Source organism: Actinoplanes sp. CA-015351 (assembly GCF_050955685.1).
Classification (GTDB): Bacteria; Actinomycetota; Actinomycetes; order Mycobacteriales; family Micromonosporaceae; genus Actinoplanes.
Map to the genome: position 1 here is coordinate 3,930,877 of NZ_CP192102.1, position 446,262 is coordinate 4,377,138.

Consider the following 446,262-nt stretch of genomic DNA (forward strand, 5'->3'; position numbering starts at 1 on the left):
CCGCCTCGACCGGCGTCGCGCCCGCACCCGCGCCGCGTTGCTGGGGGCGGCCCGCGAGCTGCTGGTCCTCCGGACGCCGGCCGAGGTGTCCATCCAGGAGATCACCGACGCGGCGGACGTCGGGTTCGGAAGCTTCTATAACCACTTCGAGTCGAAACAGACTCTTTTCGATCAGGCGATCGCCGAGGTCGCCGCCGAGCACCAGGCGTTGATGCACGCGGCGGTGAAAGGGCTGACCGATCCCGCCGAGGTGCTGGCGGTGGCTGTCCGGCTCACCATCGCCCTCCCGTCGACCCGGCCGTCACTCGCCAAGGTCATCGACCGGGCCGGTCTTGGCTACCTGGCCTATGTCGCTCCGGAGGCGCTCCGATTCCTGAGGCACGCGCATGACGTCGGGCGGCTCTGCTTCGACGACCCCGAGGTGGCGCTCTCGTGCGTCGGCGGGGCCGTCCTCGGGGTGATCCGTTTCGGCCTGACGTCCGAGGACGATCAGACGGCCGGCGATCAGGTCGCGGAGAGCACGGCGGTCAGCCTCCTGCGCATGTTCGGTCTGGTCGAGGGCGATGCGCGCCGGGTCGCCCGCCGGCCTCTGCCGCACACGTGAGCCACTTCGTGCGTACCCGGGAAAGCGCTCCCAAGCGCAACTGACCCGCGACCGTGAGTCCGGCTCCCATCGAAGCTGTGCATGGTCACCCTCTACATTGGTGACCGTCAGTGCGGCGGAGAACCGGGGGTGGCCGTGACGGGCAGCACCGAACCGATGGCGGTGGCGCGCATCCGCGACGCCGCCGGACGGCTGGCCGGCAGCGGATTCCTGGTCGCGCCGGACCTGGTGCTGACCTGCGCACACGTGGTGCTCGCGGCACTGCGGACCCCGTTCACCGACGAGCCGCCCGACGACCTGATCAACCTGGATTTCCCGGTTCCCGGCGGCGACGAACGCCTGCGTGCCCGCGTGCTCGCCTGGACCGCGCCGGGCACGCCCGGTCGCGGCGACACCGCGTTACTGCAGCTCGCCGCCGCGCCGCCAGCTTCGCTGACGGCTGCGCGCCTGCGACCCGCGGCCGCGGTCTGGGACGAGCCCATGCGCATTTTCGGGTACGCGGTACGGCGCCCCGAAGCCCTCGGCGACAGCGTGGCCGGCGTGGTGGTCAACACCCGCGGCTCGGGCTGGCTGCAGTTGCGGGTGGAGGACGGCGACCCACCGGTCGAGGCCGGGTTCAGTGGTTCGCCGGTCTGGAGCCGGGCCTCCGGCGCCGTTGTCGGCATGGTGGTCTCGGTCGTCACCGGCACCCGGACCGTGAACGCCGTGCCGGTGGGTGACCTGTTCCGGGACTTTCCGCGGCTGGGCGTACCGGACCCGGCCGAGGTGTCGCCGTACCGCGGGCTGGAGCCGTTCGGCGAGGACCACGCCGCCCACTTCCGCGGTCGCGAGGCGCTGACCGGGCGGCTGACCACCCAGATCCGCGACCGTGGCCTGCTCGTGCTGATGGGCCCGTCCGGGAGCGGCAAGTCGTCGGTGCTGCGTGCCGGTGTGGTGCCGGCGCTGCGCGCCGAGGGGACCCGCGCCGCGACGGCCCGGCTGGAGCCCGGCGAGTCCGTCGACGACCTGCTGGACCGCCTGGTCGCCCCGTTCCTGCCCGGTGTCCCGGGCCGTGCCGGGCTCGACGCGGCGGCCGGTGACGGCCGGATTCTGCTCATCGTGGATCAGCTGGAGGAGGCCGGCCCGGCCGCCGTCCGGGAAACCGTCGTGAAACTCGGCGGCCTGGTGCGGGCCGCCCGCCGTCGTGCCGACGGCACCGCCCGGGTGATGGCCGCCGTCACGCTGCGCGCCGCAACCCTCGAGCAGGTGATGAACGCCGAGGTCGCCGACGTGGTACGCGACGCCGCCATCGAACTGGTGCCGCCGATGAGCGACGACGAGCTGCGCGCCGCCGTCACCGCGGGCGACGTCGCCTTCGAGCCGGGACTGCCGGAGCGGATCGTCGCCGACGCGGCGGACGAGCCCGGCCGACTCCCGCTGGTGGAGTTCGCCCTGGAACAGCTCTGGCTGCGCCGCGACCGCAACACGCTCACCCTGGCGGCGTACCAGGAGCTGGGCCGGGTCTCCGGTGCCCTCGGCAGGCACGCCGGACAGGTTCTCGAACGGATGGATCCGGCCGGCCGCGAGCGCGCTCGGCAGGTGCTGACCAGCATGGCCAGCCCGTCGGAGGACGGCAGCGGGTTCCGCCGGCGCAGGCTGGACCTGACCGGGCTGGACGCGGCCCGGCGGGCGGTCGTCGAATACCTCGCGGCCCGCCGCCTCGTCGTCATCACCAGCGCCGAGGGCCGGCCGGAGTACGCCGAACCCGCTCACCAGGCTCTGCTGGAGAGCTGGCCCGAGCTGGCCGGCTGGCTCGCCGAGGACCGCGAGTTCCTGGCCTGGCGTCTCCAGCTGGACGCCGACCGGCGACGCTGGGCCGGCGAGGGCAAGGACCAGGGCGTCCTGCTGCGCGGCAACGCCCTGAACACCGCCCGGCACTGGGCGGGCAGCCGGGCGGACCGGCTCACCGAGGCCGAGAGCGAGTTCATCACGGCCAGCGGGCAGGGCGAGCGCCGGCGGCTGCGTCTGCTGCGCGGTTTCACCGCTGTCGTCTCGGTGCTCGCCATAATCGCCGGCGTCCTCGCCGTCGTCGCCTATCAGCGCGGCTCCCAGGTCTCCGACCAGCTGCGGGACACCGCCTCGCGGCAGCTGGCCGCACACTCACAACGGTTCCGGGACACCGATCCGGCGGCGTCGCTGCAGTTCGCCCAGGCCGCCTGGCGCACCGCGGACACCTCCGAGGCGTACGGGGCCCTGCTCAGCCAGTACGGACTGCTCGACCCGGTCGACCGGGTCTACGAACGGCTGTGGTCCGGTGAGGCGACCCAGATCCACGCCAGCAGCGACGGCAGCACCGCGATCGTCACCTCGGCCGACGGCCCGGTCGTGCTCACCGGCCTGACCGGCGACGACGTTCATCGGATCAGCCTGACCGGCGCGGATCCCGAGGACGAGTTCAGGATCGATCCGACCGGGCGGATGATCTCCGCAGCCGCCACGAACGGCCGGGTGATCCTCTGGGATCTGGCCCGGCCGGATGCGCCCCGCACCCTCGCCCCGGCCGGCGCGGGGGACGTGTTCGGCCCGGGGTTCACGGCGTTCTCCGCGGGTGGTGAACGTCTACTGGTGCACCGTTTCGCCCTGGACAGCAGGAATACCGATCTGCGGGTGTGGGACACCGGAAGCGGCGCGGCCGTGCCCACCACGGTCCTGCCCGGCTACGACACCACGTCACGCGTCTATTTCGGTGCGGACCCGGACACCGTGCTCGATTACGGCATCAGCACCGCCGAGCTGCGCGAACTGGGCACCGGGCGAGTTCTGCGGCGATTCGCCGGGACGTCGTACACGATCGCCGAGAACGGTGCGGCGCTGGTCTCCTGCGAGAGGGACGACCCGATCATGCGGATCCAAGAGACCGCGACCGGTGCGCTGCGGCACACGGTCGATGCCGGCTGGTGCGGCTCGCTGAGCGCCGATGCGGCAATGCGCACGGTCTACGGCACTGGCGGATCCAAGACCCATCGGGCGGTCACGATGGTGCACACCGGGACCGGCACGGTCTATCGGGGGCAACTGCCGTTCGACCCGGAGGCACCGCTTGGCGCCCCGTCGGCGAAAGTGGCGGTGGCCGACGGGGACGGCGGACTCGTGCTGCTCGGGGTGCGGCAGAACACCCTTTACCGGATCCGCCTCGATCAGGCTGTGGCACCCGAGCCGCAGGACGGCAGCTGGGTGATCACGCCGGACGGCCGGCACGCGGTGACGGCCAGGGACGACGGGACGATCCTGATCTCCGACGCCACCGACGGCCGGGTCGTCACCCAGGTGACGGGCCGGACCGCCCAGACGGCGGCGCGGGTGCTGATCAGCGCAGACAGCCGGTACCTCGTGGCTACCGAGCCGGGAGCGCTCGCGACGTATGCCTTGCCCGGTCTGACCCTCATGCACCGCATGACGCTGCCCCCGGGCGACACGAGGGTCCCGGACAGCGACTTCACCGCGATTGCCACCCTGCAACCCAGTGGGCCGGACAGGGTGATCGCCCTGTACCACGGCAGTCTCAGCCAATGGGAGATCGCCACCGGGACGGCCATCGGCGCGCCGCTGCCGATCAGCCCGGGCGAGACCTATACGCAGGCGCTGTACGGGCAGGCGGTGATCTCCGGCAACCGGCCCGGGCATCCCGACCAGGTCGTGGTGACCCGGCAGACCGGTGCCCTCGAGATCTGGAGCCTGAGCGAGCGGCGAGCCGTCGACCTGCCGCTCGACATCCGGGCGTCGATGAACGACCGCGGCACGGCGTTCGACGCGAGCGGCAATCAGCTGGCCGTGCACACTTCCGACGGGATCGTGGTCGCGAACCTCGCCACCGGCGAGCGACGGCCGGTGTCGACCGGCGAGCTGAGCATCCCGCTCGGTTTCATCGGCGATGGGCTGCTCGTGGTGCAGCTCATCGGCTCGGTCAACACCGCGCAGATCTGGGACGTCGGTCTCGGGCAGAGCGTCGGCGTGGTGGTCTCACCCGACACGAAGAGTCCGTGGACGCTGACCGGCGACGTACTGGCCAGCCCGGCCCGGGACGCAGGCCGTGTCGTGCGGCTCGATCCGCAGGCCTGGTTCGCGCGGTTGTGCGCGCTCAGCTCCCGGCCGTTCACCGATGACGAGGCCGCGCTCATCCGCCGCGACAACGCACCGGTCGACCCGCCGTGCGGATGACAGCGGTCGATACAGTGATCACATGACTGACGTCGTAGCGATGCCCCTGGACGGCGGCGGAACCGTGTTTGTCGAGGTCAGCGCGGCACCGGGCGGCCTGGAGAACGTGGGCCGGCCCGCCGAGATCATCGGCAAGGCCTCGGAGACGCTGGAGCAGGCGCTGGCCCAGATCCGCCCGGCCGCCGTGGCGATCCGCGACAGTGTGCGCTCGCTGGCCGAGCCGCCGGACCGGGTGAGTGTCGAGTTCGGTGTGAAGGTAACCGCCGAGGCGGGCGTGGTCGTGGCCAAGGCGACGAGCGAGGCGAACTTCACGGTCAAGATGGAATGGGGTCCGGCAGCCTGAGCGAGGGCCCCGGAACTGGCGCTGACGGGTCGAGGGGTGCCGGGCCGAGGGGTGCCGGGCCGAGGGGTGCCGGGCCGAGGGGTGCCGGGGTCCGCGGGCAGTGCCGGCGGGCGAGGCGGCCGAGGGCTTCGGCAGGTTCCCGGCGGGAGCCGCAGGTGACGCTCCCGCCGGTTGTTGCCGTCCAGGACGTGAAGGTCCCGGTCACCGGGGTGGTGCAGGCGACCGTGAACGCGGCGGTGACCGTCTCCGCGGCCTCGTAGAGCAGCAGCTCCGGGATGGCCGGGTCGTCCTGGACCTCCGCGAGCAGGATGGCGCGGGTGGCGCCGGTTGCCGCCGGGCCGGTCCTGACGGTGCGGCCGATCTCCGTGCTGAGCGAGGCTGCCAGGGCGGGCGTCCAGGTCTCCGGGGCGGCTACCTGGGTGATCGCCGTGGTGACGGGTTCGTCGAGGACCACCGTGCTGTCGGCGATCCGTCCGTCGAGCACGGTCACCTTGATCAGCTCTGCGCCGGTGGACGGTGGGGACCAGTGGATTCCGGCGGTGGGGTCGCAGCCGGACGCGACCGGGGCCGGCGTCGCCGTCGTTGGCGCCGGGTTTGGTGGTGGCGCGGCCGCGGGGGTCGCGCAGGCGGCGAGGATCGCTACCGGGAGGGCGAGCGCCGCCGCACGCATGATCATCGGGCCATCATGCTGGAGGGCGCCCGGTGGCGCTGTCCCGGATCCCTTTGATCTTGTGTTATGCCGGTGTCATGTCGGTCGGCCTAGGGTGGTTTTTGAAGGCCGGTTTCCAGCCGAGGGCCGGCGCCACGGTCTCGGCCAGGTCGGTGAGGAGCCTGACGTTGTGGGGGAGGTCGAATGCAGGCGGCAGGAACAGCACGATCTCGTCGGCCGCGGTCAGACCCGGGTCGGCCAGGACCGACTCGATCACCTCCTCGGGGGTGCCGTGATAGACCGGGCTCATCAGCATTCCGGGCGGGAGGGCCGCGGTCAGGGTGGGCGCCAGCGCGCCTTGCGGGCGGGACGCGTGCGGGCCGCTGGTGCGCCGCTCCCGGTCGTATGCGGCGTAACGGTCACGCAGTTCGGAGCTGGTGCCGGGCAGGATCGAGGCGGCCACCGCCACCGGCGGGGCTTCGGTGCCGTGGGTCGCCGTCCACTCCGATCGGTACGCGGCGATCAGCTCGGCCTGGTGCTGTGGAAAGGAGACTCCGGCGGGGACGTCGTGCAGGATCGTTCCGGTGATCAGCCGCAGGCCCTGCCGGGCGGCGGTGACAGCCGAGGCGGTGCTGCCGGAGCCGTACCAGATGCGGTCGCGCAGGCCTGGGCTGTGCGGGGTCACCTTCAGTGCGGTGCCGATCGGGGGCCCGCCCACGCCCTTCTTCTCGGTGACGGTGTGGATGGTCTCGCCGGCGACGGCGGACAGGAACCGGGCCAGGCGGCGCTGACCCTCCTCGCGAGGGGAGTGCGGCACGGATCCGAAGATCGCGTCCCACTGATCGGTGCCGCTGGAGAACGCGATCTGCAGGCGGCCGTCGATGAGCAGATCCGCGGTTCCGGCGGCCTCGGCCAGCAGGATCGGCTCCTGGAAACGGGCCGGGATCACCGCGCTGCCCAGCAGGATCCGGCTGGTGTGCTGACCGGCCGCGGCGAAAAATGGCATCGGCGATGACAGGTAATTGTCGAAATGCCGCTGGTAAGCCCAGCCGGACTGATATCCGAGGGCTTCAGCCGCCTGGAAAAGGGAGATGCCGTCGCGCAGGCCGCGGGCCGCCTCCCCGGTGGGGAACGACACCCGGGTGTTGAAACCGAGTCTGGTCACTGGGCTCTCCAAGCGTCGATGAGGGCGGCATACCGGCCCGGCCGGGCGGCGAGGGCCGAGTGGTGGCCGGACTGCACGATGCGGCCACCGTCGAAGACGAGCACCCGGTCGGCCGTCTCGGCGGTGATCATGCGGTGGGCGATGGCGATCGTGGTGCGGCCGCGGGTGAGCACGGCCAGGGCTTTCTGGACGGCTACGTCGGTGGCCGGGTCCACCCCGGACGTGGCCTCGTCGAAGATGACCAGGTCCGGGTCGGCGAGGGCGGTGCGGGCGAGGGCGACGAGCTGGCGTTCGCCGACGGAGAGGCGTTCGCCGCGGAGCCCGACCTGCGTGTCCAGGCCGTCGGGCAGACCGGCGAGCCAGTCGCTGAGGCCGAGCTCGTCCACGATCCGCTCGACTCCGGCACGCGACGAGCTGCCGCGGGAGGAGCCGTCGGCCGTCTCCGGCCCGGCACCGGCACCGGCACCGGCACCGGCCGTGGGCGTGTGGCCGGGAGCGGCTTGGGATTCGCCGCCGGGTCCGGTTCGGGGTTCGCCGCCGGGGGCGGCTCGGGATTTGCCGCCGTGTCCGGCAGCGGGCGGTGTGCCGAGGTTGATGTTGTCGGCGATGGTGCCGTCGAAGAGGAAGGGGTCCTGGGGGACGATCACCACTCGGCCGGCCAGGGACGCGATCCGGTCGAGGGCTACGCCGCCGACGCAGATCGTTCCGGCGGAGGGGAGGACGCGGCGGGTCAGCAGCTTGGCGAACGTGGACTTGCCGGAGCCGGTGCGGCCGACTACTGCCACGTGTTCACCCGGCTCGATCGAGACCGACAGAGCGTGCAGGACCAGGGGGCCCGAGCCGTAACGGGCGGACACCTGGGTCACGCGTACTCCGAGCGGACCTGGCGGGAGCGCGGAGCCGCCGGTAACCGCTTCGCTGGGTGTGGCGACCAGTTCGAGGGATCGGCGCCAGCCGGTCAGGGCGTTCTGCGCCTCGCCGAGGCTCTGCACGAGGAATTGGAGGGGTCTGACGAAGAACGTGACCAGGAAGATCATGGCGACGACCTCGCCCGAGCTGAGCCGGGGCTGCTCGGGGTTGCCGGCCAGGGAGAACCAGACGCCGCCGAGCAGGACGGTCACCGTCATCACGCCGATGGTGACCTCGCCGAGCGCGGTGTTGCCGTGCAGGGGGACGAGCGTGCGCAGCAGGCTGTCGCGGGTCTGGTCGACGGCGCTGTCGAGCTTGCCGGCGGTGCGCGCGGCAGTGCCGGTGGAGCGGATCACCGCAGCGCCCGCCACCGATTCGGCGACGACGCCCTGCAGCCGGGACAGGTCGCGGCGGGCCCGGGCGTACCGGCGGGCGATCACCCGCTGCATCAGCATCATCGTGGTGATCAGCAGGGCGGAGAGCAGCAGCACGGGCACCGCGAGCTGCCAGCTGAACACCGACATGATCACGCCGGCGATCACCAGCTGGGCGGCGTTGGTGACGAACTGGATGCCGCCGCCCTGCAGGAACGTGGTCACCTGATCGACGTCGCTGGTCAGCCGGGAGACCAGATCGGCGCTCGGCGCCCGGTCGGCGGTCGACGCGGCCATGTCGTGAACCCGGCGCAGGCCGTCGCGACGCAGGCCGGCCAGGGCGCTCTCCACCTTTTCCTGGAGACGCCGGTTGAGCAGCAACGACGACACGCCGGCGACCAGCACCGCGATCGCGCCGACGGTGACGGCCGGGGCGACCGTGTGCGGCGCGAGACCGGAATCGATCGCCCGCTGGATGGTCAGCGGCGCCACGATCCGGCCACCGCCGGCCAGCAGGGCGAGCAGCCCGGTGACGAGCAGACCCTGCCGCAGCTGCGGCGAGAAACGGAGAGCGGTCTGGAGAAACGCGCGACCAGAGATGGAGGTCAGGCCAGGAGCGGCCGCTTCCGGCCGTTCGCGAAAGTGGTCACGAGACAGGGGTACGCGCATCGCCGGCGGCCTCCTCATCAAGATCGGAGACACTGCCAGAGGCGTGGTCAGAGTGCTGATAGGCAGTCACGATCCGTCGATATTCGTCGACGGCGAGCAGCGACGAGGGCGTGCCGGTCGCGACGATCCGGCCGGCGCGCACCAGGACGACCCGGTCGGCGATCGCTACCGCGCCCGGACGGTTCGTGCTGATCAGGACCGTCGGGCCGCCGTCAGCCACCAGGTCTGCCAGCGAGGCCAGGACCTGCTGTTCGACACGGGAGTCCAGGGCCGACGTGGCGTCGTCGAGGACCAGCAGCCGGGGCTTGCGGACCAGCGCCCGGGCCAGGCAGATCCGTTGCCGCTGGCCGCCGGAGAGGGTTGCTCCGCGTTCGCCGACCACGGTGTCGAGGCCGTCGGGAAGTTCCCGGACGATGTCGTCGGCCGCTGCGGCCCGCAGCGCCTCCCACAGGTCCGCGTCGTCCAGGGACCGGTCGAGGGTGAGGTTGTCGCGCAGGGATTCGGCGAACAGGAACGGGCTCTGCGACACCACGGCCACCGCGTCCGGGACCACGCCGGCGGCCAGCTCGCGGACGTCGACTCCGTCGAAGGTGACGGTGCCGGTGGTCGGGTGGATCTGTCCGCCGGCCACGTCGAGCAGGGTGGTCTTGCCGGAGCCGACCGCGCCGACAACCACGGTGACAGTGCCGGGTTCCAGGGTGAGGCCGGCGTCGCGCAGGATCTGCCGTTGCCGGCGGGTGACGCCAGCGGCCAGCTGTTCGACGCGTAGCGGGCTGAGCTGTTCGAGCGAGCGGGAGCCGTGCCGGAGGACCTCGTCGGAGTCGAGGACCGCCTGGACACGTTCGCGGCCGGCACCGGACATCGGGAGCATCGACAGGAAACGGCTGATCACGTTGAGCGGGATCGCCACGGTGATCAGCAGGTACACCACGCCGACCAGGTCGCCGACGCTGAGGCTGCCCTGCTGCACCCGGGGCGCGGCGACGGCGAGCACGACGAGGACGGCGGCGGTGGGCAGCAGTTCGAGCAGCGGGTCGAAGATCGAACTGATCGAGGCCATCCGCAGGTCGGCGGCGCGCAACCGCTGCACGCCGGGGGCGAACCGGGCGTCCTCGGCGTCGGTGAGGCCGAGGCTGCGGACCACCGGTCCGCCCTCGATCGACTCCAGGGCGACACCGCCGACGACGCCACGGGCGGCCTGGGTGTCCCGGGCACGCGGGGCGAGCAGCCGCTGGTATGTGACGTTGAGCGCCAGGACCAGCGAAACCAGGACGAGGCCGACGAGTCCGAGCACCGGCGCGCGGAAGAACAGTTCGGTGAGCGCGAGCAGCAGCATGAACACCATGCCGAACGCGAAGTACGCGAACTGCATCGGCGACCAGAGCGCGTCCACGTCGGAGATGGCGTGGGCGAGCAGCCGGCCGGGGGAGTGCCGCCGATGCCAGGCCGGGTCCAGGGCCAGATATCGGTGGATCACGGCCCGGCGGGTCTCGGCCTGCGCGCGATACTGCACGCGGCCGGTGGCCAGGCCCCGGACGAAGATCGTGCTCCATCGGGCCGCCGAGATTCCCAGCACCAGGCCGGCGCTGGTCCACCAGGTGCTCGCCGGCACGGCGTCACCGGCGAGCGCGGGGATGACCAGGTGGTCGATGGACCAGCCGATCGCGGACGCGCCGGCCACCATGGTCGCCCCGTTGATCAGCCCGGTGACCGTCGCGACCGCCGCCGGCCCTGGATTGGCCCGCGCCCCGGCAAGCTGCCCGAGAAGCGCCGACCCCCGCCGGGTGTCAGCCAGCGTCGACCGGCCCCGAGATTCAGGAAGCGTCGACACGGCGCCCCGGGATCGCGTCGATCAGTTCCTGGGTGTATTCGCTCTGCGGGTTGGTGAAGACCTCGGCGACCGGGCCCTCCTCGACGACCTTGCCCTCGCTCATCACCGACACGGTGTGCGAGATCTCGGCGACCACGGCCAGGTCGTGCGAGACGAAGAGGTAGGAGAGACCGAGGTTCTTCTGCAGGTCAGCGAGCAGCTGCAGGATCTGTTCCTGGACCAGCACGTCCAGAGCGGACACCGGCTCGTCGAGCATCAGCAGCTCAGGCTCCAGCGCGAGCGCCCTCGCGATGGCGACCCGCTGCCGCTGGCCGCCGGAGAGTTCAGCGGGCAGCCGGTCCAGGTACGACGCCGGCAGCGCCACCTGATCGAGCAGTTCCAGGGCCCGGGCCTGCCGGGTCCGGCGGTTGCCGATTTTGAAGGAGACGAGGGGTTCGGTGATCGACTGGCCGATGGTGAACTTCGGGTCCAGGGTGGCGAACGGGTCCTGGTGCACGAGCTGGGCCTTGCGGCGCAGCGGGCGGACCTGGTTCCACGACAGGTTGCTGATCTCGGTGCCGTCCAGGACCACCGAGCCACTGGTGGCCGACTCGAGGCCGAGCGCGATCCGCAGGGTGGTGGTCTTGCCGCAGCCGGACTCGCCGACCAGGGCGTGCGTGCGGCCCCGGGGTACCTGGACGCTGACCTTGTCGAGGGCGTTGAAACCCCGCCGGCCGCGCCGCTGGTCGTTGATCGAGAACGTCTTGCTGACGTCGGTCAGGGTCAGGACGGAATCGGGGACGTGCTCCCCGCGTACATCAAAGCGCGGAACCACCCGCCCGGCGTGAGCGAGCCGGGGTGCGGCAGCGATCAGCTGCCGGGTGTATTGATCCTGCGGGTTGCGCAGGATCGTTGCCGGATCACCCTCTTCGATCTTGCGGCCGCCCTGCATCACGATGACCCGGTCGGCGCGGTCGGCGGCGACGGCCAGGTCGTGCGTGATGATCAGCAGGGAGATGCCCTGCTCGCGGACGAGGCCGCTGAGGTGGTCGAGGATCCGTTTCTGCACGGTGACGTCGAGGGCGCTGGTCGGCTCGTCCGCAATGATCAGTTTCGGACGGCCGGCCAGGGCAATGGCGATCAGGGCGCGCTGGCGCAGGCCGCCGGAGAGTTCGTGCGGATATTGGTGTGCCCGCAGTTCGGGGTCGGGTACGCCGGCCTGGGACAGGAAATCGAGGGCCGAGTCGGTGCCGCCGCGCAGCGTGATCGCCTCGGTGACCTGGGCGCCGATCCGCTTGGTCGGGTTGAGGCCGACCATCGGGTCCTGGGGGATCAGGCCGACGACCGAGCCGCGCAGTTTGCGCAGGGTGCGTTCGCGGGCGCCGGCCGTCTCGATGCCGTCGACGACGGCGGAGCCCGCGGTGATCCGGCCGTTCGCCGGGAGCAGGCCGATGATCGCATTGGCGGTGCTGGTCTTGCCGGAGCCGGACTCGCCGACGATGGCGACCACCTCGGACTCGCCGACGCTCAGATCGAGCCCGATGACAGCGGGGGTGACGGTCCGATGCCTGACATATCCGACATCGAGGCCTTTGATGGCTACCAGGCTCATCGGGTCAGCTCCTGCAGTGTCTTGGAGATGTGGTTGAGGCTCAGCACCAGGACCGCCACGAACAGGCCGGGCAGCAGGCTCAGCCACCACGAGGTGACCAGGTAGTTGCGGCCGTCGGAGATCAGCGTCCCCCACTCGGCGGCCGGCGGGGCCGCGCCGAAACCGAGGAAGCTCAGCGACGCGATCGCCAGGATCGCCACGCCCGCGTCGAGCACGGTCAGCACCGCGACCGGGCCCCACGAGTTCGGCAGGATGTGCCGCAACAGGACCCGGGTCCAGGAGGCGCCGCCGGCGCGGGCGGCTTCCACGTACGGCAAGGTCTTGACCCGTAGGACTTCGGCGCGGGTGGTTCGGGCGAATCCGGGGACGATGCCGATGCCGACGGCGATCGCCACCGGCAGGGTGCCGTACCCGAGGGCTGTCACGATCGACAGGGCGAGCAGCAGGCCGGGGATGGCGAGCAGCACGTCGACGATGCGCATCAGGATCGCGTCGAGACGGCCGCCGAAGAACCCGGAGACGATGCCGATCGACAGGCCGGCGACCGCCGCGATGGTCAGCGCCAGCAGCGTCGCCTTGATCGTCAGCGGGGAGCCGTAGAGGACACGGGTCCACAGGTCGCGGCCGTAGACGTCGGTGCCGAACAGATGCTCGGCGCCGGGCGCCTGCATGGCCTGCTCGGGGTACGTGTCGTACGGCCCCCAGGAGGTGAACAGCTTCGGGGCGAACGCCGAGATGATCACGAAGAGCACGTAGACGACGGCGATCAGGAAGGCCGGCTTACGAACCAGCTGAACCAGAGCCGACCGCAGCTCGGCCCGGCGCCCGGAAGCCGGGGCGAGAACCAGGTCAGGAACAGTCACGGTGGTCATAGCGCCACCACCTCCGGAGGGGTCACCTTGGCGCGGGTGTGCGAGATGCGCGGGTCGAGCAGCGGGTAGAGGAGATCCACGATCAGGTTCACCACGACGAACAACGCCGCCGCGATGGTCACCACGGCGAGGACGACCGGCACGTCCTGGGAGAGCACCGCTTCCTGCGCCAGCTTGCCGACGCCCTCGCGGGTGAAGACGGTCTCGACGACGATCGCGCTGGTCACGGTCAGCCCGACGATCACGCCGAGGATCGTCATGGCGGGCAGGATGGCGTTGCGGAACGCGTGCCGCAAATGCACTGCCGAGCGGGACAGCCCCTTCGCGCGGGCCGTGGTGATGTACGCCTGCGACAACGTCTCGTCAAAGCTCTTGATCAGCACCTGGGCGAGAATCGACGAGTTCAGGATCGAGATCGTCAGCACCGGCATGACCAGCGACGACGCGCCCTCGGTGCCGGTGGCCGGGAACCAGCCGAGCTGGAACGAGAAGAACTGGATCAGGAACAGCGCGATGAAGAACTGCGGGAACGACGCGCCCAGGGCCGGCAGCCGGGTGAGGAACGTGCGCAGCGGGTTCCAGCGCGCGAACGTCGCGACGTACGCGAGCGTCGAACCGGCGACCAGCGCCACCGCGGCGGCGGTGGCGCTGAGCAGCAGGGTCTGCCCGATCCGCTGCCCGATCAGCTCGGTGACCGGCACCTGCTGGGTCAGCGAGATGCCGAAGTCACCCTGCACGGCGGCCCAGAGGTGGTGCCAGTACTGCGCCCAGATCGACTGGTCGAGCCCGAACTGGGCCTTGCCGGCCTCGATCTGCTCGGGGGTGAGCGAGTCCAGCTGGAGCCCGGCGGCGGCGAGCTGCAGCTCCATCGGGTCGCTGGGCAGCAGGTAGAGGATCGCGAAGGTCAGGGTGTAAGCGGCCCAGAGGACGACGACGGCCTGGAGGACTCGACCCACGACATACCGGGTCATCGATGTTCCTTTCCGAGGAGAAAGGGGCCCCACAAGGGGGCCCCTGCAAAACCCGTCAGTCCTTCCAGACGTCGTTGAGCTTGATGAAGCTCTCCGACGTGAACGCGAATCCGTGCACCTTCTCGCTGAGGCCGGCCTTCTGCACCCGCTCGTTGAGCGGAAGCGTGATGCCCTCGTCGATCAGGTAGTCCTGCAGCTCCTCATAGGCGGCAGTGGTCTGCTTCTCGTCGGTGGTCTGCAGCGCCTTGGCGAACAGGTCCTGGACCTTGGTGACCGCGTCCGGCGTGGACGCCTGCCGGGCCAGCGCCTTCGAGTTCGCCACGTCCGGGTTCAGGATGAACTGCAGCGCGCCGGGGTCGGCCCGGGTGAAGTACGTCGAGGTCAGGTCGTACGAGCCCTCGGCCAGGTAGGTGGCCTGCTGTGCCGGGGTGAGCTGGCGCAGCGTGATGTTGATGCCGACCTTCTTGGCCTGCGCCTGCAGCAGCTCAGCGCTGGAGACGAACGAGGTCAGCGGGTAGTCGATGGTCAGTTGCTTGCCGTCCTTGACCCGGATGCCGTCCGCGCCGAGCGTCCAGCCGGCCGCGTCGAGCAGCTTGCCGGCCCCGTCCGGGTCGTAGGCGAGCTTGCTCTCCTCGGACTTGAAGTACGGCGTCGTCGAGTTGAACGCGCCCTTCACGACCGGATATCCGGCGCCGTAGATCGTGGTGGCGTAGGTCTGGCGGTCGATCGCCTTGGACAGGGCCAGCCGGACCTGCTTGTCGGCGAGCGGCCGACCGGCCGTCGTGTTGGAGAACAGAGTGTAGGAGACACCCGGCAGCGACCGCTCCTCGATCTTCTTGCCGGTCTTCTCGATCAGCGTCTGGTCCTGCGGCGAGAACGGGTTCCGCGGCCAGGCGATGTCGATGGCGCCGCTGGTCAGGTTGCCGGTGCGGACGCTGTCCTCGGCGACGTAGTTGAAGATCACCTTGTCCAGGCGCGCTTCACCGGTGTTCTCGCTCAACGAGGAGCCCCACGTGTACCCGGCCCGCTTGGTCAGCACCGTCTCGGTCTTCGGCGTGTAGTGGTCCAGCACGAACAGACCGGAACCGATCACTCCCTTGCCGGTGCACCGATCGGCCGGGCTGAGCGCGAACTCGGACGGGTCGGTGATCGCCAGGTTTGTCGTGGACGTGGCCTGCAGGAACGACGAGTTCGGCTTGCTCAGCGTCAGCTTCACGGTCAGCGGGTCGACCACTGTCGCGCCGGTCAGGCCCTGGATGTAGGAGGCGCCGTACGCGGCTCCGTTCGTGGTCTTGACCGTCTCGATCCAGCCGGTGACGTTGTCGGCGACCGCCTGCGCGTCCACCTTCTTGCCGTTGCTGAACGTCACGCCGTCACGCAGCGTAAACGTGTAGGCCAGGCCGTCGGTGCTGATGTCCCACTTCTCGGCGAGCCAGGGGACGATCTTGCCGGTCTCCGGGTCCTGGTCGGTCAGCGAGTCGGCGAAGTTCCGGATGATCGACCGGTGCTCGATCCAGTACACCTGGAACGGGTCGATGCAGGAGAAGTTCGGGTTGTCCGGCCAGAAACTGACCTTCAGCGTCCCGCCCGATTTGGGCGTACCCGAGGCGGTGTTGGCGTCTTCTCCGCCGCCGCCGCAGGCGGCAAGGGCGAGCGAAGCAGTAAGGGCGACCGCGAGGGTCCTTATATATCGCATATTTCGGGTCCTTCAAGGGAGTGTTCGACGAGGGGAAGATCAAGATCCAGAGCCGGCTTGGGTACGCCTAAACGCCCAGCACCCGCCGGCCCGAGGCAAGAAGGACGGCGTCCTCCTGCGGCGGATGCACCCGGATGCACAGGGCGTCGCGCAGGTGACGTTCGAGCGAGTGGTGCCGGGACAGGCCGGGATTGCCGAGCGCGGCCACAGCGGTCTGGGTCGCCACGATCACCGAGCGTCCGATCGTTACCTTGATCGCGGAGAGTTCCGGCAGGATCGTGGTGTCGCCCGCTTCGAGGCGCAGCAGCGCCCCGTGCAGCAGCGTCTCGGCCTGCACGATCTGCAGATCGATCTCACCGGCGACCGACTGGATCCGCTCGGTCTGCGCGATCGGCTTGCCGAGAGCGGCGGGAATCCGCTCCCGGGCGTAGGCGGCGAACGCTGACCTGGCCGCCCGCGCCACGCCGATGTAGAGCGCGGGATGACCGAAACTGCCCGGTCCGGCAGCTGCCGCCGGGTCACGGTAGGACCCGTCGGGCTGTCGCGGGATCTCCCGGAACGCGTCGGCCGGCAGCCGCACGTCCTGGTAGACCACGTCGTGGGTGTTCGACGCCCGCAGACCCAGGTGGTCCCAGGTGTTGATCCAGGTGATGCCGGGCAGGTCACCCGGGACGATCAGGTGCCCGACGCGCTGCGTCTCGGGTTCGACGGCCCAGACCACGTGGTACGCCAGGCCGGTGCCGCCGGTCGCGTAGGCCTTGCGGCCGTTGAGCACCCACTGGTCTTTTTCCAGAACAGCGGTCGTCTTGGGGATGCCGCCGCGAGCGGGAGCACCCAGCTCCGGCTCGGCGCGGATCGCGTTGACCAGCGCCGGGCCCTCCTGCGAGCGCCGCAGCAGGTCCTCGTAGTAGTGCGCCGGCCAGGTGCCGAACGCGGCCTGCGCGGCGTGCGTGTTCAGCGAGTTCGCGGCCAGCAGGCCGACCGACGCGTCACCCTCGCCGATCGCGGTGAGGATCCGGGCGGTGTCGCGCGGGCCGGCGCCGGGGCCGCCGTACTGGGTGCCGACCGTGGCGGTGAGCAGCCCGGCCCGGTGCGCCACCTCGATGCCGGCCCAGGGCAGCTCGCCGGTGCGGTCGTACTCGCCGGCCGTCGCCGCGATCTCCGCGGTGACCTTGGCGAGGGCGTCGGGTGAGAGGTCGAGGCCGCTCACTGGCCTGCCGCCGCGAACTGACCGTACTCGGGTGCGTGGTTGCCCAGGTGGTCGGCCTGCAAGGTGCCGCGCCGGCCGGTCGCCGTGCGGTGCGCGATCTCCTGGCGGACCAGCGGCAGGATGTACCGGCCGTAGTCGACAGCGTCGGCGAGGGTGTCGTACCCGCGGATCGAGACGAGCGAGGCGCCCTGGTCGACGTAGTCCAGGATCGCGGCGGCGACCGTCTCCGGGGAACCGACCAGCGCGGTGGAGGCGCCGGCCGCGTTCGTCACGGCGGCGGTCCGGGTCCACAGGGCGCGGTCGTAGAGCTCGGACTGCGCGGCGTGCGCCAGAGCGCGCTGGGAGCCGACGTTCTGCGGGTCGCCCTGCCGGCGCGGCTGATATTTCTGGAAGGACTCGCTGATCTTGCTGACATATGAATGGGCCTTCTTCCAGGCCAGTTCATCGGTCTGCGCGATGATCGGCCGGAAGGTCACCCAGATCCGCGGATTCGGCCGGCCGGCGGTCGCGGCGATCCCGTTGACCCGATCGATCTCGCCGCGCAGGTCGGAGAGCGGCTCGCCCCAGAAGCTGAAGATGTCCGCCTTGGCGCCGCCGACCGCGAAGGCTTCGTCGGACTGGCCGCCGATCGAGATCGGGATCGGGCCGTTGTAGGGCGCGAATCCGGGGCCGAACTCGTCGAACTTGTAGAACTCGCCGTCGTGGCTGAAGGGTTCAGCCGAGGTCCAGGACTGGCGCAGCAGATCGATGTATTCCGAGGTACGGGCGTAGCGGCGATTTTTCGGCAGATAGTCGCCCTGCCGGGCCTGCTCGGCGTCGCTGCCACCGGAGATCAGGTGGACGACGGCCCGGCCCTCGGTCAGCTGGTCCAGCGTGGCGAGCTTCTGGGCGGCCACCGTCGGCGGTGTCGTGTTCGGACGCAGCGCCACGATCGGCTTGATCCGCTCGGTCAACTGACCCACCGCGCTCGCCGTCACGAACGAGTCGGCGCTACCGGATCCGTACGGGAGCAGCGTGTAGTCGTAACCGCCCTCTTCGAGTGAGCGCACGTACTTGCGGAAATACGTGAGGTCGATGCCGCGCGACGGGACCGGGTTGAGCTCGGTCGACGGGTTCAGGTGCGAGAGGCTGATGAACTCGACCTCGGGCGAAGCGGTCGTCGGAATGGCGGGGTCGAAGGTGCTCATGCGGCGGTCCTCTCTGCGAGTGCTCCCGGGTTGTCGGCCTGCAGGGTGCCGTGCTGCCCGGTGGCTTCCCGGTGGGCCAGTTCCTGGCGGACCAGCGGGAGGATGAAACGTCCGTAATCGATGAGGTCGTTGAGGTTGTCGTAACCGCGGATCGAGATCAGCTCGGCGCCGAGGTCGACGTAGTCGAGGATCGCGGCGGCAACCGTCTCCGGCGTGCCGACCAGGGCGGTCGAGGCGCCGGCCGCGCCGGTCGCGCTCGCGGTCGGCGTCCACAGGGCCCGGTCGTGCACGTCCTGCCGGCCGGCGATCTCCAGCAGGCGCTGGGAGCCGACGTTCTGCGGATCCGTGCCGCCGAGGAATCGCTTCTCGAAGGGCTTCAGAGCCGCAAGGGTCCGGTGCGCCTTCTCCCAGGCCAACTCCTCGGTGGCCGCGATGATCGGCCGGAACGTCACCCAGATCCGCGGCTTGTCGGTCCGCCCGGCCTTCTCCGCCTGTGCGTTCACCGCGTCGATCTGGTCGCGGGTGTCCTTCAGCGGCTCTCCCCAGAGCCCGAAGATGTCACCCCGCGAACCCCCGACCTGGTACGCCTGCGCCGACGACCCGCCCACCGACACCGGAATGGTGCCGTTCGTGGGCCGGACCACGCTGACGAAGTCGTCGAACTTGTAGAACTCGCCCTCGTGGCTGAACGGCTCGGTGCTCGTCCACACCTTGCGGACGATGTCGATGTATTCGGCCGTTCGTGCGTACCGTTGCTCCTTGGTCAGGAAGTCGCCCTCGCGGGCCTGCTCGGCGTCGTTGCCGCCGGAGATGAAGTGGACCACCGCGCGCCCGCCGCCGAACTGGTCGAGCGTGGCGAGCGCCTTGGCCGCGACGGTCGGATAGATCGTGTTCGGCCGCAGCGCCACGATCGGCGCGACCCGCTCGCTGCGCGCCACGATCTGGTTGGCGATCGCGAACTGGTCCTGAAAGGCCGATGTGTACGCGCAGAGCGTGTAATCGAAGCCCGCGTCCTCGAGGGTGTTGACGTACCGGGTGAAGAACGGCAGGTCGACGTCGGGTCTGCCGAGCCGGTTGAGCTCGTTGCTCGGATTGACGTTGACGGCACTGATGAATTCGACGGCCACGCGGAACCACCCCTCAAGCAGCGGTTCGGTAACCGCAGGATCCCTATAACTCCTACCAACGTAATAGGTCTTTGGGAAGGGTGTCCAACGACGATCCGCGATCAACGTGATCACGATCGCTTATCGGTCGCGCTCCTTGCTTTTACGCACCCCAGGTGCCTGCTTCAGCTCGGAGCAGGGCCCAGGACGGTACGCAGACCCGCGGTGACCGCCTCGGCAACCCGGGGATCGGCCCCTGACCTGGCTCGCAGGCTCATCGTGGCCGGCGGCACGCTCGGCAGGTCGTCGCGTTCGGTCAGGCCGTCCGGAGTGGTCACCGCGCTGGCGAGCAGGGCAACGCCGAGTCCGGTGCGGACCGCGTCGAGAACCCCGGCCACGTAACCGCTGTCGCACACCACATAGGGATCGAACCCCCGCGAGGCCAGGGCGGTCAGGGCCCGGCGGCGCAGCACGCACGGTTCCTCGATCGCCACGACCGGCCAGTCCCGGCCGGTCGGCGCCTGCCAGGTCTTCGCGGAGTACCAGCTCAGCGGCAGTGAGCCGACAGGTGTGCCCTCCGCCGACGAGGCTTCGGTCAGGTGCACGGCCAAATCGATCGTGCCCCGATCGACGGCCGCGTCCAATCGCCGGGTGCGATCGATGCGGAACCGCACCTGATGGTCCGGCAGCGCCGCGGTGACCGCCGGCAGGATCAGATCGGCGGCGTGCTCGGTGGTGCCGATCGTGACGGTCGGGCGCTCCGGGCCGACCAGGCGGCGCAGCGCGTCGTCGTGTGCCGTCAGGATCCGCCGGGCCTCGCCGAGAAGCGCCTGGCCGTCCGGGGTGAACGTGGTCCCGCGGCCCTGCCGTTCGACGATCGGGCGACCGATCACCTTTTCCAATCGCCGCACGTGCTGGCTCACCGCCGACTGGCTGACCCGCAGGGTGGCGGCGGCCCGGTGGAAGCCGCCGCAGTCGGCCACCGCGACGAGGCTGCGGAGCGCGAGGATGTCCAGTACCTGTGCCATGTCCCGGACGCTAACAATCAATTGATAAGAACTCGTGTTCGTTTCTGATCGAGGATCGGTGTTGGACACGCGACCGGCGATCAGGTGATGCTGACCGGCAACCACCACTGATGCTCACGGCAGGAAAGAATCATGACGAACGCCTTTGACGAGCCTGCCGGGATCGCTCCCCGGGGGACCGTGCTGGTCGCCGCGGGGCGCGGCGAGACCATCGACGCCTATCAGCGCTTCGGCAAGCGCGTCGCTGCCGACGGCTACAAGGTACGGCTGCTGCCGGACATCACCACCGATGTCGCCGCCAGTCTCGCCGAAGCCGAGAAACTCCTGGTGGACGACGGTCTGCCGGGTCCCAAGGTGGTCGTCGGATCGGACACCGGCGCGCTGTTCGCGCTGTCGCTGGCCCGCCGCTCGGCCCCCGGTCTCGACGCTGTCGTGCTCGCCGGAATCCCGGTCGCCGCATCGCCTGGCGTCAATTTGATCGGGTGGGACGACGAGCTTGAGGCGCGTACCGGCTGCCCTGCCCATCGCGGTGTGCTCTCGGCCGGAGCGGCGGCTCAGGGTGCTCTTTTTTCGGCCCAAATTCCTACTGAACTCATCGGCGATGCGGGTGATGTGACGATTCCCACCCTCGGGCTGCACGGCGACGCCGACACGGTCAGCCCCCTGGATGCGGCCCGGGATTCGTACCCCGGCCGGCTCGTCAGCATCACCGGCGGCCGCCACGACGTCCTCAATGACGTCACCCACCGGACCGCCGCCGCTACGATCATCCTGTTCCTGGAGCGGCTCAAGCTCGGCGCCGACCTCCCTGTGATCGCCTCGGAGGTGGCCGCATGAGCCGCTACATCGTCATCGGAGCGGGCGCGGTCGGCGCTTCCGTCGCCGCCGAACTGCACCGCGCCGGCATCGACACCCTTCTGGTCGCGCGCGGCGCGCAACTCACCGCCCTGCGTTCCCAGGGCCTCACTTATGTACGCCCGGACGGCGCCCACCAGCTGTCCATTCCCGTCGTGGCGGGCGCCGACGAGATCGACCTGACCGAGGACGACGTCCTGATCCTCGCGACAAAGAGCACCGACAGCGCCGCCGCGGTCCAGGACTGGGCGTGGCGTCCGGTGAAGCGGGCCGACGGCGCCGCCGGGGTCGCGGCCACATCACTGCCGCTCGTCACGTTGCAGAACGGCCTGGAGACCGAGCGGATCGCACTGCGCTCGTTCGCCAGTGTGCACGGCATCGTGGTGTGGATTCCGGCCACGTTCGTCGTACCCGGGGAGGTGGTGAATCACGCTCATCCGGTTCCGGCGGTTCTCTGGCTGGGGCGTTATCCGTCCGGTGTCGACGCGGTGTCCGCGGCCATCGCGGCTGACCTGCGGCGGGGCGGTTTCGTGGTCAACGAGGTCGAGGACATCACCGCGCACAAGGCCGCCAAGCTGATCGGGAACCTGTTCAACAGTCTGGACGCGCTGTACGAGCCGAGCCCGCTGCGCGACGCCGCCGTTGACGCGCTGCGTGCCGAGGCCCGCGCTGTCTACGCGGCCGCCGGGATCGTGCCGGCCAAGCCGGAGACCGCCGGGTTCGGGGTCGCGGAGGTTCCGGGCCGGGAGCGGGTCGGCAACTCGACGCGGCAGAGCCTGGCGCGGTCGGCGGTGCCGGAGACCGACTACCTGGACGGTGAGATCGTCCTGCTGGCCCGGTTGCACGGGGTGACAGCGCCGCTCAACGAGGCCATCCAGGAGCGGGTGCACCGGGCGGTCATCGAGGGGACGGCCGCGGGGTCGCTCGGCGCTGAGGACCTGGCGGCGACACTGCCGGCGGTGGCTTTTTCTGCGGCTTCGTCTTCGGTGGACAATTCCCCGGTGAACTCTTCTTCCGTGGAATCACTCGCTGCTGCCCGTGCGTCGGTGCTGGTCGGTGCGGACGAGGTACGGCGGATTGCCGCCGAGCCCAACTCGCCGGTCCTGCTCGACGTGCGGTGGGCACTCGGCGACCCGAACGGCGCCGAGCACTACCAGGCCGGTCACTTGCCCGGTGCGGTCTACGTCGACCTGGACACCGAGCTGGCCGGGCCGCACGAGCCCGGCGCCGGCCGCCACCCGCTGCCGTCGATCGCCGCGCTGCAGACCGCCGCCCGCCGCTGGGGCATCAACTCCGACAGCAGCGTCGTGGTCTACGACAACAGCGGTGGCCTAGCCGCCGGTCGTGCCTGGTGGCTGCTGCGCTGGGCCGGCGTCGCCGACGTGCGCATCCTGGACGGCGGGCTCGGCGCGTGGCGTGCCGCCGGCTACACCGAGGCCACCGGATCGGCGACTCCCCGCCGCCCCGGCGACGTGGTGCTGACCCCTGGACACCTGCCTACGCTCACGGCCGACGAGGCTGCGGCGCTGCCCGCGACCGGCACGCTGCTCGACGCCCGGGCCGGCGAACGGTACCGGGGTGAGGTCGAGCCGATCGACCCGCGCGCCGGTCACATCCCCGGGGCGATCAGCAAGCCGACCGGCGAGAACCTGCAGGACGGTGTGCCGTACTTCAAGCCCGCTGACCAGTTGCGTGACCGGTTCGCGGACGTGACCGGGCCGGTCGGTGTCTACTGCGGATCCGGCGTTACCGCGGCACACCAGATCGCCGCGCTGGCGAGTGTCGGGATCGAGGCGGCGCTCTACCCGGGTTCCTGGTCGGCCTGGTCGTCCGATCCGGAGCGCCCGGCCGCCACCGGCGAGCAGCCGTGACGGTCTCACCCGTGCCTGTTTCACCCGTGCCTGTTTCGCCGGTGCCTGTTTCACCCGGGGACGCTTCTTCGCTCGGCTGGCTTTCCGAGACCGGCGTCGAGTGGACGTCTGATCCGCGGATTGTGGGGGAGCGGCGGCTTGACCGTTCCGGGTGGGAACCTGACGGCCGGCCCCTCGCCGTCGTGTTCCCCCGGACGGTCGAGCAGGTTCAAGGGGTGTTGCGGGGCGCGTCGGTCACGCGTACCCCGGTGGTCGCTCGCGGAGCCGGCACCGCGCTCACGGGTGGGAGCGCCGCCGGAGCCGGCGCCGTCGTGTTGGATCTCTCCCGGATGGACCGGATCGTGGAGATCCGGGCGGCCGACGGCGTGGCCGTCGCCGAACCGGGCGTGATCACCGCTGATCTGGATCGGGCAGCGGCCGAACACGGGCTGCGGTACGCACCCGACCCGGCCAGCCTGGAGATCTCCACGATCGGCGGCAACATCGCCACGAACGCGGGTGGGCTGCGGTGCGCGAAATACGGCGTGACCCGCGATTCGGTCCTCGGCCTGGACGTGGTGCTGGCCGACGGAACCCTGATCAATACCGGCCGGGCGACGCTGAAGGGTGTCGCTGGTTACGACCTGACGGGCCTGTTCGTCGGCTCGGAGGGAACCCTCGGCGTTGTTGTCGGGGCGACGCTGCGCCTGCGCACTTTGCCGGCGCCGACCGCGACGATCGCGGCTGCCTATCCGGACGTCGCGGCTGCCGCGGCGGCGTCGGTGGCGCTGGCCGAAGCACGCATCCAGCCGGTGCTGGCCGAGCTGCTCGACGCCGCGACGCTGGCCGCGCTGGCCTCTTATGGCCTGCGGCAAACCGGGGGAGCGCTGCTGATCGTGCAGCTCGACGGCGGACCGGAGGAGGCATCGCGGGCACTCGAGGTGCTCCGGCGCGGTGCCACGTCGGTGCGCAGTGACGGCGACCCGGCGTCGCTGCTGGCCGCCCGCCGGCAGGCGTTGCCCGCTATCGAACGGCTGGGGCGTCCGCTGATCGAGGACATCGCTGTCCCGCGGTCGGCGCTGGCCGAAGCGGTGCGATCGATCGCGGACATCGCGCGGCGGCATGACGTGCCGATCTGCACCCTCGCACATGCCGGCGACGGCAACCTGCACCCGATCATCGTGGCTGGTTCTCATGGTTCGCCGATCCCGGTGGCGGCGCATCGTGCGGCTGACGAGATCTTCGGGTTGGCGCTGGCGCTGGGCGGCACGGTGACCGGGGAGCACGGTGTGGGTGTGCTGAAACGGGCGTGGCTGTCGCAGGAGCTGGGGGAGGCCCAGCATGATCTGCAGCGCCAGATAAAGGCGGTCTTCGATCCGCTGGGCATCCTGAACCCGGGCAAAGCAATTTAGTCTGTGGTGTCTTTGTGGCAGACCGCTTCCAGGTTGATGCCGTGCGGGTCCAGGACGAAGCCGCCGTAGTAGTCGTCGTGGTACTCGGGGTGGACGGCCGGCGCGAGCAGCTCGGTGGCACCGGCCTTCAGCGCGGCATCGTGGAAGGCGGCCACGTCCTCGCGGGTGTCAACAGTGAAGGCGACGTGCATGTTCGTGCCGACGGTGCCGCCGTCGATGAGCCAGAAATACGGCTTGACCTCGGCCAGCCCGAACCCGGTCATGGCAGTCGGCTGGTTCGGCGTGGCGTTCGGCGGGATCTGGAGCATCTTCGTGATGCCGATGCTGGCGAGCACGGGCTCGTAGAAGGCAACGGCGGCAGCGAGGTCGGGCACGGCGACGTTGAGGTGGTCGATCCGGGAACCCGAACGGTCAAGAGTCATGGTTCTCAGCGTGCCCGGGATTGAGGTCAGTTTGTGGCCTTAGTCCTGACGGGAATACGGCGATGCCCCAGCCGCAGGGGGATCGGCTGGGGCATCACTGGCATTACCGGGGGTCAGTAACCGAAGTCCTGGGTGTAGTACGGGGTGCCGTTGGCGGAGTAGACGGCGCCGACGCCGACGGTCTTGGACTTGCAGTTGACGATGTTGGTGCGGTGGCCGGGGCTCTTCATCCAGCCGTTGACGACCTGGGCGGCGGTGCGGTATCCGTAGGCGACGTTCTCGGCTGACGGGCTGGTGTAGCCGGCGGCCTTGGCGCGGGCCACGAAGTTCGAGTTGCCGCGGCCGGTGTGCGAGAAGGTGCCGGTCTGGGCCATGAAGGCGCTGTGGCCGCGGGCGGCGACGGTGAGCTTGGCGTCGACCTTGAGCGCGGCACAGCCGTTCGAAACCCGCTGAATGTTGATCAGGCGGTTGATCTCGTTCTGCAGGACGGTCTCGCTGGTCTTCGCCGGCGCCGCCTGGGCGGGGCTGACAGACATCGTGGCGAGGCCGAGAGCGGCCGGGGCGATGAGAGCAGCGGCCAGGGCGAAGCGGCGAAGAGCGTTGCGCAAGAGGTCCCTTTCGGCAGGTCAATGTTGCTTGCGCTGTTCTCTTCGGCCCTGCCGCCGCTGACTGGATCACCGAGCTGGTGCGTGTCGGTCACCGTCGGGTTGCCAGAAATCCGGCTGAACGCCACGGTCGCCGTGGGTGACAGCTGGGGGCCGTGACGTTGCGCCGCCCGAGTCGCCGGGCCCGGGCGGCCCCGTTCTCTCCGCTGTCGATTATGGGGCTGGGGCCAGGACCCAGATCACCTGGCACTCTTCGTCGGGGAGGGCGTTGGACCAGGTGTGGGGTTCGCGGCCGGGGAATGTGAAGGCGTCGCCGGCGTCCAGCAGGACCGAGTCCTCGGAGATCGAGACCTTCAGGCGGCCGCGAACCACGTACACGAACTCGACCTCGCAATCGAGCGTGTACAGCTGATCGCCGCCACCCCCACCTGGCTCGACCGTTGAGTGGATCACCTGGAGGTGGGTCTGGGTGCCGGGGGTGAGCAGCAGCTCGTGCACGTTGACGCCGCCGAAGTTGATCGGGCGGCCCTCGCCCGCGCGGACCAGAGACGTCGGCGGGGGTTCGAACAGCTCACCGACCCGGATGCCGAGCACGTCGCAGATCGAGACGAGTGACGCCACCGAGGGGGAGACCTCGTCGCGCTCGAGGCGGCTGATGAAGCCCTTGTTCAGTCCGGTCGCGTCGGACACCTGTTGCAGGGTGAGGCTGCGGGCCTGGCGAGCCGATCGCAGCCGCCCGCCGATCGCGGGGCCGGTCGCGGTGGTGGCTGGGGCGACACGCCTGACCTGCCCCGCCATTAAAAAGCGCCCGCCATCACGACTCAGACCTCCAGTTGCATGGCGACCGCGCGTACCGGGGCCCCGTCTGCATTCTCCAAGGCGAGCGGCAGGCACGACACCAGGGGGTCGGGGAAGTCGACGAGTTCCAGGTTGCGGAAGTTCTCCCCGATCACCCCGCCGGCCGACGCGATCAGGTGGTGCACCGGATAGCCCACTCCGGGATGCGCGTCGGAGGGTGTCTCGTCGATGTTGATGGCGTCGATGCAGAACGTGCGCACACCGAGGTCGAGCATCCGCCGGCAGGCGTCAGCTTCCAGATAGGGGTGGTCGAAATATGCCGGAGTGCCGTAAAAGGCCGACCATCCGGTGCACATCAGAGCGATGGCACCCGGAGGGAAAACAACGTCGGAAAAGAGATCCCACGAGATCCTGCCCCGTGGGCCCAGCCCTCGCACGTCGATCAGCACACCGGGCCCGGTGAACAACCCCAGATCCAGTTGATCCACACGCAACCCGGAATCCTGGAAATGGAACGGCGCGTCGACATGCGTACCGGTCTGCGACCCGATGTCCACGTTCAGCAGATTGAACCCGTCGCGCTCGACCGTGGAATGCACCGATAGCCGCGGCACCGGATCGCCAGGATAGATCTGCGTCTCGGACCCGATCGGAACCGACAGGTCGACGATGCGGCGTACCCGCATGTTTCCTCCACGAAATATACTGGAAAACAACACCCGTTGCCTCACATGCAACTTAGCCCTACTCTCCCTCCAACAGGTCGACCCAGACCGAAGGAGATCGCATGACCACCGCCATCGAGCGGCCCAAGGCCACCGACATAGAGCAGCACGGCATCGACACCATCCCGGCGGAGCACCGGCACTCCCGGCCGCTGGATCTGTTCCGCATCCAGTTCGGCGGGGCGAACACGTTCGCCACCGTCATTCTCGGCACCTTCCCGATTCTGCTCGGCCTCTCGCTGTGGCAGGCTGTCGCCGCGACGGTCGTCGGCGTCCTGGTCGGCTCGCTGTTCCTGGCGCCGATGGGTCTGTTCGGCCCACTGACCGGCACGAACAACGCGGTCGCGTCCGGCGCCCACTTCGGCGTACGCGGGCGGATCGTCGGCTCGTTCCTGTCGCTGCTCACCGCCATCGCGTTCTACTCGATCTCGATCTGGGTCAGCGGTGACGCCGTGGTCGGCGCGCTGGTACGCCTGGCCGGCGTACAGGACTCCGACCTGCTGCGCGGTGTCGTCTACGCGGTCCTCGGCGCGATCGTCATCGTCGTGGTCATCTACGGGTACGCGTTCATGCTGCTTGTCAACAAGATCGTCGTCTTCGGCAACACGCTGCTGATCCTGCTCGGCGCGGTGGCGTACAGCGGCCAGCTCGACCTGGGCTACAACCCGGGCGCTGACGCGTACGCTCTCGGGTCCTTCTGGCCGACGTTCGTGCTCTCCGCTCTGATCGTGATGGGCAACCCGATCTCCTTCGGCGCGTTCCTCGGCGACTGGTCGCGGTACATCCCGGCGGACACGAAGCCGGCAAAGCTGCTCGCCGCCACCTTCGGCGCCCAGCTGGCGACGCTCGTGCCGTTCCTGTTCGGCGTCTTCACGGCGACCCTGGTCGCCGGCGAGGCCGACTACATCGTCGCGCTGATCAACACCTCGCCCGCCTGGTACGCCCTGCTGCTGATCGTCGTGGCGTTCCTCGGCGGCCTCTCCACCGGCATCACCTCGCTGTACGGCACCGGCCTGGACTTCTCCTCGGTGTTCCCCCGGCTGTCCCGGGTGCAGGCGTCGCTGTTCATCGGCGCGCTCGCGTTCGTGTTCATCCTCGTCGGCCGGCTCGCGTTCGACCTGCTGGCCAGCGTGAACGCGTTCGTCGGCGCGATCGTCATCTGCACCACCCCGTGGATGGTCATCATGACCATCGGCTACGTCGTGCGGCGCGGCCACTACCGGCCCGCCGATCTGCAGGTGTTCAACCAGGGCCGGACCGGTGGGGCGTACTGGTTCAGCAACGGCGTCAACTGGCGGGGCATGGCGGCGTGGATCCCGTCGGCGATCCTCGGCCTGCTGTTCGCCAATTACCCGCCGCTGATCGAGGGCCCGTTCCGCAATGCCGCCGGTGGCGTGGACATCAGTCTGCTGGTGTCGATCGGCACGGCCGCGGCCGCGTACCTGGCTCTGATCCTGATCTTCCCGGAGCCGCGTTACGTCTTCGGTCCGGAAGGGCCGCGCGGGGTTCCGGCCGCGGACGGCGAGATGCCGGAGGTCGTCGACGACCACGGCGCGTCCGTCCACCGCACCAAGGCACGCATCGCGACGAAGTAACACGAAATAAGAGGAAAATCCGAAATGTCCCTTCCCCGCATCCTGAACGACGGGCGCGTCGGTCAGATCGACGCCACCCAGGTTCCCCGCTTCGCCGGTCCCGCCACGTTCGCGCGGCTGCCGCGCATCGACGAGGTGTCCGACGTCGACGTCGCCGTGATGGGCGTGCCGTTCGACGCCGGTGTCTCCTACCGGCCCGGCGCCCGGTTTGGCCCCGCGCATGTCCGAGAATCATCACGGCTGTTGCGGCCCTACAACCCGGCTGCCGACGTGTCGCCGTTCGCCAGCCAGCAGGTGGTGGACGCCGGTGACCTTGCGGTGAACCCGTTCGACATCGAAGCGGCGATCGGACAGATCGAGGCCGGCGCACGGGCCATGCTCGAGCGCGCCGGCCGCCTCGTCAGCATCGGCGGCGACCACACCATCGCGTTGCCGCTGCTGCGAGCCATGGCCGCCAAGCACGGTCCGGTTGCGGTGGTGCATTTCGATGCACACCTGGACACCTGGGACACCTACTTCGGTGCGGCGCATACCCACGGAACCCCGTTCCGGCGCGCCTCCGAAGAGGGCCTGATCGATACCTCAGGCTGCATGCACGTCGGCACCCGCGGTCCGCTCTATTCGACCCAGGACCTCGCCGACGACCGTGAGCTGGGCTTCCACGTGGTGCCGAGCGTCGAGATCGACGACCTGGGCGCGCGCGGCATCGCCGAGCGCATCCGCGAGCGGGTCGCCGACCGCCCGGTCTACCTGTCGATTGACATCGATGTACTTGATCCGGCGTTCGCGCCCGGCACCGGCACCCCGGAGGCCGGCGGGATGACCAGCCGCGAGCTTCTCGCCGTGCTGCGCACATTCAGCGAACTCAATCTTGTCGGCGCCGACGTGGTCGAGGTCTCGCCGGCCTACGACCATGCCGAGATCACCGGCATCGCCGCAGCTCACACCGTCTACGAGATCCTCTCCGCACTCGCACCCCGCAAGGAACAGCCATGACGTCGCCGCTTGAGGCCGCGAACGCGCTCATCGATGCGTTCGGCCGCCACGACACCGAGGCGTACTTCGCCAGCTTCGCTGCCGACGCGACCTTCGTCTTTCACACCCACGTGCGGCCGTTGCGCTCGCGGTCCGATTACGAACAGCTTTGGTACGCGTGGGAGCAGGACGGCTTCCGGGTGCTCGGCTGCGAGTCCACCGACCAGCACGTGCAGATGCTGACGTCGGACATCGCGATCTTCACCCATAGGGTACGGACACTGGCGCGCACCGGAGACGTCGAGGAAACCGCCGAGGAACGCGAAACCATCGTGTTCCAGAAACGCGACGGTGGACGATGGCTCGCAGTGCACGAACACCTGTCACCAGCCCTGGAGGCCTGATGTACTCCGTCGTTGACCCGGCTACCGGCAAGCAGATCGCGGCATACCCGACGATCAGCGACGCCGACGCGACCGCCGCCGTCGTGAAGGCCCACGCCGCCTATCGAAGCTGGTCACGTACGACGACCGTCACCGAGCGGGCCGCGCTGATCAAAAAGGTCGCCGAGCTGCACACCGAGCGCCGCGACCAGCTGGCCGCCATCATCGTGCGGGAGATGGGCAAGCCCCTCGACGACGCGCTCGGCGAGGTCGACTTCAGCGCGGCGATCTACGAGTACTACGCGGACAACGCCGAGACGTTCCTGGCCGACGAGCCGATCAGCCTGCTCGACGGGGAAGGTTCCGCGGTCATCCAGCGGCGGCCCCTCGGCGTGCTGCTCGGCATCATGCCGTGGAACTTCCCGGCCTACCAGGTCGCCCGGTTCGCCGGCCCGAACCTGGCCGCCGGCAACACCATCGTGCTCAAGCACGCGCCGCAGTGCCCCGAGTCGGCCGCCGCCCTGGAGCAGCTCTTCCGCGACGCCGGGTTCCCGGAGGGCGCGTACGTGAACGTGTACGCCACCAATGAGCAGATCGAAACGCTGATCGCCGACCCCCGTGTACAGGGTGTGTCGCTGACCGGTTCCGAGCGCGCCGGTTCCGCGGTCGCCGAGATCGCCGGCCGGCACCTGAAGAAGGTCGTCCTCGAACTCGGCGGCTCCGACCCGTTCATCGTGCTGAGCAGCGACGACCTGGACGCCACCGTCGACGCCGCGGTGGCGGCCCGGCTGGACAACACCGGCCAGGCCTGCAACGCCGGCAAGCGGATGATCGTGCACGAGGATCTGTACGAAGAGTTCCTCACCCGCTTCACCGACCGGATCCTCGGCACCCCGCCGGCGCCGCTGTCCTCGCTCGCGGCGGCCGAGCGCCTCGACGAGCAGGTCGCGTCGGCGGTGTCCGAGGGCGCGAGCCTCGCCACGACCGGCGAGCGCGACGGCGCCTGGTACCCGCCGGGCGTGCTCACCGGCATCGAGGCCGGAACCAGCGCTTACCAGCAGGAGCTGTTCGGCCCGGTCGCGATGGTGTTCAAGGTCCGCGACGAGGAGGAGGCGATCGAGGTCGCCAACGACACCCCGTACGGTCTCGGCTCCTATGTCTTCACCACCGACCCGGAGCAGGCGCGCCGGGTGGCCGACCGGATCGAGGCCGGCATGGTCTTCATCAACGGGGTCGGCGCCGAAGGCCCGGAGCTGCCGTTCGGCGGCGTGAAGCGGTCCGGTTTCGGCCGTGAGCTGGGCCGGTACGGCATTGAGGAGTTCATCAACCGCAAGCTGGTCCGCACTGTCGGCTGACCCACCGAGTACGGTAGCCGGGCACTTCGAACGACCCTGAGGAGCCCGGTTGAACCTGACGGACGCCCGGGAGCTCGCGATCGGCCTGATGGACCGGCACGGGCTCACCGGCTGGGAGCTGATTTTCGACAACGCCAAGATGCGGGCCGGGGTCTGCCATCACACCCACAAACGCATCGGCCTGTCCCGGTCCCTGACCAGCCTCTACAGCGTCGAACAGGTCACCGACACCGTCCTGCACGAGATCGCGCACGCGCTCGTCGGCGCCCGGCACGGCCACAACCGGGTGTGGCGGGCCACCGCGCTGCGGATCGGCAGCACCGGCAACCGATGCGTCTCCGAGGCCGCGCCGAAGATCGAGGGCAACTGGGAAGGCGTCTGCCCGGCGGGTCACCGCACCACCGGACACCGCCGCCCGATCCGGGTCCGGTCCTGCCCGGACTGCTCGCCGGCGTTCGACCTCGCGGCGGTCTTCACCTGGTCGTACCGGGGTCAGCCGGCGCCGATGCTCCCGGCGTACCGGGCCGAGCTCGCGCGGCTGCAGAAACGCGCACCGGCGCGGTGACGGTGACCGAAGGAGCGTCGATCAGGCGGGCCGGGCAGCGGATGGCCGTCGCCACCCTCGCCTCCCGGGTCGCCGGGTTCCTGCGGATCCTGGTGCTCGCCGCCGCGCTCGGGCTCGGCACCCGGCTGCTCGACACCTACAACGTGGCGAACACCCTGCCGAACGCCGTCTACGAACTCGTGGTCGGCGGCACGATGGCCAGCATCGTGGTCCCGCTTCTCACCCGCGCCGCGCTCTCCGAGCCCGACAACGGCATCGGGTACGCCCAACGACTGCTGTCGCTGATCGTCTACATCCTCGGCATCGTGACGATCGTGGCCATCGTCGCCGCCCCACTGCTGATCGACCTCTACGCGCCCGGGTTCACCGCCGGCCAGCGTGACCTGGCGATCGTGTTCAGCAGGTTCTTCTTCCCGCAGATCCTCTTCTACGGCATCAGCGCCACCGCCGGCGCGATCCTCAACATCCGTGGTGTCTTCGGCACGCCGGCGTGGGCGCCGCTGGTGAACAGCGTCATCGTGATCGCGGTCGGCCTGACCTACCTGATCGTCGGCGGCAGCACCGGCACGAGCCTGACCAGCGCCGACCTGCTGCTGCTCGCCGTGGGCACCAGTGCCGGCGTGTTCGCCCAGATGACCCTGGTGGTGCAGGCGCTGCGCCGCAGCGGCTTCCCGATCCGCCTGCACCTCGACCCGCGCGGCATCGGGATCCGGCGGATCGGCAGACTCGGCATCTGGGTGCTGCTGTCGGTCATCACCGCGCAGATCCTCACCGCCGCGGCGACCCGGGCGGCATCGTGGGGCGGTCCGGGCGGCATCACCGCGTACCAGAACGCCAGCGCCATCTACCTGGTCCCGTTCGCCGTCATCGCGGTCTCGGTGATGACCGCGATGCTGCCCCGGCTGAGCCAGTACGCGGCCCGCGGCGAACACCAGCGCGTCACCGTCGGACTGTCCCGCGCGGTGCGCACCGCCCTGGTCGTGATGGCCCCGATCGCTGCCGCGTTCATCCTGCTCGGGCCGGACATCGCCGTCGTGCTGTTCGACCACGGCAACAGCGACGCCGGCACGGTCGGCGTCCTCGGCCGGGTACTGTCCGCGTACGGCCTGGCCCTGGTGCCGTTCACCAGCTACATGATCCTGCAGCGTGGCCTCTACGCCCTGCAGGACACCCGGACGTCGGCGCTGATCACGGCCCTGGTCGCCGCCGTCGGGGTGGCCGGCTGCGCGGCGGCCGGCTGGCTGCTGCCGGCCCGCGACATCGTGGTGGGCATCCCGGTCGCCTACGCCGTCGCCTACTTCACCGGGCTCAACGTCACCGCGCTGGTGCTGCGCCGGCGGCTCGGTTACATCGACGGGAAGCGCTTGGTGCGTACCCACGCCCGGGTCTTTGTCGCGACCGCGACCGGCGCAGCGAGCGCGGCTGCCGCGGGGTGGGCCGTGGGCGCGCCGAGCTGGACCGGGTCGCTGGTCACCCTGGTCGTGGCGGGGCTGGCAGGCGGCGGCGGTTATCTCGCGGCGGGCCGGCTGCTGCGCATCATCGAGCTGAAACACCTGCTGGCGACGGCCCTGCCGAGGGTGCGCACCTGGTGACCCGCCAGGCTCGCCGGAGCAGTCGACCTGGTGAGTTCGCACCGCCGCACCTTCTACTCGGGTTTCTCTGCCACCACAGTGGGTGGACAGTACTGAATCTTGGAGACTCGTGGGTGTTGTATGCCCCACCGGTTTCTATGGTTCGGCCGACGCGGTGCTTCGCGGTTTCGGCGTGGTGAGCGCGGTGCTCCGCCGATCTTGTGGATTTCGACGAACCGTTTGCGCGTAACTCCGCAAGATCGGCCGGCCCTGTTCGATCTTGTGGAGTTCGGGGAACCGTTTGTGTGGAACTCCGCAAGATCGGCTGGGCCTGTTCGATCTTGTGGAGTTGTGTGGACACGTCTACGGGGAAGTCCACAAGATCCAGGCGGCCCGGTGCGCTCGGCGCGTCTGCCGTCCGGCCGCGCCAGCGCTCATCACTCGAAAACTGACGAGAGCAGTGACCGGATGCGGATCTTGGGGTGGGGGCCGGCCCACGGGGTCGTTGCCACGGTGAGTGAGCGGTCGCCGCTCGTCCAGGACTCGGAATAGTACGCGTCCACGAAGTCGCCGCCGTGGCCCCAGACCCGCACTCCGCTGGGCAGCAGTTTGGTCATCAGCCCCAGGCCGTAGTCGTAGTCCGGTGTGCCGGCCCGGAACGTCAGCATTTCCCGCTGCTCCGCCGGACGCAGCAACCGCCCGCCGACAAGTGCCCGGAAGAACGTGTTGAGATCCGCCGTCGTCGAGATGATCTCCCCGGCCGCGCCGGCCAGCGACGGGTTGAAGACTGTGATGTCGACCGGTCCCGGCGCCGGGACATAACCGTGCGGGTGCGGCCCACGCAGATGCGGGTCGGTGCCGGGCATCTCGGTGCCGTGCAGCCTGAGCGGCCGCAGGATCCGGCGGCGGATCTCGGCGGCGTACGCCGACCCGGTCACCCGCTCGATCAGCAGGCCCAGCAGGATGTAGTTGGTGTTCGCGTACCACCAGTCGGTGCCGGGCTCGAACCGCAGCGGCATGCCGTCGACGAATCCGAGCAGCTCACGGGGTGTCCAGGTGCGGTACCGCAGCCGCACCAGATCCGCCGGCCCGCCGAAGACGGCGCCGAACGCGGGAGTGTTCGTGTAGTTCGGCAGGCCGCTCGTGTGCTGGAGCAGGTGCCGCACTGTGATGCCGTCCGGCAGCAGTCCCGGCAGCCAGCGCCGCACGATGTCGTCGAGTTTGAGCCGGCCCTCACCGGCGAGCTGCAGGACGACCGTGGCGATGAACGGCTTGGTGATGCTGCCCGCCCGGAACCGGCTGCCCGGGTGCACCGCCTGATCGGAGCCGAGCATGGTCACGCCACTGGTCGCAGCGGTTTCGCGTACCCGGGCAAGGGCGCCGATCGCGGAGCCGGCGGTGATGTCGTCGAGCGCTGCCTGCAGCGCGCCGGGTTGGATCTTGGAGAGCGGATTCCCGGTCGCGGTGATGAAGCCGGCCGCCCCGGCGAGGCGCAACACGTTCCTGCGAGTCGTCATCATCGAAATCTATGAGTGGCCGTGCCGGCGGGGCGTCGGCCTGCGGATGCAACTCGGTGCGCTCGTCATCCGCGCGATGTATGCCTGTCAAGCTGCGTGACGGCCGGGATCGGCCTCTGACAGCGGCAAGTGAATTACCAGCTGGTGGGCGGTTGCACCCGATCGTGTGTGACCGCCGACACCAATCGGGCGGCGGCGGAAGAACCCCGCAACGGGGCAACTTGTCGAAGGCGTGGCTCAGATTCAAACCGTGACACCGACCGGCTCGCCCGGCGACCTGCTCCCGGCGGGGCGCCGTTTCCGGATCGTTCTCGTACTCGGCCTGCTCACCGCGCTCGGGCCGCTCACCATCGACATGTACCTCCCGTCGCTGCCCACCATCACCGACGACCTGCAGACCACCGCGGCGGCCGTGCAGCTCACGCTGACCGGAACGCTCGTCGGCCTGGCGTTCGGCCAGCTGCTCGTCGGCCCGCTCTCCGACGCGGTCGGCCGCCGCCTGCCGCTGCTCGCCGGCATCGCCGTGCACGTGCTCGCGTCGATCCTGTGCGTGATCGCGCCCAACCTGGCGCTGCTCGGCGCGCTGCGGGTCCTGCAGGGCCTGGGCGCCGCCGCGGCCGCCGTGGTGGCGATGGCGATCGTGCGTGACCTGTTCGACGGGATGGCCGCGGCCCGGCTGTTCTCCCGGCTGATGCTTGTCGTCGGCGTGGCCCCGATCCTGGCCCCGACCATCGGCGGCCTGGTCCTGGGCTGGACGTCCTGGCGCGGCGTGTTCGTGGTCCTGACCGCGGTCGGCGTCGCGATCATGGTGGCGTCCGCGGTGGTGCTGCCCGAGACGCTGCCGGTCACCCGCCGCCGCAACGGCGGGTTTGCCGGAACGCTGCGTGACTACGGCAGGCTCTTCACCGACCGGGTCTACGTCGGCCTGATCCTGGTGGCGGGGCTGGCGATGGCCGCGCTTTTCGCGTACGTCAGCGGCTCTTCCTATGTTTTCCAGGACGGGTACGGCATGAGCGAGCAGCAGTTCGCGTTCGTCTTCGCCGGTGGAGCGGTCGGCCTGATCGGTGCCACCCAGTTCAACGTGCGGCTGCTCCGCTGGTTCACACCGCAGCAGATCATGGCGGGTTCGCTGGTGGCGGGCCTGTTCTTCGGCCTGGTGCTGCTGGTCCTGGCCGCGACGGACACGGGCGGCCTGGTCGGGATCCTGATCCCGCTGTGGCTGGTGCTGACAACGGTGGGACTGGCGATGCCGAACGCTCCGGCGCTGGCCCTGTCCCGCCACGGCGAGGCGGCGGGCACGGCGGCGGCACTGCTCGGCGCCGTGCAGTTCGGCGTGGGAGCGCTGGCCGCACCGCTGGTCGGCGTGCTGGGCGTCGGCGCGGTAGCGATGGCGATCGTGGTGTTCGGCGGCATGCTGGCCGCCACGGTGGTGTGTTTCCTGGTGGTCCGCCCCCATCAGCTCGAGTTCGACGACTCGTTGCCGGCGGTGGCCGTAGCCCACTGACCCGCGAGAAGTTCACCGTTCACCCGGCCGGCTCGTGCTCAGGGTCGCGCGGCGGCCGAGACAGCGACCGTGAGCGCAAGCCGGCCGAGACAGCGACCGTGAGCGCAAGCCGGCCGGATCGGCGCTGTATTGACAGCGCTTGATTTCATCGGTGCGGGGAAGGGAGCGCGGGGCATGCTGGCACACGGGGAACAGGCCGGTCTGTCTCGCGCCCCCTTTCCGTGCCGGGTGCTGACCGGGGCGGGGGAGATCGGCGCGGCCAAACGGCTGCAGGGTGCGGCCTATGTGCGGCACGGGCACCTGGCGCCCGAAGCGCTGACCTCGGAGGGCTGGCTGCCCTGGCACGACCAGGTGGAACCCGGGCGGGTGCGGTGGTTCGGTGTGCATGACGCTGATGGCCTTCTCGCCGTCGCCCGGAAGATCGCCGGCACCGTCTCGTTGCCACCGGCCGCGCCGGCAGGGATCTCGCGGGATCGCCTCGTTGAGGTCTCCGGCGTCGCCAAGGCCGATCACGCGGATCGTGCCGCCACGCTGCATGTCTATCGGGGGATTTATCAGGACAGCGTCCGGCGCGGCGAGCAGATGTGGGTCATGAGTGTGATCCCGGCGCTGCGGGCCACCCTGGAGCGGGTCGCGCCCGGCGGGATCAGTTTCGGACAGCGTGCGGTTCGGGTGGCAGACGTTCATCCGCAGGTGGGTCCGGACGTCGTCGTTTATCCGGCGTGGGGGCTGGTCGACGGGTTCACCGCGAGGATCCGTGCGGCCGCGGACCGGGAATCCGATGCCGGCAGGCGCCGCTTCCTGCTCGGTGTCGCGGATTTCATGGATGACGGGATCGGCGGATGACGACCCTTGTCTGGGACCTTTACGCGCGGTGTTACGACGTCATCGCGGGGCTCAGCCCGTACCGGAAAATGGTCTTTGATCTTATGGATCTGGTTCCGGAGAGGCCTCGCAGGGTGCTGGACGCGGGGTGCGGTACCGGGAATCTGACCCTCGCTCTCAGCAGCAAAAGTCCTGGTGAGGCCGTTGCTGTCGACCTGTCGCCGGTGATGCTGGAGGTGTCGCGGCGGAAGAATCCCGATGTCGCTCACCTGCGCGCCGACCTTGACGGCGATCTTGCGGAATTGCCCGGCGAATTCGACGTCATCCTGTGCGGGAACGTTATTTACGCCCTTGCCGATCCCGCCCGGACCGTGGAACTGCTGAAAAAGCGGCTCGTACCCGGTGGATTGCTTCTCGTGACCACGCCGAGGGCCGGTGCCGGGGTGTTTCCGATCCTGGCGGAACACATCCGGGAGCGCGGGATCGTGTCGCTGTGGCGGGTCATCCTGCCGCTGCTCGTGGTCGGCGTGATCAATGCCCGGCTGCTGACCGCGTCAGCACACCACTTCCTGACCCGCGATCAGCTGCGCGAGGTGCTGGGGACTGATCGGATTCGGACTACCTATAGCGGGCAGGCGTGGCTCGCGGTGTATCAGGATTCTTAGTAGGGCCGGCTCAGGCGATGATCAGCTGGCCCAGCTCCTGCGTGCATCGGGTCAGCGCCACGTAGAGGCCGTTCCACCCGCGCGGCTCCGCGGCGATCCCCTCCGGGTCGATGAGCAGGGTGGCGTCCCACTCCAGGCCCTTCACCTGGGTCGCGGTGAGCACCGGGACGTCACCCAGGACCGCCTGAAGTTCGCCGATCCGGGCGGCAGGGGCGATGACGCCGACACTCCACCGGCTCCGCAGCTCCTGGGTGATGCCCGCTACCTCGTCGATCGTCACGGTCCGTTGCCACGGTTCGATCCCGGACGAGCGGACCGCCCGGGGCGGGGTGTTCCGGCTGCCGGCCTTCTCCAGAACCGGGCCGGTCAGCTCCATCACCTCGCGCGGCGTGCGATAGCAGATGGTCAGCTCGGCGGCGGTCCAGCGCTCGCCGAACGCCGCCCGCACGGCCTGCGCCCATGTGGTGTGCCGGTGCGCCGCCTCAGCCTGGTCGATGTCACCGACAGCGGTGATCGACCGGCTCGGGCAGCGCCGGAGCACCATCTGCCACTGCATCTCGGACAGCTCCTGCGCCTCGTCGACAACAACGTGGCCGTAGACCCAGTCGCGCCGGCCGCGCGCCTGGTCAGCGATGAACCCACCCAGCTTCTCGCCGGCAGCGACAGCGCCGGGCACGCCGGTGACAGCGCCGGGCACGCCGGTGACAGCGCCGGGCACGGCGGCGGCGCCGAGCAGGTCGGCGACCGCATCCAGCAGCGGGATGTCACTCGACGACCACGCGCCGCCCGCGTCACCCGCGACGGCGGAGATCTCGCCGGGCGACAGCGTGGGGGCGCAACCAGCAAGCAGCGCGGGATCGCTCAGCAGGTCACGCAGCGTCTGCCCGGCATCCCGGGTCGGCCACCAGGACTCGATGAACCGGGCGATCGGCTCGTTCTCCGCGATCCGCTCGCGCAGCTCGTCGATCTCCTCCTCGGACAGCAGCCCGTCGACGTCACTGCTGCTCGTGTGCGCCGCACCGGGCTTCGTGCCTCGGTCGAAGCGGGCCAGGATGTCCTCGTACCCATGCTCCATCTCCTCCAGCAGCGCGGCGCGCTGCTCGGCGACCGCTTCCGCCAGGAGTGAGTGGATCTGCTCGGTGAAAACCGAGCGAGCCCGATGGTACGCACGACCCGGCACCGCCGACGCCAGAGCCTGCGCGACAGTGGCGGCGGGGATGACGTAGAACTCGCCTTCCCATCGCAGCCTCAGATCCCGGGGCTGGGGGAGCAGCGCTTTTACGTAGCTCTCGATGGCTGGTTGCCACAACGCCCGGCCCTTGATCTCGGCGATCTCCCGGCTCTCGTCGCGGCTGGCCTGCACGCCGGGCAGCAGCGTGTCGCAGGTAGCCGCCACCACGGCCGTCTCGCCGAGCGCCGGCAGCACCTGGGCGATGTATTCGAGGAACCGTGGCGACGGGCCGAGCACCAGAACTGCCTGGTCAGCCATCTGCCGGTGGGTGAACAGCAGATAGGCGACCCGGTGCAGCGCCACCACCGTCTTGCCAGTGCCAGGGCCACCCTGGACGATCAGCGGCCCGCTCGCCCCGGCGCGGATGATGTCGTCCTGCTCGCGCTGAAGTGTGGAGATCGCCGTCGACATGCGACCGGTGCGCCTCTGGCCGAGCGCGGCGAGCAGCGCGCCCTCACCGACGAGCTCCGACGGGGCCGTGCCGTCCAGGGGCTCGTCGTCGACGCCGGCGACGACCGAACCGGTCGTGCGGATGTGCCGGCGGCGGGCCAGGCCCTGCGGGTCGATCGCCGTCGCGGTGTAGAACGGCCGGGCCGCCGGCGCGCGCCAGTCCAGCAGAAGGGGCTCGTCGCCCTGGTCCTCGTCCTGGATCCCGATCCGGCCCACGTGCCGCACGGTGCCGTCGAGCGCGTCCAAGCGGCCGAACACCAGGCCGTCCTGGGCTCGCAGCAACTCCTCGTGCTGGCGGCGCAGCATCCGGTGCCGGGCCCGTTCCAGAGCGTCGGAGACGTCGGTGTCCAATTCGGCGCGCAGGTGCTCGGCAAGCTGGTCGCGCCGCTGGATCGCCTGGTCGAGGAACTGCTGTTCCTCGGCGATCGCGTTCCCGATTCGGTCGTGATCAGAATTCCCGCGCATTGGCAAATCCTCGCCTCGGGTCGTGTCATATCCGCGGCAAGGCTAATGGCTGGTCGCTTTTTCGCCCCGATCATTCTCGTGGAAGAGATGGTTTTCTCACCGGCTTGCGATTTCGCCGCCCTTGCCATCTCTCCATGTGAAATCCATTCTTGACGGTACGGTCGTGATGTGGCCTGTCACCATCCAAAAGCGCATTCCCTGCCCAGCTGTCGCCTGTCCTCGCGACCAGGATTTTCTTCGGGTTCATATCCGCTCCACGCCGACGCGCCGGGTCCGGCTGTCGAGGCGTGTCGCATGAAGCCAGTCAAGCAGAGCCGCGCGTGGGATTTTGCACTCACCGTGCATCTTGTCTGGGCGGGATCGGCTGTCTAGCGTCGCAACATGCCTGAATTCTGGACGTTCGCCGTCGCTCGGGACGACCTCGGCCGGACCACCGTCGCCGAGACGAAGACACCGGTACTCGCGGAGGGCGAGGCGTTGCTGCGCGTCGACCGGGTCGGCCTCACCGCCAACAACGTGACGTACGCGGTCCTCGGCGAGGCGATGCGGTACTGGGAGTTCTTCCCCGGTTCGGCGTACGAAATCGGTCTTGAATGGGGTCTTCCGCCCGTGTGGGGCTTCGCCGAAGTGGCCGAGTCCACCGTCGAGGGGGTCGCGGCAGGGCAGCGGGTCTACGGCTATTTCCCGCCGGCCAGCCACCTCGTGGTGCGCCCGGAACGGGTCGACGAAACGGGGTTCCGCGACGGCGCGCCGCACCGGGCCGATCTGCCGTCGCCGTACAACGTGTACCGCTCGACGGTCGGTGACCCCGCCTACCGGGCCGGCCAGGAGGATCTGCTGGTGCTGTTCCGGCCGCTGTTCTTCACCTCGTTCATGCTCGCCGACCAGGTGGCCGACAACGGCTTCTACGACGCCGACCAGCTGATCCTGTCCTCCGCGTCGAGCAAGACGGCGTATGCGGCGGCGTTCGAACTGCATGGCCGCGGCCACCGCCTGATCGGCCTCACCTCACCCGGCAACGTGGCCTTCACGTCGGCGCTCGGGTGTTACGACCAGGTGCTGACCTACGACGAGGTCCCGGCCCTCGACCAGGTGCCGACCGTCTATCTCGACCTGTCCGGCTCACCGTCCACCCGCGAGGCGCTGCGTGCTCACTTCAACGACCATTTGGTACGGGACATCGCGGTCGGCCTGACCAACCAGATCCCGAACGCGGCGGCGGCCGGCGAGGTGTTCTTCGCCCCGGTACAGATGCGCAAACGCCGCCAGGACTGGGGCCGCGACGGCCTGGACCAGCGTTTCGCCGACGCGTGGCAGCGGTTCGCGGGCGCTGCGGAGCAGTGGGTCGACGTCCAGGCCGGCGCAGGCCCGTCGGATTTGCGCAACGCCTGGCTGGAGGTCTTCCACGGCCGCACATCCCCTCGGACCGGCCACGTCGTCCAGTTCGCCCGCGATCGCCTCAGGACCGCCGGACGGTGAACGTGCTGTCCGCGGTGAACTCGCCGGTGTCGCTGGGCTCGTCGATGTAGAACTCGGTGCCGCGCCGGTGCACCAGGTGGTCCGGATAGTTCTTCGAGCCCAGCCGGATGCTGCCGGCGACCTGTTCGTCCCGTGCGCAGAACGTGGCGTCGGCCGTGAACAGGTCCGATCCGTCGGTGTTGTCGAACCGCAGGCGGTAGTCGAAGTGGCGCAGGTACTTGCCGTTACTGGCGCGGAACGAGAAGCAGGTGTCGTCGGCCAGGCCCGGGACCACGGTGAACACCGCCTCGTCGCCGACGACCGCGGCGAGGTCACCGTCGACACCGAGATAGCCGCCGTCGATGCCGAGCGACCAGAAGCCGGCGCCGAATCTTTCCGGGGTGGGGCTCGGCGCCGCTTCGGTCACCGGTGATGCCGGAGCTATCGCGGCCGGAACGGCCGGTGACGGCTCGTCGGCGGGCGAACGCCCGAGCCAGAAGCCGACCGCCGCCACGACGACCACCAGGGCGATCACCACCAAGGCGAGCACGCCCGGATGAAGACCGCGGGATTTACCGACGTCGACACCACCTCGCCCGTAGACGGTGCTGGCGGGGCGTCGGTGGTCGCGGCCGGGGTCAGTCATTGATCTATTGTCCCTGGGTGCTGGTCCGCCCCGGGCGGGAGCCCGGCAGAGCGGGCAGCTGCGCCGGATCAGTGCAGCGCTGACCCGGCACACAGGCCGCCGGCGGCCGCCATGATCAACAGTGCGATGTATCCGGCCGTGGCCCAGGCACGGTGCCTGCGCATCCGCAGGCGGCTGGTCGTGATGACGGCGTCGATCCGGTACGGCGGCCACGGGTCGAGGGCCGGCTCGATGTGTTGCATCTGCCGGCGTAGTTCCAGGATCACCCAGGCGTCGTCCACACGATGTAGACGCCGGTCGCGGCATCCGAGGTTGCATCACACGAGCCGGAAAGCGAACAAAGATCCACTACACCGAGAAGTTCGACGGGTCGAGACAGATCGTCGAGGTGGGGCAGTGCGCGTGCGCACCCCGCGCGGCGAGGCTCTCGACGACGTCGATCAACTCGCGGCCCGGGCACGGTTTCACCAGCACCGCGCAGGCCCCGTGCTCGGCAGCGCCGCTGTGCACGCTCCACGCGCCCATGCCCGGCATCCCGATGTCGGTGAGCAGCACCGCCGGGGGAGATGCCACGATCATCTCCAGTGCCGCAATGCCGGAAAGGGTGGAACCGACCTAGCATGCGCCCTCCTGGACGGCGACAACCTCAGTTCTCGCCGAGCCGCACGGGAATTGGCAACTGTCATGCACCTGATCAGCGCTTCCCCGGGAGGGTTGTCGATCGTTACCGTCGTTACAGGCACGTGATGACCGGATGGGGGACAACGGCAGTGATCATTCTGCGGGCGAGCTTCGGGCGCGACGATCCGGTGTCGCCGCTGCGCCGCAGGGTGAAAACGATCCTCACCGAGCGGATCGACGCCGCGGCCGACGACGCGTGGATCGACGACGCGCTGGTCACGGTCAGCGAGCTGGTGCAGAACGTCGGCCAGCACACCGGCAGCGGCGGCGAGCTGGTCGTGTCCGCGACCCCGGACGGCGTCCTGATCGAGGTCACCGACGCCGCACCGGCCCCGCCACGCCTGCGCCAGCCGGACAGCCGCCACGCCGGCGGCCGAGGCCTGCTCCTGATCGACGCCATGTCACTCGCCTGGGGCACCCGCCACCGCGACGACAGCAAAACAGTCTGGGCCCTGATGCCCGCCCCGATCCTGCTGCTCACCGCTCCGGCTGCAGCTTCGGCTTCGGCTTCGGCTTCGGCCGGGTAAGCCGCGCATTCCCGCTTCTCGCCGTGAGAAGACCGATGTCGCTTGCGCTTCGCGCAGCGATTCAGATCGACCCCATGACTTTGGTACGCGGAAACGTAGCTGGACCACTTCGCACTCGGTTTCGAGAACGTGCCGGCGGACACCGGCCTGGCATACGGGTACGTCCGCCGCCGGTTCGGATATCCGGGCACCGAGAACGAGCGCCTGGGAGCCGTGGTGTCAGCTGCGATCCGCGCGGTCTGACGGGATGACGCCCACATTCGCGGGCGTCATCCCGTACCCCATCAGTTGCGGTGCCGGAAGAGAATGCGACCCCGGGTCAGGTCATAGGGACTGAGTTCGACCAGGACGCGGTCGAACGGCAGCACTTTGATGTAGTTCTTGCGCATCTTCCCGCTGATGTGCGCCAGAACGACGTGCCCGTTCTGGAGTTCCACCCGGAAATTGGCGTTGCGCAGGCACTCGATCACGGTGCCTTCGAGCTGGATGGAGCCGTCGGTGTTCGTCATCGCAGCACCAGTTCCAGGTTGCTTCCGGCGCGGCGGCCGCCAAGGCCTTCGACAAGGGCGAGCGCCGCCTTGTTGGACTGGTTCACCTCGGCGGATGCCGTGGTGACGCCGCGCTGGTGTGCCGCACCGAGCACGTCGGTGAGCAGCGCCCGGGCGATTCCCCGGCGGCGATGAGAGGCGCGGACCGCGACGAGGCCGATGCGTGGCTGCCGGGGCAGCGGAATGACCCGGATCAGGCCGACGTAAACGCCGGCGTGAACGGCCACCGCGTATCGCGACGGATCCAGCACCGACATCACCTCGGCCGGCATGTCGTGCCACCCGATCGTTGCTTCGACCTCGTCACGAATGATGCGATCCAGTTCCCGCAACGGCCCGGCCTCGGGCTCGCCGACGGCCAGAATGGTCACGCCGGGTGGTGCCCCGCCGCTCTGATCGGTGGGCACCACGTACTCCCACTCGCGGCGACGGGGACCGAAACCGAATCCCTCCCACCGGGTCAGCAGGTCGAGGTCCTGCTCGTCGACGACGGTGTAGAGCGGCTTCGGCAGATTCGCCAGCATGGCGCCGGCGATCTGGTCGAAAACGGTGTCGTGCCAGGCGTCGATGCTGACGAAGCTGCGCCCGTCGGGCCGCCGCGAAACCTCACCGCGACCGACCACCTGGTCGTCGCCGAGCGCGTGCCAATGCCGTTCCGAGACTTGTGTGATGACTGATGTCATGAGGTGTCGCCTTTCCGGAATGTGCTCCCGGGCGACACCTGTGTCAGTCGCCGAACCGTGACGACGGGGGGAGCACCCACATCGGTACAACGTTCACGGTGCTCACCTCCTCGACGACTGCCACGGCTACCGGGACGCTATCTTCGCCCGCGTTGCCCTGTCCACCGATTAATGCGACTCCAGGAGGCCACCAGCTCACTGGTCAGGCGAAGGCGCGGGCTCCGATGCCGAGGCCCACCACGACGACCAGGGCCGCGGTGGCGGTCGGTGTGAAGGCGGCTACCCGCCTGCCGAGCCGGGAGAGCCTGCTGCCCGCCCAGCCGCCGCTGGTGATCGCGCGGGCCAGGCGGTTCTGGACCACGACGAGCAGGAGTCCGATCGCGGTGAGCGTCGCGGCCATCCCGGCGCCGTAAGCGATCACCAGTGCCACCCCGAGCCCCGCGCGGCCGAGACCGATCGCACCGAGCAGCACGACCAGCGCCGACGGACTGGGCACCAGCCCACCGGCCAGACCGATCCCGGCCAGGTCAAGCCGCCGCCACACCCTTGTCCGCCGGGAATCCGCACCCGCCCGGCCGCGGAGACCATGCCCATGCTGATGCACATGGCCCGGCCCGTGTGAGTGGCCCGGCCCGTGCGAGTGGCTCGGCCCGTGTGAGTGGCCCGGCCCGTGTGCGTGGTTGCGAGCCGCGAGGTTGCGGCGGGCTGAGACGAGCATTCCTGCGCCTACCAGCACCACCAGCAGGCCACTCACGACGCCGAGCACGCTCAGCACCCGCTCACCGGCCAGCGCCGTCGACGTGCTCAGCACCAACCCCAGCGCCAGCACTCCCGCGGTATGCGCGAGCGTCACCGTGGCGCCCACCGTCACCGCGTCCCGGACACGCCCACGCCGGCCGGCGAAATAGGCGGCCATCACGGTCTTCCCGTGGCCGGGCAGGACCGCGTGCCCCGCGCCGAGCAGCAACGCCAGCAGGAACGCCAGCCCGACCACGGCCGGCGCCATCCGTTCGCCGACCACTTCCTCCACCCGGCTCTGCGCCGCACCCAGCCACTCCGGCCTGCCTCCGCCACTCACGCCGACAGCGCCGGCCGAGCCACTTGTCGAAGAACCCGCGGTGGTCCCGCTCGTCGTGATGGTCGCGCTACGCACGTCCAGGGCCGAGGAGAGCAGATCCCGTGGGTACGCCCGGAGCACCCCACTGACACTCTCGGACGGCAGTGGTGAACCGGTGAGACCTACCCCGTCCCCGACCGCTGTCATCTCCCGCCACCCGATCCGGTCGGTGCGATAGCTGTTGCCGATCCGCACGGTGGCCGGCGCTGCCAGCCCGGCCGGCGCGCTGAGCCGGCAGGTCAGCCGGCTGGTGTTCAGGCCGCCGGCGCCGGGCGTCAGCGCGTACCCCTGCCTGGAGACCGTCCAGGTCAGGCTCTGCCCGTCCACCGCGACCGTGAATCCGGCGGCCAGTCGTGCGCACTCGGCCCGCGGATCCGACGAGCCCTGCAGGGTGGGTATCTCGGCGGCATCGACCACCACCGACACGTCGATGCGGTCCGGGCGCAGGGTCAGGCCGGCATGTTGGTTGACCGAAAAGTTGCCGAGCGGGTGGGCCTGCGCCGGTGACGCCGGCCAGGCCAGGACACCCGCGGCCGTCGCGCATGCCAGGACAACGCCAAGCTTGATCATCGGATGCCTCCGGAGGTGTTCAGGCCGGCCAGCGCGCGGCGGGCGGTGGGTCCGTCGACCGGGGAGAAATACGGGTTGGTGGTCAGCGCACGCCCGATTTCGGTACGCGCGGCGGCCCGCTGCCCCAGGCTGAGCTGGATCATGCCGAGGTGATAGGCGTAGACGGCTGATGATGCGCCGCCGGCGACGGCGTGCCGGGCGTACCGCAGGGCTTCGGTGTCACGGCCCGCCGCGTGCAGTGACCAGGCGAGGGTGTCCGCGACGTCGGGGTGCCGGCGGCGCGACCACTCGGCGCGGGCGGCGGTGACCGCGTCGGCCGGGCGGTTCCGGGCGAGGGCGAGCGCCGCGGTGACGAGTCCGTCGGTGCCGCCGTTCGCGGTGAACAGCCGTTCCGTCGCGGCGGCCAGCTCCAGCTGGGTGCCGGCCTCGGTGTCCCGGCCGGCGAGGCGCAGCAGGTCGGCGTATTCGAGCAGCGTCGACGTCACCGGCAACCGGGCGGTGAGAGCGGCGTAGTCCACCAGCGCGCCGGCCACGTCACCCCGTGCGGCCTTGACCCGGGCCATTGCGTGCTGTGCGCCGTTCGCCGCGGGCTCAGCCGCTGTCGCCGCGGTGTATTCGGCGGTGGCGGTGTCCAGGTCGCCTTTGCTGAAGGCCAGGTCACCCAGCTGGGTACGGCAGAAGGCTATGTCGTGGGGGTCGACCGCGCCGTCCAAAGCCAGCCGCATCAGGTCGGTCGCCTCGGTCAGCAGGCCGCGCAGCTCCAGGTCGTAGGAGGCGCGGGTGAAGGCGGCCAGCCCCGGGCGCAGGTCGAGCATGCGTTGCACGGCGGCCGTCGCGCCGGGGGCGTCGCCGAGCTGGGTGAGGGCGTCGGCTCTCACCGCGTACCCAAGGGGGTCGAAGGTGTTGATCTTGAGGGCCTGTGCGGCGAGGTCGCGGGCCGCGGCGAAGTCGTGGCGGGCGTTGGCGAGGGCGCCCAGGACGACGAGGGCGTCGCTGTTGCCGTCGCGGCGCAGGGCGAGGGAGTTGCGGGCGGCCTGCTCGGCCTTGGAATAGAGGCCCGGGTCGGCGGTGATGCGGGCCTGTTCCAGGTATGCCGAGCCGAGCGCTACCCACGCGGGCCAATCGCCGGGTACGTCGGCCAGCCGCTGCTGGATGCGGGCGATCCGATCGAGGGGTGGCGACACGAGTTGCTCGGCGGGGAGTGTGGGGCGCGGCCGGTTCAGCACGGCCGCGACCGTGAGCAGGGTGGCCGCGAGCGCGGCGGCCAGTCCCAGGCGGACAAGGACTCGTCGCATGGATGACTCCTGGAGGAGAGGCGGGCGGCTGCGTCAGCCGGCGCAGCCGCCCGGGGATGCGGTCAGAAACGGAGCGTCGGGTCGTTGTCGCGTGACGGGCGAGGCGCCTGTGCGCGCCGCCACCGCAGGAGCAGGAACACACCTGCCGCGACGATGAGGATCGCGATGCCGGAAGCGCCTGTCGCGTAGGCGACGGGCACGGTGACCTGGGTGCCTTCCGGAGCGGCCGCGGTGTCGACGGATGTGTTGCCGGTGACGCCTTCTCCCTCACCGGCCGAACCGGGAGCGCCGGCAGCACCGGCGTCGCTGGACGACGGGCTCGGTAGCGCCGCGGCGGGCTGCTGACCACGGGTTTCGTTCACCGCGACGCCGTTGGGCAGCGCCACGTAGGGGAATGTCGTGGCGAAGTCCTGGTCGTTGGCGTCCACGCCGTCACCGGCGGCCAGGGCGTCGACCAGTTTGCCGGTCTGTGCCGCGCCGACCAGCGCCTGCAGTTCGATGTCGAGGACGTCGTCGGTGAGCCGCCGTCCGTTCGGGAAGCCCTGCAGGTCACCGGCGAGCACGCCGAGACGGTTGGGCTGCCCGGCCACCGGCACCGACAGGTTCAGCCGCAGCTCCTCGGCCGGGACGAACCGGGACGCCTTCACGTCCTTGTTGCTGAGCTGGGAGTTCAGGTCGGCTTTGATCGGCCCGTCGCCCTTGGTGGTGATGCCGGTCAGGAAGATCTCGGCCAGGTCGTTACGCGGGGTCTTCGGCGCCGGGATCTTGTAGATCGACTCGATGAGTTTCGGGACCTCGGGTTCGAGGACCCGCTTGACCAGCGCCGGCGTCCTGGCGTCCTGGCGGGGCGGGCTGGCGTTGAAGGCGTCCTTCAGCCCCGCCGGGACGATCACCTCGTTGATCAGCGGGTTGCCGAGCCGGGAGACCTGGACCTTGCCGCCGGATCCGGAGGTGGAGCCGCTGATGCGTACCCGGTCGCGCTCGGTCGTGGTCCAGACGCCGATCACCGGGTTACGGCCGGCGTCGCCCTGGAGCGCGACGTCCTTGAACGGCACCTGCAGGGCGATCGTGTTCACGTTGTAGCCGGCGACGGTGTCGTTCCCGGAGTCCGAGAGGTCGCCGCCGTAGAGCAGGTTGAAGACCTGAAGATCGAGGAAGAACGGGTCGTCGGCCTGGCCGGCGAAGACGTTCCAGCCGCCCGGCAGCGTCCTGGTGGCCTGGTCGCGCAGGGTCTGGTAATCCGGCATGGAGGCGGTGCCGACCCGCGACGGCGCGACCGGGGCATCCTGCACCCGGGTCTTGAAGGGCGCGCCGCCGAACGAGGACTCCAGGCTGTAGGTCTGTTTGAACAGCAGGTTCTCGTCGTCGAGCGAGGTGACCGGGCCGTTGTTGTAGAGGAACGTGCCGGTGCCGCGCTTGTCGATGTTCCGGAACTTCCACCGGAACTCGGCGTCGGGTCGCGCGTCACCGTCGCTGTCCACCTTGATGTGGTACGTCGCGTCGGTGGCGAACGGGTAGAAGTTCGGGCCGCCGTTCGGTTCGGAGAACGGCTGCCAGTTGGCGACGAAGGTGACGTATCCAGGGCGGTCCGGGCTGACGAACGCGTACAGGTCGGTGTTGTCGACCGCCGGGTCGGCGGCGATCAGTGGCGCTTCGCGGTGGCTGGACGCGGTCGCGGTCACCGGCCCGAGGGTGTACACCGAGCCGGCGAGCAGAGCGCCGATGCCGAGCGCCGCCAAGGCGCGCTGGCGGCGGGTTCTGGGACGCATGGTGGATCCTTCCGTGCCGAGGAATGACTCTCGGCACGGAATTCGCAAGGATCATTGTCCTGGATGGGTGTCTGTCACATCCACGACGCGGGGCAATCCGCGGGCACCGCGGCGCCGAACCGGATGGATGGGGTCATGTCGTCGTCCGGCCTCACACCCACTGCGGGTGTAGCCACACCCGCAGTGGGTGTGGCGTCGAAAAAGGATTACCGCCAGCCGGCCGCTGTCGAGTCGGGCGCGGTCAGGTCGGCGGCCATCCGCGCGATCAGTTGGCTGACCCGGGTGTCCCGGTCGTGCGCAGCAGCGTGGTGATGGTCCGGTTGTGCGCGGCGTTGCGGACGGCGTCGTGGAAGTGGTTGAACAGCCGCCGCACCTCGGCCGGGTCGTCGGTGGCCTGCGAACGCTCGTGCAGATCCTGCAGCCGGGCAAGGTCGATCGGGGTGGCCCGGGTGGCGGCGCCGTACGCGGCCGAGGACTCCAGGATGGCCCGGGTCTCGAAGATCTCCAGGATCTCCTCGTCGCTGCGCCAGGCCGGCGGTGACCGGGCCCGGCTCGTGCAGGGTCAGCGTTCCGGTCACGGCCGGGAACGACGGATGCCCACTTTCGATCGGGAAACCGGCTGCGGTCCACGCGGCCAGCCCACCGTCGAGCACGCTCACCGTCCGATGTCCGTGAATGGTCAGCAGCCACCACACCCGGGCCGCCCACGCGCCGCCGTTGCGGTCGTAGACGACCACGTGGGCTTTGTCGCGTACCCCTGCGGTCCGGGCTGTCTCGCGCAGGAGCGCGAGCGGAGGCAGCGAGAAGGGGAACGCGGCGTGCGGGATAGGATATGCGGCCCTCGGATCAGTGGCGTTGCCACTGGAGCATCGCGGCGGTGGCGTCGTCGCGTAACTCGCCGTTCTCGTAAGAGACGATCGTCTGGATCAGGCGGCGCATCGTCTCCGGGGCCGGGCTGCCGTGGCTCAGTGCGTCCAGCATGAACGCGGCCAGCCGGTCGGCGCCGAACAGCTCGCCGGACGCGTCGCGGGCCTCGGTGATGCCGTCGGTGTACAGCACCAGCGAGTCGCCCGGCTCGAGTTGCTGCGCCACCACCTGCGGCCGCCGGGCGACCATGTGACCGAGGCCGAGCGGCAGCGCGTTCGGGGTCGGCAGCGACGGCAGGACCCGGCCGTCGCGCAGGAACAGCTCGGCCGGGTGACCGGCGCTGATCCGCCGGTAGACGCCGGTGGCGATGTCCAGCTCGGCGACCAGAGCGGTGACGAACGCGCCCGGATATTGCGCGCGGATCCACTTGTCGATCGACCGGCAGGTGTCGGTCAGCGACAGCCCGGACCGGCGGGCGTTGCGGTACGTGTTAAGCGTCAGCGTGGTCAGCGCGCTGGCACTGATCCCGTGGCCGACCGTGTCGAAGAGCGCGACGTGCAGGGTGTCGCCGTTCGCCGCGTAGTCGAAGGCGTCGCCGCCGACGTCGTAACAGGGTTCGAGAACGGCGGTGACCATGGTCCCGTCGACCGCGAACGTGAGCGGCGGCAGCTGGTTCCAGATGATCTCCGCGGCGAGCTGCATCGGCATCCGCCGCCGGGTGTGCTCGACCGCGTCACCGTAGAAGCGCCGGCTCGCGATCAGCTCGGCGACCAGGGCGGCGATGACTTCGAGGTCGTGCCGCGACTCCTCGGTCGGGTGCGTCTTGAGCTGGAACTCCAGGACGCCGAGCCGTTCCGCCCCGTGCAGCAGCGGCAGCCACAGGAACCCGTCGTCCCACTGGTGCGCCGCGGTGGTGAAGGCGAGCCCGGCGAGGCTGCCCTCCACCGGCAGCGAGGTGGACGCTCCCCGGAACGGGTGCAGCGCGAGCTGTCCGTAATCGATCAGCAGCACCGTGATGGCCTGCGCGTCCAGCAGGGGCGCGGCATTGGCGAGCACCTGCGGCAGGTCCTCAGCCCGGCCACGATGCCGCAGGTCCATGAGCCGCCGGACGGCCTCCATCGATGCGAGCACCAGAGCTACCTACCCACTTGGCGAAGACGGACAACAGCAGAACCAGTCCGACGAGACTCAACGGGCGCGGCCCCCAATACATGTAAGGGTCCCACGGGATGCTGGGTATGACGACGGCGCCTTCGAACGCCTGGAATCCGACCACGAGGGTGGAGAGGATTCCCGCGGGCGCCGACAACCCGATTCCCCATCGGCCGATCGTGGTGTCACCGGCACGCCTGCCGAGGAGGACTGGTCCATCCCGGGGAACTCGGCGTGTGCCTCGATGATCAGCTGCCCGGCGTAGTAGTCGTCGCCGCCGAAGAAGGCGAACCCGAACATCTCCTCCTGCACCGCTCGTTCCTCGTACTCGGCGATCTGCGGCATCAGGGTCATCTCCACGTTCCGGGCGTCCGGAAGCAACGCCTGGGTGAACGCCGCACCCCACGCCTTGTCCGGCAGCTCCGGCGCGGAATGGTGCCAGGCGATCAGCGCGGCCACCGACCCGAGCCAGGCGCCGGCGATGATCGCCATGAGGCATCCGCAGAGGAGGTCGCGCAGTTGTCTCGGCACCGTCGGAATCTCCCGCCCCCGTCGAAGTGCAAGATCATATGGGCGGGCCGCGTACGCTCGCGGCGGGGGAGGGAGACACCGAAGGTGCGACTCGAGCAGCTGGAGTACCTGATGGCGGTCATCCAGCACGGATCCCTGCGCCGGGCAGGGGAGAAACTGCACGTGTCGCAGTCGGCGCTCAGCGAGGCGATCAGCACCCTCGAACGGGAGCTCGGCGTACCGCTGCTGGAACGGCACCGATCCGGGGCGCGGGTGAGCGGATCCGGCCGTGACCTGCTGCCGATCGTCTCGGAGATCCTCGCCGGGGTGGCGAGGCTGAAGGCTGCCGCCAGTGATCGCAGCCGGACGATCCGGGTCGGCACCGTCAACGCCGGCACGTCCGCGCTGATGGTGCCGGCGGTCCGCGAGTTCGGCGCCGGGCATCCGAGCACCACCGTCGACGTCGCCACCATGTTCCAGGTCGAGATCCAGGACAGCCTCCTGGAGGGCCGGCTCGACGTCGGGCTGATCAACGTGTTCCCCGGTGACGACATCCCGGCGGCCCTGCACCGCACGGCGCTGCTGCACGGCGTGCCCGTGGTGTGCTGCCGTACCGATGACCCCCTCGCCGGGCGGGAGAGCGTCAGCGTGGCCGACCTGCGGCAGCGGCCGTTCGTGGCGATGCGGCCCGGATATCTGATGCACCGGCTCACCGAGCGGCTCTTCGGCGACGCGCCGCCGCCGGACACGTTCTCCGCCGACGGCGCCGAGATGGGCAAGAGCCTGGTCGCCAGCGGCAGTGGCCCGACGATCCTGCCGGACTACAGCATCGTGGGCGATCCGCTGCACGCCGCCGGGCTGATCACCGTGCGGCCGTTGTCCGAGGAGGTGCCGCCGGTGCTGATGCTGATGCTGCGCCGCCGTTACGACCGGGTGCCACCGGCCATCGCGGACTTCGAGCAGACGCTCCAGCGGCTGGCGGCAGCCGAACGACACGAGCGATCGGCCTGACCGGGAGGGCGTTCGGCACACCCGTACCGAGAAGGTCTTGTTTTTCTTTTTAAAGCCTAGAGACTCTATAGGCATTAAGGAGAAAGGGGCCACATGAGATTCCACTGGTTCCTGCCGACCAACGGCGGTGACGGCCGGCACGTGGTCGGCGGCGGTCACGGCCTGGCTCCCGGCAGTTCCGGGCGGCCCGCCGACGTGGCCTACCTGACCCAGGTCGCCCGCGCCGCGGAGGACAACGGCTTCACCGCCGCGCTCACCCCCACCGGCGCCTGGTGCGAGGACGCGTGGCTCAGCACCGCGATGCTCAGCCAGACCACCGACCGGCTGAAGTTCCTCGTCGCGTTCCGTCCCGGCGTGGTCTCGCCGTTTCTCGCGGCGCAGATGGCCGGCACCTTCCAGAACATGTCCGGCGGCCGGCTGCTGCTCAACGTCGTCACCGGCGGGGAGAGCCACGAGCAGCGGATGTACGGCGACTACCTGGACAAGGACGCCCGGTACCGTCGCTGCGACGAGTTCCTGGAGATCGTCCGGCGGCTGTGGACCGGGGAGACCGTCGACTTCAAGGGCGAGTTCCTGTCGGTGGACGCGGCGTCGCTCGGGCAGATACCGGACCCGATACCGGACATCTACTTCGGCGGATCGTCGCCGGCCGCCGGGATCGTCGCGGCCAAGCACGCCGACGTCTACCTGACCTGGGGTGAGCCGCCGGACGCGGTGGCCAGGAAGATCGCCTGGATCCGGGAACTGGCCGCTTCGGAGAAACGTGAACGGCCGATCCGGTTCGGCATCCGGATGCACACGATCACCCGGGACACCGCCGCAGAGGCATGGGCGGAAGCGGACAGGCTGCTCGCCGGGATCCCGCCGGAGACCATCGCCACCGTGCAGAAGGGTCTGCGGCTCAGTGAGTCCGAGGGGCAGAAGCGGATGATCGCGCTGCACAACGGCTCGACCAGCGACCTGGAGATCTATCCGAACGTCTGGGCCGGCGTCGGCCTGGTCCGCGGCGGCGCCGGCACCGCCCTGGTCGGCAGCCACGAACAGGTCGCCGACCGGATCGCCGAGTACGCGGCGCTCGGCATCGAGGAGTTCGTGCTCTCGGCGTACCCGCACCTGGAGGGCGCGTACTGGTTCGGCGAAGGGGTGCTGCCGATCCTCGCTTCACGCGGCTTGTGGAGGGATGAACGACCACGCCGGCGCGCCAATGCCCGGGTGCCGTTCGCGGCCGCGGGCACCCGATGAGGACCAACCAGGACCTCGACCCGATCCGGCTGCGGCAGGCGTTCGGGGTTTTCCCCAGCGGCGTGGTCGCCGTCGCCGCGGATGTCGACGGCGTCCTGGTCGGACTGGCCGCCAGCTCGTTCACCTCGGTCAGCCTCGACCCGCCGCTGGTCTCGGTCTCCATCGCGAACACCTCCAAGACCTGGCCCGACCTGCGCCGGGCCAACCACCTCGGCGTGACGATCATGGCAGCGCACCACGACGTGATCTGCCGTCAGCTGGCCGGGCCGGTCGAACACCGCTTCGACGGCGTGAGCGCGTCGGTCACCGAGACCGGCGCGGTCACCGTCGACGACGGCCTCGCCAGCTTCGACTGCACGATCTACCGCGAGGTCGAGGCCGGCGACCACACCATCGTGCTGCTGCGGCTGCACGCGGTGGAGCACAGCACCGACCAGACCGGCGGTCCGCTGGTCTTCCACCGATCCGGATTCGGGCGTCTGTTTCCGTACCGTTGAAAAGTCTCGACCTGCTGTCAGCCTGCGCATCGATCAGGGTGTGTCGTGGTGTACTGGTCCGCAACATCGACGGCGGACGGTATGTGAATGGGCAGATTGCCGAAGAGCATCCTGCAGGCGTCGGTCGTCGCCCTGGTCGGACTGGTGCTCATCCCCACGGCCGTCAACATCGGCACCGGGGGTGAAGCGCCGGGGTTCCTGATGCCGTACGTCGGTCTGCTGTGGCCGGCGGTGCTCGTTCTCTGCGCCGTCGCCATCGGCGTCGAGGTGTGGAGCCGTACGACGAAGACTGCTCAACCGGAGTCCGCCCGGCCGGACGCCGACGTGCGGAACGAGCGGAATGCGTTCGACCAGGTCGGCCGGTACATCGCGGAACGCCGGTCCGAGTCGCTGGTGACACGCGTCCGCATCCGGCTTGTCCTGGACGAGAGACGTGACGCGGTGCTGCCGCTGCCGCACGTCGTGGAACGCGTGGGTTCGATGCCACCCACCTCGGACATCCTGGCCGCCTTCGAAAGCCTCCAACAGGACTTGCTCCTGCTCGGTGTGCCGGGGATCGGCAAGAGCACCATGATGCTGAAGCTGGCCGGCGACCTCATCTCCCGGGGCGGCTCGGTCCCGGTGCTGCTGGACCTCGCGGACTGGTCGGTGTCCGGGCGCCGCCGCACTCTGCTCGGGGGATATCGCGACCTGCCACCCCGGCCGCTGGCCGAGTGGGTCGCCGCGGCCGCGTACCGTCGCTATCGCCTCCCGGTGGCGGTCACCCGGGCCTGGCTGCGGCAGGGCCGCATCATCCTGTTGCTCGACGGCCTCGACGAGGTGCGGGCTGACCGGCGGGACCGCTGCGCGCAGGAGATCAACGCGCTTCGTGCCGAGTTTCCCCTGGTGCACGTGGTGGTGAGCTGCCGCGAGCAGGAGTACGCCGGCCTCGGCACGCGCCTGCGGATGATGGGCGCGGTGGCGATCAAGCCGCTCACGCGACAGCAGGTCCTGGACTTCGTCGCGGTAGCGGGACCGCGCATGGACGGCGTCGCGGCCGCGCTGCGGGCTGATCCGCAGCTGTGGGAGCTGGCCGACACCCCGCTGATCCTGAACGTCATGGCAGTGGCCGAAACCGAGGACTGGGCGGCCGGCGGGGACGGCCTCGCCGAACGACGCGCACGTCTGTTCGGCAGCTATGTGTCCGAGCTGCTGCGCCGCCGCATCCCCGTCGGCAGGTCGTGGTCACCGCGGCGCGCCCGCGAGGTTCTCCGATTCCTGGCGCGGTCCTCGGCGATCCTCGAGAGCGAGACCCGGGTCAGCTGGCCCAGCCACAGGACCTGGCTGGCGGTGTTGCCACCCGAGGCAGCCTGGTTGCTGGCCAACCGATTCGTGCCCTTCCTGACCGCTGGGCTGCTGGGTGGATTCACCTTCGCGCTCACGCTTGACCACGGCGTCTGGGCGGCGCTGTGTATCGCCGTGAGCGGGCTCGGCTGGACGTCGTTCATTCTGGACAGGTGCGCGGTGCGGCCGCAGCGGCGGATGCCGTTGCGGGGGACCACCGCTGCCGCCGCGGGACTCGTTCCTGGCATCGTCGCCGGCTTTGCCGCGCTGTACGCCGGCCTCGGGTTCGCGGAGGTGCTGGTGCACCCCCTGGGTAACTGGGTCACGTTCCCGCTGATGGCCCTTCTTCCGCTGGTTCTTCCGCTGGCCGCGGTGGGGCAGTACGCCAAACCCGGGCGGCGATTCCGTCTCGGCATGGCGATGTGGTTCTTCGGCATCGTGATCCTGGCCGTCCTGTACACCCTGCTGCTCGACGGGCCCCATCTGCTGGTGGACATGTGGTGTGCCGGTTTGCTGCTCGGCGTGCTTCTCAACATGCCGTTCACCGCGATGATGCTGGACAGCTCCAACCCGGCCGCGTCGCGAACGCCGCAGACCGGCCTGCGCCGCGCCGTCATGGCAGCCTCCCCGGTCGCCGCGATCCTCGCCCTCGCCACCGGCGCTCCCGTCGAGGGCCCTGTCATCACCACGGTGGTGGGCCTGCTGTGGGGACAGGTGTCCGGTCTGACCCCGGCCATCCTGGTGGCCGACAGCCTGACCACCCCGGTCAGTCGCGCGGCCATGCTGCTCGCGGGCCGGCCGTTGCCCACGGCTCGCCGGTTCCTGCCCTTCGCCGCGGCGTGCGGGCTGCTGGCGCGCACCGACGACGGCTATTTCTTCGGGCATTTGCTCATCCGCGACCACTTGGCGGACGAGGAAACTTTATCCTAGCGCTAGAATCATGGGATGGAGCTGACCGCCGCTGAGCTGACCGTGCTGGGGCTGATCATCGAGCGCCCGCAGCACGGTTACGACCTGGAGCAGGTCATCGCGCAGCGGGGAATCCGGGAGTGGACCGACATCGGGTTCTCGTCGATCTACTACCTGCTCACCAAGCTTGAACAACGCGGCCTGCTGCACGTCCCGCACGCTCCGGCCTCCGCGAAATCACGCCGGGTCTTCCACGCCACCGGCGAGGGCCGGGCGGTCGCCACGGAGGAGTCCCTCGCCTTCATCACCGACGCGCGGCTGCCGCTGCTGGTCGGTGTCGCCAACCTGCTCCTGCTGTCGGCGCAGCAATACCAAGCGGCGCTGCACGCCAGGCTGAAACAGATCGAGGCGAAGATCGCGCAAGTCCGGGCCGCCCGGCAGCCGGGAATGCCGTTCGCGGCCGACGAAGTGTTCGACTACTCCCTGAGCCTCCTGGAGGCAGAGAGGCAGTGGCTCGCGAGCAGCAGCAACCGAGCCCCAGGTGCCCGATGAACGAGAAGGTCGACTTCAAGAAGACCCTTGACGGCTACAAAGCCCGCCAAGGCCAGTTCCGGCTCATCGACGTGCCCGACACGCAGTACCTGATGGTCGACGGCCACGGCGACCCGAACACCTCGCCCGACTTCGGCGCTGCGGTCGAGGCGCTGTACCCGCTGGCGTACAAAGTGAAGTTTCTCAGCAAGCGCGAGCTCGGCCGTGACTATGTGGTCCCGCCCCTGGAAGGCCTGTGGTGGGCCGGTGACATGGATGCCTTCACCACGGCGCGGGACAAGTCGCAGTGGGACTGGACCCTGATGCTCATGCTGCCGGACTGGATCGACCCGGGCCTGGTCCCGGCCGGCGAGAAGGTCCGGGTGGAGAAACTGTCCGAGGGAAAGTGCGTGCAGACCCTGCACGTCGGCTCGTTCGACGACGAGGCCGGGGTGCTCGCCCAGTTGCACGACGAGGTCATCCCGGGGCAGGGGCTGCGGATGACCGGGACCCACCACGAGATCTACCTGAGCGACGCCCGCAAGGTCGCGCCGGAGAAACGGCGCACCATCCTCAGGCAACCGGTGGCTGATGGAACTGGCGCTCCGAGCCGTCGACCGGCCCGTGCCGCAGACCCGCGATAAGGGTCTCGACGAGGAAGTCGAAACTGCGGTCGACGACGCGCGGTAACCCGAAACCGCCGGCTGCCTCGATGCTGGCGAAACCGTGCAGGGTGGATCGCAGCACCCGGGCCGCGTCGACGGCGTGGGTGCCGCGCAGCTCGAAGCCGGCGAGCACGTCGTACATGATCTGCATGACCACGTTGTTCACCCGGCGGTGCTCCTCGTCCTCGTCGCCGGTTCCGGGTGCGCGGATCGCGGCGGCGTACCGGCCCGGGTGGGCGAGGGCCCAGCGGCGGTACGTGGTGGCGAACGCGCGTACCGCGTCGGGGCCGGACCGGCCGACGGCGGCCCGGGACACCGCTTCGCCGAACTCGCGGGTGGCCTGGGTGGCGACGCCGCGGCGCAGGGCGTCCAGGGACTCGACGTGTTTGTAGAGCGACGGTGTGCGTACGCCGACCCGCTCCGCGAGCAGCGCCATTGTCACGTTGGCGAACCCCACCTCGTCGGCGAGTGCCGCAGCGGCGGTGATGACCGCGTCCGGTGCCAGGCCGGCCCTAGGCACGTGCGTGAGCCGTCAGGAACGTGAGCATCAGGGCCACCGTCTCGTCGGGGAACTGGACGTGCGGGTAGTGCCCCGCACCGTCGATCATCTCAAGCCGGGCCAGGCCGTCCGGGATGGCGGCCACGATCGCCTCGCCCTCGGCCCGCGGGTCGGCCCAGTCCGGGTCGAGCGAGCCCTCGATGATCAGAACCGGGCAGCGTACGTTGCCCAGCTGGGCTCCGGCGTCGGCCGGCGACGTCTGTGTCATCTTCTGCAGGGCCTTCATCCGGCCGGGCTCACGCAGCATGGCGTCGATGCCGGCCAGGTTCGTGGACCAGTCGGCCGGCTTCTGCCCCGGGTACGCGACGTCGAGGTATTTCTTCCAGGACGACAGGCTGCCGAGCATGGTGCCGGCCAGCCGGAGAGTGCCCGTGCGGTACGCGCTGTGCCGCAGATCGCCGAGCTTGAAGGACTGCGCCTTGGTGAAGGGCGCCAGCTCGACGACGCCGGTGATCAGGGCCGGCTCCTGGGCAGCCGCGATGGTGGCCGCGCCACCGGAGATCGAGTGGCCGACCAGCACAGCCGGCCCACCGAGGTGGCGGATCACCGCGATCAGATCACCGGCGATGTCGGTGCGGCTGTAGGACGGCCACTGCGCGCTCGATTCGCCGGCGCCGCGCAGGTCGGCCACGGCGACCCGGTACCCGGCGCCGACCAGGCGCGGCACGACGAACCGGTACGCGTCGCGGCCGTTGCCGATCCCGGGGGCCAGGACGACCAGGGGACCGTCACCGGTCACCTCGTACGCGATCGTTCCGCCGTCGACGGTCAGGTATTCAGTCATGGCAGGACTCCAGATCTCCGGTGACGACGTTGGCTAAGTGCGTTAGCTAATAAGCTAATGGCATTAGCCAATCGCGTCAAGCCCGGTTGCTCGGAGAGCCGGCATCGCTCGTCCGGGATCGAGGTCCGAGGTGATCGGGGGTTCGGGTGATCGGGGCCTAGTTCGGGCGCAGCGCCGCCGTCAGCTGCGCGCGGAACTCCTCAAGGGTGAGCTTCGCCGCGATCCGGTCCTCGACCGGGAAGATCGCGATGAGAGCGTCGTCCTCCTCCAGCTGCGGCAGCCACTCCTTCAGGAACGTGCCGACCGGGATCCGTACGGCGTGCTCGCCGTCGACCTCACCCTCGTTCTCCAGCCGTGCCACCGCCGCGTAGGGCCACACCGGCAGCAGCGTGCGCCGCTCGCCGTCCTCGGTGAACAGGATCTCGTCCTCGTCACCCCACACCCACAGTGATCCCTCACCGGCGAGGATCTCGAACGTCTTGGCCACGCGGGCCGCCCCGTCCAGCCCGCGAAGCCGCTCCGCCTGGCCGCGCGAGATGTCATCCCGTGCCACTTGACCACCTATTTCCGTCTTCACCCAGATAACGGCGCTGATCCTAGCCCGGTGAGACCTTCCCGGCGCCGGCCGTCCGGACCAGGGTGATCCGGTCGATCTCGGTGAACGGCTGTTTGCTGCCGGGCAGCGCGTCCGCGAGGCACCGCACCGTCATCGACGTCCGTGCCCCGCGCGCCGCCGGCACCACGTCGATCGCGGCGAACGCGTAGTTGTCGTACCGTACCTGCGACCAGTCGACCGTCTCCGGAATGCGGATCCCGGACGGGTGCCCGGCCGCTTTCACCACCTGTTTCTCCGCCGACCACCGGTAACTGTTGACGATGTTCGCGGTGTTGTTCTCCGTGGTGTTCGCCCCGCCAGGCGGCCGATATCCGCGATAGCGCTGTCCGGCCGGCAATGATTGCGGCCCCGACGCCGTCACCCCGGGTGGTGGTGGCGCCGCCGGACCCGGCGCCCGCCGGAACGGATAACGCGGCCGGCCACCGGAACCCACACAGAGGTACGTGACACCGTCGACCGCCGGGGAAATGGTGGAGCCGTCCGGCGCCGACCGGGTCCGTTTCCCGTTCCGGATCGGGTCGGTGCGTTCGAGCAGATGGTTGTGCCCCTGCACGACCAGGTCCACCTGGAATTGGCTGAACAGCGGGTCGAGCGCCTCGCGTACCCCGCCGTCGGAGGCATGATTGTCGGACGTCGCATACGCGCAGTGGTGCAGGAACGCGACGACGAAATCGACATCTGGGCGCTCACCGCGCCATTGTTTGAGGGTACGCCTCAGCCAGCTCACCTGGGCGCCGCCGGAGTACCCGGTGTTCGTCTGCAGTTCCCCGGAGAGTTCGTTGGCGTCGAGCGAGATGACGCCGACGTTGCCGTAGACGAACTTGTACACCGACGGGCACGTGTGCGGCCCGTTCGACGGGAAATCGAGGCGTTCCACCAGTCCGGCGTACCCGTGGGCCGGGCTGTCACCGAGGAACCGGGTGTTGCCGTACAGCGGTTCCATGTCGTGGTTGCCGGTCGCGAACATGAACGGTGAGAACGCCGCCAGGGGCTCGATCTGATTGAGGAAGACATCCCAGACGTACGGGTTGAAGAGGTTCTTGCCTTTCGGAGCGATCCGGGTCAGCGCCGTCGTGTCGTCGGCGGGCAGCCCGGACCCGGACGGATTGGCGTAACAGATGTCCCCGGCGAGCAGGGTGAACACCGGTTGCTGGGTGGCGAGCAGCAATGTCTGGGTGAGTGCCGGCCGTTTGTCGGTGCCGTTCACGCCCGCCACCGGATCGTCGGGCAGGTACGAGTTGTCGTCGAACACCCCGGGCGGCCAGGTCCCCTTGGCGGCCGTCACCGGCGCCGGATTCTTGCCCCAGGCGAATGCCGGATCGGTCGGCGCCGTGTTGGTGCCGACGTCGGCGAAAGCGGTGAACGTGAACGGCGCTGCGACCGCCGCATCCCGGGCCGGCGCGGTCGAGAAATGGGCCTCGCCGCTGACCGTTCCGTCGGAAAGCCGGATCCGATAGTGATGGACGGCTCCGGGTGCCAGCCCGTCGATTTTCGCCTTCAGATAGAACTGGCTGCCGATCGGGCCGCCGGGGATCGCATATTGTCCGGCCAGGTGGCGGATGTCGGCTTCGATACGCGTACCGAATTGTCCTGGTGTTGATCCGACCTCGACATACGCTCGCAGATTTTTCGGCAGGGAGCCGGTTTTGCTGACCAATTGCGCGGTGACCGCCATGGCCGGGCGCAGGGCGCCGTCGGCGCCCGGCAGAAATGACAGATGACGGCCGGAAACGACGACACCTGCCGGGCCCGCCGTGCCGCCCCCAGCGGCGAATGCCGCGCCGGCCAGCTGAAACTGGGCGTACGCGTAACCGCCGGCACCGGCCATCACGGCCCGCAGCAGCGAACGGCGGCTGACCCGTTCGCGAGCGAGCAGGCGGGCGTTCCATTCGCTGTATTCGTCCATGGTCAGGGACTTCACGCATGTCATCGTGGCTCGGCGGGCCAGGCTGGCTTCATGAAATGACCGAAATGTCAGTAATCTGTTTGCTTTCCGGACACCCGGGGTAACCGGCTGAGGATCATGAAAGGAGACACTCATGCCCGATCCTGATAAGTACCCGCCGCTCGATCCCGGTGTGCCGATCCCGGACGACCCAGGCGAGCTGTCCCCGGACAACCCTGATCCGCTCCCGCCGCCACCGCCCGAGGCGGTCCCGGAGCCGATCTCGCCGGACCCGGATCCGGACGCTGTGCCCGAACCGGCTTGAGGTCATCGCTGAGGCCGGGCCGACGACGGCCCGGCCTCAGCGGTGTCTCTACGCTGGCGCGGTGCCTGAGCTGACCGCCTTCCTCGCCGGCCTGCTCATTTCGATCGTGACGTCGCCGGTCGGTGTCTCCGGCGCCGTGTTCCTGCTTCCGGTCCAGCTCAGCGTGCTGCACGTACCCAATCCGGCGGTGACGCCGACGAACCTGCTCTACAACGTCGTCGCGGGCCCCGGCGCACTGCTGCGGTACCGCCGCAACGGCCAGCTCACCGGCCCGCTGGCCCGCCTGCTGATCGCCGGAACCGTGCCCGGCGTCATCGCCGGCGCCGTCCTGCGCGTCTTCGCCATCCCCGGCCCGAACGTGTTCCGCCTGGTCGCGGCGGCGGTGCTGCTCCCGCTGGGGCTGTGGCTGTGCGCACGGGCGGTCAGCGCCGGCATCCCGGACCGGCCACCGTTGTCCCGCCGCAGCGTCCTCGGCCTCAGCGTCGCGACCGGCGCGGTGGGCGGGATCTACGGCATCGGCGGCGGCTCGATCCTCGGCCCGCTGCTGGCCGGCCGCGGCACCCCGATGAGCCAGATCGCCCCGGCCGCCCTGGCCTGCACGTTCGTGACGTCGATCACCGGGGCCGCGACGTACGGTGTGCTGTCGCTGGGCACCGCGGGCGACATCGCGCCGCATTGGACGGTCGGCCTGTCCAGCGGGCTGGGCGGCCTGGCCGGTGGATATCTGGGCGCGCGGTTACAGCCCTATCTGCCGGAGCGGGCGTTACGGCTGCTGCTCGGCGCGATCGCCACCGCACTCGCCGTCGTCTATCTCATCCAAGGACTTCGATAAGTCTGGACGTGATCGCGCGGGCCTCAGTTCGAGCCCATCCTGATCAGCGCGTTCCCGCCCAGCATCAGCACGTCCGCGCCGGCCACCAGCGCCATGCTCAGATACAACCGCCGCGCCGCCAGCTCCTGGTCAGCACCGGTCATCCCGCGCACGGCCAGCACGACCGCCGCCAGAACCAGCGGGATCCCGCCGATCAGCGTGTAACCCACCGCCGACGGCGTGTTTCCGCCCGCGACCAGCAGCGACACCATCACGGCCGGGACCAGGCCGAAGAAGACCACGGCCAGCCCCGCATACAGCCTCAGCGGCCCCAACGCATTCGTCACCGGCGAATCTTAGCCGCGACCGCCTCATGCGGCTGCGTGCCGGGCACCTGTCCGGTTCTGATCCGGTCCGGCCCAGCCCCGCGTCGCCGTCCTCGCCGCACCCGCGGAGGCCGCGATCCGGGTCTTCCGGCCGAGTAATCTGGTCGCGGTCTGCCGAATCGCGTGACCGGAGGAACGATGACGGCAACCCAGGACGACGTGCTCGAATACTTCACGACGCTGTCGAACTGGGGCCGCTGGGGCGACAACGACGAGCGCGGCACCCTGAACCTGATCACCGACGAGGTCCGGCTCGCCGCGGCCCGGGCCGTGCGCCACGGCCGCAGCGTGTCCTGCGCGTGGGAGGTCACCGTACCGGCCGGGATGGAACGATCCACCACGACCTGCCCGTGCGCCGCCGACATGCCGGGTGCCGAGAACATGCCGGCACGCTTCCACGCCGACCGGCGCTGGGGTTTCTCGTCGGAACGGCTCGGCATCACGTTCCACGGCAACACCGTCACCCACCTCGACTCGCCGTGCCACATGTACTGGGACGGCACGATGTACAACGGCCGGCCGCACGACCTTGTCGACGCCACGACCGGATCGGGGTGGGCGGCCGTCACCGCGGCCGCGGACGGGATCATCACCCGGGGCGTCCTGCTGGACGTCGCGCGGGCCCGCGCGGAGCCGGTGCAGAGCGTCCTCCCCGAGGATCTCGAGGAGGCCGAGCGCAGCCAGGGCGTCCGGGTGCGCTCCGGCGACGCGGTCCTGCTGCGCACCGGGCGGCCCGGCACCGACGGTTTCAGCCAGGCCGGCTGGCACGCGTCCTGCCTGCCGTGGCTGCACGACCGCGGCGTCGCGCTGATCGGTGCCGACACCCCGCAGGACGTGCAGCCGTCAGGTTACGACGAGGCCCGGCCAACCCGATCGCCACCTTCTGAGAACGCTCTAGTACAACCAGCGATCCAGCACCGCCGGCCAGAAGTGCTTCTCGTGATCGCCGTCGCCGACCGCCGGCGGATCCAGCGCCCGGATCTGCTCCAGCAGCGCGGCGATCTCCGCGAACGTCTGCTCCTCCGCCTCCGGGCTCTCGTCCCACCGGGCCAGCGCCGCCGACCCAGTCACCCACCTGCCGACCAGATGCAGTGACCACAGCCATTGGACGATCGACGAGTTCACGAACCGCATCCCGGCTTCCGGCGAATGCTCGATCACCGCGCCGGTCGCCGTCGCGGCACCGTAGACACGAATGCGCCCGGTGGAGTGCCCCAGCTGGTACATCGTCGGCAGCGCCTGGAAGTCCACGATGTCGACAAGTCCGTCGATCAGCGGCACGCCACTGGTAACGAGCGCGGATTTCTGCTGGTCAGGGAGCTGCCAGGCGGCCACATCCGGCTCGCCGGCGCGTATCACCCGTGCTGCGCCCGCCCAGGTCGCGACCGATTCGAACTCCGGAGGTGTGGGAAGAGCATCGGTAGGCACGGCAGCGAGAATAGTAGGACCGTTCGGTCGATGCTCGCCGATATCATCACGCAGGATGGCATTGTTACCGACATGTGGTTCTTGACGGCAAAACCCCTGCGGCGAGACCTCACCGGCCCCCGCACGCTCCTTCCCGGGTACGCGTAACCGATCTCAAATATCGAGAAGCAGCGCTCGATGGTCGGATACCTCCGGGGCGGCCACGACAGTGAAGTGCTTGACCGCGTCCACGTCGGAGACGAGCAGGTAACTCGCGTGCCGTACCGGCTTGGGGTACCTCGACGTCCGGGTGTCCGCCGTACCGACCAGATCGGTGAGCCCGGCGCCGGCGAGGATCCCGAACGTCTCGCTGTCCGGCAGCAGGTTGAGGTCGCCGCAGAGCACCACCAGGTCATCGGGCTGCCGGATCCGGGTGACCAGGCCGGCGAGGGCGTCCGCCTGCTGCCGCCGGGCCGGCGTGTCGCCCTTGCCGGCCGGATCCCGCAGCCCGTGCACCTGCACCACCCAGACGGTACGCCCGGAGTCCTGGCCGGCCGTCCGGACAGCGAGCGCCACCCGGGGCCGATCGGCGATCGTCCACTCCACATGATCGGTGAGCGCGCCGTGCACGAACACCGAGTCCAGCCCGACGAGGGACAGCCGCTCGGAGGCGAACGTGGCCAGCCCGAAGTCCTGCCGATGCGGTATCCCGCCGTCGTCGAGCACCGGCCCGGAGTCGCTTGCCACGAAGATTCCCTGATGGCGGGGGAGTACCCCGCGCACGTCGTCGAAGAGGTCGGCCCGCTGTGGCAGCGCCCGCTCCCCGTCGTCGAACCGGGTCCACCCGCCGAGCCCCGGCGTCCGGGTCACCTCCTGCAGACAGACCACATCAGCGCCGATGCCGGGCAGCCAGCCGAGCAACTCGTCGGCGAGGGCGCCACCCCAGGCGTTCACACTCACGATCCGCACCTCAGGACCGCCGCACATCTATCGGAAAACGGGGAACAAATCGGATGGTCACCCGGCCACGGTACTGCTGCCGGCAACCGGGTTTCGCCTCGTCGTGTCACCGGTCCCTCCGGCGCGACCCGCATCGCCGGTCCCTCCGGCGCGACTCGCGGCCACCGCGCCGAACACCACGACCAGGGCCGCGTTGACCAGGACGGCCAGCCAGCCGATGTTGGCGATGTGGGCGGCCGGCCAGGCGACAGCGCTCACCGCGAGCAGCGCTACCACCCAGACGGGTGCCAGCTTGCGCAGGACGGCGGCGGCGAGCAGCAGCGTGAGCGGGAAGAACAGACCCAACGGCTTGATCAGTACGGCGGCACCGGTGGCGTCGACCAGGTCGGTGTCGCCGAGGGAGACGTGAATGGTGTTGAAGCCGTACGCGACGTTGCCGGCCGCGCCGAACGCGCCGATCACCAGCAGGACGGCGGCCAGTATGCCGTTGCCGAGCGTCACCAGGCGCACCAGCACGAGGGTGTAGCCGACAGCTCCGAGAACGTGCACCACGGCGGCTGTGGGGTCGTCCCAGCCTCTGGTCGCGTACAGAAGATCGGCAATGAGATAGACGGCGGGCGCGACGGTGAGTGACGCGGTGAGCGTGCGGTCGAGCGGTGTTGAAGTCATGCCTTTCAGCGTGGAAGCGGCGGTGCCGGCGGGCATCGGGGCCGGCCCTCGACAATTGACAGGGTTAACCCTGGTCACAACGAGTTCGCGCGCTGGCACGATGACAGGCGTGGGCCGGGGGATGCTGGGTGTGGCGATCGCCGGGCTGATCGTGGGCGGTTTCGTGCTCGGGCCGCACGTCGCGAACCTGCACAACGGGTTGATCGCCGCGTCGTTCGCCGGCGTCGGGTTGCTGGTGCTGCACCGGCGCCCCGGTAACCGCGAGGGCCTGCTGTTCGTCGCGGTGGGCGCGGCTCATGCGGTGATGTTTTTCGGTCGGGAGTACGGCCTGCATCCGGGACCGCTGCCCGGCGCGTCCTGGATCGGGTGGCTCGGGGTGTGGCCGCTGCCGCTGGTGCTGGTGCTGGTCGGCGCGGCGGTGATGTGTTTCCCGACGGGCCGTCTGCCGTCGCGGGCGTGGGCGCCGGTCCTGGGTGTCCTGTGTGTTCTGGGTTTCGTGTTGTCGCTGGTCTCGGCGTTGTGGCCGGTCGAGCACGCTCGCACCGGCCTGGGTCATCCGTTCTCGCTGCCCGGTCTGTCGGTGGCGCGGGCGCTGTACGACGTGGCGCGGCCGGTGGCCTATCTGCTGTTCCAGCTGACCTGGGTGGTCTGCGTGGTGGTCCGGGTGCGGCGGTCCTCCGGGGACGAGGGGCGGCAGCTGCGCTGGTTCCTGTACGCGGCGACGGTCTCGGCCGCAGTGATGATTTCCGGTCTGGCGGCGTGGGGTTCGCCGGTGCCGGGCACGCTGACCGTGCCGCTGCTGGCGGTGGCGGCGGGCGCGGCGATCCTGCGGTACCGCCTCTACGACATCGACCCGCTGATCAACAAGTCCCTGGTTTTCGGCGCGATGGCGGGGGTCGTGACGGTGGGGTACGCCGTTGTCGTGGTCGGCGCGGGCCGGCTTGCCGACGGGTACGGCACGTGGCTGTCGTTGCTCGCCATCGCCCTGGTGGCGGTGGTCTTCGAGCCGCTGCGAGGCCGCGCGCAGCGGCTGGCCGACCGGGTCGTCTACGGGCGGCGGGCCACCCCTTATGAGGCTCTGTCCCGGTTGTCGGCGCACCTCAGTGCTCCGGCGGGCGGGTTGCTGGACGGCATCTGCGCCACGGTGGCCGATGCGGCGGGCGCGCGGGAGGTGGTTCTGTGGACCGGCTCCGCCGAGGAGTTGAGGGCGGTTGCCGTCTGGCCGCCGGCGACGCCGTTCCCACCCGGCCCGCGCTCGTCCGGCGACCTGGACGCCGTCCCGGTACGGCACGGCGGCCGGCTTCGTGGCGCGCTCACCGTCTCCCCGGCGCCCCTCTCCGCCGCCGAGCAGCGCCTCGTCGGCGACCTGGCCGCCCAGGCCGGCCTGGTCCTCGAACTGCGCGCCGCCGCCCAGCGCCTCGTCGTGGCCGGCGACGCCGCCCGACGCCGCCTCGAACGCGACCTGCACGACGGCGCCCAGCAACGCCTGGTCACCGTCGCGATGGAACTCGGCGGCGTGGTCCGGCTGGCCACCACCACCGGCGCCACCGAGGTGGCCGGCCGTGCCGACGACGTCCGCCGTAACCTTCTGCAGGCCACCGCCGAGCTGCGCGAGATGGCCCGCGGCCTGCATCCGGCAGTGCTCACCCAGGACGGCCTGGAGGCGGCGATCGGCTTCCTCGCCGATCGAGCCTCGCTGCCGGTCCGGCTGACCATGTCGGTCAGCCGGCGCCTGCCCGCCGAGGTCGAGTCCACCGCGTATTTCGTGGTCAGCGAAGGCCTGACCAACGCCGCGAAGCATTCCGGCGCCACATCCGTGTCGGTTGTCGTGGACCTGACCGGATCAGAGTTGCGCGTCCAGGTGGACGACGACGGATGCGGGGGAGCTGTGACACGCCCGGGAAGCGGCCTGGAAGGCCTGGCGGACCGCCTCGCGATCCTCGATGCCCGACTGACAATCGACAGTGATCCCACCGGCACGAGGCTCAGGACGGTGATCCCGTGCGGGTGATGCTCGCCGACGACGCCGTTCTCTTCCGCGAAGGCCTGGCCCACATCCTCACCGACGCGGGTTTCACCGTGACCGGCCAAGCCGCCGACGGCCCCACCCTGCTGAAGCTGGTCCGCGCCGACCTACCCGACGTCGTGGTGATCGACCTGCGCATGCCACCCGGCTTCGCCGCCGAGGGCATCGACACCGCCGCCGCGATCCGCGCCACCGCACCGGGCGTCGGCCTGATGCTGCTGTCCCAGTACGTCGAGGTGCACCACGCGCTGCGCCTGATGACCGACTTCGACGGCGGCGTCGGCTACCTGCTGAAGGACCGGGTCTCCGACCTGACCGCGTTCGGCGCCGACGTCCGCAGGGTGGCCCGCGGCGACACGGTCATCGACCCCGAGTTGGTCACCCGCCTGGTGTCACGCCGCCGCGAACGCGACCCGCTGGACACGCTGACCGGCCGGGAACGGGCCGTCCTGGCCCTGATGGCCCAGGGCCTGTCGAACACGGCGGTCGCCGCCGACCTGCACTTGGCGGTCAAGACGGTCGAAGCCCACGTCACCACCATCTTCATGAAGCTGGGCCTGATCCAGCACGACCGCGAACACCGCCGGGTCCTGGCGGTCCTGACCTTCCTGCGCGCCTGACCCTCACAGACCGGCGGTCACACCGCCGACGGCGACAGCTCCCGGTCCTCGTCGGCCTCGGTCACCGGCGTGACCGGTTCCCCAGGGATCGAGGCGATCCCGGCCAGGATCAGCGCTCCGCCCAGCATCTGCAGCGGCGTCAGCGCCTCGCCCACCACGATCCACGCGAACACCGACGCGAACACCACTTCCAGCAGCCCGATGAACGACGCGAGCCGCGAGCCCAGCCGGCTCGACCCGAAGATCCCGGTCGCGTAGGCGATAGCGGTGGCGAACACCGCCACCACCATCAGCGGCACCCACCACGGCGCCGTGGCCCCGAGCATCTCGACATCACCAAAGGTGACAGTCATCGGCACCACGCCGGCCAGTCCCACCAGGCCGAGCGACGCGCCACCGATCAGCAGTCCGGCTCCGGCGAGGGCGACCGGCGGCAGCCCGTCGGACGGGCGCGCCGACACGACGAAATAGACAGCGCAACCGATCGCGGCGGCGAACGCCAGGAGGATGCCGAGCGGGTCGACCGCCTGCAACGCCCCCGGCCCGATCACCAGAACCAGGCCGCCGATCGCGAGTGCCGACCCGAGCAGCACCGCGACCCGGGGCATCCGGCGGGTGTACGCCCATGCCCAGAGCACCAGCAGCAGCGGAGCCAGATATTCCACGAGCAGCGCCGTCGACACCGGGATCCGGCTGATCGCGGCGAAGTACGCCAGTTGGGTGAACGCCACGGCGACGACGCCCATGCCGAGCAGCCGCCACCGGCCCCGCCACAGCGCGTCCCATCGGCCGCGCAGCGAGAACAGCACGAACGGCAGCAGCAGCGTCCCGGCGATCAGCGCGCGGGCGGTGACGGCGGCCGCCGGTGACCAGCCCGCTTCGAGCAGGGGCTTGATGAACGCCCCGGACGTGCCGAAGGTGGCAGCCGACGTCACAGCTGCGACAAGTCCGGCGGACTGCGGCGAAAGCTTCACGGCGGCATCCTTCGTCATGGGCTAAATTAGGTTCGCCCCTGACGCTAGGCCGGGTTCTGTGAGGAGTCAAATTGCTTTTTGCCCCTGACACCGAGGAGTCGCTGGAGTTCGTCGTGGCGCTCGTCAACACGGCGCCCGAAGCGTCCCGGTCCGGCGCTGACGAACTCTCCACGGTGGACGAGCTCGGCGCGCTGCTGAGCGGCTACACCTACTCCGGGCGCATCGACCACGATCAGGCCGAGCTGGAGGCGGTGCGCGCTGCGCGTACCCTGCTCCAAAAGGTGTGGACCTTGAACCGTGACGACGCCGTCGAAGCGGTGAACCGGATGTTGCGCGAGGCCCGGGCGCTGCCCTATCTGACCCGGCACGACGGCTCGGACTGGCACATCCACGCCACCGAGCCGGGCGCGCCTCTTGCCGAGCGGATCCGGGTCGAGGCCGCGCTCGCCCTGATCGACGTGATCCGCACCAACGAGACGAGCCGGCTGCGGGTCTGCGACGCCGACGACTGCGAGGGCATCTTCACCGACCTGTCCCGCAACGGCTCCAAGCGTTTCTGCAGCGTGCGCTGCGGAAACCGGGTCAATATGATCGCTTATCGGGCCCGGAAGGCCCCGTCATGAGAACGGTCCGCGCACGGTGACGCCACCGTCGACGACCAGACTCTGCCCGGTTATGTAGGACGCGAGTGGCGACGACAGATAAACCACAGCCGAGGCCGCGTCGTCCGGCACACCGAGGCGACCCATCGGAATCTCCGGCACGTCCTGCGGATGGGGTTCCGCGTTGGCCACGGCCGTGGCGATCGCCCCGCAGGTGACCACGTTCATCCGGATGCCGTCGCGCGCGTATTCCGCCGCCACCGTCCGGGCCAGGCTGGCCACACCCGCCTTCGCCGCGCCGTAGGCCGCCTGCGTCGGCGCCGCCATCACCCCCGCGACCGACCCGACGCTCACGATCGACCCACCGAAACCCTGCGCCAGGAAGGTCCGGATCACCGCGCGCGAGGCGCGCGCCACCCAGCGCAGATTCATTTCGTACGCGAGATCCCAGTCCTCGTCGACCATCTCGTGCAGCCGCACGGCCGGCACGAACGCCACCTGCCCGCCGACCACGGTGACCAGCGCGTCGATCTTCCCGAACGCCTCGACGGTCTGCGCCACGAACCCTTCGAGGTCGGCCATCGACCGGACATTCCCGATCAGCGGAACAGCCTGGGCACCGTTCCCGGTCAGCTCGAGACTGGCCGCGAGAGCCCGATCGGCGACCACGTCAGCGACAGCGACCGATGCCCCGGCGGCGGCGAACGCCCGGGTGACAGCCCGCCCGATCCCATCACCCCCGCCGCCGATGACGAGTGCGCTGAGTCCGTCAAGCGGTGCCGCGAAGCTGCTCACCCCGTGATCTTCCATCAACCACGGTGACTCCACCATCCGGAACTGTTCAGATCCCGATCAATGCAGCGCCGGCGCGCGGGATCCGCGCGGCTGACATGTGGAAATTTGTCCCACACCCGCTGCGGATGTGGGCACACCCGCAGTGGGTGTGGGACGAAAAACGACAAGTGCCCCGGCGGCGCGGAGGCCGGCGTTGTCAGGGACGTGGGCGCAGCACGTAGCCCGTGTAGGAGTAGTCCGCGCCGTTATCGGCCCGCACGGTGATCTCCTCGTCCACCTGGGCGAGCAGCTCCTCGGGCACGCCCTCGGCCCGCAGCTGTTCGATGCGGGCTGCGAGGGGGGCGTAGTACTCGTCCCAGTCGCTGTCCGGCAGCACGTAAATCGCCTGCACCATCCAGCCCGCGTCCTGCGCGGCCGCCACGTTCCCGGCTGTCGTGCGCATCGCCGGATAACCCGGATTCCAGAACGCCCGCGCCCCGGCCGACGGTGATGGCGTCAGCCACTCCGCCTCGGTCAGGACCACGACCCCGCCCGGTGCCAGCAGCGGTCGCCACGCGGCCAGCGCCGCGTCGAACCCGATGATGTACGCCGAACCCTCCGCCCACAACAGATCCACACTGCCGTGCTCGACCGGCAACGAGTCCATCGACGCGTGGAGCGTGCTGACCCGGTCGCCGACCCCGGCGGCCTCGGCCCGAGCGGTCACGGCCGCCAGGAACGGCTCGTGCAGATCGACGGCGGTCACCCGCCCGCCGGTCAGCGCAGCGAGCAGCACGCTGGCCGGCCCGGTGCCACAGCCGACGTCGACCACCCGCGGCTCGCCGGGCAGGGACCCCGCCAGGCGCAGCAGCAGCTCGGTGGTGGCCGCGGAACCCGGGGCTTCGCGGGGCAGGCCGGTGTGGGCACGCCAGAACACTTCGGTCAGCTCAGTCATCACCGATGAGGATGTCACGCCGCCGGCGCCGGCAGGTGCACCGTGTGGCCGGCCAGGGCCGATTCCCCGGGGTCATGGCTGGACAACACCACGGCCGCACCGGCGCGGACCTTCTCGCCGAGCAGTTCGTGAACGACCTCCCGGCTGACAGCGTCCAGCGCGACCGTGGGCTCGTCCAGCACATACACCTCGGCCTGCTGCACCAGCGCCTGCGCGATGAGCACCCGCTGACGCTGCCCGCCGGACAACTCCCGCATCCGGCGCCGGCTCAGAGAAGCGATCCCGAGCCGGTCCATCATCGAGTCGGCGGACAAACCCGCGGAGCGGCGAAAGAACCCCGGGAACCCGCCGATCCGCACACACTCACCCACGGTCAGCGGCAGCGCGTCGATGTCCGGCGTCCGCTGGGGGAGGAGCGCCACCCGACATCCCGCCTGACGCCGTACATATCCCGACTTGGGCGGCAGCACCCCCGCCAGAACGTGCAGCAGCGTGCTCTTGCCCGACCCGTTGGGCCCCGTCACGGCCAGGAGAGACCCCGCACCCACCTCCATGCTCACCTCACGCAGCACCGGAACCCCTGCGTACCCGTAACAAACCTCGGAAGCCGACAGCACCCCGAACCCTCCTAATGACAACGGTTTTCATTGCCACTATATTGCCTCTCGTGCTTCTCGAACCGTTCACCGTGTCCTTCGTGGTCCGCGCCCTCGCCGGCGGCGTCCTCCTCGCCGCCGTGTGTGCGCTGGTCGGCGCCTGGGTGATCGCCCGGGGGATGACGTTTCTCGGTGAGGCGATGAGCCACGGCATGCTGCCCGGAGTAGCGGTCGCCGGCATCGTCGGCGGCAATCTCGTCGCCGGGGCGGCGGCCAGCGCGCTCGGCATGGCGCTCGGGGTGAACGCGTTGCGGCACAGCCGGGAGTTCGGCCGGGACACCAGCATCGGGCTGCTCTTCGTCGGGATGCTGTCGGCCGGGGTCATCGTGGTCTCGCACTCACGCTCGTTCGCGACCGATCTGACCGCGTTCCTCTTCGGCGACGTCCTCGCCATCCGCGGATCCGACCTGCTGCTGCTCGGCGGCGCGCTGGTCGTGGTCGGCGTGATCTCGGTGGTCTTCTACCGGCCGTTCCTGGCGCTGACGTTCGACGCCCGCAAGGCGAAGACGCTCGGTCTGCGCCCGGATCTGGCGAACGCGATGATGCTCGTCCTGCTCACCGTCACGATGGCGGTCGCGTTCAGCGTCGTCGGGACCCTGCTCGCCTTCGGCATGCTGATCGCCCCGTCCGCGGCGGCGATGCTGGTGGCCCGCCGCCTGCCCATGGTGATGCTGACCAGCTTCGGCATCGGGTCGCTCGCCGTGGTCCTCGGCCTGTGGATCTCCTGGTTCGCCGCGACGGCGGCCGGCGCCACCATCGCCCTCACCGCCGTCCTTCTCTTCTTCGCCGTCCTCATGGCCCGCGGCCTGACCGCCGCCATCCCCTCGAAAGGAACCTCGTGATCATCAGCAGGCTTCTCGGCGTGACCATGCTGAGCGCCGCGCTGGCCCTGTCAGCGTGTTCACCGTCGAACCCGGAAGAATCGGAGGAGGCGCCCCACGGCTTCGTCGACGGCGCCGAGGAACTCTCCGAACCCCGCCCCGCCATCGCCTACGCCTCCCGTGGCGCCCGCATCCTTCACCTGCTCGATCTGACCACCACCGAGACCACCGCGCTCACACTCACCCATCCCGCCGAGACGCTGATCGAAGACGGACGTTTCCTCTACACCACCGACGGTGACCGCACCCTGGAGATCACCGACGCCGGTGTCTGGACCGTCGACCACACCGACCACGTCCACTACTACCGCGCGCCACCCCGCACCCTCGGCACCCTTACGCTCGCGTCCGGAATCACCACCATCGCCGGCAACGACGCCCACACGACGATCACCACCGCCGACGGCCGGCACACCGTCCTGGACCGCCGCGCGCTGGAGGCCGGCACCATCACCGAACTGACCGCGGACGCCTTCCAGGCGCCTTGCGAGACGCCAGGCGAGTCGGTGGTCCTGCGAGGCGGAACGCTCACCGCTTGCCACGATCATTGGGTACGCGTAAAGCACACCACCAGCGGCGCCGAGGCGAGAGTCCTGCCCCGTCCCGACCGAGACGTGCCGTCGAGCCCGTTCGGCTCCCGCCCCCGCAGCAACGAGGCCGCCCAGTTCGACAGCACCGGAATCTGGTCGCTGAACGCCCCGAAAGCCACCGTCCAGCACGTACCGGCGGCGAACCTGATCGCGGCGGCGTCCCCGGCGGACGGCAACTCGGTGCTGGCACTCGACAAGAGCGGAACCCTGCGTAGTTACGACCTGAGGACCGGTGACGTCCTCGCGGAGAAGAAGACCCCGGGTACGAGCCTGACCCTCGACATCAACCGTGCCTATGTGGCGGACCCGGCCGCGCGGGTCATCCACGAGATCGACTACCGGGACAACCTGCGGACGGCGCGCACGCTCACGGTGGAGCAACGGCCCGACCTGGCCGTGGAGGTCGGCCGATGAGACTGCTGCGAACCCTGCTCGCCGCGACAGCACTGCTGGCCGGAGCCGGCACCGCCGCCTGCACCCGGACCGGCACCGACCAGATCGTGGTGACCACGAACATCCTCGGCGACGTGGTCCGCGAGATCACCGGCGACCAGGCCCGGGTCACCGTGCTGATGAAGCCGGACGCCGACCCGCACTCGTTCGGCATCTCGGCCCGCGAGGCCCACGCCATGCAGACCGCTGACCTGGTCGTCTACAACGGCCTGGGCCTGGAAGAGGGCGTGCTGCGGCACGTCGACGCGGCCCGGGACGAGGGCGTTCACACCGTCGAGGTCGGGGCGATGGCCGACCCGCTGGACTATCGCGACGGCGATGCCGCCGGGCTGCCGGATCCGCATTTCTGGACCGATCCGCGGCGGATGGACACGGCTGTCGGCCTGCTCGCCGACGCGATCGCCGAGCATGTGGACGGTGTGGACGCCGACACGATGCGCCGGCGCGCTGACGCGTACCGAAGGAAATTGGGTGAGTTGGACGCCGGGATCGCGCACCGCTTCGCGGGGATTCCGGCGGAACGCCGGGTCCTGGTCACGAATCACCACGTGTTCGGCTATCTCGCGCAGCGGTACGACCTCGCGGTGATCGGCGCGATCATCCCGAGTGGCACGACCCTGGCGTCGCCGAGCGCGTCCGATCTGGCGTCGCTGGTCACGGCGGTGACCGAGCATCGGGTGCCGGCCATCTTCGCGGACAGCGCGCAGCCGCAGCGGCTGGCCGAGGTGCTCGCGGAGGAGGCTGATCTGCGGGTGCGGGTGGTCGGGCTGTATGCGGAGTCGCTGAGCGAGCCCGGCGGTGAGGCCGCGACCTATCTGGAGATGATGCGCTTCAACGCCGAAGCGATCATCGGTGGCCTGACCGCCTGACCGCCTGACCGTTCTCGCACTTCTTGTCATGGGACCACTGTCGGTTCCTTAATGAAAATGATTGTTAGTTGCAAATGGGGAGGATCTCATGAATCGCACCAGAATCCGTGGCGCGGCGTTCGTCGCCGTGGCCACCCTCGGGCTCACCGCCTGCGCGTCGTCGTCGTCCGGCGAACCTGCCGCGGCACCTGCGGCTCCTGCAGTGACGGACCCGGTGACGGTGACCTACGAGGGCGGCATCTACGTTCTCGACGGCTCGTCGCTGAAGGTCGGGCACACCGTCGCGCTCGACGGCTTCAACCGGGTCAACCCGGCCGGCAATGACACCAGCGTCTTCGTCTCCACCACGGACGGATTCCGGGTGCTCGACGCGGTGGCCGGGAAGATGACCGATATCGCCTATCCGGGGGCCAAGCCGGGGCACGTCGTGCGGCACGGTGATCGCACGATCCTGTTCACCGACGGCACCGGCGAGGTGAACAGTTTCGACCCGGCCGGCCTGGCGGACGGCAAGCCGCAGGGCCGGCAGTACAAGGCGGCGGTGCCGCACCATGGCGTCGCTGTCGAACTCACCGACGGCACCCTGATCGTCACCCTGGGCACCGAGGAGTCCCGCTCCGGCGCGATCGCGCTCGACAAGAACGGCACGGAGATCGCCCGCAGCGAAGAGTGCCCCGGCGTGCACGGCGAGGCCGTCGCGCAGGGCGAAGTCGTGGCACTGGGCTGCGAGAACGGTGTCCTGCTGTTCAGCAAGGGCGCGTTCACGAAGGTGAAGAGCGACCTGGACTACAGCCGGATCGGCAACCAGGCCGGCTCCGAGGCGTCACCGGTGCTGCTCGGCGACTACAAGATCGACCCGGACGCGGAGCGGGAGGCCCCGACTCAGTTCTCCCTGATCGACACGGCGGCGAAGTCGCTGAAGGTGGTGCCGATGCCGTCCGGGGTGAGCTACAGCTTCCGGTCGCTGGGCCGCGGCCCGAACGGTGAGGCACTGATCCTCGGCACCGACGGCAAACTGCACGTCACCGACCCGGCCACGGGCACGCTGACGGCGTCGTGGCCGGTGGTCGGCGCGTGGACCGAGCCGATCGACTGGCAGCAGCCGCGCCCGGCGCTGTTCGTACGGGGGAGTGTGGCCTACGTGACCGAGCCGGCCACGAAGAAGGTCCACCAGGTCGATCTGGCGACCGGCGCGGTGAAGGGGTCGGTGACTCTCGACGCGGTGCCGAACGAGATCAGCGGCACGGTGCCCGGACACTGATCCTCGGATCGCTTTCAGCCGTCTGTCCTCTGATCGTTTTCAGCCGTCTGCCGGAGGGACCCCGCCCTCCGGCAGGCTGGCCGGTTTGATCCGCTCGATGAGCCGTTGCCGGGCGCGGCGCGACCACTCCGGGTCGATCGTCGCGAGCAGTTCGAACTGCCGGCGCCAGCGGGTGACCCGCTGCTCCTCGCCGGCTAGGGGATGACGCAGCGCCCAGTCACCGCCCATCGACCACGTGGTCGCCTCAAGACACCAGAACAGCATCTCGTCGAGCTCCCGGGTCTTGCGGTGCTGCAGCTCCCGGCCGCGCTCGGTCACCACCCAGTGATAGACACCGTTCTCGTCGACGCTGGCCCAGGGATGGCCGCCGTCCCGGTTCTCGAAGCCGACGAGCTCGGCCGCCCCGGACCCGATCAACGCGCCGAGCCGGCGAACCTCGTCCTCCAGGTGCTGCTGCGCCCGCGCCTGATCGAGCGTGCGGCGGAACATCTTCATGGCGGCCCTCCGCGGTTCGGCCTTCAATGTTTTTTCTAGCGTTACGCCCACTGTGGATGTGCCCACACCCGCAATGGGCGTAAGCCTCGAAGAGGACTGTGGCCTCCGACCGGCCGGCGACCTGGTTACGGCAGCTTCGCGGCGAGGGCGGCGATCACGTCGTCCAGTGGGAGGTCTGCCGCGCTGGTGAGCACGATGTCCGCCGCGGTGAAGCGGGCGTGGTCGGCGTAGTGGTTGGGCACCGCCACGCAGGACATGCCGGCCGCTTTCGCCGCCGCGGCGCCGTGGGCGGTGTCCTCGAAGGCGACCGCCTCCGAACCCGGCAGGCCGAGCCGGTCCAGCGCGAGCAGATAAACGGCGGGGTCGGGCTTGTGCGCGGCCACCTCCTCGCCGGTGGCCAGAACCTCGAACCGTGCGAGCAGCCCGGACCGGTCGAGCAGCGCGCCCACGTGATCGATGGGCGAGCTGCTGGCGACGGCGAGCCGTAGTCCCAGCTCGGCGGCCCGATCGAGCCAGTCGACGATCCCGGGGGAGGGCTGGAGCGCCGCGTTGAGCGCGGCCCGGTATTCCATCCGGAGCTCGTGGCTGCTCACCCGGTCGTAACCCTGCCCGACCGCCGTGGCGAGCGCGACGTAACGCTCCTCGTTGGCGTCACCACCGTGATCGGCGAAGAATGACGCCTGGTCGAGCTCGAGCCCGTGCCGCCGCCACTCCCACCGCCAGCTGTCCAGCAACGTGGTCTCGGTGTCCATGAGCAACCCGTCGAAGTCGAACACCAACGCCTTGATCGTCACCAACCCAGTATCCACAATGAGCTGCGAACTCGTTCCAAACCGTACGTACGTATTGTTAAGATCGGCGGTATGATTCATCACGTGCAGCTGGCCTGTCCGCCGGGTTCCGAGGCGGTTTCCCGCGCCTTCTACTCCGATGTGCTCGGCCTGGTGGAGAAACCCAAACCCGCGGCCCTCGCGTCTCGGGGCGGTTGCTGGTTCGCCGGCCACGGCATCGAGGTCCACCTGGGTGTGGAGGCCGGCTTCCGCCCGGCCCGCAAGGCGCACCCGGGTTTCCTCTGGCCCGACCTCGAGACCTTGGCGCTCCGACTGGAAGCCGCCGGCCACCCGGTGACCTGGGGCCACGACGAACTACCCGGCATGCGTCGCTTCCACACCGAGGACACCCACGGCAACCGCCTGGAGTTCCTCACTCCGGCGTGACGGCGTGAGTAGCTCACAGCCACGTGCAGATGTCGCCGGCGGTGATCTGGCCGGTTCGCTCAACCGCCGCGACGGCTGCCCGGAACGGCGATCAGCAGGTTGGCCCGGAACCGCAGCGCCTGGATGTCGTCGCCGGTCAGTGTGGCGAGCGCCGGCGCATGCACACGCCCGGCACTACAAAAGTGGCGTTGACGGAGTGAATGCTCACTCCGTAAAGTCCAGGGCATGGCGACCACCACTGACCGGCGCCGGGCGCCGGGGATGACACCTGAGCAGCGGCGGGACACGATTGTGCAGGCGGCGCTGCCGCTGGTGGCCGAGCTCGGCGCGGCCGTGACCACCGCGAAGATCGCGCGGGCCGCCGGGATCGGTGAGGCGACGATCTTCCGGGTCTTCGACGACAAGAACGCGGTGCTGCGCGCCTGCGTGGCCGCCGCGATGGACCCCACCCAGGTCCTCGAGGAGCTGCGCTCGATCTCGCTCGACCAGCCGCTCGCCGCCCGGCTGGCCGACGCCGTCTACGCGCTCGACGCGCACATGACCCGGATGGGCGCCGTCATCGGCGCGTTGCACGCCCTCGGCGGCGCGGTGGCGCGGCCCGCGCCGGACAGCCGCGCCGCGCGGGCGCTGACTCGCGACGAGTCGGTGTCCGAGACCCGGGAGACGATCGTCGCCCTGTTCGAGCCCGACCAGGCCGACCTGCGGCTTCCCGTCGAGGCGCTCGCCGGTGCGTTCCTCGGTCTGTTCCACGGCCGGGTCTGGCGGCTCACCGGCGCGGATGCGCCGGTCACGGTCGAGGACCTGGTCGACCTCTTCCTGCACGGGGCCTACCGATGACCGTCCGCGAGGCCTACGGCGCGATCGCCGATCTTTACATCAACCTCTTCGGTACGCCGGACAAAGTCCACGCCGACGACCTGGACCTGATCGCCCGGCACCTGTCCGGCCGGGTCCTGGACCTGGGCTGCGGTCCCGGCCACCTGACCGGTTACCTGCACGGACTGGGCGCCGACGTGTCGGGTGTCGACCTGGTGCCGGAGTTCGTCGAGCACGCCCGGACGACCCACCCGGGCATCGACTTTCAGCTGGGTTCGATGGACCACCTCGACGTCACGGGTGTCGACGGCATCCTGAGCTGGTACTCCACCATCCACCGCCCGCCCGCCGAGATCGACACCGTTTTCACGGGGTTTCGTCGCGCCCTCAGACCAGGCGGCACCCTCGTCCTCGGCTTCTTCAAGAGCGACGATCTGGAACCGTTCGACCACAAGGTCACCACGGCCTACCGCTGGCCGGTCGACACCATGATGGATCGCCTGGAGCGCGCCGGGTTCGCCGAGATCGAGCGTCAGCAGCGCCCGTCGGAGGACGGACACCGCTCGCACGCCGCCCTCGCTGTCAGAGCTGTTTCTTGATCAGCGCGATCAGCTGTGGCCGGATCGCGTCGTAACCAAGATCCTTCTCGAAGCGTTTCTCCTCGGCGCGGGCCGCCGCGAGGGCCTCGGTGCCCTTCGCGCTGATTCTGACGAGGGTCCGGCGGCGGTCCTGCGCGTCCTCGGCCCGGCCGGCGTGACCGGTGCGGGCCAGACGCTCGATGGTCCGGCTCATCGTCTGGTCGGTGACCCGGCACAGCTGGGCCAGCTCCCGCTGCGACCGCGGGCCGCCCGCCAGATGATGCAGTGTGATCATGCCGGCGTGCGTGAGGTCGAGATCGGCCAGGAATCGGTCGAATCGGCTCTCCACCATCCGGGCCGCCGCGGACAGCAGCCGGCCCGTCGGCCACGATTCGACGTCTTCCACACTGATCAACCTACTCCGATCCCGTACGGCATCCCGCTGACCGGGTCACCGCCCGCTGCCTGGGCCGAGGCGACGTCGACGGCCGCGGTCACCCGGATCACCCGGCGGGCGACCGGACCAGCGGTGACGAGGACCGCGACGGCCGAGCCGTAACCGAACTGGCCGGTGCGACGAGCCGGACCACCGCGACCACACCCGGAACCGCCCGGTGATCGGGATGCTCGACGCGGCCGCGACGGGCCGTGCACTCGCTGGGCGGCACACCCCAGCGGTTCGCGCGGCCGTGATCAGCAGGCAGCGGGCGGTCGCCGCCGCGGGCCGCAGCGGCGGGGCGAGCTGCCGGCTCCACGTCGAGTTCTGGATGGTCTGCGGGCCGAACGTGGCCGTTCGCGCTGCTGTTCGGGACCCGGCCCCGGTCCGAGCTCCTATGGTGCCGGTGGGTGGTAACCCGGCCGCCAGTCGAGCCGGCCGACCTCATCAAGGCGACCCTCCGCCACCAGCAGCATGACGCGGTGCAGCTCCGCTCGCGGGACGTTCGCCATGTGCTGTGGCTCCGCGGAGTCCTCGACGTTCTCCCAGACCACGAGACCACCCTGGAACGCCGACAGGCTCCACGCCGTGTCGTCGTCGGAGATGGCGATGTCGGGGTGTTCGTCGTCGCGGGGTTCGTCGAGCTCGGCGAGCAGATCCGGGATCCGGGACACGTCGCCGTCCTCAGTGTCGCCGTCGCGGTGCATGAGGGTGAATCCCATGCGCGGCAGTCTGCCAGGGGCGGAAGATTTGCGGTCACCGATGTTACGGTTCCGGGCGTGCGGGCTTCGGGTGTTGCTCCTCTTCTGGTGGTGAGGGACGTCGCGACCAGCGTCGCCTTCTATCGGCGGCTGGGTTTCGAGGCGGCCGCCGAGTGGTCCACCTACGCGAAACTGGTCAACGGCACCGGGATCCTGCACCTGGCGACGCCCGGTGACCCGCCGCCGGACCGGCCCGATGTGGTCCTACGGGCGCCGGACGTGCTCTCACCCACTGTGGCCGCCGCGATCGTGGTGCAGGTCGAGGACTGCCGCCGGGCCTGCGCCGAACTCGTGGTGGCGGGCGTCGGCCTGCTCGGCGAACCGTTCGAGCCGGAGTGGGGCGGCGAGGTGCGTGCCTTCCTCCGCGACCCGGACGGCCACCTCATCGAAATCAACGAAACCCGATGACCGCCTGGTCCCGGGTGCTGTCCCACCTCGCGCCTCGCTGCAAGCGCGGGCCGCCGGTGCGAGGATGGTCCTATGGACTTCGATCTCGACGCTGCGGTCTCGTTCATCGCCACCCACGCCCGGACGCTGGAGCGGCGCCGCCTTCATCACCTGAACGGTGACGGGTCGCCGGCCGCCGTGCTGGCCGCGCTGGACGGCTTCCGCAACACCGACGGCGGGTACGGCTGGGCGCTCGAACCGGACCTGCGTTCCACCACGAGCCAGCCGGTCGGCGCCATGCACGCCCTCGAGGTGATCGTCGAAGTTGGTGACACCAGCGCCGACCGGGTGCCGCACCTGCTCGACTGGCTCGCCGAGCACTCCAACGACGACGGTGGGATGGCGTTCAGCCTGCCGTTCGCCGACACGTACGGCTGCGCCCCGCACTGGGTCGCCGCCGACCCGGCCTCGTCGGTGACCATGACGACGCAGCTGGCGGCGCAAGCGCAGCAGCTGGCGAAGACCCGGCCCGACGTGGCGAAACACCCGTGGCTCGCGGCCGCGACGGCCTGGTGCCTGGACACCATGGAACGGGTGGAGGAGCCGCCGCACGCGATCGAGCTGATGTTCTCGATGCTCTTCCTCGATGCGGTTGCCGACGACATCCCGCAGGCGCACAAGCTGCTGGAACGCTACGCCGGGTTCGTGCGCCTGGACGGCCCGACGCCGGTGGCCGGCGGGGCTGCGGACGAGGTGCTCCACCCGCTCGACTTCACCCCGCGGCCCGGCACCGCGTCGCGCGTCTTCTTCGACGGCGACGCCATCGCGGCCGACCGGGATCGCCTCGCCGGCCAGCAGCACGACGACGGTGGATGGGACGTCAGCTTCCAGACGTTCAGCCCGGCAGCCGCTCTGGAGTGGCGCGGTTACGCCACGGTGCAAGCCGTGAAAGTGTTGCGGGATCACTGACCGGCCCGCGCCACGCCACGTACCCATCAGGGCAGATCCTCCGCGCGCGGCGCTCCCGGATAGCCGATGCCGATCCCGGAGATCGTGCCGGTGGCGCGCCGAGTGAAGGTAGGGAGCGCGAGCAGGGCGCGACCTGCGTGCTGCGCGCGAGGCGCGCCGGGCGCGACCGCAGCATGGCCATCCGGATCAGGGCGCCGCTGCTGCGCAGCACCATCTCGCCGACCGGGTGACGCTTCCTTTGGTACGAGTCCAGCAGGCCGTCCTCGCCGTGCCCGGTGACCGTCGCGGCGAGTTTCCAGGAGAGGTTCGCGGCGTCCTGAAGTCCGGTATTCATCCCCTGCCCGCCGGCCGGGGAGTGCACGTGGGCGGCGTCGCCGGCGAGGAAGACGCGGCCGACCCGGTACTGCGGCGCCTGCCGTTCGTCGCTGTGGAACCGGGACAGCCAGCGCGCCTCGCTGATGCCGAAATCGGTGCCGTGCACACGCCGGGTGACGTCGCTGATCTCACCGAGGGTGATCGGGTGCTTGACCGGGAAATGGCATTTCAACGGCCTTGCGTACGGCACTGTGCGCACCGTCCGTGCCGACGACATAGTCGGCCGTGGCCCCGTGACCGTCGGTGAAGGTCAGCGTGACCTGGTCGTCGTTCCGGGCGATCGTGGTGAGTTCGGCGCCCCGCACGATGCGGGCTCCCTGACTGACGGCGCGCTCCTCGAGGGCTCGCTCCACGTTGTACTGCGGGGTGATCAGCAGGTAGGGGAATCGGGACGGCAGCTTCGACAGGTCGAGGCGGATCCGGTCGAAGAGGCGCAGTCGTTCGACCGTCGCGCCGGTGGCGACGATCTGGTCGGCGAGGCCGCGAGGAGGGCCTGTTCGCCGCCGCTGCCGAGTTCGACCTGCGGTTGCCTGACCTGCGGGAGGTGCCGGCGTCGTCGCTGGGTGAGCACCTCGTCGGGCATTTCCTGGTCCGGTGGGAGGAGGACGGGACCTTGGTGGCGCTGCTGCGTGCCGCGGTCTCGCAGGACGCGGCGGTGGAACGGATCACCGCGATCTTCGCGGAGCAGGTCGGGCCGGTGGTGGCTCGGCACGCGCCTGATCCGGGGGAGGTCCCGGCCAGGGCCGGGCTGGTGGCGACGCAGATCCTCGGTTTCGCGCTGTGTCGTTATGTGCTGCGGTTGCCGCCGGTGGTCGCCTTGGATCGGGAGGCGGCGATCAGCTGGCTCGCGCCGACGATCCAGCGTTACGTGACGGGCGCCGTTTAGCGCGCTGCCCGGGTGATTCGCGCTGGCATTTTCCCCGGGTGATTAGCCTGGTCGCTATGACCGTTGACCTGTTCGTGGGTGTGCCGGTGCGTGACTACGCCGTGGCGGTGGCCTGGTACGAGCGGCTCCTCGGCGCCCCGCCGTCGTTTCTGCCCAACGACGTCGAGGCGGTGTGGGAACTCGCCGAGCACCGCTACATCTACATCGAGGTACGGCCGGAGCACGCCGGGCACGCCATGAGCACCGTGTTCGCCAGCGACTTCGACACGCGGATCGCCGGCATCGCCGGTCGGGGGCTGAAGCCCGCAGAGGTCGAGACGTACGACAACGGCGTACGCAAAGCGATCTTCCGCGACCCGGACGGCAACGAGATCGGATTCGGCGGCGCGCCGGCCTGATGACGTGAGCGCCCCGCTGCCCGATCCGGATCAGATGCCGCTGGAGCTGTTGCTGCGGCGGGCCCGGCGTGAGGTCGAGGAGGACGACCCGGAGGCGCCGGTGCCGTTCCTCGTCGCGGTGCAGCAGTGGCCGACCCGGGAGGTCTTCGCGTACGCCACCGCGTTCATGCACGAGGACGACCCGATCAAGCGGGTGCTCGGGCTGCGGACCCTGCGTGAAATCGGCGCGGAACAGGACGACGGGCGGCGGCCGTTCACCGCCGAGACGGTTCCGCTGCTGCGAGCCCGGTTGCGCGACGAGCCGGACGCCGGGGTGCTGGGCTGGATCGTGTCGGCGCTCGGGTACCACCGTGCCGGCGAGGCGTTACCGGAGGTGCTGCCGCTCGCCGGCCATCCGGACGACGAGGTGCGGATGGCCGTCGCATGGGCCATCACGGGCATGACCGACGAGTTCCGGGCGGAACGCCTGGTCACGCGGTGGCAGGACCAGGCAAGCCACTGACGTCCTGCACCGAGCGGGACAACACACAGAACTCGTTGCCCTCCGGGTCGGCGAGCACCACCCACGACACATCGTCAGGCTGACCCACGTCGGCCAGACTGGCGCCCAGTGCCAGCAGCCGCGCCACTTCGTCCTGTTGCGAGCTGCCGTCCGCCCGCACATCCAGATGCAGCCGGTTCTTCACCTGTTTACGCTCTCGAACCCGCGCCACATCAATCGTCGGCCCGAAACCCGCCGGCCCAGAACCCGCCGGCCCGGCGCTGTCACCCGGCCCGATGCTGATCACCTCGTCGTCCTCGTCGACGACGGTCCAGCCGAACACCGCCATCCAGAACTCGGCGATGCGGCGCGGGTCGAGCGCGTCGATGGCGATCACAGCGATACGACTGGTCATCACCTAACTATGCCCACGATGATGGCCGAAAACCGCCAGCCACAACGCCCGTGTCTGACGAAGAATGACCGGCATGACTGACAAGGCGAGCCTCTTCCGGGAACTGCACGAGCGCGACGTCCTGGTGCTGCCGAACGCCTGGGACGCGGCCAGCGCCGCCCTCGTCGTGCGGGCCGGCGCGAAAGCCGTCGCCACCACAAGCGCCGGAGTGGCCTGGTCACTGGGCCGTCCGGACGGCGAAGGCCTCACTTTCGAGGAGATGCTGACAGCGGTCCGCCGGATCAGCGCGGCTGTCGGCGTGCCGGTCACCGCCGACATCGAGAGCGGTTACGGCGACGTCGCCGCCGCTGTCCGCGGCACGATCGACGCGGGCGCGGTGGGTGCGAACATCGAGGACGCGGTACGCCCGATCGACGAGCAGGTGACACTGATCCGAACCGCCCGCCGAGCAGCCGGCGATTCCGGGTTCGTGATCAATGCGCGTACCGACGTGTTCTTGTCCGGCAGTGGAGCGCTGGACGAAGTCCTGGCGCGAGCCGCCGCCTATGCCGAGGCCGGCGCGGACTGCCTCTTCGTCCCGGGCCTGCTGGACCTGGCCGCGCTGCGCACCCTGACCGCGGCGTCCCCGCTGCCGGTCAACGCGATGGCCGGACCTGGCAGCCCGTCCGTCGCCGAGCTGGCCGGCGCCGGCGTCCGGAGGGTGAGCCTCGGCTCGTCGATCGCGCAGGCGGCATACGGCCTGGTCGAACGCGCCGCCCAGGAGGCGCTGACCAAGGGCACGTTCGACGCGCTCGACGGCGCGGCGAGCTACCCCGACCTCAACGCGCTGTTCACCCGGAGCTGACCGAGGCCGCCGAAAATCACCCCGAACTGACGGGCGCCGAAATGACCCCGAACTGACGGGCGCCGAAATCACCCCGAACTGACGGACGCCGCCGGAATCAACGCTGCGAACACCCGGCCGATCAGGCCGGGCTCGCCGGTGAACGCCACGACCGCCGCCACCGCCAGGGCCAGCGACAACGTGTCCACACCGGCCGGTATCCGGCCCAGCTGCTGCTCGGCCGCGAGATAGTCCGCGGCCGCCCGCTCGACCACCCGCACCCCGGCACTCCCGGCACCGAGAACCCCCTCGATCTCGGCGATCAGCGAGGGATGAAAAGCGGTCAGCCGGGTCAGCGTCCGCACCGCCGGCAACGGCAGCCCGAGAACCGCGTCGGTGAGATTGCCGGCCACGGTGCCACTCCCGAACCGCCCTGGCAGCCCACTCAGCGCGCTCGCGATCTGGAAGCTGCGGTCCACCCCGTACCCGGCGAGGAAATTGTCGAAGCTGCCGAAGTGCGTGAACAGCAACCCGGTCGCGACGCCGGCCTCCTGCGTCACGGCCCGGCTGGTCAGCGGCCCCTCAGCGGCGATCACGCGCTCCAGCGCGGCGAACAGATGCTGCCGTGGCTCAGGGACGGCGACTCCGCGTGGCATACCCCGATCCTAAGCGTTGCGCCGGGATGAGCAAACGCTCATAGTGGTTTGAGCAAATGCTCATACCGGGGGAGGACACCACCATGAAGCGTGCGGTGATCATCGGAGCGGGGATATCCGGCCTGGCCACAGCCCTGCGGCTCGAGCGTGACGGCTGGCGGACCCTGGTTGTCGAGCGCGCTCCGGCCCGGCGCAGCAGTGGTTACCTGGTCAACCTGCTCGGGCCCGGGCACGACGCCGCCGACAGGCTCGGCCTGCTGCCGGCGCTGCGATCACAAGCGGTCGGCGTATTCACCACTGCGCTTGTCCACGCCGACGGCCGCCCCAAGTTCACCGTCCCGGCCGCCGTCGCCGAGGCCGCGGTCGGCCCGCGCCTGCTCACCGTTTTCCGCGGCGACCTCGAAGCGGCCCTGTTCAACGCCGTCCACACCGATTTCCGCTTCGCGACCACCGTCAAAACCATCGATCAAAACCCCGATTTCGTACGCGTAAAGCTCTCCGACGGCACCACCGAGGACGCCGACCTGGTCGTCGGCGCGGACGGGGTTCACTCGCAGACCCGGACGACAGTTTTCGGCGGCGATTTCCGGGTCGATTTCCCGTACGTGGTGGCCGCTTTCGGATTGACGGACGCGCCGGAGGGTTCCGCGACCACGTACATCGGACCTGGCCGCACGGCCGCGACCGTCAACCTCGGAGCGGAACGGTCGTCGGCGTTCTTCACCTACCGCTGCGCCGACCCGGACGCCGAACTGGCGATCGGCCCGGCCGTGGCGCTGCGAAAGGCCTTCGGCGACGTTTCCTTCGCGTGCCCGGAGAACGGAATTCCGGAGGACGCCTACTTCGACAAGGTCAGCCAGGTCGTTTTGCCGCAGTGGAGCAACGGCCGCGTCGTCCTGATCGGCGACGCCGCCTGGTGCGTGACCCTGTTCGCCGGCCACGGCGCGGCCCTCGCGCTGGCCGGCGCCGACCAGCTCGGCGACGCACTCCAGCGCCACGAGAGCATCCCGGAAGCCCTCACCGCATGGGAAGCGGCCCTGCGCCCGATCGTGGTGAAACGACAGGCGGCCGCCCAGCGCGGCATGCTCCAGTTCGCACCACCGACCCGCTTCCACGTGTGGCTGAGCGAACTGACGATGCGAGCGATCACCCTCCCCGGCATCCGCACCCTCGTCCGGCGCGGCATCGAGCGTCAGAACCGGTAACCCGTTCGGCGGACGCCGAACCGGTGCGTATCAGCCATGATGCGCAGTGTGTGGCGTTGGTGGTGGCGTGCGAAGCTTCTCGGGTTGATCCTCGTCGGCGTCGCCGTGGGGATCGGATGCCTGGTCGTCCTGGTCCGGGCCCTGGGCGCGGATCGGACCGTCGTGGCTCTGTCCGGGGCGGACGCCGATCCGGGCAAGCTCGCCGCGGCGAAGGACGCCTTCGGCCGCTGGACCGGCTGGGCCAACATCGTCGCCCTGCCGGTGGGCGGCGTCGGCGTGCTTCTGGTGCTGGTCGAGTGGTTCGTCCGCTCCCGCAGTACCGTCACGGACGACACCAGGCTGATCGCCGAACTCAGCGCCGGCGTCCACAACACGTTGCGCGCCGAACTGGTCTACCGGCAGGCCCGCAACCCGGCCCCGATCATGGTCCGCTGGTCAGCGACAGGCCGACCGGCGGCAGGCTGGGACGCGGTCCTCGGCGACGGCACGGCCGGCGCCGGCCTGCCCCTGATCCTGGACGGCGACGCGGGTGGCATCGTCACCCGCTTCCGTGACCTGCCGAACCGCCAGATGGTGATCCTCGGCGAACCCGGCGCGGGCAAGAGCGTGCTCGCCATGCTCCTGGCCCTGGGCATGCTGGAGAAGCCGGAGGACGACCAGCCGGTGCCGGTGCTCATCGCCGTGAACGAGTGGCGGGCCCGCTCCGAACAGCTTGAACGCTTCCTGGCCCGGCGGCTCGCGGACGCGTACCGAAAGGTCCTGTCCGACGCCGGCGATCCGGACCGCGCAGCGCGATGGCTGTTCGACCACCGACGCATCCTGCCGATCCTCGACGGCCTGGACGAGCTGCCGGCCGGCGAGCGCGGCGAGGCGGTCCGCCAACTGGAGGCCTTCGGCCTGCTCGGGCACCACCTGGTCGTGACGAGCCGCGGCGCCGAGTACTCGGACGCCGTGCGCTCCGGCGGCACCATCCTGACCAGCGCGGCCGTGGTGGAGATCGAACCGGTCGCGGTGGAGACGGCGACCGCGTATCTGTCCTACCCGGAGATGCGCCGCTCGCTCTGGGAGCCGGTGTTTCACCGCATGCGGTCGGATGCGGATGCGCCGGTGTCCCGGGCCCTCACCAGCGCCCTCATGATCGCCCTGGCCCGCGGTGCCTATCGCCAGGATCCTCACCGGCCCAGCGAGCTGCTCGGCTTCACCAGACAGGAGGACGTCGCCCGGCGGTTGATGGACGTGTTCGTGACAGCCGCATACGAGGAGCCGACCGCAGGGGAGCGCCCGGCCAAAGCACGCCGGTGGCTGTCCACGATCGCGTACCACCTGTACGAGCGTGGCACCCGGGACCTGCACTGGTGGGAGATCAAACCGGACCTGCTCGCCCGTCGTCCCCGGGTTGCCCGAGCCGGCACCGTGCTGACCGGCCTGCTGATCATTGTGGGGTGCGCGGCACTGGCCGGTGCGGCGGTGGGCCGCCTGGCCGATGCCGTGCTGGTCGCTCTGGTGCTCACCACCGGAGTCGCCTGGGGCATTCTGGGCGAAGGCCAGGTGGACAAGTCGCGAGCGCACCGGTGGTTACGGAGCCGGTCGTTCGGCGCCCGGCTCCCGCCCACGACCGTCGTGGCCTGCGGCCTCGCGACCGGCTACCTCATCCGTGACCTGGCATACGGCGTCCTGTCGGCGGTTGCTCTGGTGCTGCTCCATGTGCTGTTCAACATCCTGACCAAGGACTCGGGCCAACTCGACCACCGGTTCCGTCGTCTGACCGCAGAGCCGCTGAGCTGGCTGTTGATCGGTATCAACGCGCTCGTGAAAACGATGTTCGGTGTTGCGATCGCCGTGCTGACGGGGCAGGACACGGCAAGTGTGGTGACCGTCGTCGTCGTATATGGGGCGACCGCGACCTTGGCGGCCGGCGCCTGGCGGCGATTGTTGTTCCAAATCACCCATCTCCGTCTGGTCCTCTCCGGCTGGCTGCCGGTTCGGCTGGGTCGCTTTCTCGACGATGCTCACCGGCGGCGGGCGGTGCTCCGGCGTGCCGGTACCACCTACCAGTTCCGGCACGTGCTGCTTCAGGATCACCTCGCCCTCCAGCAGGCTGTCGAGCAGACCCGCGACCGATGGGAACGCGGCGACGAGTCCGCGGCCCGGCCTCTGACCGCGATGCTGATCAGGCTCGGGCGTACCGACGAGGTGATCGACGTCCTGCGCCGCCGCTGGGACGAGGGCGACCGTTACGTGGCGAGCCAGCTGGCGGACATCTGGATCGAGAACGGGAACGTCGACCAGGCACTCGCCATCATGCGGGAGGCCGCTGCGGACAGCAGGAAGTCGGCACGACATGACCGTGAACGCCTGGACAGGCTCCTCGTCGAGCACGGCAGGATCGACGAGCTGCGATCTCGCGCCGACGCCGGTGACCAGGCCGCCGACAAGAGGCTGATGCAGCACCTCACCGACGCCGGCGAACTGGACGAAGCCGTCAGCCGAGCGATCAGCCGTGGCGACTGCGACAGTCCACTGGTCGAGCGGTTGGTCAGCGATGGCCGCTTCGAGGACCTGCGGGCCATCGCCGAGACCGGGGAGGTCTACAGCATCAACGCCTACCTGATCCACCTGGTCGAGGCCGGCCGGACGGCCGATGCCGAGGCGTGGCTGGTGACCCCGAACCGCCGCGGGGACTACGGTTCGCAGCAGCTGGACTCGTTGCTGCTGGAACACGGGCATCACGAGGCGGCGCTCCGGCGAGCACAGGCGGCTTACAGCGACGGAACCGAACGGGCGGCTCTGTGGCTGGCCCACGTGCTTACGCAACAGGGTGACACCGAGGCGGCCGTCGCGCTGCTGCGCAAGGAACCGGGTCACCATGCCGCCGCCCAGCTGGCGGAGATCCTGATCGGCGCGGATCGGATCGACGAAGCGCTGGTGGTGATGAACGATCGGCCGGACGCGGTTTCCGCGCACGTGGTCGACGAACTCGTCGGCAGACTCGTCGCTGGATCCCGTGCCGACGAAGCGATCGCGTTCCTGCGAGTCCGGGTCGCCACCGGTCGGCGCAACGCTGCCGTCCCGTTGGCAGGGCTGTTGATCCGGCAGGGCCATCTGGACGCCGCGGTCGAGGTGACGCGCGAGTTTCCCGAGGACTATCGCAGCCGGCAGGTGGTGGCACAGGCGTTGGTCGATCGTGGTCGCTTCGATGAGGCCATCCCGCTGCTCCGCGGCCGGGAGCTGGTGGATCTGCTGGCCCAGATGGGACGTGAGGAAGAGATCAATACGCTGGCCGATGCCGGCGACAGGGATGCGGAATCCTGGCGGATCGATCAGATGGTCGCTGCGGGCCGCGCCGACGAGGCTGTGGTCCTGCTGCAGGCGAAGGTGGCCGGCGACGTGGGTTTGCTCTGGCCGCTCGTCAATCTGCTCGGGCAACAGGGCCGGGTCGACGAGGCGACCGCCCTCATGCGACGGATTGCCGACGCCGGGGACACCGATGCTCAAGCCTGGCTTGATGCGGTGGAGCTGGGCGAACCCTTCTGGCGACACGGCGGGGCTTGGGGCGTACCCACGAAGGAAGGGTGAGGGGGACGCTCAGGCCGTGGTGAGGAGCCAGGCGGCGGAGCCGGCGGCGAGGATGAGGCCGGCGAGGCCGAACCAGAGCACCAGCGTGCCGCCCATGCCGATCGACGCGCGGCGGGTGGCGATGACCTGCTCGCGGGTGTCCGTGGTGAGCAGTGACAGGCCGGCCATGCTCGGTTTGAGGCCGGCCGCGGTGATGCGGCCCAGGGCGAACACCGTCACGCCGCTGGGGACGCGGACCTCGGTGAGGCGCAGGCGTTCGCTGCGGCGCAGATCGCGGACCACGTCGGGTGGGACGATCCGCGGCATTCTGACCGGGTGGTCGACGTGGTGCTCCAGGTCGATCGTGATTCGTGCGCTCGGCTCACTCTGCGTCGGCGCGTGCAGGGTGCGTCCCTGGTCCAGCAGGCGAGGATCGATGGGTACGCGTCCCGCGAGGTCAGCGAGGCACGGCGGGGACGGTGACGTGATCTCGAGGAGCACGTCGTGGCTGTCGTCGGATGACGCGCGGCTGGGTTCGCGGACCAGTGTCACGCGGTACCACGCGCAGTCCTCGCCGCTGGCCGGGGCGATCTGCGGGCCGGCCGGGCCGTACTCGATGGTGCCCTCGCAGGCGACCCGGCCCCGGGCGGTGACCGGGCTGACCGGAGTGCGGCGCAGCGTCCACAGCGCTCGGAGATCGCCGAACATGAGCAGCAGGAAGATGCCCGCGCCACCCACCAGGATGCCGCCCGCACAGAACGCCACCAGGGCGACGACCATCACGCTGTGACAGTAGGGGACTGCGGCCAGTTTCGATGTCCCGCGTTCGTATCTGTCCAGCTCGGCGGTCAAGCCGATCGCCGGACGAAGATCGGCGCGGCAGATCGCCGGGAGCCATCGGATGGACCGGGCCCCGCGTAGTGCAGCAACGGTGAGCCAAACCCGTAGGGCAGGCGTAATCCGAAGCCGTGTACGGGGGCGGCTGCCGCACATCCGACCGTAACTGCTACCGAAATCGCCAGGCTCGACAACGCCACGGCGCGCAGCGCTTTCGTCGGTAATACTCCGGCTGCGTAGAGACCGGCTGCCCAGGGCAACGACCACCACAGGGCCACCTGCCCGACGGCCGAGAGTCCGGCCTCGTCCCAGAACACGTACGCCGAGATCGGCAGCCCAGCCGCCACTGCCAAACCGGCGGTGACCATGCCGGGCTGCGGGGGCAGGATGCTGGGCCGGTTGGCGCCGCAGCGGTACACCATCACGCTTGCCACGACCGCACCGACGGCGATGACGGCGATTGCGAGTGCCAGCCAGGAGCCGACGAGCGCGCGCTGGCGGCTCGACTCGTCTGCCCCGCCGAAGTTGAGCCAGTCACGGGTGGCCACCATGGCTATACCGGCCACCTGCGAACCGTTGACCCCGCAGAACACCGCGACCGCGCGGGCGGTGGATGGACGGTACGCCGCGACGAGCCCCGCTACGCCAATGATCAAAACGGCCGGCGGCAGCATCAGCGGGTACACCGTCGCGTCTGTGTAGTCCGACGCACTGCCCGGCAGAGCCAGTATCCCGGCGACCATGACGGCCAGCAACGTGATCAGCAAAGCCAGCGACTGAGTGCGTGTTCGGCGCTCATCGCTCAGCCATGCTGTCATCGGTCACCCACGTGTTGCTCCTACCGAAAAGGAAAACGCTCGATCGTCGACCGGACCGCTTCGGGCGGTGCACAAGTCGACCCGGTGGGAACAACGCGGGCTGCAAGCCAAAGAAACGGCGATGCCGGGCGAATTGCCTCACCGCAACCGACCGGCCCCAGCGCAGAGCTGCCAGCCAAATCAGGCACGCTCAGATGCCGCGACTCAATGCACGCCCTGACCAACTCTCGTCATTTCGCGTAGCAGGCGACTCAGCCGCCCCGCGAACCTGGGCCCGTCGGCCTGGACGCCACAGCACTGCGGCTGCGGGACCTCCCTGTGACAAACACGGCGGCGGCTATGGCTGCGATCCAGACGCTCCACCGCACCGGCTCCGCCATCACGCTCGCCGCCGGTGGCGGCAGAACCGCGGTCTGCAAGGCCGCGCCCGCAGGGACGACAAGCGCAGCCACTACCCCGGCCGGACGGTGTAGCCCGATCGAAGCTCCGACAACACCGAGCGGCGGACCGAGCACCACGCTGGCGATCAACCAGAACCGAGGCGCCACGCCCGACCAGGCAGTCCCGTCTAACAGCAGATCCGCGCCGTAGTAAGACGTGGTGGCGAACCCCAGCGCGAGACCACCCGCCAGAGCGCCGCGCCACCTCCCTGCCGCCAGCCGCGCGTGCCGGCTCACCCACCAGCCCGCCAGCACGGCCGTCGCCGCCCACGCCCATCCGGCATCCAGGATCAGACCGGCGAACTCCGCGGCATGCGACCAGCCACCACGCTCAGCACTCGCGGTACCGCCCTCGCCCAGCACCACCGGCACATGATTGACAACCGCGTCGAGGGCGCCCAACAACAACCCCACGGCGGGGCCCACGATCCACCACGACCGCCTGGTGCACAGCATCACGCGATCATGGTGCCGGACCCGCCCGGGACGGCGTTGCCCCGCAGGCGGGCGACCGAGCCTGATCAAGATCAGATAGCCGCTCGGCGAGCGGTCACCACGGTCGAGGTCGTCGCTAGGCTTCCGGGTGCGGGCGTCCGCTGGTGCCGAGGAGAGTGTGCCTCGAACCGGTACTTCCGCACCGTTGCCGACGTATGGAAGATAGGCCGGCCACCGCTCGCTCGGCCCATAGGCCATAGGCCATAGGCCAGCTTGGTCCTGCCCCAATGCAGATGTGGTTACCTCCACAAGGGGTGCATCGCCCGCCCCTCTGTCGGCGATCTTGAGCGTTTCTCTGCTCTTCCAGGCGGGCTCGGGTTTCGCCATGTGTAGAGCGGAAGCGGGTTCGCGGCGGCGTAGCGGCTTCTTTGGTGCGAGGTGCCGCTCGGAGATCTTGTGCGATTCGGCCGGCTGATCGACCGCGGGTGCACGAGTTCGCGGGGCGGTCATCCGTGGCTTGCCGGTTTCGGGTGGTTTGGGAGCGTTGTGATGACGCTCTGCCACGACAGCGGGTGGAGGCGCCGGATCTTGGAGACTCGTGGGTGTTCTGTGCCCCACCGTTTTCCACGGTTCGGCCAACGCGGTGCTGCACAGGTGCGGCGTGGTGAGCGCGGTGCTTCGCCGATCTTGTGGACTTCGGCGAACCGTTTACGCGTAACTCCGCAAGATCGACCGCGCTTTTCCGATCTTGCGGAGTTGTGCGGACACGTCTGCGGGGAAGTCCACAAGATCCAGGCGGGGGAGAGTGGCGCGGGGCAGAACGACGCGGGGCAAAGCGCCGCGGCGTGGGGTGCCTGGGGCGGAGGGCGTCAGCGCCCGGCATGGCGGTGAATTTTGCGTCGTGGCTGATCGCGGTCTGTATCGGGAAACCGCGTCGGCCTGGCGGATCCGTGGGGCCGATCCGGAGGGTCACGAGTTCTGCCTCGTCCAGTACTACCGCTGAGGAGACCGGACTCAACGGCGTCACTGGCCTCGCTACGCAAGCCGTCTTGATCAGTAGGTGGCGCTCGTTCTCGAGGCGGATAGCGGGCAGCCCGCCGAGCGAGAGAAGCCGGCCGGACGCGGCAGGATAGTTTGTCCGGGTGAGTCTTCTTGAGGATGTTGCTGAGCGTGACCACTGGCGCTGCTGGGTGTGTGACGAGCCGGTCGACGCCGACATGCCGGTCAACGACCCGCGCGGTCCCAGCGTCGACAGCCGTACCGCCGACCGCAAAGCCAAGATCGCCGAGCGGCTCGCGCACCGTGCCTGCAACACCCGCAAGGGCGCCGTCAAGGTGGTCATCGCCTGGCCGGACCGGCTGCACGTGATCGAGCCCGCCCCGCTGATCACGGTCGCCGAACGCCTCGAACGCAAGGGCGGCCGCGAGCTGGTGGCCCGCTGCCCGAACAAGAAGGACGCTCAGGAAGCAGCGGACTGGCTGGTCGACCGCTTCTCCCGCCTCGTGCCCGGCCTGCCGGTCACCGCGAGCGTCGACGCCGGCGGCGGCCAGTTCCTGGTGGCCCTGTCCACCGGCCGCCGCTGACCGTCACTCAGGAAGCAGCGGTCGCATGAACGTCCGCTCGTACCGGAGCACACACCCCGACTCGTCGCGGATCCGGTCCGCCGCGACGAACTCGGGGTCCGTACCGAACCGCGCTCGATATTGCTCGTAAGCAGCCAGACTCTCGAAGCTGAACAAGGCCTCGGCCAGGTCACTGGCGCCCTCGGCCGGCAGGAAGTACCCGTGGTGGACGCCGCCGTGCTTCGCCACGAGCCGCATCCACTCCCGGGCGAACCGCTCGAACGCCTCGATCTGCCCGGGGTCGATGACATAGTGCACGACACAGGTGATCACCGAACCAGCATAGGTACGCGCCGGCATCCGTGACCGGGTCGGGCACCTCAGGGGTGGGATGTCAGGGCGTCCCGGGCGGGCCTGATCAGGCACTCGGAGCCGACCGGGACGAAGCCTGACGCGAGGAACGCGCGCAGGGACCGGGCGTTGCCGGGGGAGACCGCCGCGAAGACCGGCTCGCCCTCCGGCACCAGCGTGAGCGCGTCGGCGATCAGCGAACGTCCGTACCCTCGCCCGCCCTCGCCGACGTCGTTGAGCTCGATGCTCAGCTCGGTGCGCCCGGCCAGCCCGCCCGCGACCGCCACGAGACCTCGTTCGTCGCCGAAGACCTTCACGTCGGTACGCACGTCGAGCGCATACCGGATCCGCGGATGCCCGTATGCGTCGTCGAGCGGTGCCAGCCGTGCGGTCCCGCCGGTGCCCCGGCTCACGAGGGTGGCGTCGATGACCCCGATCCACCCGGCCGATCCGGCGAGAAAGCGCAGGAAGTCCGGCGCCATCGAGCCGCCGTACCCGTCCGGTTTCCGCCCCTGAACATCATCGGCGCTCACCGCTGTCGCGACGACGGCGTGCCCGGTGAACGCGACCGAGCACTCCAGGCCTCCGGCCAGTGGCGGCAGGACGGTGACCCCGCCGTCGACGGGCGGGAAGATCCCGTCAGCGGCATCCAGGTAGAGGCGGAGAAGCGGATGAGACGGCACAGCCGGACCCTATCGCGGGCTGCCGAACCAGCGGGTGAGGTGCTGGTCGAGGTCGTGCTGGTCGTCACCGATCCAGGCGACGTGACCGTCGGGACGGAGCAGGACGCAAGGAACGTCGAGTGCCGCCGCGGGGTCGGTGAGGTGGTCGACGCGGTCCGACCAGCCGCCGGTGGTGAGGTGTCCGGTGCGGTCGAGCAGCAGGCCGCGGCCGTGGTGCAGCAGGCTGTAGAGGTTGCCCTGCTTCACCGCGATGTCGGGCAGGCGGCGGCCGAGCAGATCGGGGCCGGGGCCGAAGTCGTACCGGATGCCTGTCGCGGTGATCTTCTCGGTCAAATAGCGGTTCACCTCGTCGAAGTCCATCAGCCTGGTGAGCAGCCTGCGGACGGCCTCCGGGCCCGGCCCGGCGGCGAGGATCTCCGTCTGGGCGCGAGTGTTGTCGAGGACGTCCCCGGCGACCGGGTGGCGTTCCGCCTGGTAGGTGTCGAGCAGTGTGTCCGGCGCCCAGCCGTGGACCTGCGCGGCCAGTTTCCAGCCGAGGTTGAACGCGTCCTGGACACCCAGATTGAGGCCCTGCCCGCCGATCGGCGGGTGGATGTGGGCCGCGTCGCCGGCCAGCAGCACCCGCCCGACCCGGTATCGGTCGGCGAGCCGGGTGGCGTCGCCGAAACGGGACATCCAGCGCGGCGAGTGCACGCCGAAGTCGGTCCCGGCGATGGCCCGCAGCTCGCGCCGGAAGTCCTCGATGGTGGGCGGTTCCGCCCTGTCGCTGACTCCCTCGGCCGGGACGATGAAGCGGTAGACCCCGGGGCCCGCCGGCCGGATGTTGACGCGCCGGTCAGCGACGGTGGTCACGGCCTCGGCGGCCATCTCGCCCATCAGCGTGTCGTTGCGCGCGGGCTCGCCCGGGAAGCCGACGCCGAGCAGTTTGCGGACGGTGCTGTGCCCGCCGTCGCAGCCGGCCAGATACCGGGTACGCAGCCGTTCCCCGCCGGCCAGCTCGACGGTGACACCGTCGTCGTCCTGGTCGATGCCGGTCACCGTGGCACCGCGCCGGACCTGGGCGCCCCGGGTGGTCGCGTGGTCTTCGAGCAGCTGGACGACGACCGGTTGCGGGATGCCGAGCAGGTAGGCGTACGCCGGATCCAGGCCCTCGGGCGCGGGCTTGTCGGTCGCGGCGAAGTAGCTGCCGCCCGGGCGCTGCCGTCCGCGCTCGCGGAGGCGCTCCAGCAGCCCGCGCATGGCCATCAGCTCGAGGCTGCGCATGTGCAGCCCGACGATGCGGGCGAACGACTCGGGCTCGGTCTCCTTCTCCAGGACGAGCGTGCGTACGCCGTGCAGCCGCAGCTCGGCGGCGAGCACCGCGCCGGTCGGGCCGCAGCCGGCGATGATCACATCAAACATGGGTAGTGCCTTTCGGAAGTGGCGGGGCACTCCCGGCGACAACTACCTCAGTCGCACGACCGTGACGGCAGGGGGAGCACCCACATCGACATTGCGTTCATGGGTCTCACCTCCTCAAGCGGTGTCACGTCGGCCGTAAGCATGCCCGTTCGCACCACGATCAGGCAAGCGCCGGGGCAGCGGCGAACGTGCAGACCGCGGCGGCGACGAACAGGGCGTGCAGGATCGTGTGCTCCAGGTTCGGCCGGGGGCGGTCGCCGATCGGCGGCACCACGACGATCGTGTGGGCGTAGGTGCGGGCGTGCAGCTCAGGCCAGCTGACGCCGCCGGCGGTCGCCCAGGGGACGACCACGCCCGCCAGATAGGGCAGCCACCACAGCAACAGCCCGCTGATCGCGGCCAGCGATTCCAAGGAACCGGCGACATAGCCCAGCGCCGGCGACGACACCGCCGCTCCGATCGCCAGGACCACGGCCGGCAGTGTCAGCAGCGGCGCGTTGATCGCCACCTCGGTCCATCGCTCGTTGCGGGCGGCGCCCCGGACGTTGTTCAGCGGAAACAGGTCGACAAGCGTGGTGACCAGGAAATAGGCGACCGCGACCAGGATCAGGACCAGTGCGGGAACGAGCATGACGACCCTCCCAGGTTTACGTCGTAAACATTGCTAGTGTGGTTTACAACGTAAACGAGGTCAAGGGGGTCCGGAGTGCCGAAGGCGGGTTTGACCCGGCAACTCGTTCTCGATGCCGCACTGGACTACGTGGACGCCCACGGCCTGCCGCAGCTGACGATGCGCAAACTCGGCGCTCACCTCGGTGTCGAGGGCATGGCGCTCTACCGTCACGTGCCGAACAAGGCGGCTCTGCTCGACGGCCTCGTCGACCGGGTCATCGAGACCGCGTTCGCCGGCCTGCGGGAACCGGCGCCCGGCCGCGACGACGCCTGGGTGGCCTGGATGCGCGAGTTCGCCCACGGCCTGCGTGCGGCGCTGCTCGCCCACCCCGGTGTGCTGCCGCTGACCGCGACCCGGCCGGTCAGCTCGCCGGACGCGCTGCGCATGTCGGAGCGCTGGCTCGCTGTGATGCGCGCGGCCGGCCTGCCGCTGGGCCGGGCCATGGACATCGTGAACGTGCTCGCCACGTTCACGATCGGGCACACCCTGGCCGAGGCCGGCAGCACACCCGGGCACGAGGAACCGGCGCCCGACCTGGACACCGCGGACCTCGACCCGGTCGAGTTCCCGAACCTCGCCGAGGTGGTCGCCACCCGCGCCGGGCTCGACTTCGGCAGCCGGTTCGCCCAGGCCGTCGACATCCTGCTCGACGGTTACGTCAGAGCAGGTACTGGATCCGCGACGCCAGCCCCTCCGGATCCGACAGCGGGGTGAACCGCGGCCGATGGAGGTCGTCGGCCGGGTGGCGGGCGTGCGGCACCGGGCGCAGGGTCGAGGGACGGTCCAGCCAGGATCGGTACGCGGCAACCAGCCCCGGATCCTCCCGAGGCTCCGCGAACGACCGGAAGCGCTCGGGCACCCGATCCACCCCCGAAGCCGCCACGACGGCCTCCAGCCCCGGCCCGGCCAGGTCAACCGGCTCGTCGACCGTGACGACACCGTGCACGGCGAAGTGGTCGGCGAACACGGTGGCCAGGGGTGCCGAGGTGGCGTGCCCGACCACGACCGGCGCGCGCCGCAGCCCCAGACTTTCCACGAGCCGGGCCAGGATCCCGGCGACCAGCTCCGGGGTGCAGCCCTCCCACATCGGGGTTTCTCCGTGTCCGGGCAGGTCAGGAGCGACAACCGTGCACGACGCGGCCAGATCGGCGGCGAGAGGCCACCACTGGGAACGGTCGAACAGCAGGGCGTGCACCAGCAGTACCGGACGTCCCGGCCCGGACCAGCGGTCGTAGGCGAGACGGTTTCCGGCGAGGGTGAACGTGTGCGTGCTCCGGCACGGCGGGCGGGGGTGCATGGCGGGATCTCCTGCGGGCGGAACGGGGAATGGGGAGCGGCGCGCACGGGGGTGCGCGGGGCTCCTACACCCGCAGGTTCAGCGGTGCCGGAGGCGGATCGGTGAGCGAGCTGAAGACGGTGACCGCCCGGAAGGCCACCTGGAAGACGGGCAGTGCCACGACCTCGACCCGCGGCGCGGGCTGCTTGACCCGATGGGCCGGGCCGGCGTCCGGCTGATGCGTCTCGCAATGGCCGTCGATCGAGAAGCCCACAGCTGCTGTGCCGTGATGGTGGTGCGTCGTCTGGATCAGCACACCGGCGATCAGCGCCAGCACCATGACCACGACGACCGGAAGGATCCGGTGGTTTCGCGCGGTCATCCGCAGACGTTAACCGGCACCGGCTCACCATCGCCAGCGGAGAACGCGCTTACGGCCGGGAAATCCCGTTGAGCAGGCCCGTCGCGGACGCGGAGAACTCCTCGGCCGCCTCGATCGCGCGCTCCACCGCCGTCTGCCGCTCACCGGGCAGCACCCGCCGGGCCGCGGACAACTCGCCGCGCACGTGCAGCAGCCGGGTCAGGGTGTCGTCGAGCAGGTCCAGAATGTCGTGATGCATGGCGGCGTCACCCCTTCGGTGCCGGGCGTACCCGGCTCAAGTCCTCCGCGACCGATCCACCCACAGCTTAACCGGTCAATGTTGCCGACCATTTGCCATTTGTTGCCGACTCCGGCAGCCCCCGTTCAACCAGCCTTCCCCCACGCCGTGGTGCCTCGCCCCGCCCGGCCCGATCTTGGCAAGTTCTGCCCGCGGAGTGACCCGCCGTCGCCAAGATTTCGTCAGCTGGACCGGTAACGGGCCGGGTCGCCTCCGGTGCACTACCGGTTTGAGCGTCACACCCACTGCGGGTGTAGCTACATCCGCAACGGGTGTGGAGCCTAAATAGAACACTGCCCTGCCACGCACGGCCATGCGACCACCATCAGCCGCGAGCCGCGAGCCGCGAGGGCGCGGGGCGCGGGGCGCGGGTGCAGAGGGGGGGCTGGTCTCTTGATAGGCAAGTGGTTGCTTGCCTATTATCGGGGGCGTGAGTGAGGCCGACGGAGACGTCTTCAAGGCGCTGGCCGACCCCACGCGCCGCAAGATTCTTGACGAGCTGGCGGAGCGGGGTGGGCAGACGCTGTTCGAGATCTGCTCGCGGCTGGCCATGAAGCACCAACTCGGCTCGTCCCGGCAGGCGATCTCCCAGCACCTCGAAGTTCTGATCAATTCCGGTCTGGTCACCAGCCGCCGCGAGGGGCGTTACAAGTTTCACGACATCGACACCGGACCTCTGGAACGTCTCACTGACCGATGGCGCTCCAGCACGGCACACGAAATCAAGGAGAATTGACATGCGTATTCACGTCACCAGCGTCCTCGTCAGCAACCAGGAGGAGGCGCTGCGGTTCTACAGCGACAAACTCGGATTCGTGGTGAAGAACGACATCCCGATCAGCGAAGCCGGCGACCGCTGGCTCACCCTGGTCTCGCCGGAGGACCCGGACGGCGTCGAGTTGCTGCTCGAACCGGACGGCCACCCCGCCGCCAAGCCGTGGAAGGAAGCTCTGGTGAACGACGGCATCCCGTTCACCCAATTCCTCGTCACCGACGTGCAGGCCGAATTCGAGCGGCTCCGCGACCTGGGCGTGCGATTCGTGCAGGAGCCGGCCAGCATGGGCCCGGTCACCACCGCCGTCCTCGACGACACCTGCGGAAACCTGATCCAATTGGTGCAGATGAATCAGTGACGACGGCGGAAAGTGGCCCGATAATTCTGCGGGCTGGTACCGGCGATACGTTTGAAACGGTCCCGGAAAGCGGTCGGGGAGCCGAATCCGACCCGCCCCGAGATCACCTCGACAGGCTCGTCGGTCGCTTCCAGGAAATGCTGCGCCCGGCGAATCCGGGCCCGCAGCAGCCACTGCAACGGTGTCGTTCCGGTGTGCTCACGAAACCGCCGATTGAGCGTACGAACGCTCATGTCGCCGTGCGCGGCGATCTCACCCAGGGTGAGATCGACGTCGGTGTTGTCCTGCATCCATCGCAGCAGCGGTTCGAGGGTGGACCCGCGCGGCGTCGGCGGCTGCTCGGGCACGATGAACTGCGCCTGCCCGCCGTCGCGTTCGAGCGGCATCACCGACAGCCGCGCCGCGTCGGCGGCCACCGCCGACCCATGGTCCCGCCTGATCAGATGCAGACACAGATCGAGCCCGGCAGCCGCGCCCGCCGACGTGAGGAATTGTCCGTTGTCCACGTAGAGCACGTCCGGATCGACGGCGATGTCCGGGAACCGCGACGCGAACTCCCTTGCCGCGAGCCAATGCGTGGTGGCCCGCAACCCGTCGAGCAGGCCGGTCGCCGCCAGAACAAATGCGCCGGCGCAGATGGAGGCCAGCCTGGTGCCGCCGGCGGCGGCTTCCCGCAGATGATCAACAACTTCCTGGGGTACGGGTGACAGCACCTCAGCACAACCCGGCAGGATGATCGTGTCCGCTTCCGGCAGGGTGTCCAGTCCCCACGGCGCCCGCAGGGTGAACGCCCCGGCGTCGACGTTTTCGGTCATCGCACAGACGCGGACCTCGTAGGGCGTGGTCCCGTCAGCGAGCCGGACCCGGTTGAACACTTCGATCGGCGTCGACAGGTCGAACGGGATGACCGTGTCGAGCGCCAGGACCGCCACGATGTGCATACCGGCCACGCTATCGGACGCGTTGGCCAGAACCCGTTGGAGGTGGGCATTCCAGCCACTGCCGATGGCCGTTGCGGATCACTAGCGTTTCCCGGCGTGACAAAGCTCCTTCTCAGCCTGCACGTCCTCGTGGCGATCATCGCGATCGGCCCGGTGACCGTGGCGGCGAGCATGTTCCCGGCGGCCGCACGCCGTTCCACCGGCTCCGATCGCGACCGGACGACGCTGCGCCTGCTGCACCGCATCTGCCGGGTGTACGCCCTGCTCGGCGTGGCCGTACCGGTCTTCGGCCTGGCCACCGCGAGCAGCCTCGGCGTGCTGACCGACGCGTGGCTGCTCGTCTCGATCGCGCTGACCCTGGCGGCCGCCGTGCTCCTCGGCGTGCTGATCCTTCCCGGCCAGAGCAGGGTCCTGGCGGACGAGCCGTCCCGGCCGGCGCGGCTGGGCATGCTGACCGGAATCTTCAACCTGCTCTGGGCCGTCGTCGTGATCCTGATGATCGTCCGCCCCGGCTCCACGACGGGGGCCTGAGATGCGCCGGGCACTGGAGATCGCGGCGCTCGCCGAACTGCTGTCCCTCACCATCCTGCTGCTCAACCTGGCAACCGCCCATTTCCCGGCGATCACCTCATTGGGCGGCCCGGTGCACGGTTGTGCATATTTGTGCGTGGTGATTCTTACGTTGTCGAATCCTGCGGCGACGCGGCGGACGCGACTGTTCGCCGTGATTCCCGGAATTGGCGGTCTACTGGTGACGCGCTTCTGAACTGGTCCCTCGATCGTCGGCACAGCCGTCGTTGACGGCTGCCGCCGGCGACTAAAGCCGTTTCCGGATGCGCAGGTCGAAGGGTTCGAAGCCCAGGCCTTCAATGACGGCGCGGGGCGGGTGCGGCGCCGGACGTGCCGGCTGAGTCGTGGACAGGTGCGAAGGGGTGTTGGTCCCGAGCAGCGAAAGGGCGCCGGGGTGGCGAGGAGCGCTGCCGGTCAGGCTGCCCAGGTCGCTGCTGGCCGCGAGGGTATCGGGGTGGTGAGGGCCCAGCACCCGGGTGAGATCGGCGATCAATGCGGAGTACTCGATGATCGCGCTGGCCTTGTCTCCGGTGTTCGCCACGCAATACGCGATGTTGTGCCTTACCAGCAGCGCGTCGGGATGGTCCGGGCCGAGTGTGGCGACGTAGTCGGTGTGCAGGTCCCGCAGCACAGCGACGGCCTCCTCCGGCCGGCCGGTGCTGTCTCGCCAGCACGCCGCATTATTGCGCATGATCAAGGTTTGCGGGTGGTCGGCACCGAGTAGCTCTGTGTAGTCCCGCACCAAGGCGGTGAGCATCGCCACCGCGGTGGGGCCGCGCCCGGCCTCGCCCGTCCAGCGTGCCCACTCAGCGCGCGCCGCGAAGGTGTCCGGGTGATGATCACCCAGCACGCGGTCCGAATCGGTGACGAGGACCTGGCACATCGCGACCGCTTCAGCGGGTTCCCCGGACTCGCCGACCGATCGCGCGAGCAACAGCCGGCTGATCAGGGTCGCCGGGTGGTCGGCTCCGAGGCTTTGGGTACGGTCGACGACCACCGCCCGGAACAGTCGCACGGCTTCGACGGCGTCGCCGTTGAGCAGGGTCCAGAGCGCCACCCTGCTGCGGGTGTGCAGGGTGTGCTGGTGGCCCGCGCCGAGAGCGTTCGTGCGGTCGACCAGCAGCCGCCGGTAGAGCGCCAGCGCGCCGGCCGGATCACCCGCCAAGCCGGTCAGGGCAGCGACCCGGGCCCGGGTGTGCAGCGTGCGGGCGTCAGCGGGGCCGAACACGCGGGTGCGATCGGCTTCGAGCCGGTGGTACAGCTCCAGGGCTTCGGCGGGCCGGCCACTTTCGCTGATCCACCAAGCGGCGAGGCTGCGGGCCAGGAAGGTGTCCGGATGATCCGGGCCGAGGATTCGTTCCCGGGCCTCGACCACGCCGGTCAGCAGCCGGACGGCGGACCGCGGATCACCGAGCAGGCCTGTGGTGAGGCCGAGTTGATACCGTACGCCGATGGTCTCGACGTGACTCTCGCCGAGGGACGCGACGCTGTAGTGCAGCAGTTCTTCGCAGACCTGGATCGCCTCGCGGAGCCGTCCGGAACCGTTGAGCCAGTGGGCGAGGGTCCGTTTCGCGCTGACAGTGTCCGGGTGGAGTGTTCCCCAGTTCTGTTCGGCGGCCGTCACCGCCTCTCTGGCAGCGGCGACCGCCTCGTGCACTCGGCCGAGCTCGCCGAGGCAGTCGGCGAGCCGGACACCGGCTTCCGGGTTGCTGTTGTCGAACGCTCGCCGCAGGCTTGTCGCGGCCAGGGCCAGCCGGCCGCCGTTCTGGGCGGCGACGCCAACCGAATAGGCCTCGGTCGCGTCGGTGGCCGTGGCCGCTGTTTGCCACACATCCTCGTCGATGTCCTGCAGGTGTTCGGTCTGCTGCAGCCGGTCGACCAGGTAGTCGAAAACCAGGTACCCCCGATCCGGGGTCCCGATGAGCAGACTGGTCTGTCCACGCAGCGTTTCGCAGGCCCAGGCGAAGGCCTCGTCGAGCGGCTCCGGTCGTAGGAGCGCCCCACCACGCTCTGCCAGGTGTCGTTCGTGCAGCCGCACCAGGATGTCGCGGGAGACCGGGCTGAACATGCCGACACGACGGCAGTCCACCGCCGCCGCCACCAACGCAGCCGCCCGTGGGTGGGTGCCCGGCGCCCACCCGTCGATCCAGTCCCGGAGCAGGTCCGGGCCGTCGGCGAGCACTTCCGCGAGGCCGAACTGGTTGCCGTACGGCAGCGCGTGCGCGATTCGCGGATCGGCGGCAAGCGCCGCTGCCCGGGAGAGCTCCCGATCGCTCCACAACCGATCGACTTTGACGGAAGCGGCCTGGTCGATCAGGGTTCGCCCGTCGCGGAGGTCGATGCGGCTCTCGGTGTCGGCGGCCTTCTGGCGGCGCGCGGCGAATCGGCCGAGTTCCTCGGTACGCATGGTCGCGACGATGCGGCGCTGCGACCGGCCGTCGAGGCGCATCGTGGTCAGCAGTGCCGCGGTCAGGCCGTTGGTGCCCAGGTACCGTTCCAGGTCGTCCAGCCACAGGACGCTGCGGCGGGTCCTGGCGAAGACATCGAGCAGGTCGGTGAGCGGCGCGGCCGCCGACGGCACCAGGAGCAAGTGGCGGGGGAGGTGCTGGCGCATCGCCTCATATGCGGCCCGGGTCTTTCCGGCGGCGGACTCGCCGACGACCAGCACGAATCCGTGCCGCTTCAGCATAAGGCCCAGTTCACGGTCGATGTCCCGCTCGACATACGCCGGCGACCGGCTCGTGCCGATCTGTTCGGCCGGATGCACGCCGAGTGCGATGGGGTCGGTGTGAGTGCGGACCTTGACGGGCCTGAACCGGTTGCCACCGTCACCGCGGTTGCCGCGGACCGTCAGAACGGTGAGCACAATGGTTCCGAGCAGACAGGCAGCGAAGAGTGGACGTGCGAATCGGGCGATGTCCGGCGGAATCTGGTCGCTGAGCAGGTTGGTGACGATCCCGGTGAAGAGACCGAGCACGGCTGTCAGCACGGTCACTGTCAAGAGCTTGGGGTGCCGGCGCACCGTGCCTCCCGATAGGCGGATGTGGACCTGTCATCATGCCTCCTGGGACCGACATGAGCATCTGACGACAGTGGAAGGGGTGGCCGCCGGTGCCCGAATCCGTTGTCGCCCCCAGCGCCATCATCGGACCGGACGTGGTCATCGGCGACGGTTGCGAGATCGGACCGAACTGTGTGATCGAGGGCGCCGTGACCATCGGTGACCGAACGGTGCTCGCCGCCGGCTGTATGGTCGGCACCCGAGGCCGCCCGGGCCTGCGGCAGGGCGGGATGCCGGCCGGCCGGGTCGAGATCGGAGCAGACGTCCTGCTGCTCGAACACGTCGTGGTCAACGCGCCGCTCGCTGAGGTGACGCGAATCAGTGACCGATCGTCAGTCGGCCCGCTGGGTTTGATCGCTCACGACGTCGAAATCGGCACCGACGTCATTGTCGCGGGGCACGTGGCCCTGGGTGGATACGTGAGTGTCGGAGACCGGGCCAACCTCGGCCTCGGGGTGCGCGTGCATCCCCGGCTGGTGGTTGGCGCGTTCGCCATGTGCGGCATGGGCGCAGTGGTCACCCGGCACGTATCCCCGGGCGTCACGGTGCAGGGGAACCCAGCCCGGGCGGCAACCGTCAACGCCATCGGCCTGCAACGCGGCGGCATCGGCGCGGACGACCAGGCCGAGTGGGAGGACGCGTTGCGCTCCGGGCGGCCACCTCGGCCAGGCGGCGCGCTGGCTGCCCACGTCGAGATGTTTCGCGGACGGACAGCCCGATGGGGCCGGGCCCGGCCGGCTCTACCGGACCACCACTGGCTGTCCCCGTGATCAACCTGTGCGTGATCGTGGCGGGTGTCCGGCCCCAGTACATCAAGGCGGCCGCTCTGATGTACGAACTGGACCGCTGGGAGGATCGTTCCGGCCGGCATCTGCCCCGGTTGGTGATCGACACCGGTCAGCACCACGCCGCGACACTCGCCGGCCGCCTTTTCGACGAGCTCGGGTTGCGCCCTGGGGTACGGCTCACGCATGCGGACCGGGGTACCCCGGCTGCCGTGCTCGCGAGCACCCTGACGCAGCTTGACGGGCTGGCCCGGGACTGGCCGCCGGGGACGACGATGGTGGTCTTCGGCGACGCGAATCCGGCCGTGGCCGGCGCGCTCACCGCACGGTTGGCGGGGCTGCGGCTGGTGCACGTCGAGGCTGGCGAACGGCGAGACCCGCAGGAACAGGAGGACTTCAACACCCGGCTTGTCGACCTCACAGCAGACCTGGCACTGTGCGTGACCCGGCAAGCAGTGGACAATCTGGCAGCCGAGGGCTTCAGGGGCGAGGTGCTGCGGACCGGTGACCTCGCGTATCGCTGGTTCCTGCGGATGAGCGAGGAGGCCGGTGCGGGCGAGGAAGCCGGTGCGGGCGAAGAGGCCGGTGCGGGCGAAGAGGCCGGTGCGGGCGAAGAGGCCGGCGCACTGGTCACCATGCACCGCCCCCAGCACATGCGATGGGAGTTCCTGCGGCACGTGGCGGAGACGCTCTGCAACCGGGGCGTTCCGGTTCGATGGGTCTCGCATCCGCGTGCCGCCCCGCTGTTGCCGCGGGCTCTGGCCGGTCTGCCGGTGGTTGTGCTGCCGGAGCAGGGATACCGTGCCTTCCTGCGCGCGATCCGCTCGGCTCGTTTTCTGGTGTCCGACTCGGGCGGAGCCATCCGGGAGGCGCATCTGCTCGGCACTCCAGTGATCACTGTGCGTGACGCCGGCGCCTGGCCGGTGCTGGACGGCTCTGCCACGGTCCGGATCCGCTCCGATCTGCGTGGTCTGGCGGCGGCCGCAGACTGGGCGATGACGGCTGTCCACCGGGTGCCGGTGGGCTCACCGTTGGCCGACGTGACGGCCATCGATGCCGGAATCGATCGGCTGATCATGCCGCTGAGCTGAGCGCCGGTCGCAGCAAGGAAGTTCCGGAGTCCGCAAACCCATGGCATTCTGAGGATCGAAGCCTTCGAACATTGGCAGTGAACATGGCTGAGAGCTCGGAGCACGACCGTCGGCTTGCCTTCGGCTCCGACGACCCGGCCGAGGCCTTTGCGTTCGGCCTCGCCGCCCAGCGCGGCTACGACCTGGCCGCCGCTGCCCAGGCCTTCCATGTTGCCTTCGCCGGGGGCTTGCCGGACGCCGGGGTGCCTCTCGCGGACTGCACCGGCGAACTCGGCCACCTTCAGGAAGCGGTCGCGCTAGCCCGTGGTGCGGTCGACACCATGGTCCGGGCGCACGGACCGGGACACCCTAAGACGATCACCGCGAAACGCACGTTGATCCATTGGATGAACGAGGCCGGGCACCTGCGCCGGGCGGCGGTGATGTGCGCGGAGTTCCTCAGCGAGAGCATTGACAGTCTCGGTCCCGATCACGCCGAGACCCTGGCGATGCGGTACGAGTCCGGCCTGATCACGGGAATGCTGGGTGACCCGCGCCGAGCCGCCGAGGTCCTCGCCGCTGTGGTGTCGGGCCGCACCCGGACGCTCGGCGCCGCACACCCGGAAACCCTGCTCGCCCGCAGCGTTCACGCTCGTTGGATCGGCGAGAGCGGGCGGCCGCGCGATGCCATGGAGTTGTACCGCGATCTGGAACGGGACCGGGCTCTCGCGGTCGGTGCCGACGATCCGCAGACATTGCATACCCGGGCCCGGCTCGCGTACTGGACCAGTCTTGCCGGCGATCCGGCACGGGCTTTGGAGCTCTATCGCAAGCTGCTGGCCGACCGTGCACGGGTGCTCGGCCCGGATCACCAGCACACCTTGCACACCCGCAGTCGGGTGGCACTCTGGACGGCGATCAACGGCGATCCGCGGTCAGCGGCCGACCAGTTCCGTTCGGTGATCGCCGACCGGATCCGGGTACTCGGCCGCGACCATCCGGCCACCTTGATCAGCCGGTTGTTTCATGCCCGCTGTCAGGGTGAGCTCGGCGACGTCGCCTCGGCCGTCGCCGAGAGCGAGCTCCTCAAGCGCGACTACGTCCGCGTCCTTGGACCCGATCATCCCGACACTTTCGCCGCCCGCGCCGAGCATGCGCGATGGGTCGGCGCGTCGGGGCTCCCTGACCAGGCGGCCGATCTCCTCGGTGCTCTGGCCCTCGTGAGCGGCCACGTGCTCGGCGCGGCGCACCCGTTGACCCTGGCGTTCCGCAACAACGCCGCGTACTGGCTCGATGAGGCCGGCCAGGACGCTGTGGTGGTGTTCGAAACACTCGCGGCCGATTGCGGGGACGCGCTCGGCGAGGACCACCCGGACACTCTGCTGGTCCGGCTCAATCTCGGTGACTGTCTCGGGAACACCGGTCGAGCAGCGGAGGCGGCAACACTGTTGGAGGAAATCGTCGATCGTTGCCGGCGTGTGCTCGGGCCGGAGCACCCCGACACCCAGGCGGGGCGGGCGGTTCTCGCGTACTGGCGCGGCGCCCGCCGGTCTCGACCGGAGGCGCCGTCTTTCCCGCCGCAGCCGGCGCCACGCGTTGCGGTAGCGCCAGTGACCGCCCGGCCACCGCGCGCGGTCGTGGACGGACTCGGCCTCGAACCGCACGACCTGCGAATGCGCAAGACCCGATGAGGGTTGGTCTGGTCGGGTTCGGCGATGTGGCTGGTAAGTACGCCGACTATCTCGGCAGGGGCTTCGATCCGCCCGATCTGCTCTTCGCCGACAGCGACCCCGCTGTCCGGGCGCGCCTAGCCGACGCCGGTCGACCGGCCGTGGACAACCTGACGGGACTGCTCGCCCAGGCTCCCGACGCCGTGATGATCCTGACTCCGCCAGACACCCATGTGGCGCTGGCGATCGAAGCGGCCGCCGGGGGCGTCGCCGTGCTGGTGGAGAAGCCACCGGCCCTGCGCGTTGCCGACCTCGATCGGATGGAATCAGCCGAAGGCCGCGTGCGCTGCATCATTCCGTACCGTTCGATGCCTGTTTTCGGCCACGCTGCGGCGTTCGCTCGCGACGGCGGCCGCATCGATCTACGGCTGGAGGTCAACTGGCCACGACACGACAGCTATTTTGCCAAGCCGTGGCGGCGAGACCTGCAGCGCGGCGGGGGACCGCTGTGGAACACCTTCTTCCATCACGTTGATCTGGCCGCGGAACTGCTTCGGCAGGGCCGTGACGAACCGATCGAAGCGATCGTCCATCTGCTCGACGCGCACCGGGCCGACCTCGACCTTCACGGTCCGGCGGGAGTGGCCCGGCTGCGTCTGTCGACGGCACTCACCGCCAGCATCGAGCGTTGCGAGGTCCGGTGCGATGGCCGAACCCTGCTCGCCGAGGGCTTGCGCTGCAGTGAGCGGATATCGATCGGCCATGATGTGTTGCATGAGTCGGATCGAGAGACTGTCGCGGGCCATTTCACCCGTGCCGCCCTTGCCTCGCTGCGCGGCGGACGTGCCCACGAGCCGCACGAACTCCGCTCGACCGTGGCGCTACTGGAATCCGTGCATGCCGGTAGCAGCAGAACCGCGTCACCGGCTCAGAGGAGTGATCGAAGGTAATCCCGCTCGGCCGGATCGTTGGCAAGTGTGATCGCTGCGGAATACTCCACCTTCGCCTCCGAACGGCGCCCGAGCCGAGTGAGCAGATGGGCGCGGACCGCGCGGGCCGGCTGGAAGCGGCTGCCCTGCGCGCCGGCCGCGGACAGCAACGCATCGAGCAGCTCCAGCCCGGCGGCCGGCCCGTCCGTCTCGGCGGTGACGGCGGCCAGGGCGACACCGCCACCGAGCGACGGCGCGAGCGTGTGCAACGCCCGGTGCAACCCGAGCAGCGTCCGTGGATCGGCCGCGCCGGCGCAGTGCATCGCCTGGATCGCTGCCTCCAGCTGGAAACGGCCGACCCGTCCCTGCGCGTGCGCCGCCCGCAGATGCTCGTGCGCCCGCTCGATCAGACCCCGGTCCCACAGCGCCGGATCCTGATCGGACAGCGGCACGAACCGGCCGTCGTCGAGCCGCGCACCGGCCCGCGCCTGCGACAGCAGCACCAGCGCGGCCAGGCCACGCACTTCCGGATCACCGGGCGCGAGCTGCGCGAGAACCTCACTCAGGTGCAGAGACTCCGAGGGTACGCGTCCCGCGCCCGCCCCATCGATCACATGCGCGCCGTAAACGGCCTCCAGCACGGCCGCCATCCGGTCCGGCAGCACCTCCCGCCCGGGGATCCGGAACGGGATGCCGGCCGTTGTGATCCGCTTTTTCGCGCGTACCAAACGGGTGGCCATCGTGGCCGCCGGCAGTGAGAAGGCCCGGGCGATCTGTTCGGCGGTGTGTCCGAGCACGGTGTTGAGCATCAGCGGGGTGTGCACGGCCCGGTCGATCGCCGGATGCGCGCAGACCAGCATCAGTTCGAGCCGCCGATCGGGGAGCGCGTCGAGGGAGTCGAAGTACGCCGGCGCGTCCCGGTCCGGGTCGAGCGCGACGGTCCGGCGCACCGCGGCGGACTTCCACCAGTCCCGCAGCCGATTACGGGCCACGGCGAGCAGCCACGCGTCCGGGTTGGCCGGAACACCCTGCTCAGGCCAGGTACGCACGGCCCGCTCGAACGCGTCAGCGAGGGCGTCCTCGGCCGCGGCGACGTCGTTGGTGGCCGCGCAGAGCAGGGCGAGGAGCCGCCCGTAACTGTCCCGGGCGGCCACCTCAGCGCCGGCTAACGGGTCCATGCACCGTCGAGGAAACTCGTTGCGACCGGCCGGATCTCCACAGCGCCCCACTGCGCGCCGGGACATCTCTCCGCCCAGCCGATCGCCGCGTCGAGGTCCGGCACGTCGACCAGGAACACTCCGGCCAGGGCTTCCTTGCTCTCGGCGAACGGACCGTCCTGCACCCGCAGGTCACCGTCCGGCCGGCTCACCGTCGTCGTGACCATCGACGGGGTGAGTACGTCCGCGGAGAGGAGAACGCCGGCCTGCCGTAAGGCTTTCGCGTACGCGTCGAAGGCGTTCTGGGCCTCGCGCATCATCTCCTCGCTCAGCTCGCCCTCGCCCGGCTCCCGGTAGTGCATCAACAGCGCGTAACGCATGACCCGATCCTTCCCGTTGGCTGCTTCCACCACGATGACGACTCAGCACCCTGCCAATCGTCACCCGCGCCGGATCAGATCCAGACGGGCACGTTCTGGCCGGCGTACCGGGCGCCGTGGCCACCTGCCGGGAGGATCTCGCTGATCGCGGTCAGGTCGGACTCGGTCAATGTCAGGGCGGCGGCGCCGATGTTCTCCTCGACCCGCTTGATGCTGCGGGTTCCCGGGATCGGCACGATGTGCGGGCCCTGGGCGAGGAGCCACGCCAGCGCCAGCTGCGCCACTGTTGCTCCCTTTTCGGCGGCGAGGGCGCTCAGTGCGCGTACCGAAGCAAGGTTCTTCTCGTAGTTGCCGGGCTGCCACCGGGGGTCGTGGCGGCGCATGTCGGTCTCGTCGTAGGCCTCGGCCGGCTGCGCGGCGCCGGTGATGAAACCGCGGCCGAGCGGCGAGTACGGCACGAAGCCGATGCCCAGCTCGGTCAGAGCAGGGAAGAGGGTTTCGGCGTCGCGTTCGAAGAGGGAGTACTCGGTCTGCAGCACCGAGACCGGCTGGACCGCGTGCGCTTTGCGGATCGTTTCCGGTCCGGCCTCGCTGAGCCCGAAGTACGCTGTTCTCGACGACCTCGCGGATGTGGTCCGGCCGGCTGTCGAAGCCGTATTCGCGGGTGAAGCCGAACTTGGTGGCGATCACGATGTCGTCGCGGAAACCGGCGACAGCCTTGCCGACGGCCTTCTCGTTCTCACCCCAGCCGTAGAGCCCGGCGGTGTCGAAGAACGTGACGCCTAGCTCGTGGGCGCGCCGGATCGTGGCGATGCCCTCCTGCTCGTCGCCGGGGCCGTAGGCGAGATGCAGCCCCATGGCGCCGTATCCGAGTGCGGAAACGGTCAAGCCCTGCTGTCCGAGTGTCCTGTGCCGCACGAGAAGCTCCTGCCGAGTTGACCAAACCAAAAACGCATCTACGCCTATTACCGCAGCAAAGAAGCCCTCTGCCAGCAGGTTCTGGCGCGGGAGATCGCCGCCATCACCGAGGCGGCCCGCCTCGACCCCAAAGACCTTCCCGGGTACGCGGGACGTATGCACGACTACGTCAGCAGCCACCCCGAGCAGGTCCGGCTGCTGAAGTGGACCCAGATGGAACCGCAACCTGCCGATCCCGATCCGGACGACCCGGTCCGTCTCTCCACCGCTCGCAAGATCGAGAAGGTGCGGGCCGCTCAGCAGGCCGGTGACCTGGACCCGTCGTGGAACCCGAGCGACATCCTGATCTTCGTGAGCCAGCTGGCCATGTCCCCGGTGGGCCGGGACGCCGTTGTCGCAGCCGTGGACCGACTGTTCCCGCCTGCTGACCGGTCTTCCGATCCTGCGACGTGACTCCGGCTGCCACCATGTGACCTTGTGACAGTTGAACGGACGGTTCTCCTCTGGTTCGGCCAGGCCTCGCAGGACGCGGCCACCCACACGAACCTTTCCGCGGTGCGTACCGACGGCAAGGTGATCTGGCTGGCCGGTGACGAGACCGCCTCCATCGAACGCCTCACCGCCAACGACGAGCTCAAGCCCACCGAGTACGGCGACGAGCGGACCTTCCGCCTCGCCGACTTCGTGACGCTGCCCGGCCAGGACCCGGACGAGGAAGCCGACATCGAGGGCATCGCCCGCACCGGCCGGTTCCTCTGGGCGGTCGGCTCGCACAGCCTGCGCCGCCGTCAGATCAAGGACCGCCACTCCGGAGCGAAAGCGCTCAAGCGCCTCTCCCGGATCACCGGCCAGGACAACCGCCAGCTCCTGGTACGCATCCCGGTCGTCGACGTCGACGACCTGCCCACCCTGGTCCCCTCCGCGTCGTACGACGGTGTCGTCCATCAGGCCGCGAGCCTCGCCCCGCACGAGAACCTGCGCGAGCTGCTGCGTTACGACGAGCACCTGTCGGCGTTCCTGGCGATCCCGAGCAAGGACAACGGCCTGGACATCGAGGGCATCGCGGTCCAGGGCGACCGGGTCTACCTCGGCCTGCGCGGCCCGGTCCTGCGCGGCTGGGCGTTCGTCCTGGAGATCCGTCCGTACGTGAACCCGGCCGAACCGGCGCGCCTGCGGCTGCGCGAGTTCGAGGACGGGATGCCGTACCGCAAGCACGTGCTCGACCTGGACGGCCTGGGCGTCCGCGACCTCTGCCCGTCCGGTGACGACATGCTCATCCTGGCCGGCCCGACGATGGATCTGGACGGTCCGGTCCGCATCTACCGCTGGCTGGACGCCTGCCATGCCGAGATGCCGGAGATCGTCCGCGCCGACAAGATCCGGCGCGAGCGGGAGCTGACGTTCGGCGAGGGCGACGACCACGCCGAGGGCATCGGCCTGATCGGTCCGGCCGAGGACGGCCGCCTGCTTGTCGTCTACGACAGCCCGGCGGCCGCCCGGATGACCGGCGAGGGCGCGATAGTCGCCGACATCGTCCGCCTGCCGGCACCAGCGGGGTCGTGAGACACCGGACGGCCGGCATCGTCGTGGCGACCGCACCCCACCGGCACGGTGCGGCTGACGACGGTCACCGGCCGGGTCGGCCCGTTCGGAACGTCTCCCAGCCTGGTGAACTGACCAGGGTCCGGACACCGACGGTCAGCCAGGCGGCGACCAGCGCGACGTAGAGGACCACCGCCACCACCTCGAACATCACCGAGCCCGTGTGGGCGGCCAGCGCGGACGTGCCGGTGACACAGGTGCCGACCGGGAACGTGAACGACCACCAGGTCGGCGAGAACGGCAGCCCCTGGCGCGCGGTCCGCACGGTCACGGCCGCCGCCAGGCTCGCCCACAGGCACGCAAAACCCCAGAGGGGCACGCCCAGGACGATCCCGAGCGCTTCAAACCCCTGCTGGTACGCGTGCGGAAGCGCCGTCCCCGCGACCCCGCCGAGCAGGTTCGCGGCGGTAACGGCCTGGCCGATCGGGCCGAGGACGATCCAGAGCGCCGGCACCATCCGGGCCGGGCCGATCGCGTGCAGGGCGAGCCGCTGCCAGATCATCGTGATCGTGATGAGGGCGGCGACCAGGCTGAGCCCGAACATCGCGTAGCAGCCGAGCAGCAGGGAGAGCCGTGCCTGCCCGGCCGGGGCGTGCGGGACCAGCAGCGCCCCGGTGGCCGCCGAGACCATCGGCGCCACGACCGGCATGAGCCAGCCACCGAAGGCCGCGGTTCTGTCGCCGATGCCGGCATCGGCATCGGCATCGGCGGCGTGCCGGGTGAACCGCAGGTAGGGCACGGCCACCGCCGCGAACAGGCCGGCCCCGGTGCCGGCGAACCAGAGCGTCCAGGCGATGGCGAGCGCGCCCGCCGGCCCGATCAGGGCCGGGCCGAACTGCAGCGTTCCAGCACCGACGGTCAGCACGGCCATCGGCGGGGCGCCGTAGAAGTGCGCCATCACCGGGTCGGCCGCGTGATCCAGAACGGTTCGCCAGCGCCGGGCGGCGAGGGTGAGCAGGAGGACCAGCAGGGCCCCGGCGAGCAGCCACACCACTGTCGCGGCCGGGCGCAGAACCGATCCGCCGACCGGCAGCGACACCGCGGCGGTGGCGACGATGCCGGTACCCATGACCGACGCGAACCAGTTCGGCGTGATCGCCCGCTTTTCGGACGGCGTCGCGGGGATGATCGCGCGGCGCGGGGACGGCGTCGGCCGGAGCAGGGGTTCGGCGTAGGGGCTCACGATTACACGATCGCGGAGGTCCGGCCCGCCCGGTAGCAGGCATGTTGTTGTGGAGACACAAGCTGAGCTTGTATCCCCGTACCATCTCCGGTGGTGACCTGGGCCCGGCGCGAGCCGGACCTGACCGCCTGGCCGGTGCTCGAATTGATCGATCGGGTGATCGGGCGTGACGCCGCCGTCGCTCTATGGTGGACGCGTGACGGTCGCCTCCCACGACGATCCCGAGGCGCGAAAACTGCGGGTTCTCGCCATCGGGATCGGCGAATTCGGCGGCGACGGTGACTCTGAGGAAGGCCCCGGTGACCGATCGTTGCCGTTCGCGGCTGAGCGGGCAGATGAGGTAGCGGCCGCGTTGTCCGGTTTCGGCTATCAGCGGCACGTCCCGGAGACCGGCTCCGACCTGTCCGGGAACGCGATCGAGGAGCTGATCCGGGGAGCGTTCGACGGGCTCGGCGCCGACGATCTGCTGGTCGTGCACGTGGTCAGTCACGGTTATCTGAATGCCGCCGGCTCACTGTGCGTTCTCGGTCCCGACGGGCTCGAAGCAGGCTTCAACAACGTTGATTCCCTGGTGCAGCGGGTCGACAGTGACGCTCGTTTACCCCGTACCCTCTTCCTGCTCGATCTCTGCCATGCCGGGAGCGTTCCGCGCGCCGCATGGCAGCTGGTTTCGCTCAAGAAACGCCGCGCGTGGGTGATCGCGGCGTGCGACGCGAACGCGTCGGCGTTCGCCGGACGATTCAGCAGAGCGGCCGCTTCCGTTCTGCGCGACGGCGTCGCCGACATCGGCCCGGCCACGGCGTTCATTCCGCTGCGAACGGTGGCCCGCGAGATCCGGCGTGAGGTGGTCGCGCTCGCTGCCCGGGAACGCGGCCTGTCCCAGGAGGTCACGTCCAGCCTCGTGGATCTGGCCGAGGACGTGCCGGACCTGCGGTTCTTCCGGAACCCCCGGTTCGTGACCGCGCCGATCGTGCAGGCCCGGCCCCGGGTGGACAGCGGCGTCGCGCCATTTCTGGCGGACGTGGACGAGGCGCTGGACGCCTCGCATTTCATGACCCGGGCCTCCGGATTCGGCGGCGCGGCGGCCGGCTGTTTCAGCGGCCGCGACGACGAATTGCAGATCCTGTCGGACTGGTTCGACGGGCACGATTCCCACCGTTTCCGGGTCGTCACCGGTGGTCCCGGTGCCGGTAAATCCGCTCTCGTCGGCATTCTGGTCTGCGCGGCGCATCCTGTTCTGCACGTGCCCACCCGGCCGGTGTGGCGAAATGTGCGGCGAACCCCTTCGGTGCAGCGGCAATTCGCTGCCGTGCATGTGCGGCATCGGACACTCGCCGAGGTGACCGGGTCGCTGATCGCCCAGTTCGGACTGTCTCCGGACGAGCCTTTGCTGGCGCAGATGACGTCGCTGTCGTCCGAGGTCCCGATCGTCGTGATCGACGCCCTGGACGAGGCCTCGGACCCCGCCGCGCTGGTGTCGTCGCTGCTCCTGCCGCTGGCAACGGCGGTCCGGGCCGACCGGCAGCCGATCTGCCGGTTGCTCGTCGCGATGCGGCCCTGGGAGGAGTTCGCCGAGCTGACCGCTGCCGCCGGGGACGGCCTCATCGATCTCGACACGGTCCCGCAGCGACAGCTCAAGACCGATCTCAATCAGTACGTGGATCGGCTCCTGTATGCGTTCCCGCCCTATGACGAGGTGCCCTTCGCGGGAGCGCGGGCGACCTTCGCGGCCGGGGTGGCGGAGGTCCTCACCACCGGCGACCGCCCCACGGGCGCGTTCCTGGTCGCCGGGATGTACGCCCATCACCTGGTCACCGCCTACAAGCCGGTCGCCGAGACGGAGAAGGCGTGGGAGATCGCCCGGCGGGTGCCGCGGTCCCTGGAGGACCTGCTGGAGCTGGACCTGTCGACGCGGACCGAAACACCGTGGCTGCGTCCGATCCTGGCGGCCCTCGCCCACGCGCGCGGCGAGGGCATGCCGGCGGTGCTCGCCGGCGCCGCGGCACGAGGGCTGGTCCCGGGCGTGCCGGGACCGACCCGCGACGAGATCGACGAGGTGGTGGGGTCGGCGGGCCGGTTCTACCTGCGCCAGTCGACCGATGTGGACGGGACGTCGCTGTACCGGCTGTTCCACCAAGGGCTGGCCGATCACCTGAAGGCCCGGCCGGTCGCCGGGCCGGGAGATTTCTCGGGCGTGCCCCGGAAGATGTTCGCGGCGATGCTCGACCACCTGGATCCCGGCGGGTGGGGTGTGCGGCGATGGGACCTGGCCGAGCCCTATCTGCTGCGGCACGCGGTGGATCTCGCCCGGGACGCGGGAGCCGTTGATGAGATGGTCGAAGACGCGGAATTCCTGGTTCACGCCGGCCCCGGGGACGCGCCCTGGATCGAGGAGCGCATCGGGGCGCCCATCGTGCCGGTTGGCGACGAGCGCCGGACCCAGTTCGCGATCTCGGCCTCGATCGCCGGTGACCAGAGGGCTGCCGAAAGGTTCTTCCGGCGGCCCGGCGGGCAAGGGCTCGCGTGGAGTCCGATCTGGTCCACGTCGTGGCGGCTGCGCGCGCCCGGTACGGCGGCGGTGAACGAGACAGTAGTGGTCAGCGCCGCGGCGGTCGGCGACGACGGCATTATCGCGGTCGCCTTCGAGGGGCAGGTCGACGTGTTGTCGGCGTCCGGCGTGCGGCTCGCGACCCTCAGCAGCGGATGGCGGCCGTCGCGGATGGTCTTCGGGAATGTCGCGGGACGGCCGGTTCTTGCCACGTTCGGTGACGGTGACGCCAGGCTCTGGGACTACCGGAACGGCCGGCAGGTGGCCGGCCTACCCATGCCCGACTCCGATCACGATTGGATCCGGGCTTCCGTCCTGTGGGGCTTCCCGATCGATGTGTTGCTGCCCGACCCGCCGGGTGAGGACCGGGCGATCGTCGGTGGTGTGCTGGTCTCCGTGTGGTTCACGCCGGAGGGCGGCCTCCGGACCAGGGTCGACCTGGCCGAGGGCTCGGGTTTCGTGCGGTGCTTCTCCCTCGGCGGAGTGCCACACGCGGTCCGATGGGACAGCGCCGGGCACGACGTGACGGTGTGGAACCTGGCGAGCGAGTCCGTGGTTCGCCGGATCGTGATGCCCCGGCCCTGCGTCGACGTGATGCCGGCCGGCGAGGGGGATCTGGTGGTCAGGACGGGGGAAGCCGTCACCTACCTGCGTGCTGAGCCGCCACCGGCGGCGGCTCGCCGGCCCGCTGCGGTCCCTTCCCCGCGTACGGCACGATTCAGCACACTTGATGACCGGATCAAGCAGGTGATCGAGGAGTTCGCCGCATCAGACGAGGTGCGGCGGTTGCTCGGCCCGGACGCCGTGGCCGGCAGCGCGCCGGCGGAGCGATGGCTGTCGTTTCATCTCGGCCTGCTGCGGCTGCCGCCCAACCTCAGCGCGGAGTGGCGCAGTCGTTTGTCGCTGATAACCATGCCCCAAGGATGGTTCACTCCGGACGAGGGCTGGACCCGGCTGCCGTCCGAGCGGGGCGGGAACACGATTCTCGTCCCCGCGTTCCACGACGTGCCCGGGGTGGTCGCGAGTGGTGACGTGCCCCCGTCGGAGAAGGTTCAGGTGGTGGTGCGGGATCCGGCCCGACCATCGAGGCCATGGCCGCGGTCCGCGGTGAGGGACTACCCGGAGATCGGGGTGGTCGCCGACCAGATGCTGTGGCTGGCGTCGGCCGATCGCACGGCGATGCTCGCCACGGGGCAGGCGCTGGCACCGGCGACGGATGCCCAGGACTGGTTCACGAAACTGCTGGCTGACCGGATCGCCGACTTCAATCGGGCCAACGGCGGGGAACTCCTGGTGTACCAGTCCGCCCGGGTCGCCGAGGCGCTCCGCTCGATCGTGCACACGCCGGCACCCGCGCGTGGAAGCTGGATCGACACGAGGCGGCGCCTCCCGATGAGCCTCGTCCAACTCCTGGCCGAACGGCACGCGCCCGATCTCACGGTCAGCGAGCCCCGGACCACCGAGATGTACCGGGACGTCCGGGCGCGAGGCATGACGGATTTTCAGCAGGACATCGCGGTGGCCGTCACCGAACCCGGTGACATCGGACGGGTTCTCGACGTCCTGCGGCCGGCGCTGCTCGGTCCCGCCGGTGGGGCGCATCGGTGGGGCCGGGTCATCTACGGGCGCGACTCGTGACCGGCGCACCACCGGGTCGGCTGCGGGTTCTCACGCTCGGGATCGAGCGGTTCGGGGCGCGGGTCGATGCCGAGGAGGGGCCCGGTGGGCGGGCGCTGGCCTTTGCGCCGGGTCGGGCCGACGATGTCGCCGACGCGCTGGGGTCGTACGGATATGTGCGGATCCCGGCCGGTGAGGACCTCGCCGGAGACGCGATCACCGACCTGATCCGGGACGCCTGCGAAGGGCTCGGCGCCGACGATCTGCTCATCGTCCACGTGGTCAGCCACGGCTATCTGAACGCCGGGGGTTCCCTGTGCATTCTCGGACATGACGGTCTCGAGGCAGGATTCAACAACGTTGATGCGCTGGTGCAGCGGGTCGACAGTGATGCTCGTTTACCCCGTACCCTGTTTTTTCTTGATCTGTGCCATGCCGGAAGCGTGCCGCGCGCGGGATGGCAACTGGTGGCCCTCGCGAAGCGAAGGGCCTGGGTGATCGCGGCCTGTGAGGCGAACCAGCAGGCCTACGGCGGGCGGTTCAGCACGGCTGTCGCGAACGTGTTGCGCAGGCTGCACGCGGGCGGGCTGGACATCGGGCCGGCGACGCCGTTCATTCCGCTGCCGACGGTGGCGCGGGAGATCCGGCGCGAGGTGATCAGCCTGGCGGCCCGGGAGAACGAGCTGGCGCAGCAGGTCACGTCCAGTCTGGTGGATCTCGCGGACGACCCGGTCGACCTGCCGTTCTTTCCCAATCCGCGGTTCGTGACCGCTCCGATCGTGCAGGCGCGGCCGCGGGTGGACAGTGGCATCGAGCCGTTCCTGGCGGATGTGGACGAGGCGCTGGACGCGTCGCACTTCATGACGCGGGCGTCGGGTTACGGGGGAGCGGCGGCCGGGTGTTTCAGCGGGCGTGAGGACGAGCTGCGATCACTGTCGGACTGGTTCGACGGCGTTGATGCTCGGCTGCTACGGGTTGTCGTCGGTGGTCCGGGATCCGGCAAGAGTGCGCTCGTCGGGGTGGTGGTGTGTGCGGCGCACCCGGTCCTGAGCGGGCCCACCGAGCCGGTGTGGCGGCATGTGCAGCGGGTGCCGCGGGTGAATCGGCGGTTCGCGGCCGTGCACGCGCGGCATCGAACCGTTGCCGAGATCAGCGCGTCGCTCATGAACCAGCTGGGTCTCTCCGGCGACGAGCCACTGCTGACCGAGCTCGAATCCGGCGAGCCGCCGATCGTGGTGATCGACGCGCTCGACGAGGCGGAGAAACCCGGCGATCTGATCGATCAGCTGCTGCTGCCGCTCCTGACTATCACCCGCAAGGACGGCAAGCCGATCTGCCGGATGCTCCTGGCGATGCGGCCGTGGAGCGAGTTCGGGCGGATTCTGGGCATGGCACGCTCGGACGACAGCCTGGTGGACCTCGATCAGGTGCCGGTCGACCGGCTGAGCCGGGAGCTGGACGGGTACGTCTACAAGCTGCTCTACGCCTACCCGCCCTACGACAAGCGGGAGTACGCCGGCGCCCGGGCGACCTTCGCGCAGGGTGTCGCGGAGACCTTGACCTCCGAGGACCGGCCGCCGGGACCGTTTCTGATCGCCGGGATGTATGCGCACCACCTCGTCACCGCCTACCAGCCGATCGAGGAGAACCGGAAGGCGTGGCACATCGCCCGGAAGGTGCCGCGGTCGCTGGAGAGCCTTCTCGAACTAGATCTTTCGACCCGGGAGGCGAGCCCCTGGCTGCGTCCGATCCTGACGGTCCTCGCCCACGCACGCGGGGAGGGGATGCCGGTGAGCGTCGCGGAGGCGGCGGCCCGGCGTCTCGCCCCGGCGTCGCCCGGTCCGTCAAGCGACGAGATGCTGAAGCTGGCCGGGTTCTACCTGCGACGAGCCACCGATGTCGACGGGATCTCGGTGTACCGGCTGTTCCATCAAGGTCTGGCCGACCACCTGCGGCGTCAGCCGGGTCCCGACGGGCCGGCCGCCGATGAGGTCGCCGCGCTGATCTTCGAGGGCCTGCTTGATCATCTGGACCCGGGTGGGTTCGGTGTCCGGCGATGGGACCTGGCCGTGCCGTACCTGTTGCGGCACGCCGTGCAGCACGCCCAGGAGGCCGGACAGGTCGCCGGCCTCCTGACCGACCCGGAGTTCCTCGTCCAGGCCGATTTGGATCAGCTGGACATTGCCGGGGCGGATTGGCTTCCGGCGGTGGAGAATTTGGCTGCCGCCGGTGACGAACGGCGGACCCAGCTGGCCGTGGCCGCCTCCATCCATGGCCAGGACGAACTCGTGGACAGGCTGTCGAGGCGGACGGACGGGAACGGGCTGCCGTGGAGCCCGGCCTGGTCGACGCGGCCACCCGCGGACATGACAGCCGAGGCGATCGCGGCCGGCGACGACGGCACCGTCGCGGTGGCCTACAGCGGGGGCATTGTCGCCCTGCTGGCTGCGGGCACCGGGAAAAGCATCATCGGGGTCGCCTCCGGCAGCAGACCCCGGCGCGTCGGGATCGGCTTCCTCGCCGGTCGGCGTGTTCTTGTGACGGACGCCCAGGATGAGATTGCCCTCCGGGACGGTGTGAACGGCGCCTTGGTCCGAACCCACCAGGAAGCCGCCTCCAACGACGATTGGCAGAGTGCCGCCGCCGAATGGGGTTTGCCGGTTGAAGCCCTGCCGCGTGCCGCGCCGAACGAGGACCGGGCGATTGTGAATGGTGTCCTGGTCACGGTGTGGTTCCAGGGTGACGACGGCGACCTGCGTGTCGGTAGCCCGGTCACCAAGCCAGGGACCCGCTTGCGCTGCTTCACGGTCGGCGGGGTCGCGCACGCGGTCAGCTTCGACACGGTGAGCACCTCGAAGTGGAATTTCTACCGTCATCGCCGTGACCTGTCGGTATGGAACCTGGAGCGGGGCACGCTGGTCAGGCGGATCGTGCTGCCGGACGAGTGCCTTGATGTGGCGCCCACTCGAGACGGTGACCTGCTGGTGCGGATGCGGGACGCGGTGACGTACCTGCGGGCGCAGCCACTGCCGGTGACCGTGGAAAACGAGCCGGCAACGGTGATGGTGGTGAGCGGGTCCCGGCCGGAGCCGCCCGAGGTGGGCCCGTCTTTTGATGTCACTTACGAGGGCGCGATCGACTCGTCGGAAGGGCTTCTGCTGTTGAGACGGAAGATCGCGTGGGCGTTCGAGGACTTCGTGGCATCGAGCCGGGTGCGTGAACGGCTCGGCGACGAGCCGATCTCCGGGGCAACGGCTCATCAGCAGTGGATCTCGTTCCACCTCGGTCTGCTGCGGCTGCCGGAGGACCTGCTCGCGTACTGGCGTTTCCGGATCGGCCACAACGTTCCGCCCGAGTGGATGACACCCGGCGAGGGCTGGGTTCATCTGATGGCCGACGTGGATGAGCCGGTCGTCCTCATCCCGGCCTTCCACGACCAGGTGGGCGTGTTCGCCAGCCGAGAGGGGATGCTCGTCGAGTACATCAAACGAATTTGGATCGGCCGGCCATTTCCTGCCTCAGGCGGCATTGGTGCCGCGGCGACGCAGATGCTGTGGCTCGCCAGCGAGGATCCTCGTGCGTTCTACGCCTCGCCGAAGGGCCTCGTCCCGATGGAGGAGGCGATCGACAGCTTCACGACCGATCTCGGAGATCAGATCATCGCTCTGCGCAGCGCGGAGGCCTTCAACGACGACGCCACCGTCGTGTCCCGCGCCGCGAAGCTCGCTGACGTGCTTCGATCGGTCGTCCACCTCCCGCTTGCGGCCCCGGACAGCTGGTGGGCCACCGTCCGGGCTCAAGCGATGGACTACGTGCGGCAGGTCGCCGGGAAACGTGCGGCTCAGCTGGCAGTGGTCGATCTGCGTATCGGGCGCTCGTACGCGGACGTGGTCGCCGCCGGTGACTCTGATCCGGCCGATGACATCACGCTTCCCGAGGGCGCGGCGGACAGCGGTGTGGTGGCCGACTGCCTGCGTCCGAGCCTGCGGTCAGAGGCCGGCGTTCACGCGCCCGGCCGTGTCATGCGCGGGTCGTAACGGCCGGGTGAGGCACGATCAACGCCACCAGTCGTCCAACGGGGTGACCGGGAGCGCTCGCTTGTGGCGGGTGGCCCGGAACAGATCCTCGACCCGCTTCGAGACCGCCGCCGTGACCTGCCCGCCCTCCAGGTAGTCGTCGATCTCGGCGTAGGTCAGGCCCAGCGCCTCCTCGTCCGGCAGCGCCGGCCGGTCGTCCTCCAGGTCGGCGGTCGGGACCTTCTGCCAGCAGCTCTCCGGCGCACCCAGCTCCCGCAGCAGCGCGGCGCCCTGGCGCTTGGTCAGGCCGGTCAGCGGGGTCACGTCGACGCCGCCGTCGCCGTATTTCGTGAAGAAGCCGGTCACTGCCTCGGCCGCGTGGTCGGTGCCGACGACCAGGGCGTTGAGTTCACCGGCGAGGGCGTACCACAGCAGCATTCGCTCGCGGGCCTTGATGTTTCCCCGGACGAAGTCGCGCAGTGTGTAGAGGTCCAGGCCGGTCGCGGCAGCGGCCGCTGAGGCGTCGGCGCCGGGTTTCACGTTGACCGCGACCGACCTGTCCGGCTCGATGAAGCCCAGTGACACCTGGGCGTCGTGCTCGTCCGCCTGGACGCCGTAGGGCAGCCGGACCGCCACGAACGTCGCGTCGCGGCCGCCGGCGCGCAGCTCGGCGCACGCGAGCTGGCACAGCCTGCCGGCGAGGGTGCTGTCCTGGCCGCCGCTGATGCCCAGTACGTAACCGGTGGCCGGAGTGGACCGCAGGTAGTCCTTCAGGAAATCGACCCGGGTGCGGACCTCCGACGCGGGGTCGATGGTCGCCTTCACGCCGAGCTCGGCGATGATCTGCTCACGAAGGTTAGCCACCCGACGAACTCTAAGGGGTCTGCTGGTCACCGAAGGTCGCTGCGGTGACCCGTACCCTCGGGGGTTGTGACCTTGAGCCCCCGGATGCCGGACCTCGCCGCCCTGGAGATGCTGCTCGCGGTGGCCCGGACCGGAAGTCTCAGCGCTGCCGCCCGCGAGGTCGGCCTCAGTCAGCAGGCGGTGTCGGCGCGGCTCGCCGCGCTGGAGGGGCGGACCGGCGTGCGCCTGGCCACCCGCACCCCGCGCGGCGCCGAGCTCACCCCGCAGGGCGCTGTGGTCGTCGAGTGGGCAGACCGGTTGCTGCAGCTGGCCGCCGAGGTGGACGCCGGGCTGGCGGCGCTGCGTGAGGACAGCCGGAGCACGCTGCGGGTCAGCGCCAGCCTCACCGTCGCCGAGCATCTGCTGCCGGGCTGGCTCGTGGGGCTTCAGGCCGATGCGGCGCGGCGCGGGCAGACGCCGATCCGGGTGGTGCTGACCGCCACGAACAGCGACCACGTCATCGAGCAGGTCCTGGAGAACACCGCTGACCTCGGGTTCATCGAGGGGCCGAAGGTGCCGCGCGGCCTGCGCAGCCGGGTGGTGGGCCACGACGAGCTGGTGCTTGTCGCGCCACCGGGGCATCCGTGGGCGCGGCGCCGGGAGCCGGTGACCGCGTCCGAGCTGGCGGCGGCCGCGATGGTCACCCGGGAGCCCGGGTCGGGAACCCGGGACTATCTCACCGCCGCGCTGCGCGAGGCGCTGGGCGGCGAGGTACGCCAGGCGGCCCCCGTCCTCGAACTGTCCACCGCGGCCGCCGTCCGGGCCGCGGTGCTCGCCGGAGCGGCACCGGCCGTGGTCAGCCGCCTGGCAGCCGGTGACGATCTCCGATCCGGGCGGCTGCGCCACGTGCCGATCACGGGACTGCGCCTGGAACGTGACCTTCGTGCCATCTGGGCCGGTCCGCGGGTCCCACCTGCCGGTGCTCTGCGGGCACTGCTGACCCACATCAGTGCTTCGAGCGCGTAGGCTGGGCTGCGCCTTGCCGAACCGATGCCCCGCCTGAGGAGCAGGATGCCACTCACCCCTGCCGACATACAGAACATGGCCTTCAAATCGCCGCCGACCGGTCGGCGCGGTTACGGCGAGGAAGAGGTCGACGCCTTCCTCGACGAGGTCGAGCAGGAGCTTTCCCGCCTCATCGAGGAGAACAGCTCGCTGCGCGGCCGGGTGACGACCCGCCCCGACCGTCCCGACAGGCCTGACGAGGACCTCGCCCAGTTGCGTGGCATGCTCGCTCAGCTCGCCGCCGAGCGGGACCGGGCCGAGCAGTACGCCGGCGACCTGCAGGCGGAGCTGGAACGGGCACGTGCCGCCGGCCCCGCGGGGGGCGCCGGAGGAGGCGACGAGCGGAACCTGCGCGTGCTGATGATGGCGCAGCGCACCGCCGACGATCACCTGCGTGAGGCCCGGAGCGAGGCTGACGGCCTGGTCGCCGAGGCGCAGGCCCGCGCCGACCAGTTCGTCGCCGAGGCCCGGGTCTCGGCGGAGAACCTCGAGGCCACCGCGCAGCGCGACCACGGTGTGGCGCTGTCCAACATCGTGGTCGAGCGGGCCGCCCTGGAGCAGGAGATCGGCCAGCTCGGCCAGCTGGCGTCGACATATCTGGCGGCCTTGCGTGACCATGTGGACCGCCAGCTGCGCGACGCGGACGCGCCCAGCGACTATCAGTGACGCCCGGCTGAGGGTCGTGCCCGGCGATAACGGCCTGGCGCGACCCCGAACCGCCGTTTGAACGCGGCGGCGAAGGGCGAACTCCGAGCCGTAACCGACCTGCGTGGCGATGTGGCGTAACGGCTGGTCGCCGCGGCGCAGCAGGCCGGCTGCCGTGGTCATCCGCCACCGTCCACTCCCGGGCCGGATCGCGGTGCATGGCCCGCACCGCCGTCCCGGTCACCGGGTCGCGCAGCGCTGCCGACCAGCCGGTTGGCTGGCCGCCCGGGTCGCGGTGCAGCCAGCTTCGCAGCACCTGCAAGGGCAGGCTGCTGATCATCGGATGGATAAGGTCCGGTTCCAGTTCGTACGCGCCACACTCGACTTGCCCTACACCGTGGGCTGGGACGTCGCGGGGACCGTCTCGGAGCGGGGATCGGGCCGGGGCGATCGGCCGGCTGGCGATCGGGCTGGCGCGGCACTGTTCGTTTGCGGAGAGTGAGCTGTTAACCGGGTGGACGTTGACCGGGGAAGGCGGCCCGGAGATCCTCATCACAACTTCCGGCGGGGTTGTTTCGAGGAGTGGGTCATGGCTCGGATCACCGTTGTCGTTCCCGCGTTCGACGAGCAGGGCGTGATCGGGCCCTGCCTGGACGCATTGCACGCACAGACCGAACCGGCTGACGAGATCATCGTCGTGGACAACAACTCGGCGGACGGCACCGTCGCGGAGGCGCTGCTGCGCGGTGTGGTCGTGCTGCACGAGGTGCGGCAGGGCGTTCAGCACGCCCGCAACACCGGGTTCGACGCCGCTACCGGCGACCTGATCGTACGGATCGACGCCGACACCCGGCTGCCGCCGAACTACCTGGCCCAGGTGCGGGCGTTCTTCGCCGATCCGGCGGTGGACGCGGCGACCGGCCCGGTCCGGTACTACGACTCGGCCATGCCCGGCGTGGTGGCCCGAGGCGACGCGATGCTGCGCGGCCTGTGCAGTGTCGGCCGCAGCCGCCGCCTCGACTGGGTGTTCGGCGCCAACATGGTGATCCGCCGGACCGCGTGGCAGGCGGTGTCGCCGGCCCTGTGCGTCGCCGAGCACATGCACGAGGACCTGGACCTGGGCATCCACCTGCACCGGGGTGGCCATGCCGTGCACTACGCCCGGATCCTGGTCGCCGAGACGTCCGCGCGCCGCATCCGCAGCGACTACCGCAGTTTCCGGCAGTACCTGCTGATGACCGAGCGCGGGTACGCCGACCACCTGGGCCGGGGCGGCTCGTTCGCCCGGGCGTGGGTGATGGCCCGGGTGCTGCTGATCGGCTACCCGCTGATGCGACGTCTCCACCGTCCGGATGACGAGGCCGGCCGGTGCCGGGTGGCCCGTAAGAACCCGATGGCCGGCCAGGTCGCGGCGCCGTAGCCCACGAAGGGCTCGGCTCGGATTGCTGGGGTGACGGCGAGGCTGCCGCCCCGGCTCAGAGGGGGCCGGTCGGGAGGTCGCGGCGGATCAGTTTGCCGGTGGGGTTGCGGGGGAGCTCCGGCAGGAACACCACGTCGCGGGGGACCTTGTAACGGGCCAGGGATCCGCGTACGTAGTCCTTGATGTCCTGCGCCTCCAGGACCGCACCCTCGACCGGGACCACGAATGCCCGCAGCCGCTTGCCGAACTCCGCGTCGTCCACCCCGATCACCGCCGCTTCCAGCACGTCCTCGCGGGCCGTCAGCAGGTTCTCCACCTCCACGGGATACACGTTCTCGGCGCCCGAGATGATCATGTCGTCGTCCCGGCCGTCGATGAAGAGCAGGCCCTCGGCGTCGAAGTGGCCCTGGTCGCCGGTGGACATGAAGCCGTCGATGACCTGTTTGTGCTGGCCGTCGGTGTAGCCCTCGAAGGGGATGCCGGTACGCACGAACACCCGCCCGATCGTCCCCGGTGTCGTGACGCGAACCCCGTCGGCGTCGAAGAGCGCCACGTGCACGGTGACCGGCGGCTTCCCGACGGTTCCGGGTGCCCGCCGGGACTCGGCCGGCTGGGCCACCGCCGCGACGGCGACCTCGGTGGAGCCGTACACGTTGTAGATGACGTCGCCGAACTGTTCCTGGAAGCGGGCTGTCAGGTCGGGGGCCAGCGCGGACCCGGCCACGAAGACGGACCGCAGCGACGAGGTGTCGTACTTGCCGATGGTCTCGGGGCCGAGCGCGAGGATCCGGGTGAGCATCGTCGGTACCGCGACCAGCATCTCGGCGCGGTGTTCGGCGATGGCGGCCAGGATGCGCTCGGCGTCGAAGCGGCGCAGCAGGATCGCGTGATTGGACAGCGACAGCCCGACGGTCCACGCCCCGAACCCGGTGCTGTGGAACAGCGGCGAGGCGAACACGGCCGCGCCCTGCCGGGGGAACGGGATCCGGTCCGCGATCAGCGCGCTCGCCAGGGGCGACACCTTGGTACGGGGCGCGCCCTTCGGCAACCCGGTCGTGCCGCTGGTCAGGATGATGAAGCCACCCGGCCGGTCCGGCAGCGGCAGCGGGGTGACCGGCCGCCCGGCGGCAAGTTCCTCGATGGTGGTCCCGTTGGAGGAACCCCAGGTCAGGTAACGCGGGATCGTCACCTGCGCGGTCAGGTCGGTGAACTCCTCGTCGTGCAGCAGGACCTTGACCTTCTCCCGCTCGACCACCTGGGCGAGCTGCTGCGGCGCCAGGCCGGTGTTCATCAGCGCGAGCCGCAGCGTCGCCCGGGCGGTCGCGCTGATCGCCAGCAGCAGCCCCCGGTGGTCGCGTGCGAGGACACCGACGACGGACCGGTCCGGCAGGCCGAAGCTCTTCAGCGCGTGCGCGAGCGCGTTGGACTGCGCGTCGAGTTCCCGGTAGGTCAGCGTGCCGCGCTCGTCGGTCAGCGCCGGCGCGTCCGGGTGTTCGGACGCGGCCTTCATGATCAAGGCTGCCTGCGGGCCGAGCTTGCCGTTGGTGGAGGCCATCTTCAGCAGCCGGTCGGGGCGCGTCAGGTTGACGATGCCGATCTGGTGCATCCGCAGGACCGCGTGCAGGTGCTCGAGCGTGCTCATCAGAAGCCCTTCCATCGGGGGGTTCGGCCTTCGGCGTAGGCGCGGATTCCCTCCACGGCATCCGCGGAGCCGATCACCTCGCCGGCTATGTCGGAGAGACGGTCGAAGGCTTCCGCGGTGTTCCAGTCGCGGTGCTCGTCGACGATGCGCTTGGAGAGCAGGACGGCGAGGGGAGCGTTGGCGGCGATCTCCTGCGCCAGTTCGATCGCGATCTCCAGGGCCTTGCCGGGTGAGGTCACCCGGTTGACGAGGCCGAGGTCGTGCAGGCGCCGGGCCGGCAGCGGCGCGCCGGTCAGAGCCAGTTCCAGGGCGGTGCTGCGGGGCAGTGACCGGGCCAGCCGGAGCACACCGCCGGCCGCCGCGACCAGGCCCCGCTTCACCTTGGGGATGCCGAACTGGGCATCCTCGGCGGCGACGATCAGGTCGGCCGCGAGGGCGAGTTCGCAGCCGCCGGCGAGTGCGGCGCCCTCGACCGCGGCGATCAGCGGCTTGCGCGGCGGCCGGGCGGTGATGCCGAGCAGGCCGCGACCCTCGGTGATCGGGTATTCGCCGCGAGCGGCCGCCTTGAGATCCATTCCGGAGCAGAAGGCGGTATCACTTCCGGTCAGCACGGCGACCCGGGCGGACGGGTCGGCCTCGAGGTCGTCGACGGCGCGTTCCAGCGCGCGAGCGGTGGCCAGGTCGATCGCGTTGCGCACCGCGGGCCGGTTGAGCCGCAGGACGGTCACCGGTCCGTGCCGTTCGACGATCAGCGGCGGCTCGGCGGGAGCGGGAAGCGGCGACCACGAGGCCGCACCGACGGACACGCCGTCAGCGGTGAACGACAGTGTCCAGCCGAGCGGGTCCGATGACAGCAACCTCGCGATCAGCTCGCGGTCCGTGACCCGCCGCACCACCCGGGAGCCGTCCGGCGCGATAGCGGTGATCACCGCGGCAGATGGTGATCCGGATCGGTCATAGGGGACCGTGAAGGCCTCCAGGACGGCCGGCCCGGCGTAGGACTCCAGCACCCGGCGTGCGGGCGGGCGATCCATCCGCGCATCGGCGTCGATGTCCGCATAGAGCTGGGCGGGTGGCTGGGCCGAGAACACGCCTACGGCATGCTTTGTCACATACCACCCGAGCGCATTGGCCAGGCCGAACGCTTCCGGCTCAGACCGCAACAAGGGTACGAGATTGACAATTGAATGCCCCGAGTAATTGTTGCCCGGCCCTCCGGCGAAGGTGAGCCCACCGGTGACCGTCAGCTGCCGATCGAGCGGCAGGCCCAACTCCTCAGCCGCGATCTCCACTGCCGAGGGGAAGCAGGCGTAAAGGTCGACATGCGAAATATCGGAGATGTCTAGGCGGGCATGACCCAGGGCGGCCTGCCCGGCCGCTCGAATAGCCGGCGACGCCGCCAAGTCAGACCGCTCGGAAACGAACCATTCGTCGGTGGCGTGCGCCCCGGCGTGCGGGAAAACCCACCGGTCCTGCGGAATTCCCGCGTCAACCGCCGCCGCGGCACTGCACAGAATGACGCCGGTCGCCTGATTCACCTGCAGGTGAGCCGTCAGCAATTTCGGATAGGGCGCCGAAATGGGCCGGTTCTCCTCGGAAATTGCCGCCAGCGATGCCCCGTCACGCCGTTCCGGAAGCCAGGCGAACGGATTGCCCGCCGCCACGTCGGAGAACCGCGACCACAGCGAGGTGATTCGCTCCTGGTGGTCAGAAGCGGACAGGCCCAGTTTCCCGCGCACCGCCGACTCGATCAGCGCGTACAGGTAGATCGGCGCGACGAGTCCGGCCGCCGTCTCGGACTCGTTGTTGGGTTCACGATCGAGACCGACGACCCGGCTGGGCGTGGTGCCCTCCGGCTGGTCCGGCCAGCCCAGCTCGCGCCCGGCCTTCTCGGCGGCGGCCGCGGTGGCGGCAGCCTCCGCCCCACCGACCAGAACGATCGTCGCGTGTCCGGAAGCGATCGTCGCGGCCGCGTCGTTGATCAGCCTCAGGCCGCCGTCGCCGCCGAACGTGCTGCTGCGCACCGTCTCGGCCGGCCGCGCCCCGACGGCCGAGGCGATCAGGGCGGCGCCGTCCGGGTACTGCCACGACACGCTCGGCACGTAGGCGACCGAGTCCGCCGACGACAGCAGCCCGGCGGCGCCGCTGTCCTGCTCCGCCGCGTGCAGCGCACGGACGGCGAGAGAGACCGGGTCGGCGCCGAGCGGATCGGTGGACCGCTCGGACACCTGACCCACGCCGACGATCACCGGCGTCCACGCGTCGATCTCCCTCCCGGTCCGCTCGTGGCGAACCGGCGCGGGTTTGGGGGGAAGCGGCCTGGGAACCGCGATCTTCGGTGCGGGCTCAGGCGCCCGCGACCGAGAAGGACCAGAAGGACGTGACGGCGAGCCGGCCACCGCACTCAGACGGGCCAAGGACTTCGTCATCGCGTCGGCCAGGTTGCGGGCCACCATCGGGCCGAGTGGCCCGTCGGCTGATCCGCCCTCGACTCCGCCGTCGATCCGGACGAGAGTCCCGGTCCCGCCTGCCCCGAGCGGCACGGAACCGAGCGACAGGTAGAGCCCGACGATGATCCCCATCGGTCCGGTTCCGTCGAGCCAGATCGAGCTCGGTACGCGTACCCCAGAGGCCGTCCAACGCACCTCGGTGGGCATGCCCATGAGCGTGACGCGCTGCGCGAAGCGCGCGCCGTCAGTGATCGCAGCCGGCGGCGCGCCCACCCAGCCGGTGTGCATCATCAGCCAGTCCGCCATCCGGGCCGGGTCGGCGAGAACCGCGAAGACGGCGTCGGGCGAGGCGGGGATCGCCACGGAGGCGGCGTACGGGTACTTCAGGTCACGGGGCGGCGGCGTGAGGTCCGCCGCGGTGGTGGCCGGTCGCGCGCGCCGGGGCAGCGCCGACGCGGCGACCGCGCGGAGCATGGCGAGGCGCTGACGAGCGGGCATAGACGACTCCCTAACAGTCTGGCGTGACGGTAAGCGAGTGACGGCGGTCACCACAAGACCCGTCTTGACGCGGGGGAAATCCGCAGTGGACCGAACTAACAGTCAAGTCGTACGGTATTCGGCGTGACTTTGGAACAAGGCCGGCGCACTCAGGCCCAGCGCAGCGAAGCGACAAGATCGAAGATCTTGGACGCCACCGTGCAGTGCCTGGTCGAGCGGGGGTACGCCGAAACCACCACGGCCGAGGTCCTGGCCAGGGCGGACGTGCCCCGGGGCACGCTGCTGCACCACTTCCCGACGAAGGTGGACCTGCTGGTCGCGGCCGTGCAGCACGTGGCCCGCCGGCGCCTCGACGGGCTGGCCGCCGAGGTCGCCGCGATGCCTGCCGGCGCCGGATCCCTGGATGACTTCATCGACGCCGTCTGGCGGCATTTCTCGTCGCCGATCTTCTGGGCGGCGCTGGAACTCTGGAACGCCGCGCGTACCGACGCCGCCGTGCGCGACGCGCTGGTCGCGGTCGAGAAGGAGATCTTCGGGACGCTGCGGGCGCACGCCCGCGACCTGCTCGACGACGACCCACGCGTGGACACGGTCGTGCATTTCACGTTCGAGGTGCTCACCGGCCTCGCCATGACCGGCATCGTCAGCGGCGACCTGGCGAGCCGCGAGATGCTGATCCGCCGCTGGAAGCGGGCCGCCGCGATCCTGCTGGGACGCCGTGACCCGGACACCCTTGTGGAAAACCTCCGAAGGAGCTGAGCATGATCGAAACCGCGGAACGCACGGCGCTGGCGGCGGCGATGAGGCAGTTCGTCAGCCGCGAGATCTTCCCGAACCTGCCCGGCTGGGAACGCGACGGGCAGATCCCGCGCGAGGTGCACCGGGAGATCGCGAAGGCCGGTCTGTTCGCCGTCGGGTTCGCCGAGGATATCGGCGGCGACGGCGGCGACACACTGGACATGGTGATCGCCACCGAGGCGTTCCTCGAGGCCGGCGGCTCGTCCGGCGCGCACGCGGCGCTGTTCACCCACGGGATCGCGCTGCCGCACATCATCGCCAGCGGCGACCAGGATCTGATCGAACGGTTCGTGCGGCCCGCCCTGGCCGGTGAGCGGGTCTGCTCGCTCGGCATCACCGAGCCCGACGCCGGCTCCGACGTGGCCCACCTGCGCACCACCGCGGTACGCGACGGCGACGACTACGTGGTCAACGGCGCGAAGATGTTCATCACCTCCGGGATCCGGGCCGACTTCGTGACGACGGCCGTGCGTACCGGCGGGCCGGGCGCGTCCGGCATCAGCCTGCTCGTCATCGAGCGGGACACGCCCGGTTTCACGGTGTCCCGGAAACTCGACAAGATGGGCTGGCTCTGCTCGGACACCGCGGAGCTGTCGTTCGTCGACTGCCGGGTGCCGGCCCGTAATCTGGTCGGGGCGGAGAACGGCGGGTTCCAGCTCATCGGCCAGGTCTTCGTCCCGGAGCGGATCATCGCGGCGGTGCACGCGTACTCGGTCGCCCAGCGTTGTCTCGATATTTCCCTGGAGTACACCCGGCAGCGCGAGACATTCGGCAAGCCGCTCATCGCACGGCAGGTCGTGCAGCACAAACTCGTGCAGATGAGGCAGCGCATCGAGCTTTCTCGGGCGTACACCAGGGAAGTGGCCCGGCGGCATGCCGCCGGAGAGTTCGTCGCGGGTGAGGTTTGCCTGGCGAAGAACGCGGCGGTCGAGACCTGCAAATACGTCGTCGACGAGGCGGTGCAGCTGCACGGCGGAATGGGGTACATGCGGGAGAGCGAAGTGGAGCGGCATTACCGCGACACCCGCATCCTCGGCATCGGCGCGGGAGCAACCGAGGTGATGACCGACCTCGCCGCAAAGATTTTCGGGTACGGTCGTTGATCGATACCGTGTGATCTGTCGATGTGAGGGGTCCATCGTGACGGAAACGACCGACTGGGTGCCGGCCGGCATCGACGTGAATCGGCCCAGTGCCGCCCGCGTCTACGATTATTTTCTCGGCGGTGCGCACAATTTCGCCGTCGACCGGGCGCTCGCCGAACAGATCGCGTCGATGACCCCGAACATCGGTGAGACCATGCGCTCCAACCGGGTTTTCCTGCGCCGGGCCGTGCGATTCCTGGCCGAGCAGGGCGTCCGGCAGTTCCTCGACATCGGATCCGGCATCCCGACGGCCGGCAACGTGCACGAGATCGCCCTGGACGCGGCACCCGGCTCCCGAGTGGTTTATGTCGACATCGATCCGGTCGCCGTCGAGCACAGCCGGGCCATCCTGTCCGGCGTCGGCGGCACCGGGGTGATCTGTGCCGACGTCCGCGACGCCGACCGGATCATCGCGGAGAGCGAGAAGCTCGGCCTCATCGACTTCGCCGAGCCCGTCGCCGTGCTGCTCGCCGGGGTGCTGCACTTCGTGCCGGACAGCGACGACCCCGGCGCGGCGGTCGCGGCCCTGCGCGACGCCCTCGTGCCGGGCAGCTACCTGCTGATCTCGCACGCCACCGGTGACGGCCAGCCACCCGAGGTGATCGAGGCGCAGCGGCTGTCGTCGCGTACCGGCACCGAGATCGCGCTGCGGACCGGCGAGGAGGTCACCGCGTACTTCAGCGGGTTTGATCTGGTGGAACCGGGTCTGGTGTTCATTCCGCAGTGGCGACCCGACGCGCAGGACCCGGTCGACGAGCATCCGGAGCGGGTCGGTGCGTACGCCGGCGTGGCGCGCAAGGGCTGAGGTGCTGGCGCGGCGCTGGCGGCGCGAGCTGACTCGCTCGATGTTCGTGCCTCTCGACTCGTCGGAACTGGACGCGTTGCTGGAGCGGCTCGCCGGGATGTTGCCCGTCGACCCCGCGGGCGTCGGCGCTGCGATGGTCGACGCCCACTTGACCGACCCCGTGGTGCTCGAGGCAACAATCCGGATATTGGACGATAAATCGGTGGCAGCCGCGGTGGCCGCCGGTTACGCCCGCGCCTTGCGCGCCGCCACCATGGCCGAGCAGGAACGGCTCAACGCGGCGGTGCTCGCCGCCCACGCCACCGCCGAGCGTGCCCTGCGCAGCAGCGAGTCCCGGATGCGGGCGGTCTTCCAGAACGCCGCCGTCGGCATCGGGATCAGCACGATGGACGGGCAGATAGTCCGGGTCAACCAGGCCTTCGCCGACCTGCTCGGGTACACGGTCGACCAGATGTCCACGTTGCGGGTGCCCGACCTCGGGCACCCCAGCGACCCGCCGCACATGTGGCAGCTCTACGAGGAGCTGGTCGCCGGCAAACGGGATTTCGTCCGGCTGGAGAAGGCGTACTACCGTACCGACGGCGGGGTTGTCTGGACCGACATGACCTCGTCGCTGATCCGGGACGAGGACGGCGCGCCCGAGTTCACCATCGCCATGGTGCAGGACATCACCGACCGGCTACGCCTGCAGGACCGCCTCGAGCACCAGGCCACCCATGATCCGCTGACCGGGCTGCCGAACCGGGCCATGATCGCCGAACGTCTCCAGCGGATCTTCGACAACGCCGGGCCGGAAGCCCGGGTGGGCGTCTGCTTCCTCGACCTCGACGGCTTCAAACGGATCAACGACACCCTCGGCCACCGGTTCGGCGACGACCTGCTGGTCACGGTCGCGCACCGCCTCGTCGCCTGCACGTCCGGGCCGCGCCGGATCGCCGGGCGGATGAGCGGTGACGAGTTCGTGCTGCTCGTCGAGAACCCGGCCGGGCCCGCGGAGCTGACCAGCCTCGCCCAGACGGTGCTGAAGTCGCTGTCCCGGCCGTACCAGCTCGGCCAGCACCGCACCCGGCTCTCGGCCAGCATCGGCGTGGTGGAGAGCGCCGTGGCGGAGACCAGTCCGGCCGAGCTGATGAAAGCCGCCGACCTGACGCTCTACGTCGCGAAGTCCGAGGGTCGCGGGCGGTACGTCACCTACGACGCCGACCGGGACGCCCGGCAGGCCGCCCGGTACGAACTCGCCGCCGCCATGCCGGATGCTCTCGACCGGCGGGAGTTCAGCCTCGTCTACCAGCCACTGGTCTCCCTCGCCGACGGCGGGCTCAACGGTGTCGAAGCGCTGGTGCGCTGGCAGCACCCGGTGCACGGCGAACTCAGCCCGGACGCGTTCATCCCGCTCGCCGAGGAGACCGGTGTCATTCTCGCGCTCGGGCGGTGGGTCCTCGAGGAGGCGTGCGCGCAGGCCGCTCTCTGGGCCCGGGATTTCCCGGACGCCCAGCTGTCGGTCAGCGTCAACATGACCGTTTCGCAGGTCCACGAGCCGACGCTGCCGTCGGACGTCGACAAGGTTCTTGCGCGTACCGGTCTTGATCCGTCGCTGCTCGTGCTCGAACTGACCGAGAGCGTGGTGATGGACAACGACTCGGCGCCGTTGCGCGCACTCGCCGACCGAGGCATCCGCCTCGCGATCGACGACTTCGGTACGGGATATTCGAACCTCGCCTACCTGCGCCGGCTGCCGGTGCACATCCTGAAGCTGGCCGGGCAATTCGTCGACGGGCTGTCCTCGGCCTCCGTGGTCGACCAGCAGATCGTGGAGACGATCGTGCGGCTGGCCCATGCGATCGGGCTGTCCGTGACCGCCGAGGCGGTGGAGACGCAGCCGCAGGCGGACCGGCTTCGTGATCTGGGCTGTGACACCGGGCAGGGGTGGCTGTTCGCCCGGCCGCAGCGAGCGCCGGAGATCACCGAGCTGCTGCGGCGCTCACGAGACGTTGCGGATCATCTGCTGCAGCACTGACAGGGCCTGCTGGTACGCGGCGTCCGGGATGCCGTGGTGGATCCGGGCGGTGACCTCGGGCAGGTGCCGGCGGAGGGTGTCGCAGGCTTCGCGGCCGGCCGTGGTGATCCGGAGGCGGCCGTGGCGGTCCACAGTGATGTGCTTGTGGTCGAGGAGGAGCTCGGCTTCGGCGGCGAGGTCGCCGGTGCTTCCCAGATCGCGTTTCAGCTCGAATATCGTCCGGCCGTCGTTCTCGGTCAGCGCGCAGAGCAGGCAGAACTGGGGTTGCGTGAGCCCTAGTTCGGCCTGGCGGGCTTGGCTGAACGCGATCAGTGCGTCATGCGCCACGCCTGCCCAGTAGGCGGCCGGATCCACCACGGGATCGTTCATGCCGCGAACGATAGGACCTGAAGCTCAGTTGAGGTCAACCGGTCGATTCCGTGCGGCTGTCGGGTGGTGCGGGGGCGGGACTGGCCTCCATGGTCGGCCGACGCGGGGCTTGACGGGTTTCGGCGTGGTTAGCGCGGTGCTTCACCGGTTCGGGCGTGGTGAGCGGGGTGCTCCGCGGTTCGGGCGTGGTGAGCGGGGTGCTTCGTGGATCTTGTGGAGTTCGGCGAACCGTTTGCGCGTTACTCCGCAAGATCGGCTCGGCTCGTTCGATCTTGTGGAGTTGTGCGGGCACGTCTGCGGGGAAGTCCACAAGATCCACGCGGGGGCGGGGCGGCGCCGGGCAGGGCAGCCCGGCTTGACCTGGCCCGGCTTGACCTGGCCCGGCTTGACCTGGCCCGGCTCGACCTGGCCCGGCTTGGCGACCGAAGTGGGAGTCGCGGACAGCGGACAGCGGAACTAGCCTGCGCTGACCCGTACCCTCAGGATCTTGGCCAGTCGGACAAGCGTGACCGAAGGTCGGAGATCGCGCTCGCATCGAGCCCATAAAGGGCGAACCGCGCGTCATCCAGCCGGTCGAGATAGCGACCGGCGTCCGCGATGTCCTCCGGGTCCAGGGCGGGATCGGCCGCGTGCGCCAGCCGCATGATCTGATCCAGGGGATAGCGCTCCAGCGCCGCTGCGACGTCGATGTAGTCGCGGACCTCCCGACGGTTGACCAGGGCGGCGACTTTGGTGGCTACCAGGTCGTCGAGGTGCATGACCGGGCCTACGTCCATCACCACCGGGGCGCGGTGGCGGTCGAGCCGGCAGAGGGTGAGGCGCAGTGCGCGGGAGTCGCCGGCTACCAAGAACTCCTGGATGTCGGTGTCCATGCCGGCGAACAGTTCGTCGCCCTCCTCGCGGACCACGCGGTATCCCGCCGCGGTCAGCGCCGCCGTCACCTCGCCGGCCGCGGCACGCACGCCGCCGGCCGTGTCGGTGAACAGGTCGATGTCCTCGGTGGGGCGGGCCACCAAGCCGTTGACCAGCCAGGCCACGCCGCCGCCGAGGACGAAACCGTGTTTGTCCGCTACCGCTAGAGCGATTCTGGCGATGTCGGAAAAGAAGTCGTCGACGCTCACGCGGTTACGTGAGTGCGCAGCCGGGGATGGCGCGCTTCCCATGCGGCGCGGACCGCGCGCGGCACATTGAGCTCCGGCCACAACCGGGCAAGTGTCGGGCCGTCCAAATAATTTCGCAGCTCATCGGCGCGAATTGCCTCGCGGAGCACGTTCTCATACATCCACAACAGCATCGTGTGCTGACTGAGATCGAACGCGCGCTGCGGATGCCACCAAAGGCGCAGTGGCAACTCGACAAGGCCGGATGTCGGGCCGCGCAACTCGCTGAGTGTCCCTGCCACGACGACCGGCCGGTGCGGTCGGGCCAGGTGCATCACGGGGGCTGCGCTCGCGGACATGCCCTCAGCGTAAACCGGCACAACCCCGGAAAGGCAAGCCCCTAGGTTCCTAGGATGCTTTACGGGTGTGTTTTCGCAATGGCACCGGCTGGCTCGCACTGCTGTTTCCAGCGACGGAAGACAGACGGAAACAGCAGTGCGAGCCAGCCGGATTAACTGCGGGCGTCGAGGCGGGTTCGGACCACCAGGTCGTGCAATGCGGATACCGCCGCGGAATTCGGCTGCTCGGGCAGCGACGACGAATCGCGCGCTTCCTCCAGTGCCGCCCTGAGCCGCGCGATGTCCGTTGCCAGCCGTGGCGTTGTTTCTTCCGGCAGCGGGCCGTGTTCCGCCTGCCGTTTCAGTGCTATCAGGTCCGGCACATAGGCCAGATCTGACCCGAGTACACCCAGATTCGTCTCCAGCTGACCGGTTTTCATCAGGTGGATGCCGGTCAGCAGCACCCGCAGGGTGTACAGCGCCGGTTTCAGCTCGCCGGTCCGCTGATAAAGCTTCTCCTGGGTGGCCGCGAACCCGAGGTAGTGGTGCGCATGGTGCCTGGTGATCAGATCACCGGCGATGGCGGTCAGCTCGGCGTGCACTCCGGTGGTGACGACGACGAGCGGGGAGAGGAGCTGCTCCAGGACGTACCCGTTGCGGCTGTTGAGCATCCGCGCGAACTTGAGCAGATCGTGACTGACCACATCCAGCTCGACGCCGTCGCGCAGACCCTCGTGCTGCACCGTCTCCGGCCCGGTGCGCAGCCCGACGACCTCGGCGGCCGGCAGCAGGTGGGCGGCACGCAGGTCCAGGTCGGAGTCGACCGAGGCGAAACCGTAGAGGTGCGCGCCACTCACGGTCGCGAAGATCAGTGGATACGGCAGCGCGGTGGCGGTCTCACCGGCCCACTCCGGCACGTCGACGGTCACTCTCAGTTCCAGACCTTTCGGGTACGCGTAAAGCACGCTGATCCGCAGAGGGTATGCGGCGGTCGTCGGCTCACCGATCGTTCTCGGACAGCGTCGGTGTCAGCCGGGGGCGGGGTGGGCGTGGGTGAACGCTATGCCGGACTACCAGTCCGTGACCAGCGATATTCGGGGTGCTCGGGTGTCTTCCGCCGGAGCAGGAGCCCACTGTGTGCTCCTGGCGGTGCTGTGTGAGCGCCCACTGTGTGCTCCTGGCAGTGCTGTGTGAGCGCCCACCGTGTGCTCCTGGCAGTGCTGTGTGAGCGCCCACCGTGTGCTCCTGGTGTTGCTGCACGAGAGACCACCGTGTGCCCTTGGCATCGCTTCGCCTTGGATCTTGAGCGATTTCTGCCCCTCGGAGGTAGAAGATCGCTCAAGATCCGCAGGGTGTCGCTCGGTGGGCGGCTGGCGGGCGGCGCGGCAAGGTGGCGGCGCGGCGCGGCGCGGGGTGGCGCGGTGGCGCGGTGGCGCGGTGGCGTGGGCGGTGGCGGGGTGCAGAACGGGGCGGGCGTGGGCGGTGGCGGGGTGCAGAGCGCCGCGGGCGTGGCGGGGTGGCGCGGTGGAGGGGTGCAGAACGCGGAGGGGTGCGGGGCGTGGCGTGGCGGCGCCGGGGCGGGGCGGGGCGGCACCCCGGTGGCGTCGGGCGGGCACCCCGGTGGCGCCGGGCGGGCACCCCGGCGGCGCCGGGCGGGCGCCGGGCGCCGGCCCCCGGTGGGTCAGTGCAGGTTGGCTTCTCTGATGGTGGACAGCAGGTGGTTGACGGCGGGGCGGTCGGGGGACTCCGGCAACCGGGAATCCTCCGCCGCGGTCTCCAGGTCGGCCAGCAGCTGCGCTGACCACCTGACCACCTCCGGCCAGGACAGCGAATTGTGCTTCACCGCCAGCAGGCGGTCCCGTAACCCGGCCACGTTCACCAGCACCTCGCCGGTTCGCAGGACGTGGGCGCCCGCCACCAGCAGGCGGATCATGTGCATGGCCTGCTTGCCGTTGGTCTCGCCGGTCCGCTCCCGGCGCGCGGCGACCCGTTTCAGCTGGTCACGGGCGTAGTTGCCGTAGGTCTCGAAGACGCGCCGGGACAGGAACGCCTGCCTTGCCTCGAGCAGCGCCGAACCGTCCGGCGACACCGACTCGACCAGCGGTGACCAGAGCACCTCCAGGACCGTCGGATTGGCCTGCAGCGCTAGCTCGCAGAACCGTTCGATCTCCCAGTTGAACTCCTCGGCGCGGGGGCCGTCGAAGTGTGTCGGGGGCTTGTCCAGGGTCCAGAACGCGCGGGTCGGTGCCACGAACACGCCCCGCCGGTCGTGGTCGGAGCCGGCTACGTCGAGCCCGTAGGCCCGGGAGCCGACCACGACCGACAGTGCGATGTCGTACATCAGAGTTCGATGACCGTGCCGTCGATGTCGTCGAGCTCCTCGGCGGTGAGCTCGGGACCGTTGAGGGCGGCGATGTTGTTCTCCAGCTGTCCGACGCTGGAAGCGCCGATGATCAGGCTGGTCATCCGCGGGTCGCGCAGCGCCCAGGACAGGGCCAGCTGGGCGAGGGACTGCCCGCGTTTCGTGGCGATGTCGTTGAGGGCGTGCAGCCGCTCCATCGTCTTGTTGTCCAGCGCGCTCTCGTTCAGGAAGACGCTGGTCCGGATCCGGGAGTCCTCCGGGATGCCGGTGAGGTAGCGGTCGGTCAGCAGACCCTGCTGCAGCGGGCTGAACGCGATGCAGCCGGCGCCGACCTCCTCCAGCGTGTCCAGCAGGTGGTCGTGCTCGATCCAGCGGTTCAGGATCGAATACGACGGCTGGTGGATCAGCAACGGCGTGCCCAGCGAACGCAGCAACCGGGCGATTTCAGCTGCTTCAGCCGACTTGTAGTTAGAAATTCCGATATAAAGCGCTTTACCCGAACGCACCACAGCGTCCAACGCCGACGCAGTCTCCTCCAGCGGCGTCGAAGGGTCCGGCCGGTGGTGGTAGAAGATGTCGACGTAGTCCAGCCCGAGCCGCCTCAGCGACTGGTCCAGCGACGACACCAGGTACTTCCGTGATCCCCAGTCGCCGTACGGCCCGTCCCACATCGTGTAGCCGGCCTTGGTGGAGATGACCAGCTCGTCGCGGTACGGGGCGAGGTCGGACGACAGCAGCTCGCCGAAGTTCGACTCCGCGCTGCCGGGCGGCGGGCCGTAGTTGTTGGCCAGGTCGAAGTGGGTGACACCGAGGTCGAAGGCGCGCCGGACGATCTCACGCTGAGTGGAAAGACCACGGGTGTCACCGAAGTTGTGCCAGAGGCCGAGCGAGATGGCGGGGAGCTTGAGGCCGCTGCGACCGGCACGCCGGTAGGTCATCGAGTCGTAGCGGGCGGAATCAGGGGTGTACGTCACAGACCACACCCTAGGACTGTGATCCAACCGGGTGTGCGCTGGTAGGTTGGCTTCAGCTGGCTACCCGCGCGGGAGAGACCGGCAAGCTCGGCGCCGAAGGGGCAAATCCTCCCCGGAACCTCTCAGGCAAAAGGACCGCGTGGGCAGGCGACTCTGAAATGCCGCAGTCTGGGTATGACAGAGGGGGAGGTTGTTCGTCGACCTTTCTCACGCCTCTGGAGTCGCCCATGTCGTCACCTTTCGTCTCCCGGCACATCGGTTCGGACTCGAACGAGCACACCCACATGCTTAAAACAGTGGGGTACAACTCGCTCGATGAGCTCATGGATTCGGCGATTCCCGAGGTCATTCGCTGGAAAGGCGACCTCGACCTGCCGGCCGGCATCTCCGAGGAAGAGGCGATCGCCGAGCTCCGGGTGATCGCGAGCCGCAACACGGTCGCCACCCCGATGATCGGCCTCGGCTACTACGGCACCCACACGCCCGCGGTGATCAAGCGGAACGTGCTGGAGAGCCCGGCCTGGTACACGGCGTACACCCCGTACCAGCCGGAGATCAGCCAGGGGCGGCTCGAGGCGCTGCTGAACTTCCAGACCATGGTCACCGACCTGACCGGGCTGGCCACCGCGAACGCCAGCATGCTCGACGAGGCCACCGCGGTCGCCGAGGCGATGACGCTCGCGCGGCGCGCATCCAAGGTCAAGAGCCCGGTGTACGCCGTCGACGCCGACACGTTGCCGCAGACGCTTGCCGTCCTGCGTACCCGGGCCGAGCCGCTCGGACTCCAGGTCGTGCTGGTCGACCTGGACACCGGGGAACTGCCCGAGGAGTTCTTCGGGCTGCACCTGCAGTACCCGGGCGCGTCCGGTGCGATCCGCGATCACCAGGCGCTGGTCGAGGCGGCGCACGCCAAGGGCGCCCTGGTCACGGTCGCCGCCGACCTGCTCGCGCTGACGCTGCTGCGCGCGCCGGGCGAGATCGGCGTGGACATCGCGGCCGGCACCACTCAGCGCTTCGGCGTACCCCTGGGGTTCGGTGGGCCGCACGCCGGTTACCTGGCTGTGCGCGCCGGGCTGGAGCGGTCGCTGCCCGGCCGTCTCGTCGGGGTGTCGAAGGACGCCGACGGCGCCCCGGCGTACCGGCTGGCGCTGCAGACCCGGGAGCAGCACATCCGCCGGGAGAAGGCGACGAGCAACATCTGCACGGCCCAGGTGCTGCTCGCCGTGATGGCCGGCATGTACGCCGTCTACCACGGTCCGGCCGGGCTTCGTGCCATCGCTGCGCGTACCCATGAGCAGGCCAAAACGATCGCGGCGGGACTCGCCGCAGCGGGCGTGGAGATCACCCGGGCCGCGTTCTTCGACACCGTGACCGCCCGGGTGCCGGGCAAGGCCGCCGAGATCGTTGCGGCCGCGGCGGCCGGCAACGTCGACCTGCGGCTGGTGGACGCCGACCACGTGTCGATCTCCACCGACGAGACGACGACGAGCGCGCACGTCGCGACGGTTCTCCAGGCCTTTGGTGTGACAAAGCTTGAGAAATCCGGCGAAGCCGTCATTCCTGCTGCGTTGAACCGGACCACCGACTACCTGACCCACCCGGTCTTCAACACCCACCACTCCGAGACGGCGATGCTGCGTTACCTGCGCAAACTCTCCGACCGCGACTACGCCCTCGACCGTGGCATGATCCCGCTCGGCTCCTGCACGATGAAGCTGAACGCCACCACCGAGATGGAAGCGGTCACCTGGCCGGAGTTCGCCAACATCCACCCCTTCGCGCCGAAGAGCCAGACCCAGGGGTACGAGGACCTGGTCGCCCAGCTGGAGAGCTGGCTCGCTGAGATCACCGGTTACGATGCCGTCAGCGTCCAGCCGAACGCCGGCTCGCAGGGTGAGCTGGCCGGGCTGCTCGCCATCCGCGGGTACCACCGGGACCGTGGCGAGACCCACCGCGACGTCTGCCTGATCCCGTCGAGCGCGCACGGCACCAACGCGGCCAGCGCCGTGATGGCCGGCATGCGGGTCGTCGTGGTGGCCTGCGACGCGGACGGCAACGTCGACCTGACCGACCTGGCCGCCAAGATCGAGAAGCACCGGGAGAACCTCTCGGCGATCATGGTGACCTACCCGTCGACGCACGGCGTCTACGAGACCAGCATCGCCGAGCTGTGCGGCAAGGTGCACGACGCCGGCGGCCAGGTCTACGTCGACGGCGCGAACCTCAACGCGCTTGTCGGGTTCGCCAAGCCGGGCAAGTTCGGCGCGGACGTGTCCCACCTGAACCTGCACAAGACGTTCTGCATCCCGCACGGTGGCGGCGGTCCCGGCGTCGGCCCGGTCGCGGTCCGCGAGCACCTCGCCGCGTTCCTGCCCGGCGACCCCCTGGAGACCGGTGACCACCACGCGGTGTCGGCGGCCGCGCACGGCAGCGCCGGCATTCTGCCGATCAGCTGGGCGTACGTACGGATGATGGGCCCGGACGGCCTGGCCGCAGCGACCGCGGCGGCGGTGCTGTCCGCGAACTACGTGGCGGCGCGGCTACGTGATCACTATCCGGTGCTGTACGCCGGCAACAACGGCCTGGTCGCGCACGAGTGCATCCTCGACCTGCGGCCGATCACCAAGGCCACCGGGGTGAGTGTCGACGACGTGGCGAAGCGGCTCATCGATTACGGGTTCCACGCGCCGACCATGTCGTTCCCGGTTGCCGGCACCCTCATGGTGGAGCCGACCGAGAGCGAGGACCTCGCCGAGCTGGACCGATTCATCGCGGCGATGATCTCGATCAAGGGTGAGATCGACCAGGTGGCCTCGGGCGTCTGGCCGAAGGACGACAACCCGCTGTCGAACGCGCCGCACACCGCGTCGGCGGTCTCCGCTGACGAGTGGGCTCACCCGTACCCGCGGTCGGTGGCCGGTTTCCCCGAAGGGGTGGACCGTACGGCGAAGTACTGGCCGCCGGTGCGCCGGATCGACGGGGCTTTCGGCGACCGCAACCTGGTCTGCTCGTGCCCGTCGCCGGAGGCGTTCGAGGACTGACGCACTCCCGTCGCTTGCGCAGGTCGCGTTCCTTCAGGGATCGCGGCCTGCGCCGTCTCGGGATGGTTACGCTGAGTTGCTTTTTCGACTGAAATTTCTCAGGCTGCCAGGGCGTGCACGGCCGGGCCGCGGTGCGGCTCGATCAGCGTGCCGTCAGGCAGTAGTTCGCCGGTGTCCTCGAAAACGATGACTCCGTTGCAGAGCAGGCTCCAGCCCTGCTCGCAGAAGGTGACGATGACCTTCGCGGCCTCACGGTCGGTCGCGTCGGACGTGGGACAGGGGATCAGGTGCTGGCACATCTTGCTCGATCTCCGTTTGGGGGCTGTGTGAAGGTTCACAAAGTCGGTGTCGGACGTTACCTCACTTGGAACGACGGCGGTTCAACCCGGTGACGCCGATTTCTCATGAGTTCGCGTCTTCGATGGTCCACGGGACGGGCGCTGTCGGCCACCCCGTAACGGCTCCTTTCGGGGCCCCTCCGGCGGCACCGGCCGCCTGCCAGGCCCGTCACCATGCGTTACGTACCTTTCGGTGGCACCGGGGTGATCCCGGTGACCCCGCCGAGCTTCTGTCCGCTTTTCTGGCCGGCAACGGACTGCCGGTGCGAAACCTTGGCCGAACGGATGACAAAAAGAAGACGTTCGGCGATGGCACGATCTGCGGGGCAGCACTCTACGTATCCGCGGATGCCGGATGCGTGATGGCTGGAGCAGAGTGCGGGTCACCCTCTCCCGTTCCCAGCGTTCCTGACGTTTATGCCGTCGTCTACCAACATTCTGCGAAAAAACTGGAGAAATCCCTCCAGACCGGCCCTGACTGGAAGCTCGGTCCCTGGCGGGACAGCTGGACCCGCGACGAGCACGCCCACGCCGTCGAGCAGGTTCGCGCCGCGATCGCCCGCGGCGACGTCTATCAGGTCAACGTGGTCGGCCACGCCGCCGCGCCCTATGCGGGCGACCCGTCCGCTGCCCTCCGCCGGGTGGCCGCCCTCGCCGGCGCCCGCTACGGCGGGGTTCTGAGCGACGGAGGCCAGGGCGGTTCAGGGCCGGGCGGCGCCGCGCCGGGCTGGGCTCTCGCCACCGCCTCCCCGGAAACCCTCGTCGAGGTTCGCGACGGCCGGGTCGTCACCCGCCCGATCAAGGGCACCCGCCCGGCCACCGCGCAGGGCCGCCGCGAGCTGCTCGCCTCGGCGAAGGAACGCGCCGAACACGTCATGATCGTCGACCTGGAACGCAACGACCTGGCCCGGCTGCCCGGCACCGGACCGGTCCGCGTCGACGAGCTGTTCGCGGTCCGCGAATGGTCCGGTCTCTGGCAGGCCGAATCCGTCGTCTCGGCGCCCCTGGACGGCGACGTCGGGCTGGCCGACCTGCTCCGGGCCGTCTGCCCCGGCGGCAGTGTCACCGGCGCCCCCAAACTGGCCGCGCTCGCGCAGATCGCCGCCCTCGAACCGGTCGGCCGCGGCGTCAGCATGGGCGCCCTGGGCTGGATCGGACACGACCACCTCGATCTGGGGTTGAGCATCCGCACCGTGGTGGCCGACGGGACCCGGGTGCACGCCTGGGCCGGCGGCGGCATCACCGCGGACAGTGACCCTGTCGCGGAGGTCGACGAAGCCGCCGCGAAGGCCGGGCCGCTCCGGTCCGCGCTCCGCTCATAGCCCGTTCATAGCCTGCTCCGAGCCGTCTCTACCGGTTCCGTGCCACTGTCGGCGTCTGCCCCCGGAACAGGGGGTCGAGCGCGTAATTTCACCTTCGCGCGTACCCGAGAAGGTCCACATTGGCACGCTCCGTGTCCAATAGGTGGCGGCAGGAAGAGGCGACACCATGCTTGATCTGCTCGAGAAACCGGCGGCGGTCAGGAGGACCGTCCGGTCCGGCATCAGGATCCGGATGATCCCGCCGGCCGCGACCCGCCGCGCCGAGTTCGAGCAGTTCGCCCAGACCTCCCTGACCCGGCTGCACAGCACCGCGTACCAGCTCTGCCACGACTGGCATCTCGCCCAGGACCTGACACAGACCACGCTCACCAAGCTCTTTCAGAGCTGGGATCGGGCCTGCGAGAGCGACAACCTTCTTGCGTACGCCCACAAGATCCTGCTCCGGGTCTACCTCGACCACCGTCGCCGCCGGAGTTCCACCGAGGTGTTCCTGGGCGCGATGCGCGAACCCGCGTACGAAATAAGCCCTGATCTGCGGCTGGACCTGCTCGGGGCGCTGTCCCGGCTGCCCGCCCGGGACCGGACCATCGTGGTGCTGCGCTACTTCGCCGACCACAGCGTGGAGCAGGTCTCCGCCGAGCTGGGCGTGCCGGTCAACGTGGTGAAGAGCCAGACCCGCCGTTCGCTGATCAAGCTGCGGCACATGCTCGGCACCGACCGGCGCGCCCTCTTCGGGTAATGGGTGACTAATCTTTGACGCATGACAGTTCGGCCCATCCGCATCTTCGGCGACCCGGTGCTGCGTACGCCCGCTGACCCGGTCACCGACTTCGACGCCCAGCTGCGCGAGATCGTCGGCGATCTGGAGGACACCGTCCGCGAGCCCGGCCGGGCCGGCGTCGCGGGCCCGCAGATCGGCGTCAGCCTGCGGATCTTCTCGTACAACGTCGGCGGTGTCGTCGGACACCTGGTCAACCCGGTCCTCAGCGACCACGAGGGTGAGCAGACCGAGGAGGAGGGCTGCCTGTCGCTGCCCGGCCTCGGTTATGACACCACCCGCGCGCTGAAGGTGACCGCGACCGGTTTCGATCAGTACGGCGAACCCCTGGTGATCACCGGCGAGGGCTTCCTGGCGCGGGCGCTGCAGCACGAGGTCGACCACCTCGACGGCCGGCTCTACGTCGACACGCTGACCGGCGACGTCCGCCGCCAGGCGCTGCGGGAGCTACGCCGGGTCGTCCCGCGTGGCTGACAAAGCGTTGCCCCGCGTGGCTCACCGGGTCGTCCCGCGTGGCTGATATCGGGCGGCTCGCCGCCGGATATCTGCGCGACGGGAACCCGACCGGGTGGTTCGAGCCGCTGTATGCCGAGGCGGGGGCGGGCCGGGCCGAGGTGCCGTGGGACGTACCCGAGGCCAGCGCGCACCTGCGCGCCTTCCCGCTGCCGCCGGGGGAGGGGCGACGCGCGCTGGTCGTCGGTTGCGGCCCGGGCCGCGACGCCGAGCACATCGCGGCTCTGGGGTACGCGACAACGGCGTTCGACATCTCGCCGACAGCGATCGCGCTGGCCCGCAGCCGGCACCCGGAGAGTCCGGTGTCCTATGTCGTGGCCGACCTGCTGGATCCACCGGCCAGGTGGCGGCACGGTTTCGACCTGGTGCTGGAGAGCAACAACGTGCAGGCGCTGCCGGCGTCGATCCGGGCCGCCGCGATCACCTCGGCAGGCTCGTTCGTGTCCCCCGGCGGCACGCTGCTGGTCCTCGCGGCAGCCGCTGTCACCGCTGGTGGCGAGGGTCCGCCGTGGCCGCTGACCCGTGCCGAGATCGACGCGTTCGCGACCGGCGGGCTGCGGCAGATCTCCGTCGAGCAGACCGAGGCCCCGGGTACCCGGCTGCCCGCGCGATGGCGGGCCGTTTTCACTCGCTGATGGTGTTTTCCCTGGTCACCACGGGTGGTTGTAATCCGGGCGCGCCGGATTGATCGCGGCCACTACAGTGTGCGGGGCATTCACCACCACGGGGAGTTTCACGTTGCGCGTCTCGCGTCTTGCTGCCGGCGTTCTGGCCGGTGTCACCACCCTTACCGTTCTCGTCGGTTGTGCCGGGGAGAAGCTTCAGGCCCTCGAACCGAAGCTGGAGCTGCGTAACGCGGCCAAGCAGCTCGGCGAGGCGCAGCAGGCCGGCTTCACCATCAAGATCAACGGCAGTGCGGACGACTTGGTCGCCGCCGCCAAGCTGGACGCCGCCAAGTCCGGCGAGAAGACCGACGAGGTCAGCGACGAAGACGCCAAGATCCTTCGGCAGCTCTTCAACTCGTCGTTCACGATCGCCTTCGACAAGGCGGGCGAGGGCGTCGACGACGACCGCGCCCTGTTCGGCGCGACCATCGACGGCGTCGCCGGCACCGAGATCCGGGTTGCCGGCAAGACGCTGTTCGTCAAGGCGCCGGTCACCGAGCTGGCCACCAAGTTCGGCGCCAGCGCCGACGAGGTCAAGACGCTCAGCGAGCAGACGGTCGGTGCGGCCGGCGGGTTCGACGCGTTCTTCGACGGCAAGTGGGTGTCGCTCGACGTCGCCGAGCTGACCGAGCTGGCCGAGTCCGGCGCGGGCGTGCCGGCCCAGGACGTCGAGCAGCAGAAGGCGCTGACCGAGTTCAGCACCTCCGCTACCAACCTGGTCGAGGGCGCCGACATCGTCCGCGACGAGAACGACGACACCCACCTGATCGTCACCTCGTCGACCGCGAAGGCGTACGCCGAGGTCAAGCGCCTTGTCACGGCGCTGGACAACGAGGCGCTGGCCGACACGTTCGGCGCCGAGGCCCCGGCCGACAAGCCGATCGTCCTCGACCTGTGGATCAAGGACGGCACGCTGACCGCCGCCGAGATCAACATGCTGCAGTTCATCGACGGCGCCACCGGCCGGGTCGCGCTGCGCCTCGAGGTGACCACCGGTGCGGCGATCACCGCTCCGGAAGGCGCCACGAAGCTGGACGTGGACCAGCTGCTCGGCAGCACCCCTGGCGGGTCGTTCGGCGGTCTGCCGGGCGCCGACGCGGGCACCGACCTCAGCGAGGAAGACCTGGCGGAGCTCGAGGAGCTGCTCGGCGGCGTCACGCCGGCGGCAACCGCCTGACCGTACTGCCACGAAACGGGCCGGCCAGTTGGCCGGCCCGTTCTCCGTTCACGTCAGGGTCGAGGCGATCAGGGCCACCGTGGTGTCGGCGTCGCGGGTGAGCCGGTTCAGGATCGGCTCGGCCAGGGTCCGGGGCATCTCGGCCAGGGCCTGGGTCAGCCGGATCCGCGCCGCCGAGCCGGACGTGTCCGCGGACAGTTCGTCTTCCAGAAGACCCATGATCGTGCCGGCGTGGGCCGGGTCGCACGCCAGCGCTCCCAGGATCTCGCCGGCGTCGACGTCGTTGCGGCCGTCGACGATCATGGCGACGAGTTCCGGCACGGCCGTGTACACGCCGCGTCTGCCGAGGGACAGGGCGGCGTGGCCGCGTACCCCGGGGTCTTGATCTTTAAGAGCGTCCGCCAGGACGGCGGTGACCTCGTCGCCGGACATCTCGGCAAGGGTTTGGACCGCGCGGAGCCGCACCTCGGCGTCCGCCGAACGAACGCCCGCTGCCACGGTTGTCAGCGCCTCGCCGCCGGAGCGGGCCAGGGCCCAGCGCAGCGCGCCGGCCACGTTGGGGTCGGCCTCGGTCAGGACGGCCTCGGCCAGCAGCTCGGCAGGCACCGGCACGTCCTCGGCCGGGCCCAGCACGGTCTGCTGGCGGCGTGCGGCATCGGGGGAGTTCAGGCCGTGCAGCAGCTCCACGATCCGCAGCACGCCCTGCCAGCCGAGCGGGGCCGACGCGTCGACCGCCCGGAGCCGTTCGAGCAGCTCCTGCTCGGTGGCGATCCGCTCCTCGGTACGCCGGATGAGGTCGCCGACCAGCGCGGCCGGCTCGAATCCCGGATCCTGCAGGGCGCGCCCGATGTCGCGCAGCGAGAGTCCGAGGGTGCGCAGGCTCTCGACGTGGAAGATCCGGCGGATGTCGTCACCGGAGTACTCCCGGTAGTTGCCGACGGTCCGGCCGGTGGGGCGCACCAGCCCGAGGGAGTCGTAGTGCCGGAGCATCCGGGTACTCACCCCCGAGCGGCGCGCCACCTCGCCGATCAGCACGTGGCCTTCTTGTGTTCCAGCGCGACCAGGCGGGTCGCCTCGTGGACGGCCGCGTCGAATCCGATCTCCGGGTCGTTCAGCAGCATCTCGGTGGCGTGGGCGTGCGCGCTCACCTGCGGGTCGCCGCCGTCCGCCGCTGTCCGCAGGGCCGGCTCGATCACGTCACCGAGCGCCACGAGTGCCCGGCTGAGGCTCAGCCGCACGGTCCGGTCGCCGCGGCCCAGCTGCGCGGCCAGCTCGGCGGCGAGATTCCCCCGCTGGTCCTCGGGCGCCAGGATGACGGCGGCCCGCCAGGCGCTGCGCGCGACCTCGTCATCGGGGTCCTGCAGCAGTGACCGGGTGATCGCCGGGTACACGCCGCTGTTCCCGATCTTGGACAGGGTGTGCAGGGCCTGGCTGCGCGCCTGGCCGATCGGGGAATCCAGCTCGTCGCGGAGCCGGGGCACGGTGGTGTCCGGCGGCAGCCGGGTCAGCGCCCAGGTGAGCATGTCGCGGACGAAGAAGTCCGGCTCGACCGCACACCGCGCCACCAGGGCGTCGACCAGGGTGGCGTCGGCGTGGGTGCCGGCTGCCAGGGCTGCCTTGAGCCGCATCGATGGGTCGGCCGCACCAAGAAAGGCTGGGTTCATGGTGACCAGCTAAGACCTTGTCACAGTGTGAAGGTCAAGCGACCGCATCCAACTGCTTCACGGTGGCCTCGTCCAGTTCCAGCGCGGCGCCGGCGATGTTCTCCCGCAGATGCGCCACCTTCGAGGTGCCCGGGATCAGCAGGATGTTCGGCGAACGCTGCAGCAGCCACGCCAGCGCCACACCCATCGACGTCGCACCGAGCCGGTCCGCCACCTCGGTCAGCGTGCCGGACTGCAGGGGAGTGAAGCCGCCGAGCGGGAAGTAGGGCACGTAGGCGATGCCGTCGGCGGCCAGGTCGTCGATCAGCGTGTCGTCGCCGCGGTTCGCCAGGTTGTAGAAGTTCTGCACGCTGACCACCGGAGCGATCGCCCGCGCCTCGGCGATCTGGCCGGCGTTGACAGTGCTCAGCCCGAGATGCCGGATCAGGCCCTGCTCCCGCAGCTCGGCCAGGGCGCCGAACGGCTCGGCGATCGAACCCGGCTGCGCCTCCTGGAGCCCGCCGACCCGCAGGTTGACCAGGTCGAGCACGTCCAGCCCGAGCCGTTCCAGGTTTCCGTGCACCTGCTGCTTCAGCTCGGCCGGCGAGAGCGCCTGCGGCCAGCCGCCTTGCGCATCGCGACGCGCGCCGACCTTGGTGACCAGATGAAGATCCCTTTGGTACGGGAACAGCGCCTCCTTGATGATCTCGTTGGTCACGTACGGGCCGTAGTAGTCCGAGGTGTCGATGTGGTTGATGCCGGCCGCGACGGCCGTACGCAGCACGTCGATCGCGCCGGGCCGGTCGGCCGGCGGTCCGAACACGTGCGGGCCGGCCAGTTGCATGGCGCCGTATCCGAACCGGGTCAACTCGATGTCACCGACACGGTAGGTGCCGCCGGGAAGCTGGGTTTCGCTCATGCCCCGACTCTGCCCCGGTGCGGCCGGTCCCGGCAGGGGTGCGCTCTTCCTAGGAGTGGCAGGACCAGGATGGGCGTGGCCGCACACCCTAGGCTGGCGGTCATGAACGCGCTCGGTGAATACCTGCGGGCCCGCCGGGCACTGGTGGATCCCACTGATGTCGGCCTTCCGTCGAGCGGGGTGCGCCGTACGCCCGGCCTGCGTCGCGAGGAGGTCGCCACCCTCGCCGGGATCAGCGCCGACTACTACCTGCGCCTGGAGCAGGGCCGTGATCGTAATCCGTCGGCGCAGGTCCTCGAGGCGATCGCCCGGGTGCTGCGGCTGGACAGCGCCGCCACCCAGTACCTGCTGGGCCTGACCGGCGCGGTCTCCCGGGCGCGGTCGCCGCGCCCTTCCCGCCGCGACGTGGTGCCGGCCGGCATCCGCCAGCTGATCGACGTGGTCGGCCTGCCGGCGTTCGTGGAGAACCGCCGGTACGACGTGCTCGCCGCGAACCGGCTGGCCACCGCCCTGTCGCCGGCGATCCGGGCCGGGGAGAACCGGTTGCGCTCGATCTTCTTGGACGACACCGAGCGCGACCTGTACCCGGATTGGGACCAGGCGATCGTCGGGATGGTCGCGGCGTTCCGCTCGTCGGTCGCCTCCGACCCCGACGACCCGGCGCTGGCCCGCCTGGTCGGGGAGCTGTCGCTGGGCAGCGTGGAGTTCCGCCGGCTGTGGGCCCGCCACGACGTGTTGCTGCCGGCCGGCGGCGAGGCGCGGATGCGGCACCCGATGGTCGGGCCGCTGACGCTGCGCCGGGAGAAACTCACTGTGGGCGACAGCGGCGGCCAGATCCTGGTGATGTACCACGCCGAACCGGGGTCGGAGAGCGCCCGCTCACTGGCGCTGCTCGGATCCTTGGTGGCGCAGCAGCGGAGTTCTTTCCTAGAGTCCTAGGACGCACGGGAGGCTGTGCCGCCGCGTACGCTTGGACAGCGTGGGGGAACTACGTCAGCGGGTGAACGACCACTACAACGCCGAGCATCAGCCGTCCTGGCCCAACCCGCATCCCGGCGGGGGACCGACCGAGGACGAGTCGGAGTACTCCCGGGTGACCGACCCTGATCGCTATCGGATCGTGCACGCCCGGGTTCGTAGCTGGATCGCCGTTCTCACCTCACTGCCCGGGATCGCGTTCTCCTCCGACGGCGTTCTCACCTCCGCGGCTCCCGGCGCACTCCCGCTTCATGTCGCCTGGCCCGGCCCGTTTGCGGTCCGGATCTCGGCCGGCCGGCTCGACCCCGCCGCCGACCCGATTCCGGACTGTGGCTGCGACGCCTGTGACTTCGGTTCGGACGACCTTCTCGAGGCGATCGACACCGCCGTTCTGGAACTCATCGACGGCGACATCGTCCTGCTCGACGGGCCCGGGTGGCACGCGCGCTGGTTCAGCTTCGAGGACGGTCGCAACAGTGTCGGTGGCGGCCTCGATTTCCGTACCGTCGAAGGCTGGTGCGAACGCCTGGCCGCAGGCCGGGACGTGTCCCTGCCCACCGGCACATCGGCGCTGGTCGGCCGGCGCTTTCTCGGGGCCGCGGAAAGTTGATCAGCTCCGTTATCCTCGCGCGGTGCTCCTCTCCCTGATCGGCAACACGGCGGCCGGATATCGAACGGCTTTGACGTCCGCCCGGCAGCTGCTGACCGTGCTCCTGCCGATCCTGGCCGCCGCGCTGCTGACGCTCACGCTGCTCGACGTGCTCGCCGGCCGGGTCAGCGACGCCGAGACGATCATCGTGAACGGGATGCTGGAGCTTCCGGAAGCCGGCTGGTGGCGGCTCCCGGTGATCGCGGCCTTCTGGCTGGTCGCTCTCTCTGCCGCGACACTTGTCGCGATCGGCGACGAGCGGGGGTACGCGGTACGCCCGCACCGTGCGATCCTGGCCGCCCTGCGACATTTCCCGGTCGTCGCGGCGGGGTTCGTGGCGATCGTGGGCCTCACCGGGCTGGCGCTGTGGATGGTGTCCGGCATCGGAAGCGGATACTTCTCCCTGGCCCTGGTGCTCGCGGTGCTGCTGACCGGCGCCCTGACCGCGGGACGGCTGCTGATCGGCATCGCCGCGCACCAGCTCGGTGGCTCGGACTGGGCGCTGACCCGGGGCCGGGTGGTGCCGACAGCCGGTGCGTTCCTGCTCGGCGGGATCGTGATCCCGCTGCTGGTGTCGAGCCTCGGCGACGGTCTGGTGGGTCGCACCTGGGCGGCCTGGATCACCGGTGTGATCGCGTCGCTGCTGGTGGTGGCGGTGCAGGCCGGCACCCTGGCGTACGTCTACCTGCTGCAACGTCCCGCTTCGCCGTCGCTGTTGCCGTCGGCGTCGCTGTCGCTGTCGCAGGGCGGTTCGGTGGATCTGGCGGCGGTGGACGCGCGGCTGGCCGATTACTCGGACCCGGATCCGGGTTCGCCGAGCCGGCTGCTGACCTGGGCGGGGGTGGCGGCCGTGGTGCTGGCGGTGCTCGCGCCGGGCGGTGTCGCCCTGGCGAACCCGTTCGGAGCGCCGGTCCTGCGGACGAACGATCACTCGACCAGTGGCCCGGTCGCGGTGGCCTGGCCGACCGGCCAGCACCCGGTGATCGCCACCATGTCGGGCGCCTGGTTCTGCGAGACCGACCTGTGTGACCGCTTCGTCGACCAGAACGGTGGCCCCTCGATGTGGAGCGGGCGGGGCGCGGCCGGGATCAGCGCCGACGGGAACACCGTCGTGAAGGCCACGCTCAGCGGCGGTCTGGACAACGGCGGGCCGTTCATCCACTATGCGCGCTGCACCCGGTCCGGCTGCCCGGAGGCGTACATCCCGGTGCGGAGGTCGGCGCGGGAGAAGTTCGAGTGGGCGCAGCTCGGCGCGGCGGTCGCCCCGGATCAGGCGCTCTGGTTCGTGCTCGCGGCCGCGCAGGACAAGACCTTCCGGATCAGCTTCATCCGCTGCCCGCAGATCGGATGCAAAACCCCGCAACGGTACGACGGAGGCACGGTCGAGCGGCTCCCCGCCGACGACGCCACCGACGACTCGCAGATCCAGCTGACCGTGGGTGCGGACGGACGGCCGCTGGCGACTGTGCGTACCGGGTCGGAGGCGTCGCAGGTGACCTGCGAGCCGGTGACCTGTGCGAAGCCGCGCAGTGCGCAGATCTGGGTCGGTGATCCCGGTTCGGTGTGGGCGGCGCCGGCGACGCTGGGTGGGCTGGCGCTCTCCTACGAGCAGGGCATGCTGCGGGTCGGCGAGAACATCCTGAACGCGGTCGGTGGGCCCCAGGCGCCGGAGACCGGGGCGGTCGTGGCCCGGGACGGGGTCTATTACGCGACGGCGGCGGAGAAGACCACGAAGCCGGGATTCCACGTGACGATCGGCGGCCCGGGCGCGGACTCCGTCTCCGCTTTCGATTCCAGCTTTGATTCCGGGGCCGAGGATCAGGCTGGCGTGGCGGATTACTGGCAGCAGGTGCTGTGGCGCTGCTCGGAGCTGGCTTGCACGCGGCAGCCGCTGGACACGTTCGGATTCGCGTACAGCGAGCATGAGGTGATGGCAGCGTCCGACGATGGCCGCGTTCTGATCGTGCGCCAGGACCGGATGCTGCTCCTGACCAGATAAAGCCGCCAGAGACGGCATTGGCTTCAGCCTAGAGTCCTAGGATGCTTTAGGGGCAGTGCGGCAAGCGACACCTAGAAGGACGGCTTCGCCGACTCAGCCAGATCTTGCAGACCGGTCATCTGACTGTTTACCTGCGGCTGGGGGAGTGCCGTCGCCCTCCGCCGCAGGCACCCGCCTCGCGCTTCCCCGTTCCACCCGCCCGCTCTGCTCGCCCGCTTTGCCTGCTCTGCCCGTCCGCTCTGCCGCGCACCGCGCTCTGCCCTCCGCGGGGCCCCGCACAGCGCTCTGCCCGCTCCGCTCGGTCTGGATCTTGTGGACTTCTCCGCGGACGTGTCCGCGTAACTCCGCAAGATCGAACAGGTCTGGCAGATCTTGTGGAGTTACGCGCAAACGGTTCGCCGAAGTCCACAAGATCTGCGAGGCACCACCTTCACCCCGTGCCCGGCGGCCCGACGGCACGACGGCTCCGATCCTTGCCTGTTGTGGCCTGCCTGCGGCACGCGTCCCAGCGGATTGTCACGCAGGGTGAACGCCGCACGCCATTGCTGGCCGAACCTTGAAGACCTATTGGGCATAGAACACCCCCAAGTCTTCAAGATCCGGCGCTGTTCACCCGCTGTGGTGGCAGAGCGTCAGCACAATGCTCGCCAACCACCCGAAACCGAATTGCCACAGGTGGCCGTCCCGCAAACTCGTGCTCTCGTGGTCGACCGGCCGGCCAAACCTCACAAGATCTCTGAGCGGCGACTCGCACCGAGAAAACGCCACTCCGCCCCGAAGCCCCTCCCGATCCACGAGTGGCGAAACCCGAGAAAGGTGGTCAGGCGGGTGGCATTAGCTCGCAAGAGCCGGCAGCGGCCCCATGCCCGTTGACCTCTTCAGCCTAGAATCCTAGGATGCTGTACGAGTAGTGCGGCACGCCGCACCTCAACACAAAGGCATGAAGGACGGCTCCGCCGACTACCTGCAAACGAACCGGGTCAGAGGATTACGAACTCTGGGGGGTTGTGGCGCAGGAAGTCGTGGTGGGAGATGTCCCAGCCGTAGGCGCCGGTTCGGGGGAAGACCAAGAGGTCGCCTGCTTGGAGGGATGACACCTTCTGGCCTCGGGTCAGGACGTCTCTGGGGGTGCACAGTTCGCCTACGGCGTCGATCTCCACGTTGGCCACCGACGGGCGATCGTAGGGGCGGTCCCAGGATGGCACCGGGAAGACGGTGAACGGGTGGCTGTAGCCCCAGGCGGCCGGCAGTCGGAAGTGGTGGGTGCCGCCTCGCAGTACGGCGAAGGTTCGGCCGTGGGTGGTCTTCAGGTCGAGGACCTCGGTGGCGTACCAGCCTGCGTCCGCGGTCAGCCAGCGGCCGGGCTCCAGGATCAGTTCGATGCCTGGGGGGACGGACACACCCGACAAGGCTGATATGTCCATTGAGGCCGAGGACGTGTAGTCGACGCCGAGGCCGCCTCCTGCGTTCACCACGTGCAGCGGGATTCCGTACGAACGGGCCGTCGACATGGACCAGGTGATCGCTTCGGTGAGGAAGGCGGCGTGGGCGGCGCCGTCGAGGTTGTTGGAGACGGCGTGCAGGTGGAAGCCGATGACGCGCAGGCCCGGGGGCACGTCGGCGAGGACGGCGCCGAGCTGGCTCGAGTCGATGCCGAACGGGGTGGGTGTGCCGGTCATGCTGTGGCTGCCCCGGAGCGACGAGCCGGCCCGGTTCACTCGGACGCAGATGTCGGCCGAGAGGCCCAGGCCGGCCATGCGGCGCATTTCGAAGGCGCTCTCCACGTTGATCAAGGCGCCTGCGGTGACCGCTGCGGCGAGTTCGGCGTCAGTTTTGCCGGGGCCGCCGAAGACGATGCGGCGGGCGCCGGCCGAGACCGCCAGGGACAGTTCGCCGCCGGACGCTACTTCCAGGCCGTCAGCTTCTTGCGCGAGGGTGGCGATCACTGACGGGTGGCCGTTGGCTTTTACGGCGTACAGGAATGTCGCTCGTGGGGGGAGTGCTGAGCGCAGCATGCGCGCGCGGGTGACCAGGGTCTGGGTGTCGTAGAGGTATGCGCAGGCCGGTGCCGTGAGGCGGCGGAGCGCTGCGGTGACGTGGGCGGGGAGCTCAGCCATGCAGGGGGTTGCTGACCGGGATGTAGATGTCGCCGTCGCCTGCGAGGCGCATCCGGACGAGGGCTTTGTGGGGGATGGCCGGGGCGATGTAGAAGGCGTGGTCGGGGTGGCCGGCGATGGCGTCGTCGATGACGGTGCGGATGATGCGCCAGGCGTGGTCTTCGGGCAGGTCGTGGGATTGCTGCAGGCGGATGACGAGTTCGCCGAGGTGGGCTTGCAGGGCGGTGTATCCGAGTTTGGCGCGCAGGGTGTCGTCGTCGTCGGTGCCGATGACGGAGCCGGGCCAGAGGTCGAGGTGGTGTCCGGCTTCGGCGAGGCGGCGGGGGTGCAGGCGCAGGCCGGCGAAGTCGCGCAGGGCCAGGCGGTGCGGGCGGCCGTTGATGAAGGTGGGCAGGCAGTTCTGCAGGTGGGCTTCGAGGGCTACGCCTCGGGTGGCGAGGCGGAGCAGGGGTGGCAGGAGCAGCCGGGTGTATTCGGTGAGCCAGGCGGCGGGGGTGAGGCCGGAGGCGGTGACGAGGCCGGCGATGACGGTGGTTCCGGTGGCGGGGTCGTGGGCGGGGAGGGCGCCGCCGGGTACGGCGTGTTCGCCGGGTTGCAGGAGTGAGGTGAGGCCGGCGCGGGTGATGGCGCCGAGGTCGCGGCCGCTGCCCGCGGGTACGGCGGCGCCGCCGGTTTCGGCCATCAGGATGAGGCGGTGGCCGTCGGGGTCGTCGGCGGTGAGGCGGTGGAGCAGGTCGGAGAGGGCGGGGCCGTTGCGGGTGGAGGCGACGCTGATGCTGCGGCGGGTGGACGTGACCTGGATGTCGAGGGAAACCTTGACATATACGGATTTGTCCGGGAGGAAGAGCGTACGGAGTGCGGCGGTGGGCACGGCTGGCAGTTCGCCGTCGACGATGCGCAGGATGCCGGCGGTGAACAGGTCTTCGTATCGGTGTCGGACCAGGTCGAACTGCCAGGCGTGCACGGGCTGGCTGCGGTATCCGGCGGGCGCTTCGGGTAGTCCCAGCAGAACGCCGAGATCGTCGCCGAGGTGGTGGTCGTCGCGGACCGCTACGAATTTGATCGCGGTGTGGCCGGCTTCGACGTCGTGGGCGAGGACGTCGCCGGTGTCCCAGCCGAGGCGGGTGCGGCCGCAGGGGTGCAGGTTGTGGCCGGCGACGGCGAGGCGTTCGAGCCGGATGGCGTCGAGGTCGGGGTTTTCGTCAGTGTTTAACGGAGAAAATCGTGACAGGGCGACCGCGAGATTGATCACCGCGTTACGGATCTCCGCGGCGAACGGCCCGTTGTCGATGCCCGCCAACAAGTCCACCGGATCGTTGACCCCTGCCACCGGATATTCCACCCGGTTGAAAGCGTGCTGGGTTCCGCCGACGACGGCAGGGGTGAGGCCTTCACGCACGAGCGCGGCCCGCAGCCTCCTTCCCACCGTGTCCGCCGCGTGCGGCAGGCTGCGGGTGAACCCGTCCACCAGCTCGGGCGCGTGAACGGCGAGTGCGGCCTCGGTGTGCGAGGCCGCGGCGGCGAGTCGTCCGGTACTCACACTGCGGATGATCATTGGTTGCCTCTCACGCCGCCATCGGGTTCTGCTGGTGGGTCCAGATGTCGTGGAGCGGGTCGTCGGCGAGTCGCATGGCGGTGGTCGCTTTGACCGGCAGGGGTTCGCTGAGCAGGGCTTCGGTGTCGGCCGACGGGTCGGCGCGCATCGCCTTGGCGAGGGTCTGCCACAGCAGGGCGGGGTCGGCGTCGAGTCCGTCGATGATCTGGGTGGCGACGGTGCCAAGGGCGGCCGCGGCGAGTTTGGTGCGTAGTTCGGTCTCGTCGTCGGTGGGCAGGTCGCCGATGATCTCGGGGGTGTCGAGTCCGGCGGCGCGCAGCCGGCCGGCGTGCACGCGCACGCCGCCGAGGTCGCGGTAAAGAACCCGTTCTGGTTCGCCGTTCTTCAAAACCAAGATCGTGTTCTGTCCGTGCGCCTCCAGCGCGACGCCGCGTTCCAGCACGCGCGCCAGCGGCGCGAACAGCACTCTGCCGAGTTTCTCCACCCATGGGTACGGGTCACCGGCCCGCTTCCAGGTGGCCAGGATGCCCAGGGGTACGGCGGTCTCGCCGGGTGCGAGTTTCGGCGCCTCGCGGATGAGGTGGGCGGCGCGGCGGTCCGGTCCGTCGTCGGTGATGACGGCGCCGGCGGCGGTCTCGGCGAGGATGTCGATGGGCAGGTCGGCGGTGATCCTCTGCAGCAGGGTGGAGAGGATCGGGCCGTTGTGGACGGCGGCCGGGGAGACGGTACGCACGGCGGAGGTCATCTGGATGTCGACGGCGGTTTTGATGTGTGGGCCGCCGCTGATCGGTGCGACGGTGCGCAGCGACATCAGCGGGCGTACCGGGCGGGTGACGCCGGCGTTCTGCAGCCACGGGTACTGGGCCAGCAGGCGGCCGGCTTGCCAGGGGTGGGCGTACAGGATGGGCTGGCCGGTGCCGTACCAGCGGTCGGCGGGAACGCGCAGGCGGCGCAGCCGGATCACGGTGCGGTGTTCGGGGGCGTACGCGAGAACGTCGGCGACGGTCATCCCGGTGCGGGTGCGGCAGCAGGGGTGCAGGGGGTGTCCGTCGACGAGGCTCTGTTCGATTTCGCCGAGGGTGCTTTTTTCGCTCATCGTGTCGAGGCGGGCGTCGGGGCGGGCGTCGGGGCGGGCGTTGGCGCGGGCCAGGGCGAGGTTGGCGACGCTGTTGTCGATTTCTGTCGTCAGGCGGCTGCCGGGCCAGCGTGTCTCGACCAGTTCGACCGGGTCGGTGGTGTCCGTCTTGTTCGCCGCGGCGGGGAGTGGCTCGCGATCGATTGCCTTCTTCAGGCGTTGCAGGATCGCTGCTCGGGCGCCGGGCAGGGCGGCGTCGTAGGCAGCCACCAGGTCGGGGCGCAGCGCGGTGAGTTCGGCGCGGGTCTGCGCGGTTCCGGCGGTCGGTGGTGGCACTCCTTCATTGTCCGGATCGGGGGCAGTGTTGTCGTTGTGGGGCTTCGCGGGGCGAGGGACGACACACTCGCTGTTTTCCCTGGGGCACCAAATCCGATAACTTCTCGTATTTGGGAGTGGCGTGAGTCACCGGTGAGGGGAAACAGGTCGTGGACGCTGATGTGATCGTCGTGGGTGCCGGACTGGCCGGGCTGGCCGCCGCACACGAGCTCACCGCCGCCGGCAAGAAGGTGGCGTTGCTCGACCAGGAGAACGCGGCGAATCTCGGCGGGCAGGCCTGGTGGTCGTTCGGCGGCCTGTTCTTCGTCGGCAGCCCCGAGCAGAAACGTGCCCGGATCACCGACAGCATCGAGCTGGCCTGGTCGGATTGGCAGGCGTCGGCCGGGTTCGACCGGGTCGCCGACGAGGACTCCCAGGCGGTGAAGTGGGCGCGGGCGTACGTCGAGTTCGCCGCCGGTGAGAAACGGTCGTGGCTGTCGTCGCTGGGGCTGAGCTGGCTGCCGTTCGCCGGCTGGGCCGAGCGCGGCGATCTGCGGGCCGACGGTCACGGCAACTCGGTGCCCCGGTTCCACATCACCTGGGGTACGGGCACCGGCGTGGTCGCACCGTTCGTGGCGTCCGCTCTGGCCGCTTCCGAGAAAGGGCTGCTCGATTTCCACCACCGGCACCGGGTCGACGAGCTGATCGTCGAAGGCGGCGCTGTGGTGGGGGTGCGCGGTGCGCTGCTGGCACCGGACGACGCGGCCCGGGGTGTGTCGTCGAACCGGGACGTCACCGGGGACTTCGAGCTGCGCGCCCAGGCGGTGATCGTGACGACCGGTGGGATCGGCGCCAACCACGACCTGGTACGCCAGTACTGGCCGGCCCGGCTCGGCACCGCCCCGACGAAAATGATCACCGGGGTTCCGGCGTACGTCGACGGCCGGATGCTCGGCATCGCCGAAGAGGCCGGGGCGCGGCTGGTCAACCGGGACCGGATGTGGCACTACACCGAGGGTGTGCAGAACTGGAACCCGGTGTGGCCCAGCCACGGCATCCGGATCCTGTCGGCGCCGTCGCCGATGTGGTTCGACGCGCTCGGCCGGCGGCTGCCCGCCCCGTACTTCCCCAGTTACGACACGCTGGGAACTCTTCGTCACTTGCGCACGACGCCGGACATCGCACCGTACGACCACTCGTGGTTCATCCTGTCGCAGCGCATCATCGAGAAGGAGTTCGCGCTGTCGGGCTCCGAGCAGAACCCGGACCTGACCGCGTCGGACCGCAAGGGGTTCATCAAGGAGCGGCTGTTCGGCAAGGGCGCGCCGGCCCCGGTGGAGGCGTTCAAGCAGCACGGCGCCGACTTCGTCGTCGCCGGCACCCTGGAGGAGCTGGTCGCCGGGATGAACAAGCTGACCGACGAACCACTGCTGGACGCGGCAGCGGTGCGGGCGCAGATCGTGGCCCGGGACGGCCAGGTGGCGAACAAGGTCAGCAAGGACGCCCAGATCCAGGGCATCCACAACTCGCGGCGCTACATCGGCGACAAGATCGGGCGGACCGCGACGCCGCACCGGATCCTGGACCCGGCGGCGGGCCCGCTGATCGGCGTGAAGCTGCACATCCTGACCCGCAAGACCCTCGGCGGCATCCAGACGGACCTGGACTCGCGGGCGCTGGATCCGTCCGGCGTACCGCTGCCGGGCCTGTATGCGGCGGGTGAGGTCGCCGGGTTCGGCGGCGGGGGCGTGCACGGGTACAACGCGCTGGAGGGCACCTTCCTGGGCGGCTGCCTGTTCTCCGGCCGCAACGCGGGCCGGCACGCCGCCCGCACACTCTGATCGGCCATCCGGCCGCCGCCCACGCACCAGAATCAGGTGCATGGGCGCGGTCGCGGTGTGGTTGCGATAGAACGGCAGGTGTGACGCCCTCCTTCGACGCCCGCGCTCTGCTGGACCGGCCCGCGTTCTGGGCGGTGCATCTGGGCCTGTCCCTCGGTGATGAGCTCGACGACGAGCTGGCGGCGCTGTTCGGGGTCGGCGTGGGGCTGATCCGGGGCACCTACCTGCGGCTGACCGACACGGCCGGCTGGCCGGTGTTCGCCGCGGGCGGCGGGCTGTCGGTCGTTTACCGCAACGAAGAGGACGAAGCGGGCGTCGACTATCTCCTGTCCACGGGCGGCGGCGCGACCATCACGCTCGGGGTCGCCGAAGGTGTACCGGACGGCCCGGGCCTGTCGTGGCCCGAGCTGCAGGCCGTGGCCGCCCAGCAGCCGGACGAGCTGGCCCAGGCCAGGACGTTGCTCCTGCTGGCCCCGCTGCTCGGTGACAACACTCTGCTCATCACCGGGCAGGTTGGCTCAGCGGAGCGGGCCGAACTCGCCGGCTCTGATGGCCGGTCTTGGCCGCCAGCGCCGATGTCGCCGGCCGTGCTGGCGTGGGCGCTGCGCCGTGTCGGGGTGGCCGGCGATGTCACGGTGATCGCCGGCCGTTTGGTCGCCGCTCAGCCGGCCCGGTGGCGCGACGAGGCCGGGGTCCGGGTCTGCGACCACGCCGGAAGCACCCGCAATCCACACAGTGCGAGAGCGCTGACCAGCGACGATCTGCGCACCGTTTCCGCGCTGGTGTCCCCACCCGCCTGACGGCGATCGGACTCGCCAGCGGGTCGCTCAGCTCGATCCTGTCGAGTTGTGCGGACCGTTCGCGTCAAACTCCTCAAGATCGGCCAGCCATCGGCGGGGCCCACTCGATCTTGAGGAGTTGTGCTGACCCGTGTCCGCGTCAGTCAACAAGATCGCCGACGGGCGCGCGTGCACCTGCCGGTCTCCATGCGAGTGAACGCTTCTGGACGACGCACTAGGGTGCCGGCGTGGTGGTGCGGCGGCGGGCTGTCTGGCGGCGGATCTTGGCCTCGGTGCCGCAGTCGTCCATGCTGCACCAGCGGCGGCTGTTGTTCTTGCTGGTGTCGAGGAGCAGGCCCCGGCAGCCGTCTGTAGAGGCGCACACCTTGATCCGCTCCAGCGGGCCGGTGGTGAGCAGTTTCGCGGCGGCGACCGCGGGCGGCCACCAGGCTCGGTGCAGATGGTCGGCGGGCAGGCTCCAGACGAAGAGAGTTTAGCCGCATCGCCCGGTGCTGCCCGAGGCCGGTGCCCGGGTGAGTCATTCCGCCCTGCCCGGCGCTCCGGTGATTGCTGAAGCGCAACCGGGGTGGCCGGCCTGCCTGGGCGACTCAGAGGAGTTTCTGTTCCACGGCCGGGTCCAGGCCCAGCGCCGGGCGGTCGGGGCGGTGGGGGGCGTCGCCCGGTAGTGACGACAGCCAGGTCCAGGTGTCGGTGATGGTGTCCTGGATCGGGCGGCAGTGCAGGCCCGCCGCCAGCGCGCGGGAGACGTCGCCCTGGTGCAGGAACCGGTGCAGGTTGCCCGGGGGCAGCCAGATCGGCAGCTGGGTCCACGGGGCGATGCCGGCGTCCAGGATGGTCTGCGGATCGGTCCAGCGCAGGTCGGCGTGGCCGCCGGTGACCGCGTTGGCGGTGTCGAGGAGTTCGCCCATGGTGGTGTGGCCGGGGGCGCTGACCACGTTGTACGGCCCGGTGAGACCGGCCTCGGCTGCTGTCAGCACGAAGATGGCCAGGTCGCGGGCGTCGACGTACTGCAGCGGCAGGTCGCGGGGGCCGGGCGCGAGGGTGGGGCCGCCGCGTTCGAGGCGGCGCAGCCACCAGGGCAGGCGGCCGATGTCCTCGTGCGGGCCGAGGATCAGGCCGGCGCGGGCGAACAGCACCGGGCCGGCGAAACGCTCGGCGGCGGCCTCGCCGCGCAGTTTGTCGCCGGCGTAACCGGGATCGTCGAGGGCGACCAGCGGCGCGGTCTCGTCGAGAGCGGCGGCCGGTCCGGTCTCGTCGATGGGGTGGACCGAGCGGCTGGAGATGTAGGTGTAGTGGGCGGCATGCCCCGCCAGGACTTCGGCTGCGGCGGCGACCACGTCGGCGTTCGCGGACCAGGTGTCGACCACCGCGTCCCAGGAGCCGCCCGGCAACGCTGCCAGGCCGCCGGCTGTGGTGCGGTCGCCGACGAGCAGGCGGGCGCCCGCGACCGGGTCACGGAGGCCTCGGTTGAACACCGTCACGTCGTGGCCGTGGGCGATCGCCTCGGTGGCGACCGCCCGTCCTACGAAACCGCTGCCGCCCAGGACCAGAATCCGCATGCGCCGAGCCTGCCCGACCGTGCCGGCTTATCGCGACAACATCTGCCGACAGCAGATTCAGCGGGCGGCGCAATCAATCGATCACTGGTGCGGGGTCAGCAGCAGCGATTCGATGGCCTCGACGACGAGCGCGTGGTCGTCGGCTTGCGGCAGCCCCGAGACGGTCACTACGCCGATGATGCCAGCGCCGGTTACGCGTACCGGGAAAGCGCCGCCGTGAGCGGCGAAGAGGGCGGGGTCGACGCCCAGCTCAGCCCCCAGGGTCTGGCCTTTGGCGGCGAGGCGGCGGCCGACCAGGAAGCTGGACGCGCCGAAGCGGTAGACGACGCGGACCTTGCGCTCGATCCAGGCGTCGTTGTCGGCGGTGGCACCGGGCAGGCCCGCGTGGAACAGCTGCTGCTGGCCGTGGCGGATGTCGACGGCGACCGGCAGGGTGCGTTCGGTGGCGAGGTTGACCAGCAGGCAGCCCAGCGCCCAGGCGTCGCCGGCGTCGAAGCGGGGGAAGACGAGGCGCTGTTCCTGCTCCTCGATCGAAGCGATCAGGGTGGTGAGGTCGTCGGTCATGCCATGAGTCTGTACTGGTCCCAGCCGAGCTTGACGATCAGGGCCAGCACCACGGCCAGCAGGATGACCCGGACGAAGCCGGCGCCGCGGCGCAGCGCCATCCGCGCGCCGAGCACCGCGCCGGCGATGTTCGCGAGCGCCATGCCGGCGCCGAGCAGCCAGGCCACATGCCCGTTGTACGCGAAAACGACGAGCGCCCCGAGGTTCGTGGCCGTGTTGACGATCTTCGCCATCGCGGAGCCGTGCACGAAGTCGGCGCCGATCAGCGTGGTGAACGCGAGCACCAGGAACGTGCCGGTGCCGGGCCCGATCAGCCCGTCGTAGGCGGCGATGCCCGCACCGGCGACCGCGACCGCCAGCCCTCGCCGGATCCGCGTGCGTTTGGTGGCGTCCTCGTGCAGCCCCATCTGCGGGCGCACCGTCACGAACACGGCAACGGCGACGAGCACGATCAACACCACCGGACGGTACGCGCTCGCGGGGATCGCCCCGGCCAGGGCGGCGCCGCAGCCGGCACAGAGCAGGGCGAGGCCGGCGGCCGGGCCGGCCACCGCCCAGTCGATCTTCGTCTGGCGGGCGTAGGTGAGCGCGGCGGTGCTGGTGCCGCAGATCGCGGCGAGCTTGTTCGTGCCCAGCGCGGTTGCCAGCGGCAGCTGCGGGGCGGCGACGAGCAGCGCGGGCAGCAGCAGCAGCCCGCCACCGCCGACGACCGCGTCGACCCAGCCGGCCGCGGCGGCGGCGATCAGCAGCGTGACGATCACTTGCGGCGGGCCCGCTGCAGCCAGATGCCGAGCCACGCACCCACCACGAAGATCATCGCGCTGCAACAGAGCGCCTTGGTGAACATCGGCTTCCCCCGGTTGGCTAGGGTCGACCCCGTGCGCCTGGCCACCTTCAACCTGTTGCACGGCAGATCGTTGTCCGACGGCACGGTACACGCCGACCGGATCAGCGCCGCCGTCGCCGACCTGGACGCCGACGTGCTGGGGTTGCAGGAGGTGGACCGGGCGCAGCCGCGCAGTGGCAGCCTCGACCTGACCGCCCTGGCCGCCTCGGCCATCGGGGCGACCCATCACCGGTTCGCCGCGGCGGTGGTCGGCACGCCCGGGCAGAGCTGGGAGCCGTGGCATTCCGGCGCGGACATCGCCCATCCGCAGTACGGGATCGCGCTGGTCAGCCGCTATCCGGTGTCGCGGTGGCAGATCACCGGGCTGCCGGCGGCGCCGATGCGCTCACCGGTGTACGTGCCCGGCGGCGGATTGCTGCTGCTGCGCGACGAGCCGCGGGTGCTGCTCGCCGCCGTCGTGGAGACGCCGGACGGGCCGGTGACGGTCGCCACGACGCACCTGTCGTTCGTACCCGGGTGGAATGTGCGGCAGCTGCGCGCGGCAGTGCGCGCGTTACGCGCCCTGCCCGCGCCTCGGGTGCTGCTCGGTGACCTGAACATGCCGGCCGGGCCGGCCCGCGCGTTCACCGGCTGGAAGCCCCTGGCCCGGGCGGCGACGTTCCCCAGCCCGTCGCCGCAGACCCAGCTCGATCATGTCCTGGCCGACCCGCGGGGTGCGGCGGCGCTGGGCCGGGTCGTGCAGGTCAGGACACCGGCCGGACCGGTCAGTGATCACCGGCCGCTGGTGGTCCGATTCGACCGCAGGTAGACGTCCTCCAGGCCGTCCTCCGGATCCCACTGCTCGCCGATCTTGAAGAAGCCGAAGCCGGCGATGGTGGCCTTCGAGCCGGCGTTGTCCGGGCGGATGCTGGCGCGGACCCCGCTCACGCGCTCGTCGGCGTCGACCCGGGCCAGCAGCTCGGTGAGCATCGCGCGGGCGTGGCCGCGGCGACGGTACGCGGGGTCGACCGAGTAGGCGACCTCGACCACACCGTCCTCGTCCGGTGGGCCGTGGAAACCGCCGTGACCGACGACGATCTCCTCGTCGTTGTCGGTGGCCACCGCCGCGCGGGCGATCCACTCGGCGTTCTGCGGGTTCTTCTCGATGTCGGCCAGGCGGATCTCCCAGAGCCAGCGTTCGTCGGCCAGGTACTGGCTCAGCCGGAAACCGGCCTCGGCACTCGCGGCGTCGAGATCCCCGGCGATGAGCGCCTGCAGGGCGGCGGGGGAGAGCTTCACAAAGCGCATTCCGGCATGTTATCCACGACACGGTTCGGTTGTGCACAACTGAATTGGGAACTACTGTTTCGGCCATGAAGGCGAGCACGGCTCTGGACGACATGATCTGCTTCCAGCTCTACGCGGCCAGCCGAGGCATGACCGCGTTGTACCGGCCGCTGCTCGACCCGCACCACCTGACCTACCCGCAATACCTGGTGCTGCGCGTGCTCTGGCACGACGGCCCCACCACCGTGCGCGATCTCGGCCGGGTCCTGGCCCTGGACAGCGGCACTCTCTCGCCGCTGCTCAAGCGCCTTGCCGCGCTCGGCCTCGTCGAGCGGACCCGGTCCGCCGACGACGAGCGCGTCGTGATCGTGCACACCACCGACGACGGCGCCGCCCTGCAAAACCGGATCGGCGACCTCACCCCTCAGCTCGTCTGCGGCACCGGGCTCGACCTCGACGAGCTCACCCAGCTGCACGCGCTGCTCCACAAGGCACGAACCCCTCGAAAGGACCTCGCATGAGCGCCATCTACACCGCCTCGGCCACCGCCTCCGGCGACGGACGCAACGGTCACGTCCGCTCCAGCGACGGCGTTCTCGACTTCGACCTCGCCGTTCCGAAGGAGATGGGCGGCCCCGGCGGCGCCCTGACCAACCCGGAGCAGCTGTTCGCCGCCGGATACGCGGCCTGTTTCCACAGCGCCCTCAAGCTGGTCGCCGGCAAGCAGAAGATCACCCTGGTGGACACCGCGATCACCGTGGACGTCGGCATCGGCGCGCTGCCCAGCGGCGGCTTCGGCCTGAACGTGGTCATCGAGGCCGAACTGCCCGGCCTGGACGAGGCCACCGCGCGCGGGGTGCTCGACGCCGCCCACCAGGTGTGCCCGTACTCCAACGCCACCCGGGGCAACGTCGAGGTTGTGCTCAACCTCGCCTGAGGCTGCTTTGCTGCCGGGCTGCGTCCTTGCCGCGGCCCGGCAGCACGCCGTCACCAGAACTTGGCCAGTGGCGGTAGCCAGCCGGTGACCGCATGGGCAGCGTCGTGCGGCCCGAAGAAGCCGTCCTCCAGCTCCTTCGTGGGTGGGGACGTGCCGGCGATGACCAGGTGCTCGTCCAGCGCGAACTCGAAGGAGATCGACCACTGCTCGTGGCCGCCGTCCCACAGCGTCGCGTGGCTGCACACGTGCGGTTCCAACACCGTGAACTGGACGATCCGGCCCTGCGCCGACCACCGCCGCAGCCGCTCGCCGTCGGTGACCAGCGTGAGATCAAGATCGGTCACCACGGTCCAGCTACCGCCCCGCTGCGACGGCCCGGCATCGTAACCGGGCAGCAGCCGCTGGACCTCGTCGACCGTACGGCCCTCGAACAGCACGAAACAGCCGGCCCAGCTCGGCGGTGGGGGCGGGGGCGGTGCCGGGACCACGGACAGCCGCAGCACCACGTTGCCGTTGTCGTTGAAGGGCAGGTCACGTCCGGGGATGGCCACCGTGTGCACCGGCCAGACGACCGCGTCGAATCCGCCGTTCGGCGTCGTCTCGGTCGCCTCCACGACCAGGTCGTCACCGTCGATCAGGATGCGGTCGATGACCAGGTCGAAGCCCGTGCAGGGGCGGGATCCGAGCGACACCACGACGACGGCCTCGGTGGCGAGATCGACCGCCGGGGCAGGCGTCAGCACCGGCTCACCGTCGGCGGTGAAAACGCGACCGGTCACCGTACGCCAGTGCGCGACGAAGGCGTCGGTGTCGCGGATCAGGAAGGCAACCTCAGACCGCCCGGAGCCGACCATGGCCACGTCACCCCGGTGCAACGTCCGGTACCACAGCGTCGACACCGCGGCAGCTTAGCCCGGCGCAGACTCGCCGGAGAGATCGCCGGGCCGCTTATGGCTGCGCCTCCGCGGGGACGAAGTCGACACGCTGGGCGTGGATCGCGTGTTCGTGTTGATGTGAGGTTCGATGCGCACCCGAACTCCACACACGAATCGCTCGTCGGGGCGGGCCGTCGCTCAGGGTGATTATGTCGCGGGGGACTCTTGGCCAGCGCGGCTGCTGCGGTTGTCCAGCCCGTGACGCGTACCTATTGGTGGAGAGCGGCCTGGACCAGCGCCAAGGCCTGGTCGGGCGGGACGCCCAGCGCGCGGATCTGTGCGGCGTAAGCCGCGGCGGCTTGTTGCGCCAAGCGGGAGGTGCCCGCGGCGCGTGAGGTGATCACCGTGCCGGCGCGGCCGCGGGTCTCGACCAGGCCGGCGTGCTCGAGTTCGCGGTAGGCGCGGGCGACGGTGTTCGCGGCCAGGCCCAGGTCGGTGGCGAGCTGGCGGACCGGGGGCAGTTTCGTGCCGGCCGCGAGTTCCCCGGCCGCCGCCAGAGCGGCGATGCTCAGGCGCACCTGCTCGAACGGCGGGACCGGGGAGTCCTGGTCGATGGTGATGTTCATCAGAGCAGTCTGGGGGGTGTGTTGCCGACCGCGGTGATGGCCCGCCGCAGCGGGACGAACGCGAGCAGCACGCCACCGACCACGAAGAAGATCATCAGGGAGATGATGCCGGCGCGGTAGCTGTTGGTGAGCTGGAAGATCAGGCCGAAGAAGAGCGGGCCGAGCCAGCTGGTGCCCTTGTCGGAGATTTCGTAGAAGCCGTAGTACTCGCCTTCGCGGCCTTCCGGGATGAGCTGGGAGAACAGGCTTCGCGACAGGGCCTGGCTGCCGCCCATGACCAGGCCGATGCCGGCGCCGAGCAGCATGAACGGCAGCGGTTCGCCCTCCGGCAGCCAGTAGGCGGCGGTCACCACGACCAGCCACAGCGCCAGGCTCAGCAGGATCGTCTTGCGCGCGCCGATCCGGGTGGCGAGCGCGCCGAGCAGCAGCGCGCCGCCGAACGCCAGGAACTGCACGATCAGGATCGTGACGATCAGCGTGGACTGGTCGAGTTTGAGTTCCTCGGTGCCGAACTGGCTGGCCAGCGCGATGACGGTCTGGATGCCGTCGTTGTAGATCAGGTAGGCGCCGAGGAAGAACAGCGTCAGCGGGTAGGCGCGCATCGCCTTGATGGTGTGCCCGAGCTGCTTGAACCCGTCGGTCAGCACGTTGCCTCGCTGCACCTCGCTCGCTTGCGCTCCCGGGTGCTCCTTCAACCACAGCAGGGGTACGAGGGTGAAGGCCGCCCACCACACACCGGCCGAGACGATCGACCAGCGGGCCAGGTCCAGGGTGCGCTGCGGGTTGCCGTCCTCGGCGAGCATCGTCACCGCGACCAGGTTCAGCAGCAGCAGCACACCGCCGCCGAGGTAGCCGATCGCCCAGCCCCGGCTGGAGATCTTGTCGCGTTCGTCCGGGCCGGCCAGCTGCGGCAGGAACGAGTTGTAGACCACGATCGCGGCGCCGAACGAGATGTTCGCGATCAGGAACAGCAGCCCGCCGAGCAGGTACCGGTCCCCGGTGACGAATCCGATGCCGATCGTCGCGGCGGCGCCGGTGAACGCGGCGCCGGCCAGCAGCGGCTTCTTGCGCGGGGCGCGGTCGGCGATCGCACCCATCACCGGCAGCACGAACACGGTCAGCAGCACGGACAGGCTCACCAGGTACGCGTAATAGGATCCGGCCGCCACCGGGATGCCGAACGGGCGGACCGTGCCCTCGCAGTCGTCGGCGTCGATCGCGCAGCCGGCCGCGAGTTCGGTGACAGTGGTCAGGAACGGCCCGAGGAACACGGTGATGACCGTGGTGGAGAACGCCGAGTTCGCCCAGTCGTAGAAGTACCAGCCGGTGCGTTCGCGCCTACCCGCTGCGGCGATGGTCGGTGTATCGGTCACGTGCGCTCCCCGGCGTTGATTTGTGCGCGCACATGATGTCACCTACTCGGCGTCATGGGGAGATGTGGATCACTGTTCATCGGGAGTCCACCAGCGGGCCAGGGCGGCTATCGCCGGGTCGTCGCTGTCGGCCAGGGCGGCGAAGTCGGCGGGGCCGCTGGTGTGGGCGTACGCGGCGAGTTCGTCCGGGGTGACCGGGTCGAGTGGCGCGGTGAAGCCGGTGGTGTCAGGGCTGCCCAGGGTGGTGGTGTCGATCCACGGGAAGCCGTCGACGGGTTCGGGGAGGTCACCGATGTCGAGGGCGGGCGGGAAGAGGTCGGTGTCGGCGAGAGTTGCGGCCGGCTCGGCGATCTCGGGAATGTCCGGAGTTTCGTGGATTTCCGGCATTTCGTGGGCCTCTTCGAAGTGGTGATTCTCGTCGAAGACCGGCTGGTCGATCTCGTGGTGAAGATCGTCCGGCACGTCGTGGTGATCGTCGAAGTCGAAGTCGCCCCAGTGGTCGGTCATCGCATGTTCTCCCGGTCCTCGTCGATCGGCGTAGGTGTCAAAGCCCGGGCCCGCAGCAGCGCCTCGTCGGCCTGCCGCAGCCGGGCGGCGGCCGCATCACGGTCCTGCTGCGCCGCCGCTCGTCGTTTCGCGCGCCCGGCGGCGTCCTCGGCCGCCGCCGCGTCGATCTCGGCGATCTGCGCGTCGATCTCGCGCAGCCGCCGCTCGATGGTGTCGTCCAGCGCCACCGACAGCGAGTACTGCAGGTCGGTGAACCGCTGGCTGATCTCGTCGGTCAGCGCCGCCCGGGCCTCGGCCAGCACGTCGCGCAGCCAGGTCTGTGCCTGGCGGCGGTCGTTGTGGACTTTGCGGCGGTACAGCACGTAACCGCCGGCGGCCAGACCCAAACCGATCCCGGCGAACGGCAGCAGCAGCCCGCCGGCGCCGCCGAGCGCCGCTATCCCCAGGGCCGCGCCCCGCCCGGCGACCAGGGCGATACCACCGGCGGAGAGCGCGATCAGCACGTTGTCGCTGGTGCCGCCGCGCGGCGGCACTGTGGACACGGCGTGCCGCAGGCTGATCGTGGCCCGGTCGGTGTCGACCAGGATCTGCTCGGCGATCTGCCGGGACGTGTCCTCCAGGCGTTCGGAGACGTCCGCGGCGATCGCCTGCAGCCGGGTATCAACCTCTTCCGGCAACCCGTCGGTGCCGGCTTTGTCGATGCGTTCGGACAGCTCGTGCTGGATCTCACCGATCCGGGTACGCAGATGCCCGACCGTGCCGACCCGGGCCCGCTGGATCTCGGTGGCCAGCCGCAGCGTGGCCTGGCGTGACTCGGTGCGTTTACGGGCGGCCAGGGCGTTGCGGTCGGCGCGGGCCGCCGCCTGACCGGCCGCGTCGGTGGTGGCCGCGCGCAGCCGGGCCTCGGCGTTGTCCTGCATCCGGGCCAGGTCACCGCGGGCGGCGCGCAGCACGTTGGACAGGCGCAGCTGGTGGCCGCGCCCGGCCAGCTCGATCAGGGCGAGTTGCAGGCCCTCGATCCGGGACTCGGTCTTGAGCTGCTCGTCGCCGCTGGTCAGGGCCAGTTCGGCCAGCCGCGACGACACCGGGAACCACGGAGCGGTGGCGAACCGCGGGGCGTGCGCCTGCAGCAGCTCGCGGTTGTCGGCGGCGATGGTCCGCCACTGCGGATACGCGTCGATCTTGGTGAGGGCGAAGACGACGGCGTCGACGCGTTCGGTGGCGGCGGCCAGGAAGTCCAGTTCGGGTTTCGACAGCGGCGCGGACGCGTCGGCGACGAACAGCAGGGCGGTGGCGCGGCGTACCGCGGCCAGCGCGATCGTGGCGTGCGCCGGATCGAGGCCGCCGGCGCCGGGAGTGTCGAGCAGGCTCAGGTACCGCAGCAGCGGCGCCGGGTGGGTGACCTCGATGCGGCGGGCGCGTTGCCGCCCGGTGGCCCACTCGGACAGGTCGGTGATCGCGATCTCCGCGCCGTCGGGGAGCCAGGCGGTTGCCTGATATTCGTCGCCCGGCACGAAGTCGAGGTAGGCAGCGGTGGCCACGGCCGCGTCCACCGGGGACAGACCGGGGACGCCGAGCAGCGCGTTGATCAGGGAACTTTTGCCGCGTTTGGTCTCACCGACGACGACCACGCTGGGGCGTACCAGGTGGGCGCGGCGCAGCTCGGCCAGGTCGGCTGCGGCGTCCGGGTCGCAGGTGCGCAGGTAGGCGAGGGTGTCGCGCACGGCGGTGTCGAGAACGACGGTCAGGTCTTGCACGATTTCACCTCGCTCTTGTCTGTTTCTTTCGACAGCAGGTGGAAGCCTCGGGAGGCGATCTGGGCCAGCCGCGCCTGGGCGGGGCGGGCGCCGTCGACCGCGTAGGCCCGCCAGCGCCCGGCTGCCGCGATCGCCGCGGTGGCCAGCTCACCGGCATCCGCGTCCGGCAGGCCGAGGATGATCCGGGGGTCGTCGGAGGTGGCCAGCCTGATCAGCTCCTGTTCCCAGGGTTGCGGCAGCGCCACGGTGCCGGTGGCGGCGCGCTGGGCGGCGTCGAGCAGCCGCAGCCGGTGATAGGCCGGGTCGCGCAGCGCGGACTCCAGCGCGTCACGCACCGTCGCCCGGTCGCGGGGGTCGGCGGTGAATCCGGCGAGGTGGTGCAGCCGGGTCAGCGCCCAGCCGGCTTTGATGGCGTCGCAGCGCCACCGGAACGTGCGGTCGACGGTGTCGCGCAGCCGGGCGAATCCTGATGCCGCGTACAGCCGGCGGATCAGCTCGCCGGTGCCGAGCTGCGGGTCGGCGGCGAGCTGGGCGCAGGCGAAGCCGATCCCGTACAGATCCAGGCGGGTCAGCAGCCGCTCGCGCACGCTCGCGCTGATCGGCGCCGGGCGGGTGCGGAACAGGTCGGCGGAGGCGAGCAGCAGGGTCAGCGACGCGGCCGGGAGCGCGGCCAGCGCCGCGAGCGCGTCGCGGTCCGCGGCCGTCAACCGGCCGGCCTCGGCGGTCTCGGCCAGCAGGGCGGCCACCGGCACGACATCGCCGACGGTACGCGCGAGAAGCCCCGCCTGCTGAACAGCGAGGGGTCCGGCGACCGGCCACGGGTCCCCGGCGCCGCCCACCAGGGTGTCGACTTTGCCGAGCACCCCGATGGCGTTGATCGGGCTGGTGGCGAGGCGCGCCGACGCGGTGTGGAACGACTCCAGGGCGGCCCGGTCGTCGGCGCGGACGGCCTGGGTGAAGACGTAGACGACGGCTTCGGCGGCGGTCACCTCGCCGGCGGAGTCCGGGTCGATGCCGACGGCCTGCTCGGCGCGTTCGCTGCTGGCCACGTCGGTGGACGCGAGGCCCGGGGTGTCGACGACGGTGAGATCGCGCAGCCGGTCGGAGGTGAGCGTCACATCGACGTACGCGATCCGGGCGGCCGGCACTCCGAGGCGGGCCGGGACCATGCCGTCCTCGTCGAGCGGCAGGCTGCGCCGGTCACCGTCGCGGGTGACGACATCGATGCGATCGGCGGGCCCGTAACGGAACCGGGTGACCACGCGCGTGCACTCACCCGCCGCTGTAGGGGCCACTCGACGACCGATCAGGGCGTTGACTAGTGTCGACTTTCCGGCTTTCAGGCGACCGGCGATGGCCACCCGTAACGGATCGTCAAGACGGTTTCCGATCTGTCGTACCTGCCCACCAGCATCGGAGGACATTTTCGTGACGATCTCGTGACAGAGAGTCGCGACGCCGGTGGTGAGGGGTCCGGTCACCACGACTCGTCAGCCGGCCGCACCGTCGGCGACAATGGCAAGACCGGGGCTGTCACCGTCACGAAAGGCCTTTCCTCGCAGCACCGGCAGGACCGACCGCCTGCCTGCATGACAGCCTACGGACCCGGGCGGCGGACCCGGGATCCCGAGTTCGTGCCAGTGACTGTGGTGTTGATGATGGGACCGACGGCGTAAAGGGGGAGCGCAGGTGACGGACGAGCCAGAGCTGGCCGCCCGTACCGTTCTGCGCCAGGGGCCGGCGCTTGTCGTACTCACCGGGCCACCCGGTTCCGGCCGCAGCACCCTGCTCCGCAAGATCGCCACCAGTGTTCCCGGCCCCGCCCACCTCGGCGGCGGCCTCGCCATGCTCGCCGAGGTCCCCGCCCTGGCGTTGTCCCGCGCCGTGCGCGCCCGGTTGCCCGGCGACGACGTGCGCCTGCTCGCCGAAGCGGTTCGATCCCGGGTCCGCGGCGGCCTGCTCGTCATCGACGACCTCCAGCACGCCGACCCGGCCACCCTGGCCGCGCTGCCGCTGCTGGCCCGCAGCATCCGGGTCGTGGTGGCGCTGCGTACCCCGCACCGGGTCGACGTCGACGCTCTGCGTTCTGCCGCGGCCGCCTGGATCCCCGTGCCGCCGCTCGACGCCGCTGCCGCCAGCGCCCTGGCGCGTTCCACCGCCGCCGCACTCGACGAGCCCGGTCTCGCCGCGGTCCTCGCCCGCGCCGGCGGCAACCCCCTGGCGATCATCGCGCTGGCCCGGCAGGCTGCCGCCGGTCGCGCTCCGGTCGGCGAAGACATCGACCAGGTTGCGTACGCCATCGCGACAGCCCTCGCCGACCTGCCCCGCCCGGCCCGCACCGCCCTCGCGGCGCTGGGGCTGCTCGGCCGCCCCGCCCGCGCCGAACTGCTCGGCACCGGCGCCGCCGACCTGCTCTCCGCCGGCCTGGTCACCGCCGAGCCCGGCGGATCGCTGCTGCCCGTCTCGGCGTACGTCGCCGAAACCGCGGCCGGCCTGCTCGACGACGCCGCCCGGGTCGAGCTGCACGCCCGGCTCGCCGAGCTGACACCGCCGGCCGAGGCAGCCCGGCACCTGGCCGCCGCCGGCGACTACGCCGGGGCCTACCGCCGCGCGCTGTCCGCCGCCGACCGCGCCGCCGGCGGCGAACGCGCGGCGCTGCTGCTGTTCGCCGCGGGCTTGGACGTGCCGGTCGACCCCCGGGTACGCATCGCCGCCGCCGACGCCGCCCTCGCCGCCGGCCGCCCGCTGGACGCCGCTGCGGTGCTGCAACCGCTGGCGTTGGTCCCGCCGTCGGCGACGACCCTGGCCCTGGAAGCCGCCGTGCTGCGCGGCGAGGCGCTGCTGCAGGCCGGGGATCCGGTGGCGGCCGGCGACGTGGTACGCCCCGTGCCGGACACCGCGGCCGTACCGGTGGTGGCCGCCCGTGACCGGGTGCTGCTGCTGGCCGGCCTGGCCCTGGAGCCGATGGCGGCGCTGGAACTCGCCGACAAGATCGCCATCCGCCACCCTAAGCCGCTGCCCGGCATCGCAGCGGCACTGGCAGCGGTACAGGCCACGCACCGGTTGACGGGCTGGGAGAAGGCACTGTCCGAGGCCGCGTTCGGTGGTCAAGCCCGCCCGGACGCCGCCGCGCCTTCCCCTCCTGAACCGGCCGTGGAAGGTGGGTCCTTGCCGGACGGGCAGCGCGGGCGGCACCGCAGTGAGGAACCCCGCGCGGTACCGGCCGCCCCGGCCGGGGATCCGCTGATCACCCGGTGGAGCGCCTGGCTGCTCGTCGAACACCTCGCCGCCGACGGCCGCCTGCTGGAGTCGGCACAAGCCGCCGCCAGGGCTGCCGAGACGGCGGGGGAGGCGCTCGCCTACGGCTGGCAGACCCGCTTCCTCGCGGCCGCTGACTGGGCGCTGGCGTTGCACGGCCATCACCTGGGCCTGACCCCGGCCGCAGCAGCCGGGCCGACCGGCCGGTCTGACTCGACCGCATCTGCTGAGCAGGGCGGCTCGGCTGCCTTGAACGACATGGTTGCCTTGAGTGGCTCGGCCTCCCGAAGCGACATGGCTGGCCTGGATGGTTCGGCCGTGGCATCGGTTCGCCCGGCAACTGTGGAACCGGATTTCGGGGCGCTCGCCCCCGCGCGGCCGCCAGGCACGCGGCCCGGCGACTCCGCATCAGAGAGCCCGGCGGCCGTTCCTGGCTCGGGATCGGCTCTCACTCAGGCCGTGGGCTCCTCTGCTGGGTTGTCGGCGGTGGCTCCTGGGTTGTCGGCGGGACCTCCTGGGGCGTCGGGAGTGGCTCCGGGGCTGTCGGGGGCGCTGGCGGATGAGCGCCTGGACTGGGACGGGGCTGAAGGGGTGCTGCGGCGGGCGGCGAACCTCACCGACCGGGCCGTTCCTGATGAGGCCCTCGGTTATGCCATCGCCGCCACCGCTCTCATCGAAGCGGACACCGGGCTGCTCGCCGCCGCCCGGGGACGACTCGGCCGAGCCGCGCCGCACCCGGCGGCTGATTGGGTGGCCCGGGAGGCGGCCTGGCTGGACGGGCAACCGGACCGGACGGATCCACCGGCCGGCACCATCCCGGCCGGACTGCTCGCCGGGTTGCACGCGATCACCGGGCACTGGGCGGCGCATGATCTCGGTGTTCCCGGGTCGGCGCAGATTCCGGTAGGCCTGCCCGGGCCCGCGCGGCGTACGCTCACCGCCTGGGTACTCGGCAGCGGTTTCGCCGCCGCGGCCGACGGGTGGCGGCCGGTCGCGTTGCGCGAGCAGATCCGGTGCCTGATCGCCGCCGGGCTGACCGAGACCGACCGGGACCGGGCCGTCACCGCGCTGCTGGAGGCGGAGCAGCTCGCCGACCGGGCCGGGCTGACCGTGCTCGCCGGCCGGGCACGCCGGGGCCTGCGCCGCCACCAGATCCACCGCGACACCCGCAGTCCTCGCTCCCACGGGCGGCTCACCCAGCGCGAGATCGACGTGCTGCAGCTGGTCGCCGCCGGTGAACCGACCCGCCGCATCGCCGGGCAGCTGGGCATCTCCGCCGAGACCGTCGACACCCACATCCGCGCGAGCATGCGCAAACTCGGCGCCCGCACCCGCACCGAGGCCGCCGCCGTCGCCTTCACCGCGCCGGACGCGCGGCCCGAACCCTTCGAGACCAGCGAGGATGGCCGGTGACCCCACAGCCCGACGCTCCACGCCACGTAGTCGCGACCTCGGCCGAGGCCGACACGGTCCTACGCCGCTTGGCCCGCGAGGGATGGACGGTGCGCTCCGGTTTCGCCCTGCCCGACCCGTCGTGGGATGTCGGCAACGCCCGCCTGGTCCTGCACGGCCGCATCGGCGACGACGACCTCGAATCCGCCCGCCTCGCCGTGCTGGCCTCCGCCCGCGGCGCCGGGGTCGTCGCGGTGTGCGACGCCGAATCCTCCGCCGGGCGTGCCCTGGTCGACGACCTGACCCGGCTCGGCCCGGTCAACCAGAGCGCCGACAGCAGCGGCGACGTGATCGCCAACCTGATCCCCGAACAACGCGCCCTGCTGGACCGGCTCGCCTCCGGTGACACGATCGCGGCGGCGGCCGCTGCCGAGTTCCTGTCGCTGCGCACCGCGAACCGGCGCATCGCCGAGGCCCGCCAGCTCTTCGGAGTCCGCACCACCCGCGAAGCGGTCCTGGCGTACCTGCGGCAACGCCAGCGCCAGCCGGAGTAGCTCAGCGCCAGCCCGAGCAGGTCAGCGCCGGACGCGGCCGAACAGGAAGTAGGCGACTGGGATCACCCCGGCCGAGTTGACCAGGGTGGCGGTGGCCCACACCCATTTCGGGCCGCGGATCTCCTCGGCCGGGCGACGTTTGAGGTCGACCGCCATCGCCGTTTTCAGCGCGGTCTCCACCAGGCCTGCCACGACGATCACGCGCCGCTGGGACGCGCTCAGATCGTTCCAACGCCTCGCCATCACTGCACCCCACTTCGTCGAGGGCTGTCAGGGACAAGGTACCCGCCATCACCGTCATGCCGACGACGCTAAACCCGGCCCCAGGGGACGACTCAAGGCCGGAATCGCGGAAAAACACATCTCTGACCGCAGTCAGAGAACCGGGGTTAGCATCACCGGTATGGAGGCCGACCAGATCGAACGGGTCCGTGACTTCAACCGCTACTACACCGGCCGGCTCGGCCTGCTCGCCGACACCTACCTCGGTCAGGACCGCCCGCTCGGCCAGGCCCGGCTGCTGTTCGAGATCGGCGACGGCTGCGACCTGCGGGACCTGCGCGCCCGCCTCGCCCTGGACTCCGGATATCTGAGCCGGCTGCTGCGCGCCCTGGAGGACCAGGGCCTGGTCACCGTCGACGTGCACCCCAGCGACGGCCGGGTCCGGGTGGCCCGGCTCACCGACGCGGGACACCAGGAACGCGCCGAGCTCGACGCCCGCTCCCGGGAACGCATCGCCGGACTGCTGCACGGGCTCACCCACGACCAGCGCGACCAGCTCATCGCCGCGCAGAACCAGGTACGCCGGCTGCTCCGCCTGTCCACGGTCAGCATCGAGCACGTCGCGGCCGCCGCCGAACCTGCCCGTGACTGCCTGCGCCGGTACGCGGCCGAACTCGACGACCGATTCCCGGAGGGGTACGACGCGGCCAGCCTCACCCCGCCCGCCGAGATGACCGGTGAGCAGCTGCTGGCCTACGAGGACGGGCGCCCGGCCGGCTGCGGGCTCTGGACCCACCTGGAGACCGACGTCGCCGAGATCCGCCACCTGTGGATCGCCCCGGAAGCCCGTGGGCTCGGCCTGGGCCGGCTGCTGCTGCAACACCTGGAGGACGGCGCGTCCGCCGACGGCGTCACCACGGTCCGGCTCGGCACCCACACCGCCCTGACCGAGGCGATCAGCCTGTACCGGCGCAGCGGGTACCACGAGATCGCGAACTACAGCGCGTCGCCGTACAACCAGCTCGCCTTCGAAAAGCACCTCTGACAGGCGGCGGACACACCGGCCGGGCACCACGGTCCGACCTTTATGCGTACCGTGATGGGGTTTTGATCCTCAATTGTCCCGGAGGTCCGGATGCGCAGAAGCCTGACCCTCACTCTGCTGGCGGCAGTGGCCGCCGCGGGGTGCGGCACCACCGATGAGGCCGCGTCCACTCCCGAAGCGCCGGTGCCCAGCAGCGCCGCCGCGGTCACGACGGTGAAGACGCTCGACAACGCCGGCACCGGACCGGGCGGCGCCAACAGCGCCGTGGTCGCCACCGCCGTCATCGACATGCTCGCCATGCTCGGCGCCGGCCAGCGCGCCGAGGTGGTCCACGACATCACCGCCGACCGGGGACGCCAGACCTGGTCCGACCACGCGGCCGCGCAGGTGCCCCGCGAAGGCATCGCGTACGCCGAACTCAGCGGCGTGCAACGCGCCGCCGTCATGGTCGTGCTGGACGCGGCCCTCAGCGACGACGGGTACAGCCAGATCACCGCCACGATGCCGGCCGACGCGCACCTCGCGGTCTACGGCACGCCGTCGGCCACCGAACCGTTCGTCATCCAGCTCGGCGGCAGCCACCTGGCGCGCAACCTCACCTACCACGGCGACCAGGTCAGCATGACGCCCAGCCTCACCGGCGCCGACAGCATCGGCACGAAAGCGGCCCAGGAGGTCTACAACGCGCTCAGCGACCAGGAGAAAACCGCCGCGCAGCTCAGCAGCGGCGTCTCCGACGACCTGGTGAAAGGCCCCGGCCAGGACGGCACCGATTACCCGGCCGCCGAAGGGCTGCTCGTCTCCGAACTCAGCGACGCCGTCCAGAAGAAGGTCACCGCCCTGATCGCCGCACACACCGGCGACCTCGACACGAACGCCGGCGACCGGCTGCTCGCCGCCTACCGCAGTGAATACTCCGCGACCCGGGTCGGGTGGACCGACTCCTACCTGCGTATCGACGGCCCCCGCGTGTGGATCGAAGTCCTCGGCGACGTCAGCGTCTTCCGCGACAAAACCAACGATTACGGCAGCAGCTGACGCGGCCGCACCCGGGACATGTCCCGCGGCCGGCTGTGGTCGATCACCTTCGGCATCCCCATCTCGTCGGCACGCAACGGCGCCAGGGTCTCGTCGATCGCCGTCATGATCAGCCGGGTGGCCCGCATCGCCCGGGCACCAGCGGTCCCGGTCCCGCTTTCCACGGACAGATCCATCGGTACGCCGAACCGCACCCGCACCACCGGACGGCGCAGCATCGACAAGACCACGGCCCGGCCCAGACGTTTCGGAGCCTCGTACGGGATGGCGGCGTGCGTACCCCACTGCGCGACCGGCAGCACCGGCGCGTTCGCCGCCGCCGCCATCCGTGCCACCCCGGTCTTGCCCCGCTCCGGCCACATCAACGGATCCAGACCGATGCGGCCCTCCGGGTAGACCAGCACCATCGCGTTCTCACCGAGAGCCTTCGCCGCCTCGGTCAGCGCGTCCGCCGCATGCGCGGTGTTGCGGTCGACCCGGATGTGCCCGCACCGCCGCATGATCGCACCGACCAGCGGAGCCCGGAACACCCCGCCGGTCGCCATGAACCGTGGCGTGATACCGACCCGGTGACAAGCCGCGGCCAGCACCGCCGGGTCGAACGGGCTGACATGGTTGGCCGCCAGGACCACCGGACCGCGGCGCAGCTGAGCGGGCACCTCGCCGGAGACGTCGAGCCGGCACAGCGGCGCCACGACATAGGGGGAGAGGGCGAGCAGAAACCGCCAGATGCGCGGCGCCCGCCAGGTGTCAGTCGCGTCCATGAGGCGGCCATGATGCCACGGACCGGGCACCGTACGCCCAGACGGCCAGGGCGAACACGCTCAGCAGCATCCCGGCCACCGACACCGCCCGCCACCCACCGGCCTGCCACAGCAGCGTCGCCGCCGCCGAACCGGCCGCCCCGCCGAGAAAATTGCACACCACGAACGCCGTGTTCGCCCGGCTGCGGGCCTCGTGCGCCACGGCGAAGACCCGGGCCTGGTTCAGAATGCCGGCGGTCTGCGCCGCCACATCCAGCAGCACGATCACCGCCACGATCAGGACCGTGCGGGAACCGGCGAACAACGCCAGCACGAACGACGCCAGCATCACCAGCCACGCGACCCCGGCCCCGCGTCTGATCACCGGCCAGGTCACCGGCGAGCGGCACCAGGATCTGACCGGAAACGGTCGTGATCCCCACCGCGGTGATCGCCACCAGCAGCACACCGATCGTCGGCGCCACCGCACACGCCGCCAAGGCCAGCGCCGCACAGGACATCACCGCCGGCACCAGACGCTTACGGTCCAGCACATCACCGAGCGGCACGATCAGCAGAATCCCGGCCGCATAACCGAGCAGGGTGGCCGTGACCAGCCAGCCCGCCGTACCCGTGTGCAGGTCCGCGGCGATGAACTCGAGCAGCGGCTGCGCCCAGTACAGGTTGCCCACCGCCGCCCCGGACGCAACCGCGAACAGAAAGATCAAACCAGACGTCAGGTGGACCAGGAACTCTCTGCGTCGATGTCGAACAGCGTTTCTATCGTCACCGCGACCACCGACGCCTCGCGGGCCTCCACGGTCGACCGGCCGGCGCCGTGCACCAGCGTCGCCCGATAGCGCCCCCTCGCGTGCGAGACCCGCCAGCCCGGCAACACCGCCCGCAGCACCTCACACGCCAGCCTCGGCTCCACCGGCCACGACCGCTTACGCCACACCACTGCCACCCTCCACGCCCGAAGTCCCTCTATGTCCTTCATCGAGCGACACCGGCGCCAAGAGACGGCCTTTATTGAGAAAGCTCGGCCAGCCGGGCCTCCACCTCCGCCAGCTCGGCCCGCAACCGCTCCGCCTGGGCCTGCGCCTCACTGCGCTCCGCCGACATGATGTGCTCGACCGCCTCCTGAACCCCCGGCATGTCGATCAGCGACACCATCTTCAGCGCCTCCGCCGGGCGGATCACATAGGGACGGGCCAGCACCTTCGCACCCTGGGCCGCGGCCACGGTCCACTCGCCGTCCCCGTACGCCAAAGTGACCGTGAGCGACGGGCCTGGCTTGCTTTTCGCGGGTTTCGCCGCGGCCTTGCGCGGAGCCGGAGCCGTCACCTCAGTTACCTCCTTGACCGGCGTGCGCGGAGCAGGCACCGGCTTGTCGATCAAAAACTCCGGGCCGGACAACGGCGGCTCCTCCACCGGTGCGGGCGGCGCCACCTTTTTCACCGGCACCGCACCCCGCGGCGCGATCTGCAGGTCACCGGGGGAGAAGGGCAGCTCATCACGGCCGAACTTCACCACCACGAACTCGTCCGACGACCGATCATTCAACGCCACCACCTGACCGAGCTGCCCGGCTATCTGCCCGGCCGACTCGGTGAACTGCACCTTGGGCTTACGCCCCGCCGCCAGCGCGGCCTCGATGCCCGTCAGATCTTCCGCGCTCAGCGCCGCCATCCCCAACCACCTTCGTACGCCTGTATGAGAAGCGGTCCCTTTCTACCAGCAGCCACCGACAACTTCCGGCAACCACACCGGGAAGATCATCTAAATGGGGACCGAGCCGTTATGCAGTACTCCCGGCCCGCCGGATCCCGCAACGTCGTCCAATCCCGCGGAACCCGCCGCACCACCACCGCACCCAGCGCCACATGACGCGCCGCCTCCGCGTCCACATCGTCACACGCCAGATCCACATGCACCCCGGCCTCACCACCACCGGTCCGCTGCACCAACAGCTGCAACGGCATCCGCGCCGGCGGCAACAGAAACGTGAACTCCGGCAAACTCGACGCCCGCCGCTCCCACCCCGTCACCTGCGACCAGAACACCAGCTCCCGGGCATAAAACGCCGCCGGCACATCCAGACACAACTGATCCACGATGCTCGACTGCGGACCATCCCAGCGCCGCGGCAACGTCAGCTCACGCTCGTACTCCCACGCCACCAGACAGAACACAATTCCCGAAGGGGAGCGCATCACCACCAGGTCATCCTGCGTGTCGACAACCACCGCACCCAGCTCCGCCACCTCCCGCGAAGACCGGAAAGGATCATCGACGTGCAAGTCCAGATGCGCCCGCGCCGGCTCCGTGCTGACTATCTGCAACCGCAGATAGGCGTCACCCTTCTCCGGCACCACCGTCACGAACGACCCCCGCCGCGGCGACAACCCCGACCCCGTCACCGCCAGCCAGAACCGCTCCGCCACCAGCGCCGACTCCGCCGGCGTGTCCAGGAAACCCGTCACCCACCGCACGATCACGCCGACACCCGCCCGGTCCGCAACGCGTACGCCACATCAGCACGCCCGAACCCCTCAGCCAGCGACGCCGCCCACTCCCAGTCGTACTCCACCTGCCGGAACTCCACCTCCCACACACCGGACGCATCATCGGCGACCGCGTACCGGGCATGCGGCGACCCCGCCTCCATCCGATGGACAAAAGGCTCGTCATCCTCATACGCCGGCCACCCCACACTGCCCGGATTCACGATCAACGGGCCACCGGGCAACCGCACCGCACCCGCCAGATGCGTGTGCCCGCACAACAACAACCGATAACCCGACACGTCACCGAGCCGCTCGGCCACCTCCTGCTCGGTGGCATCACGCGCACCCGAGCCCGGATCCACACTGTGCAACAGATACTGCAGGTCATCGGTCGGCGTACCGTGAAAAGCCAGCACACCCGGCACCGGCGACAGCGTCTTCGGCAACGACGCCATCCACTCCCGATGCCGCTCGGTGATCAACTCGCCGGTCACCCGGTCCGCCATCCCCATCTTCTCCACCGGGAACGTCAGCACCTGCCGCTCATGATTGCCCGCCACCGTCGCCAGACCGACATCGATCAGCCGATCCGCCGTCTGCGCCGCCAGCACATAACCCGACAACAGATCACCACAGTTGACCGTCAGATCAACACCATCGGCCTCGATCGCGGCCAGCACCGCATCAAGCGCCAGCAGATTGCCATGGACATCGGAGAGAACCGCGATACGCATCCGATCATTCTCATAAATCCGTGGCCCCGCGACTACCCGCCGTCTAAAGTCGCGCCCCATGCACCTGGCCGAGATCACCCCCGACAACTACGAAGCCGCCCTGGACCTCGCCGTCCGCCCGGACCAGCAAGACCTCGTCGCACCCGTCGTCAAATCCCTGGCCGAGGCGTACGTCTACGGCGAAAGCGCCTGGCCCCGGCTCATCTACGACGCCGACCGTCTCGTCGGCTTCGTGATGGCCTTCCTCGACGTCCCCTGGAGCACCGGCGGCCGGCGCTCCGGCCTCTGGCGCCTCACCATCGCCGCCGACGCCCAAGGCCAGGGATACGGCACCTTCGCCGCCGACAGCGTCTGCGCTCTGCTGCACGCCAGGGGAGAGGCCACGGCATACGTGACGTACCAGCCCCGTGACGGCGGGCCCTCGGCCTTCTACGACAAGCTGGGATTCCGTCCCACGGGCGAACTCAGCGACAGCGAGATCGTCGCCGCCCGCCAACTCCACTGATCAGCGCGGCGCCGATCTCCCCTCGCTCACCCTGACCTCGGCGAATACAGCACTGGGCGCCAGGTCGTGCGGCCCGCCTTGCCAAGAACGCGCCACGTCGTGGGCAGGTGCCCCCTTCGGCTCCTGTCGCCCGAGCGCTGGCGGTCAAGCGGCGGGGGCGCGGTAGGTGCTCGGCCAGGCGGTGCGGCGTTTTCGCTGGCGGCCGTGGATCTTTTCCCAGGCTGCGTCGGCCGCGTGGGTCCACACTTGGAACTTCGCCTCGTCCTCCTCGGTCCACACCGGAGCGGGTACGCCCAATTGCTCCGCGATCTTGTTGAGCGCCTCTTGCCGAAGAGCGATTCCGTCGTCCGTCACGTACTCAACGTAAGCATCGGACGGGGACGTCGGCAGCCCTCTAACGGGGCATTACAGGTGTGCAGGTGCCATATGTCACCCTGTTTCACCCTCCCAGGTTGTCACTGAGGGTCACGAATCGGTGGCGGGGTGGTCACGGCAGGGGAGAGGCCTGCATTGTGCGTGTTCGACGCGGCAGGGGAGAGGCCTGCATTGTGCGTGTTCGACGCCGTGGCTCGGCGCCGGCAGACGACCCCGGAGGTTCGCCTCGGGGGATGAGAGTCCACCGCCGGCAGTGCCGCCGGCGGGCATCAGATGTCGCACGATCGGGAGAACGCGACCTCGTGCGGGCGGTGGCGGTGGCGGTGGCGGCGAAATTGTCGATTCGGGCGCGTGTGCAGCGAACCCTGTTCTGCCGGTCTGGCGCCTCTCCCCGCACCTATAATTCCTGGGTCGATAATGTATATTATGTCAACTTAGCTCTGGGAGGGCTCTCCTGAGAGGGGTTCGGCGCGGCCGTTTTCCGTGTTCCGCGCCGTTTCTTGCCCGCCCGCGCGACCAGCTCCGCCAGAGTCGTTGCCGGCCCTCACGGCAATCCGTGAGGGCCGGCCGGTGACGCGGAAAAGCGCGGAAACAGCGTGACCGCGGTCCGCCGGCGGATGAAGGCTCGGCTGAACCCGGATCGGTCACGTAACGCCGGTGGCGGCGCCTGGGCCCCCTGTCTCCAGCAGCCCTCCCTACCCCGCCGGAGCGGGGCCGTTCTTGCGCGCTCACCGTGCGAGCGGCGCGTGGAGTGGCTGGGATTTGGGCGGCAAGGCGCGTGGGAATCGGGCGATAACACCACACGTCATTCATCTCGTGGTGCGATCGACAGTCGGCTTACCAGCGTAAACAGTGATAAATCATGCATAATGGTGCTTATGCATGAGACTGGAATCGGTACGCATGTTGACGAGTTTCTGGCGGCGCGGGCCACCCGGAAGCCTTCGGTGCACACGCTCTCGGCGTACCGTCGCGATCTGGGCCTGGTGTTGCAGCTGGCCGAGCCCGCGCCGCTCACGGTGAGTGACCTCTCCCCTCGCGTGTTGCGTTCTGCGTTTGCGCGTTTCGCGGCGGACCGCGCCCCCGCTTCCGTCTCTCGGGCCTGGTCGTCGTGGAATGCGTTCTTCACGTTCCTGGTGACTGAGGGTGTGGTGGCCGGAAATCCGATGTCGGCGGTGGACAAGCCTCGGCAGGTGGCCCTCTCCCCCAAGCCGTTGCGGGGTGAGGACACACCGGAGATGTTGTTACGCACGGTGAGCACAGCGGATGAGCGGCAGCGGGATCCGTGGCCGGAGCGCGACGTTCTGGTGCTGGCGCTGGCTCTGTGTGCGGGTTTGCGGTTGTCGGAGATGCTGGCGTTGCGGGTCGGTTCGGTGTCGGGGCGTGCCGGTGAGCGCCGGGTCGAGGTGTTGGGTAAGGGTGGGCGGCCGCGGTCGGTGCCGATCGATTCCGGTCTGGACGCGGCGGTGGGGCGTTATCTGGATTCGCGGCGGGTGCGGTTCGGGCGGGCGGCGTCGACCGCTCCCCTGCTGGTGGATCGGCGCGGTGAGGTGTTGCAGCGTGGGGGTCTGCAGTATCTGGTGCAGTCGTGTTATCGGCGTGCGGGTATCGGGGATCGGGTGCCGCGTGGTGCGCAGTTGCATGCGTTGCGGCACACGTTCGCGACGCGGCTGGCGGAGGACGGGGCGAACGCGTCGGAGATCATGCGGTTGATGGGGCATGCGTCGCTGGCGACGTCGCAGAGCTATATCGAGGTTACGGCGGAGCAGCAGCGGGCGGCGGTGCGTGCCAATCGGACGAACATTGTGCTGCGGGAGCTGGCCTGAGCTGTTCGGCGGGCGGGATTCAGGCGAGAATGCGAGGCATGGACGAACCTGAGGAGCGTGTGCTGGGTCTGGGTCGTCGGTCCCTGTTCGTGGCGGGTGCGGTCGCGGGGTTGTTGACGTTGACCGGGTGTCCGGGTGGTGGGGACGGCGATGACTGAGCAGAGTCGGGTCTGGACCTGGGGTTTGTGAGGGCGCCACGGTTCGCGCGGCAGGTGGTGCCGCATGCGGACCGTGGCGTTGTCACGTGCCGAAGGCGGCGTTCATGGCCAGGAAGATCAGCGGTGCGGCGAGGGCTGCGGAGAGGGTTCCGGCCAGAAACGCCGACGGTACGATCCGGGCCATCCCGATGGTGATCAGCCAGGCGACGAGCATGTAGCCGAGCCAGAGCGGCGCGCCGGCGACCAGGCCGATGGTCAGCAGCGATTCGGAGGTCAGGCACCAGGATTGTTCGGCGCAGTCGCGGCCGCCGGTGAGGATCTCGGATTCGACGATCAGGACGGTGGCGGTGACCACGATGCACCAGGTGAGGGCGACCATTACGGCCCCGTCGGTGCGGATCTTGGCGCGTTCCCACGGCTCTGGTGGCTCTTCCCCCATGCCGATCATTCTGTCATCGACGTGCCTCGTTGTACCGGCTGGAATTGTCGGGGGGTCCGTCTAGGTTGGCGCCATGGTTGCGGATCTGAGTGAACGGCCCAGCGCCCGGTGCGGGCGTCGACGTCGAGGTGCTGACGGCGGGGCGTGGTCTGGAGCGTGGTGAGCTGACCGATCAGTGGGCGGTGTGCGGCCGGCCGAGCAGGACCAGGATGTGCCATAGGTATTTGATCAGCTGGAGGTCGTCGCCGTCGCGGGCCGCGCGGCCGATCACCTCGGCGTCCAGGACGGGGGTGCCGAATCGGGCGGCGATGTCGCGGGCCAGTGGTGGGACGGCTGGGCCGCGCAGATCGGCGGGGAACTCGTCGGCCGGCAGGGCGAAGCCGGTGTGCCAGTGCAGTGGGATGCCGAGGGTTCGCAGGTCGGCTTCGGTGGGCGTACCCATGAAGGAAGGGTCGGCGACGACGGCCGTGACGTGGTCGCGCAGGGTGAGCCCGCCGTGCAGCTGGGCTTCGACGTAGTCGTCGAGGGTGCGTCCGGGCTGGTGTTTCGCGGCGGCCAGGCCGGCTTGCCAGGACTGCGGTGAGGGTGCGGTGACGCCGAGGGCGGTGCCGGTGGTGGCGACCTGGTCGAGCAGGGCCTGCCAGATCGCGCCGAAGGTGTCGGCGGTGCCGACGGCGGTGGGCTGCAGGTGGCTGTCGCCGTGGCAGAACGTCGCCCGGTCAGCCACGCTGGGCCGCAGCACGAGGTGGCAGCTGCCGAACCGGGGTGCGGCGCCGTCCGGGTGCCCGGCCAGGTTGAGGGCGCCGTAGATCGGCCGGCCGGTGACGCCGGTGTAGGCGCCGCCGAACATGCGGTGCTCCCACCGGTCGCGGTCTCCCCCGGGGTACGCGAGAAGGGCGCCACTGGAGATCCGGGTTTCGAACTGGCTGCGGTACACGCCTTCGGCGGCGAGGTGCGCGGAGACCGGCCGGCCGTCGGCGAGCAGCCGGTCGGGGTGGAAGTTCACGGTGATCGCGGCGGGCGGGGCGGTCCCGGGCAGCCCGGCGGCGCGGACGTGGGCGAGAGACAGCAATGACCGGGCGTCGGCCCGGTCATCATTGTTCCGCGTGCTCATTTGGCGGTGATCGTGCCTGTCACCAGCAGCAGCAACAGCAGGGAGCCGAGTGCCAGCCGGTAGAAGATGAAGATGCTGTAGGAGTGCTTCGAGACGAATTTCAGCAGCCAGGTCACCGAGGCGTAGGCGACCACGAAGCTGACCACGGTGGCGACGATCGTGTTGGTCCAGCCGACGCCGCTGGAGATCCGGTCGGCCTCGCTGACGCCCTGCAGGATCGAGGCGCCGGTCAGTGCCGGGATCGACAGGAAGAACGACAGTTTTGTCACTGTCACCCGGTCGAGGTCACGTAGCAGACCCGCGGACATCGTCGCGCCGGAGCGGGAGATGCCCGGGATCAGCGCCATGCACTGCACGACGCCGATGATCAGCGTGTCTTTCCAGGTCACGTCTTTCTCGTTGCGGACCTGGGTGGCGGCGTGGTCGGCGAACGCCATCACACCGCTCCACAGGATCAGCGCGCCGGCGACGAACCAGAGGCTGCGCAGCGTCGTCTCGATCGCGTCCTTGAAGAGCAGCGCGGCGATCACGATCGGGATCGAGCCCAGCAGCACCGCCCAGCCGAACCGGAAGTCCGGGTGGTCGCGCTGGGCCTTGCTGAACAGCCCGCGGAAGAACGCCGGGACCACCCGGGCGATGTCCTTGCGCAGGAACAGGATGGTCGCGAGCACCGCACCGGACTGGATGATCACGGTGAAGGCGGTGATGTCCGGGTCGTCGATCGTGTGCCCGAACAGTTTCTCCAGGATCGTCAAATGACCCGTGCTGGACACCGGAAGGAACTCGGTGACGCCCTCGACCGCGCCGAGGATCACCGCTTCCACGATGCTCATATCCGAACTCAAGGTTTCCCGCTTTCCCGTAGCCAGCTTGAGAGCATAGGGGGGCGGATCATGCGGGTTTCCTCACGCCCCCAGTTTCTCAGCTCTCGCTCACCTGACCGTCCGCGACATGCCAGTGCCGGGTGTGGCCCACGGCATCGGCGAAGTACCGGTCGTGGCTGGCGAACAGCAGCGTCCCCTTGTACCGCCGCAGCGCCTCCTCGACGACGTCGAGGGCTTCGAAGTCGAGGAAGTTGGTCGGCTCGTCGAGCAGCAGGATTCTGGCCGGGCTGTTGACCACCACGGCCAGCAGCAGCCGGCGCAGCTCGCCGGCGGACAGGTCGCGGACCGGCGCGGTCCACTGCTCGGCCTCGAACTGGTGGCCGGCGAGGAGGCGTTCGGCGTCGTCGACGTAGACCGGCACCCGGTCCCGGAAGAAGTCGAGCACGCTGCGGCCGGTGCGCAGCCCTTCGTCGGTTTGCGGCAGCTCCGCGACGTCGTCGTGCTGGTTGCGCAGGGCGTGCAGCAGGGTGGTCTTGCCGGCTCCGTTGCGCCCGGTGATCAGGATCCGGTCGCCGCGGGTCACGTCGAGGTCGACGTGGTCGAGCAGGATTCGCTCGCCGTAGGCGACGGTGACATCGCGGGCCTTGAGCACGATCTCGCGGTCGTCGGTGTCGTCACCGGGGAACGCCAGGGTCAGCGGTGGCCGGGTGCGGGGCTGGGCGATCCATTTCACCGACGCCATCTGCCGGCGCAGCCGCCGTTCGCGCACTTTCGCCTTGCGGGCCACGAGCCGGGCCACCCGGCGCAGGTGCGGGGCCTCGGCGTTGGAGCGCGGCGCGGCCTCCACGCCGCGGGCGTACCCCATGGTTTTCGCGATGTCGGCTTCCCAGCGCAGCCGGTTTTTCTCCTGCGCCTCGAAATCGAGCAGCAGTTTCTCCCAGCGCCGTTGTTTCTCCGCGCGGAATGCCGTGTAGCCGCCGCCGGGATAGTCCTGTGGCTGCTCCTCGATGCCGTCGAGCTCGATGATGCGGGTGGCGAACTCGTCGAGGAATGCCCGGTCGTGACTGACTGCGATCACCCCGCCGGTGAAGTCGCGCAACCAGTCCCGTAGCCACTGCGCGCCCTCGGCGTCGAGATGGTTGGTCGGCTCGTCGAGCAGCAACAGGCTGGGCGCGTCGAGTAGCGCTCGGGCCAGCAGCAACCTTGCCTGCTCGCCACCGCTGACCGCGCTCACCGGCAGGTCGTCGGGCAGGTGCTCGATGTCGAGGCGCTGGCGGATCTCGGTCAGCCGCGCCTCGGCGGTCCACCCCTCCAGCGCCGTCCACCGCTCCTGCACGGTCCCGAACTCGTCGAGGACGTCCTCGCCGGCTGCCAGGCGCGCTTCCAGCGCGCGCAGCGCCACGGTCACTGCCGCGAGCTCACCGAGACCCCCGGTCAGGAACGCGGCCACGCTCCCGTCCTGGTCGGGCATCCGCTGGGGTACGTAAGACAGGCGCGCGCCCGGAGCCACGGTGACCGCACCGGCGGTCGGTGTCAGCTCGCCTGCCAGCACGCGCAGCAGCGTGGTCTTGCCGGCGCCGTTGGGCCCGACGACGCCGATCCGGTCGCCTTCGCGCAGGACCAGGTCGAGACCGGAGAAGAGAAGGTCACCGTCGTGGGCCTGGCCGAGGCCGACGGCTTTGAGATGGGCTTTCGGGTTGGTGCTGGCCGACCGGGGGCTGGTGCTGGCCGATCTGGGGTGGGTGCTGGACAAGACTGCCTCCGGGAGTGTGCGACACCGACATGGGCTCGCCCGGGTGTGGTCACGGGCGATCAGCGAAGCCGGGTCGCTCTCACATCGTCGGGGTGTGCTCCTTGTCCGAGGCATCAGGTCCGGGTCAACCCTGCCCCACCGCTGTCCTTGTCGCAACCGCATTTGCCGGCTCCTCTCCGGGTGCTGCCTGTGATGCCGCCGCATCCGACAATAGCTCGGTTGCCGATATATGACGAGCGGCGTACTGTCCTCGGCATGGACCGCATCGACGACTGGCCGTCACCCGCTCCCGAGTTGGAGCGTGCCTACCGTCGGTTGCTGCTGGCCTATCCCGGCTCCTACCGGCGACGCCACGGCACCGAGATCCTCACGCTGCTGCTCGAAATGGCCGAGCCCGGCCGGCGCAGGCCGGCGGCCGCCGACGCCTGTCATCTGATCGGCAGCGGGATCCGCCAGCGGTTCCGGCTGCCCGCCGCGCGTCCCCTCGCGTGGGTCGTGGCGCTGCTGGCGGCCCTGATCGGCGGCGGGCTCGGGGCCGCCGCCGGTTCCTGGGCCGCCCAGCAGCGCCTCACCGCGCTTCCGGACCGAGCCGGGTGGCAGCAGCTCGCCCGACTGGTGGCACCCGGCGGCGGCGAGCACTTCACCAACCTGCACGAGGATTCCACCTACTTCGCACCCGGCTATCTCAGCGACGTCCCGGTCACCGCCTGGGATGGCGAGCAGGCCCGCCGGGAGCTGGCTCGCGCCGGCTGGGCGGTGGAGACGGCCCAGCCGGTCACCGGCCTGGTCGGCTTCACTGATGCGATCACCGGGGTGGACAGCACGGTGCGCGTCACGGCATACCGGTTTTCCGCCGAGCGCGACGGTCTGGTCCTGCACACCCAGGGCTGGGCACACGACGATCGTGGCTCCGTCGTCCTGATGCTGTGGCAGCAGGACGACGGCACGCTACTGTCGTTGTCGCTCGCCGGCGCCGTGACCGGCATGATCGGCGGCTGGTTGCTGGCCGCGGCCGGTTTCCGCCGGCTGCGCAGGCCACGGGCGCCACGGCCCTCGCTGGCCGAACGCCTCATCATCGCCGCCGCCCTGGACCGCCCGCTGACCCAGACCACACCCGGGCACCGGGCGCCGCACCTCCCCCTGGTCGCCGGTGTCCTGACGTGCCTCACCGTCGCCGTGTTCGCGCTGCCGGTGACCGCGCTCTACGACAACCTCGCCCGCGTCCTGGCCCGCGACGCCGACGCGATCACCCTGGACACCGTGCACAGCGCGCTGACCATCGGCGCGCGCTGGTCGTTCGGGCCGCCCTGGCTCAACGCCGTCCTGACCGCGGCCGGGCTGGCGCTGACCCTGACCACATTCGTCACCCTGCGGCACCGACCCGACCCGCTCGCCGCCGCCACCACCACCACCTGAAAGGAGGCACGCCATGCAAGAACCCACCTTCCTGATCCTCACCGCGCTCGCGGCGCAGCCGCTGCATGGGTACGGCATCGTCCAGTCCGTGCTCGGCCTCTCCGCCGGCGAGGTCAAACTGCGCCCCGGCACCCTCTACGGCGCCCTCGACCGCCTCGCCGACCAGGGACTCATCGACGTCGACCACGAGGAAGCCGTCGAGGGCCGGCTGCGCCGCTACTACCGGCTCAGCGACGACGGCGCCGCTGTCCTGGCCGTCGAGGTCGACCGGCTGCGCAAACGAGCCGAGACCGCCGAGTCTCAGCTACGGCAGCGCCCGGGCATTGTGCCGGGCGTGTCCCGCCTCGCCGGCCCGTACCCGGGGCTCAACGGATGACGGCCGACGACTGGACCGGCAACAGGGACTGGACCGGCAACGGGGACTGGCCGCAGGCGGATCCCGGGCTGGAGCGTGCCTACAAGCGGCTGATGCGTACCTATCCACCCGGCTACCGGCGGCGACACGGTCCGGAGATCGTGACCACGCTTCTGGAGATGGCCGAGCCGGGCCAGCAGCGGCCGTCCCGGGCGGAGAGCTGGCATCTGATCGGGAGCGGGATCCGTCAGCGGTTCCGGTTGCCGGCCGGGTGGCCGCTCGCCTGGATCGCGGCAGTGCTGGTGGCCCTGATCGGCGGCGGGTTCGGGGCCGCTGCGGGTTCCTGGACTGCCGAGCAGACCTTCGCCGGCGTTCCCGACCATGCTTCGGCCGGCGCCCTGCACGCGCAAGCCGTCGGCGGGCCCGGCGAGGATACCGTCGTGCGGCCCGATAGCGGTTCGCCCTGGACAGGCCGCATGGTCATGGGCAACACGTCCGTGCTGGGGTTCGACGGCTGGGACGCCGAGCAGGCCCGGCAGCGTCTCGCGGCCGCCGGCTGGCAGCTCGGCCCGGCCACCCACCCGGGTGGCAGCGCGACCACCACCGATGAGGCCGGCAACACCGTCGAGATAGAGCTCAGGAGGACGGTGTTCCGCGCCGAACGTGACGGCGTGATGCTGGAGGTCCGCAGCCATCAAACCGAGCAGTCCGGGATGGTCGGCACCAGGATGTGGTCCGCGGGCAACGCGACCCTGCTGCCGTTCACGGTCATCGGCATCCTGGCCGGTCTGATCGCGGGCTGGTTGCTCACTGCGGCGGGCGTTCAGCGGCTACGGCATGCCGCACCGGCACGGGCGCGCCTGGGCACGGGACTAACCGCCGTCGCCGTGGCGGTGCTGGCCCTGCCTGCGGTCGCGTTCTACGGCAACGTGATGCGAGCGTTCCGCTATGCCGGCGGCGACGACCCGGTCTTCACCGTGCACAGCGCGGTGAATCCCGGAGCGTACTGGCCGTTCGGGCCCGAGTGGCTCAACGTGGCGCTGGCGGGGGCAGGCCTCGGGCTCGTCGTAGCGGCGCTGATCCTGACATGGGCTACGCGATCCGGTGATCGCGGCGGAGCCCGGCACGCTGAACCCAGCCGATTTTCCCCTGGGCTGTCGTAACCCGGCTTGTCGTTACCTGGCCCGTTGACGTGGTCGTCGCCGCCATCCGTGGCAGCGCCATCCGTCGGCCGGCCTGGTCACCCGACTGCCGGCCTGGTCAACCGGCTGCCGGCCACGTCACGCGGCTGCCGGCAACAGGGCGGGGACATCGGACACCCGCAATCCCTGGACGTCGGTGACGCCGAGGCGGGTGGTCATGGTGCTGCGGGCGGCGATCTGGGCGGCGTACGCGGCGCGGCGGCGGGCGACACAGCCGTCCTTCGCGTCCGGGACGCGCATCTGCTCCATGTGGGTGATCAGGCCGTCGCGCAGCAGTGCCAGGGCCTCGGTGCGTAGCTGCGACACCCGGGATTCGGTCACCCCGAGTTCGGCGGCGACCTCGGAGAGGGGGCGTTCCTGCAGGAAGGAGGCTTCCACGACGTACCGCAGCCGCTCCGGCAGCACAGTCACCGCGTCGTGCAGGTACCCGAGACGCTCGCGGTGCAGCAGCAGCTCCTCCGGGTTCATCGCCGAGTCGGTGACCAGGTCCTCGGCGGTGCCGGTGGCGAAACCCTGCAGCGACAGCACGGCGGCGCGCTGCACGTCGTCGTCAACGCTGCTGAGTTCGTTGACCGCGACGCCGAGCAGCTCAGCCAGTTCCTCGGCGGTGGGGGTACGGCCGAGCTGGCGGGTCAGCTCCTCGCGGGCCACGTCGGCGCGGCGGGCGCGGGCCCGGACCGAGCGGCTCGCCCAGTCCATGCTGCGCAGCTCGTCGAGCAGAGCACCGCGGACACGGACAGCGGCGAACCGGCCGAACGGGATGCCACGTTCCGGGTCGTACGACTGCGCGGCCGTCACCAGCGCGGCGTAACCAGCTGACGCTAGGTCATCACGGTGCACGTGCGGCGGCACCTTGAACAGCATCTCGCGAACCATGTGCCCGACCAGCGCCATGTTGTCCCGGATCAGCTCTTCCTGCTCGCGGGTGACAGGCTCCCGACCAGCAGGCTCCCCAACAGCGGACTCCCCAACAGCGGGGTCCCGCGTGACGGACTCCCGGGCCACCGACTCGCCGGTTGCCGGCTCGTGAGAAGCGATAGCGAGTTCGGGAGAAACGATAGCGGGCTCGTGAGAACCGGTCGCAGGCTCGTGGGAGACAAGTTCGCGGGTAGCGGCTTCACGGGTGACAGAAGTTTGAACGGTCGCGGTCATTTCGGTTCCCCCCTGTGTCGGCGCCGTGACGGCTCGCCGGCTGACAGAAGGAACTTTTCGCCGCTTCGGGTGCAGGAAGTGGCCACTCTTGGTTGCTGCTCGGTTGCACTCCGCAATTTTCCTCAAGTGCAGGTTTGAACCTCATAGCAGCTGCCCATCCCGGCTGGCTAGGGAATCAACCAGCCCGTGTCGACCGCGAGACGCACCGCTTCGGCCCGGGTACGCGCACCGGTCTTACCGATCGCCGACGAGAGGTGATTACGTACCGTCCCCTCGGAAAGCCGCAGCTCACGGGCGACGTCGGCGACCGTTCCACCGTCCCGGGCCGCCCGCAGCACGTCCGTCTCGCGTTCGGTCAGCGGCGAGTCGCCGTGCGCCAGTGACTGTGCGGCCAGCGCCGGGTCCACCACCCGTAGACCCTGGTGCACCCGCCGGACCGCGTCGGCTAGTTGCCGCGCCGGGGTGTCCTTCACGATGAACCCGCCCGCGCCGGCCGCCATGGCCTGCTTCAGGTACCCGGCCCGGCCGAACGTGGTCACCATCAACACCCGGCACGACGGCACCGACTGTTGCAGAACCCGGGCCGCGCTGATGCCGTCGAGGCCCGGCATCTGTACGTCGAGCAGCGCCACGTCGGCCTCGTACTCCTTGACGGCGGCGACCACCTCGTCGCCCCGGCCGACCTCGGCCACCACTTTCAGGTCGGGTTCCAGGTCGAGCAGAGCGGCCATCGCGCCGCGTACCAAAGCCTGGTCGTCAGCGAGCAACAAACGGATCATGCGACAGCTCCCAGGCTAGGCTCGATCTCGGCGAATCGTGGTGGCTCAGGGGTCGTCTGACCGGCGAACGACAGCACGGCCAGGACCGGGCCGAGGATCTGCATCACGTTCTCACTCGGCAGCAGGTATCCCATGAACAGCCCGAACGCGGCGAACACCAGCGAGCACACCCAGGCCAGCAGGCCGCAGCCGATCCACGCCGACACGGGCAGTTCCGCGCCGGCCAGCGAGCCGACGAGGAACGCGACGGCCACCGACACCGCGCCGATGATCATGGCGATGACCAGCTTGACGGCCACGTACGCAAGTGGTTTCAAGGGTGTGAGCCGCAGCTGGCGGCTCCACCCGGCGGCGCGCTCGATGGAGACCATCGCCCCGCCGCTGGTGGTGGCGAGCATCGCGCCGTAGACGGCCATGCTGATCAGGATGTACCCGGTGACGTTGCCTTCACCGACGCGTTCGGTGCGGTACCCGGAGCTGCTGCCGAACAGCAGGAAGAACGCCGCCGGCATGATCAGCGTGAAGATCACCGTGCGTTTGTTACGCAGCATCCGGCGCAGTTCCAGGGCGATCATGCCGAGGCTGAAGCCGCCGAATCGCGGCAGGGAACGCACGAGAGGAGAAACAGTCGAGACACTCATGCCGCATCCGCCGTCAACGTCAGGAACGCCTCTTCCAGGTTCCGGGAGGTGATCTCCAGGTCCCGGGCGGGCGTCGTGGTGAGCAGGTGCCGGGCGATCGCGTCGGTGTCACGCCCGTGCAGATAAACGGTGTCGCCACGAACCTCCACCGACTCCACACCCGAAATAGCCGACAAATCCGATAACGCCACCCCGGGCAGGGTGGCCCGAACGGTCCGTCCTGACGCCAGCGCTTTCACCTCCGACGCGGTTCCGTCGGCCACGATCTGACCACGCCGCACGAAGACCACCCGGTCCGCGTACGCGTCGGCCTCCTCCAGATAGTGCGTGGCGAACACGACGGTCCGGCCACGACGCGCATCGTCGCGGATGGCGTTCCAGAAATCGTGCCGCCCACCCACGTCCATCCCGGTCGTCGGCTCGTCGAGGATCAGCAGCTCGGGATCGGGCAGCAGCGCCATCGCGAACCGCAGCCGCTGCTGCTGCCCGCCCGAACACTTGCCGACCAGCCGCGAACCGATGTCAGCGATCCCGGCGCGTTCGAGAACGGAAGCGACCGCCGAGCGCGGTTTGCCGAACAGCACCGCGGTCAGGCGTACCGTCTCCTCGACCGTGTAGTCCTTGAGCAGCCCGCCGGTCTGCATGACCGCCGAGACCAGGCCGAGCGCGACGGCATCCTGCGGCGTGTGGTCGTACACCCGGACCGTCCCCGCGTCGGGCCGGGAAAGACCTAGCAGCATGTCGATCGTCGTGGTCTTGCCGGCGCCGTTCGGGCCGAGCAGGGCCACCACCTCGCCGGGCCGGATGCGCAGGTCGAGCCCGGCGACGGCGGTGACCGCGCCGAACCGTTTGACCACGCCCGAAAGTTCCACGGCGGCCGCAGCCGCCGTGGAGGGCACAGTAGTGAGTGTCATGAATAGAAGACTGCTACCGCGAACGTGGCCATCCCTGCGCTGTGCGTCATGCGGCGGCCATGACATCTGTCATTGAGGACGAGTTGCCGCCGCAACATCCATGACCGACACTGCGGCGGTGGAACCGACGCAGAGCGCCCTGATCGTGCCGATTCCGGAAGCCGAGCCGGCGGTCGCCGGGTTGAGGGAACGCCTCGACACCGCCGCCTCCCGGGGCATCCCCGCCCACATCACCGTGCTGTACCCGTTCCTGCCGCCCTCTCAGCTCACCCCGCAGGTCCTTGCCGCGGTACGCCTGATCGTGGCCGGCGTGCCCCGGTTCTTCATGAGCCTCGACCGGGTGGCCTGGTTCCACGACCGGGTGGTGTGGCTGGCCCCGGACCCGGCCGAGCCGTTCCGGGAACTCACCAACCGCATCGCCACCCGGTTCCCGCAGGCCCAGCCGTACGGCGGCGAGTTCGCCGAGGTGGTCCCGCACCTCACGATCGGCCACGACCACCCGAGAAGCGACCTCGACGCGGCCGCCGCGGCGGTGCAGGCGTCACTGCCGATCCGGGCGCGGGTCACCTCGGTACGCCTGATCGCGGGAAACCCGCAGCCCGGCGACACATGGCACACGCTGACCGACTTCCCGCTCGGTTAACGAACCCCGGGCGGCGGGCCGGCGCTGCCACCACCGGCAGACCCGCACCGAACCGTGGTGATGACACAGGTAGACCAGCTCGGCACTGTCCGGGTCGGCCTCGTCCGGCCACGCCGGGCCGAGTTCGGTACGCATCGCCTCGTACCAGCTGTGCGCCATCCGCGCGTACCCATGAGCGTTCGGATGATGCCGGTCGTAGATCGACAGTCCGCTGACCCGGGCCTGGTCCACCAGCCGCACCCGCGGCCCCTTGCCCGCCACCACGGCCGGGATCAGGGCGTTGTACGCGTGATTCGCCGCCATCTCGGAGAGCACGTTGGTGCCGACGATCGTGGACACGAAGATCCGGGTACGCGGAGCCGTCTTCAGGATCAGGTCGACCAGCGCCGACAGTTTCCGTGCCACCTCGGCCGGATCGTCGCCGCGGGTGATGTTGTTGGTGCCGGCGTGCAGCAGCACCACGTCCGGCGCGTAGTCGTCCAGCCAGCCACCCACCTGCGCGGACAGCTGCTCGATGGTCCAGCCGCCGTGACCCTCATGGTCGGGGTCACCGCCGATGCCGCCGCGCTGCGAACCGACGAAGTCGACCGTCGTACCGGCGCGCTCCAGCCTGCGTTGCAGGACGAGCCGGTATCCCTGGCGGCCGGGCGCGCCGGCGCCCGCAGTGATCGAGTCGCCCAGCGGCATGATCCGAATCGGAGCTGGCGCCGCCGATGCCGGAGCACCGAACTGGGCACCGGTCACCACGACAACAGCGGCTAGCAGACCACGCAGCATCGCGGATCCCACCGTCCCTCAACAACCCCGGAAGCCGATCTTCCGCCGGTGAGGAGGTAACGCCGCTGCGGCCCGCAAGGGCACGCACAACTTTCAGGCGACCTGGCGGGCGGACTCCTGCGGGCCTGTGAGCACGGTGTTCTCGACCGCGGCCTTGCGGACGCCGGCGCGGCCGAGCACGCCGCCCGCCGGCTCCTCCTCCAGCAGGGCCAGCAGGATGTGGCCGGTGCCGACCCGCTCGTGCTGCAGCCGCAGCGCCTCACGGAAGGTCAGCTCCAGGGCCTTCTTGGCGCGGGCGTCGAACGGCACCAGCACCGGCTCCGGTGCGTCGCCGGCCGGCTCGGGCAGGCTCGCGATCGCCGCGTCCCGCACGGCCGTGAGGCCGAGGTTCTGCGCCGTGAGCGCGTGCACGGCGAGGCTGTCCGGCTGCTCGATCAGGGCGAGCAGCAGATGGCCGGCGCCGATCTCGGTCCACGAGGCGCCGGAGTGCCGGGCCTGGTCGACGAACTGGCCGATCAGGTGGTCGGCCAGCTCACCGAGATGGTCGGCCAGCAGCACGCCCATATAGTACGGGATATGACCACGAGTCCCGTTCGTCACCTCACGTTCGACGCCCGTAATCCTCTTGTTATCGCCGCGTTCTGGTCGCGATTGACGGGCTTTCCCGTCGATGCCGAGTCCGACGAGGAGGAAGCGCTCGTCGAGTGCGAGCCAGGCCTGCTGTTCATCGCGGTGCCCGAGGCGAAGACCGCCAAGAACCGCCTCCACCTCGACCTGCAGCCACCAGCCGGCACCCGCGACGAGTACGTCGACAAGGCCGTCGAGCTGGGCGCCACCATCGCCGCCGACCACCGCAAGCCCGACGGCACCGGCTGGGTCACGCTGCGCGACCCGGAAGGCAACGAGTTCTGCGTCGAGCGCAGCGCCGCCGAACGGGCCGGCTGACCCTGCAGGCCGAACGGGCCGGCTAACCCTGCAGGCGGCGCCCGCGCGGGCCGAGCGGCACCTCGGACAGGTCGACCGTCTGCGAGGTGATGCGCTTGAAGCCGTACCCTCGCTCGGTCATCCAGTCGGCGGCCTTGGCCTCCGCGCGCGCCGTGACCTTCGGGATCTCCCTTTCGTCGTCGACCTCCTCGGCGAACCGGAAGGTGAAGAACGGCCGCGCCGCCAGGTCGTAGGTGAGGTGGCCGTCCTGCGTGTAGGTCACCGCGAGGATGTCGGCGTGCTGCGGCCCGGCCGCGAGCAGCGCGGCTTTCTGGTCGGCGGAGAGGTTGTCGAAGGATCCGCGAACGGTGACGCGGACCGTGCGTTTACTGGTCACGCCGGCCAGTATCACCAATCATCGGCCGGGTTTCATCCGATAAATTCGGTCGCGCCGCGCAGACGGGTCTTCAGGACCGTGGCGGCCCGGTCGATCACCAGGCGTACGTCGGTGGGGCGTTGCAGGCCGAGGTCGGCGACGGTGGCGGCCGGGATCGCGGCGGTGTCCAGGCCGTCGCGGCGGGCCACCAGCACGCCGAGGTCGTACCGGCTGACCGCGTCGGCGCCGGCCACGTTGAGCACACCCGGGTAATCGCCGGCGGCCAGTTCCAGCAGGGCGTCGGCCAGGTCGTCGACGTGCACCGGCGTGCGGATCTCGTCGGTGAACAGGGCGCCTTTCACCCGGCCGGCCGCCAGGTCGTGGGTGAGTTTCTCGTGGTATCCGTTGCCGTCACCGAGGATCAGCGACGTACGCACGACCGCCGCCGACGGCACGGCGGCGCGCACCGCCGTCTCGGCTGCCGCTTTCGCCGCCCCGTAGGCGTAGACCGGGTCCGGCAGCGCGTCCTCGGTGTAGGACACCGCACGACCGGAGAAGATGGCGTCGCTGGAGACGTGCACCAGACGTACCCCAGCCTCGGCGGCCGCGACCGCGACGTTGGCCGCGCCGTCCGCGTTGGCCGGCCAATCGTGGCGATCGCGGCCCGCGGCCGCGTGAATGACCGCGTCCGGACGCAGCTCGCGCACCACGCGGCGCACGGCAGCCTGGTCGCGGATGTCGAGCCGCAGCGATGCGGTCGCGGCCGGCGCGGACAGGTACGTTCCGATGGCATCCCAGCCGGCGGCCGCCGCGCGGGTCACCACGCGACGGCCGAGCGAACCGGTTCCCCCAGTGATCAAAAGGCGCACCCGGGCACCCTATGCGACCCGGGTTTTCAGCGGCACGTCCCGGGCGCTGACCCACAGCAGGGCGTAGGCGGCGGCGACTGCGGCCAGGGTGAGCGGCAGCAGCGGCAGGTCGGTGCGGGCGAACGGCAGGCTGAAGAACCCGTTGACTCCCCCGGTGACCAGCACCACCGCGGCCGCCGGCAGCAGCGCCAGCCCACCGGCGGCTTCCCACCGGTAGAACGCGACCCCGATGAACACGCCGATCATCAGCCAGGTCATCAGCATGCTCCAGTGCGCTGCGAAGATCTGCGGGTAATCACTCGCGGACGCGTAGAAGCGCTGCTCCTGCACCTTCTGCTGCCAGTCCAGCGACCGGTAGACCAGCGTCTCGATCGCGAACGCGGCGGTGATCAGCGCGGCGAGCAGCAGCGTGGTGACCACCTGGAACACCGGGTGCTGCATCAGGAACTCGCGGCGGCTCCGGCCGTGCACCAGCGTCGTGACTATCAGGTTCGCCGCGGTCGCGCCGTAACCCAGCGCCACCCACGGCAGCGCCTGCCCGACGACGTCGACACCGCTGAGCCGGATCTCGGTGAACTGGGCCACCACGGCGACGACGACCGCGACGAACAGGTAGACGCCGAACATCACGAACAGCAGGAAGATGGTGTGGCTGCCCAGCAGATAGCGAAGGATCGGCCAGCGGCTCATCGGTCGGCTCCCGTCAGGTTCTGCGCGCCCGTCGCGTTCTCCGCGCTGGTCAGGTGGATGAACAGGTCCTGCACGCCGACCGGGCCCAGCTCCAGGCCGTGCGCGCGGGCCCGGCGGCGCTGATCGTCGTCGAGGGTGCCGTACACCATGGCCTGCAGGGTCGGGCCGAGCCGCTGGCGGCCCAGCACGGTCATCGTGGACACGAAGTCCTCGACCACCTCGGCCGCACCGGTCACCGACACGCCCCGGGTCCGCAGCTCGTCGAGCTCCTCGTGCAGCAGCGCCCGGCCCCGATCGATGATCAGCACGTCCTCGAAGAGCGGGCTCTGCTCCTCGATCAGGTGCGTGGAGATGACGAACGTACGCGGATTGGCCAGGTAGTCACGCAGCAGTTCGTCGAGGAACAGCTGCCGGGTCGGCGCGTCCATACCCAGGTGCGCTTCGTCGAACATGGTCAGCGGCGCCCGCGAGGCCAGCCCGACGACCACCCCGAACGCCGAGCGCTGCCCGCGCGACAGGGCGATGAGCGTCTTCTTGCGGGGCAGGGCGAAGCGGTCCAGCAGCTCGCCCGCGTACGTGTCGTCCCAGGTCGGCCGCAGGTACTTGGCCATCTCCAGGATGTCGCCGATGGAGTCGGTCGGGTCGCCGACCCCGCCGTCCTCACGGATCAGGCAGATCTGCGTGGTGACCCGGACGTTCTCGAAGACCGGCTGGCCGCCGACCAGGATGGTGCCGGCGGACGGCTTGCGGAACCCGGCGAGCGCGCTGAGCAGTGTGCTCTTGCCGGCGCCGTTGCGCCCGAGCAGCCCGTAGATCTTGCCGGCGGGCAGGTCGAGGTCGAGACCGTGCAGCGCTTCGGTGTCGCCGTAGCGTATCCGCAGGTCGGTGGTCTGAATCGAGAGCGTCATCGGCCTTCCCCCAGGTCTTCGGTCTCGAACAGGTGCTGGATGTGGGTCACCACGTCGGCGGCCGGGATGCCCAGGGTGCGGGCCTGCGCCACCAGCGGCTCCAGCACATCGGCGAAGAAACGCTCGCGTTTCTCGTCGCGCAGCCGGGTCGGAGCATCGGCACTGACGAACATGCCGACGCCGCGTCGCTTGTAGATCACACCCTCGTCGACCAGGTGCTGGAACGCCTTGGCGGCGGTGGCCGGATTGATCCGGTAGTGCGCCGCGTACTGGTTTGTTGACATCACCTGCTCCTCAGCGCCGAGGACGCCCCGGAGCACGTCCGCCTTGATCTGCTCGGCGATCTGCCGGTAGATCGGGCTGTGGTCGTCGAACACGGGACCCGCCCTTCGTTGGTTCATTACTCTAGTAACGAACCATAGAGGCTTGGTGCGGCCGCGGGCAAGAGCGGTGGGCGTACCCCTGGGGTCGGAATGCGACCCGCAGCGTGCAGCGCTGCCTTGACCACAATGGGGTTGGGCTGCGAAAACAGCACTTTCGACAGGCGCGCGAGCCGGCGTGCCATCATCGGGTCCCGATCGGCGGCCAGCGCTACGAAGGCCGCTGTTTCGATGTGTGCCGAAGCGGCGATGGCTCCGGCGGCACCCATCGCCAGCATCGGCGCGAGAAAGATGTCGTCGCCGCAGAGCACGTCGAAGTCGTCCGGCGGATCCACGAGAAGATCGACAAGGTCGGCGTCGATCGCGCCGGTCGCATACTTGATCCCGATCACGCCGTCGATCGCCGCCAGCCGCCGGATCGCCACCGCGCTCAGCGCCTGCCCGGTGCGCTGCGGCACGTGATAAACGATCATCGGAACCGGACTGACGGCGGCGAGCGCGGCGAAATGCCGGACGACGCCCTCCTCGCCGGGCCGGACAAACGGCGGAACCAGCGTCAGCGCCGCCCGCGCCTTGCCGTTCAGCGACCGCAATTGATCAGGCGTGTCCGCGCCGGCGATGAGATCACCTTCGCTCTGGCCACTGAGCAGATCCAGCACGTTGCGTCGCTCAGCTGCGCTGAGCGACGCCGCCTCCGCGGTTGTCCCGAGCGCAACCAGCCCGGCGCCGGCCAGGAGCGTCTCTCGCGCCAGATTCTCCAGTACGCGGTACGCGATCTCGTTGTCAGCGTCGAAGGGCGTGATCAGTGGAACGTGGATGGTCATGTTTCGACCCTGGCCCGTTCGGCGCGTAAGCAAAAGTTCAGCTTTGTGCTGGTGACCGTAAGCTGAGCTGATGCTCGATGTGCGCAGGCTGCGGCTTCTCCACGATCTGGATCGGCTGGGGACGATCGCCGCGGTGGCGGCCGTGCACTCGTACACGCCGTCGGCGGTGTCGCAGCAGCTCGCGGCGCTGGAACGGGAGGCCGGGGTGGCGCTGCTGGAACGCAGTGGCCGGCGGGTGGCGCTGACCGGGGCCGGTGAGGTGCTGGTACGACACGCGGCGCAGGTGTTGTCGTCACTGGAGGCGGCCACGGCCGCGCTGGCGGCGGTGCGGGAGGGACCGGCGGGGCCACTGCGGATCGGGGCGTTCCCGAGCGTGGTCCGCACGATTCTGCCGGCGGTGCTGGTGGCGCTGGGCAGGTCGCATCCGCGGCTGGAGCTGATGGTGACCGAATTAGATCCGGCCGCGGTGCCGGCGGCGCTGCGCGATCGGCGGCTGGATGCGGGATTGGTCCACGAGTATGTGCCGTCGGCGGAGGTGGGTCCGACGCAGGGCCGGGCGGGTTTTGTTTGCTCGGCCGAGCCGGCTGCTTGCGTCGGCGCGACCGTATCGGTCGGAGCGTTTGAATCTGATCGGGCGGCTGGATCGGCGGGGATGGTTGATGGCCTTCAGTCGGTGGCGTTGCTGGATGAGGCCGTGCATCTGGCTGTTCCGACCGGAGTGGACGCTCTTGATCTCGACGGTTTGCGTGACCGCGACTGGATCATGGCGTCGCCGGGGACGTTGTGTCACGAGGCGACGCTGCGGGTTTGCCAGGCCGCCGGATTCAGTCCGCGTATCCGGCATCAGGCTGACGCCTTCGATGCCGTGCTGGCGCTGGTAGCGGCCGGTCAGGGCGTGTCGCTGGTCCCGGCGCTGGCGACCGGCTCGCTGCCACCCGGCGTGCGGTTGATCGCCGCACCGACCCGCCGCCGGACCCGAATCGCGTTCCGCCGCGGTGCCGCAGCTAACCCGGCGATCGCCGAGCTGGTGGCCGCACTACGGACGGCGGTCACCCAGCTCCCGCCACAACCGGCATCGTGACGGTGCGGGTTCTCCGCGTGGCGGCGTCGAGCTGTTGACGGGGGCTGTAGACCGGTGTCGGGTTCAGGCTCAAGGTCAGCGCGAGCGCCCGAACTCAACACGCGCCCAGCAGTTCTCGCTTTCGTGTCGATTCCGGGCGCGATCCGCGCCCCAGGTCGACATACATCCTTCAGTTGTACAAAGCCCTCTCAGCTCGGGTCACGTTCCACCAGTTCAGGTACTCCTGCTCGGTTATGGGAATCCAGATTTGGCAGCCCTTGCTGACGAAGTCCTGGCCAACCTCGACTTGAACGTAGAGGCTTTCGGACGAATAGCTGACGAAGGCATTGGCGCCACGGTAGCGGCCGGGTCGGCGGCTGTCCCGAATATCCATCAATGCTCTCCCCCGGCTGTCTTTACTCGGCGCGTTTCCCTATCGGCCGGCTCGCCTCCGTGGTCCAGGGAATCGCGACGCGGCTTTGCCACGAACCGTCGTCAACCGCGGCTCAGGCCCGCTGTTCCTCGGCCGTGGCAACCCGCCTCGTCACCGACAGGGGGTGCCCATGCTTTACGCGTACCCCGGGGCTGTGAGGTCGGCGTGGCAGGCGAGAGTGACGCGCTTGCGCGGCGTGACCGGGGTCGCGTGGGTGTGTGCGATTTCGGCCTGGGTGGTCAGTCGTTGAGCAGGTAGCGCAGCATCCGGCCCGGGTCGGCGAGGAACGTGCGGGTCAGCGCGACCGCCTCGGCCTGGTCGTAGCCGACCTCGGTGATCGCGCCGTCCGTGCCGATCTCGAAGATCGTGGAGTCCGGGCAGGCCAGCAGGATCGGCGAGTGCGTTGCGATGACGAATTGGCTGCCCAGCGCGGTCAGCTCGGTGATGCGCAGCAGCAGTGCCAGGCAGCCGTTCACCGACAGCGCCGCCTCGGGTTCGTCGAGCAGGTAGAGGCCGCCAGGTCCGAACCGGTGGGTGGCCAGGTCGAGGAACGATTCGCCGTGCGAGCGTTCGTGCAGCGACGTCCCACCGTACGAACCGGTCGCGCCGAGTTGATCGATTTCGGTCGCGACGTTGTAGAAGGATTCGGCGCGCAGGAAGAATCCGGTGCGCGGTTTGCGTCCCGGGGTGCGCGACAGTGTCAGGTGGCCACCGAGGGCCGACTCGGTGGCGCGGGTCGCGAAGTTGAACGCGGTCGTGCCGCCCTCGGGGTTGAAGCCGGCGGCCACCGCGACCGCTTCGAGCAGGGTGGATTTGCCGCTGCCGTTGTCGCCGGCGAGCAGCGTGACCGGGGTGGGCAGGCGCAGGCCGCCGCAGCTGTGCAGGGCACGCACCACCGGCAGGTCGAACGGGTAACCGGACGCGGGCAGGTCGTCGAGACGGACCGCCTTGATGAACACGCCCTGTATTACACCGTGTCGCTACAGTTCCGGACCATGCGGGGATCACTGGAGCGGCGGCTGCGTCACGCCTATCGGTGTTCGCGGCGCCCTGGTCCCAGCGGGCCATGGTCTCGTAGATCTCCGGAGTGAGCGCGGCAACCGGCATTTGGCCGCCGGCGGTCTCGCGCAGCCGGCGCAGGGTCTCGGTGTAGGTGGCGCGGCCCGGCCGCGACCGGTGCGGTGCTTATTGGTCCGGCCGGGAAGCGAGCCGCGGGCAGGCGAACCACTCGGAGGATGGACCTGCAATTGATCGATAGTTATCATGCGTCATGGGACTCGACACCGGCGGTGTGAAACCGCGCGCCCAGCTCGCCGCAGGGCAGGAAGCGAAGCTTATGGGCGCCGCGAGCCTCTGGCTGCGGACGGAGAGACTGAACCACACCGTCGATCGGCCGGCGGCCAAGGCCGCGCTCACCAAGATGTACGGGCTCCTGGAAGTGCCGATGCCCCCGGTGGTGTGGGTGGACTCACCAGGCGCCGCCACCGAGCTGCTGCGCGACGCAGGTGACACGGTCCCGGCACCGAAGCTCAAGCAGCACGGCGACCGCCACATCCCCGGCCTGGATCCGATGCCCGGTTCGCCGTGGCTGATCCAGGGATTGAGCTGGAACCTCGGCGAGGAGGTGGCCGAGTCCACCCTGAGATTGGCGGCCAGGGCGATGGGTCTGCACCTGGAGCGGGGGTACGGGCCGCCTGTGGAGTCGGGTGACAGCTACGCGGTCCTGGCACCGTTGGCCCAGTCGATCGGTCAGACCGTGTTCCAGGACCGGTCGGTCAGGCTTGGGTACGACGCCTGGCTGAACGCGTACTGGGTGAGGTTCTACGACGCGATCGGCCAGGCCGGGCTGATCGAGTACTGGCCGGCCATGCAGGAGCGGCTCGATGTGCTGGTGGCGCTGGCCAAGTCGGGTGCCGGCTGGTGGTGGCCGTTCGAGGACCGGTGCGTGGTCTCCCTCCGGCCGATCCAGATGGCGGCGGAGTACATCGAGTGGCTCGACAGCCCCGGCGTCCATGAGCCCGCCGCCCGTCTGCACTGCGCCGACGGTCCGGCGCTGACCTTCCTGGACGGCTGGACCAGGTACGCCTGGCGGGGAGTCCCGGTCCCGGAGAGCCTGATCGAGGAGGGCTGGTCAGCCGAGCGGCTGCTGGATGAGGATGACGGAGGGCCGGAGTTGCGGCGCAGCGCGATCGAACGCCTCGGCTGGCCGGCTTTCCTCGACGCGACTGGGCTGCGGCCGAGGACACCGCCGGTGCCCGACCCGTTCCGGCCGGGCGGCACGCTGGCCCTCTACGACGTCCCGTCGGCCCTGACCCGGCGGGTGGGGAACGTGCGCGTCCTGGTGTGGAGCAAACGCGGCCGCCGCTTCGGCAAGGAGGTCTACTCCCTCGCCGAGGATCCGGTGAAAGCCGCGATCATGGAGACCGGGTTGCACGGGCCGCGGGCGGCCGAATACCTGAACTCGCGGACCTGACGTGTCCGTCTCCCCGCGGGGTGCCCGGCCGGAACCTCAGCGAAAGGCCGGGTCGAATCCCGTGTGCGATCGATGGATATCGTGCGGACATGGACAGTGAGAAACCGCTCCGCCGGCTGACGGTGGGGCAGGAGACGAAGCTTCTGTTCGCCGCCAACCGCTGGCGCCGGCCGCTCGATCCGCACCATCCCGTCGATCCGGCCGCGGCCGAAGCGGCGCTGACCATGATGTACGAGTTTCTCAAAGTGCCGATGCCCCCGGTGCTGTGGGTGGACTCCCCGGGTGCCGCCACCGAGCTGCTGCGCGACGCCGGTGAGATGCTGCCCGCGGCAGAGGGTTACCGGTCCGGCCAATATCGCATCGACGGCCTGGATCCGATGCCCGGTCAATCATGGTTGATCGAAGGCATCGGCTGGACCCTTGGCCAAGAGGTGGACGAGTCCGCGCTGGCCCTGGTCGCGGAACTGATGGGTACAGAACTGGGCTCGTGGTACGCGCCGCCGGTGGAGGGCAGCCACGGCTACGGAACCCTGTCGCCGTCGGCGAGCGCGATCCGGGCGACGGTGTTCGCGGACCGGTCGGTCAGAGCCGGGTACGACGCCTGGCTGACTGCGTACTGGGTCGGGTTCTACGACGCGATCGGCCAGGCCGGGCTGATCGAGTACTGGCCGGCCGCACAGGAGCGGCTCGACGCGCTGATGGCGCTGGCCGACTCCGGCGCCGGCTGGTGGTGGCCGTTCCGGGACCGGTGCGTGGTCTCCCTCCGGCCGGTCGAGATGGCGACCGAGCACGTCGCGAGCGCCCGCGGCCCGGTCATCCGCCCGCACCGCGCTGACGGCCCGGCCATGACCTTCCTGGACGGCTGGACCAGGTACGCATGGCGGGGCGTGCCGGTTCCAGAGAGCCTGATCGAACAGGGTTGGACGGCCGAACGGCTGCTGCGCGAGGCCGGGAACCCGGAACTGCGGCGCTGCGCCATCGAACGCCTCGGCTGGCACAGGTTCCTCGACGCGACCGGGCTGCAGCCGATGACCCCGCCGGTGCCCGACCCGAGTCGGCCGGGCCGGACTCTGGCGCTCTACGACGTGCCGCGGAACCTGGTCCAGCGTGGCGGCGTACGTGTCCTGGTCTTGGGCGAGGGCGGCCGCCGGTTCAGCACGGAGGTCGCCGGCTTCCACGACGACCCGGTGGAAGCCGCGTCCCATCTGGCGGGACGGTACCGGGTCGGCGACCACGACCCAGCCTCGTAGCAGGCCCAGGGACTGACAGACCGTGGTCCGATGTGCCGCCCGGCCGCGCCGGGCAGAGTCTCCGCCATGACTTTCACGTTTCCGGGGCCGTGGCTGGGCGGGGCGCTGATCGTGCTGTTCGCCGCCGGGTCGATCGTTCTCGGTCAGGCGGGGTGATCTCCGATGCGTGAATGGTTATCGGCGCGGCCGGATCCGGCCGCGGGTCGCCCGCGGCCACGATGACCCCGGCCCCGCTCCGGCGGCAACGTTTGCTGCTGAAACGGCAAGTGCGCGCCGGTGTGCGTACCCCGGAAGTAAAAACGGCCCGGACCGTCAGGCCCGGGCCGCGCTGGCACTGCTCTGTTCTTATTGCTGCTTCGGCTGTGGTGCCTCGGCGGCAGCACTGGGCTCGGCCGGCGGCTCGGTTGCTGTCACCGTGCTCGCGGGCTCGGGCTTCGCGGCTTCGGGCTTCGGCTCCGCGTGCTCGGCCTCGGGCTTCGCGGGGGCGTGGTTGCCGGCGGATTTGCGGTGCAGGGTCACGCTCAGCACCGCCACGATGATCGCGCCGACGATCAGGCCGATGACGGCGCTGGCGATCGTGTTGACGGTCCAGCCGATCACGCCGCCGAGAGCGCCCGTCGCGTCATGCGCCGCTTCCTCCATGTGGTGCACGAACTCGTACAGCGGGTGGAACCCGAGCTCGTCGGTGCCGACCAGCAGGATGTGGCCGCCGACCCACAGCATCGCGGCGGTGCCCACCACGGTCAGGAAGGTCAGCACCTTGGGCATCGCCTTGACCAGGCCACGGCCGAAACTCGCCGCGCCTTTGCTGTCGAGCTGCGACAGGCGCAGGCCGGCGTCGTCCATTTTCACGATCAGGCCGACCACGCCGTACACCAGTACCGTCATCACGATCGCGACGACACACAGGATCAGCAGCCGGGAGATGAACGACTCGTCGGCGACCTCGTTCAGCGAAATCACCATGATCTCGGCCGACAGGATCAGGTCGGTGCGGATCGCCCCGGAGACCAGGGTCTTCTCGTCCTGCGGTTTCTCGTCCTCGCCGTGCGCGTCGTGGTGGGCGACCTTCGCCCAGACCTTCTCCGCGCCCTCATAACAGAGGTACGCGCCACCGATCATGAGCAGCGGCGTCAGCAGCCAGTCCACGAACTCGCTGAGCAGCAGGATCACCGGCAGGATGATCAGGAACTTGTTGCGCAGCGACCCCAGAGCGATCCGCCGTACGATCGGCAGCTCGCGTTCCGCGGCCAGGCCACGCACGTACTGAGGAGTGACGGCGGCGTCGTCGATGACCACACCGGCGGCCTTGGCGCCGGCTTTGGCGGCAGCTGCCCCGACATCGTCGATCGACGCGGCCGCCGCACGCGCCAGTACCGCCACGTCGTCCAGCAGGGCTGCGAGTCCAGCGCTCAAGAAGAGTCCTTCCAGGGTTGGGGCTTGTCCGTACCTATTCTCGCCGAGGGCGCCAGTGCCCGCATGACCACCCTCGCCAAACAAGATCAGACCGGACGTTAAATCACTTTCCGATCCCGGACGGCGGTGATAGACAGCCACAGTGAATATGACCTATTCCGAGCTGCTCCGGTTGATCGACGACCGATCGACTGCCTTCCGTGCCGCGATCGCCGCCGCGCCCAGCCTCGACGCGCCGGTACCGACCTGCCCCGGATGGACGCTGCTCGATCTGGTGCGGCACATCGGAGTGGGCCGCCAGTTCTGGGCCGCGATCGTCGCCGCCGGTCCCGCCGGCGCGCCGCCGGCCAAGCCCGCACCGATCGACTCGCAGGACCGCGATGAGCTGCTCGCCTGGGTCGCCGCATCCACGCAGCAGCTGCTGGACGCGCTGCGCGCGGCCGGCCCGGACCGGGGCTGCTGGACGTGGTGGCCCGACTCGCAGTCGCCGGGCACCAGCGGGGCCGTGGCCCGGCATCAGCTGCAGGAGCTGGCGGTGCACACGTACGACGCCCAGCTCACCGCGGGCGTCGCGCAGCCGCTGCCGCAGCCGGTGGCGCTCGACGGCGTCGACGAGTTCCTGACCACGTGCGTCGCGACGCCGTTCGGGTGGCCGCACGAGCCGGTGGTGATCGACTACCACGCGACAGACGGCGGGTCGTGGCGTGTGGCGCTCTCCGGTGACGGCGCACGGATTTCCGATCCCGATGACTCAGAACCCGGCGTCTCGGCGTCGGGCACCGCCAGCGACCTCGTGCTGTTCTTCTACGGCCGGCTGCAGGTGGAGCAGATGAAGGTCGACGGCGACCCGGTTCACTTCGACCGGCTCATCGCCTGGGAGCCGGGCGCATAACCACGGCGCTGACCAGCGTCGACGGTCTGCCGCCCGGCCGCACCGGGCGGCAGACACGGTTTCGATCCTGTCCTTCACCGGCTTGTAACAGGACAGAATATGCAGTGTTGATGCGCCGCATCACGCGCACGGTGGAGCTGAAAAATCCACACCCATGCGTACGCTGCATGCATGGCAGACCTGGCGAACCATGCAGCATCGCCCGCCTTGCACGCTCAGGCCATGCTCGCCAAACTCGTCAAAGAGCTGGCCGCTAATGGTCGTGAGGCCGACAAGTTGCGCCAGAGCCTGAACCGCATCGAGAAAGAGCTGGTGCGCCTCGATGCGCGCGGCGCACAGATCCAGGCGGCGCTTGACGTTGCCGTAAGCCACCTTGAGCCAATCATGCAGGCGCCGAGTGAGCCCAGCTTGTCCGCCCGTGGATCTCAACGGGTGGCGGGCACCCCGCTGCCCGGCACCGGCAGGGCCGCACGTGATGGCACCACCATCAAGCCGCAGCCGCTGAGGAAACGAATCAAGGCGCTTTTGGACGAGCACCCGGAAGCGACATGGTCCCTTCCCGACATCTATGACGCGTTCCTCGCCAAGGCCGACGGATTAGAGGCCGATGCGCGCATGTCATACATCCGCTCGACGCTGAGCCAACTCGTCAGGAACGAGGAGATCTACCGCCCGGAGACCGGCCGGTATCAAAGCCGGTTAGAGATGACGACGTGACTGCGATCCGGGAGCTGTCAGGTCCAGGCCGATAACCAGGCGTTCAGCACATCAGGCGCCGCCAGCTGTAGGTCACCGTGGGGGTCCCAGCGAACCCAGTCAGGACGTAGCAGACCCAGATTCGCCAGTGTGTCGCCGCGCCCATCGACGAACTCCAGCCACAGGTCGCGCCGACTTATCCAGTCCATGATGTCGCTGTCCGGGCGTAGCCGCAGAGCCGCCAGCAGAGCAGCGAGAGCATTGCTGTCGGTGACATCAGCGACGAGAGACGATGATGCACGGTCCCGTCGTTTCCGAGCCGGTTCGAGTCGGCCTCTGCTGTCGAAGACGAGGACCCGGTTGGCTCGACCCCGCACGTCCGGCAGGGAGCGCATCACCTGCTCGTTCGGCCGGGGTCCCGTCGACATCAGCGCATATTCTCATGCGGTCGCCGAGCGCTACAAGGAGTCAGGGTGGATCACCCGTCGGCGCACGATGTACCGGCCCGGGCTTCGCTCTTCGTTACCGACGCCTGGACGCCCTCATGACCGCGGCAGCACTGCTGATGGCCACTGTCTGCAGACGAGCCGGCTCTCCTCGGCCCAAACCTCCCGCTCCCTTTGACCTCAAGGGCCAGCCGTCAGGCGGACCCGGCCGCAATTAATGTATTACTGGTAATTGCAATCCTTTAATCGCGAGGCGGGGATGCCGCCGGACTCCCCCGCTGACAAGGCGTAAAATAATGACCGTTATCCTTCACATAGGATTTCGGGCGATGGCGGGGGCGATCCATGAGGGACTTGGACGAGGGCGTACTCGTCGCGGCGCAAACTGACTGGGCGCCGGCGATTCCTGCCTCGTTGCCGACCCGGCTCGCCGAACTGACCACCATGTGGCTGAGCCGGCAACGGTCCGTCCACACCCGCACCGCGTACCGACGTGACCTGTGGCAGTGGGGTGACTGGTGCGCGGCCACCGGCCGCAATCCGCTGACCGCGCGGGCCGCCGACCTCGACGCGTGGATCGTGGAGCAGCGCGCGACCGGCGCCCGGGGCAAACCCGCTGCCGAATCCACGATCGCGCGGCGGCTGTCCGCAGTGGCGTCCTGGTACGACTACCTGATCGTCAACACCGGCGCCGACCCGGAGCCGTTGATCACCTACAACCCGACGCAGGCCGCCGCCCGCCCGCGCATCGACCCGGACGACAGCAGCACGGTCGGCCTGGCCCGCCCGGAGGCCGACCGGCTGCTCGCGCAGGCCCGCGCCGACTCGCTGACCAGCCACGCCCTGATCCTGCTGCTGCTGGTCGCCGGGCTACGCGTCGGTTCGGCGATCGGCGCCCGGATCGAGGACCTCGGCACCGACCGCGGCCACCGGGTACTGAACCTGACGGTCAAGGGCGGGCGCCGGCGCCGGGTTCCGCTGCCGCCGGCACTGGCCCACAGCATCAACGAGATGCTGGCCGAGCGGGGGTCGCCGGAACAGGGTCCGCTGTTCGTCACCCCGTCCGGACTGGGGATCTACGAACTGTACGTGCACCGGCTGATCCGCCGCCTCGCCCGGCACGCCGGGCTGGCCGCCGCCGGCGCGCTGAGCCCGCACTCGCTGCGGCACACCGCGATCACCGAGATCCTCGACGCCACCGGCGGCGACCTGCGCCGGGCTCAGGACTTCGCCGGCCACGCAGACCCGCGGACCACCCGCCGCTACGACCGCCGCCGCGACCAGCTCGACAACCACGGCGCCTACCTGCTGGCCGGCCGCTTCGGCGACTCCGAGCCCGCCTGATCATCGGCACGAACAGTTCTGTCAGAACGATTCTCCTGAGATTTCACCGTCGGCGTCAGACCCTCGACCACCACCGGATACTGTCAGCCACCTCCCTGATCACATACCCGGCCGGACCGCCGCCACCGTCCCCAAAGGGTGCTACCTGCCGAGCCATGTCAGGCCGGTCGGATCGACGGTGACGTTCGCGGCGATCCTCGTCAGCTGGGCGACGTCCAGCCCACCGCCCGCACCGACCAGGGTCAGCAGCCGGCCACCACCCAGGTCCACCACCAGATAAAGGGTGCCCCGCCCCGCCGCGTCGTCCCGGGTCGGCTGACGCGCGGGCCGGCCGGCGACCGTCAGTTCCGCGCCGCCGTCGGGCGCATCGGTGCGGGCGCCGACCGTGACGCTCAGCTCGCCGTAGTTGACCGTCACCGGAGTCTTCTTGTCCTTCCCGGAGATCTCGGTGCCCTGCTTCACCACGTACACCGAGCCGCGCCACGACGCCGCGGCCGGGCCGCTGACGGTGAGGCCGGTCGGCTGCCAGCCGGTGGGGAGCCAGCCGAGGGTGACCGGACTCGGGTTGGTGCCCGCCTCCGGGCGTACCGACCGGGCCACCCGCAGCATGTCGGCCTTGCTCAGGTCGAGGCGGGAGGTGGCCAGCATCAGCACGGTGTGGTCGTCGATGATCCAGGACAGCGACGACTTCTGGTCGCCCTGCGCTGGGGAGTACCAGCCGTCGGCGCCGTTGACGTCGGCCTTCTGCGCGCCGGTCCAGACCGCGCCGGCCGGGTCCTCGGCAGCGGTCCGAACGTAGAGGTCCAGCTGCGCACTGCGGCCGTTGTACGGGTCGCCGGTGCCGACGGTCCGCTTCCACGAGCGGACCAGGGACGGCCCGGTGTCGTCCTGGGCGGCGCCGGCCTGCCGGATGTATTCGGCGAACCCGGCCGGCACCCAGCCGGGCCGGTACCCGAGCCGCAGATGCGGCATTCCCGGATCGGCGACGACATCGGGCGACGAGGACGCGCCAGGCCGGGAGAAAGCCGAGGACGCGGCCGGCGTCGCGCCCGGCGACACCATGCCCGGTGACAGCACCGCCGGTGTGAGCAGCGCCGGCACCACCACCGCGGGCACCGCCGCCACCGCGGTCGCGGCCAGCCCCGCCCCCACGGCGACAAACCGGCGCCGCCGCCGGCGGACGCCGGCAAGACCCGCGAGGATCCGGGTTTCGGGTACGGCCCGGGTGGCCTGCTGTTCCTGGGCGGCACGAATCAGGTCTTCGATCATCATGTCGGGTCTCCGGTCGTCACGAGGGTGCCGGGCAGGGCGTTCTGCAGACTCGCCAGGGCCCGCATGAGATGGGTGCGCACGGTGACGCTGCGGCAGCCGAGGATCCCGGCGATCTGATCAACGCTGAGGTCCTCGTAGAACCGCAGGGCGATCACGGCCCGCTGCCGGGGCGGCAGGCCTGCGATGAGCCGCATCATGGCGTCCCGGTCGTCGCGCTGGGCGATCACGTCCGGGCCGGCCGGCAGCACCGCGGCGAGGGTGTCACCGGCGACCGGGATCGACTGCGCGGCCCGCCGGCGCCGCCAGGACAGGAACTCGTTGACGACCATCCGTTTGACGTACTGCTCCGGCGCGTCCATCCGGCTGATCCGCGGCCAGCGGGCCTGCACCCGGACCAGGACGTTCTGGATGATGTCCTCGGCCAGGTGCGGATCCCAGGTGACCACGGTGGCGTACCGGGTCAGGGCGCCGAGACGGGCGGCTATGAACTCTTCGAACGTCACAACGACCAAACGCATTCACCGCCGCTGGTTGATGACAGGCGGGGCCGACAATTCTCATCGATGATCGTAGGCTCTGTCGGCGTGAGATTATTCGGCCGCCGGCCGCCCGGCATCGTCGTCGACGCCCATCCCGCCCAGGACGACGGGGAGCTGCGGCAGGCCGTCGAGAAAGCGTGCGGCGGCGACTGGGGCCCGGCCCGCGACCTGCTGGCCGCGCTGCGCCACGACTACGACCGGCGGGCCCGGGTGGTCGGGGTGCTCGCCGGGTCCACGAACGAGAACTGGCCGGACCGGTGGGCCGGCGCCGACCCGGTCAACGCGGACGCGCTGCTCGTCCGCGCCCGCTCACTGATCATCCGGGGGCGGCGGGCCGGCGGCGACGAGTTTCACCGGCTGCTGCGAAAAGCGGTGCTGCTCAATGACGAGGCCGCGGTCATCGCCCCGGACGACCCGACACCGTGGGCGCAACGGCTGATCCTGATGACCGCGCTCGGCGCCGACCGGGACACCTTCGACCACGGCTGGGCCGAGCTGACCGCCCGCGACCCGTGGCACCGCGAGGGCCACGGCGCCAAACTGACGTACCTGTGCCGTAGATGGCAGGGCTCGCACGAGCGGATGTTCGCGTTCGCCCGCGAGGTCGCGCAGGCCGCCCCGGCCGGGTCACCGCTGCGGGTGCTGCCACTGCACGCCGCCGACGAGTGGGCACTGTGGGAAACCCACCACGGTGACGGCGGCGGCACCATGACGAAGGCCCTGGAGGTGATCCACGCCCAGCGCGAGGATCCCCGGTTCCAGGCCGAGGTGCAGGCCGCGCTGCAGCTGTGGTTCGCCCGGCCGGCGTACCGGCACGGCATGTGGTTCCACGACCTGAACCAACTGGCACACGCCCTGCACCGGGCCGGGCACCATGACCAGGCCCGCCCGGTGTTCGACGCGATCGGACCGTACTTCGAGGACGGGCCGTGGCGGTACGCCGGCGGTGAACCCGCCTTCCAGCAGGCCCGCCGCACAGCGCTGTCCGCCTAGGCCGGGCTCCACCGCGGGTCACGGCCGGTACGCGCGATCAGCCGCTCCAACTCGTCGGCGCCCGCAGGCACCGGCACCTCGGGGCCGAACGCCCCCATCTGGCGCCCCATCTCGAGCATGCCGTCGAGGAACTCGTGGCCGGCCGCCACCAGCTGCGGCGGCGCGTCATACGGCTGACCGGTGGCAGCGGCCACATCCCAGCCGTGCACGAGCAGGTCGATCGTCAGCATCAGACCGAGGGTGCGCTGCGGCAGGCCCATGCCGGGCGAGACACCGTCGAGCGCGGCCGGGTCGTCCCAGGCGGCCCGGACGTCACGCACGTCGGCGGCGAACCCCGACCGCCAGTCACCGGTGAGCCGGTCGCCGCCCGCCGTCCAGTCGACGTCCTTCTTCTGCGCGAGGTCCTGGAAGTTCACCGCCACCTGCAGCAGGTGGCTGACCAGGTTGCGAACCTGGAACTCGGTGCACGGGGTCGGCGCGTCGAGCTGGTCGTCGCGCACACCGTGGACAGCGCCGATCGTGGCGGGAGCGGCAACGCCGATGAGTTCGCTGATCTCAGTGGACATCCCTCCGAGCGTAGAGACGCCGCCACCACCGGGCCAGGGGTTCACCCGAACAGGCCCCGCAGGTCACTCCCGCTTAGAGATCTTGAACACGTCGATGGGCGTACCCGCTGGCGGTTGTGCCGGGGACGGCCCGGCCGTTAAGTTGAGCGAACAGCTGCGGTGTTGTGAGGGAAACCGGTGAGAACCCGGTGCGGTCGCGCCACTGTTAACGGCACCGGACAGGTGCCGTGAGTCAGAACGCTCACGCGCCGCAGGCCCCATCGATCGGGACGCGTCATCCCGCAGGAGGTTCACTCCATCATGCCCAGCACCCAGACAAGCACCCCCGTCGCGATTCCCGCCGTCTCACCGCGGCTGCTCGCCACCGCCGCCGGTGTCACCGGTGTGATGCTGCTGCTCGCCTACCTCGTCGCGTTCGACCAGGGTGGCCTGTCACAGTCCGGCATGTACCTGCACGAACTCATGCACGACGGCCGTCACCTGCTCGGTGTCCCGTGCCACTGACCTCCGCACCCGCTCCCACCTACGGCCGGCTCCTGATCAACGGGCTGCTCGCCGGGCTCATCGCCGGCCTGCTGGCCGGCGGGTTCGCCTTCTTCGTCGGCGAGCCCCACGTGGACGCGGCGATCGCGCTCGAAGAAGCCGCCGCCGTGGCCGCCGGTGACACCGGCGGTGGCGAGGAGCCGCTAGTCGCACGCGACGTGCAGTCCGGGTTCGGGCTGATCCTCGCCACCAGCCTGTACGGGATCGCGCTCGGCGGCATGTTCGCCACCGGGTACACCGTGCTGCGCCGCCGGTTGCACGCCGCCAGCGACGCGCGGGCCTCCCTCGGGCTCGCCGGTGCGGTGCTGCTCGGGTTCGTGCTGGTGCCGTTCGTGAAATATCCGCCGAACCCGCCCGCGGTCGGTGATCCGGCCACCATCAACCAGCGCACCATCACCTACCTGGCGATGGTCGTCATCGGACTGGTCGCGGTCTGGGCCGGGGTCCTCGCCGCGCGTACCCAAGCGCCCGAATGGCGCAAGGCGCTCGCCGGCGTGGCGGGGTTCGTCGTGGTCGTGGCGATCGGATACGCGCTGCTGCCGTCGTTCGACGAGGTGCCCGAGACGTTCCCGGCGACGCTGCTCTGGGACTTCCGGCTGTCGTCGCTCGGCACCCAGGTGGTGCTGTGGACGGTGCTGGGGCTGGCATTCACCGCGCTGCTGGCCCGGGCCGGCGCTCCGGCGGCCGCCGCCAAGGCCGAGCCGGTCACGGCTTCCGCCGCCGGCTGATCTGACACGCAACGGGCGGTCTCCCCTGCGGGGACCGCCCGTTGTCAGTTGTCGGTGGTGACCGCACCCGGGTGGTCGACCAGGAACGGGGCCACCCGGTCGGTCGCCACCGCCGTGAAGAACGGCGCCGCGTCGACACTCTCGCCCAGATATCTGCCGTCCTCGAACACCGCGGTGCCGGGCACGCCCACCGTCGTCACGTCGGCGGCGTTCACCCGCCGCAGCTCGTCCACCCAGGCCGCCAGGCTGTGCCGGCCACCGGAAAACGTCACCGAACTCCCGGCCGCCGCCAGAACCCGGCGCAGCCGCCCCGGACCGGCCTTGCTCAGCTTCCTCGCCACCGCGGTCAGCAACTGCCGCTGGTGACGCTGCCGGTCGTAGTCGGAACGCGGCAACCCGTACCGCTGGCGGACGAAATCCAGGGCCTCCCAGGGCTTCAGGCGTACCGGGGTGTCGCTCCTGGGGTAGATCTTCTGCTCGCCGGTGTAGGGACGGGCGCAGTCGTGATGACCCTGGCACTGCGGCAGCCGGTCACGGGGAGTGCCGTCCGGTTTGCGGTGCTCCGAGGCGACGTCCTGGTCGATGGACATCTTCACCCCGCCCAGCGCCGCGATGACGTCCCTGAACCCACCGAAGTCGATCACCGCGCCGGCGTCGAAGCCGGCGATCCCGGTGACGTCACCGACCGTGCGGGCCAGCAGTTCCAGACCCTGCGCCGGATCGTACCGGCCCTCGCCGACCCGCGAACCCAGCGCCATCGCCGCGTTGATCTTCGCGCGCTGCGGTGAGCTGCCGGACTTCGCGAACCCAGGAATCCGCACGACCAGGTCGCGCGGCAGCGAGAACAGGTACGCCCCGGACCGGTCCGCCGGGACGTGCACCACGATGATCGTGTCCGCCAGGGGTGCCGTGTGCGTGTCCCGCGGGTCGATACCGGCGAGCAGGATGTCGATCGGGCCGTCGATGGCCGCCGGGCCGGCCGTGGCGGGAGCGGCCACGAGCGCGGGAATCAGCAGCAGGCTGCCTGCGGCGACGCAGAGCCGGTGACGCAGCGGGGCCATCAGACCTCCCTAAACAGACAACCAGCGGATAGTCGCATAAAGGGTGCGGTCACGTCCGGCTTTCCGGACATGCGTCAGTCCGGCTTGTCCCCGTGGCTGCGGGGACAAGCCGGCGCCTCTCAGCTGTCCAGGACCGGGATCAACGATTTCTCCTCGTAATCCAGGTGGTCCTCCACCAGCGCGGCCAGCCGATCCACCTCGGCCACCAGCACCGCCCGATCATGCACCGGACCAGCCAGCACCGCCTGCAACTGATCCAGCAGCACCGCCATCCGCTCGTGCTCGGCCCGCAACCGCTCCAGAACCGGCGCCAGATCAGGACGCGCCGCCTCCAGCCCCGGAAACAAGCCGCCGTCCTCCCGCACATGATGACCATGCAGCCCGGCACACAACGTCAGACAGTTCACCCGCAACTGCGCACCCAGCACCTCGGTCCCGGACCGCGCCACCTCGGCACGAATCAGCCGCAACTCCCGGCGGAACGCGTCATGAACCAACCGCAGCGCCCCACCCGGCGTCGACGCGTTGAACCGCGGCGGCCCCGGAATCGCCGACAACGCCACCACCGGCAGCGTCCGCCCCGACCGGCGCTGATAATCCGCCCAGCCGGTGTCACCCTCGACCGCACGCGCGAACGCATCGTCGCGCTCAGCGCCGGCCAGCACCGTGGCCGCCGCGTCATAGGTGAACGCGCCGTCCTCCACGGTCACCCTCGGATGGGCGAGAACATTGTGGAACCAGGCCGGATGCCGCGGCGAACCACCCGCCGAAGCAATCACCAGCACCCGCTCACCGCCATCCGGCAGATAACCCAGCGGGACCGTGTGCGCACGCCCCGACCGGGCACCCACCGTCGTCAGCAACAACAGGCGGGCCCCGGCGAACATGCCACCCACCACGCCATTGCTGGCACGGAACTCGTCGATGATCGAAGAATTGAAGTCGTTCGGCATTCTCAAGCTTTCGTCTCGAACCAGAAAAGGGCACGAAGATGAAGCGAGAATGTGGCGGGGCCCGCCGGCGGATCAAACTCCGGCCGGGTGCCCCACTCGGTAATGGCCCAAGGCCGACCCGGCAGTCACGTCCGACACCCTACAACGCCCGCGCCCACCGCGCGACCACGTCGAGCACCGGCGCCCGCCCCGCGAACCGATCCGCCACCGCACGCCGGTCATAGACAGGAGTGCGCGTCGACGACAACATCCGCGGCGCCAGCCAGAAATATTTCGCCGCACCCGTGATACGGATCGCCCGCCGCACCGCGTCCGCCGGCACCACCCCGGCCATCCCGCGCACATACCCCTCGGTCACCGCGTCGACGACCTCATCCAGCAGCCCGATATCGATCAGCCCATCCAGGAAACAATCCAGGGCCAGATTCGCCGCGTCCTCCCCGATCGCGCCCGGCCCCGCGTACCCCCAATCAAGCAGAACCGGCCCACGGCCGGAACCGATCACATTCATCGGCCACACGTCGTGATGGCAGAAAGTGCGCGGCAGCGCATCAGCAGCCGCCAGCACCACATGCCGGCGCTCCCACAACCCGGCCAGCCCGGCGCGCAACGCCGGCGGCCACGCCGCCACCGCAACCGGATCATCCCAGCGCGGACTCAGCGCAACCGGTTGCGCCAGCGTGTAATCACGCAGCCAATCCCGCGGCAGCCAGGCGAAAAACGGCGGCCTCCCGACCATCCCGGCCTGCGCGACGCCCATTCGGTACGCGAAATCGCCCCATTCCGCCGACGTGAAATCAGTGCCGGCCGTACCCGGGACGTCCTCCAGCAACATCGCCACCGAACCGTCCGGACGGGCTGTCACGTCCAGCAATTCCGGCGCACCGATCCCGGCATCCGCGAACACCATCTGCGGCAGGCCCGCCTCATAGGCACACGGCTCCCGCCGCCAATAGTTGAAATGGCCCGGATCGTCACTGGCCGCCAGATGCGCCGCCGCACCGGCCCGGCGCGGCGTCACCACCTTGCGCACCCCGCCCGCGACCCGCCACACCCCGCCGGTCACCTCATTCGTCGAGCTGTACAACAGCTCGACCTCGGTCTTCTTATCAGCGTCTTCCGTCATCCGCTTTCATCCGCGTCGTTGGGCCGCCACCACCGCGACCACGTTCACCGCCACCACCATCGCGATACCCACCCACTCGTGCACGTCAAGGAACTGACCCAGCAGCACCAGACCCGCCAGAGCCGCGAACACCGGATGAACACTCATGACCACCCCGAAAAACCGCGGCGGCACGGTCCGCAACGCCACCAGATCACACGCGTACGGAATCACCGAACTCAACACACCAGCACCCACCGCGAACAGCGCAGCAGGCCACGTCCACGAACCACTGAGGGAGACAAAAACCAGCACCGGCAGATACATCACCGCCGACACCGAGGTCGCCGCCGCCGGCGCCTGCAAACCCGGCAACCGTACGCCCAGCAGCCTGTTCAACAGGATGTAAGCGGCCCAGCACACCGCCGCCAGCAGACCCGAGCCGATACCGAACCAGTCACTGCTACCACCCGGCAGCACCAGCACATACACACCCGCACCCGCGCCCACCGCACACAACAGATCCACCCGGGTACGCGAACCCGCCAGCGCCACCGCCAGCGGACCCAGGAACTCCAAGGTCACCGCCAGACCCAGGCCGATCCGGTCCACTGCCGTGTACAAGCTCAGATTCATCGTCGCGAACACCAGCCCGAGCAGCAGCGTCGGCCACCACTGCGCCCACGTGAACCGCCGCAGGTTCGGCCTCGCCACCGGCAACAGCACCGCGGCCGCCACGAATTGGCGTACCGCCACCACCCCGGCCGGACCAATCGTCGCGAAAGCATGCGCACCCACCGCCGCGCCCACCTGATTCGACGCCGCACTGCCCATCATCGTCGCCAGACCAGCGGCCAGACCCCCGGTGGAGCGCGGCGCGGCCTCGGTGCGTTCCACCACATCCGCAGTCACACCTGAAGTCTCCGGCCACCCTGGCCTGCGGAGAAATACGCGACGCACCCTACTTATACGCTCAGCGCATGGATGTTCAGCTGCGGCACCTGCGCGCCCTGGTCGCCGTCATCGACACCGGCACCTTCACCGACGCCGCCACCGAACTCGGCACCTCCCAGGCCGCCGTCTCCCGCAGCGTCGCCGCATTGGAAGCGGCCCTCGGCGTACGCATCCTGCAACGCACCACCCGGCACATCGCACCCACCATGACCGGCATGCAGATCCTGGCCGGAGCCCGCCGCGTCCTCGCCGAGACAGCACACCTGCACCGGATCGCCGAGCAGTCCCGGACCGAACTACGGGTCGGATACGCGTGGGCCGCCCTCGGCAAACACACCCGGCGACTGCAAAAAGCCTGGTCGGGTACCCCACTGGTGTTCGTCCAATCCAACACGGTGACCGCCGGCCTCAGCGAAGGCGTCGTCGACGTCGCCGTAATTCGCCGAGGCCTGCCCACCACTGCGCCCGTCGATCCGGCGCTCGCCGACCCGCGGTTCGGTACCGCTCTGATCGGACGAGAGAACCGGTGCGCGGCCATCGCCACCGACAACCCCCTGGCCCGCCGGCGAACCCTGCGCGTCGAAGACCTCACCCGGTACACCGTCGCCATCGACGCCCGCACCGGAACCACCACACCCGACCTGTGGCCCACCGGACACGGACCAGCCGCGATCCGCGCCACCAGCGGCGTCGACGAATGGCTGACCCTGATCGCCGCCGGGCAGGCCGTCGGCATCACGTCCGAAGCGACCGCCAACCAGAACCCGCGGCCCGGAGTGGCCTACCGGACGCTGCGGGCCGTACCCCCGATCGAAGTCTGGCTGACCTGGTGGCGCGACGACCCGCCCGCCCAGCTCGACGACCTGATCCGGTTGAGCCGAGAGGCCTACGGCACAGCGCCCAACACCACGGCATGACAGAACCGGATCAGCCGCGTCGACACCGCGTACCGCACGACTTGTGCACGTCGGTCAGCCGTGAAACCCGGCACCGCCGATTGACAGTGCGGCCGTGGCCTCGCGCACCAGACGACGGCCCGAGATCCGTGCCAGAGCCGGCGGCGGAACCGTCACCACCGGGCAGAGCGCATCCCGCACCACCGGACGCGACCACCAGCGGCTCCCGGGCGCACCGACAACGATCAGATCGTCCACGGCTGTGACGCAACTGGTGAGAGCCGCACCAGGCCCACCCGGCGGCGTACGAATGATCAGCCTGACGTCCCCCGGCACCGCACCGAGGGCGTCGCGGAACGCGGCATGGGCGAAACGGCGGGCTTCCGCCTCCACGGCCTGTTCCCATGCCCAGATCTGAGGCGAACGCGGACTGGACGTCAACACCCACGAACGAACCGCCCACAGACTGACGCGCCGCTCGCGGGCCGCACCGACGGCGAACCTGAGTGCGGCGAGCCCCGCCGGAGACGACGAGATACCGAGAATGACTTTGCTGTCGGTCACCAGTCCACGGTGCGTCGTGCAAGGCGGGCACCGGCAGCCCTGTTGACGCCGTTTCAACGCCGCCAAACCAAATCTTGATGCGGGTATGTCGTTGATTCCTTTTTGTTCTTGGGGGTCTTAGTTCCGATCCCCCGGCGCGTGGCGCACGTCCCCTAAGGCATCCTAGGATGCTAGTTCGTTGGCTTTGTCGGCGGCCGAACTCCGAGTCGTTTCACATCTGACGCGGTGCGTTTGCTGCCACGCTCAAGTCCGGAGTTTCAGGTCCGGCATCTCAGGTCCCGCGCTTTTGGAGCCACGGGCGGGGTCGCGTCGACAGGGCTTTCCGGGTCAGCCGGCCGAACTGCACCGTGCCGGCCGAACTGCACCGTGCCGGCTGAGCCATCGGTGGTGGCTGGCCCATCGGTGGTGGCTGGCCCTCTCCGATCTTGTTCAGTTTCCCGAACACGTTGCCGCTCAAGTCAACAAGATCGACGAGGAGTTGCCGATCTTGCGGAGTTCCCCGCAAACGGTTCGGGGAACTCCACAAGATCACAGCTAAGCGCGCGGATCACAGCTAGCGCGCGGATCACAGCTAAGCGGGCGGATCACAGGGAACCGGGCGGCGTGGGAAGGCGTGCGGGCGGCGATTGCCGGCTGGACCCCGGCTGTACAAGTCTTCGTGTGAGTTTGTGCCGCCATGCCGGCCGCAAGCTCACAAGATCTGTAGGGGCCGCCGAGAGTGAGTCGTCGGCGAGCCACGCGCCGTGGAAAGTGAGTCGCCGGAGTGGCTCGGGCCGCGACGACGCCGCGGAACTCGTGAGTTTGCTCCCCTATGCCCGCCACAAACTCACAAGATCTCATATAGGCGCTCGCCTCTCGGCGTCTCCTCCCGTGCCCCGTGCCGCCAGCGGGCCACCAGCACCAGCACCAGCACCAGCACCAGCCGGAACCGTGGCAGACCCGGCTTGCGCTCGTGGTCGCGATTCGGGTGTCCGGACGACCACCAGGACAAGTCGGCATCCGGGCTGATGGTCCGCCGGCCGGGCGGTGCCGAGCTGCGAGATGAAGTTGATCTGGCGCGCTCCCCCTCTGGCGTCCTAGGAAGATAGGAATGGGGGTGGGCGGGTAATCTTGATCTGCGCATATCCCGGTTTTCAGGAGGGTGTTCATGCGGACGGTGAACCGGCAGCTCGCTCTGGCGCGGGCGGATCTTGTCGACGGGGTCTGTCCGGTGCCTGACGAGATCGTGCGGCGGCTGCCTCGGTCCGAGGCTGTCAGTGTGGTGCTCGATCATCGGCTGCATGGGCTCACGCCCGCTGGGGAGACCTTCGCCGGCAGGCTCGACGGGGATCGGCTGAGCGGGATCTCCTGGCCTGAGGATGTGCGGCCGGGAACGCTCGTCACGGTGTCGTGGCAGCCGGCCAAGGACGAGATCCACCTGCGCACGACGCTGCTCGACGAGCCGATGCGGGTGGACGGGGTCGACTACTTCCATGAGTACGACCCGGTGGTGGTGACCCGCGAGTTCGACCCGGGCAAGTCGAACCGGGGGCAGGTGCTCAACGTGGTGCTGCGTCAGGGGCGGGTGTTCGAGGACGGCAGTGCCGTGTTCGCCGAGGCCGGGCTGGCCGCCGCGTGCGGGCTGGGCCGGGGCGCCAAAGGGGCGTTCCTGCTGAAGAACGCCGTTGACCAGCTGATTCGTGAGGGCTACGTGACCCGGGTGACCGGCAGTGTGAACGAGGCCGGATATCCGTCCTATCCGCAGGCCGACGGCGCGGACGGGGTGGAGATGCTGTTCTACGCGCCGCTCGTGGAGCCGGCGCCGCATCCGGAGGCCGGTGAGCGGCGCGAGCACTGGGTCAGCGGGTTCGTCCGCAAGCTGCCTCCCGGCGCGCAGGCCTCCGAGCGGCAGCAGTCGCTTCATCAGAAGGCGATCGAGACCGATCAGATAGAGCAGCCGCTCGAACCGGGGTACACATTCGTGAAGAAGCACCATCGGCACGGATAAATCGGTTGCGTCGTGTGCTGGGATCCAGGAGTGGATCATCAAGCTGTACTAGCCCTCTTCGACCGCCAGATGCGCGTCGAAGCCCGCCCCGAGACCGCCGGCACGACCATCGAACACGCCGGGCGCGTCATCCGTTATCTCGGCGGTGACCAGGACTGGAACGCCGTCATCTGGTCCGATCTCGACCCGGCGACCGCTGACGAGACGATCGACGGGGAGATCCGCTGGTTCGGTGAGCGTGGCCTCGGCTTCGAGTGGAAGCACTACGGCCACGACCAGCCCGCCGATCTCGCCGGCCGCTTGGCAAGAGCCGGCTTCGAGCCGGAGGGCGAGGAGACCGTGATGGTCGCCGCTATCGACGAGCTCGACCTCGACACCAGTCCGCCGGATGGGATCCGTTTCGAGGAGATCGTTGATCCGGCCGGCGTCGAGGTGCTGGTGAATGTGGCGGAGAAGGCGTTCGGCGCCGGGATTCCCTGGCTGCGGCCGCGCCTGCTCGCTCAGCTCGCGGACGCCCCGGAAAACGTGCGGATGTTCGTGGCCTTCGCCGGCGACGAGGCCGTCTCCTCGGCACGCATGGATCTCACGCCCGGCACCGCTTTCGCCGGTCTCTGGGGCGGCGGCACCGTCGGACAGTGGCGCGGTCGTGGCATCTACCGCGCGTTGGTCGCTCATCGCGCGCGACTCGCGCTTGCGCTGGGGTACGCCTATCTGCAGGTCGACGCCACCGACCAGAGCCGCCCGATCCTGCAGCGCCTGGGGTTCGAGGCGTTGACCACCACGACACCGTTCCAGTGGAGCAGCCGCTAGGTTGATCAACCATGCGGAAGGCGATCATCGGGCTGCTGGTGGTCTGCCAGAGCACGCAGGGGCTGATCTTCGGTGGGCTGGCCTTGTTCCTGCCGCTGATCCGGTCCGACCTCGGGCTGACGTTCACCCAGGCCGGCACGCTCGCCGCGGCGACGAATCTGACGTACGCGCTCATGCAGATCCCGTCCGGGTTTCTGGCCGACCGGTTCAGCCCGCGGCGGCTGTTCCTGGTCGGACTGCTCGGGACGAACGTGCTGGCTGCTCTGTTCACCGTTGTCACGTCGTACGAAATGCTCTTGATCAATCAGGGTTTGACCGGGTTTTTCCGGGCGCTGGTGTTCGCGCCCGGAATGCTGCTGATGACGCGGCAGTTCCCGGCGGATCGGCGGGCCACCGCGATGGGGCTGTACGTCGTCGGCGGGTTCTCGTCGAACATCCTGCTCAGCTCGCTGGGGCCGCTGCTGGTCGAGCCGCTCGGCTGGCGGGTGCTGTTCGTGATGTTCGCCGGTGGCGGGCTGCTGGCGCTCGTTCTGTACTGGCGTACCAGCGAACCTGACACGCCACTGCGTGGCCCGGTGGCGCGGATCCGGGACCTGCCGGTTCTGCTGCGCCACCGGATCATGTGGCTGACCGGGGTGATCCAGTTCGCCCGGCTGGCCGTGGCACAGGGGTTCACGTTCTGGCTGCCGACCTATCTGGTCGCCGATCGCGGGCAGTCGCTGATGACGGCCGGGCTGGTGGCGGCGGCCGGTTCCGCGGCCACCGCGCCCGCCAACTATCTCGGTGGCTGGGTGTCCGACCGGATCGGCCGGCCCCTCGTGGTGATCGGGGTGTCGTTGAGTGTGCTGGCGACCGGGCTGACCCTGCTGACCTATGTGCCCAGCATGATCGGGGTTCTCGCCGTGGTCGCGTTGATCTCGGTGTTCGTGCAGATCTACTTCGGTCCGTTGTTCGCCGTGCCGGTTGACGTGCTCGGCGTGGAGCGGGCCGGGCTGATCAGTGGATTCGGCAATTTCTGCGCGAACCTCGGGAGTTTTGCGTTTGTCTATGCGCTTGGCGCGGTGAAGGACGCGACCGGTTCGTTCCAGGCCGGGTTTCTCACTCTGGCCGGGCTGTGTGTGGTCGCGCTGATGGCGACCGGGCTGGCAGCGCGACGCCGCGCCTAGAGCGCGCTGGGCGCCGGCGGCGGGACCCGGCGCGCGTTCGCTGCGGCATCACGGCCAATGATCACCGTCGCTCCTCTGCGAGAATGCAGGCTTCCCGGAGAAGGTGGAGAACGATGACGAACCTCGTGCGGTACACCACGGACGACGGCACCGAGGTGCTGTTCGAGTCAGCCGAGAGTTCAGCCGTCGGCTACCGCGGCGGCGAGGCGGCCGTCGCTGACGGCGGTGCACTGACGTCTCGGCTGCGAGGTGTCGCGGCCGCCGCCGAGCAGATCTCCCAGGAGATGCGTTCCCGGCTGGTCCCCGACGAGGTGACCCTCGAATTCGGCGTGAAAGTGTCCGCCGAGGCAAAGGCGTGGTTCTTCGCGAAGGCACAGGGCGAGGGAACCATCAAGGTCACCCTGCGCTGGGCGGGCACCTCCAGTCCCGGCGTCGTCGAGGAGATCACCGAGGAAGCCGACGATCCGGGGGAAGCGAGCCCCGGATGAGCGGCGGGCAGGCCACCGCGGTAGGGGCAACCGCAGCGGTGTTCCACTCCGGGCGGCGCCTGGGCTCGGCCGTCCTCGTCGACGGTCGTCACCTGCTGACCGCCCTGCACGTGGTACGCCACGAACAGCGGACTCTGGACACCGTCGACGTCGTCTTCCCTTCGGTCAGGCTGCCCGACGGTGCTCCGGCACGAGCCACCGGCCGGCGGGTGGCTCCGATTCCCGGAACGACAGGTGTCGATGCCGCCCTGCTGGACCTGGGCGAGACGGCGCCGGACTGGCTTCCGGACCCGGTCCGGTTGTCACCGCGCCGCCGATTGCCCTCCGTCTTGAAGGTCTTCGGATTTCCGCGGATCGAGACGCCTGCGGTGGGTTGGTGGCGCACTTTCACCACGGGCGGCCCGACCAGCGCGGGCAGCGTCCAGGCCGACTGGGCACGTGACGCGGGAGCCCTGCCCGGGCACAGTGGCGGCCCGGTGCTGGACGACCGCAACGCTGTGGCCGGAATCCTGACCGAAGGCTCCGAATCCGGCCGTTTCGACCGGTTCCTGCCGATAGACCTCCTGGTCGAAGCCTGGCCGGCGCAGTTACGGCAGCCGTGGCTCATGGTCGGCGCCGGGCAGGCAGACGCGCATGCCCACGTCAGCCGGCTGGCTCACGGCCGGCGCAGCATCGCCCGTGGCGGAGACCTATTCCAGGGCCGCGAGCGAGCGCTCGACGCCATGGCGGGCTGGTTGACCGCGGCGGATCCGCCAGGTCAGGTTCTGGTCGTGATCGGCCAGCCGGGCGCCGGGAAGTCCAGCGTGGTGGCCCGCAGCGCGCTCACTGCCGAAGAGACCCTCGGCGGGCCGGGACTGCTTTTCCACGCCCGCGCCGCGACAGTGGACGACCTGCTGACCGGGCTCGCGGACGTGACGGGATCCGAACCGTCCAGCCAGCCTGAGGAGGTGATCACGGCGCTGCTCGAGTCATCTCGGGCACGGCTGCTGCCGGTGGTCGTCGACGCCCTCGACGAGGCCTCCAGTGATCTGGACCGCCGCCGCATCACGGAACTCCTCGTCGAGTTGGCCGCTCTGCCGGACCTGCGCGTCATCGTCGCCACCCGGCCGTTGTCCTCCGGACAGCTGTTCGGTCCGGGTGGGCTGTTGCGAGCCTTCGGCGTCGCGGGACCGGACGCGCGGAATCTGGTCGACCTGGACGCCGACCCCTACGGCGACCCGGCCGCCCTCGGGCGGTGCACCGAGGCGCTGCTGGCCCAGGAGGGGATGTCCCGTCCCGGGCCGCCGGGGCATGCGTGGTCTGTCTACCGATCCGACGAAGCCTTGCGGCGGCGGTTGGCAGCCGTGATCGCCCGCCGGGCCGGCCGGAACTTCCTGGTCGCGGCGCTCACCGCGGCGCAGTTGTCCGCCGAGCTGACCGTGGTGGACCCGGGTACGCCGGATTTCGACCGGGAGACTCTGCCCTCCGGTGTCGGCGAGGCCCTGACCCGATACCTGGACCGGTTGCCGGCTGATCGCCGTGCCCGGGAACTGGGCCTGCTCACCGCTCTGGCGTACGGCCGGGGCGACGGCCTCGACGACACGCGCTGGCTGGCTTTCGCCGCGAGCCTGGACCGGCCCGCAATCCGCGCCGACATCGAGGCCGTGGCCGTATCCCCGGCAGCTGACCTGCTGCTTCACGTCCCGCCGCTCACCCGCCTGTTCCACCAGGCTCTGAACGACGAGCTCCTGGCCACGCGCCGTGACCGTACCGGCGATGAGGGCCGCCTGCTCGGCATCCTGCTGCGCCAGGGCGCCGAGTCGGACTGGACCGACGACTACGTCCTGCGGCACGCAGCGGACCACGCCGCCGCGGGGCACCGTCTCGACGATCTGGTGGTGAACGTCGGTTACCTGCTCAACGTCGATCCGGCCTGGTTGCTGCCCCACCTCGATGCCGCGCGTACCCGGCGGGGCCGCACCGCCGCCACCGTCTACCGGCGCGGAGCACACCGCTTGCCCGGCCTGCCGATGTCGCAGCGTGCCAGCCAACTGGAGCTTTACGCCCGCCAGCTCGGCGCCGGCTCCCTGGCCGAGGAGGTGGCTGCCGCAGCCCCGGACCGGGACTGGAGCACATTGTGGATGCACGAACGGGCAGCACCGGACCACCACACCATCGACGGCCTCGGCGCAGTCGCCAACGTGACGCCGGCCGTGCTGGCGGACGGAACGGCAGCAATCGCCGGCGGGGGGCACCTGAGTTCCGACGCCACGATCAGGTCCTGGCTGCGGGTGTGGCAGCAGGACACCGGGACGCCCGTCAGCCAGGCCGTTCTCGACATGCCCGGGCCGCTGAGCTCGATGGACGTGGGAGTTCTGCCATCAGGCACACCGGTCATGATCGCCGCGGGTGGCACTCAGGTCAGCGGCTGGGTCCAGGTGCGGCACCTCAGCGACGGAACCCCGGTCGGCGAACCGATCATCGACCTTCCTGGACGCGTCCGGGCGCTGGCATCAGCGACGCTGCCGGACGGGACGGCCGTGATCGTCACCGCCGGTGGCGGCGGATCCGTTCTCGAGCCCGGATGGATACGGACGTGGCGGCTGGCAGACCTGGCACCCGCCGGGTCGCCGATCGCCGCCCTCCGCTTGCCGATCTCCGTGATCACGGCCGGTGCGCTGAACGACGGAACCCCGGTCATTTTCGCCGGCGGAACACTGCCGGAGGGCATTCTGGGGATCTACCACACCGGAGATTTCGACAGCTGCATCTGGGCATGGCGACTCAGCGACGGGACTCCCGCCGGCGAACCGATCGTGGATCTGCCCGGACCGCTCGCCGCGCTGGCGGCAGGACGGTTGCCGGACGGCACCTGCCTCCTAGTCGCCGGAGGCGGACATGTCCTCACCGGCTGGCAACGCCAGTGGCGGATTCCCGGAGGAGGCCGTTCCGGCACGCCGATCGCCGAGGTACCCGGCCCGGTGACAGCCATGGCGGTGACCGCGCTGGCGGACGGCACCCCGGCGGTCGTCAGCGGCGGTCACACGCACCACGATGAAGGCTGGACCGGGCTGTGGCGCGCGGCGGACGGCTCACCGATCCTCCGACCGTTCGCCGACCCCGACGGATCGGTGAACGCGGTGGCGGCCGCGGCCTCACCGGGACGGATGCCGGTGATCGTGAGCGGGATCGGCCGCGACTTCGACGACGGCTGGGTGCGGGTGTGGAATCTGGGTGGCGACGACCCGGACGACGACCCGGACGACGACCCGGACGGCGACCCGGACGGCGACCCGGTCACTGCCCACGAGCGGCCGGTGAGCGCCGTCGCGATGGGCTCGGCGGCGGACGACACCCCGCTGATCGTCACGGCCGGGGGCATCAGCAGCGAGGACGGGTTCATCCTGGTCTGGCGGCCGGCCGACGGCAGGTCCGCGTATGAACCGATCCGGGTGCGCGGCCCTCGGGTCAACGCGGTCGCGATTCACCACCTGCCGGACGGCACGCCGGTCATCGTCGCGGGCGGCGCCGAATGGGTACGGATGTGGCGGTTGGCCGACGGAAGCCCGGTCGGCGAGCCGGTCACCGACCTCACCGAGGTGGTGGTCACCCTTGCCGCAGGAACGTCGACGGACCGCACATCGGTGCTCCTCAGCGGTGGCAGCGACCGGTCCGGCGACACGTGGATACGGGTGTGGGAACCGTCCGGCGGAACCACGACGGCTGGCCCGCGGGAACTGGACATCCCGGTCCCCCGGGGCGTGCAGGCGCTGGGGCAGGCATCCTGGCCGGACACCGAACCGGCCGTGGTCGCCGCCGGCGTCGATCCGGCCCACATCAACGACAGCTGGCTGGGCGCGTGGCAACTCACCGGCGGAGTGCCACTGTTCCCGCTGATCACCGGCCTGCCCAGCAGAGCACGCGCGATCGTGACGACGCGGCTGCCGGACGGCACACCGGTGATCGTCGCGGGCGGCAGCCGCCGGCGTGGCGGGTGGCTCGGCACGTGGGGATTGGCCGACGGGATCCCGGCCGGTGAACCCCTGACCCATTTCCCGGCCGGTGTGACCGCGCTGGCGCCGGCGACTCTGCGCGACAGCACACCCGTCGTCGTCTCCGGCAGCGCGGACGGATGGCTCCGGGTCTGGCGCCTGCCGGACCTGACCGAGATCACCGGCCCACTGCGGCTTCCGTCCGCGGTCACCGGCCTCGCGGTGCACGGCTCATTGATCGTCGCGGCGGCCGGGAAGGGTCTCGGCGCGCACCGGCTCGCCGGCCTCTAGCTGGGAGTTCGCTGGCATCCGGCCTTCGGCCGGCTTTCGGTCCCGGTGCCGGACGCCGATGTGGACAACCCGTGGCCACGGGGCAGCACCACGGTGATCGACCGGCGAGAATGGGCGGTGTTGCCGGGCGACGCTGAAGGCTGACCGCGGCGAACATCCTCGCGCCGCCCGAGGTCGCCGCCCGGATCCACGAGTTCGGTGTGGTGGTAAACGAATTCCTCGATCGGGGTAGCCCGCGACAGCACCACGAAGCGCCCGCTGAGTGCGGAAGAGCTACGGGGAGGTGGCGGTGGCTACGGGTGTCTAGGTCCTAGCCTGTTCGGTCGGGTGGATGCCGGCCAACTGGTGGATCAGGCGGCGGATGACGAGCAGCGGCATGATCGCGAGACAGCAGAGCATGCCCCACTCGATCACCCAGATGTTGCGGACCGGATCCCGCCACGGCCCCCAGAAGGCGGCCGCGATGAACGGATAATTGCGGCCGGTGACGGCGAGTCCTTCGTGCACACGGTCGACCCAGGTCTCGTCGGCGGGGCCGCGGCCGCCCCGCACACACAACATTCACATGTCCTTCGCCGGCGCCTCTCGGCGCGAGCTGCTTCTCTGTACTGCCGGCGTTTTCGAAGCTGTGAAATCGCGGATCATCAAGGCTGGATTCCATCCTTTCTGGATTTGAAAAATTCGCGGCGGACGTGGTTGATGCCGGCTGGGTTGCGGACAATGGGGGTATGGCGCAGCTTTCATTGTTCCCGACGAGGCATTTGCGGGATCGGACGCTGCGCCGCAATTATTCGGCGGCGACTGAGGAGTTCAGGCGGGAGCACGAGCGGCATCGTTCGTGGGGTTTGGCGCAGCGTCATGCGCGGAAGCTGCGCCGGTTGCGCGACCGCGAGGATGGTGGTGCGGCGTCTGCCGAACCGGTGCCGGGCGCGAGCGATGCGCTGAGTGCGCCGGCGCAGGGTCTGCCGGCGCTGCCCACTCGCGCGACACTGCCCGACTCGATGAGCCGGCGGGATGCTTCGTCACCGGCTTCCGGAATTGATGGCGCTGGACAGAGCAAAAGAGCAGCTCAAGACGGCACAGTGCGACAGGACGCCGAAGACCAGCGAGCCACGACACAGACCGCGGAGCCCAGCCAGGCAGTCGCCAGACCGCCCCAGCCCGACCCGGCCGAACAAACCGGCCCGGCCGAGCAGCCCAAGCCGGCCGAGCCGGCCGAGCAGCCCAAGCCGGCCGAGCCGGCCAAGCAGCCCAAGCCGGCCGAGCAGCCCGAGCAGCGAAACGGTCTGACACCCGGGAACCGGAGACGCCGGGCCTTTATGCGGCAGCGCTCGTCCGCTGCTGCCATCGGGCGTCCTGCGCAGAACCGGGTGGTGCCTTCTTATCGCCTCTGTCAATTCATGAATTCCAAGATCTTCCCATTGATGCCCACCCGCACCAACGACCGGAATAGCCATTGCTACCGAAAACACGGCGGGACCCTCCGCAGAAAGGCGAACTACCGCCCAGAATGGCGTGACGAAACAGAAGTCCACGGTCGCTCAACCGGACGGTCCGCAGTCGCCCCGGCGCCGGGCGGGGTTGACACCTAGATCTCCAATGCCTAGGTTCGCTAGGTATGGATGTCAGAGGTCATCTCGATCTGCTGCTGCTGACCGTCTTGGCGGATGCGGGGAGCGCGCATGGTTACGCCGTGATCACCGCGTTGCGGGAGCGTTCGGAGGGTGCCTTCGACATACCGGAAGGCACGGTTTATCCAGCACTGCACCGGCTGGAGCGGGCCGGTCTGGTGGTCAGCCGATGGGAGAACGCGGCGCCCCGGCGCAGGCGGGTCTATGAGTTGACCAGCGACGGACAGGTCGCCCGGACGGTCAAGCAGAGTGAGTGGCGGCGTTTCGTCACCAGCGTGCAGGCCGTGATCGGGCCGGCCGCGGCTCCGGTGACGGCATGACGGCGCCGGACGGCGACGGGCCGGTGGAGCGGTATCTCGATGAGATGTTCGACCGGCTGGCCGGGACCGGGCCGGCGGGGCGCCGGATGCTGGCCGAGACGGAGAGCCATCTGCTGGCCGCAGTGGACGAGGGCCGTGCGCGTGGCCTGGATGCCGAGGCCGCCGAACGTGCGGCGGTCACCCGGTTCGGCACGGTGACCGCCGTCGTGCGAAACGTGCCGGCCGGCACCCGGGACGTGGCGGGGGCGCTGCGCCGCCTGGTCGCCGGAACGTGGATCGCGACCGGCCTCGTCATGCTCTGGTGGGGCGGTCATGGTGTAGCGACCTGGTTGCTCGGGTGGCCCTGGACCAAGCTGCTGATCGCCACCGGCCGATTCGGAGCCCAGCCCGACATGTGCGGTCGCCCATGGGTGCCGCTGTATCCCACGGCCGACTGTTTCACGCAGTATCGCGAGAATCTCAACCTGGTCGTCGAAGGAGGAGATCGGGACACCTACCCCTTCGTGGGGTTGGCCGGCCTGATTCTTCTGCTGGCTTGGCTGCTCCTTCGGCGCGCCACCCCGCTGGGCACTCACGCATGGACACCACCGCCGGTCGCGCTCGGGCTCGGCCTCGCGGTTCCGTTCGGTCTCGCAGCGCCAGTGCTGATCATCTACGGCATTGCCGGGCTCTACTGGCAGGCCCAGGACTGGACGTTGAGTTACCTGACGGCCGGGCTCCTGGCGGCAGTGATCAGCGCCGCCGCGATCCGCCGTGTCCGGGCCTCCGCAACCGCCCACCCTATCGCGGCACTCCCGGTGAAGGCGTTCTCGACGGACTCGTGAACGACTCCCCCGGCGAAGCCGAAGGCCCGCCCGGCGAAGCAGAAGGCCCGGTCAGGTCGACCCTGGCCGGCAACGCGAACGACAGCCCCACCGCCAGCCCGGTGAACCCGATCGTCCACCAGAACGCTGTGCCGAAGTCGTTCGTGCTGGTCAGGATCACCGTCAGCAACGCCACCCCGGCCGACCCGCCGATCTGCTGGGCGATGCGGGTCACGATGCTCGCGTGGGGCACCTCGTCGTGATGCAGGCCGACGAACGCCACCGTCATCAGGGGGATCAGCACCATGCCGAGGCCGAGGCCGCGTACAAAAAGGGCGGTGAGCAGGAACCAGGTCGCTGAGGTCTGGTTCGCCAGGGCGAACGGCACCGTGGCCACGCCCACCAGGGCAAACCCGACGAGGGCCACACCCCGTGCGCCCAGGCGGTCCTGCAGACGGGCGGCAAGCGCTCGGCTGAGCAACGAACCGACGCCCTGCGGGATGAGGAGCAGGCCCGCTTCGAGGGCGTCGGCGCCGCGGTGCTGCTGCCAGTAGAGCGGGAGCAGCACCATCGCGCCGTAGAGCGAGGCGCCGGTGAGGAACATCAGCGCGGTCGCGGCCCAGGTCGGGCGGGAGCGCAGCACCTGGAGGTCGACGAGCGCATCGCCGCGTCGGCGCAGGGCCCAGAACACGAACCCTGCCAGCAACACCGCGCCCACGACCATCGGCAGGGCGGAGCGTTCGGACAGGCCCCAGAGCAGCAGGACCAGCGCGGGCGAGAGCAGCAGCAGACCGACGGTGTCGAGGCGGACGCGGCGGCCGGGGACGTCGGCGGACAGCAGGCGCCAGGCCAGGGCGAGGCCGATCAGGCAGAGCGGGACGTTCACCAGGAACAGCCAGCGCCAGTTGCCGGCGCCGAGGATCAGGCCGCCGATGACCGGTCCGAGGATCGGGCCGAGCGCGGCCGGCAGCGCGACCACCGACATCAGTCTGGCGCGGTCCGGACCGGTCGCCGCCTGAATGATCATGGTGCTCATCAGCGGCATCATCACGCCACCACCGGCGCCCTGGACGACGCGGAACGCGATGAGGCTGGGCGCGTCCCAGGCGAACGAGCAGAGCACCGAGCCGATCAGGAACAGGGTGAGCGCGGCGATCCAGAGCCGTTTCGCGCCGAGCCGGCTCTGCAGCCAGCCCACCGTCGGGATGACCACGCCGAGGGCCAGCAGATAGGCGGTGCTGACCCACTGAATCGTGGCGACATCGGCGCTGAGGTCGGTGGCGAGATCGTGCAGCGCAACGCTGACGATCGTCGAGTCGAGGATGACGGTGATGCCACCGGTGAGCACCGCGATGGCGGTGCGCAGGGCATCGGGACTGATCTTGGACATGACGACAGCCTTAAGATACGCGGATGTATCTAACGCCAGGAACGCTAGCCGCGTGCGTTAAGATACGCAAGTGACTCTTAAGGGCCCGGCACGACGACGCGGCGCCGACCTCGAGGACGCCATCCTCGACGCGGCTTGGGAAGTGCTGACCGAGCAGGGACACGCCGGCCTGACGTTCGAGGCGGTGGCCGCGCGCGCCGGCACCAGCCGGCCGGTCCTCTACCGCCGCTGGGCGCACCGCGACGACCTGGTGCTGGCCGCGATCACCCGGTTCTGGCGCGCGCGCCCGCTCACCCTCCCGGACACCGGCAACCTGCGCGACGACGCCATCGCGTTTCTCCGCAACGTCGACGCCGGCCGGTCCCGGATGATGACCGTGATGAGCGTCCAGTTCATGGACTACTTCCGCAACACCGGGACAAACTTCAATCAACTGCGAGATTTGGTACGCCCACCGGGCGAGCCCACCGGTTTCGAAAAGATCGTCGCGCGCGCTGTCGAACGCGGCGAACTGCCCGACGTGCCGAGGTCACCGCGCGTGATCAACCTGCCGTTCGACCTGATGCGCCACGACATGCTGATGACAATGGGCCAGGTCCCGTCGACCGCGATCGACGAGATCGTCGACGAGGTGTGGCTCCCGCTGCTGGGCTTGCGATGACTGCCGTTCGGGTCAGCTGGTTCCGGAACGCACCCGCAGGCCGTCCAGGACGAAGCGCAGATGGCGGCGCCAGGCGTCCGCGCACGGCGGGGCCGAGGCCCGCAGGATGCCGGAACTCGCCTGGAACAGCACGGTCAAGTCCTCGACCCGGAAGTCCGGGCGCAAGCTGCCGTCGGCCTGCGCCTCGGCGATGAACCGGCCGGCGTGCCGCAGCGCATGCTCGCACTGCTCGGTGAGCTGCGACGACTCCGGCAGCCGGCGGGCCATGATGTCGTCGACCGGCGGGCTCGCGGCCTGTGAGTCGAGCAGCGCGGTCACGTAGTGCTCGAACCGCGCCCACGGGTCCGGCCGGGTCTGTGCCTCGGCGGCGAGCCGGTCGGTGCGTTCGGCGGCGATGACCGGCGCGGCCGCCTCGATCAGCGTCTCGCGGGTGCCGTCCCGGCCGATCCGGTTGTAGAGCGTGCCGATGCTCACGCCGGCCTCCTGGGCGACGGCTTCGAGCGGGGCCTGGAATCCCTGCTGCCGGAAGACCGTGACTGCGGCGGCAGTGAGCTTCGTGACGTTCTGCTGTGCGTCGCGCCGCAGCACCATGGTGGTTCCTCCTTCTCATGGAGTATAACTTGAGGCCCACCCTCAAGTTAGCGAGGCATCACGGTGACAAGCCCGATCAAGGTAGACGTCTGGTCCGACATCGCCTGCCCGTTCTGTTACGTCGGCAAGCGCAAGTTCGAGGCCACCGTCGCCGCGTCCGGCCTGCCGGTCGAGGTGGAGTACCACTCCTTCGAACTCTCCCCGGACACACCGGAGGACTACCACGGCAGCCACGCCGACTACCTCAGCACCAAGCTCGGCGTCACCCCGGCCCAGGTCAAGGGCATGGAGAAGCAGATGGCCGGTCTCGCCGAGAGCGTCGGTCTCGCTTTCCACCACGACAAGATCAAGCCCACGCGTACGCGTAAAGCGCACGAGCTGCTGCACTACGCCAAGGCGCACGGCCGTCAGGCGGAGGTCAAGGAGCGGCTGCTGAAGGCGTACTTCACCGACGGCGTGAACGTCGGGCGGGTCGAGGAACTGGCCGACCTGGCCGCTGGGCTCGGCTTCGACCGCGACGACGTGGTGCGGTCGCTGGAGAGCGGCGAGCACGCGGACGCGGTGGCGGGTGATGTCCAGACCGCCAGGGATTACGGAATCAACGGCGTGCCGTTCTTCGTCTTCGACAACCGGTACGGGGTTTCCGGCGCCCAGGACCCGGACACCTTCGCCGGGGTCCTCGCCAAGGTCGACAGCGAGCGGGAGCCGGCCGCATGACCGAGCCCGCTTTCGTCCTCATCGAGGGCGACACCGCCATGGTCTGCGAGGGCGACGTGTGCGCAGTCCCGGCACCCGCGCCCGCACCGGAGGAGCCCGTGGACGAGGGGAACGAGCCCTCCTAGATCAGGTGAAACTCGTTGCCGCCGGGGTCGGCCAGGCCGGCCGCGGTCCTGGTCGCCCCCAGGGACAGCAGCCGCTCCACGTCACCCGGCGGCACCGCGAGGTCGAAGTGCACCTGCCCGGTCTGCGGCATCAGCGGCGGGCCACCCCAGGTGACCTTCGTGCCCCCGGCCGGCGCAAGGAAGCTGTTTCCCGGCGCGACGACGCAGAACTCGTTGCCTTCCGGGTTGGCGAGCACGACGTGCGTCTCCCCGGGAAGCTGACCGACGTCGAGGTGCCGGCCGCCGAGGCGCAGCGCGGTGGCGACGGTCCGCCGCTGGTCGTCGAAGGATTCGCTGGTCAGGTTGAAGTGCATGGTGTTGCGGCCGGGTCGCCGGCACGAACGCGATCGGGAACCCACTCGGGTCCGGCAGCAGCGCGGCAAGAACCGCCCGAACCGGATCGGCGTCTCGCGCTGCCGCCTGCACCGGGTGGACGGCCTGGACCTGCACGTCAGCGGCCCGGACGCGGTGGCCGGCACCCCGGTGCTCGACATCAAGCCGTACATGGACGAGTTCGGCCCGCGCGGCGCCGTCACCCAGCCCGGCTGGGCAACCGAGATCATGCGCGACTACTACTGAGGTCGAGTCAGGAGAGCAGGCCGTGTTCGTGGGCGAACACGGCGATCTGCACCCGGTCCCGCAACGACAGTTTGCGCAGGATCGCACCGACGTGCGTTTTCACCGTGGACTCGCCCGCGAAGATCTCGGCCGCGATCTCGGCGTTGGACAGGCCGCGCGCGACCGCCCGGAACACCGCCCGCTCCTTGCCGGTCAGGGTCAGGTAGGCGTCCGGCACCGGCGCGCGCTCGGGGAACTGCCGGGTCAGCAGCGCCGACAGGTCGCCCGGCGCCAGCACCGCGTTGCCCGCGAACACGCTGCGGATCGCGTCGGTGAGCTGCGCCGGGGTGGTGTCCTTCAGCAGGAAACCGCTCGCGCCGTGCCGAATCGCCGTCGCCGCGCGGTCGTCCAGGTTGAACGTGGTCAGCACCAGGACCCGCACCGGGCGGCTGCGGACACCGGCGAAGATCTGCCGGGTCGCCTCCACGCCGTCCATCCCGGGCATCCGGAGATCCATCAGTACGACGTCCGGCTCCAGTTCGCCGACGAGGCGTACCGCGTCGTGGCCGTCACCGGCCTCGCCGACCACGCGCAGGCCGGGCTGGGCGTCGAGGATCACCGCGACGCCGGCCCGGAACAGTTCCTGATCGTCGACGACCAGGATCGTGATGTCGTCGCTCATGACAGCGGGATCCGGGCGGTCGCCACGAACACGTCACCGTCGCGGGAGGCCGACAGGGTGCCGCCGACCGCGCCGAGCCGTTCGCGCATGCCGTCCAGCCCGGACCCGGACGCCGGCGCGGCGGCACCCGGGGAGACCGCGTTGCGGACCTCGACGGAGAGAAAACCGCCGGCCCAGGTACGGCGTACCCTCAAAGCCCCTCCTCGCAGGCCGTGCCGGATCGCGTTGGTGAGCATCTCCTGCAGCACCCGGTACGCCGTGGTCCGCCGCGCCTCGTCGAGCGGCGCCGGGACACCGACCACCTCGGACAGCACCTCGTGGCCGCTGCCGCGCAGGTTGCCGATCAGCTGGTCGAGGTCGTCGGTGGAGTCCCGGGTGGTGGTGAGCACCTCGCGGACGTCCTGCAGCGAGGCCCGCGCCGAGGTTGCGATCGTGGCCAGGGCCGATTTGAGCGCGGCCGGGTCGTCGTCGGCGAGGTACTGCCCGGACTCGGCCTGCGCCAGAATCACCGCGAGCGAGTGCCCGACGACGTCGTGCACGTCGCGGGCCAGCCGGGTCTGTGCGTCCCGGATCCGGGCGGTCTGCTCGGCCTGGGCGCGTTCCCGGGCGGCCCGGGCCAGGTCGGTACGCGCCCGGTCGGAGATCCGCACCGCGAACCCGGCCAGCCACGGCATGCCGAAGAACGCCCCGAGCAGCAGGGCCGACCCGAACTGCCAGCCGGCGCCGAGCTGGTCGATGGTGGCGGCGATCAGGTCCCAGGAGGCGTACGGAATGGTGGCCCGCACCATCCCGAACCCGAGCAGGATCATCGCGGCCACCGCCCCGGCCAGGATCGACAGGGCGCTCAGCCACAGGATCACCCGGCCACCCCAGCGGGCCAGCCCGAACGCGACGAACGCCATCGCCGCCTGGGTGATCACCAGCGGGGTGCCGGTGACCACCTGGCAGACCGGGATGAGCCAGGCGAGCAGCAGCGACAGCCACGGCAGCCGGCGTACCGCACCGACGGCAAGAGCGGTGCCGAGAACGACAAGCATGATCAGGGCGCGCCAGCCCGCATCGGTCTGGGTGCTCTGCTCGATCACGCCGCTGACCAGCACGGCGACTGCCGCCGCGGCGCTGAGCAGCGTCCCCCGATCCTCCATCTCGCCCACGTTAGGCGAGGGCGTCGCTGATGAGTGGGTCAAGGAGCGCTCGGTAGCTGATTCCGGCGGCCGCGAACATCCTCGGCACCGGGGAGTGCTCGGTGAACCCGGGCATCGTGTTCACCTCGTTGAGCACCGGCCCGTCCTCGGTGACGAAGAAGTCGAAACGCGCCACCCCACGGTTCCGGGGTGGCGTCGATCGGCGTACCCATGTCCAGGTCACCGTCCGGCCCACTGATCGTCAGGTCGGCGGCTCGCAACTCCCCGGCGTACGCCTCGATGATCTCCCGCTGCCGCGCGGCGCGCCGATGCCCCTCGACGACGTGCAGGCTCAGCCCGGCGGGCAGCGCGGCGTTCGCCCCGCCGAGCCGCTCACCGAGAACCGCCCGTACCGGCACCGCCGCCACCCGGGGATCACTGAGAAGAATCATGCAACCAAGATCGCCGATCCCGGACAGCCGCCACATCAATCTGAGGTACCGCGGGGCTGCCCTCAGGTATCGCCCCGCCGGACGTCCGGGGCAGCGTGCGGTCCAAGGCCCGCGAAGTCCGATCCGGCCAAGATCTCCACTGACGCGAGCCGTGCAGGAGATCCTCCAAGGAGCCCCAACGACCCGCCAGGTGAAACCGGAGAAGCCGGAGCCTCAACCCGCGGAGGGTGAGGCGTCCAGGATTTCGATCAGCTCGTCCTCGGTCGGCACGTCGATGCGGTCCGTCCAGCGCAGGGTCGCCACGACCGCGTCGAACAGCAAGCAGATCGCGGTCAGCACCTCGCTCTCCAGGTCGCCGTCGGTCAGCACGGTGTACGTGAGCAGCGCCCAGACCCCGGTCACGTCGGGGTGCGCGATGTAGTAGCTGACCTTCAGCGACGGCGCCTTGCGGCCGATCGGGTCGCTGGCGAGGACCTCGGTGATCCGAGCCGCCGGACCGCCGCCGATTTCCAGGCGGGTTCCGTTCTCCGGGCCCGCGTCGCTGATCAGCGCCCCGATCAGCGTCAGCGGGTCCGGCGCGTCGTCGGACTCCTCGACCACCGTGATCAGCAGCGAGCCGGGCACCCGCCAGCCGTTGTGGTACTCGGTGAGCGGCAGCACGATCGCCCGGGCGCCGTTGCGGGCCGCGTCGTCGGTCGCCTTGGTGAGTTCGCCGCGCAGCATCTTGCGGAACGGCACGGCCTTGTCCCGGGGCAGTGACTCGGGCAGGCGCGAGGTGATCAGCGCGTCGATGGTCCGGGCGCGCAGCCGCGCCGACTCCGGCGTGGTGGGGATGTGCGCCCAGCCGTCGGGCACGATCAGCTCAAAGTCGATCATCAGAGGCGCTCCACGAACAGGTCAATGTCGATCATCAGGGCTGCTCCGCGATTCCGTCGGCGGCGATCGTGGCCATCAGCTGCTCGACGCCGGCGCCGATCACGGCCATCTGCTGCATGTCGAAGACCCGGGTACGCAGAACGACGTCGATGCCGCTCTCGGTACGCATGGCCGCGTCGAGCCGCCCGTACGCCGTACCCTGTGGTGTCCGTCCGATGGCGAAGACCCGGACGCCGTCCGCGCCGGGCACGCTGACGTAGTGCACCACCGCTTCCCGGGCGTCCTCGGCGAACCCGTGCACGCCGACGATCTCCATCAGGTACTCCGGGTCGTCGGCGCGGGGCCGGTGGAACTCGGCCACCAGCGGAATCGGCGACCAGCGCACCTGTCCGTCGTGGAACGCGGTGCCCCAGGCGAGCCGGGCGTGCCCCGGCAGCTCGTCGGCGCGGGCCATGAGCATCGTCGCGGTCTCCCGGCCGACGTTCTCGGCGGTGAACGGGAACTCCCCCGCCGTCCAGGCGGCCTGTGCGGTGCCCAGGGTCCGGCCGGCCCACTTGCCGAAGAACTCGATCATGTGGTCGGTCCACCGGGAACGCTCGTCGGCGCCCTCGCTCGCGGAGGGCACGAACTCCCAGTAGAACGGGATGTCGGTGAGAACGTCAGTTGACATCGGGGATCCATTCCTCCAGGCGCCCGCCCGAGTAGATCAGTCCAGGCCCGAGGGTGAACAGGGCGTTGAAGCCGCCGAAGACGAACCAGCCCGGTGACATGGTGCCGCCGATCGCGCCCATCACGTTGTTGAGGTTGCGGAAGCCGTCCATGCCGCCGATGACGCCGGACCAGTCCCGGGCGAACTGCCCCGGGTTGCGGAACAGGTTGCCCCACATGCCCAGCGCGCCGCGGCCCTGGATCAGGGTCGACTGCCAGAAACCGATCTCCGGGGTGATCTGCCCGAACCGGCTGAGCAGGTTGTTGATGCCGGGCAGGTTGAACCAGTCGGAGGTGTTCTGCCAGCCGCTTGCCGCGTTGGTGGGGATTCGGAAGTCGTTCGGCCCGAGCTGCTGGGTGATGGAGATGTTGGGCCCGCCGGTGTGCGTCGCGCCGGGACCCAGGTTGTCCAGCTGGATGGGCCGGCCGTTCCAGCTGCCGGTCAGGTTGAGTCGTGGCGGGTTTCCCGGCACGGTGTTCATCCGGCCGGTGATCCTGTTCATGGTGCGCGCCGCGTTCGCCATGTTCTTGCCGATCAGCGAGATGGCGGCGCCGAGACCGGCGAGGCCGAGACCGACAGCGCCGAGCACCACGTCCATGACACTGCCCTCGCCGCCGGCCAGCAGGACGCTGTCGGCGATCAATGTGATGACGCCGGCGACCACCGTTCCGAGGATCAGCAGGTTGACGCCGGGGAAGATCAGGCAGAGGACGGCGAGAACCATGCCGATGATCGCGAAGATCTTGCTGATCTGCGCGAAGAACGCGTTGACCTTGTCCTTCCAGGTGTCGGTGAGCCCGTCGTCGTACCGGCGGGCGCTCACCGCGTCACCCAGGCGCCGGCCGGCGGTGTCGAGGGCGTCCAGCGCCGAGGTCAGCCGGTTCTTCGCGGCGGTCAGCTGGGCGTTGGCCTCCTCGACGGCGCGCTGCTTCTCGGTGTCCTTCTGCTGCTCCTCCGGCGGCAGCACACCGTCCGCGCCCTTCTGCCCGTCCGGGCGCGCGTTCGCCGAGCTGACCGAGCCCTTGGCGGACTCCTCGGCGGACAGTGCCGCGGCGGTCTCGGTCTTGGCCTCCTCCAGCTCCGGCACGTACTTGTTGATCTCGGTGGCGGCGTCGTTGTAGCGCACGGCCGCCTTGCTGAGATCGTCCTTGATCGACTGGGCGTCCTTCTTGAGCGGCTCGACGTACGCGCCCTTGAGCCCCTCGCTGCCGGTCTCGACGATCCGGGCCAGTTTGGCGACCGTGTCGTCGAGGGTGGTGGCGATGTTCTGGTAGTCGCGCTGCGCGGCCTGTACCCGGTCGACCTTGGCGCCGGCCAGAACGATGAGGCGGTCGTCGCTCACTGGCCGTTCCCCTCAAGGGTGCTCTTCAGCTGCTGGTCCGCATCGGTCCAGGCCTCGTTGACCTCCTGGACCGTCTTCGCGAACTTCTTCATCGCCTCGACCATCTTTCCGCGGTGGATCTTCCAGTTGTCGGCGAAGTCGCCCATCGACGAGTTGGCGTTGCTCTGCCCCCACTGACCCTTGTCGGTGTCCTGGAGGCCCTCCGCCCCTTCGAAAGCGCTGATCAACGCGTTCAGGTCGTTGACCAGTTCGCCCAGGTCCTGGACTACGAGGTCGGCCATCATTTCTCCCCGGGGGCGAGCAACGGAATCTGAAGGGACTGCAGCGAGCCGTCGCCGAGGTGCGCGCGCGCCGAGCCCGGCACGACCCGTTCGGCCAGGTGGGCCCGGGAGAGCCGGACGCCGACTAGGTCGCCGGCGCTCAGCGTCGGCGGGGAGAGCAGGATGCCTCGCCGGTTCTTCTTGACCTCGACCTGCCAGCCGGAGAAGCCCATCGCGACCGACGAGATCTCCCCGGCGATCACCACGGCCCGCTGGGAACCGGACGCCGTGCGGATCAGCTGGCGTACGTAGTCGCGGGCCAGCATGTCGCGCCAGCTCTCGGCGTCGTCGATCATCAGGACGACCGGGCCGTCGCCGGGCTCCATCAGATCGGCGAAGTCCGGGTCCCGCGGGTTCTCGTCGGTGATCACCCCGCGGACGCCGGGCCGGCCGGCGAGGTCGCGCAGGGGCGAGCGCAGCGGGGCGCCGATCACCAGTTCGGCGCCGCCGCGCAGCAGCGACTCGGCCATCACGCCCAGCGCGGTGCTGCGGCCGGACCGGGACGGGCCGGCGATCAGGAACGTCGGCAGGTCGCCGACCAGGTCCATGCCGATCGGTTCGAGCTCGTCGCCGCCGACGCCGATCAGCGCCCAGCCCGGTGCCGGGTTGCCGACGGTCGCCCACACCTGGTCGAAGGTGAGCTGGGTGGGCATCACGGCGATCCGGCTGGGACGCTGGTCGCGCGGCACTGCCGCTTCCCGCTCGGCGAGCTGCGCCGCGAGGGCGTGCATCGCGGCCACCTGCGCCGGACCGGACGGGTCGGCGGCGATCAGCGACACCTGCAGCTCGACCGAGCTGACCGCACGATATCCGCGTCCCGGCGGCAGGTTCTCCGGGATCTTGCGGGGGTTCAGCCCGGCCATGCTGGCGTCGGTGCGGTCCGAGAGCCGCAGCACGACCTTCTCCTCGGTGAGCGAGCTGATCCGGCCGCTGAGCAGCGAATGGTCACCCGTGATGATCAGGTGGACGCCGGCGCTGGCGCCCTCGCGCAGCAGCGTGTAGATCAGGTCGGTGAGCGCGCCGCCGTCGTGCTCGCTGAGGGTTCCCATGAACCCTTCCCACCGGTCGAGCAGCAGCAGGACGTGTGGCAGCCGGTCCTGCGGCGCGCTGGCGGCACGCTGTTCGGTCAGGTCGGCGAACCCGCCCTCGCCGAGCAGCCGCTGCCGGCGCTGCACCTCCTGCTGCAGCCGGTTCAGCAGCCGCACGGCCCGCTCGGTGTCCGATCGCTGCACCACGGCGCCGCAGTGCGGCAGCTTCGTCATCGGCAGCAGCGCGCCGTTGCCACAGTCCAGACCATAAAGATGCAGATCGGTCACCCCAGCTGCGCTGGCGCCGGCCGCGGCGATGGTACGCAGGGCCTGCGACCGTCCCGACCGGGGAGCACCGACGATGTGCAGGTGCCCGAACGTGGCGAGGTCGATCGCCACCGGTTTCTGCTGCTGGCTGCGCGGCAGGTCCTGCACCGCCCAGGCGAAGACCGGCTCGCCGGCCGACGGCCCGGTCAGCTCCACCACGTGGTTGGTCGGCAGCGCCGGCAGCCACGGGCGGCGCTGCTGCGGCAGGCCCATCAGGTCGTTGGCCAGCCGGATCGCCGAGACCAGCACCGACAGGTCGGTCGTCTCCTCGGTCTCGGTGACCCCGCGCGGGCGCTGCGGCACCGGCCGGCCCAGGTGCTGCCAGTCGACCGCGTACAGGAACGGCGCCGCCACGGTGGCCTCGCTCGTGCGTCCGGGGCGCCGGCCACCGACCCGTCCGGCCTGGAACGGCAGCAGGGAGCTGTGCCCGAGTCGCGCGTACCCACGTCCTGGGGTGGATGCGGCGATGGTGGCCGCCTCGCGCGCGTCGATGACGTCGCTGCTCTCGCCGGCGTCGGTGACCCGCAGCGCGATCCGCAGGTTGGTGTTGGCGCGGATCTCCGCCGAGACCACACCGGACGGCCGCTGGGTGGCCAGGATCAGGTGGATGCCGAGCGAGCGGCCGCGCTGGGCGATGTTGACCAGGCCGGTGACGAAGTCGGGCAGTTCCCGGGCCATCGACGCGAACTCGTCGATCACGATGAGCAGCCGCGGGATCGGGGCGAGGCCGCCGCGCCGCTCGGCGTAGTCGATGTAGTCCTCGATGTCCTTGGCGCCGGCCGCGGCGAGCTGGTGCTCGCGGTGGGTCAGCTCGGCGCCGAGCGAGGTCAGCGCGCGTTCGACCAGGTGGGTGTCGAGGTCGGTGACCATGCCGACGGTGTGCGGCAGGTCGACGCAGTCCTTGAACGCGGCGCCGCCCTTGTAGTCGACGAGCACGAAGTTCATCGCGTCCGGACGGTTCGCCACCGCCAGGGAGGCGACCAGGGTCTGCAGGAACTCGGACTTGCCGGAGCCGGTGGTGCCGGCCACCAGGCCGTGCGGGCCGTGGTGGACCAGGTCGAGGGCGAACGGGCCGTCCAGGGTGTACCCGATCACCGCCCGGGTGCCGCGGCCGGACGCCGACCACCGCGCGGTGAGCGCGGCCGGCGACGGGTCCTCGAGCTGAAGGACTTCGAGCAGCCGGGCGGACGCCGGCAGCGCCGACTCGTTCTGGTTGTCGCTGACGTCGCGGATCGGCGCGAGCCGCCGGCCGGTGGTGGCGAACCACTCGTCGACGACGTCGTCGACCCGCAGGTCCTCGATCCGGGCGGCACGCTGCTGGTGCAGGGTGGTCGGCAGGCCGTCGCCACCGGCGACGACGGTGGTGCACTCCTCGGGAAGGGTGCGCTGGTCGTTGTCCACGCAGATGCTGTAGACGCCGACGGCGGGCCCGGCGAGCAGGATGTTCACCACGCCGGGCAGCGCGCGCAGCCGGCGGGCGCCGTCGAAGACCACCACGATGTCCGGGTCGGTGATCACCGCGTTGGCGCCGGCGTCGAGGCGGGCCTGCCGGCGGGCCTCGATCAGCTCGATCAGCTCGGCGACCCGGCGCGCGATCGTCTCGGCGTCGGTGCCGAGCAGGGTCAGCGTGGTCTGTCCGAGCAGCGGGCGGGTGTGCGGCAGCCAGGCCGCCCAGTCCCAGAGCGGCCCGCCGGTGGGGTCGGTGAGGACGTAGAGCTGCAGGTCGCGGGGGCTCTGCAGGACGGCCAGCTGCCCGGTCATCCAGCGGGCGAGCCGTCGCGGCCAGTCGCCGCGGCCGGCGACGCCGACCACACCGGCCTGGGTGATGGAGAACGCTACCGGCACGTCGGTGACCTGCCGAGACTCCCGGCGCCCGGCGGACTCGCCGTCCAGCTCGATCGCGATGTCGCTGCGCAGGTCGGCGGTGCCGACCCGGACCACCAGGTGGTCGGGATCGGTGCGGCGGCGTTCCCAGAGCCGGGCCCGCGGGCCCATCGCGATGACCAGCAGCTCGGCCGGGTCGGGGCTCGCGGCCCGCCGGTCGCGGCGTTCCAGCTCCAGTGCGGCGTCGATCTCGGCCTCGACCTTGTCGCGCTGCGCCCGGTACTCGGCGAGTTTGCTGCGGTGGCTGCGTTTGCCCTGCTTGCGGCCGGTGAACCAGTTCGCCACCACCATGACCGGCGACATCGCCGCCATCATCAGGTACAGCGGGTTGCGCATCACCACGGCCATCACGACACCGAACCCGGCCGGCAGGGTCGCGGCGAGCCACGGCATCGCGTTGCCTTCCGGGCTCTTCGGCTCGGACGGCATCCGGTACTTGCCGGGTCGCTGGGGCGGCAGCAGCCGCGGCGGCCGGTTGTAGTCGAGATATTCGCTGTCCGGGGACGGCTCGACCATCGCGTCCGGCCGCAGCACCGGATGCGCCTCGAACAGGGTGTCCCCCACCGTGAGCTGGGCGGTTTCGCGCCAGGGGCCTTCGCCGCCGGGCAGCGGTTCACCGTCGAGCAGCACACCCTCGGCGGCGCCGCGCAGGCGTACCGTCGCATCGACCGCGACCGCGACGGTCGCGACCAAGGGTGGGTGGCCGGGGCCGAGGCCCACGGTGGAGCCCGGCGCGGAGCCGAGCCGGTGCTCCCCCGCGCCGAGGCTCCAGATCCGGCCCGCGCCGGTGCCGGCCACGGCCCGCAGCGTGACCAGCCCGCCGATGGCCGGCGGCGGCGGTCCCGGCTGGTGCAGATGAAGGACCGACCCGTCGTGAATCCCGCTGCCGCCCAGCGGCGCGTCCAGGTCGAGCTGCCGGCCGTCGAGAAAGATCGTTTCAGGCCACTGCGACGGGTACGCCGCGTCCAGGCCCTCCAGCATCACTTTCACGACGTCCCGGACAGGTGTGACGGGCTCGGCGTCCACCAGGACGTCCACTGACCACGCCGACGGATGCACCAGGGTGATCAGCGCCCGCACGTTCTTCCCTTCAAAGACAGGTCGCCGCGCTGTCATGACAGCGCGGCGTCTCGATTACCGTCAGTTACTTGTTGAGCGAGTTGGCGAGCTGGGTGTCCATGTCGCGCATCGCGTCGACGGCCTTGTCCAGCCACGACGAGAGCTGCTCAAGGGTCTCCATGACCTGGTTCGCGGACGTCACGAACTCGGTGTGCACCTCATCGAACTTTCCCGATGCCTGGTCGGTCACGAAGCCCGACGCGGTCAGGTTGTCGACGATGGACTTGCACTCGGTCAGCCGCGCGTCGATGTCGTTCTTGTTGTTGCGCATGCGGGTCGCGCTGTCCGACATCTCGGTGTACGTGATGTTCAGGTTCGCCATCGGTCGTCCCTTCGGGTGGTGCCGGGCGATGGCACGCACCAGCCCGACGATCAGCAACGCGATCAAAATAGGGCGATCGGTCGATCTTGTCTATGTTGGATGAAACACTCCCGATCCCGCCCCCTGCGGTGACGCCTTAAGATGCGGCGATCATGGGCCACTGTCGTTCTTCACCAGCGGCCCGGATCGATGACTGACCCGCTGAGCTTCGAGGAGCACACGATGACATGGCTCGGCCGACCGGCCCGCGCCGCGCTGCGGTTTTTGATGGCCGGGGTCACCGCGGCCGCCGTCGCGGCCGTCCTTTTCACCGGGCCCGCCACCGCGGATCCCCTGCCGGCGCCGGCCGACCAGGGGCAGACGGTGGCGTACTACGTCGTCACCGACAGTTACCAGGGGGCGCCGGAATATCTCTATGAGATCGCCGAGCGATTCCTCGGTACCGGCGACCGCGCGATGGAGATCTTCGAGCTCAACAAGGGTCGCTGGGAGCCCGGCGGCCAGCAGGTGGCCGATCCCGAGGTGCTCGAACCGGACTGGGTGCTGCGCCTGCCCGAGGATGCCAAGGGCGACGGCGTGCAGGTCGGCGTGCTGCCCGACTTCACCCCGCCGGCCGCCGGCGAGTCGGCTGCCGCTCCGGCCGCTCCCGCCGCCACCGACCCGGCTGCTGCCGCGACGACCGAGGCCGCCGCCGCCCCAGCCGCCGAGCCGGCCAGCACGTCCTCGAACTCCTGGCTGATCCCGGTGATCAGCGTCGTGGTCCTGCTGCTCCTGGCCGGCGGTGGCTGGTTCGCCCTGCGCAGCCGTGACCGGGGCACCACGAAGACCAAGCCCGCGAAGAAGCAGCGTTCGTTCACCTGGCGCCGCAAGACCGCGCCGGTCGCGATGAACGCTGTGATGGGCGACTCCGACGCCTGGACCGTCGACCGCGCCACCCGGGTGCTCGCCGCGGCCTGCAAGCAACAGTCCCTGGCCGTACCGGAGACGATCGCCCTGGTCCTCGGCCCGGAGACGATCACCGTGCGGCTGTCCACGCCGGACGAGCGCGCCCCGGTGGGCTGGACCGTCGGCGAGGAGGGCCGCACCTGGTGGACCACTGTCGCCTACGTCCAGCAGGCCGCCGTCGACGCCACGATTCCGGAGCCGTTCCCGCGTCTGGTGCCGCTCGGTCTGACAGATTCCGGACAGGTGCTGCTCAACCTGGCCCAGTCCGGCGGTGTGATCAGCCTGGAGGGTGACCGGGACCGCGCGTACGAGCTGGCCCGCGCCTGGTCGGTCCGGCTCACCCGCAGCCCGTGGGCTTCGAACATCGAGGTCGTCCGGGTCGGCTTCGACCATGACCCGGCCGAGCGGTTCACCGGCGTGGACGCAACGACCGTCGCCGACGCGGCCCGGATCGCGGAGGCCTCGGCGGGCGGCGTCATCCTGCTCGCCACCGCCCCGCGCGGCCGCGACCTGGAATACGTCACCACCCTCGTCGAGGAGCCGCGCCAGCTGTGGTCGGTCGTGGTGATCCAGGCCGACGAGGCCCGCTGGCGCTTCGCCATCGACGCGTCCGGCAGTGTCGAGACCGGCCTGCTCCCGAAACTGGCAAGCGTCCGCGTCTGACCGTCAGCCAGTGGGGCGCTGGTCGCGATCAGCACGATCGCGACCAGCGCCCCACTGTCCAAGCGGCAGAATATCGGCACCCCGACCTGGTCCAGGCCAGGAGAATCGAGTCCGTCCGCGCCGAGGCGCTGCGCCGGCTCGGCGTCTCCGCGCATTCACTGGCACGGAAAGGGGTGACCGTCGATGGACCCTGAAGCCGATCAACGCCTCGTCGAAGCGGTGCGAGCCGGTGATGAGGCAGCCGTCGCGCAGGCTCTGGCCGGTGGGGCGGACCCGAATGCCCGCGGGGACCGGTTTCGTGATGGGAGCACCCCCGGAGGTGGTGCGTTACCTCATCGCCTGCGGGGCCATCGAGGCGGAATCCACCGCGAGGACGAGCGTCCTGACCGAGGCCGTGGCCTACAGCAGGCACCGTCCGCGGCCTGCGGCCCTTGCCACGCTCCGGGTGTTGCTCGGCGGGGAGCACGGTGAGGTGGTTGCCGAGCTGGTGGAAGCGCTGAGGCGGGATGATCCGGATGCGCTCTCCATCGTTGCCGACGAGGGCGGGGACGTTGTCGGGCACGTGATGTTCAGCCGGGCACGGCTTGACGCCCCGCAGCGGATCGTCGCGGTGCGGACGCTGAGCCCACTTGCCGTCGCGCCGGCTTGGCAGAAGCGGGGCGTGGGGTCGGCGCTGGTCCGCGAAGGGCTGCGGCGGCTTGACGAACTCGGGGTTCCGCTCGTGTTCCTGGAGGGCGATCCTCGGTACTACTCGCGGCTGGGATTCGGGCCGGCCGTCGAGCAGGGGTTCCGCAAGCCGTCGCTGAGGATTCCGGACGCGGATTTCCAGGTGGTCGGGCTGTCGGCCTACCAACCGTGGATGACCGGCACCTTTGTGTACGCGGACACGTTCTGGGAGTACGACTGCGTGGGCCTCCGTTGACCTGACGGAGAGCGCGCGCTGCTGGCCCTGCGTCGTAGCGTGCCGGCAACCCTGTATCGGTGGTGCGCTGGTGCCGCCGTGCTCACGGCCGCCTACGCGGTGTTCACGCTCAGCCCGGTGGGGCAGACGATCGCCGTGTTCGTCGCCGACCGAGAACGGGCGGCCGGGGAAGCGCGATCGCGGACCATCTGCCAGTTCGTCACCGATGAGGAGCGAGCGCTGGTGAACGTCGCGGGACGCCGATGGGCCACTGTGGTGACGGGGTCGACCCACCCTTAGGCATCCTAGGAGGCTAGGCAAAGGGCTGGGAGCTCGCTCTGGGCTTGGGGCGCTTCAGGGGTTTGGGTGGGTGAGGGCGCACCGGTAGCGATGGGCGCGCAGCGGCCTGGGCGACGCGATCGGGTCGCGGTGTAGGCACGGGAGGTGTCGGCTGCGTTTGTGGGAGGCCGGAACGCGTACCGAAAAATAGGGTGAGGGAAAGTGTCGAGATCGAGTGGCGGGCTCCGTCCCTGGGGTGGAGCGTGACCGGGACCGGTCGCACCGGAGACTCAGGAGACCACCATGGGTAAGTATTTGCTGCTCAAGCACTACCGTGGCGCGCCGGCGGCGGTCAATGACGTGCCGATGGAGAAGTGGGCGCCCGAGGAGATTGCGGCGCACATTCAGTACATGAACGACTTTGCCGCGCGACTGGAGAAGAGCGGGGAGTTCGTCGACGGGCAGGCGCTGGCGCCTGAGGGGACATTCGTGCGGTACGACGGTGAGGGGCGGCCGCCGGTGACCGACGGGCCGTTCGCGGAGACCAAGGATCTGATCGCCGGGTGGATGATCATCGATGTGGACAGTTACGAGCGGGCTCTGGAGCTCGCCGGGGAGCTGTCGGCGGCGCCCGGGGCCGGTGGGAAGCCGATCCACGAGTGGCTTGAGGTGCGACCGTTCCTGCACATGCCGCCGACTGTCACCGAGTGAACGTCCGGGAACTCACGCCCAGCGTGATCGGGATTCTCGTCCGCCGCGGAGCTGACTTCGCGGCGGCCGAGGATGCCGTCCAGGACGCGCTCGTCGAGGCCGTGCGGGCGTGGCCGGACGAGCCGCCGCGGGATCCGAAAGGGTGGCTCGTCACGGTGGCGTGGCGGAAATTCCTGGACGCGACCCGGTCGGATGCGGCGCGGCGGCAGCGCGAGGAACGGTTCGGTGAGGAGCCTCCGGCGGGGCGCGCACCGGAGGCTGACGACACGTTGCAGCTGTACTTCCTGTGTGCGCATCCGTCGCTGACCGCGGCGTCGGCGGTCGCGCTGACGCTGCGGGCCGTGGGTGGGCTGAGCACGCGGCAGATCGCTGAGGCCTATCTCGTTCCGGAGGCGACGATGGCGCAGCGGATCAGCCGGGCCAAGCGGATCGTGTCCGGGGTACGCCTCGACCAGCCGGGTGATGTCGGGACCGTGCTGCGGGTGCTGTACCTGGTGTTCAACGAAGGGTATTCGGGCGATGTCGACCTGGCGGCCGAGGCGATTCGGCTGACCCGGGTGCTGTCGTCCGTTATCGATCACCCGGAGGTTCGGGGCCTGCTCGCGCTGATGCTGCTGCATCACGCCCGTCGCGGTGCCCGGGTCGCGGCGGACGGGAGTCTCGTGCCGCTCGCCGCGCAGGATCGCGGTCTGTGGGACACCGCGATGATCGCTGAGGGTGTCGCGATTCTGCAGGCGGCGCTGGGGCAGGATCGGCTCGGGGAATTCCAGGCGCAGGCGGCCGTGGCGGCATTGCACGCGGACGCTGTTCGCGCCGAGGAGACCGATTGGGTGCAGATCGTCGAGTGGTACGACGAATTGCTCCGGCTGACCGGGAGTCCGGTGGTGCGGCTCAATCGAGCCGTTGCCGTCGGCGAGGCGGACGGGGCTCGCGCCGGGTTAGCCGCATTGGCCGAAGTGAATGAATCGGTGCCGCGGTACGCCGCTGTGTCCGCCTATCTGCACGAGCGGGACGGGGATCGGGTCGCGGCGGCGCGGCTGTACGCCGAGGCCGCGTTGAAAGCGCCGAACCTCGCCGAGCGGGACCACTTGACCCGCCAGGCAGCGAGGCTCAACGCGGCTCGAGGTTCGCGGTGAACCAGGCGGTGAGCTCACCGAACTCCGTGACCGGGGCGATCGGGCCGGCCTCGTCCCACAGGAAGCAGTAGAGCTCCCGCAACGGCGTACCGGTGTCGCGCAGACCGTTCAGGACCGTGGCGGCGCGCAGCTGCCGTGCCAGGTCGCCCGCGGCGTTGAGGCAGGTGAGGATCGTGCCGGCGCTGTTCGCGGCGGCCTGCGGCCCCTGCTGGATGGCGGCGATGGCCCGGACGAAGTCGATCCTGTCGATCGCGGCGTCGGCGAGGGTCTCGTCGCTGGCCAGGACGGCTTCGAACCCGGGAAGCCGGGTGAGACGGCCGCCGCCCTCATGACGCAGGCGACGCTGAAGGTCAGCGGGTGAATCGGCGAGCAGGACCCGGCCTGTCGTGCCGGTGAGGAAGAAGCCGAGGTCGCCGTCGACGTTGCCGCCCCACAGCGTGAAGCCTTCACGTCCTCCGAAGACGAGTTTGACAGGGCGGACGTGAAGTTCGGCGAGAAGGTCGAGCACGCGGTACATCATCGCGCCGGCTCAGTCCCAGCCTTCCTGTGGGGTGGCGCAGGTGCCGCGGAAGACGTACTGCGACGGCAGTTTGCGCTGCTCGCTGGTCCAGTCGATGGGCGGCCGGCGCTGCTGTTCGGGCAGGTAACCCAAGCGGTACACGGCCATCAGTTCGAGATCGTCCGGTACCTCCAGCAGGCGGACGATCTCGTCCCAGCGGCCCGGCACCTCCATCGGGAAGGAGATGAACTGGATGCCCATGCCGAGCTCGACAGTGGTGAGCCAGAGGTTCTCCATCGCCGCGCCCATGCTGAACACCGAGTAGAACGAGGACAACTCCCCCGGCCGGTACTCGGATCGGTCGAGCATCACGCCGAGCAGCAGCGGGGAGCCGGCCACCAGTTTGCGGTTCTCCTCGCCGAGGCTGTGCGGGACCCGCATGGCGTTCATGAGTTTCTGCCCGCGGGCGGTGAACACCTGACCGGTGAACGGGCGCAGCGGCGCGGGCAGGCGGTCGAACAGCATCCCGTCGCGGCGTCGTTCCATCTCCTCCTTGCTGAATCGGAAGTACGGCTTGTACCGCTCGAAGAAGGTGCCGTTGGACATCGCCTCGGTCATGCTCTCCCCGCTGATCCGCGCGATGGCCTCGATCGTCGGGCGTTCCTCGACGATCACGAACCGCCACGGCTGGCTGTTGAGCTGCGACGGGGCACGTCCCGCGACCTCCATGAGAAGCCGCTGGTGCTCCGCGGAGACCGGGTCGGGCAGGAACGGGCCGTTGGTGGTCCGGCGGCGGCGCACCACATCGAGAAAGTCCATCAGCGTCTCCTCCAGGCCAGAACAAGGGCAGTGGCGAACACCGGCGCCGCCGAACCGGCGACGGCGGCATGCCGGCGAAGGTGTCCACCGGCGTACGGCAGCGCGATGAGCGGACCGGCCGCCGGCAGCAGTGCGAGGCCGGCGGCCCGGCGTTCGATCGCGCCGGCGGCGAGCGCGGCAGTTGTCAGTGAGGCGGTCACGACGTACAGGGCGTGGTGGACCCAGCGGATGCTCCCGGTGTCGATCGCGCCCGCGGCGACGGCCGCGCCGAAGGCGGCGTTGCTCGCGTAGCTCACGGCCGCGGCGGTGACCAGGGGCCGAGTCCATCGGTCGCTCATCGGTGCTCTCCTTTCCGTTGCTCGCCCTCTCGGTGCTCGCCCTCTCGTTGCTCGCCCTCGTGGGTGAGCAGGAGACGTTGCGCGAACATCGGCCTCACCTGCCATCCCTGCGGAACGACCGCTTGCAGCTCCGCGCGCCGGTAACTGCGGCGGATCGAGAGCAATCCGTCCTGATGGATGAAGGACCGGCGGGCGAACGGCAGCGTGGCCACAGCGTAGAGGCCGTAGCCCACACGCGCCCGCGACAGATCGTTGTGGACGACCAGCCGGCGGGACAGCGCCTCGCTGTCCGCCAGCAGCGCGGCCAGTTCGCCCGTGTCCAGGTGGTGGAGGAGGTGGTTGGAGATCACCAGGTCGTACCGGTCGCCGCGGGCCACCAGGTCCGCGCTCGACGCCTGCTCGAAGCGAACTCCGGCAGCCGGGAGCCGGTGCACATGGCGGAGAGCGCGCTCGTCCGGGTCGATGGCCGTGGTACGGAGCGCCAGGCCGTCCCGAGCGGCCCATCCCGCCAGGGCCCGGGAGATGTCTCCGCCACCGAAGCCGATGTCCAGCATCGTGGTGGGGCGGCCGGTGTCCAGGCGCGGCCGGATCCATTGCCGATAGATGCGCCGCCAGCCCGAGACGAGCCGGTTGACCGTGCGGAACTGCTGGTAGGTGCGTTCCAGGCGCTCGGGGTCGCAGCCGGGGTCGTCCATGAACTCGGTCGATGCGGTGTCTCGCCGGGTGAACCCTGCGCGGGTCATGCTGTTTCGCATACCCACAATGATCAATGCGCTAACCGCCGGGGTGAAGTTCAGGATCGCGCCGATGAGTACGCGATGACCTTCCGGAGCGCCCACGACCCGATCAGCGTGGCCGGTGCTGCCAGGGAGATGCTCGCGCGCCGGCGGCTACGTTCCACTGGGCGTGGCGAGCGGCCAGGCCGGCGTGGCCGCTCGCCGCTGACCGTGCGGATCGAGCCGATGGCGCGGCAGAGAAGGCGAACTCCACACGGGCACACGGGCACACGGGCACACGGAACCTGCGCCGCGCCGGGCTCAAGCGAGGACAGTGGCCGCCGGAATCACCCGAGCGAGGAAGCCTCCTGGCGAAGCTGGGCGGCGAGGCGCGCCGCGGTCACCACTACCGCCACCGCCGCGACAGTCCACAGCGGATACGCCACCGGCCGCGTGTTCAGCACGCCGTCGACGATCGGGCTGGGTGGGGCCGCGAGCGCGTAGTGCACCGCACGCACCACCACGAGCACACCCGACACCAGCACCACCGGGCGCTCCTCGCGGGACAGCAGCACCCGCCGGCTCAGAACCAGTGCTGCTCCCAGGGCGAGAACCCACACCACCCCGACGGCACCGAGCACGTCACGCCCCAGGACGAACTCGGCGAAGCCGTACGCGTACGCCGCCGGCCCGATGTCCGGCCGGCCATGGGTGACCACGGTGATCCGGTCCTCGTAGTGGCCGACGGCGAGCACCGTGGCCACCACGTCCACCACGGCGAAGAGCACCAGAGCAACACGCGCGAGCTTCACGAGGACGCACGGTAGGCCATTCGCACAAAAGAACCACGAAGTGGTGTGCCCGCCGACACATAGGTTTGAAAACTTGATTCATTCCAGAAAACTGCCCTAAGGTCTTCGCCATGACGGCCGACCTTGAGGCACAGCTTCGGGCGGTTTCGTTGCGCGTCACCCGGCCCCGGCTCGCGGTGCTCGCCGCGCTGCGGGACCACCCTCACGTCGACACCGACGCGGTGATCGCACTCGTACGGGCGGATCTTCCTGCCGTCTCTCACCAGGCGGTTTACGATGTGCTACGTGCGCTCACCGATGCCGGGCTGGTGCGTCGCATCCAGCCCGCCGGCGCGATCGCCCACTACGAGTCGCGGGTGGGTGACAACCACCACCACGTGGTGTGCCGCTCCTGCGGCACGATCGCCGATGTCGACTGTGCGGTCGGCCCCGCACCCTGTCTCACCGCCTCCAACGACCACGGGTTCGTGATCGACGAGGCGGAGGTCGTCTATTGGGGTGTTTGCCCCAGCTGCTTGACCCCCAACACCGCCAGCTCGGAAGAAGGAAGCACATGAGCGACACCCAGGACAGCGCAGCGGGCAAGTGCCCGGTGGCGCACGATTCCGTGACCGCGAGCGGGAGTGAGAGCGAGAACCCGGCGATCGACGCGCCGACCCCGAAGACCGGCGGCCGCCCGCGCACCAACCGTGACTGGTGGCCGAACCAGCTCGACCTGTCGGTCCTGCACGCCCACTCGGCGAAGGGCAACCCCCTCGGCGAGAGCTTCGAGTACGCCAAGGAGTTCCAGAAGCTCGACGTCGAGGCCCTCAAGCGCGACATCACCGAGGTTCTGACCAGCTCGCAGGACTGGTGGCCGGCTGACTTCGGTCACTACGGCGGCCTCATGATCCGTCTGAGCTGGCACGCGGCGGGCACGTACCGTATCCACGACGGTCGCGGTGGCGCCGGTGACGGCGGGCAGCGTTTCGCCCCGCTGAACAGCTGGCCGGACAACGCGAACCTGGACAAGGCGCGCCGCCTGCTCTGGCCCGTCAAGGCCAAGTACGGCCAGAAGGTTTCCTGGGCCGACCTGCTCGTTCTCGCCGGCAACGTCTCGCTGGAGTCGATGGGCTTCAAGACCTTCGGCTTCGGTTTCGGCCGTGTCGACGTGTGGGAGCCCGAGGAGATCTTCTGGGGTCCCGAGGACACCTGGCTGGGCGACGCCCGCTACCTCGACGAGAACGCGATTCCCGAGGGCGTCGGCGCCACCGAGATGGGCCTCATCTACGTGAACCCGGAGGGCCCGCGCGGTAACGCCGACCCGCTCTCCGCGGCGCACATGATCCGCGAGACCTTCGGCCGGATGGCGATGAACGACGAGGAGACCGTCGCGCTGATCGCCGGTGGTCACACGTTCGGCAAGACCCACGGCGCCGGTGTCGCCGACGGTCACGTCGGCGCCGAGCCCGAGGGCGCGCCGATCGAGGCGCAGGGCCTCGGCTGGCTGAGCACGCACGCCAGCGGCAAGGGCACCGACGCCATCACCTCCGGCCTCGAGGTCACCTGGACCGACAAGCCGACCCAGTGGAGCAACCGCTTCTTCGAGATCCTCTACGGCTACGAGTGGGAGCTCACCACCAGCCCCGGTGGCGCGAAGCAGTGGGTCGCCAAGACCACTGACGAGATCATCCCGGACGCGTTCGACCCGGCGAAGAAGCACCGCCCGACGATGCTGACGACCGACCTGTCGCTGCGCGTCGACCCGGCGTACGACAAGATCTCGCGCCGCTTCCTGGCGAACCCGGACGAGTTCGCGCTGGCCTTCGCCAAGGCCTGGTACAAGCTGCTGCACCGTGACATGGGCCCGGTCGACCGCTTCCTCGGCCCGTGGGTGCCCGAGGCTCAGCTGTGGCAGGACCCGACCCCGGCCGTCGACCACGAGCTGGTCGGCGAGGCGGACGTCACCGCACTCAAGGCGAAGGTTCTGGACGCGGGCTTCTCGGTCGCGCAGCTGGTCTCCGCCGCCTGGGCGTCGGCCGCCACCTTCCGCTCCACCGACAAGCGCGGTGGTGCGAACGGCGCCCGCATCCGCCTCGAGCCGCAGCGCAGCTGGGAGGTCAACCAGCCGGTCATCCCGGTGATCGACGCCCTCGAGAAGATCCAGCAGGAGTTCAACGCCGCCGGTGGCGCCAAGATCTCCGTCGCTGACCTGATCGTGCTGGCCGGCAACGCCGCCGTCGAGAAGGCCGCGAAGGACGCCGGTGTCGAGGTGACCGTGCCGTTCCGGGCCGGCCGCACCGACGCCAGCCAGGAGCAGACCGACGTCGACTCGTTCCGCGTTCTGGAGCCCCGCGCCGACGGTTTCCGCAACTACCTGCGCCCGGGCGAGAAGACCCAGCCGGAGATCCTGCTGATCGACCGCGCGTACATGCTGAACCTGACCGCGCCGGAGGCGACGGTCCTGATCGGGGGCCTGCGCGCGCTCGGCAACAACTTCGCCGGCAGCACGCACGGTGTGCTGACCGACAAGCCGGGCGTCCTCACCAACGACTTCTTCGTCAACCTGCTCTCGCCGGGTACGAAGTGGAAGGCGTCGGACACCGAGCACGTGTACGACATCGAGGACCTCGCCACCGGTCAGGTGAAGTGGACCGCCACGGTGGTCGACCTCATCTTCGGCTCGAACTCGCAGCTGCGGGCCCTCGCCGAGGTGTACGCCAGCGCCGACGCCAAGGAGAAGTTCGTCAACGACTTCGTCAAGGCGTGGACGAAGGTCACCGAGCTGGACCGTTACGACCTGGTCTGAGTTCTACGAAGCGAAGCCCCGGTTGATGGTTGCGGATCAGCCGGGGCCTCGCCCTGTCCGCGTCAGATGACGGCGGAACTACCGCGTTCATCAGGTGATGGCGGAACTGCGACGCTCGATCAGCACCACGTCCCGCCAGACCCCGTGGTGCCGGCCGACACGTTCGCGGGTGCCGACGGTACGGAAACCGCAGGCAGCGTGCAGGGCAAGGCTCGCGGCGTTCTCCGGGAATACCCCGGACTGGATGGTCCAGATCCCGGCCGCCTCGGTGGCGGTGATCAGCGTGCCGAGCAGTGCCCGGCCGGCTCCCCTGCCACCGGCATCGGGATGGACGTAGACCGAGTGCTCGACGACACCGGCGTAGACCCAGCGATCCGAGACGGCGCTGCAGGCGACCCACCCGATCACGGTTCCCCCGGCGTCGAGAGCGACGAAGCGAAGCTCCGGCAGGCGCGCGGCGGCGAACCGGTCCCACGAGGGCGGTTCCGTCTCGAAGGTGGCGTTGCCGGTCGCGATCCCGAGCCGATAGATCTCCAGAACCGCGGCGGCGTGCTCGTCGGTCATCGCGACGATGGTCGTAGTCATCGGACAACGATCTCCTGCTCAGCGGCGCATGTGTCAGAGGGCATCGGTGATCCGGGAGAGGATCTGGTCGAGGACTTGCGGGCTGGTGGCGAAGTTGAGGCGTACGAACGACGCCGCCTCCGGCGCGAAGTCCGCGCCTCGACCCAGTCTGACCAGCGCTTTCTCCTCCAGGAGCCCGGCCGGGTCGGTTCCCAGCGGCGCGAAGTCCAGCCACGCCAGATAGGTGCCGTCCGGCTCCCGGTACCCGGTGTCCCACGGCAGATCGGCGGCCCACCGTGTGACCTGGGCACGGTTGGTGGTCAGGACGTCCATCAGCCCGGCGAGCCAGCCGTCCGCCTCGCGCCACGCCGCCACCGTGGCCACCCGCCCGTGCGTGCTCGGCTGTCCGAAATAGTCCAGCGGGAACCGGTCCAGCGCCGCCCGGATCGACGCCGGTCCCAGATGCGCCACCGCACACCGCAGCCCGGCGATGTTGAACGCTTTCGTCGCCGACGTAGCGGTCACCGTGCGCGCCGCCGCATCGGCGCTGATCGAGGCGAACGGGACGTGCTGATGCCCGGCATACACCAGATCCGCGTGGATCTCGTCGGACAGCACGATGACGTCGTGCTGCTGCGCCGCGGCAGCCAGCGCGACCAGCGCGTCACGACCAAAAACCCGGCCCGTCGGATTGTGCGGATTGACCAGCAGCAGCAGCGCGCACCCCGCCAGATCAGCCGGATCAGAAACGGACACGATCTGACGGCCGGCGCGAGCAATGCTGGCCAGGAACGGCGGATAGTTCGGCAGGTACACACCGATCCGGTCCCCCGGCGACGTCGCCACCTCGATGATCACCTGCAGGATCTGGATCAGATCGGTGAACACCCGGGTCTGTCCGGGCGCGGGTTCCCAGCCGAACCGTGACACCATCCGATCACCGAACGCCGCCACCACCGGATCCCCACCCGGCCAGTGCGGATATCCGTGATCGGTGACCTCCGCCAGACGCTGCCGGATCACCGGCGCCACCGGGAAATCCATGTCGGCCACCCACGCGCCGAGCGTGCCCGGCGCCAGCGCGCCCCACTTCACCCCGTGCCCGGAACGCAGCCGGGAAATGTCCACCCGGGAATCGAAAACGGTCATGCCATGGCCCGGATCGCGTCCCGCATGATCTCCATCTGGCCATGGTGCTGCGCCAGCTCCTCATAGACGTGCATCAGCGCCCCGCCCCGGTTCAGCTCCCGGTCCGGCCCCTGGAAGGACTCCGGCGGTCGCCCTCGCAGCGCCGCCTGCGGCTCCGCGCCACGCACGTCCGATTCCAGGCGCTTCTGTACGGCTGAAGCTTCCGTGATCAGCGCGGCGACCGGGCCGGCGGCGACGAACTCGGCATCCCTGTCCCGGATCACACTGCGCCCGGCGACGAGCGATCCCGACCAGAACTCGACCACGCCGAGGCAGTGGGTGAGCAGGGCGTACGGCGTGTTCGCCCCGGGCAGCGGCGGCCGGGTGTTGGCGAGGTCGTCGCCGAGCTCGGCGACGATGCCGGCCATGCCGCCGAGTGCCCGGCCGGCGAAGTACAGATAGTCGTCAGTGGATATCAACGCGCCCTCCTCCAATTCGTCACCCCCTTAGCCGGTGACGTCGAGAACCTTGCAGGAAGCCCACGTCACCTGTCAAGGTGGTGACGTGCAATTCGTCTTCGTCAGCGGAAACGCCGCCCTCGACCTGCTCGGCACGCTCAAGTGGCGCCGCAGCGCACCGGAGGAAGGCCTGGCCGCGCCGGGTGACGCGGCACGCTGGGCCGTCGAAGCGGGGCTGCTCAGCGACCCGCCGGCCTCTGACGCCGACGATCTGGACAGGCTCCTCGTTCTCCGGGAGGCCACCTATCGGCTGGTGCACGGGGCGCTCGCCGGCGACGACCCGGCCGCGGCCGATCTGCGTACCCTCAATCAGGCCGCAGCCGGACCGCCTGCCGCACTCACCCTGACCGCTCGGGGCGCGCAGCGCGCCGGCGACCTGGACGCCGCCGCCGCCGAGGTGGCGCGCGCGGCGGTCACCCTGCTGGGCGAGATGTACGGCGAGTCGCCACCCCGGGTCCGCGAGTGCGAGCGGGCGGCGTGCACCCGGCTGTTCGTGGACAGGTCACGCGGCGGAACGCGCAGCTGGTGCGGCATGAGCGAGTGCGGCAACCGGGTGAAGGCGCGCGAGTACCGAGCCCGCAAAGCCGCCCGCCAGGACGGAGCATAGAACAGCGCCAGCACCCACCGCGGGCGCAGCACCAGCCATCGCGGTCCCTTGCTCCGCGCCCCACCCCGCGTTTTGCCCGCGTTTGGCCCCGCTCCGCGCTTTGTCCTGCTCCGCGCTCTGTCCCGCCTTTTGCCCCGCGTTTGCCCTGCTCCGCGCTTTGTCCTGCTCCGCGTTTCGTCCTGCCCCACGCTCTGTCCCGCCCCGCCCGGTTTGGATCTTGTGGACTTCCCGGCAGACGCGCCCGCACAACTCCACAAGATCGAACAGGCCTGGCCGATCTTGCGGAGTTACACACAAACGTTTCACCGAACTCCACAAGATCGGCGAAGCACCACGTCTCCAACGTCGAAACCGCGAAGCACCGCGTCACCCACGCCGGAACCGCGAAGCACCGCGTCACCCACGCCGGAACCGCGAAGCACCGCGTTCGCCAGGTCGAAGCTGTGAAACACCCTGCGCTCTGCCCCGCCCCGCCCGGTTTGGATCTTGTGGACTTCCCGGCAGACGCACCCGCACAACTCCACAAGATCGAACAGGCCTGGCCGATCTTGCGGAGTTACACACAAACGGTTCACCGAACTCCACAAGATCGGCGAAGCACCACGTCTCCCACGTCGAAACCGCGAAGCACCGCGTCACCACGTCGAAGCTGTGTAACACCGTGTCACCACGTTGGAACTGTGGAGCACCGTGTCACCACGTTGGAACTGTGGAGCACCGCGTCACCACGTTGGAACTGTGGAGCACCGCGTCACCACGTTGGAACTGTGAAACACCACGTCAGCCGCACCTTGGAGATCTGTGGGGGCATGGAACACGGCATAGAACACCCACGAGTCTCCAAGATCCGACAGTATCCATCGCTTGTGGTGGCAAACCGTCACCACGACACTCGCCAAACCACCCGAACCGACATGCCACCGGCGGTCGCCCCGCAAGTCGTGCGCTTGGGGTCGATCGGCCGGCCGAACCGCACAAGGTCTTCGAGCGGCACCTCGCGCCGAGAAACCGCAGCACATCAATGCGCGGGCGTTCCGGCGCATTGATCTGCCGTGGAAAGGTCAAGCCGTCGGCAACCTGTGGGTGCCGCCGGTGGGCCCACCCGTCACGCGCCGGCGGTTGCGCCGCCCCAGGCGGCCAGTTCGCCGCCCGGCATGCAGACGATCAGGAAGTCGTCCGGGCCGGTGACGGCCCATGACTCGGCGTCCGCGTCGGGGTCGATGCGCAGCTCGGCGCCGCGGGCGAAGGAGATGCGCAGCTCGCCGTCGAAACCCGCTCGGGCTTCCCGGACCACGTCGCCGAGGAGCACGGCCAGCGCTTCCGAGCCATCCGAGCCGTCCGATTCGTCCGAGCCGTCCGATTCGTCCGATTCGTCCGAGCCATCCGATTCGTCCGAGCAATCCGATTCGATAAGGGCGTCCGATCCGGCCGAACCACCCGAGTCGGACCGGTCGTCGGAGGGCTCGCCCGGTTTGACGAGTATGTCGCCGAGGCGGGCTACGGACTCGATGACGACCCGGCGGCCGCCGGAGAAGCCCAGGACGATGGCGTGGCCGAGCTGGACGAACTCCAGTTCCCGCCCGGCGAGCACGTTGATCGGCCGCGCGGCGGCCTCCAGTGAGGACATGGCACACACCTCGATCGGCTCGTCCGGCTGTCACATCTGTTACGGGCAGGACGCTAGTGGCGCGTTCCATAAGAGAGCCTTAAATCAAGGCCACGATCAGGCTCCGGAGTTCTGCCGCCAGACCGGCCGCGAGCCGGCTGATCGCCCGGGTCGCCGCCGGGTAGCCGACTGTGGTCCTGGATCGCGAGTTGCCGCACGCCGACGCGCACCGCACCATCGCGTCGAGAGCCGCGTCCGGACCGGTTTTGATCATTGCCTGAAGAATCTAGGCGGCACCGGACGCCAGCTCCACGATCGTGATGTCCGACGGCGCTCCGACCCGCACCGGCGGCCCCCACGCGCCGGCGCCCCGGCTCACGTACAGCTGCGTGTCGCCGTACTTCTCCAGCCCGGCATTGGTCGGGTTGGCCATCTCGGCGATGTAGTTGCCCGGCCACAGCTGCCCGCCGTGGGTGTGCCCGGACAGCTGCAGATCGACGCCGTGATCCACCGCGTCGTAGATGTTGACCGGCTGATGCGCCATCAGCACCACAGCGCGTGACCGATCCCGATCACCGAGCGCCGCGCCGAAGTCCGGTCCCGCGCCGTCGTCCTCACCCGCGAGGTCGTCGACGCCCGCGAGATCAAAACCGGGCAGCTCGATCCGGCTGTTGCGCAGCGGCTGCATGCCCAGCTCGCGCACCTTGGTCACCCACGGTTCAACACCGGAGATGTACTCGTGGTTACCGGTCACGAAGAACGTCCCGAGCCTCGACTGCAGCCCGCGCAGCGGCTCGACCGAGCTCGCCAGGTCCTCCACGTCGCCGTCGATCAGGTCACCGACCACCGCGATCAGGTCCGGCTGCGTCCCGTTGATCGTCTCGACGACCCGCCGGCAGAACCCGCTGCCCAGGATCGGACCGAGATGCACGTCGCTGACCACCGCGATCCGCAGCCCGTGCGCACTGCGCGGCAACTTGGCCAGGGGCACCGTGATCCGCTTGACGCTCGGCCCGTTCAACACACCGACCGTGCCCGCTCCGACCGTACCGACAGCGACCGCTGCGGCTGCGCCGCCTACAACCCGTGACACAAAAACTCTGCGCGAGACCCTCACGCTTTCCTCAGATACGCCCGACGGCCCATCAGTTTCGGACACCAGATCCACGGGCTCAGTCCCGGAGGGCATCGCGACACCCTGCGAAGCGGCAACCGGGGAGCGCCGTGCGAGCCACCCGCTCAGCAACGGCCGCACCACCTCACCCACGACCACCCCGAGGAATAGGTAGATCAGCAGAGCCAGCCACAGATAACCCGGCCAGGCGACCACCCGGGCCGCCGCGTGCGGCAATCCGGCCTGCTCCCCCGCCAGGGCACCGACGGCAAGGATCGGCCCGGCGATGAACACGGCATTGCCGGCCCGCCGCCACCGCGACCGGGCAACGGTGGTGTCACGGACCAGGCGCCGCCAGACATACCAGTGTGCGGCCCCGAGGATCGCCAGGACGACGACCAGCACGAGCACGAAGACGAGGATCACCGGCCGAGATTATGCCTCGCCGCAACTATGCACGAAGGCACTCTCAGTGCATCCACAGCATGATCATCCGTCGGCGCGGCCCGGCGTCCAGCCGGACACGTCCCGCAGGCGTCCGCGCCACAGCCGCCCCGGCACCCCGGCGAGCTGCCCGGGCCGCGAGATCCGGGCATCCCGCAGGTGGATGTACCGGGTCGGCGCGGACAGCGCCTGGTACTGCCGGAACGAGATCTCCTCACCGATGTCACGGCTCTTCACCGCGGCGTGCGCGAGGTCGGACTGCTCCTTCACGTACTCGGCCATGCCCACGTAGTACGCGTCCTCGTGATCGTTGAGCTCACTGAGCTCGGCGAACCACTGCCACTGCGGAATGAGAAAACCGTCGACGACGAGACCGCCCACGGTCAGCGTGAACGGCGTACCCGGCTCCTGGTGCTCGACGAGCTGATCGGTCAGCGAGACGTACTTGGCGAGCACGCTGTCCGGTTCGGCCCAGTCGTTGCGCACGGTCAGCGAGTCCAGCATCGGATCAGACATATGACCAATTTATGCCAGGATGGCCGCTCGCTTCTCGGCTTTCGTGATCAGGTCGCGGACCAGTTCCTCGGAGCCGCCGAGGTTCTCCCAGCCCAGGTCGGCGACGACCACGACGGCGTTGTCGACGCGGGAGGCGGCGGCGTAGTGGCTGACCGTGGACGGGGCCTCGTCGGCGTAGCTGAACCGCTGGTCGATGCGGACGACCACCGAGTCGTCACCGGAGTCCAGGACGACCCACCTGCGTTCGCCGTCGCCGAGGCCGCCCGGGCACTCCTTGAGGCCCGACTGGATCGCGGTGAGCTGCTCGGCCGCGCCGGTTCCGGTGTGCAGTCCGACGAATTCGGTCACCACGGTCGGGGTGCTTCCGCCCTCGGCGCCCGCGACGGTGTAGCGCATCGCCACGGCGGCCGTCCGGCTCTCGTCACTCGGATAACGGCCGTCACCGCACGGACGCAGCGGACGGACGTGCGAGAACTCGCCCTTTTCGAGCGGCTGCGCCTCGGCCCCGCGTACATCGGAAGGCTGCAGAAGCGCATCGCCGGGAATGTCCACCGGAGCCGAGGCCGACGGCGCAGCCGAGGCCGAGCCGGAGGGTGACGGCGGGGCGGACGCGGCCGAGGCGGTCGTGTCGGAAGCGGAACTGCACGCCGTCAGGGAGGCGGTCAGCAGGCCGGCGGCGGCGATTCGGAACGCGTTGAGCTGCATGCTTGAGGCACTTGCCCGGTCCGGCCGGCGCTGACACCCCTCGGGACAAATCAGGCGATGACCGACGGAATGGTCGCGGTGAGTGCCCAGTCGTGACCGATGTCGGCGGCGGTGCGCAGCAGTTTCGGCAGGTGCTCGTCGAGCAGGGTCTCGACCGACGTCTCGGCGGCGTGCACGGTGACGTTGACGGCGGCGATCACGGTGCCGTCGCCGTCGCGCACACCGGTGGCGACCGAGCGGATGCCGGGCGCGAGGTCCTGGTCGGCGAGCGCCCAGCCCTTCGCGCGGATCTCCCGCAGCGACGACTCCAGCTCGGCGGCTGCCGGGTGCCGGCGCGGGGTGATGCCGGACCGGGAGGCCTCGGCGAGAACCACCGGCACCGCCGCCGGGGGCAGAGCCGCCAGCAGCACCTTGCCCATCGAGGTCGCCGCGGCGGGAAAGCGTGTCCCGATGTTCACTGCCAGGGTCACAATCTTGGGTACGGCCACCCGCGCCACGTAGACGATGTCGCTGCCGTCGAGCTGGGCCATCGACGTCGACTCGTTGGTCTGCACGACCAGTTTCTCCATGTGCGGACGGGCGACGTCCCACATGTTCAGCGCGTTGACGTACGCCATCCCGAGGTCGAGGACCCGCGGGGTGAGCGCGTACCCACGGCCGGCGCCGCGCACGTACCCCAGGGTCTCGAGAGTGATCAGAATCCGCCGGACGGTGGGCCGGGCGAGTCCGGTCAGCCCGGCTATCTCGCTGAGGGTCATCGACGGCGTGCCGGGCCGGAAGGTGCGCACGACGTCGAGGCCGCGGGCGAGCGCCTCGATGAAGTCAGGCCCTGCGCCTCTTCCGGGTTCGGTCATGCGCTCAATGCTTCCATTGAGCTTCACCCGCGTTGTAATCGGTGTACTGGTACGGGTTGTCGAACAGCTCGGACTGGGGCAGATCCGGGTTCTGGCCGTTTCGCCAGGCTTCCTCGCCAAGGGTTTCGCGCAGGTGGTCGACGGTCGTGCCCACTGCCGCGCGCGCCGCTGCCAGGTCCGTGCCGACCAGTTTGCCGTCTTTCTTGACGGCTTTCCCGCCGACCAGCACGGTGTGCACGTCGCCCCGCTGGGCCTGGAAGACCACGTGACCGTAGGGGTTCAGGATCGGGAACATCGCCGGGGAGTCGTCGTTCTTGATCAGCACGACGTCGGCCTCGCGGCCCGGGGTGAGCGCGCCCAGCTCAGCGTCCAGACCGAGAGCCTTCGCGCCGCCGCGGGTCGCCCAGTCGACCACCTGCTCGGCACGCAGCGGGTGGTGGGTGATCGTCTCCTGCTTGGCGTGCGCCTCGAAGTGCTCGCGAGACCGGTCGGCGCTCAGCGTGGTGCGCATCGCGGAGAACAGGTCGCCGCTCCACCACACACTGGTGTCCATCGACAGCGACACCGGCACGCCGTGCCGGCGCAGCGCCCAGGTGGGCGGATATCCCTGCCCGGCACTCTGCTCACTCTCGGTCGAGACCGAGACCGAGACCGAGCCGCCGGTCGCGGCGATCCGATGGTACGAGTCACTGCTCAGCGTCGCGGCGTGCACGTAGACGGTTCCCGGGGTCATGAAGCCGTTCTCGTACATGAGCCGGATGCCCTCGTCGTTCGTGGCACCCCACACGCCGGCGTGCGTGGTCACCTTCACGCCCAGCTCGCGAGCCACCTCGAACGCCGCCTTCTCCGGGAAGGCCGGATCGCCGGTGACGTCGAACGCGAGCTGGAAGCCGGCCAGCCTGCCGTTCTCCACGCGGCGGCGGTAGAAGTCGCGGAACCCGTCGGAGGTGGTCCACTCCCACGGTCCCTGCTGGATGTTTCCGTACGCGAGGACGAACCGGCCGGGCACCGACTCGAGGGCGTCGGCCGCGGCGTCGGCGTGCTGCGGGGTCTGCAGCCCGTGTGACCAGTCGACAGTGGTGGTGACACCGGCATCGAGGGCCTCGATGGCACCGAGCAGATTGCCGGCGTGGATGTCCTCGGGCCGGAAGTGCCGGCCGGACTCCAGGTAGTACCAGACGAAGTACTGGGTGAGCGTCCAGTCGGTGCCGTACCCACGCATGGCGGTCTGCCACATGTGCCGGTGCGTGTCGATCATGCCCGGCATCACGATGCCGCCGGAGGCATCGATCTCCTCGGCGTCGTCCGGGGCGGTGAGGTGATGGCCGATCCCGGCGATCCGGCCGCCGGCCACGAGCACGTCGGCGCCGGGCAGCACGGTATGTGCGTCGTCCATGGTCAGAACGAGTCCGTTGCGGAAGATGACGGGTCTTTCGACGCTCATGGGCAGCTCCTTCGGACTGCTGTCCGCTGAGCGGGCAGCACTGTGTGAGACAGCGTGTGCCGGTGTTTTTAGCTTGTCAAGGACATGTTTCTGGGACGTTGACAGTCCAGCTCCGATTGGGGAAGCTGACTTCGCGGACAGGTGTCCGCAGAACGGGCGGTTACTCATGGTCGACCAACCCAAAGGTCCGCTGGACGGCCTGCTCGTCGCCGACTTCTCGCGGATCCTCGCCGGGCCGTACGCGACGATGCTCCTGGCCGACCTCGGCGCGCAGGTGATCAAAGTGGAAGGGCCGGGCGGGGACGACACCCGCACCTGGATGCCGCCGGTACGCGACGGCGTCTCCACGTACTACCTGGGCATCAACCGGAACAAGCGGTCGATCGCGCTGGACCTGAAGGATCCGGTGGATCGGGAGGCGGCGCAGGAGCTGGCGCGGCGGGCGGATGTTCTGATCGAGAACATGCGGCCGGGCGGGCTGGCCAGGTTCGGCCTGGACTACGGGTCGGTCACCGCTACCAACCCCGGCGTGATTTATGCCAGCATCAGTGGTTTCGGGGCAGGTGCGGGCTCGTCAATGCCGGGATATGACCTGATGGTTCAGGCTATTTCCGGACTTATGAGTCTGACCGGCGACCCTTCCGGCTCGCCTTTCCGGGCCGGCATCTCGGTCTTCGATGTGATGGCGGGGCTGCACGCTTCACTCGGGATCCTGGCCGCGTTGCATCGGCGCGCTGACACCGGGCGCGGGCAGCACGTCGAGGTGAACCTGCTGAGTTCAGCGCTGTCCGGGCTGGTCAATCACTCCAGTGGCTATGTGGCCGGCGGGACGGTTCCCTATCGGATGGGGAATGCGCATCCGAGCCTGTTCCCCTATGAGCCGCTGCCCACTGCGGACGGCGAGCTGATCATCATCGCCGGGAACGACGGTCAATTCCGGAAATTATGCGAGGTAATGGGTTTATCTCATTTATCATCTGATCGTCGCTTTGAGGGTAATCAAGACCGCACCGCCAACCGGGAAGAGTTGCGGCCCCTGCTCGTCGAGAAGCTGATGACCCGGACCAGGGACGAGTGGTTCCGGGACCTGCTCGCCGCCGGAGTGCCGTGCGCGCCGATCAACACGATCGACGGCGGCTTCGCCCTGGCCGAGGAGCTGGGCCTCGACCCCGTCGTGACGGTCGGCGGGGTGCCGGGCGTCCGCAATCCGATCACCTTCTCCGAGACGCCGGCGACCTACCAGCTGCCGCCTCCGGGACTCGACGAACACGGCGAGGAGATCCGCGCGTGGCTGAAGAACTGAGATTCCCGACCGGGCTCGGCACGTCCGACGCCGACTCGATCTCGCTGCTCGGGCAGGACCTAGCCGCCGACCTGATGGGCCAGGTCGGGTTCGGGGAGCTGGCGTTCTGGCTGGTGGCCGGGCGGCGGCCGAACCCCGGGGAGGTGCGGCTGTTCGAAGCGGTCCTGGTGGCGCTCGCCGATCACGGGTTCACCCCGACCGCGATCGCGGCCCGGCTGACGTACCTGTCGGCGCCGGACTCGCTGCAGGGCGCGCTCGCGGCCGGACTCCTCGGCGGAGGCTCCCGTTTCCTCGGGGTGACCGAGGACTGCGGCCGATACCTCTCCTCGGTCTTGTCGGACGCACACGCCCACGCCGACTCCGACCCCGACTCCGACTCCGACTCCGACTCCAATGATTTCGACGCCATCGCCCTGGAGGCCGTGCGTGCCACGAAAGCCGCCGGCCAGTTCGTTCCAGGACTCGGGCATCCGGTCCACAAAACGCAGGACCCGCGGACTCCGGTACTGATCCGGATTGCCCGGGAAGAAGGGTTCTACGGGCCTCATCTGCGATTGTTCGAAGCCATTGGACGCGTACACGAAAAGGTGTTGAACCGGAAGCTGCCGTTGAACGGCGCGGGAGTGTGCGGCGCCGCGCTCGCCGATCTGGGTTTGCCTGTCGATCTGTTGCGCGGATTCGCGCTGCTGGCGCGCGCCGCCGGGCTGCTCGGGCAGATCGCCGAGGAGAAACGCCGTCCGATCGCCAACCAGATCTATCTCGCCGTCGACCGGAATGCCGTTTACGAGGCTTAGTTGGAGGATTCGCATGGCCAGCATCGTGGCGGTCATCGCTTCGACGCATCACCCCTTCTATTACCGGGCCAGCACCGCGACCGGCGAGGACCGGCCGCCGTTCGCCGACGAGTGGACCCGCAAGATCCTCGCTTTCCGGGAAACGCTGACCCGCGCCGCGCCGGACGTGCTGGTCATGGTCGGCTCTGATCACTTTCACCAGCTGTGGCTCGACAACATGCCGCAGTTCCTGGTCGGCAAGGCACCGGTGTACGACGCGAACTGGTACAACGAGGAACGCGAGTTCGGGCTGCCCCGGATGCGGCTCGCGGGCCACGAGGACCTGTCGTCGCACATCCTGCGGTCCGGCCTCGATGCCGGCTTCGATCTGGCGTTCAGCAACGAACTGCGGATCGACCACAGCATCACCTGCCCGATCATCACGCTGCGGCCGGAGGCGGACCTGCCGATCGTGCCGATCTACACGAACATCTTCGCGCCGCCGCTGCCGCAGCCCTCGCGTTTCGTGCAGCTGGGTTCCGCTTTGCGCAAGATCATTGACGAGTGGCCGTCGCAGCTGCGGGTCGCGGTGATCGGAACCGGTCATCTCTCGCTGGAGCTGGGTGGACCCCGACAGTTCGGTCCGCACGGTCCCGACCCATCCTTTGATGAGAAGGCGGTCAGCTGGATCGCCAACGGTGATCTGGACGGATGCCTGCGCGAGGTCAGCCTGGACAGCCTGCACGCGCCGGGCAACGCCACCCACGGATTCATGGACTTCATGCTGATGATGGGCGTGGCCGGTGCCGGGGTGAAAGCCGATTACGTGGACACCTTCGACCTTTTCCACACGATGGAGGCGTACTTCACCTGGTACCCGAACGGAGCGCCGGCATGAGCAGATATCTGCTGAACAAGTTCCTGTTCACCGTGGATCGGGATCCGGAACTGGTCGAGCGGTATCGCGCGGATCCGCGCGGTCTGGTCGAATGGTGGGAGTCGTCGACGGCCAACACCCTGCTGAACTGTCACAGCGGCGAGGCGAGCACCTGGCTCGCCTTCACGGATGAGGAGCGTGAGGCACTGATCGCCCACGATCACGTGAAGCTGTTCTCACTCGGTTCCCACCCCTTTCTCACATTGACCTTGTTCATCGCCCTGTTCGAGCGGGACAACACCTCGCCGCTGGAGTACCAGAAGGCGTACGGTGCGGCGCTGGCCGGGTACTCCCTGCCCTACCCGGACATCACCACGTGATCGACGCGGCGGTGGTGCGGGTGTGCGGGCAGCCGCCCACGGTCGCCCGCCGGCCGGTGCCGGTTCCGGCTGACGACGAGGTGCTCGTCCAGGTGGTCGCGGCGCCGATCACGCCCCTTGATGTGTTGTGCGCGTCCGGGACGAGCTATTTCGGGGCTCCGGCCACGCCCTACGTCCCGGGGGTTCAAGGGGTGGGTTGCCTGCCGGACGGGACGGCCGTGTGGTTCGCGACGTCAGCCGGGATGCGCCCCGGGGACGGGAGCATGGCGTCGGTCGTGGCGGTGCCGTCGGCCGACGTGGTGCCGCTGCCGCCGGGCGCGCCGCTGGAACTGATCGCCGCGCTGGGGTTGTCGGCGGTGGCCGCGTTGTCAGCGCTTCGCGCAGGCGCTGCCGCGGCTTCCTCCGGGCCGGGCGCTGACGGCGGTCTGGGGCAGGTGGTGGTTCTCGGCGCCGGTGGTGTGGTGGGGCAGGCCGCCATCCAGCTGGCGCTGCTCGCCGGCGCCCGCCGGGTGATCGCGGTGACCCGCTCCCCCGCCTCCCTGGCCCGGGCCGCCGGCCTGGGCGCCGCGGCCACCGTCCCGCTGCTGCCCGACGACTCCGAAACCGGCCTGGCCGACTGCCTGCGCGACGCCGCCGAGGGCCCGGTCGACCTGGTTATCGACCCGGTCTTCGGCATGCCCGCGGCCGCCGCCCTGCGGGTGCTGCGCCCCGGCGGCACCCTGGTCAACCTCGGCTCCGCCGCCGGCGCGACCGCCCCGCTCGACTCGGCGACCCTGCGCAGCGGTTCGTTGCGTGTCGTCGGCTACACGAACAACGCGCTGACCACGCTGGAACGAGCGACAGCACTCACCGAGATCGCCGCTCACGCCACCGCCGGCAGCCTGACCGTCACCCACGAGGTGGTGCCGCTCGACGCGGTCGCCGAGGCCTGGACACGGCAGGCCATCGGAAAGGCGTACGGAAGGCTGGTTCTGTCTATCGTCGACCGGTGACGACAACGGTGACCTATCTCGAGATGACCGCACCCGATCAGCTCAGCCCGGCGCCCGAGGTGCCGGGGCTGACGCTGGAGCCGCTGAGCCCGGATTCCCCGCTGGTCCAGGAGTTGCCCGCCCGGGTCGGCGCGCCGTTCGGGTGGACGAGCGCCCGCCGCACGCCGGAGCAGTGGGCCGAGATCCGCGCCCAGTACCCGGATCGGCGGCACTGGGTGCTGTCGTTCGAGGGTGAGCCCGCCGGCATCGTCGCGTACGACCTGCATCCCGGCCCCGAGGCGGAGATCAAGACCTTCGGGCTGGTCCCGGAGTTCACCGGGCGTCGTCTGGGTGGGTACGCGCTCACGCTCGGCCTGCGGAGAGGGTGGGACCTGGTGCCGGGCGTGACGAGGGTGTGGCTGCACACGGCAAGCAGCGACCACCCGAACGCCCTGCCGAACTACCGGAGGCGGGGCCTGCGCGTATTCCGTACCGAGGAGCGTTAGAACGTCCACTCGGCGACCGGCGCGGCACCACCCATCGGCAGCACGATGGACAGCCCGGTCGCCGCGACTCCCTCCGGCAGCCGGAAGACGAGCGCGCGGTCGGTCTGCTCGCCCGGCCGCAGCCGCCACCCCGGATTCTCCCGCGGGCCGGCGGAGCCCCAGATCTCCGTGCTGCCGAGGGACAGCATCCCGTCGGCCGTCTGCTGTGTTCCGTCCACGAGGGTCACCGACGCGGGCCTCGTCCAGCCTGCTGCCGACCCAGACCCGGCCGGTGCTGCGCATGTGGATCACATAGGTCGCCTGCCGCCGCCCCGGGAACTCCGCCGCGACGTCCAGCACGCGGCCGATGCCGAGTTCCACCCGTGCGCCGTCGTCGCCGGTCAGGGTCACGTGGCCATCGCTGGAGCGGCCCGCCACGGCAATGACGGCGGCGACGCCTGCCGCGAGGGCTGCAGGGGCGGGGGTTCCACCCCCGGCGGCGGCGCGGGCTGAGCGGTTCGTCACGGCACGAGCTATCGGCACCCGGACGGCAACCCTGAGGAAACTCACCCGGCAACCGGCGATCACCGTGCGATCTGTAGCCGGCAAGCTCGACGAGGTGCCGCGCCTGATCGAGGAGCACCGGTCGGCTCTGGAGGAGCCGGACCTGGCCCGCGCGGAGGCCCAGATGGCCCAGATCGAGCTGGCCGCCCAGAAGCCCAGGCCCGACCGGGTGCTGGCCGCCATCCAGCGAGCCGGCGAGCACGTGGGGGCGGTCAGCGCGATCGCGGTCGCCGTGCAGACCGCTGCCACCGCCGTCGGCAGCCTCCTCTGACGGCGGCCGAAGCCCGCGCAACCTCAGACGCGCTGGCGCCGGGCGTCCCACACCAGCAGAGCGATCGCGTGCACGCCACGTTGAGCAGTGCGGGCCCGACCAGCAGCGACTGGCGGACCAGCTCACCGGAGCCGTCGAAGGCGTAGGGGTTCGACCCGAACACGAACGACCACGGCGCGCCCAGAACGACAAGCGGCAACAGCGGCAGCAGCAGCGCGACCCCGGAGGTGGGACCGGCGTCCGGAGCGCTGAGGATCAACACCGAGCCGGCCGCATAGATGACGACGAGGACGACCACCGTGACGGCATGGGCGCGGAGCAACCGGAAGCGCCGGCGCCGAGCATGCAGGGCGAGACGGACGCCCGCGTGGACGGCGAGGTTGTCTCCTTTCTGCGTGGCCGGTCCCGGCTCGGGCTGGTATGCGCGCTACCGTCTGGTTATCGCGGCGGCCGTTCGACGATCCGCGGCGATCCGTCCGGTCTTTGATCTGCACGAGGAGACACCGATGACCGACTCCACCGGCGACGCCGACCCCACCGCTGAGGCGGAAGCGGGAACCGACGAGCCACAGCCTTTCGAGAACCGGGCTGCCCGCCGTTCCAAGGGCAAGGCGGCCGCCAGCCACACCGACAAGGGCGCCGGCCACGTCCACGGCCGTTCCGGCACGGTGCAGAGCCCTCGCCAGTACGGCAACCGCCGCAGCGGCTGATCGCCGGCACTCCCGGAAGCGGCCGCACCCGGCAGGTGCGGCCGCGACCGAGGCTCAGCGCAGGGCGACGAGCCGAGCGTTCCCCGGGCCGGTTCGCAGATCGACCGCCCCGGTGAACCGCATCCCCGGCACGACCCGCTGCACGGCTGCTTTCACAACGCTGTCGAGTCCCTCCATCTCGAGCCGGGCCGGTGCCGCCGCACCCACCTCCGGCGTCCGTCTCTCCCGCCGTTTCTTCAGCTGTGGAGCCGGCACCACCGCGTTCCGCGGGTATGCCGCGGATCACATCGAGACCGCCAACCTTTCGCGGCCTTGCGCGTCCTCCCCGGTGACAGTGCACCCGACTGACAGCTGGAGCTTGAGATGCGCAGATCCACCCGGGCCCTCGCGGCCGCCGCCGGAGCCGTGGCCGTCGTCGCCATCGGCGGGGTGACCGCCGCCGTGGCCTTCGCCGACGACACGACTCCCGCACCGGCGACGACCACAGCCACGGCGGCGGCCGTGGAACCCACTCCTTCGGCCACCGTGGTCGAGCAGACCGCCTCCCCCGAGAGCACGATCGTCGAGCCGACGCCCGCGGCATCGACCCGCGAAGCGACGCCCGCGGCGTCCACCCGCGAAGCGACCGCCGAGCCGACTCGCACCGCGTCCACGCGCAGGGCGACCGCCGCCCCGGCACCGACCGTCTCCAGACGTGGGGCGACCGCCGAGCCGACTCGGATCGCGGCGACGCCGGCCGCCGTGCCGTCGCCTGCCCGCGCCGCTTCCTGAGGTCTCGCGCGCCGGCCGTACGGTGGCCGGTGCGCGACCCGGTCCGCCCGTCATTTCGACCCACCCCGCGAGGCCCTTTGTGATCTTCGTGTTGCCTCTGCCCCGGTCGCTGCTGAGCTGGAGGCGAGCGGCCTCGGCCGGCCCCGTCGTGACGGCGGCCCCGGCGGCGCCCGCGATCGACGACCTCTATCGGGAGCGCCGCCTGCCGCTGGTCCGGCTGGCCGTCCTGATGGTTGACGACCTGCCCACCGCGGAGGACATCGTCCAGGACGTCTTCACCCGGCTCTACCGCCGGTACGGCACCGGTCTCGGTGACATCGCCGATCCGAACGCGTACCTGGTGTCGGCCGTCATGAACGCGGCGCGATCGGCGCTGCGCCGGCGGCGGATCGCGCGGGCCTATCTGCCGCCGCGCCCGGATCCGGCGCCCGCCGCCGAGGACGAGGCCCTGCTCGGCGCGGGTGACCGGGAGGTGATCCGGGCGCTCGGCCGGCTCACCACCCGTCAGCGGCAGGTCATCGTCCTGCGTTACTGGTCCGGCCTCTCCGAACGGGAGATCGCCGGCGCCCTGCGGATCACCACCGGAACCGTCAAGTCGACCGCGCACCGCGCCCTGACGCTGTTACGCGCCCAGCTGGGGGAACAATGACCGACATCGACCTGGAACGCCGGCTGCGGGCGGCACTGTCCGCCCAGGCAGCCACCGTCACGAACCGGGACCTGCGCCACGAGCCGGCGCCCTCCCAGGCCGCCGACCGGAGAACCACGGCCCGGTGGTGGCTGCCGATGGCCGCCGGCCTCGCCGCCGCAGCGGTGTCGATCACGGCGTTCACCCTGCTCCGGCCCGCGGATCCGGCGCCGCCTGCTTCCCCCGCCGTCCCCGCCTCGCCGGGCTCACCGGCCGCGCCCACCCCGTCGGGGCCGGCCGTCTCCCCCGCGTCACCGGCCCGGCCTGCCGAACCGACGGCGCGCACGTCGCCGGCCTCTCGCACGTCGCCGACCTCGCTGGCCGGGGTGACGCCGTCCGTCACGCTGCCCACACCCACCCGCGCGTCGTCCACGGCCACGCCGAGACCGGCCGCGTCCGCAGCGAGGCGGACTGTCGCACCCACCGCGCGCTGAACCGCGTCGAACTTGGCATATGTCGCGGCGGTCACCGCGGGCGGCACGGGACATCGTGGCAGGACAACGTGTGGCATCTTATTGATCATGTCGATGCCGGCCGACGATCTGGCTGAATATTCAAGTAGCGCAGGACAGGAACCGTGGGAACCCGACCGGATCGCCCGGTGGGTTGACGCGGACCGGGTCCGGGCGGTCTCCCTCGCCCTGATCATGGTGACGGTGGCGTGGCGAGCCGCCATCGCCGTCCGGGGTTACTTCTCCCAGGACGAGTTCGTGATCGCGGCCCGGGCGATCGACACCGGGTTGACCCCCGGCTTCCTGTTCGAGGTCTTCAACGGCCACCTGATGCCGGGCGGCCTGCTGCTGGCCTGGCTGCTGGTACGCGTCGACGGGCTCGCCGGCTGGCCCTGGGCGACGATGCTCGCCGTCGGACAGGCCGCGGTGAGCGTGGCGTTCTATCTGCTGCTGCGTTCGCTCCTGCGGCCCGGATGGGCCCTGCTGGTGCCGCTGTCGATGTTCCTGTTCAGCACGCTGACCCTGGAAGTCAGCTCACTGTGGATGGTCGGCCTGCTGATCCTCCCGGTCCAGCTGTCCATGGTCCTGGCCATCGCGGCACAGATGCGGTACGCACGCACCGGCCGCCATCGGTACGCCATCCATCTGGTGCTGGCGGTCCTGCTCGGGCTGGCCTTCGACACCAAAGCACTGCTGACCGTCCCGCTGCTCTTCGTGCTGGCCGCCGCCCTGTTCTGCACCGGTGGCCTGTTCGCGAGCGTCCGCGAGGCGATCCGCCGGTTCTGGGTCGGCTGGGTGTCGTTGACCGTGCTCTGCGCCGCGTACGTGCCGTTCTACCTGTCCCGGCCGGCGCCGCAGCTGGACCAGGCCACGTCACCCGGCAACATCGTCAACTTCATGGTGGACCTCATCGGGGTCAACCTGGTGCCCGCCCTGGTCGGCGGCCCCTGGCGCTGGACGCACGCCGGCGACGGCCCGCCCCTGATCTACACGCCGACGCCGGGCGTGTGGCTGGCCTGGGCGGTGCTCCTGGTGGTGGTGGTGCTGACCGTGCGGCGTCGCCCCGTGGCGCGCCGGGCCTGGCTGTCGCTGCTCGCGTTCGTCGCCATCGTGACGGGGCTGTTCGTCGTGACCCGTCTCGGCACCAGCCTGGGCAGCATCGCCGGCCTGGTTCCCCGGTACCTCTCGGACGTCGCGGTGGTCGCGGCCCTGTGCGTCGGCGTCGCCCTGCTGGGCCTGCGCGACCAGGAGAAGCCCAGCGGTCGGCAACCCGTTACGGCGGAGTCACCGCCGCCGGCGCGAGGGACAGCCGCGTACGCGATGAAGGTGGCCGCCGCGATCGTCGTCGCGGCCCTCGCCGCGGGCAATCTGTGGAGCATCGACCGCTTCAACGACGTGTGGGAGACGAAGGACGGCCGGGACTACCTGAAGACGGCACAGGAAGAGCTGGCCGGAGCGCCTCCCGGCACCGCCATGGTGGACAACATCGTGCCGGATCGGGTGGTCGCCGGCTATTTCCACCCGGACAACCTGCAGTCACATTTCTTCCGCGCGGCACCGCTGAAGCCGGTCTTCGTGACCGAGGCCGTCCAGGCGTCGATGTTCGACGACCGGGGCCGGATCCGGCCGGCAATCGTGGACGGCCTGGACATCGTCCCCGGCCCGGTAGCCGACTGCGGCCACCGCATCGCCTCCGGCCGCGCCCTCCGGATCCCGCTGCAGGGAACCGCCCCGGACTGGCCGTGGTGGATCCACATCGGATACCTCAGTTCCGGCGACTCGACCGTCGAGTTCCAGCTGGGCGAGGCAAAGCACACGTTCGAGGCGCGACGCGGCCTCAGCCAGATCTTCTTCCAGCTGCAGGGCCACGGCGACGCGGTCCAGCTCCGCGCCAACGACCCGAACGTAACCCTGTGCACCCAGCAAATCACCGTCGGCAGAATCGGCCCCATGCCGCAATAACCCCCCCGCGCTCCGCCCTGCCCCGGGCTCCGCCCCGCTGCCCCGCGCTGCCCCGCTGCCCCGCTGACCCGCGCTGACCCGCGCTGACCCGCGTTGCGCCGCGCTGCTCTGCTCGGCCTGGATCTTGTGGACTTCCCCGCAGACGTCTCCACACAACTCCACAAGATCGAAAAGGCCCGGCCGATCTTGCGGAATTACGCGCAAACGGCTCTCCGAACTCCACAAGATCGGCGAAGCACCACGTCGCCACGTCGCCACCTCGCCACCTCGCCACGTCGCCACCTCGCCACGTCGCCACCTCGCCACGTCGCCACCTCGCCACCTCGCCACCTCGCCACCTCGCCGTGTCGTGAAGCGCCGCGTTCACCAGTCGAAACTGTGAAACACCGCGTTGGCCGAACCGTGGAGGCCGGTGGGGAAACCGTGGAGACCGGTGGGGAATAGAACACCCACGACTCTCCACGATCCGGCACGTCCACCCGCTGTCGTGGCAGAGCGTCATCACAATGCCGCAGACCACCCGAAACCGGCATGCCACGGGTGACCGTCACGCAAACTCGTGCACTCGTGGTCGATCAGCCGGTCGAACCGCACAAGATCTCCGAGCGGCGCCTCGCACCGAGGAAACCGGCACGCCGCTGTGAACCCACCACCGCTCCACAAATGACGAAACCCGAGCCCGCCTGGAAGAGCAGAAACGCTCAAGATCGCCGACAGGGGGCCGAGTTCGCCAGCGACCGGCCCATCACCAGAAGGGCACCGAGCCCAGCCGAACTGGTTGAACGACACGCTTACTGCGTTTCGGCGGGACCGGGCCTCAGCGGGACCGGGCCTCAGCGGGACCGGGCTCGGGAGCTGACCGGAGTCAGCTTCGGCTCGGAGCCGGGAACTCACCGGGCTCGAAGCTGACCGGGCTCAAAAGCTGAACGGGCTCAGGACCTGACCCGGGCTCAAGAACTGACCGGGCTCAAGAACTGACCGGGCTCAAGAACTGACCGGGCTCAAGAACTGACCGGGGTCAGGTTTGGGTTGGGGCGGTGGGTGGCTGCTCGGATGGCTGCGGCCAGGGACAGTGCGGCTAGGGCGGTGCCGATCAGTACCGCGGAGGCCGGGATCTGGTCGTGGGGGCCGTAGCCGACGTACTGGTTCGGGGCGTGCGGGTCGTAGGTCATCACCTGGTAGAACTCGCAGTAGGCCACGAAGGCCGGGACCGCGGCCGCTGTGAGGGACAGGGCGGAGAGGCCGGCCGCTGTCCGGCGGTGGCGGGAGCCGGCCGTGCGCATCCGGTAGGCCACCGCAGCGGTCAGCAGCCAGCCGGTGACGGCGCCCAGCAGCAGGCCTGCGATCGTCAGTGGGACGATCGCGCCGGTCACGTCGGTCGTGATGTCGACGCCCGCGAAGGTGCCGCCGTCCAGGTCGGGCCGGGGGCCGCCGTCCATGGTCTCGGTGGAGCCCTTGAGGCTCAGGCCGTCTTTCGTCGCGGTGAAGCGGGCGGCGCGCCCCGGGATGGTGCTCTCCTCGTCGGTGCCGAAACCGATGGCGGTTCTCGTGATCTCCTCGGCGAAGGACGTGATGTGCCAGCCTGTCGCGGTCAGGGCGGTCTTGACCCGGTCGGGGTCGTAGCTGCCGGCGCCGGAGATGGTGCTGATGATGCCAGGACCGTTCATCGCGGTCTGCCACTGCTCGATGCTGGGCCGGGGCAGGTCGGCCATGGCCGAGGTGAGCGCGCCCGCCTCGGCCGGTGTCGGCACCCGGTCGGCGCTCTGCCAGGCCAGCCAGTTGCCGGCTGTCGCGCCGAACCCACCCACCGTCACCGCGGCCAGCAGGGCGGCCAGCACGGTCAGCGGCCGCGGCGGCACCCGGAATCGCTGCCGCACGCCGGAGGCGACCAGATGCAAGGTCTGCCCGGCGGTCAGCCGGCCGTTGCCGTCGTCCGCGAGGTCGAACAGCGTCGTGAGGATCTCGTCGCCGTGCCGGCGGCGATAGGCGCCCGGGTACGCCAGAAGCAGCCGCCGGTAGCGACGCTCGTCCTGGAGGCTGATCGTGGTCATCGGGCGACTCCCAGGTTGGGAAAACGGCGCAGGCCGGCCTCGGCCGCGCTGGCGTTTCGGCGCAGGCGCTCGACCTGGGCAGACAGGGCCGCGGCGCCGTCGCTGGTGAGCCTGTAGTAGCGCCGGAGGCGGCCGCCGACCGCTTCCTCCCGGTCGACCTCGACGAGGCCCTGCTCGGACAGCCGGTCGAGGGCGCCGTAGAGCGTGCCGGGCCGCAGCACCACCTCGCCCTGGGACAGGGTCTGGACGGCGCGGATCACCCCGTAGCCATGCGAGGGCTCCTCCGCCAGGGCGGTGAGGATCAAGAAGGTGGGTTCCTGCATGGACGGTGACGTTACGCTCGACTGAATATAACGTCAACCGTTATATGGGCGACCGGGCCGGGACCCGTCGGCAATCCGCTGATGCCGCACCTGGCGCGCTCTGCCCGTTGACTTGTCTCAAGTCTTGTCTCAAGCTGATGCGACAAGACTTGAGACATCGAGGTGGTCGTCATGACCGATGAGATCGAGCAGGCCGGCTCGTGGCTCGCCCAGCACGGACTGGCCGGCGACCGGGCGGCACCGCTGATCGCCGCACGGCTGACCGCCCGGCGGCGGGCGGGCATCGCTGCCAGCGTGCTGCTTGCCCTGTTCCTGATCGCGGTCGCCCTCGTCTACACGCTCACCCTTGGCGACGAGCCACACCCGGGCACGTCGCTGCTGTACCTGAGCGCGGCGGTGATCACCCTGGTGGCGGGCCTCGCGCTGATCGACCAGCAGGTACGCCGGGCCGACCGGCGGGCCGCCGCGACGCTGGCCCGGCGGGTGGCCCATCCGGGGCGGCTCGGCTGGCGCACCCTGCTGGGCGTACCGCGTGCGGTTTTCGCGCTTGTCACGTTCGCCGCGGCGCTGGTGGTGGCGATCGGCGCCCTGCCCGGCATCGAGGCGACGATCCTGCTCATCGGGCTGTGCGGGGTCGGGGCCGGCATGGGTGTTCAGCTGCGGCACCTGCTCACGCACCCGGCGGTGGCCGACGACGAGGTGTCGCTGACCGCCGACGCCGTCATGCGCGTCGAGGACGCCCGCAACCTGGCCGCGCCGACAGTGGTGTGGTGCCTGCCCGTGGTGTCGCTGCTCGCCGCGGTGCCGGGCTGGTGGATGGCCGCCTGGCTCGCCTTCGTCGTGCTGGGCACCGTCGCGCTCATCGTGATCAACGCGCGGACCCCGTCCAGCGGCACGGTGGCGCGGCGCGCCATGGGTGTGCCGGTGAACCCGTGATCGTCATCGACTCGGCGTCGCCGGTTCCGCCGTTCGAGCAGCTCCGCGGACAACTGGCCCGGCAGATCCAGGAGCGCACCCTCGCGGTGGGCGCCCGCCTGCCGGCGATCCGCCGGCTCGCCGCCGATCTGGGGCTGGCGGTGAACACTGTCGGCCGGGCATACCGGGAGCTGGAGGACGCGGGGCTGATCGAGACCCGCGGCGCGGCCGGGTCGTTCGTGTCGGCGGCCGGTGAGCAGGGGCGCGAGCGGGCGCTGCGGGCGGCCGCCGATTACGCGGCGGTGGTCGCCAGCGTGGGCCTCGACACCGACGAAGCGGTCCGGATCATCAAGGCCGCGCTGCTCAACGGATCGGCGGGCTGACGGTCGGCGGCCGGCGCGTCACTCGCGCCAGTCACCCTCCTCTTCCGGTGCGGGCTCCGACGCTTGCGGGGCCGGCTCCGACGCCTGCGCGGTGGCTGGATCGGATGCCTGCGCGGTGGCCGGATCGGATGCCTGCGCGGTGGCTGGGCCGAGGGCGGCGTCGTGGACGATGGTGCTGTCGTCGCTGGTACGCGTTCCGTCGATGTCGACGTCGGGATGAGTGGAACGCAGGTGTGCGGCCATCTCGTCGTCGGGGAAGTCGCGCTCGCCGGGCGGGCACAGGTTGCAGGTCGCCATCACACTCTCTTACCCCGTCGGCATGGAACCGGTGCGTAAAGGACAGGAACTGACCGCAATCGTGGTGAGGATGGACCTATGACAGCGACGTGGAAGATTGAGCTCATCCCCGTGCCGGTCACCGATGTCGACCGGGCCAAGGCGTTCTACGAGCGGATCGGCTTCCACGCCGACCACGATCACCAGGTGTCCGAGGGCCTGCGGTTCGTGCAGCTCACCCCGCCCGGGTCGGCGTGTTCGATCGTGATCGGGGACGGGATCACCGAGAAGGCGCCGGGCAGCCAGGAGATCCAGGTTGTCGTGGCGGACGCCGAGGCGGCGCGCAAGCAGCTGCTGGCGGTGGATGTCGAGGCCGGCGAGGTGGACGTGCAGCCGTGGGGCAACTTCGTCCACTTCCGGGACCCGGACGGCAACAGCTGGTCGTTGCAGGCCATCGAGTACCGGCCCAACGGCTGACCGGAAGGGAACGCCGGGGCCGGCGGCGGGTCGCGCCGGGGGAACGGGCGTCAGTCGCCCGGAAGATGACGGGCGCCTGCGGTTACGCGTATCAAATAAAAAGTGTCGGTGGGGGCTGCTAGGTTTCCGGCGTTGTCGACGGCGGCCGAGGGAGTCCGGTGACCATCAACGAGTTTTTGACGACGTTCGCGGGGCTGCCTGTGGTGGCGGCTGACGCGCAGGAGAGCCCGGGTGATCCGGGGGCGGTGGCGTGGCGCATCGACATGGATTACGAGTCGGGTGGCGACGAACTCACGGCCGCCTTCGAGCGGCTCCTCGCCCGGACCGGGCCGGCCGGGCCGACCGCGTTGATCATCGGTGAGTGGGGCGAGGCGTACGAGTCCGCGTTCCCGGTGGAGTTGCTGGTCGACAACGCGGAGCGGCTGCCGACCCTGAAAGCGCTGTTCATCGGTGAGATGAGCTTCGAGCAGTGTGAGATCTCCTGGATCCAGCAGGCCAACCTCACGCCGATCCTGCTCACGTTCCCCGCGCTGGAGAGCCTGTGGGTGCGTGGTGCGGAGGGGCTCGCGTTCAAGAAACGCATCCATCATCAGGGGCTGCGTGAGCTGGTGCTGCAGTCCGGCGGGCTGCCCGCGAGCGTGGTGGAGAACGTCGCCGGCTGGGACGTGCCTAACCTGACCCATCTGGAGCTGTGGCTCGGCGTGGACAACTACGGCGGTGATGCGACCGTCGACGACCTGGCGCCGATCCTGGCCGGGCGGTCGCTGCCCGCGCTCACCCACCTCGGCCTGCGCAACGCGGAGATCGCCGACCAGATCGCCGAGGCCGTCGCGGCGGCGCCGATCGTCGCCCGGCTGACCAGCCTCGACCTGTCGAAAGGCATGCTCGGTGACGCCGGTGGTGAGGCGCTGCTGGCCGGGCAGCCGCTCACCCACCTGAAATCGCTTGATCTGAGCCACCACTTCCTGTCACCGGAGCTGGCGCAGCGCATCGTCGAGGAGCTGCCGGGCGTCGCCGTCGACGTGTCCGACCGGCAGCAGGAGGAGGAGTGGGGCCGCTACACCGCGGTCTCGGAGTGATGCCTCTCGCCGTCGTCGGTAATCCCGCCAACCGGCGGGTCACCCTGTTCCTCGACGCGGTGCGGCGGGCCGGGCTGCCCGCACCCGCTGTCCATCCGTGGCGTGACGTGCTGGTCTCCGGGCGAGTGCCGGGTCCGGATTGTCTGGTGCGCATCGATTCGCCGGGTGAGGACGCCGAGGTTGATGCTCTGTTGCGGTCGGCTCCTCCCGCGCTCGAGGGTCAGATCGTCGGGACCGCTGCCGCGTTCGCCGGGTTTCGGGTCGCGCTCGATCGGGTCGAGGCCGGTGGTGGCACGCTGCTGAACCAGCCCGCCGACATCCTGGCGATGACGTCCAAGCCGGACTGTCACGCGCTGCTGTCCGCCGCCGGGATCCCGGTGCCGGAGGCGCTTCCGCCGATCAGCGGCTATGCGGCGCTGCGGGCGTCCGGGTGGCATCGCGCGTTCGTGAAAACCGCCTACGGCTCGTCGGCGTCCGGCGTGCTCGCTGTCGCCGCCTCCGGGCGGCGGGTCATGGCGGTCACCTCGGTCGAGCTCAGCGGCGGGTTGCTCTTCAACAACCTTCGGGTACGCCGATACGACGACGAAGCCACCATCGCAGCGATCGTCGACGGCCTCGCACCGGACGGATTGCACGTCGAGCGGTGGTACCCGAAAGCCTCCCTCGGCGACCGGGTCCTCGACCTGCGGGTACTGGTCATCGCCGGGGAGCCACGGCACGTGGTGGTCCGGACCAGCCGGTCGCCGATGACGAACCTGCACCTCGGCAACGCGCGCGGTGACGTCGACGCGGTCCGCTCGGCGGCCGGCGAGAAGGCGTGGGCGGCGGCGATGGAGACCTGCGCACGGGTGGGTGCGCTGTTTCCGCGTACCCTGCACGTCGGTGTCGATCTCATGTTCCGGGCGGGGTGGCGTGACCATGCGGTGGCCGAGGTGAACGCGTTCGGTGACCTGCTCAACGGGCACGACACCTACGGTGACCAGGTGGCGGCGATATGCGCGCGCTGATCGGCACCCACGACCTGCTGTTCGTCACCCTCGACACGCTGCGGTACGACGTGGCGGCGCGCTGCCTCGACCAGGGCCGCACACCGCAGCTGGCAAAGGTGCTGCCCGGCGGGGTGTGGCAGCGGCGGCACACGCCGGCGAGTTTCACCTACGCGGCGCATCACGCGTTCTTCGCCGGGTTCCTGCCGACGCCGGTGACACCGGGGCCGCACGAGCGGTTGTTCGCGGCCCGGTTCGGTGGCAGTGAGTCCAGTGGGCCGGACACGTTCGTCTTCGACGCGGCGGACCTGCCGGCCGGGCTGGCCGCGGCGGGTTATCACACGGTGTGCCTGGGCGGGGTGGGGTTCTTCAACCCGGCAGCGCCGCTCGGGCGGGTGCTGCCGGGGATGTTCGCGGAGTCGCACTGGTACCCGTCGTTCGGGGTGACGGCAGTGGACGGCCTGGGGGCGCAGATCGGGGTTCTGGGCACCCTTCTGGAGAGTGTTGATCTCGGGCGGCCACTCTTCACCTTCCTCAACGTCGCTGCTCTGCACCAGCCGAACAAGCATTACCTGCCCGGGGCCACGGCCGACACCGTGGAGACGCACGCCGCGGCTCTGGAGTACGTCGACGGCCAGCTCGATCGGCTGTTCGCGCTGGTCGCCGGGCGGGGACGGCCCGTCCAGGTGATCATCTGCTCGGATCACGGGACGCTGTACGGCGAGGACGGGCACGTCGGTCATCGGGTCGCGCACGAGACGGTGTGGACGGTGCCGTACGCCGAATTCGTTCTGGATCCGGCATGACGTCGCCGTACCAGGGTTATCTGTACGCGTACCCGCACAAGACCGCCTATCGGAAACTCGAGCCCCGGCCGCTGCTGAGCGACGTGTGGGGCTCCGAGCGGCAGGACGCGTTGTTCGGGTACGTGCATCTGCCGTTCTGTGAGATGCGGTGCGGGTTCTGCAATCTGTTCACCCGGGCCAACCCGCCGCAGGAGCAGGTTCGGGCGTACCTCACGCAGTTGCGCCGGCAGGCGCAGGAGGTGCGATCGAGCCTGGCCACCGATGCTTCGTTCGCGCAGCTGGCGATCGGTGGCGGCACGCCGACATATCTCACCGCCGCCGAGCTGACCTCATTGTTCGAGATCGTCTCCTCGGCGTTCGGCGATGCGCTGCCGTTGTCGGTCGAGACCTCGCCGGCCACCGCCACACCGGACCGGCTCGCCGTGCTCGCGGCGCACGGCACCACCCGGATCAGCATGGGTGTGCAGAGCTTCCTGGACAGTGAGGCGCGGGCCGCCGGCCGGCCGCAACGGCTGACCGAGGTGCAGGCCGCGCTGGCAGCGATCCGGGACAGCCGGATTCCGGTGCTCAACGTCGATCTGATCTACGGGATCGACGGGCAGACCGCGCAGACGTGGCAGCACTCGCTGGACGAGGCGCTGCGGTGGCGGCCGGAGGAGCTCTATCTGTACCCGCTGTATGTGCGCCCGCTGACCGGGCTCGGGCGGCGGGCCGCTACCCGGGCCGACTGGGATCGTGATCGGCTGGCGCTGTACCGGCAGGCCGTGGTGGTGCTGACCGGCGCCGGATATGTGCAGCAATCGATGCGGCAGTTCCGGCGCTCTGACGCGCCCGTGGTGCAGGGGCCGGATTACTGCTGCCAGGACGACGGGATGATCGGGCTGGGGTGCGGCGCGCGGTCGTACACCACGTCGCTGCACTACTCGTTCGACTACGCGGTCTCGGTTTCCGAGGTTCGCGCGGTCATCGACGACTACCTGTCGCGGCCGGCCTCCGACTTCCGGTACGCGGAGATCGGATTCCGGCTCGACGAGGTCGAGCAGCGGCGGCGATGGTTGCTGAAGTCGTTGTTACGGGCTGAGGGGGTGGACCCGGCGGCTTATCAGGCGCGATTCGGCACCCGGCACGAGGAGGATTTCCCGCAGCTGTCGGCGCTGGCCGGCCGGGGCTGGCTGGATTCCTCGTTGTCGGTGCTGACGGCGGAAGGGCTGGCCTATTCGGACGCGATCGGGCCGTGGCTGGTTTCCGGGCCGGTTCGGGAAGCGATGCAGGCTTATGTCGTCCGGTGACGATCTCTACGTGCTCTATCGGGGGCCGCTCGCGAGTTGCAATTACGACTGCCCGTACTGCCCGTTCGCGAAGCGCGTCGACCCGCCGGCGTTTTTGCGAGGTGACAAATCGGATTTACAGCGATTTATCGGGTGGGTGCGGGAGACTGCCGATCGACGGTTGTCCGTGCTCTTCACCCCGTGGGGCGAGGGCCTGACCCGATCCTGGTACCGCGACGCCATCGTCGAACTCTCCCACCTCCCGCACGTCGCCCGGGTCGCCATCCAGACCAACCTGGCCGCCCGCACCGGCTGGCTGGCGGCGGCGAACCCGCAGGTGGCGGCACTGTGGGCGACATTTCACCCCGGGCAGGTGACGCTGGAGCGGTTCCTCGCCCGGTGCCGGGAACTCGACGCGCTCGGCATCCGGTACTCCATCGGCGTCGTCGGCCTGCCCGATCACCACGACGCGGCCGTCGAGCTGCGAGCGTCGTTGCCGCCGTCGGTCTACCTGTGGATCAATGCCGCCGACGGGCACGTCTACACCGCCGCAGAGGAACGGCGATGGACCGCGCTGGACCCCCGCTTCGGCGACAGCGTGCGCCCGCACGTCTCGCTCGGGCTGCCCTGCCACGCCGGCGAGACCGCGATCTCGGTGCTCGGCGACGGCACGGTGCGCCGCTGCCACTTCATCCCGGCGCCGATCGGCAACCTCTACGACGGGACGTGGCGCACGGCCTTACGGCCGCGAGCCTGCAGCAACTCACTCTGCGACTGCCACATCGGCTACGTGCATCTCAAGCCTCTGAAACTGCGCGATGTGTACGCCGACGGGCTGCTCGAACGCATTCCAGCAATGTGGCCTCCGGAGGCTTCCGTGATGCGCGACAGCTGACAGCCGGCAGCCGATCCGCCGTGCGTGCGCGACCGCCGGCAGCCGGTGCAGCCGACCGCCGGCAGCGGGTGCAGCCGGCCGCCGGTGCGGTCAGCGGGGTCGGGCTTTGGGCATTATGTGGCGTTCGCCGGTGGCGGCCATCGAGTGCAGGAGGCCGCCCGCGACGGGGATCACGCGGGCCAGGCCGGGCTGGTTGTTACGGCGGGCCAGGGCTGGGCCGAGCGTGGTCATCAGGTGCGTCAGGGCGGGCAGCGGCCGGATGTAAAGGGTGATCTCGGTGATCAGCCCGTCCTCGCCCAGGCGCAGGCGTTGTGCCTCATGGATCGGGGTGCCGGACACTGTCGCGCGATAGAACAGCGCGACGGTGCGGCCTTCGGCGACCTGGTCGGTGTAGGTGATGTCGTCGATCGTCGCGAACGCCACCTCGAGAAGGCCACCGATCTGGGTGTGCCCGCGGAAGGTGAACTGTTCGGTGATCGGGGAGATCAGGACCGCCTCCGGGCTGAGGGCGGTCACCGCGGCAGCGGCGTCGCCCGACTCGCCCGCTGCGCGCCAGATCGGTACGGTGTTTCGCACGGCTGATCCTCACTGCCAGATGTTGTCGTGCTCCAGGTAGAAGGCGGTGCGCTGCTCGTCGGTCATCTCGGCGATCTCGGTGAGGCCTTCGAAGTAGCCCTCGCGGGGCGCGCCGGGCGCGAAGTGCAGCAGCATCTTCACCGGGGTGCCGGAGTGGTTCTTGAAGGCGTGGATGCCGCCGGGCGGGACGTGCACCCAGTCGCCGGGCTCGGCGTCGATCCAGCGGCTGCCGTCGTAGATGCGCAGGACGCCGTCGAGGATGTAGAACGACTCGGCCAGGCTGTGGTGGAAATGCGGCTCGGGGCCGGTGACGCCGGGGCCGCACTCCCAGCGATAGAGGCCGAACAGGCCGTTCGTGGACTCGCCCGTCGACAGGTAGTGAATCCTGGTGCCGTTCGGATAGACGAGCTCGGGCTCGGTGGCGGCGGGCCGGTACGTGGCGGAGACCTCGCCTTTGTCGCCGTGGTACAGCGGGGGCGGATACGTCATGACGTCGATTATGCCGAGCGCCACCACCGATAGAGCATCCTAGGAACCTAGTTGGATGTTCTATCGGTGGTGGCGCTCGGCTCAGCGGGGGCGGCTCAGCGGCGACCGACCGCCGTCGGGCGGACCACGAAGATCACCCGTCCGGGGCGTCCTTCGGGGGCTCGATGCCGAACGGGGCGTCGTAACGCTTCGCCAGCTCCACGTAGAACGCGCCGGTCGGGTCCGGATCGATGCGCTCGACGACGCCGCGCACCTCGATGTAGCGGTACGGGTTCTCCGCGTCCACGATCGAGATCGCCACCGCCGGGTTCGCCGAGATGTTGCGGAACTTGCGGCGGAAGTTGGTGTGCGTGAAGCGGATGAACTCGCCGTCCCAGGCGAACCACATGGGATTCACCTGCGGGGTTCCGTCCTCACGAACCGTCGCCAGATCAGCGATGAGCGGCCGTTCGAGCAGGTCCAGGTGATCTTCAGGGATGATGGTCGTCGTCATGCTCTCCATGGTGGAGGACGATGGTGAACACGCGTACCCCAGAGGGTTTGCTCGTGACCGGCACTGTGGGTGCCGGAAAGACGGCGGTCGCGGAGGCGCTGGGTGATCTGCTCACCCAGCGTGGGGTTCCGCATGCGGTGATCGACGTGGACTGGCTGCGGCGGTCGTGGCCCAGCCCGCCCGGCGATCCGTTCAACGGCGGGATCACCCTGCGGAACCTGCGGGCGGTCGCCCGCAACTTTCTTCACGACGGTGCGAGGCTGCTGGTACTGGCCGGGGTGGTGGAGAGCCGGGCCGAGCGGGACGGCTACCAGGACGCGATCGGTGTTCCGCTGACGGCGTGCCGGCTCGCGACCAGTGTGGAGACCGTGCGGGAGCGGTTGCGGCAGCGGCATCGTGACGATCCGGCCGGACTGGCGTGGCATCTGGAGCGGTGCGGCACGCTCGATCGGATCCTGCGGGAGGCTGCCGTCGAGGACGTCGTGGTCGACGGCGGGCACGGGTCGCCCGCAGAGGTCGCCGAGGCCGTCGCCGGGATCTGCCGCATTGATGGCAGGCAGACGTCACCAGCGGAAACGGTCCGGACCGACGCGCCGGCGGGTGATCCGCGGAGCCGAGGCGGAAGAGGCGGCTGCGCCTGATGCTTGATGCTCCCAGCGATCAGGCCGATCCCGGCAGGAGGAGCAGCACGCCGCCGGGAATTGACGGTTCGACGGGCTGCGCGCCGATCATCCGTCGAGGACACTCGGCGCATGGCAGACGTGACAGTGCTCGGCGCCGGGGCGGCGGGCCTCGCCGTGGCTGCTCAGCTGAAGGCGCGCGGCGTGCACAGCGTCGTGCTGGAACGCGGCCCGGGCGTGGCCACCAGTTGGCGGGGCCGGTACGACAGGCTGCGGCTGCACACCGTCCGCGGCCTGTCCGGCCTCCCCGGCATGCCGATCCCCCGGGAGTTCGGGCGGTGGGTCAGGCGCGACGACCTGGTGCGCTATCTCGAGGCGTACGCCCGGTGCTTCGCTGTCGACGTGCGTACCCACACGACGGTGACGAGCGTGAAGCCGGGGGCCGACGGCTGGTCGCTGCGGCTCGCTGACGGCTCCGAGCACGCCACGCGGACGCTGGTCGTGGCGACCGGATATCTGCACACGCCTGCCGTGCCGCAGTGGCCGGGCCGCGAGGAGTGGACCGGCACGCTGCTGCACTCCTCGCGGTACCGCAACGCCGGGCCGTTCGCCGGCAAGGACGTGCTGGTGGCCGGCCCCAGCAACAGCGGCGCCGAGATCGCCACCGACCTGGCCGAGGGCGGCGCCGCATCGGTGAGCCTGGCGATCCGGACGCCGCCGCACATCGTGCGCCGCGAGACAGCCGGCTGGCCCGCGCAGATGAACGGCCTGCTGCTGGGCCGCCTGCCGGAACGCCTCGTCAACACCCTCGCCGCCACGATGGGCAGGATGGAGATGCCGGACCTGCGACCGTACGGCATCGACCGCCCGGCCGAAGGGCTGAAGACCCGGCTGCGCACCCAGCGGTACGTGCCGGTGCAGGACGTCGGCATCGTGCGCGACGTGATCGCCGGCCGGGTCCGCCCGGTCGCCGCGGTGCGGGGTTTCGACGCCACATCGGTGCTGCTCGCGGACGGCACGAGCCTGCGACCGGACGTGGTCGTCGCCGCCACCGGGTACGGCACCGGGCTGGGCGAACTGTTCGACGACCCGGCACTGTTCGACGAGACCGGGGTCCCGCATGTGCACGGCGGTCCGGCCGCGCGGCCCGGGCTCCACTTCCTCGGGTACGACGTGACGCTGGGCGGCATGCTGCGCCAGATCGCGATCGAGTCCCGCCGGGTCGCCCGGGCCGTTGACAGTTAGTTAGACCCGGTCACGGGCCGAGGCGAACCCCAGCCAGGTGTGCCGGTTGCCGGCCCAGCACCAGCCGACCTTCGGCGCCCGCCGCCGGGCCGTGCCGTCACGCCCGGTGCCGCCGCTGATCCAGATGGCCGGCGTCCGGGCGTCGAGGCCGCTTGCGCTGCGCTTGCGGTCGCCGATGGTCATGAAGCAGTGGTTGGGCTCGAGCACCTTCGGGTCCTGCAGCAGCCAGCTGATGCCCTCGTTCACGGTGAGTGGCGTCCGCCCGCGTTCGCGGATCACCGGCAACGCCTCGTTGGGGCTCCAGTTGCGCATGTCGTCGCCGCGGTCGGACTCGCGGATCAGATAGAGCGGCCGGTCGGGCAGATCAAGACCTTCGATCGGTACGAATTCCTCCAGGTCGGTCAGGTCCTCGACGACGAATCCGGGTTTGTCGTCACGGCGCAGCAGGGGCGCCAACTGGCGGGCGGTGGCCAGGGCGGGATGCACGACGAGCACGCTCTGCGGCTCGTCGGGCAGGGCGGCGACGCAGGCGGTGAGTTCCGCCGCGCTGCTGCCGGCGACGTCGGCGACGCCCGCTTCGAGCAAGCGGTGGAGCTGGCGGTTCAGGCTCATGCGGTCTCCCGGTGAGAGGTCGGTAACGGCAGAACACCGTATAGCGTACGGAGTATTCCCCCGGTAAGCTCTGCCGCATGTTCCCGGCGGTCCACGACGACCTCAGCCTCGGCACCTGGCGGCGTGACCCGGGGACGGTGGTTCGCCGGGCCGTGTCGGTGCCGGCCGGCGATCTGGGGCCGCTCGCGATCGTGGCCGAGTCGGAGGTGCCCGGGGCCGCTACCGACTGGCTGCCGCACGCGCATCCGATGCACGAGCTGGTGTGGGTGCGCGGCGGGACGCTGACCTCGCGGATCGGGAACCGGATCTTCACGGTGCCGGCCGGGTTCGGCCTGTGGCTGCCCGCCGGGGTGGTCCACGGGGGCCGGCTCACGGCGTCCGCCGAACTGCACGACGCCTTCTTCGATCCCGGGCGCACACCTGTCGAGTTCGCCGGGCCGACGTCGATCACGATGACGCCGCTGCTGGAGTCGCTGCTGCTCCGGCTGGCGCGCAAGGACCTCGACGCTGATGCGCGGGCGCGTACCGAAGCTGTGGTCTTTGACGTTCTTGAACCTTCGGAGCGGCAACTGGCGCTGGAGGTGCCCGGGGACCCGCGGATCGACCCGATCGCCGGGGCGCTGCTCGACGACCCGTCCGACGATCGGGGCCTGCAGGAGTGGGCGGCGCATCTGGGGATGAGTGAGCGGACCATCACCCGGGCCTTCCGGGAGGCGACCGGGCTGTCGTTCGCGCAGTGGCGGCAGGCGTTGCGGGTGCACGAGGCGCTCGCCCTGCTGTCCGCGGGCGCTGACGTGCGCGAGGTCTCCGAGCAGCTCGGATACTCGCAGCCGAGCACGTTCATCGCGGCGTTCCGGCGGGTGATGAAGGTGACGCCGGGGCTGCTCGCCAAGGCGTCCTCGTATCCGGCCTGATGTCCGGATTCCCGTATCGCCTGTCCTGAGTGCGGGATTGCCGACAAGTTGATCATCACTTAGCCTCCGTAAGGCAAGGCAACCCTTACTAACGGAGTCCCCCTCATGCCCCCAGTCTTCCTCCGTGGTGAACAGCTGCTGCTTCGCTACGGGAAGACCCCGGTGGTGCACGGCGTCTCGGTGACCCTGGCACCCGGCCAGGTCACGGCACTGGTCGGTCCGAACGGCAGCGGGAAGTCCACGCTGCTGCGCGCCCTCGCCCGGCTGCATCGGGTGGACGACGGCGAGGTGCTGCTCGACCGCAGTGCCGTGTCGCTGCTCACCGCACGGGAGTTCGCCCGCGAGGTCACGCTCTTCTCGCAGTCCCGGCAGGCCCCGCACGGGCTGACGGTGAGCGAGGTCGTCGGATTCGGCCGGCATCCGCACCGGCGCCGTTTCGCCGGGCCGTCCGCCGCGGACCGCGACGCGATCGAGCGGGCCCTGCGCGTCACCGGCGTGCAGGACATGGCGCAGCGGGCGGTCGGCGAACTCTCCGGCGGCGAGATGCAGCGGGTCTGGCTCGCCGCCTGCCTGGCGCAGCAGACCGGCGTCGTGCTGCTGGACGAGCCGACCAACCACCTCGACCTGCGCTATCAGATCGAAACCCTCGATCTGGTACGCGATCTCGCCGACGACCACGGTGTCGCCGTCGGCATCGTGCTGCACGACCTCGACCATGCGGCGCGGGTCGCGGACACGCTGGTGCTGCTGCATGCCGGGCGGGTGCACGCCGCGGGTGATCCCGTCGAGGTGCTCACCGCCGAGCATCTCAGCGAGGTCTACGGCCTGCGTGTCGAGGTCGAGGTGGACCCGCGGTCCGGGCGCTTGCGCATCGACCCTGTCGGGCGGCATCCCGCCCGCAACCGGAAATTCGCATCATCTAAAGAAGGACTCGCATGACATCCCTCATCCGCCTCGCGGCGCTTGCCGCGACGGTCGCCGTGACCGTCACGGCCTGTGGCACCACCGAGGTCGAGGAGCCCGCCGCCGGCGGCTCGGCCGCCCCGACGTCGCAGACCTGCGCCGACGACACCACGACGACCGCGACCGGCCCGGTGTCGATCACCGACGGCGTCGGCCGCACGGTGGAGCTGGCCAAGCCCGCCCAGCGCGTCGCGGTGCTGGAATGGCAGCAGACCGAGGACCTGCTGACGCTGTGCCTCACCCCGGTCGCGGTCGCCGACGCCAAGGGGTACGGCACGTACGTGAAGGCCGAGACGCTGCCGGCCGGCGTGGTGGACACCGGCGAGCGCGGTGAGCCCGACCTCGACGCGCTGTACGCCACGAACCCCGACCTGATCATCGTGGAGGCGTACAAGGCCGACGACGAGATGATCACCAAGCTGGAGAAGCGGGGTGTGCCGGTGCTCGCCACGGTCGGCGCCGACGCGTCCGGCCAGATCGCGAACATGAAGAAGGTCTTCTCGATGATCGGTACGGCCACCGGCCGCACCGAGCGCGCCGACCTGGTGCTCAAGCAGTTCGACGAGCACCTCGCCGAGGCCAAGGCGAAGGTCGCCGCCGCCAAGGTGACCGCCACCGACTTCCTGTTCTTCGACGGCTGGATCGAGGGCGGCAACGTCGTCATCCGCCCGTACGGCAAGGGCGCCCTGTTCACCGAGCTCGGCGAGCAGCTCGGGATGACCGCGGCCTGGACCGACAAGATCAACGCCTCGTACGGCAGTGGCGGCGTCGACCCGTCGTACGGTCTCGCGCAGACCGACATCGAAGGACTCACCGCGGTCGGCAGCGCGACGCTGTTCTACTCCGACGACGAGACCCCGGACAGCTACGTCAAGGAACTCGTGAAGAGCCCGATCTGGACGGCACTGCCGGCCGTGAAGGAGAAGCGCGCGTACTCCTTCCCCGCCGGTGTCTGGGGCGCCGGTGGCCCGCTCTCCAACGAGCAGGCGATCGACGCGTACGTGAAGATCCTGACCCAGGCGTGAGCGACACCCGAGTGCGGCGGGCGCTGCCCGCCGTAGGGCTCGGGCGCGGCGCGAGCGGGGCGGCCGTGCTGGCCGCCCTGCTCGTCGTGGTCGTCGCCGTGGGGCTGTGGCACGTCACCCAGGGCACCTCCGGTGTCGGATTCTGGGACCTGGTCCGCTTCGTGTCCGGCGCCCGGGATCAGCAGGTCGGCGGCGTGCCGATCGCCGACGTGGTGACCGGCTCCCGGCTGCCGCGCGTGTTCGCCGGGATCGCCGTCGGTGTGGCGCTCGGCGCGGCCGGTGCGCTGCTGCAGTCGGTCACTCGCAACGCCCTCGCGGCCCCGGACACCCTCGCCGTCACGGCCGGTTCGTACTTCGCGCTGTGCGCGGTCGCCGCGTTCAACCTGACCGTGCCGCTCTGGGCCTCCGGTGTGGTGGCGTTCGGCGGCGGCCTGCTCGCCGCCGTGCTCGTGCTCGGCCTCGTCGGCAGCGCCTCGGGCATCGCCTCGACCCGGCTGATCCTGGCCGGCTCGGCGGTCGCGATGGCCCTCGATGCCGCGACAGCGACCCTGCTCATCCTCTTCAAGGAGAACACCACAGGTCTGTACGCCTGGGGCAGCGGCTCCCTGGCGCAGCTGAACATCGACGCCGCCCTGCGTGCCGCCCCGGTCATCGCCGTCACGCTCGGCGCCGCCCTGCTGCTGGCCCGGCGCCTCGACGTGCTCGGGCTCGGCGACGACACGGCCGCCTCGCTCGGTGTGCCGATCCGCTCCACCCGGATCCTCGCCATCCTCGGTGCCGTCCTGCTGACCAGCATCTCGGTGACCCTGGCCGGCCCGCTCGCCTTCGTCGGGCTGGCGGCGCCGGTCGCCGTACGCCTCGTCGCGAACCGCATCGGCGTACTGAGCCGGCACCTCTTCCTGATCCCGGCCTGCGGGCTGGTCGGCGCGTTGTTCGTGCTGCTCGCCGACGCGGTGCTGCGGGCCGTGCTCGGCGCTCAGGCGGCCGCCTCGATCCCGACCGGTATCCCGACCTCGCTGCTCGGCGCCATCGTCATCGTGGTCCTGGCACTGCGGCTGCCCGACGCCGGATCGACCCGGGAGGCGCCCCGTGCACGGGTGGCGGTCCGCTCCCGGCGGCGTTTCCTGACGGTCATGGTTGTCGCCGCAGTGCTGCTCGTCGCTGCGGTGACCGCCGGGCTGCTCACCGGCAGCCTCTGGTTGCGGACCGGCGACATCGCGCTCTGGCTGCAGGGCACCGCGCCGGACCTGATCGGCCGGGCGCTCGACGACCGGGCGCCCCGGGTCGCGGCAGCGGTCGTCGCCGGTGCGGCACTCGCCCTCGCCGGAACCGTCGTACAGGGCACGGTCCGCAACCCCCTCGCCGAACCGGGAGTCCTCGGCATCACCGCGGGCGCCGGACTCGGCGCGGTGATCGTGGTGACCTCGGACCTGCCCGGCGGCCGGACCACACTGATCGCCACGGCCGTCGTGATGGGACTCGCCACCTTCACCCTCATCTCGCTGCTGGCCTGGCGGGGCGGGTTGCTGCCGGACCGGTTCCTGCTCATCGGGATCGGCTGCGCGTACGCGCTCACCGACATCAGCACGTTTCTGCTGCTGCGCGCCGATCCCTGGGACACGCCGCGGATTCTCACCTGGCTGTCCGGCACGACGTACGGCCGGACCTTCGACGACGTGCTGCCTGTGGTGATCGTGCTGCTGCTCGCCACCCCCGTGGTGTTCAGCATGCGCCGGGAACTCGACCTGCTGTCGATCGACGAGGACACCCCGCGGATCTTCGGTGTCCGCCGGGAACGGACGCGGCTCGTGCTGCTGACCATCGCGGCGCTCGCGGCGGCGGTCAGTGTGATCGCGGTCGGTGTGGTGGGTTTCGTCGGGCTGGTCGCGCCGCACATCGCCCGGAGCCTCGTCGGGGTCGGGCATCGGCGGATCATCCCGGTGGCGATGCTGCTCGGTGGCCTGCTGGTCTGTGTCGCTGACGCTCTCGGGCGTACCGTGATCGCGCCGGCGCAGATCCCGGCCGGTCTGATGATGGCCCTGGTCGGAGCGCCCTATTTCGTCTGGCTGTTACGCCGTGCCTGATCGTCCAGGAAGTCGCGGATGAGCGTGCTGATCAGCTCGGGACGCTCGGCCACGAGGTTGTGGGTGGTGCCCGGCACGATGCAGAGCTGCGCGCCGGGGATCGAGGCGGCCATCAGCAGGCTGTGACCGGGACGGATCGTGTCGCGGTCAGCGGAGATCACCAGCACCGGCGCGGTGATCCGGGCCAGGTCGGCCGGGTCGATGTGCGGCTCGGTGGTCCACAGCCGGAACAGCTTCGCCAGCACGACGTCGGCGTGCCGGGGGCCGTCCGGCGAGAGGCGCTCGTAGTGCATCCGCTCGGCGTCGGGCTTCTGCTCGGCGGGTTTCACCAGCGGGGACAGCACCGGGGCGCCCTCGTCGGTGAACGCCGACGGGTCCAGGTTGGCGCTGATGGCGGTCAGCGACCGGACCCGCTGCGGGTGGTACAGGGCCAGGAGCAGGCCGATGATCGCGCCGTCGCTGTAGCCGACGATGTGCGCCGACTCCAGACCCGCGGCGTCCAGGTAGCCCAGGGTGTCGGTGACACCCCGCGCGTAGTCGTAGTCGCCGTCGATGTCGGCGGAGCGGCCGTGACCGGGGCGCTCGAACGCGTACACCCGGTGGTCGGGAACGAGGGCGTCGGATTGCGCCCGCAGTGATTCGAGGGAACAGAAGCCACCGTGCAGCAGGAGCACGGGTTCGCCGGCACCGGCGACCTCCGCGTAGAGGTCGGCGTCGCCGATCCGAACGTAACCCATGTGCTCCGCCGCCTGTATCGCTGTGCTGTGCCGGGACCCGCCTCAGCCTACGTGCCCGTTTCAGATCAGGGGTAGCGCCAATAGGTTTGCTGTGGAAACCTATTGGCATGACCGCTGAATCGAGATCCACCGGCGATGATCCGCACCGCCTCCTCGCCGATGTGCGTGACCTGACCGGCCGGGTACGCCGTGACCAGCGCCTGACCTGGGTCGCCCTTCTGGTGCTGGCCGCGGTGACCCTCGTGGCCATCCCGTTCGACTGGTTCTTCCTGAAGCTGGACTGCGACGACAGCGGCTGCGTGTTCGCCCGCCGGGGCCTGCTCTACTACTGGCCGCCCGCGCTCCTGCTCGCCTACGCGGCGATCGCGGTCAGTTACGTGCGGGCCGCGCGGGCACGGGGACTGGGCGCCCGCGTGCTGCCGTACGCGATCACCGGCGCGGTGACGGCCGTGGTGATCGCGGCCGCGTACACGGCAGCTGCCGCGTACTTCCCGGGCAACCCGCCGTTCGACGGCGGCCCGATGCCGTTCTGGTGGATCGTGCTGGACCGGCTGATCGCACCGTGGGGCCTGATCGGGCTCGCGTTGCTGGTGCTGTCCCAGGTGGAACGCAACGTGCCGCTGCTGGTGTTCACCCTGGCCTACCTGGTGCTGGTGCTGCTGGTGCTGCCGACCACCGAGGGGATGACACCGCCGGGCTGGGCGTCCGGGCCGAACACCGGAGTCCGGCTGTCGATGGCGCTGCCCCAGCTCATCGTCGGCGTCGTGCTCCTGGCCGGCGGGTTCGGCTTCGCCAAGGCAGGCCGGTTCGGCTTCGCCAAGGCAGGCGGGGTCGGTTTCGCCAAGGCAGACGGGAGGACGCGGTGACTGACGGCCACCCGGTCACCGGCCTCGACGAGGTCGTGCACCAGCGGGTGCGGCTGGGCATTCTCGCCATCACCCACGAGGCGCGGCGGGTCGAGTTCGGATACCTGCGCACCCAGCTCGACCTGACCGCCGGAAACCTCTCCAAGCATCTGTCCGTGCTGGAGACGGCCGGCCTGATCGACATCGAGAAGGGTTACCAGGGCAAGCGCGGCCGCACCTGGATCACGCTCACACGTGACGGCACCACCGCACTGACCGAGGAGATCGGCCGGCTGAAGGTGCTGATCGCCCGCGTCGAGACCCAGCAGTCCGCCGGCGGACAGCGGTAGCGTTCCACCCCGTCACTTCGCCAGATCGCGAACAGCGGGCGGATTCGCTCGAAATTCTCAAGCGGCCGCGCCTCCTGCCGATCCGAGCAGATCGGCAGGAGGGGTCGGATGACACGTCGGTGGATCGCGGTCGGGGCTGTGGCTGTCGTCTTCACGGTGGCCGGGGTGACCCGGATCGCCGGGTTCGGTGGCGACACGGAAGACGGCGGATCAGCAAAGTCCGGAGCAGCAGGTACCGGAGCAGTAGGTGCCGGAGCAGCAGGTGCCGGGCCGGCGGCTCCCCCGTCGCTTGCCGCCTGCCAGATGGCCATCGCGACCCGGCCCTACCCCCGATCCGAGGCGGTGAGCTGCGACTACACCTGGACCAGCACCGCCGGACGGTCGGACGAGGACGCCGCGGACCCCGCCGACCCGGAGTACGCCGGGGCGGCGTTGCCGACCGGCATGTCCACCGATGGCCGGGACTGCGTCGCCGGGCCGGACCGGCCGGTCCTGGACACGGTGTTCCCGGTGCTGTCCTCGTCGTTCACGCCGGTGCCCGGCCTCACCGAGATCGAATCCACTGTTCAGTTGCGCGGCATCAGCGACCGCGCCCATGCCCAGGACCTCGACCAGCCCGGCAACCGCTTCGGCGACCGTGTCCTGACCGCGACGCTGGACTTCGCCCGGCTGGGTACCCGGCTCCGGCAGGGCGAGTCGTATCGCTGGCGGGTGCGCGGCACCCCGCCGTCCGTTCCGGCGGGCGGCTGGTCGCCGTGGTGCGAATTCACCATCGCCGGCAAGACTCCGGACGACCTCGGCCTGGACAACAGCCGCGGTTACCAGGTCGTGCTGCCCACCACGGCCTGGCGCCAGATCAGCGATGTGATGGGGCCGGTCGAGACGTACGCCAACGGCGACCGGTCGAGCCACGAGCCGATCGCGATCGCCGCCAAGAGCACCTCGCCCAGGGCGCAGGTGACGCTGAGCGGCTCGGTCTGGTCGAGCGTCGTCAACGGGTTGGCGTACCACGCCTCGGAGCAGGACGAGCCGTCGTACTGGGAGCTCGCCGACCTCGTCTCCAGCGCTCTGGACGGCCCGCCACACCCGACGATGGGCTTCCCGCGCCCCTAGGCCCGGCATCGATCGGCGTTATCGTTGCCGGCATGGACCGAAAGCGCCCCACCCCCGCTGCCGGCATGGACCGAAAGCGACCCACCCCCGCCGCCGCCACCGACGGCAGGCGCACCACTCTCGCTGACGTCGCGCGCGTGGCCGGGGTGTCGCGGGCGACCGCCTCCCGGGCGATCAACGGCATGTACGGCACGTCGGAAACGATGCGCGACCATGTGCGCGCGGTCGCCGCCCGGCTCGGTTTCGAGCCGCACGCGGTGGCCCGTGCGCTGGCCACCGGTAAGACGAGCGCGGCGCGGCGCGAGCGTATCGAGGTGCTGATCGTCGATCCGGATCCCGCCGCCATGAGCGCCAAACCGTTCTACGGCCGGGTGCTGACCGGCGCGATGCGCGCGCTGGGCGATCAGGACATCTCCCTGGAGGTACGCCGGGTCGACGAGGCGCCCACTGTCGCCGGTGACGACGACCCACCGTTCGGACGGCTGCTGATCAACGTTTCCGGGCCGGCCGGTGCGGCGTACGCACGACGTTCCCGCACGGTAGCCCTGGGCCGGTCCGCGCCCGGGGTCACGTTCGTCGCCCCGGACAACGAGAGCGGTGGCTACCAGGCCGCCATGCACCTGATCAGCACCGGCCGCCGGCGGATCGGCGCGGTCTTCGGCCCGTCCACGCCGTGCGCCCTGGAACGCAGGTCCGGGTTCCTGCGGGTGACGGCCGGCGCGGCCCGCACCGTGATCTCTGCCGATGGCGACTTCACCCGGGCCCGTGCGTACGCGGCGACCGTCGCACTGCTGACCCGCGAACCCCGGCTCGACGCGGTCTTCGCGGCCTGCGACGTCACCGCGATGGGTGTGCTCCAGGCGCTGCGCGAGACCGGCCGGCGGGTGCCGCACGACGTCGCGGTCGTCGGCTTCGACGGCAGCGCCCTGGCCGAGGCCGCGGACCTGTCCTCGGTGTACATGCCGGTCGAGGACGAGGCCGCCTCAGCGATCCACCACCTGCTCGACCCGGCCCTGCCCGCACCGGGCCGGTTGCCGACCACCCTGACGGTCCGTGGCTCCAGCTGAAGCCGAACCACTGTCTACCAGGACACATCCCTCCCCGAAATATCGAGGCAGGCGGATCGGTTGTGGTGATCGATCAACCTGGAGGTCAGTCATGAAGAGTGGAATCCACCCCGATTACCACCGCGTCGTGTACCGCGACCGCAACGCCGACTACGCGTTCCTGACGCGCTCGACCGAGGCCAGCACCAGGACGATCGAGTGGGCGGACGGCAACACGTACCCGGTCATCGACGTCCAGATCTCGGCCGCGAGCCACCCGTTCTGGACCGGTCGCAGCCGCGTGCTCGACACCGCGGGTCGCATCGAGAAGTTCAAGGCCAAGTACGCCAAGTACGCCCGCTGACCCGTCACCGGCCCCACCATCGGCCGCCTCCCACCGGGGAGGCGGCCGACTGTCGGTAGCATCCGGCATTCACCGGATGACTAGCGGGAGAGCTCCTTGAAACGCACGCTGCTTGTCCTGCTCGTCCTCGTCGCCGGTGGTGGCTGGCTGATCGCCGGCGCCGGTCATGACCTGCGCCGGGAACACGTCACCTCGGCCGGCGTCCCGCTCGACGTGGTCCACCCGGCCACAACCGGCCGCCACCCCGGAGTCGTCGTCGCGCACGGCTTCTCCGGATCGGCGAAGCTGATGGCACCGTTCGGCGACACCCTCGCGGCCAGCGGATACGTGGTCGTCCTGCTCGACTTCACCGGCCACGGCGCCAACACCACGCCCCTGCCGGATCAGGCCGCCGGCACCGACGCGTCCACCGAGGCCCTCCAGGACGATCTTGGCGTGGCCCTGGCCCACCTTCGTTCACTGCCCGATGTCGACCCCTCCGCGGTCGCGCTGGTCGGGCACTCGATGGGCGCCGGTGCCGTCACTCGTTACGCCGCCGCGCATCCCGACGTGACCGCGACCGTGGCGATCTCGCTGCCGGACGACGCCGTCGCCTCCCCCGAACGCCCCGCACGACTGCTCACCATGGCCGGCGCCCTGGAATTCTCCGGCTTCCGCTGGGTCGCCACCACGGTCGCCGCGCAGCGCGGCGACCGCGCGGCCCGGATCGTCCCCGGCGTCGAGCACATCTCCATTCTGTACGCCCCGGAGGCGCACCGTGCGACAGTCACGTGGCTCGACTCCAGCTTCGATAGGCACCGCGACACCGCATCGATACCCTTCCCGGGGCGGCGTCTCGCCGGCACGGTCCTGCTGGTACTGGCGTTCCTGATCGGCTTCCATCCGCTCGCCGCGCTGCTCGCCGGCCCGGCCGGCGATCCCCGGCCGCGGATGGGGAACCCGGCGGCCGAACCCCGGCAGCTGACCGAACGCATCGCGGCGACAGCCCGGATCACGGCGGTGGCGGCCGTCGCGGCAATCGCCGGAGCGGTGATCGCCCGGTTCCTGCCGACGACCCGGCTGCCACTGGCGATCGCCGGATACATCGTCGGGTACGCGGCCGTCACCGGCGCTCTTCTGTACGCGTACGCGAGGACCCGGCCCGCCTCCCCGAAACACACGATCAGCCGTCCGCGTCTGCTGCTCGCCGTACCGTATGCGGCCGTCGCCATCTCCGTACCCGTGCACGTGGGAATGACCCACGCCTGGCCGGTGGGTAACCGCTGGTGGTTGCTTTTGATCCTCTGGGTGGCTTTTGCCCTGCTCGCCTACGGTGCCGAACGTGTCGCCGGAGGCGACGCGCTGAGCCTGCTCGCGATCGCGGCGGTCTTCGTGATCGTGCTGGCGGCCGCGGCCGTCACCGGGCTGACCCACGGTTTCGTGATCCTGGCGCTGTTCCCGTTGATCGGCCTGATGCTGTGGCAGGCGTTGTGGAGCGCGATCCTGAACCGGTTCGCGGTGTCCGCCTGGGCGATCGCCCTGACCGGCGCGATCGTCGTGACCTGGCCCCTCGCCGTCGCGCTGCCGCTCATCTGAAGCAACGTTTCCGCGGTGGGGCGAGGATCTGACGGCCGGCGTCCCCGTGACGGTCTGGCTTCACCGGCGAGTCCGGCGAAGCCATGCCTCCTGGTCGGCGTCCGGCATGATCTCCCGGACCTCCTGCGCGCAGCGACAGGCGACGGCGATCCTGGCGGCCCACGCGAGGGCTTCCTCACGGGTGGCCACATCGACGACGGCGAACCCACCGACGGCCACGTCGACGGCCGGGTCGGGGCCGTCGGTGATCGTCCCGTCGGTGGCCACGACGGTCGCCGTCTGCCTCTCGATGCCGCCGCCGAGCACCCACACCCCGGCGTCCATGGCCTCCTGTACCACGGCGTGCGACGCCTTGCCCACGTCGGGCCAGTCCTCGTCGGCGATGTGGCTCATCGCGCCGTCATCGAACGAGATCAAATAATGCGTCATCCCCTGCGTCCCTTTCCGGTCACCGTCGGCCCATCAGTGCGCGACTCCGGCATGATGTGACCATGGTCGATACCGTTGCCTTGCTGGCAGCCTACGACGCGCAGATGCGGATGCCGCCCGGCGCGGTCCCGGCCGGAGTGACCCACGAGTACGACGGACCTGTCCTGCGGGTCGTCGGCGCGCACGTGGGACGGGTCCGGGCGCCGCGCGACATCGGCGTCACCGGCGCCGCGCTGGACCGGCTGATCGCCCGGCAGCGGGACTACTTCCGGGCTCGCGGCCAGGGCGTCGAGTGGAAGGTGCGGGCCCACGACCTGCCCACGGATCTTCCCGAGCGGCTGGTCGCGGCCGGTTTCGTCCCCGGGGCGCCGTCGGCCGTGCTCATCGGCGTGTCCGACGAGGTGGCGGCCGAGCCCGTCCTGCCCGGCGGCGTGCTGCTGCGGGAGGTCAGCGAGCCCGATGACATGCGCCGGATCGCCGATCAGCAGACCGCGGTGTGGGGTTTCGACTGCTCCTGGGTCGCGTCCGACCTCACCACCCGGGTGGATGCCGGCCCCGGCGAGATCACCATCCTGGTCGCCGAGGCCGGCGGCCGGGTCGTCTGCTCCGCCTGGGTGATCTACCACCCCGGCTCCGACTTCGTCGCGCTGCTCGGCGGCACGACGCTGCCGGACTGGCGGGGACGCGGCCTGTACGGCGCGCTGCTCGGCGCCCGGGCCCAGAAGGCAGCCGCCCGCGGTTTCCGGCTGCTGCACGTCGACGCGTCCCCGGACAGCGCACCCATCCTGCGCCGCCGCGGCTTCCAGGAGATCACCGCATCGAGGCACTACCACTGGAACCCGCCGGAGTAGACGGAGACCCTCACCGGGCGGATCGGCCGCCAGGCGGATACGGTCGTCACATGTCGGGCAACGCGTTGATCATGTATGAGACCAGCAGTGACGGCATCACCCTGCGGGCAGCGCTGGCCGGGGAGCTGGATCTCGCGGACGCCGACGAGGTCCGCGACAACCTCGCGGCCGCCGCGCAGGCCTCCCAGTGCCGGTTCCTCCAGGTGGACGTCTCCCGCGTCGATCTGATCGATTCGTACGCCCTCGGCGCGCTGATCAGCGCCCGCAACACCGCCGCGGCGGCCGGCGTCACGCTGACGCTGATCCACCCGTCACCGCCGGTCGCGAAGGCCATCGCGGTGACCGGCCTGTCGGCGGCCTTCGGGCTGGGCGACTGACCCGTCAGGTGACCCGCGGCCCGTAATACGGCCCGGTCATCTCGTGCGGCAACCGCCCGTGCAGCGGATCACCCTCCGACACCACGCCGCCTTCGTGGGAGCGCAGATCCTCGCCGGCCTGTGACCACCGCGCCGTGAGCGCGAAGAGCACCACGATGTCCAGGGCGATCATCAACAACGACCAGATCGGGTACGCCCCGAGCCAGGCCACCTGGATGACCGCATGCAGGCCGACCACGATGATCGCGGCGATCCGGGCCCAGTTCATCCCGGCGAGCAGGAAGATCCCGACGGTGAGCAGCACCGCCCCGGACAGGATGAGCGTCCAGCCCCAGGACGTCATGTCCACGATGACGAACGCGTCCGCGGTGGCGACCACCCGCTCGTCGTCGAGCAGCGCCACCATCCCCTGGAACATGTTGATGAAACTCGTAACGATCATGACGGTGCCCGCGAAGACGATCCACCCCGCCCACGCCGCACTGCGCCCCACAGCCATGTCCGGCTCTCCACTCTCGCGCTGGACCTCCCATGCTCGCCCCGGCACGGCGCGGGCATACCACCCCTGGCGGATGAGCGGGCGCGGCGAGCCGGATCCGGCCGGTCATCGACGCCGCTACGCTTGCCGGGAGATCAGCTCCGAGCTGAGCGAACCGCAGGAGGACACCGTGACGCCGCCAGTCATCTACGACGCCCAGATCGCCGATCTCCAGGGCAAGCCGCTCGACCTCGGCCAATTCCGCGGCTCCGCCACGCTCGTCGTCAACGTGGCGTCGCGCTGCGGCCTGACACCGCAGTACGCGGTGCTCGAAGAGCTGCAGAAACGGTACGCGGACCGGGGCTTCACCGTGCTCGGCGTGCCGTGCAACCAGTTCGCCGGCCAGGAGCCCGGGACCGCCGAGGAGATCTCCGAGTTCTGCAGCGCGACGTACGGCGTGACGTTCCCGATGACCGAGAAGGTGGAGGTCAACGGCGACGGACGGCACCCGCTGTACGACGCGCTGACCACCGAGCCCGACGCCGACGGTTACACCGGCGACATCCGGTGGAACTTCGAGAAGTTCCTGATCGGCACGGACGGCAGCGTCGTCGCCCGGTTCGGCCCGCGTACCAGCCCGGACGAGCCCACGGTGGTCGCTGCCATCGAGGCGGCACTCCCGGCGCGCTGAGCACGGGGTGGGTGAGACCGGTCACGCCAGGCGACGACATAGAGTCACCTACGGGATCGTCGAAAAAATGGGGAGCGGATCGTGAGTCAGAACGTGCTGGCGTCGTCGGCGGGGGTTGCCGCACAGGCGGGCCGGAGGCGTACGTTCGCGGTGATCTCGCACCCGGATGCCGGTAAGTCGACGATGACCGAGGCCCTCGCGCTGCACGCCCGGGTGATCGGGCAGGCCGGCGCGGTGCACGGCAAGGGTGACCGCCGCGGCGTCGTGTCCGACTGGATGGCGATGGAGCAGGAGCGTGGCATCTCGGTCACCTCGGCCGCGCTCCAGTTCTCCTACCAGGACACGGTCATCAACCTGCTGGACACGCCCGGTCACGCCGACTTCTCCGAGGACACCTACCGGGTGCTGACCGCTGTGGACAGCGCGGTCATGCTGCTGGACGCCGCGAAAGGCCTGGAGCCGCAGACGCTGAAGCTGTTCGAGGTCTGCCGGCAGCGCAGCATCCCGGTGATCACGTTCATCAACAAGTGGGACCGGCCCGGCCACGACGCTCTCGCCCTGATGGACGAGATCGAGGAGCGGATCGGCCTGAAGCCGACGCCGCTGACCTGGCCGGTCGGTATCGCCGGGCACTTCCGCGGCGTGATCGACCGCCGCACCGAGGTGTTCACCCGGATGCAGCGCTCCCCCGGCGGCGCCGACCTCGCCATCGAGGAGGAGATGAGCGCCGAGGCCGCCGCCGAACTGTACGGCGCGGACTGGGACACCGCGAACGAGGAACTTCAGCTGCTCGCGATGACCGGCGCGGACTTCGACGACAAGGAGTTCCTGGCGGCCCGCAGCACGCCGGTGCTGTTCGGAGCGGCGGTGGCGAACCTCGGCGTACGGCAGTTGTTGAATGTTCTTCTGGAGCTGGCGCCGCCGCCGTCGGCGCGACCGACGGTGGCCGGGACCGACAAGCCGGTCGACAGCGCGTTCTCCGGGTTCGTCTTCAAGATCCAGGCGAACATGAACCGCACCCACCGTGACCAGGTCGCCTTCGTCCGGGTCTGCTCCGGCCGCTTCGAGCGCGGCATGCTCGTCACGCACGGCGACACCGGCCGCCCGTTCACCACGAAGTACGCCCAGCAGATCTTCGGCCAGGGCCGCGACACGATCGACGAGGCGTTCCCCGGCGACGTGATCGGCCTGGTCAACGCGACCGCGCTCGGCATCGGCGACACCCTGTACGTCGGCGAGCCGGTGAAGTACCCGGCCCTGCCGTCGTTCCCGCCGGAGCACTTCGCCGTGGTGAGCACCTCGGACACTGCGGCGTTCAAGCGTTTCCGGCGCGGCATCGAGCAGCTCGACGGCGAGGGCGTGGTCCAGGTGCTGCGCTCGGACCAGCGTGGCGACCAGTCCCCGGTGCTCGCAGCCGTCGGCCCGATGCAGTTCGAGGTGGCCACCCACCGTCTGGAGGCCGAGTTCGGGGTGAAGACCCAGCTCAACCACCTGCCGTACGAGGTGGCGGCGCGCACCGACGAAGCCGGCCGGGAGATCCTGAAGACGGAGTCGAACGTCGAGGTGATGACCCGGGTACGCGACGGGGCCCTGCTCGCGCTCTTCCCGCACCGGTGGCGGATGCGCTCGGTCGCGGGCCGGCACCCCGACCTGCGCCTCGACGACTGACTCTCTCAGCCGGGCCGGCCGTCGTGCAGCTCTCGCTCTCAGCCAGGCCGGCCGTCGTGCAGCTCTCGCTCTCAGCCAGGACGGCCGTCGTGCAGTTCTCGGACGAGTGACGACACGACGGCCTTGAGGCTTCCGCCGCTGGCCGCGGCGACCCGCAGCTGCCGCTGGTAACTGGCGCCGTGGCGGATGATGTCGTGCACGTGCTCCAGCTCGCCCGCGCAGTCGAGCGCGTCGGCGATCGGTGCGAGGGCCGGCAGCAGCCGGTCGAGATCCTTGGTGACGAGCCGCTCGTCGCCCGCGGCGTTCTGGATGATGATGGCGTCCATGCCGTACCGGGCGGCGCGCCACTTGTTCTCCCGGACGAACCAGGGCTGCATCTTCGGCACCTCGCGCCCGGCGTCGAGCTCGCGGGAGAAGTGCTCGACCAGGCACTGGGTCAGCGCCGCGATCGCGCCGATCTCGTGGGCGGTCGGGATGCCGTCGAAGGTGCGCACCTCGATCGTGCCCCATTTCGGTGAGGGGCGGATGTCCCAGCGCAGCTCGTTCAGCTCCGCGATGACGCCGACGTGTTTCAGGTCGGCGACCAGCGACTCGTACTGTCCCCAGTCGGTGAACTGCGGCGGCAGCCCGGCCGTCGGCAGCTGCTGGAACATCAGGGCGCGGTTGGACGCGTACCCGGTGGTCTCCCCCGCCCAGAACGGGCTCGACGCGCTCAGCGCCTGGAAGTGCGGCAGGTAGCTGAGCAGGCCGTCGATGATGGGAAAGACCTTGCGGCGGTCCTCGACCGCCACATGGACGTGAACGCCCCAGATCATCATCTGCCGGCCCCACCATCGGGTACGGTCGATCAAGGTGTCGTATCGCGGGTTGTCCGGCGTGACCCGCTGCTGGAACCACTGGCTGAACGGGTGCGTGCCAGACGACAGCAGGTCGACACCCATCGGCTCGGCGAACCCGCTGACCCGCTCGACCAGACGGGTGAGGTCGTCGACGGCGTCCCGGGTCCGGTGGTGCGGCGCGCTGACGATCTCGACGGTGTTGGTGAGCAGCTCACCGGTCACGTGCGGGAAGGACTCCGCCGGACCGAGTTTCGCCAGCAGCTCCGGCGCGGCCGGGGCCAGTTCACCGCTGCGCCGGTCGACGCACGCGATCTCCCACTCGATGCCGAGACGTGATCTCACCGAGGAGCCGAAGTCAATGGTCATGAACCGGCACCGCCGATGATCATGAGACCTATCCTACCCGTCAACTCCGATCGATGCGATGGGCCGTGTCCAGCCCCACTCGTCCGGACCGCGACGCGGTGGAGGGCGGCTCGCCACCACCCTCCACGTGTGCGTTGACCGCGCTTCAGCGATCACGGCGTCTCGTCCACCTCCGGGTCCTCGGACTCGGAGGGCTCCGCCGACGGCGTCTCGGACGGCACGGTGGAGGGTGTGGTGGACGGCGCGGGTGTGGTGGACGGCGCGGGTGTGGTGGACGGCGCGGGTGTGGTGGGTGTGACGCTCGGCCGTGGCGCCGGCTTCGCCTTCCCGGTTGCCTGCACCTTCGTGGCGGTGTACGCCGCATCGATCCGGGTGCCGACCACAGTGATCTTGTTTCCGGCGGCGAGCGCGCTCACCGCGACCTTCTTGCCGTTCAACAGGATCCGTACGCTCGCCGGCACACTGATCGTGACGGTCTTGCCCTTCACGTCCTTGGTGCCGCCTTTCACGGCGACCGTGACGGTGTTCTTCGCCGCGTCGGCAGCGGTCACCGTGCCCGTCGCCGAGAACGTCGCCTTCACCTTCTTGCCCGAACTCTTGGTCGGCTTCGCCGTCGGCTTTGACGTCGGCTTCTTGGTCGGCTTCGCCGTCGGCGTCGCGGTCGGCGTCGCGGTCGGCTTCGCGGTCGGCTTCTTGGCCGCTGACACCTGGCTCGCCGCCGGCGACGAGCCAGCCTGGGCATAGGCGGCCACGCCCGTGCTCACGGCGGGAACAACGACCGCGACGGTCATGGCGACAGCGACAGCGGTACGGCGGATCCGCATGAAGACTCCTAGGTGAGGGAACTCCTACTGTCGGCAGCGCAGGGCGCGAGTTGAACAGTCGTAGTGTTCGGGTATGACACAGCGACTCGTCAGCGTCTGGCAACCGTTCTTCCTCAGCAAGGCCGGGCAGGACGCGGCCATCGACGCCGCGATCGAGCTGGAGGAACTCGGCTACTCCCGGATCTGGTTCTCCGGCGGCTTCGGGGAGAACGTCCACCCACGATTCCGGGAGATCCTGGACGGCACCAAGCGCATCGGGGTCGCCTCGGGGATCGTGAGCATCTGGCACTCGTCACCGGCCGAGGTGGCTGTGTTCGCCCAGGACGCGCAGCACGACCACCCGGGCCGGTTCCTGCTCGGTCTCGGCGCCAGCCACGCGGTGCTGGTGGAGAACGACGGCACCGACTACCGCAGGCCGTACTCGAAGATGGTGGCGTACCTCGACGGTCTCGACGCTGCCGGGCTGCCCACCGAGGCGCGGATCCTCGCGGCGCTCGGGCCCCGGATGCTGGAGCTGTCCCGCGACCGGTCGGCCGGGGCGCACCCGTACTTCACCACGGCCGAGCACACCGCCGAGGCGCGGGCCGCGCTCGGGCCTGACCGGTTGCTGGCCCCTGAGGTCGCGGTGGTCCTCGACGCGAACCCGGAGACCGCCCGGGCCACCGCCCGGCAGTACACGGCCGGGTACCTCACCCTGCCGAACTACACCAACAACCTGCGGCGCTTCGGCTGGACCGACGACGACCTCGCCGGTGGCGGCAGCGACCGCCTCGTCGACGCGCTGATCCCGTGGGGCACGGCCGAGCAGGTCGCGGCCGGCCTGGAGAAGCATTACCAGGCCGGTGCCGACGAGGTGGCGATCCAGGTGCTCAACGGCGGCGACGCCGGCAGCTTCCCGGCCGACGCGTTCCGTACCCTCGCAAGGGTTTTGATCTGAGATGACGTCAGCCGACCGCGACCACTTGGCGGGTGTGTTCGCGGTCGGAGTGGCCGGAGATCAGCGTGCCGACGTCGAGGATCAGCGCGATCTCCCCGTTGCCGAGAATGGTCGACCCGCTGATGCAGCGCACCCGGCTGAACAGCACACCGAGCGGCTTGATCACGGTCTGCAGCTCCCCCAGCAGGCTGTCCACCACCAGGCCGGTACGCTGCCCGGACTGTTCGACGATGACGACGTTCTGCCGGCGCGCCGGCGCTCCGGGTATCCCGAAGAGCTGGCGCAGCCGGATGAACGGCAGCACCTCGCCGCGCAGGTTCATGCAGTCGCGGCCGAGCGGGCCGGGCGGCAGCTCGACACACTCGGTGACCCGGTCCAGCGGCACGATGAACGACGACGGACCGACCCCGACCAGGAACCCGTCGATGATCGCCAGGGTGAGCGGTAACCGGATCCGGATCGTGGTGCCGATCCCCCGGGTGGTCTCCACCTCGATGCTGCCGCGCAGCGCGGTGACGTTGCGTTTCACCACGTCCATGCCGACACCGCGGCCGGAGAGGCTGGAGACCTTCTCGGCCGTGGAGAACCCCGGCTCGAAGATCAGGTTGTAGACCTCGGCGTCGGTCAGCGCGGTGCCCGGCGCGACCAGCTCGCGTTCGATCGCCTTGCCGAGGATCCGGTCCCGGTCCAGGCCGCGGCCGTCGTCGGCCACCTCGATCACGATGTTGCCGGCGTCGTGATAGGCGTTGAGCCGCAGCGTGCCCTGCTGGGTCTTGCCGTGCTTGCGTCGTTCGGCCGCCGGTTCGATGCCGTGGTCCAGCGAGTTGCGTACCAGGTGCAGCAGCGGGTCACTGATCCGTTCGACGAGGGCCTTGTCCATCTCGGCGTCGCCGCCGGTGATCGTCAGCGACACCTCCTTGCCCAGCTCCATGCAGACGTCGCGGACCACCCGCTCGAACCGGCGCAGCGTCGTGCCGATCGGGACCATCCGCAGCGACAGCGCGCTGTGCCGGACCTCGTCGACCAGTCGCATCACCTCGCCCTGGGCCTCGGTGGAGGACTCCGGCGACGAGCCGGGGGCGACTCCGGTGCTGGACTGGGCGATGACCAGCTCGCCGACCAGGTCGATGAGCTTGTCCAGGCGGGCCGCGTCGATCCGGATGGTCCGGGTGTCCTGGGACCGGGTCTCGGTGGTGCGGCGCTGCCGGGTCAGGGCGGCGTCGACGATGTCGCGCTGGACGATGCCCTGCTCGATCAGGATCTCCCCGATCGGGACCGGCTGGGTGCCTTCGCGGACCGCCCGCTCCTGCTGGACCCGCAGCGCCTCGGCCATCTCCATCTCGGTGACCGCGCCGCTCGTGACCAGCACGTCGCCGATCCGGTCGTTCTCCGGCATCGCCCGGATGGCCCGCACGTACGCGTCGAGCTGGCTCTCCGACGGGGTGATCCGGATGTCGCTGTCCTCGCGGACGAAGTCGAAGACCGCCTCGATCTCCGCTTTCGGCGCCGCGGTGATCAGGTCCACGTCGAAGCTCAGGTAACAGGCCTCGGGGTCCATCTCCTCGGCGTCCGGCAGCCCACCGGCGTCGGTGACGACACCGGTCACCGTGCCGATGGTGGACAGGTACCGCAGGAACGACAGCGGATCCATGCCGTTGCGCAGGCAGTCCGGCCCGAACCGCAGCCCCAGCTTCCAGGCCGCCTCCTGTGGCGCGGCGGGTTCAGCGGTGGCCGACGCCGACGCCATCGGCGCGGCGCCGCCGGTCAGGTACGGCTCCAGAGCGGCCAGCAGCCGCGCCCCGTCGGCAGTCTGCGCGCCATCCGGTTCCAGCCGTCCCTCGGCGATCCCCTCGATCATCGCGGAGATGTGATCGGTGCACGGCAGCAGCGCGCTGACCAGCCCGGGAGTGACGTCCAGCTGTCCCTCGCGGACCGAGCCCAGCACGGTCTCGACGACGTGGGTGAACTCGACCAGGTGCCGCAGGCCGAACAGCCCGGACGAGCCCTTCAGCGTGTGCGCGGCCCGGAACACCGCGTTGACGGTCTCGCCGCCGGCCGGCTGGTCCTCCAGTTCGAGCAGGCCCTCTTCGAGCCCTTGGACCAGGTCGCGGGCCTCGGTCACGAACATGTCGAGCGCTTCGCGCATGTCGTCGTCGAGCGACATCACAGCTCCAGGCGGGTCATCGCCAGCACGTCGGCGACGGCCGGGCTCGGTTCGACGAACTCGACCGGCAGGTGCCGGCGTACGCCCTCGTCGCGGGCCAGCAGCAGCACCTGCAGCCCGGCGGTGTCCAGGTCGGTGATGCCGGACAGGTCGACGCGTACGCCGGTGCCGTCCCGCAGGAAGGCCAGCAGCCGGTCCCGGTGCTCGGCAGCGGTGACGATGGTCAGCTCGTCGTCGAAGACGAACCGGCGCAGCGCGGCCCCGGTGGCCGCACCGGTCACGGCGCCACCAGCTTCGACACCGCACTGAGCATCTGTTCGGGCTGGAACGGCTTGGTCACCCAGGCCTTGGCGCCGGCCGCCTGGGCCTGCTTCTTCTTGTCCTCCTGGGACTCGGTGGTCAGCATGATGATCGGGGTGAACTTGTAGGCCGGCAGCTTCTTGGCCTCGGCCACGAACGTGATGCCGTCCATGTTCGGCATGTTCACGTCCGAGATGATCAGGTGGATGCGCTGGCCGCTCAGCTTGGCCAGGGCGTCCTTGCCGTCGTTCGCGGTGATCACCTCGTACCCGGCGCCCTTCAGGGCGATGCTGACGACCTGCCGCACCGAAGCGGAATCGTCCACGATGAGAATCGTCTTGGCCATCGTCGTCTCCCCCTACGAAGATCAGAAGAACGTGATCTCGGATTCTTGGACCTTGGCGGGTGCCCCGGACCGGTGCGCGTGGTGCTCCTCGGCCATCGTGTACCGCGAGGACAGCTCGTCCAGGAGCACGTGCGCGTCGAGCGGGGCCTTCCCGGCGGCCGCAGCGGCGGCCACCGCGGGGAACCTGTCGATGTTGTCGCGCAGGTGCTCCAGCATCTGGTTGACCCGGTCCTGGAACTGCAGGCTGACCAGCGAGTCGCCGATCTCGCCGCGGATGCCGACGGCGGCCTGCTCCAGATCCTGGGACGAGTCCCGCATCCGTGACAGCGTGGTCATCAGGTCGTCCAGGACGGCCTGCACCTCGCCGTTGGCGTGCGCGACCGCGGCGCCCTCGTGCTCGGCGCTGGCCGCCGCGGTGGCGAGCACCGAGGTGATCGCGGCGGCCACCCGGTCCACGTTCTCCACCATGCGCGAGCTGGTGGTCTGTGACCGGTCGGCGAGCTGGCGCACCTCCAGGGCGACCACACCGAACGAGGCGCCGACCGCGCCGGCCCGCTGCGCCTCGATGGCGGCGTTCAGGGCCAGCAGATTCGTCTGGGCGGCGATCCGGGTCACCTCGCCGGACATCTTGCGCAGCTCCTCGTTGAGCCCGAGCAGCGAGTGCAGCTCGGACAGCGACTCCCGTTTGGCGGTGAGCGCCTCGTCGAGTGTGCCGACCACGTCGCCGAGGCGCTGGCGGCTGCGGTCGAAGGCGCCGCCCTGCCCGTCGTCCAGGGCGCCGGAGGACGAGGTCAGCACGGTGTCGAGGTGTTCGACGATGCCGGCGAACTTCTCGGTCAGCTGGCTGATGGCGTCCTCCATCTGGCTGCGCGACGAGTCGATCTGCGCCGACCAGACCGGCGCCACCGCGCCGGCGAAGCTGGTGAGGCTCTCCTGTGCCGGGTCGGCCGCCGGGGCGGGTGCCGCGCCGGCGCCTTTGCGGGCCCGCCACTGATATCCGGCGCCGGCCCCGACGACCAGCGCGATCACGGCGATGAGCAGCTCAGCCATGCTGGTGAATCACCTCCGCTATCTGGGAAAGTGGCGACTCGCGGTCCACCGCGCCGAGCGCGACCGCCTCCCGTGGCATCCCGTGCACCACGCAGGTCGCCTCGTCCTGGGCCACCGTGTACGCGCCGGCCCGGTGCATCTCCAGCAGCCCGCGTGCCCCGTCGTCGCCCATGCCTGTCATGATCACGCCGACCGCGTCCGGGCCGGCGGCCTTCGCCACCGACCGGAACAGCACGTCCACCGAGGGCCGGTGCCGGTTGACCGGCGGCCCGTCGAAGACCCGCACCCGGTACCGGGTGTCCATCCGGACCACCTCCATGTGCCGGCCGCCGGCCGCGATCAGCACCTCGCCGGGCAGCACCGGGTCACCGTCCTGCGCCTCGCGTACGCGTACCCGGCACATCGTGTCGAGCCGGGCAGCGAACGCCGCGGTGAACCTCTCCGGCATGTGCTGCACCACGACGACGCCCGGCCGCCCGGGTACGAGGGCCGGCAGCACCTTCTCCAGTGCCTGGGTGCCGCCGGTGGATGTGCCGATCGCGATCAGCCGTTCCTCGGCGGTCGCTATCGACCGGGGTCGCGGCGCCGACGGCGCGGTCAGCACCGCGGTCCTGGCTCCCGGCCGGCCCGCGCCCGCGGCGACCGGCACTGCGCGGGCCTTGCGGCGCTGGCCGGCGGCGGCCGCGGCTCGCACGGCCGCCACCAGGTCGCCGCTGTCGTCCTCGATGAACTTCTTCAGTCCGGTCTCCGGCTTGGCGATCACCGACACCGCTCCCGCCGACAGCGCCTCCATCGATACCTCGGCGTTGCGGCTGGTCAGCGTCGAGCAGATGACCACCGGGGTGGGGCGTACCTCCATGATCTTGCGGAGGAAGGTGAGCCCGTCCATCCGGGGCGTCTCCAGATCCAGGACCACCACGTCCGGCCAGGTCTTCTTCATGTATTCGATGGCGAAGACCGGATCGGGTACGGCGCCGATCACCTTCATGCCCGGAATTTCCCGCAGCCGGGCGGAGAGGACCTGGCGGACCACGGCCGAGTCGTCCACGATCAGCACCCCGACGGAGGCGGTCATGCCGTGGCCCCGTTCCCGTCGCGGACCCGGTCCAGGGCGCGCAACCACACCGCGCCGGTGGCGATGTCGAAGACCAGCCGCCGGGCGCCGGTGCCGCCGAGTTCCCGGACGGTCAGCGCGAAGCCGTGCGCCGCCAGCAGGCACATGCCCGCTTCGATGTTGTTCGCCGCGACGTCGAGCGACGCCGGGGTACGCAGGTGCGGGAACTGTCTGCCGCCGCCGAACATCTTCACCTCGTACTGGGCGGGAGTGGTGTTCGTCCGCCGGATGTCGCGCAGGAAGCAGCTGACGGCGCCGTCCGCGTACCGGGCGTCGGACTGCCCGGTGGCCGGGCACCGGCCGGGCAGCATGTAGTGGCACATGCCGCCGATGCGCAGCGTGGCGTGCCAGATGGTGATCGAGACGCAGGAGCCCAGCACCGTGTGGATGCGGGTGTCGGCACCGCCGAAGTGGTAGTCGCCGGGGTGCAGCAGGATGTCAGGCACGGCCGTCGCCGTCCAGCCGGTAGATCGACGGCTCCACCATCCGCAGCTTGGACGGGATCGCGGTGAGCGACTCGGAGCTGCCGATGATCAGGTGCCCGCCGGGCACCAGCATGTCCTGCAGCCGCGGTACCAGCGACTTCTTCGTCGCCACGTCGAAGTAGATCATCACGTTGCGCAACATGATCACGTCGAAGCGGCCGAGCTTGCTGAAGTCCTCGATCAGGTTGAGACAGTGGAACTGCACCTTGGACCGCAGTTCACGGTTCACGGTCATCAAGCCCTCGTACTCGTCGCGGCCCTTCAGGCAGAACCGGCGCAACATCTGCCGCGGGATCTTCTCGGCCGCCGCAATCGGGTACAGGCCGGTCCGCGCGCCCTCCACGACCCGGGTGGAGATGTCCGTGCCGACGATCTCCCAGGTGCCGCCGGGCAGCGTGTCGGCCAGCACCATCGCCGCCGTGTACGCCTCCTCGCCGGTCGAGCTGGCCGCACTCCACAGCCGGAACGTGCGCCCGGCGGCCCGTTTCGGCAGCACCTCGCGCCGCAGGTACTCGAAGTGCCGTGGCTCGCGGAAGAAGAACGTCTCGTTGGTGGTGAGCAGGTCCACGAGCTGCCGCAGCTCCTGCTCGTCGCGGCGCTCGCGCAGCAGCCGCACGTAGTCGGAGAACCCGGCCAGCCCGAGTGCCCGGATCCGCCTGTCCAGCCGGCTGGAGACCAGAGCCTCCTTGCCCGGCGCGAGACTGATGCCGGTGTGCTCGTGCAGCACCCCGGTGATGTAGTCGAAGTCGGCGCGGCTGATCGTGCGCGCGGATGCGTGCGGGGCGGTCACAACGATCCCGGTTCGACCGGCACGCCACCACTTTCGATCGGCGAGGGCGATCGCTGCGCGAGATCGCTGAGCCGGACCATGTCGCTGATGGACAACACATGACTGATGTCCAGAAGAATCAGGAAGTCGTTGTCCCGGCGGGCCATCCCGCTGATGTAATCCGCGCGTATCCCGGCGCCGAACGCGGGCGCCGGCTCGATGTCGCCGGGCTGCAGCGTCACCACCTTTGTCGCCGAGTCGACCAGGATGCCGATGTCCTGCCCGTCCGCCGCGCCCCGGTCGTCGGAGTCCAGGTCGGCGATCTCGGCCAGCGACGACTCCTGGATGTGCACGATGATGATGCTGGTCCGCCGGGCGATCGCGGTGCTGCCCCGGGCGAAACGGATGGCGATGTCGATGACCGGAACCGCCCGGCCACGCAGATTGATGACGCCGCGAATGAAGTCCGGCATCATCGGCACGACGGTGAGCGCGCGGTATTCGAGAATCTCCGTCACGTGGAAGATGTCGAGCGCGTACGCCTCTCCGTTGAGCGTGAACGTCAGGTACCGCCCGGCTTCGGTAACCGTGTTCACTGCGATTCCCTCCCCCGGTCTTCCCACCTCATCGCATTCGATCAGATTCTTCTGGTGCGGCGCGGTGGATCGAGGACTTAGACGTGAATGCTGCCCGCTGTCCGATTCGCAATCCGGCGTTGAATACGTTTCGGCAAATCGTGCTGCCCGCGTCGATAAGCTGGGCCCGTCGTGGCGGGGCCGCCATGCCGGACGGGGGATTCTTTCCATGGCCGAGTCGTCGGAAGCACGCCAGCAGCGCGGCAGGGGCGGGTTCCGGGACCTGCCGATCGCCTGGAAACTGCGCGGGCTCGCCGGGATCGTCTGCACCCTGCTGGTCCTGATCGGCGTGGTCGGCATCGTCCAGCTCAGCAACACCCAGGATCGGCTGGCGTACCTCTACAACAGCAACCTGCACGACGTACGCCTGCTCGGCGAGATCGCTACCGATTACAAGGAAGTCCGGTTGCGGCTGCGGGCCCTGGCTCTGGCCACCAGCGAGGAGGAGACCACCAACTCCCTGCAGACCCTGGACGCCTCGGTCACCGCTCTGGACGAGGTGTGGGCCGAGTTCTCCCCGTCGCCGCAGAACGACGTCGATCAGCAGGCGTTCCTGACGGCCTGGACCGCGTACAAAAAGCTCTTGACCGAGACCTTGCGGCCGCTGGCCGCAGCCGGTCGCATCGCGGAGTTCAACAAGACGGTGACCGAGAGCGTGACGCCGCTGTCCAGCACCATCAACACCGCGCTGGACAACCTGATCACCAGGGACGACGCGGCGGCGAAGACCTCGCTGGACGAGTCGGCGGACGCCTACGACACCGCGCGCATCGTGCTGATCGGGCTGATGATCGCGGCGCTGCTGCTGACGTTCACCGTGATCCAGTTCATCATCCGCGCGGTCGGCCGGCCACTGCGCGAGACCGTCACCGTGCTCACCGCCCTGGCGCAGGGACGCCTCGACCAGCGGGTCGACGTCAACAGCCGCGACGAGGTCGGCCGGATGGGCACTGCGCTCAACAGCGCCCTCGACCGTCTCAGCGACACCGTCAGCACCGTCGTGGAGTCCGCCTCCCAGCTCAACAGCGCCTCGCAGCAGATCAGCGGTGCCTCACAGAGCCTCTCGCAGGCCGCCACACAGCAGGCCGCCAGCGTCGAGGAGACCACCGCGAGCATGGAGCAGATGACCGCGGGCATCAGCCAGAACAGCGAGAACGCGACCGCCACCGAAGGCATCGCCACCACCACCGCGGCCGAGGCCCAGGAGGGCGGCGACGCCGTGCAGCGCACCGTGGCCGCGATGAAGAAGATCACCAGCAAGATCGGCATCATCGACGACATCGCGTTCCAGACCAACATGCTGGCCCTCAACGCCACCATCGAGGCGGCCCGCGCCGGCGAGCACGGCAAGGGCTTCGCCGTGGTCGCCACCGAGGTCGGCAAGCTGGCCGAGCGCAGCCAGGTCGCGGCCCAGGAGATCAGCGAGCTGGCTGCCGGGAGCGTGCAGACCGCGGAACGCGCCGGCGACCTGCTCAACACCATGATCCCGAGCATCATCCGGACCTCCGACCTGGTGCAGGAGATCGCCGCCGCGAGCGGCGAGCAATCCACCGGGGTACGCCAGATCAACATCGCGATGTCGCAGATCGGCAAGGTGACCGAGCAGACGGCGTCGTCCAGCGAGGAGCTGGCGGCCACCGCCGAGCAGATGTCGGCGCAGACCGCTCAGCTCACCGCCCTGATGGACTTCTTCCACGTCGGCGGGTCCGCCCGCGCGTCGGCACCGCGTACGTTCGACGGCGGCAGCGGTGGAGCGCGCTGGGGCACCAACAGCCCGTACCGGGCCGGGTGGGACCGCGGCGGCGCCTACAACGAGAACTCGGCGCCGGTGATGAGCGGCGCCGGCACCCAGACCCTCGACCTGGAGAACAAGTTCGACAGGTTCTGAGTTCTCAGCGTGTCGCGGTGACGCCCGCCGGTGAACCACCGCAGGAACCGGTCAGCTGCGCGGTGACGCCGTCGATGAACCACCGCAGGAACCGGTCAGCTGCGCGGTGACGCCGTCGATGAACCACCGTTGGAACTGCTCGGCCGGCCAGCCGCGCCGGCGGACCAGCCAGTCGTAGTTGCGGACGTCCTGGGCCAGCCACAACACGTCGGCCGCCTGGTCCCGGCTCAGCCGGACCTCGCCGGTCTCGGCCAGGTCGGCGGCGAACATCAGCATGCCGCGACGGCGGTCGTCGAGGTTCTTGCCCCAGATCGCCGCGGCGTCGGCGTCGGCCGTGGCCGCGCCGGCCAGCGCCAGCATGACATCCGCCTGCCGGGCATGAATCTCGGTGAGGTGCCGGGCGAACCTGTCGAGTTTCGCCCGCAGGCCGGACGCCGCGCGGATCTCCGCGACGAACGCCCGCTCCGGCAGCGGCACCTGCTCGTCGTCGCCGGCCAGGGTCACGTCGACCAGATCGGAGAGCAGCTGGCGTTTGCTGCCGAACACCGCGTACACGGTCTGCACCGCCACGCCGGCCTCGGCAGCGACAGCGGTGAGCGGGGTGGCGGCGTACCCGGGGTCGACGAACAGCGTGGCGGCCGCGCCGAGGATCGCGCGACGGGTCTGCCGGGCCTGTTCCTCGCGGCGCGGCGAAACATAACGCCGGTTGACAGTCACCCCGGCAGGGTAGTCCACTATTGGATAGAGCACGGCTCTATCCAATAACAGCGAGGTGGTTCTCATGACCAGCACCGCGGCTTTCTGGGCGCAAGCGGCCCCCGGCTGGATCGCTCAGGCCGACCGGCAGGACGAGATCGGCCGCCCGCTGGGCGCGGTGGCGCTGGATCGGCTGCGGGCCCGGCCCGGCGAGCGGATCCTCGACGTCGGCTGCGGATGCGGCGGCACCACCGCCGAGATCGCTCGTCTGACCGGCGGTGAGGGCAGCGCCGTGGGGCTCGACTTCGCCGAGGAGATGGTGCGCGCCGCGCGCGAACGGTTCGGAGCGGGTCCGGTGTTCGTGGTCGGTGATGTCGAGACCCTGGACGTCGTGCCCGGGGCGCCGTTCGACGCGGCCTATTCGCGGATGACGCTGATGCTGCTCAGCGACCCGGTCGCCGGGCTGTCCACGGTCCAGCGGTCACTGCGCGGGGGTGGCCGGCTGGCCGCGACGGTGTTCCGCGACGGCGGGGTGAACCCGTGGCTGCCTGCGGCGGTCCGCGGCGCGGCGCCTCACGTGGGGCCGATGCCCGCGATGCCGGCCGGGGACGAGCCGGGGCCGTTCGCCTTCGCCGATCCGGCCCGCATTACCCGGGTGCTCACCACGGCAGGTTTCAACAGCATCACGATCGAGCCGCACGACGTCGTGCTCGACGCGCCGGACGAGCCGGACATGGTGGCCGAATGGCTGATCGAGGTGGGTCCGGCCGGTGGCGCGTACCGTCGATCCTCACCGGACGCTCAGCGATCCGCTCGCGCCGGGGTGGCGGGATTGCTGGAACCGTTCCGCCGCGAGGGCGGATATCGGCTGCCGTCCGGCCTCTGGTCGATCACCGCGATCGCGTGATCAAACGTTGGCCGATCACTGCGATCGCCTGATCAAACTTTGGTCGATCACCGCGATCGCCTGATCAAACTTTGGTCGATCACCGCGATCGCCTGGTCAAACGCCGCATGGCGGCCCGCTGAAATTCAGCGCGCCGCCATGCGGTCCAAACCAAGATCAGATGACGCGGATGTCCGACGCCTGCGGGCCCTTGGCGCCCTGGGTGATCTCGAACTCCACCCGCTGGTTCTCCTCGAGGCTGCGGAAGCCGCTCGCGGAGATGGCGGAGAAGTGGGCGAAGACGTCAGCGCCGCCGTCGTCCTGGCTGATGAAGCCGAAGCCCTTGTCGGCGTTGAACCACTTCACGGTACCTGTAGCCATGTCTGCTCCTTCGCGAGCTCGGAGACCACACTGTGCGATCTCTCACGCCGCCGCGTTGATTCACCCGCGTCTGAACCGACACGACCAACGAAAAAGCGCCTAAACGGAATCATCAGATGACCCATCAGGCGCCAAAAACGTCTACTGAAATCAAAACTGCAACGAGGGAACCGTATCACAGAACCTGCCGCTGTCTGCCCACACCGAGACAACCCGCGAGTTCGCGTACGCTGGGTGCAGGACCAGTTCGTCAGCATCATCGGCGGCCCGGCGCTCTCACCGGCGCACTGGTAAAGCCGCGATGACCCACTGGCGCCCCCTTCAGCGATCTCACCAGCCGCTGCGCCCGCGGTGGACTCATGGCTGATGAGCACCGGTCCTACTTGGTTCTTGCTGAGCGACACCGACACCACAGGAGCACCTCATGACGTTCACGGCCACTCCGTCACCGTTGCGCCAGCCTGCCAAGAAGACCCTCCGGGAGCGAGGCGCGGACAGCTTCCACGCCGCACTCGCCGCCGTCCTGACCGCCGGGCTCGAGGAGGCACTCGCCACCGGCGACCACGTCAAGGCGGTCAACTTCATCAACCGCGGCTTCGCCGAGGGTACGCCCGAGCTGGGCTGCGAAATGCTCTGCCGGGCCATCGCGGTCGTCGGCACCGCCCGGACCTGGACCGTGCAGCTCGCCCCGCTGAACGTGCGTCAGCGGACCGCGGCGCCGGCCTCCGAGGGCGACGCCGAGCTCTCTTGATCACGACCGCGTGATCATGGCCGGTTACTGTCGGCGGCATGCCGATCGAGTTCAGTGAAGAGGGCTGGGAGCAGCTGACACCCGAGCAGCGTGCCAGCCTCCGGTTCATCGAGCAGATGACGGGCACCCGGACCAGCGACGGGCCGCCTCCGCCCGGATCACCGCTGGCTCGCGCGCTCGCCTTGACGGAAGCCCTCCGGGCCGGCCAGATCACCGAGGAAGAACACCGCGCCGCCCTTGGCCGGATCATGGACGAGTCGCTCACCGAGCGGCTCGACGATCCGGCCTGACCAGCGCCGGCCTGCCGGATCACCCCATCCGGCAGGCCGTTTCGTTCGTGTGCTCTCAGTTCTTCCGGTGCAGTTTGCCCATCCCGATCAGCACGTCGTCCTCGATCGTGCAGCCGTGCAGAACGGCCCGGTGTCCGACACTGACATCCGTACCGACGCTGACCGGGAAACCGGGATCGGCGTGCACGACGAGGCCGTCCTGAAGGTTCGTACCCGCCCCGACGGCGACATCCTCCAGGTCGGCGCGCACGACCGTCTGGGTCGCACCCGCGCACTACCTTCGGACGCCATCGATCGGCGGGGGGCCCATGAGCGAGTTCGTGCGGCGTGATTAAACGCTTCCGTACCCTAAAGGGCGAAAGATCTTGAAAGTCAGGGTTTCGCCGTGTTTTTCTGCAAGCCCGGCCATACCGTGATCAACCATGCGACTCCTCACCCTCATCGTGGCCGCGGTGCTCCTGCCGAGCCTGCCGGCGGCCGCCGCACCGCTGGACGGTCTGCTGACCGAGAAGGACCTTCCGCAGCGGTACGGTCAGGCCATCAAGGACCCGTACGCCCATGTCCTGGAAGCCCTCGTCACCGGCGACAAGACCTGCCGGCTGGCGCAGCCGGAGCAGTCGAGGCGGGCCCTGTTCGTCACGCGGGACAGGTACGCCCTCGACGTTGAGACGCTCACCGAGGTGGTGGCGGAGACCGGTGCCGCACGGGACCTCGTCGCCGCGGCCGCCGACCTGCCGAAGCGGTGTGCGACCTTCGAGACGCCGGGATTCACCGTCCGCGTCACGCCTGCGGTACTGCCCCGCGTCGGGGACGCGTCGGCCGCGCTGCGGGTGGTCTTCTGGATGAAGGCCGCCAGCTCCCCCACCAGCTATGTCGACGCCATGCAAGCCGAGATCTCGGTCGTCGCCCGGCGGGACGTGTCGGTCACCGTGATCCTGCTCGGGTACTACGAGAAGCACGGAGTCGCGCTGAAGACGGTCACCCGCAAGGCCGTACGCAAGCTCGCGGCCTGAACCACGACGGGCCCGGCGGCGTATCAGGAAGTACGCGCACCGGCGCCGGGAGTCACCTCAGGCCACGGCGCCGGACGCACCGATCAGGCCGCCCGGCCGGGGCCCGCGTCGCCGGGTGTTGAGCCGTCCACACAGGCCTGGGCCAGCCAGTTGCCCAGCAGGGGCGCGAATTTGAACAGGTTCTCGCCGTGGACGGCGAGCACCCGGCCGCGCCGCACGAACTGCAGGCCGTCGCCGAGGTCCGGGTTGTGCGTGCAGTACAGCCGTCCGACGGCCCGGGGTTCGACGCCGGGCAGTTCCCGGGCGACGTACGCGGTGACCACGTCCAGTGACGCCCGTTCCGCGGCTTCCCGGCCGCCTTCCCAGCTCACCAGGGCCGGGTCGGCGTCGGCGCCGATCGACCAGGTGCCGGGCGCGGCGACGTGCTGGTACGTGCCGTCGGTGATCCAGCACTGGAGGGGCGTGTCCACCCGCAGCGGGAAGCTGAAGCGGACGTGGTGCTCCAGCGCGGACGGAGTTCCGATACCCACGCCGGCGGCCAGCCCGGACGTGGCGGATCCGGCGCAGATCAGGGCCGCGTCGAAGTCGTCGACGGACGTGCCCGCGGTTACGCGTACCCTCGCGTCCTTGATCTCTTCAATCGTGTCGGCGGACGTCTGGCGGATGTGGTTCGCGGCGGCCGCGGTGAGGAAGGCGCGCACCCGGTCGGCGCGGATGATGCCACCCGCCGGATCGATCAGTGCCGGGCCGGCAAAATCGGTCGCCGGGAGGCGCAGCAGCGACGATCCGGGATCGACGAGCTGGTGATCAGCACCGGACATCGCCATCGCGGAGGCCCAGTCGCCGACCAGCTCGCCGCTGACGACCGTGCCGACCTCGTCGATCAGGGGTTCGCCGGCGCGCTCGCTCCAGCCGGCGAAGAGGCGGCGGGACTGGGCGGCCAGGTCGACCATGTCCGGGTACGCGTGCGCGAGCCGGAAGATCCGGGTGTCGCCGGCCGAGCGCTCGCCCATCGGCGGGCCGGGCTCGTAACAGACGACGTCGACGCCTCGGCGCGCCAGCTCCACGGTCGCCGACAGACCGACGACCCCTCCCCCGATGACCGCGATCTTCACGGTGGTTGACGCTATCAGCGCTGCCCGGCGGCCAGATCCCGGCGCTCGTCCCGGCCGGCCGTTGATCGCATCGGTTTACCGGTCGGTGTTCGCGGCAGCTCCACCCGCAGGGTGATGTCGCGCGGGCGCTCGGCCCGCGAGAGCCGGTCGGCCACCACACGCGCAGATCAGAAACGGTCAGGGACGAGCCCGGCCGGACCTCGACGGCAACCCGCAGCCGCTGACCGAAATCGTCGTCCGGGACGGGTTCCAGGGGCCGCCCGCAGATCCGCCGGCGTCGCCATCCATCCCCAGCCGGCCTCCGTGGTCGCGTGCAGCCACCGCCCGGCGTGGCTCACCGTGACGGATCCACCATCGTCATGCCGGCCACGGTCGCCTGATCAAAACCGGGCAGCAACATCGCCGCCTCATCGAGCCCGACGGTACGTTCGATCAACCGCTCCGGCCGGAGCAGCCCCTTCTCGATGAGCGCGAGCATCCCCGGATAGTCAGCCGCCGCCATCCCGTGACTGCCCAGTACGTCGAGCTCCCACCCGATCACCCGCGCCATCGGTACCCTGGGATGACCGTCGATCGGCGGCAGCAGCCCCACCTGAACGTGCCGCCCCCGCCGCCGAAGGCTCAGAATCGCATCGGTGCAGGTCTGCTCACTGCCGACAGCATCCATCGCGACATGGCTGCCACCCCCGGTCAGCGCGGCGACGGCCGCCGGAACATCAGCACTCCCGGCAAGCAGCGTGTGCTCCGCGCCGAGCCCGGCGGCAACGGCAAGCGCCTCCGGGTTCCGGTCCACGGCGATCACCCGTCCGCCCAGCGCCCGCGCGATCATCACCGCGCTCAGACCGACGCCGCCGGCTCCGACGACGGTCACCCACTCGCCTTCGGCGAGCCGGGCACGACCCACCAGCCCACGGTACGCCGTAGCGAACCGGCACCCGAGCCCCGCGGCGGCCGCAAAGCCCACCGTCTCCGGGATGGCGACGAGATTCGTGTCCGCCGCGTGCAACGCGACATATTCGGCGAACGATCCCCAGTGGGTGAACCCCGGCTGCTGCTGGTCGGGGCACACCTGAGCATCCCCGGCCAGGCACCACGCACACCGCCCGCACCCGCAGACGAACGGAACGGTCACCCGGTCGCCGGCCTTCCAGCGCCGGACCCCGGCACCGGCCTCGGCGACAACCCCGGCCAGCTCATGTCCCGGCACGTGCGGAAACACGATGTCGTCGTCATGCCCGGCCCACCCGTGCCAGTCACTACGGCACAGCCCGGTGGCGACAACCCGGACAACCACCCCACCATCAGGCGCGACGGGCTCCGCCACAGCCCGAACCCCCGGCCGGCCCCGAACCTCATCAACCACAAGCGCTCGCACAACCGGCATCCTGTCAGCCCTCACCGGACCCGGCCACACCCTTCCCGAAGCCACCGTGCCGAGAATCGCTCAAGATCTAGTGACGGCTGCCACTTGCCACCGTGAGACGCCCGACGATCTCCGCCCCTCCCGCGATCTTGGGCGACTGCGTACCGCAGAGGGTCGAAAATCGCTCAAGATCGCGGGAGGAAACGGCGCGGGAGGAAACGGCGCGGGAGGGAACGGCGCGGGAGGGAACGGCGCGGGAGGCTGGGATACGTGGTGGCTGGGGAACGGCTTTCGTTCGGGGCGGCGGCCGCTGCCTATGCCTAGCACCGGCCCGACTACGCGCGGGCCGCCGTGCGCTGGGCCCTCTAGCCCGCACGCGTACCGCAGGCGCTGGAACCCGCCCCCGGATCGCGGGTGCTCGCCAGCCTCGCACCGCGGCGTCTCTCGTCGCCACCCTCGCGACCCGCGCCGGGATGCTCGTCATGCCGGAGCACGAGCGCCGCGCCACGCTCGGCCGGATCAGCGACTTCCTCGCGAGCCGGCCGGAGACCGCGGACGGGGAGTTCACCCTGCCGATGCTGACCTGTGTACTGAGACTCCACGGAAAATGAGCCTCCAAGAAACCTGAGACTCCACGGAAACTAGAGCCCCGGCGCGCCCAGCGGCAGCGTCAGCGTGAACGTGCTGCCCGTCGGCTTGCCCGGCTGATAACCCACCGAGCCGTTGTTCGCCTCGGCCAGGCCTTTCACGATGTACAGGCCCAGACCGTGCCCCTGGATCGCCGGATCGTTGCCGGACGCGCGGGTGAACCTGTCGAACAGGTGCGGGCGCAGCAGCGACGGAATACCCGGCCCGTTGTCGTGTACCGAGATCCGGGCACGATCGTCGAGCTGCTCCACCGTGATGGCCGTGGCGCCACCGGCATACTTGGCGGCGTTCGTACAGAAGTTCGTGATGATCTGGTGCAGGTGACTCGGGTGCACCAGGACGGTCATGTCGTCCGGGCAGTGCAGCGCCACACTGAGATCGAGGCTTCCGGCGATCTCGGTCAGCGCCGCCGCGAGGTCAACCGGCTCCGGGGTGGCCTGGAGCTGACCGGCGTCGATCGTGCACATGGTGAGGATCTCGGCGCGCAGCTGGTTGAGACGGCGGGTCGAGCGGGCGATCACCTCCATGGCCTTGCGGTGCGACGGCACCAGCTGGTCGAGGTCGGCGAGCAGCATGTCGGCGTACCCGCCGATGGTGTTCAGCGGTGTGCCGATCTCGTGGGAGAGCATGCCCATCAGGTCGAGTTTGAGCGCGTTGGCGTCGGCGAGCTGGCCGTTGGTGTCCTGGAGCAGGGCGTTGCGTTCGGCGAGCTGGGCCGCGGCGGCGTCGCGTTCGCGTTCGGCGGCCAGGCGTGCGGTGACGTCCTGGACGACGGCGATGAAGCTGACCGGCTGGCCGTCGCTGTCGCGGACCAGGGACATGCCGACCTCGGCGTCGACGACGTGGCCGTCGGCGTGCAGCAGGCGCACGTACCGGCCGGTGGGCTGGTCCTCGGTGAACATGTACGCGGCGGTGCGGTGGTTGTCGGCGCGGTCGTCAGGATGGGTGATGTCGTCGAGGGTGGCGTTCTCCAGATCGACGACGGCACGACCGAGAATGTCGGCGAGTGCCGGGTTGACCTGCTGGAACCGGAATTCCAGCGACAGCGCGGCCTGGCCGACGGTGACCAGCGAGAACTGGGTGCGCAGCCGTTTCGCGCCATCGGCGAGCTGCCGTTCAGCGTGTTTGCGGGCGGTGACGTCGACGTTCACCTCGAGGATCGCCATCGGCTGGCCGTCGTCGTCGTACTGCACGCCCTGGTGGGAGAGCACGATGATGCGGCTGCCGTCGCTGCGCAGGTGGTCGAGTTCGCCCTGCCACTGGCCGTGGTCGGCAAGCGCCTGGTCGACGGCCTCGAGGGAGATCGGGTACCGGGTGTCGAGCAGCCGGTGCGTGCGGCGGCCGAGGACGGCCGCCGCGTCCCAGCCGTACACCGCCTCGGCGCCGCGGTTCCAGTAGGTGACCTGGTGGTTGAGGTCGTGGACGATCACGGCGGTGGGCGCCAGGTCGAGCAGTTCGGCCTGTTGCCGCAGGCGGGCGTTGTCGCGGTGGCGTTCGGAGACGTCGCTGCACACCCCGTCGACGAAGAGGTTGCCGCCTTCGCGGCGGGGGTGCCCGCGGGTCCAGACCCACCGGGTCACGCCGTCGCGGCCGATCAGCCGGCTGACGACCTGCGCGGTCTGCCCGCTGACCAGGGATTCGCGGAACTCCAGGAAAGCGTCGCGGTCCTCGGGGTGCATCATGCCGGCCATGGCCCGGCCCAGGTCACCACCGGCGGGCGCGGGGCCGCCGAAGATGCCGGTGTTGTTGGGGCTGGCGTACACCATCCGGACGGCGCCGTCCGGGGTGACGCGTACGGTCCAGAGGAAGTCGCTGAGGTTGCCGACGATCTGGTCGAAGTGCCGCTGGGCACGGCTGAGCTCGAGTTCGAGGTCGACGGCGCGCCGGCGGTGGACGTACTGGCCGATGTGCGCGGCGACCGACTCCAGGGCGGCCACCAGCTCGGGGTCGGCGGAGGTGTCGCGGCGGTCGAAGACGGCGAGGATCCCCACGACGTCGGTGCCGTTGCGCACCGGCACGGCCACCGCGGTACGCAGGCCCGCGGCATGTGCGGCCTCGGACCGGGTGGTGTCGGCGCCCGGCAGGCCGGTGATCCAGCGTGCCGCCGCGGTGCGCCACACCGCGCCGAGGACGCCGTCCTCGCGGCCGAATGCGCGGGTGGTCCGCATCGGCGCGGTCGCCGTGGCGTCCCGGGACCAGTCGGCGAGGCGGACGAGCTGCTCGGTGCCGTTGGTCTCCAGGTGCCAGTACTCGACGTACGGCCAGCGCAGGCCTTCGCCGACCCGGGCCACCACGGCCTCGGCGGCGTGCTCGGCGCTCTGTGCGGCGGCGAGGGCGCCGGCTACCGCGTACTCGAGCCTGCGCAACTGCTCGCTGCGGCGAGCCGCGCTGATGTCCCTGATGAACGCGTGCATCGCGGTGGGGTCCTGCGGGTCGCGCGCGGTCGCCGACAGCTCGATCGGGAACTGCCGGCCGCCCTCGTGGATGGCCTGGAACTCGCCGCGCAGGCCCTCCGCGCGGGTGCCGGCCACCTCGGTCAGCCAGCGGGTGAACGAGGGACGCTGACCGGAGACGATCAGCAGCTCGCTGACCGGCTTGCCGAGCGCCTGGGCCTCGCTCCAGCCGAACATCTGCTCGGCCTGCAGGTTCCAGCCGGTCAACCGGCCGCTCGCGTCGGTGGCGACGAACGCCTCCAGGGCGCTGTCGAGAACCCATCTGAGCTGCTGTTTCGCCTCCTGGCGCTCCAGCGTGACCGCGATCCGGGCGGCCATCTCACCGGACGCCGCGGCGGCCAGACCTTTGAGCGTGGCCAGGTCCGTCTCCGACCAGGTACGCGTCTCGGTGTCGAAAACGCACAGCGTCCCCAGCACCGATCCGTCCGGTGATCGCACCGGCATCCCGGCATAGGCCACGGCGTGGTACTCGTGGACCGCCGGGTTGTCGCGCAGCAGCGGATGCTCCCGGGCGTCGCCGACGACGAGCGGCTCCCCCGACTCGACGACGTGCCGGCAGTACGAGTGTGTCATCGGCAGGTGCCGCAGCTCCGCCGTCACCGGGCCGTCGCCCCGGCTGACCGAGCACTGCGACTCGGCGTCCACCAGGTTCAGCAACGCCACACGGACGTCGAGCAGGCGCATCGTGAGCGCGGTGATCTCGTCGAGGACCGGCGACGGCGCGGCGTCGATCAGCCCGGTGTTCGCCACAGCGGCGAGCCGAACCGGGTCGGCGATCGCGTCAGGGCGGGCGGACAGCGCGACTGCGGTGGTTTCCATCACCCGCACAGTCGGCACTTATCGGGGCGACTTGAGCCGCTTGATCTCCGGTCGGCGATCGTGCGGCGATGGACCGCGGATCGCTGGCCGCTGAGGAGTCAGCGTAGACCGTTATTGTCTGTGTCCATGACGATAACCAGCTCCCGGGCCGACCGGACACGGGAGTCCCGCTCACGGATCCTCGACGCCGCGGTCACCTGCCTGCTGCGTGACGGGTACGCCCGGACCAGCACCATCTCCATCCAGGCCGAGGCCGGGATGTCACGGGGCCGGATGCTGCACCAGTTCCCGTCCAAGGAGGAGCTGCTGGTCGCGGCGGCGCACCACATCTTCGCGGCGCAGCTGGAGCAGCCGGTGCCGGTGGCGCTGACCGAGCAGATCACTCTCGCGCACGGGCCGGGTGAGCGGATCGCCGTGGTGGTTGACGTGTTGTGGGCGACGTTTCAGGAGCCAAGCTTCTGGGCGGCCACCGAGTTGTGGGTCGCCGCGCGTACCGAAGCGGCCCTGGCCGAGGCGATCCGGCCGGCCGAGAAACGCTTGGGCCGGGCGATCTGGACGCGGATGGACGACCTGTTCGGGCCGGACCTGGTGGGCCGGCCGCTGTATCTGCCGGTGCGCCCGGTGCTGTTCACCAGCATGCGGGGGACGGCGCTGAGTTATGCGTTCGACGCGCGCCCGCCGTCGTCGGAGCCGTTGCTGGAGCACTGGAAGGAGATCGCTCGGCACTCGCTTCTAGGACCAGTAAACAGACTGCCTTGACTGTTTCTGCTTCGGAGAGCGAGACTCGGTCGTCCAGACTTCGAAGGAGATCTCTGTGCGAACCCGGTTCACCGAGGCTTTCGGCATCCGCCACCCCATCGTGCAGGGCGGCATGCAGTGGGTCGGCCGCGCCGAGCTAGCCGCCGCCGTCTCCCAGGCCGGCGGCCTCGGCATGATCACCGCACTGACCCAGCCCACCCCCGCTGACCTGGCCGCCGAGATCGAACGCTGCCGCAAGCTCACCGACCAGCCGTTCGGCGTCAACCTGACGATCCTGCCCGCGATCACCCCGCCGCCCTACGACGAATACCGGCGGGTCATCGTCGACTCCGGCGTCACCATCGTGGAGACGGCAGGCTCCAACCCGGAACCGCACATGGAGATGTTCCGCGCCCACAACGTCAAGATCATTCACAAATGTACGAGTGTCCGGCACGCCCTGAAAGCCGAGGCAGTAGGCGTCGACGCGGTCAGCATCGACGGGTTCGAGTGCGCCGGCCACCCGGGTGAGGACGACATCCCCGGCCTCGTCCTGATCCCGGCCGCCACCGACCGGCTCACCATCCCGGTCCTCGCCTCCGGCGGATTCGCCGACGCGCGCGGCCTGGTCGCGGCCCTGGCGCTCGGCGCGGACGGCATCAACATGGGCAGCCGGTTCATGTGCACCGTCGAGTCCCCGATCCACGACAAGGTCAAGCAGGCCATCGTCGACGGTGACGAACGCGGCACCCAGCTGATCTTCCGGCAACTGCGCAACACCGCCCGGGTGGCCGGCAACGCGGTCAGCCGGGACGTCGTGGAGATCCTGCTGAACGGCGGCAGTTTCCCGGACATCGCGCCGCTGGTGGCCGGGTCCCGGGGCCGCAGGGTCTTCGAGGACGGCGACCTGGACGCCGGGATCTGGACCGTGGGCCTGGTGCAGGGGCTGATCCACGACATTCCGACGTGTGCGTCGCTGTTGGACCGCATCGTCAGCGAAGCCTCGGCGTTGATCACCGGCCGTCTCGCGGCGGTCGTCCCATGACCGACATCACCTGCCATCGGGACGGGCCGATCCTGCGCCTCACGTTCAACCGGCCGCACGTGCTCAACGCCGTGACCCCGGCTGTCCTCGACGACCTGACCGAGCTGCTCACCGAAACCGCGGAGGACCCGTCGGTCCGGGTGGTCGTGCTGGCCGGTGCAGGCCGGGGTTTCAGTTCCGGAGCCGATCTGGGTGCTGATTTCTCCTCTCCGGAAGCGACCCTGCACGCCGCGAACCGGCTGATCCGCTGCCTGGGCACCCTCCCGCAGCCGGTTGTCGCCGCCGTGCAGGGCCCGGCCGCCGGGGTGGGCGCGTCCATCGCGCTTGCCTGCGACCTGGTCCTGGCGTCGACGACCGCGTTCTTCCAGCTGGCGTTCGTCAACATCGGCCTGATGCCGGACGGCGGCGCGACCCTGCTGGTACCGGCGAACATCGGCCGCGCCCGAGCCCTGCGCCTGGCGCTGCTGGGTGAGCGCCTGCCCGCCGCCATCGCCGCCGATTGGGGCCTGATCCACCAGGTCGTCGATCCGCCGGACCTGGCCGGCGCCGTCGACCAGCTGGCAACCCGGCTGTCCCGGGCCGCGCCACTGGCCCTTGCGGCCGCCAAACGCGCCGTCAACGCGGCCACACTCGGTGGCCTTGAGGACAGTCTGGAGCGGGAGCTGGTCGGCCAGTCGGCGCTGCTGGGCAGCGAGGACTTCCGGACAGCGGTGGCAGCCTTCCGGGCGAAACAGACGCCGGACTTCGCGGGCCGCTAGAGATCGGCCTTGCCGCGCAGGACGCAGAACTCGTTGCCCTCCGGGTCGGCGAGCACCGCCCACCCGGTTCCGTCAGCGTGGCGCCGGTCGTCCACCACTGTCGCACCCAGCTCGATCACCCGCGCCACCTCCTCGTCCCGGGTCCCCTCAGTGGGGCGCAGGTCGAAATGGAGCCGGTTCTTGCCCTGCTTCGCGTCCGGCACCTCGATGAAGAGCAGCCGGTGCCGCCCGTCCGCCGAGAAGATCAGGCACTCCTCGTGGCCGGGCTCGTTCGGATCCTCCGGATCCTCCCGGTAATCCAGAACGCTCTGCCACCACCGGGACAGCGCGTACGCGTCGGTGCAGTCCACGTTGGTGTGATCAATATAGGCCGCCATCTGTAGATCATCCCACGGATACGATCGACAGAAGATGATCAATGACCGGCAGACCATCGGACAGGGCCAGCGGCTCCATCCGACCTGGGCGGACGACACCCGGCGTCACCAAGGTCGACCTCCTGCTGAACGGCGTCGTCGTCCGCAGTTACCAGGACGGCAAACAGAACCAGGGCGCCTACCTGTCGGTACCGTTCAAGCTGCACAACACCGACGCGGACGTCACGGTGCGCGCCTTCGACGCGGCCGGAAACCACGGCGAGGCCACCAGCCGGGTCCACGTCGACACCCAGGGCCCACTCGCCACCGTCTCCCCGCCGTTCGAGTCGTTCGTCAGCGGCGTCGTCACCTTCACCGCGACCGGCGTCTCCAGCGACCTCGCCCGGATCTCGCTCTGGGATTACGCGACGGCGCGCGAGGTAGCCGTGACGACGGCGGCGCCCTGGACGATGAAGTGGGACACGGCCGGGCGCAACGAGGCAGCGTTCGTGCAGATCAACCTCACCGACAAGGCCGGGAACAGCACCCTCCTCGACGGCTTCTACGCCGTCGACAACACCGGGCCGGCCATCACGGCGATCACACCGGGTAACCGGGCCCTCGTGCGCGGCGCGACGTTCCCGACCTCGGTGCGCGCCTCCGATCCGTCCGGCATCCGTGAGGCGAACCTGAAGGGCGGCTACCCCGTGGTGGCCAAGCCGCCCTTCACCGTCCGCGCGTCGACCGGAAAGGACGGCCTGCAGACGCTGACCTGGACGCTCACCGACCGGCTCGGTAACACGACCACCGCCAAACGGGTCGTCGTCGTGGACAACACCAAGCCGAAGGCGAAGATCACCAAGGCGCCGGCCAATGGCGCCGAGGTCAAGGGGACCGTCAAGGTCGCGGTGTCCGCCTCCGACCGCAACGGCATCAACCGGGTCGAGCTGCTGATCAACGGCAAGGTCGTCGCGAAGGACGCCAAGGGGCCGTACACCTTCTCCGTCAAGACCAAGAAATACGGCAAGAAGATCAAGGTCCAGATCCGGGTGTACGACAAAGCCGGCAACGTCACGAAAACCAGGACCCGCACCTGGCGGCGATGAAGTCCGGGGATGGGTGAAGGCGAATCAGCTCCGCGTGTCGTATTGTCGGTCGGTGCCTGACTCCGTGACCAGCCGCAGCAGCGCGGCCACCCAGCGTCCCGCCGCCTCGCTGCGCAACAGCGTCGCCGGCCAGCCGCTCAAGACGAAATCCGAGAAACGTGCTGAGGCCAAGGCCGCCAAGGCACGGGCCCGGGCCCGGGAGAAGCGCCGGCAGACGCTGACCGTGGCCGGCGCCGCGCTGGTCGTGCTGGCCCTCGTCGTCGGGCTGATCGCCTGGATCAGCAACACGTCGGACTCCTCAACGCCGGCCGCCGAGGCCCCGGCCGTCGCGAGCGCGGAAGCCCTCGCTCCCACCGACGCCGCCACGACCGAGCCGGCCGCGGCGTTCCCGCCGGTGCCGGACGGCGCCGACCCGGCCCTGAGCAAGAAGCCGGCCGCCACCGCGGGCTCCGGCGAGCTCAGCAAGCTGACGACCAAGACCCTCATCGAGGGCAAGGGCGCGGCGGTCGAGTCCGGCCAGACGATCAACGTGAACTACGTGGGTGTCACCTACGCCGACGGCAAGGAGTTCGACTCGTCCTGGAGCCGCTCGGAGGCGTTCAGCTTCCAGATCGGGTCCGGCGGCGTCATCCAGGGCTGGGACCAGGGCCTGATCGGGGCGAAGGTCGGCAGCCGGGTCCAGCTCGACATCCCGGCCGACCTGGCGTACGGCGACAACCCGACCGGCGGCCAGCCGGCCGGCGCGCTGCGCTTCATCGTCGACGTCCTGTCAGCCTCCTGACCGGGGCGCTTCGAAGCGCCCCAGCCAGGTCGTCAGCAACGCCTCCAACTGGGCGGCTTCCTCAGGCTTCAACTCCTGGAGAAGCCGTCTCTCGTTACGCATGTGCTCGGCGAACGCCTGGTCGATCAGCTCCCGCCCGGCCGTGGTCAGCCCGACCACCCGCCCCCGCCCGTCGGTCGAGCTCACCCGGCGGGTGACCAGCCCGTCGCGCTCCAAGCGGTCGATCCGCTTGCTCATCGCCCCGGTCGTGACCATGGTGAACGCCGCCAGCTCCCCCGGCGCCCGCTCGAACGGCTCCCCGGCACGGCGCAGAGCAGCGAGAACGTCGAATTCCCCCTCGCCAAGCCCGTACCGCCGGTAGACCACGCACAGCTGCTCGGTGAGATGGGCGGCGACCCGGTGCAGCCGCCCGATGACACCCTGCGGCGACACGTCGAGGTCCGGGCGCTCCCGGGCCCACTCGCGCTGGATCCGGCCGACGTGGTCAAGGTTCTCGGTCACAGCCCTCACTATATATCTTCCCAGGAAGCTACATTGCCTTCCATGGAAGCTACATTGCGCTGGACACTGGTCACCGCGCTGGCGCCGATCGCCTGGGGCACGACGTACTACGTCACGCACCAGTTCCTGCCCGCCGGCCACCCGCTCTACGGCGCTGTCCTGCGCGCGCTCCCGGCGGGTCTGCTGCTCCTGCTGATCACCCGCCGGCTCCCCAGCGGGTCCTGGTGGTGGAAGTCGCTGGTCCTCGGCACCCTCAACATGGGCGCGTTCTTCGCCCTCATCTATCTGGCCGCGCAGACCCTGCCGACCAGCATCGCCTCGACGATCATGGCGCTTTCTCCGGTCGTACTCATGCTCTTCGCCTGGAGCGCGCTGCGCGAGAAACCGCGACCGGCCCACCTGGCCGGAGCCGCGATCGGCATCGCAGGCGTCAGCCTCATGCTGTTCACCGGCGCGGTGACCGTGAACGTGACAGGCGTCCTGGCCTCGGTGTCCGCCATGGTGATGTCGTCGTTCGGCTACATCCTGGCGAAGAAGTGGAGCGCCGGCATCGACGTCTTCTCCCTGACATCCTGGCAGCTGATCGCCGGAGGCCTGATGCTCACCGTCGCGGCCGTCGCCGTCGAAGGCACGCCGCCACGGGTCAGCGGGCCGGAGCTGGCCGCCTTCAGCTACGTCACGGTCGTCGCCACCGCCCTGGCCTTCGTGGCGTGGTTCACCGGCCTGCGCCACCTGACCGCCGGCACGGTAGGCCTCATCGGCCTGCTCAACCCGGTCACCGGCGTCCTGCTGGGAGTAATCCTGGCAGGCGAAACCCTCAGCCCCCGCCAGCTGCTCGGCCTCACGCTGGTCTTCCTCGGCATCCTGCTGGGCCAGGCGGTCAGCTTCCGCTTCCCCCCAACCCCCTTGGGTACGCCCAAAGCCCTCACCGCCGCCACCAAAGAACCGGGCTAACACCGCGCCGCTCTGCCCCGCGGCACCGCTCTGCCCCGCCCCGCCCCGCTCTGCCCCGCCCCACGCTGCCCCGCCCCACGCTGCCTGGATCTTGTGGACTTCCCCGCAGACGTGCCCACACAACTCCACAAGATCGAACAAGCCCAGCCGATCTTGCGGAGTTACCCGCAAACGGTTCGCCGAACTCCACAAGATCGGCGAAGCACCCAGCACCCAGCACCCAGCACCCAGCACCCCGTTCACCACGTCGGAACCGAGCGCCGGTCGGCCAACCCGAAGCTCACCGAGTCGCCCGGGTTTCGGTAACGGCCTCCCCCGGCATTCGCGTTCGCAGCGCCGGCTGCTCCCCGGTGCCGGCCGGGGAATCACCGGCGGCGAATGCCATGAAAGCGATGAAACGGTCGGCGAAGCCACGCCGACGACCACGCACGCCCCGATCTTGCGGAGTTACCCGCAAACGGTTCGCTGAACTCCACAAGATCGGCGAAGCACCGCGTCACCGCGTCACGGCGTCACCGCGACAACGCGACACCGCGACACCGCGACACCGCGACAACGAGTGCTGATTGGTCAGGCGGGCACCACGATGGGGGTGCCCGCTATCGGGTCGGGGATGATGACGCAGGTCAGGCCGAAGACCTTCTCGACCAGTTCGGCGGTGATGACCACCGACGGCGGGCCCTCGGCGACGATCGCGCCGTCGGCCATCGCGATGATGTGGTCGCAGAAGCGGCTGGCCAGGTTCAGGTCGTGCAGGACCGCGACGATCGTCTTGCCGGACTGCTCGTTCAGCGTGCGCAACAACCGCAGCAGCTCGACCTGGTGGTTGATGTCCAGGAACGTCGTCGGCTCGTCGAGCAGCAGCAGGCCGGTGTCCTGCGCGAGAGCCATCGCCACCCACACCCGCTGGCGTTGGCCGCCGGACAACTGCGCCAGCGGCCGCGAAGCCAGATCAGCCGTCCCGGTCGCCTCCAGCGCCGACGCCACTGCCGCGTGGTCGCCGTCGGTCCACCGCCGGAACCAGCCCTGATGCGGATACCGTCCCCGCGACACCAGGTCAGCGACGGTGACACCGTCCGGCGCGATCGGGGACTGCGGCAGCAGACCGAGCACCTTGGCAACGTCGACAGTGCTCATCTCGGTGAGCGCGGTGCCGTCGAGGTGCACGGCGCCACCGCGGGGCTTCAGCAGCCGGGCCAGGCCGCGCAGCAGTGTGGACTTGCCGCAGGCGTTGGCGCCGACGATGGCGGTCACCTTGCCGTCGAGCACGTCGACCGAGAGGTCGTGCACGACCGGGCGGTCGTCGTATCCGAGGGTCAGGTCGCGCGCGTTGAGCCGTGTCACCCTCCGGCTCCTTTCCGGTTCGTGGTGGCGAGCAGCCACAGCAGGTACGGCGCGCCGACCGCCCCGGTGACCACGCCGGTGGGCAGCGAGACCGGGAGCAGATGGACGGCGACGAGATCAGCGGTCAGCAGCAGCGCCGCGCCGGCCAGGGCCGCCGCCAGGATGCCGCCGGTGGCCGGGCCGAGCAGGCGGTTGGCGACCGGGCCGGCGACCAGGGCCACGAAGACGACCGGGCCGGCCACGGCGACAGCCAGCGCCACGAGCAGGACCGCGGTGCCGAGCAGGGCGGCGCGGCTCAGTTCGGTACGCGTACCCAAGGCCCGTGCCGTGTCGTCGCCCAGCTCGAGGGCCTTCAGGTGGCGTTGCAGTCCGATGGCGAGCAACAGCAGCGCCGGTAAGGCGTACAGAAGGATCTGAAGTTCTTGATCGCTGGCCTGACCCACGGAGCCGGTGAGCCAGTGCATGGCCTGGCGTGCCTCGGTGAGCCGGGCGCGGCTGAGCACGTATCCGACGAGGCCGTCGAAGAACGCGGCGACGCCGATGCCGATCAGGATGAAGCGGTACCCGCTGACGCCGTCGCGCCAGGCGAGCACGTACATCAGCAAGGCTGCCAGGAGGGCGCCGCCGAGGGCGAACGCGCAGACGACGAGCCCGGCGGCCTGCAGGAACACGATGCCACCGGCGGCGGCGAGGCTCGCGCCCGAGGTGATGCCGACGAAGTCCGGTGAGGCGAGCGGGTTGCGCAGCAGCTGCTGGAAGATCGTTCCGGAGGCGCCGAGGGCGAGGCCGACGGTGAGCCCGGCCGTGGCGGTCGGCAGCCGCAGGCCGCGCACCACGAAGTCGACGCCGGGATTGGCCTCCAGGTGCAGCACCGAGGTGATCACCTGCAGCGCGGTCAGCCGGAAACTGCCGACCATCATGGTGACCACGAACAGAGCGGCGACCACGCAGGCCAGCGCGAGGGTCACGGCGAGCGAGCGTACGGTCCGCCGGCGGTGGGTCGCCGTGACCGCGACAAGCGTCATGGTCATGCCTCCACCAGCCTGGCGTATCGGACGATGCCCACGAACACCGGCGCGCACAGCACGGCCAGGACCACGCCGACCTGGAGTTCGCCGGGTGCGCCGGCGACCCGGCCGAGCACGTCGGCGAGCAGCAGCACGACCGGGGCGAGCAGCATCGAGTACGGCAGGATCCACCGGTAGTCAGGCCCGCAGATGAACCGGGCCAGGTGCGGCACGACCAGTCCGATGAAGACGATCGGCCCGCAGGCGGCGGTGGCGGCACCGGCCAGGATCGCGACGACGCCGAACGCGGCGGCCCGGGTCAGCCCGACCCGCTGGCCGAGACCGCGGGCGGTGTCCTCACCGAGCGCGAGCCCGTTGAGGACCCGGCCCAGCCCGAGCGACGCGACGAGCCCCACCAGGATGAACGGGGCGACCCCGGCCAGGATCGGCGTGTACCGCCCGGCGAGCGAGCCGACCTGCCAGAACCGCAGCTCGTTCAGGGCGTCGATGTTCGTCATCACGATGGCCGAGGTCACCGAGGTGAGCCCGGCGGTCACCGCCGCGCCGGCCAGCGCGAGCTTGACCGGCGTGGCGCCTTCACGGCCCATCGACGCGATCGAGTACACCAGGAACGTCGCGATGACCGCTCCGGCGAACGCGAACCAGACGTAGTAGCTGACGCCCTGGATCCCGAGCACCGTGATGGCGAAGACCACGCACGCCGCCGCGCCGGAGTTGATGCCCATGATGCCGGCGTCGGCCAGCGGATTGCGGGTCACGCCCTGCAGGATCGCGCCGGCGACGCCGAGGGCGGCGCCGGCGAGAATCCCGACGAGGGTACGCGGAACCCGCAGTTCGAGGGTGACCGTGCTGGTGATCGTGCCGTCGTCGCCGAGGTTGCCCAGCGCACCCATGACATCCGTCAGGTCGATCGACCGGGATCCCTGGGTGACGCTGAGGAACGCGACGACGGCGAGCAGAGCGGCGAGCAGGACGAGCCCGGAGGCCCGGTTAGTTGCCGATGTTCTCATCAGCGCCGTTGATCGCGGTGGTCAGCTTCTCCAGCTCGGTCGCGAAGTCGCCGTAGGTGTGCAGCCAGTACGCCGGCCACGCGGTGACGGCTCCGGCCTTGGCGGCCTTGATCTCGAACCAGGTCGGCTGCTTCTTGCCGAACTCGGCGTTCAGGGTGTCCTTGTAGGCGCGACCGTCCCAGAGGATCAGGTCGGGCTGGTACTTGTCGGCGTTCTCCCAGCTCAGCGTCTCCCAGTACGGGAAGTCCTTGTCGGGCGCGGCCGGGTCGAGGACCTTGAGGCCCCAGCGCTGGAAGTCGAGCAGCTCGGGGGCGTACTTCGGGTTGGCGACGTACACCTTCTCGTCGGTGGGCGACATGCCCGCCGCCGTGAGGTTCGGCTTCGCGGCGGTCGCGGCCTTGAACGCGGTCACCGCGGTCTCGAAACGCTGCTTGTTCGCCGCGATCGCCGGGTCGTCCACGTTGGCGCCGAGGCTCTTGGCGAGCTGCTCGTAACCTTCCGCCAGGTCGACGATCGACTCACCCTGGGAGACACCCACGATGGGCGCGAGCTCGGCGAGTTTCTTGCTCTTCTCGTCCACGCCCTCTTCCAGGCCGCTGTACGCCTTCTCGGCCGGCCACCAGTCGCCGACGATCAGATCCGGGGCCAGCGAGGCCGCCTTCTCGACGTCGATCTTGCCCCACTCCTCGCCGAGGATGGTGATCCCGGTGAGGTCGAGGTCCTTGAGGTTCAGGTCGGTCTTCACCGGCTCGTCGGCGTAGATGCCGACCGGCTTGATGCCGAACGAGATCAGCGCGGCGGCCTCACCGGCGTGCGCGATGATCCGGGTGGGTGTCTTGTCGGCCTTGACGACGTCGCCGTTTCCACTGGTGAACGACCACGGCCCGGAGGCGGCGGCGGATTCGTCGGCCGGGGCGTCGTTGCTGCCGCACCCGGCGAGCACAGCGCCCAGAGTCGCGACGGCCAGTACTGATCGCCAAGTCTGCATTTCTGGACTGTCCATTCACCCGTAAGCCTGATTGGTTAGGGAAGGCTAACCACACTTCACAGGTTTTGCATAGGCGGGCCGTCGCTCGCGCCCGCAGTCGCGCCGTCACCCCACGGAGTGTGACGTAAACAACCGTTTACTAGGGGCCTGAGCTGCCGATAATAAGCCAGCAAGCGTTTACCTCTACCCTCCGAGGACACCATGACCCAATCCATCGAAGAGACCGGATCCGCCGGATCCGCGAAGACCGAAGGCGGGGGTACGGGCGGCAACCTGCTGGTGCTCTACCTGGCACTCGGCGGCCTGGCGTTCGCGGTGCTCCAGTCCTTGGTCTCCCCCGCGCTCTCCACCATCGGCCACGAGCTGAACGCGTCGACGAGCGACGTCAGCTGGGTCGTGACCGCCTATTTGCTGTCGGCCTCGGTGCTCACCCCGATCCTCGGACGCCTCGGTGACATCGCCGGCAAGCGCAAGGTTCTGATCGGCGTACTGGCGATCCTCGCCGCCGGCACCGTGGTTGCCGCGCTGGCGCCGAACCTGGCTGTGCTGATCGTCGGCCGCATCCTGCAGGGCGCGGCGGGCGCGATCCTCCCGCTGTCGATCGGCATGGTCCGCGACGAACTCCCCCGCGAAAAGGTCGCCACCACTGTCGGCCTGATCTCCGCCATCTTCGGTGTCGGCGCCGGCGTCGGCATCGTGGCCGCCGGCCCGATCGTCGAGCACCTGTCCTGGCACTGGCTGTTCTGGCTGCCCCTCGTGCTGGTCGTCATCGCCCTGATCGGCGCGATCTTCGGCATGAAGGAATCCCCGGTACGCACCCCGGGCAAGCTCGACGTCATCGGCGCCTCGATCCTGTCCGTGTCGCTCGTCGCGCTGCTGCTCGCGATCAGCAAGGGCCAGTCCTGGGGCTGGGGCGAGGCCAAGACCATCGGACTGCTCGCCCTCGGCGTCGCCGGCCTGGTCGTCTTCGTTCTCGTCGAGCTCCGCGTCAAGGAGCCGCTGATCGACATGAAGCTCATGAAGATCCGCGGCGTCTGGGCCACCGACCTGGTCGCCCTGATCCTCGGCTTCGCCATGTTCGGCACGTTCCTGCTGGTCCCGACGCTGCTCCAGCTGCCGGAGGCCACCGGTTACGGCTTCGGCAAGTCGGTCTCCCAGGCCGGCCTGTTCCTGCTGCCGACCGTGGTCATGATGGTCATCTTCGGCCCGATCGCCGGCATCCTGACCCGCAAGTACGGCCCGAAGCTCCCGATGTTCCTCGGCGCCGTCTTCGTGGTCGCCGCGTTCACCCTGCCGGCCCTGGGCCACGGCGCCATCTGGCAGGTCCTCGGGTCCGGCATCCTGACCGGCGCCGGCATCGGTTTCGCCTTCGCGGCGATGTCCAACGCCATCATCGAAGCCGTCCCGGCTGCTCAGACGGGTGAGGCGACGAGTGTGAACACGATCGCCCGTACCATCGGCAGCAGCATCGGCACCGCTGTCGTGGCCGCCGTGATCACGTCGAACACGACGCCGCAGGGCTTGCCGACCGACGCCGCCTTCACCGACGGATTCTGGGTGTGCGCGGGTGTCGCGGTGCTGGCCGTGGTGGCGGCACTGCTGCTGCCGGCCGCCCACAAGCGCCATGAGGAAGCCGTCCAGGCAGGCGTGAGCGACCTCCCGCCGGAGCCCGGCGAGATCCACGTGCTGCACCGCTCCAACGCCTGACACCCACCGCTCATCGTTCGCCGCCTGTGGCCGCCGGAAATCCCGGCGGCCACAGCCGTTTCCGAGATCCTCCGCCTGGCCGTGGCAGCCGCCCTCACGCCGTGCCCTGCCCGCTGCCCCCGATGATGCGCCGCCACAGGGCCCCGATGCGCCGCCACAGGGCCACGCCGGCTCTGCGCGTGGGCGCCTGCCAGACCCGGAGATCCTCGGCGGCCCCGAGGCGGCCGGCGCTGAGCGGTGGAGCAACGATCGCCGGGTTACTCGGCGACGACGAAGCCGAGGGTTTCCGGCAGGGCGGTCAGTGCCGTGCGGCGTTCCGGGTCGGGCTCCTCCTCGGCGACCTGCCGGAGCAGCGCGACCAACTCGCCGGTCTCCGCGTCGGTGAGGTCGCCGAGCGCTCCGGCCGCGTCGTTCAGCAGGTCCGAGCGGACCGGCTCGGGGATCTGCCTGACATCGATGGACACGACAAGATTGGCGAGTGCGCGGACGACGTTGAGCGTCAGCATGTGCGACCTCCTGGGAGCGCGTGCGGGGCGTCGCGTCAATCTACTGGCGCGCCCCGGTCACCCTGCCGCCGCCGCGGCGTATCGCTCGGCGAGTCCGGCGAACGCGCGTACCCGGGGAGCCGCGGAACCGGGACGCGATGAAGGAGGCACGCCGGTGGCCGGCAGCGCTCGCGAAGCGAAGCGCGGGCCGGCGCCGTCAGCACTATGTGAGCCGCCTATCAACAGGCTTTGAGAAACCTTGGGTCGGAACCTTTTCAAAGGTTCCGCTTCGAACCATATTGCCTGGTGAAAGCGTTTGACAGCACTTTGACGGCAAACTCATAGGTCGCATTCTGATCAATGGCTTGCCTATTGCGAACACGAATGTCGACAATCTCCCTGCCGATCGGCCGGCCCTTTTTCATACGAACGAAGGAGTACCTCGTGCAGGAGAAGAAACGGCGCTGGCGCGGAGTCGCTCTGGCGACCGCGGCCATCGCCGTCCTCGGCGCCGGCATCGCCACCGCCAACGCGGCCACTGTGGATTCCCGGCCGAAGCCGGCAGCGGCGCGTAACCAGCCGGGGGTGCCCGGTCTGGTGAACGCCGCCAACGCCTTCCTCGCCACCCTGGACGACGACCAGAAGGCCGAAGTCCTGCTGGATCTCACCGAGGACAACGCCACGGCCTGGTCGAACCTGCCGTGCGGCTCGACCTGCCGCCCCGGCATCCAGTTCAGCACGCTCACCGACGCCCAGCTCACCGCGGCCACGGCGGTGCTGACCGCGGCCACCGGTACCGGGACGGGAAGCGGCTTCGACCAGATCAGCGACATCCTGGCCGCGGACGATGATCTCGCCGCGCAGGGCAGCAGCGGCGGCGCGCCTTCCGGAGCTGCGCCCTCCGAGGCCGCGCCTTCCGGGGCCGCGCCTTCCGGGGCCGCGCCTTCCGGGGCCGCTCCTTCCGGCGCGCCCGGCGGTAGCGCCCCGGGTGGTGGTGGCTACGGCAGCGGCATCTACTTCCTCGCGTTCCTCGGCACCCCGTCGGCGACCGGCACCTGGCAGCTCCACTTCGGCGGCCACCACCTGGCGGTCAACCTGACCTACGCCAAGGGCAAGGTCGCCGGAACCACCCCGTTCTTCATCGGCGTCGAGCCGACCAGCTTCATCGACGACGACGGCAACACCGTCGAAGCCCTGTCGAAGCAGTCGGACGCCATCTCCGCGCTGATCACCAGCCTGAGCACCAAGCAGCTCGCCACGGCGAAGCTGACCGCGTCGTTCAGTGACGTGCTGCTCGGCCCGGACGCCGACGGCGAGTTCCCGGCGACCAAGCAGGGCATCGCGGTGAAGTCGCTGTCGCCGAAGCAGAAGAAGCTGGTTCTCGACGCGATCAGGCCGTGGGTCTCGATCGCTGATGACGCCACGGCGCAGCAGTTGCTGAAGGCGTACGAAAAGGATCTCGACAAGACGTTCGTCAGTTACTCCGGCACGACCGCTCTCGACACCCAGGGCGATTATGTACGGATCGACGGCCCCGGAGTCTGGATCGAGCTCGTCTGCCAGAACGGCGTTGTCTACTCTGACGAGATCCATTACCACACCGTTTACCGCGACCACACCCGCGACTACGGCGGAGAGTTCTCTTTCTGATGACCCGTTCGCGCTTTCTCCGCATCATGGCGGGGATCGCGGTGGCGGTACCGGCGGCGCTCCTTCTCGGGGCGTCGCCGGCCGCGGCCCATCCCATGCCCCATTCGGTGGTCCTGCTCGACGTGCACGAGACGTCGGTGGCCGCCGCCCTGGAACTGCCGCTCGGTGACCTCGCCGAGGCCAGCGGCATCGACGTCACCGCGGCGACGCTGGACGCACAGGGTGACGCGCTGCGCGAATACCTCGCCGCGCACATCCGCCCGGCCACGATCGGTGGCGCGGCCTGGGCCGTCGACGTCGGCGAGCTGGCAGTGAGCGATGCCGAACAGACCTCGACCGGGCCGTACCAGGAACTCGACGCCGCGGTGACGCTCACGCCGCCGGCCGGCGGCGACGTCCGGCATTTCTCCCTCGCCTACGACGTCGTGGTCCATCAAGTGGTCACCCATACGGCGCTGGTTTCGGTACGCCAGGACTGGGCGGCCGGTCAGGTCGCCGGCGAAGCGGCGGACAGTGTCGGAGTCATCAAGATCGACAGCCGGTCGATGACCGTGCCGGCGCTGACCGTGAACCTGGAGGACGGCAGCGCCTGGTCCGGCTTCACCGCCATGATGAAGCTGGGTGGCAGCCACATCCTGGAGGGCACCGACCACCTGCTGTTCCTGCTCATCCTGCTGCTGCCGGCGCCGCTGCTCGCGGTGGGCGGCCGCTGGCGCGACCGGGTCGGCACCCGCCAGGCGGTCCGCCGAATCGGGGGTACGACCCTCGCGTTCACCATCGGGCACTCGGCGGCGCTGGCCCTGAGCGCGTTCACCCACCTGAACGTGCCGGCCTGGCCGGTCGAATCGTTCATCGCGGCCAGCATCCTGGTCGGCGCCGTCCACGCGATCCGCCCGATCTTCCCGGGCCGGGAGGCGACGGTGGCCGGCGTCTTCGGCCTCGGCCACGGCATGGCGTTCTCCTTCACCCTGGCCGAGATGCAGCTGTCCACCGGGCGGCTGGCGCTGAGCCTGTTCGGCTTCAACCTCGGCATCGAACTGGTCCAGCTCCTCCTGGTCGCTCTGGCTTTGCCGGCGCTGGTGGTGGTCGCTCACACCCGCTTCGGCCCAGCGTTCCGGGTCACGGGCGCGACGATCACCGGGATAGCGGCGATCGGGTGGCTGGCCGACCGCCTGGGCCTCACCAATCCGGTAGCCGCTGCGGCGGATCGTGCAGGCGCCCACACCACCCCGATGCTGATCCTGCTCGCCGCCACGGCAACGGCCGCGCTGGCCTGGACATACGCCAACCAGCGAAAACACTCCGCAGCCGCCTGACGGAGCCTGATCCAGCCCCATTCGTGAATTCCAGAGCCGCTCGGTGCGGGTGCGCCCGCTGTCCGCTGTCCGCTGTCCGCTGTCCGCTGTCCGCCGTCCGCTTGTGGACCGTCGACTTTCGCCATTTGTCGAGCGGAAGCGGGTTCGGGGCATCGTGGCAGTTTCTCGGGGTGACGTGGCGGCGTGGCGGGTTCTCGATGCGACGCGCCGCTCGGAGATCTTGTGCGGTTCGGCCGGCCGACCGACCACAAGTGCACGAGTTTGCAGGACGGCCGTCGCGGCATGTCGGTTTTGAATGTTTTGGGAGTTTTGTGGTGACGCTCTGCCACGACGGCGGGGGGAACGGTTCTGGATCTTGGAGACTCGTGGGTGCTCTATGCCCCACATGTCTCCACGATTCGGCCAACGCGGTGCTGCGCAGTTTCGACCTGGTGCACACGGAGCTGCACAATTCCGACGTGGTGCACGCGGAGCTGCACAATTCCGACGTGGTGCACGCGGAGCTGCACAATTCCGAGGTGGTGCACGCGGAGCTGCACAATTCCGACGTGGTGCACGCGGAGCTGCACAATTCCGACGTGGTGCACGCGGAGCTGCACAATTCCGAGGTGGTGCACGCGGAGCTGCACAATTCCGACGTGGTGCACGCGGAGCTGCACAATTCCGACGTGGTGCACGCGGAGCTGCACAATTCCGACGTGGTGAACGCGGGGCTTCGCTGATCTTGTGGAGTTCGGCGAACCGTTTGCGCGTAACTCCGCAAGATCGGCCGGGAGCTTCTCGATCTTGCGGAGTTGTGCGGACACGTCTGCGGGGAAGTCCACAAGATCCATGCCAAGCGGAGCGGGGCGGCGCGAAGCGGAGCGGGGCGGCGCGGGGCGGCGCGAAGCGGAGCGGGACCGGGCGGGACACAGCGGGACAGATCGGGACAGAGCGCAGACGACGCGGCGCGGCGCATGACGACGCGGCGCGGCGCGGATGCCTGTGGCGGAGAGCGTCGGCGTCCGGAGTGGCAGTGAATCTCGTGTCGTGGCAGTAAATCTCGTGTCGTGGCTGTTCGCGGTCGGTATCGGGAAACCGCGTCGGCCTGGCGGATCCGCACGGCCACCAGTTGTTGCGCGATGAGCCCGGTCGCCGGGCAGGACCAAAAGTGGCGAAACTCGAATGGACCGCAGCAGTCGAAAATCACTCAAGATCCGGGGGCGGGCCGGAGCCGGAACAGGGCGAGCCGGAGCCGGAACAGGGCGAGCCGGAGCCGGAACAGGGCGAGCCGGAGCCGGAACAGCGCGGGCCGGAGCCGGAACAGCGCGGGCCGGAGCCGGAACAGCGCGGGCCGGAGCCGGAACAGCGCGGGCCGGAGCCGGGCCCGGGGCGAGCCCGAGCCACGCCGGAGCCACGCCGGAGCCGCCCTCAGCCCCGCCGCATCAACACGCCGCCAGAACCCACCCCGCCCCACCTCACCGCGGCATCGACCGGAACCACCCTTCCCGATCCCCCGGGTCCGGGCCTCGCCGGTGCAGCACCGGCACCTCCTCGCCGATAACCGGCGCATAGTGGTCGAACTCCGCCGTCAGCACCGCCTCCCCACCGGTCAGATCGGGCAGCGCTGCCACCACCTGCGGCACCCGGGACGACGGCAGCACACCGCTGACCTCCAGATAACCCCCGGCAGCGACCGTCTCCCGGATCACCGCACCGTGCCGGCCGAGCAACGCCGCCACCGCGTCGAAGACATGCAGCGGAATATTCACCTCGAACCGCTCGACCGGCTGGCAGACCCGGCTTCCGGCCCGGCGCAGCGCCGCGGTGACCACGACCGGGGCGAGGAACCGGAAATCCGCACCGACACTCGACAGCGACTTGTCGAACTTCTGGTGCGGCTTGCTCTGCCGCGGGCAGTACTGCGACGACACCATGCTGACCACGCAGTCGGTGACCGGCCAGCCGTGCAAGCCCTGCCGCAGTGCCGCCCGCACACCCTCCTCGGTCGCCGCGATGAACGCCGGCGGGAGCCGTCCGGGCTCGATACCGGCGCGGAACTCGATCCCGTGTCCCACCGGCGCGGACGAGATCCGAAGACCAAGACCGGCCAGATACGGATTACCACCCTCCCGCACCCGATCCACGGCTTCCCCGTCACCGGCGACACGCTCGATGCACGCCGTCAGCGTGCCGGAGAAGCGCACCTTGACGCCGTACCGATCCTCCAGCAGCGACGCGATCACCTCTTTCTGCACCTCGCCGTGCAGCCGGATCACCGCCTGCCCCTCGTGCTCGTCGAGGCGCAGGTCGACCAGCGGGTCCTCGTCGGCGAGTTCGGCGAGGCCGGCGAAGAGCGCCAGCCGCTGGGCCGCCTCGATCGGTTCGACGAGCGCCTGCCGGGTCGGTGGCGGGAAGCGGTAGAGATGCCGGCGCGGCGGTTCACCGACGTGCTGCCCGATCCGGGCGGTCAGCCCGCGCACCGCGACGATCTGCCCGGCGGTCGCCTCCGGACGCACGCGCACGCCTTCCGGCGCGCTCACCTCGACCTGGGTCACGGTCTGCGGCCTGCTCCCGCCGAGTTCAACCCGATCGCGTACGCGTAACCGCCCCGACCACAACCGTAACCAGGCCCGCCGCCCGTGGCTGTCCCGGTCGACGGCGAAGACGGTTCCGGCGAGCGGGCCGCCGGGTTCCTCGCAGCGCGGCAGCAGATCGGCGAGGACGTGGCGCAGTTGCCGCACGCCGGCGCCGGTGATCGCGGAGCCGTGCACGACCGGGCTGATCTCACCACCGCGGACGGCGTGGCGGATCGCGCGGCGGACGTCGCGGGCCCGGAGCGGTGTGCCGTCCAGCCAGCGCGCCGCCACGGTGTCGTCGACGTCCGCCACGGCTTCGACAACCGGCGAGGAGTCCAGCGCGATCCCGCGTACCCTCGCTGTGGTCTGGCCTTGACCCGCGACCGCGGTGAGCGGGACGGGGTTTGCCGCGAGCCGGAGGCGGAGCTGGGTGAGCACCCGGCCGGTGTCGGCACCGCGGCGGTCGACCTTGTTGAGGAAGAAGACGGTGGGTACGCCGATGCGGCGCAGCGCCCGCCAGATGGCGACGGTCTGCGGCTGGACGCCCTCCACGCTGGACACCACGAGCACTGCCGCGTCGAGGACGGCGAGCGAGCGCTCGACCTCGGCGATGAAGTCCGGGTGGCCCGGGGTGTCGAGGATGTTGACGGTGAGCGCGCCGAGACTGATCGTGGTGACGGCCGCGCGGATGGTGATGCCGCGGCGGCGTTCCAGATCCATCGAGTCGGTGCGGGTGGTGCCGTCGTCGACGCTGCCGGGCAGGGCGACGGCCCCGGCCTCGAAGAGCAGGCGTTCGGTCAGGCTGGTCTTGCCGGCGTCAACATGGGCGACGATGCCGAGGTTCATCAATGACAAAGCAGAACTCCACGGTAGGACGGTCGGATGTCCGGAGCGTGGAAGCTGCTCGCATTGGTTTCTCCTTGTCGCGGGCCTGTGGTGACTCCACCCTGGCACGGCCGCCGAGACGCCGCTACCGATTAAATTTCAGCCGGTTTGTCGTACAATAAGGTTTGTGTTCGATTTCGAGGCGGAGCCCGAGGACCAGCCCGCGCGGCCGAGCTCGCTGAGCGGCGCTTTCTTCGCCATGGTGGCACTGACCATGGTGGCGATGCTGGTCGGCGGCGCGGCCCTGTTCTGGATTGTCCGGGTGGCCGCGCGGTGACCTGAGACATGGGGTGTACCGGCAGTGCATCGCAGGTCACGGCTGTCCGACGTACCGTCGTGAGCGTGGACAACCGAGCCGAGGTGCGGGATTTCCTCACCACCCGCCGCGCGAAGATCACTCCGGAGCGGGCCGGGCTGCCGGCGTTCGGCCAGCGGCGGGTCGCCGGGCTGCGGCGCAGCGAGGTGGCGTCGCTCGCCGGGATGAGCGTGGAGTACTACGCCAAGCTGGAGCGCGGCCAGCTGGCCGGTGTCTCGGCGGGCGTGCTGGACGCGATCGCCCGTGCTCTGCAGCTCGACGAGGCCGAGCGCGCCCACCTGGTCCGGCTCGCCCAGGAGGCGAACGGCAGCGGCGCGCTGCTGCGCCCGGTGCGCCGGCCGAAGCAGTGGACGATCCGGCCCAGCCTGCAGTGGTCGCTCGACACGATCACCAGCCCGGCCATTCTGGCCAACAACCGGCAGGACCTGGTCGCGTCGAACCTGCTGGGCCGGGCCATGTTCGCCGATCTCCACGCCGGAGCGGGCGACGCGCCGAACTTCGGCCGGTTCACGTTCCTGGACAGCGCGGCCCGGCGGTTCTACCCGGACTGGAGCCTGGCGGCCGACATGTTCGTCGCCAATCTGCGGACCGCGGCCGGCAAGGATCCGCACGACAAGGGCCTGCACGATCTGGTCGGTGAGCTGTCGACGCGCAGTGACGAGTTCCGCCGCCGGTGGGGCGCGCACAACGTCCGCACGCATGGCACCGGGGTGAAGACGTTCCATCACCATGTCGTCGGTGGGCTGGAGCTCGCGTACGAAAGCATGGATCTTCGCGCCGAACCGGACCTGACCCTGACGATCTATGCGGCCGAGCCGGAGTCGAGCACCGCGCACGGGTTGAGCCTGCTGGCGTCGTGGGCGGCCAGTGAGACGGGGCTGGTGGCCCTGGCCCCGCCTCGCTGATGCGCCTTATCGGAGCGTGTCGATGTCGATGACGAACCGGTAGCGGACGTCGGACTTCAACACCCTTTCGTACGCCTCGTTCACCGCGCCTGCGTCGATGACCTCGACCTCGGGGGCGATCCCGCGCTCGGCGCAGAAGTCCAGCATCTCCTGGGTCTCGGCGATGCCGCCGATGCTGGAGCCGGCGAACGAGCGCCGGTTGTTGAACAGCGAGAACACCTGCACCGGCAGCGGCTCCGGCGGGGCGCCGACGCTGACGAAGGTGCCGTCCAGGCGCAGCAGGCCCAGGTACGCGGACATGTCGATCGGCGCGCTGACCGTGTTGATGATCAGGTCGAAGCTGTTCTTCAGCGTCGTGAACGTGGCCGGGTCGCTCGTGGCGTAGTAGTGCTGCGCCCCGAAGGCCTCGCCGTCGGCCTTCTTGCTGAGGGTCTGCGACAGCACGGTCACCTCGGCGCCCAGCGCGACAGCGATCTTGACGCCCATGTGGCCGAGGCCGCCCATGCCGACGACGGCAACATTCTTGCCGGGACCGGCGTTCCAGTGCGCCAGCGGCGAGTACGTGGTGATACCGGCGCAGAGCAGCGGCGCGGCCGCCTCCAGGGGGATCGACGTCGGCACCCGCAGCACGAAGTCCTGGTCGACGACGACGTGCGTGGAGTACCCGCCCTGGGTGACGGTGCCGTCGCGGTCGACAGCGGCGTAGGTGCCGGTGTTGCCGTTCAGGCAGTACTGCTCCTGGCCGGCCGTGCAGTTGTCGCACTCACGGCACGAGTTGACCATGCAGCCGACGCCGACCCGGTCGCCGGCAGCGTGCTTGGTGACCTCGGCACCGACCTCGGTGACGTGCCCCACGATCTCGTGGCCGACGGTCAGCGGGTACGGAACCTTGCCCCATTCGCCGCGGACCGTGTGGATGTCGGAGTGGCAGATGCCGGCGTACGCGATCTCGATGAGAACGTCGTGCGGGCCGAGGTCACGGCGCTCGACCGTGGTGCGGACCAGCGGTTCGGTGGCGGAGACAGCGGCGATGGCGTTGACGGTGAGAATGGTTTCCTCCGGAATTGAATCGGTAACACCTACCGAACCACAGGTCGCGCGCCGCTGGGAGTTACTAGTGGTACACCACTCAGAACGCGTCCCGGCGCTGCAGACTGATCATCGCCGCTCCCAGCGCGAGGACCAGATAGCCGGCGGCCACCGCGGCCGCGCCGCCCGGGGAGAGCAGGTACGGGTGATCGGCGCCGGCCAGCTGCGGTGTCAGGTTCGGCAGCAGCACGGAGGCAAACCTCAGGTGCCACACGGTCGGCAGGAAGTGCGCGAAGACCGGCGCCACCAGAACCAGGCCTCCCAGGGTGACCAGGGTCGTCGCGGTGGACCGCAGCACGGTGCCGAGCCCGACCGCCACGGCGCAGGTCACCAGCACGACCAGGGCCGCGCTGAGCACCGCCGGGACCGCGTCGGTCCAGTGCGGCCACGGGTTGAGCGGGGCCGGGCGGGCGCCGAGCAGCGCCATCGCCCCGGCCGTGGAGGCCGCCGCGATCAGCAGACCGGCGCCGAACCCGGCCGTCATGGCCACCGCTGCCTTCGCGCCCAGCAGGTCCCGGCGGTTCGGGACCGCGAGCAGGCTCGGGCCGATGGTGCCGGTGGCGAACTCACCGGTGATCGACAGGGCGCCGATCGCGGCCAGGAAGAACGTCACGAACGGCATCACCACCACGGTGATGTCGGCTGTCTCGAAGTTCGCCCGGTCGGCGGCGCTCGCCTGGTCGTAGGAACCGATCAGCAGAAACAGGATGAGCATCCCGAGCAGGCCGGCCGCCACGGCGGCGGCCAGGAACGCGTAGGTGGATCGGACGGTTCGCAGCTTGAGCCATTCAGCGGAGATCACAACGCTCCCAGGTAGAAGTCTTCGAGGGTGTCGCGTACCTCGTCCATGGCGACGTCCTCACGGAGCCGTCCGCCGCTGATGATCAGGACGTGGTCGGCGGTCACCGCCATCTCGCTCATCAGGTGGCTGGAGAGCAGCACCGTGCGGCCCTGCCCGGCGAGGTCGCGCAGCAGCGCGCGGATCCAGCGGATACCGGCCGCGTCGAGGCCGTTCACCGGCTCGTCGAGCACGATCACGGCCGGGTCACCGAGCAGCGCGGCCGCGATGCCGAGGCGCTGGCGCATGCCGAGCGAGTAGGTGCCGACCCGGCGGTCCGCCACGCTCGCCAGGTCCACCTGGTCGAGGACCGCGTCGACCCGGGCCCCGCCGATGCGGTGCGTGCGAGCCAGGCAGGTGAGGTGGTTGCGGGCCGTGCGGCCGGGGTGGGCAGCGTCGGCGTCGAGCACCGCGCCGACCTCGTGCAGCGGGTGCCGGATCCGGTCGTACCGCCGGCCGCCGATCAGCGCCTCACCGCTGGTGGCCCGGTGCAGGCCGAGAATGATGCGCAGGGCGGTGGACTTGCCGGCGCCGTTGGGGCCCAGGAACCCGGTCACCTGGCCGGGACGGACCTGGAACGACAGCCGGTCCAGGGCGGTCACCGGACCGAACCGTTTGGTCAGCTCGTGTACCTCGATCATGGCTTCCACTGTCGCGACCAGGCCGCCGCGGGTCGTCCGACCACGGTCGGAGCCGAATATCCGACCAGGGTCCGATTCGCGGCGGCGCGCCGCGTTATAGCGTCGGCGGATGGCAAAAGTCAGGGCGGCCACTGTGGACGTCGCGGTCGCCGTCGCGCTGTCCTGGTTCGCGGCGTCGGCGGCGCTGGATCCACCGGGTCCGGCCTTCACCGGGCCGGTGTGGGTGGCGTGGCTGGCCGGCGCGGCCGTCGGCCTCCCCCTCGTCGTGCGCCGCCGCTGGCCGATCCCGGTCTTCGCCGTCGTCCTGCTGTGGGCCGGGGCGATCACCGCGGCCGGCGTCGCAGGCCTCGGTGTGGTGGCGACGACGTGGGCGCCGGTGGCCCTCGCCGCCTACACGGTGGCGGCGACCGCGCGCCCGGCCCCGGCAGCGGGCGCGCTCGCGGCCGCCCTCGCGGCGCCGGCCGCCACCATTGCCTGGCTCTATCGGCACACCGCGATCACCACGGCCGACCAGCAGGTCAGCGAGGTGCCGCTGTGGTGGCAGGTCGAGCTCGGCGTGGTCGCGGTGATGGTGACTGCCGCCTGGGCCGCCGGCCGGGTGGTGCGGTCACGGCGGCTGGCGCGGGCCGAGGCCGACCGGCGGCTGGCCCGCGACGCGATGGTCTCCGAGCGGCTGCGGATCGCCCGGGAGCTGCACGACATCGTCGGGCACAGCATGAGCCTGATCGCGGTGAAAGCGACGATCGCCAACCACATCGCCGAGCAGCGGCCGGCCGAGACGAGGGCGGCCCTCGTCACGATCGAGCAGACCAGCCGGGCCGCGCTCACCGAGATCCGCCGGGTGCTCGACGTGCTGCGCGACGACGACGAACCGGCCGCCGACCTCGGCCCGGTCGCCGGGACAGCCGATCTGGAGAGCCTCGCCGGCCCGTTGCGCTCGGCCGGGCTGCGGGTCGACCTGCGCACCGCCACATCGGACCCGCTGCCCTCGTCGGTCGGCCTCACCGTCTACCGGATCGTGCAGGAGTCGCTGACCAACGTGCTGCGGCACGCGCATGCCGGACGATGCGAGGTCATCGTCGAAACCGAAGATCATGGAGTGCGAGTGGAGATCACCGACGACGGGCGCGGTGTTCCCGCGACTGGCCGGCAACGCGCCGGACGAGGTCTGATCGGGATGCGCGAGCGCGTCACCGCCTTCGGCGGCACGCTGAGCGCGGGCCCCGGCCAGGAGGGCGGCTTCACGGTCAAGGCCCAGATTCCGTACGCCGGAACGACGGGCGCCCCCGGTGAGTGACGCGGACATCGGGGTGCTTCTCGCCGACGACCAGCAGCTGATGCGGGAGAGTTTCCGGGCGCTGATCGACGTCTCTCCCGGATTCACCACCGTGGGTGAGGCCGGCGACGGCGCCGAAGCCGTCAACCTGGCTCGCCGGCACCGGCCCGACGTGGTGCTGATGGACGTGCGGATGCCCCGGATGGACGGCATCGAGGCGACCCGGCAGATCTGCGCGGAGACCCCGTCGATCCGGGTCCTCATCCTCACCACGTTCGACCTGGATGAATACGTTTATGCCGCTCTCCGGGCCGGCGCCAGCGGGTTCCTGGTCAAGGACGGCAGCGCCGCCGACCTGCTCACCGGGATCCGCGTGGTCGCCGCCGGTGACGCGCTGCTGGCACCGCGGATCACCCGCCGGCTGATCTCCGCCTTCGCCCGGCAGATCCCACCGCAGACGCTTTCGCTGGCGAACGTCACCGAACGGGAACGGGAGGTGCTGACCCTGATCGCCCGCGGCCGGTCGAACCAGGAGATCGCCGAAGAGCTGTTCGTCACGATCGGCACGCTGAAAACCCACATCGGCCGCCTTCTGCACAAACTGGGCGCGCGCGACCGGGCTCAGCTGGTCATCACGGCGTACGAGAGCGGGCTGATCACGCCGGGGTCAACATGAAATGTTCACGCTCACAATTGCCGGGCCGTCTCTCACGCCGGGACCGGCTGGTTCGCGTTAACAAAGAGTGGCCGGCCCCCTCCCGCCGGCCGGGGTGCCTGGGGTAGAACATGACGATGAGCGACACACAAGCACGGCCGGCGGCCGACATTCGTAACACGATCGAAAGCGGCCGCACGGCGATCGGGATCGAGCTGGGCTCGACCCGCATCAAGGCCGTGCTGACCGGTCCGGGCCACGAGGCGATCGCGGTCGGCACCCACGACTGGGAGAACCAGTTCGTCGACCGGGTCTGGACGTACTCCCAGGAGGCGATCTGGTCCGGCCTGCAGGCCTGCTTCGCCTCGCTCGCTGCCGACGTGCGTAACCGGTACGGCACCGAGCTGCGTACCACCGGCGCGCTCGGCGTCTCCGCGATGATGCACGGTTACCTGGCGTTCGGCGCCGACGGTGAGCTGCTCACCCCGTTCCGCACGTGGCGCAACACGAACACCGGCGACGCGTCCGAGGCGCTCAGCGAGCTGTTCGGATACAACATCCCGCACCGCTGGAGCATCGCCCACCTGTACCAGGCCGTGCTCAACGGGGAGGAGCATCTCGCGAGCATCAACCACCTGACCACACTCGCCGGTTACGTGCACTGGAAGCTGACCGGCCGCCAGGTCCTCGGTGTGGGCGACGCCAGCGGTGTGTTCCCGATCGACATCGCCACCGGCGGTTACGACACCCGCCGGCTCAGCCAGTTCGACGAGCTGGCCGCTGGGCGCCTCCCGCTGAAGCTGGCCGAGCTGCTCCCGGCCGTGCTGCCCGCCGGCGAGCCGGCCGGCACGCTCACCGAGGCCGGTGCCCGCCTGCTGGACCCGAGCGGCACCCTGCAGCCCGGCGTCGTGCTGTGCCCGCCCGAGGGCGACGCCGGCACCGGCATGGTCGCCACCAACTCGGTCGCCCGGCGCACCGGCAACGTCAGCGCCGGCACCAGCATCTTCGCGATGATCGTCCTGGACGGCGAGCTCAGCCGCGTCCACCCGGAGATCGACCTGGTCACCACCCCGGCCGGCGACCTGGTCGCGATGGTCCACTGCAACAACGGCGCCAGCGAGCTGAACGCATGGGCCGGCCTGTTCGCCGAGTTCACCACGGCCCTGGGCGTCGAGGCGGACAGCGGGAAGATCTTCGAAACCCTCTTCCGCTCCGCCCTCTCCGGCGCCCCCGACGGCGGCGGCCTGATGGCCTTCAACAACCTCTCCGGCGAGCCCATCACCAAACTGCACGAGGGTCGCCCGCTCTTCTTCCGTACGCCGGGAAGCGCCCTGTCACTCGCCTCCTTCATGCGCACCCAGCTGTACGCCGCCCTGGCAACGCTGCGGATCGGCATGGACGTGCTGCAGAAGTCCGAGTCGGTCCAGCTGGACCGCATGTTCGCCCACGGCGGCCTCTTCAAGACCGAGGGCGTCGCCCAGAGCCTCCTGGCAGCCGCCATCAACACCCCGGTCTCGGTCGGCAACCTGGCCGCCGAGGGCGGAGCGTGGGGCATCGCCGTGCTGGCAGCCTTCGTCCGCGACCGCGCCAACGGCCAGCCCCTGGACGACTTCCTGACCACATCGGTCTTCGCCGACGCCGCCCTCGACACGGTCTCCCCAGACCCGGCGGACGTGGCCGGCTTCAACGAGTTCATGCAGCGCTACGTGTCCGCCCTCCCGATCCAGCAGGCAGCCGTAGACAACAGCTGACACCCACCCAGCCGCCCAGCCGCCGCCCGCCTCCACCTGGTCGCCGCCCACCCTCCGCCCGCCCTCCACACCCGCCTCCACCTGGTCGCCGCCCACCCTCCACCTGGTCGCTCCGACCACCCGCCCTCCGCCTGTCCCGCGCCCGCCCTCTGCCTGTCCTTCGCTTGGTCGCTCCGCCTGGTCGCTCCAACCACCCTCCGACCGCCCGCCCTCCACCTGCCCTACGCCTGGTCGCTCCGCCTAGTCGCTCCGACCACCCGCCGATCGCCCGCCGCAACCGGACTAAGTGACCAGCCCATGCAACCAGGCGAAGCGACCAGTCGGAGCGCATGACCGTGACGCTCGGCCGCCCATAACGGGACCAGCACATGTCCATGCAGCCTGGCCGCAGCCCATGGCCGCAGCGGCCAGGCGGAGCGCAAGGCCGCCCCAGCCTGGCCGCCGCAGCCTGGACGTGGTGCCGGGGCCACGACGCAGGGCCGTAGTGCCGGGTCACCGTGCCGGGCCATGTTGCCGAGCCGTGGTGTCGGGCCCTGGTGCAGCCGGGACCAACGCCCGGCCGTGGCGTTCGACGCCGGTGCAGGGGCGCCAGGCAATGGCGTATCGCTGCCCGCGCGGCCATACCCATGCATGTTCGTTCTGTGCCCACACCACTGCGGGTGTGGGCACACCCGCAATGGGTGTGGCCGTCGAGAAGAACCTCGTCCGTGCCCGTTTCACCGCGCCTCGCTCAGCCCACCCCATCGGCGGAACCGGCGGCCAGTCCGATCGAGGTGACCTTGCACGGCGCGCTCTCGGGTTTGGGCATTCTGTGGACCAGCAGCGGGTTCGGGCGCCGGCGGCGGCTGTCGTGGCGAGGCGTTGTGCAGATCTTGTGCGGTTCGGCCGTGGTCACGTCCGATCGACCACGAACGCACGAGCTTCGAGAGGGTCGCCGTGGGATGTCGATTTCGGGTGGTTCGCGAGCACCGTGGTGGCGCGCTGCTACTGCAAAGGTGGAGAGCGCCGGCCGGCCGACCGGCCTCTTGTCGAGGCCACGTGTCAGTCGGGCGGCGGCTCCCGGCGGAAGGCGAACAAGTGACCAGCGCTGATCGCCGTCCGGGCCGATCGTCACGGTGGCGGGGGCTCGGCGCTGCGGTTTCGTCTCCGGGTGGTCAGGTCGGCTTCGGTGGGCGTACCCACATGAGGGCGGCCGCAGCTGGCGTGCTGCCGACCACTTCGCTGGCGCGGCGTCCCGGACCATGTCGGCAGGCGCGGGGCAGGCGCGGGGCAGGCATGGATCAGGCACGGGGCAGGCGCCGGGGCGGGGCAGGCACGGAGCAGGCACGAGGCGGGCGCCGGGGCGGGCGCGCGGCGGGCTTGAGGAGAGTTAGCGGAGGCGGCCGTTCGTGTGCAGGGTCAGTAAGGCCTCGACGGTCACCCAGCCTCGCCACTCGAAGCGGGTGATCGGTGTCCAGGCCGGGAAGGCGAAGTCCCAGCCGCCGTCCTCCTTCTGATTCGCGGCCAGGGCGTCCAGGTGTTGTGAGATCACGTCGGCGGGGAACATCGAGCGGGCGAGGCTTCCCGGCAGGGGTGCGAAGTCGAGTGGGCCGTGCACGTAGCCCTCGGCGTGCGGATCCAGCTCGGCGATGCTCGTCACGAACCTGCTCAGCGGCGACCAGGCTGCCGAGGCCCGCTGCCGGTCCGGCACGTTCTCCAGGAAGCGCAGGATGCACAGCACGTCGAACGCGTCGGGCGTGGTCAGGTCGTCGAGGGCCGCCCAGCAGAACTCGGTGGCGCTGGTCACCCACGGATGCGACACGCCGTGTTTCAGCAGCAGACCGGCGATGGACGCGGTCGGGTTGAGCGAGCCCGGCAGCCCGCCGGCCGGCACCCACCACGGCCCATGCGGGCTCGTCGTCGGCAGAACCCACGGAACCCCGCCGTCCGGCCTGGTGATCGACGCCAGATATTTCAGGGAACCGCCGAGCAGGCCGCCGCCGAGCAGGCCGCCGTCGAGCGCGCCCAGCCCGTCCATCACCTGCAACGCCACCTCGACGGGCACCGGCTGGCTTTCCGGGCCGCGCAGGTCCGGTTCGAGCGCGTGACCGAAGCCGCCGTCCGCGTTCTGGTAGGGCCGCAGCGCGTCGATCACCCGCCCGGCGGACCCACCCCGGAAGTGAAAGTCGAACCGCACCCGGTCGAGCAGCCGCCCGTTGACCTGAAGAAACTCTTCCGCCCTGCCCACAGCATCCACCGGGCCACCATAAACAGCCCCTATGACAGAAACAGGGACGGCCGCGACGCCAGGACGACCTCGACCCGCTCCCCCGTCCGCAGCGACTGCACCCCCGCCTCGCAGACAGCCGTGGCCGCGTACCCGTCCCAGGCGGTCGGGCCGTTCGGCTGCCCCGACGCGGCGACGGCGTCGATCCACTCCTGCAGCTCGGTGTCGTAGGCATCCGCGAACCGGTCCTGCCACGTGACGGAGACAGGCACCGGGCCGCCGAGGGTCAGGGTGCCGTTCTCCCCCACGATCTCGCCGCGGATGTCGTACCCATAGCGAATGTTCACGCTGGTCTCGACGTCGACGAGGATGCCGTTCGCCAGCTCCAGGATGATCAGCAGCGGGTCCTGGAGGCCGTGACCGTTCCGGTTGCTGCGGGGCACCAGCACCCGGATCGCGACGATGTCCTCGCCGAACATCCAGCGCACCATGTCGAACTCGTGCACCGCCGTGTCGACGATCGCCATCTCGGTGCGGTAATAGGCGGGAACGTCGCGGTTGCGATGGGCGCAATGCATGAGAAGGGGCGCGCCTATCGCGCCGCCGCCGGCTTCGTTCCGCAGCTTTCGGTACGCGTCATCGAACCGCCGCATGAAGCCGACCTGAACAAGCCGGCTGCCGTGAAAAACCTCCGCGTCGACGATCCGCCGGCACGCTGAAGCGGTCGTCGCCAGGGGTTTCTCACAGAAGACGGGTTTGCCGGCGGCGACAGCGGCGAGCACGTACTGCTCGTGGCTGGGTCCCCAGGAGCAGACCAGCACGGCGTCGCAGGCAGCTATGACGTCCTCGCCGGTGGGGTGCACGACCGCCCCCACGGCACCGCCGACCCGGGCGGCGAGGGTGGTGTCGACGTCGGTGACGGCGACGACCCGGGCGCCGGACAGCACCGAGGTCAGCCGCCGGATGTGGTCCTGGCCGATCATCCCGGTCCCGACGACTCCGACCCGGAGCATGGTCACAGGCCCTGGGACTGCAGGTATTGCCGGGTACGCCGGGCGATCGGCAACGGCACGTCGGCGTCGACCGGGTACATGTCCTGCTCGACGACGACGACCAGAGCGGGATCAAGGTGGGAGAGAGCAGCGAGCACCGCGGGGATGTCGGGACTCCCCGACGGCGGCTCGACACTGACCCCCTGAGCGACGGCCTGCCCGAAAGCCAGATCCTCATCGGCCGCCCGGGCGGCGATGACCGGATCCATCTGCTTGATGTGGACATAACCCACACGATCAGGATATTTCCGGATCATCCCTGGCACGTCGGCGGCTCGGTACGCAAGGTGGCCGATGTCCAGGCACAGCGAAACGTACCGGGGATCAGTCTCCTCCAGGAACCGCTCGGTCTGCGCCTGCGTCTCGACCTGATAGTCGGCGTGCGGGTGGAACCGCAGAGAAAGCCCGTACTCCTCGAAAAGAATCCGGCCCAGCGCGTTGCTGTTGTCGATCAAAGCCTGCCACTGCGCGGAGTCCAGCGAGGGCGAACCGGTGTATGCCCCGGTCACGTCGTCGCGATACCCCGGCACCGGTACGAAGATCAGGTTCGTGGCGCCGACGGCCTGAGTGAGCGCGGCGACCTTCCGCGTCTCGGCGAGGACGAACGCGAAGTCCTTGTGCGGCCCGCCCGCCCCGGCCACCGTCCCGGCGACGATCGTGAGCCCTCGGGCGGCCGTCTCGTCGAGCAGCCGGCCGGGGTCGGTGGGCAGATAACCGTAGGGCCCGAGCTCCAGCCGCGAGTACCCCGCCGCAGCGAGTTCGTCGAGGAACCGATTCCACGGGGTCTGCCGGGGGTCGGACGCGTACCAGACCCCCCACGAGTCGGGACAGCTGCCAAGAAGCATCGGAACATCCCTTCCTAGATCATCAGCCGGCGTACCTCGTCCTCGGTGGGCATGGCGTCAGCGCAGGCCAGCCGGCCGGCGACCAGCGCTCCGGCCGCGTTGGCGAACCGAAGGATCTCCGCCAGGTCCCAGCCCGCCAGCAGGCCGTGGCAGAGCGCGCCACCGAACGCGTCCCCGGCTCCGAGCCCGTTCACCACGTCGACCGGCACCGGCGGCACGGTCACCCGCTCCCCCGTGGACCGCCGCGACGCGAACACTCCGTCCGGTCCCTGTTTCACCACGGCCAGGTCCACCCCGGCCTCATGCAGAGCGTCGGCGGCAGCAACCGGCGACCGGACACCGACGGCGGTGTCGCACTCGTCAAGGTTCCCGGCCGCGACACTCACGAGCGGCAGCGCCTGCCGGTAGAAAGTGCGGGCGTCGTCGCGGGAGGCCCAGAACATCGGCCGGTAATCGAGGTCGAGGACGGTGATCCCACGATGAGCACGCGACGACAGAGCGTGCAGAGTGGCGGCCCGGGACGGCTCGGCGGACAACCCGGTCCCGGTGACCCAGAAGACTCCGGCCGAACCGATGGCGTCCAGGTCCAGTTCAGACGGGGCGATCTCCAGGTCAGGAGCCTTCGGATAGCGGTAGAAATACAGCGGGAAGTCGTCCGGCGGGAAGATCTCGCAGAACGTCACCGGCGTCGGCAACCCCGGCACCGCCGTCACAAACCGATCGTCGACCCCGAACCCGCGCAGCGCCTCGTGCAGGTAATCCCCGAACGGATCAGCCCCGGTACGCGTGATCACGGCGGAAGACCGCCCCAACCGGGCCGCCGCCACGGCCACGTTCGTCGGACTGCCGCCGAGGAACTTGGCGAAGCTGCGGACCGCAGGCAGCGGCACCCCGGTCTGCTCGGGGTAAAGATCGACGCCGATGCGCCCCATCGTCAGGACTTCGAGCATGGTTCCATCCATGCAACGGGTTGTTACGAGCCGGTGTCAACCCGTAGGGCGCCGCAGCTCGTGGGACAACTCGGTCAGCTCGTCGCCGCCCGCCATCTGGGTCACCAGCTCGTCGAGATCCACTTCGGAACGCTGGCGGTCGAGCACGGCCCGGCCCAGCTTGAGGATCACGAAGTGGTCGCCGACCAGGTACGCGTGATGCGGATTGTGGGTGATGAACACGACCCCGAGGCCGGCGTCCCGGGCCGCGGCGATGTATTTGAGCACCACCCCGGACTGCTTCACACCGAGGGCCGCGGTGGGCTCGTCGAGGATCAGCACGCGAGCGCCGAAATACACGGCTCGGGCGATCGCCACCGATTGACGCTGGCCGCCGCTGAGCGTACCGATGGGCTGGTTGATGTCGGTGATGGTGATGCCCATCTTGCGTAACTCGGCGTCGGCGATCAGCCTCATCTCCCGGGTACGCATCCCGGCGAGGGGGAACCGGCCGTAGGTCAGCTCGGAGCCGAGGAAGAAGTTGCGCCAGACCTCCATGAGCGGCACAACGGCGAGGTCCTGATAGACGGTGGCGATGCCGAGGCCGAGGGCGTCGCGCGGCGACGAGAACGACTGTTCGGCGCCGTCGACGCGCAGCGTGCCCTCGTTGTGCGGATGCAGGCCGGAAATGATTTTGATCAGGGTGGACTTACCGGCGCCGTTGTCGCCGAGCACGCAGGTCACCTCGCCGGCGTCGACCCGCAGGTTGATGCCGGCGAGGGCGCGGATCGCGCCGTAACTCTTGCCGACGTCGGTCATCTCGATCAGCGCCATGGTCAGCTGGCCCTTCGCGCGGTGAAGATTCGTTTGATGTACAGGTTCACCAGCACGGCGAGCAGCAGCATGACGCCGAGGAACGCCTTGAACCAGTTCGGATCCCAGCCCGCGTACACGATGCCGAGGCTGGTCATCCCGAAGATGAACGCGCCGATCGCGACGCCGATGACACTGCCGAAACCGCCGGTGAGCAGGGTGCCGCCGACGACCGCGGCGATGATGTAGAGGAACTCGTTGCCGACGCCGCCGCCGGCCTGCAACGTGTTGAAGCGGTACAGCTGGTGCATCCCGACGAACCAGCCGAGGAACGAAACCCCCATGAAAAGCCCGATTTTGGTACGCACAACCGGCACACCCGCAGCCCGGGCACTGTCCGCCGCACCGCCCACCGCAAAGATCCAGTTCCCGATCCGGGTCCGCTGCAGGATCCAGGTGGCGAGGACGATGAATACCAGCCAGAACAGCACCGTGTACCAGACGGTGACCGTGCCGATCGTGAAGCTGGACGCGAACCCGGCCCGCAGGCTGCTGAACCCGTCGATCCCGCTGATGTCGGTGGACGACACCGACCCGGTGACCAGTTTGGTCACGCCGAGATTGGCGCCCTGGAGCACGAAGAACGTGCCGAGCGTGATCAGGAAGCTGGGGATGCCGGTCCGCATCACCAGCCAGCCGTTGAGCAGGCCGACCGTCAGGCAGAAGATCAGCGACAGCAGCGCGCCGATCCACAGGTTGACGCCGAGGTACCAGCAGAACATCGAGTTGACGAGCCCGGCGCTGTAGACGATCACACCGGCCGACAGGTCGAACTCGCCGCCGATCATGAGCAGTCCGACGCCGACCGCCACGATCCCGATCACCGACGACTGGTAGAGCACCGTGAAGAACGAGTCGGCGGACCGCAGCGACGGCGCCACGGCCAGGAAGAACACGAAGATGGCGAGCGCGGCGGCGAAGGCGCCCACGTCCGGCCGGGCGAGGATGCGGTTCGACCACGTGACGCTCATGGATGAGCTGTACCGCTTCCCGGACGCGAAGGTCAAGAGTCCGGTACCAGCAGCCGGCGGTGGAAGCCCTCAGCGACGGCGGCCGCCCGGTCCGAGACGCCGCGCTTCGCGTAGATGCTCAGCAGGTGGCTCTTCACCGTCGCCTCGGTGATGAACAGCCGTTTCGCCGCCTCCGGGTTCGTGTTGCCGCCGGCGACAGCACCGTCTCACCACGCGCCGCGGCACGGGCGTCGCGTGCCGCGCCGGGTTCGGACTCGATCCGCAGCTTGCCGCCGTGCTCCTCGACCCGCTGCCGCATGATCGTGAGGCCGTGCCCGGTTGCGCCCGGTTGCGCCCGGCGACAGTGTGAACCCGGATCCGTCGTCCAGCACGTCGAGAGCCACCTCGTCGTCCAGATAGGACAGCGTCACGCCCGCTCTGGTGGCATCGGCGTGCCTGGCGATGCCGGCGAGGGCCTCCTGGGCGTGCGCAGCAGGGCGAACTCGGCGTCCGGCGTGACCGGCCGGGGCGTCCCGGTCGTCGTCACCGTCACCGGCAGCCCGTGCAGCGCCGACCATCGTTCGGCTGCCTCGGAGAGTGCGCCGGTCAGGCGTACCGTCGCCAAGGTCTCCGGACGCAGAGCGTCCACCGATCGCCGCGCCTCGGTGAGGGCGGCCGCGCCATCCGGTGGGGTCGCCGAACCCACCGATCGGTGGGTTGCGGCCCGGACCGATCGGTCCCGGTAAGCGGCTCAGCGTCCTGTTCTTCCTGCCGATCATGACTACGTGAGCAAAGGGCCGGGCGCGAAGGTAGAGGTCACGGCGCGGCGCAACGGGTTGACCGGAGCGCTGGCCGACTTCCGCGTGGGCACGAAGATCTATGCGGCGGTGCTGTGCTGCGCGGTGGTCGCCGCTGTTGTCGGCATCGTCGGTCTGACCCGGCTGGCCGCGATCAACGACGACATCAAGGCGATGAAGACGCAGCACGTCGACAGCAGCCTGGCGCTCAGCAGCCTGCGCGGTGCGGTGGGCCAGGGCTTCTCGGCGCTGTTCGGCTGGGCCGTGACACCGGCGGCGCAGCGGACCCAGGCGACCCGGGACAACGTGACCGCGAGCGACGATGCCACCGTTGCCGCGATCGCGGACTACCAGAAACTCGCAACCGGCTCGGCCAGCAGGGAAGCCGCTGCCGCCGACGTCGCCGAGACGTTCGCCTACTTCCAGAACCTCCGTGACTACGCGCTGTTCCAGGAGACGCCGGCAGCCGGGTTCGACCCGCCGGCCGCTGACCAGGTGGTGACCGTCTGGCAGCAGACCCAGGCGGATCTCCGTGCGTCGATCGTCTCGCTCCAGGACGCCGAGAACGCCGAGTCGACCGCCATGGCCGCGCATGCGGAGGACGCGTACCAGTCCGCCCGTAATCAGGTGATCGGCTTCCTGATTGTCGGCCTGGTTCTCGCCCTCGCTCTCGCCACCGTCATCTCCCGGCTCATCGGGCGGCAGCTCGGCAGCGTGTCCCGGTCCCTGGAAGCCGTCGCCAGGGCCGACCTGACCGTCGGCGCCGAGGTGCACGCCCGCGACGAGCTCGGCGCCATGGCGGTCGCGGTGAACACCGCCCGCGACGGCCTGCGGACCATGGTCGACCGGCTGACCACCAGCTCCCAGACACTCGGCGCCAGCACCGGCCGGCTCAGCCGGGCCACCGAACTCATCGGACAGTCCGCCCAGGACGCCGCCACTCAGGCCAACGTGGCGACCATCGCGGCCGGTGACGTCTCGCTGAACGTGCAGACCGTCGCGGCCGGCAGCGAGCAGATGGGCGCGTCGATCCGCGAGATCGCGTCGAACGCCTCCGAGGCGGCCCGGGTCGCCAGCGAGGCCGTCGGCGTCGCCGACAGCGCCAACGCCACGGTGTCGCAGCTGGGCACGTCGAGCGCCGAGATCGGCAACGTCATCAAGACGATCACCGCGATCGCCGAGCAGACGAACCTGCTGGCCCTGAACGCGACCATCGAGGCGGCCCGCGCCGGCGAGATGGGCAAGGGCTTCGCGGTGGTGGCCTCCGAGGTGAAGGACCTGGCCCAGGAGACGGCCCGGGCCACCGAGGACATCGCCCGGCGGGTCGAGGCGATCCAGGCGGACAGTTCCAACGCGGTGGCCGCGATCGGCGAGATCTCGTCGATCATCGCCCGGATCAGCGATTACCAGACGACGATCGCGTCGGCGGTCGAGGAGCAGACGGCGACGACCGGCGAGATGGCCCGCAGCGTCGGCGACGCGGCCCAGGGCACGTCAGCGATCGCGGGCAACATCGACGGGGTGGCGACGGCCGCGCAGACGACGACGGCAGCCCTGGACGAGGCCAACGAGACAGCGACCGAGCTGGCCGGCATCGCCGCCGAGCTGCAGACGGTCGTCTCCCAGTTCCGCGTCTGACGTGCGTACCGGAAGAGGAGCGGGAGCGGAACGCTCAGGGTGACTCGGTGAGGGTTGCCAGGTTGTCGAGGGCCATCCGGGTGCCGGCCTCGTTGTCGGCCGGCGAGATCGCGTCCGGGACGCCCTCGTGCAGCATCGTCACCTCGGTGCCGTCCCCGGAATCCACCAGGGTCGTGGTGATCGTCATGGTGCCGCGCATCGACTCGTCGGCGGTTTCGAACTCCAGGGTCTCGACCACCTGCTCATCAACGACGAGGCGGACGAAATGTCCATGATAGGTGTCCGTCGATTCCGCTGATTTACCCGAAATATCCGGCAGATCGTAAGTGAGGGAAACCCGGAAAGCGCCACCCTCCCGCGCGTCGAACTCGTGCACGACGCTCGTCATCCCGACCGGGACCCGCCAGCGGGCGATCGCGTCCGCGGAAAGAAGAGCGGAGTAGATCAACGCCCGCGGGGCATTGATACGCCGAGACACCTGCGTCGAGTACATGGACGCCAGGATAGTTGTGGCCGCGATCACTCTTTCAGGTGGTTTGGGGTACGGGTGTGGCTGGGAAGTACGTGAGCCACGATCACGGGGCACCGTCACTTCCGCCCCTCGATGACCCGAAACTACGAGGAGACGAGCATGACCGTCGCCGTTGAAACCGCTCCCGCCGTCGACTCGTCGAAGAGCGTCGCCGACTCGTCGGCGAGCACCGACCGGGCCAGCGAACTGATCAACGCGATGGCGGCCCTGCCCGCCGGACACCCGTCGCGCGCCGCTCTGCGGGACCGGGCCATCGAGGCGTGGCTGCCGCTCGCCCGGCACCTGTCCAACCGGTACGCGAACCGGGGCGAGCCCCGCGACGACCTGTACCAGGTTGCCATCGTCGGTCTGATCAAGGCGACCGACCGGTTCGAGCCGGACCGCGGTGTCGACTTCGCCGGCTTCGCGATCCCGACGATCGTCGGCGAGCTGAAGCGGCACTTCCGGGACAAGACCTGGTCGGTACGCGTACCGCGCCGGCTGCAGGAGCTGCGCCTGGCGATCACGGCGGCGAACAGCTCGCTGAGCCACACGCTGGGCCGCTCCCCCACGGTCACCGACATCGCCGAGCACCTGAAGATCACTGAGGACGAGGTTCTCGAGGGTCTTGAGGGTGCCCGGGCGTACAACTCGACGAGCCTCTCCACCCCGGTGGCGGACAGTGGCACCGAGCTGGGCGAGACCCTCGGCGGCCTGGACGCCGAGTTCGAGGTCGCCGAGCTGCGTGTCGCGCTGGGTCCGGCGCTGGCCCGCCTGGACGAGCGCGAGCAGAAGATCGTGAGCCTGCGCTTCTACGGCAACCTCACCCAGACGCAGATCGCCGAGCAGGTCGGTGTCTCGCAGATGCACGTGTCGCGGCTGCTCACCCGGGCGCTGACGAAGCTGCGCCGCGAGCTCGACTCGGTGGCCTGACCCAAGACCAGTTTCGACGACGCCGTCCCGGCACTGCCGGGACGGCGTCGTCTTCATGTCCGGAGAAAACCAAATCCCGATCAGCAGCCAGATAACAGACCGATTACGCCGTGGCGGCCGACCCGCCCTGATCACCGCCGGCGCCGCCACCGTCGCCTGGCTCCTGGCCGCCGACGTGATCGGCCACCCCGACCCGATCTTCGCCCCGACTGCCGCGCTCGTCGTGCTCGGTGAGTCCCGGGGCCGCCGGCTGCGCCAGACCACCGAGATCGTCCTCGGTGTGGCGGCCGGGATCCTGATCGCCGAGCTCACCGTCCTGGCCCTCGGTCCCGGCGTGCTCACCCTCTTCGTCGTCCTGCTGTGCACCGTCGGCCTGATGATCGCGGCGGGTGCGAGCAGCACGCTGGTCGGCCAGGCGTCGCTGTCCGCGCTCTATCTGGTTGTCGTCGCCGCACCGCAGGGCCAGTTGATCCCGTTCCGGTTCATCGACGCGCTGATCGGCGGTGCGGTCGCCATCGCGGCCAGCCAGCTCGCGGTGGCACGCCGGCCGCTCGCGCCGCTGGTGGCCACGGCACGGCGGACCTACTCCGACGTGGCGGACCTGCTCGGTGATCTCAACGACGCCCTGGAGAACGGCGACGAGCCGGCCGCCGAGGACGTCCTCGAGCGGGCGCATCGGCTGCACGACTGTGCGGACCATCTGCGTACCGAAGTGGAAGCCGCCGCCGAGACGGTGAGATTGCGTATCCGCCGCCGCAGGCGGCTCAGCCAGCTGCGCGACGTCGAGCAGACCGCGCACCAGCTCGATCACGTGGTCCGCAACGTGGGGATGCTGGCCCGCCACGCGGCAGCGGCGATCCGCCTGAACACCGTCACGCCACCCGACCTGCGGCGCGCGATCGAGGCGTTGAGCGATGCGGTCCGCGCGGCCGGGGAATCCCTCGCGACCGATCTGACCGGTGGCGATCCCGACCGGCATGCCGGGCAGGCCGACGCCGACGCCCTGGATGCGGTCCGGATCGCCGGGAAACTTCTCGAATCAGGCCCGTCGCCGACGCTCACTCTGGTCATCGGCCAGATCCGGACGGCGGCCGTCGACCTGCTGCGCGGTGTGGGCCAGGACGACGACCAGGTCCTCAGCAGGGTGGATGAGGCCTTCGGATGGGGTCACGATTAGACCTGCCTGTTTACTGGGATTTGCCCAGGGCATACTGTTGCCCTCATACAACTGTTCCACGGAAGGACGGCCCTGGTGCCTGCAATTCGGACGCTGTCGGTTCTCATCGTCGACGACGACGACGCCGATAGCCTGATCATCGAAGAGGCCCTTGAGGCGAGCCCGATGGCTCCGGTGATCCATCGAGTCGCGGACGGCGTCCAGGCCCTGGAATACCTCCGTGACACGAGCACCCAGCGCCCCGACCTGATCCTGCTCGACCTCAACATGCCCCGGATGGGCGGCCGTGAGGTCCTCGCCGAGATCAAGAACGACGCCGACCTCAAGACCATCCCGGTCGTGGTCCTGACCACCTCGCAGGCCGAGCTCGACGTGATGGCCAGCTACAACCACCACGCCAACGCCTTCGTCACGAAGCCGCTGGAGCTCGAGGCGTTCGAGAACGCGGTCCGCCAGATCAACCGTTTCTACGGCGACATCGCGGTCCTGCCCTAAGACCCCACCTCTTGGGTACGCACGAAGCACAGCGATGGCCGGCCCACTCGTGGGCCGGCCATCAGTGTGTTCCGATCAGACCGTGGCGGGCACCGGCTGCTCAGTGGCCGGCGCGGCACCCGGCGCCGCGGCCCGCCGGGCCCGCTGCGCTCCGATCACGCAGAGCACCAGCCCGGCCGTGACCCACCCGGCCAGCACGATGATCGAGTGCGCGGCGCCGTTGCCGTCGAAGAACGCGGTCGACCGCAGCAACTGTCCCCCGGCACCCGGCGGCAGCAGCTGGCCGAGCGCGCCGGACCATCCGGGCAGCATCTCCGGTGCCGACGCGCTGCCGGACAGCGGGTTGCCGACCAGCATCATGGTGGCCGCGCCGAGGCCGAACCCGACGTACCCGAACAGCGACTCCAGCCCCAGAATCGTCAGGGAGGTAGCGGCGATGGTCAGCGCGATCGCACCGGCGTTCTCGGCGTAGACCCCGTCGAGCGATCCGAACCAGAACTGCAGGATCGCGGCCATCGCGAGCCCACCGGTGATCGCGAAGGCGAGCGCTCCGGCGATCCGCCGGCCGCTGCCCCGGACCAGCCGGGTGAGCAGCACGGCGGCGAGCATGCCGCCGATGACCAGCGGCAACGCGCCGGCGGCGAGGCCGGCGCCACGCGGGTCGTCAGCGGGCAGGCTGACGACGTCCCGGACCGCGACGGCCGGGCTCGTGCCGTCGGCCTGCGCCTGGGCGAGCGCGGTGCCGACGCCCTGCAGGGTCTGCGCGACCGAGACGCTGGCGGCGGAGGCGGTCAGGACCTGCGGTGTGCCGGTGCTGACGTCGATCGCGCCGTACACCTCGCGGTCGCGGATCAGCTGCTCGGCGGCAGCGGTGCCGTCCACCACGGTGATGTCGAAGGCGTCCGGCAGGCGCTGCGACACCGCGGCGCTGACCTGCTGGACCGCGGCGGCCGGACCGGCGACGGCGATCGGCACGTCGTGCACCGACGACCGCACCGACGGCCAGGCGAACGCGGTCAGCAGCACACTGATGATCAGGGTGAGCAGGACGACGGCCCGGGTCACGACCGACCAGGGCGACGAGACCGACGCGTCGTCGGTGAGCGGGGCCTGTGCAACCATGATGAGCTCCCTAGGAGAACGACTGTTCGTTTTAACTGTGCACAGAACCACGTGAGCTTGTCAAGAATGAACGTTCGCTTTAGATTCGGAACATGCCCCGAGCAGCGCCGAAAGATCAGGCGACGGCTTCTCACGCCGAAACACATGTCGTGACCGCGTCGCTCGACACCCCGCACCCCGCCGGCCCTGCCGCCGGCCGCCGCCGCTGGTTCCGGCGCGGTGCGGTGATCGCGGTGATCGTCCTGTTCGCCGTCGAACTCTTCCTCGGCTGGCCGTCGCTCTCCTCAGCCGTCGGCCAGCTCAAGGCCCCGGACCCCCGCTGGCTGGCCGGCGCCGTCGTCGCCGAGCTGATGGCGATGGGCATGTACGCCCGCATGCAGCACACCCTGCTGCGCTCGGCCGGCCTGCGTGTGCCGCTGTACCGCAGCGTCGCTCTCGCGTACGCCGCGCACTCGCTCAACGAGACCCTGCCCGGCGGCCCGGCGTTCTCCACCAGCTTCAACTACCAGCAGATGCGCCGTTTCGGCGCCACCCCGGCCGTCGCCTCCTGGTGCATCGCGCTGTCCGGCATCCTGTCCACGACGGCCCTCGCGGTGGTCACCGCAGGCGGCGCGCTCGCCTCCGACGGCACACCCCATTGGTACGGCCTGGCGGCGCTCGCCACCGTGATCGTGCTCCTGGTCGTCGGCGTCCAGCGGGTCAGCCGCAACCCGGCCGTGCTCGACCCGGCGGCCCGCGCGATCCTGGCCCAGGTCAACCGGATCCGCCGCCGCCCCGCCGAGGCGGGCCTCGACCACGTACGCGGCTTCGTCGGCCAGCTCGGCGCCGCCCGCCTGACACCGGGCCGGGGGTTCGCCGCCGCCGTCTTCGCCGTGCTGAACTGGGGCCTCGACGCCGTCTGCCTGTGGATGTGCGTACGCGCCGTCAGCAACGAGGAGATCAACGCGACCCAGCTGCTGCTGGCGTTCTGCGCCGGCATGGCCGCGGGTACCGTGACGATCATCCCCGGCGGCCTCGGCATCATCGACAGCGCGCTGATCCTCGGCCTGGTCACGGGAGGCATCGCCACCTCGACGGCGATCGCCGCGGTGGTCCTCTACCGCATCATCAGCTTCGGCTTCATCATCGGCGTCGGCTGGATCTCCTGGCTGATCATGCGCCGCCGCCACCGCATTTATCTGGCGGCCAAGGCCCGGTGACGCCGGCGGTCAAGGGGCGCCGAAACCCAGCGGCACTGGGTGTCGGGCCGGTGACTCACGGCTTGTCCCTCGCGTACACCAGGCGGAGCATCCCCGGTGAAGCCGTGAATCGCACCCGGAGGGACCCGGGACATGTGGCGCCTGCTCATGGATCGACCGCTGGTCAGGATCGCGGCACTCGCCGCGATCCCCATCCTGCTGCTCACGGCCGGCACGGTCTACCTGCTCCGGCTCTCGTCGGACACGGCGGGGGCCCGCTTCGGCGAGCCGGCACCGCCGGGGTCGTCGGCATCGGCATCGCTGGAGTCGAGCCACGTCGCCGCCAGCGATGCCGATGCCGACGCGGGTCCCGGCACAGACCCGCGCACAGATCCGGGCTCGGACCCGGGCACAGATCCGGGCACAGATCCGGGCTCGGATCCTGGCACGGACACCGGCTCGGGTCCCGGCACAGACCCGGACACCGGCGCCGACCCCGCCACTGGTCCCGGTCGCACGCCGGTGATTCCTACCGAGACCGAGCGACTCAGCTCGACCAGCTCTCCGACGACCGCGCCTCAGCCACCCTTGCCGAAACACGCGACCATCTCGGTGGGCGGGGTCCGCCTCGACAACAGCATTCCGAGCAGCAACACGTGCGTGACGTTCGCGAACACCGCCTTCGATCAGCCGATCCGGGCCGCCGGCGCCGTGGTCACCGACGGACCCGGCTACATCGTCGTCGACGACAGCGAGTGCCGGAGTGCCGACCTGCTGCAACATCCCTTCCGGTCCTGCGAGGACGTGGTGCTGGAACCCGGTGGCCCCGGCTGCGACACCGGCATCGCTGTCGGTCCGGACGGGCCGCCCGAGGTCAGCGGCCCGGACGCGGTCCAGCGTGACGCGACGATCCGGCTCCGGCTCGAAGCCACCTGCACGTCCCGCGAGGGCACGCCGTGCTCATCGCTGGACGACAGCCACTCGCCGTCGGCTGCCGCGCCGATCGAGGTCTCCTGGACCGATGGCGGCCGGGAGCGCACGGTCTTCGTTCTGGAGCAGCCGTCACCGGCAACTCAATCAAGTAGGTGAATCAACTGTCGGGCCGCTGACTCACGGGTTGTCCTGCGAGCGCACCGCGCGCAGGATGCCGGGTGCCGCGCGCCGCACCGGCGCCCACCCTCGGAGGGAACAGCGTCTGATGTGGCGCCCTCAGCTCAAGATCGTGGCGATGGCCGCCCTGCCGGTGCTACTTCTTACCGGCGGCATGACCTACCTCCTGCGGTTGTCCTCCAGCACCGGCGCTGTCGTCTTCTCGTCGCCGTCGGGCTCGGCCGTCCCCGAGTCCGCCGCTGTTCCCGGCGAGCCCGGAGCCTCCCGCAGCGCCGGCAGCAGCGCCGGTGCGGCCCCCGGCACGTCCAGCTCCGAAAGCCCGGCCCCGGGAGCCACCACAGGCATGGTGCCCGGCGCCACGACCGGCACCACGGGCACCACCGGTGCGTCGCCCGGCACGTCACCCGGATCGACTCCCGCAGCTGCCGGGTCATCGTCGCCGCCGAACAACCCGCCGAAACCGGAACGCGCCACCATCACCGTCGGCGGCGTCCGCCTCGACAACTCGGTGCCGAACGACGACCGCTGCCTCACCTTCACCAACACCGCGTTCGACCAGCCTGTCCGCGTCGTCGGCGCGGGCGTGCCCGACGGGCCCGCGTTCATGATCGCGACCGAGAGCGAACGCTGCCAGGACCCGGACCTGCTCGGCCACTCGTTCCGCTCCTGCGACGGCGCGACCCTGGAACCCGGCGGCACCGGCTGCGACTCGGGCGTCGGCGTGCGCTCGGGCGGCCCACCGGAATCGGACGGCGGCCTGAAGGCGGTGCAGTACTCCGGCACCCTCCAACTGACGCTGCGAGCCACCTGCACCTCCCGCGCCGGCCAGCCGTGCGCGTCACTGCCGGCCCGGTTCGCGCCGTCGTCGGCAACGCCGGTCGAGGTCACGTGGACCGATCCGGGGCGTACCCGGTCGATCGTGGTGGACGAGGAACCCCCGAGCCCTTCCCCCCATGGAGGCTGAACCCCAGCCGGCCGGTTTCCTCACGCACGCCCGGGAACTCGCCAACATCGTCGCGCCGGTCACCCTGGTCACCGCGCTCCTGCTCTACTTCGGCTACATCGGTACGCGCGCCCGCCTCGAATACTTCGGCGTCTACCTCGACATGACCGGCCTGTCGAACCAGGACCTGGTGATGTCCGGCCTCGAAGTGGTCTACTTCCCCGCCGCGATGATCTTCCTGGCGCTGCTGGCCGGCGCCCTGGTACACGGCGTCGTCACCTGGCTGCTTTCCGCGCCGCACCGCGACCGGGAGACCCTGGTGGTCGCCGCGATCACCGTCACCCTCGGCGTCCTGGCGATCGGCCGGGCGCTGATCGGCCTGTTCAACGTCGAGGTCTCCCGCGTGGAGACCCCCGGCACGACACCCCTGGCCCTGGCCCTCGGTCCGCTGCTCGTCTTCTACGGGGTCTGGATCGGCTGGCGCGTCGTCCAGCGCCAGGCCGCCCCCGACTCCCGCCTGCTGACCTGGCACGCCAGCCCACCGGTACGCCAGGTCCGCCTGGCGGCCCTCGCCGCGGTAGCCGGTCTGCTGGTCGTAGGCTTGTTCTGGGCCGCGAACAGCTTCGCCTGGGCCTTCGGCACCGGCCGCGCCTACGAGGAGGCCGGCAACCTGGCCAACCGTCCGGAACTGATCATCGACACGAAAGACCGCCTGGCCGAACCCCCGGCAGGCGTGACCGAGACCCCACTCCCCGGCGACGGCTTCACGTATCGCTACACCGGCCTGCGCCTGCTCATCGAAGCCGACGGCCGCCTGTACCTGGTCCCGGCACCATGGACAGTCACCAGCAAGACCCTCATCATCGCGTTCGACGACGAGATCCGCGTCCAGCTGATCCCCTGACTGCCTGTCCAGCCCTTCACGCGCCCCGCCCCCGCCTCCCGTTCTTTGTTGACCTGAGCGCCCTCGACTTTCGCCACCCCCGACTTCCGCCACCCCCGACTTCCGCCACCCCCGACTTTCGCCACCCGCGACCCCGCCGGGCGACCAGGCTCGTCGCCTGAGAACCGGTGGCCCTGCGGATCCGCCAGGCCGACGCGGCTTCCCGATACAGACCGCCGCGCTCCGCCCGCCCCGTCCTGCCCTTGCCTGGCCTGGCCTGGCCTGGCCTGGCCTGGCCTGGCCTGCCCTGCCCTGCCCTGCCCTGCCCTGCCCTGCCCTGCCCTGCCCTGCCCTGCCCTGTCTGGATCTTGTGGACTTCCCCGCAGACGTGTCCGCACAACTCCACAAGATCGAACAGGCCCCGGCCGATCTTGCGGAGTTCCGCGCAAACGGTTCCCCGAAATCAACAAGATCCGTGGAGCACCGCCTCACCATGCCGGAACTGTGAAGCGCCGCGTTCACGACGCCGGAACTGTGAAGCACCGCGTTCACGACGCCGGAACTGTGAAGCACCGTATTGGCCGAACATGCCGCGGATGGCCGTCCCGCAAACTCGTGCACTTGTGGTCGATCAGCCGGCCGAACCGCACAAGATCTCTGAGCGGCACCTCGCCCCGAGAAACCGCCACGCCGTCACGAACCCGCTACCGCTCCACAAATGACGGAACTCTAGAGCGCCTGCATGGTCGGGGAACTCAACAAGATCGACCTGAGCACCGCGCTGGCTGCTGACAGCGGTTGCCGGACGGGCGCTCAGTCGGGCGCTTGAGGCGTACCCAAGCAGCCCGGCGGCGGACGTCGCGGGCCGGCGGTAGGCGTTCGGGCCTATGGCTAACCGTTCGGGCCGGCGGCAAGCGTTCGGGCTGGCGGCAAGCGTTCGGGCCGGCGGCTAGGTGTTCGGGCTGGTGGGAGCTAGAGCGCTGGTCAGGGTGTCGATCGCGCTGTCGTAGGCGTGCTGCGGCGGCGTGGCATAGCCGACCACGACGCCCAGCGGCGAGTCAGGCGGGTGGGCGTAGAAACGGCTCAGGCCGTCTACGGCGACCCCGCGCTCGGCGAGCCGTGCCAGGATCTCGCTCTCGGTGCCGGCCGAAGCCGGCAGGTGCAGGACCGCGTGCAGGCCGGCGGCGATCCCGGACAGCCGAGCGCCGGGCAGCCGTGCCTCGACCGACCGGCCGAGATGGTCGCGGCGCTTGCGGTATCGCAGGCGGCAGCGCCGCAGGTGCCGGTCGAGGTCACCGCGGCGGATCAGGTGGGCCAGGGCCAGCTGATCGATCACGTTCACATAGGCCTCGTCGTAGCGCATCACCTCGCGCAGCGCCGGCACCAGCGCGGTCGGTGCGGCGATCCAGGCGATGCGCAGGGCCGGGGCGACGGTCTTGCTGACCGTTCCGGTGTAGACGACGTGCTCGGGCGCGAGGCCCTGCAGCGCGCCGACTGGCTGCCGGTCATAGCGGAACTCGCCGTCGTAGTCGTCCTCGACGATCACCGCGCCGGTACGCCGCGCCCAGTCGAGCAGTTGGACCCGCCGCCGCGGACCGAGGGTGACGCCGAGCGGGAACTGATGAGCCGGGGTGAGCACGATCGCGGCCGCGTCACCGAGACCGTCGACGACCAGACCACCGGCGTCGACCGGGACGCGGTGGACCCGGTGGCCCAGGTGCTCGGCGAGAGCGGGGTAGTCGAGCAGAGTCGGGTCCTCGAAGGCCACCGTCTGCCCGGTCGTCATCAGGATCAGGCGCAGAGCATGCGTGTACCCGGCGCACACGATGATGTTCGACGGCGCGGTGATCACACCCCGGGCCCGGCCGAGATAGTCGGCGAGGGCCGACCGCAGCTCGAGCGATCCGGTCGGGTCGCCGTAGGCCAGCGCGTCGTTCGGAACGGTCTGCAGCACGTGCCGGGTCGCGGCCAGCCACTCGCGGCGCGGGAACATCGACAGATCCGGCAGCCCGGGCCGCAGATCGAACCCGGGCACCGGCGGCCGGAACGGCCCGGTGGGCGGCAGCTCCGGGCTGGGCGCCGGACCGGGCCGGGGCGCCACCACCATGCCGGATCGCGGACGGGCGGTCAGATAGCCCTCGGCAGAGAGCTGTTCGTAGACCTGGGTAACGGTTCCCCGCGCGACGCCGAGCTCCTCAGCGAGAGCCCGTGACGAGGGCAGCCGGTCACCTGGTGTGAGCCGTCCGGTGCGTACCGCCTCGCGCAGGGCCTGCTCGAGCCCGCGCCGCAGACCGTGCTCCCGGTCGATGCGCAGGTGAAGATCCCAGCCGCTTCTGGCCCACTGATCCGCCATGCGACTGGACTATATCGATGGTCCAGATAATTCCTACCGTGAAAGCATGAAGCATCTCGCGATGGCCATCGGCCTCACCGTGCACACGTCCGAGCACCGGGACGGCGAATATCGGCGGCGGTTCTGGCGGGTGATCAGGCAGACTCGCGGTCATGTCCGCCACAGCCCGCAGCGTCACCGACCTCCTGAAGACTGATACGAAGCTGAAGTACCTCTACTTCTGGGGACATCAGCCGGAGCGGGACGGCAGTGTCGGCGCCGGGTGTCTGAGTCAGTGGTCGGCGGAGTCGTTCACCGTGGACGGGCGGCGGTTCTCGACGGCCGAGCACTACATGATGTGGCGCAAGGCGACCCTGTTCGGCGACGAGGACACGGCCGAGCGGATCCTGGCCGCGCCGCATCCGAAGGCGGCGAAGGACCTCGGCGGCCGGGCGACCGGATTTGATCAGCAGACCTGGAACGAGCACCGGTTCGCCGTCGTGGTGGACGGCAACCTCGCCAAGTTCACCCAGCATCCGGCACTCGGCGCCTATCTGCGCGGCACCGGCCGGCGGGTGCTGGTCGAGGCCAGCCCGATGGACCGGATCTGGGGCATCGGCCTGGCCCGCGACGACGAACGCGCCGCCGACCCGCGCCGGTGGCGTGGCCTGAACCTGCTGGGTTTCGCCCTCATGGAGGTCCGCGACCGCCTCGGATAGGGTTCCGGTCGTGCGTGGTCCCACCCTTCTCTGTGTCGCCGTCGTGCTGCTCGCGGCGGGTTGCTCGGACCCGGCCGCGAGCCCGTCACCCAGCACCGGCGTCGCGCCCGGCCTCTCCGAGAACAGCCTCGTCGTCGACGGTCTGACCAGGGACTATCTGCTCTACCGGGCCGCGGCGGTGACCGGCCCGGCGCCGCTGGTGCTGGTGCTCCACGGTTCCAGCGAGAGCGCCGCCATGTCCGAGCAGCAGCGCGGCTGGGACCAGGCCGCCGACCGGCACGGGTTCGTGGTCGCCTACCTCGACGGCATCAGCCACAGCTTCAACGCCGGCAGCTGTTGCGGCCCCGCGGCCGCGCGACACATCGACGACGTCAGCGCGTCACTCGCCGTCATCGACACGATCAGCGAGGGTACGCCGATCGACACCACCCGGGTCTACGCGGCAGGATTCTCCAACGGCGCCGGTCTCGCGTACCGTCTGGCCTGCGAGACGGACCGCTTCGCCGCGATCGGCCCGGTCTCCGGCAGCGAGATGACCCCCTGCGTGACCCGCCGCCCGACCTCCATCCTGCACATCCACGGCAACGCCGACATCGTCATCCAACCGCGGGGCGGCAAGCTACCGAACGGCTCGGTGACGCCACCGGTGGGCGAGGTCCTGTCCGCGTGGCGCACCGCGATGTCCTGCGACGCGGCGACCGAGACGACGAAGGGCAGGGTCCACTCGTCGGCGGCTGCCTGCCCCGACGGCCGCGACGTTAACCTGCTCCTCGTCGAGGGCCTCCCCCACACCTGGTCCACCGACAGCACGGTCCTCGACACCACCGAAACCCTCGCGCAATTCTTCGACGCCCACGCCCACTAGTGCGTCCTCCAGGAGACGCGTACCGGGCCGGAGCAGGCCGTTCTCGAAGAAGATTCTCCCCGCTCGAGTTTCGGTGGCCGCCGCGGGCGGAATGCCGATTTCGGGTGAGCCGCGAGCCTCCTGGTGACGCGCTGCCACCACAACGGCGGAGAATGCGCGCTGAGCCCCAGCTGGGCGTGTCGACTTCGGGTTCGTTATGCAGTTCGTTATGCACCCCAACTCGACACGCACACCGCGTGGCTGTCCGCGGTGTGGTGGCCCCCTGGGCTCCGCGCGGAAACCGGGCCCGGCCAGGGACCGAGCCGTAGTCCAGCCACGAAATCAAGCCCTCAAACCATGGCTGGACCACGGCCGGGCAACACCAGCCGTAGATCAGCCACGTCATCGCACCCTCAGAACAGGTCTCAGCTACGGCTCACCCCGCCATCCACGCCGACGTCGCCGTCCCCGGCAGGCGACATCCTCCGTTGGCCAGCAGGGTCAGTGCTGTCAACCCACTCGCGGACAACGCTGACAACCAGCAGGACGCGGGAGCGGTGCCAGGTCACGGTGTGGGGTCAGGCTGGCTCACCCGGCAACCGCTCGTGGACGCCGCACCAGCTACCGAGCCTCGCCGTGTACCAGCTGAGCGGGGCCGTTCAGAGATCGTCCAGTCGCTGGGAAGAGGGGCTGCCTAGCTTGCTGGCGTGACATCGAACGCACTGGAAGAGGCCGACGTTGTCGTCGTCGGGTCGGGGATGGGTGGGCTCGCGGCCGCGCGGATGCTGGCTCAGTTCGGCGGGCGGCGGGTTGTCGTGCTGGAGCAGCATTACACGCTCGGCGGGATGACCCATGAGTTCTCGCGGGAGGGGCGGTTCCGGTTCGGGACCGGGCTGCACTACATCGCCGCGAACGCCGGGCCGTTCCTGAACTTCATGACGGACGGGCGGGTTCAGCTTCAGCCGCTGCCGGACGACTACGACCTGCTGCACTTTCCTGACTTCGACTTCGCGGTTCCGGCCGGGCGGGAGAACTACAGCGCCCGGCTCAAGGAGCGGTTCCCCGATGAGGCGGAACGGCTCTTCCCCGCCACCTATCGGACCTCGCACGACCAGCTCGAACGCAGCATCCGGGACCCTCAGCTGCGGGCGATCCTGGCCGCGCGGTGGGGGCTGTACGGCACACCGCCGGACAGGAGCGCGTTCGGTTATCACGCCGCGGTGCCGACGACGTTCTTCATGGAGGGCACCGCGCATCCGGTCGGCGGTCCGCACGAGGTGAACCGGATCGTCCTGGAGATCCTCGGGCAGCGAGGGGTCGAGGTGCGGGCCCGGCAGCAGGTCACCCGGATCGTCGTGGAGAAGAACCGGGTGACCGGTGTCGACGTGGAGGACACCGCCACCGGCCGCGGCTATCGGGTGAACGCGCCGACGGTCGTGTCGGCGGCCGGGGTACGCAACACCTACGCGATGCTCGGGCGTGAGCAGCCGGCCCTGCCCCCAGAGCCGTCCGCCGTGATGCTGTTCCTCGGGCTCAACACCTCACCGGCGGCTCTGGGACCGAAGGGCGAGAACCACTGGCTCATGGATGACGGCCACACCCTGTACGTCTCGTTCGCCTCGCTGAACAACCCGGCCGCCCCGTCACCACACCGTGGAGGTCCTCGAACTCGTCGACCCGGCCACCTTCGACCGGTGGCGGGGCAGCGACCCGGAACAGCGGCCGGAGGAGTACCGCAGGATCAAGGCCGAGCTGACCGAACGCCTGATCGCCCGTCTCGACAAACAGTGGCCGGGCATCCGGGAGACGATCGCCTTCGCCGAACTCGCCACCCCGCTGTCCTTCGAGACGTATCAGCACAGTGTTCTCGGTTCGTTCTACGGGCTGGCGGCGACTCCGGCGCGGCTGCGATCGATGGCGGCCGGTACGCGTACCGATGTGAAGGGTTTGGTAGTCGCAGGCCAGGACGCGTGGGGTTCGGGGGTGGTCGGCGCGCTGGCCGGCGGGTTGATGGCCGCGAACGCGGTGCTACCAGGCCGGCAGGTCGGCGCGATTGGAGGTCGTCTACTTCCTCTCCCGGGTGGGACACGGCAGCCGCATCGATCGGGAGGCACTGTGCGCCTACCGCAACGTCACCAGGGTTCACCTCTGCGGGCCGGCCGCGATGATGCAGGACGTCATCGGGCACCTGACCAGCCTCGGTGTCCCTCGCGATGCCGTGCACACCGAGGCGTTCGTCTCCGGACGCAGCCGGGAGACCCGCCGGGAACGCGCGCACGCCATCGCTCTGGCCGCCGGGAAAGCGGGTGTGACCCGGTTCGACATCCGCGACGACGACACGACTTTCCCCTGTTCGCCGGGGCAGACCGTGCTCGACGCGGCGAACGCGGCCGGTGAGCCGTTCCCGCAGTCGTGCGGTGAGGGCGCGTGCGGGACCTGCCGGGTGCGGATCGTCGCCGGTGCCTACGAGACCGATCCGCGTGGCATGTTCTCCACCGACGAGCTCGCGGCCGGCTGGCGGCTGGCCTGCCAGACCCTGCCGGCCGAGGACCTGACGGTCACGCTCCGGCCCTAAGAAAGATATCGGCCCGGCCGGTGGTTCATCGCCAGGACCATGTTGAGGACGACGGCGCCCGCCGCGGAGAGCAGCGCGGCGCCGATCGGCAGCACCAGCAGCGACAGCAGGATGACGACGCCGTCGAGGGCCATCTGGACGTACCCGGCGCGCCAGCCCCAGCGGTCCTGGCTGATCAGGGCGATCACGTTGAAGCCGCCGAGGCTCGCGCCGTGGCGGAAAATGATCAGGATGCCGATCCCGGTGGCCAGGTTTCCGGCGATCGTGGCGTAGACCGGGGTCAGCTGGACCAGCGACATCATCGCCGGGTGCAGCAGGGAGAACAGCGAGACCAGACCGATCCCGGCGGCCGAGCGGACCGTGAACGACCATCCGCGCCGGGTGATCGCCAGCAGCACGAACGGCACGTTCACCACGACGAACACGGCGGCGAGGGGCCAGCCGGTGGCCTGTTCGATGAGCAGGCCGAGCCCGGCGGTGCCACCTGTGGCGATGCCGCCGGACTTCAGCAGGAACAGGCCGAACGACGCCAGGAACGCCCCGGTGACGATGCCGACCACGTCCTCCACCCGGGTGTGGCGCAGGGTCGTCGTCGGTTGGTGAAGGGTTTCCGTTGTCACCCGATAATGATCAAGGCGGGCGGGCGATCTGCGCTATGTGATGTCTTCCGACTGGACAATCTGTCCACCCCAAAGATCAATCTCATGGGTACGCGTCAGCTCGAAGGCATTCTCGTCATCAGCCCGCAATAACCGCGTGCACCGACGAAACAGCGGCCGCGCCCTCACCGACCGCGGTCGCCACCCGTTTCGTCGAGCCCGATCGCAGGTCACCGACGGCGAACACGCCGGGCGCGCTGGTCTGGCAGGGCAACGGTCCCGGCGTGGGCACGAACCTGTCCGGGTCCTTGCCGACACCGGTCAGCCAGTCCGAGACCGGCTCGGCGCCGATGAAGCAGAACAGCGCCCGGCACTCAAGGCGTTCCGCCGGCCCGGCGGGACGCTCGACCACGATCGACGTCAGCAATTCATCCCCCGCCAGCTCGCACACCGCCGTCCCACATGCAGCCGAATCCCCGGATGCGCCCCCTCGGACGTCGAGCTCGGTGGCCGCGTACCGCGCGAAGATCCGCACCCCGAACTTGAGGGCCTGGACCATCGCGAGCCGGGCCAGATCCTCGCCGCTGATGCCCAGCGGGAAGCCGAGGTAGTTCTCGATCCGGGCGCTCTTCGCGGCCTGCCCGCCGATGCCGGTGCGGTCCAGCAGCACGGTGTTCAGGCCTTCGGACGCGGCGTAGACGGCAGCGGCCAGCCCGGCCGGTCCGGCGCCGACCACGACCAGGTCGGCCGGTGGCCCGCCGGTTCGGTAGGTGAGGCCGATCGCGTCGGCGACCGTTCCCGGGGTGGCGCTGCGCAGCACCGCGCCCCGGACCAGCGCGGCCGGCAGGTCACCGTCCTCGAGCCCGGCCGACCGCATCAGCGCGAGCCCCGGCGCCGAGGTGGCGTCCACCCACGAGTGCGGCAGCAGCATGTGCCCGGCGTAGGTCCGCAGCGCCGCCGACCCGGAGTCGCCGGTCCGGCCGATCATCTCCAGGGCCGCGCCGGCCGCCGTCCGGATGACGTCGCGCCGGACCCGGAACGCCTCGATCAGCACGTCGGCGATGTCGGCCTGCTCGGCCAGCGCCCGGCGCAGCGAGCCGTCCTCGATCCGGATCACCGTGCCCGGGGCGACGACCCGGGCGGTCAGGTAGACGCTCGGAAGCGCGCTCATGCCGGCACCTTCACGACGGCAGACGTGCGGCGGGCGACCGTCACCACGTACAGAAGAAGGCCTGCCGCCGTCAGCACGAACCCCGCCCAGACCGTGGACAGCGGACCCCAGCCGGCCCCGATGGTCAACGCGCCGCCGGCCGCGCCGAGCGAGTTCGCCAGGTTCAGCGCGGCCAGGTTGAGCGCTCCCATCAGCGTCGGCGCGTCCGGGGCGAAGCCGGTCAGCCGGACCTGGATGGCCGGGATCGCGTACATCATCGTGGCGCCGACGCCGAACAGGCACGGGAAGAGTACGACCAGGTTGTCCCCGGCGAGGCCGATCAGCACCAGCAGGACCAGGACGCCGGCGTACCCGTGGATCAGGCCGCGGTCCGGGTGCTGGTCGGCGACCCGGCCGCCGAGATGGTTGCCGGCGGCCATGCCGAGACCGAAAACGGCCAGAGCGATCGGTATCAGGACGGGTTCCCGGCCGGCGGCGTCGGTGACGAACGGGCCGATGAACGTGTAGACCGCGAAGATGCTGGAGATGCCGAGCGCCGCGACGGCGACCATCAGGCCGCGACCACCGCGCCGGCGACGAAGAACGCACCCTGCACACTGCCCGCGACAAACCGGAAAACCACCAGCAACTCGATGCCGGGTGCCACCGCCGACAGGCCGTTTCCGGCCAGAAAGAGCACGATCAAACCCAGGAGCAGGGTACGCCGATTCGCCCGGGCCGCGAGCAGAGTGATCGCCGGCGAACCGATGACCACGCCGAACGCGTACGCGGTGATCGCATAGGTGGCGACCGGCAGCGACACGTCCAGATCGGCGGAGAACAACTGGATGATGCCGTTGCTGCCGAACTCGCCGGTGCCGATCGCGAACGTGCCGAGCGCCAGGGCGAGCAGCGTCAGTCTCGGGTTCCGGATTCCGGTGGTGCGGTGCCGGCTCTCCTCGGCGGCGCACTGGGGTGCGAAGGCGTGCTGATGCATGACCGGATCCTGGTGGCCGGCACTGAACCGCCTCTTCCTCCGGCCGTCCACTTCGCCGGCGACCTGGCGGCCCGCGACGCCGCCCTGTACGCGATCGCCCAGCGCCCGGCGACCGGAGCGGCGCTCGGCGAACCGGCGTCGACGCCGCAGGCCTGGCACGACATCCCGAGCTACGACCTGATCTCCGGCGCCGACCGGATCATCCCGCCGGCCGCGCAGGAGTTCATGGCGAAGCGGGCCGGCGCGACGATCCAGGTGGTGCGCGGAGCCTCGCACCTGGTCTTCGTCTCCCAGCCGGACACCACTGTCGCGTTCATCGAGCGGGCGGTACGCGAGACCGCCCGCTGACCGCGGTCCCTTCAGTCCCAGGCGAACGCGGCTTGCCGGGCGTCCGCTCGGATGCGGTCCAGGTCGGCCGGGGTCAGGCCGGCCTGGGGTGCCGCGAGGGCGTACTCGCCGGACAGGGTGATCGCCGACGTCCTCGGGTCGTCCGTCGACAGGGCCACCGGCACGCCGGCCCGCACCAGGCGTTTCACCGGGTGCTCGGCGTAACTCGGCGCGGTGCTGGTGTGCAGGTTGCTGGTCAGGCTGACTTCCAGGGTGATCCGGTGGGACGCCAGGTGGTCCAGCAGCGCCGGGTCCTGCGCGGCACGGACGCCGTGGCCGATCCGCTCGGCGCCCAGGTGCCGCACGGCGTCCCAGACACTGGCCGGGCCCGCGGCTTCACCGGCGTGCGCGGTGATCCGCAGTCCGGCGTCGCGGGCCTGACGGAACGGTCCGGCGAACTCGGCGGCCGGCACACCCGCCTCGTTACCGGCGATGTCGACGCCACACAGGACGTTCTTCCGGCTCAGCAGGGTGCTCATTTGCGCGTACCCCTGCTCCGGCCCGAGATCGCGCAGGAGGATGCCGATGAGCCCGACCCGCATCGGGGTTTCGCTCGCCGAGCGGGCGCCCTCGGCGACCGCGTCGATGACCGCCTCGGGTGCGAGGCCGGTCTCCTGGTTGATGAACCACGGGCTGAAGCGGATCTCCAGATAGTCGAGGCCGTCGGCGGCGGCGTCCTGGACGCACTCGCGAGTCGCGCGCACCCAGTCGTCGAGGCGCGGGAACGCCGAGGGCGCCGCGTCGACCTTGTCGAGGTACGGCAGCAGGCCACCGAGCGGCCCTCGCGCGACCAGCAGGTCCTCGGGGTCGTCGGCGGCGGCGAGCGGGTGACCGTCCCGATGAGCGAGTTCGAGGGTCGTCGCCACCCGGAGGGCGCCCTCAAGGTGACGGTGAAGATCGATGAGCATTCTATTCTTCATTTCCAGTGGCGTGGGTTGTCGGCGGGAGAGAGCCGAGTGCCTACTGGTAGAAGTCTTGTCGGTACGAGTGATCACCGAACACGGACGTGCCACGCCGGGGGCACAGGCAGCACGTCGTGATCACGCCGCCACGATAACATCGCCTGCCACCTGGGCATTGAACACTGGGAGTGAGTCATGGACCGCAAGAGTTCCGCCGCCGGGACGACCGATGCCGCCCGGATCTCGCCGGTCTATCGCGCGGTGATGGCGGCAGCGGTGCCGATCGTCCGCTGGTGGGGCCGGGTGGACGTGGTCGGTGCGGAGAACGTGCCGACGCACGGCGCCACGATCGTCCCAGCCAACCACGACAGCGCGTGGGACCCGGTGGTGATCGCGTGCGCGGTCCGCAAGCGCCGCCAGATCCAGGCCCTCGCCAAGTCGTCGCTGTGGAAGAACCCGGTGCTCGCCTGGGTCCTCGACGGCATGGGCCAGATCCCGGTCCGGCGCGGCCAGGCCGACATGGACGCGCTCGACGCCGCGGTGGAGTGCCTCAAGTCCGGAGGCTGCCTCGGCATCTTCCCGGAGGGCACCCGATCGCAGGGCAAGCAGCTGCGCGCCCGCAGCGGCGCCGGACGCCTCGCCCAGGCGGTGCCGGAGGCCCGGATCGTCTGCGCGGCCGTCACCGGGACGGTGGACATCGCCCGTTTCCCCCGCCGCCCCCGCCTCACGGTGACGTTCTTCGAGCCGACGCCGGCCCCGGCCGACGAGTCGGCCCAGCAGCTGTCGGTACGCCTGACCGCCGAACTCCGCGCCGTGGCCCCGATCGCCACAGCAGGCCGGCGCCCCTGACCAGCGATCCCGGCGGAGAAGCCCGGCCGGCGCCTCGTGAGCCGGCCGCGCCACTCGCCGGTGGAGGTGGCCGGTTCAGTGGCCGAGGGCCTCCGCCGACGGCGGCGCGCTGCCGCCCTGCGGCTCGGAAGTGGTCATCAGGGCGATGACGGTCTCCTGGTCGGCCTTCGACGGCAGGCCCCACCCGGGCCGGTAGTCGTACACCTCGTCCAGGCCGGTGGCGGCGGTACGCCCGTCGAGGATCTCCACCGACCCGGTGTCGATGAGCCCGGGGTGCTCCACCCCGCATGCCTCGGCCACCTTGAGCAGGTCACGGCGCAGCGTCTGGATGTAGTTGGCGGCGCGCACCGACTTCAGCTGCGGGTCCAATCCCCTGGTCAGCCACTTGTTCTGGGTGGCGACGCCGGTCGGGCAGGTGTCGGTGTGGCACTTCTGCGCCTGGATGCAACCGATCGCCAGCATCGCCTCCCGCGCCACGTTGACCATGTCGCAGCCCAGCGCGAACGCGACGATCGCGTTGTCCGGCAGGCCCAGTTTGCCGGCGCCGACGAAGACCACGTCCTCGTGCAGGCCCCGTTCGGCGAACATCCGGTAGACCCGGGCGAAGCCGATCTGGAACGGCAGCGACACCGAGTCGGTGAAGATCAGCGGGGCGGCGCCGGTGCCACCCTCGCCACCGTCGATCGTCACGAAGTCGACGCCGCGGCCGGTGGTGGTCATGAGCGTGGTCAGCTCGTCCCAGAAGCCGAGGTCACCGACGGCGGCCTTGATGCCGACCGGAAGACCGGTCTCGGTGGCGAGCATCTCGACCCAGTCGAGCAGGCTGTCGGTGCCGGAGAACTCGGCGTGCCGCGACGGGCTCACACAATCGACGCCCTGCGGGATGCCCCGGGTCTCGGCGATCTCCGCGGACACCTTCGCGCCCGGCAGCAGTCCGCCGAGACTGGGTTTCGCGCCCTGACTGAGTTTGATCTCCAGGGCGCGGACCGGGTTCGCCGCCACCAGGTCCTTGAGCCGCTCCAGGCTGAACCGGCCCTGCTCGTCACGGCAGCCGAAGTACGCCGTGCCGATCTGGAAGACCAGATCGCCGCCGTTGCGGTGGTACGGCGACAGCGCGCCCTCACCGGTGTTGTGCAGGCAGCCGGCCAGCTTCGCGCCCCGGTTGAGCGCCTCGATCGCGGCGCCGGACAGCGACCCGAAGCTCATGCCGGAGATGTTGACGACCGACTCCGGCCGGAACGCCCTGGCCCGGCCGCGTGCGGCTCCGAGGATCTTCGCGCAGGGCACCGATGCCTCGTACCCGGCGCTCGGGTTCGACAGGGGCACGGCGCGGCCGAAGGTGCGGTGCTTGATGATCGGGTATCCGGCCGTGTATTCGATGTCGTTGTCCGTACCGAAGCCGAAGTAGTTGTTCTCCTTCTTCGCCGACGCGTAGACCCAGCGGCGCTGATCGCGGGTGAACGGCCGTTCCTCGTCGTTGCCGGCGACCACGTACTGCCGCAGCTCCGGGCCGATCGCCTCGATCAGGTAGCGGCCGTGTCCGAGCACCGGAAAGTTGCGCAGCAGCGCGTGGTCACGCTGCAGCAGATCCCGTACGGCGACGGCCGCCACAGCGGACACGGCGGCGGCAGCGGCCGCCCGCAGACCTCGACTCATGCCACGCCAGTTACCGCCCGGCCGATTCCTAAACGGTTCGCTCGAACGAGGCCTGGTACCCGGTGAACGCCCGGCGCTGCGCGTCCAGCTCCGCCGAACCCTCCGGGTAGACGTGCTCGAACATCTCGACCGGCTGCGGATCGGGCATCGCCAGGACACGTTCCCGCAGGTCCAGCGCCACCTTGCGGGCATCTTCGTCGACCTCGCCGAAGAACGCGTCGTCGGCGACCTTCTCCTTGAGCAGGAACGCCTTGACCCGGCTGATCGGGTCCTTGACCTTCCACGACTCGACCTCGCTCGCGATGCGGTACCGCGACGGGTCGTCGGAACTGGTGTGCGCGCCCATCCGGTAGGTGTACGCCTCGATCAGCGTCGGACCCTGCCCCTGCCGCGCGTGGTCGAGCGCCGCCCGGGTCACCGCGTAGCTCGCCAGGACGTCGTTGCCGTCGACCCTGATGCCCGGAAAGCCGTACCCTCCGGCCCGCTGGAAGAGCGGGGCGCGCGCCTGGCGCTCCAGTGGCAGGGAGATCGCGTATTGATTGTTCTGGCAGAAGAAGACGATCGGCGTGTTGAAAACCCCGGACCACACGAACGATTCGTTCACCTCACCCTGACTGGTCGCACCATCACCGAGGTACGCGATAACGGCCTCGCCGTCCGGACCACCGGTTCTGCCGTCCATGCTGACGCCCATCGCGTACCCGGTCGCGTGCAGCGTCTGCGAGCCGATGACCAGGGTGTACAGGTGGAACTTGTGCTCGTCGGGGTCCCAGCCACCCTGGTCGACGCCGCGGAACAGGCCGAACGGCATGATCGGGTCGATACCCCGGCAGTACAGGACACCGTGTTCCCGGTACGTCGGGAACGCCATGTCCTGCTCGCGCAGCGCCCGGCCGGAGCCGACCTGGGCGGCTTCCTGCCCGAGCAGGCTGGCCCACAGACCCAGCTCGCCCTGGCGTTGCAGGGCGAGCCCTTCCGCGTCGAGCCGGCGCACGGTGACCAGGTCGCGGTACAGGTCGCGGTACTCCTGGTCGGTGAAGCTGACGCTGTAGGTAGTCCCGTCGGCGGTGGTCACACTGTCGACCCGGGTGCCGTCCGGAGTCAGAAGCTGCACATATCCGCCCGCCGGGGCGTCGGTGACATCTTGATCCACAGTCGGACGCTAACCCCTTTGCGAGGCTGCCGCAGCCGCATCAATCCCCAGCGCCGCGGCCAGATGGCCGACAACCGCGCGGGCGTCGTCCTCGATGCCGCTGATGAACGTCGACCGGCGCCGGCGCAGCACCGGCAGGCCGAGCGCGTAGAGGCCCGGGCTGCCGACGACGCCGCCCTCGTGGCGCAGCCGGCCCTTCTCGTCGACGACCGGGACGTCGAGCCAGCTGTAGTCGGGCCGGAACCCGGTGGCCCAGATGATCGTGCTGATCTCGCCGCTGGTCAGGTCGAGCTTCCAGCGGGCGCCGGCGGGCACCCGGGTCGGTTCGATCTCCGCGGCGTCGTCGCTGAGCCCGGCCCACTGATCGAATCCGGCCAGCAGGCGCTTCATCTTGAGGTCGGCGAGGGCGCAGACGTTGCGCAGGCCGCCGGAGAACAGCGCAGTGCCGTCCCGCACCGTCGCGAGCCGGCCGACCAGCTCGACGCCGAGGCCGGTGAGCGTGTTGAGGTCGAGGGTGTCCCGCGCCGGCGTGCCGGCCAGCTGCGGCGACGGGAGGCGGCGGGCCCGGTCGAGATCGTCGACCTCCTGGTAGCTCTGGTCCCACACGCCGGAGGCGTCCATCCACCAGAGCACATCCTTGCCGCGGTGCAGGCGGGGCATCCGGACGTGCTCGCCGGCCGCGAGGGTGACCTGGCGGCCGGAGCGCTGGAGTTCGGCGGCGATCTGCACGCCGGTCGCCGAGGCGCCGACAACGAGCACGCCGCCGCTGCCCGTTACGGTGGCGGGGCCTCGATAGTCGAACGGGGTCACCTGCCGCACTGCCGCAGGAATGAATCCCGATAAAGCCGGAATAACCGGCACGTTGCACGCGCCGCTCGCGATCACCACCGTTCGACAGCTGAGAACACCGCCATCCGTGACGACGTGATAACCATCGTCGGTACGGCGTACCGAAGTGACCGTTGTTGACGAACGCACCGGAGCGTGACCCACCGCGGCGAAGTCGGCGATGAAATCGGCGACCTCGCCGCCCGTCATGTAACCGTCCGGATCAGAGCCGGCGTAGGCGAACCCGGGCAACCGGCTCAACCAGTTCGGCGTGAGCAGCCGCAGCGAGTCCCAGCGCTCATGCCGCCACGCGTTCGCCACCTCGCCGCGTTCCAGAACGACGTGGTCGATCGACCGGGCGGTGAGGAAGTGGCTGGCCGACAGGCCCGCGTGCCCGGCGCCGACCACCACCGTGGTGAACCGCTCCACGCTCAGGCGACCTCGACGGTCACGCTGGTCGGGTTGGTGAGCGCGTCGTAGACGGCGGACCGCTTCTGCGACTGCGCGACCAGTGCCTCGATCTCCTCCGTGGACGCGTCGGCGTCGATGCTGAAGGTGACCTTGATGTCGTTGTATCCGTTGCGGACGTCGCTGTCGGCGCCGAGGATGCCGCGGATGTCGTGGTTGCCCTCGACGGTGGACTCGACCGAGCGCAGCTGGATGCCGCGGTTCTGCGCCACCGAGGCGACGCCCGCGGTGAGGCAGCCGGCCAGGCCGACCAGCAGGTATTCGATCGGGGTGATGCCCTGGTCCTCGGCGGCGAACACCTCGGGGTGGTCGGAGGAGAACGTGGTCTCGTTCTTGTGGGTCTGCTCCTGGCCGAGGCCGAAGAACTTCTCGATGGTCGTGGTGCTGCGCACGCCCTTCTCCCACTTGCTGGAGGCCCGCCAGGTGAACTGTGCCGCCTCCGGGGCTCCCTTGAGCACTTCGCGCGCGTCGAGCAGCGCCTTGACGTTGACTCCGTTATCAATCGTGGTCATGAGCTGGAATCCTTCCCTCTGCACCGATGGTTCTACAAGACCCATCGGGATACTAGACAATGATCAAGAACTGGCCTAACTTCGAGGAGTTATGAGCACCGGATCGGTCGGCATCGTCGAGACGCGATATCTGGATCTGCCTGAGCCACTGGCTCTCGACTCCGGGCGGACGCTCTCCGGGGTCCGGGTCGCGTACGAGACCTATGGCGTCCTGGCCCCCGAGAAGGACAATGTCATCCTGGTCTGCCACGCGCTCAGCGGCGACGCACACGCAGCCGGCATCGGGGCGGAGAGTTCTCTCGACGGTTTCGGCGCGGCCGCCAGCCCCAAGGGTATCGGCTGGTGGGACGGCATGATCGGGCCCGGCAAGGCATTCGACACCGACCGGTTCTTCGTGATCTCGACGAACCTGCTCGGCGGCTGCCGGGGCACGACCGGACCGTCCTCGATCGACCCGGGGACCGGTTTCGCGTACGGCTCGGACTTCCCGGTGATCACGGTGGCCGACATGGTGCGGTGCGAGCGGGCGTTCCTCGACGAGCTCGGCATCGACCGGCTCGCGGGGGTCGCGGGCGGGTCGCTCGGCGGGATGCAGGCGTTGCAGTGGGCGGTGTCGTACCCCGGTCAGGTCGACACGATCGTGGTGATCGCCTCGACGCACGCGTTGCATCCACAGGGGCTGGCCTGGAACGCGATCGCCCGCGAGTCGATCATGCGGGATCCGGATTGGCAGGGCGGCCACTACTACGGGACCGGGCGGGCGCCGGACGCCGGGATGGGTGTGGCCCGGATGGTCGGGCACATCACGTACCTGTCGGCGCCGGCACTGGAGACGAAGTTCGGGCGGCGGTTGCAGGGCCGGGACGACATCGGATTCACCATCGACGAGGCCGAGTTCGAGGTGGAGAGTTACCTGCGCCACCAGGCGTCGGCGTTCGTCAGACGATTCGACGCGAATACGTATCTCTACACATCCCGGGCACTGACCTATTTCGACCTGGGCCGGGAACACGGTTCACTGGACCGCGCTGTGAAAAAAATCCGCGCCCGGACACTTCTGATCGCCTTCAGCTCCGACTGGCTCTATCCGCCGGCCGCGTCGCAAGAGATCGCGGCCGGCCTGGAAAGGTCCGGAAATGACGTCGAACTTCATATCATCGACGCTCCCTACGGCCACGACTGCTTCCTTCTTGAAGAGGCCCGCCAGACACCCGTCATCAGAAAGTTCCTGGAGAGCCGCACATGAGCGAAGACCACGAATTCGGCTTCGAGACCCGGCAGCTGCACGCCGGTCAGCGACCCGACCCGAACACCGGCGCCCGCGCGGTGCCGATCTTTCAGACGACCAGTTACGTCTTCGAGGATCCGGAGTCGGCGGCCGCGTACTTCAACCTCCAGGAGTACGGCAACACGTACTCCCGGATCATGAATCCGACCGTGGCGGTCTTCGAGGAGCGGATCGCGAACCTGGAGGGCGGCGCCGGCGGGGTGGCGTTCGCCAGCGGGATCGCCGCCCAGGCGGCCGCGTTCTTCACGCTGCTCCAGCCGGGTGATCACGTGGTGGCGTCGGCGGCGCTCTACGGCGGCACGGTGAACCAGCTCAAGCACCTGTTCGGCAAGATGGGCGTGGAGCTGACCTGGGTGGATCCGGACGATCCGGAGGCGTGGCGCAAGGCGGTCCAGGCCAATACGAAGGCGTTCTTCGGCGAGACGATCGGCAACCCGGGCGGCAACGTCCTGGACATCGAGACGATCGCCCGGATCGCCCACGAGAACGACCTGCCGCTGATCGTGGACAACACGTTCGCGACGCCGTACCTGTGCCGCCCGATCGAATGGGGCGCGGACATCGTGATCCATTCGGCGACGAAGTTCATCGGCGGGCACGGCACCAGCATCGGCGGCGTGGTCACCGAGGCCGGCACGTTCAACTGGTCCAACGGGCGTTTCCCGGTCATCGCGGACCCCTCACCCGCGTACCACGGCCTGCAGTTCCACGAGACGTTCGGCACCTACGGGTACCTGATGAAGCTGCGCGCCGAGACGCTGCGCGACCTCGGTGGCACGCTGTCGCCGTTCAACGCGTTCCTGCTGCTGCAGGGCCTGGAGACGCTGTCGCTGCGGATGGACCGGCACGTGGCGAACGCCCACGCGGTCGCATCGTGGTTGTCCGAGCACCCGCTGGTCTCCAGCGTCACCTACCCGGGCCTGTCCGGTAGTCGATTTCAAGCTCTGGTGGACAAATACCTTCCACTCGGCCCCGGCGCGGTGTTCTCGTTCGACGTCCTCGGTGGCCGCGACGCAGGTCAGGACCTGATCCGCGGTGTCACCCTCTGGTCGCACCTGGCGAACGTCGGCGACGCGAAAAGCCTGATCATCCACCCGGCCAGCACCACGCACCGCCAGCTCAGCGACGACGAGCTGCGCGCCGCCGGCGTCGGACCGGGCACCATCCGCCTCTCCGTCGGCACCGAGTCCGTCGAGGACCTGATCTGGGATCTCAAGCAGGCATTGGAGGCGCGGCGATGACCGATCCCGCCCAGTACCAGGACGTCACCACGATCCAGCGGCTGCTGCACACCGCGAAGACCATCGCGATCGTCGGCCTCTCCAGCAACGAGCTGCGGGCCAGCTATTTCGTCGGCTACTACCTCAAGCGCCACGGCTATCAGGTGATCCCGGTCAACCCGCGCGAGACGGAGATCCTCGGCGAACGCAGCTACCCCAGCCTGACCGATCTGCCCGGCCCGGTCGACGTCGTCAACGTCTTCCGCGCGCCGGCCGCGCTCCCGCAGATCGCCCAGGAGGCGGTCACGATCGGCGCCGGCGCCCTCTGGTGCCAGTTCGGCGTGATCAACGACGAGGGCAACAGCATCGCCACCGGCGGCGGCCTCGACCTGGTCGTCGACCGCTGCCTCAAGATCGAGCACGCCCGCTACGTGGGCCGCATGCACTGGCTCGGCTTCAACACCCACCGCATCACCTCGGTCCGCACCGGCCTCCAGTGAGCGTTCCGCTCACCCTTTCTTGCCTGCGGCGCCTTGGGGTACGCACGGAGCACCCGCCTCGCGCGTCCCGCCGGCGTGGTGTGTGTCCTGACCCAGCTGTCTCGCGCACGTTTCACAACGCTGGGCGCCGCCGGACCGGCGTTCGACGGCATCGGACATCATCGACGGCATGGGCGACCTTCTGATCAATCTGCTGGCGAGTGTCATCGCCGGTACGGCCGTCTGGCTCGCGGGATTCCTGCTGCGCCGGCGCAAACTGGGCCGCGAGCGCGCCTTCTTCGGACTCACCGCCGGAGCGAGCTGCCTGCTGGTGGTGTCCCGGCACGCGTCGTCGCCGCGCGAGTTCAGTGTGCACCGCCGGGATGTCGCCGCGCTGGTGGAGCTGGCGACGATCGCCCGGGAGTGCGGTGCGCACGCCGATCGGGTCGGTGAGAACCAGCCGACCGGGGAGATCGGCCGGCTGACCGAGTTCTGCGTCGGCGGCCCGGGCGGCGCCAGCCCTCGCAGCGCCACGCACGTGCGTACGATCCTGCGCGGCGTGACGTACGAGGTCTTCGACGACGAGAAGCGCCGGATGTCGTTCACCGTGGGTGGCGTCGAATACGCCCTCAGCCCGGAGACGAGCTACGTCCTGCTCGCCCGGTTCTGGGGGCCGGCCGGCGGGCACCCGGTGTTCCTCCTCGGCGGCCTGACCGCGGGCAGCAACCTCGCCGCCGCCCGCTACCTGGCCAAACGTCATCATGAACTGGATCGGAAATACGGCGCCGACCGGCCGTTCGCGCTCGTGCTGCGCATCGTCGAGCCGGCCGCGTACGGCACCGACTTCACCGAGCTGGCCGCCGATGTGAGCGACGTGGCGTTCCAGCCGCAGCCGCAGCCGGTGGAAGGAAACCTATGATCGAGGTATGACACCGGTGACCCTGCACGATGTCCGGGATGCTGCCGCGCGGATCGAGGGGGTCGCTCACCGTACCCCGGTGATCCGGTCTCGCACGCTTGACGAGATCGCCGGGGCGCAGGTCTTCCTCAAGGCGGAGAACCTCCAGCGGATCGGGGCGTTCAAATTCCGGGGCGCCTACAATGCCATCGCGCAGCTCTCCGCCGAGCAGCTGGCCCGGGGCATCGTCACCTACTCGTCGGGAAACCACGCGCAGGCGGTCGCGTTGTCCGCCCGCGAGCTCGTCAGCACCGCGGTCATCGTGATGCCGGCCGACACCCCAAAATCCAAGATGGACGCGGTACGCGGATACGGCGCCGAAGTCATCACGTACGACCGCTACACCGGTGACCGGGAGAAGCTCGGCCGTGATCTCGCCGAGGAGCGGGGGCTCGCGCTGATTCCGCCGTACGAGCACCCGCACGTCATCGCCGGTCAGGGCACCGCCGCCCTCGAACTCCTCGAGGAGACCGGGCCGCTGGACGCGATCGTCGTACCCGTGGGTGGTGGTGGCCTGATCGCCGGCACCGGGATCGCCGCCAAGGGGGTTCAGCCGGGCATCCGGGTGATCGGTGTCGAACCGCAGGCCGGCGACGACACCAAACGGAGCCTGGAAGCCGGCGAACGGGTCGGCATCGAGGTGCCGCGCACGATCGCCGACGGGCAGGCCGCGCCGATCCCGGGTGAACTGACCTTCTCCATCAACAAGCACGTGGTCGACGAGATCGTGCTGGTCAGCGACGACGAGCTGCGGGACGCGCTGCGGTTCGCCGTCGACCGATTGAAGCTGGTCCTGGAGCCGAGCGGCGCTTCCGGGCTGGCCGCGCTGCTGACGGGCCGCGTCCAGCCGCTGCCGGCGCGGATCGGCGTGATCCTGTCCGGAGGCAACGTGGGCGCGGCCCGCCTCGCCGATCTGCTCAGCTGACGGGTTCCGCCGGGCAGCTCGCGCCGCGTGCCGGGACGACCAGGTCGATCAGATAGCGGTCGACCGTCGCGGTGGTGCACGCGGTGTCCCGGTACACCCCGTGGCCCCAGCCCTCATAGGTGACCAGTCGCCCGTTCCGGCCCAGCTGGCCGGCGACGTGGGTGGCCCACTCGTACCCGGTGCGCGGATCGTGCCGGGCGTTGAGCAGCAGCATCGGCACCCGGGTCTGCACGCGTGGCCGGTGCGGCGGGTTGTCCACCGGCCGTGGCCAGCCCAGGCACAGCGAGACCGCGAGAAGCCCGGCGCCGTACCGGATGTCCGGGCCGGCCTTCGCGGCGACCCGCAGCAGTTTCGTGTACTCCCGGTAGTTGCGCACCGGCACCGGGAAGTCGGCGCAGAACGCCCCGGTCGACGCCGGCGGCAGACCTCGCATCAAGTCGGTGCGCCCGGCCGCGAGGGCTTCGATCGCCGCCGCCAGGGCCGGCCAGTTCGGTCCCTGGAGGGTGGCGATCGGCAGGGCGGCCACGTCGAACGCGGTGAACGGCGCGTATTCACCGTCGTCCGCGCGGGCCAGGACCTCGGTCCAGGTGTCACGGACGCCGGGCGGGCATCTGCCGCCTCGCTCGCACCACGTCACGAACTCGTCGAAGGAGTCCTGCACGGCGACAGCTTGGGTACGCACGAAATCGGTCAGACTCAGGCTGTGGTCGAACACGCCTTCGAGGACGGCGGCGCGTACCCGGCCCGGGAACATCCCGGCGTACTGCTGCCCGAGCAGCGTGCCGTAGGAACTGCCGTGGAACGTCAGCCGTGACTCGCCGAGCGCGCGGCGCAGCGCCTCCAGGTCGAGCGCCGTGTTCCGCGTGCTGGCGTGATCGAACACCGGACTGGTCTCCCGGCACTGCTGCCACAACGCCCGGTTCGCGGCCACCGTCGCGTCGAAGTCGGCCTGGTCACGCAGGATCACCGGCACCGGCTCCCTCGCGCACGTGGGTGCGGCACTGCCCGCGACGGTACGCGGATCGAAGCTCACCACGTCGAACGAGTCCAGGATCTCGTCACTGAACCGGGCGCTGCCCCGCACGAGCCGATCAACGCCGGAGTCCCCCGGCCCGCCCGGCCCGAACACCAGCGTCCCCACCCGCCCGGACGGCACCCGCGCAGGCCGGCGAGCCACCGCCAGGTCGAATCCCGGCCCGCCCGGATCGGCCCAGTCGACCGGCAGGCGCAACTCGGCGCACTGCACCGCGGCGGTGCCGCCGGCGCACGCGCCCCAATCCAGCGCCGGTCCCGGTGGCGCGGCCCGCGCCACGCCCGGCGGCGCGGCAATCACAAGCGCGATAACAACAGCGAGGGTACGAGTCATCGCGCCATCGTCGACCGCCATCGATGCCCGACACATCCGGTAGCGCCCGTAGGGGCACGATCGGTCAGCGCAACCGGCTCGTCCCGTACCCATCAATGGGCCGCCGGCTGATCGCGCAGGTCTCAACCGGCCGGGTCTGGCGCTCGGCGGCGGTGACGGGCCGCACGGAGAGTGAGGGTGACGGTGGCCAGCGTGGCCGCGATGCCGGAGGCGAGCAGGACGGCGGCCTTCGCGGATTCGAGCAAACCAAGATCATTTGGGTACGAGAGTTCGGCTATCAGCAGCGAGACCGTGAAGCCGATCCCGGCCAGCTGCGCGATGCCGAAGATGTCCGGCCAGGTGAGGTCGGGGTGGAGCTCGGCGCGGGTGAAGCGCGTGGTGCACCAGGCGCCGCCAAAGATGCCGACGATTTTGCCGACGATCAGGCCGGCGAGGATGCCGATGGCGGCGGGGCTGGCGAGCAGATTCCCGGCGCCGGTGACGGTGACGCCGGCCGAGGTGAGCGCGAAGATCGGCAGGATCACGGCGGTGGTCCAGGGGCGGATCAGGTGCTCGGCGCGGTCGCTCGGGCTGATCGTTTCGCCGGGGAGGGTGCTGGTGCGCATGAGCAGGCCGAGGGCTACGCCGGCGATGGTGGCGTGGATGCCGCTCTCATGCATGAGCGTCCAGACCAGAACGGCGAGCGGGACGAGAACGATTTTCATCGGCAGCTGGCGCTGCGGCAGTCCTCGCAGCGGGCCTCGTCTTAATGGGCCTCGTCTTAATGGGCCTCGTGTTAATGGGCCTTGTCGCAGCGGGCCTCGTCGCATCGGGCCTTGTTGTAGCCAGCCGAACAGGGCCAGGCCGGCGACGGCGCCGAGCAGGGGCGCCCAGGCGAGGCCGGCTGAGTAGAAGACGGCGATCACCATGATGGCGACCAGATCGTCGACGATAGCGAGGGTGAGCAGGAAGGTTCGCAGCGCCGGCGGCAGGCCCCGGCCGACGACGGCGAGCACCGAAACGGCGAACGCGATGTCCGTCGCCATCGGGATGCCCCACCCGCCAGCGGCGTCCCCGTGGCCGAAAGTGATCACCGCGAAGATGAGCGCGGGCACGACAGCGCCGCAGACCGAAGCCACGATCGGCAGGACGGCGCGGCGAGGATGGCGCAGTTCGCCGCGGACGAACTCCTGTTTCAGCTCGTTGCCCACCACGAAGAAGAAGATCGCGAGCAGCCCGTCGGCGGCCCACGCGTGCACCGGCAGGATGACCGTGAACGACCGGAAGGCTTCATAGCCGCCCGCCCACGGCGAGTTAGCCCAGATCAGGGCGACGAGGGCGGCGACAACGAGCAGGGCGCCACCGACGGATTCGCGGCGCAGGAGCGTTTTCAGATTGATGAACGGCACAGATGTCCTAGGGCAGGAGAGGCGGGACGGCTGGGCGCAGCTCCCGGCCGGGCGGGCACCCGGCGATCTCTCCGTGCGCGTTGGTGCCCCAGGAGGACAGCCAGCCGTTCGTGCCCGGGTGCCGCTGCACTCCGGGCGGACTGGTAGGCACCCAACTGGTCATCACCACGAGTCTATCCATGATTCAGGCCCAGACCGAGCCATCACCGCCACCGCCAGGACCCCAGCCACCCAAGAGCGTGTGGACTTAAGGTCCAATCCGCACCCGAAGTCGCCACGCACCGGCGCGCAACCCGGGCCGTGTCGAATTCGGGCGCGGCACCGCACCCACGCGCGCAACCCGGGCCTTGTCGAATTCAGGCGCGGCACCGCACCCACGCGCGCAACCCGGGCCTTGTCGAATTCAGGCGCGGCACCGCACCCACGCGCGCAGCCCGCGCCGTGTCGAATTCGGGCCCGGCACCGCACCCACGCGCGCAACCCGGGCCGTGTCGAATTCAGGCCCGGCATGCACGGAGCCTGGCCCGGCCAGCACTGCATGTCGCGCCGGAGCCGGAGCGGCAGCATGATCTGGTCCGGCTGGCTCTCATAGCGGGTCTCCAAGCTCGTGAAACAACCGTGAGAACCAGCCGGAGTGAATCTTGGACGGCCGCCGGGGGCAATGCAGGTCAACGTGTGAGCTTGCGCCGCCCTGCCGACCGCAAACTCACAAGATCCGGGAGGCGAGCCGGCGAAGCGCCATGGCCGACCGTGACTCCCTCGGATCTTGTGAGTTTGCGCCACGCTCGCGGTTCGCGATTCGCGATTCGCGATGCCGATGCGGCGTGGGGAACCGGCTGATCAACGTCGGCTACGAAGCAGGGTGAAGGCCCACCGTGTGCTCGCAGCCACGTGGCGCGTGGACGGAAACCCCCGCATGCCCGGTTTGACGTGGATGAGGTCGCACAGTTCCGGTAGGTGTGACTTCACCACGGCCAGGGCGTGGACCAGGGCGCACAAAGGCGTTAGGTGCGACCTGACCAACCCTGCCAACTCCGGCCCGCGACCTGCGACCGGGTCCGGCCGGCCGGCTGGCTGGCTGCCTAGGTGGCCGGCTGGCTGGCCGACTCGCTAGCTGGCTGGCTGGCCGGCTCGCTGGCTCGCTGGCTCGCTGGCTCGCTGGTTAGCTGGCCGGCTCGCTGGCTAGCTGGTTGGCTGGCTGGCCGGCTCGCTGGCTCGCTGGCTCGCTGGTTAGCTGGCCGGCTGGCTGGCCGACTCGCTAGCTGGCTGGCTGGCCGGCTCGCTGGCTCGCTGGCTCGCTGGCTCGCTGGTTAGCTGGCCGGCTCGCTGGCTAGCTGGCCGGCTAGCTGGCCGGCTCGCTGGTTAGCTGGCCGGCTCGCTGGCTAGCTGGTTGGCTGGCTGGCTGGCCGGCTCGCTGGCCGGCTCGCTGGCTAGCTGGCCGGCTCGCTGGCTAGCTGGCCGGCTTGCTGTCAACGCTGTCTCGGGAGCTGTATGACAGCAACGACAGCCGGCCGGGCACCGCGAGCTGACTCCCCGTGCTGTCCCGCGAACACCTTCACCGCGCTGAGCACCAGCCGCCCCGGAAAACCGGTGACGCCGAGCGCTCCGCACCATAGCGAAAGTCGAGCCTCACCCACCGTCACCGAATGCTGACGACGCGCAGGTGGTTGTTGTCCGGGTCGAGCAAGGTAAACGTGGCCATGCCCGGGTTGTCGTGGTCGAGCGGCCCCAGCGTCAACCGGCCGTCGAGACTGTGCCACAGGGCTGCGGCGTCCGGCACGCGGATCAGGCAGCCGCCGGGTGAGACGTCGCTCGTTTCCGACAGATGGAGTTCGGCGGCCGGGTGACGCAGAACCGCGTACCCGGAAAGCTCTTCGCCGCGAAAGCCCAGCGTCGCGTAGAACGCCAGCGATCGGCGCAGGTCGCGGCATCGCAGGATGGGAACCGCACCGGGCGGCCCGGACAGCAGCTCGGCCTGGCGAGCGTGTTCGGCCCGCATGCGAGCGGTGTGCCGTGGATTTTCCGGCTCGGGCTCCCACCACGAAGCCGGGATCGGCGGCGGGGGCGTCACGGGCAGACCGTAGAGCTCCTCGACCGCGGCCCGCGCATAGGCGGTCTCCAGCGCCATGTCGTAACGTTGGGGCAGCTCACGCTGGACGCGACGGTAGGCCGCGACGACGTCGCCGCCCGTTCTGCCCGGCGGAACCAGCTGGAACCAGCGGAAGCCGCCCGGAAGCGCGGGAATTCCCCGCTCGGCGAGGAGCACGGTGGCCTCGTCGTCGTCCCCCGCGAGCTCCGAACCGGTCACGGGCTGCTGGGAAACCTGCCGGTTGCCGGCGGCGTCCTCCTCGATGACCGTCCAGAACCGCACCCGGTCGTCGGGCCAGCGCCTCAGGGTGTCCGGTCCCGCGAACCAGCCGAGCATCAAGTGCCAGTCCGTGGAACCGCACTCCCAATAGGTGCCCTGATCGGTCACCACGACGTCGCCCTCAGCCAGGTCGTCGGGTGGGCCGAAGGGCAGCATGCCGGCGTTCTCCCAGGCTGAAGTCACGCCCTCCAGCACATCACGCGGGCCGGTACCGCAGGTTCACTTCCGCCGTCGGGTCGTCGCTGTTGACCAGGTGCAGGTGGACCGGCACGCCGCCCGGGTTGTCGTACAGCCGCCGGCCCCGGCCCAGCAGCACCGGCACGATGTGCAGGTCGATCTCGTCGATCAGGCCGCGTTCCAGGAGCTGGCGGCCGATCGTCGGCGAGTGCACCTCGACGTTCTTGCCGCCGGCCGCCGCCAGGACGATCCGCGCCGCCTCGGCCACGTCGCAGTTGAGGAACGTGACGCCGTCGGCCGGCTTCGCGTCGTCCGGATGATGGGTGAGCACGAAGATCGGCCCTTCCCACAGCCCGCCGTACGGCCGCTGGTCGTCCGCGGCGAAGTCCCAGCCCTCCCGGCCGCCGAGCACGGCGCCGAGGGTGCTCACATATTCGTCGACGATGCCGGGCCGCCCGGCGGTGGCCCGGTTCATCCAATCCATCTCGTGGTCAGGACCGGCCACGAAGCCGTCCAGGGACATCGAGAAGTGCCAGAGCATTTTCCCGCCGGCGGTCTGCGGTTCGGTGTCGTGCATCATCGTCACCACCTCCAGAACCAGTTGCGTTTTGCAATCGGTACGACCCCGACGCTAAGCCATCCAATTGCAACTCGCAACCGGTCTTGCCCGGTGGTCAGGTCTGGATCAACGGCTGGTACTCCTCGGCGGTCAGGCCGAACGTCCAGGCCACTCCTTCCCGGGCCGTGCGGGTGCTCGGCGGGACCCGCAGCCAGTAGACCCGACTCGTCCCGTCCGGCTCGGGCGTCGAGTTCACCACCTCGACCATGACCAGGGGCTCGTCGCCGGGGAGGTCGAGGTACCACAAGGTGCCGGCCTCGTCGGAGCCCATCGTGCGGGCGCCGGCCTCGCGCAGGTATCGCTCATAACCGAAGTGCTCCAGCATCACCCGCCGGATCTCCGCGTTCGACTCGTCGCGGATGCGCTCCACGGTGAGCCGGGGCAGCTCGGCGGCCAGGTCGGCCGGGATCGGCATGCCCCGCCAGGCCCAGAGCCCGTATCCGTCGGGGAACTCCATGGCCGCGCCCTCACCGCGGTGCAGCCGGCCGACGTTGTCGCGGTCGAGCAGGGTGGGGCGCTCGGTGAGGATGGCGACGTTCTGATAGGCCCACCACCAACCGGCGTGCCGGGAGACCTCGGCGAGTCCGGCAAGGGGCGCCATCAGCCCGGCGCCGGGGATGATCCGGTCGGCGGCGTCGAATGTGCTCAGCCAGGTGCCGTCGTGCTGCCCGTAGATGGCGTCGAGGACCATCCGCCGCGCCGCAGGCCCGGCGTCACCCAGGCCACCGGTGAGGTCCTCACTCAGACGCAGGCGCAGGCGGGCCGCGATCAGGTCCATGACCAGACCCCAGGAGCGGCGACCGGCCGCCGCGCTGAGCTGGGCCCAGCCGTCGGCGCCGAGCGCCTCCACTGCGGATTTACGAGCGGCGGCCCACGGCTCGGTGCGGATCTGGCGACGCAACGAGGAGCCCAGCGGCTCCCCCGGCGTCCAGCCCTGCCGGCCCAGATCGGCGTGCACCTCGGCCAGCCAGGCAGTCCCGGCGCTCACGCCGGCCAGCCCGGCCGCGGGCCCGCCGCTGACGCCGGCCAGCCCGGCCGCCGGCCCTCCGCTCACGCCGGCCAGCCCGGCCGCGGTCTGGGGGCCCAGCTCGGGCGCGACGGCGAGGATGGCCGCGGCCGCGGCGCCGGCCCGTGGGGAGCCGAGCCAGTAGATCTTTTCCGGCTCGGGGAGGCCGGCAAGCGTGTACGCCTCGCGTACCCCGGCCTCGGCCTCCGCACGGACGGCCGCGCCGGTCTGCACCGCCGCGGCCAACCACTGGTCTTCGATGGCGGAAGCCATCGCCTCGTGTGCATGGGTGAGTTGCATCGATGCCCTCCTCAGTCCGCGACCGGTCGGAACGCGCCCGGGATGTACTCACGCTGGCGCACCACGCGGTAGTGCCCGGCGGGCAGCGAGATCGGCCCGTGCTCCTCGTGGCTGACCCGGCCGTGCGTCGGCACGTCGATGAACATGCTCTCCGGATCATCCAGGTCGGCGATCAGCCGCAGACCGGGGCCGCCGACCACATGCGCGTGACCGGTGGCTTCGCCGCGCGCCAGCACCATGCGGCCACGCCGGTCCCGCGGAACCGGCGCACAGGCCGGCACCCGATCCTGTTTCACGCCAATGATCAGCACATCGCCCTGCCGGTACATAGAGGCCCTCCCACCAGTTCGGCTCGGTGAAGGGGCACGCTATCGCCGGGGTATGACAAGTTCCGGCCTGACCGTTAGTGATCAGGATGGCGAGGATGGCCTGCCGCCACTGGTGAAGGGCCTTGGGCGGCATCCCTGCCGCGAGCGCGCCCACCACCCGGCCGCCCTTGCGATAAACGGCCAGAAAACGCCGCTCCGCCAAATTTCCATCGACGATCTCCACTTCCTCATGACAGCGGAGATATCCGTACGCGTGAATCTTGAGGTCGTACTGATCGGACCAGAAATACGGCACCGGCGCGAACGGCCTGCCTGCCCCGAGCAGATTCCGGGCGGCCGCCATACCCTGCTTGGCCGGCGGCCGAGGCGCCGACGACGACGATGCGGTTCACTCGCCGGCCAGGCGGATCGCCGCAGCCGGGCAGACGGCGGCGGCCTCACGCACCGCCTCGTGCTCCTCCTCGGGTGGCGTCGCATCGAGGACGATCGCCACGCCGTCCTCGTCCCGCTGATCAAAAACAGCCGGGGCGACCATGGCGCATTGACCGGCCGCCACACACTTCGGTTCGTCGAACTCCACTCGCATGATCGTCTCCCTCACCAGGTGACCGGCAGCGACTTCAGGCCGTAGGCGACGCCCTCCATCGCGAACCCGACCTCCTCGAACGGCACCGCCAGTGCGAGCGTAGGGATTCGCCGGTAGAGCGTGCCATAGACGGCCTGCAATTCGACACGGGCCAGGGATTGACCGAGACATTGATGCGAGCCGTAACCGAAAGCGTGGTGCCGACGCGCCGGGCGGCTCAGATCGAGACGGTCCGGCTCGGCGAATTCAGCCGGGTCGTAATTGGCGCCGGCCAGCTCGAAGATGACACCGTCGCCGGCCTTGATCGTGGTGCCGTGCAGTTCGATGTCCTGGACGGCGATGCGCCGGATGCCGGATGCCGGGTCGTCAGATACCGCAGAAGCTCCTCGGCGGCGTTCGCCACGAACTTCGGGTCGTCGCTGTTCTCCCGCAGTTTCCGCAGCTCATCGGGGTTCTGCAACAGGGCGAGGGTACCGAGGGAGATCATGCTGGCACTGGCCTCGTGCCCGGCGATCAGGATCGCGCTGCCCATCGTGACCGCTTCGGCGCACGTCAACTCACCGGCGGTGACCCGGGCGCCCATCTCGGAGAGGACGTCGCCGGCCGGCTGCTCGATCTTGGCGGCGAGCAGCCGGCCGAGATATTCACCGAGCCCCTGGCCGGCCTGGGCGGCGTCGTCCGGATCGGTGTCGTGGCTGATCGCCCGGCGGCTCGCCGCCTGGAAGAACGCATGATCCTCGTAGGGCACACCGAGGATCTGGGTGATCATCAGCGTCGGCATCGGCAACCCGAGCTGCTCGACCAGGTCGGCGGGGTTGTCCCCGGCCAGCATGTCGTCCACCAGGCCGTCAAAGATCTGCTGGATACGTGGCCGCAACGCCTCCACGCGCTTCACCATGAAAGGCGCATTGGCGGGTGACGAGCCGCTCGATGGCGTTGATCCCGCGCGGCTCACCCCAGACGCTTTCCGAGAGCTGCTCCTTGGAGAGCACCCTCCCCGCGTTGCAGAGCAGATGGCGGAGCAGGCGGTATTCGGCCGGGGTCACGTCGAGCGGCCGGTCACCACGCCAGGCCTGGAAGACGACCTCGTCGAGGACGAGGTCGCGATATCGCAGTTCGGGCTGGCGCAGCTGGATGTGCACACGGGCCAGGAGCTCCGGGATCCGGCAGGGTTTCGTGACGTAGTCCTCGACCTCGGTGCCGAGCTCCGGCAACAGCAGGTCGAGGGCGTCGCAGGTCGTCATGCAGATGATCGGCGGCCGGTCGGCGAGAACCGGCCGGGTACGCGCCAGGTCGTCCAGGCCCGGGATCGCGACGTCCACGATGAGCAGGTCGAAGTGTTGCTCGTCGAGGCAGGCGAGCGCATCAGCTCCGGTAGGGACGGCGGTGACGGCGTAACCGGCGGCCGAGAGCCGCCCGGCGACCGATTCCCGCAGGTCACGACCAGGGATGGTGACGAGAAGGTGCCCGCGGTGCCGGGCGGGGTGGTGGCCGTGGTCACCCACCCAACATCCGATCCGGCCGGCCGGCCGGCCGGCCGGCCGGCCGGCCGGACCACCCACCCACCCACCCACCCACCCACAGCCGCTATGCGCCACCCTCGGCCAGCACGATGTCGAACCGCACCCGGCTCCACTCGCGCCCGCCCAGGTCGCGCCCGTCCGGCGTGGGAATCTCCGCCGCCTGCGCCACGAAATCCTTCACCAGCGATTCCCGCACCCCGAAAACACTGTCCCGCTCCAGCAACTCGTCACCCCGCACGAAAATGTGTGTCACCAGAGTTCGGAAACCCGGTGCGATCACCATGAAATGCAGATGTGACGCCCGCAGCGGAGACCGACCCGTGGCAGCGAGCAACCGCCCCACCGGCCCATCGTGCGGAATCGGATAGGGCGTCGGCACCAGCGCCCAGAACCGGAAACTGCCATCCGGTTCCGAAAAAACGTGGCCCCGCGCCGCCGTCCGGTCGTCGCCGTACTGCACGTCGTAGAAACCGTCGTCGTCGGCTTCCCAGACTTCGATGCGGGCATCCGGCACCGGTTTTCCGGACGTGCCGGTGACGGTTCCCTCCACCCAGCACGGCTGGCCGGTCGCGCCGAAGGAGATGTCGCCGCCGAGTGGGATCGGCGGTGATCCGTCGATGAAGAACGGACCCAGAACGGTGGACTCGGTCGCCGCGCCGTCGGCCTCGTTGTTCATCGTCACGGTCTGCATCGAGGCCCCGAACACGTCGGAGAGCAGGATGAACTCCTGCCGCCGCTCGTCGGTGATGTGCCCGGCATCGGTGAGGAAAGCGATCGCCTCCTGCCATTCGGAGCCGGTCGGCCGCACCTCCCGCAGAAACGCGTGCAGATGCCGCGTCAGCGATTGCATGACCTCGCGAAGACGCGGATCCGGCGTCGAAGCGAACGACGCGACGACACGGTCGGTCAATGCAGCTTCGCGATTGCGCTGTTCGTCGCTCACCGCGGTTCCTCTCCTGCCCACGCACGGCGCAGCAGTTCGCTGAGATTGTCGGATGTCACCGTGACCGGATTGCTCGGCGGAACGGCCGGTAGAACCGCGTCGGCCACGGCGGGAATGTCATTCGCACGCAGTCCGAGATCGCGAAGTGCACGGGGTGCGGCCGTTTCCGCGTACAAATGCTGGAGGCCGGGAATCGGGGAGGCCGCGCCGAACGCTTGCGCCAGGCGGTCGGAGACCGCCGGCAGATCACGAACATTGAAGGCCATTACGTACGGGAGAACGGTCGCGTGCGTCTGCGCGTGCGGCAGATTGAACATGCCTCCGAGGGCGTGACAGATCTTGTGATGCAGCCCGGAACCCGCCGAGGCGAAAGCGACCGCGGCGAGATGGGCGCCGAGGAGCGTCTGTTCGCGGCCGGCGAGTTCATCAGGATCCCTGACGATGCGGGGCAGGCCGGCTCGCAGGGCGCGGATGCTCTCCAGGGCGAGGGCCTGGTTGATCGGATCGGTGTTCGGCGCCCACATCGCCTCCACGCTGTGCGCGAGCGCGTTGAGCCCGGAGGCGACGCTCAGCCCGACCGGAAGTGACAGGGTCAGCCCGGCGTCGTAGACGACCGTGCGTGGCAGCACCCGATGGTCGACACCAGTGGTCTTGCGACCGTTTTCGGTCAGGCCCCAGACGGGCGTGGCCTCGGAGCCGGCATAGGTGGTCGGCACCGCGACGATCGGCAGCCCGGTGGTGAGCGCGATCGCTTTGGCAAGCCCGGTGGCCGAACCGCCACCCACGCTGACCAGCACGTCGAACCCGTCGGCGGCCTTGCGCGCCCGCTCCGCGACCTCGACCGGCACGTGCATGACGACCTCGGTGTGCCGGGCGGCGCCGGGAAGTACGTCCGGCGCCCGGTCCGACGCGATCACCAGCGGCCGCGAGCCGAGCCGCGCGACCTCGTCGGCGACAGCCGAGAAGGGCCCGAACACCACCCGTTGCGGCAGCGTCGTATGCGTAAACCGAAGGCTCATGCTGCCACGTTACGGCCGAGGATCGCCGAGAGGGCGTCGCGCAGACTTCGGTACGGGTCAGCCGGCAGCACCGTCGACCGCCGGCCGATGTGCTGGCCGGACCTCGGCGAGCCGCTTGACCGAGTGGTCGTCGTCCCAGCAGACCGCGGCCTCCCACGCGGCCGAAGCCTGCGCGGCGATGTCGTACGCGCCCTCGTCGAGGCCGGCCGCGTTCTCCGGCAGCACCAGATCGAGGTCAGGGACGTCGGCATGCGACTCGTCCCAGTCGATCAGGGCGACCCGGTCCGCGGTCATCCGGACGTTACCCGGGTTGAGATCACCGTGGACGACACACGTCTCACGTCCGGCGAGCCGCGCCCACGCCGCCCGGCACCGGGCGACCCCTTCCGCGGGCATCGCGCCGAGGTTGATCCTCGTGCCGGTCTCGGCGCGCAGGAGATCGGTCGACGACCGCCACCCGGGCCGCTGCGGCCAGCCGCGGGTCAGCCGATGCAGCTCGCGGAGCGTGCCGGCCACCCGCCGCCAGTCGGCCTGCGTCTCCGGCGGTCCGCCCTCCAGATAGGTCATCACCATCAGGCCACCGGCGAACAGCCGGCCGTCCCTCGCCGGGATCGGCACCGGCACGGTGAGACCTTCCCGGTCGAGATGCCGCAACAACGCGGTCTCCCAGGCCAGATCGGCATCACTGCGGGTGCCGAGCCGAGCGACCGCGAGCTGCCCGCCGACGCGCACGCTCCACACGTCGTTGGCGACTCCACCGGTCAGCGGCGCGATGCGAGCGGCGTCGGCGCCCCACTGCGCGAGCGCGTCCCATCCGGTCACGAGCCGCGTACCTCGGAGGCTCGCAGGCCGAACCGGGCCCAGAAAACGTGGAGACCGGTGTCGGGCAGGCCGGTGTCGGGCAGGCCGGTGTCGGGCAGGCCGGTCGTGCTGGATGGGATCAGCCGGCTCATGGACCTCCTCCGATCTCTGTGCACATCCTAACGACGATGTCAGCGACCTGGCGGGTCGCGGGCGAGACGTCACCGGCTCTGGTGGCGATCGCCAGGTCGACCGTTGCCGGGTCGTCGAGCGCGACGTAGGCCACGCCTTCGAGGGCGAGGCTGCGGACCGGCTCCGGGACCAGCGCGACGCCCATCCCGGCCGCGACGAAGACGACGAGGGTGGCCGTCTCCCCCACCTCGGTGATCGGGTCGGGCCGGAAACCGGCGGCGGCGCAGGCGGCGAGAACGTGCTCGTGCATGGACGAGCGGTGCCCGGAGAAGTGCATGACGAACGGGTCGGCGCGCAGCGAGGCGAGGTTGATACGGTCACGCCGAGCCAGTGGGTGCCGGTCGGGAAGGACCGCGACCAGCCGTTCACTGCGCAGGACCTTCACCGATATTTCTGGACTCAGGCCACCATCTGGACGCAGCACCACGAGGTCATACGTTCCGTCGATCAACCCGCTCGACAACGCCGGACTCAACAGCTCCCCGTGCAGCTCCAGGCGAACCTCCGGCAGCCGCGAACGCACCTCCCGCGCCGCCGCCGGCAACAGGTCATAGGTGGCGGTGCCGATGAACCCGACCGACACCCGCCCCGCCTGACCGGAAGCGACCATCGTCATGTCGGCTGCCGCCCGGTCGGCCGACCCGATCACCGCACGCGCGTGCTCCGCGAACCGGGACCCGGCCGAGGTGAGTTCGACCCGCCGCGTGGTACGCGTGAACAACGTGACGCCGAACTCCCGCTCAAGCTGCTTGATCTGCTGCGACAGGGCAGGCTGGGCGATGTGCAGCCGGTCGGCGGCACGCCCGAAATGCCGCTCCTCGGCGAGCGCCAGGAACGAACGGAGGTGGCGCAGTTCCATAGTCACAGCTTATCAATGGCTCGTTATTGAGTATTGGATTTAATCGTTGCTGGACACATAGGTTGGGACCATGACTTCCGCGTACCTCTACGCCACGGCCCGCACGCCGTTCGGCCGATTCGGCGGCGCCCTCGCCGAGGTCCGCCCGGACGATCTTGCCGCTGTCGCGCTCCGGGGCGTCCTCGACAAAGCGCCCCAACTCGACCCGGAGACGATCGGTGACGTCGTCTGGGGCTGCGCCAACCAGGCCGGCGAGGACAATCGCAACGTCGGCCGGATGGCGGTCCTGCTCGCCGGCCTGCCCACATCGGTGCCGGCCACCACGGTGAACCGCCTCTGCGGTTCCTCGCTCGACGCGGCGATCATCGCTTCCCGGACCATCGAGTCCGGCGACGCGGAGGTCGTCATCGCCGGTGGCGTCGAGTCGATGACCCGCGCGCCGTGGGTGCTGCCGAAGCCGTCGAAGGCGTTCCCGGCCGGCAACGTCACGGCCGTCTCCACCACGCTGGGCTGGCGTTTCGTCAACACGAGCATGCCGGCCGAGTGGACGGTCTCGCTCGGCGAGGCCAACGAGCTCCTCGGCGACAAATTCAAGATCACGAGGGTACGCCAGGACGAGTTCGCCGCTCGATCACACGCACTGGCCGCACAGGCCTGGGACGAGGGCTTCTTCTCCGACCTGGTGGTGCCGGTCCCCGGTGTCGACCTCGCCCGGGACGAGAGCATCCGCGCCTCGTCGGCAGAGAAACTCGCCGGTCTGAAACCGTCGTTCCGCCCCGACGGCACGATCACGGCAGGCAATGCCTCGCCGCTCAACGACGGTGCGTCGGCCGTGCTGCTGGGCTCGGAATCCGTTTCCGGACTGATCGGTCTGGACCCGATCGCCCGGATCGCCGGCCGTGGCGTGCACGCCGTCGACCCGCAGGACTTCGGTTACGCCCCCGTCGAAGCGGCCGCCAAGGCGCTGAAGCGGGCCGGCATCACCTGGTCCGACGTGAGCGCGGTCGAGCTGAACGAGGCCTTCGCGGTCCAGTCCCTGGCCTGCGTCGACGCCTGGGACATCGACCCGTCGATCGTCAACGCCCGCGGTGGCGCTATCGCGATCGGTCACCCGCTCGGCGCGTCCGGCGGCCGGATCCTCGGCACCCTCGCGGCCCGGCTGCGCGAGACCGGCGGCCGGTACGGCGTGGCCGCCATCTGCATCGGCGTGGGCCAGGCCCTCGCCGTCGTCCTGGAGAGCGTCGCCGTGAAGACCGTCGCCGTGAAGACCGTCGCCCGGGGGAACGCCGCATGACCGTCACCATCTGCGACACCACGGCCGAGGCCGTCGCCGGCATCCGGGACGGCTCGACCGTGCTGATCGGCGGGTTCGGCATGGCCGGCATGCCGGTGCAGCTCATCGACGCTCTCATCGAGCAGGGCGCCACCGATCTCACGGTGGTCTCCAACAACGCGGGCAACGGCGACACCGGCCTGGCGGCATTGCTGGCCAAGGGACGCGTACGAAAAATGATCTGCTCTTTTCCCCGGCAGACCGACTCCTGGGTTTTCGACGGGCTGTACCGGGCCGGGAAAATCGAACTCGAAGTGGTCCCGCAGGGCAACCTCGCCGAGCGGATGCGCGCCGCCGGGGCGGGAATCGGCGCGTTCTACGGCCGGACCGGCGTCGGCACACCGTTGGCCGACGGCAAGGAAACACGGGAGATCGATGGGCGTACCCACGTCCTGGAATTTCCGATCAAGGGTGACGTCGCGCTGATCGGTGCGTTCCGCGCCGACCGGATGGGCAATCTGGTTTACCGCAAGACCGCGCGCAATTTCGGCCCGGTGATGGCCACCGCCGCCGCCGTGACGATCGCCCAGGTCAGCGAGGTGGTCGAGACCGGCACGCTCGATCCGGAAGTGATCGTGACGCCGAGCATCTATGTGGACCGGGTGGTGGCGGTATGAGCCTCGACAAACACGAAATGGCCGCCCTGGTGGCGCGCGACATCGCATCGGGCTCCTATGTGAACCTCGGCATCGGGCAGCCGACATTGGTCGCCGACCATCTGCCGGCCGGTGCGGGAATCGTGCTGCACACCGAGAACGGCATGCTCAACATGGGCCCGGCGGCCACCGGCGACGAGATCGACCCGGACCTGACGAATGCCGGCAAGATTCCGGTGACAGAATTGCCGGGGTCCGCCTATTTCCACCATGCCGATTCATTCGCGATGATGCGCGGCGGCCACCTGGATGTGTGCGTGATGGGCGCTTTCCAGGTGTCGGCCACCGGCAACCTGGCGAACTGGCACACCGGCAACCCGGAAGCGATCCCCGCCGTCGGGGGTGCGATGGATCTGGCCGTCGGCGCGAAGAGCGTCTACGTGATGATGACGCTGTTCGCCAAGAACGGCTCACCCAAGCTGGTGCCGGAGTGCACCTATCCGCTGACCGGCCTGAAATGCGTCGACCGCGTCTACACCGACCAGGCCACATTCCTCATCACCGACGCGGGCGTGGTCGTACGGGACACGTTCGGCATCACTTTCGAAGAACTCAGCGACCGTTTGGACGTCCCTCTGCTGCGGCCTTGAGTGTCACCGCCGTCTCACGGGTTTCCGGATGCTCCTCACCCAGCAGCATCCGGAACCGCTCATACGTATCCGCAAGCAGTTCACGGGATTCGCGCCGATCGCCGCGGCCGAGAAGCGTGAGACCGAGCTGAAAGGCGCACCTGAGCGTGTCCGGATGATTCGTGCCGAGCGAGGTCAGCGAGCGGCGCAGGGTGTCTGCCAGCACTTCTTGGGAGCCGTCCAGATCACCGAGAAGACGCCTGTCGATACCGACGTTCCTGGCGTGGATCAGTGAGCTCAAGTGGTTCTCGCCATTGATCCGCTTACACCCGTCCCAGGCCGATTGGTGGAGCACCCGCGCCTCTGGAACGTGGCCGGCCGTGCGCAACGCGGTCGCGAGATTACCGGTGTACCGGAGCGTCACGGTGTCGTCTCCTCCGTTCGCCTGCTGCCGTTTCCCGACAACCTCGCGAAGAAGGGCGATGGCTCCCTCGACCTCACCGAGCCGCAGTGAACTCGCCGCCAGCTCGTTGGCGATGTCATGCGTGTGCGGATCGTCCGGTCCGAGAAGACGCAGCCGAGCCTGGTACGTGCGCTCATTGATCTTCTTCGCATCTTCCCAGCGGCCGACCGCCAAGTAGCCACAGCCCAGGACAAACGCGACCTGAAGAGTGGTGTGTTCCTCGACGCCGTACCGTCGGCTCCAAATCTCGTGAAGCTGCTCCGCGAGCGTCAGACACTCGTCGAGGCTGCCGCGGTTCAACAGGCACACGGCCCACCGCGTCGCCAGGTAGCGGAGTTCAGGAGACTCGGATCGCGCCGGATCCAGTGCGAGGATGTGCGGCGCCAGCGCGGACCAGGTCGGCCAGTGTGCGGGATCCATCGAGTCGGCCGGTTGGGCCGCGACCACAAGTCGCTCGACGATCCTGCGGTTCTCCGAGAGGAACGGCTCCACGTCCGACGATTGAAGGATCGCCCGGGTCAGCCGGTGCAGTTGCAGGGCGTTCACGGTGGTCCGCGCCAGTCCAAGCCGCACCAGCAGACCGACACTACGCCGCAACGCCACTGGATTGCGGACGACTGTCGACAACGGCGCGGGCACCGTATCGCTGTCGAAAAGCCACAGCGGCACCGGCTCAGGGCCGCAGATCGCCGCCAACTGGAGAAGTTGCGCGGCGGCCGGGTCCGCTGCCGCCGCGCGTTGCGCCGCGGCCGCGACCGTGGCGGTCAGGGGCGCCGGGTAGGAGGACGGTGAACCTTCGTCGAGCAGCAGGTTGGCCCGCTGGCCGAGCCCGGCGAGGTAGTCACCGGCCGACATCCCGGTCTCGGCCATGAACCCGGCGGCCTGCGCCAAGGCCAGCGGAAGGTCGCCGAGTTCGCGTGCGAGTGCGTCCACCTCCGCCGGCTCCGCCGAGGTGCCCCGGCGGAGCATCGCCGCCGAATCCACCCGGGGAAGCACGTCGATGGAGATCGGCTCGGCCAGTTCCTGCCAGTCCTTGCGGCGCGAGGTGATCAGCACGTGCCCGTCGCCGTCGGGCAGCCAGGGACGCAGGGTCGCCGGATCCTCCGCGTTGTCGAATATGACGAGCCATCGGGGACGGTCGCGCAGGAAACGCCGGACGAGGTTGGCAGCGATCACCGTGCTGGTCTCCGGTGTCGCCACCCCGACGGCGACCGCCAACTGTGCGTATTGATCGCCGAGCAACTGCGACTGCTCGGCCGCGAACCACCAGATGACGTCGTAGTCGGCGGCGTTCCGATGCGCGTACTCGATGGAGAGCTGAGTCTTGCCTACCCCGCCCCAGCCATGCAGTGCTTGGATGACCAAGGAATTACGGGCGGTCAGGCCCTCTTTGATCTGCTGCAGCACGTCAGCGCGCCCCACGAAGGCCGGGTTGCGGGGCGGCAGGTTGCGAGCCGTCACCGGCACCGTCGCCGGTGCCGCCGGCTCGACCGGTGGCGGTGCCGCGCTCTTCCTCGTCGCCAGGATCGCGATCACCAGGCCGGCGAGAGCTGCCAGCCAGCTGACCCGTTCCAGCCAGGTCCATAAAGCTCCCGGCTGTTGACCGTCGAGCCAGTCCTGCCGGATCGCCGCCGCTGCCAGAAAGGCCACCAGAGCGAGCGCGCCGGCGATCCAGGACACCCGGAACCACATGCGTCGCCGCCCGCTCCCCATGGTCACAGCATGGTCGAGCCGGGCACCCGGCTCAATAGGTGCGGTCCGGGAGGGCGTCCTCGGCGGACACCTTGTCGAAGACCGCCTTCTCGGACTCCACCCGCCGCGGCACCGTCCCGCCAAGACACAGGTCCACGACGATGTCCATCAGATCGTCGCCGAACTCCGGGCTGCACTCCACGACATAAGTCAGCTTGCCGGCCACCAGCGCCTGCAACCCCGCCTTGGTAGCGTCCACCGTCACGATCCGCGGACTCCGACCCGGATCCAGCCCGGCGTCCTCCAGCACGCTGACCGCGCCCAGCCCCATCTCGTCGTTCTGCGCGAACACCGCGTCCACATCGGGATGCTTCCGCAGCAGCTTGCGCATGGCGGCCTCGCCACCGGCCTTGGTCCAGTCCCCGGGTTCCGAGGCGACAACCCGCAGGCGTTTCTCCTTCGCCGCTGTCGCCGCGAACCCCTCGGACCGCTGCCGGGTCGGGGTCGAGTCCTTGGTGCCCAGGATCTCCACGACGGTGGCCGGCGTCTTCGCCTTGGCGAAGGTGTTGCCGAGGTACAGCGCCGCCAGGTTCCCCTCGGAGATGAATTCCGCGCCGATCGAGCAGACATACAGCGACGTATCCGTCGAATCGATCAGGCGGTCGGTGAGCACGACCGGGATGCCGGCGTCGCGGGCACGCCGCAGCACGTCGTCCCAGCCGGATTCCACCACCGGGGAGAACGCGATGACATCGACCCGATCGTCGATGAAGGATTCGATGTGAGCGATCTGCTTTTTCTGATCACCGTCGGCGTTCTCGAACGTGAGATCAATTTCCCGCAGCCCGGCCGCTTTCTTGATCGAGCTGGTGTTCGCGAGCCGCCATCCGCTCTCCGAGCCAACCTGGGAGAAGCCGAGCCGCTTCGGGGCGTTGACGTCCTTGCCCAGGTCGAAGCCCTCGCCCTCGGAGCCGCAGCCGGCGAGCGCCGAGACCAGCCCGGCTGCTGACAGCGTCACAAACGCGCGTCTATCCATATTTGATCTCCCCGTTCGACCTCCGAGCGGCTGTTAACGATAACTAGAAAGAGATCTCTGTCAATCATCGGCGCAAATGACCGACATATGAATGCGCCTTGTCCCGGACAGGTCGGGACAACTGCCTCGTGACCGCTGGGACACGTGATTTCTAGCGTGGAAACATGGAAATCATGACCCGCTCCACCGCGCTGAAGATCGCGGCCGTCCTCTCCGTACTGGTGGCTCTCATCGGCATCACGATGTTCGATCTACCCAACCTGGTGCTCGGCGCGCAGGACAGCCGCGAGCCGTTCGCGATCGTGCTCGGCAGCTTCACCTCCGACGTCCTCGCGCTGGTCGCGGCCTACGGCGCGTGGCGATCCCAGAAGTGGGGCGCTGTCCTGCTGATCGCCGTCAACGCGTTCTGGCTGGTCCAGGCGATCGGTTCGCTGCTGTTCGACACGACGGCCGGCGAGACCGTCTTCGCCTCGGTGATGCTGGCGCATCACCTCGTGGTGATCACCCTCTGCCTCTGGCGCGAGCGAGTCGTCAGTGCCGCCTAATCGGTGGTTCCACCAGGCGTTCTTCCCACTCTTGATGATCGGGTACGCCTTCGTCGTGGCCGGACTGACAGCGGTCGTGACCACCTGGCCGGCCCGGCCGCTCGACTCCCTCGCCGACATTCCGTGGTGGTCGCACGTCATCGCCCTCGCCATCGTGGTGGCCACCTGGACACCGGTCTCCACCCAGCTCGACCGCAGCGTCCACCAGCTGGTCTACGGCCAGCGCGACGACGCGTACGAGGTTGCCGGGCGCGTCTACCGGCAGCTCTCCGACGACCTGCTCCCGACATTGGCCGCGGTGCTCGCGCGTACCCTCGCTCTGCCGTTCGTGGAGATCGAAGCCGGCGGCAACGTCGTCACCTCGCACGGTGCAGCACCGGACGGCGCGGCGATCGTCACGATCCCGCTGACCCATCAGCAGCTGTGCCTCGGCACGCTGCGGGTCAGCGGGCGCCGCCGCGGCGACCGGCTGTCCGCGACCGACGTGCGCCTGCTGGAGGACCTGGCCCGGCACGTCGCGACCACCCTGGCGGTGCAGCACTCCCGGGAGCAGCTGGTCACGGCTCGCGAGGAGGAACGCCGGCGGATCCGCCGCGACCTGCACGACGGCCTCGGGCCGACCCTCGCGTCGCTGGCGCTGCAGCTCGGTGTCGCCCAGCGCACGCTGCGCGCCGACCCGCAGGCCGCCGAACACCTGATCGCCGATCTGCGTGCCGACGTGCGCCAGGCCACCGCCGAGATCAGACGCCTGGTGTACGAGCTACGCCCGCCGATGCTCGACGAGTTCGGCCTGGTCGACGCGTTACGTCACCTGCGACCGGGTGATGGCGTGACGCGTACCGTCTCGGCTCCTGAACCGATGCCCGCGCTTCCCGCCGCGGTGGAGGTGGCGATCTACCGGATCGCGGCCGAGGCACTGCACAACGCGTCCCGGCACGCCCAGGCCGCGCGCTGCGCGGTGGACCTGGCAGCGGCCGGCGAGTCGGTGACACTCACCGTCACCGACGACGGCCGGGGCCTGCCCGCCGGCTACCTGGCCGGTGTCGGGCACCATTCCATGCGGGAGCGCAGCGCCGAGCTCGGTGGCACGATCGAGATCGGACCCGCGCCCGGCGGCGGCACCCGGGTCACCGCCACGTTCCCGATCCGGAAAGACGGCTGAACCGGTGAGGAAAGATGCCTGAACCGATCACGGTCCTGATCGCCGACGACCATCCGATGTTCCGCCGCGGCCTGCGTGCCCTGCTCGCCACGATGCCCGAGGTCGAGGTGGCCGGCGAGGCCACCGACGGCAACGAGGTGGTTCGCCTCGCCCAGGAGCTGCATCCCCGGCTGATCCTTCTCGACCTGCACATGCCCGGCGGCGACGGCCTGGCCGCGATCCGCCGGCTCACCGCCGTCACCCCGCAGCCGCACATCCTCGTGGTGACGATGTTCGAGGACGACGACTCGGTCTTCGCCGCCCTGCGCGCCGGCGCCCGCGGATATGTCCTCAAGGACACCGACGAGGACGAGATGACGCGCGCCATCCACGCTGTCGCCCACGGCGGTTCGATCTTCAGCCCGGCGATCGCTACCCGGATCATGGCGTTCTTCGCGGAGGCGGGCCGGGCAGCCGAGCCGTTCCCCTCGTTGACGCCCAGCGAACGCAGCGTGCTTCAGCTGATGGCCCGCGGCCTGTCGAACGAGACCATCGCCGCCCGGCTCAGCCTCAGTTCCAAGACGGTACGCAACTACGTCAGCAACGTCTTCAGCAAACTGCACGTGGTGAGCCGGGCCCAGGCGATCGTCCGCGCCCGTGACGCCGGCATCAGCTGACCGCTCGTTGCGAAAAGCGTAACCCACTGGTTACGCTTTCTTCCGTGGACGAGGTGGCCGATGCGATCGCGGACCCCGTGCGGCGGGCGATTCTGCTGATGTTGCGCGACTCCGCGCTGACCGCGGGGCAGATCGCCGACGGGTTCGCCATCAGCCGGCCCGCCGTCAGCCGCCACCTGCGGGTACTCCGCGGGGCCGGGCTGGTGCGCGACACCGCGGACGGCCGCCGCCGCGTCTACACCCTCGACACCACGCCGCTCGACGCGCTGACCGGCTGGCTGGAGGAGTTGCGGCGCCCGTCCGGCTGGCAGCACCGGTTCGACGCGCTCGAGACCGAGGTTTTCCGTACCCGCCGCGAGCGGCGAACGACCACTTCGCAGGAGGAGATCGCATGAGCCCGACCCCGACCGGACGGCTGTTCGGCAACGACCTGGTGCTGACCCGCACGTTTCCCGCGCCGATCGACGACGTGTGGGCCAGCATCACCGAGCCGGACCGGACCGCCCGCTGGTTCGGCCCCTGGCAGGGCGACGCGGCACCGGGCAGTCCCATCAAGGTCCAGATGGTGCAGGAGGAGGGCCAGCCCTGGATGAACATGACGATCGACGCCTGCGAGCCGCCACGCAGGCTGGCGCTGTCCGCCGTCAACGACTACGGCTCCTGGCACCTGGACCTGGTGCTCACCGAGGACGCGGGCGTGACCACGCTGACGTTCACCCAGCACCTGACCGGTACGGAGAACGTCGGCGAGGTCGGCCCCGGCTGGGAGTACTACCTGGACCTGCTTGTCACCTCCCGCGACGGCGGCCCGAAACCGGACTTCACCGATTACTTCCCCGCCCAGAAGGCGTACTTCGAAGCGCAGCGCGGCTGACCTTCCGCTCGTACATGGCGACGTCGGCCTCATGCAGCAGGGCGTCGCCACTCTGGCCGTCGTGGCCGGTGGCGACGCCGACGCTGGCGCCGACCTGGACGTCGTGGCCGCGTACGGTCATCGGCAGTTCGATCTCGTCGACCAGGTCCGCCGCCCGGGCGCAGGCCTCGGCGACGGTGAGCGCAGCCCCGCTGAGCAGGACGAACTCGTCACCGCCGAGCCGCGCGACCAGGTCGTCCGGGCCGGCGAACGCGCGCAGCCGCAGGGCGACCACGGCCAGCACGGCGTCCCCGGTGGCGTGCCCGTACGTGTCGTTGATCGGCTTGAATCCGTCCAGGTCGACGAGCAGCACCGCTCGCCCGGCGCAGTGGTCGTCCAGATGCCGCTGGAAGAGCGCCCGGTTGGCGAGCCCGGTCAGCGCGTCGTGGAACGCGAGGTGCTCCAGCTCGGATGCCAGCCGGTCGCGTTCGGTGAGCGTCTGGTGCAGCTCGGCCACCTTGGCGTCGAGCTGGGCCAGCAGGCGGGCGTTGTCCGCGAACGCGGTCACCTGCCGGACCAGCACCAGCGCCGAGCTCACCACGTTGCCCGCCACCACGATCCAGGTCGCGGTCTGCCACCCGTCGATGGCGAGGACGCCGATGAGCAGCAGAAAGGTGCCGACCACCGCCGCATAGGGCAGCAGACTGTACGGGCGGCGGCGCGGCCGCGGACCGTGCGCCACGCCGGAGCGCATCTGCAGGTGCTGGACCCGGGCCCCCGCGGCCAGCGCGGCCACGGCGATGATTGTGGCGCCCTGCTGCCACGGGATGTGGCCGTGAGCGATCAGCAGCGGCCGGAACCCGGTGGCGGCCCCCTCGATCGTCGCGGAGAGCGACATCAGCGCGCCGGCCAGCGGATTGAACGGCTTGACCGGCATCAGCAGCAACTTGACCAGGGCGAACACCGCCACCATGTAGATGGCGGGGCCGAACAGCAGCGAGATCGTACGCCCGGCCCCGGCGATCCCGGCCGCGCCGGCGGTCACCGTGAAATAGCAGCCGAGGGTCGCCGCGAACGCCAGCACCGTGGCCGCGTCCAGGAAGAATCGCACCCGCTGCGGACCGGTGGCGACTCCCAGCGGCATGGCGAGCAGCGCGGCGACCAGGCACACGGTGCCGGCGAAGATGCCCACGCTGTAGACCGGCCCGCCGATCGCCGCCGCCATGCCCGTGGGGTCGCGCAGATACACCCCGAACTGCCAGGCGTCGCTGACCAGGAAGATCGTCGCCCCGAGGCCGACCGACCCCCACATCCGCCGCTCGGCGACGGTGGCGTGCGGATCGCGCCGGATCAGGAAGCCGCTGACGGCCGCGACCCCGCAGAGCGTGACCAGCGTGGGCCAGATCACCGCCCCGATCACCCGCCCGCCGGTGTCGGCAGCGGCCGTCACGAACGCACCCAGCACCACCAGACCCAGCGCGACCAGCACCGGGTCCCGACGCAACGGCAACGGCGGCGCGACGGTCACAGAGACTTAATCGGCCCGCGGAGGCCTGCGATGAGCGGGAGCTCGTCCTCACGCCCAGCCACCACCTGGCGGTTTGCCCACGGCCCCCACCATGTGATCACGTACGGGGTCGGGTGGAGGGCGGGCGCATGGGTGTTCTGTTGGTGGTGGCCGGCGCGGTGGTCGCTGTCGTGACGGCGGTCCGGTTGCGCCGTCTCGGTGGGTCCGGTGTGCCCGGCCAGCGGGTCGCCATGGTGGCCGAGGCGGCGTACCTCGTACTCCTGCTGTTCTTCCTCGCCTATCACGCGGCCCGGCTGAACTGGCTGTTCGTGCTGGTCGAGGTTCTGCTCATCGTGCTGGGCGGCGTCCTGGTCCGGGTGCTGGTGGCGTACGGCAGCAATCGCCCCGAGCAGGCGCCCGCCCCCGCGCCGGACCCGATGATGACGCCGGGTGACACCCCGCCACGGCGAGAATTCACCGTGCCCCGGCCGTCGCTCGGCGGCGGGGTCTTCCTGCTCGCGGCGCTCACGGCGCTCGCCGTCGTACCGGTCCTCGTCCACAATCCGGCGCCGGCCACTCCGGTCGAGCGGGCGTCCGGGAAGTTCACCGAGCACGTCGACCAGGTGCACGGCCCGGCCGCGATGACGGTAGTCTCCACCGATGCCGCCCCGCAACTCGCCGACGCCGGCGTGCCCGGTGGCGAAGCGGTCCCGGTCCGGCAGTACAGCACCTCCGACCGGCAGGTGACCGTGCTGGTGGCACACCATATCCAGTGCACGCCGCAGGCCGTGGTGGCCTCCCGCGACGGCGGCACCGTGACGGTCGTCGTGGTGGCGGCGCCGGCGCCGAACGCCGCCTCGCTCTTCCCCGGCACCTCGGCGCGGTGCGCGCCACAGGACCCGTTCACGGTACGCACGGCGGTCGACTTCTGGCTGCCGTCCGACGACCCGGACGCCGGACAACCGATCACCACCATCACCGACACCGGAGCGAACGGCCCGGCAGCACGGGTCCCCTGACCCACCTTCGCCTCCGGCCAGGGGTGGCGCGGTGGTGGCATGCTCGCTCGGGTGTTCATTGATCGACGGCGGGCTATCGCCATCGGCGCGGTGCTGGCCCTGTCCGGCTGCGGCGCGCCCACCCCCGCACCCGTCACCGCGCCCACCTCGCCACCGGCCGCCTCCGCGCCCGTCGTGGAATCGCCGGCACCGGCCGCACCCATTGTGGAATCGGCGCCGCTGGTGGTGCCCGGGGCGGTTACCGCAGGGCAGCTGCCGGCTGTGGTGAATCACGGTTCCCGCGACCTCAAGAAGGTGGCGCTGACCTTCGACGCCGACATGACCGATGCCATGAAAGCACGGCTGCGCAGCGGCGAAGTGTCCTCCTACGCCAACCGGACCATGCTGAGGACACTGGAGAAACAGCAGATCCCGGCGACGTTCTTCGTGACCGGCCAATGGGCGGAGGTCTATCCCGAACTGACCCGCCGCATCGCGGAGAACCCACTGTTCGAGATCGCCAACCACACCTACGAGCACGCGGCCTTCACCGGCGACTGCTATGGCCTGCCACGGTTGCCGGCCGCCGCGATGACCGAGGACGTGGCGAAGACCTTCCGGACCTTGGAGCCGTTCGGCGGGCGGCAGACCCGTTACATGCGGTTCCCCGGCCTCTGCCACGACCAGGCGGCGCTGCGGGCTCTCGCACCGCTCGGCGTCACGGTGATCGACGGCGACGTCGTCAGCGGCGATCCCTTCGCCCGCTCCGCGAAACCGGTCGTGAACGCCGTGTTGTCCCAGGTCAAGCCCGGCTCGATCATCATCATGCACGTGACCGAGGCGAACGCCCGATTCAGCGACGACGCCCTCCCGATCATCCTCGCCGGCCTGACGAAGCGCGGCCTGCAACCGGTCACCCTCTCCGAGCTGCTGACCTGACGCCCAGCCAGGACCCGCCGGCCGAGCCCGCACGCGCAGTGAGCGGCTGACCCAGCTGGAACGGTTCATCGCGGTGGCAGCCGATTTCATCCCGAGCTGGACACGCTACGCGACGCCTTCCTCCACTCAGTGCGGTCGGCGCTGGCCTGATCCACCGGCACACCGCCAAGCGCCGGCACGGGGCGCCGGGCGGGCTGACCGAGCACCGTCAAGACCTCGACGGGCAGCGCCGCGAAGTCGCTGGGCGGCCCTCGGTGTGAGCGGCGGTCTGCACCCCGCGCCCCGCTGCGACCGGCGTTTGATCTTGCTCTTGATCGTGGGGAGGGGTGAGTCTTAGCGCATGGGTCGTCGTTTGATTCGTCCTCGCCGATGGATGCCGCCGCGTGTCGATGATCCTGGGCCGACCGGGCCGCTGATCGTTGTGCGACGGCTGGGTACGGGTGGGCACGGGCCGGAGGATGTGCGGTTCGACCAGGCCGGGAGGGTTGTCACCGGGCTTCGGGACGGGCGGATCGTGTGGCTGGATTCGGTCACCGGGGATCGCGGTGTGCTGGGCGAGACCGGTGGGCGGCCGCTCGGCGTGTGGCCGCTCGGCGACGGCGGCGTGCTGGTCTGTGATCACGACCGAGGGCTGCTGGAGCTGGGCGCGGACGGCATCGTCAGGGTTCTTGCTGATCGAGTCGGCGGGGAAAAGCTCACGTTTGCCAGCAATGTCGTGCAAGGGCGGGACGGGACCATCTGGTTCACGACGTCGACGAGCCGATGGGATGTCGACGATCATGTCGGGGACGTTCTGGAGCACAGCTGTACCGGGCGGCTGCTGCGCCGCGATCCGGACGGGACCGTGACCACGCTGCTGGCCGACCTGAAGTTCGGCAACGGCCTGGTGCTGGCGCCGGACGAGTCGTTCCTGCTGATCGCGGAGACCACCGGCTATCGGATCCGGCGGCACCGGCTGGGCGACACGACAACCGACACAAGGACTGGCACGACGACCGACACGACAACTGGCACGACGACCGACATTCTGGTCGAGAACCTGCCCGGCTTTCCGGACAACATGTCGCTGGGCAGCGACGGCCTGGTCTGGGTCGCGATCGCCGCGCCGCGCAACCCCCTCGTCGACCGGTTGCTGCCATTGCCAGGATTCCTGCGGATGCTGGTCTGGAACCTGCCCGACGCGATCCGTCCCAAGGCCGTGCCGATCGCCTGGGTGATGGCCTTCGACCTGGACGGCAAGAGGGTTCACGACCTGCGGGCCACCGACGGTTCCTACGGTTTTGTGACCTCGGTGGCCGAGCGGGACGGCGTCGTGGTGATCGGCAGCCTCACCGAGGACGATGTGGCCGTGCTGGCAACCACTCCCCCGCCGGCGATCTGACCTCCAGCCCGACGACCTCGCCCTCGTCGTGGACGAACCGCACGTCCGGGCAGCCGTCGACGACGCTCTGCCAGCCGTGGTCCGGGTGATGCACGGCGTGCCGGCGGCAATGTTTCTCGTCGACGAAACCCCAGGCCATCAGCACGTCGCGGCCCTGATAGGTATATCGGCCGACCGAGGCGATCCGGTCGCCGTCGGCGCGGCGGTAGAAGTCAGCACGCAGCCCCGGCACGGCCGTGCCCTCGAAATCGGCGTCGGGCAGCGTGCGATGCGGGGCGTACGCGGCAAGGTCAGGAAGGGACACGCTGGCGATAGTCGCAGCGGAGGCCGGTTCAGTTCCCGGGTTCCGCGAAATGCGCGGTGGATGTCGCCTTACGAGTGACTTCCAGCCATTGACGCGACTTCGGTCGTTTCGGCGTGAGTCCGGCGGGATATCGGTCGTTGCCCCTTGGCAAGGACTCCGATAGCTCTCCGGACGAATAGGACAGTCGGCAATGACTTTGGTGAACGAATCGGTGCTGCGCGACCCGGCGCGGCTGGTGGCGGTGGAACAGGCGCGAAGACTTCTGCCTGCCTCACCCCTGCCGGCCGACGCGGTGGCGAGGCTGGCGGCCCGGCTGCTGGCAGCGCCGATGGCGGCGGTCACCCTCATCGGCGCCGACGAGGAACACTTCGCGGGCGTGCACCACCTCCCCGAGTCGCTCGCCGGGACCGGGCACGCCGCGCTGTCGTACTCGGTCTGCAAATACGTCGTCAGCCAGGATCATCCGGTCCTCTCCGGCGACCTGCTCGCCGAGGAGTCCGCCGAGCTGCGTGATCACCTGCTGGCCACCGAGTACGGGATCCGCGCCTTCGCCGGCGTCCCGGTCCGCGACGCCGGCGACCAGCCCCTGGGCTCGCTGACCGTTTTCGACACAGTGCCCCGGCGCTGGACCGACGAGCAGCTGACCACCCTCGTCGAGATCGCCGCCCTGGTACGGCCCGCGGCACCCGACTCGCTGGACTCGGCACTGGCCACGACCGTGCTGGACGCCCTCTCCGTCGGGGTGATCGTCGCCGACGACACCGGGCGAATCGTGCTGATGAACGGCGCTCTGCGCGAGGTGATCGGGCACCCGCCGCACGATCCGCTGCCCGACTTCCCGGGGGCGGTCGACGGAATCCTGCGCCGCGCCGACCTCACGCCGCTGAACTGGAACGACACCCCGTTGATGCGGGCGGTGCGCGGTGAGCACGTCAGCGCCGCCGACGTTCTCACGACGGTTCCGGGGCATCGGACCCGGATCTTCTCCACGACCGCGCGGCCGATCACCGGGACCGGCGGCCGGCCGCTCGGCGCGGTCTCGGTGGCGCACGAGGTCACCGCGATGCGCCGGGCCCAGAACTTCCGGGACTGCCACCGCCGCGTCGAACAGGTGCTGCGGGCCTCGGCCACCGCGGCCGACGCGGCGCCCGAGGTTCTCGAGTCGGTGGCGACGACGCTGGGCTGGCCGTACGCGGAGCTGTTCCTGATCGACGAAACCGACGGTGACCTGCGTTCGGCCGGTTTCTACGAGGACGCCGAGACGGTCGACGACGGGTTCTTCGGGCACACTCCGGAATGCGGCAAGGGGATTACCGGACGGGTGTGGGAGACCGGCGAGCCGCTGTGGGTTCCGGACATCGCCGCGACCGAATACGTTCCCAGCCCGGTCGAGCAGGCGCGCATCGAGGTCTGCCTGCGGCGCGGCATTCGTACGGTCCTGGCGGTCCCGGTCCGCGACGGAGGCACGCTGCTCGGGGTGCTGACCTGTTACGCCGGGTCACCGGAACTCCACGAGGACCTGCTGACCGTGCTGCTCGACGGGGTCGCGTCGCAGATCGGTGTCTTCGTGGCGCTGCGGCACGCCGAGCAGCTGGCCCGTCAGCTGACCCGGGCGCAGAACGACTTCATCGACCTGGTCGGGCACGAGATGCGTACGCCACTCACGTCGATCACCACGAACGCGGAGGTGCTGGTCGAGGAGGCGGCCACCCTGGATCCCGAGCAGCAGCACATGATCCAGACGATCTCTCGTAACACCGGCACCCTGCAGAGGATCATCGATAATCTGCTGGACCTGGCCGGTCTGGATTCGGGCCACCTCGGCCTGCAGATGACTGATTTCTGCCTCGCGGCGCTGGTCCGGGGTGCCGTGGACAACGCGCGCGACACCAGCCGGCTGAGGATCGTCCTGGAGGCGCCGCCACGGCTCCCGATCCGCGGGGACGCCGAGCGACTGCGGCAGGTCGTCACCGATCTGCTGTCGAACGCCGCCACCTACAGCCCGCCGGACGGCCGGATCGTGGTGACCCTGGACGCCGGCGAGGACGCCGCCGAACTGCGGATCACCGACACCGGCATCGGTACGCCCACCGACGAGCGCGCCCGGGTGTTCGACCGGTTCTTCCGCGGCAGCAACGTCCGCCACCAGGGGATTCCCGGCAGCGGGCTGGGTCTGAGCCTGGCCCGGACCATCGTGAACCTGCACGGCGGCAGCATCCGCCTGGACGGCAACGAGCCGACCGGCACGGTGGTCTCGGTGAAGGTGCCGGTCAGTCAGCCCTGACCTTCGCCACGAATCGGGTGACCTCGGCGCGCAGCACCTCGGCGAGCTGGGACAGGCCGGGCTGACCGGGTTCCCGGTTGCCGTCGACCGCGGAGGCGATGCCGTCGACCAGCTCACTCATCTGGCGGATGCTCGCGGTCACCGACTCCAGCACCCGGATCGCGCCCTGCGCCGAGTCCTGCACGGTCGAGACCTGGTTCGTGATGCTCTCGCTCGACGAGGCGGTCTCGGTCGCGAGGGTCTTCACCTCGTTCGCCACCACGCTGAACCCGCGGCCGGCCTCACCCGCCCGCGCTGCCTCGATCGTCGCGTTCAGCGCCAGCAGCCGGGTCTGCGACGCGATCTGGGTGATCAAACTGACGGCTTTGCGGATCTGGTCGGAGGAGTCGCGCAACGCGCCGACCGAGCCGAGACCCTGCTCGGCGTCGGCGACCGCGTCCCGGGCGAACTGGGACAGGCCGTTCGCTGTCGCACCCATCTCGGTGGCTGCCGTCGCGAGCTGCTCGGAGACCGACTGCACGGCCGACTCCAGCTCGCCGGCGAGGCCGAGGCGAGCGGCCTTGGCCTGCTCGATCTCCTCCACCTTCACCCGCATCGCGTCGGCGGCCCGGTTGATGGTGACGGCGGAGTGGGCGTACGCGCCCCGCATGCCGCGCGGCAGGAACTGGCGGTGGAATCTGCCGTCCGCGGCGGCGGTCAGCGCCGCGCCGGACTCGCGGACGAACGCGTCGGTGACGTCGAGGACGCGATTGATCGCCTGGCGGGTCGCCTCGGCCTGTGGGTCGTCGCCGAGCTTGGGCACCCGGTTCTCGAAGTCGCCGGCCGCCACCCGGGTGCAGACCTTCTCGATGATGGACAGGATGTCGTCGCTCATCTCGTCGCTCCCAGGGTCAGGTCCCAGACGAACTCCTCATAGGTCTGACCACGGCCGGCCAGTTCGTCCTGGAGCAGCTGCCAGGACGCGTTCAGGTCGGTACGCCGCTCCTCCTCGCGCAGCCGGGCGTAGAGGCGTTTCACCGCGTCGACGGCCGGGCGGTCGGGGCGCCGCCGGCTGGAGTGATAACCGATCACCCGCCCGCTGGCGTCCCGGGACGGCGTGACGTGCGCGAGAACCCAGTACGCGGCGCCGTCACCGGCCATGTTCACCACGTACGCGAAGATCTCCTCGCCCTGGCCGAGGGTGTCCCAGAGAAGCTTGAAGACCGCACGCGGCATGTCCGGGTGCCGGATGATGTTGTGCGGTTTCCCGATGACTTCTTCCTCGGGGAACGCCGACAGACGCAGGAACACGTCGTTGGCGTACGTGATGATGCCCTTGAGGTCGGTCTTGGTCACGATGATCTCGTGGTCCTCGAACGAACGCTCAACCCCGGTCGGCTGAATTCGCGCAGCTCTCATCGTCCCTCAGCATTGTCGATCGCTGCTGTCATGATCGCTGCTGAGGGGTTCGAATGCCGCCCAATCGGCTCATTTCACCGAGTTTTGAGCACACAGTCTCCGCAGGTGCCGCCGCCGGGGATCCGGTAATAGAGACAGCAGTTGTTGCGCGCCAGCAACCAGCGCTCCCGCGACGGATCGGGACGCATCAGCGTGGCGGTTCCGGCCAGTGAGCCCTGCGTCAGCATCGCCCCGACGACGGCCGCGGCGCGTTCCGTCGAGATCATGGTGAGAGCCCCGCCCAGCGCCGACGCCACATTGCCCCACAGCACCTGGGGCGACAGCACGAACCGCTCCCGAAACGCGCTGAGCAGCGGCTTCACAAGATCATTAACCACGGTTCCGGTCAAGGCCGCCGCGATCGCGCCGGCTTCCGACCCGGCACACCCTTCAAAACCCACATTTCGGTACGCCACCGGCATCAGCCCGCTGTCCGCAGGGCGCCACAACACCCGGGGCCCGGTCACGAGCGGGATGGCTCCGCCGACGACCGCTGCCGCGAGCGGCGCCGACACCAGCCGCGCCGCCAGGCCGAGAAACACTGTCGACGCGACCACCCGCTCGGACAGGTCCTCCCGGGGCAGGCCACCCATCCGGGCCAGCATGTCCCGGGCCGCGCCGACCCGGGCGGTCAGCCGATCGGGATCGGACAGCTCGGTGATCGGCCGGAACTCCGGGTCACCGTCGAACGGTTCCCAGACGAAGTACGGCCCGATCCGCGCGGCCACCCGCAGTGCGTCGTCCATGACTCACACCGCCCCCCGGCGCAGCGAAGATTTCGTCCTGTGGGCCGCCGGCATTCCGAATGCCAGCGCGGCAGCGGAAATCCTCTTCGGCACACCCGAACCTTCGCACACCGCCGCGACCCGGGAACTCCGGGCCGCGGCGGTGTGACGACTCAGGCCGAGACCACCGACAGCTGCGGCTCCAGCGCGGTACGCAGGATGTCGCGCACGTCGGAGACGATGTGCACGGTCAGCGCGGCGAGCACGTCCTCCGGGACCTCGTCGAGGTCGGGCTCGTTGCGCTGCGGCAGGTACACCTCGGTGAGACCGGCGCGCTGGGCGGCGAGCAGCTTCTGCTTCACGCCGCCGATCGGCAGGACCCGGCCGGTCAGCGAGACCTCGCCGGTCATCCCTGCCTCGGCACGCACGTTGCGGCCGAGCAGCAGCGAGACCAGCGCGGTCGTCATCGTGACGCCCGCTGACGGCCCGTCCTTCGGCACCGCACCGGCGGGCACGTGCAGGTGGATCGGGTGGTCGAGCTGCTCCGGCGAGATGCCGAGTTCGCCGGCGTTGGCCCGCACGTAGGAGAGGGCGATCTGCGCCGACTCCTTCATCACGTCACCGAGCTGGCCGGTGACCGACAGCCCACCCTTGTCGCCGGGCAGCAGCGACGCCTCGATGTAGAGGACGTCACCACCCATCCCGGTCACGGCCAGGCCGGTGGCCACACCCGGGACCGCCGTACGCTCGGCCGACTCCGGTGTGAACCGCGGCCGTCCGATCAGGTCCTTCAGGTCGTTCGCCTCGACAGCGGCCGGCAGCTCACCCAGCGCGGCCTTGCGGAACGCCTTGGCGAGCAGCCGCTCGAACGACCGCACGCCGGCTTCGCGGGTGTAGTTCGCCGCGATCTCGCGCAGCGCGTCCTCGGTGACCGTCACCTCGCCGGGCTCCAGGGCGGCCCGCTCCAGCTGCCGGGGCACCAGGAAGTCCCGGGCGATGGCGACCTTGTCGTTCTCGGTGTAGCCGTCGATCGTGATCAGCTCCATCCGGTCGAACAGCGCCTGCGGGATGGTCTCCAGGGTGTTCGCCGTCGCGATGAACAGCACGTCGGACAGGTCCAGGTCCAGGTCGAGGTAGTGGTCGCGGAACGTGTGGTTCTGCGCCGGGTCGAGCACCTCGAGCAGCGCCGCGGCCGGGTCGCCGCGGTAATCGCTGCCGACCTTGTCCACCTCGTCGAGCAGCACGACCGGGTTCATCGAGCCGGCCTCCTTGATCGCCCGCACGATGCGACCGGGAAGGGCACCGACATAGGTACGCCGGTGGCCGCGGATCTCGGCCTCGTCGCGGACGCCACCCAGGGCGACCCGGACGAACTTCCGGCCGAGGGTACGCGCGACCGACTCACCCAGCGACGTCTTGCCGACCCCGGGCGGGCCGGCCAGCAGGATGACCGCCCCGGATCCCCGGCCGCCGACGAGTTCGAGGCCACGGGAATCGCGGCGGGCACGGACGCCGAGGTACTCGACGATGCGGTCCTTCACCTCGTCGAGGCCGTGGTGGTCAGCGTCGAGCACGGCACGGGCGGCGGACAGGTCGGTGTTGTCGGTGGTACGCGCGGCCCAGGGCAGGTCCAGCACGGTGTCGAGCCAGCTGCGGATCCAGCCGGCCTCGGGGTTCTGGTCGCCGGCGCGTTCGAGCTTGTCGACCTCGCGGAGCGCGGCTTCGCGTACCGCGTCGGGCAGCTCGGCGGCCTCGACCCGGGCGCGGTAGTCGTCGGTGCCGTCGGCCTCACCCTCGCCGAGTTCCTTGCGGATCGCCTTGAGCTGCTCGCGGAGCAGGTACTCGCGGTTACGCTTCTCGACCGATTCGCGTACGTCGGTCTCGATCTTGTCGTTGACCTCGGATTCCGCCAGGAAGTCCTTGGTCCACTCGATGAGCAGGCGCAACCGGGCCTCGACGTCCGGGGTTTCCAGGAGCTCGCGTTTGCGGTCGTTGGCGAGGTACGGCGCCCAGCCTGCGGTGTCGGCCAGGTCGCCGGGGTCGTCGATGGCGCTGACCGAGTCGAGCACCTGCCAGGCCTCGCGGTGCTGGAGCACCGAGACGACCAGCTTCTTGTACTCGGCGGCAAGCTCACGGGCCTGCTCGCCGGGCGCGGCCACCGGGACCGGCTCGGCCTCGACCCACAGCGCCGCGCCGGGACCGGTCACGCCGCTGCCGATCCGGGCCCGCACGCCGGTACGCAGAACGGCGGCCGGTGAGCCGCCGCGCAGCTTGCCGACCCGCTGGACGGTGGCCACCACGCCGTAGGAGGCGTAACGGTCCTCAAGCCTCGGTGCGATCAGCAGCTCGGAGTTGGCGGAGGTCCGGGCGGCGTCGACGGCCGCCTGGGCGTTCTCATCCAGTTCGACCGGCACGACCATGCCCGGGAGCAGGACGATGTCATCGAGGAACAACACGGGGAGTCGCTTGCTGGACATCGGGTACCTCCGGGAAGTTGAGTACAAGCGGCTCAACTGCGCAGTGCCCCCGTCTCTTCCGGCGTTCACTGTCAGCGAAAGTCACCCCGGCAACCGGACGGTCGACCGACACGCACCAGCTCGGTGATCCAGCGGTGTGCAGGCGTGTCAGAGCCGTGAAAGCGCCGTGTCAGCGCCGGCGCCCATCGTTACCGCCATGAGTTCAGCGATTGAGGTTTCCGGGCTGCGAAAGGCCTTCGGCGACAAGGTGGTGCTCGACGGCATCAACCTCGACGTCCCGGCCGGAACGATCTTCTCCCTGCTCGGCCCGAACGGGGCCGGCAAGACCACCACCGTCAACGTGCTGACCACGCTGATGACCCCCGACGCCGGGACGGTACGCGTCGCCGGCCACGACATCACCACCGACGCCAAAGCGGTCCGCGCCCTGATCGGGGTGACCGGCCAGTTCGCCGCCGTCGACGAACTGCTGACCGGCCAGGAGAACCTCCAGCTGATGGTCGACCTCAGCCGCAAGAACGTCAGCGGCAGCGTCGTCTCCGAGCTGCTGGAGCGTTTCGAACTGTCGGAAGCCGCGCAGAAGCCGGTGTCGGCGTACTCCGGTGGCATGCGCCGCAAGCTGGACCTGGCCATGACGCTTGTCGGCAACCCACGGATCATCTTCCTGGACGAGCCGACGACCGGGCTCGACCCGCGCAGCCGCCGCACGATGTGGGACATCATCCGTGACCTGGTCGCCGACGGGGTGACCATCTTCCTGACCACGCAGTACCTGGAGGAGGCGGACCAGCTCGCCGACCGGGTCGCAGTGCTCGATCACGGCCGGCTGGTCGCCCAGGGCACGCCCGCCGAGCTGAAGCGCCAGATCGGCGGCACCCACGTCCGGCTCCGGTTCACCTCGATCACCGAACTGGACGCGGCCGCCCGGATCTTCCCCGGCGGTCAGCAGGACGCCGATGCCCTCACGCTGCGGATCCCCAGCGACGGCGGCACCGGCTCGCTGCGCGCCCTGCTCGACCGGCTCGCCGGCCACCAGCTCAGCGCCGAGGAGTTCTCGGTGCACACCCCCGACCTTGACGACGTCTTCCTCGCCCTGACGGGCCGCACCGCGGAGGCAGCCAAATGAGCACGAAGTCCCACTCGCTCGTCATGCTGCGCCGTGACTTCAAGCACCTCACCCGGAACCCGACGTCGCTGTTCAACGCGGTCCTGATGCCGATCGTGATGATGCTGATGTTCGTCTACGTGTTCGGTGACGCGTTCAACGTCGGCGTCGACTACATCGACTACGCCACGCCGGGGCTGATCCTGCTGGCCGTCTGCTACGGGCTGGGAGCCACCGCCACCTCGGTGAACGTGGACATGACCAAGGGCATCATCAACCGGTTCAAGGCCATGGACGTCTCCCGGGGAGCGGTACTCAACGGTCACGTGGTCGCCAGCGTGCTGACCAACCTGATCGCCATCGCGGCGCTGGTGGCGGTGGCGTTCCTGCTCGGGTTCGACCCGTCGGCGAGCGCGCTCGACTGGCTCGGTGTGCTCGGTGTGGTCCTGCTGCTCGGTGTGGCGACCAGTTGGCTGACCGTGGCGCTGGGCCTGGCCGCGAAGTCGCCGGAGACGGCGGGTCTGGCATCGGTGCCGCTGGTCATGCTGCCGTTCTTCAGCAGCGCGATCGTGCCGGCCGAGCTGATGGGCGCCGGTGTGCGGCAGTTCGCCGAGTACCAGCCGTTCACCCCGATCATCGAGAGCCTGCGCGGTTTCCTCAACGGCACACCGGACACCGGCGCGCTGATGGCCGCCGTGGCCTGGTGCATCGGGATCGCCCTGGTCGGCTATCTCTGGGCGTCCCGCACGTTCAAGAAGCGAGCGTGACCCCGGCCAGCTGACGCCAGTCACGTGACCGGCCGTCCCGAACCGCCTCGGCGAACCCATCGTCGCCGAGGCGGTTCCGTGCTGCCCGCTCGATGCGTGCCACGTCCGGGTTCGAGCCGTCCTGGAGCCCGCGCATCCCGGCGCTCGCCCCCAGCAGCCGCGCGGCCTGAACCTCCGACCCGGACAGCAGAGCCAGGTCCGCGACGCCGACCAGGATCGCGGCGATCAGGGCGGCATGCCCCGCCTCGGCGGCAGCCTCACACGCCGACGCGTGGTGCGAGCGGGCCGTGCCGAGGTCGTCGGCGAGCAGGCCAAGGAGGCTCTCGGTGAACGCGCGTACCGTCGGCTGGTCCGCCTTGTCGCCCAGAATCGCCGTGGCGGCATCGAGCTGGCCGCGCGCCTCGAGGAGATCACCACGCCAGCGGGCCAGCTCGGCTCGGGTGAGCGCGAGCTCCGCCAGAGCGTCGGGCCAGGTGACCCGCTGGGCGCACCGTTGTGCCTCGGCGAGCGCGGCGGCGCTGGCCGTCTCGTCGCCGAGCAGCCAGTACAGCTGGGCCTGGCGGGCCCGCAGCCCGATGACGTCCTCGATGGCGCCGGCCTCGGTCACCACGGTGACCGCCTGTTCGTAGTGGTCGCACGCTGTCGCGAGGTCACCACGGGTGGCGATGCGGTCGGCCAGCTCGGTCAGGGCGAAGTAGATCCCGAAGCGTTCACCCAGTGCCCGGAACTCGGCGAGCGCGGTCTCCAGGTACTCGTCGGCTTCACGCCCGGCCTGGCCGAGGTTGATCCGCGTCTTGCCCAGGTGGAGGCGGGCCAGTGCGCGTACCCAAGGGTCGTGGTCCTGGAGAAGGTTTTCCCAGGCCGGGAGGGAGGCCTCGGGGGATTGCAGGAGGCGTTCGAGAGGGACGACGAGGTTGAGCAGCGGGCCGGGCTTGTCGATGGTGCGGCGGAGCGCGAACGCTTTGTTGATCCACTCGGCGGCCTGGTGCTCGTCGGCGCGGCCGGAGCCGGCGTAGAGGACAACCAGTGCGTAGACGGTCGCCCGGATCTCGTCGGGCACGTCGCCGGGCGTCGCGGTGGACTTCTCGCCGGGCGTCGCGGTGGACTTCTCGGTGGGCGTCGCGGTGGACTTCTCAGTGGACGTCTCGGTAGCTGCGGTGATCAGCTCGGCGCCTTCGGCCTTGCGGCCGCTGAGCCACCAGTACCAGCCGGCGCCGGCCGCGAGCCGCATCGCCGCGTACGCCTCGCCGGCGGCCAGCGCGCCGCGCATCGCGGCGCCGATGTTGTCGTGCTCGGCTTCCAGGACGGCGAGCCATTCGAGCTGGTCGGCGCGGCGCAAATGCGGTTCGGCGGTCTCGGCCAGCTCGGTGAACCAGGCGAGATGCGCGTGGCGCACCGACTCCTGCTCGCCGGCCTCGGCGAGCCGCTGGGCGGCGTACTCCAGGATCGTGCCGAGCATCCGGTACCGCGGCACCGCGGTCGCGCTGGTGACCAGCAGCGATTTCTCGGCCAGCGAGGTGATCAGCTCGAGCACGTCGTCCGGCTCGACGCCGCCGCCGGAGCAGACGCGCTCGGCAGCTTCCAGGCTCGCCCCGCCACTGAACACGGACAGGCGGCGCAGCACCCGCCGCTCGTCCTCGGTGAGCAGCTCCCAGCTCCAGTCCACGACCGCGCGCAATGTCCGATGTTGCGGCTGCGCGGTGCGGCTGCCCTTGTTGAGCAATCGGAATCGGTCATCGAGCCGCGCGGCGAGCTGGTCGAGCGACATCGTGCGCAGCCGGGCCGCGGCCAGCTCGATCGCCAGGGGCATGCCGTCGAGCGCACGGCAGACGCGCGCCAGGACGGCACGATCGGGCGCCAGGTCCGTTCCCACCGCGCCGGCTCGTTCGAGCAGCAACTGTACGGCCGGAGACGCCTCGATCTCCTCGGCGGTGGCGTCCCGGACGGGCACCGCGAGGGGCTCGACCCGCCACAGCGCCTCACCGGTGATGCCGAGTGGTTCCCGGCTCGTCGCGAGGATCCGCAGCCGCCGGCACTCCCCCAGCAGGCGATGGGCAAAATCGGCCGCTGCCTCGATCAGGTGCTCGCAGTTGTCGAGCACGAGCAGCATCTTGCGCTCCCGGATCGCGCTGATCAGCCGGTCGGTCAGGTCGGTGTGCGGCGACGCGGCGAGCAGCGCGTCACGCAGGCCCAGCGCAGTGATCGCCGCCTGCGCCACATCACCGTCGCCGCCGGCCTGGTTGTCGCGGCCGCTCGGGGTTTCGCGGCCGCCGGCCGGGCCCGCCGCGATCGCGGCGAGTTCCACCAGCCAGGCGCCGTCCGGAAGGTCGCCGGCCAGCGTCCGCGCGGTCTCGGTGGCGAGCCGTGTCTTGCCGGAGCCGCCCGGCCCGATCAGCGTGGTCAGCCGCCGCCCGGCGACAAGCTCGCGGACCGCGGCGATGTCGTCAGCTTTGCCGACAAAGCTGGTCAGCTCGGCGCGCAGGTTGGTCCGCCGGTCCTGCTCGGGCCGGCCGAGGTCGCCACGCAGCAACGCCACGTGCAGCGCGGCCAACTCCGGTGAGGGGTCGGCGCCGAGCGCGTCAGCGAGGGCCTCTTTCGTACGCTCGAAGACCAGCAACGCCTCGTTCCCCCGCCCGCCGGCGACGAGAGCGCGCATCAGTGCGGCGGCGAGGCGTTCCCGCATCGGGTGCTCGGCAACGAGACCGGTCAGCTCGGTGACCGTCCCGACGTCCTCCAGCGCGGTCAGCCGCAGCTCCTCGAGCCGGGCGACAGTGGTGTCGCGGATGATGCCGTCCGGCAGGCCGGCGTCGGCGAAGGGCGCGCCGCGCCACAGGTTGAGGGCGTCGCGAGCCCGGCTCGCAGTGATGAGCCGCTGGAAGCGCACGGCATCGACGGCATCGGGGTCGACGGCGAGCCGGTAACCGTCGGCGTGGCCCTCGATCAGCCCGTCGGGCAGCGCTTTGCGCAGCCGGGAGACGAGGCGGTGCAGCGCGTTCGTGGCGTCGGCGGGTGGGTGGTCGCCCCAGATCCAGTCGAGGAGGGTGGCTTTGGAGACGACGCGCCCGGGATCGAGAGCCAGGGCGACGAGGAGGGCACGCAGCCGTGCGCCCGGGATGTCGGCGAGAACGCCGTCACCCCCACGAACCTCAAACGATCCAAGCACCCCGATCCGCACGCGCCAGATCTTGCCACGAGGGTCCGACACCCTTCCGCGGCGCTGGCGTCACACCGAATCCACCCCGGATCTTGAGCGACTTTCCACCTCTCGACTTTCGCCATTTTGGGGATCGTTCGGGTGGCGGCGGACAGGGTGTCCGCCGGGGCGGGCGGTAGGCGGATCGACAGGAAGGAGCATCAACGAACGTGCCCTCCGCTAAAAAGGCTGTTCGTTGATGCTCCCGATTACGACGTTACCCGGCTCCTGGTTCTGGTTGCTGTGCCACTTCCGGGCGTGCTTCACTGCGCCGACGTTTGCCACGTTCACGATGCTGGTGTCCGGGATGGTCGCCCGGCCCCAGCGGCGGACGGTGACCGGGATGCTGATCGGTGCGGGCCTGTCCCAGGCCTGGCATCACTGCAGAGCACACCGCTTCTTCTCCCGGGCGGTGTGGTCGGTGGATCAGGTGTCGATGGTGTTGCTGACGCTGGTCGTGCGGTTACTCGTGCCGCCGCAGGCCGAGCTGCTGATCGCGGTCGATGACACCTTGTTCACCCGTTCGGGTCGCCGGGTGGCCGGGGCGGGCTGGCATCACGACGCCGCGACCAAGACCAAGGGCGCCAAAGACAGCCGGCAGCGGTGGGGACACTGCTGGGTCGTCGCCGGAATCGTGCTGGAGCTGCCGCTACTGGATCGGCCGGTCTGCCTGCCCATCGCGTTCGCCCTCTGGCTGCACACCCCCGGCTCGACAGCGGCCGAGCAGTCGAAACAGGCCCTGGCCGGCCGCCTGGTCACGATGATCGCCCAGGCGTGTCCCGGCCGGCACCTCGACGTGGTCGCCGACTGCTGGTACGCCGGCGCCGACGGCGCGTCCGGCGCGACCCTCGGCGCGGCCAAGCACCGTGGCCTGCCCGACGATGTCACCCTGACCTCCCGGCTACGCGCCAACACCGCACTGCACTGGATCGCCACCCCGGTCCCCGGACGCAGCGGGCGCCCGAAACGCATCGGCGAGCGCATCGGCACCCCGACACAGCTGGCCACCCACCCCGACACCCATTGGCGCGAGGCCACCGTGGCCCGCTACGGACGCACCGACACGGTCACCCTCGCCGACACCGTCTGCCTGTGGTACGGCGTTTACCGCTCCCGCGCCATCCGGGTCATCCTGCTCCGCGACCACGCCATGACCAGCGGCTACGGCATCGCCGTGTTCACCACCGACCTACACACCAGCGCCGAACGGATCATCAGCCGCTACGCCGCTCGGTGGAGCATCGAAGTCGCGTTCGCCGACGCCAAACAGCTCACCGGCGTCGGCGAAGCCCGCAACCGCACCCGCACCGCGATCGACCGCACTGTCCCGCTCGGCCTGATCACCCAAAGCCTGATCATCGTCTGGTACCACCTACACGGCACCGACACCGTCACCGCCCGCCGCGCCGAAGCACCCTGGTACCGCACCAAAACCCGGCCCGCCTACCTCGACATGATCGTCCAGCTACGCCGCGTGATGATCGCCGCCAGGATTCTTGGACACAACCGTGGCCAGCCAACACCCCAACAAATCCACGACGTCTGTCTGGCCTGGGAACAAGCCACCGCCTAGATCACCAAGATGGCGAAACTCAAGTCCACCTCAGGAGGTCAAGAATCGCTCAAGATCCACCTGCCACCCCCGCCGGTGAGCAGGCGCCAGGACCGAGCCGTGGCTCCGGCGCCTCAGCGGAACGTCTGGCGGATCTCGCCGATGCCCTCGGCCCGGCTGATCAGGGTCTCGCCCGGCTGCAGATACCTCGGCGGATTGCGGCGGTTGCCCACGCCCGCCGGGGTCCCCGTGAAGATCAGGTCGCCGGGCAGCAACGGACAGACCGCTGAGATCCGGGCCACCAGCTCCGCGACCGGGAAGATCATTTCGCTGGTGCGGCCGTGCTGGACCCGCTCGTCACCCAGAAAGCACTCGAAGCCGATGTCGTCGCGGTCGGCGAACTCGTCCGGTGTCACCAGGAACGGGCCGGTCGGGCCGAAGCCCGGGAACGACTTCGCCAGCGAGAACTGTGCGGGCTTGCCGCGCATCTGCAGCTCACGCTCGGAGAGATCCTGCCCCAGGGTCAGCCCGGCGACCGCCTCCCAGGCATGCGCAACCGGGATGTGGGAACCACCCGTGCCGATCACCGCTACCACTTCGATCTCCCAGTCCGGCTTGCCCTGCGGCAGCGTCACCTCGGTGATCGGCCCGGTGATGCAGGACGGGAACTTGGTGAACAGCAGCGGGTCGGCCGGCGCCTGGTAACCGGCCTCGGCAGCGTGCGGCCGGTAGTTCAGCGCCACCGCGAACACCTGCCGGGGCTGCGGAACGGGCGGGCCGAGCTGATCCACGGTGAACGGCACCGCCGCCGGCCAGTCCGCGCCGGCCGCCCATTTCAGCACCTCGTCGAAACGGGCCAGAGGATCGTTGAACGGCACGTCCAGAGCCTGCCCGTCGCGGGTCAGGACCAGGCGTCCGTCGAGAGTCGCGAACCGCATGACCCGCCCTCAGTCCGTGTAGAGCGAACTGGTGTACGGCACGGTGTCGTGCGCCGCGCTCCACGGCACGACCCGGTTGCGCAGCACGCCAAGACCCTCGATCTCGGCCTCGACCACATCGCCCGGACGCAGGTAGAAGTCGAACGGGTTCGGCTGGATCGCCGCGACGCCCGAGATCGTGCCGGTGGTGATGATGTCGCCGGCCGAGTACCCCTGCGGCGAGTGGTGGGCGACCAGGTGCGGGATCGACAGCAGCAGCTGGTCGGTGTTGCCGGTCTGCCGGACCTGGCCGTTCACCCGCAGCTCCATGGCGAGCTTGTGCGGGTCGGCGATCTCGTCGGCCGTGACGATCCACGGGCCGATCGGGCAGAACGTGTCGATGCCCTTGGAGAACGAGAAAACGCCGGACTGCATCTCGCGGCGCTGGATGTCGCGGGCGGTGATGTCGTTGAAAACCAGGTATCCGGCGATGTGGTCGACGGCTTCCTCGGGGCTCAACCACTTGCCGGGCTTGCCGATGATGACGCCGAGCTCCAGCTCGTAGTCGAGCTCGCTGGTCAGGCCCTCGGGGTACACGATGTCGTCGTCCGGGCCGATGATCGCGTCGACGTTCTGAAAGAACACGATCCCCTTGTGTACGGGATGCGACCAGTTCACCGCCTGGAGCTCCTCGTGGTGCGCGGCGAAGTTGCCGGCGGTGTGGAAGAACTTCTTCGGCACGATCGGCGCCCGCAGCCGCACGTCGGCGAGGGCGAGCCGTTCCCCGGTCTCGCCGACGGCACCCTCACGCTCGAACCACTCGCGGGTCGAAGCACAGTCGAGCTCGACGACAACGTCGCCGTCCTCGAGCCGTCCGACCCGGCCTTCGTCGAATGTCACCAGGCGCATCGCATCATCCGATTCTCACTAAGCGAAAGTAGCTTTCACGAAAAGCGTGCCCGCCGGGAAAGGCCCGTGTCAAGAAACATTCAAGAAACTCGGAAGACTCTCAGCTGCAGGGCGAGCGTCGCGTAGTAGCCGACGAGGGTGGTCAGCTCGAACACCGTGGGCAGCCCGAGACCCGCCTCGGCCTGCGCGAACTCCTCGTCGGTCAGGTCGTTTCGCGAGGCCAGGGCGAACGTGGTGTCCGCGACGAGCTGTTCACCGGGGTCGTCGAACGTCGTCGCGTCCAGCTCCTGCTCACTCAGGCCGACCACACGACCGACAGCGCGGTGGGCGTACGTCTCGAAGTCGCTCTTCCAGACCCGCGCGACAGTGAGAATCGCGATCTCACGTGCCCGGCCGGTGAGGCCGGTGCGGTAACGCACCGCGCCGCCGAGCTGCTGGAGCGCCTCGCCCAGAGCGGGTTGCAGCAACATCGCGTTGAACGGCCCGACCAGTGCGCCATCGGCATCCACCAGCGGAAACGGCCCGTTGGCGCGCGGTCCACCGGCGATGGCGTCATGGAGAGAACGTTGTTCCGGAGTTAGATCCCGATAGGGAAAACCCGGCACCCGGCTCATGCCGGCGTCCGGTGGTCGAGCAGCGCGGAGATGTCCGCGCAGGCCTGGTCGATCAACGGGCGCAGCTCACGGATGATGCGCTGGCTGGACCAGTCGCGCGACTGCACCGCGAGGTTCGCGCCGGCGACGACCCGGCCGGTGGCGTCGTAGACCGGCGCCGCGACCGAGCGCAGGCCGAACGCGAGTTCTTCGTCCTGCAGCGCCCAGCCCTCGGAGCGGATGGTGGCCAGCTCGCCGCGCAGCTCGTCGAGGGAGACCTTCGCGTTGGGGCCGTGCTGGCGGGAGAACGAGTGCTCGGTGATCCGGGCGGCCAGGTCGTCCTCGTCGAGGTGGGCGAGCAGCAGCTTGCCGATCGAGGTGTGCACGGCCGGCAGGGTCGAGCCGACCTGGATGTTCGCGGTGACCAGGTCGGAGTTGCGCAGCCGCACCAGATAGAGCACCCGGTCGCCGGTGAGCGTCGCGAGGTTGACCGTCTCGCCGCTGGCGATCGAGAGCTGCTGCAGGCGCGGGGTGGCGAGTTCGACCAGGTCGAGGCCGCGCAGCGCGGCGCCACCGAGGGTGAGCACCTTGACGCCGGGCCGGTAGTCGCCGTTCGGCAGGTGGTCGAGATATCCCTCGGCGGTCAGCGTCATGACCACCCGATAAACCGTCGGCAGCGGCATGTCCACAGCCGGGGCGATGTCGCTGATCCGCCAGGTCGGCCGCTGCTCGGTGAAGAGCGAGAGGATGCGCAGCCCTTTCGCGAGGGCCTCCACCCGGTATTCCGGACGCGCCGGCTCCGCTGTTGCCTGCCTCTTGCCCGCCATCTACTCGCCTTCCGATCGGTCGATGTGTAGTCCGCCCAGTCTCCCGGGGGCCGCTGGACAGGCGTCATGACCCCGGTCTAGCGTATCTGGAAAGCTACTTTCATCTGTCGAGAAGAAGCAAGAACGGGCGGTGTTCGCGATGACGGATTGGCTGGGACTCGCCGATCGGCCGAGCCTGGTGATGGGCGCCGGCGGCATCGGCGGCGCCAGCGCGGTGGCCCTCGCGCGCAACGGCGCCCGGGTCCTGCTCGTGGACGTCGACCAGGACCACCTCGATGCGGTACGCCGGGACGCCAAGGAGGCCGGCGCCGATCTGGACACCCTGGAGGCCGATCTGCGTACCCCGGAAGCCTGCCGGGACGCGGTGGCCGAGGCGGTGAACAGGCTCGGCGGCCTCGACGTCTTCCTGCACGCCGTCGGGCGCAACATCCGCAAGCCGGTCCTCGACCTCGGCGACGACGACTGGTCGAGCATCGTCAATCTCAACCTCAGTACCGCGTACTGGTCCGGCCAGGCGGTGGGCAAGGTCATGACCGAGCGAGGGTACGGCCGGATGGTCTTCGTCTCCTCGGTGTCCGGACTTCTGGCCCACCCGCACCACGCGCCGTACGCGGCCACCAAAGGCGGTCTCAACCAGCTGCTCCGGGTGATGGCCCGCGAGTGGGCGCCGCACGGCGTCACCGTCAACGGGGTGGCGCCGGGGTACATCGAGACCGACCTGACCCGCGCCTACCTCGACAAGGACGGCATCCGGGAGAACCTCACCGCCCTGGTGCCGGCCGGTCGCCTGGGCCGGCCGGGCGAGGTGGCCGACGCGGTCACCTTCCTCGCGTCCGACCGGTCCGCTTTCGTCACCGGCCAGATCCTGTTCGTCGACGGCGGCCGGGTACTCGTCTAGTTCTCAAGGAGCATCAGTGACCACACCTGTCATCACCCAGCGTTTCCCCGGCCGGTCGGTGCTCGTCACCGGGGCCGGCACCGGCTTCGGCGCGGAGATCGCCTTCCGTGCCGCCCAGGAGGGCGCCCGGGTCGGCGTGCACTACAACCGGTCGAAGGACGGCGCCGAGCGTACCGCCGAGCGGATCCGCGAGATCGGCGGCGAGGCCGTGCTGATCCAGGGCGACATCACCAGCTGGGACGACATCAAGGCGATGGCCGACGCCGCGTTCACCGCGTTCGGCGGCCTGGACGTGCTGGTCAACAACGTCGGTGACGTGGCACGCGAGCAGATGTCGTGGCGTGACATCACCGAGGAGTCGATCCAGCACGTCCTCGACGTCGACATCAAGGGCACGCTGCTGTGCACCCACGAGTTCGGCGCCCGGATGCTGGAGCAGGGCCACGGCGCGATCGTGAACGTCGGCTCCACAGTGGTGGTCCGCGGCAGCGCCCGCGCACCGCAGTACGCCGCCGCGAAGTACGGCATCATCGGCCTGACCAAGTCGTACGCGGCCGCGTTCGCCCCGGCCGTACGGGTCAACGTCTTCGCGCCCGGCTTCATCGAGACCGAGGCGACGCTGCGCCGCGACGACTGGAAGTCCGGCCGGGCGGAGAAGCTGCGCTCGATGACGCCGATGGGCCGGATCCCGGGCCCAGCCGAACTGGCCGGCACCGCGCTCTTCCTGGCCTCGGACGACGCCGCGCACATGACCGGCGGTTTCATGGTGGCCGACGGCGGCTTCAACATGGTCGGCGCCTGACCCCCACCGGCGCGGGCGCGGGCCGGCACGGGCGCGGGCCGGCGGGCGCGGGCCGGCGGGCGCGGGCCGGCGGGCGCGGGCCGGCACGGGCGCGGGCCGGCACGGGCGCGGGCCGGCACGGGCGCGGGCCGGCACGGGCGCGGGCCGGCACGGGCGCCGCGCCGCGCTCGCAGGCAGGATCCACTGATAACGAGCCGCGTGGCAGGGCCGGCGTGTTGATTTCGGGTGCGCTCCGCGCCCAAACTCAACACGCAAATTGCGAATCGGCTGCCCGTGTTGACTTCAGGTGCGCAGCAGGCCTGAAGTCAACACGCTTCGGGCTTCACTCGCGCGGGGGTCGCTCTGGGTGACGCTCCGGCTGTGACAGCGGGGCATACTGGCGATCATGAAACTCGCTGAGGCTCTGGCGCTGCGCGCGGATGCGTCGCGTCGCGCCGAACAGTTGCGTGCCCGGGTCACCAGCAGCGCGCGTTATCAGGAGGGTGAGACCCCGGCTGAGGATGCGGCTGCCCTGCTGACCGAGGCCGGCACCGTGCTCGGTGAACTGGAGTCGCTGATCCGGCGGATCAACCGCACCAACGCCGCCACCCCGGTCGAGGATGGCACCCTCACCGACGCGCTCGCCCGGCGTGACGTTCTGCGGCTGCGGCACGCCATGGTCACCTCGGCGGCTGACGCGGCGGCCGGTGACGGGCAGCGGGCGTACCGGCAGTTGCGGTCCGAGCTGCGGATGATTCCGGCGCTGCCGGTGGCCGATCTGCGACGGCAGGCTGACGACCTCGCCCGGGAGCTTCGTGAGGTGGACACGCTCATCCAGCGGATCAACTGGGAGGCCGATCTGCTGGACTGAGGAGCGCGGAGCAGGTAGTCGTCGTGGAGGCGTGCACGAACCCGAGGGCCGGCGGGTAATCCGGCCCATGCTGGCGCGCCGGGGGCAGGCGCAGGGGTTCGACTCCCTGACAAACACCGCATGCCCAGCACGTACGACAAGTGACGGCGCACCGGGCACAGCACACAACCGGGTGCAGATCCACGACGGTGAGGGCGGGAACGGGGAACTCCGCGCCCCTAAGCCGGTTGTCCGGCGGTGATCTGGGCGGCCGGTTTCACCAGCAGGGACAGCGGCGCTGCGAGCAGGGAGATCCCGGCTGCCACGAGGAACGCCGCGCCCGGGTTGCCGGTGGCGTCGATCAGCTGGCCGGCGAAACCGGCGCCCAGCGCGTAACCGGCCCAGGTCGACGCGCCCATCCAGGCGTACGCCTCGGTGCGGAAGCGTTCCGGGGCCGCCTCGCCGAGGACCACCTGGATGAGGGTGTCCTGCGGGCCGATCACCAGCCCGGCCAGGAGGAGCAACGGGGCCAGGAGCAGCAGCGCCGGCGCCAATGCGGCGGCGGCGACGAACACGAGCGCCACCGCCGCGTGTGTC

At 70.0% G+C, this 446,262-nt stretch carries 461 protein-coding genes, 7 pseudogenes and 1 riboswitch (2 of these 469 cut by a window edge); of the genes and pseudogenes, 219 read left to right on the top strand and 249 right to left on the bottom strand.

The genetic code is table 11. From position 1 onward, the window contains the following. From ACQP2E_RS17960 to ACQP2E_RS17970, 3 genes are all read left to right on the top strand, one after another. Window positions 1–604, top strand: partial view of a TetR/AcrR family transcriptional regulator gene (locus ACQP2E_RS17960; protein ID WP_433833112.1) — the 3' portion only. The gene continues 11 nt to the left of window position 1, outside the view; only the last 604 of its 615 coding nucleotides appear in the window; its start codon lies beyond the left edge, outside the window; its stop codon occupies window positions 602–604. Between the two features lie 135 nt (window positions 605–739). Beyond that, on the top strand, window positions 740–4,801 hold the full coding sequence (locus tag ACQP2E_RS17965) for a trypsin-like peptidase domain-containing protein (RefSeq protein ID WP_433833114.1): 4,062 nt from the start codon (window positions 740–742) through the stop codon (window positions 4,799–4,801). 22 nt (window positions 4,802–4,823) lie between these two features. Then, entirely contained in the window at window positions 4,824–5,144 is a 321-nt protein-coding gene (locus tag ACQP2E_RS17970) for a CU044_2847 family protein (protein ID WP_433833116.1), read from the top strand. Here ACQP2E_RS17970 and ACQP2E_RS17975 read toward each other — a convergent pair. From ACQP2E_RS17975 to ACQP2E_RS18030, 12 genes are all read right to left on the bottom strand, one after another. Further along, the gene (locus tag ACQP2E_RS17975) at window positions 5,116–5,820 is read right to left on the bottom strand and encodes a hypothetical protein (RefSeq protein WP_433833118.1); all 705 of its coding nucleotides are present in this window, start codon (window positions 5,818–5,820) and stop codon (window positions 5,116–5,118) included. The two genes, ACQP2E_RS17970 and ACQP2E_RS17975, sit on opposite strands and share 29 nt — an antisense overlap. Before the next feature lie 58 nt (window positions 5,821–5,878). Then, on the bottom strand, window positions 5,879–6,958 hold the full coding sequence (locus tag ACQP2E_RS17980) for an LLM class flavin-dependent oxidoreductase (protein ID WP_433833120.1): 1,080 nt from the start codon (window positions 6,956–6,958) through the stop codon (window positions 5,879–5,881). Then, window positions 6,955–8,910, bottom strand: a complete 1,956-nt coding sequence (locus ACQP2E_RS17985) for an ABC transporter ATP-binding protein (protein ID WP_433833122.1) — start codon at window positions 8,908–8,910, stop codon at window positions 6,955–6,957. Before ACQP2E_RS17985 ends, ACQP2E_RS17980 begins: the two co-directional genes overlap by 4 nt. After that, window positions 8,888–10,741: an ABC transporter ATP-binding protein gene (locus ACQP2E_RS17990; RefSeq protein WP_433833124.1), complete on the bottom strand. Its 1,854-nt coding sequence runs from the start codon at window positions 10,739–10,741 to the stop codon at window positions 8,888–8,890. The genes ACQP2E_RS17985 and ACQP2E_RS17990 overlap by 23 nt, the downstream gene beginning before the upstream one ends. Continuing rightward, a complete protein-coding gene (locus tag ACQP2E_RS17995) occupies window positions 10,725–12,332 on the bottom strand; it encodes a dipeptide ABC transporter ATP-binding protein (RefSeq protein WP_433833126.1) in 1,608 nt (535 codons plus the stop codon). The genes ACQP2E_RS17990 and ACQP2E_RS17995 overlap by 17 nt, the downstream gene beginning before the upstream one ends. Further along, window positions 12,329–13,204: an ABC transporter permease gene (locus ACQP2E_RS18000; protein WP_433833128.1), complete on the bottom strand. Its 876-nt coding sequence runs from the start codon at window positions 13,202–13,204 to the stop codon at window positions 12,329–12,331. Before ACQP2E_RS18000 ends, ACQP2E_RS17995 begins: the two co-directional genes overlap by 4 nt. Continuing rightward, complete coding sequence (locus ACQP2E_RS18005; RefSeq protein WP_433833130.1) at window positions 13,201–14,175, bottom strand: ABC transporter permease; 975 nt, start codon at window positions 14,173–14,175, stop codon at window positions 13,201–13,203. Before ACQP2E_RS18005 ends, ACQP2E_RS18000 begins: the two co-directional genes overlap by 4 nt. A gap of 55 nt (window positions 14,176–14,230) precedes the next feature. Continuing rightward, on the bottom strand, window positions 14,231–15,871 hold the full coding sequence (locus tag ACQP2E_RS18010; protein ID WP_433833132.1) for an ABC transporter substrate-binding protein: 1,641 nt from the start codon (window positions 15,869–15,871) through the stop codon (window positions 14,231–14,233). A gap of 67 nt (window positions 15,872–15,938) precedes the next feature. Next, window positions 15,939–17,081, bottom strand: coding sequence for an acyl-CoA dehydrogenase family protein (locus tag ACQP2E_RS18015; protein WP_433833134.1), 1,143 nt, complete (start codon window positions 17,079–17,081; stop codon window positions 15,939–15,941). Further along, complete coding sequence (locus ACQP2E_RS18020; protein ID WP_433833136.1) at window positions 17,078–18,268, bottom strand: LLM class flavin-dependent oxidoreductase; 1,191 nt, start codon at window positions 18,266–18,268, stop codon at window positions 17,078–17,080. The genes ACQP2E_RS18015 and ACQP2E_RS18020 overlap by 4 nt, the downstream gene beginning before the upstream one ends. Beyond that, complete coding sequence (locus ACQP2E_RS18025; RefSeq protein ID WP_433833138.1) at window positions 18,265–19,395, bottom strand: LLM class flavin-dependent oxidoreductase; 1,131 nt, start codon at window positions 19,393–19,395, stop codon at window positions 18,265–18,267. The genes ACQP2E_RS18020 and ACQP2E_RS18025 overlap by 4 nt, the downstream gene beginning before the upstream one ends. 164 nt (window positions 19,396–19,559) lie before the next feature. Then, on the bottom strand, window positions 19,560–20,402 hold the full coding sequence (locus ACQP2E_RS18030; RefSeq protein ID WP_433833140.1) for a LysR family transcriptional regulator: 843 nt from the start codon (window positions 20,400–20,402) through the stop codon (window positions 19,560–19,562). A 132-nt stretch (window positions 20,403–20,534) separates the two neighbouring features. Here ACQP2E_RS18030 and ACQP2E_RS18035 point away from each other — a divergent pair, with 132 nt between their 5' ends. From ACQP2E_RS18035 to ACQP2E_RS18050, 4 genes and pseudogenes are all read left to right on the top strand, one after another. Next, the gene (locus ACQP2E_RS18035; RefSeq protein ID WP_433833142.1) at window positions 20,535–21,239 is read left to right on the top strand and encodes an alpha/beta hydrolase; all 705 of its coding nucleotides are present in this window, start codon (window positions 20,535–20,537) and stop codon (window positions 21,237–21,239) included. After that, a pseudogene (locus ACQP2E_RS18040) lies at window positions 21,236–22,087 on the top strand (ketopantoate reductase family protein); the annotation flags it as partial. The gene ACQP2E_RS18035 and the pseudogene ACQP2E_RS18040, both read left to right, overlap by 4 nt. 186 nt (window positions 22,088–22,273) lie before the next feature. Then, the gene (locus ACQP2E_RS18045) at window positions 22,274–23,128 is read left to right on the top strand and encodes a sulfurtransferase (RefSeq protein WP_433833950.1); all 855 of its coding nucleotides are present in this window, start codon (window positions 22,274–22,276) and stop codon (window positions 23,126–23,128) included. A 182-nt stretch (window positions 23,129–23,310) separates the two neighbouring features. Then, window positions 23,311–24,519 carry an FAD-binding oxidoreductase gene (locus tag ACQP2E_RS18050; protein WP_433833144.1) on the top strand — a complete coding sequence of 403 codons (1,209 nt, stop codon included), beginning with the start codon at window positions 23,311–23,313 and terminating at the stop codon, window positions 24,517–24,519. On the opposite strand, the gene ACQP2E_RS18055 is transcribed toward ACQP2E_RS18050, so the two are convergent. The 4 genes from ACQP2E_RS18055 to ACQP2E_RS18070 all read right to left on the bottom strand — a co-directional run bounded on the left by ACQP2E_RS18055 (window position 24,516) and on the right by ACQP2E_RS18070 (window position 27,075). After that, window positions 24,516–24,941, bottom strand: coding sequence for a VOC family protein (locus ACQP2E_RS18055; protein WP_433833146.1), 426 nt, complete (start codon window positions 24,939–24,941; stop codon window positions 24,516–24,518). The two genes, ACQP2E_RS18050 and ACQP2E_RS18055, sit on opposite strands and share 4 nt — an antisense overlap. A 113-nt stretch (window positions 24,942–25,054) precedes the next feature. Beyond that, entirely contained in the window at window positions 25,055–25,549 is a 495-nt protein-coding gene (locus ACQP2E_RS18060; RefSeq protein ID WP_433830480.1) for a CAP domain-containing protein, read from the bottom strand. Between the two features lie 210 nt (window positions 25,550–25,759). Further along, window positions 25,760–26,236, bottom strand: a complete 477-nt coding sequence (locus ACQP2E_RS18065; RefSeq protein WP_433833147.1) for a helix-turn-helix domain-containing protein — start codon at window positions 26,234–26,236, stop codon at window positions 25,760–25,762. Between the two features lie 131 nt (window positions 26,237–26,367). Further along, window positions 26,368–27,075, bottom strand: a complete 708-nt coding sequence (locus tag ACQP2E_RS18070) for a cyclase family protein (protein WP_433833149.1) — start codon at window positions 27,073–27,075, stop codon at window positions 26,368–26,370. 56 nt (window positions 27,076–27,131) lie between these two features. Here ACQP2E_RS18070 and ACQP2E_RS18075 point away from each other — a divergent pair, with 56 nt between their 5' ends. Genes ACQP2E_RS18075 through murJ form a run of 6 tightly spaced genes read left to right on the top strand, consistent with a single transcriptional unit; the run spans window position 27,132 to window position 33,534 of the window. Beyond that, window positions 27,132–28,664, top strand: a complete 1,533-nt coding sequence (locus ACQP2E_RS18075; protein WP_433833151.1) for a purine-cytosine permease family protein — start codon at window positions 27,132–27,134, stop codon at window positions 28,662–28,664. Window positions 28,665–28,688: 24 nt separating this feature from the next. Next, window positions 28,689–29,660, top strand: coding sequence for an agmatinase (gene speB / locus ACQP2E_RS18080; protein WP_433833153.1), 972 nt, complete (start codon window positions 28,689–28,691; stop codon window positions 29,658–29,660). Next, the gene (locus tag ACQP2E_RS18085; RefSeq protein ID WP_433833155.1) at window positions 29,657–30,043 is read left to right on the top strand and encodes a YybH family protein; all 387 of its coding nucleotides are present in this window, start codon (window positions 29,657–29,659) and stop codon (window positions 30,041–30,043) included. Before speB ends, ACQP2E_RS18085 begins: the two co-directional genes overlap by 4 nt. After that, window positions 30,043–31,377, top strand: coding sequence for an NAD-dependent succinate-semialdehyde dehydrogenase (locus ACQP2E_RS18090; RefSeq protein WP_433833157.1), 1,335 nt, complete (start codon window positions 30,043–30,045; stop codon window positions 31,375–31,377). Before ACQP2E_RS18085 ends, ACQP2E_RS18090 begins: the two co-directional genes overlap by 1 nt. 49 nt (window positions 31,378–31,426) lie before the next feature. Further along, complete coding sequence (locus ACQP2E_RS18095; RefSeq protein ID WP_433833159.1) at window positions 31,427–31,942, top strand: SprT-like domain-containing protein; 516 nt, start codon at window positions 31,427–31,429, stop codon at window positions 31,940–31,942. A gap of 41 nt (window positions 31,943–31,983) precedes the next feature. After that, window positions 31,984–33,534: a murein biosynthesis integral membrane protein MurJ gene (gene murJ, locus ACQP2E_RS18100; RefSeq protein WP_433833952.1), complete on the top strand. Its 1,551-nt coding sequence runs from the start codon at window positions 31,984–31,986 to the stop codon at window positions 33,532–33,534. A 416-nt stretch (window positions 33,535–33,950) separates the two neighbouring features. Here the strand turns inward: murJ and ACQP2E_RS18105 are convergent, their stop codons facing one another. Beyond that, window positions 33,951–35,030: a serine hydrolase domain-containing protein gene (locus ACQP2E_RS18105; RefSeq protein WP_433833161.1), complete on the bottom strand. Its 1,080-nt coding sequence runs from the start codon at window positions 35,028–35,030 to the stop codon at window positions 33,951–33,953. Window positions 35,031–35,262: 232 nt separating this feature from the next. On the opposite strand from ACQP2E_RS18105, the gene ACQP2E_RS18110 reads away from it, so the two are divergent. The 3 genes from ACQP2E_RS18110 to ACQP2E_RS18120 all read left to right on the top strand — a co-directional run bounded on the left by ACQP2E_RS18110 (window position 35,263) and on the right by ACQP2E_RS18120 (window position 38,024). After that, the gene (locus ACQP2E_RS18110) at window positions 35,263–36,534 is read left to right on the top strand and encodes a multidrug effflux MFS transporter (protein ID WP_433833163.1); all 1,272 of its coding nucleotides are present in this window, start codon (window positions 35,263–35,265) and stop codon (window positions 36,532–36,534) included. 174 nt (window positions 36,535–36,708) lie between these two features. Continuing rightward, window positions 36,709–37,380, top strand: coding sequence for a hypothetical protein (locus ACQP2E_RS18115; protein WP_433833165.1), 672 nt, complete (start codon window positions 36,709–36,711; stop codon window positions 37,378–37,380). Continuing rightward, on the top strand, window positions 37,377–38,024 hold the full coding sequence (locus ACQP2E_RS18120) for a class I SAM-dependent methyltransferase (RefSeq protein ID WP_433833167.1): 648 nt from the start codon (window positions 37,377–37,379) through the stop codon (window positions 38,022–38,024). Before ACQP2E_RS18115 ends, ACQP2E_RS18120 begins: the two co-directional genes overlap by 4 nt. Window positions 38,025–38,034: 10 nt before the next feature. Here ACQP2E_RS18120 and ACQP2E_RS18125 read toward each other — a convergent pair whose 3' ends face one another. Continuing rightward, window positions 38,035–40,170 carry a HelD family protein gene (locus tag ACQP2E_RS18125; RefSeq protein ID WP_433833169.1) on the bottom strand — a complete coding sequence of 712 codons (2,136 nt, stop codon included), beginning with the start codon at window positions 40,168–40,170 and terminating at the stop codon, window positions 38,035–38,037. A gap of 381 nt (window positions 40,171–40,551) precedes the next feature. On the opposite strand from ACQP2E_RS18125, the gene ACQP2E_RS18130 reads away from it, so the two are divergent. Beyond that, the gene (locus ACQP2E_RS18130; protein ID WP_433833171.1) at window positions 40,552–41,649 is read left to right on the top strand and encodes a DUF2855 family protein; all 1,098 of its coding nucleotides are present in this window, start codon (window positions 40,552–40,554) and stop codon (window positions 41,647–41,649) included. On the opposite strand, the gene ACQP2E_RS18135 is transcribed toward ACQP2E_RS18130, so the two are convergent. From ACQP2E_RS18135 to ACQP2E_RS18145, 3 genes are all read right to left on the bottom strand, one after another. Next, the gene (locus ACQP2E_RS18135; protein WP_433833173.1) at window positions 41,630–42,274 is read right to left on the bottom strand and encodes an AbfB domain-containing protein; all 645 of its coding nucleotides are present in this window, start codon (window positions 42,272–42,274) and stop codon (window positions 41,630–41,632) included. The two genes, ACQP2E_RS18130 and ACQP2E_RS18135, sit on opposite strands and share 20 nt — an antisense overlap. A 68-nt stretch (window positions 42,275–42,342) precedes the next feature. Further along, window positions 42,343–42,555, bottom strand: coding sequence for a hypothetical protein (locus tag ACQP2E_RS18140; protein WP_433833175.1), 213 nt, complete (start codon window positions 42,553–42,555; stop codon window positions 42,343–42,345). Window positions 42,556–42,622: 67 nt separating this feature from the next. After that, window positions 42,623–42,847 (bottom strand): hypothetical protein, encoded by a 225-nt coding sequence (locus ACQP2E_RS18145; protein WP_433833177.1) that lies wholly within the window; start codon window positions 42,845–42,847, stop codon window positions 42,623–42,625. Between the two features lie 173 nt (window positions 42,848–43,020). Between ACQP2E_RS18145 and ACQP2E_RS18150 the strand changes: the two genes are divergently transcribed. Further along, on the top strand, window positions 43,021–43,482 hold the full coding sequence (locus tag ACQP2E_RS18150) for an ATP-binding protein (protein ID WP_433833179.1): 462 nt from the start codon (window positions 43,021–43,023) through the stop codon (window positions 43,480–43,482). A 284-nt stretch (window positions 43,483–43,766) separates the two neighbouring features. On the opposite strand, the gene infA is transcribed toward ACQP2E_RS18150, so the two are convergent. The 9 genes and pseudogenes from infA to ACQP2E_RS18195 all read right to left on the bottom strand — a co-directional run bounded on the left by infA (window position 43,767) and on the right by ACQP2E_RS18195 (window position 51,975). Then, window positions 43,767–43,991, bottom strand: coding sequence for a translation initiation factor IF-1 (infA, locus tag ACQP2E_RS18155; RefSeq protein WP_433833181.1), 225 nt, complete (start codon window positions 43,989–43,991; stop codon window positions 43,767–43,769). Further along, window positions 43,988–44,713, bottom strand: a complete 726-nt coding sequence (locus tag ACQP2E_RS18160) for a GNAT family N-acetyltransferase (RefSeq protein WP_433833183.1) — start codon at window positions 44,711–44,713, stop codon at window positions 43,988–43,990. Before ACQP2E_RS18160 ends, infA begins: the two co-directional genes overlap by 4 nt. Window positions 44,714–44,915: 202 nt before the next feature. Further along, on the bottom strand, window positions 44,916–46,400 hold the full coding sequence (locus ACQP2E_RS18165; RefSeq protein WP_433833185.1) for a nickel/cobalt transporter: 1,485 nt from the start codon (window positions 46,398–46,400) through the stop codon (window positions 44,916–44,918). Beyond that, a complete protein-coding gene (locus ACQP2E_RS18170; RefSeq protein WP_433833187.1) occupies window positions 46,397–47,695 on the bottom strand; it encodes a hypothetical protein in 1,299 nt (432 codons plus the stop codon). The genes ACQP2E_RS18165 and ACQP2E_RS18170 overlap by 4 nt, the downstream gene beginning before the upstream one ends. A 62-nt stretch (window positions 47,696–47,757) precedes the next feature. After that, on the bottom strand, window positions 47,758–49,464 hold the full coding sequence (locus tag ACQP2E_RS18175) for a DUF4331 domain-containing protein (protein WP_433833189.1): 1,707 nt from the start codon (window positions 49,462–49,464) through the stop codon (window positions 47,758–47,760). 265 nt (window positions 49,465–49,729) lie between these two features. Continuing rightward, window positions 49,730–49,975 (bottom strand): FCD domain-containing protein, encoded by a 246-nt coding sequence (locus ACQP2E_RS18180; protein WP_433833954.1) that lies wholly within the window; start codon window positions 49,973–49,975, stop codon window positions 49,730–49,732. A gap of 166 nt (window positions 49,976–50,141) precedes the next feature. After that, window positions 50,142–50,291, bottom strand: a pseudogene (locus ACQP2E_RS18185) (sulfurtransferase); the annotation flags it as partial. Window positions 50,292–50,310: 19 nt separating this feature from the next. Next, entirely contained in the window at window positions 50,311–51,462 is a 1,152-nt protein-coding gene (locus ACQP2E_RS18190) for a PP2C family protein-serine/threonine phosphatase (protein ID WP_433833191.1), read from the bottom strand. 57 nt (window positions 51,463–51,519) lie between these two features. Beyond that, a complete protein-coding gene (locus ACQP2E_RS18195) occupies window positions 51,520–51,975 on the bottom strand; it encodes a hypothetical protein (protein ID WP_433833193.1) in 456 nt (151 codons plus the stop codon). A 123-nt stretch (window positions 51,976–52,098) separates the two neighbouring features. Between ACQP2E_RS18195 and ACQP2E_RS18200 the strand changes: the two genes are divergently transcribed. The 6 genes from ACQP2E_RS18200 to ACQP2E_RS18225 all read left to right on the top strand — a co-directional run bounded on the left by ACQP2E_RS18200 (window position 52,099) and on the right by ACQP2E_RS18225 (window position 58,150). Further along, a complete protein-coding gene (locus ACQP2E_RS18200) occupies window positions 52,099–53,004 on the top strand; it encodes a LysR family transcriptional regulator (RefSeq protein ID WP_433833195.1) in 906 nt (301 codons plus the stop codon). 93 nt (window positions 53,005–53,097) lie between these two features. Continuing rightward, window positions 53,098–54,246, top strand: a complete 1,149-nt coding sequence (locus ACQP2E_RS18205) for an LLM class flavin-dependent oxidoreductase (RefSeq protein WP_433833197.1) — start codon at window positions 53,098–53,100, stop codon at window positions 54,244–54,246. Next, window positions 54,243–54,743, top strand: a complete 501-nt coding sequence (locus ACQP2E_RS18210; protein WP_433833199.1) for a flavin reductase family protein — start codon at window positions 54,243–54,245, stop codon at window positions 54,741–54,743. Before ACQP2E_RS18205 ends, ACQP2E_RS18210 begins: the two co-directional genes overlap by 4 nt. Before the next feature lie 87 nt (window positions 54,744–54,830). Further along, window positions 54,831–56,996, top strand: a complete 2,166-nt coding sequence (locus ACQP2E_RS18215) for an NACHT domain-containing protein (RefSeq protein WP_433833201.1) — start codon at window positions 54,831–54,833, stop codon at window positions 56,994–56,996. Between the two features lie 15 nt (window positions 56,997–57,011). Beyond that, on the top strand, window positions 57,012–57,527 hold the full coding sequence (locus tag ACQP2E_RS18220) for a PadR family transcriptional regulator (protein WP_433833203.1): 516 nt from the start codon (window positions 57,012–57,014) through the stop codon (window positions 57,525–57,527). Next, on the top strand, window positions 57,524–58,150 hold the full coding sequence (locus ACQP2E_RS18225; protein ID WP_433833205.1) for a GyrI-like domain-containing protein: 627 nt from the start codon (window positions 57,524–57,526) through the stop codon (window positions 58,148–58,150). The genes ACQP2E_RS18220 and ACQP2E_RS18225 overlap by 4 nt, the downstream gene beginning before the upstream one ends. Here the strand turns inward: ACQP2E_RS18225 and ACQP2E_RS18230 are convergent. The 4 genes from ACQP2E_RS18230 to ACQP2E_RS18245 form a co-directional block, all read right to left on the bottom strand. Then, window positions 58,080–58,691 carry a TetR/AcrR family transcriptional regulator gene (locus ACQP2E_RS18230; RefSeq protein ID WP_433833207.1) on the bottom strand — a complete coding sequence of 204 codons (612 nt, stop codon included), beginning with the start codon at window positions 58,689–58,691 and terminating at the stop codon, window positions 58,080–58,082. The genes ACQP2E_RS18225 and ACQP2E_RS18230 overlap by 71 nt on opposite strands. After that, the gene (locus ACQP2E_RS18235) at window positions 58,684–59,514 is read right to left on the bottom strand and encodes an alpha/beta fold hydrolase (protein WP_433833209.1); all 831 of its coding nucleotides are present in this window, start codon (window positions 59,512–59,514) and stop codon (window positions 58,684–58,686) included. Before ACQP2E_RS18235 ends, ACQP2E_RS18230 begins: the two co-directional genes overlap by 8 nt. 157 nt (window positions 59,515–59,671) lie before the next feature. After that, entirely contained in the window at window positions 59,672–60,067 is a 396-nt protein-coding gene (locus tag ACQP2E_RS18240) for a DUF2750 domain-containing protein (RefSeq protein WP_433833211.1), read from the bottom strand. A gap of 43 nt (window positions 60,068–60,110) precedes the next feature. Further along, complete coding sequence (locus ACQP2E_RS18245; protein ID WP_433833213.1) at window positions 60,111–62,060, bottom strand: purple acid phosphatase family protein; 1,950 nt, start codon at window positions 62,058–62,060, stop codon at window positions 60,111–60,113. A gap of 109 nt (window positions 62,061–62,169) precedes the next feature. Between ACQP2E_RS18245 and ACQP2E_RS18250 the strand changes: the two genes are divergently transcribed. Next, window positions 62,170–62,340, top strand: coding sequence for a hypothetical protein (locus tag ACQP2E_RS18250; RefSeq protein WP_433833215.1), 171 nt, complete (start codon window positions 62,170–62,172; stop codon window positions 62,338–62,340). 61 nt (window positions 62,341–62,401) lie between these two features. Then, window positions 62,402–63,172: a sulfite exporter TauE/SafE family protein gene (locus ACQP2E_RS18255; protein WP_433833217.1), complete on the top strand. Its 771-nt coding sequence runs from the start codon at window positions 62,402–62,404 to the stop codon at window positions 63,170–63,172. Between the two features lie 23 nt (window positions 63,173–63,195). Here ACQP2E_RS18255 and ACQP2E_RS18260 read toward each other — a convergent pair whose 3' ends face one another. Next, window positions 63,196–63,498, bottom strand: coding sequence for a hypothetical protein (locus ACQP2E_RS18260; RefSeq protein WP_433833219.1), 303 nt, complete (start codon window positions 63,496–63,498; stop codon window positions 63,196–63,198). 420 nt (window positions 63,499–63,918) lie between these two features. Between ACQP2E_RS18260 and ACQP2E_RS18265 the strand changes: the two are divergent. After that, window positions 63,919–64,305 (top strand): annotated as a pseudogene (locus ACQP2E_RS18265) (cyclase family protein); the annotation flags it as partial. 126 nt (window positions 64,306–64,431) lie between these two features. Here the strand turns inward: ACQP2E_RS18265 and ACQP2E_RS18270 are convergent. The 3 genes from ACQP2E_RS18270 to ACQP2E_RS18280 all read right to left on the bottom strand — a co-directional run bounded on the left by ACQP2E_RS18270 (window position 64,432) and on the right by ACQP2E_RS18280 (window position 66,573). Beyond that, the gene (locus tag ACQP2E_RS18270) at window positions 64,432–64,965 is read right to left on the bottom strand and encodes an SUKH-4 family immunity protein (protein ID WP_433833221.1); all 534 of its coding nucleotides are present in this window, start codon (window positions 64,963–64,965) and stop codon (window positions 64,432–64,434) included. A 153-nt stretch (window positions 64,966–65,118) separates the two neighbouring features. After that, window positions 65,119–65,904 (bottom strand): endonuclease/exonuclease/phosphatase family protein, encoded by a 786-nt coding sequence (locus ACQP2E_RS18275; protein ID WP_433833223.1) that lies wholly within the window; start codon window positions 65,902–65,904, stop codon window positions 65,119–65,121. A gap of 57 nt (window positions 65,905–65,961) precedes the next feature. Next, the gene (locus ACQP2E_RS18280) at window positions 65,962–66,573 is read right to left on the bottom strand and encodes a hypothetical protein (RefSeq protein ID WP_433833225.1); all 612 of its coding nucleotides are present in this window, start codon (window positions 66,571–66,573) and stop codon (window positions 65,962–65,964) included. A 100-nt stretch (window positions 66,574–66,673) separates the two neighbouring features. Between ACQP2E_RS18280 and ACQP2E_RS18285 the strand changes: the two genes are divergently transcribed. Together ACQP2E_RS18285 and ACQP2E_RS18290 are read left to right on the top strand one after the other, a co-directional pair. Then, on the top strand, window positions 66,674–68,584 hold the full coding sequence (locus ACQP2E_RS18285) for a sensor histidine kinase (protein WP_433833227.1): 1,911 nt from the start codon (window positions 66,674–66,676) through the stop codon (window positions 68,582–68,584). Further along, on the top strand, window positions 68,584–69,219 hold the full coding sequence (locus ACQP2E_RS18290; RefSeq protein WP_433833956.1) for a LuxR C-terminal-related transcriptional regulator: 636 nt from the start codon (window positions 68,584–68,586) through the stop codon (window positions 69,217–69,219). Before ACQP2E_RS18285 ends, ACQP2E_RS18290 begins: the two co-directional genes overlap by 1 nt. Before the next feature lie 17 nt (window positions 69,220–69,236). On the opposite strand, the gene ACQP2E_RS18295 is transcribed toward ACQP2E_RS18290, so the two are convergent. Continuing rightward, a complete protein-coding gene (locus ACQP2E_RS18295) occupies window positions 69,237–70,211 on the bottom strand; it encodes an EamA family transporter (RefSeq protein ID WP_433833229.1) in 975 nt (324 codons plus the stop codon). A 53-nt stretch (window positions 70,212–70,264) separates the two neighbouring features. Here ACQP2E_RS18295 and ACQP2E_RS18300 point away from each other — a divergent pair, with 53 nt between their 5' ends. Then, window positions 70,265–70,816 (top strand): CGNR zinc finger domain-containing protein, encoded by a 552-nt coding sequence (locus ACQP2E_RS18300; RefSeq protein ID WP_433833231.1) that lies wholly within the window; start codon window positions 70,265–70,267, stop codon window positions 70,814–70,816. Here ACQP2E_RS18300 and ACQP2E_RS18305 read toward each other — a convergent pair. From ACQP2E_RS18305 to ACQP2E_RS18315, 3 genes are all read right to left on the bottom strand, one after another. Then, a complete protein-coding gene (locus tag ACQP2E_RS18305; protein ID WP_433833233.1) occupies window positions 70,811–71,605 on the bottom strand; it encodes an SDR family NAD(P)-dependent oxidoreductase in 795 nt (264 codons plus the stop codon). The two genes, ACQP2E_RS18300 and ACQP2E_RS18305, sit on opposite strands and share 6 nt — an antisense overlap. Window positions 71,606–71,786: 181 nt before the next feature. After that, window positions 71,787–72,524, bottom strand: coding sequence for an SAM-dependent methyltransferase (locus tag ACQP2E_RS18310; RefSeq protein WP_433833235.1), 738 nt, complete (start codon window positions 72,522–72,524; stop codon window positions 71,787–71,789). 14 nt (window positions 72,525–72,538) lie between these two features. Then, the gene (locus tag ACQP2E_RS18315; RefSeq protein ID WP_433833237.1) at window positions 72,539–73,141 is read right to left on the bottom strand and encodes an ATP-binding cassette domain-containing protein; all 603 of its coding nucleotides are present in this window, start codon (window positions 73,139–73,141) and stop codon (window positions 72,539–72,541) included. A 50-nt stretch (window positions 73,142–73,191) separates the two neighbouring features. On the opposite strand from ACQP2E_RS18315, the gene aztB reads away from it, so the two are divergent. The 4 genes from aztB to aztD all read left to right on the top strand — a co-directional run bounded on the left by aztB (window position 73,192) and on the right by aztD (window position 77,234). Next, entirely contained in the window at window positions 73,192–74,022 is an 831-nt protein-coding gene (gene aztB / locus ACQP2E_RS18320; protein WP_433833239.1) for a zinc ABC transporter permease AztB, read from the top strand. Then, window positions 74,019–75,065, top strand: a complete 1,047-nt coding sequence (locus tag ACQP2E_RS18325) for a hypothetical protein (protein ID WP_433833241.1) — start codon at window positions 74,019–74,021, stop codon at window positions 75,063–75,065. The genes aztB and ACQP2E_RS18325 overlap by 4 nt, the downstream gene beginning before the upstream one ends. After that, window positions 75,062–75,973, top strand: coding sequence for a zinc ABC transporter substrate-binding protein AztC (aztC, locus tag ACQP2E_RS18330; protein ID WP_433833243.1), 912 nt, complete (start codon window positions 75,062–75,064; stop codon window positions 75,971–75,973). Before ACQP2E_RS18325 ends, aztC begins: the two co-directional genes overlap by 4 nt. Before the next feature lie 88 nt (window positions 75,974–76,061). Then, on the top strand, window positions 76,062–77,234 hold the full coding sequence (gene aztD, locus ACQP2E_RS18335) for a zinc metallochaperone AztD (protein ID WP_433833245.1): 1,173 nt from the start codon (window positions 76,062–76,064) through the stop codon (window positions 77,232–77,234). Window positions 77,235–77,273: 39 nt separating this feature from the next. Here the strand turns inward: aztD and ACQP2E_RS18340 are convergent, their stop codons facing one another. Together ACQP2E_RS18340 and ACQP2E_RS18345 are read right to left on the bottom strand one after the other, a co-directional pair. Then, window positions 77,274–77,729 carry an Imm63 family immunity protein gene (locus ACQP2E_RS18340; protein ID WP_433833247.1) on the bottom strand — a complete coding sequence of 152 codons (456 nt, stop codon included), beginning with the start codon at window positions 77,727–77,729 and terminating at the stop codon, window positions 77,274–77,276. 125 nt (window positions 77,730–77,854) lie between these two features. Further along, window positions 77,855–78,523, bottom strand: coding sequence for an HAD family hydrolase (locus ACQP2E_RS18345; RefSeq protein ID WP_433833249.1), 669 nt, complete (start codon window positions 78,521–78,523; stop codon window positions 77,855–77,857). Between the two features lie 69 nt (window positions 78,524–78,592). On the opposite strand from ACQP2E_RS18345, the gene ACQP2E_RS18350 reads away from it, so the two are divergent. The 3 genes from ACQP2E_RS18350 to ACQP2E_RS18360 all read left to right on the top strand — a co-directional run bounded on the left by ACQP2E_RS18350 (window position 78,593) and on the right by ACQP2E_RS18360 (window position 80,361). Further along, window positions 78,593–78,946, top strand: coding sequence for a glyoxalase (locus ACQP2E_RS18350; RefSeq protein ID WP_433833251.1), 354 nt, complete (start codon window positions 78,593–78,595; stop codon window positions 78,944–78,946). Window positions 78,947–79,171: 225 nt separating this feature from the next. Then, window positions 79,172–79,783 (top strand): TetR/AcrR family transcriptional regulator, encoded by a 612-nt coding sequence (locus tag ACQP2E_RS18355; protein WP_433833253.1) that lies wholly within the window; start codon window positions 79,172–79,174, stop codon window positions 79,781–79,783. Then, entirely contained in the window at window positions 79,780–80,361 is a 582-nt protein-coding gene (locus tag ACQP2E_RS18360) for a methyltransferase domain-containing protein (protein WP_433833255.1), read from the top strand. Before ACQP2E_RS18355 ends, ACQP2E_RS18360 begins: the two co-directional genes overlap by 4 nt. Here the strand turns inward: ACQP2E_RS18360 and ACQP2E_RS18365 are convergent. The 3 genes from ACQP2E_RS18365 to ACQP2E_RS18375 form a co-directional block, all read right to left on the bottom strand. After that, entirely contained in the window at window positions 80,345–80,746 is a 402-nt protein-coding gene (locus ACQP2E_RS18365) for a MarR family winged helix-turn-helix transcriptional regulator (RefSeq protein ID WP_433833257.1), read from the bottom strand. The genes ACQP2E_RS18360 and ACQP2E_RS18365 overlap by 17 nt on opposite strands. 5 nt (window positions 80,747–80,751) lie before the next feature. Then, window positions 80,752–80,994, bottom strand: coding sequence for a hypothetical protein (locus tag ACQP2E_RS18370; RefSeq protein ID WP_433833259.1), 243 nt, complete (start codon window positions 80,992–80,994; stop codon window positions 80,752–80,754). Between the two features lie 177 nt (window positions 80,995–81,171). Beyond that, complete coding sequence (locus ACQP2E_RS18375) at window positions 81,172–81,498, bottom strand: hypothetical protein (protein ID WP_433833261.1); 327 nt, start codon at window positions 81,496–81,498, stop codon at window positions 81,172–81,174. Window positions 81,499–81,555: 57 nt separating this feature from the next. Here ACQP2E_RS18375 and ACQP2E_RS18380 point away from each other — a divergent pair, with 57 nt between their 5' ends. After that, window positions 81,556–81,945: a VOC family protein gene (locus ACQP2E_RS18380; RefSeq protein ID WP_433833263.1), complete on the top strand. Its 390-nt coding sequence runs from the start codon at window positions 81,556–81,558 to the stop codon at window positions 81,943–81,945. Window positions 81,946–82,017: 72 nt separating this feature from the next. Beyond that, on the top strand, window positions 82,018–82,893 hold the full coding sequence (locus ACQP2E_RS18385; protein ID WP_433833265.1) for a hypothetical protein: 876 nt from the start codon (window positions 82,018–82,020) through the stop codon (window positions 82,891–82,893). On the opposite strand, the gene ACQP2E_RS18390 is transcribed toward ACQP2E_RS18385, so the two are convergent. Both ACQP2E_RS18390 and ACQP2E_RS18395 read right to left on the bottom strand, forming a co-directional pair. Next, the gene (locus ACQP2E_RS18390; protein ID WP_433833267.1) at window positions 82,820–83,440 is read right to left on the bottom strand and encodes an FAD-dependent monooxygenase; all 621 of its coding nucleotides are present in this window, start codon (window positions 83,438–83,440) and stop codon (window positions 82,820–82,822) included. The genes ACQP2E_RS18385 and ACQP2E_RS18390 overlap by 74 nt on opposite strands. Beyond that, window positions 83,397–83,735 carry an FAD-dependent monooxygenase gene (locus ACQP2E_RS18395; RefSeq protein WP_433833958.1) on the bottom strand — a complete coding sequence of 113 codons (339 nt, stop codon included), beginning with the start codon at window positions 83,733–83,735 and terminating at the stop codon, window positions 83,397–83,399. The genes ACQP2E_RS18390 and ACQP2E_RS18395 overlap by 44 nt, the downstream gene beginning before the upstream one ends. Before the next feature lie 59 nt (window positions 83,736–83,794). On the opposite strand from ACQP2E_RS18395, the gene ACQP2E_RS18400 reads away from it, so the two are divergent. Genes ACQP2E_RS18400 through ACQP2E_RS18410 form a run of 3 tightly spaced genes read left to right on the top strand, consistent with a single transcriptional unit; the run spans window position 83,795 to window position 85,054 of the window. Continuing rightward, window positions 83,795–84,154 carry a hypothetical protein gene (locus tag ACQP2E_RS18400; protein ID WP_433833269.1) on the top strand — a complete coding sequence of 120 codons (360 nt, stop codon included), beginning with the start codon at window positions 83,795–83,797 and terminating at the stop codon, window positions 84,152–84,154. 56 nt (window positions 84,155–84,210) lie between these two features. Then, window positions 84,211–84,552, top strand: a complete 342-nt coding sequence (locus ACQP2E_RS18405) for a VOC family protein (RefSeq protein ID WP_433833271.1) — start codon at window positions 84,211–84,213, stop codon at window positions 84,550–84,552. A gap of 4 nt (window positions 84,553–84,556) precedes the next feature. Then, complete coding sequence (locus ACQP2E_RS18410) at window positions 84,557–85,054, top strand: HEAT repeat domain-containing protein (protein ID WP_433833273.1); 498 nt, start codon at window positions 84,557–84,559, stop codon at window positions 85,052–85,054. On the opposite strand, the gene ACQP2E_RS18415 is transcribed toward ACQP2E_RS18410, so the two are convergent. Then, a complete protein-coding gene (locus ACQP2E_RS18415) occupies window positions 85,023–85,430 on the bottom strand; it encodes a VOC family protein (RefSeq protein ID WP_433833275.1) in 408 nt (135 codons plus the stop codon). The genes ACQP2E_RS18410 and ACQP2E_RS18415 overlap by 32 nt on opposite strands. A gap of 91 nt (window positions 85,431–85,521) precedes the next feature. On the opposite strand from ACQP2E_RS18415, the gene ACQP2E_RS18420 reads away from it, so the two are divergent. Next, entirely contained in the window at window positions 85,522–86,292 is a 771-nt protein-coding gene (locus ACQP2E_RS18420; protein WP_433833277.1) for an isocitrate lyase/PEP mutase family protein, read from the top strand. 68 nt (window positions 86,293–86,360) lie between these two features. Here the strand turns inward: ACQP2E_RS18420 and ACQP2E_RS18425 are convergent, their stop codons facing one another. Beyond that, window positions 86,361–86,927, bottom strand: coding sequence for a TetR/AcrR family transcriptional regulator (locus ACQP2E_RS18425; protein WP_433833279.1), 567 nt, complete (start codon window positions 86,925–86,927; stop codon window positions 86,361–86,363). Window positions 86,928–87,010: 83 nt separating this feature from the next. On the opposite strand from ACQP2E_RS18425, the gene ACQP2E_RS18430 reads away from it, so the two are divergent. Together ACQP2E_RS18430 and ACQP2E_RS18435 are read left to right on the top strand one after the other, a co-directional pair. Then, window positions 87,011–88,132: an FAD-dependent oxidoreductase gene (locus tag ACQP2E_RS18430; protein WP_433833281.1), complete on the top strand. Its 1,122-nt coding sequence runs from the start codon at window positions 87,011–87,013 to the stop codon at window positions 88,130–88,132. A gap of 48 nt (window positions 88,133–88,180) precedes the next feature. Next, window positions 88,181–91,708, top strand: coding sequence for an NACHT domain-containing protein (locus ACQP2E_RS18435; RefSeq protein WP_433833283.1), 3,528 nt, complete (start codon window positions 88,181–88,183; stop codon window positions 91,706–91,708). A 9-nt stretch (window positions 91,709–91,717) separates the two neighbouring features. Here ACQP2E_RS18435 and ACQP2E_RS18440 read toward each other — a convergent pair whose 3' ends face one another. The 3 genes from ACQP2E_RS18440 to ACQP2E_RS18450 all read right to left on the bottom strand — a co-directional run bounded on the left by ACQP2E_RS18440 (window position 91,718) and on the right by ACQP2E_RS18450 (window position 94,241). Further along, complete coding sequence (locus tag ACQP2E_RS18440) at window positions 91,718–92,470, bottom strand: hypothetical protein (protein WP_433833285.1); 753 nt, start codon at window positions 92,468–92,470, stop codon at window positions 91,718–91,720. Window positions 92,471–92,535: 65 nt separating this feature from the next. After that, complete coding sequence (locus ACQP2E_RS18445) at window positions 92,536–93,342, bottom strand: hypothetical protein (protein ID WP_433833287.1); 807 nt, start codon at window positions 93,340–93,342, stop codon at window positions 92,536–92,538. A 251-nt stretch (window positions 93,343–93,593) separates the two neighbouring features. Beyond that, a complete protein-coding gene (locus ACQP2E_RS18450; protein ID WP_433833289.1) occupies window positions 93,594–94,241 on the bottom strand; it encodes a DUF6518 family protein in 648 nt (215 codons plus the stop codon). 1,118 nt (window positions 94,242–95,359) lie between these two features. Here ACQP2E_RS18450 and ACQP2E_RS18455 point away from each other — a divergent pair. Next, entirely contained in the window at window positions 95,360–95,800 is a 441-nt protein-coding gene (locus ACQP2E_RS18455) for a hypothetical protein (protein WP_111652294.1), read from the top strand. 3 nt (window positions 95,801–95,803) lie between these two features. Here ACQP2E_RS18455 and ACQP2E_RS18460 read toward each other — a convergent pair whose 3' ends face one another. The 4 genes from ACQP2E_RS18460 to ACQP2E_RS18475 all read right to left on the bottom strand — a co-directional run bounded on the left by ACQP2E_RS18460 (window position 95,804) and on the right by ACQP2E_RS18475 (window position 98,845). Continuing rightward, on the bottom strand, window positions 95,804–96,112 hold the full coding sequence (locus ACQP2E_RS18460; RefSeq protein ID WP_433833291.1) for an NIPSNAP family protein: 309 nt from the start codon (window positions 96,110–96,112) through the stop codon (window positions 95,804–95,806). Between the two features lie 47 nt (window positions 96,113–96,159). Next, window positions 96,160–96,813: a hypothetical protein gene (locus ACQP2E_RS18465; protein ID WP_433833293.1), complete on the bottom strand. Its 654-nt coding sequence runs from the start codon at window positions 96,811–96,813 to the stop codon at window positions 96,160–96,162. A 9-nt stretch (window positions 96,814–96,822) separates the two neighbouring features. Next, a complete protein-coding gene (locus ACQP2E_RS18470; protein ID WP_433833295.1) occupies window positions 96,823–98,214 on the bottom strand; it encodes an FAD-dependent monooxygenase in 1,392 nt (463 codons plus the stop codon). 160 nt (window positions 98,215–98,374) lie between these two features. Continuing rightward, on the bottom strand, window positions 98,375–98,845 hold the full coding sequence (locus ACQP2E_RS18475) for a hypothetical protein (RefSeq protein WP_433833297.1): 471 nt from the start codon (window positions 98,843–98,845) through the stop codon (window positions 98,375–98,377). Between the two features lie 75 nt (window positions 98,846–98,920). On the opposite strand from ACQP2E_RS18475, the gene ACQP2E_RS18480 reads away from it, so the two are divergent. Further along, a complete protein-coding gene (locus ACQP2E_RS18480; protein ID WP_433833299.1) occupies window positions 98,921–99,601 on the top strand; it encodes a TetR/AcrR family transcriptional regulator in 681 nt (226 codons plus the stop codon). On the opposite strand, the gene ACQP2E_RS18485 is transcribed toward ACQP2E_RS18480, so the two are convergent. The 3 genes from ACQP2E_RS18485 to ACQP2E_RS18495 all read right to left on the bottom strand — a co-directional run bounded on the left by ACQP2E_RS18485 (window position 99,546) and on the right by ACQP2E_RS18495 (window position 100,783). Further along, a complete protein-coding gene (locus tag ACQP2E_RS18485; protein WP_433833301.1) occupies window positions 99,546–100,184 on the bottom strand; it encodes an alpha/beta fold hydrolase in 639 nt (212 codons plus the stop codon). The two genes, ACQP2E_RS18480 and ACQP2E_RS18485, sit on opposite strands and share 56 nt — an antisense overlap. A gap of 64 nt (window positions 100,185–100,248) precedes the next feature. Next, window positions 100,249–100,545: a hypothetical protein gene (locus ACQP2E_RS18490; RefSeq protein WP_433833303.1), complete on the bottom strand. Its 297-nt coding sequence runs from the start codon at window positions 100,543–100,545 to the stop codon at window positions 100,249–100,251. 49 nt (window positions 100,546–100,594) lie between these two features. Continuing rightward, window positions 100,595–100,783, bottom strand: coding sequence for a hypothetical protein (locus ACQP2E_RS18495; RefSeq protein ID WP_433833305.1), 189 nt, complete (start codon window positions 100,781–100,783; stop codon window positions 100,595–100,597). Between the two features lie 460 nt (window positions 100,784–101,243). Between ACQP2E_RS18495 and ACQP2E_RS18500 the strand changes: the two genes are divergently transcribed. Together ACQP2E_RS18500 and ACQP2E_RS18505 are read left to right on the top strand one after the other, a co-directional pair. Next, on the top strand, window positions 101,244–101,558 hold the full coding sequence (locus tag ACQP2E_RS18500; RefSeq protein WP_433833959.1) for an ArsR/SmtB family transcription factor: 315 nt from the start codon (window positions 101,244–101,246) through the stop codon (window positions 101,556–101,558). Between the two features lies 1 nt (window position 101,559). Then, window positions 101,560–101,955, top strand: coding sequence for a VOC family protein (locus tag ACQP2E_RS18505; protein ID WP_433833307.1), 396 nt, complete (start codon window positions 101,560–101,562; stop codon window positions 101,953–101,955). Here ACQP2E_RS18505 and ACQP2E_RS18510 read toward each other — a convergent pair. Continuing rightward, window positions 101,949–102,896, bottom strand: coding sequence for a GlxA family transcriptional regulator (locus ACQP2E_RS18510; protein ID WP_433833309.1), 948 nt, complete (start codon window positions 102,894–102,896; stop codon window positions 101,949–101,951). The genes ACQP2E_RS18505 and ACQP2E_RS18510 overlap by 7 nt on opposite strands. 96 nt (window positions 102,897–102,992) lie before the next feature. Here ACQP2E_RS18510 and ACQP2E_RS18515 point away from each other — a divergent pair, with 96 nt between their 5' ends. Next, on the top strand, window positions 102,993–103,427 hold the full coding sequence (locus tag ACQP2E_RS18515) for a hypothetical protein (RefSeq protein ID WP_433833311.1): 435 nt from the start codon (window positions 102,993–102,995) through the stop codon (window positions 103,425–103,427). A gap of 1 nt (window position 103,428) precedes the next feature. Beyond that, window positions 103,429–103,662 (top strand): DUF3817 domain-containing protein, encoded by a 234-nt coding sequence (locus ACQP2E_RS18520; RefSeq protein WP_433833313.1) that lies wholly within the window; start codon window positions 103,429–103,431, stop codon window positions 103,660–103,662. A gap of 51 nt (window positions 103,663–103,713) precedes the next feature. Here the strand turns inward: ACQP2E_RS18520 and ACQP2E_RS18525 are convergent, their stop codons facing one another. Continuing rightward, complete coding sequence (locus tag ACQP2E_RS18525; RefSeq protein WP_433833314.1) at window positions 103,714–106,461, bottom strand: tetratricopeptide repeat protein; 2,748 nt, start codon at window positions 106,459–106,461, stop codon at window positions 103,714–103,716. Between the two features lie 116 nt (window positions 106,462–106,577). Here ACQP2E_RS18525 and ACQP2E_RS18530 point away from each other — a divergent pair, with 116 nt between their 5' ends. The 4 genes from ACQP2E_RS18530 (at window position 106,578) to ACQP2E_RS18545 (ending at window position 111,002) form a co-directional block, all read left to right on the top strand. Next, window positions 106,578–107,297 carry a hypothetical protein gene (locus tag ACQP2E_RS18530; RefSeq protein WP_433833316.1) on the top strand — a complete coding sequence of 240 codons (720 nt, stop codon included), beginning with the start codon at window positions 106,578–106,580 and terminating at the stop codon, window positions 107,295–107,297. Then, window positions 107,294–108,403, top strand: a complete 1,110-nt coding sequence (locus ACQP2E_RS18535; RefSeq protein WP_433833318.1) for a UDP-N-acetylglucosamine 2-epimerase — start codon at window positions 107,294–107,296, stop codon at window positions 108,401–108,403. The genes ACQP2E_RS18530 and ACQP2E_RS18535 overlap by 4 nt, the downstream gene beginning before the upstream one ends. An 83-nt stretch (window positions 108,404–108,486) precedes the next feature. Further along, the gene (locus ACQP2E_RS18540; RefSeq protein ID WP_433833320.1) at window positions 108,487–110,073 is read left to right on the top strand and encodes a tetratricopeptide repeat protein; all 1,587 of its coding nucleotides are present in this window, start codon (window positions 108,487–108,489) and stop codon (window positions 110,071–110,073) included. Beyond that, window positions 110,070–111,002: a Gfo/Idh/MocA family protein gene (locus ACQP2E_RS18545; RefSeq protein ID WP_433833322.1), complete on the top strand. Its 933-nt coding sequence runs from the start codon at window positions 110,070–110,072 to the stop codon at window positions 111,000–111,002. The genes ACQP2E_RS18540 and ACQP2E_RS18545 overlap by 4 nt, the downstream gene beginning before the upstream one ends. On the opposite strand, the gene ACQP2E_RS18550 is transcribed toward ACQP2E_RS18545, so the two are convergent. From ACQP2E_RS18550 to ACQP2E_RS18560, 3 genes and pseudogenes are all read right to left on the bottom strand, one after another. Continuing rightward, the gene (locus ACQP2E_RS18550; RefSeq protein ID WP_433833324.1) at window positions 110,981–112,159 is read right to left on the bottom strand and encodes an RNA polymerase sigma factor; all 1,179 of its coding nucleotides are present in this window, start codon (window positions 112,157–112,159) and stop codon (window positions 110,981–110,983) included. The genes ACQP2E_RS18545 and ACQP2E_RS18550 overlap by 22 nt on opposite strands. Continuing rightward, window positions 112,147–112,518 carry a YciI family protein gene (locus ACQP2E_RS18555; RefSeq protein ID WP_433833326.1) on the bottom strand — a complete coding sequence of 124 codons (372 nt, stop codon included), beginning with the start codon at window positions 112,516–112,518 and terminating at the stop codon, window positions 112,147–112,149. The genes ACQP2E_RS18550 and ACQP2E_RS18555 overlap by 13 nt, the downstream gene beginning before the upstream one ends. A 74-nt stretch (window positions 112,519–112,592) precedes the next feature. Beyond that, window positions 112,593–113,376 (bottom strand): annotated as a pseudogene (locus ACQP2E_RS18560) (aldo/keto reductase). A 216-nt stretch (window positions 113,377–113,592) separates the two neighbouring features. On the opposite strand from ACQP2E_RS18560, the gene ACQP2E_RS18565 reads away from it, so the two are divergent. Beyond that, the gene (locus ACQP2E_RS18565) at window positions 113,593–113,889 is read left to right on the top strand and encodes a hypothetical protein (RefSeq protein ID WP_433833328.1); all 297 of its coding nucleotides are present in this window, start codon (window positions 113,593–113,595) and stop codon (window positions 113,887–113,889) included. A gap of 24 nt (window positions 113,890–113,913) precedes the next feature. Then, window positions 113,914–114,999, top strand: a complete 1,086-nt coding sequence (locus tag ACQP2E_RS18570) for a DUF3616 domain-containing protein (RefSeq protein ID WP_433833330.1) — start codon at window positions 113,914–113,916, stop codon at window positions 114,997–114,999. A gap of 64 nt (window positions 115,000–115,063) precedes the next feature. Here ACQP2E_RS18570 and ACQP2E_RS18575 read toward each other — a convergent pair whose 3' ends face one another. Then, window positions 115,064–116,221, bottom strand: coding sequence for a TDT family transporter (locus ACQP2E_RS18575; RefSeq protein WP_433833332.1), 1,158 nt, complete (start codon window positions 116,219–116,221; stop codon window positions 115,064–115,066). Between the two features lie 196 nt (window positions 116,222–116,417). Here ACQP2E_RS18575 and ACQP2E_RS18580 point away from each other — a divergent pair, with 196 nt between their 5' ends. Together ACQP2E_RS18580 and ACQP2E_RS18585 are read left to right on the top strand one after the other, a co-directional pair. Continuing rightward, window positions 116,418–120,407 carry a hypothetical protein gene (locus tag ACQP2E_RS18580; RefSeq protein ID WP_433833333.1) on the top strand — a complete coding sequence of 1,330 codons (3,990 nt, stop codon included), beginning with the start codon at window positions 116,418–116,420 and terminating at the stop codon, window positions 120,405–120,407. Next, window positions 120,404–124,423 carry a hypothetical protein gene (locus ACQP2E_RS18585; RefSeq protein ID WP_433833335.1) on the top strand — a complete coding sequence of 1,340 codons (4,020 nt, stop codon included), beginning with the start codon at window positions 120,404–120,406 and terminating at the stop codon, window positions 124,421–124,423. Before ACQP2E_RS18580 ends, ACQP2E_RS18585 begins: the two co-directional genes overlap by 4 nt. Window positions 124,424–124,441: 18 nt before the next feature. On the opposite strand, the gene nadE is transcribed toward ACQP2E_RS18585, so the two are convergent. Continuing rightward, window positions 124,442–125,266 carry an ammonia-dependent NAD(+) synthetase gene (gene nadE, locus ACQP2E_RS18590; protein WP_433833337.1) on the bottom strand — a complete coding sequence of 275 codons (825 nt, stop codon included), beginning with the start codon at window positions 125,264–125,266 and terminating at the stop codon, window positions 124,442–124,444. Window positions 125,267–125,332: 66 nt separating this feature from the next. Here nadE and ACQP2E_RS18595 point away from each other — a divergent pair, with 66 nt between their 5' ends. The 3 genes from ACQP2E_RS18595 (at window position 125,333) to ACQP2E_RS18605 (ending at window position 128,375) form a co-directional block, all read left to right on the top strand. Continuing rightward, window positions 125,333–126,271 (top strand): LysR family transcriptional regulator, encoded by a 939-nt coding sequence (locus tag ACQP2E_RS18595; RefSeq protein ID WP_433833339.1) that lies wholly within the window; start codon window positions 125,333–125,335, stop codon window positions 126,269–126,271. Window positions 126,272–126,316: 45 nt separating this feature from the next. Then, entirely contained in the window at window positions 126,317–126,976 is a 660-nt protein-coding gene (locus ACQP2E_RS18600) for a DivIVA domain-containing protein (RefSeq protein ID WP_433833341.1), read from the top strand. Between the two features lie 568 nt (window positions 126,977–127,544). Beyond that, on the top strand, window positions 127,545–128,375 hold the full coding sequence (locus ACQP2E_RS18605) for a glycosyltransferase (protein WP_433833343.1): 831 nt from the start codon (window positions 127,545–127,547) through the stop codon (window positions 128,373–128,375). A 55-nt stretch (window positions 128,376–128,430) separates the two neighbouring features. On the opposite strand, the gene ACQP2E_RS18610 is transcribed toward ACQP2E_RS18605, so the two are convergent. Together ACQP2E_RS18610 and ACQP2E_RS18615 are read right to left on the bottom strand one after the other, a co-directional pair. Then, window positions 128,431–130,017: an AMP-binding protein gene (locus ACQP2E_RS18610; RefSeq protein WP_433833345.1), complete on the bottom strand. Its 1,587-nt coding sequence runs from the start codon at window positions 130,015–130,017 to the stop codon at window positions 128,431–128,433. Beyond that, entirely contained in the window at window positions 130,017–132,965 is a 2,949-nt protein-coding gene (locus tag ACQP2E_RS18615; protein WP_433833347.1) for a type II toxin-antitoxin system Rv0910 family toxin, read from the bottom strand. Before ACQP2E_RS18615 ends, ACQP2E_RS18610 begins: the two co-directional genes overlap by 1 nt. Before the next feature lie 123 nt (window positions 132,966–133,088). Between ACQP2E_RS18615 and ACQP2E_RS18620 the strand changes: the two genes are divergently transcribed. From ACQP2E_RS18620 to ACQP2E_RS18635, 4 genes are read left to right on the top strand one after another with little or no spacing between them, the layout of a single operon-like run. After that, complete coding sequence (locus tag ACQP2E_RS18620) at window positions 133,089–133,724, top strand: TetR/AcrR family transcriptional regulator (protein ID WP_433833349.1); 636 nt, start codon at window positions 133,089–133,091, stop codon at window positions 133,722–133,724. Further along, a complete protein-coding gene (locus ACQP2E_RS18625) occupies window positions 133,721–134,866 on the top strand; it encodes an acyl-CoA dehydrogenase family protein (protein WP_433833961.1) in 1,146 nt (381 codons plus the stop codon). The genes ACQP2E_RS18620 and ACQP2E_RS18625 overlap by 4 nt, the downstream gene beginning before the upstream one ends. Window positions 134,867–134,903: 37 nt before the next feature. Then, window positions 134,904–135,713: an SAM-dependent methyltransferase gene (locus ACQP2E_RS18630; RefSeq protein WP_433833351.1), complete on the top strand. Its 810-nt coding sequence runs from the start codon at window positions 134,904–134,906 to the stop codon at window positions 135,711–135,713. A 40-nt stretch (window positions 135,714–135,753) separates the two neighbouring features. Continuing rightward, window positions 135,754–137,730 carry a putative bifunctional diguanylate cyclase/phosphodiesterase gene (locus ACQP2E_RS18635; RefSeq protein ID WP_433833353.1) on the top strand — a complete coding sequence of 659 codons (1,977 nt, stop codon included), beginning with the start codon at window positions 135,754–135,756 and terminating at the stop codon, window positions 137,728–137,730. On the opposite strand, the gene ACQP2E_RS18640 is transcribed toward ACQP2E_RS18635, so the two are convergent. The 6 genes from ACQP2E_RS18640 to mgrA form a co-directional block, all read right to left on the bottom strand. Continuing rightward, window positions 137,695–138,099 (bottom strand): MarR family transcriptional regulator, encoded by a 405-nt coding sequence (locus tag ACQP2E_RS18640; protein ID WP_433833355.1) that lies wholly within the window; start codon window positions 138,097–138,099, stop codon window positions 137,695–137,697. The two genes, ACQP2E_RS18635 and ACQP2E_RS18640, sit on opposite strands and share 36 nt — an antisense overlap. Window positions 138,100–138,578: 479 nt before the next feature. Beyond that, complete coding sequence (locus ACQP2E_RS18645; protein ID WP_433833357.1) at window positions 138,579–139,220, bottom strand: nucleotidyl transferase AbiEii/AbiGii toxin family protein; 642 nt, start codon at window positions 139,218–139,220, stop codon at window positions 138,579–138,581. Then, window positions 139,217–139,558: a hypothetical protein gene (locus ACQP2E_RS18650; RefSeq protein ID WP_433833359.1), complete on the bottom strand. Its 342-nt coding sequence runs from the start codon at window positions 139,556–139,558 to the stop codon at window positions 139,217–139,219. Before ACQP2E_RS18650 ends, ACQP2E_RS18645 begins: the two co-directional genes overlap by 4 nt. A gap of 152 nt (window positions 139,559–139,710) precedes the next feature. After that, complete coding sequence (locus tag ACQP2E_RS18655; RefSeq protein WP_433833963.1) at window positions 139,711–140,466, bottom strand: nucleotidyltransferase domain-containing protein; 756 nt, start codon at window positions 140,464–140,466, stop codon at window positions 139,711–139,713. A 752-nt stretch (window positions 140,467–141,218) separates the two neighbouring features. Further along, window positions 141,219–141,878: a nucleotidyltransferase domain-containing protein gene (locus ACQP2E_RS18660; RefSeq protein ID WP_433833361.1), complete on the bottom strand. Its 660-nt coding sequence runs from the start codon at window positions 141,876–141,878 to the stop codon at window positions 141,219–141,221. After that, window positions 141,878–142,837 carry an L-glyceraldehyde 3-phosphate reductase gene (gene mgrA / locus ACQP2E_RS18665; RefSeq protein WP_433833965.1) on the bottom strand — a complete coding sequence of 320 codons (960 nt, stop codon included), beginning with the start codon at window positions 142,835–142,837 and terminating at the stop codon, window positions 141,878–141,880. The genes ACQP2E_RS18660 and mgrA overlap by 1 nt, the downstream gene beginning before the upstream one ends. 95 nt (window positions 142,838–142,932) lie before the next feature. Next, window positions 142,933–143,021: riboswitch (glycine riboswitch) on the top strand. 79 nt (window positions 143,022–143,100) lie between these two features. Here mgrA and gcvP point away from each other — a divergent pair. Next, window positions 143,101–145,914 (top strand): aminomethyl-transferring glycine dehydrogenase, encoded by a 2,814-nt coding sequence (gene gcvP, locus ACQP2E_RS18670; RefSeq protein ID WP_433833362.1) that lies wholly within the window; start codon window positions 143,101–143,103, stop codon window positions 145,912–145,914. Between the two features lie 98 nt (window positions 145,915–146,012). Here gcvP and ACQP2E_RS18675 read toward each other — a convergent pair whose 3' ends face one another. Beyond that, window positions 146,013–146,213 carry a DUF5999 family protein gene (locus tag ACQP2E_RS18675; RefSeq protein ID WP_111652259.1) on the bottom strand — a complete coding sequence of 67 codons (201 nt, stop codon included), beginning with the start codon at window positions 146,211–146,213 and terminating at the stop codon, window positions 146,013–146,015. A gap of 122 nt (window positions 146,214–146,335) precedes the next feature. Here ACQP2E_RS18675 and ACQP2E_RS18680 point away from each other — a divergent pair, with 122 nt between their 5' ends. From ACQP2E_RS18680 to ACQP2E_RS18700, 5 genes are all read left to right on the top strand, one after another. Next, complete coding sequence (locus tag ACQP2E_RS18680) at window positions 146,336–147,574, top strand: chorismate-binding protein (protein ID WP_433833967.1); 1,239 nt, start codon at window positions 146,336–146,338, stop codon at window positions 147,572–147,574. 166 nt (window positions 147,575–147,740) lie between these two features. Further along, the gene (locus ACQP2E_RS18685; RefSeq protein ID WP_433833365.1) at window positions 147,741–148,313 is read left to right on the top strand and encodes a SigE family RNA polymerase sigma factor; all 573 of its coding nucleotides are present in this window, start codon (window positions 147,741–147,743) and stop codon (window positions 148,311–148,313) included. Between the two features lie 21 nt (window positions 148,314–148,334). Next, the gene (gene def / locus ACQP2E_RS18690) at window positions 148,335–148,826 is read left to right on the top strand and encodes a peptide deformylase (RefSeq protein WP_433833367.1); all 492 of its coding nucleotides are present in this window, start codon (window positions 148,335–148,337) and stop codon (window positions 148,824–148,826) included. 38 nt (window positions 148,827–148,864) lie between these two features. Further along, window positions 148,865–149,500, top strand: coding sequence for a class I SAM-dependent methyltransferase (locus ACQP2E_RS18695; RefSeq protein ID WP_433833369.1), 636 nt, complete (start codon window positions 148,865–148,867; stop codon window positions 149,498–149,500). 103 nt (window positions 149,501–149,603) lie between these two features. Further along, the gene (locus ACQP2E_RS18700; RefSeq protein WP_433833371.1) at window positions 149,604–150,707 is read left to right on the top strand and encodes a hypothetical protein; all 1,104 of its coding nucleotides are present in this window, start codon (window positions 149,604–149,606) and stop codon (window positions 150,705–150,707) included. Between the two features lie 48 nt (window positions 150,708–150,755). On the opposite strand, the gene ACQP2E_RS18705 is transcribed toward ACQP2E_RS18700, so the two are convergent. Genes ACQP2E_RS18705 through ACQP2E_RS18715 form a run of 3 tightly spaced genes read right to left on the bottom strand, consistent with a single transcriptional unit; the run spans window position 150,756 to window position 153,269 of the window. Beyond that, window positions 150,756–151,742 carry a MerR family transcriptional regulator gene (locus ACQP2E_RS18705; RefSeq protein WP_433833373.1) on the bottom strand — a complete coding sequence of 329 codons (987 nt, stop codon included), beginning with the start codon at window positions 151,740–151,742 and terminating at the stop codon, window positions 150,756–150,758. After that, on the bottom strand, window positions 151,736–152,371 hold the full coding sequence (locus ACQP2E_RS18710) for a HEAT repeat domain-containing protein (RefSeq protein ID WP_433833375.1): 636 nt from the start codon (window positions 152,369–152,371) through the stop codon (window positions 151,736–151,738). The genes ACQP2E_RS18705 and ACQP2E_RS18710 overlap by 7 nt, the downstream gene beginning before the upstream one ends. Before the next feature lie 34 nt (window positions 152,372–152,405). Continuing rightward, the gene (locus ACQP2E_RS18715; protein ID WP_433833377.1) at window positions 152,406–153,269 is read right to left on the bottom strand and encodes an oxidoreductase; all 864 of its coding nucleotides are present in this window, start codon (window positions 153,267–153,269) and stop codon (window positions 152,406–152,408) included. Window positions 153,270–153,371: 102 nt separating this feature from the next. Between ACQP2E_RS18715 and ACQP2E_RS18720 the strand changes: the two genes are divergently transcribed. Genes ACQP2E_RS18720 through ACQP2E_RS18730 form a run of 3 tightly spaced genes read left to right on the top strand, consistent with a single transcriptional unit; the run spans window position 153,372 to window position 156,895 of the window. Beyond that, complete coding sequence (locus ACQP2E_RS18720; protein WP_433833379.1) at window positions 153,372–154,208, top strand: helix-turn-helix domain-containing protein; 837 nt, start codon at window positions 153,372–153,374, stop codon at window positions 154,206–154,208. 40 nt (window positions 154,209–154,248) lie between these two features. Beyond that, window positions 154,249–154,857, top strand: coding sequence for a DUF6226 family protein (locus ACQP2E_RS18725; RefSeq protein ID WP_433833381.1), 609 nt, complete (start codon window positions 154,249–154,251; stop codon window positions 154,855–154,857). Window positions 154,858–154,879: 22 nt separating this feature from the next. Continuing rightward, on the top strand, window positions 154,880–156,895 hold the full coding sequence (locus tag ACQP2E_RS18730; RefSeq protein WP_433833383.1) for a hypothetical protein: 2,016 nt from the start codon (window positions 154,880–154,882) through the stop codon (window positions 156,893–156,895). 980 nt (window positions 156,896–157,875) lie between these two features. Here the strand turns inward: ACQP2E_RS18730 and ACQP2E_RS18735 are convergent. The 3 genes from ACQP2E_RS18735 to ACQP2E_RS18745 are packed head-to-tail and all read right to left on the bottom strand — an operon-like array spanning window position 157,876 to window position 161,978. Beyond that, window positions 157,876–159,012 (bottom strand): type III PLP-dependent enzyme, encoded by a 1,137-nt coding sequence (locus ACQP2E_RS18735; RefSeq protein WP_433833385.1) that lies wholly within the window; start codon window positions 159,010–159,012, stop codon window positions 157,876–157,878. Beyond that, on the bottom strand, window positions 159,005–160,552 hold the full coding sequence (locus ACQP2E_RS18740) for an IucA/IucC family protein (protein WP_433833387.1): 1,548 nt from the start codon (window positions 160,550–160,552) through the stop codon (window positions 159,005–159,007). Before ACQP2E_RS18740 ends, ACQP2E_RS18735 begins: the two co-directional genes overlap by 8 nt. A gap of 25 nt (window positions 160,553–160,577) precedes the next feature. Continuing rightward, window positions 160,578–161,978 (bottom strand): IucA/IucC family protein, encoded by a 1,401-nt coding sequence (locus ACQP2E_RS18745; RefSeq protein ID WP_433833389.1) that lies wholly within the window; start codon window positions 161,976–161,978, stop codon window positions 160,578–160,580. A 149-nt stretch (window positions 161,979–162,127) separates the two neighbouring features. Here ACQP2E_RS18745 and ACQP2E_RS18750 point away from each other — a divergent pair, with 149 nt between their 5' ends. Beyond that, window positions 162,128–163,798, top strand: a complete 1,671-nt coding sequence (locus ACQP2E_RS18750; protein WP_433833391.1) for an FAD-binding dehydrogenase — start codon at window positions 162,128–162,130, stop codon at window positions 163,796–163,798. A gap of 80 nt (window positions 163,799–163,878) precedes the next feature. Further along, on the top strand, window positions 163,879–164,598 hold the full coding sequence (locus ACQP2E_RS18755) for a hypothetical protein (RefSeq protein ID WP_433833393.1): 720 nt from the start codon (window positions 163,879–163,881) through the stop codon (window positions 164,596–164,598). Window positions 164,599–164,812: 214 nt separating this feature from the next. Here ACQP2E_RS18755 and ACQP2E_RS18760 read toward each other — a convergent pair whose 3' ends face one another. From ACQP2E_RS18760 to ACQP2E_RS18775, 4 genes are all read right to left on the bottom strand, one after another. Continuing rightward, complete coding sequence (locus ACQP2E_RS18760; RefSeq protein WP_433833395.1) at window positions 164,813–164,962, bottom strand: CGNR zinc finger domain-containing protein; 150 nt, start codon at window positions 164,960–164,962, stop codon at window positions 164,813–164,815. A gap of 223 nt (window positions 164,963–165,185) precedes the next feature. Continuing rightward, on the bottom strand, window positions 165,186–166,157 hold the full coding sequence (locus ACQP2E_RS18765) for an NAD-dependent epimerase/dehydratase family protein (protein ID WP_433833397.1): 972 nt from the start codon (window positions 166,155–166,157) through the stop codon (window positions 165,186–165,188). Window positions 166,158–166,238: 81 nt separating this feature from the next. Then, window positions 166,239–166,721, bottom strand: coding sequence for a heme-degrading domain-containing protein (locus tag ACQP2E_RS18770; RefSeq protein WP_433833399.1), 483 nt, complete (start codon window positions 166,719–166,721; stop codon window positions 166,239–166,241). Further along, window positions 166,718–167,482, bottom strand: a complete 765-nt coding sequence (locus ACQP2E_RS18775; RefSeq protein ID WP_433833969.1) for a sulfite exporter TauE/SafE family protein — start codon at window positions 167,480–167,482, stop codon at window positions 166,718–166,720. The genes ACQP2E_RS18770 and ACQP2E_RS18775 overlap by 4 nt, the downstream gene beginning before the upstream one ends. 117 nt (window positions 167,483–167,599) lie before the next feature. On the opposite strand from ACQP2E_RS18775, the gene ACQP2E_RS18780 reads away from it, so the two are divergent. Further along, a complete protein-coding gene (locus ACQP2E_RS18780) occupies window positions 167,600–168,376 on the top strand; it encodes an endonuclease/exonuclease/phosphatase family protein (protein WP_433833401.1) in 777 nt (258 codons plus the stop codon). On the opposite strand, the gene ACQP2E_RS18785 is transcribed toward ACQP2E_RS18780, so the two are convergent. Next, complete coding sequence (locus tag ACQP2E_RS18785) at window positions 168,340–168,855, bottom strand: GNAT family N-acetyltransferase (RefSeq protein WP_433833403.1); 516 nt, start codon at window positions 168,853–168,855, stop codon at window positions 168,340–168,342. The genes ACQP2E_RS18780 and ACQP2E_RS18785 overlap by 37 nt on opposite strands. Before the next feature lie 65 nt (window positions 168,856–168,920). On the opposite strand from ACQP2E_RS18785, the gene ACQP2E_RS18790 reads away from it, so the two are divergent. Both ACQP2E_RS18790 and ACQP2E_RS18795 read left to right on the top strand, forming a co-directional pair. Continuing rightward, entirely contained in the window at window positions 168,921–169,355 is a 435-nt protein-coding gene (locus ACQP2E_RS18790; RefSeq protein WP_433833405.1) for a MarR family winged helix-turn-helix transcriptional regulator, read from the top strand. Continuing rightward, the gene (locus ACQP2E_RS18795; protein WP_433833407.1) at window positions 169,352–169,771 is read left to right on the top strand and encodes an organic hydroperoxide resistance protein; all 420 of its coding nucleotides are present in this window, start codon (window positions 169,352–169,354) and stop codon (window positions 169,769–169,771) included. Before ACQP2E_RS18790 ends, ACQP2E_RS18795 begins: the two co-directional genes overlap by 4 nt. Before the next feature lie 50 nt (window positions 169,772–169,821). Here the strand turns inward: ACQP2E_RS18795 and ACQP2E_RS18800 are convergent, their stop codons facing one another. The 6 genes from ACQP2E_RS18800 to ACQP2E_RS18825 all read right to left on the bottom strand — a co-directional run bounded on the left by ACQP2E_RS18800 (window position 169,822) and on the right by ACQP2E_RS18825 (window position 176,333). Beyond that, entirely contained in the window at window positions 169,822–170,670 is an 849-nt protein-coding gene (locus tag ACQP2E_RS18800; RefSeq protein WP_433833409.1) for a hypothetical protein, read from the bottom strand. A 245-nt stretch (window positions 170,671–170,915) separates the two neighbouring features. Beyond that, entirely contained in the window at window positions 170,916–171,272 is a 357-nt protein-coding gene (locus ACQP2E_RS18805; protein WP_433833411.1) for a GntR family transcriptional regulator, read from the bottom strand. Beyond that, window positions 171,272–172,645 (bottom strand): MFS transporter, encoded by a 1,374-nt coding sequence (locus tag ACQP2E_RS18810; protein WP_433833413.1) that lies wholly within the window; start codon window positions 172,643–172,645, stop codon window positions 171,272–171,274. Before ACQP2E_RS18810 ends, ACQP2E_RS18805 begins: the two co-directional genes overlap by 1 nt. Before the next feature lie 69 nt (window positions 172,646–172,714). Then, window positions 172,715–173,152, bottom strand: coding sequence for a hypothetical protein (locus ACQP2E_RS18815; protein ID WP_433833415.1), 438 nt, complete (start codon window positions 173,150–173,152; stop codon window positions 172,715–172,717). Next, window positions 173,149–174,909, bottom strand: a complete 1,761-nt coding sequence (locus tag ACQP2E_RS18820) for a dynamin family protein (protein WP_433833417.1) — start codon at window positions 174,907–174,909, stop codon at window positions 173,149–173,151. The genes ACQP2E_RS18815 and ACQP2E_RS18820 overlap by 4 nt, the downstream gene beginning before the upstream one ends. Further along, complete coding sequence (locus tag ACQP2E_RS18825) at window positions 174,897–176,333, bottom strand: dynamin family protein (protein WP_433833971.1); 1,437 nt, start codon at window positions 176,331–176,333, stop codon at window positions 174,897–174,899. The genes ACQP2E_RS18820 and ACQP2E_RS18825 overlap by 13 nt, the downstream gene beginning before the upstream one ends. A 265-nt stretch (window positions 176,334–176,598) precedes the next feature. Here ACQP2E_RS18825 and ACQP2E_RS18830 point away from each other — a divergent pair, with 265 nt between their 5' ends. Beyond that, on the top strand, window positions 176,599–179,580 hold the full coding sequence (locus tag ACQP2E_RS18830) for a LuxR C-terminal-related transcriptional regulator (protein WP_433833419.1): 2,982 nt from the start codon (window positions 176,599–176,601) through the stop codon (window positions 179,578–179,580). Then, window positions 179,577–180,113, top strand: a complete 537-nt coding sequence (locus tag ACQP2E_RS18835) for a LuxR family transcriptional regulator (protein ID WP_433833421.1) — start codon at window positions 179,577–179,579, stop codon at window positions 180,111–180,113. The genes ACQP2E_RS18830 and ACQP2E_RS18835 overlap by 4 nt, the downstream gene beginning before the upstream one ends. 21 nt (window positions 180,114–180,134) lie before the next feature. On the opposite strand, the gene ACQP2E_RS18840 is transcribed toward ACQP2E_RS18835, so the two are convergent. Then, entirely contained in the window at window positions 180,135–180,356 is a 222-nt protein-coding gene (locus ACQP2E_RS18840) for a hypothetical protein (RefSeq protein ID WP_433833423.1), read from the bottom strand. A 160-nt stretch (window positions 180,357–180,516) separates the two neighbouring features. On the opposite strand from ACQP2E_RS18840, the gene ACQP2E_RS18845 reads away from it, so the two are divergent. Then, a complete protein-coding gene (locus tag ACQP2E_RS18845) occupies window positions 180,517–181,380 on the top strand; it encodes a GNAT family N-acetyltransferase (protein WP_433833425.1) in 864 nt (287 codons plus the stop codon). 90 nt (window positions 181,381–181,470) lie between these two features. Next, window positions 181,471–182,418 carry a DUF3500 domain-containing protein gene (locus ACQP2E_RS18850; protein WP_433833427.1) on the top strand — a complete coding sequence of 316 codons (948 nt, stop codon included), beginning with the start codon at window positions 181,471–181,473 and terminating at the stop codon, window positions 182,416–182,418. Here the strand turns inward: ACQP2E_RS18850 and ACQP2E_RS18855 are convergent. Next, window positions 182,403–183,182 (bottom strand): lysophospholipid acyltransferase family protein, encoded by a 780-nt coding sequence (locus ACQP2E_RS18855; protein WP_433833429.1) that lies wholly within the window; start codon window positions 183,180–183,182, stop codon window positions 182,403–182,405. The genes ACQP2E_RS18850 and ACQP2E_RS18855 overlap by 16 nt on opposite strands. Then, window positions 183,169–183,546 (bottom strand): hypothetical protein, encoded by a 378-nt coding sequence (locus ACQP2E_RS18860; protein ID WP_433833431.1) that lies wholly within the window; start codon window positions 183,544–183,546, stop codon window positions 183,169–183,171. Before ACQP2E_RS18860 ends, ACQP2E_RS18855 begins: the two co-directional genes overlap by 14 nt. 47 nt (window positions 183,547–183,593) lie before the next feature. On the opposite strand from ACQP2E_RS18860, the gene ACQP2E_RS18865 reads away from it, so the two are divergent. Next, window positions 183,594–183,755: a hypothetical protein gene (locus tag ACQP2E_RS18865; RefSeq protein WP_433833433.1), complete on the top strand. Its 162-nt coding sequence runs from the start codon at window positions 183,594–183,596 to the stop codon at window positions 183,753–183,755. Window positions 183,756–183,897: 142 nt separating this feature from the next. Here the strand turns inward: ACQP2E_RS18865 and ACQP2E_RS18870 are convergent, their stop codons facing one another. The 4 genes from ACQP2E_RS18870 to ACQP2E_RS18885 all read right to left on the bottom strand — a co-directional run bounded on the left by ACQP2E_RS18870 (window position 183,898) and on the right by ACQP2E_RS18885 (window position 186,405). Continuing rightward, entirely contained in the window at window positions 183,898–184,161 is a 264-nt protein-coding gene (locus ACQP2E_RS18870) for a hypothetical protein (RefSeq protein ID WP_433833435.1), read from the bottom strand. 29 nt (window positions 184,162–184,190) lie between these two features. Beyond that, the gene (locus tag ACQP2E_RS18875; protein WP_433833437.1) at window positions 184,191–184,853 is read right to left on the bottom strand and encodes a hypothetical protein; all 663 of its coding nucleotides are present in this window, start codon (window positions 184,851–184,853) and stop codon (window positions 184,191–184,193) included. Window positions 184,854–184,939: 86 nt separating this feature from the next. Further along, window positions 184,940–185,608, bottom strand: coding sequence for a VOC family protein (locus tag ACQP2E_RS18880; protein ID WP_433833439.1), 669 nt, complete (start codon window positions 185,606–185,608; stop codon window positions 184,940–184,942). A gap of 50 nt (window positions 185,609–185,658) precedes the next feature. Continuing rightward, complete coding sequence (locus tag ACQP2E_RS18885) at window positions 185,659–186,405, bottom strand: metallophosphoesterase family protein (RefSeq protein ID WP_433833441.1); 747 nt, start codon at window positions 186,403–186,405, stop codon at window positions 185,659–185,661. A 58-nt stretch (window positions 186,406–186,463) separates the two neighbouring features. On the opposite strand from ACQP2E_RS18885, the gene ACQP2E_RS18890 reads away from it, so the two are divergent. After that, window positions 186,464–186,910, top strand: coding sequence for a GNAT family N-acetyltransferase (locus ACQP2E_RS18890; protein WP_433833443.1), 447 nt, complete (start codon window positions 186,464–186,466; stop codon window positions 186,908–186,910). A gap of 144 nt (window positions 186,911–187,054) precedes the next feature. On the opposite strand, the gene ACQP2E_RS18895 is transcribed toward ACQP2E_RS18890, so the two are convergent. After that, window positions 187,055–187,264 (bottom strand): hypothetical protein, encoded by a 210-nt coding sequence (locus ACQP2E_RS18895; protein ID WP_433833445.1) that lies wholly within the window; start codon window positions 187,262–187,264, stop codon window positions 187,055–187,057. A gap of 890 nt (window positions 187,265–188,154) precedes the next feature. On the opposite strand from ACQP2E_RS18895, the gene ACQP2E_RS18900 reads away from it, so the two are divergent. After that, window positions 188,155–189,111 (top strand): tyrosine-type recombinase/integrase, encoded by a 957-nt coding sequence (locus ACQP2E_RS18900; RefSeq protein ID WP_433833973.1) that lies wholly within the window; start codon window positions 188,155–188,157, stop codon window positions 189,109–189,111. A gap of 240 nt (window positions 189,112–189,351) precedes the next feature. Here ACQP2E_RS18900 and ACQP2E_RS18905 read toward each other — a convergent pair whose 3' ends face one another. The 4 genes from ACQP2E_RS18905 to abc-f form a co-directional block, all read right to left on the bottom strand. Next, complete coding sequence (locus tag ACQP2E_RS18905) at window positions 189,352–189,708, bottom strand: hypothetical protein (RefSeq protein WP_433833447.1); 357 nt, start codon at window positions 189,706–189,708, stop codon at window positions 189,352–189,354. A 172-nt stretch (window positions 189,709–189,880) separates the two neighbouring features. Beyond that, on the bottom strand, window positions 189,881–190,822 hold the full coding sequence (locus ACQP2E_RS18910) for a DUF3626 domain-containing protein (protein WP_433833449.1): 942 nt from the start codon (window positions 190,820–190,822) through the stop codon (window positions 189,881–189,883). Beyond that, window positions 190,819–191,655: an undecaprenyl-diphosphate phosphatase gene (locus ACQP2E_RS18915; protein ID WP_433833451.1), complete on the bottom strand. Its 837-nt coding sequence runs from the start codon at window positions 191,653–191,655 to the stop codon at window positions 190,819–190,821. The genes ACQP2E_RS18910 and ACQP2E_RS18915 overlap by 4 nt, the downstream gene beginning before the upstream one ends. Window positions 191,656–191,743: 88 nt before the next feature. Further along, the gene (abc-f, locus tag ACQP2E_RS18920) at window positions 191,744–193,399 is read right to left on the bottom strand and encodes a ribosomal protection-like ABC-F family protein (RefSeq protein ID WP_433833453.1); all 1,656 of its coding nucleotides are present in this window, start codon (window positions 193,397–193,399) and stop codon (window positions 191,744–191,746) included. Window positions 193,400–193,654: 255 nt separating this feature from the next. On the opposite strand from abc-f, the gene ACQP2E_RS18925 reads away from it, so the two are divergent. The 3 genes from ACQP2E_RS18925 to ACQP2E_RS18935 are packed head-to-tail and all read left to right on the top strand — an operon-like array spanning window position 193,655 to window position 196,333. Then, on the top strand, window positions 193,655–194,815 hold the full coding sequence (locus tag ACQP2E_RS18925) for a hypothetical protein (protein WP_433833455.1): 1,161 nt from the start codon (window positions 193,655–193,657) through the stop codon (window positions 194,813–194,815). Window positions 194,816–194,828: 13 nt separating this feature from the next. Then, entirely contained in the window at window positions 194,829–195,191 is a 363-nt protein-coding gene (locus ACQP2E_RS18930; protein ID WP_433833457.1) for a PadR family transcriptional regulator, read from the top strand. Continuing rightward, the gene (locus tag ACQP2E_RS18935) at window positions 195,188–196,333 is read left to right on the top strand and encodes a hypothetical protein (RefSeq protein WP_433833459.1); all 1,146 of its coding nucleotides are present in this window, start codon (window positions 195,188–195,190) and stop codon (window positions 196,331–196,333) included. Before ACQP2E_RS18930 ends, ACQP2E_RS18935 begins: the two co-directional genes overlap by 4 nt. A 117-nt stretch (window positions 196,334–196,450) precedes the next feature. Here the strand turns inward: ACQP2E_RS18935 and ACQP2E_RS18940 are convergent, their stop codons facing one another. From ACQP2E_RS18940 to ACQP2E_RS18955, 4 genes are all read right to left on the bottom strand, one after another. After that, window positions 196,451–197,266 (bottom strand): sigma-70 family RNA polymerase sigma factor, encoded by an 816-nt coding sequence (locus tag ACQP2E_RS18940; protein WP_433833461.1) that lies wholly within the window; start codon window positions 197,264–197,266, stop codon window positions 196,451–196,453. Window positions 197,267–197,691: 425 nt separating this feature from the next. Then, complete coding sequence (locus ACQP2E_RS18945) at window positions 197,692–198,303, bottom strand: response regulator (RefSeq protein ID WP_433833463.1); 612 nt, start codon at window positions 198,301–198,303, stop codon at window positions 197,692–197,694. Continuing rightward, on the bottom strand, window positions 198,300–198,944 hold the full coding sequence (locus tag ACQP2E_RS18950) for an ABC transporter permease (protein ID WP_433833465.1): 645 nt from the start codon (window positions 198,942–198,944) through the stop codon (window positions 198,300–198,302). The genes ACQP2E_RS18945 and ACQP2E_RS18950 overlap by 4 nt, the downstream gene beginning before the upstream one ends. Next, window positions 198,941–199,858 (bottom strand): ABC transporter ATP-binding protein, encoded by a 918-nt coding sequence (locus ACQP2E_RS18955; RefSeq protein ID WP_433833467.1) that lies wholly within the window; start codon window positions 199,856–199,858, stop codon window positions 198,941–198,943. Before ACQP2E_RS18955 ends, ACQP2E_RS18950 begins: the two co-directional genes overlap by 4 nt. A 118-nt stretch (window positions 199,859–199,976) precedes the next feature. Here ACQP2E_RS18955 and ACQP2E_RS18960 point away from each other — a divergent pair, with 118 nt between their 5' ends. Next, the gene (locus ACQP2E_RS18960; RefSeq protein WP_433833469.1) at window positions 199,977–200,501 is read left to right on the top strand and encodes a 2'-5' RNA ligase family protein; all 525 of its coding nucleotides are present in this window, start codon (window positions 199,977–199,979) and stop codon (window positions 200,499–200,501) included. Here ACQP2E_RS18960 and ACQP2E_RS18965 read toward each other — a convergent pair. Together ACQP2E_RS18965 and ACQP2E_RS18970 are read right to left on the bottom strand one after the other, a co-directional pair. Further along, complete coding sequence (locus ACQP2E_RS18965; protein WP_433833470.1) at window positions 200,400–201,278, bottom strand: SGNH/GDSL hydrolase family protein; 879 nt, start codon at window positions 201,276–201,278, stop codon at window positions 200,400–200,402. The genes ACQP2E_RS18960 and ACQP2E_RS18965 overlap by 102 nt on opposite strands. A gap of 93 nt (window positions 201,279–201,371) precedes the next feature. Further along, the gene (locus ACQP2E_RS18970; RefSeq protein WP_433833472.1) at window positions 201,372–201,836 is read right to left on the bottom strand and encodes a Clp protease N-terminal domain-containing protein; all 465 of its coding nucleotides are present in this window, start codon (window positions 201,834–201,836) and stop codon (window positions 201,372–201,374) included. A gap of 18 nt (window positions 201,837–201,854) precedes the next feature. On the opposite strand from ACQP2E_RS18970, the gene ACQP2E_RS18975 reads away from it, so the two are divergent. Beyond that, window positions 201,855–202,223 carry a VOC family protein gene (locus ACQP2E_RS18975; protein WP_433833474.1) on the top strand — a complete coding sequence of 123 codons (369 nt, stop codon included), beginning with the start codon at window positions 201,855–201,857 and terminating at the stop codon, window positions 202,221–202,223. Between the two features lie 22 nt (window positions 202,224–202,245). On the opposite strand, the gene ACQP2E_RS18980 is transcribed toward ACQP2E_RS18975, so the two are convergent. The 6 genes from ACQP2E_RS18980 to ACQP2E_RS19005 are packed head-to-tail and all read right to left on the bottom strand — an operon-like array spanning window position 202,246 to window position 206,249. Beyond that, complete coding sequence (locus tag ACQP2E_RS18980) at window positions 202,246–202,599, bottom strand: DUF6204 family protein (protein WP_433833476.1); 354 nt, start codon at window positions 202,597–202,599, stop codon at window positions 202,246–202,248. Between the two features lie 32 nt (window positions 202,600–202,631). Further along, window positions 202,632–203,447: a sugar nucleotide-binding protein gene (locus ACQP2E_RS18985; protein ID WP_433833478.1), complete on the bottom strand. Its 816-nt coding sequence runs from the start codon at window positions 203,445–203,447 to the stop codon at window positions 202,632–202,634. Window positions 203,448–203,456: 9 nt separating this feature from the next. Continuing rightward, entirely contained in the window at window positions 203,457–204,137 is a 681-nt protein-coding gene (locus ACQP2E_RS18990; protein WP_433833480.1) for a hypothetical protein, read from the bottom strand. Beyond that, window positions 204,134–205,045, bottom strand: coding sequence for an ATP-binding cassette domain-containing protein (locus ACQP2E_RS18995; RefSeq protein WP_433833482.1), 912 nt, complete (start codon window positions 205,043–205,045; stop codon window positions 204,134–204,136). The genes ACQP2E_RS18990 and ACQP2E_RS18995 overlap by 4 nt, the downstream gene beginning before the upstream one ends. Further along, window positions 205,042–205,422: a GntR family transcriptional regulator gene (locus tag ACQP2E_RS19000; RefSeq protein WP_433833484.1), complete on the bottom strand. Its 381-nt coding sequence runs from the start codon at window positions 205,420–205,422 to the stop codon at window positions 205,042–205,044. The genes ACQP2E_RS18995 and ACQP2E_RS19000 overlap by 4 nt, the downstream gene beginning before the upstream one ends. Window positions 205,423–205,445: 23 nt before the next feature. After that, the gene (locus tag ACQP2E_RS19005) at window positions 205,446–206,249 is read right to left on the bottom strand and encodes a dihydrodipicolinate synthase family protein (protein ID WP_433833486.1); all 804 of its coding nucleotides are present in this window, start codon (window positions 206,247–206,249) and stop codon (window positions 205,446–205,448) included. Window positions 206,250–206,319: 70 nt separating this feature from the next. Between ACQP2E_RS19005 and ACQP2E_RS19010 the strand changes: the two genes are divergently transcribed. Then, window positions 206,320–207,330: a LysR family transcriptional regulator gene (locus tag ACQP2E_RS19010; protein ID WP_433833488.1), complete on the top strand. Its 1,011-nt coding sequence runs from the start codon at window positions 206,320–206,322 to the stop codon at window positions 207,328–207,330. Between the two features lie 169 nt (window positions 207,331–207,499). Here the strand turns inward: ACQP2E_RS19010 and ACQP2E_RS19015 are convergent, their stop codons facing one another. Beyond that, window positions 207,500–207,703, bottom strand: coding sequence for a hypothetical protein (locus ACQP2E_RS19015; RefSeq protein WP_433833490.1), 204 nt, complete (start codon window positions 207,701–207,703; stop codon window positions 207,500–207,502). Between the two features lie 278 nt (window positions 207,704–207,981). Beyond that, window positions 207,982–208,701, bottom strand: coding sequence for an AAA family ATPase (locus ACQP2E_RS19020; RefSeq protein WP_433833492.1), 720 nt, complete (start codon window positions 208,699–208,701; stop codon window positions 207,982–207,984). 311 nt (window positions 208,702–209,012) lie between these two features. Between ACQP2E_RS19020 and ACQP2E_RS19025 the strand changes: the two genes are divergently transcribed. Then, window positions 209,013–210,215: a DUF6745 domain-containing protein gene (locus ACQP2E_RS19025; RefSeq protein ID WP_433833494.1), complete on the top strand. Its 1,203-nt coding sequence runs from the start codon at window positions 209,013–209,015 to the stop codon at window positions 210,213–210,215. A gap of 89 nt (window positions 210,216–210,304) precedes the next feature. Next, the gene (locus ACQP2E_RS19030; RefSeq protein WP_433833496.1) at window positions 210,305–211,465 is read left to right on the top strand and encodes a DUF6745 domain-containing protein; all 1,161 of its coding nucleotides are present in this window, start codon (window positions 210,305–210,307) and stop codon (window positions 211,463–211,465) included. 345 nt (window positions 211,466–211,810) lie between these two features. Here the strand turns inward: ACQP2E_RS19030 and ACQP2E_RS19035 are convergent, their stop codons facing one another. Next, a complete protein-coding gene (locus tag ACQP2E_RS19035; protein ID WP_433833498.1) occupies window positions 211,811–212,881 on the bottom strand; it encodes a DUF808 domain-containing protein in 1,071 nt (356 codons plus the stop codon). Between the two features lie 148 nt (window positions 212,882–213,029). Here ACQP2E_RS19035 and ACQP2E_RS19040 point away from each other — a divergent pair, with 148 nt between their 5' ends. Next, window positions 213,030–213,773: a maleylpyruvate isomerase family mycothiol-dependent enzyme gene (locus ACQP2E_RS19040; protein ID WP_433833500.1), complete on the top strand. Its 744-nt coding sequence runs from the start codon at window positions 213,030–213,032 to the stop codon at window positions 213,771–213,773. 171 nt (window positions 213,774–213,944) lie between these two features. Then, a complete protein-coding gene (locus ACQP2E_RS19045; RefSeq protein ID WP_433833502.1) occupies window positions 213,945–214,490 on the top strand; it encodes a hypothetical protein in 546 nt (181 codons plus the stop codon). Window positions 214,491–214,507: 17 nt separating this feature from the next. Here ACQP2E_RS19045 and ACQP2E_RS19050 read toward each other — a convergent pair whose 3' ends face one another. Then, the gene (locus ACQP2E_RS19050) at window positions 214,508–214,897 is read right to left on the bottom strand and encodes a hypothetical protein (RefSeq protein WP_433833504.1); all 390 of its coding nucleotides are present in this window, start codon (window positions 214,895–214,897) and stop codon (window positions 214,508–214,510) included. Between the two features lie 363 nt (window positions 214,898–215,260). Between ACQP2E_RS19050 and ACQP2E_RS19055 the strand changes: the two genes are divergently transcribed. After that, window positions 215,261–216,259, top strand: coding sequence for a tyrosine-type recombinase/integrase (locus ACQP2E_RS19055; RefSeq protein ID WP_433833506.1), 999 nt, complete (start codon window positions 215,261–215,263; stop codon window positions 216,257–216,259). Window positions 216,260–216,400: 141 nt separating this feature from the next. Here ACQP2E_RS19055 and ACQP2E_RS19060 read toward each other — a convergent pair whose 3' ends face one another. Then, window positions 216,401–217,531 carry a hypothetical protein gene (locus tag ACQP2E_RS19060; protein WP_433833508.1) on the bottom strand — a complete coding sequence of 377 codons (1,131 nt, stop codon included), beginning with the start codon at window positions 217,529–217,531 and terminating at the stop codon, window positions 216,401–216,403. After that, a complete protein-coding gene (locus ACQP2E_RS19065) occupies window positions 217,528–218,049 on the bottom strand; it encodes a SigE family RNA polymerase sigma factor (RefSeq protein ID WP_433833510.1) in 522 nt (173 codons plus the stop codon). The genes ACQP2E_RS19060 and ACQP2E_RS19065 overlap by 4 nt, the downstream gene beginning before the upstream one ends. Before the next feature lie 66 nt (window positions 218,050–218,115). Here ACQP2E_RS19065 and ACQP2E_RS19070 point away from each other — a divergent pair, with 66 nt between their 5' ends. Then, window positions 218,116–219,063: a DUF4034 domain-containing protein gene (locus ACQP2E_RS19070; protein ID WP_433833512.1), complete on the top strand. Its 948-nt coding sequence runs from the start codon at window positions 218,116–218,118 to the stop codon at window positions 219,061–219,063. Here the strand turns inward: ACQP2E_RS19070 and ACQP2E_RS19075 are convergent. Further along, window positions 219,060–219,629: a TIGR03086 family metal-binding protein gene (locus tag ACQP2E_RS19075; RefSeq protein WP_433833514.1), complete on the bottom strand. Its 570-nt coding sequence runs from the start codon at window positions 219,627–219,629 to the stop codon at window positions 219,060–219,062. The two genes, ACQP2E_RS19070 and ACQP2E_RS19075, sit on opposite strands and share 4 nt — an antisense overlap. A gap of 300 nt (window positions 219,630–219,929) precedes the next feature. Here ACQP2E_RS19075 and ACQP2E_RS19080 point away from each other — a divergent pair, with 300 nt between their 5' ends. Together ACQP2E_RS19080 and ACQP2E_RS19085 are read left to right on the top strand one after the other, a co-directional pair. Then, window positions 219,930–220,133: a CbtB domain-containing protein gene (locus ACQP2E_RS19080; protein ID WP_433833516.1), complete on the top strand. Its 204-nt coding sequence runs from the start codon at window positions 219,930–219,932 to the stop codon at window positions 220,131–220,133. Further along, on the top strand, window positions 220,124–220,900 hold the full coding sequence (locus tag ACQP2E_RS19085; protein ID WP_433833518.1) for a CbtA family protein: 777 nt from the start codon (window positions 220,124–220,126) through the stop codon (window positions 220,898–220,900). The genes ACQP2E_RS19080 and ACQP2E_RS19085 overlap by 10 nt, the downstream gene beginning before the upstream one ends. Window positions 220,901–220,944: 44 nt before the next feature. Here the strand turns inward: ACQP2E_RS19085 and ACQP2E_RS19090 are convergent, their stop codons facing one another. From ACQP2E_RS19090 to ACQP2E_RS19105, 4 genes are all read right to left on the bottom strand, one after another. Further along, window positions 220,945–221,961 (bottom strand): LCP family protein, encoded by a 1,017-nt coding sequence (locus ACQP2E_RS19090; protein WP_433833520.1) that lies wholly within the window; start codon window positions 221,959–221,961, stop codon window positions 220,945–220,947. A gap of 119 nt (window positions 221,962–222,080) precedes the next feature. After that, complete coding sequence (locus ACQP2E_RS19095; protein WP_433833522.1) at window positions 222,081–222,914, bottom strand: nitroreductase/quinone reductase family protein; 834 nt, start codon at window positions 222,912–222,914, stop codon at window positions 222,081–222,083. Between the two features lie 139 nt (window positions 222,915–223,053). Then, complete coding sequence (locus tag ACQP2E_RS19100) at window positions 223,054–224,040, bottom strand: phosphotransferase (protein ID WP_433833524.1); 987 nt, start codon at window positions 224,038–224,040, stop codon at window positions 223,054–223,056. Window positions 224,041–224,046: 6 nt separating this feature from the next. Then, window positions 224,047–224,931: an EamA family transporter gene (locus tag ACQP2E_RS19105; protein ID WP_433833526.1), complete on the bottom strand. Its 885-nt coding sequence runs from the start codon at window positions 224,929–224,931 to the stop codon at window positions 224,047–224,049. A 68-nt stretch (window positions 224,932–224,999) separates the two neighbouring features. On the opposite strand from ACQP2E_RS19105, the gene ACQP2E_RS19110 reads away from it, so the two are divergent. Next, window positions 225,000–225,890 carry a LysR family transcriptional regulator gene (locus tag ACQP2E_RS19110; RefSeq protein ID WP_433833528.1) on the top strand — a complete coding sequence of 297 codons (891 nt, stop codon included), beginning with the start codon at window positions 225,000–225,002 and terminating at the stop codon, window positions 225,888–225,890. A 54-nt stretch (window positions 225,891–225,944) separates the two neighbouring features. On the opposite strand, the gene ACQP2E_RS19115 is transcribed toward ACQP2E_RS19110, so the two are convergent. Both ACQP2E_RS19115 and ACQP2E_RS19120 read right to left on the bottom strand, forming a co-directional pair. After that, window positions 225,945–226,433, bottom strand: coding sequence for a universal stress protein (locus tag ACQP2E_RS19115; RefSeq protein ID WP_433833530.1), 489 nt, complete (start codon window positions 226,431–226,433; stop codon window positions 225,945–225,947). An 826-nt stretch (window positions 226,434–227,259) separates the two neighbouring features. Next, window positions 227,260–227,424, bottom strand: a complete 165-nt coding sequence (locus ACQP2E_RS19120) for a hypothetical protein (RefSeq protein ID WP_433833532.1) — start codon at window positions 227,422–227,424, stop codon at window positions 227,260–227,262. A 156-nt stretch (window positions 227,425–227,580) separates the two neighbouring features. On the opposite strand from ACQP2E_RS19120, the gene ACQP2E_RS19125 reads away from it, so the two are divergent. From ACQP2E_RS19125 to ACQP2E_RS19145, 5 genes are all read left to right on the top strand, one after another. Further along, window positions 227,581–228,420, top strand: coding sequence for a hypothetical protein (locus tag ACQP2E_RS19125; RefSeq protein WP_433833534.1), 840 nt, complete (start codon window positions 227,581–227,583; stop codon window positions 228,418–228,420). Between the two features lie 30 nt (window positions 228,421–228,450). After that, window positions 228,451–229,230 carry a GNAT family N-acetyltransferase gene (locus ACQP2E_RS19130; protein ID WP_433833536.1) on the top strand — a complete coding sequence of 260 codons (780 nt, stop codon included), beginning with the start codon at window positions 228,451–228,453 and terminating at the stop codon, window positions 229,228–229,230. Between the two features lie 11 nt (window positions 229,231–229,241). Then, entirely contained in the window at window positions 229,242–230,396 is a 1,155-nt protein-coding gene (locus ACQP2E_RS19135) for an MFS transporter (RefSeq protein ID WP_433833538.1), read from the top strand. A gap of 113 nt (window positions 230,397–230,509) precedes the next feature. After that, window positions 230,510–230,884, top strand: a complete 375-nt coding sequence (locus tag ACQP2E_RS19140) for a CU044_2847 family protein (RefSeq protein ID WP_433833540.1) — start codon at window positions 230,510–230,512, stop codon at window positions 230,882–230,884. After that, window positions 230,881–235,146, top strand: a complete 4,266-nt coding sequence (locus tag ACQP2E_RS19145) for a trypsin-like peptidase domain-containing protein (protein WP_433833542.1) — start codon at window positions 230,881–230,883, stop codon at window positions 235,144–235,146. Before ACQP2E_RS19140 ends, ACQP2E_RS19145 begins: the two co-directional genes overlap by 4 nt. Window positions 235,147–235,449: 303 nt before the next feature. On the opposite strand, the gene ACQP2E_RS19150 is transcribed toward ACQP2E_RS19145, so the two are convergent. After that, complete coding sequence (locus tag ACQP2E_RS19150) at window positions 235,450–235,707, bottom strand: hypothetical protein (RefSeq protein WP_433833544.1); 258 nt, start codon at window positions 235,705–235,707, stop codon at window positions 235,450–235,452. A gap of 167 nt (window positions 235,708–235,874) precedes the next feature. Between ACQP2E_RS19150 and ACQP2E_RS19155 the strand changes: the two genes are divergently transcribed. The 3 genes from ACQP2E_RS19155 to ACQP2E_RS19165 are packed head-to-tail and all read left to right on the top strand — an operon-like array spanning window position 235,875 to window position 237,921. Continuing rightward, window positions 235,875–236,738, top strand: coding sequence for a hypothetical protein (locus ACQP2E_RS19155; protein WP_433833546.1), 864 nt, complete (start codon window positions 235,875–235,877; stop codon window positions 236,736–236,738). Window positions 236,739–236,764: 26 nt separating this feature from the next. Further along, window positions 236,765–237,097, top strand: coding sequence for a PadR family transcriptional regulator (locus ACQP2E_RS19160; RefSeq protein WP_433833548.1), 333 nt, complete (start codon window positions 236,765–236,767; stop codon window positions 237,095–237,097). Beyond that, window positions 237,094–237,921 (top strand): permease prefix domain 1-containing protein, encoded by an 828-nt coding sequence (locus tag ACQP2E_RS19165; protein ID WP_433833550.1) that lies wholly within the window; start codon window positions 237,094–237,096, stop codon window positions 237,919–237,921. Before ACQP2E_RS19160 ends, ACQP2E_RS19165 begins: the two co-directional genes overlap by 4 nt. Here the strand turns inward: ACQP2E_RS19165 and ACQP2E_RS19170 are convergent. Beyond that, window positions 237,878–239,290, bottom strand: a complete 1,413-nt coding sequence (locus tag ACQP2E_RS19170) for an MDR family MFS transporter (RefSeq protein ID WP_433833552.1) — start codon at window positions 239,288–239,290, stop codon at window positions 237,878–237,880. The genes ACQP2E_RS19165 and ACQP2E_RS19170 overlap by 44 nt on opposite strands. A gap of 70 nt (window positions 239,291–239,360) precedes the next feature. Between ACQP2E_RS19170 and ACQP2E_RS19175 the strand changes: the two genes are divergently transcribed. Then, window positions 239,361–239,951, top strand: coding sequence for a TetR/AcrR family transcriptional regulator (locus ACQP2E_RS19175; RefSeq protein WP_433833554.1), 591 nt, complete (start codon window positions 239,361–239,363; stop codon window positions 239,949–239,951). Between the two features lie 12 nt (window positions 239,952–239,963). On the opposite strand, the gene ACQP2E_RS19180 is transcribed toward ACQP2E_RS19175, so the two are convergent. After that, a complete protein-coding gene (locus ACQP2E_RS19180) occupies window positions 239,964–240,542 on the bottom strand; it encodes a TetR/AcrR family transcriptional regulator (protein ID WP_433833556.1) in 579 nt (192 codons plus the stop codon). A gap of 63 nt (window positions 240,543–240,605) precedes the next feature. Between ACQP2E_RS19180 and ACQP2E_RS19185 the strand changes: the two genes are divergently transcribed. Together ACQP2E_RS19185 and ACQP2E_RS19190 are read left to right on the top strand one after the other, a co-directional pair. Then, on the top strand, window positions 240,606–241,259 hold the full coding sequence (locus ACQP2E_RS19185; RefSeq protein ID WP_433833558.1) for a DsbA family oxidoreductase: 654 nt from the start codon (window positions 240,606–240,608) through the stop codon (window positions 241,257–241,259). Next, entirely contained in the window at window positions 241,256–241,384 is a 129-nt protein-coding gene (locus ACQP2E_RS19190) for a hypothetical protein (RefSeq protein ID WP_433833560.1), read from the top strand. The genes ACQP2E_RS19185 and ACQP2E_RS19190 overlap by 4 nt, the downstream gene beginning before the upstream one ends. Here the strand turns inward: ACQP2E_RS19190 and ACQP2E_RS19195 are convergent. Further along, a complete protein-coding gene (locus tag ACQP2E_RS19195) occupies window positions 241,381–241,737 on the bottom strand; it encodes a VOC family protein (RefSeq protein WP_433833562.1) in 357 nt (118 codons plus the stop codon). The genes ACQP2E_RS19190 and ACQP2E_RS19195 overlap by 4 nt on opposite strands. On the opposite strand from ACQP2E_RS19195, the gene ACQP2E_RS19200 reads away from it, so the two are divergent. Then, entirely contained in the window at window positions 241,736–242,002 is a 267-nt protein-coding gene (locus tag ACQP2E_RS19200; protein WP_433833564.1) for a TrmO family methyltransferase domain-containing protein, read from the top strand. The two genes, ACQP2E_RS19195 and ACQP2E_RS19200, sit on opposite strands and share 2 nt — an antisense overlap. Before the next feature lie 7 nt (window positions 242,003–242,009). On the opposite strand, the gene ACQP2E_RS19205 is transcribed toward ACQP2E_RS19200, so the two are convergent. The 9 genes and pseudogenes from ACQP2E_RS19205 to ACQP2E_RS19245 all read right to left on the bottom strand — a co-directional run bounded on the left by ACQP2E_RS19205 (window position 242,010) and on the right by ACQP2E_RS19245 (window position 252,223). Beyond that, window positions 242,010–242,663 (bottom strand): response regulator, encoded by a 654-nt coding sequence (locus ACQP2E_RS19205; RefSeq protein ID WP_433833566.1) that lies wholly within the window; start codon window positions 242,661–242,663, stop codon window positions 242,010–242,012. Then, window positions 242,660–243,808: a sensor histidine kinase gene (locus ACQP2E_RS19210; protein WP_433833568.1), complete on the bottom strand. Its 1,149-nt coding sequence runs from the start codon at window positions 243,806–243,808 to the stop codon at window positions 242,660–242,662. Before ACQP2E_RS19210 ends, ACQP2E_RS19205 begins: the two co-directional genes overlap by 4 nt. Before the next feature lie 10 nt (window positions 243,809–243,818). Continuing rightward, window positions 243,819–243,989, bottom strand: a pseudogene (locus ACQP2E_RS19215) (D-alanine--D-alanine ligase A); the annotation flags it as partial. Window positions 243,990–244,452: 463 nt separating this feature from the next. Continuing rightward, window positions 244,453–245,115, bottom strand: a complete 663-nt coding sequence (locus ACQP2E_RS19220; RefSeq protein ID WP_433833570.1) for a hypothetical protein — start codon at window positions 245,113–245,115, stop codon at window positions 244,453–244,455. Between the two features lie 34 nt (window positions 245,116–245,149). After that, a complete protein-coding gene (locus ACQP2E_RS19225) occupies window positions 245,150–245,785 on the bottom strand; it encodes a hypothetical protein (protein ID WP_433833572.1) in 636 nt (211 codons plus the stop codon). Then, the gene (locus ACQP2E_RS19230; RefSeq protein ID WP_433833574.1) at window positions 245,775–247,166 is read right to left on the bottom strand and encodes a hypothetical protein; all 1,392 of its coding nucleotides are present in this window, start codon (window positions 247,164–247,166) and stop codon (window positions 245,775–245,777) included. Before ACQP2E_RS19230 ends, ACQP2E_RS19225 begins: the two co-directional genes overlap by 11 nt. Next, window positions 247,163–247,447, bottom strand: a complete 285-nt coding sequence (locus tag ACQP2E_RS19235; RefSeq protein ID WP_433833576.1) for a hypothetical protein — start codon at window positions 247,445–247,447, stop codon at window positions 247,163–247,165. Before ACQP2E_RS19235 ends, ACQP2E_RS19230 begins: the two co-directional genes overlap by 4 nt. Further along, on the bottom strand, window positions 247,447–251,805 hold the full coding sequence (locus ACQP2E_RS19240) for an FtsK/SpoIIIE domain-containing protein (protein WP_433833578.1): 4,359 nt from the start codon (window positions 251,803–251,805) through the stop codon (window positions 247,447–247,449). Before ACQP2E_RS19240 ends, ACQP2E_RS19235 begins: the two co-directional genes overlap by 1 nt. Before the next feature lie 64 nt (window positions 251,806–251,869). Next, window positions 251,870–252,223 carry a WXG100 family type VII secretion target gene (locus tag ACQP2E_RS19245; RefSeq protein WP_433833580.1) on the bottom strand — a complete coding sequence of 118 codons (354 nt, stop codon included), beginning with the start codon at window positions 252,221–252,223 and terminating at the stop codon, window positions 251,870–251,872. A gap of 165 nt (window positions 252,224–252,388) precedes the next feature. Between ACQP2E_RS19245 and ACQP2E_RS19250 the strand changes: the two genes are divergently transcribed. The 5 genes from ACQP2E_RS19250 to ACQP2E_RS19270 all read left to right on the top strand — a co-directional run bounded on the left by ACQP2E_RS19250 (window position 252,389) and on the right by ACQP2E_RS19270 (window position 256,801). Further along, window positions 252,389–253,774, top strand: coding sequence for a LysM peptidoglycan-binding domain-containing protein (locus ACQP2E_RS19250; protein WP_433833582.1), 1,386 nt, complete (start codon window positions 252,389–252,391; stop codon window positions 253,772–253,774). A 301-nt stretch (window positions 253,775–254,075) separates the two neighbouring features. Further along, window positions 254,076–254,696, top strand: coding sequence for a GNAT family N-acetyltransferase (locus tag ACQP2E_RS19255; RefSeq protein ID WP_433833584.1), 621 nt, complete (start codon window positions 254,076–254,078; stop codon window positions 254,694–254,696). A gap of 78 nt (window positions 254,697–254,774) precedes the next feature. Next, complete coding sequence (locus ACQP2E_RS19260; protein ID WP_433833586.1) at window positions 254,775–254,975, top strand: hypothetical protein; 201 nt, start codon at window positions 254,775–254,777, stop codon at window positions 254,973–254,975. Between the two features lie 282 nt (window positions 254,976–255,257). Next, on the top strand, window positions 255,258–255,665 hold the full coding sequence (locus ACQP2E_RS19265) for a YciI family protein (RefSeq protein WP_433833588.1): 408 nt from the start codon (window positions 255,258–255,260) through the stop codon (window positions 255,663–255,665). Beyond that, window positions 255,662–256,801 carry an RNA polymerase sigma factor gene (locus tag ACQP2E_RS19270; RefSeq protein ID WP_433833590.1) on the top strand — a complete coding sequence of 380 codons (1,140 nt, stop codon included), beginning with the start codon at window positions 255,662–255,664 and terminating at the stop codon, window positions 256,799–256,801. The genes ACQP2E_RS19265 and ACQP2E_RS19270 overlap by 4 nt, the downstream gene beginning before the upstream one ends. On the opposite strand, the gene ACQP2E_RS19275 is transcribed toward ACQP2E_RS19270, so the two are convergent. The 5 genes from ACQP2E_RS19275 to ACQP2E_RS19295 all read right to left on the bottom strand — a co-directional run bounded on the left by ACQP2E_RS19275 (window position 256,776) and on the right by ACQP2E_RS19295 (window position 259,985). Then, the gene (locus ACQP2E_RS19275) at window positions 256,776–257,309 is read right to left on the bottom strand and encodes a hypothetical protein (RefSeq protein WP_433833592.1); all 534 of its coding nucleotides are present in this window, start codon (window positions 257,307–257,309) and stop codon (window positions 256,776–256,778) included. The genes ACQP2E_RS19270 and ACQP2E_RS19275 overlap by 26 nt on opposite strands. A gap of 21 nt (window positions 257,310–257,330) precedes the next feature. Beyond that, complete coding sequence (locus ACQP2E_RS19280) at window positions 257,331–258,119, bottom strand: nitroreductase family protein (protein ID WP_433833594.1); 789 nt, start codon at window positions 258,117–258,119, stop codon at window positions 257,331–257,333. Further along, a complete protein-coding gene (locus ACQP2E_RS19285; RefSeq protein ID WP_433833596.1) occupies window positions 258,119–258,457 on the bottom strand; it encodes a hypothetical protein in 339 nt (112 codons plus the stop codon). The genes ACQP2E_RS19280 and ACQP2E_RS19285 overlap by 1 nt, the downstream gene beginning before the upstream one ends. Continuing rightward, complete coding sequence (locus ACQP2E_RS19290) at window positions 258,454–259,212, bottom strand: class I SAM-dependent methyltransferase (RefSeq protein ID WP_433833598.1); 759 nt, start codon at window positions 259,210–259,212, stop codon at window positions 258,454–258,456. Before ACQP2E_RS19290 ends, ACQP2E_RS19285 begins: the two co-directional genes overlap by 4 nt. Before the next feature lie 308 nt (window positions 259,213–259,520). Continuing rightward, window positions 259,521–259,985 carry a hypothetical protein gene (locus ACQP2E_RS19295; RefSeq protein WP_433833600.1) on the bottom strand — a complete coding sequence of 155 codons (465 nt, stop codon included), beginning with the start codon at window positions 259,983–259,985 and terminating at the stop codon, window positions 259,521–259,523. Between the two features lie 110 nt (window positions 259,986–260,095). Here ACQP2E_RS19295 and ACQP2E_RS19300 point away from each other — a divergent pair, with 110 nt between their 5' ends. Together ACQP2E_RS19300 and katG are read left to right on the top strand one after the other, a co-directional pair. Next, complete coding sequence (locus tag ACQP2E_RS19300; protein ID WP_433833602.1) at window positions 260,096–260,542, top strand: Fur family transcriptional regulator; 447 nt, start codon at window positions 260,096–260,098, stop codon at window positions 260,540–260,542. Continuing rightward, on the top strand, window positions 260,539–262,773 hold the full coding sequence (gene katG, locus ACQP2E_RS19305) for a catalase/peroxidase HPI (RefSeq protein WP_433833604.1): 2,235 nt from the start codon (window positions 260,539–260,541) through the stop codon (window positions 262,771–262,773). Before ACQP2E_RS19300 ends, katG begins: the two co-directional genes overlap by 4 nt. Window positions 262,774–262,863: 90 nt before the next feature. Here the strand turns inward: katG and ACQP2E_RS19310 are convergent, their stop codons facing one another. The 3 genes from ACQP2E_RS19310 to ACQP2E_RS19320 are packed head-to-tail and all read right to left on the bottom strand — an operon-like array spanning window position 262,864 to window position 264,944. Next, the gene (locus ACQP2E_RS19310) at window positions 262,864–263,358 is read right to left on the bottom strand and encodes an N-acetyltransferase family protein (protein WP_433833606.1); all 495 of its coding nucleotides are present in this window, start codon (window positions 263,356–263,358) and stop codon (window positions 262,864–262,866) included. A gap of 33 nt (window positions 263,359–263,391) precedes the next feature. Next, the gene (locus tag ACQP2E_RS19315) at window positions 263,392–264,486 is read right to left on the bottom strand and encodes a MalY/PatB family protein (RefSeq protein WP_433833608.1); all 1,095 of its coding nucleotides are present in this window, start codon (window positions 264,484–264,486) and stop codon (window positions 263,392–263,394) included. After that, entirely contained in the window at window positions 264,483–264,944 is a 462-nt protein-coding gene (locus ACQP2E_RS19320) for a DUF664 domain-containing protein (RefSeq protein WP_433833610.1), read from the bottom strand. The genes ACQP2E_RS19315 and ACQP2E_RS19320 overlap by 4 nt, the downstream gene beginning before the upstream one ends. An 85-nt stretch (window positions 264,945–265,029) precedes the next feature. Here ACQP2E_RS19320 and ACQP2E_RS19325 point away from each other — a divergent pair, with 85 nt between their 5' ends. Beyond that, entirely contained in the window at window positions 265,030–265,590 is a 561-nt protein-coding gene (locus ACQP2E_RS19325; protein ID WP_433833612.1) for a CGNR zinc finger domain-containing protein, read from the top strand. A 1,105-nt stretch (window positions 265,591–266,695) separates the two neighbouring features. On the opposite strand, the gene ACQP2E_RS19330 is transcribed toward ACQP2E_RS19325, so the two are convergent. The 7 genes from ACQP2E_RS19330 to ACQP2E_RS19360 all read right to left on the bottom strand — a co-directional run bounded on the left by ACQP2E_RS19330 (window position 266,696) and on the right by ACQP2E_RS19360 (window position 272,273). Then, window positions 266,696–267,217: a DUF6188 family protein gene (locus tag ACQP2E_RS19330; RefSeq protein ID WP_433833614.1), complete on the bottom strand. Its 522-nt coding sequence runs from the start codon at window positions 267,215–267,217 to the stop codon at window positions 266,696–266,698. A gap of 79 nt (window positions 267,218–267,296) precedes the next feature. Then, a complete protein-coding gene (locus ACQP2E_RS19335) occupies window positions 267,297–267,470 on the bottom strand; it encodes a hypothetical protein (protein ID WP_433833616.1) in 174 nt (57 codons plus the stop codon). Between the two features lie 12 nt (window positions 267,471–267,482). Beyond that, on the bottom strand, window positions 267,483–268,736 hold the full coding sequence (locus ACQP2E_RS19340; RefSeq protein ID WP_433833618.1) for a metallophosphoesterase: 1,254 nt from the start codon (window positions 268,734–268,736) through the stop codon (window positions 267,483–267,485). Window positions 268,737–268,799: 63 nt separating this feature from the next. Then, window positions 268,800–269,270, bottom strand: coding sequence for a hypothetical protein (locus ACQP2E_RS19345; protein ID WP_111652427.1), 471 nt, complete (start codon window positions 269,268–269,270; stop codon window positions 268,800–268,802). A 9-nt stretch (window positions 269,271–269,279) separates the two neighbouring features. Continuing rightward, entirely contained in the window at window positions 269,280–269,975 is a 696-nt protein-coding gene (locus tag ACQP2E_RS19350; RefSeq protein WP_433833620.1) for a hypothetical protein, read from the bottom strand. 50 nt (window positions 269,976–270,025) lie between these two features. Beyond that, window positions 270,026–270,829 carry an IclR family transcriptional regulator domain-containing protein gene (locus ACQP2E_RS19355; protein WP_433833622.1) on the bottom strand — a complete coding sequence of 268 codons (804 nt, stop codon included), beginning with the start codon at window positions 270,827–270,829 and terminating at the stop codon, window positions 270,026–270,028. 4 nt (window positions 270,830–270,833) lie between these two features. Next, on the bottom strand, window positions 270,834–272,273 hold the full coding sequence (locus tag ACQP2E_RS19360; RefSeq protein ID WP_433833624.1) for an amidohydrolase family protein: 1,440 nt from the start codon (window positions 272,271–272,273) through the stop codon (window positions 270,834–270,836). 166 nt (window positions 272,274–272,439) lie between these two features. On the opposite strand from ACQP2E_RS19360, the gene ACQP2E_RS19365 reads away from it, so the two are divergent. The 6 genes from ACQP2E_RS19365 to ACQP2E_RS19390 are packed head-to-tail and all read left to right on the top strand — an operon-like array spanning window position 272,440 to window position 277,083. Continuing rightward, entirely contained in the window at window positions 272,440–273,576 is a 1,137-nt protein-coding gene (locus ACQP2E_RS19365) for a CaiB/BaiF CoA transferase family protein (RefSeq protein ID WP_433833626.1), read from the top strand. Beyond that, window positions 273,561–274,370 carry a citryl-CoA lyase gene (locus tag ACQP2E_RS19370; protein WP_433833628.1) on the top strand — a complete coding sequence of 270 codons (810 nt, stop codon included), beginning with the start codon at window positions 273,561–273,563 and terminating at the stop codon, window positions 274,368–274,370. Before ACQP2E_RS19365 ends, ACQP2E_RS19370 begins: the two co-directional genes overlap by 16 nt. A 13-nt stretch (window positions 274,371–274,383) precedes the next feature. Beyond that, on the top strand, window positions 274,384–275,247 hold the full coding sequence (locus tag ACQP2E_RS19375) for an extradiol ring-cleavage dioxygenase (protein ID WP_433833630.1): 864 nt from the start codon (window positions 274,384–274,386) through the stop codon (window positions 275,245–275,247). Next, a complete protein-coding gene (locus ACQP2E_RS19380; RefSeq protein ID WP_433833632.1) occupies window positions 275,244–275,606 on the top strand; it encodes a hypothetical protein in 363 nt (120 codons plus the stop codon). Before ACQP2E_RS19375 ends, ACQP2E_RS19380 begins: the two co-directional genes overlap by 4 nt. Next, window positions 275,603–276,598, top strand: a complete 996-nt coding sequence (locus ACQP2E_RS19385; RefSeq protein WP_433833634.1) for a zinc-binding dehydrogenase — start codon at window positions 275,603–275,605, stop codon at window positions 276,596–276,598. Before ACQP2E_RS19380 ends, ACQP2E_RS19385 begins: the two co-directional genes overlap by 4 nt. After that, window positions 276,595–277,083 carry a GNAT family N-acetyltransferase gene (locus ACQP2E_RS19390; protein ID WP_433833636.1) on the top strand — a complete coding sequence of 163 codons (489 nt, stop codon included), beginning with the start codon at window positions 276,595–276,597 and terminating at the stop codon, window positions 277,081–277,083. Before ACQP2E_RS19385 ends, ACQP2E_RS19390 begins: the two co-directional genes overlap by 4 nt. Here the strand turns inward: ACQP2E_RS19390 and ACQP2E_RS19395 are convergent. Further along, entirely contained in the window at window positions 277,080–277,301 is a 222-nt protein-coding gene (locus tag ACQP2E_RS19395; protein ID WP_433833638.1) for a hypothetical protein, read from the bottom strand. The two genes, ACQP2E_RS19390 and ACQP2E_RS19395, sit on opposite strands and share 4 nt — an antisense overlap. A 350-nt stretch (window positions 277,302–277,651) precedes the next feature. Between ACQP2E_RS19395 and ACQP2E_RS19400 the strand changes: the two genes are divergently transcribed. From ACQP2E_RS19400 to ACQP2E_RS19410, 3 genes are all read left to right on the top strand, one after another. Beyond that, window positions 277,652–277,897: a hypothetical protein gene (locus ACQP2E_RS19400; protein WP_433833640.1), complete on the top strand. Its 246-nt coding sequence runs from the start codon at window positions 277,652–277,654 to the stop codon at window positions 277,895–277,897. Window positions 277,898–278,204: 307 nt separating this feature from the next. Next, complete coding sequence (locus ACQP2E_RS19405) at window positions 278,205–278,384, top strand: hypothetical protein (RefSeq protein WP_433833642.1); 180 nt, start codon at window positions 278,205–278,207, stop codon at window positions 278,382–278,384. A gap of 19 nt (window positions 278,385–278,403) precedes the next feature. After that, entirely contained in the window at window positions 278,404–278,607 is a 204-nt protein-coding gene (locus ACQP2E_RS19410; protein WP_433833644.1) for a hypothetical protein, read from the top strand. Between the two features lie 54 nt (window positions 278,608–278,661). On the opposite strand, the gene ACQP2E_RS19415 is transcribed toward ACQP2E_RS19410, so the two are convergent. Then, the gene (locus ACQP2E_RS19415) at window positions 278,662–278,862 is read right to left on the bottom strand and encodes a hypothetical protein (protein ID WP_433833646.1); all 201 of its coding nucleotides are present in this window, start codon (window positions 278,860–278,862) and stop codon (window positions 278,662–278,664) included. A gap of 108 nt (window positions 278,863–278,970) precedes the next feature. Here ACQP2E_RS19415 and ACQP2E_RS19420 point away from each other — a divergent pair, with 108 nt between their 5' ends. The 4 genes from ACQP2E_RS19420 (at window position 278,971) to ACQP2E_RS19435 (ending at window position 282,480) form a co-directional block, all read left to right on the top strand. Then, window positions 278,971–279,378, top strand: coding sequence for a hypothetical protein (locus ACQP2E_RS19420; protein WP_433833648.1), 408 nt, complete (start codon window positions 278,971–278,973; stop codon window positions 279,376–279,378). Between the two features lie 79 nt (window positions 279,379–279,457). Further along, window positions 279,458–280,027 carry an RNA polymerase sigma factor gene (locus tag ACQP2E_RS19425; RefSeq protein ID WP_433833650.1) on the top strand — a complete coding sequence of 190 codons (570 nt, stop codon included), beginning with the start codon at window positions 279,458–279,460 and terminating at the stop codon, window positions 280,025–280,027. Continuing rightward, complete coding sequence (locus ACQP2E_RS19430) at window positions 280,024–280,500, top strand: hypothetical protein (protein WP_433833652.1); 477 nt, start codon at window positions 280,024–280,026, stop codon at window positions 280,498–280,500. The genes ACQP2E_RS19425 and ACQP2E_RS19430 overlap by 4 nt, the downstream gene beginning before the upstream one ends. Before the next feature lie 93 nt (window positions 280,501–280,593). Next, entirely contained in the window at window positions 280,594–282,480 is a 1,887-nt protein-coding gene (locus ACQP2E_RS19435; protein WP_433833975.1) for a hypothetical protein, read from the top strand. A 1,001-nt stretch (window positions 282,481–283,481) separates the two neighbouring features. On the opposite strand, the gene ACQP2E_RS19440 is transcribed toward ACQP2E_RS19435, so the two are convergent. After that, a complete protein-coding gene (locus ACQP2E_RS19440; protein WP_433833654.1) occupies window positions 283,482–284,531 on the bottom strand; it encodes a hypothetical protein in 1,050 nt (349 codons plus the stop codon). Next, window positions 284,528–284,854 carry a PadR family transcriptional regulator gene (locus tag ACQP2E_RS19445; protein WP_433833656.1) on the bottom strand — a complete coding sequence of 109 codons (327 nt, stop codon included), beginning with the start codon at window positions 284,852–284,854 and terminating at the stop codon, window positions 284,528–284,530. The genes ACQP2E_RS19440 and ACQP2E_RS19445 overlap by 4 nt, the downstream gene beginning before the upstream one ends. Window positions 284,855–285,025: 171 nt before the next feature. Between ACQP2E_RS19445 and ACQP2E_RS19450 the strand changes: the two genes are divergently transcribed. Then, complete coding sequence (locus tag ACQP2E_RS19450) at window positions 285,026–285,790, top strand: hypothetical protein (protein WP_433833658.1); 765 nt, start codon at window positions 285,026–285,028, stop codon at window positions 285,788–285,790. Beyond that, window positions 285,787–286,152 carry a GntR family transcriptional regulator gene (locus ACQP2E_RS19455; RefSeq protein ID WP_433833660.1) on the top strand — a complete coding sequence of 122 codons (366 nt, stop codon included), beginning with the start codon at window positions 285,787–285,789 and terminating at the stop codon, window positions 286,150–286,152. Before ACQP2E_RS19450 ends, ACQP2E_RS19455 begins: the two co-directional genes overlap by 4 nt. Window positions 286,153–286,170: 18 nt before the next feature. On the opposite strand, the gene ACQP2E_RS19460 is transcribed toward ACQP2E_RS19455, so the two are convergent. Then, window positions 286,171–286,449, bottom strand: a complete 279-nt coding sequence (locus ACQP2E_RS19460) for a hypothetical protein (protein WP_433833662.1) — start codon at window positions 286,447–286,449, stop codon at window positions 286,171–286,173. 78 nt (window positions 286,450–286,527) lie between these two features. Here ACQP2E_RS19460 and ACQP2E_RS19465 point away from each other — a divergent pair, with 78 nt between their 5' ends. The 6 genes from ACQP2E_RS19465 (at window position 286,528) to ACQP2E_RS19490 (ending at window position 291,939) form a co-directional block, all read left to right on the top strand. Beyond that, the gene (locus ACQP2E_RS19465) at window positions 286,528–286,905 is read left to right on the top strand and encodes a VOC family protein (RefSeq protein ID WP_433833664.1); all 378 of its coding nucleotides are present in this window, start codon (window positions 286,528–286,530) and stop codon (window positions 286,903–286,905) included. 158 nt (window positions 286,906–287,063) lie between these two features. Continuing rightward, a complete protein-coding gene (locus ACQP2E_RS19470) occupies window positions 287,064–287,984 on the top strand; it encodes an STM4015 family protein (protein ID WP_433833666.1) in 921 nt (306 codons plus the stop codon). Then, window positions 287,984–288,991, top strand: a complete 1,008-nt coding sequence (locus tag ACQP2E_RS19475; RefSeq protein ID WP_433833668.1) for an STM4014 family protein — start codon at window positions 287,984–287,986, stop codon at window positions 288,989–288,991. Before ACQP2E_RS19470 ends, ACQP2E_RS19475 begins: the two co-directional genes overlap by 1 nt. Continuing rightward, window positions 288,979–289,776 carry an STM4013/SEN3800 family hydrolase gene (locus ACQP2E_RS19480; protein WP_433833670.1) on the top strand — a complete coding sequence of 266 codons (798 nt, stop codon included), beginning with the start codon at window positions 288,979–288,981 and terminating at the stop codon, window positions 289,774–289,776. The genes ACQP2E_RS19475 and ACQP2E_RS19480 overlap by 13 nt, the downstream gene beginning before the upstream one ends. After that, window positions 289,773–291,065: an STM4012 family radical SAM protein gene (locus ACQP2E_RS19485; protein WP_433833672.1), complete on the top strand. Its 1,293-nt coding sequence runs from the start codon at window positions 289,773–289,775 to the stop codon at window positions 291,063–291,065. Before ACQP2E_RS19480 ends, ACQP2E_RS19485 begins: the two co-directional genes overlap by 4 nt. Further along, window positions 291,052–291,939 (top strand): STM4011 family radical SAM protein, encoded by an 888-nt coding sequence (locus ACQP2E_RS19490; RefSeq protein ID WP_433833674.1) that lies wholly within the window; start codon window positions 291,052–291,054, stop codon window positions 291,937–291,939. The genes ACQP2E_RS19485 and ACQP2E_RS19490 overlap by 14 nt, the downstream gene beginning before the upstream one ends. Before the next feature lie 90 nt (window positions 291,940–292,029). Here ACQP2E_RS19490 and ACQP2E_RS19495 read toward each other — a convergent pair whose 3' ends face one another. The 3 genes from ACQP2E_RS19495 to ACQP2E_RS19505 form a co-directional block, all read right to left on the bottom strand. Beyond that, window positions 292,030–292,515, bottom strand: a complete 486-nt coding sequence (locus ACQP2E_RS19495; protein WP_433833676.1) for a nuclear transport factor 2 family protein — start codon at window positions 292,513–292,515, stop codon at window positions 292,030–292,032. A gap of 9 nt (window positions 292,516–292,524) precedes the next feature. Then, complete coding sequence (locus ACQP2E_RS19500; RefSeq protein ID WP_433833678.1) at window positions 292,525–293,004, bottom strand: cupin domain-containing protein; 480 nt, start codon at window positions 293,002–293,004, stop codon at window positions 292,525–292,527. 133 nt (window positions 293,005–293,137) lie between these two features. Beyond that, entirely contained in the window at window positions 293,138–293,497 is a 360-nt protein-coding gene (locus ACQP2E_RS19505) for a PPOX class F420-dependent oxidoreductase (protein ID WP_433833680.1), read from the bottom strand. Between the two features lie 53 nt (window positions 293,498–293,550). Here ACQP2E_RS19505 and ACQP2E_RS19510 point away from each other — a divergent pair, with 53 nt between their 5' ends. After that, the gene (locus ACQP2E_RS19510; protein WP_433833682.1) at window positions 293,551–294,138 is read left to right on the top strand and encodes an adenylyl-sulfate kinase; all 588 of its coding nucleotides are present in this window, start codon (window positions 293,551–293,553) and stop codon (window positions 294,136–294,138) included. Window positions 294,139–294,249: 111 nt separating this feature from the next. Continuing rightward, window positions 294,250–295,362: a flavin-containing monooxygenase gene (locus tag ACQP2E_RS19515; protein ID WP_433833684.1), complete on the top strand. Its 1,113-nt coding sequence runs from the start codon at window positions 294,250–294,252 to the stop codon at window positions 295,360–295,362. Here the strand turns inward: ACQP2E_RS19515 and ACQP2E_RS19520 are convergent, their stop codons facing one another. Further along, entirely contained in the window at window positions 295,363–295,974 is a 612-nt protein-coding gene (locus tag ACQP2E_RS19520) for a DUF5701 family protein (protein ID WP_433833686.1), read from the bottom strand. Window positions 295,975–296,051: 77 nt separating this feature from the next. Here ACQP2E_RS19520 and ACQP2E_RS19525 point away from each other — a divergent pair, with 77 nt between their 5' ends. From ACQP2E_RS19525 to ACQP2E_RS19540, 4 genes are all read left to right on the top strand, one after another. Next, window positions 296,052–296,888, top strand: a complete 837-nt coding sequence (locus ACQP2E_RS19525) for an AraC family transcriptional regulator (RefSeq protein WP_433833689.1) — start codon at window positions 296,052–296,054, stop codon at window positions 296,886–296,888. Window positions 296,889–296,993: 105 nt separating this feature from the next. Continuing rightward, window positions 296,994–297,827, top strand: a complete 834-nt coding sequence (locus ACQP2E_RS19530; RefSeq protein ID WP_433833691.1) for an ABC transporter ATP-binding protein — start codon at window positions 296,994–296,996, stop codon at window positions 297,825–297,827. After that, a complete protein-coding gene (locus ACQP2E_RS19535) occupies window positions 297,824–298,876 on the top strand; it encodes an ABC transporter substrate-binding protein (RefSeq protein ID WP_433833693.1) in 1,053 nt (350 codons plus the stop codon). Before ACQP2E_RS19530 ends, ACQP2E_RS19535 begins: the two co-directional genes overlap by 4 nt. Then, the gene (locus ACQP2E_RS19540; RefSeq protein WP_433833695.1) at window positions 298,873–300,960 is read left to right on the top strand and encodes an iron ABC transporter permease; all 2,088 of its coding nucleotides are present in this window, start codon (window positions 298,873–298,875) and stop codon (window positions 300,958–300,960) included. Before ACQP2E_RS19535 ends, ACQP2E_RS19540 begins: the two co-directional genes overlap by 4 nt. On the opposite strand, the gene ACQP2E_RS19545 is transcribed toward ACQP2E_RS19540, so the two are convergent. Next, entirely contained in the window at window positions 300,930–301,697 is a 768-nt protein-coding gene (locus tag ACQP2E_RS19545; protein WP_433833697.1) for an alpha/beta fold hydrolase, read from the bottom strand. The two genes, ACQP2E_RS19540 and ACQP2E_RS19545, sit on opposite strands and share 31 nt — an antisense overlap. A gap of 107 nt (window positions 301,698–301,804) precedes the next feature. Between ACQP2E_RS19545 and ACQP2E_RS19550 the strand changes: the two genes are divergently transcribed. From ACQP2E_RS19550 to ACQP2E_RS19575, 6 genes are all read left to right on the top strand, one after another. Further along, entirely contained in the window at window positions 301,805–302,563 is a 759-nt protein-coding gene (locus ACQP2E_RS19550; RefSeq protein WP_433833699.1) for a hypothetical protein, read from the top strand. Then, window positions 302,560–302,892, top strand: a complete 333-nt coding sequence (locus tag ACQP2E_RS19555) for a transcriptional regulator (protein WP_433833701.1) — start codon at window positions 302,560–302,562, stop codon at window positions 302,890–302,892. Before ACQP2E_RS19550 ends, ACQP2E_RS19555 begins: the two co-directional genes overlap by 4 nt. Before the next feature lie 108 nt (window positions 302,893–303,000). Next, on the top strand, window positions 303,001–304,005 hold the full coding sequence (locus ACQP2E_RS19560) for a hypothetical protein (protein ID WP_433833703.1): 1,005 nt from the start codon (window positions 303,001–303,003) through the stop codon (window positions 304,003–304,005). Between the two features lie 32 nt (window positions 304,006–304,037). After that, window positions 304,038–305,072, top strand: a complete 1,035-nt coding sequence (locus ACQP2E_RS19565) for a LacI family DNA-binding transcriptional regulator (protein WP_433833705.1) — start codon at window positions 304,038–304,040, stop codon at window positions 305,070–305,072. A 91-nt stretch (window positions 305,073–305,163) separates the two neighbouring features. Then, window positions 305,164–305,415, top strand: coding sequence for a type B 50S ribosomal protein L31 (locus tag ACQP2E_RS19570; RefSeq protein ID WP_433833707.1), 252 nt, complete (start codon window positions 305,164–305,166; stop codon window positions 305,413–305,415). 96 nt (window positions 305,416–305,511) lie between these two features. Further along, entirely contained in the window at window positions 305,512–306,990 is a 1,479-nt protein-coding gene (locus ACQP2E_RS19575; RefSeq protein WP_433833709.1) for a dienelactone hydrolase family protein, read from the top strand. A gap of 60 nt (window positions 306,991–307,050) precedes the next feature. On the opposite strand, the gene ACQP2E_RS19580 is transcribed toward ACQP2E_RS19575, so the two are convergent. Then, window positions 307,051–307,419, bottom strand: coding sequence for a YciI family protein (locus ACQP2E_RS19580; RefSeq protein ID WP_433824356.1), 369 nt, complete (start codon window positions 307,417–307,419; stop codon window positions 307,051–307,053). A 62-nt stretch (window positions 307,420–307,481) separates the two neighbouring features. On the opposite strand from ACQP2E_RS19580, the gene ACQP2E_RS19585 reads away from it, so the two are divergent. Together ACQP2E_RS19585 and ACQP2E_RS19590 are read left to right on the top strand one after the other, a co-directional pair. Continuing rightward, complete coding sequence (locus ACQP2E_RS19585) at window positions 307,482–308,270, top strand: GNAT family N-acetyltransferase (protein WP_433824357.1); 789 nt, start codon at window positions 307,482–307,484, stop codon at window positions 308,268–308,270. Window positions 308,271–308,320: 50 nt separating this feature from the next. After that, a complete protein-coding gene (locus ACQP2E_RS19590) occupies window positions 308,321–308,647 on the top strand; it encodes an STAS domain-containing protein (protein WP_433824358.1) in 327 nt (108 codons plus the stop codon). A gap of 4 nt (window positions 308,648–308,651) precedes the next feature. Here the strand turns inward: ACQP2E_RS19590 and ACQP2E_RS19595 are convergent, their stop codons facing one another. Beyond that, window positions 308,652–309,146, bottom strand: a complete 495-nt coding sequence (locus tag ACQP2E_RS19595; RefSeq protein WP_433824359.1) for a DUF7144 family membrane protein — start codon at window positions 309,144–309,146, stop codon at window positions 308,652–308,654. 169 nt (window positions 309,147–309,315) lie between these two features. On the opposite strand from ACQP2E_RS19595, the gene ACQP2E_RS19600 reads away from it, so the two are divergent. Both ACQP2E_RS19600 and ACQP2E_RS19605 read left to right on the top strand, forming a co-directional pair. Beyond that, entirely contained in the window at window positions 309,316–309,816 is a 501-nt protein-coding gene (locus tag ACQP2E_RS19600; RefSeq protein WP_433824360.1) for a glutathione peroxidase, read from the top strand. Between the two features lie 81 nt (window positions 309,817–309,897). Next, window positions 309,898–311,484 (top strand): peptide chain release factor 3, encoded by a 1,587-nt coding sequence (locus ACQP2E_RS19605; protein ID WP_433824361.1) that lies wholly within the window; start codon window positions 309,898–309,900, stop codon window positions 311,482–311,484. A 71-nt stretch (window positions 311,485–311,555) separates the two neighbouring features. Here the strand turns inward: ACQP2E_RS19605 and ACQP2E_RS19610 are convergent, their stop codons facing one another. Both ACQP2E_RS19610 and ACQP2E_RS19615 read right to left on the bottom strand, forming a co-directional pair. Continuing rightward, window positions 311,556–312,689, bottom strand: coding sequence for a glutamate--cysteine ligase (locus ACQP2E_RS19610; protein WP_433824362.1), 1,134 nt, complete (start codon window positions 312,687–312,689; stop codon window positions 311,556–311,558). 152 nt (window positions 312,690–312,841) lie between these two features. Continuing rightward, window positions 312,842–313,513, bottom strand: coding sequence for a hypothetical protein (locus tag ACQP2E_RS19615; protein WP_433824363.1), 672 nt, complete (start codon window positions 313,511–313,513; stop codon window positions 312,842–312,844). 73 nt (window positions 313,514–313,586) lie between these two features. On the opposite strand from ACQP2E_RS19615, the gene ACQP2E_RS19620 reads away from it, so the two are divergent. Further along, entirely contained in the window at window positions 313,587–314,450 is an 864-nt protein-coding gene (locus ACQP2E_RS19620; protein ID WP_433824364.1) for an LLM class F420-dependent oxidoreductase, read from the top strand. 7 nt (window positions 314,451–314,457) lie between these two features. Here ACQP2E_RS19620 and ACQP2E_RS19625 read toward each other — a convergent pair whose 3' ends face one another. From ACQP2E_RS19625 to ACQP2E_RS19660, 8 genes are read right to left on the bottom strand one after another with little or no spacing between them, the layout of a single operon-like run. Beyond that, the gene (locus tag ACQP2E_RS19625) at window positions 314,458–316,614 is read right to left on the bottom strand and encodes a chemotaxis protein CheA (protein WP_433824365.1); all 2,157 of its coding nucleotides are present in this window, start codon (window positions 316,612–316,614) and stop codon (window positions 314,458–314,460) included. Next, entirely contained in the window at window positions 316,614–316,895 is a 282-nt protein-coding gene (locus ACQP2E_RS19630) for an STAS domain-containing protein (RefSeq protein ID WP_433824366.1), read from the bottom strand. Before ACQP2E_RS19630 ends, ACQP2E_RS19625 begins: the two co-directional genes overlap by 1 nt. Then, the gene (locus tag ACQP2E_RS19635) at window positions 316,892–317,260 is read right to left on the bottom strand and encodes a response regulator (protein ID WP_111652510.1); all 369 of its coding nucleotides are present in this window, start codon (window positions 317,258–317,260) and stop codon (window positions 316,892–316,894) included. The genes ACQP2E_RS19630 and ACQP2E_RS19635 overlap by 4 nt, the downstream gene beginning before the upstream one ends. A 21-nt stretch (window positions 317,261–317,281) precedes the next feature. Further along, window positions 317,282–318,310, bottom strand: a complete 1,029-nt coding sequence (locus ACQP2E_RS19640; RefSeq protein WP_433824367.1) for a methyl-accepting chemotaxis protein — start codon at window positions 318,308–318,310, stop codon at window positions 317,282–317,284. Beyond that, window positions 318,303–319,385 carry a protein-glutamate methylesterase/protein-glutamine glutaminase gene (locus tag ACQP2E_RS19645; RefSeq protein WP_433824368.1) on the bottom strand — a complete coding sequence of 361 codons (1,083 nt, stop codon included), beginning with the start codon at window positions 319,383–319,385 and terminating at the stop codon, window positions 318,303–318,305. Before ACQP2E_RS19645 ends, ACQP2E_RS19640 begins: the two co-directional genes overlap by 8 nt. Continuing rightward, a complete protein-coding gene (locus ACQP2E_RS19650) occupies window positions 319,382–319,870 on the bottom strand; it encodes a hypothetical protein (RefSeq protein WP_433824369.1) in 489 nt (162 codons plus the stop codon). Before ACQP2E_RS19650 ends, ACQP2E_RS19645 begins: the two co-directional genes overlap by 4 nt. After that, entirely contained in the window at window positions 319,863–320,699 is an 837-nt protein-coding gene (locus ACQP2E_RS19655; RefSeq protein ID WP_433824370.1) for a CheR family methyltransferase, read from the bottom strand. Before ACQP2E_RS19655 ends, ACQP2E_RS19650 begins: the two co-directional genes overlap by 8 nt. Next, window positions 320,696–321,274, bottom strand: coding sequence for a chemotaxis protein CheW (locus ACQP2E_RS19660; protein WP_433824371.1), 579 nt, complete (start codon window positions 321,272–321,274; stop codon window positions 320,696–320,698). The genes ACQP2E_RS19655 and ACQP2E_RS19660 overlap by 4 nt, the downstream gene beginning before the upstream one ends. Window positions 321,275–321,482: 208 nt before the next feature. On the opposite strand from ACQP2E_RS19660, the gene ACQP2E_RS19665 reads away from it, so the two are divergent. After that, window positions 321,483–323,201: a methyl-accepting chemotaxis protein gene (locus tag ACQP2E_RS19665; RefSeq protein ID WP_433824372.1), complete on the top strand. Its 1,719-nt coding sequence runs from the start codon at window positions 321,483–321,485 to the stop codon at window positions 323,199–323,201. Between the two features lie 51 nt (window positions 323,202–323,252). Here the strand turns inward: ACQP2E_RS19665 and ACQP2E_RS19670 are convergent, their stop codons facing one another. Continuing rightward, a complete protein-coding gene (locus tag ACQP2E_RS19670; RefSeq protein ID WP_433824373.1) occupies window positions 323,253–323,918 on the bottom strand; it encodes a TetR/AcrR family transcriptional regulator in 666 nt (221 codons plus the stop codon). Between the two features lie 64 nt (window positions 323,919–323,982). Between ACQP2E_RS19670 and ACQP2E_RS19675 the strand changes: the two genes are divergently transcribed. After that, window positions 323,983–324,804, top strand: coding sequence for a class I SAM-dependent methyltransferase (locus ACQP2E_RS19675; protein WP_433824374.1), 822 nt, complete (start codon window positions 323,983–323,985; stop codon window positions 324,802–324,804). A 156-nt stretch (window positions 324,805–324,960) separates the two neighbouring features. Here the strand turns inward: ACQP2E_RS19675 and ACQP2E_RS19680 are convergent, their stop codons facing one another. Then, window positions 324,961–325,164 carry a cold-shock protein gene (locus ACQP2E_RS19680; RefSeq protein WP_111652517.1) on the bottom strand — a complete coding sequence of 68 codons (204 nt, stop codon included), beginning with the start codon at window positions 325,162–325,164 and terminating at the stop codon, window positions 324,961–324,963. A 424-nt stretch (window positions 325,165–325,588) separates the two neighbouring features. Between ACQP2E_RS19680 and ACQP2E_RS19685 the strand changes: the two genes are divergently transcribed. Beyond that, entirely contained in the window at window positions 325,589–325,915 is a 327-nt protein-coding gene (locus ACQP2E_RS19685; RefSeq protein ID WP_433824375.1) for a hypothetical protein, read from the top strand. Window positions 325,916–325,953: 38 nt separating this feature from the next. Further along, on the top strand, window positions 325,954–326,205 hold the full coding sequence (locus ACQP2E_RS19690) for a hypothetical protein (protein ID WP_433824376.1): 252 nt from the start codon (window positions 325,954–325,956) through the stop codon (window positions 326,203–326,205). Window positions 326,206–326,260: 55 nt separating this feature from the next. Here ACQP2E_RS19690 and ACQP2E_RS19695 read toward each other — a convergent pair whose 3' ends face one another. Continuing rightward, the gene (locus ACQP2E_RS19695) at window positions 326,261–326,455 is read right to left on the bottom strand and encodes a gamma carbonic anhydrase family protein (RefSeq protein ID WP_433824377.1); all 195 of its coding nucleotides are present in this window, start codon (window positions 326,453–326,455) and stop codon (window positions 326,261–326,263) included. A 172-nt stretch (window positions 326,456–326,627) separates the two neighbouring features. Here ACQP2E_RS19695 and ACQP2E_RS19700 point away from each other — a divergent pair, with 172 nt between their 5' ends. Continuing rightward, entirely contained in the window at window positions 326,628–327,218 is a 591-nt protein-coding gene (locus ACQP2E_RS19700) for a hypothetical protein (protein ID WP_433824378.1), read from the top strand. A gap of 83 nt (window positions 327,219–327,301) precedes the next feature. On the opposite strand, the gene ACQP2E_RS19705 is transcribed toward ACQP2E_RS19700, so the two are convergent. Beyond that, on the bottom strand, window positions 327,302–328,333 hold the full coding sequence (locus ACQP2E_RS19705) for an NAD(P)/FAD-dependent oxidoreductase (protein ID WP_433824379.1): 1,032 nt from the start codon (window positions 328,331–328,333) through the stop codon (window positions 327,302–327,304). Between the two features lie 334 nt (window positions 328,334–328,667). Further along, a complete protein-coding gene (locus tag ACQP2E_RS19710; RefSeq protein WP_433824380.1) occupies window positions 328,668–329,657 on the bottom strand; it encodes a zinc-binding dehydrogenase in 990 nt (329 codons plus the stop codon). 521 nt (window positions 329,658–330,178) lie between these two features. Between ACQP2E_RS19710 and ACQP2E_RS19715 the strand changes: the two genes are divergently transcribed. Then, a complete protein-coding gene (locus ACQP2E_RS19715) occupies window positions 330,179–330,307 on the top strand; it encodes a hypothetical protein (protein WP_433824381.1) in 129 nt (42 codons plus the stop codon). 30 nt (window positions 330,308–330,337) lie between these two features. Here ACQP2E_RS19715 and ACQP2E_RS19720 read toward each other — a convergent pair whose 3' ends face one another. Further along, window positions 330,338–333,616 (bottom strand): PAS domain S-box protein, encoded by a 3,279-nt coding sequence (locus tag ACQP2E_RS19720; RefSeq protein WP_433824382.1) that lies wholly within the window; start codon window positions 333,614–333,616, stop codon window positions 330,338–330,340. A 126-nt stretch (window positions 333,617–333,742) separates the two neighbouring features. On the opposite strand from ACQP2E_RS19720, the gene ACQP2E_RS19725 reads away from it, so the two are divergent. From ACQP2E_RS19725 to ACQP2E_RS19735, 3 genes are read left to right on the top strand one after another with little or no spacing between them, the layout of a single operon-like run. Then, on the top strand, window positions 333,743–334,375 hold the full coding sequence (locus ACQP2E_RS19725; protein WP_433824383.1) for a TetR/AcrR family transcriptional regulator: 633 nt from the start codon (window positions 333,743–333,745) through the stop codon (window positions 334,373–334,375). 55 nt (window positions 334,376–334,430) lie between these two features. Beyond that, window positions 334,431–335,399 (top strand): NAD(P)H-dependent flavin oxidoreductase, encoded by a 969-nt coding sequence (locus tag ACQP2E_RS19730; RefSeq protein WP_433824384.1) that lies wholly within the window; start codon window positions 334,431–334,433, stop codon window positions 335,397–335,399. Continuing rightward, on the top strand, window positions 335,396–336,157 hold the full coding sequence (locus ACQP2E_RS19735; protein WP_433824385.1) for an enoyl-CoA hydratase-related protein: 762 nt from the start codon (window positions 335,396–335,398) through the stop codon (window positions 336,155–336,157). The genes ACQP2E_RS19730 and ACQP2E_RS19735 overlap by 4 nt, the downstream gene beginning before the upstream one ends. Here the strand turns inward: ACQP2E_RS19735 and ACQP2E_RS19740 are convergent. Further along, window positions 336,154–336,534, bottom strand: a complete 381-nt coding sequence (locus ACQP2E_RS19740) for a VOC family protein (RefSeq protein WP_433824386.1) — start codon at window positions 336,532–336,534, stop codon at window positions 336,154–336,156. The genes ACQP2E_RS19735 and ACQP2E_RS19740 overlap by 4 nt on opposite strands. 41 nt (window positions 336,535–336,575) lie before the next feature. Between ACQP2E_RS19740 and ACQP2E_RS19745 the strand changes: the two genes are divergently transcribed. Both ACQP2E_RS19745 and ACQP2E_RS19750 read left to right on the top strand, forming a co-directional pair. Next, complete coding sequence (locus tag ACQP2E_RS19745) at window positions 336,576–337,619, top strand: Ig-like domain-containing protein (RefSeq protein WP_433824387.1); 1,044 nt, start codon at window positions 336,576–336,578, stop codon at window positions 337,617–337,619. 52 nt (window positions 337,620–337,671) lie between these two features. Then, entirely contained in the window at window positions 337,672–338,400 is a 729-nt protein-coding gene (locus ACQP2E_RS19750; protein ID WP_433824388.1) for an FKBP-type peptidyl-prolyl cis-trans isomerase, read from the top strand. On the opposite strand, the gene ACQP2E_RS19755 is transcribed toward ACQP2E_RS19750, so the two are convergent. Then, a complete protein-coding gene (locus tag ACQP2E_RS19755; protein WP_433824389.1) occupies window positions 338,389–338,901 on the bottom strand; it encodes a MarR family winged helix-turn-helix transcriptional regulator in 513 nt (170 codons plus the stop codon). The genes ACQP2E_RS19750 and ACQP2E_RS19755 overlap by 12 nt on opposite strands. Window positions 338,902–338,943: 42 nt before the next feature. Here ACQP2E_RS19755 and ACQP2E_RS19760 point away from each other — a divergent pair, with 42 nt between their 5' ends. Then, complete coding sequence (locus tag ACQP2E_RS19760; RefSeq protein WP_433824390.1) at window positions 338,944–339,855, top strand: DMT family transporter; 912 nt, start codon at window positions 338,944–338,946, stop codon at window positions 339,853–339,855. Between the two features lie 570 nt (window positions 339,856–340,425). On the opposite strand, the gene ACQP2E_RS19765 is transcribed toward ACQP2E_RS19760, so the two are convergent. Genes ACQP2E_RS19765 through ACQP2E_RS19780 form a run of 4 tightly spaced genes read right to left on the bottom strand, consistent with a single transcriptional unit; the run spans window position 340,426 to window position 344,225 of the window. Beyond that, window positions 340,426–341,199, bottom strand: a complete 774-nt coding sequence (locus tag ACQP2E_RS19765) for an ABC transporter ATP-binding protein (protein ID WP_433824391.1) — start codon at window positions 341,197–341,199, stop codon at window positions 340,426–340,428. Beyond that, window positions 341,196–342,230 carry a FecCD family ABC transporter permease gene (locus ACQP2E_RS19770; protein ID WP_433824392.1) on the bottom strand — a complete coding sequence of 345 codons (1,035 nt, stop codon included), beginning with the start codon at window positions 342,228–342,230 and terminating at the stop codon, window positions 341,196–341,198. Before ACQP2E_RS19770 ends, ACQP2E_RS19765 begins: the two co-directional genes overlap by 4 nt. After that, the gene (locus tag ACQP2E_RS19775; RefSeq protein WP_433824393.1) at window positions 342,227–343,237 is read right to left on the bottom strand and encodes a FecCD family ABC transporter permease; all 1,011 of its coding nucleotides are present in this window, start codon (window positions 343,235–343,237) and stop codon (window positions 342,227–342,229) included. The genes ACQP2E_RS19770 and ACQP2E_RS19775 overlap by 4 nt, the downstream gene beginning before the upstream one ends. Further along, window positions 343,218–344,225 (bottom strand): ABC transporter substrate-binding protein, encoded by a 1,008-nt coding sequence (locus ACQP2E_RS19780; RefSeq protein WP_433824394.1) that lies wholly within the window; start codon window positions 344,223–344,225, stop codon window positions 343,218–343,220. The genes ACQP2E_RS19775 and ACQP2E_RS19780 overlap by 20 nt, the downstream gene beginning before the upstream one ends. A 201-nt stretch (window positions 344,226–344,426) precedes the next feature. Here ACQP2E_RS19780 and ACQP2E_RS19785 point away from each other — a divergent pair, with 201 nt between their 5' ends. Next, window positions 344,427–345,932 (top strand): MFS transporter, encoded by a 1,506-nt coding sequence (locus ACQP2E_RS19785; RefSeq protein WP_433824395.1) that lies wholly within the window; start codon window positions 344,427–344,429, stop codon window positions 345,930–345,932. A gap of 257 nt (window positions 345,933–346,189) precedes the next feature. Here the strand turns inward: ACQP2E_RS19785 and ACQP2E_RS19790 are convergent, their stop codons facing one another. After that, the gene (locus ACQP2E_RS19790) at window positions 346,190–346,438 is read right to left on the bottom strand and encodes a hypothetical protein (RefSeq protein WP_433824396.1); all 249 of its coding nucleotides are present in this window, start codon (window positions 346,436–346,438) and stop codon (window positions 346,190–346,192) included. Window positions 346,439–346,861: 423 nt separating this feature from the next. Here ACQP2E_RS19790 and ACQP2E_RS19795 point away from each other — a divergent pair, with 423 nt between their 5' ends. The 3 genes from ACQP2E_RS19795 to ACQP2E_RS19805 all read left to right on the top strand — a co-directional run bounded on the left by ACQP2E_RS19795 (window position 346,862) and on the right by ACQP2E_RS19805 (window position 350,105). Continuing rightward, window positions 346,862–348,067 carry a DUF3500 domain-containing protein gene (locus tag ACQP2E_RS19795; RefSeq protein WP_433824397.1) on the top strand — a complete coding sequence of 402 codons (1,206 nt, stop codon included), beginning with the start codon at window positions 346,862–346,864 and terminating at the stop codon, window positions 348,065–348,067. Continuing rightward, window positions 348,067–349,383, top strand: a complete 1,317-nt coding sequence (locus ACQP2E_RS19800) for a HupE/UreJ family protein (protein WP_433824398.1) — start codon at window positions 348,067–348,069, stop codon at window positions 349,381–349,383. The genes ACQP2E_RS19795 and ACQP2E_RS19800 overlap by 1 nt, the downstream gene beginning before the upstream one ends. A gap of 410 nt (window positions 349,384–349,793) precedes the next feature. Then, entirely contained in the window at window positions 349,794–350,105 is a 312-nt protein-coding gene (locus ACQP2E_RS19805; RefSeq protein ID WP_433824399.1) for a pentapeptide repeat-containing protein, read from the top strand. 735 nt (window positions 350,106–350,840) lie between these two features. Here ACQP2E_RS19805 and ACQP2E_RS19810 read toward each other — a convergent pair. Continuing rightward, window positions 350,841–352,787, bottom strand: a complete 1,947-nt coding sequence (locus ACQP2E_RS19810) for a GTP-binding protein (RefSeq protein ID WP_433833977.1) — start codon at window positions 352,785–352,787, stop codon at window positions 350,841–350,843. A 166-nt stretch (window positions 352,788–352,953) separates the two neighbouring features. On the opposite strand from ACQP2E_RS19810, the gene ACQP2E_RS19815 reads away from it, so the two are divergent. Together ACQP2E_RS19815 and ACQP2E_RS19820 are read left to right on the top strand one after the other, a co-directional pair. Beyond that, the gene (locus ACQP2E_RS19815) at window positions 352,954–353,103 is read left to right on the top strand and encodes a hypothetical protein (RefSeq protein WP_433824400.1); all 150 of its coding nucleotides are present in this window, start codon (window positions 352,954–352,956) and stop codon (window positions 353,101–353,103) included. A 65-nt stretch (window positions 353,104–353,168) separates the two neighbouring features. Next, window positions 353,169–354,047: a helix-turn-helix transcriptional regulator gene (locus ACQP2E_RS19820; RefSeq protein WP_433824401.1), complete on the top strand. Its 879-nt coding sequence runs from the start codon at window positions 353,169–353,171 to the stop codon at window positions 354,045–354,047. A gap of 6 nt (window positions 354,048–354,053) precedes the next feature. On the opposite strand, the gene ACQP2E_RS19825 is transcribed toward ACQP2E_RS19820, so the two are convergent. The 3 genes from ACQP2E_RS19825 to ACQP2E_RS19835 all read right to left on the bottom strand — a co-directional run bounded on the left by ACQP2E_RS19825 (window position 354,054) and on the right by ACQP2E_RS19835 (window position 356,615). Then, a complete protein-coding gene (locus ACQP2E_RS19825; RefSeq protein ID WP_433833979.1) occupies window positions 354,054–355,097 on the bottom strand; it encodes an NAD(P)-dependent alcohol dehydrogenase in 1,044 nt (347 codons plus the stop codon). Window positions 355,098–355,176: 79 nt separating this feature from the next. After that, window positions 355,177–355,938, bottom strand: coding sequence for an ABC transporter permease subunit (locus tag ACQP2E_RS19830; RefSeq protein ID WP_433824402.1), 762 nt, complete (start codon window positions 355,936–355,938; stop codon window positions 355,177–355,179). Continuing rightward, window positions 355,935–356,615, bottom strand: coding sequence for an ABC transporter ATP-binding protein (locus tag ACQP2E_RS19835; protein ID WP_433824403.1), 681 nt, complete (start codon window positions 356,613–356,615; stop codon window positions 355,935–355,937). Before ACQP2E_RS19835 ends, ACQP2E_RS19830 begins: the two co-directional genes overlap by 4 nt. Window positions 356,616–356,724: 109 nt before the next feature. Between ACQP2E_RS19835 and ACQP2E_RS19840 the strand changes: the two genes are divergently transcribed. From ACQP2E_RS19840 to ACQP2E_RS19850, 3 genes are all read left to right on the top strand, one after another. Further along, window positions 356,725–357,912, top strand: a complete 1,188-nt coding sequence (locus tag ACQP2E_RS19840) for a sensor histidine kinase (protein WP_433824404.1) — start codon at window positions 356,725–356,727, stop codon at window positions 357,910–357,912. 40 nt (window positions 357,913–357,952) lie between these two features. Then, a complete protein-coding gene (locus ACQP2E_RS19845; RefSeq protein ID WP_433833981.1) occupies window positions 357,953–358,567 on the top strand; it encodes a response regulator in 615 nt (204 codons plus the stop codon). A 116-nt stretch (window positions 358,568–358,683) separates the two neighbouring features. Continuing rightward, window positions 358,684–360,297: a xylulokinase gene (locus ACQP2E_RS19850; RefSeq protein WP_433824405.1), complete on the top strand. Its 1,614-nt coding sequence runs from the start codon at window positions 358,684–358,686 to the stop codon at window positions 360,295–360,297. A gap of 1,369 nt (window positions 360,298–361,666) precedes the next feature. Here the strand turns inward: ACQP2E_RS19850 and ACQP2E_RS19855 are convergent. The 8 genes and pseudogenes from ACQP2E_RS19855 to ACQP2E_RS19890 all read right to left on the bottom strand — a co-directional run bounded on the left by ACQP2E_RS19855 (window position 361,667) and on the right by ACQP2E_RS19890 (window position 367,858). After that, window positions 361,667–362,533, bottom strand: coding sequence for a hypothetical protein (locus tag ACQP2E_RS19855; protein ID WP_433824406.1), 867 nt, complete (start codon window positions 362,531–362,533; stop codon window positions 361,667–361,669). A 20-nt stretch (window positions 362,534–362,553) separates the two neighbouring features. Beyond that, window positions 362,554–363,516: a Gfo/Idh/MocA family protein gene (locus ACQP2E_RS19860; protein WP_433824407.1), complete on the bottom strand. Its 963-nt coding sequence runs from the start codon at window positions 363,514–363,516 to the stop codon at window positions 362,554–362,556. Between the two features lie 2 nt (window positions 363,517–363,518). After that, window positions 363,519–364,400, bottom strand: coding sequence for a sugar phosphate isomerase/epimerase family protein (locus ACQP2E_RS19865; protein ID WP_433824408.1), 882 nt, complete (start codon window positions 364,398–364,400; stop codon window positions 363,519–363,521). Window positions 364,401–364,414: 14 nt separating this feature from the next. Further along, entirely contained in the window at window positions 364,415–365,350 is a 936-nt protein-coding gene (gene iolC, locus ACQP2E_RS19870; RefSeq protein WP_433824409.1) for a 5-dehydro-2-deoxygluconokinase, read from the bottom strand. A 36-nt stretch (window positions 365,351–365,386) separates the two neighbouring features. Next, the gene (locus tag ACQP2E_RS19875; protein ID WP_433824410.1) at window positions 365,387–366,163 is read right to left on the bottom strand and encodes an ATP-binding cassette domain-containing protein; all 777 of its coding nucleotides are present in this window, start codon (window positions 366,161–366,163) and stop codon (window positions 365,387–365,389) included. A 2-nt stretch (window positions 366,164–366,165) separates the two neighbouring features. After that, window positions 366,166–367,173: an ABC transporter permease gene (locus tag ACQP2E_RS19880; protein WP_433824411.1), complete on the bottom strand. Its 1,008-nt coding sequence runs from the start codon at window positions 367,171–367,173 to the stop codon at window positions 366,166–366,168. Window positions 367,174–367,205: 32 nt separating this feature from the next. Continuing rightward, a pseudogene (locus tag ACQP2E_RS19885) lies at window positions 367,206–367,370 on the bottom strand (LuxR C-terminal-related transcriptional regulator); the annotation flags it as partial. 209 nt (window positions 367,371–367,579) lie between these two features. After that, window positions 367,580–367,858 (bottom strand): hypothetical protein, encoded by a 279-nt coding sequence (locus ACQP2E_RS19890; RefSeq protein ID WP_433824412.1) that lies wholly within the window; start codon window positions 367,856–367,858, stop codon window positions 367,580–367,582. A gap of 79 nt (window positions 367,859–367,937) precedes the next feature. Here ACQP2E_RS19890 and ACQP2E_RS19895 point away from each other — a divergent pair, with 79 nt between their 5' ends. Beyond that, complete coding sequence (locus tag ACQP2E_RS19895) at window positions 367,938–369,587, top strand: methyl-accepting chemotaxis protein (protein ID WP_433824413.1); 1,650 nt, start codon at window positions 367,938–367,940, stop codon at window positions 369,585–369,587. Window positions 369,588–369,621: 34 nt separating this feature from the next. Here the strand turns inward: ACQP2E_RS19895 and ACQP2E_RS19900 are convergent, their stop codons facing one another. Further along, window positions 369,622–370,080 carry an SRPBCC domain-containing protein gene (locus ACQP2E_RS19900; protein WP_433824414.1) on the bottom strand — a complete coding sequence of 153 codons (459 nt, stop codon included), beginning with the start codon at window positions 370,078–370,080 and terminating at the stop codon, window positions 369,622–369,624. 138 nt (window positions 370,081–370,218) lie between these two features. Here ACQP2E_RS19900 and ACQP2E_RS19905 point away from each other — a divergent pair, with 138 nt between their 5' ends. The 3 genes from ACQP2E_RS19905 to ACQP2E_RS19915 all read left to right on the top strand — a co-directional run bounded on the left by ACQP2E_RS19905 (window position 370,219) and on the right by ACQP2E_RS19915 (window position 372,703). Then, window positions 370,219–371,031 carry an RNA polymerase sigma factor SigF gene (locus ACQP2E_RS19905; protein WP_433824415.1) on the top strand — a complete coding sequence of 271 codons (813 nt, stop codon included), beginning with the start codon at window positions 370,219–370,221 and terminating at the stop codon, window positions 371,029–371,031. 55 nt (window positions 371,032–371,086) lie between these two features. Next, window positions 371,087–372,208: an FUSC family protein gene (locus ACQP2E_RS19910; RefSeq protein ID WP_433824416.1), complete on the top strand. Its 1,122-nt coding sequence runs from the start codon at window positions 371,087–371,089 to the stop codon at window positions 372,206–372,208. 84 nt (window positions 372,209–372,292) lie between these two features. Further along, window positions 372,293–372,703: a response regulator gene (locus ACQP2E_RS19915; RefSeq protein ID WP_433833983.1), complete on the top strand. Its 411-nt coding sequence runs from the start codon at window positions 372,293–372,295 to the stop codon at window positions 372,701–372,703. Between the two features lie 75 nt (window positions 372,704–372,778). Here ACQP2E_RS19915 and ACQP2E_RS19920 read toward each other — a convergent pair whose 3' ends face one another. Continuing rightward, window positions 372,779–373,825, bottom strand: coding sequence for a hypothetical protein (locus tag ACQP2E_RS19920; protein ID WP_433824417.1), 1,047 nt, complete (start codon window positions 373,823–373,825; stop codon window positions 372,779–372,781). A 149-nt stretch (window positions 373,826–373,974) separates the two neighbouring features. Between ACQP2E_RS19920 and ACQP2E_RS19925 the strand changes: the two genes are divergently transcribed. The 4 genes from ACQP2E_RS19925 (at window position 373,975) to ACQP2E_RS19940 (ending at window position 377,960) form a co-directional block, all read left to right on the top strand. Next, window positions 373,975–375,024: a lysylphosphatidylglycerol synthase transmembrane domain-containing protein gene (locus ACQP2E_RS19925; RefSeq protein ID WP_433824418.1), complete on the top strand. Its 1,050-nt coding sequence runs from the start codon at window positions 373,975–373,977 to the stop codon at window positions 375,022–375,024. 132 nt (window positions 375,025–375,156) lie between these two features. Further along, complete coding sequence (locus tag ACQP2E_RS19930) at window positions 375,157–376,092, top strand: hypothetical protein (protein WP_433824419.1); 936 nt, start codon at window positions 375,157–375,159, stop codon at window positions 376,090–376,092. Window positions 376,093–376,201: 109 nt separating this feature from the next. Further along, complete coding sequence (locus tag ACQP2E_RS19935; RefSeq protein ID WP_433824420.1) at window positions 376,202–377,077, top strand: hypothetical protein; 876 nt, start codon at window positions 376,202–376,204, stop codon at window positions 377,075–377,077. Then, complete coding sequence (locus ACQP2E_RS19940) at window positions 377,067–377,960, top strand: hypothetical protein (protein WP_433824421.1); 894 nt, start codon at window positions 377,067–377,069, stop codon at window positions 377,958–377,960. The genes ACQP2E_RS19935 and ACQP2E_RS19940 overlap by 11 nt, the downstream gene beginning before the upstream one ends. A gap of 928 nt (window positions 377,961–378,888) precedes the next feature. On the opposite strand, the gene ACQP2E_RS19945 is transcribed toward ACQP2E_RS19940, so the two are convergent. After that, window positions 378,889–380,292 carry a PLP-dependent aminotransferase family protein gene (locus tag ACQP2E_RS19945; protein ID WP_433824422.1) on the bottom strand — a complete coding sequence of 468 codons (1,404 nt, stop codon included), beginning with the start codon at window positions 380,290–380,292 and terminating at the stop codon, window positions 378,889–378,891. A 152-nt stretch (window positions 380,293–380,444) separates the two neighbouring features. On the opposite strand from ACQP2E_RS19945, the gene ACQP2E_RS19950 reads away from it, so the two are divergent. From ACQP2E_RS19950 to ACQP2E_RS19965, 4 genes are all read left to right on the top strand, one after another. Beyond that, complete coding sequence (locus ACQP2E_RS19950) at window positions 380,445–380,990, top strand: NADAR family protein (protein WP_433824423.1); 546 nt, start codon at window positions 380,445–380,447, stop codon at window positions 380,988–380,990. Window positions 380,991–381,000: 10 nt separating this feature from the next. Further along, window positions 381,001–381,855 (top strand): alpha/beta hydrolase family esterase, encoded by an 855-nt coding sequence (locus ACQP2E_RS19955; protein WP_433824424.1) that lies wholly within the window; start codon window positions 381,001–381,003, stop codon window positions 381,853–381,855. A 686-nt stretch (window positions 381,856–382,541) separates the two neighbouring features. Beyond that, entirely contained in the window at window positions 382,542–384,002 is a 1,461-nt protein-coding gene (locus ACQP2E_RS19960) for a phytoene desaturase family protein (RefSeq protein ID WP_433824425.1), read from the top strand. Further along, the gene (locus tag ACQP2E_RS19965; RefSeq protein WP_433824426.1) at window positions 383,999–384,409 is read left to right on the top strand and encodes a flavin reductase family protein; all 411 of its coding nucleotides are present in this window, start codon (window positions 383,999–384,001) and stop codon (window positions 384,407–384,409) included. Before ACQP2E_RS19960 ends, ACQP2E_RS19965 begins: the two co-directional genes overlap by 4 nt. Here the strand turns inward: ACQP2E_RS19965 and ACQP2E_RS19970 are convergent. From ACQP2E_RS19970 to ACQP2E_RS19985, 4 genes are all read right to left on the bottom strand, one after another. Continuing rightward, complete coding sequence (locus ACQP2E_RS19970; protein WP_433824427.1) at window positions 384,406–385,029, bottom strand: YitT family protein; 624 nt, start codon at window positions 385,027–385,029, stop codon at window positions 384,406–384,408. The genes ACQP2E_RS19965 and ACQP2E_RS19970 overlap by 4 nt on opposite strands. 118 nt (window positions 385,030–385,147) lie before the next feature. Then, complete coding sequence (locus ACQP2E_RS19975) at window positions 385,148–386,179, bottom strand: NAD(P)/FAD-dependent oxidoreductase (RefSeq protein ID WP_433824428.1); 1,032 nt, start codon at window positions 386,177–386,179, stop codon at window positions 385,148–385,150. Then, a complete protein-coding gene (locus ACQP2E_RS19980; protein ID WP_433824429.1) occupies window positions 386,176–386,730 on the bottom strand; it encodes a hypothetical protein in 555 nt (184 codons plus the stop codon). Before ACQP2E_RS19980 ends, ACQP2E_RS19975 begins: the two co-directional genes overlap by 4 nt. Beyond that, a complete protein-coding gene (locus tag ACQP2E_RS19985; RefSeq protein ID WP_433824430.1) occupies window positions 386,730–387,155 on the bottom strand; it encodes an MFS transporter in 426 nt (141 codons plus the stop codon). The genes ACQP2E_RS19980 and ACQP2E_RS19985 overlap by 1 nt, the downstream gene beginning before the upstream one ends. Here ACQP2E_RS19985 and ACQP2E_RS19990 point away from each other — a divergent pair. Further along, entirely contained in the window at window positions 387,150–387,503 is a 354-nt protein-coding gene (locus tag ACQP2E_RS19990; protein ID WP_433833985.1) for an alpha/beta fold hydrolase, read from the top strand. The genes ACQP2E_RS19985 and ACQP2E_RS19990 overlap by 6 nt on opposite strands. Before the next feature lie 11 nt (window positions 387,504–387,514). On the opposite strand, the gene add is transcribed toward ACQP2E_RS19990, so the two are convergent. Continuing rightward, window positions 387,515–388,450: an adenosine deaminase gene (add, locus tag ACQP2E_RS19995; RefSeq protein WP_433824431.1), complete on the bottom strand. Its 936-nt coding sequence runs from the start codon at window positions 388,448–388,450 to the stop codon at window positions 387,515–387,517. A 189-nt stretch (window positions 388,451–388,639) separates the two neighbouring features. Here add and ACQP2E_RS20000 point away from each other — a divergent pair, with 189 nt between their 5' ends. Then, window positions 388,640–389,293 (top strand): lysophospholipid acyltransferase family protein, encoded by a 654-nt coding sequence (locus ACQP2E_RS20000; protein WP_433824432.1) that lies wholly within the window; start codon window positions 388,640–388,642, stop codon window positions 389,291–389,293. Window positions 389,294–389,368: 75 nt separating this feature from the next. On the opposite strand, the gene ACQP2E_RS20005 is transcribed toward ACQP2E_RS20000, so the two are convergent. Genes ACQP2E_RS20005 through ACQP2E_RS20020 form a run of 4 tightly spaced genes read right to left on the bottom strand, consistent with a single transcriptional unit; the run spans window position 389,369 to window position 393,910 of the window. After that, on the bottom strand, window positions 389,369–390,949 hold the full coding sequence (locus ACQP2E_RS20005) for an FMN-binding glutamate synthase family protein (protein ID WP_433824433.1): 1,581 nt from the start codon (window positions 390,947–390,949) through the stop codon (window positions 389,369–389,371). A 28-nt stretch (window positions 390,950–390,977) separates the two neighbouring features. Further along, complete coding sequence (gene pdhA / locus ACQP2E_RS20010; RefSeq protein ID WP_433824434.1) at window positions 390,978–392,102, bottom strand: pyruvate dehydrogenase (acetyl-transferring) E1 component subunit alpha; 1,125 nt, start codon at window positions 392,100–392,102, stop codon at window positions 390,978–390,980. 9 nt (window positions 392,103–392,111) lie between these two features. Beyond that, window positions 392,112–393,359, bottom strand: a complete 1,248-nt coding sequence (locus tag ACQP2E_RS20015) for an NAD(P)-binding domain-containing protein (protein ID WP_433824435.1) — start codon at window positions 393,357–393,359, stop codon at window positions 392,112–392,114. A gap of 2 nt (window positions 393,360–393,361) precedes the next feature. After that, window positions 393,362–393,910, bottom strand: a complete 549-nt coding sequence (locus tag ACQP2E_RS20020; RefSeq protein WP_433824436.1) for an OsmC family protein — start codon at window positions 393,908–393,910, stop codon at window positions 393,362–393,364. Between the two features lie 91 nt (window positions 393,911–394,001). Here ACQP2E_RS20020 and metX point away from each other — a divergent pair, with 91 nt between their 5' ends. The 5 genes from metX (at window position 394,002) to ACQP2E_RS20045 (ending at window position 398,780) form a co-directional block, all read left to right on the top strand. Continuing rightward, window positions 394,002–395,156 carry a homoserine O-acetyltransferase MetX gene (gene metX / locus ACQP2E_RS20025; RefSeq protein WP_433824437.1) on the top strand — a complete coding sequence of 385 codons (1,155 nt, stop codon included), beginning with the start codon at window positions 394,002–394,004 and terminating at the stop codon, window positions 395,154–395,156. Beyond that, window positions 395,153–396,439, top strand: coding sequence for an O-acetylhomoserine aminocarboxypropyltransferase/cysteine synthase family protein (locus ACQP2E_RS20030; protein ID WP_433824438.1), 1,287 nt, complete (start codon window positions 395,153–395,155; stop codon window positions 396,437–396,439). Before metX ends, ACQP2E_RS20030 begins: the two co-directional genes overlap by 4 nt. Next, window positions 396,436–396,918 carry a CoA-binding protein gene (locus ACQP2E_RS20035; protein ID WP_433824439.1) on the top strand — a complete coding sequence of 161 codons (483 nt, stop codon included), beginning with the start codon at window positions 396,436–396,438 and terminating at the stop codon, window positions 396,916–396,918. Before ACQP2E_RS20030 ends, ACQP2E_RS20035 begins: the two co-directional genes overlap by 4 nt. 169 nt (window positions 396,919–397,087) lie before the next feature. Then, on the top strand, window positions 397,088–397,816 hold the full coding sequence (locus ACQP2E_RS20040; RefSeq protein ID WP_433824440.1) for a hypothetical protein: 729 nt from the start codon (window positions 397,088–397,090) through the stop codon (window positions 397,814–397,816). Between the two features lie 7 nt (window positions 397,817–397,823). After that, window positions 397,824–398,780: a pyridoxal-phosphate dependent enzyme gene (locus ACQP2E_RS20045; RefSeq protein ID WP_433824441.1), complete on the top strand. Its 957-nt coding sequence runs from the start codon at window positions 397,824–397,826 to the stop codon at window positions 398,778–398,780. Here ACQP2E_RS20045 and ACQP2E_RS20050 read toward each other — a convergent pair. The 17 genes and pseudogenes from ACQP2E_RS20050 to ACQP2E_RS20130 form a co-directional block, all read right to left on the bottom strand. After that, window positions 398,773–400,146, bottom strand: coding sequence for an alpha/beta hydrolase (locus ACQP2E_RS20050; RefSeq protein WP_433824442.1), 1,374 nt, complete (start codon window positions 400,144–400,146; stop codon window positions 398,773–398,775). The genes ACQP2E_RS20045 and ACQP2E_RS20050 overlap by 8 nt on opposite strands. 122 nt (window positions 400,147–400,268) lie before the next feature. Further along, window positions 400,269–401,534, bottom strand: a complete 1,266-nt coding sequence (locus tag ACQP2E_RS20055; RefSeq protein WP_433824443.1) for a Na+/H+ antiporter NhaA — start codon at window positions 401,532–401,534, stop codon at window positions 400,269–400,271. 7 nt (window positions 401,535–401,541) lie between these two features. After that, window positions 401,542–401,697, bottom strand: coding sequence for a hypothetical protein (locus ACQP2E_RS20060; RefSeq protein WP_433824444.1), 156 nt, complete (start codon window positions 401,695–401,697; stop codon window positions 401,542–401,544). Between the two features lie 1,476 nt (window positions 401,698–403,173). Continuing rightward, a complete protein-coding gene (locus ACQP2E_RS20065; protein WP_433824445.1) occupies window positions 403,174–404,085 on the bottom strand; it encodes a DUF5956 family protein in 912 nt (303 codons plus the stop codon). Window positions 404,086–404,098: 13 nt separating this feature from the next. After that, a complete protein-coding gene (locus tag ACQP2E_RS20070; RefSeq protein WP_433824446.1) occupies window positions 404,099–404,659 on the bottom strand; it encodes a dihydrofolate reductase family protein in 561 nt (186 codons plus the stop codon). 94 nt (window positions 404,660–404,753) lie between these two features. Continuing rightward, complete coding sequence (locus ACQP2E_RS20075; RefSeq protein ID WP_433824447.1) at window positions 404,754–406,004, bottom strand: DUF6745 domain-containing protein; 1,251 nt, start codon at window positions 406,002–406,004, stop codon at window positions 404,754–404,756. A gap of 11 nt (window positions 406,005–406,015) precedes the next feature. After that, complete coding sequence (locus tag ACQP2E_RS20080; RefSeq protein ID WP_433824448.1) at window positions 406,016–406,333, bottom strand: hypothetical protein; 318 nt, start codon at window positions 406,331–406,333, stop codon at window positions 406,016–406,018. 157 nt (window positions 406,334–406,490) lie between these two features. Further along, window positions 406,491–406,676, bottom strand: a pseudogene (locus tag ACQP2E_RS20085) (oxidoreductase C-terminal domain-containing protein); the annotation flags it as partial. Window positions 406,677–406,721: 45 nt separating this feature from the next. Beyond that, window positions 406,722–406,919, bottom strand: coding sequence for a ferredoxin (locus ACQP2E_RS20090; RefSeq protein WP_433824449.1), 198 nt, complete (start codon window positions 406,917–406,919; stop codon window positions 406,722–406,724). A gap of 11 nt (window positions 406,920–406,930) precedes the next feature. Then, the gene (locus ACQP2E_RS20095; protein ID WP_433833987.1) at window positions 406,931–407,245 is read right to left on the bottom strand and encodes a cytochrome P450; all 315 of its coding nucleotides are present in this window, start codon (window positions 407,243–407,245) and stop codon (window positions 406,931–406,933) included. Beyond that, a complete protein-coding gene (locus tag ACQP2E_RS20100) occupies window positions 407,137–407,817 on the bottom strand; it encodes a hypothetical protein (protein ID WP_433824450.1) in 681 nt (226 codons plus the stop codon). Before ACQP2E_RS20100 ends, ACQP2E_RS20095 begins: the two co-directional genes overlap by 109 nt. Then, complete coding sequence (locus ACQP2E_RS20105) at window positions 407,768–408,424, bottom strand: response regulator transcription factor (RefSeq protein WP_433824451.1); 657 nt, start codon at window positions 408,422–408,424, stop codon at window positions 407,768–407,770. The genes ACQP2E_RS20100 and ACQP2E_RS20105 overlap by 50 nt, the downstream gene beginning before the upstream one ends. 82 nt (window positions 408,425–408,506) lie before the next feature. Then, window positions 408,507–409,385: a dioxygenase gene (locus ACQP2E_RS20110; RefSeq protein ID WP_433824452.1), complete on the bottom strand. Its 879-nt coding sequence runs from the start codon at window positions 409,383–409,385 to the stop codon at window positions 408,507–408,509. Continuing rightward, a complete protein-coding gene (locus ACQP2E_RS20115) occupies window positions 409,382–410,404 on the bottom strand; it encodes a maleylacetate reductase (RefSeq protein WP_433824453.1) in 1,023 nt (340 codons plus the stop codon). Before ACQP2E_RS20115 ends, ACQP2E_RS20110 begins: the two co-directional genes overlap by 4 nt. A 57-nt stretch (window positions 410,405–410,461) precedes the next feature. Then, a complete protein-coding gene (locus tag ACQP2E_RS20120) occupies window positions 410,462–411,226 on the bottom strand; it encodes a phosphotransferase (RefSeq protein WP_433824454.1) in 765 nt (254 codons plus the stop codon). Continuing rightward, on the bottom strand, window positions 411,223–411,357 hold the full coding sequence (locus ACQP2E_RS20125; protein WP_433824455.1) for a hypothetical protein: 135 nt from the start codon (window positions 411,355–411,357) through the stop codon (window positions 411,223–411,225). The genes ACQP2E_RS20120 and ACQP2E_RS20125 overlap by 4 nt, the downstream gene beginning before the upstream one ends. Continuing rightward, the gene (locus ACQP2E_RS20130) at window positions 411,354–412,256 is read right to left on the bottom strand and encodes a LysR substrate-binding domain-containing protein (RefSeq protein WP_433824456.1); all 903 of its coding nucleotides are present in this window, start codon (window positions 412,254–412,256) and stop codon (window positions 411,354–411,356) included. Before ACQP2E_RS20130 ends, ACQP2E_RS20125 begins: the two co-directional genes overlap by 4 nt. A 70-nt stretch (window positions 412,257–412,326) precedes the next feature. On the opposite strand from ACQP2E_RS20130, the gene ACQP2E_RS20135 reads away from it, so the two are divergent. From ACQP2E_RS20135 to ACQP2E_RS20145, 3 genes are read left to right on the top strand one after another with little or no spacing between them, the layout of a single operon-like run. Continuing rightward, window positions 412,327–413,550, top strand: a complete 1,224-nt coding sequence (locus tag ACQP2E_RS20135; protein WP_433824457.1) for a thiolase family protein — start codon at window positions 412,327–412,329, stop codon at window positions 413,548–413,550. Then, window positions 413,547–414,206, top strand: coding sequence for a 3-oxoacid CoA-transferase subunit A (locus ACQP2E_RS20140; RefSeq protein WP_433824458.1), 660 nt, complete (start codon window positions 413,547–413,549; stop codon window positions 414,204–414,206). The genes ACQP2E_RS20135 and ACQP2E_RS20140 overlap by 4 nt, the downstream gene beginning before the upstream one ends. Further along, the gene (locus tag ACQP2E_RS20145) at window positions 414,203–414,835 is read left to right on the top strand and encodes a 3-oxoacid CoA-transferase subunit B (protein WP_433824459.1); all 633 of its coding nucleotides are present in this window, start codon (window positions 414,203–414,205) and stop codon (window positions 414,833–414,835) included. The genes ACQP2E_RS20140 and ACQP2E_RS20145 overlap by 4 nt, the downstream gene beginning before the upstream one ends. Here the strand turns inward: ACQP2E_RS20145 and fxsT are convergent. Together fxsT and ACQP2E_RS20155 are read right to left on the bottom strand one after the other, a co-directional pair. Beyond that, the gene (fxsT, locus tag ACQP2E_RS20150) at window positions 414,798–416,990 is read right to left on the bottom strand and encodes an FxSxx-COOH system tetratricopeptide repeat protein (RefSeq protein WP_433824460.1); all 2,193 of its coding nucleotides are present in this window, start codon (window positions 416,988–416,990) and stop codon (window positions 414,798–414,800) included. The two genes, ACQP2E_RS20145 and fxsT, sit on opposite strands and share 38 nt — an antisense overlap. Window positions 416,991–417,021: 31 nt before the next feature. Next, window positions 417,022–418,005, bottom strand: a complete 984-nt coding sequence (locus tag ACQP2E_RS20155; protein ID WP_433824461.1) for an ABC transporter substrate-binding protein — start codon at window positions 418,003–418,005, stop codon at window positions 417,022–417,024. Window positions 418,006–418,169: 164 nt separating this feature from the next. On the opposite strand from ACQP2E_RS20155, the gene ACQP2E_RS20160 reads away from it, so the two are divergent. Genes ACQP2E_RS20160 through ACQP2E_RS20180 form a run of 5 tightly spaced genes read left to right on the top strand, consistent with a single transcriptional unit; the run spans window position 418,170 to window position 421,242 of the window. Beyond that, window positions 418,170–418,550 carry a hypothetical protein gene (locus ACQP2E_RS20160; protein ID WP_433824462.1) on the top strand — a complete coding sequence of 127 codons (381 nt, stop codon included), beginning with the start codon at window positions 418,170–418,172 and terminating at the stop codon, window positions 418,548–418,550. Beyond that, a complete protein-coding gene (locus ACQP2E_RS20165) occupies window positions 418,540–419,712 on the top strand; it encodes a sensor histidine kinase (RefSeq protein ID WP_433824463.1) in 1,173 nt (390 codons plus the stop codon). The genes ACQP2E_RS20160 and ACQP2E_RS20165 overlap by 11 nt, the downstream gene beginning before the upstream one ends. 14 nt (window positions 419,713–419,726) lie before the next feature. Further along, window positions 419,727–420,368: a response regulator gene (locus ACQP2E_RS20170; protein WP_433824464.1), complete on the top strand. Its 642-nt coding sequence runs from the start codon at window positions 419,727–419,729 to the stop codon at window positions 420,366–420,368. Between the two features lie 44 nt (window positions 420,369–420,412). Next, the gene (locus ACQP2E_RS20175; RefSeq protein ID WP_433824465.1) at window positions 420,413–420,763 is read left to right on the top strand and encodes a metalloregulator ArsR/SmtB family transcription factor; all 351 of its coding nucleotides are present in this window, start codon (window positions 420,413–420,415) and stop codon (window positions 420,761–420,763) included. Then, window positions 420,760–421,242 (top strand): SRPBCC family protein, encoded by a 483-nt coding sequence (locus ACQP2E_RS20180; RefSeq protein ID WP_433824466.1) that lies wholly within the window; start codon window positions 420,760–420,762, stop codon window positions 421,240–421,242. The genes ACQP2E_RS20175 and ACQP2E_RS20180 overlap by 4 nt, the downstream gene beginning before the upstream one ends. Here the strand turns inward: ACQP2E_RS20180 and ACQP2E_RS20185 are convergent. Further along, window positions 421,190–422,749 (bottom strand): diguanylate cyclase domain-containing protein, encoded by a 1,560-nt coding sequence (locus tag ACQP2E_RS20185; RefSeq protein ID WP_433824467.1) that lies wholly within the window; start codon window positions 422,747–422,749, stop codon window positions 421,190–421,192. The two genes, ACQP2E_RS20180 and ACQP2E_RS20185, sit on opposite strands and share 53 nt — an antisense overlap. Window positions 422,750–422,877: 128 nt before the next feature. Here ACQP2E_RS20185 and ACQP2E_RS20190 point away from each other — a divergent pair, with 128 nt between their 5' ends. The 3 genes from ACQP2E_RS20190 to ACQP2E_RS20200 all read left to right on the top strand — a co-directional run bounded on the left by ACQP2E_RS20190 (window position 422,878) and on the right by ACQP2E_RS20200 (window position 426,046). Further along, on the top strand, window positions 422,878–423,747 hold the full coding sequence (locus ACQP2E_RS20190) for a hypothetical protein (protein WP_433824468.1): 870 nt from the start codon (window positions 422,878–422,880) through the stop codon (window positions 423,745–423,747). Between the two features lie 51 nt (window positions 423,748–423,798). Then, window positions 423,799–424,665 (top strand): polysaccharide deacetylase family protein, encoded by an 867-nt coding sequence (locus tag ACQP2E_RS20195; RefSeq protein ID WP_433824469.1) that lies wholly within the window; start codon window positions 423,799–423,801, stop codon window positions 424,663–424,665. A gap of 340 nt (window positions 424,666–425,005) precedes the next feature. Next, complete coding sequence (locus tag ACQP2E_RS20200; RefSeq protein ID WP_433824470.1) at window positions 425,006–426,046, top strand: SMP-30/gluconolactonase/LRE family protein; 1,041 nt, start codon at window positions 425,006–425,008, stop codon at window positions 426,044–426,046. On the opposite strand, the gene ACQP2E_RS20205 is transcribed toward ACQP2E_RS20200, so the two are convergent. Next, the gene (locus ACQP2E_RS20205; RefSeq protein ID WP_433824471.1) at window positions 425,994–426,350 is read right to left on the bottom strand and encodes a hypothetical protein; all 357 of its coding nucleotides are present in this window, start codon (window positions 426,348–426,350) and stop codon (window positions 425,994–425,996) included. The genes ACQP2E_RS20200 and ACQP2E_RS20205 overlap by 53 nt on opposite strands. A 190-nt stretch (window positions 426,351–426,540) precedes the next feature. Here ACQP2E_RS20205 and ACQP2E_RS20210 point away from each other — a divergent pair, with 190 nt between their 5' ends. After that, window positions 426,541–428,634: an ATP-binding protein gene (locus tag ACQP2E_RS20210; protein WP_433824472.1), complete on the top strand. Its 2,094-nt coding sequence runs from the start codon at window positions 426,541–426,543 to the stop codon at window positions 428,632–428,634. On the opposite strand, the gene ACQP2E_RS20215 is transcribed toward ACQP2E_RS20210, so the two are convergent. The 3 genes from ACQP2E_RS20215 to ACQP2E_RS20225 all read right to left on the bottom strand — a co-directional run bounded on the left by ACQP2E_RS20215 (window position 428,621) and on the right by ACQP2E_RS20225 (window position 430,817). After that, window positions 428,621–429,508 carry a methyl-accepting chemotaxis protein gene (locus tag ACQP2E_RS20215; RefSeq protein ID WP_433824473.1) on the bottom strand — a complete coding sequence of 296 codons (888 nt, stop codon included), beginning with the start codon at window positions 429,506–429,508 and terminating at the stop codon, window positions 428,621–428,623. The genes ACQP2E_RS20210 and ACQP2E_RS20215 overlap by 14 nt on opposite strands. Further along, entirely contained in the window at window positions 429,505–430,032 is a 528-nt protein-coding gene (locus tag ACQP2E_RS20220; protein WP_433824474.1) for a PAS domain-containing protein, read from the bottom strand. The genes ACQP2E_RS20215 and ACQP2E_RS20220 overlap by 4 nt, the downstream gene beginning before the upstream one ends. A 74-nt stretch (window positions 430,033–430,106) precedes the next feature. Continuing rightward, complete coding sequence (locus ACQP2E_RS20225) at window positions 430,107–430,817, bottom strand: (2Fe-2S)-binding protein (RefSeq protein ID WP_433824475.1); 711 nt, start codon at window positions 430,815–430,817, stop codon at window positions 430,107–430,109. Between ACQP2E_RS20225 and ACQP2E_RS20230 the strand changes: the two genes are divergently transcribed. Continuing rightward, entirely contained in the window at window positions 430,816–430,965 is a 150-nt protein-coding gene (locus tag ACQP2E_RS20230) for a hypothetical protein (RefSeq protein WP_433824476.1), read from the top strand. The genes ACQP2E_RS20225 and ACQP2E_RS20230 overlap by 2 nt on opposite strands. A 4-nt stretch (window positions 430,966–430,969) precedes the next feature. Here ACQP2E_RS20230 and lon read toward each other — a convergent pair whose 3' ends face one another. Further along, window positions 430,970–433,273, bottom strand: a complete 2,304-nt coding sequence (gene lon / locus ACQP2E_RS20235; RefSeq protein ID WP_433824477.1) for an endopeptidase La — start codon at window positions 433,271–433,273, stop codon at window positions 430,970–430,972. 196 nt (window positions 433,274–433,469) lie between these two features. Here lon and ACQP2E_RS20240 point away from each other — a divergent pair, with 196 nt between their 5' ends. Both ACQP2E_RS20240 and ACQP2E_RS20245 read left to right on the top strand, forming a co-directional pair. Further along, the gene (locus ACQP2E_RS20240) at window positions 433,470–434,399 is read left to right on the top strand and encodes an ATP-binding cassette domain-containing protein (protein ID WP_433824478.1); all 930 of its coding nucleotides are present in this window, start codon (window positions 433,470–433,472) and stop codon (window positions 434,397–434,399) included. Further along, window positions 434,396–435,145: an ABC transporter permease gene (locus ACQP2E_RS20245; RefSeq protein ID WP_433824479.1), complete on the top strand. Its 750-nt coding sequence runs from the start codon at window positions 434,396–434,398 to the stop codon at window positions 435,143–435,145. Before ACQP2E_RS20240 ends, ACQP2E_RS20245 begins: the two co-directional genes overlap by 4 nt. Here ACQP2E_RS20245 and ACQP2E_RS20250 read toward each other — a convergent pair. Then, window positions 435,129–438,320: a BTAD domain-containing putative transcriptional regulator gene (locus tag ACQP2E_RS20250; RefSeq protein ID WP_433824480.1), complete on the bottom strand. Its 3,192-nt coding sequence runs from the start codon at window positions 438,318–438,320 to the stop codon at window positions 435,129–435,131. The two genes, ACQP2E_RS20245 and ACQP2E_RS20250, sit on opposite strands and share 17 nt — an antisense overlap. A gap of 217 nt (window positions 438,321–438,537) precedes the next feature. Between ACQP2E_RS20250 and ACQP2E_RS20255 the strand changes: the two genes are divergently transcribed. After that, a complete protein-coding gene (locus ACQP2E_RS20255) occupies window positions 438,538–439,911 on the top strand; it encodes an IS701 family transposase (RefSeq protein ID WP_433824481.1) in 1,374 nt (457 codons plus the stop codon). Window positions 439,912–440,024: 113 nt separating this feature from the next. Here the strand turns inward: ACQP2E_RS20255 and ACQP2E_RS20260 are convergent, their stop codons facing one another. The 4 genes from ACQP2E_RS20260 to ACQP2E_RS20275 all read right to left on the bottom strand — a co-directional run bounded on the left by ACQP2E_RS20260 (window position 440,025) and on the right by ACQP2E_RS20275 (window position 443,136). Further along, window positions 440,025–440,828, bottom strand: coding sequence for a fumarylacetoacetate hydrolase family protein (locus ACQP2E_RS20260; protein WP_433824482.1), 804 nt, complete (start codon window positions 440,826–440,828; stop codon window positions 440,025–440,027). A 9-nt stretch (window positions 440,829–440,837) separates the two neighbouring features. Continuing rightward, window positions 440,838–441,716 (bottom strand): fumarylacetoacetate hydrolase family protein, encoded by an 879-nt coding sequence (locus tag ACQP2E_RS20265; RefSeq protein ID WP_433824483.1) that lies wholly within the window; start codon window positions 441,714–441,716, stop codon window positions 440,838–440,840. An 80-nt stretch (window positions 441,717–441,796) separates the two neighbouring features. Then, window positions 441,797–442,225 (bottom strand): carboxymuconolactone decarboxylase family protein, encoded by a 429-nt coding sequence (locus ACQP2E_RS20270; protein WP_433824484.1) that lies wholly within the window; start codon window positions 442,223–442,225, stop codon window positions 441,797–441,799. Window positions 442,226–442,326: 101 nt separating this feature from the next. Then, complete coding sequence (locus ACQP2E_RS20275) at window positions 442,327–443,136, bottom strand: IclR family transcriptional regulator (protein ID WP_433824485.1); 810 nt, start codon at window positions 443,134–443,136, stop codon at window positions 442,327–442,329. 139 nt (window positions 443,137–443,275) lie between these two features. On the opposite strand from ACQP2E_RS20275, the gene ACQP2E_RS20280 reads away from it, so the two are divergent. The 3 genes from ACQP2E_RS20280 to ACQP2E_RS20290 all read left to right on the top strand — a co-directional run bounded on the left by ACQP2E_RS20280 (window position 443,276) and on the right by ACQP2E_RS20290 (window position 445,686). After that, on the top strand, window positions 443,276–444,034 hold the full coding sequence (locus tag ACQP2E_RS20280) for an SDR family NAD(P)-dependent oxidoreductase (protein WP_433824486.1): 759 nt from the start codon (window positions 443,276–443,278) through the stop codon (window positions 444,032–444,034). A 16-nt stretch (window positions 444,035–444,050) separates the two neighbouring features. Continuing rightward, window positions 444,051–444,836 carry an SDR family NAD(P)-dependent oxidoreductase gene (locus tag ACQP2E_RS20285; protein WP_433824487.1) on the top strand — a complete coding sequence of 262 codons (786 nt, stop codon included), beginning with the start codon at window positions 444,051–444,053 and terminating at the stop codon, window positions 444,834–444,836. 385 nt (window positions 444,837–445,221) lie between these two features. Continuing rightward, a complete protein-coding gene (locus ACQP2E_RS20290; protein ID WP_433824488.1) occupies window positions 445,222–445,686 on the top strand; it encodes a DIP1984 family protein in 465 nt (154 codons plus the stop codon). Window positions 445,687–445,904: 218 nt separating this feature from the next. On the opposite strand, the gene ACQP2E_RS20295 is transcribed toward ACQP2E_RS20290, so the two are convergent. Beyond that, window positions 445,905–446,262, bottom strand: partial view of an MFS transporter gene (locus ACQP2E_RS20295; protein WP_433824489.1) — the 3' end only. It continues 845 nt past the right edge of the window; the window shows 358 of its 1,203 coding nt (coding positions 846–1,203); its start codon lies off the right edge, out of view; the stop codon is at window positions 445,905–445,907.

Coding starts and splice junctions, on each gene's coding strand:
- ACQP2E_RS17970 (WP_433833116.1), top strand. CDS start 4,824: ATGACTGACGTCGTAGCGATGCCCCTGGACGGCGGCGGAACCGTGTTT.
- ACQP2E_RS17975 (WP_433833118.1), bottom strand. CDS start 5,820: ATGATCATGCGTGCGGCGGCGCTCGCCCTCCCGGTAGCGATCCTCGCC.
- ACQP2E_RS17985 (WP_433833122.1), bottom strand. CDS start 8,910: ATGCGCGTACCCCTGTCTCGTGACCACTTTCGCGAACGGCCGGAAGCG.
- ACQP2E_RS17995 (WP_433833126.1), bottom strand. CDS start 12,332: ATGAGCCTGGTAGCCATCAAAGGCCTCGATGTCGGATATGTCAGGCAT.
- ACQP2E_RS18000 (WP_433833128.1), bottom strand. CDS start 13,204: ATGACCACCGTGACTGTTCCTGACCTGGTTCTCGCCCCGGCTTCCGGG.
- ACQP2E_RS18005 (WP_433833130.1), bottom strand. CDS start 14,175: ATGACCCGGTATGTCGTGGGTCGAGTCCTCCAGGCCGTCGTCGTCCTC.
- ACQP2E_RS18010 (WP_433833132.1), bottom strand. CDS start 15,871: ATGCGATATATAAGGACCCTCGCGGTCGCCCTTACTGCTTCGCTCGCC.
- ACQP2E_RS18020 (WP_433833136.1), bottom strand. CDS start 18,268: ATGAGCACCTTCGACCCCGCCATTCCGACGACCGCTTCGCCCGAGGTC.
- ACQP2E_RS18030 (WP_433833140.1), bottom strand. CDS start 20,402: ATGGCACAGGTACTGGACATCCTCGCGCTCCGCAGCCTCGTCGCGGTG.
- ACQP2E_RS18035 (WP_433833142.1), top strand. CDS start 20,535: ATGACGAACGCCTTTGACGAGCCTGCCGGGATCGCTCCCCGGGGGACC.
- ACQP2E_RS18055 (WP_433833146.1), bottom strand. CDS start 24,941: ATGACTCTTGACCGTTCGGGTTCCCGGATCGACCACCTCAACGTCGCC.
- ACQP2E_RS18075 (WP_433833151.1), top strand. CDS start 27,132: ATGACCACCGCCATCGAGCGGCCCAAGGCCACCGACATAGAGCAGCAC.
- speB (WP_433833153.1), top strand. CDS start 28,689: ATGTCCCTTCCCCGCATCCTGAACGACGGGCGCGTCGGTCAGATCGAC.
- ACQP2E_RS18085 (WP_433833155.1), top strand. CDS start 29,657: ATGACGTCGCCGCTTGAGGCCGCGAACGCGCTCATCGATGCGTTCGGC.
- ACQP2E_RS18090 (WP_433833157.1), top strand. CDS start 30,043: ATGTACTCCGTCGTTGACCCGGCTACCGGCAAGCAGATCGCGGCATAC.
- murJ (WP_433833952.1), top strand. CDS start 31,984: ATGGCCGTCGCCACCCTCGCCTCCCGGGTCGCCGGGTTCCTGCGGATC.
- ACQP2E_RS18105 (WP_433833161.1), bottom strand. CDS start 35,030: ATGACGACTCGCAGGAACGTGTTGCGCCTCGCCGGGGCGGCCGGCTTC.
- ACQP2E_RS18115 (WP_433833165.1), top strand. CDS start 36,709: ATGCTGGCACACGGGGAACAGGCCGGTCTGTCTCGCGCCCCCTTTCCG.
- ACQP2E_RS18120 (WP_433833167.1), top strand. CDS start 37,377: ATGACGACCCTTGTCTGGGACCTTTACGCGCGGTGTTACGACGTCATC.
- ACQP2E_RS18125 (WP_433833169.1), bottom strand. CDS start 40,170: ATGCGCGGGAATTCTGATCACGACCGAATCGGGAACGCGATCGCCGAG.
- ACQP2E_RS18130 (WP_433833171.1), top strand. CDS start 40,552: ATGCCTGAATTCTGGACGTTCGCCGTCGCTCGGGACGACCTCGGCCGG.
- ACQP2E_RS18135 (WP_433833173.1), bottom strand. CDS start 42,274: ATGACTGACCCCGGCCGCGACCACCGACGCCCCGCCAGCACCGTCTAC.
- ACQP2E_RS18150 (WP_433833179.1), top strand. CDS start 43,021: ATGACCGGATGGGGGACAACGGCAGTGATCATTCTGCGGGCGAGCTTC.
- infA (WP_433833181.1), bottom strand. CDS start 43,991: ATGACGAACACCGACGGCTCCATCCAGCTCGAAGGCACCGTGATCGAG.
- ACQP2E_RS18160 (WP_433833183.1), bottom strand. CDS start 44,713: ATGACATCAGTCATCACACAAGTCTCGGAACGGCATTGGCACGCGCTC.
- ACQP2E_RS18165 (WP_433833185.1), bottom strand. CDS start 46,400: ATGATCAAGCTTGGCGTTGTCCTGGCATGCGCGACGGCCGCGGGTGTC.
- ACQP2E_RS18170 (WP_433833187.1), bottom strand. CDS start 47,695: ATGCGACGAGTCCTTGTCCGCCTGGGACTGGCCGCCGCGCTCGCGGCC.
- ACQP2E_RS18175 (WP_433833189.1), bottom strand. CDS start 49,464: ATGCGTCCCAGAACCCGCCGCCAGCGCGCCTTGGCGGCGCTCGGCATC.
- ACQP2E_RS18195 (WP_433833193.1), bottom strand. CDS start 51,975: ATGGCGATCATCGCCGGCGCCTGGCTCGGGTCGGTGGCCGCGCTGATC.
- ACQP2E_RS18205 (WP_433833197.1), top strand. CDS start 53,098: ATGAGATTCCACTGGTTCCTGCCGACCAACGGCGGTGACGGCCGGCAC.
- ACQP2E_RS18210 (WP_433833199.1), top strand. CDS start 54,243: ATGAGGACCAACCAGGACCTCGACCCGATCCGGCTGCGGCAGGCGTTC.
- ACQP2E_RS18215 (WP_433833201.1), top strand. CDS start 54,831: ATGGGCAGATTGCCGAAGAGCATCCTGCAGGCGTCGGTCGTCGCCCTG.
- ACQP2E_RS18220 (WP_433833203.1), top strand. CDS start 57,012: ATGGAGCTGACCGCCGCTGAGCTGACCGTGCTGGGGCTGATCATCGAG.
- ACQP2E_RS18225 (WP_433833205.1), top strand. CDS start 57,524: ATGAACGAGAAGGTCGACTTCAAGAAGACCCTTGACGGCTACAAAGCC.
- ACQP2E_RS18235 (WP_433833209.1), bottom strand. CDS start 59,514: ATGACTGAATACCTGACCGTCGACGGCGGAACGATCGCGTACGAGGTG.
- ACQP2E_RS18245 (WP_433833213.1), bottom strand. CDS start 62,060: ATGACATGCGTGAAGTCCCTGACCATGGACGAATACAGCGAATGGAAC.
- ACQP2E_RS18250 (WP_433833215.1), top strand. CDS start 62,170: ATGCCCGATCCTGATAAGTACCCGCCGCTCGATCCCGGTGTGCCGATC.
- ACQP2E_RS18280 (WP_433833225.1), bottom strand. CDS start 66,573: ATGACTTCAACACCGCTCGACCGCACGCTCACCGCGTCACTCACCGTC.
- ACQP2E_RS18285 (WP_433833227.1), top strand. CDS start 66,674: ATGACAGGCGTGGGCCGGGGGATGCTGGGTGTGGCGATCGCCGGGCTG.
- ACQP2E_RS18290 (WP_433833956.1), top strand. CDS start 68,584: ATGCTCGCCGACGACGCCGTTCTCTTCCGCGAAGGCCTGGCCCACATC.
- ACQP2E_RS18295 (WP_433833229.1), bottom strand. CDS start 70,211: ATGACGAAGGATGCCGCCGTGAAGCTTTCGCCGCAGTCCGCCGGACTT.
- ACQP2E_RS18305 (WP_433833233.1), bottom strand. CDS start 71,605: ATGGAAGATCACGGGGTGAGCAGCTTCGCGGCACCGCTTGACGGACTC.
- ACQP2E_RS18310 (WP_433833235.1), bottom strand. CDS start 72,524: ATGACTGAGCTGACCGAAGTGTTCTGGCGTGCCCACACCGGCCTGCCC.
- aztC (WP_433833243.1), top strand. CDS start 75,062: ATGAGACTGCTGCGAACCCTGCTCGCCGCGACAGCACTGCTGGCCGGA.
- aztD (WP_433833245.1), top strand. CDS start 76,062: ATGAATCGCACCAGAATCCGTGGCGCGGCGTTCGTCGCCGTGGCCACC.
- ACQP2E_RS18340 (WP_433833247.1), bottom strand. CDS start 77,729: ATGAAGATGTTCCGCCGCACGCTCGATCAGGCGCGGGCGCAGCAGCAC.
- ACQP2E_RS18350 (WP_433833251.1), top strand. CDS start 78,593: ATGATTCATCACGTGCAGCTGGCCTGTCCGCCGGGTTCCGAGGCGGTT.
- ACQP2E_RS18355 (WP_433833253.1), top strand. CDS start 79,172: ATGGCGACCACCACTGACCGGCGCCGGGCGCCGGGGATGACACCTGAG.
- ACQP2E_RS18360 (WP_433833255.1), top strand. CDS start 79,780: ATGACCGTCCGCGAGGCCTACGGCGCGATCGCCGATCTTTACATCAAC.
- ACQP2E_RS18375 (WP_433833261.1), bottom strand. CDS start 81,498: ATGGGATTCACCCTCATGCACCGCGACGGCGACACTGAGGACGGCGAC.
- ACQP2E_RS18385 (WP_433833265.1), top strand. CDS start 82,018: ATGGACTTCGATCTCGACGCTGCGGTCTCGTTCATCGCCACCCACGCC.
- ACQP2E_RS18405 (WP_433833271.1), top strand. CDS start 84,211: ATGACCGTTGACCTGTTCGTGGGTGTGCCGGTGCGTGACTACGCCGTG.
- ACQP2E_RS18420 (WP_433833277.1), top strand. CDS start 85,522: ATGACTGACAAGGCGAGCCTCTTCCGGGAACTGCACGAGCGCGACGTC.
- ACQP2E_RS18425 (WP_433833279.1), bottom strand. CDS start 86,927: ATGCCACGCGGAGTCGCCGTCCCTGAGCCACGGCAGCATCTGTTCGCC.
- ACQP2E_RS18430 (WP_433833281.1), top strand. CDS start 87,011: ATGAAGCGTGCGGTGATCATCGGAGCGGGGATATCCGGCCTGGCCACA.
- ACQP2E_RS18445 (WP_433833287.1), bottom strand. CDS start 93,342: ATGACAGCATGGCTGAGCGATGAGCGCCGAACACGCACTCAGTCGCTG.
- ACQP2E_RS18470 (WP_433833295.1), bottom strand. CDS start 98,214: ATGTTTGATGTGATCATCGCCGGCTGCGGCCCGACCGGCGCGGTGCTC.
- ACQP2E_RS18475 (WP_433833297.1), bottom strand. CDS start 98,845: ATGCTCGTTCCCGCACTGGTCCTGATCCTGGTCGCGGTCGCCTATTTC.
- ACQP2E_RS18485 (WP_433833301.1), bottom strand. CDS start 100,184: ATGCACCCCCGCCCGCCGTGCCGGAGCACGCACACGTTCACCCTCGCC.
- ACQP2E_RS18490 (WP_433833303.1), bottom strand. CDS start 100,545: ATGACCGCGCGAAACCACCGGATCCTTCCGGTCGTCGTGGTCATGGTG.
- ACQP2E_RS18495 (WP_433833305.1), bottom strand. CDS start 100,783: ATGCATCACGACATTCTGGACCTGCTCGACGACACCCTGACCCGGCTG.
- ACQP2E_RS18505 (WP_433833307.1), top strand. CDS start 101,560: ATGCGTATTCACGTCACCAGCGTCCTCGTCAGCAACCAGGAGGAGGCG.
- ACQP2E_RS18510 (WP_433833309.1), bottom strand. CDS start 102,896: ATGCACATCGTGGCGGTCCTGGCGCTCGACACGGTCATCCCGTTCGAC.
- ACQP2E_RS18520 (WP_433833313.1), top strand. CDS start 103,429: ATGCGCCGGGCACTGGAGATCGCGGCGCTCGCCGAACTGCTGTCCCTC.
- ACQP2E_RS18540 (WP_433833320.1), top strand. CDS start 108,487: ATGGCTGAGAGCTCGGAGCACGACCGTCGGCTTGCCTTCGGCTCCGAC.
- ACQP2E_RS18545 (WP_433833322.1), top strand. CDS start 110,070: ATGAGGGTTGGTCTGGTCGGGTTCGGCGATGTGGCTGGTAAGTACGCC.
- ACQP2E_RS18550 (WP_433833324.1), bottom strand. CDS start 112,159: ATGGACCCGTTAGCCGGCGCTGAGGTGGCCGCCCGGGACAGTTACGGG.
- ACQP2E_RS18555 (WP_433833326.1), bottom strand. CDS start 112,518: ATGCGTTACGCGCTGTTGATGCACTACCGGGAGCCGGGCGAGGGCGAG.
- ACQP2E_RS18565 (WP_433833328.1), top strand. CDS start 113,593: ATGCACGACTACGTCAGCAGCCACCCCGAGCAGGTCCGGCTGCTGAAG.
- ACQP2E_RS18600 (WP_433833341.1), top strand. CDS start 126,317: ATGCCACTCACCCCTGCCGACATACAGAACATGGCCTTCAAATCGCCG.
- ACQP2E_RS18605 (WP_433833343.1), top strand. CDS start 127,545: ATGGCTCGGATCACCGTTGTCGTTCCCGCGTTCGACGAGCAGGGCGTG.
- ACQP2E_RS18610 (WP_433833345.1), bottom strand. CDS start 130,017: ATGAGCACGCTCGAGCACCTGCACGCGGTCCTGCGGATGCACCAGATC.
- ACQP2E_RS18615 (WP_433833347.1), bottom strand. CDS start 132,965: ATGCCCGCTCGTCAGCGCCTCGCCATGCTCCGCGCGGTCGCCGCGTCG.
- ACQP2E_RS18635 (WP_433833353.1), top strand. CDS start 135,754: ATGTTCGTGCCTCTCGACTCGTCGGAACTGGACGCGTTGCTGGAGCGG.
- ACQP2E_RS18640 (WP_433833355.1), bottom strand. CDS start 138,099: ATGAACGATCCCGTGGTGGATCCGGCCGCCTACTGGGCAGGCGTGGCG.
- ACQP2E_RS18650 (WP_433833359.1), bottom strand. CDS start 139,558: ATGTCCGCGAGCGCAGCCCCCGTGATGCACCTGGCCCGACCGCACCGG.
- ACQP2E_RS18660 (WP_433833361.1), bottom strand. CDS start 141,878: ATGTACGACATCGCACTGTCGGTCGTGGTCGGCTCCCGGGCCTACGGG.
- mgrA (WP_433833965.1), bottom strand. CDS start 142,837: ATGACCTACCGGCGTGCCGGTCGCAGCGGCCTCAAGCTCCCCGCCATC.
- gcvP (WP_433833362.1), top strand. CDS start 143,101: ATGTCGTCACCTTTCGTCTCCCGGCACATCGGTTCGGACTCGAACGAG.
- ACQP2E_RS18675 (WP_111652259.1), bottom strand. CDS start 146,213: ATGTGCCAGCACCTGATCCCCTGTCCCACGTCCGACGCGACCGACCGT.
- ACQP2E_RS18680 (WP_433833967.1), top strand. CDS start 146,336: ATGGTCCACGGGACGGGCGCTGTCGGCCACCCCGTAACGGCTCCTTTC.
- ACQP2E_RS18685 (WP_433833365.1), top strand. CDS start 147,741: ATGCTTGATCTGCTCGAGAAACCGGCGGCGGTCAGGAGGACCGTCCGG.
- def (WP_433833367.1), top strand. CDS start 148,335: ATGACAGTTCGGCCCATCCGCATCTTCGGCGACCCGGTGCTGCGTACG.
- ACQP2E_RS18710 (WP_433833375.1), bottom strand. CDS start 152,371: ATGAACCCAGCCTTTCTTGGTGCGGCCGACCCATCGATGCGGCTCAAG.
- ACQP2E_RS18715 (WP_433833377.1), bottom strand. CDS start 153,269: ATGAGCGAAACCCAGCTTCCCGGCGGCACCTACCGTGTCGGTGACATC.
- ACQP2E_RS18720 (WP_433833379.1), top strand. CDS start 153,372: ATGAACGCGCTCGGTGAATACCTGCGGGCCCGCCGGGCACTGGTGGAT.
- ACQP2E_RS18735 (WP_433833385.1), bottom strand. CDS start 159,012: ATGGCTGAGCTCCCCGCCCACGTCACCGCAGCGCTCCGCCGCCTCACG.
- ACQP2E_RS18765 (WP_433833397.1), bottom strand. CDS start 166,157: ATGCGGATTCTGGTCCTGGGCGGCAGCGGTTTCGTAGGACGGGCGGTC.
- ACQP2E_RS18770 (WP_433833399.1), bottom strand. CDS start 166,721: ATGACCGACGACCTCACCACCCTGATCGCTTCGATCGAGGAGCAGGAA.
- ACQP2E_RS18785 (WP_433833403.1), bottom strand. CDS start 168,855: ATGCGCTTTGTGAAGCTCTCCCCCGCCGCCCTGCAGGCGCTCATCGCC.
- ACQP2E_RS18790 (WP_433833405.1), top strand. CDS start 168,921: ATGAAGGCGAGCACGGCTCTGGACGACATGATCTGCTTCCAGCTCTAC.
- ACQP2E_RS18795 (WP_433833407.1), top strand. CDS start 169,352: ATGAGCGCCATCTACACCGCCTCGGCCACCGCCTCCGGCGACGGACGC.
- ACQP2E_RS18805 (WP_433833411.1), bottom strand. CDS start 171,272: ATGAACATCACCATCGACCAGGACTCCCCGGTCCCGCCGTTCGAGCAG.
- ACQP2E_RS18815 (WP_433833415.1), bottom strand. CDS start 173,152: ATGACCGACCACTGGGGCGACTTCGACTTCGACGATCACCACGACGTG.
- ACQP2E_RS18825 (WP_433833971.1), bottom strand. CDS start 176,333: ATGTCCTCCGATGCTGGTGGGCAGGTACGACAGATCGGAAACCGTCTT.
- ACQP2E_RS18840 (WP_433833423.1), bottom strand. CDS start 180,356: ATGGCGAGGCGTTGGAACGATCTGAGCGCGTCCCAGCGGCGCGTGATC.
- ACQP2E_RS18845 (WP_433833425.1), top strand. CDS start 180,517: ATGGAGGCCGACCAGATCGAACGGGTCCGTGACTTCAACCGCTACTAC.
- ACQP2E_RS18850 (WP_433833427.1), top strand. CDS start 181,471: ATGCGCAGAAGCCTGACCCTCACTCTGCTGGCGGCAGTGGCCGCCGCG.
- ACQP2E_RS18855 (WP_433833429.1), bottom strand. CDS start 183,182: ATGGACGCGACTGACACCTGGCGGGCGCCGCGCATCTGGCGGTTTCTG.
- ACQP2E_RS18870 (WP_433833435.1), bottom strand. CDS start 184,161: ATGAAGGACATAGAGGGACTTCGGGCGTGGAGGGTGGCAGTGGTGTGG.
- ACQP2E_RS18875 (WP_433833437.1), bottom strand. CDS start 184,853: ATGGCGGCGCTGAGCGCGGAAGATCTGACGGGCATCGAGGCCGCGCTG.
- ACQP2E_RS18885 (WP_433833441.1), bottom strand. CDS start 186,405: ATGCGTATCGCGGTTCTCTCCGATGTCCATGGCAATCTGCTGGCGCTT.
- ACQP2E_RS18890 (WP_433833443.1), top strand. CDS start 186,464: ATGCACCTGGCCGAGATCACCCCCGACAACTACGAAGCCGCCCTGGAC.
- ACQP2E_RS18900 (WP_433833973.1), top strand. CDS start 188,155: ATGGTGCTTATGCATGAGACTGGAATCGGTACGCATGTTGACGAGTTT.
- ACQP2E_RS18905 (WP_433833447.1), bottom strand. CDS start 189,708: ATGGGGGAAGAGCCACCAGAGCCGTGGGAACGCGCCAAGATCCGCACC.
- ACQP2E_RS18910 (WP_433833449.1), bottom strand. CDS start 190,822: ATGAGCACGCGGAACAATGATGACCGGGCCGACGCCCGGTCATTGCTG.
- ACQP2E_RS18915 (WP_433833451.1), bottom strand. CDS start 191,655: ATGAGCATCGTGGAAGCGGTGATCCTCGGCGCGGTCGAGGGCGTCACC.
- ACQP2E_RS18925 (WP_433833455.1), top strand. CDS start 193,655: ATGGACCGCATCGACGACTGGCCGTCACCCGCTCCCGAGTTGGAGCGT.
- ACQP2E_RS18930 (WP_433833457.1), top strand. CDS start 194,829: ATGCAAGAACCCACCTTCCTGATCCTCACCGCGCTCGCGGCGCAGCCG.
- ACQP2E_RS18935 (WP_433833459.1), top strand. CDS start 195,188: ATGACGGCCGACGACTGGACCGGCAACAGGGACTGGACCGGCAACGGG.
- ACQP2E_RS18940 (WP_433833461.1), bottom strand. CDS start 197,266: ATGGCGCTGGTCGGGCACATGGTTCGCGAGATGCTGTTCAAGGTGCCG.
- ACQP2E_RS18945 (WP_433833463.1), bottom strand. CDS start 198,303: ATGATCCGTTTGTTGCTCGCTGACGACCAGGCTTTGGTACGCGGCGCG.
- ACQP2E_RS18950 (WP_433833465.1), bottom strand. CDS start 198,944: ATGAGTGTCTCGACTGTTTCTCCTCTCGTGCGTTCCCTGCCGCGATTC.
- ACQP2E_RS18955 (WP_433833467.1), bottom strand. CDS start 199,858: ATGACACTCACTACTGTGCCCTCCACGGCGGCTGCGGCCGCCGTGGAA.
- ACQP2E_RS18965 (WP_433833470.1), bottom strand. CDS start 201,278: ATGCTGCGTGGTCTGCTAGCCGCTGTTGTCGTGGTGACCGGTGCCCAG.
- ACQP2E_RS18975 (WP_433833474.1), top strand. CDS start 201,855: ATGACCACGAGTCCCGTTCGTCACCTCACGTTCGACGCCCGTAATCCT.
- ACQP2E_RS18990 (WP_433833480.1), bottom strand. CDS start 204,137: ATGAGCCGCTGGCCGATCCTTCGCTATCTGCTGGGCAGCCACACCATC.
- ACQP2E_RS18995 (WP_433833482.1), bottom strand. CDS start 205,045: ATGACGCTCTCGATTCAGACCACCGACCTGCGGATACGCTACGGCGAC.
- ACQP2E_RS19005 (WP_433833486.1), bottom strand. CDS start 206,249: ATGACCATCCACGTTCCACTGATCACGCCCTTCGACGCTGACAACGAG.
- ACQP2E_RS19010 (WP_433833488.1), top strand. CDS start 206,320: ATGCTCGATGTGCGCAGGCTGCGGCTTCTCCACGATCTGGATCGGCTG.
- ACQP2E_RS19015 (WP_433833490.1), bottom strand. CDS start 207,703: ATGGATATTCGGGACAGCCGCCGACCCGGCCGCTACCGTGGCGCCAAT.
- ACQP2E_RS19025 (WP_433833494.1), top strand. CDS start 209,013: ATGGGACTCGACACCGGCGGTGTGAAACCGCGCGCCCAGCTCGCCGCA.
- ACQP2E_RS19030 (WP_433833496.1), top strand. CDS start 210,305: ATGGACAGTGAGAAACCGCTCCGCCGGCTGACGGTGGGGCAGGAGACG.
- ACQP2E_RS19040 (WP_433833500.1), top strand. CDS start 213,030: ATGACCTATTCCGAGCTGCTCCGGTTGATCGACGACCGATCGACTGCC.
- ACQP2E_RS19045 (WP_433833502.1), top strand. CDS start 213,945: ATGGCAGACCTGGCGAACCATGCAGCATCGCCCGCCTTGCACGCTCAG.
- ACQP2E_RS19050 (WP_433833504.1), bottom strand. CDS start 214,897: ATGTCGACGGGACCCCGGCCGAACGAGCAGGTGATGCGCTCCCTGCCG.
- ACQP2E_RS19055 (WP_433833506.1), top strand. CDS start 215,261: ATGAGGGACTTGGACGAGGGCGTACTCGTCGCGGCGCAAACTGACTGG.
- ACQP2E_RS19060 (WP_433833508.1), bottom strand. CDS start 217,531: ATGATGATCGAAGACCTGATTCGTGCCGCCCAGGAACAGCAGGCCACC.
- ACQP2E_RS19065 (WP_433833510.1), bottom strand. CDS start 218,049: ATGCGTTTGGTCGTTGTGACGTTCGAAGAGTTCATAGCCGCCCGTCTC.
- ACQP2E_RS19075 (WP_433833514.1), bottom strand. CDS start 219,629: ATGTCCACTGAGATCAGCGAACTCATCGGCGTTGCCGCTCCCGCCACG.
- ACQP2E_RS19080 (WP_433833516.1), top strand. CDS start 219,930: ATGCCCAGCACCCAGACAAGCACCCCCGTCGCGATTCCCGCCGTCTCA.
- ACQP2E_RS19090 (WP_433833520.1), bottom strand. CDS start 221,961: ATGGCCCCGCTGCGTCACCGGCTCTGCGTCGCCGCAGGCAGCCTGCTG.
- ACQP2E_RS19095 (WP_433833522.1), bottom strand. CDS start 222,914: ATGCCGAACGACTTCAATTCTTCGATCATCGACGAGTTCCGTGCCAGC.
- ACQP2E_RS19100 (WP_433833524.1), bottom strand. CDS start 224,040: ATGACGGAAGACGCTGATAAGAAGACCGAGGTCGAGCTGTTGTACAGC.
- ACQP2E_RS19110 (WP_433833528.1), top strand. CDS start 225,000: ATGGATGTTCAGCTGCGGCACCTGCGCGCCCTGGTCGCCGTCATCGAC.
- ACQP2E_RS19125 (WP_433833534.1), top strand. CDS start 227,581: ATGCGGACGGTGAACCGGCAGCTCGCTCTGGCGCGGGCGGATCTTGTC.
- ACQP2E_RS19135 (WP_433833538.1), top strand. CDS start 229,242: ATGCGGAAGGCGATCATCGGGCTGCTGGTGGTCTGCCAGAGCACGCAG.
- ACQP2E_RS19140 (WP_433833540.1), top strand. CDS start 230,510: ATGACGAACCTCGTGCGGTACACCACGGACGACGGCACCGAGGTGCTG.
- ACQP2E_RS19145 (WP_433833542.1), top strand. CDS start 230,881: ATGAGCGGCGGGCAGGCCACCGCGGTAGGGGCAACCGCAGCGGTGTTC.
- ACQP2E_RS19150 (WP_433833544.1), bottom strand. CDS start 235,707: ATGTTGTGTGTGCGGGGCGGCCGCGGCCCCGCCGACGAGACCTGGGTC.
- ACQP2E_RS19155 (WP_433833546.1), top strand. CDS start 235,875: ATGGCGCAGCTTTCATTGTTCCCGACGAGGCATTTGCGGGATCGGACG.
- ACQP2E_RS19160 (WP_433833548.1), top strand. CDS start 236,765: ATGGATGTCAGAGGTCATCTCGATCTGCTGCTGCTGACCGTCTTGGCG.
- ACQP2E_RS19165 (WP_433833550.1), top strand. CDS start 237,094: ATGACGGCGCCGGACGGCGACGGGCCGGTGGAGCGGTATCTCGATGAG.
- ACQP2E_RS19170 (WP_433833552.1), bottom strand. CDS start 239,290: ATGTCCAAGATCAGTCCCGATGCCCTGCGCACCGCCATCGCGGTGCTC.
- ACQP2E_RS19180 (WP_433833556.1), bottom strand. CDS start 240,542: ATGGTGCTGCGGCGCGACGCACAGCAGAACGTCACGAAGCTCACTGCC.
- ACQP2E_RS19190 (WP_433833560.1), top strand. CDS start 241,256: ATGACCGAGCCCGCTTTCGTCCTCATCGAGGGCGACACCGCCATGGTC.
- ACQP2E_RS19200 (WP_433833564.1), top strand. CDS start 241,736: ATGGTGTTGCGGCCGGGTCGCCGGCACGAACGCGATCGGGAACCCACT.
- ACQP2E_RS19195 (WP_433833562.1), bottom strand. CDS start 241,737: ATGCACTTCAACCTGACCAGCGAATCCTTCGACGACCAGCGGCGGACC.
- ACQP2E_RS19205 (WP_433833566.1), bottom strand. CDS start 242,663: ATGAGCGACGACATCACGATCCTGGTCGTCGACGATCAGGAACTGTTC.
- ACQP2E_RS19210 (WP_433833568.1), bottom strand. CDS start 243,808: ATGGAGGATCGGGGGACGCTGCTCAGCGCCGCGGCGGCAGTCGCCGTG.
- ACQP2E_RS19220 (WP_433833570.1), bottom strand. CDS start 245,115: ATGATCGACTTTGAGCTGATCGTGCCCGACGGCTGGGCGCACATCCCC.
- ACQP2E_RS19225 (WP_433833572.1), bottom strand. CDS start 245,785: ATGTCAACTGACGTTCTCACCGACATCCCGTTCTACTGGGAGTTCGTG.
- ACQP2E_RS19235 (WP_433833576.1), bottom strand. CDS start 247,447: ATGGCCGACCTCGTAGTCCAGGACCTGGGCGAACTGGTCAACGACCTG.
- ACQP2E_RS19250 (WP_433833582.1), top strand. CDS start 252,389: ATGACATGGCTCGGCCGACCGGCCCGCGCCGCGCTGCGGTTTTTGATG.
- ACQP2E_RS19255 (WP_433833584.1), top strand. CDS start 254,076: ATGGGAGCACCCCCGGAGGTGGTGCGTTACCTCATCGCCTGCGGGGCC.
- ACQP2E_RS19265 (WP_433833588.1), top strand. CDS start 255,258: ATGGGTAAGTATTTGCTGCTCAAGCACTACCGTGGCGCGCCGGCGGCG.
- ACQP2E_RS19280 (WP_433833594.1), bottom strand. CDS start 258,119: ATGGACTTTCTCGATGTGGTGCGCCGCCGCCGGACCACCAACGGCCCG.
- ACQP2E_RS19285 (WP_433833596.1), bottom strand. CDS start 258,457: ATGAGCGACCGATGGACTCGGCCCCTGGTCACCGCCGCGGCCGTGAGC.
- ACQP2E_RS19290 (WP_433833598.1), bottom strand. CDS start 259,212: ATGCGAAACAGCATGACCCGCGCAGGGTTCACCCGGCGAGACACCGCA.
- ACQP2E_RS19300 (WP_433833602.1), top strand. CDS start 260,096: ATGACGGCCGACCTTGAGGCACAGCTTCGGGCGGTTTCGTTGCGCGTC.
- katG (WP_433833604.1), top strand. CDS start 260,539: ATGAGCGACACCCAGGACAGCGCAGCGGGCAAGTGCCCGGTGGCGCAC.
- ACQP2E_RS19310 (WP_433833606.1), bottom strand. CDS start 263,358: ATGACTACGACCATCGTCGCGATGACCGACGAGCACGCCGCCGCGGTT.
- ACQP2E_RS19315 (WP_433833608.1), bottom strand. CDS start 264,486: ATGACCGTTTTCGATTCCCGGGTGGACATTTCCCGGCTGCGTTCCGGG.
- ACQP2E_RS19330 (WP_433833614.1), bottom strand. CDS start 267,217: ATGTCCTCACTGGAGGCCGCCGCGCGGCCGATCAACGTGCTCGCCGGG.
- ACQP2E_RS19335 (WP_433833616.1), bottom strand. CDS start 267,470: ATGATCAAAACCGGTCCGGACGCGGCTCTCGACGCGATGGTGCGGTGC.
- ACQP2E_RS19345 (WP_111652427.1), bottom strand. CDS start 269,270: ATGTCTGATCCGATGCTGGACTCGCTGACCGTGCGCAACGACTGGGCC.
- ACQP2E_RS19350 (WP_433833620.1), bottom strand. CDS start 269,975: ATGCAGCTCAACGCGTTCCGAATCGCCGCCGCCGGCCTGCTGACCGCC.
- ACQP2E_RS19355 (WP_433833622.1), bottom strand. CDS start 270,829: ATGACCGAACCCGGAAGAGGCGCAGGGCCTGACTTCATCGAGGCGCTC.
- ACQP2E_RS19360 (WP_433833624.1), bottom strand. CDS start 272,273: ATGAGCGTCGAAAGACCCGTCATCTTCCGCAACGGACTCGTTCTGACC.
- ACQP2E_RS19365 (WP_433833626.1), top strand. CDS start 272,440: ATGGTCGACCAACCCAAAGGTCCGCTGGACGGCCTGCTCGTCGCCGAC.
- ACQP2E_RS19375 (WP_433833630.1), top strand. CDS start 274,384: ATGGCCAGCATCGTGGCGGTCATCGCTTCGACGCATCACCCCTTCTAT.
- ACQP2E_RS19380 (WP_433833632.1), top strand. CDS start 275,244: ATGAGCAGATATCTGCTGAACAAGTTCCTGTTCACCGTGGATCGGGAT.
- ACQP2E_RS19405 (WP_433833642.1), top strand. CDS start 278,205: ATGGGCGCGGAGCAACCGGAAGCGCCGGCGCCGAGCATGCAGGGCGAG.
- ACQP2E_RS19410 (WP_433833644.1), top strand. CDS start 278,404: ATGACCGACTCCACCGGCGACGCCGACCCCACCGCTGAGGCGGAAGCG.
- ACQP2E_RS19420 (WP_433833648.1), top strand. CDS start 278,971: ATGCGCAGATCCACCCGGGCCCTCGCGGCCGCCGCCGGAGCCGTGGCC.
- ACQP2E_RS19430 (WP_433833652.1), top strand. CDS start 280,024: ATGACCGACATCGACCTGGAACGCCGGCTGCGGGCGGCACTGTCCGCC.
- ACQP2E_RS19435 (WP_433833975.1), top strand. CDS start 280,594: ATGCCGGCCGACGATCTGGCTGAATATTCAAGTAGCGCAGGACAGGAA.
- ACQP2E_RS19440 (WP_433833654.1), bottom strand. CDS start 284,531: ATGACCACGATCAGCCTCCAGGACGAGCGTCGCTACCGGCGGCTGCTT.
- ACQP2E_RS19445 (WP_433833656.1), bottom strand. CDS start 284,854: ATGCAGGAACCCACCTTCTTGATCCTCACCGCCCTGGCGGAGGAGCCC.
- ACQP2E_RS19450 (WP_433833658.1), top strand. CDS start 285,026: ATGACCGATGAGATCGAGCAGGCCGGCTCGTGGCTCGCCCAGCACGGA.
- ACQP2E_RS19460 (WP_433833662.1), bottom strand. CDS start 286,449: ATGGCGACCTGCAACCTGTGCCCGCCCGGCGAGCGCGACTTCCCCGAC.
- ACQP2E_RS19465 (WP_433833664.1), top strand. CDS start 286,528: ATGACAGCGACGTGGAAGATTGAGCTCATCCCCGTGCCGGTCACCGAT.
- ACQP2E_RS19475 (WP_433833668.1), top strand. CDS start 287,984: ATGCCTCTCGCCGTCGTCGGTAATCCCGCCAACCGGCGGGTCACCCTG.
- ACQP2E_RS19480 (WP_433833670.1), top strand. CDS start 288,979: ATGCGCGCGCTGATCGGCACCCACGACCTGCTGTTCGTCACCCTCGAC.
- ACQP2E_RS19485 (WP_433833672.1), top strand. CDS start 289,773: ATGACGTCGCCGTACCAGGGTTATCTGTACGCGTACCCGCACAAGACC.
- ACQP2E_RS19490 (WP_433833674.1), top strand. CDS start 291,052: ATGTCGTCCGGTGACGATCTCTACGTGCTCTATCGGGGGCCGCTCGCG.
- ACQP2E_RS19500 (WP_433833678.1), bottom strand. CDS start 293,004: ATGACGTATCCGCCCCCGCTGTACCACGGCGACAAAGGCGAGGTCTCC.
- ACQP2E_RS19505 (WP_433833680.1), bottom strand. CDS start 293,497: ATGACGACGACCATCATCCCTGAAGATCACCTGGACCTGCTCGAACGG.
- ACQP2E_RS19515 (WP_433833684.1), top strand. CDS start 294,250: ATGGCAGACGTGACAGTGCTCGGCGCCGGGGCGGCGGGCCTCGCCGTG.
- ACQP2E_RS19520 (WP_433833686.1), bottom strand. CDS start 295,974: ATGAGCCTGAACCGCCAGCTCCACCGCTTGCTCGAAGCGGGCGTCGCC.
- ACQP2E_RS19525 (WP_433833689.1), top strand. CDS start 296,052: ATGTTCCCGGCGGTCCACGACGACCTCAGCCTCGGCACCTGGCGGCGT.
- ACQP2E_RS19530 (WP_433833691.1), top strand. CDS start 296,994: ATGCCCCCAGTCTTCCTCCGTGGTGAACAGCTGCTGCTTCGCTACGGG.
- ACQP2E_RS19535 (WP_433833693.1), top strand. CDS start 297,824: ATGACATCCCTCATCCGCCTCGCGGCGCTTGCCGCGACGGTCGCCGTG.
- ACQP2E_RS19545 (WP_433833697.1), bottom strand. CDS start 301,697: ATGGGTTACGTTCGGATCGGCGACGCCGACCTCTACGCGGAGGTCGCC.
- ACQP2E_RS19550 (WP_433833699.1), top strand. CDS start 301,805: ATGACCGCTGAATCGAGATCCACCGGCGATGATCCGCACCGCCTCCTC.
- ACQP2E_RS19560 (WP_433833703.1), top strand. CDS start 303,001: ATGACACGTCGGTGGATCGCGGTCGGGGCTGTGGCTGTCGTCTTCACG.
- ACQP2E_RS19565 (WP_433833705.1), top strand. CDS start 304,038: ATGGACCGAAAGCGCCCCACCCCCGCTGCCGGCATGGACCGAAAGCGA.
- ACQP2E_RS19570 (WP_433833707.1), top strand. CDS start 305,164: ATGAAGAGTGGAATCCACCCCGATTACCACCGCGTCGTGTACCGCGAC.
- ACQP2E_RS19580 (WP_433824356.1), bottom strand. CDS start 307,419: ATGACGCATTATTTGATCTCGTTCGATGACGGCGCGATGAGCCACATC.
- ACQP2E_RS19585 (WP_433824357.1), top strand. CDS start 307,482: ATGGTCGATACCGTTGCCTTGCTGGCAGCCTACGACGCGCAGATGCGG.
- ACQP2E_RS19590 (WP_433824358.1), top strand. CDS start 308,321: ATGTCGGGCAACGCGTTGATCATGTATGAGACCAGCAGTGACGGCATC.
- ACQP2E_RS19595 (WP_433824359.1), bottom strand. CDS start 309,146: ATGGCTGTGGGGCGCAGTGCGGCGTGGGCGGGGTGGATCGTCTTCGCG.
- ACQP2E_RS19610 (WP_433824362.1), bottom strand. CDS start 312,689: ATGACCATTGACTTCGGCTCCTCGGTGAGATCACGTCTCGGCATCGAG.
- ACQP2E_RS19615 (WP_433824363.1), bottom strand. CDS start 313,513: ATGCGGATCCGCCGTACCGCTGTCGCTGTCGCCATGACCGTCGCGGTC.
- ACQP2E_RS19620 (WP_433824364.1), top strand. CDS start 313,587: ATGACACAGCGACTCGTCAGCGTCTGGCAACCGTTCTTCCTCAGCAAG.
- ACQP2E_RS19625 (WP_433824365.1), bottom strand. CDS start 316,614: ATGTCGCTCGACGACGACATGCGCGAAGCGCTCGACATGTTCGTGACC.
- ACQP2E_RS19635 (WP_111652510.1), bottom strand. CDS start 317,260: ATGGCCAAGACGATTCTCATCGTGGACGATTCCGCTTCGGTGCGGCAG.
- ACQP2E_RS19640 (WP_433824367.1), bottom strand. CDS start 318,310: ATGGCTGAGCTGCTCATCGCCGTGATCGCGCTGGTCGTCGGGGCCGGC.
- ACQP2E_RS19645 (WP_433824368.1), bottom strand. CDS start 319,385: ATGACCGCCTCCGTCGGGGTGCTGATCGTGGACGACTCGGCCGTGGTC.
- ACQP2E_RS19665 (WP_433824372.1), top strand. CDS start 321,483: ATGGCCGAGTCGTCGGAAGCACGCCAGCAGCGCGGCAGGGGCGGGTTC.
- ACQP2E_RS19675 (WP_433824374.1), top strand. CDS start 323,983: ATGACCAGCACCGCGGCTTTCTGGGCGCAAGCGGCCCCCGGCTGGATC.
- ACQP2E_RS19680 (WP_111652517.1), bottom strand. CDS start 325,164: ATGGCTACAGGTACCGTGAAGTGGTTCAACGCCGACAAGGGCTTCGGC.
- ACQP2E_RS19685 (WP_433824375.1), top strand. CDS start 325,589: ATGACGTTCACGGCCACTCCGTCACCGTTGCGCCAGCCTGCCAAGAAG.
- ACQP2E_RS19690 (WP_433824376.1), top strand. CDS start 325,954: ATGCCGATCGAGTTCAGTGAAGAGGGCTGGGAGCAGCTGACACCCGAG.
- ACQP2E_RS19700 (WP_433824378.1), top strand. CDS start 326,628: ATGCGACTCCTCACCCTCATCGTGGCCGCGGTGCTCCTGCCGAGCCTG.
- ACQP2E_RS19715 (WP_433824381.1), top strand. CDS start 330,179: ATGCCGGAGCACGAGCGCCGCGCCACGCTCGGCCGGATCAGCGACTTC.
- ACQP2E_RS19720 (WP_433824382.1), bottom strand. CDS start 333,616: ATGGAAACCACCGCAGTCGCGCTGTCCGCCCGCCCTGACGCGATCGCC.
- ACQP2E_RS19725 (WP_433824383.1), top strand. CDS start 333,743: ATGACGATAACCAGCTCCCGGGCCGACCGGACACGGGAGTCCCGCTCA.
- ACQP2E_RS19735 (WP_433824385.1), top strand. CDS start 335,396: ATGACCGACATCACCTGCCATCGGGACGGGCCGATCCTGCGCCTCACG.
- ACQP2E_RS19740 (WP_433824386.1), bottom strand. CDS start 336,534: ATGGCGGCCTATATTGATCACACCAACGTGGACTGCACCGACGCGTAC.
- ACQP2E_RS19745 (WP_433824387.1), top strand. CDS start 336,576: ATGACCGGCAGACCATCGGACAGGGCCAGCGGCTCCATCCGACCTGGG.
- ACQP2E_RS19760 (WP_433824390.1), top strand. CDS start 338,944: ATGGAAGCTACATTGCGCTGGACACTGGTCACCGCGCTGGCGCCGATC.
- ACQP2E_RS19770 (WP_433824392.1), bottom strand. CDS start 342,230: ATGACCATGACGCTTGTCGCGGTCACGGCGACCCACCGCCGGCGGACC.
- ACQP2E_RS19775 (WP_433824393.1), bottom strand. CDS start 343,237: ATGAGAACATCGGCAACTAACCGGGCCTCCGGGCTCGTCCTGCTCGCC.
- ACQP2E_RS19780 (WP_433824394.1), bottom strand. CDS start 344,225: ATGCAGACTTGGCGATCAGTACTGGCCGTCGCGACTCTGGGCGCTGTG.
- ACQP2E_RS19785 (WP_433824395.1), top strand. CDS start 344,427: ATGACCCAATCCATCGAAGAGACCGGATCCGCCGGATCCGCGAAGACC.
- ACQP2E_RS19790 (WP_433824396.1), bottom strand. CDS start 346,438: ATGCTGACGCTCAACGTCGTCCGCGCACTCGCCAATCTTGTCGTGTCC.
- ACQP2E_RS19800 (WP_433824398.1), top strand. CDS start 348,067: ATGACCCGTTCGCGCTTTCTCCGCATCATGGCGGGGATCGCGGTGGCG.
- ACQP2E_RS19810 (WP_433833977.1), bottom strand. CDS start 352,787: ATGAACCTCGGCATCGTCGCCCATGTTGACGCCGGCAAGACCAGCCTG.
- ACQP2E_RS19835 (WP_433824403.1), bottom strand. CDS start 356,615: ATGATCGAGGTACACGAGCTGACCAAACGGTTCGGTCCGGTGACCGCC.
- ACQP2E_RS19840 (WP_433824404.1), top strand. CDS start 356,725: ATGGCAAAAGTCAGGGCGGCCACTGTGGACGTCGCGGTCGCCGTCGCG.
- ACQP2E_RS19845 (WP_433833981.1), top strand. CDS start 357,953: ATGCGGGAGAGTTTCCGGGCGCTGATCGACGTCTCTCCCGGATTCACC.
- ACQP2E_RS19850 (WP_433824405.1), top strand. CDS start 358,684: ATGAGCGACACACAAGCACGGCCGGCGGCCGACATTCGTAACACGATC.
- ACQP2E_RS19860 (WP_433824407.1), bottom strand. CDS start 363,516: ATGCTCCGGGTCGGAGTCGTCGGGACCGGGATGATCGGCCAGGACCAC.
- ACQP2E_RS19865 (WP_433824408.1), bottom strand. CDS start 364,400: ATGCTTCTTGGCAGCTGTCCCGACTCGTGGGGGGTCTGGTACGCGTCC.
- iolC (WP_433824409.1), bottom strand. CDS start 365,350: ATGCTCGAAGTCCTGACGATGGGGCGCATCGGCGTCGATCTTTACCCC.
- ACQP2E_RS19875 (WP_433824410.1), bottom strand. CDS start 366,163: ATGGCGCTGATCGAGATGACCGACGTCGGCAAGAGTTACGGCGCGATC.
- ACQP2E_RS19880 (WP_433824411.1), bottom strand. CDS start 367,173: ATGAGCGTCACGTGGTCGAACCGCATCCTCGCCCGGCCGGACGTGGGC.
- ACQP2E_RS19900 (WP_433824414.1), bottom strand. CDS start 370,080: ATGTACTCGACGCAGGTGTCTCGGCGTATCAATGCCCCGCGGGCGTTG.
- ACQP2E_RS19905 (WP_433824415.1), top strand. CDS start 370,219: ATGACCGTCGCCGTTGAAACCGCTCCCGCCGTCGACTCGTCGAAGAGC.
- ACQP2E_RS19910 (WP_433824416.1), top strand. CDS start 371,087: ATGTCCGGAGAAAACCAAATCCCGATCAGCAGCCAGATAACAGACCGA.
- ACQP2E_RS19920 (WP_433824417.1), bottom strand. CDS start 373,825: ATGGTTGCACAGGCCCCGCTCACCGACGACGCGTCGGTCTCGTCGCCC.
- ACQP2E_RS19930 (WP_433824419.1), top strand. CDS start 375,157: ATGTGGCGCCTGCTCATGGATCGACCGCTGGTCAGGATCGCGGCACTC.
- ACQP2E_RS19935 (WP_433824420.1), top strand. CDS start 376,202: ATGTGGCGCCCTCAGCTCAAGATCGTGGCGATGGCCGCCCTGCCGGTG.
- ACQP2E_RS19940 (WP_433824421.1), top strand. CDS start 377,067: ATGGAGGCTGAACCCCAGCCGGCCGGTTTCCTCACGCACGCCCGGGAA.
- ACQP2E_RS19945 (WP_433824422.1), bottom strand. CDS start 380,292: ATGGCGGATCAGTGGGCCAGAAGCGGCTGGGATCTTCACCTGCGCATC.
- ACQP2E_RS19950 (WP_433824423.1), top strand. CDS start 380,445: ATGTCCGCCACAGCCCGCAGCGTCACCGACCTCCTGAAGACTGATACG.
- ACQP2E_RS19965 (WP_433824426.1), top strand. CDS start 383,999: ATGATGCAGGACGTCATCGGGCACCTGACCAGCCTCGGTGTCCCTCGC.
- ACQP2E_RS19975 (WP_433824428.1), bottom strand. CDS start 386,179: ATGAGCGCGCTTCCGAGCGTCTACCTGACCGCCCGGGTCGTCGCCCCG.
- ACQP2E_RS19980 (WP_433824429.1), bottom strand. CDS start 386,730: ATGGTCGCCGTCGCGGCGCTCGGCATCTCCAGCATCTTCGCGGTCTAC.
- ACQP2E_RS19990 (WP_433833985.1), top strand. CDS start 387,150: ATGCATGACCGGATCCTGGTGGCCGGCACTGAACCGCCTCTTCCTCCG.
- ACQP2E_RS19985 (WP_433824430.1), bottom strand. CDS start 387,155: ATGCATCAGCACGCCTTCGCACCCCAGTGCGCCGCCGAGGAGAGCCGG.
- add (WP_433824431.1), bottom strand. CDS start 388,450: ATGCTCATCGATCTTCACCGTCACCTTGAGGGCGCCCTCCGGGTGGCG.
- ACQP2E_RS20000 (WP_433824432.1), top strand. CDS start 388,640: ATGGACCGCAAGAGTTCCGCCGCCGGGACGACCGATGCCGCCCGGATC.
- ACQP2E_RS20005 (WP_433824433.1), bottom strand. CDS start 390,949: ATGAGTCGAGGTCTGCGGGCGGCCGCTGCCGCCGCCGTGTCCGCTGTG.
- ACQP2E_RS20020 (WP_433824436.1), bottom strand. CDS start 393,910: ATGACCACGATTGATAACGGAGTCAACGTCAAGGCGCTGCTCGACGCG.
- metX (WP_433824437.1), top strand. CDS start 394,002: ATGAGCACCGGATCGGTCGGCATCGTCGAGACGCGATATCTGGATCTG.
- ACQP2E_RS20030 (WP_433824438.1), top strand. CDS start 395,153: ATGAGCGAAGACCACGAATTCGGCTTCGAGACCCGGCAGCTGCACGCC.
- ACQP2E_RS20035 (WP_433824439.1), top strand. CDS start 396,436: ATGACCGATCCCGCCCAGTACCAGGACGTCACCACGATCCAGCGGCTG.
- ACQP2E_RS20040 (WP_433824440.1), top strand. CDS start 397,088: ATGGGCGACCTTCTGATCAATCTGCTGGCGAGTGTCATCGCCGGTACG.
- ACQP2E_RS20045 (WP_433824441.1), top strand. CDS start 397,824: ATGACACCGGTGACCCTGCACGATGTCCGGGATGCTGCCGCGCGGATC.
- ACQP2E_RS20050 (WP_433824442.1), bottom strand. CDS start 400,146: ATGACTCGTACCCTCGCTGTTGTTATCGCGCTTGTGATTGCCGCGCCG.
- ACQP2E_RS20060 (WP_433824444.1), bottom strand. CDS start 401,697: ATGACCAGTTGGGTGCCTACCAGTCCGCCCGGAGTGCAGCGGCACCCG.
- ACQP2E_RS20070 (WP_433824446.1), bottom strand. CDS start 404,659: ATGATGCACGACACCGAACCGCAGACCGCCGGCGGGAAAATGCTCTGG.
- ACQP2E_RS20075 (WP_433824447.1), bottom strand. CDS start 406,004: ATGCAACTCACCCATGCACACGAGGCGATGGCTTCCGCCATCGAAGAC.
- ACQP2E_RS20080 (WP_433824448.1), bottom strand. CDS start 406,333: ATGTACCGGCAGGGCGATGTGCTGATCATTGGCGTGAAACAGGATCGG.
- ACQP2E_RS20090 (WP_433824449.1), bottom strand. CDS start 406,919: ATGCGAGTGGAGTTCGACGAACCGAAGTGTGTGGCGGCCGGTCAATGC.
- ACQP2E_RS20100 (WP_433824450.1), bottom strand. CDS start 407,817: ATGGTGAAGCGCGTGGAGGCGTTGCGGCCACGTATCCAGCAGATCTTT.
- ACQP2E_RS20115 (WP_433824453.1), bottom strand. CDS start 410,404: ATGAGCCTTCGGTTTACGCATACGACGCTGCCGCAACGGGTGGTGTTC.
- ACQP2E_RS20125 (WP_433824455.1), bottom strand. CDS start 411,357: ATGAGCCGGCTGATCCCATCCAGCACGACCGGCCTGCCCGACACCGGC.
- ACQP2E_RS20130 (WP_433824456.1), bottom strand. CDS start 412,256: ATGGAACTGCGCCACCTCCGTTCGTTCCTGGCGCTCGCCGAGGAGCGG.
- ACQP2E_RS20135 (WP_433824457.1), top strand. CDS start 412,327: ATGACTTCCGCGTACCTCTACGCCACGGCCCGCACGCCGTTCGGCCGA.
- ACQP2E_RS20140 (WP_433824458.1), top strand. CDS start 413,547: ATGACCGTCACCATCTGCGACACCACGGCCGAGGCCGTCGCCGGCATC.
- ACQP2E_RS20145 (WP_433824459.1), top strand. CDS start 414,203: ATGAGCCTCGACAAACACGAAATGGCCGCCCTGGTGGCGCGCGACATC.
- fxsT (WP_433824460.1), bottom strand. CDS start 416,990: ATGGGGAGCGGGCGGCGACGCATGTGGTTCCGGGTGTCCTGGATCGCC.
- ACQP2E_RS20155 (WP_433824461.1), bottom strand. CDS start 418,005: ATGGATAGACGCGCGTTTGTGACGCTGTCAGCAGCCGGGCTGGTCTCG.
- ACQP2E_RS20160 (WP_433824462.1), top strand. CDS start 418,170: ATGGAAATCATGACCCGCTCCACCGCGCTGAAGATCGCGGCCGTCCTC.
- ACQP2E_RS20170 (WP_433824464.1), top strand. CDS start 419,727: ATGCCTGAACCGATCACGGTCCTGATCGCCGACGACCATCCGATGTTC.
- ACQP2E_RS20180 (WP_433824466.1), top strand. CDS start 420,760: ATGAGCCCGACCCCGACCGGACGGCTGTTCGGCAACGACCTGGTGCTG.
- ACQP2E_RS20190 (WP_433824468.1), top strand. CDS start 422,878: ATGGGTGTTCTGTTGGTGGTGGCCGGCGCGGTGGTCGCTGTCGTGACG.
- ACQP2E_RS20200 (WP_433824470.1), top strand. CDS start 425,006: ATGGGTCGTCGTTTGATTCGTCCTCGCCGATGGATGCCGCCGCGTGTC.
- ACQP2E_RS20210 (WP_433824472.1), top strand. CDS start 426,541: ATGACTTTGGTGAACGAATCGGTGCTGCGCGACCCGGCGCGGCTGGTG.
- ACQP2E_RS20215 (WP_433824473.1), bottom strand. CDS start 429,508: ATGAGCGACGACATCCTGTCCATCATCGAGAAGGTCTGCACCCGGGTG.
- ACQP2E_RS20220 (WP_433824474.1), bottom strand. CDS start 430,032: ATGAGAGCTGCGCGAATTCAGCCGACCGGGGTTGAGCGTTCGTTCGAG.
- ACQP2E_RS20230 (WP_433824476.1), top strand. CDS start 430,816: ATGACTCACACCGCCCCCCGGCGCAGCGAAGATTTCGTCCTGTGGGCC.
- ACQP2E_RS20225 (WP_433824475.1), bottom strand. CDS start 430,817: ATGGACGACGCACTGCGGGTGGCCGCGCGGATCGGGCCGTACTTCGTC.
- lon (WP_433824477.1), bottom strand. CDS start 433,273: ATGTCCAGCAAGCGACTCCCCGTGTTGTTCCTCGATGACATCGTCCTG.
- ACQP2E_RS20240 (WP_433824478.1), top strand. CDS start 433,470: ATGAGTTCAGCGATTGAGGTTTCCGGGCTGCGAAAGGCCTTCGGCGAC.
- ACQP2E_RS20245 (WP_433824479.1), top strand. CDS start 434,396: ATGAGCACGAAGTCCCACTCGCTCGTCATGCTGCGCCGTGACTTCAAG.
- ACQP2E_RS20255 (WP_433824481.1), top strand. CDS start 438,538: ATGCTCCCGATTACGACGTTACCCGGCTCCTGGTTCTGGTTGCTGTGC.
- ACQP2E_RS20260 (WP_433824482.1), bottom strand. CDS start 440,828: ATGCGGTTCGCGACTCTCGACGGACGCCTGGTCCTGACCCGCGACGGG.
- ACQP2E_RS20265 (WP_433824483.1), bottom strand. CDS start 441,716: ATGCGCCTGGTGACATTCGACGAAGGCCGGGTCGGACGGCTCGAGGAC.
- ACQP2E_RS20275 (WP_433824485.1), bottom strand. CDS start 443,136: ATGGCGGGCAAGAGGCAGGCAACAGCGGAGCCGGCGCGTCCGGAATAC.
- ACQP2E_RS20280 (WP_433824486.1), top strand. CDS start 443,276: ATGACGGATTGGCTGGGACTCGCCGATCGGCCGAGCCTGGTGATGGGC.
- ACQP2E_RS20290 (WP_433824488.1), top strand. CDS start 445,222: ATGAAACTCGCTGAGGCTCTGGCGCTGCGCGCGGATGCGTCGCGTCGC.